At 39.4% G+C, this 461,373-nt stretch carries 436 protein-coding genes, 2 tRNA genes, 3 rRNA genes, 1 other RNA gene, 15 pseudogenes and 2 riboswitches (1 of these 459 running past the window's edge); of the genes and pseudogenes, 214 read left to right on the forward strand and 243 right to left on the reverse strand.

Going from position 1 to position 461,373, the window contains the following annotated elements; all coding sequences use genetic code 11:
• Nucleotides 1–7 precede the first annotated feature (7 nt).
• Complete coding sequence (locus LXF01_RS07475) at nt 8–421, reverse strand: internalin (RefSeq protein ID WP_233945316.1); 414 nt, start codon at nt 419–421, stop codon at nt 8–10.
• A 230-nt stretch (nt 422–651) separates the two neighbouring features.
• Between LXF01_RS07475 and LXF01_RS07480 the strand changes: the two genes are divergently transcribed.
• From LXF01_RS07480 to rodA, 6 genes are all read left to right on the forward strand, one after another.
• The gene (locus LXF01_RS07480; RefSeq protein ID WP_180145865.1) at nt 652–2,292 is read left to right on the forward strand and encodes a CTP synthase; all 1,641 of its coding nucleotides are present in this window, start codon (nt 652–654) and stop codon (nt 2,290–2,292) included.
• Between the two features lie 31 nt (nt 2,293–2,323).
• On the forward strand, nt 2,324–3,181 hold the full coding sequence (gene kdsA, locus LXF01_RS07485; protein WP_078188522.1) for a 3-deoxy-8-phosphooctulonate synthase: 858 nt from the start codon (nt 2,324–2,326) through the stop codon (nt 3,179–3,181).
• Nucleotides 3,182–3,245: 64 nt separating this feature from the next.
• Nucleotides 3,246–4,535, forward strand: coding sequence for a phosphopyruvate hydratase (gene eno / locus LXF01_RS07490; protein ID WP_120373219.1), 1,290 nt, complete (start codon nt 3,246–3,248; stop codon nt 4,533–4,535).
• 16 nt (nt 4,536–4,551) lie between these two features.
• Nucleotides 4,552–4,944 carry a septum formation initiator family protein gene (locus LXF01_RS07495; RefSeq protein ID WP_078188520.1) on the forward strand — a complete coding sequence of 131 codons (393 nt, stop codon included), beginning with the start codon at nt 4,552–4,554 and terminating at the stop codon, nt 4,942–4,944.
• Complete coding sequence (gene ispD / locus LXF01_RS07500) at nt 4,907–5,632, forward strand: 2-C-methyl-D-erythritol 4-phosphate cytidylyltransferase (protein WP_233945317.1); 726 nt, start codon at nt 4,907–4,909, stop codon at nt 5,630–5,632. The genes LXF01_RS07495 and ispD overlap by 38 nt, the downstream gene beginning before the upstream one ends.
• 85 nt (nt 5,633–5,717) lie before the next feature.
• Entirely contained in the window at nt 5,718–6,854 is a 1,137-nt protein-coding gene (gene rodA, locus LXF01_RS07505) for a rod shape-determining protein RodA (protein WP_111884954.1), read from the forward strand.
• A 379-nt stretch (nt 6,855–7,233) separates the two neighbouring features.
• On the opposite strand, the gene LXF01_RS07510 is transcribed toward rodA, so the two are convergent.
• The 11 genes from LXF01_RS07510 to LXF01_RS07560 all read right to left on the reverse strand — a co-directional run bounded on the left by LXF01_RS07510 (nt 7,234) and on the right by LXF01_RS07560 (nt 16,720).
• Nucleotides 7,234–7,959 (reverse strand): hypothetical protein, encoded by a 726-nt coding sequence (locus LXF01_RS07510; protein ID WP_233945318.1) that lies wholly within the window; start codon nt 7,957–7,959, stop codon nt 7,234–7,236.
• Nucleotides 7,960–8,655: 696 nt separating this feature from the next.
• Nucleotides 8,656–8,958 carry a cyd operon YbgE family protein gene (locus LXF01_RS07515; RefSeq protein WP_078188516.1) on the reverse strand — a complete coding sequence of 101 codons (303 nt, stop codon included), beginning with the start codon at nt 8,956–8,958 and terminating at the stop codon, nt 8,656–8,658.
• A 3-nt stretch (nt 8,959–8,961) separates the two neighbouring features.
• The gene (gene cydX, locus LXF01_RS07520; protein WP_002120988.1) at nt 8,962–9,063 is read right to left on the reverse strand and encodes a cytochrome bd-I oxidase subunit CydX; all 102 of its coding nucleotides are present in this window, start codon (nt 9,061–9,063) and stop codon (nt 8,962–8,964) included.
• Between the two features lie 24 nt (nt 9,064–9,087).
• Nucleotides 9,088–10,233 (reverse strand): cytochrome d ubiquinol oxidase subunit II, encoded by a 1,146-nt coding sequence (cydB, locus tag LXF01_RS07525; RefSeq protein WP_078193913.1) that lies wholly within the window; start codon nt 10,231–10,233, stop codon nt 9,088–9,090.
• Nucleotides 10,230–11,816, reverse strand: a complete 1,587-nt coding sequence (locus LXF01_RS07530) for a cytochrome ubiquinol oxidase subunit I (RefSeq protein ID WP_233945319.1) — start codon at nt 11,814–11,816, stop codon at nt 10,230–10,232. Before LXF01_RS07530 ends, cydB begins: the two co-directional genes overlap by 4 nt.
• Entirely contained in the window at nt 11,816–12,007 is a 192-nt protein-coding gene (gene cydP, locus LXF01_RS07535; protein ID WP_078188513.1) for a cytochrome oxidase putative small subunit CydP, read from the reverse strand. The genes LXF01_RS07530 and cydP overlap by 1 nt, the downstream gene beginning before the upstream one ends.
• A gap of 532 nt (nt 12,008–12,539) precedes the next feature.
• Complete coding sequence (locus LXF01_RS07540; protein WP_180133175.1) at nt 12,540–13,619, reverse strand: porin; 1,080 nt, start codon at nt 13,617–13,619, stop codon at nt 12,540–12,542.
• A gap of 312 nt (nt 13,620–13,931) precedes the next feature.
• The gene (locus LXF01_RS07545; protein ID WP_078188511.1) at nt 13,932–14,345 is read right to left on the reverse strand and encodes an HIT family protein; all 414 of its coding nucleotides are present in this window, start codon (nt 14,343–14,345) and stop codon (nt 13,932–13,934) included.
• 31 nt (nt 14,346–14,376) lie between these two features.
• Complete coding sequence (locus LXF01_RS07550) at nt 14,377–14,646, reverse strand: YARHG domain-containing protein (protein WP_078188510.1); 270 nt, start codon at nt 14,644–14,646, stop codon at nt 14,377–14,379.
• A gap of 88 nt (nt 14,647–14,734) precedes the next feature.
• Nucleotides 14,735–15,607 carry an NAD(P)-dependent oxidoreductase gene (locus tag LXF01_RS07555; protein WP_180116482.1) on the reverse strand — a complete coding sequence of 291 codons (873 nt, stop codon included), beginning with the start codon at nt 15,605–15,607 and terminating at the stop codon, nt 14,735–14,737.
• A gap of 18 nt (nt 15,608–15,625) precedes the next feature.
• On the reverse strand, nt 15,626–16,720 hold the full coding sequence (locus LXF01_RS07560) for an alpha/beta fold hydrolase (RefSeq protein WP_180127063.1): 1,095 nt from the start codon (nt 16,718–16,720) through the stop codon (nt 15,626–15,628).
• A 142-nt stretch (nt 16,721–16,862) separates the two neighbouring features.
• On the opposite strand from LXF01_RS07560, the gene LXF01_RS07565 reads away from it, so the two are divergent.
• The 10 genes from LXF01_RS07565 to trpB all read left to right on the forward strand — a co-directional run bounded on the left by LXF01_RS07565 (nt 16,863) and on the right by trpB (nt 25,337).
• Entirely contained in the window at nt 16,863–18,050 is a 1,188-nt protein-coding gene (locus LXF01_RS07565; RefSeq protein WP_180090225.1) for an O-succinylhomoserine sulfhydrylase, read from the forward strand.
• 32 nt (nt 18,051–18,082) lie between these two features.
• Nucleotides 18,083–18,412, forward strand: coding sequence for a YbaB/EbfC family nucleoid-associated protein (locus LXF01_RS07570; protein WP_180173557.1), 330 nt, complete (start codon nt 18,083–18,085; stop codon nt 18,410–18,412).
• A 12-nt stretch (nt 18,413–18,424) separates the two neighbouring features.
• A complete protein-coding gene (recR, locus tag LXF01_RS07575) occupies nt 18,425–19,021 on the forward strand; it encodes a recombination mediator RecR (protein WP_078188505.1) in 597 nt (198 codons plus the stop codon).
• Nucleotides 19,022–19,222: 201 nt separating this feature from the next.
• Entirely contained in the window at nt 19,223–20,365 is a 1,143-nt protein-coding gene (locus tag LXF01_RS07580; protein WP_233945320.1) for a ribonuclease D, read from the forward strand.
• A gap of 124 nt (nt 20,366–20,489) precedes the next feature.
• Complete coding sequence (locus LXF01_RS07585) at nt 20,490–20,798, forward strand: YcgL domain-containing protein (protein ID WP_180011296.1); 309 nt, start codon at nt 20,490–20,492, stop codon at nt 20,796–20,798.
• A 21-nt stretch (nt 20,799–20,819) separates the two neighbouring features.
• Nucleotides 20,820–21,203, forward strand: a complete 384-nt coding sequence (locus tag LXF01_RS07590) for a hypothetical protein (protein WP_078193907.1) — start codon at nt 20,820–20,822, stop codon at nt 21,201–21,203.
• Between the two features lie 21 nt (nt 21,204–21,224).
• Entirely contained in the window at nt 21,225–22,076 is an 852-nt protein-coding gene (locus LXF01_RS07595; protein ID WP_180011248.1) for an AAA family ATPase, read from the forward strand.
• 78 nt (nt 22,077–22,154) lie between these two features.
• Nucleotides 22,155–22,607 carry a hypothetical protein gene (locus LXF01_RS07600; protein ID WP_233945321.1) on the forward strand — a complete coding sequence of 151 codons (453 nt, stop codon included), beginning with the start codon at nt 22,155–22,157 and terminating at the stop codon, nt 22,605–22,607.
• 203 nt (nt 22,608–22,810) lie between these two features.
• Entirely contained in the window at nt 22,811–23,998 is a 1,188-nt protein-coding gene (locus tag LXF01_RS07605; protein ID WP_180172105.1) for a vWA domain-containing protein, read from the forward strand.
• A 130-nt stretch (nt 23,999–24,128) separates the two neighbouring features.
• Entirely contained in the window at nt 24,129–25,337 is a 1,209-nt protein-coding gene (trpB, locus tag LXF01_RS07610) for a tryptophan synthase subunit beta (RefSeq protein ID WP_233945438.1), read from the forward strand.
• A gap of 9 nt (nt 25,338–25,346) precedes the next feature.
• Here trpB and LXF01_RS07615 read toward each other — a convergent pair whose 3' ends face one another.
• From LXF01_RS07615 to LXF01_RS07630, 4 genes are all read right to left on the reverse strand, one after another.
• Complete coding sequence (locus LXF01_RS07615) at nt 25,347–25,697, reverse strand: hypothetical protein (protein WP_233945322.1); 351 nt, start codon at nt 25,695–25,697, stop codon at nt 25,347–25,349.
• Nucleotides 25,698–25,819: 122 nt separating this feature from the next.
• Nucleotides 25,820–26,251 carry a CBS domain-containing protein gene (locus LXF01_RS07620; RefSeq protein ID WP_078193901.1) on the reverse strand — a complete coding sequence of 144 codons (432 nt, stop codon included), beginning with the start codon at nt 26,249–26,251 and terminating at the stop codon, nt 25,820–25,822.
• A gap of 106 nt (nt 26,252–26,357) precedes the next feature.
• Nucleotides 26,358–26,735: a DUF2750 domain-containing protein gene (locus LXF01_RS07625; RefSeq protein WP_180035766.1), complete on the reverse strand. Its 378-nt coding sequence runs from the start codon at nt 26,733–26,735 to the stop codon at nt 26,358–26,360.
• Nucleotides 26,736–26,874: 139 nt separating this feature from the next.
• Entirely contained in the window at nt 26,875–27,108 is a 234-nt protein-coding gene (locus tag LXF01_RS07630; RefSeq protein WP_078188494.1) for a hypothetical protein, read from the reverse strand.
• Between the two features lie 221 nt (nt 27,109–27,329).
• Here LXF01_RS07630 and LXF01_RS07635 point away from each other — a divergent pair, with 221 nt between their 5' ends.
• On the forward strand, nt 27,330–27,689 hold the full coding sequence (locus tag LXF01_RS07635) for a hypothetical protein (protein WP_180056128.1): 360 nt from the start codon (nt 27,330–27,332) through the stop codon (nt 27,687–27,689).
• Between the two features lie 109 nt (nt 27,690–27,798).
• Nucleotides 27,799–28,122 (forward strand): hypothetical protein, encoded by a 324-nt coding sequence (locus LXF01_RS07640; RefSeq protein WP_078193898.1) that lies wholly within the window; start codon nt 27,799–27,801, stop codon nt 28,120–28,122.
• Here the strand turns inward: LXF01_RS07640 and LXF01_RS07645 are convergent.
• Both LXF01_RS07645 and LXF01_RS07650 read right to left on the reverse strand, forming a co-directional pair.
• Nucleotides 28,046–29,617: a M16 family metallopeptidase gene (locus LXF01_RS07645; protein ID WP_442781358.1), complete on the reverse strand. Its 1,572-nt coding sequence runs from the start codon at nt 29,615–29,617 to the stop codon at nt 28,046–28,048. The genes LXF01_RS07640 and LXF01_RS07645 overlap by 77 nt on opposite strands.
• A 120-nt stretch (nt 29,618–29,737) precedes the next feature.
• Nucleotides 29,738–31,138, reverse strand: a pseudogene (locus tag LXF01_RS07650) (M16 family metallopeptidase); the annotation flags it as partial.
• 166 nt (nt 31,139–31,304) lie between these two features.
• Between LXF01_RS07650 and ftsY the strand changes: the two are divergent.
• From ftsY to LXF01_RS07700, 10 genes are all read left to right on the forward strand, one after another.
• A complete protein-coding gene (gene ftsY, locus LXF01_RS07655; RefSeq protein WP_180023557.1) occupies nt 31,305–32,411 on the forward strand; it encodes a signal recognition particle-docking protein FtsY in 1,107 nt (368 codons plus the stop codon).
• Nucleotides 32,412–32,585: 174 nt separating this feature from the next.
• Nucleotides 32,586–33,272 (forward strand): nitroreductase family protein, encoded by a 687-nt coding sequence (locus tag LXF01_RS07660; protein ID WP_111884932.1) that lies wholly within the window; start codon nt 32,586–32,588, stop codon nt 33,270–33,272.
• A 215-nt stretch (nt 33,273–33,487) separates the two neighbouring features.
• Nucleotides 33,488–34,081 (forward strand): nitroreductase family protein, encoded by a 594-nt coding sequence (locus LXF01_RS07665; protein ID WP_180007270.1) that lies wholly within the window; start codon nt 33,488–33,490, stop codon nt 34,079–34,081.
• Between the two features lie 183 nt (nt 34,082–34,264).
• Nucleotides 34,265–34,942, forward strand: a complete 678-nt coding sequence (locus tag LXF01_RS07670) for a YccT family protein (RefSeq protein ID WP_233945439.1) — start codon at nt 34,265–34,267, stop codon at nt 34,940–34,942.
• Nucleotides 34,943–35,452: 510 nt separating this feature from the next.
• Nucleotides 35,453–36,991 (forward strand): 16S ribosomal RNA (locus LXF01_RS07675).
• A gap of 61 nt (nt 36,992–37,052) precedes the next feature.
• A tRNA-Ile gene (locus tag LXF01_RS07680) sits at nt 37,053–37,129 on the forward strand.
• 74 nt (nt 37,130–37,203) lie between these two features.
• Nucleotides 37,204–37,279 (forward strand) — tRNA-Ala (locus LXF01_RS07685).
• A 425-nt stretch (nt 37,280–37,704) separates the two neighbouring features.
• Nucleotides 37,705–40,598 (forward strand): 23S ribosomal RNA (locus LXF01_RS07690).
• 174 nt (nt 40,599–40,772) lie between these two features.
• Nucleotides 40,773–40,887: ribosomal RNA gene (rrf, locus tag LXF01_RS07695) — 5S ribosomal RNA — on the forward strand.
• The 16S, 23S and 5S rRNA genes sit together here with 2 tRNA genes alongside, the layout of an rRNA operon.
• Before the next feature lie 477 nt (nt 40,888–41,364).
• On the forward strand, nt 41,365–41,580 hold the full coding sequence (locus LXF01_RS07700; RefSeq protein ID WP_233945324.1) for a hypothetical protein: 216 nt from the start codon (nt 41,365–41,367) through the stop codon (nt 41,578–41,580).
• An 11-nt stretch (nt 41,581–41,591) separates the two neighbouring features.
• Here the strand turns inward: LXF01_RS07700 and LXF01_RS07705 are convergent, their stop codons facing one another.
• The 10 genes from LXF01_RS07705 to LXF01_RS07750 all read right to left on the reverse strand — a co-directional run bounded on the left by LXF01_RS07705 (nt 41,592) and on the right by LXF01_RS07750 (nt 50,530).
• On the reverse strand, nt 41,592–42,023 hold the full coding sequence (locus LXF01_RS07705; RefSeq protein ID WP_180162742.1) for a roadblock/LC7 domain-containing protein: 432 nt from the start codon (nt 42,021–42,023) through the stop codon (nt 41,592–41,594).
• 10 nt (nt 42,024–42,033) lie between these two features.
• A complete protein-coding gene (locus LXF01_RS07710) occupies nt 42,034–42,570 on the reverse strand; it encodes a GTP-binding protein (RefSeq protein WP_078193879.1) in 537 nt (178 codons plus the stop codon).
• 9 nt (nt 42,571–42,579) lie between these two features.
• Entirely contained in the window at nt 42,580–43,539 is a 960-nt protein-coding gene (locus tag LXF01_RS07715) for a hypothetical protein (RefSeq protein ID WP_233945325.1), read from the reverse strand.
• Nucleotides 43,540–43,591: 52 nt separating this feature from the next.
• Entirely contained in the window at nt 43,592–43,951 is a 360-nt protein-coding gene (locus LXF01_RS07720; RefSeq protein WP_078193877.1) for a hypothetical protein, read from the reverse strand.
• A gap of 481 nt (nt 43,952–44,432) precedes the next feature.
• A complete protein-coding gene (locus LXF01_RS07725; protein WP_180127739.1) occupies nt 44,433–45,017 on the reverse strand; it encodes a lytic transglycosylase domain-containing protein in 585 nt (194 codons plus the stop codon).
• A gap of 342 nt (nt 45,018–45,359) precedes the next feature.
• Nucleotides 45,360–45,845 (reverse strand): GNAT family N-acetyltransferase, encoded by a 486-nt coding sequence (locus LXF01_RS07730; RefSeq protein WP_180107229.1) that lies wholly within the window; start codon nt 45,843–45,845, stop codon nt 45,360–45,362.
• 90 nt (nt 45,846–45,935) lie between these two features.
• Nucleotides 45,936–47,135, reverse strand: coding sequence for an acyl-CoA dehydrogenase family protein (locus LXF01_RS07735; RefSeq protein ID WP_180005578.1), 1,200 nt, complete (start codon nt 47,133–47,135; stop codon nt 45,936–45,938).
• Nucleotides 47,136–47,165: 30 nt separating this feature from the next.
• On the reverse strand, nt 47,166–48,452 hold the full coding sequence (locus tag LXF01_RS07740; protein ID WP_180133979.1) for an acyl-CoA dehydrogenase family protein: 1,287 nt from the start codon (nt 48,450–48,452) through the stop codon (nt 47,166–47,168).
• Nucleotides 48,453–48,693: 241 nt separating this feature from the next.
• Nucleotides 48,694–50,067, reverse strand: a complete 1,374-nt coding sequence (locus LXF01_RS07745; RefSeq protein ID WP_180005577.1) for an ABC1 kinase family protein — start codon at nt 50,065–50,067, stop codon at nt 48,694–48,696.
• Between the two features lie 157 nt (nt 50,068–50,224).
• A complete protein-coding gene (locus LXF01_RS07750) occupies nt 50,225–50,530 on the reverse strand; it encodes a hypothetical protein (protein ID WP_078191029.1) in 306 nt (101 codons plus the stop codon).
• 311 nt (nt 50,531–50,841) lie between these two features.
• Here LXF01_RS07750 and prmB point away from each other — a divergent pair, with 311 nt between their 5' ends.
• The 3 genes from prmB to LXF01_RS07765 all read left to right on the forward strand — a co-directional run bounded on the left by prmB (nt 50,842) and on the right by LXF01_RS07765 (nt 53,949).
• Nucleotides 50,842–51,852 (forward strand): 50S ribosomal protein L3 N(5)-glutamine methyltransferase, encoded by a 1,011-nt coding sequence (gene prmB, locus LXF01_RS07755; RefSeq protein ID WP_078193871.1) that lies wholly within the window; start codon nt 50,842–50,844, stop codon nt 51,850–51,852.
• Nucleotides 51,853–51,865: 13 nt separating this feature from the next.
• The gene (gene aroC, locus LXF01_RS07760) at nt 51,866–52,960 is read left to right on the forward strand and encodes a chorismate synthase (RefSeq protein ID WP_078191027.1); all 1,095 of its coding nucleotides are present in this window, start codon (nt 51,866–51,868) and stop codon (nt 52,958–52,960) included.
• 599 nt (nt 52,961–53,559) lie between these two features.
• Nucleotides 53,560–53,949: a GNAT family N-acetyltransferase gene (locus LXF01_RS07765; protein WP_267967532.1), complete on the forward strand. Its 390-nt coding sequence runs from the start codon at nt 53,560–53,562 to the stop codon at nt 53,947–53,949.
• A gap of 104 nt (nt 53,950–54,053) precedes the next feature.
• Here LXF01_RS07765 and LXF01_RS07770 read toward each other — a convergent pair whose 3' ends face one another.
• A complete protein-coding gene (locus LXF01_RS07770) occupies nt 54,054–54,581 on the reverse strand; it encodes a hypothetical protein (RefSeq protein ID WP_233945327.1) in 528 nt (175 codons plus the stop codon).
• Nucleotides 54,582–54,755: 174 nt separating this feature from the next.
• The gene (locus tag LXF01_RS07775) at nt 54,756–55,529 is read right to left on the reverse strand and encodes a hypothetical protein (protein WP_233945328.1); all 774 of its coding nucleotides are present in this window, start codon (nt 55,527–55,529) and stop codon (nt 54,756–54,758) included.
• 229 nt (nt 55,530–55,758) lie between these two features.
• A riboswitch (glycine riboswitch) is annotated at nt 55,759–55,849 on the forward strand.
• Between the two features lie 134 nt (nt 55,850–55,983).
• Between LXF01_RS07775 and LXF01_RS07780 the strand changes: the two genes are divergently transcribed.
• Entirely contained in the window at nt 55,984–57,225 is a 1,242-nt protein-coding gene (locus LXF01_RS07780) for a D-amino acid dehydrogenase (RefSeq protein ID WP_233945329.1), read from the forward strand.
• 73 nt (nt 57,226–57,298) lie between these two features.
• Here the strand turns inward: LXF01_RS07780 and LXF01_RS07785 are convergent, their stop codons facing one another.
• Nucleotides 57,299–57,949 (reverse strand): A1S_1983 family putative colistin resistance protein, encoded by a 651-nt coding sequence (locus LXF01_RS07785; protein ID WP_180023582.1) that lies wholly within the window; start codon nt 57,947–57,949, stop codon nt 57,299–57,301.
• A gap of 100 nt (nt 57,950–58,049) precedes the next feature.
• Here LXF01_RS07785 and ispF point away from each other — a divergent pair, with 100 nt between their 5' ends.
• Entirely contained in the window at nt 58,050–58,538 is a 489-nt protein-coding gene (gene ispF, locus LXF01_RS07790) for a 2-C-methyl-D-erythritol 2,4-cyclodiphosphate synthase (protein ID WP_168378679.1), read from the forward strand.
• Here the strand turns inward: ispF and LXF01_RS07795 are convergent.
• The 4 genes and pseudogenes from LXF01_RS07795 to LXF01_RS07810 all read right to left on the reverse strand — a co-directional run.
• Complete coding sequence (locus LXF01_RS07795; RefSeq protein ID WP_078191020.1) at nt 58,526–59,050, reverse strand: protein tyrosine phosphatase family protein; 525 nt, start codon at nt 59,048–59,050, stop codon at nt 58,526–58,528. The genes ispF and LXF01_RS07795 overlap by 13 nt on opposite strands.
• A gap of 57 nt (nt 59,051–59,107) precedes the next feature.
• Nucleotides 59,108–60,199, reverse strand: coding sequence for a 3-deoxy-7-phosphoheptulonate synthase (locus tag LXF01_RS07800; RefSeq protein ID WP_143221612.1), 1,092 nt, complete (start codon nt 60,197–60,199; stop codon nt 59,108–59,110).
• Between the two features lie 127 nt (nt 60,200–60,326).
• Complete coding sequence (locus LXF01_RS07805) at nt 60,327–61,223, reverse strand: sulfite exporter TauE/SafE family protein (RefSeq protein ID WP_111884308.1); 897 nt, start codon at nt 61,221–61,223, stop codon at nt 60,327–60,329.
• 375 nt (nt 61,224–61,598) lie between these two features.
• Nucleotides 61,599–62,060, reverse strand: a pseudogene (locus tag LXF01_RS07810) (MBL fold metallo-hydrolase); the annotation flags it as partial.
• Here LXF01_RS07810 and LXF01_RS07815 point away from each other — a divergent pair.
• A pseudogene (locus LXF01_RS07815) lies at nt 62,045–62,752 on the forward strand (GlxA family transcriptional regulator); the annotation flags it as partial. The pseudogenes LXF01_RS07810 and LXF01_RS07815 overlap by 16 nt on opposite strands.
• A gap of 106 nt (nt 62,753–62,858) precedes the next feature.
• Nucleotides 62,859–64,031, forward strand: coding sequence for a lipid-A-disaccharide synthase (lpxB, locus tag LXF01_RS07820; protein ID WP_233945331.1), 1,173 nt, complete (start codon nt 62,859–62,861; stop codon nt 64,029–64,031).
• 370 nt (nt 64,032–64,401) lie between these two features.
• On the opposite strand, the gene LXF01_RS07825 is transcribed toward lpxB, so the two are convergent.
• The gene (locus LXF01_RS07825) at nt 64,402–65,352 is read right to left on the reverse strand and encodes an AraC family transcriptional regulator (RefSeq protein WP_233945332.1); all 951 of its coding nucleotides are present in this window, start codon (nt 65,350–65,352) and stop codon (nt 64,402–64,404) included.
• A 181-nt stretch (nt 65,353–65,533) separates the two neighbouring features.
• Between LXF01_RS07825 and LXF01_RS07830 the strand changes: the two genes are divergently transcribed.
• A complete protein-coding gene (locus LXF01_RS07830) occupies nt 65,534–66,739 on the forward strand; it encodes an alkane 1-monooxygenase (protein WP_233945333.1) in 1,206 nt (401 codons plus the stop codon).
• A 444-nt stretch (nt 66,740–67,183) separates the two neighbouring features.
• On the opposite strand, the gene LXF01_RS07835 is transcribed toward LXF01_RS07830, so the two are convergent.
• The 7 genes from LXF01_RS07835 to LXF01_RS07865 form a co-directional block, all read right to left on the reverse strand.
• Nucleotides 67,184–68,128: a phosphatidate cytidylyltransferase gene (locus tag LXF01_RS07835; protein WP_233945334.1), complete on the reverse strand. Its 945-nt coding sequence runs from the start codon at nt 68,126–68,128 to the stop codon at nt 67,184–67,186.
• Complete coding sequence (locus tag LXF01_RS07840; RefSeq protein WP_233945440.1) at nt 68,128–68,778, reverse strand: lysophospholipid acyltransferase family protein; 651 nt, start codon at nt 68,776–68,778, stop codon at nt 68,128–68,130. Before LXF01_RS07840 ends, LXF01_RS07835 begins: the two co-directional genes overlap by 1 nt.
• 61 nt (nt 68,779–68,839) lie before the next feature.
• Nucleotides 68,840–69,268 (reverse strand): hypothetical protein, encoded by a 429-nt coding sequence (locus LXF01_RS07845; protein ID WP_233945335.1) that lies wholly within the window; start codon nt 69,266–69,268, stop codon nt 68,840–68,842.
• Nucleotides 69,265–70,617, reverse strand: a complete 1,353-nt coding sequence (locus tag LXF01_RS07850) for a phosphatase PAP2/dual specificity phosphatase family protein (RefSeq protein ID WP_233945336.1) — start codon at nt 70,615–70,617, stop codon at nt 69,265–69,267. Before LXF01_RS07850 ends, LXF01_RS07845 begins: the two co-directional genes overlap by 4 nt.
• A gap of 18 nt (nt 70,618–70,635) precedes the next feature.
• Entirely contained in the window at nt 70,636–72,390 is a 1,755-nt protein-coding gene (locus LXF01_RS07855; protein ID WP_233945337.1) for a bifunctional alpha/beta hydrolase/class I SAM-dependent methyltransferase, read from the reverse strand.
• A 47-nt stretch (nt 72,391–72,437) separates the two neighbouring features.
• Nucleotides 72,438–73,073, reverse strand: a complete 636-nt coding sequence (locus LXF01_RS07860) for a CDP-alcohol phosphatidyltransferase family protein (protein WP_233945338.1) — start codon at nt 73,071–73,073, stop codon at nt 72,438–72,440.
• 90 nt (nt 73,074–73,163) lie between these two features.
• Nucleotides 73,164–74,057, reverse strand: coding sequence for an acyl-CoA thioesterase (locus LXF01_RS07865; protein WP_233945339.1), 894 nt, complete (start codon nt 74,055–74,057; stop codon nt 73,164–73,166).
• A 154-nt stretch (nt 74,058–74,211) separates the two neighbouring features.
• Between LXF01_RS07865 and ybaK the strand changes: the two genes are divergently transcribed.
• Nucleotides 74,212–74,679: a Cys-tRNA(Pro) deacylase gene (gene ybaK, locus LXF01_RS07870; RefSeq protein WP_180022788.1), complete on the forward strand. Its 468-nt coding sequence runs from the start codon at nt 74,212–74,214 to the stop codon at nt 74,677–74,679.
• 354 nt (nt 74,680–75,033) lie between these two features.
• Here the strand turns inward: ybaK and LXF01_RS07875 are convergent, their stop codons facing one another.
• Nucleotides 75,034–75,249 (reverse strand): hypothetical protein, encoded by a 216-nt coding sequence (locus tag LXF01_RS07875; protein WP_233945340.1) that lies wholly within the window; start codon nt 75,247–75,249, stop codon nt 75,034–75,036.
• Between the two features lie 170 nt (nt 75,250–75,419).
• Here LXF01_RS07875 and LXF01_RS07880 point away from each other — a divergent pair, with 170 nt between their 5' ends.
• Together LXF01_RS07880 and LXF01_RS07885 are read left to right on the forward strand one after the other, a co-directional pair.
• Entirely contained in the window at nt 75,420–75,815 is a 396-nt protein-coding gene (locus LXF01_RS07880) for a transposase family protein (RefSeq protein ID WP_233944424.1), read from the forward strand.
• Nucleotides 75,763–76,233, forward strand: coding sequence for a transposase family protein (locus tag LXF01_RS07885; RefSeq protein ID WP_233944423.1), 471 nt, complete (start codon nt 75,763–75,765; stop codon nt 76,231–76,233). Before LXF01_RS07880 ends, LXF01_RS07885 begins: the two co-directional genes overlap by 53 nt.
• Nucleotide 76,234: 1 nt before the next feature.
• Here the strand turns inward: LXF01_RS07885 and LXF01_RS07890 are convergent, their stop codons facing one another.
• On the reverse strand, nt 76,235–76,630 hold the full coding sequence (locus LXF01_RS07890) for a hypothetical protein (protein WP_233945341.1): 396 nt from the start codon (nt 76,628–76,630) through the stop codon (nt 76,235–76,237).
• A 464-nt stretch (nt 76,631–77,094) separates the two neighbouring features.
• Here LXF01_RS07890 and LXF01_RS07895 point away from each other — a divergent pair, with 464 nt between their 5' ends.
• The 15 genes from LXF01_RS07895 to LXF01_RS07965 all read left to right on the forward strand — a co-directional run bounded on the left by LXF01_RS07895 (nt 77,095) and on the right by LXF01_RS07965 (nt 95,162).
• Nucleotides 77,095–77,364, forward strand: coding sequence for a hypothetical protein (locus tag LXF01_RS07895; protein ID WP_180102009.1), 270 nt, complete (start codon nt 77,095–77,097; stop codon nt 77,362–77,364).
• 584 nt (nt 77,365–77,948) lie between these two features.
• The gene (locus LXF01_RS07900; protein WP_233945342.1) at nt 77,949–79,733 is read left to right on the forward strand and encodes an IucA/IucC family protein; all 1,785 of its coding nucleotides are present in this window, start codon (nt 77,949–77,951) and stop codon (nt 79,731–79,733) included.
• Nucleotides 79,726–81,183, forward strand: coding sequence for a lysine N(6)-hydroxylase/L-ornithine N(5)-oxygenase family protein (locus tag LXF01_RS07905; RefSeq protein WP_326489500.1), 1,458 nt, complete (start codon nt 79,726–79,728; stop codon nt 81,181–81,183). The genes LXF01_RS07900 and LXF01_RS07905 overlap by 8 nt, the downstream gene beginning before the upstream one ends.
• Entirely contained in the window at nt 81,183–83,018 is a 1,836-nt protein-coding gene (locus LXF01_RS07910) for an IucA/IucC family protein (RefSeq protein WP_233945343.1), read from the forward strand. Before LXF01_RS07905 ends, LXF01_RS07910 begins: the two co-directional genes overlap by 1 nt.
• A 54-nt stretch (nt 83,019–83,072) precedes the next feature.
• A complete protein-coding gene (locus LXF01_RS07915; protein WP_111884324.1) occupies nt 83,073–83,705 on the forward strand; it encodes a GNAT family N-acetyltransferase in 633 nt (210 codons plus the stop codon).
• The gene (locus LXF01_RS07920; RefSeq protein ID WP_233945344.1) at nt 83,702–84,094 is read left to right on the forward strand and encodes a hypothetical protein; all 393 of its coding nucleotides are present in this window, start codon (nt 83,702–83,704) and stop codon (nt 84,092–84,094) included. Before LXF01_RS07915 ends, LXF01_RS07920 begins: the two co-directional genes overlap by 4 nt.
• A complete protein-coding gene (locus tag LXF01_RS07925; RefSeq protein WP_233945441.1) occupies nt 84,070–85,341 on the forward strand; it encodes an MFS transporter in 1,272 nt (423 codons plus the stop codon). The genes LXF01_RS07920 and LXF01_RS07925 overlap by 25 nt, the downstream gene beginning before the upstream one ends.
• A 15-nt stretch (nt 85,342–85,356) precedes the next feature.
• On the forward strand, nt 85,357–87,624 hold the full coding sequence (locus LXF01_RS07930; RefSeq protein WP_233945345.1) for a TonB-dependent receptor: 2,268 nt from the start codon (nt 85,357–85,359) through the stop codon (nt 87,622–87,624).
• 111 nt (nt 87,625–87,735) lie between these two features.
• Complete coding sequence (locus LXF01_RS07935; RefSeq protein ID WP_233945346.1) at nt 87,736–88,956, forward strand: MFS transporter; 1,221 nt, start codon at nt 87,736–87,738, stop codon at nt 88,954–88,956.
• Nucleotides 88,957–89,191: 235 nt separating this feature from the next.
• Nucleotides 89,192–91,363 (forward strand): bifunctional mannitol-1-phosphate dehydrogenase/phosphatase, encoded by a 2,172-nt coding sequence (mtlD, locus tag LXF01_RS07940; RefSeq protein WP_233945347.1) that lies wholly within the window; start codon nt 89,192–89,194, stop codon nt 91,361–91,363.
• Nucleotides 91,364–91,553: 190 nt separating this feature from the next.
• Complete coding sequence (locus LXF01_RS07945) at nt 91,554–92,228, forward strand: 2'-5' RNA ligase family protein (RefSeq protein ID WP_233945348.1); 675 nt, start codon at nt 91,554–91,556, stop codon at nt 92,226–92,228.
• Complete coding sequence (cobU, locus tag LXF01_RS07950; protein ID WP_180173341.1) at nt 92,225–92,746, forward strand: bifunctional adenosylcobinamide kinase/adenosylcobinamide-phosphate guanylyltransferase; 522 nt, start codon at nt 92,225–92,227, stop codon at nt 92,744–92,746. The genes LXF01_RS07945 and cobU overlap by 4 nt, the downstream gene beginning before the upstream one ends.
• Nucleotides 92,743–93,795: a nicotinate-nucleotide--dimethylbenzimidazole phosphoribosyltransferase gene (gene cobT / locus LXF01_RS07955; protein ID WP_233945349.1), complete on the forward strand. Its 1,053-nt coding sequence runs from the start codon at nt 92,743–92,745 to the stop codon at nt 93,793–93,795. The genes cobU and cobT overlap by 4 nt, the downstream gene beginning before the upstream one ends.
• Nucleotides 93,796–94,419 (forward strand): histidine phosphatase family protein, encoded by a 624-nt coding sequence (locus LXF01_RS07960; protein ID WP_233945350.1) that lies wholly within the window; start codon nt 93,796–93,798, stop codon nt 94,417–94,419.
• Nucleotides 94,416–95,162 carry an adenosylcobinamide-GDP ribazoletransferase gene (locus LXF01_RS07965; protein WP_233945351.1) on the forward strand — a complete coding sequence of 249 codons (747 nt, stop codon included), beginning with the start codon at nt 94,416–94,418 and terminating at the stop codon, nt 95,160–95,162. The genes LXF01_RS07960 and LXF01_RS07965 overlap by 4 nt, the downstream gene beginning before the upstream one ends.
• Before the next feature lie 64 nt (nt 95,163–95,226).
• Here the strand turns inward: LXF01_RS07965 and LXF01_RS07970 are convergent, their stop codons facing one another.
• Together LXF01_RS07970 and LXF01_RS07975 are read right to left on the reverse strand one after the other, a co-directional pair.
• Nucleotides 95,227–95,937 (reverse strand): LrgB family protein, encoded by a 711-nt coding sequence (locus tag LXF01_RS07970; RefSeq protein WP_180078902.1) that lies wholly within the window; start codon nt 95,935–95,937, stop codon nt 95,227–95,229.
• Nucleotides 95,934–96,386, reverse strand: coding sequence for a CidA/LrgA family protein (locus tag LXF01_RS07975; RefSeq protein WP_180120265.1), 453 nt, complete (start codon nt 96,384–96,386; stop codon nt 95,934–95,936). The genes LXF01_RS07970 and LXF01_RS07975 overlap by 4 nt, the downstream gene beginning before the upstream one ends.
• A gap of 97 nt (nt 96,387–96,483) precedes the next feature.
• Here LXF01_RS07975 and LXF01_RS07980 point away from each other — a divergent pair, with 97 nt between their 5' ends.
• Both LXF01_RS07980 and LXF01_RS07985 read left to right on the forward strand, forming a co-directional pair.
• A complete protein-coding gene (locus LXF01_RS07980) occupies nt 96,484–97,383 on the forward strand; it encodes a LysR family transcriptional regulator (protein WP_078193835.1) in 900 nt (299 codons plus the stop codon).
• Between the two features lie 149 nt (nt 97,384–97,532).
• Nucleotides 97,533–98,012, forward strand: coding sequence for a winged helix-turn-helix transcriptional regulator (locus tag LXF01_RS07985; RefSeq protein WP_078191046.1), 480 nt, complete (start codon nt 97,533–97,535; stop codon nt 98,010–98,012).
• 82 nt (nt 98,013–98,094) lie between these two features.
• Here LXF01_RS07985 and LXF01_RS07990 read toward each other — a convergent pair whose 3' ends face one another.
• Genes LXF01_RS07990 through tusD form a run of 4 tightly spaced genes read right to left on the reverse strand, consistent with a single transcriptional unit; the run spans nt 98,095 to nt 99,520 of the window.
• The gene (locus tag LXF01_RS07990; RefSeq protein WP_078190987.1) at nt 98,095–98,406 is read right to left on the reverse strand and encodes a TusE/DsrC/DsvC family sulfur relay protein; all 312 of its coding nucleotides are present in this window, start codon (nt 98,404–98,406) and stop codon (nt 98,095–98,097) included.
• Nucleotides 98,407–98,454: 48 nt separating this feature from the next.
• Nucleotides 98,455–98,748 carry a DsrH/TusB family sulfur relay protein gene (locus tag LXF01_RS07995; protein WP_233945352.1) on the reverse strand — a complete coding sequence of 98 codons (294 nt, stop codon included), beginning with the start codon at nt 98,746–98,748 and terminating at the stop codon, nt 98,455–98,457.
• A gap of 7 nt (nt 98,749–98,755) precedes the next feature.
• Nucleotides 98,756–99,106: a hypothetical protein gene (locus LXF01_RS08000; RefSeq protein ID WP_078193833.1), complete on the reverse strand. Its 351-nt coding sequence runs from the start codon at nt 99,104–99,106 to the stop codon at nt 98,756–98,758.
• A gap of 45 nt (nt 99,107–99,151) precedes the next feature.
• Entirely contained in the window at nt 99,152–99,520 is a 369-nt protein-coding gene (gene tusD / locus LXF01_RS08005; RefSeq protein ID WP_180127681.1) for a sulfurtransferase complex subunit TusD, read from the reverse strand.
• Between the two features lie 312 nt (nt 99,521–99,832).
• Between tusD and LXF01_RS08010 the strand changes: the two genes are divergently transcribed.
• The 5 genes from LXF01_RS08010 to LXF01_RS08030 all read left to right on the forward strand — a co-directional run bounded on the left by LXF01_RS08010 (nt 99,833) and on the right by LXF01_RS08030 (nt 105,206).
• A complete protein-coding gene (locus LXF01_RS08010) occupies nt 99,833–100,429 on the forward strand; it encodes a phosphatase PAP2 family protein (protein WP_180120261.1) in 597 nt (198 codons plus the stop codon).
• A 516-nt stretch (nt 100,430–100,945) separates the two neighbouring features.
• Nucleotides 100,946–101,953, forward strand: coding sequence for an SDR family NAD(P)-dependent oxidoreductase (locus LXF01_RS08015; RefSeq protein ID WP_180011423.1), 1,008 nt, complete (start codon nt 100,946–100,948; stop codon nt 101,951–101,953).
• 199 nt (nt 101,954–102,152) lie between these two features.
• Nucleotides 102,153–103,547, forward strand: coding sequence for a class II fumarate hydratase (fumC, locus tag LXF01_RS08020; RefSeq protein ID WP_233945353.1), 1,395 nt, complete (start codon nt 102,153–102,155; stop codon nt 103,545–103,547).
• Between the two features lie 361 nt (nt 103,548–103,908).
• Complete coding sequence (locus LXF01_RS08025; protein ID WP_078193829.1) at nt 103,909–104,400, forward strand: hypothetical protein; 492 nt, start codon at nt 103,909–103,911, stop codon at nt 104,398–104,400.
• 203 nt (nt 104,401–104,603) lie between these two features.
• Nucleotides 104,604–105,206: a nitroreductase family protein gene (locus LXF01_RS08030; RefSeq protein WP_233945354.1), complete on the forward strand. Its 603-nt coding sequence runs from the start codon at nt 104,604–104,606 to the stop codon at nt 105,204–105,206.
• A gap of 156 nt (nt 105,207–105,362) precedes the next feature.
• Here LXF01_RS08030 and LXF01_RS08035 read toward each other — a convergent pair whose 3' ends face one another.
• Nucleotides 105,363–107,150 carry an acyl-CoA dehydrogenase gene (locus LXF01_RS08035; protein WP_233945355.1) on the reverse strand — a complete coding sequence of 596 codons (1,788 nt, stop codon included), beginning with the start codon at nt 107,148–107,150 and terminating at the stop codon, nt 105,363–105,365.
• Nucleotides 107,151–107,272: 122 nt separating this feature from the next.
• Between LXF01_RS08035 and LXF01_RS08040 the strand changes: the two genes are divergently transcribed.
• On the forward strand, nt 107,273–108,259 hold the full coding sequence (locus tag LXF01_RS08040; RefSeq protein WP_233945356.1) for a GlxA family transcriptional regulator: 987 nt from the start codon (nt 107,273–107,275) through the stop codon (nt 108,257–108,259).
• Nucleotides 108,260–108,266: 7 nt separating this feature from the next.
• Here the strand turns inward: LXF01_RS08040 and LXF01_RS08045 are convergent, their stop codons facing one another.
• The 5 genes from LXF01_RS08045 to LXF01_RS08065 all read right to left on the reverse strand — a co-directional run bounded on the left by LXF01_RS08045 (nt 108,267) and on the right by LXF01_RS08065 (nt 112,688).
• Nucleotides 108,267–109,466, reverse strand: coding sequence for an MFS transporter (locus tag LXF01_RS08045; RefSeq protein ID WP_233945357.1), 1,200 nt, complete (start codon nt 109,464–109,466; stop codon nt 108,267–108,269).
• Complete coding sequence (locus tag LXF01_RS08050; RefSeq protein WP_442781365.1) at nt 109,450–109,899, reverse strand: MarR family winged helix-turn-helix transcriptional regulator; 450 nt, start codon at nt 109,897–109,899, stop codon at nt 109,450–109,452. Before LXF01_RS08050 ends, LXF01_RS08045 begins: the two co-directional genes overlap by 17 nt.
• Nucleotides 109,900–110,085: 186 nt before the next feature.
• Nucleotides 110,086–110,859: a DUF805 domain-containing protein gene (locus LXF01_RS08055; RefSeq protein WP_233945359.1), complete on the reverse strand. Its 774-nt coding sequence runs from the start codon at nt 110,857–110,859 to the stop codon at nt 110,086–110,088.
• Nucleotides 110,860–110,998: 139 nt separating this feature from the next.
• Nucleotides 110,999–111,553: a thermonuclease family protein gene (locus LXF01_RS08060; protein ID WP_078193824.1), complete on the reverse strand. Its 555-nt coding sequence runs from the start codon at nt 111,551–111,553 to the stop codon at nt 110,999–111,001.
• A gap of 217 nt (nt 111,554–111,770) precedes the next feature.
• Nucleotides 111,771–112,688: a LysR family transcriptional regulator gene (locus LXF01_RS08065; protein ID WP_233945360.1), complete on the reverse strand. Its 918-nt coding sequence runs from the start codon at nt 112,686–112,688 to the stop codon at nt 111,771–111,773.
• A 93-nt stretch (nt 112,689–112,781) separates the two neighbouring features.
• Here LXF01_RS08065 and LXF01_RS08070 point away from each other — a divergent pair, with 93 nt between their 5' ends.
• The 5 genes from LXF01_RS08070 to LXF01_RS08090 all read left to right on the forward strand — a co-directional run bounded on the left by LXF01_RS08070 (nt 112,782) and on the right by LXF01_RS08090 (nt 118,054).
• Nucleotides 112,782–114,023, forward strand: a complete 1,242-nt coding sequence (locus tag LXF01_RS08070) for an acyl-CoA dehydrogenase family protein (protein WP_233945361.1) — start codon at nt 112,782–112,784, stop codon at nt 114,021–114,023.
• A 110-nt stretch (nt 114,024–114,133) separates the two neighbouring features.
• A complete protein-coding gene (locus tag LXF01_RS08075) occupies nt 114,134–115,255 on the forward strand; it encodes a phosphotransferase family protein (RefSeq protein ID WP_180023619.1) in 1,122 nt (373 codons plus the stop codon).
• Nucleotides 115,252–115,950, forward strand: coding sequence for a histidine phosphatase family protein (locus LXF01_RS08080; protein ID WP_111884351.1), 699 nt, complete (start codon nt 115,252–115,254; stop codon nt 115,948–115,950). Before LXF01_RS08075 ends, LXF01_RS08080 begins: the two co-directional genes overlap by 4 nt.
• 19 nt (nt 115,951–115,969) lie before the next feature.
• Nucleotides 115,970–116,713 carry an SDR family oxidoreductase gene (locus LXF01_RS08085; protein WP_233945362.1) on the forward strand — a complete coding sequence of 248 codons (744 nt, stop codon included), beginning with the start codon at nt 115,970–115,972 and terminating at the stop codon, nt 116,711–116,713.
• 294 nt (nt 116,714–117,007) lie between these two features.
• Complete coding sequence (locus LXF01_RS08090; protein WP_233945363.1) at nt 117,008–118,054, forward strand: fatty acid desaturase; 1,047 nt, start codon at nt 117,008–117,010, stop codon at nt 118,052–118,054.
• A gap of 64 nt (nt 118,055–118,118) precedes the next feature.
• Here LXF01_RS08090 and LXF01_RS08095 read toward each other — a convergent pair whose 3' ends face one another.
• Nucleotides 118,119–119,483, reverse strand: a complete 1,365-nt coding sequence (locus LXF01_RS08095) for an alpha/beta hydrolase-fold protein (RefSeq protein WP_233945364.1) — start codon at nt 119,481–119,483, stop codon at nt 118,119–118,121.
• A gap of 218 nt (nt 119,484–119,701) precedes the next feature.
• Here LXF01_RS08095 and LXF01_RS08100 point away from each other — a divergent pair, with 218 nt between their 5' ends.
• Both LXF01_RS08100 and LXF01_RS08105 read left to right on the forward strand, forming a co-directional pair.
• A complete protein-coding gene (locus LXF01_RS08100) occupies nt 119,702–120,418 on the forward strand; it encodes an SGNH/GDSL hydrolase family protein (RefSeq protein ID WP_233945365.1) in 717 nt (238 codons plus the stop codon).
• Nucleotides 120,419–120,457: 39 nt separating this feature from the next.
• Nucleotides 120,458–121,066 carry a uracil-DNA glycosylase family protein gene (locus LXF01_RS08105; RefSeq protein ID WP_180155777.1) on the forward strand — a complete coding sequence of 203 codons (609 nt, stop codon included), beginning with the start codon at nt 120,458–120,460 and terminating at the stop codon, nt 121,064–121,066.
• A 40-nt stretch (nt 121,067–121,106) separates the two neighbouring features.
• Here the strand turns inward: LXF01_RS08105 and LXF01_RS08110 are convergent, their stop codons facing one another.
• Both LXF01_RS08110 and LXF01_RS08115 read right to left on the reverse strand, forming a co-directional pair.
• On the reverse strand, nt 121,107–121,601 hold the full coding sequence (locus LXF01_RS08110) for a pyridoxamine 5'-phosphate oxidase family protein (RefSeq protein WP_180064222.1): 495 nt from the start codon (nt 121,599–121,601) through the stop codon (nt 121,107–121,109).
• Between the two features lie 132 nt (nt 121,602–121,733).
• The gene (locus LXF01_RS08115) at nt 121,734–122,609 is read right to left on the reverse strand and encodes a DMT family transporter (RefSeq protein ID WP_180155775.1); all 876 of its coding nucleotides are present in this window, start codon (nt 122,607–122,609) and stop codon (nt 121,734–121,736) included.
• A 253-nt stretch (nt 122,610–122,862) separates the two neighbouring features.
• On the opposite strand from LXF01_RS08115, the gene LXF01_RS08120 reads away from it, so the two are divergent.
• Nucleotides 122,863–124,254 carry an aminotransferase-like domain-containing protein gene (locus LXF01_RS08120; protein ID WP_442781359.1) on the forward strand — a complete coding sequence of 464 codons (1,392 nt, stop codon included), beginning with the start codon at nt 122,863–122,865 and terminating at the stop codon, nt 124,252–124,254.
• Nucleotides 124,255–124,328: 74 nt separating this feature from the next.
• Here LXF01_RS08120 and LXF01_RS08125 read toward each other — a convergent pair whose 3' ends face one another.
• Nucleotides 124,329–124,766: a hypothetical protein gene (locus LXF01_RS08125; protein ID WP_180073906.1), complete on the reverse strand. Its 438-nt coding sequence runs from the start codon at nt 124,764–124,766 to the stop codon at nt 124,329–124,331.
• A gap of 171 nt (nt 124,767–124,937) precedes the next feature.
• Here LXF01_RS08125 and LXF01_RS17565 point away from each other — a divergent pair, with 171 nt between their 5' ends.
• On the forward strand, nt 124,938–125,183 hold the full coding sequence (locus LXF01_RS17565) for a class I SAM-dependent methyltransferase (protein ID WP_326489501.1): 246 nt from the start codon (nt 124,938–124,940) through the stop codon (nt 125,181–125,183).
• A gap of 114 nt (nt 125,184–125,297) precedes the next feature.
• Nucleotides 125,298–125,573 carry a hypothetical protein gene (locus LXF01_RS17570; protein ID WP_326489502.1) on the forward strand — a complete coding sequence of 92 codons (276 nt, stop codon included), beginning with the start codon at nt 125,298–125,300 and terminating at the stop codon, nt 125,571–125,573.
• A gap of 94 nt (nt 125,574–125,667) precedes the next feature.
• Here the strand turns inward: LXF01_RS17570 and LXF01_RS08135 are convergent, their stop codons facing one another.
• Nucleotides 125,668–127,224: a phospholipase D family protein gene (locus LXF01_RS08135; RefSeq protein ID WP_233945366.1), complete on the reverse strand. Its 1,557-nt coding sequence runs from the start codon at nt 127,222–127,224 to the stop codon at nt 125,668–125,670.
• Between the two features lie 125 nt (nt 127,225–127,349).
• Here LXF01_RS08135 and LXF01_RS08140 point away from each other — a divergent pair, with 125 nt between their 5' ends.
• The 3 genes from LXF01_RS08140 to LXF01_RS08150 all read left to right on the forward strand — a co-directional run bounded on the left by LXF01_RS08140 (nt 127,350) and on the right by LXF01_RS08150 (nt 130,978).
• The gene (locus tag LXF01_RS08140; protein ID WP_233945367.1) at nt 127,350–128,465 is read left to right on the forward strand and encodes an S-(hydroxymethyl)glutathione dehydrogenase/class III alcohol dehydrogenase; all 1,116 of its coding nucleotides are present in this window, start codon (nt 127,350–127,352) and stop codon (nt 128,463–128,465) included.
• Nucleotides 128,466–128,753: 288 nt separating this feature from the next.
• Nucleotides 128,754–129,773, forward strand: coding sequence for a flavin reductase family protein (locus LXF01_RS08145; RefSeq protein ID WP_233945368.1), 1,020 nt, complete (start codon nt 128,754–128,756; stop codon nt 129,771–129,773).
• A gap of 35 nt (nt 129,774–129,808) precedes the next feature.
• Complete coding sequence (locus LXF01_RS08150) at nt 129,809–130,978, forward strand: fatty acid desaturase family protein (protein ID WP_233945369.1); 1,170 nt, start codon at nt 129,809–129,811, stop codon at nt 130,976–130,978.
• A 122-nt stretch (nt 130,979–131,100) separates the two neighbouring features.
• Here the strand turns inward: LXF01_RS08150 and LXF01_RS08155 are convergent.
• Nucleotides 131,101–132,685: pseudogene (locus tag LXF01_RS08155) on the reverse strand (ATP-binding cassette domain-containing protein).
• Between the two features lie 699 nt (nt 132,686–133,384).
• Here LXF01_RS08155 and LXF01_RS08160 point away from each other — a divergent pair.
• Together LXF01_RS08160 and LXF01_RS08165 are read left to right on the forward strand one after the other, a co-directional pair.
• The gene (locus LXF01_RS08160) at nt 133,385–134,467 is read left to right on the forward strand and encodes a 3-deoxy-7-phosphoheptulonate synthase (RefSeq protein ID WP_180065087.1); all 1,083 of its coding nucleotides are present in this window, start codon (nt 133,385–133,387) and stop codon (nt 134,465–134,467) included.
• Nucleotides 134,468–134,737: 270 nt separating this feature from the next.
• Entirely contained in the window at nt 134,738–135,928 is a 1,191-nt protein-coding gene (locus LXF01_RS08165; RefSeq protein WP_180065086.1) for a PilT/PilU family type 4a pilus ATPase, read from the forward strand.
• Nucleotides 135,929–136,025: 97 nt separating this feature from the next.
• Here the strand turns inward: LXF01_RS08165 and gcvH are convergent, their stop codons facing one another.
• From gcvH to LXF01_RS08220, 11 genes are all read right to left on the reverse strand, one after another.
• On the reverse strand, nt 136,026–136,400 hold the full coding sequence (gene gcvH / locus LXF01_RS08170; protein WP_078193810.1) for a glycine cleavage system protein GcvH: 375 nt from the start codon (nt 136,398–136,400) through the stop codon (nt 136,026–136,028).
• A 72-nt stretch (nt 136,401–136,472) separates the two neighbouring features.
• On the reverse strand, nt 136,473–137,501 hold the full coding sequence (locus LXF01_RS08175; RefSeq protein WP_180102050.1) for an AraC family transcriptional regulator: 1,029 nt from the start codon (nt 137,499–137,501) through the stop codon (nt 136,473–136,475).
• Between the two features lie 149 nt (nt 137,502–137,650).
• Nucleotides 137,651–138,100, reverse strand: coding sequence for a MaoC family dehydratase (locus LXF01_RS08180; protein WP_233945370.1), 450 nt, complete (start codon nt 138,098–138,100; stop codon nt 137,651–137,653).
• Nucleotides 138,078–139,952 (reverse strand): ABC transporter ATP-binding protein, encoded by a 1,875-nt coding sequence (locus LXF01_RS08185; protein ID WP_180171966.1) that lies wholly within the window; start codon nt 139,950–139,952, stop codon nt 138,078–138,080. Before LXF01_RS08185 ends, LXF01_RS08180 begins: the two co-directional genes overlap by 23 nt.
• Before the next feature lie 95 nt (nt 139,953–140,047).
• Nucleotides 140,048–141,331, reverse strand: a complete 1,284-nt coding sequence (locus LXF01_RS08190) for a GGDEF domain-containing protein (protein ID WP_233945371.1) — start codon at nt 141,329–141,331, stop codon at nt 140,048–140,050.
• Nucleotides 141,332–141,638: 307 nt separating this feature from the next.
• Entirely contained in the window at nt 141,639–142,889 is a 1,251-nt protein-coding gene (locus tag LXF01_RS08195; protein ID WP_233945372.1) for a mechanosensitive ion channel family protein, read from the reverse strand.
• Between the two features lie 247 nt (nt 142,890–143,136).
• Nucleotides 143,137–143,673, reverse strand: a complete 537-nt coding sequence (locus LXF01_RS08200; protein ID WP_078193805.1) for a DUF2058 domain-containing protein — start codon at nt 143,671–143,673, stop codon at nt 143,137–143,139.
• Nucleotides 143,674–143,685: 12 nt separating this feature from the next.
• Complete coding sequence (locus LXF01_RS08205; protein WP_078193804.1) at nt 143,686–144,360, reverse strand: YoaK family protein; 675 nt, start codon at nt 144,358–144,360, stop codon at nt 143,686–143,688.
• Nucleotides 144,361–144,394: 34 nt separating this feature from the next.
• A complete protein-coding gene (gene sstT / locus LXF01_RS08210) occupies nt 144,395–145,588 on the reverse strand; it encodes a serine/threonine transporter SstT (RefSeq protein WP_233945373.1) in 1,194 nt (397 codons plus the stop codon).
• Between the two features lie 204 nt (nt 145,589–145,792).
• Nucleotides 145,793–147,529, reverse strand: coding sequence for a SulP family inorganic anion transporter (locus LXF01_RS08215; protein ID WP_180144511.1), 1,737 nt, complete (start codon nt 147,527–147,529; stop codon nt 145,793–145,795).
• A 300-nt stretch (nt 147,530–147,829) separates the two neighbouring features.
• On the reverse strand, nt 147,830–148,147 hold the full coding sequence (locus tag LXF01_RS08220; RefSeq protein ID WP_078193801.1) for an ArsR/SmtB family transcription factor: 318 nt from the start codon (nt 148,145–148,147) through the stop codon (nt 147,830–147,832).
• Between the two features lie 282 nt (nt 148,148–148,429).
• On the opposite strand from LXF01_RS08220, the gene cysK reads away from it, so the two are divergent.
• From cysK to LXF01_RS08240, 5 genes and pseudogenes are all read left to right on the forward strand, one after another.
• On the forward strand, nt 148,430–149,428 hold the full coding sequence (gene cysK, locus LXF01_RS08225; RefSeq protein ID WP_111884368.1) for a cysteine synthase A: 999 nt from the start codon (nt 148,430–148,432) through the stop codon (nt 149,426–149,428).
• A 625-nt stretch (nt 149,429–150,053) separates the two neighbouring features.
• Nucleotides 150,054–150,161, forward strand: a pseudogene (locus LXF01_RS17590) (cation transporter); the annotation flags it as partial.
• Between the two features lie 72 nt (nt 150,162–150,233).
• Nucleotides 150,234–152,672: a heavy metal translocating P-type ATPase gene (locus tag LXF01_RS08230; protein WP_442781366.1), complete on the forward strand. Its 2,439-nt coding sequence runs from the start codon at nt 150,234–150,236 to the stop codon at nt 152,670–152,672.
• Between the two features lies 1 nt (nt 152,673).
• A complete protein-coding gene (gene cueR / locus LXF01_RS08235; protein ID WP_180171971.1) occupies nt 152,674–153,093 on the forward strand; it encodes a Cu(I)-responsive transcriptional regulator in 420 nt (139 codons plus the stop codon).
• 66 nt (nt 153,094–153,159) lie between these two features.
• A complete protein-coding gene (locus tag LXF01_RS08240) occupies nt 153,160–153,354 on the forward strand; it encodes a heavy-metal-associated domain-containing protein (RefSeq protein WP_180171972.1) in 195 nt (64 codons plus the stop codon).
• Nucleotides 153,355–153,420: 66 nt separating this feature from the next.
• Here LXF01_RS08240 and LXF01_RS08245 read toward each other — a convergent pair whose 3' ends face one another.
• The gene (locus LXF01_RS08245; RefSeq protein WP_078190941.1) at nt 153,421–154,026 is read right to left on the reverse strand and encodes a TetR/AcrR family transcriptional regulator; all 606 of its coding nucleotides are present in this window, start codon (nt 154,024–154,026) and stop codon (nt 153,421–153,423) included.
• Between the two features lie 605 nt (nt 154,027–154,631).
• Here LXF01_RS08245 and LXF01_RS08250 point away from each other — a divergent pair.
• The 4 genes from LXF01_RS08250 (at nt 154,632) to LXF01_RS08265 (ending at nt 159,855) form a co-directional block, all read left to right on the forward strand.
• Entirely contained in the window at nt 154,632–156,410 is a 1,779-nt protein-coding gene (locus LXF01_RS08250) for an acyl-CoA dehydrogenase C-terminal domain-containing protein (RefSeq protein ID WP_180041492.1), read from the forward strand.
• Nucleotides 156,411–156,511: 101 nt separating this feature from the next.
• Nucleotides 156,512–157,681: a thiolase family protein gene (locus LXF01_RS08255; RefSeq protein ID WP_078193795.1), complete on the forward strand. Its 1,170-nt coding sequence runs from the start codon at nt 156,512–156,514 to the stop codon at nt 157,679–157,681.
• Between the two features lie 133 nt (nt 157,682–157,814).
• Nucleotides 157,815–159,314 (forward strand): succinate CoA transferase, encoded by a 1,500-nt coding sequence (locus tag LXF01_RS08260; protein WP_180054798.1) that lies wholly within the window; start codon nt 157,815–157,817, stop codon nt 159,312–159,314.
• Nucleotides 159,315–159,537: 223 nt separating this feature from the next.
• Nucleotides 159,538–159,855 carry a hypothetical protein gene (locus LXF01_RS08265; RefSeq protein WP_442781367.1) on the forward strand — a complete coding sequence of 106 codons (318 nt, stop codon included), beginning with the start codon at nt 159,538–159,540 and terminating at the stop codon, nt 159,853–159,855.
• 90 nt (nt 159,856–159,945) lie between these two features.
• Here the strand turns inward: LXF01_RS08265 and LXF01_RS08270 are convergent, their stop codons facing one another.
• Nucleotides 159,946–160,647 carry an HAD family hydrolase gene (locus LXF01_RS08270; protein ID WP_233945375.1) on the reverse strand — a complete coding sequence of 234 codons (702 nt, stop codon included), beginning with the start codon at nt 160,645–160,647 and terminating at the stop codon, nt 159,946–159,948.
• Between the two features lie 191 nt (nt 160,648–160,838).
• On the opposite strand from LXF01_RS08270, the gene LXF01_RS08275 reads away from it, so the two are divergent.
• The 8 genes from LXF01_RS08275 (at nt 160,839) to uca (ending at nt 170,921) form a co-directional block, all read left to right on the forward strand.
• Nucleotides 160,839–161,732 carry a LysR substrate-binding domain-containing protein gene (locus LXF01_RS08275; RefSeq protein ID WP_078190935.1) on the forward strand — a complete coding sequence of 298 codons (894 nt, stop codon included), beginning with the start codon at nt 160,839–160,841 and terminating at the stop codon, nt 161,730–161,732.
• Nucleotides 161,733–161,912: 180 nt separating this feature from the next.
• On the forward strand, nt 161,913–162,947 hold the full coding sequence (gene tauA, locus LXF01_RS08280) for a taurine ABC transporter substrate-binding protein (RefSeq protein ID WP_233945376.1): 1,035 nt from the start codon (nt 161,913–161,915) through the stop codon (nt 162,945–162,947).
• Nucleotides 162,948–162,957: 10 nt separating this feature from the next.
• Nucleotides 162,958–163,743 (forward strand): taurine ABC transporter ATP-binding protein, encoded by a 786-nt coding sequence (locus LXF01_RS08285; protein WP_233945377.1) that lies wholly within the window; start codon nt 162,958–162,960, stop codon nt 163,741–163,743.
• Nucleotides 163,727–164,611: a taurine ABC transporter permease TauC gene (gene tauC / locus LXF01_RS08290; protein WP_442781360.1), complete on the forward strand. Its 885-nt coding sequence runs from the start codon at nt 163,727–163,729 to the stop codon at nt 164,609–164,611. The genes LXF01_RS08285 and tauC overlap by 17 nt, the downstream gene beginning before the upstream one ends.
• A gap of 30 nt (nt 164,612–164,641) precedes the next feature.
• Nucleotides 164,642–165,487: a taurine dioxygenase gene (tauD, locus tag LXF01_RS08295; protein ID WP_233945379.1), complete on the forward strand. Its 846-nt coding sequence runs from the start codon at nt 164,642–164,644 to the stop codon at nt 165,485–165,487.
• 271 nt (nt 165,488–165,758) lie between these two features.
• Nucleotides 165,759–165,870: riboswitch (guanidine-I (ykkC/yxkD leader) on the forward strand.
• Between the two features lie 29 nt (nt 165,871–165,899).
• On the forward strand, nt 165,900–166,637 hold the full coding sequence (locus tag LXF01_RS08300) for an urea amidolyase associated protein UAAP1 (RefSeq protein ID WP_233945380.1): 738 nt from the start codon (nt 165,900–165,902) through the stop codon (nt 166,635–166,637).
• An 11-nt stretch (nt 166,638–166,648) separates the two neighbouring features.
• On the forward strand, nt 166,649–167,311 hold the full coding sequence (locus tag LXF01_RS08305; RefSeq protein WP_233945381.1) for an urea amidolyase associated protein UAAP2: 663 nt from the start codon (nt 166,649–166,651) through the stop codon (nt 167,309–167,311).
• 4 nt (nt 167,312–167,315) lie between these two features.
• Nucleotides 167,316–170,921 carry an urea carboxylase gene (uca, locus tag LXF01_RS08310; RefSeq protein ID WP_233945382.1) on the forward strand — a complete coding sequence of 1,202 codons (3,606 nt, stop codon included), beginning with the start codon at nt 167,316–167,318 and terminating at the stop codon, nt 170,919–170,921.
• A gap of 24 nt (nt 170,922–170,945) precedes the next feature.
• Here uca and LXF01_RS08315 read toward each other — a convergent pair whose 3' ends face one another.
• The 3 genes from LXF01_RS08315 to LXF01_RS08325 are packed head-to-tail and all read right to left on the reverse strand — an operon-like array spanning nt 170,946 to nt 173,318.
• Entirely contained in the window at nt 170,946–171,428 is a 483-nt protein-coding gene (locus tag LXF01_RS08315; protein WP_233945383.1) for a TIR domain-containing protein, read from the reverse strand.
• 6 nt (nt 171,429–171,434) lie between these two features.
• Nucleotides 171,435–172,865, reverse strand: a complete 1,431-nt coding sequence (locus LXF01_RS08320; protein WP_233945384.1) for an SIR2 family protein — start codon at nt 172,863–172,865, stop codon at nt 171,435–171,437.
• Nucleotides 172,866–172,871: 6 nt separating this feature from the next.
• Nucleotides 172,872–173,318, reverse strand: a complete 447-nt coding sequence (locus LXF01_RS08325; protein ID WP_233945444.1) for a TIR domain-containing protein — start codon at nt 173,316–173,318, stop codon at nt 172,872–172,874.
• Nucleotides 173,319–173,582: 264 nt separating this feature from the next.
• Here LXF01_RS08325 and LXF01_RS08330 point away from each other — a divergent pair, with 264 nt between their 5' ends.
• Nucleotides 173,583–173,858 (forward strand): type II toxin-antitoxin system Phd/YefM family antitoxin, encoded by a 276-nt coding sequence (locus LXF01_RS08330; RefSeq protein WP_233945385.1) that lies wholly within the window; start codon nt 173,583–173,585, stop codon nt 173,856–173,858.
• An 8-nt stretch (nt 173,859–173,866) separates the two neighbouring features.
• On the opposite strand, the gene LXF01_RS08335 is transcribed toward LXF01_RS08330, so the two are convergent.
• The gene (locus LXF01_RS08335) at nt 173,867–175,834 is read right to left on the reverse strand and encodes an esterase/lipase family protein (RefSeq protein WP_442781361.1); all 1,968 of its coding nucleotides are present in this window, start codon (nt 175,832–175,834) and stop codon (nt 173,867–173,869) included.
• Nucleotides 175,835–176,004: 170 nt separating this feature from the next.
• Nucleotides 176,005–177,087 carry a zinc-binding metallopeptidase family protein gene (locus tag LXF01_RS08340; RefSeq protein ID WP_233945386.1) on the reverse strand — a complete coding sequence of 361 codons (1,083 nt, stop codon included), beginning with the start codon at nt 177,085–177,087 and terminating at the stop codon, nt 176,005–176,007.
• A 448-nt stretch (nt 177,088–177,535) separates the two neighbouring features.
• Between LXF01_RS08340 and LXF01_RS08345 the strand changes: the two genes are divergently transcribed.
• Genes LXF01_RS08345 through LXF01_RS08355 form a run of 3 tightly spaced genes read left to right on the forward strand, consistent with a single transcriptional unit; the run spans nt 177,536 to nt 179,204 of the window.
• Nucleotides 177,536–177,976 carry a CopG family ribbon-helix-helix protein gene (locus tag LXF01_RS08345; RefSeq protein WP_078190923.1) on the forward strand — a complete coding sequence of 147 codons (441 nt, stop codon included), beginning with the start codon at nt 177,536–177,538 and terminating at the stop codon, nt 177,974–177,976.
• 11 nt (nt 177,977–177,987) lie between these two features.
• On the forward strand, nt 177,988–178,185 hold the full coding sequence (locus LXF01_RS08350) for a hypothetical protein (RefSeq protein ID WP_233945387.1): 198 nt from the start codon (nt 177,988–177,990) through the stop codon (nt 178,183–178,185).
• On the forward strand, nt 178,182–179,204 hold the full coding sequence (locus LXF01_RS08355; protein WP_180023650.1) for an ABC transporter substrate-binding protein: 1,023 nt from the start codon (nt 178,182–178,184) through the stop codon (nt 179,202–179,204). Before LXF01_RS08350 ends, LXF01_RS08355 begins: the two co-directional genes overlap by 4 nt.
• Nucleotides 179,205–179,299: 95 nt before the next feature.
• On the opposite strand, the pseudogene LXF01_RS08360 reads toward LXF01_RS08355, so the two are convergent.
• A pseudogene (locus LXF01_RS08360) lies at nt 179,300–179,967 on the reverse strand (epoxyqueuosine reductase QueH).
• 622 nt (nt 179,968–180,589) lie between these two features.
• Between LXF01_RS08360 and LXF01_RS08365 the strand changes: the two are divergent.
• The 4 genes from LXF01_RS08365 to LXF01_RS08380 all read left to right on the forward strand — a co-directional run bounded on the left by LXF01_RS08365 (nt 180,590) and on the right by LXF01_RS08380 (nt 184,323).
• Complete coding sequence (locus LXF01_RS08365) at nt 180,590–181,579, forward strand: putative oxygenase MesX (protein ID WP_233945388.1); 990 nt, start codon at nt 180,590–180,592, stop codon at nt 181,577–181,579.
• Nucleotides 181,580–181,849: 270 nt separating this feature from the next.
• Entirely contained in the window at nt 181,850–182,878 is a 1,029-nt protein-coding gene (locus LXF01_RS08370; protein ID WP_078193780.1) for a methionine synthase, read from the forward strand.
• Nucleotides 182,879–182,982: 104 nt separating this feature from the next.
• A complete protein-coding gene (locus LXF01_RS08375) occupies nt 182,983–183,477 on the forward strand; it encodes a flavin reductase (RefSeq protein ID WP_180005612.1) in 495 nt (164 codons plus the stop codon).
• Nucleotides 183,478–183,522: 45 nt separating this feature from the next.
• Nucleotides 183,523–184,323: a sulfite exporter TauE/SafE family protein gene (locus LXF01_RS08380; protein WP_233945389.1), complete on the forward strand. Its 801-nt coding sequence runs from the start codon at nt 183,523–183,525 to the stop codon at nt 184,321–184,323.
• 140 nt (nt 184,324–184,463) lie between these two features.
• Here the strand turns inward: LXF01_RS08380 and LXF01_RS08385 are convergent, their stop codons facing one another.
• The 7 genes from LXF01_RS08385 to LXF01_RS08415 all read right to left on the reverse strand — a co-directional run bounded on the left by LXF01_RS08385 (nt 184,464) and on the right by LXF01_RS08415 (nt 190,531).
• A complete protein-coding gene (locus LXF01_RS08385) occupies nt 184,464–184,793 on the reverse strand; it encodes a DMT family transporter (protein WP_233945390.1) in 330 nt (109 codons plus the stop codon).
• A gap of 7 nt (nt 184,794–184,800) precedes the next feature.
• Nucleotides 184,801–185,682 (reverse strand): hypothetical protein, encoded by an 882-nt coding sequence (locus tag LXF01_RS08390; protein WP_233945391.1) that lies wholly within the window; start codon nt 185,680–185,682, stop codon nt 184,801–184,803.
• A complete protein-coding gene (locus tag LXF01_RS08395; RefSeq protein ID WP_233945392.1) occupies nt 185,679–186,695 on the reverse strand; it encodes an isopenicillin N synthase family dioxygenase in 1,017 nt (338 codons plus the stop codon). The genes LXF01_RS08390 and LXF01_RS08395 overlap by 4 nt, the downstream gene beginning before the upstream one ends.
• 81 nt (nt 186,696–186,776) lie before the next feature.
• Nucleotides 186,777–187,658, reverse strand: a complete 882-nt coding sequence (locus tag LXF01_RS08400; protein WP_233945393.1) for an ABC transporter ATP-binding protein — start codon at nt 187,656–187,658, stop codon at nt 186,777–186,779.
• Nucleotides 187,658–188,602 carry an ABC transporter permease gene (locus tag LXF01_RS08405; RefSeq protein ID WP_233945394.1) on the reverse strand — a complete coding sequence of 315 codons (945 nt, stop codon included), beginning with the start codon at nt 188,600–188,602 and terminating at the stop codon, nt 187,658–187,660. Before LXF01_RS08405 ends, LXF01_RS08400 begins: the two co-directional genes overlap by 1 nt.
• A 188-nt stretch (nt 188,603–188,790) precedes the next feature.
• On the reverse strand, nt 188,791–189,492 hold the full coding sequence (locus LXF01_RS08410; RefSeq protein WP_233945395.1) for an SIR2 family NAD-dependent protein deacylase: 702 nt from the start codon (nt 189,490–189,492) through the stop codon (nt 188,791–188,793).
• 103 nt (nt 189,493–189,595) lie between these two features.
• Nucleotides 189,596–190,531: a LysR substrate-binding domain-containing protein gene (locus LXF01_RS08415; RefSeq protein ID WP_233945396.1), complete on the reverse strand. Its 936-nt coding sequence runs from the start codon at nt 190,529–190,531 to the stop codon at nt 189,596–189,598.
• A 246-nt stretch (nt 190,532–190,777) separates the two neighbouring features.
• On the opposite strand from LXF01_RS08415, the gene LXF01_RS08420 reads away from it, so the two are divergent.
• The 3 genes from LXF01_RS08420 to LXF01_RS08430 all read left to right on the forward strand — a co-directional run bounded on the left by LXF01_RS08420 (nt 190,778) and on the right by LXF01_RS08430 (nt 194,924).
• The gene (locus LXF01_RS08420) at nt 190,778–191,998 is read left to right on the forward strand and encodes an acyl-CoA dehydrogenase (protein WP_233945397.1); all 1,221 of its coding nucleotides are present in this window, start codon (nt 190,778–190,780) and stop codon (nt 191,996–191,998) included.
• 209 nt (nt 191,999–192,207) lie between these two features.
• Nucleotides 192,208–193,635: an MFS transporter gene (locus LXF01_RS08425; RefSeq protein WP_233945398.1), complete on the forward strand. Its 1,428-nt coding sequence runs from the start codon at nt 192,208–192,210 to the stop codon at nt 193,633–193,635.
• 50 nt (nt 193,636–193,685) lie between these two features.
• Nucleotides 193,686–194,924, forward strand: a complete 1,239-nt coding sequence (locus tag LXF01_RS08430) for a CaiB/BaiF CoA transferase family protein (RefSeq protein ID WP_233945399.1) — start codon at nt 193,686–193,688, stop codon at nt 194,922–194,924.
• A gap of 478 nt (nt 194,925–195,402) precedes the next feature.
• Here the strand turns inward: LXF01_RS08430 and pcaD are convergent, their stop codons facing one another.
• From pcaD to LXF01_RS08460, 6 genes are all read right to left on the reverse strand, one after another.
• The gene (gene pcaD / locus LXF01_RS08435; RefSeq protein ID WP_180115620.1) at nt 195,403–196,182 is read right to left on the reverse strand and encodes a 3-oxoadipate enol-lactonase; all 780 of its coding nucleotides are present in this window, start codon (nt 196,180–196,182) and stop codon (nt 195,403–195,405) included.
• Nucleotides 196,183–196,248: 66 nt separating this feature from the next.
• A complete protein-coding gene (gene pcaF, locus LXF01_RS08440; protein ID WP_180115621.1) occupies nt 196,249–197,454 on the reverse strand; it encodes a 3-oxoadipyl-CoA thiolase in 1,206 nt (401 codons plus the stop codon).
• Nucleotides 197,455–197,579: 125 nt separating this feature from the next.
• Complete coding sequence (locus LXF01_RS08445) at nt 197,580–198,230, reverse strand: 3-oxoacid CoA-transferase subunit B (RefSeq protein ID WP_233945400.1); 651 nt, start codon at nt 198,228–198,230, stop codon at nt 197,580–197,582.
• Nucleotides 198,231–198,249: 19 nt separating this feature from the next.
• Nucleotides 198,250–198,936 (reverse strand): 3-oxoacid CoA-transferase subunit A, encoded by a 687-nt coding sequence (locus LXF01_RS08450; RefSeq protein WP_233943882.1) that lies wholly within the window; start codon nt 198,934–198,936, stop codon nt 198,250–198,252.
• Nucleotides 198,937–199,090: 154 nt separating this feature from the next.
• A complete protein-coding gene (catC, locus tag LXF01_RS08455; RefSeq protein ID WP_078190886.1) occupies nt 199,091–199,381 on the reverse strand; it encodes a muconolactone Delta-isomerase in 291 nt (96 codons plus the stop codon).
• A 20-nt stretch (nt 199,382–199,401) separates the two neighbouring features.
• Nucleotides 199,402–200,511, reverse strand: a complete 1,110-nt coding sequence (locus LXF01_RS08460) for a muconate/chloromuconate family cycloisomerase (protein WP_233943886.1) — start codon at nt 200,509–200,511, stop codon at nt 199,402–199,404.
• Nucleotides 200,512–200,614: 103 nt separating this feature from the next.
• Here LXF01_RS08460 and catM point away from each other — a divergent pair.
• Nucleotides 200,615–201,537: pseudogene (catM, locus tag LXF01_RS08465) on the forward strand (cis,cis-muconate-binding transcription regulator CatM).
• A 77-nt stretch (nt 201,538–201,614) separates the two neighbouring features.
• On the opposite strand, the gene LXF01_RS08470 reads toward catM, so the two are convergent.
• The gene (locus LXF01_RS08470; RefSeq protein WP_180023668.1) at nt 201,615–202,610 is read right to left on the reverse strand and encodes an ABC transporter substrate-binding protein; all 996 of its coding nucleotides are present in this window, start codon (nt 202,608–202,610) and stop codon (nt 201,615–201,617) included.
• Nucleotides 202,611–202,613: 3 nt separating this feature from the next.
• The gene (locus LXF01_RS08475) at nt 202,614–203,201 is read right to left on the reverse strand and encodes an ANTAR domain-containing response regulator (protein ID WP_180023669.1); all 588 of its coding nucleotides are present in this window, start codon (nt 203,199–203,201) and stop codon (nt 202,614–202,616) included.
• 445 nt (nt 203,202–203,646) lie between these two features.
• Between LXF01_RS08475 and LXF01_RS08480 the strand changes: the two genes are divergently transcribed.
• From LXF01_RS08480 to LXF01_RS08555, 16 genes are all read left to right on the forward strand, one after another.
• The gene (locus LXF01_RS08480; RefSeq protein ID WP_180023670.1) at nt 203,647–204,996 is read left to right on the forward strand and encodes an MFS transporter; all 1,350 of its coding nucleotides are present in this window, start codon (nt 203,647–203,649) and stop codon (nt 204,994–204,996) included.
• A 71-nt stretch (nt 204,997–205,067) separates the two neighbouring features.
• A complete protein-coding gene (gene nirB, locus LXF01_RS08485) occupies nt 205,068–207,614 on the forward strand; it encodes a nitrite reductase large subunit NirB (RefSeq protein WP_233943902.1) in 2,547 nt (848 codons plus the stop codon).
• A 113-nt stretch (nt 207,615–207,727) separates the two neighbouring features.
• Nucleotides 207,728–209,338, forward strand: a complete 1,611-nt coding sequence (gene nirD, locus LXF01_RS08490) for a nitrite reductase small subunit NirD (protein WP_233943904.1) — start codon at nt 207,728–207,730, stop codon at nt 209,336–209,338.
• A 291-nt stretch (nt 209,339–209,629) separates the two neighbouring features.
• The gene (locus tag LXF01_RS08495) at nt 209,630–212,422 is read left to right on the forward strand and encodes a nitrate reductase (RefSeq protein WP_233943907.1); all 2,793 of its coding nucleotides are present in this window, start codon (nt 209,630–209,632) and stop codon (nt 212,420–212,422) included.
• Nucleotides 212,422–213,045, forward strand: a complete 624-nt coding sequence (gene mobA / locus LXF01_RS08500; RefSeq protein WP_442781369.1) for a molybdenum cofactor guanylyltransferase — start codon at nt 212,422–212,424, stop codon at nt 213,043–213,045. The genes LXF01_RS08495 and mobA overlap by 1 nt, the downstream gene beginning before the upstream one ends.
• Before the next feature lie 356 nt (nt 213,046–213,401).
• Nucleotides 213,402–214,439: a GTP 3',8-cyclase MoaA gene (gene moaA, locus LXF01_RS08505; RefSeq protein ID WP_233943921.1), complete on the forward strand. Its 1,038-nt coding sequence runs from the start codon at nt 213,402–213,404 to the stop codon at nt 214,437–214,439.
• Between the two features lie 2 nt (nt 214,440–214,441).
• Nucleotides 214,442–214,693 (forward strand): MoaD/ThiS family protein, encoded by a 252-nt coding sequence (locus LXF01_RS08510; protein WP_078193754.1) that lies wholly within the window; start codon nt 214,442–214,444, stop codon nt 214,691–214,693.
• 2 nt (nt 214,694–214,695) lie between these two features.
• Nucleotides 214,696–215,262 (forward strand): molybdenum cofactor biosynthesis protein MoaE, encoded by a 567-nt coding sequence (locus LXF01_RS08515; protein ID WP_233943923.1) that lies wholly within the window; start codon nt 214,696–214,698, stop codon nt 215,260–215,262.
• A 51-nt stretch (nt 215,263–215,313) separates the two neighbouring features.
• Nucleotides 215,314–216,237, forward strand: coding sequence for a bifunctional molybdenum cofactor biosynthesis protein MoaC/MoaB (gene moaCB / locus LXF01_RS08520; protein ID WP_180023676.1), 924 nt, complete (start codon nt 215,314–215,316; stop codon nt 216,235–216,237).
• Nucleotides 216,234–217,484, forward strand: coding sequence for a molybdopterin molybdotransferase MoeA (locus LXF01_RS08525; RefSeq protein WP_233943926.1), 1,251 nt, complete (start codon nt 216,234–216,236; stop codon nt 217,482–217,484). Before moaCB ends, LXF01_RS08525 begins: the two co-directional genes overlap by 4 nt.
• 9 nt (nt 217,485–217,493) lie before the next feature.
• Complete coding sequence (gene modA / locus LXF01_RS08530; protein WP_180172002.1) at nt 217,494–218,255, forward strand: molybdate ABC transporter substrate-binding protein; 762 nt, start codon at nt 217,494–217,496, stop codon at nt 218,253–218,255.
• 3 nt (nt 218,256–218,258) lie between these two features.
• Entirely contained in the window at nt 218,259–218,957 is a 699-nt protein-coding gene (modB, locus tag LXF01_RS08535; RefSeq protein ID WP_180009449.1) for a molybdate ABC transporter permease subunit, read from the forward strand.
• Nucleotides 218,944–219,582, forward strand: a complete 639-nt coding sequence (locus tag LXF01_RS08540; RefSeq protein ID WP_180172003.1) for an ATP-binding cassette domain-containing protein — start codon at nt 218,944–218,946, stop codon at nt 219,580–219,582. The genes modB and LXF01_RS08540 overlap by 14 nt, the downstream gene beginning before the upstream one ends.
• A 213-nt stretch (nt 219,583–219,795) precedes the next feature.
• A complete protein-coding gene (locus LXF01_RS08545; RefSeq protein WP_233943934.1) occupies nt 219,796–221,199 on the forward strand; it encodes an amino acid permease in 1,404 nt (467 codons plus the stop codon).
• Nucleotides 221,200–221,393: 194 nt separating this feature from the next.
• A complete protein-coding gene (locus tag LXF01_RS08550; protein WP_442781331.1) occupies nt 221,394–221,693 on the forward strand; it encodes a cation efflux protein, CzcI-like in 300 nt (99 codons plus the stop codon).
• Between the two features lie 180 nt (nt 221,694–221,873).
• Nucleotides 221,874–222,083 (forward strand): hypothetical protein, encoded by a 210-nt coding sequence (locus tag LXF01_RS08555; RefSeq protein WP_180129784.1) that lies wholly within the window; start codon nt 221,874–221,876, stop codon nt 222,081–222,083.
• Nucleotides 222,084–222,198: 115 nt separating this feature from the next.
• Here the strand turns inward: LXF01_RS08555 and LXF01_RS08560 are convergent, their stop codons facing one another.
• From LXF01_RS08560 to paaZ, 4 genes are all read right to left on the reverse strand, one after another.
• Nucleotides 222,199–222,897 carry a DUF1826 domain-containing protein gene (locus tag LXF01_RS08560; protein WP_233943947.1) on the reverse strand — a complete coding sequence of 233 codons (699 nt, stop codon included), beginning with the start codon at nt 222,895–222,897 and terminating at the stop codon, nt 222,199–222,201.
• Between the two features lie 128 nt (nt 222,898–223,025).
• Complete coding sequence (locus LXF01_RS08565; protein WP_180008158.1) at nt 223,026–223,262, reverse strand: VF530 family DNA-binding protein; 237 nt, start codon at nt 223,260–223,262, stop codon at nt 223,026–223,028.
• Between the two features lie 398 nt (nt 223,263–223,660).
• Nucleotides 223,661–225,046, reverse strand: coding sequence for an MFS transporter (locus tag LXF01_RS08570; protein ID WP_233943956.1), 1,386 nt, complete (start codon nt 225,044–225,046; stop codon nt 223,661–223,663).
• 301 nt (nt 225,047–225,347) lie between these two features.
• A complete protein-coding gene (paaZ, locus tag LXF01_RS08575; RefSeq protein ID WP_233943969.1) occupies nt 225,348–227,462 on the reverse strand; it encodes a phenylacetic acid degradation bifunctional protein PaaZ in 2,115 nt (704 codons plus the stop codon).
• A gap of 262 nt (nt 227,463–227,724) precedes the next feature.
• Here paaZ and paaA point away from each other — a divergent pair, with 262 nt between their 5' ends.
• The 12 genes from paaA to LXF01_RS08635 all read left to right on the forward strand — a co-directional run bounded on the left by paaA (nt 227,725) and on the right by LXF01_RS08635 (nt 238,762).
• The gene (gene paaA / locus LXF01_RS08580; RefSeq protein WP_233943982.1) at nt 227,725–228,669 is read left to right on the forward strand and encodes a 1,2-phenylacetyl-CoA epoxidase subunit PaaA; all 945 of its coding nucleotides are present in this window, start codon (nt 227,725–227,727) and stop codon (nt 228,667–228,669) included.
• Nucleotides 228,670–228,706: 37 nt separating this feature from the next.
• Nucleotides 228,707–228,997, forward strand: a complete 291-nt coding sequence (gene paaB, locus LXF01_RS08585; RefSeq protein ID WP_078193737.1) for a 1,2-phenylacetyl-CoA epoxidase subunit PaaB — start codon at nt 228,707–228,709, stop codon at nt 228,995–228,997.
• Between the two features lie 15 nt (nt 228,998–229,012).
• Nucleotides 229,013–229,768: a 1,2-phenylacetyl-CoA epoxidase subunit PaaC gene (gene paaC, locus LXF01_RS08590; RefSeq protein ID WP_180035204.1), complete on the forward strand. Its 756-nt coding sequence runs from the start codon at nt 229,013–229,015 to the stop codon at nt 229,766–229,768.
• Between the two features lie 27 nt (nt 229,769–229,795).
• Nucleotides 229,796–230,296, forward strand: a complete 501-nt coding sequence (gene paaD / locus LXF01_RS08595; RefSeq protein WP_180084976.1) for a 1,2-phenylacetyl-CoA epoxidase subunit PaaD — start codon at nt 229,796–229,798, stop codon at nt 230,294–230,296.
• Between the two features lie 61 nt (nt 230,297–230,357).
• On the forward strand, nt 230,358–231,416 hold the full coding sequence (gene paaE / locus LXF01_RS08600) for a 1,2-phenylacetyl-CoA epoxidase subunit PaaE (protein WP_233943990.1): 1,059 nt from the start codon (nt 230,358–230,360) through the stop codon (nt 231,414–231,416).
• A gap of 25 nt (nt 231,417–231,441) precedes the next feature.
• The gene (locus tag LXF01_RS08605; RefSeq protein WP_233945446.1) at nt 231,442–232,212 is read left to right on the forward strand and encodes an enoyl-CoA hydratase-related protein; all 771 of its coding nucleotides are present in this window, start codon (nt 231,442–231,444) and stop codon (nt 232,210–232,212) included.
• Nucleotides 232,212–233,003 carry a 2-(1,2-epoxy-1,2-dihydrophenyl)acetyl-CoA isomerase PaaG gene (gene paaG / locus LXF01_RS08610; RefSeq protein ID WP_180084975.1) on the forward strand — a complete coding sequence of 264 codons (792 nt, stop codon included), beginning with the start codon at nt 232,212–232,214 and terminating at the stop codon, nt 233,001–233,003. The genes LXF01_RS08605 and paaG overlap by 1 nt, the downstream gene beginning before the upstream one ends.
• Nucleotides 233,004–233,006: 3 nt before the next feature.
• A complete protein-coding gene (locus LXF01_RS08615) occupies nt 233,007–234,554 on the forward strand; it encodes a 3-hydroxyacyl-CoA dehydrogenase (RefSeq protein WP_233943992.1) in 1,548 nt (515 codons plus the stop codon).
• 10 nt (nt 234,555–234,564) lie between these two features.
• Entirely contained in the window at nt 234,565–235,785 is a 1,221-nt protein-coding gene (gene pcaF, locus LXF01_RS08620) for a 3-oxoadipyl-CoA thiolase (RefSeq protein ID WP_233945447.1), read from the forward strand.
• A gap of 46 nt (nt 235,786–235,831) precedes the next feature.
• On the forward strand, nt 235,832–237,124 hold the full coding sequence (gene paaK / locus LXF01_RS08625) for a phenylacetate--CoA ligase PaaK (RefSeq protein WP_180129792.1): 1,293 nt from the start codon (nt 235,832–235,834) through the stop codon (nt 237,122–237,124).
• Between the two features lie 57 nt (nt 237,125–237,181).
• Nucleotides 237,182–238,123, forward strand: a complete 942-nt coding sequence (locus LXF01_RS08630; RefSeq protein ID WP_111884656.1) for a PaaX family transcriptional regulator — start codon at nt 237,182–237,184, stop codon at nt 238,121–238,123.
• 39 nt (nt 238,124–238,162) lie between these two features.
• Nucleotides 238,163–238,762: a gamma carbonic anhydrase family protein gene (locus LXF01_RS08635; protein WP_233943995.1), complete on the forward strand. Its 600-nt coding sequence runs from the start codon at nt 238,163–238,165 to the stop codon at nt 238,760–238,762.
• Nucleotides 238,763–238,767: 5 nt separating this feature from the next.
• Here LXF01_RS08635 and LXF01_RS08640 read toward each other — a convergent pair.
• The 4 genes and pseudogenes from LXF01_RS08640 to LXF01_RS08650 form a co-directional block, all read right to left on the reverse strand.
• A pseudogene (locus tag LXF01_RS08640) lies at nt 238,768–239,458 on the reverse strand (cupin domain-containing protein).
• 757 nt (nt 239,459–240,215) lie between these two features.
• A complete protein-coding gene (locus tag LXF01_RS17535) occupies nt 240,216–240,341 on the reverse strand; it encodes a hypothetical protein (protein WP_267967382.1) in 126 nt (41 codons plus the stop codon).
• Nucleotides 240,338–240,619, reverse strand: coding sequence for a hypothetical protein (locus tag LXF01_RS08645; RefSeq protein ID WP_233944009.1), 282 nt, complete (start codon nt 240,617–240,619; stop codon nt 240,338–240,340). Before LXF01_RS08645 ends, LXF01_RS17535 begins: the two co-directional genes overlap by 4 nt.
• Nucleotides 240,620–240,633: 14 nt before the next feature.
• Complete coding sequence (locus LXF01_RS08650) at nt 240,634–241,857, reverse strand: phage/plasmid replication protein, II/X family (RefSeq protein WP_233945448.1); 1,224 nt, start codon at nt 241,855–241,857, stop codon at nt 240,634–240,636.
• 141 nt (nt 241,858–241,998) lie between these two features.
• Between LXF01_RS08650 and LXF01_RS08655 the strand changes: the two genes are divergently transcribed.
• Complete coding sequence (locus tag LXF01_RS08655) at nt 241,999–242,172, forward strand: hypothetical protein (RefSeq protein ID WP_442781332.1); 174 nt, start codon at nt 241,999–242,001, stop codon at nt 242,170–242,172.
• Between the two features lie 824 nt (nt 242,173–242,996).
• On the opposite strand, the gene LXF01_RS08660 is transcribed toward LXF01_RS08655, so the two are convergent.
• The 8 genes from LXF01_RS08660 to LXF01_RS08690 form a co-directional block, all read right to left on the reverse strand.
• Entirely contained in the window at nt 242,997–243,212 is a 216-nt protein-coding gene (locus LXF01_RS08660) for a hypothetical protein (RefSeq protein WP_233944014.1), read from the reverse strand.
• A 72-nt stretch (nt 243,213–243,284) separates the two neighbouring features.
• Nucleotides 243,285–244,748, reverse strand: a complete 1,464-nt coding sequence (locus LXF01_RS08665) for a zonular occludens toxin domain-containing protein (protein ID WP_233944016.1) — start codon at nt 244,746–244,748, stop codon at nt 243,285–243,287.
• Nucleotides 244,745–245,083, reverse strand: a complete 339-nt coding sequence (locus LXF01_RS08670; protein ID WP_233944017.1) for a hypothetical protein — start codon at nt 245,081–245,083, stop codon at nt 244,745–244,747. The genes LXF01_RS08665 and LXF01_RS08670 overlap by 4 nt, the downstream gene beginning before the upstream one ends.
• A 4-nt stretch (nt 245,084–245,087) precedes the next feature.
• Entirely contained in the window at nt 245,088–246,560 is a 1,473-nt protein-coding gene (locus LXF01_RS08675; RefSeq protein ID WP_233944019.1) for a hypothetical protein, read from the reverse strand.
• A gap of 120 nt (nt 246,561–246,680) precedes the next feature.
• Entirely contained in the window at nt 246,681–246,977 is a 297-nt protein-coding gene (locus LXF01_RS08680) for a hypothetical protein (protein WP_233944023.1), read from the reverse strand.
• Between the two features lie 370 nt (nt 246,978–247,347).
• Nucleotides 247,348–247,473: a hypothetical protein gene (locus tag LXF01_RS17540; RefSeq protein WP_267967382.1), complete on the reverse strand. Its 126-nt coding sequence runs from the start codon at nt 247,471–247,473 to the stop codon at nt 247,348–247,350.
• The gene (locus tag LXF01_RS08685; RefSeq protein ID WP_233944009.1) at nt 247,470–247,751 is read right to left on the reverse strand and encodes a hypothetical protein; all 282 of its coding nucleotides are present in this window, start codon (nt 247,749–247,751) and stop codon (nt 247,470–247,472) included. The genes LXF01_RS17540 and LXF01_RS08685 overlap by 4 nt, the downstream gene beginning before the upstream one ends.
• 14 nt (nt 247,752–247,765) lie before the next feature.
• Nucleotides 247,766–248,989 carry a phage/plasmid replication protein, II/X family gene (locus LXF01_RS08690; protein ID WP_233945448.1) on the reverse strand — a complete coding sequence of 408 codons (1,224 nt, stop codon included), beginning with the start codon at nt 248,987–248,989 and terminating at the stop codon, nt 247,766–247,768.
• Nucleotides 248,990–249,130: 141 nt separating this feature from the next.
• On the opposite strand from LXF01_RS08690, the gene LXF01_RS08695 reads away from it, so the two are divergent.
• Nucleotides 249,131–249,304, forward strand: coding sequence for a hypothetical protein (locus tag LXF01_RS08695; protein ID WP_442781332.1), 174 nt, complete (start codon nt 249,131–249,133; stop codon nt 249,302–249,304).
• Between the two features lie 824 nt (nt 249,305–250,128).
• Here the strand turns inward: LXF01_RS08695 and LXF01_RS08700 are convergent.
• The 8 genes from LXF01_RS08700 to LXF01_RS08730 form a co-directional block, all read right to left on the reverse strand.
• A complete protein-coding gene (locus LXF01_RS08700; RefSeq protein WP_233944014.1) occupies nt 250,129–250,344 on the reverse strand; it encodes a hypothetical protein in 216 nt (71 codons plus the stop codon).
• 72 nt (nt 250,345–250,416) lie between these two features.
• Nucleotides 250,417–251,880 carry a zonular occludens toxin domain-containing protein gene (locus LXF01_RS08705; RefSeq protein ID WP_233944016.1) on the reverse strand — a complete coding sequence of 488 codons (1,464 nt, stop codon included), beginning with the start codon at nt 251,878–251,880 and terminating at the stop codon, nt 250,417–250,419.
• Nucleotides 251,877–252,215, reverse strand: a complete 339-nt coding sequence (locus LXF01_RS08710; RefSeq protein ID WP_233944017.1) for a hypothetical protein — start codon at nt 252,213–252,215, stop codon at nt 251,877–251,879. Before LXF01_RS08710 ends, LXF01_RS08705 begins: the two co-directional genes overlap by 4 nt.
• Before the next feature lie 4 nt (nt 252,216–252,219).
• Nucleotides 252,220–253,692, reverse strand: coding sequence for a hypothetical protein (locus tag LXF01_RS08715; protein WP_233944019.1), 1,473 nt, complete (start codon nt 253,690–253,692; stop codon nt 252,220–252,222).
• A 120-nt stretch (nt 253,693–253,812) separates the two neighbouring features.
• The gene (locus LXF01_RS08720; RefSeq protein WP_233944023.1) at nt 253,813–254,109 is read right to left on the reverse strand and encodes a hypothetical protein; all 297 of its coding nucleotides are present in this window, start codon (nt 254,107–254,109) and stop codon (nt 253,813–253,815) included.
• A 370-nt stretch (nt 254,110–254,479) separates the two neighbouring features.
• Entirely contained in the window at nt 254,480–254,605 is a 126-nt protein-coding gene (locus LXF01_RS17545; RefSeq protein WP_267967382.1) for a hypothetical protein, read from the reverse strand.
• Entirely contained in the window at nt 254,602–254,883 is a 282-nt protein-coding gene (locus LXF01_RS08725; protein WP_233944009.1) for a hypothetical protein, read from the reverse strand. Before LXF01_RS08725 ends, LXF01_RS17545 begins: the two co-directional genes overlap by 4 nt.
• Nucleotides 254,884–254,897: 14 nt before the next feature.
• On the reverse strand, nt 254,898–256,121 hold the full coding sequence (locus LXF01_RS08730) for a phage/plasmid replication protein, II/X family (protein ID WP_233945448.1): 1,224 nt from the start codon (nt 256,119–256,121) through the stop codon (nt 254,898–254,900).
• 141 nt (nt 256,122–256,262) lie between these two features.
• Here LXF01_RS08730 and LXF01_RS08735 point away from each other — a divergent pair, with 141 nt between their 5' ends.
• Nucleotides 256,263–256,436, forward strand: a complete 174-nt coding sequence (locus LXF01_RS08735; RefSeq protein WP_442781332.1) for a hypothetical protein — start codon at nt 256,263–256,265, stop codon at nt 256,434–256,436.
• A 584-nt stretch (nt 256,437–257,020) separates the two neighbouring features.
• Here the strand turns inward: LXF01_RS08735 and LXF01_RS08740 are convergent.
• The 7 genes from LXF01_RS08740 to LXF01_RS08770 form a co-directional block, all read right to left on the reverse strand.
• Complete coding sequence (locus tag LXF01_RS08740) at nt 257,021–258,358, reverse strand: MFS transporter (RefSeq protein ID WP_233944025.1); 1,338 nt, start codon at nt 258,356–258,358, stop codon at nt 257,021–257,023.
• Nucleotides 258,359–258,562: 204 nt separating this feature from the next.
• Nucleotides 258,563–259,588 carry an enoyl-CoA hydratase/isomerase family protein gene (locus LXF01_RS08745; RefSeq protein ID WP_233944027.1) on the reverse strand — a complete coding sequence of 342 codons (1,026 nt, stop codon included), beginning with the start codon at nt 259,586–259,588 and terminating at the stop codon, nt 258,563–258,565.
• Nucleotides 259,589–259,611: 23 nt separating this feature from the next.
• Nucleotides 259,612–260,385, reverse strand: coding sequence for an enoyl-CoA hydratase (locus LXF01_RS08750; RefSeq protein ID WP_233944029.1), 774 nt, complete (start codon nt 260,383–260,385; stop codon nt 259,612–259,614).
• An 81-nt stretch (nt 260,386–260,466) separates the two neighbouring features.
• Nucleotides 260,467–261,594 (reverse strand): acyl-CoA dehydrogenase family protein, encoded by a 1,128-nt coding sequence (locus tag LXF01_RS08755; protein WP_180035213.1) that lies wholly within the window; start codon nt 261,592–261,594, stop codon nt 260,467–260,469.
• 120 nt (nt 261,595–261,714) lie between these two features.
• Nucleotides 261,715–263,370 carry an AMP-binding protein gene (locus LXF01_RS08760; RefSeq protein WP_233944031.1) on the reverse strand — a complete coding sequence of 552 codons (1,656 nt, stop codon included), beginning with the start codon at nt 263,368–263,370 and terminating at the stop codon, nt 261,715–261,717.
• An 80-nt stretch (nt 263,371–263,450) separates the two neighbouring features.
• A complete protein-coding gene (gene mmsB / locus LXF01_RS08765) occupies nt 263,451–264,350 on the reverse strand; it encodes a 3-hydroxyisobutyrate dehydrogenase (RefSeq protein ID WP_233944034.1) in 900 nt (299 codons plus the stop codon).
• A gap of 15 nt (nt 264,351–264,365) precedes the next feature.
• Complete coding sequence (locus tag LXF01_RS08770) at nt 264,366–265,883, reverse strand: CoA-acylating methylmalonate-semialdehyde dehydrogenase (RefSeq protein ID WP_233944036.1); 1,518 nt, start codon at nt 265,881–265,883, stop codon at nt 264,366–264,368.
• A gap of 163 nt (nt 265,884–266,046) precedes the next feature.
• Between LXF01_RS08770 and LXF01_RS08775 the strand changes: the two genes are divergently transcribed.
• Both LXF01_RS08775 and LXF01_RS08780 read left to right on the forward strand, forming a co-directional pair.
• Complete coding sequence (locus tag LXF01_RS08775; RefSeq protein ID WP_078193328.1) at nt 266,047–266,928, forward strand: LysR family transcriptional regulator; 882 nt, start codon at nt 266,047–266,049, stop codon at nt 266,926–266,928.
• Nucleotides 266,929–267,049: 121 nt separating this feature from the next.
• Nucleotides 267,050–267,208: a hypothetical protein gene (locus LXF01_RS08780; protein WP_168379604.1), complete on the forward strand. Its 159-nt coding sequence runs from the start codon at nt 267,050–267,052 to the stop codon at nt 267,206–267,208.
• Nucleotides 267,209–267,424: 216 nt separating this feature from the next.
• Here LXF01_RS08780 and LXF01_RS08785 read toward each other — a convergent pair whose 3' ends face one another.
• Nucleotides 267,425–268,240: a hypothetical protein gene (locus LXF01_RS08785; protein WP_233944037.1), complete on the reverse strand. Its 816-nt coding sequence runs from the start codon at nt 268,238–268,240 to the stop codon at nt 267,425–267,427.
• 197 nt (nt 268,241–268,437) lie between these two features.
• Between LXF01_RS08785 and LXF01_RS08790 the strand changes: the two genes are divergently transcribed.
• Entirely contained in the window at nt 268,438–269,862 is a 1,425-nt protein-coding gene (locus LXF01_RS08790; RefSeq protein WP_233945449.1) for an aminotransferase-like domain-containing protein, read from the forward strand.
• A gap of 120 nt (nt 269,863–269,982) precedes the next feature.
• Nucleotides 269,983–271,419, forward strand: a complete 1,437-nt coding sequence (locus LXF01_RS08795; RefSeq protein WP_233944039.1) for an amidase — start codon at nt 269,983–269,985, stop codon at nt 271,417–271,419.
• 108 nt (nt 271,420–271,527) lie between these two features.
• Here the strand turns inward: LXF01_RS08795 and LXF01_RS08800 are convergent, their stop codons facing one another.
• The 4 genes from LXF01_RS08800 to LXF01_RS08815 all read right to left on the reverse strand — a co-directional run bounded on the left by LXF01_RS08800 (nt 271,528) and on the right by LXF01_RS08815 (nt 277,946).
• On the reverse strand, nt 271,528–273,657 hold the full coding sequence (locus LXF01_RS08800; RefSeq protein WP_233944041.1) for a TonB-dependent receptor family protein: 2,130 nt from the start codon (nt 273,655–273,657) through the stop codon (nt 271,528–271,530).
• 369 nt (nt 273,658–274,026) lie between these two features.
• Entirely contained in the window at nt 274,027–275,340 is a 1,314-nt protein-coding gene (locus LXF01_RS08805) for a DcaP family trimeric outer membrane transporter (RefSeq protein ID WP_442781333.1), read from the reverse strand.
• A gap of 126 nt (nt 275,341–275,466) precedes the next feature.
• Nucleotides 275,467–276,840 carry an MFS transporter gene (locus tag LXF01_RS08810; RefSeq protein ID WP_180054691.1) on the reverse strand — a complete coding sequence of 458 codons (1,374 nt, stop codon included), beginning with the start codon at nt 276,838–276,840 and terminating at the stop codon, nt 275,467–275,469.
• A 191-nt stretch (nt 276,841–277,031) separates the two neighbouring features.
• Nucleotides 277,032–277,946 (reverse strand): LysR family transcriptional regulator, encoded by a 915-nt coding sequence (locus LXF01_RS08815; RefSeq protein WP_180022865.1) that lies wholly within the window; start codon nt 277,944–277,946, stop codon nt 277,032–277,034.
• Between the two features lie 280 nt (nt 277,947–278,226).
• On the opposite strand from LXF01_RS08815, the gene catA reads away from it, so the two are divergent.
• From catA to benE, 6 genes are all read left to right on the forward strand, one after another.
• Nucleotides 278,227–279,147 carry a catechol 1,2-dioxygenase gene (gene catA / locus LXF01_RS08820; protein ID WP_233944046.1) on the forward strand — a complete coding sequence of 307 codons (921 nt, stop codon included), beginning with the start codon at nt 278,227–278,229 and terminating at the stop codon, nt 279,145–279,147.
• An 85-nt stretch (nt 279,148–279,232) separates the two neighbouring features.
• On the forward strand, nt 279,233–280,630 hold the full coding sequence (gene benA, locus LXF01_RS08825; protein WP_168379611.1) for a benzoate 1,2-dioxygenase large subunit: 1,398 nt from the start codon (nt 279,233–279,235) through the stop codon (nt 280,628–280,630).
• Nucleotides 280,627–281,136: a benzoate 1,2-dioxygenase small subunit gene (benB, locus tag LXF01_RS08830; protein ID WP_168379612.1), complete on the forward strand. Its 510-nt coding sequence runs from the start codon at nt 280,627–280,629 to the stop codon at nt 281,134–281,136. The genes benA and benB overlap by 4 nt, the downstream gene beginning before the upstream one ends.
• 94 nt (nt 281,137–281,230) lie before the next feature.
• Entirely contained in the window at nt 281,231–282,247 is a 1,017-nt protein-coding gene (benC, locus tag LXF01_RS08835; RefSeq protein WP_078190731.1) for a benzoate 1,2-dioxygenase electron transfer component BenC, read from the forward strand.
• Nucleotides 282,248–282,261: 14 nt separating this feature from the next.
• Nucleotides 282,262–283,047, forward strand: coding sequence for a benzoate diol dehydrogenase BenD (gene benD / locus LXF01_RS08840; protein WP_233944048.1), 786 nt, complete (start codon nt 282,262–282,264; stop codon nt 283,045–283,047).
• Between the two features lie 64 nt (nt 283,048–283,111).
• Nucleotides 283,112–284,347 (forward strand): benzoate/H(+) symporter BenE, encoded by a 1,236-nt coding sequence (gene benE, locus LXF01_RS08845; RefSeq protein WP_180178459.1) that lies wholly within the window; start codon nt 283,112–283,114, stop codon nt 284,345–284,347.
• Nucleotides 284,348–284,536: 189 nt separating this feature from the next.
• On the opposite strand, the gene LXF01_RS08850 is transcribed toward benE, so the two are convergent.
• Nucleotides 284,537–285,373, reverse strand: a complete 837-nt coding sequence (locus LXF01_RS08850; RefSeq protein WP_233944050.1) for an SDR family NAD(P)-dependent oxidoreductase — start codon at nt 285,371–285,373, stop codon at nt 284,537–284,539.
• A gap of 524 nt (nt 285,374–285,897) precedes the next feature.
• Between LXF01_RS08850 and LXF01_RS08855 the strand changes: the two genes are divergently transcribed.
• Entirely contained in the window at nt 285,898–286,338 is a 441-nt protein-coding gene (locus LXF01_RS08855) for a DUF2147 domain-containing protein (protein WP_168379617.1), read from the forward strand.
• Between the two features lie 85 nt (nt 286,339–286,423).
• On the opposite strand, the gene LXF01_RS08860 is transcribed toward LXF01_RS08855, so the two are convergent.
• A complete protein-coding gene (locus LXF01_RS08860) occupies nt 286,424–287,479 on the reverse strand; it encodes an aromatic ring-hydroxylating oxygenase subunit alpha (RefSeq protein WP_168379618.1) in 1,056 nt (351 codons plus the stop codon).
• A 248-nt stretch (nt 287,480–287,727) separates the two neighbouring features.
• Between LXF01_RS08860 and LXF01_RS08865 the strand changes: the two genes are divergently transcribed.
• Nucleotides 287,728–288,657 carry a LysR family transcriptional regulator gene (locus LXF01_RS08865; RefSeq protein WP_180059846.1) on the forward strand — a complete coding sequence of 310 codons (930 nt, stop codon included), beginning with the start codon at nt 287,728–287,730 and terminating at the stop codon, nt 288,655–288,657.
• Nucleotides 288,658–288,761: 104 nt separating this feature from the next.
• Here the strand turns inward: LXF01_RS08865 and hpxO are convergent, their stop codons facing one another.
• Complete coding sequence (hpxO, locus tag LXF01_RS08870) at nt 288,762–289,919, reverse strand: FAD-dependent urate hydroxylase HpxO (RefSeq protein ID WP_168379620.1); 1,158 nt, start codon at nt 289,917–289,919, stop codon at nt 288,762–288,764.
• Between the two features lie 208 nt (nt 289,920–290,127).
• Here hpxO and alc point away from each other — a divergent pair, with 208 nt between their 5' ends.
• Both alc and LXF01_RS08880 read left to right on the forward strand, forming a co-directional pair.
• A complete protein-coding gene (alc, locus tag LXF01_RS08875; RefSeq protein ID WP_180162653.1) occupies nt 290,128–291,135 on the forward strand; it encodes an allantoicase in 1,008 nt (335 codons plus the stop codon).
• Nucleotides 291,136–291,225: 90 nt separating this feature from the next.
• Entirely contained in the window at nt 291,226–291,726 is a 501-nt protein-coding gene (locus LXF01_RS08880; protein ID WP_180022856.1) for an ureidoglycolate lyase, read from the forward strand.
• Between the two features lie 204 nt (nt 291,727–291,930).
• Here LXF01_RS08880 and LXF01_RS08885 read toward each other — a convergent pair whose 3' ends face one another.
• From LXF01_RS08885 to LXF01_RS08915, 7 genes are all read right to left on the reverse strand, one after another.
• Nucleotides 291,931–293,310, reverse strand: coding sequence for a nucleobase:cation symporter-2 family protein (locus LXF01_RS08885; RefSeq protein WP_233944051.1), 1,380 nt, complete (start codon nt 293,308–293,310; stop codon nt 291,931–291,933).
• Nucleotides 293,311–293,340: 30 nt separating this feature from the next.
• A complete protein-coding gene (gene uraH, locus LXF01_RS08890; protein ID WP_168379624.1) occupies nt 293,341–293,661 on the reverse strand; it encodes a hydroxyisourate hydrolase in 321 nt (106 codons plus the stop codon).
• On the reverse strand, nt 293,658–294,161 hold the full coding sequence (gene uraD / locus LXF01_RS08895; RefSeq protein WP_180027189.1) for a 2-oxo-4-hydroxy-4-carboxy-5-ureidoimidazoline decarboxylase: 504 nt from the start codon (nt 294,159–294,161) through the stop codon (nt 293,658–293,660). Before uraD ends, uraH begins: the two co-directional genes overlap by 4 nt.
• 143 nt (nt 294,162–294,304) lie before the next feature.
• Nucleotides 294,305–295,267 (reverse strand): allantoinase PuuE, encoded by a 963-nt coding sequence (gene puuE / locus LXF01_RS08900; protein WP_233944058.1) that lies wholly within the window; start codon nt 295,265–295,267, stop codon nt 294,305–294,307.
• A gap of 97 nt (nt 295,268–295,364) precedes the next feature.
• Nucleotides 295,365–295,931 (reverse strand): hypothetical protein, encoded by a 567-nt coding sequence (locus LXF01_RS08905; RefSeq protein ID WP_233944065.1) that lies wholly within the window; start codon nt 295,929–295,931, stop codon nt 295,365–295,367.
• Between the two features lie 370 nt (nt 295,932–296,301).
• Nucleotides 296,302–296,754, reverse strand: a complete 453-nt coding sequence (locus LXF01_RS08910) for a GNAT family N-acetyltransferase (protein ID WP_180041450.1) — start codon at nt 296,752–296,754, stop codon at nt 296,302–296,304.
• A 304-nt stretch (nt 296,755–297,058) separates the two neighbouring features.
• On the reverse strand, nt 297,059–297,226 hold the full coding sequence (locus LXF01_RS08915) for a hypothetical protein (protein WP_180041432.1): 168 nt from the start codon (nt 297,224–297,226) through the stop codon (nt 297,059–297,061).
• 493 nt (nt 297,227–297,719) lie between these two features.
• On the opposite strand from LXF01_RS08915, the gene yddG reads away from it, so the two are divergent.
• Nucleotides 297,720–298,643, forward strand: coding sequence for an aromatic amino acid DMT transporter YddG (gene yddG / locus LXF01_RS08920; protein WP_233944072.1), 924 nt, complete (start codon nt 297,720–297,722; stop codon nt 298,641–298,643).
• A 23-nt stretch (nt 298,644–298,666) separates the two neighbouring features.
• Here the strand turns inward: yddG and LXF01_RS08925 are convergent, their stop codons facing one another.
• From LXF01_RS08925 to LXF01_RS08990, 14 genes are all read right to left on the reverse strand, one after another.
• Nucleotides 298,667–299,965 (reverse strand): MgtC/SapB family protein, encoded by a 1,299-nt coding sequence (locus tag LXF01_RS08925; RefSeq protein WP_233944085.1) that lies wholly within the window; start codon nt 299,963–299,965, stop codon nt 298,667–298,669.
• Nucleotides 299,966–300,239: 274 nt separating this feature from the next.
• A complete protein-coding gene (locus LXF01_RS08930) occupies nt 300,240–301,127 on the reverse strand; it encodes a DMT family transporter (protein WP_180004521.1) in 888 nt (295 codons plus the stop codon).
• 240 nt (nt 301,128–301,367) lie between these two features.
• The gene (locus tag LXF01_RS08935; protein WP_233944092.1) at nt 301,368–302,996 is read right to left on the reverse strand and encodes a long-chain-fatty-acid--CoA ligase; all 1,629 of its coding nucleotides are present in this window, start codon (nt 302,994–302,996) and stop codon (nt 301,368–301,370) included.
• 404 nt (nt 302,997–303,400) lie between these two features.
• Nucleotides 303,401–304,147, reverse strand: a complete 747-nt coding sequence (locus tag LXF01_RS08940) for an OmpA family protein (protein ID WP_228157211.1) — start codon at nt 304,145–304,147, stop codon at nt 303,401–303,403.
• Between the two features lie 20 nt (nt 304,148–304,167).
• Complete coding sequence (gene tagF, locus LXF01_RS08945; RefSeq protein ID WP_233944100.1) at nt 304,168–305,127, reverse strand: type VI secretion system-associated protein TagF; 960 nt, start codon at nt 305,125–305,127, stop codon at nt 304,168–304,170.
• Nucleotides 305,128–305,184: 57 nt separating this feature from the next.
• The gene (tssM, locus tag LXF01_RS08950; protein ID WP_180059869.1) at nt 305,185–309,018 is read right to left on the reverse strand and encodes a type VI secretion system membrane subunit TssM; all 3,834 of its coding nucleotides are present in this window, start codon (nt 309,016–309,018) and stop codon (nt 305,185–305,187) included.
• Nucleotides 309,019–309,046: 28 nt separating this feature from the next.
• Nucleotides 309,047–310,492 carry a hypothetical protein gene (locus LXF01_RS08955; RefSeq protein WP_233944102.1) on the reverse strand — a complete coding sequence of 482 codons (1,446 nt, stop codon included), beginning with the start codon at nt 310,490–310,492 and terminating at the stop codon, nt 309,047–309,049.
• Nucleotides 310,492–311,487, reverse strand: a complete 996-nt coding sequence (gene tssG, locus LXF01_RS08960; RefSeq protein WP_233944117.1) for a type VI secretion system baseplate subunit TssG — start codon at nt 311,485–311,487, stop codon at nt 310,492–310,494. The genes LXF01_RS08955 and tssG overlap by 1 nt, the downstream gene beginning before the upstream one ends.
• The gene (gene tssF, locus LXF01_RS08965; RefSeq protein WP_180005371.1) at nt 311,451–313,259 is read right to left on the reverse strand and encodes a type VI secretion system baseplate subunit TssF; all 1,809 of its coding nucleotides are present in this window, start codon (nt 313,257–313,259) and stop codon (nt 311,451–311,453) included. The genes tssG and tssF overlap by 37 nt, the downstream gene beginning before the upstream one ends.
• 15 nt (nt 313,260–313,274) lie before the next feature.
• Nucleotides 313,275–313,751, reverse strand: a complete 477-nt coding sequence (gene tssE / locus LXF01_RS08970; protein WP_078190770.1) for a type VI secretion system baseplate subunit TssE — start codon at nt 313,749–313,751, stop codon at nt 313,275–313,277.
• A gap of 70 nt (nt 313,752–313,821) precedes the next feature.
• On the reverse strand, nt 313,822–314,325 hold the full coding sequence (locus LXF01_RS08975; RefSeq protein ID WP_078190771.1) for an Hcp family type VI secretion system effector: 504 nt from the start codon (nt 314,323–314,325) through the stop codon (nt 313,822–313,824).
• Nucleotides 314,326–314,373: 48 nt separating this feature from the next.
• Nucleotides 314,374–315,858, reverse strand: coding sequence for a type VI secretion system contractile sheath large subunit (gene tssC, locus LXF01_RS08980; RefSeq protein WP_168379480.1), 1,485 nt, complete (start codon nt 315,856–315,858; stop codon nt 314,374–314,376).
• Nucleotides 315,851–316,354, reverse strand: coding sequence for a type VI secretion system contractile sheath small subunit (gene tssB / locus LXF01_RS08985; RefSeq protein ID WP_078193364.1), 504 nt, complete (start codon nt 316,352–316,354; stop codon nt 315,851–315,853). Before tssB ends, tssC begins: the two co-directional genes overlap by 8 nt.
• Before the next feature lie 15 nt (nt 316,355–316,369).
• The gene (locus LXF01_RS08990; RefSeq protein WP_233944124.1) at nt 316,370–317,065 is read right to left on the reverse strand and encodes a hypothetical protein; all 696 of its coding nucleotides are present in this window, start codon (nt 317,063–317,065) and stop codon (nt 316,370–316,372) included.
• Nucleotides 317,066–317,438: 373 nt separating this feature from the next.
• Here LXF01_RS08990 and tssH point away from each other — a divergent pair, with 373 nt between their 5' ends.
• The 6 genes from tssH to LXF01_RS09020 are packed head-to-tail and all read left to right on the forward strand — an operon-like array spanning nt 317,439 to nt 325,081.
• A complete protein-coding gene (tssH, locus tag LXF01_RS08995; RefSeq protein ID WP_233944135.1) occupies nt 317,439–320,111 on the forward strand; it encodes a type VI secretion system ATPase TssH in 2,673 nt (890 codons plus the stop codon).
• Nucleotides 320,112–320,130: 19 nt separating this feature from the next.
• Nucleotides 320,131–321,261 (forward strand): type VI secretion system protein TssA, encoded by a 1,131-nt coding sequence (gene tssA / locus LXF01_RS09000; RefSeq protein WP_078193367.1) that lies wholly within the window; start codon nt 320,131–320,133, stop codon nt 321,259–321,261.
• A gap of 5 nt (nt 321,262–321,266) precedes the next feature.
• Nucleotides 321,267–322,631 (forward strand): type VI secretion system baseplate subunit TssK, encoded by a 1,365-nt coding sequence (tssK, locus tag LXF01_RS09005; RefSeq protein WP_078190777.1) that lies wholly within the window; start codon nt 321,267–321,269, stop codon nt 322,629–322,631.
• 9 nt (nt 322,632–322,640) lie between these two features.
• Nucleotides 322,641–323,444, forward strand: coding sequence for a type IVB secretion system protein IcmH/DotU (gene icmH, locus LXF01_RS09010; RefSeq protein WP_233944146.1), 804 nt, complete (start codon nt 322,641–322,643; stop codon nt 323,442–323,444).
• 12 nt (nt 323,445–323,456) lie between these two features.
• Complete coding sequence (locus tag LXF01_RS09015) at nt 323,457–324,128, forward strand: hypothetical protein (protein ID WP_233944148.1); 672 nt, start codon at nt 323,457–323,459, stop codon at nt 324,126–324,128.
• Nucleotides 324,125–325,081, forward strand: coding sequence for a M15 family metallopeptidase (locus LXF01_RS09020; protein ID WP_233944150.1), 957 nt, complete (start codon nt 324,125–324,127; stop codon nt 325,079–325,081). Before LXF01_RS09015 ends, LXF01_RS09020 begins: the two co-directional genes overlap by 4 nt.
• Nucleotides 325,082–325,126: 45 nt before the next feature.
• Here the strand turns inward: LXF01_RS09020 and LXF01_RS09025 are convergent, their stop codons facing one another.
• From LXF01_RS09025 to LXF01_RS09055, 7 genes and pseudogenes are all read right to left on the reverse strand, one after another.
• Nucleotides 325,127–325,888 (reverse strand): alpha/beta fold hydrolase, encoded by a 762-nt coding sequence (locus tag LXF01_RS09025; RefSeq protein WP_180155597.1) that lies wholly within the window; start codon nt 325,886–325,888, stop codon nt 325,127–325,129.
• 175 nt (nt 325,889–326,063) lie between these two features.
• Nucleotides 326,064–326,746 (reverse strand): annotated as a pseudogene (locus LXF01_RS09030) (MBL fold metallo-hydrolase); the annotation flags it as partial.
• Nucleotides 326,747–326,965: 219 nt separating this feature from the next.
• On the reverse strand, nt 326,966–327,211 hold the full coding sequence (locus LXF01_RS09035; protein WP_180170817.1) for a hypothetical protein: 246 nt from the start codon (nt 327,209–327,211) through the stop codon (nt 326,966–326,968).
• Between the two features lie 43 nt (nt 327,212–327,254).
• Nucleotides 327,255–328,010 (reverse strand): zeta toxin, encoded by a 756-nt coding sequence (locus tag LXF01_RS09040; RefSeq protein ID WP_180172499.1) that lies wholly within the window; start codon nt 328,008–328,010, stop codon nt 327,255–327,257.
• Nucleotides 328,011–328,013: 3 nt separating this feature from the next.
• The gene (locus LXF01_RS09045; protein WP_180023738.1) at nt 328,014–328,274 is read right to left on the reverse strand and encodes a hypothetical protein; all 261 of its coding nucleotides are present in this window, start codon (nt 328,272–328,274) and stop codon (nt 328,014–328,016) included.
• Between the two features lie 582 nt (nt 328,275–328,856).
• Nucleotides 328,857–329,249, reverse strand: a complete 393-nt coding sequence (locus tag LXF01_RS09050; RefSeq protein WP_233944151.1) for a hypothetical protein — start codon at nt 329,247–329,249, stop codon at nt 328,857–328,859.
• Nucleotides 329,250–329,252: 3 nt separating this feature from the next.
• On the reverse strand, nt 329,253–329,621 hold the full coding sequence (locus LXF01_RS09055; protein ID WP_078190788.1) for an immunity protein Imm33 domain-containing protein: 369 nt from the start codon (nt 329,619–329,621) through the stop codon (nt 329,253–329,255).
• Nucleotides 329,622–330,740: 1,119 nt separating this feature from the next.
• Between LXF01_RS09055 and aroQ the strand changes: the two genes are divergently transcribed.
• From aroQ to accC, 3 genes are read left to right on the forward strand one after another with little or no spacing between them, the layout of a single operon-like run.
• Nucleotides 330,741–331,196 carry a type II 3-dehydroquinate dehydratase gene (gene aroQ, locus LXF01_RS09060; protein WP_078190789.1) on the forward strand — a complete coding sequence of 152 codons (456 nt, stop codon included), beginning with the start codon at nt 330,741–330,743 and terminating at the stop codon, nt 331,194–331,196.
• Between the two features lie 15 nt (nt 331,197–331,211).
• Nucleotides 331,212–331,628 (forward strand): acetyl-CoA carboxylase biotin carboxyl carrier protein, encoded by a 417-nt coding sequence (gene accB, locus LXF01_RS09065; protein WP_078190790.1) that lies wholly within the window; start codon nt 331,212–331,214, stop codon nt 331,626–331,628.
• Between the two features lie 17 nt (nt 331,629–331,645).
• The gene (accC, locus tag LXF01_RS09070) at nt 331,646–333,007 is read left to right on the forward strand and encodes an acetyl-CoA carboxylase biotin carboxylase subunit (protein ID WP_180005521.1); all 1,362 of its coding nucleotides are present in this window, start codon (nt 331,646–331,648) and stop codon (nt 333,005–333,007) included.
• 70 nt (nt 333,008–333,077) lie between these two features.
• Here accC and LXF01_RS09075 read toward each other — a convergent pair whose 3' ends face one another.
• A complete protein-coding gene (locus tag LXF01_RS09075) occupies nt 333,078–333,560 on the reverse strand; it encodes a hypothetical protein (RefSeq protein WP_078190792.1) in 483 nt (160 codons plus the stop codon).
• A gap of 299 nt (nt 333,561–333,859) precedes the next feature.
• On the opposite strand from LXF01_RS09075, the gene LXF01_RS09080 reads away from it, so the two are divergent.
• Entirely contained in the window at nt 333,860–335,242 is a 1,383-nt protein-coding gene (locus LXF01_RS09080) for a GGDEF domain-containing protein (protein ID WP_233944188.1), read from the forward strand.
• A 24-nt stretch (nt 335,243–335,266) separates the two neighbouring features.
• Here LXF01_RS09080 and LXF01_RS09085 read toward each other — a convergent pair whose 3' ends face one another.
• Together LXF01_RS09085 and LXF01_RS09090 are read right to left on the reverse strand one after the other, a co-directional pair.
• Complete coding sequence (locus LXF01_RS09085; protein ID WP_233944189.1) at nt 335,267–336,427, reverse strand: MFS transporter; 1,161 nt, start codon at nt 336,425–336,427, stop codon at nt 335,267–335,269.
• A gap of 280 nt (nt 336,428–336,707) precedes the next feature.
• Nucleotides 336,708–338,105 carry an iron-containing redox enzyme family protein gene (locus LXF01_RS09090; protein WP_233944190.1) on the reverse strand — a complete coding sequence of 466 codons (1,398 nt, stop codon included), beginning with the start codon at nt 338,103–338,105 and terminating at the stop codon, nt 336,708–336,710.
• A 247-nt stretch (nt 338,106–338,352) separates the two neighbouring features.
• Between LXF01_RS09090 and LXF01_RS09095 the strand changes: the two are divergent.
• Nucleotides 338,353–338,808 (forward strand): annotated as a pseudogene (locus tag LXF01_RS09095) (CinA family protein); the annotation flags it as partial.
• Between the two features lie 26 nt (nt 338,809–338,834).
• Here the strand turns inward: LXF01_RS09095 and LXF01_RS09100 are convergent.
• Nucleotides 338,835–339,924, reverse strand: a pseudogene (locus tag LXF01_RS09100) (IS4-like element ISAba1 family transposase).
• A 279-nt stretch (nt 339,925–340,203) separates the two neighbouring features.
• Between LXF01_RS09100 and LXF01_RS09105 the strand changes: the two are divergent.
• From LXF01_RS09105 to LXF01_RS09120, 4 genes are all read left to right on the forward strand, one after another.
• The gene (locus LXF01_RS09105) at nt 340,204–340,683 is read left to right on the forward strand and encodes a hypothetical protein (RefSeq protein WP_233944191.1); all 480 of its coding nucleotides are present in this window, start codon (nt 340,204–340,206) and stop codon (nt 340,681–340,683) included.
• Between the two features lie 90 nt (nt 340,684–340,773).
• Nucleotides 340,774–341,064, forward strand: a complete 291-nt coding sequence (locus LXF01_RS09110; protein ID WP_218948340.1) for a hypothetical protein — start codon at nt 340,774–340,776, stop codon at nt 341,062–341,064.
• A gap of 40 nt (nt 341,065–341,104) precedes the next feature.
• Entirely contained in the window at nt 341,105–341,800 is a 696-nt protein-coding gene (locus LXF01_RS09115) for a DUF421 domain-containing protein (protein WP_180036226.1), read from the forward strand.
• Between the two features lie 126 nt (nt 341,801–341,926).
• Nucleotides 341,927–344,005, forward strand: coding sequence for a catalase (locus LXF01_RS09120; protein ID WP_233944192.1), 2,079 nt, complete (start codon nt 341,927–341,929; stop codon nt 344,003–344,005).
• Between the two features lie 45 nt (nt 344,006–344,050).
• On the opposite strand, the gene LXF01_RS09125 is transcribed toward LXF01_RS09120, so the two are convergent.
• Nucleotides 344,051–346,021 carry a BCCT family transporter gene (locus LXF01_RS09125; protein WP_180106438.1) on the reverse strand — a complete coding sequence of 657 codons (1,971 nt, stop codon included), beginning with the start codon at nt 346,019–346,021 and terminating at the stop codon, nt 344,051–344,053.
• 527 nt (nt 346,022–346,548) lie between these two features.
• Between LXF01_RS09125 and LXF01_RS09130 the strand changes: the two genes are divergently transcribed.
• A complete protein-coding gene (locus tag LXF01_RS09130) occupies nt 346,549–347,109 on the forward strand; it encodes a lipocalin family protein (protein WP_233944193.1) in 561 nt (186 codons plus the stop codon).
• 138 nt (nt 347,110–347,247) lie between these two features.
• On the opposite strand, the gene LXF01_RS09135 is transcribed toward LXF01_RS09130, so the two are convergent.
• A complete protein-coding gene (locus tag LXF01_RS09135; RefSeq protein WP_111883685.1) occupies nt 347,248–347,445 on the reverse strand; it encodes a hypothetical protein in 198 nt (65 codons plus the stop codon).
• A gap of 329 nt (nt 347,446–347,774) precedes the next feature.
• Between LXF01_RS09135 and LXF01_RS09140 the strand changes: the two genes are divergently transcribed.
• Entirely contained in the window at nt 347,775–348,008 is a 234-nt protein-coding gene (locus LXF01_RS09140; RefSeq protein ID WP_233944194.1) for a DUF2171 domain-containing protein, read from the forward strand.
• Nucleotides 348,009–348,346: 338 nt separating this feature from the next.
• Here the strand turns inward: LXF01_RS09140 and LXF01_RS09145 are convergent.
• From LXF01_RS09145 to LXF01_RS09190, 10 genes and pseudogenes are all read right to left on the reverse strand, one after another.
• Nucleotides 348,347–348,472 (reverse strand): annotated as a pseudogene (locus LXF01_RS09145) (putative metallopeptidase); the annotation flags it as partial.
• 14 nt (nt 348,473–348,486) lie between these two features.
• The gene (locus tag LXF01_RS09150) at nt 348,487–348,642 is read right to left on the reverse strand and encodes a hypothetical protein (RefSeq protein ID WP_180171438.1); all 156 of its coding nucleotides are present in this window, start codon (nt 348,640–348,642) and stop codon (nt 348,487–348,489) included.
• Between the two features lie 133 nt (nt 348,643–348,775).
• Nucleotides 348,776–348,985 (reverse strand): cold-shock protein, encoded by a 210-nt coding sequence (locus tag LXF01_RS09155; RefSeq protein WP_111883687.1) that lies wholly within the window; start codon nt 348,983–348,985, stop codon nt 348,776–348,778.
• Nucleotides 348,986–349,339: 354 nt separating this feature from the next.
• Nucleotides 349,340–349,609 (reverse strand): hypothetical protein, encoded by a 270-nt coding sequence (locus LXF01_RS09160; RefSeq protein WP_233944196.1) that lies wholly within the window; start codon nt 349,607–349,609, stop codon nt 349,340–349,342.
• Between the two features lie 106 nt (nt 349,610–349,715).
• Nucleotides 349,716–350,123: a hypothetical protein gene (locus LXF01_RS09165; protein ID WP_233945451.1), complete on the reverse strand. Its 408-nt coding sequence runs from the start codon at nt 350,121–350,123 to the stop codon at nt 349,716–349,718.
• 54 nt (nt 350,124–350,177) lie between these two features.
• Nucleotides 350,178–350,390: a hypothetical protein gene (locus LXF01_RS09170; RefSeq protein WP_078193454.1), complete on the reverse strand. Its 213-nt coding sequence runs from the start codon at nt 350,388–350,390 to the stop codon at nt 350,178–350,180.
• Nucleotides 350,391–350,393: 3 nt separating this feature from the next.
• Nucleotides 350,394–350,609, reverse strand: coding sequence for a cold-shock protein (locus LXF01_RS09175; RefSeq protein ID WP_067766972.1), 216 nt, complete (start codon nt 350,607–350,609; stop codon nt 350,394–350,396).
• Nucleotides 350,610–350,734: 125 nt separating this feature from the next.
• Nucleotides 350,735–350,956 (reverse strand): transposase, encoded by a 222-nt coding sequence (locus tag LXF01_RS09180; protein WP_067766975.1) that lies wholly within the window; start codon nt 350,954–350,956, stop codon nt 350,735–350,737.
• A 932-nt stretch (nt 350,957–351,888) separates the two neighbouring features.
• Nucleotides 351,889–352,098 (reverse strand): cold-shock protein, encoded by a 210-nt coding sequence (locus LXF01_RS09185; RefSeq protein WP_111883693.1) that lies wholly within the window; start codon nt 352,096–352,098, stop codon nt 351,889–351,891.
• A gap of 1,189 nt (nt 352,099–353,287) precedes the next feature.
• The gene (locus tag LXF01_RS09190; protein WP_078190858.1) at nt 353,288–353,518 is read right to left on the reverse strand and encodes a hypothetical protein; all 231 of its coding nucleotides are present in this window, start codon (nt 353,516–353,518) and stop codon (nt 353,288–353,290) included.
• 236 nt (nt 353,519–353,754) lie between these two features.
• On the opposite strand from LXF01_RS09190, the gene LXF01_RS09195 reads away from it, so the two are divergent.
• Nucleotides 353,755–354,231, forward strand: a complete 477-nt coding sequence (locus tag LXF01_RS09195; RefSeq protein WP_180130223.1) for a CinA family protein — start codon at nt 353,755–353,757, stop codon at nt 354,229–354,231.
• Between the two features lie 77 nt (nt 354,232–354,308).
• The gene (locus tag LXF01_RS09200; RefSeq protein ID WP_180155570.1) at nt 354,309–354,926 is read left to right on the forward strand and encodes an aminotransferase; all 618 of its coding nucleotides are present in this window, start codon (nt 354,309–354,311) and stop codon (nt 354,924–354,926) included.
• A 64-nt stretch (nt 354,927–354,990) separates the two neighbouring features.
• Here LXF01_RS09200 and prpC read toward each other — a convergent pair whose 3' ends face one another.
• Together prpC and prpB are read right to left on the reverse strand one after the other, a co-directional pair.
• On the reverse strand, nt 354,991–356,127 hold the full coding sequence (gene prpC / locus LXF01_RS09205) for a bifunctional 2-methylcitrate synthase/citrate synthase (RefSeq protein WP_078193462.1): 1,137 nt from the start codon (nt 356,125–356,127) through the stop codon (nt 354,991–354,993).
• 3 nt (nt 356,128–356,130) lie between these two features.
• On the reverse strand, nt 356,131–357,015 hold the full coding sequence (prpB, locus tag LXF01_RS09210) for a methylisocitrate lyase (RefSeq protein WP_078188636.1): 885 nt from the start codon (nt 357,013–357,015) through the stop codon (nt 356,131–356,133).
• Nucleotides 357,016–357,254: 239 nt separating this feature from the next.
• On the opposite strand from prpB, the gene LXF01_RS09215 reads away from it, so the two are divergent.
• The 3 genes from LXF01_RS09215 (at nt 357,255) to LXF01_RS09225 (ending at nt 359,508) form a co-directional block, all read left to right on the forward strand.
• Nucleotides 357,255–357,908, forward strand: coding sequence for a TetR/AcrR family transcriptional regulator (locus LXF01_RS09215; protein WP_233944197.1), 654 nt, complete (start codon nt 357,255–357,257; stop codon nt 357,906–357,908).
• 112 nt (nt 357,909–358,020) lie between these two features.
• Entirely contained in the window at nt 358,021–358,941 is a 921-nt protein-coding gene (gene argF, locus LXF01_RS09220; protein ID WP_078193464.1) for an ornithine carbamoyltransferase, read from the forward strand.
• 90 nt (nt 358,942–359,031) lie between these two features.
• Nucleotides 359,032–359,508 (forward strand): hypothetical protein, encoded by a 477-nt coding sequence (locus LXF01_RS09225; protein ID WP_233944198.1) that lies wholly within the window; start codon nt 359,032–359,034, stop codon nt 359,506–359,508.
• A 47-nt stretch (nt 359,509–359,555) separates the two neighbouring features.
• On the opposite strand, the gene LXF01_RS09230 is transcribed toward LXF01_RS09225, so the two are convergent.
• The 8 genes from LXF01_RS09230 to rpiA form a co-directional block, all read right to left on the reverse strand.
• Entirely contained in the window at nt 359,556–359,909 is a 354-nt protein-coding gene (locus LXF01_RS09230) for a YnfA family protein (RefSeq protein WP_233945452.1), read from the reverse strand.
• 77 nt (nt 359,910–359,986) lie between these two features.
• Nucleotides 359,987–362,263 (reverse strand): ATP-dependent Clp protease ATP-binding subunit ClpA, encoded by a 2,277-nt coding sequence (gene clpA, locus LXF01_RS09235; protein WP_233944199.1) that lies wholly within the window; start codon nt 362,261–362,263, stop codon nt 359,987–359,989.
• A 12-nt stretch (nt 362,264–362,275) separates the two neighbouring features.
• Nucleotides 362,276–362,689 carry an ATP-dependent Clp protease adapter ClpS gene (clpS, locus tag LXF01_RS09240; RefSeq protein WP_078188641.1) on the reverse strand — a complete coding sequence of 138 codons (414 nt, stop codon included), beginning with the start codon at nt 362,687–362,689 and terminating at the stop codon, nt 362,276–362,278.
• An 18-nt stretch (nt 362,690–362,707) separates the two neighbouring features.
• Nucleotides 362,708–363,457 carry a hypothetical protein gene (locus LXF01_RS09245; protein WP_180084341.1) on the reverse strand — a complete coding sequence of 250 codons (750 nt, stop codon included), beginning with the start codon at nt 363,455–363,457 and terminating at the stop codon, nt 362,708–362,710.
• A gap of 79 nt (nt 363,458–363,536) precedes the next feature.
• Nucleotides 363,537–364,583, reverse strand: coding sequence for an N-acetyl-gamma-glutamyl-phosphate reductase (argC, locus tag LXF01_RS09250; RefSeq protein WP_180110950.1), 1,047 nt, complete (start codon nt 364,581–364,583; stop codon nt 363,537–363,539).
• Between the two features lie 192 nt (nt 364,584–364,775).
• A complete protein-coding gene (locus LXF01_RS09255) occupies nt 364,776–365,510 on the reverse strand; it encodes a PDZ domain-containing protein (RefSeq protein WP_180133720.1) in 735 nt (244 codons plus the stop codon).
• A 40-nt stretch (nt 365,511–365,550) separates the two neighbouring features.
• Nucleotides 365,551–366,225 carry a YgjP family zinc-dependent metalloprotease gene (locus tag LXF01_RS09260; protein ID WP_233944200.1) on the reverse strand — a complete coding sequence of 225 codons (675 nt, stop codon included), beginning with the start codon at nt 366,223–366,225 and terminating at the stop codon, nt 365,551–365,553.
• 128 nt (nt 366,226–366,353) lie between these two features.
• A complete protein-coding gene (gene rpiA / locus LXF01_RS09265; RefSeq protein WP_120402688.1) occupies nt 366,354–367,025 on the reverse strand; it encodes a ribose-5-phosphate isomerase RpiA in 672 nt (223 codons plus the stop codon).
• Nucleotides 367,026–367,132: 107 nt separating this feature from the next.
• Here rpiA and ilvA point away from each other — a divergent pair, with 107 nt between their 5' ends.
• The 4 genes from ilvA to LXF01_RS09285 all read left to right on the forward strand — a co-directional run bounded on the left by ilvA (nt 367,133) and on the right by LXF01_RS09285 (nt 371,487).
• Nucleotides 367,133–368,671 carry a threonine ammonia-lyase, biosynthetic gene (ilvA, locus tag LXF01_RS09270; RefSeq protein ID WP_180023764.1) on the forward strand — a complete coding sequence of 513 codons (1,539 nt, stop codon included), beginning with the start codon at nt 367,133–367,135 and terminating at the stop codon, nt 368,669–368,671.
• 194 nt (nt 368,672–368,865) lie between these two features.
• Nucleotides 368,866–369,333: a hypothetical protein gene (locus LXF01_RS09275; RefSeq protein WP_180106453.1), complete on the forward strand. Its 468-nt coding sequence runs from the start codon at nt 368,866–368,868 to the stop codon at nt 369,331–369,333.
• Nucleotides 369,334–369,437: 104 nt separating this feature from the next.
• On the forward strand, nt 369,438–370,097 hold the full coding sequence (locus LXF01_RS09280) for a potassium channel family protein (protein WP_078188649.1): 660 nt from the start codon (nt 369,438–369,440) through the stop codon (nt 370,095–370,097).
• Between the two features lie 52 nt (nt 370,098–370,149).
• Nucleotides 370,150–371,487, forward strand: a complete 1,338-nt coding sequence (locus tag LXF01_RS09285) for a TrkH family potassium uptake protein (protein ID WP_180034825.1) — start codon at nt 370,150–370,152, stop codon at nt 371,485–371,487.
• Nucleotides 371,488–371,551: 64 nt separating this feature from the next.
• On the opposite strand, the gene LXF01_RS09290 is transcribed toward LXF01_RS09285, so the two are convergent.
• From LXF01_RS09290 to LXF01_RS09305, 4 genes and pseudogenes are all read right to left on the reverse strand, one after another.
• Nucleotides 371,552–372,709 carry a phospholipase A gene (locus LXF01_RS09290; RefSeq protein WP_233944201.1) on the reverse strand — a complete coding sequence of 386 codons (1,158 nt, stop codon included), beginning with the start codon at nt 372,707–372,709 and terminating at the stop codon, nt 371,552–371,554.
• A gap of 18 nt (nt 372,710–372,727) precedes the next feature.
• Nucleotides 372,728–375,667, reverse strand: coding sequence for an insulinase family protein (locus tag LXF01_RS09295; protein WP_233944202.1), 2,940 nt, complete (start codon nt 375,665–375,667; stop codon nt 372,728–372,730).
• Nucleotides 375,668–375,808: 141 nt separating this feature from the next.
• Nucleotides 375,809–376,581: pseudogene (locus tag LXF01_RS09300) on the reverse strand (COG4705 family protein).
• 167 nt (nt 376,582–376,748) lie between these two features.
• Nucleotides 376,749–377,198: a GNAT family N-acetyltransferase gene (locus LXF01_RS09305; RefSeq protein ID WP_078188654.1), complete on the reverse strand. Its 450-nt coding sequence runs from the start codon at nt 377,196–377,198 to the stop codon at nt 376,749–376,751.
• A 276-nt stretch (nt 377,199–377,474) separates the two neighbouring features.
• Here LXF01_RS09305 and LXF01_RS09310 point away from each other — a divergent pair, with 276 nt between their 5' ends.
• The 3 genes from LXF01_RS09310 to LXF01_RS09320 are packed head-to-tail and all read left to right on the forward strand — an operon-like array spanning nt 377,475 to nt 379,430.
• Nucleotides 377,475–378,479: an adenosine kinase gene (locus LXF01_RS09310; RefSeq protein ID WP_078188655.1), complete on the forward strand. Its 1,005-nt coding sequence runs from the start codon at nt 377,475–377,477 to the stop codon at nt 378,477–378,479.
• On the forward strand, nt 378,479–378,805 hold the full coding sequence (locus LXF01_RS09315) for a Rieske (2Fe-2S) protein (RefSeq protein ID WP_078188656.1): 327 nt from the start codon (nt 378,479–378,481) through the stop codon (nt 378,803–378,805). The genes LXF01_RS09310 and LXF01_RS09315 overlap by 1 nt, the downstream gene beginning before the upstream one ends.
• Nucleotides 378,806–378,821: 16 nt before the next feature.
• On the forward strand, nt 378,822–379,430 hold the full coding sequence (locus LXF01_RS09320) for an OB-fold-containig protein (protein ID WP_180041403.1): 609 nt from the start codon (nt 378,822–378,824) through the stop codon (nt 379,428–379,430).
• Between the two features lie 98 nt (nt 379,431–379,528).
• On the opposite strand, the gene LXF01_RS09325 is transcribed toward LXF01_RS09320, so the two are convergent.
• Together LXF01_RS09325 and LXF01_RS09330 are read right to left on the reverse strand one after the other, a co-directional pair.
• Nucleotides 379,529–380,155 carry a YidB family protein gene (locus tag LXF01_RS09325; protein WP_180065504.1) on the reverse strand — a complete coding sequence of 209 codons (627 nt, stop codon included), beginning with the start codon at nt 380,153–380,155 and terminating at the stop codon, nt 379,529–379,531.
• A gap of 112 nt (nt 380,156–380,267) precedes the next feature.
• Nucleotides 380,268–380,737 (reverse strand): annotated as a pseudogene (locus LXF01_RS09330) (DUF6231 family protein).
• 34 nt (nt 380,738–380,771) lie between these two features.
• Between LXF01_RS09330 and LXF01_RS09335 the strand changes: the two are divergent.
• Nucleotides 380,772–381,641, forward strand: a complete 870-nt coding sequence (locus LXF01_RS09335) for a DUF2797 domain-containing protein (protein WP_078189198.1) — start codon at nt 380,772–380,774, stop codon at nt 381,639–381,641.
• 77 nt (nt 381,642–381,718) lie between these two features.
• On the opposite strand, the gene LXF01_RS09340 is transcribed toward LXF01_RS09335, so the two are convergent.
• From LXF01_RS09340 to LXF01_RS09365, 6 genes are all read right to left on the reverse strand, one after another.
• On the reverse strand, nt 381,719–382,636 hold the full coding sequence (locus tag LXF01_RS09340) for an alpha/beta fold hydrolase (protein ID WP_373684066.1): 918 nt from the start codon (nt 382,634–382,636) through the stop codon (nt 381,719–381,721).
• A 250-nt stretch (nt 382,637–382,886) separates the two neighbouring features.
• Nucleotides 382,887–383,498, reverse strand: coding sequence for a hypothetical protein (locus LXF01_RS09345; protein WP_180022148.1), 612 nt, complete (start codon nt 383,496–383,498; stop codon nt 382,887–382,889).
• A gap of 78 nt (nt 383,499–383,576) precedes the next feature.
• A complete protein-coding gene (locus tag LXF01_RS09350) occupies nt 383,577–384,224 on the reverse strand; it encodes an Ig-like domain-containing protein (RefSeq protein WP_233944203.1) in 648 nt (215 codons plus the stop codon).
• Nucleotides 384,225–384,411: 187 nt separating this feature from the next.
• Nucleotides 384,412–386,277, reverse strand: coding sequence for a SurA N-terminal domain-containing protein (locus LXF01_RS09355; protein WP_233944204.1), 1,866 nt, complete (start codon nt 386,275–386,277; stop codon nt 384,412–384,414).
• A 132-nt stretch (nt 386,278–386,409) separates the two neighbouring features.
• A complete protein-coding gene (locus tag LXF01_RS09360; RefSeq protein ID WP_078188662.1) occupies nt 386,410–386,682 on the reverse strand; it encodes an HU family DNA-binding protein in 273 nt (90 codons plus the stop codon).
• Nucleotides 386,683–386,848: 166 nt separating this feature from the next.
• Nucleotides 386,849–387,319 (reverse strand): phasin family protein, encoded by a 471-nt coding sequence (locus LXF01_RS09365; RefSeq protein ID WP_233944205.1) that lies wholly within the window; start codon nt 387,317–387,319, stop codon nt 386,849–386,851.
• Between the two features lie 205 nt (nt 387,320–387,524).
• Between LXF01_RS09365 and LXF01_RS09370 the strand changes: the two genes are divergently transcribed.
• The 8 genes from LXF01_RS09370 (at nt 387,525) to fdx (ending at nt 393,699) form a co-directional block, all read left to right on the forward strand.
• Nucleotides 387,525–388,172, forward strand: a complete 648-nt coding sequence (locus LXF01_RS09370) for a hypothetical protein (protein ID WP_233944206.1) — start codon at nt 387,525–387,527, stop codon at nt 388,170–388,172.
• A 112-nt stretch (nt 388,173–388,284) separates the two neighbouring features.
• The gene (locus LXF01_RS09375) at nt 388,285–388,758 is read left to right on the forward strand and encodes an Rrf2 family transcriptional regulator (RefSeq protein WP_078188665.1); all 474 of its coding nucleotides are present in this window, start codon (nt 388,285–388,287) and stop codon (nt 388,756–388,758) included.
• 1 nt (nt 388,759) lies between these two features.
• Complete coding sequence (locus LXF01_RS09380; protein WP_078188666.1) at nt 388,760–389,977, forward strand: IscS subfamily cysteine desulfurase; 1,218 nt, start codon at nt 388,760–388,762, stop codon at nt 389,975–389,977.
• A gap of 104 nt (nt 389,978–390,081) precedes the next feature.
• Entirely contained in the window at nt 390,082–390,468 is a 387-nt protein-coding gene (gene iscU, locus LXF01_RS09385; RefSeq protein WP_078188667.1) for a Fe-S cluster assembly scaffold IscU, read from the forward strand.
• A gap of 37 nt (nt 390,469–390,505) precedes the next feature.
• Complete coding sequence (gene iscA, locus LXF01_RS09390) at nt 390,506–390,826, forward strand: iron-sulfur cluster assembly protein IscA (protein WP_078188668.1); 321 nt, start codon at nt 390,506–390,508, stop codon at nt 390,824–390,826.
• Between the two features lie 103 nt (nt 390,827–390,929).
• On the forward strand, nt 390,930–391,445 hold the full coding sequence (gene hscB, locus LXF01_RS09395; RefSeq protein WP_180007824.1) for a Fe-S protein assembly co-chaperone HscB: 516 nt from the start codon (nt 390,930–390,932) through the stop codon (nt 391,443–391,445).
• A 39-nt stretch (nt 391,446–391,484) separates the two neighbouring features.
• Nucleotides 391,485–393,344, forward strand: coding sequence for a Fe-S protein assembly chaperone HscA (gene hscA / locus LXF01_RS09400; protein WP_111883719.1), 1,860 nt, complete (start codon nt 391,485–391,487; stop codon nt 393,342–393,344).
• A gap of 16 nt (nt 393,345–393,360) precedes the next feature.
• The gene (gene fdx, locus LXF01_RS09405; RefSeq protein ID WP_078193483.1) at nt 393,361–393,699 is read left to right on the forward strand and encodes an ISC system 2Fe-2S type ferredoxin; all 339 of its coding nucleotides are present in this window, start codon (nt 393,361–393,363) and stop codon (nt 393,697–393,699) included.
• A 175-nt stretch (nt 393,700–393,874) separates the two neighbouring features.
• On the opposite strand, the gene LXF01_RS09410 is transcribed toward fdx, so the two are convergent.
• The 5 genes from LXF01_RS09410 to LXF01_RS09430 all read right to left on the reverse strand — a co-directional run bounded on the left by LXF01_RS09410 (nt 393,875) and on the right by LXF01_RS09430 (nt 401,847).
• Nucleotides 393,875–395,341, reverse strand: a complete 1,467-nt coding sequence (locus LXF01_RS09410; protein WP_078193484.1) for an adenylate/guanylate cyclase domain-containing protein — start codon at nt 395,339–395,341, stop codon at nt 393,875–393,877.
• Between the two features lie 61 nt (nt 395,342–395,402).
• On the reverse strand, nt 395,403–395,837 hold the full coding sequence (locus LXF01_RS09415) for an HIT domain-containing protein (protein ID WP_067762788.1): 435 nt from the start codon (nt 395,835–395,837) through the stop codon (nt 395,403–395,405).
• Between the two features lie 222 nt (nt 395,838–396,059).
• A complete protein-coding gene (gene mfd / locus LXF01_RS09420) occupies nt 396,060–399,527 on the reverse strand; it encodes a transcription-repair coupling factor (protein ID WP_233945454.1) in 3,468 nt (1,155 codons plus the stop codon).
• 179 nt (nt 399,528–399,706) lie between these two features.
• The gene (locus LXF01_RS09425) at nt 399,707–400,063 is read right to left on the reverse strand and encodes a hypothetical protein (protein ID WP_078193486.1); all 357 of its coding nucleotides are present in this window, start codon (nt 400,061–400,063) and stop codon (nt 399,707–399,709) included.
• Between the two features lie 335 nt (nt 400,064–400,398).
• Nucleotides 400,399–401,847, reverse strand: coding sequence for an aspartate ammonia-lyase (locus LXF01_RS09430; RefSeq protein ID WP_233944207.1), 1,449 nt, complete (start codon nt 401,845–401,847; stop codon nt 400,399–400,401).
• Between the two features lie 423 nt (nt 401,848–402,270).
• On the opposite strand from LXF01_RS09430, the gene putP reads away from it, so the two are divergent.
• Nucleotides 402,271–403,773, forward strand: a complete 1,503-nt coding sequence (putP, locus tag LXF01_RS09435; RefSeq protein WP_078193488.1) for a sodium/proline symporter PutP — start codon at nt 402,271–402,273, stop codon at nt 403,771–403,773.
• Nucleotides 403,774–403,834: 61 nt separating this feature from the next.
• Here putP and LXF01_RS09440 read toward each other — a convergent pair whose 3' ends face one another.
• Nucleotides 403,835–404,329, reverse strand: coding sequence for an Lrp/AsnC ligand binding domain-containing protein (locus LXF01_RS09440; RefSeq protein WP_180007830.1), 495 nt, complete (start codon nt 404,327–404,329; stop codon nt 403,835–403,837).
• A 92-nt stretch (nt 404,330–404,421) separates the two neighbouring features.
• Here LXF01_RS09440 and LXF01_RS09445 point away from each other — a divergent pair.
• The 5 genes from LXF01_RS09445 (at nt 404,422) to LXF01_RS09465 (ending at nt 411,685) form a co-directional block, all read left to right on the forward strand.
• A protein-coding gene (locus LXF01_RS09445; RefSeq protein WP_151725855.1) for an IS4-like element ISAba1 family transposase occupies nt 404,422–405,512 on the forward strand; the annotation gives its coding sequence in 2 pieces (ribosomal slippage) (nt 404,422–404,962 and nt 404,962–405,512; 1,092 coding nt in all).
• A 139-nt stretch (nt 405,513–405,651) separates the two neighbouring features.
• Nucleotides 405,652–409,383 (forward strand): trifunctional transcriptional regulator/proline dehydrogenase/L-glutamate gamma-semialdehyde dehydrogenase, encoded by a 3,732-nt coding sequence (gene putA / locus LXF01_RS09450; RefSeq protein ID WP_233944208.1) that lies wholly within the window; start codon nt 405,652–405,654, stop codon nt 409,381–409,383.
• 230 nt (nt 409,384–409,613) lie between these two features.
• Complete coding sequence (trmA, locus tag LXF01_RS09455; RefSeq protein ID WP_180054397.1) at nt 409,614–410,696, forward strand: tRNA (uridine(54)-C5)-methyltransferase TrmA; 1,083 nt, start codon at nt 409,614–409,616, stop codon at nt 410,694–410,696.
• A 252-nt stretch (nt 410,697–410,948) separates the two neighbouring features.
• The gene (locus tag LXF01_RS09460; RefSeq protein WP_078188679.1) at nt 410,949–411,173 is read left to right on the forward strand and encodes a hypothetical protein; all 225 of its coding nucleotides are present in this window, start codon (nt 410,949–410,951) and stop codon (nt 411,171–411,173) included.
• A gap of 263 nt (nt 411,174–411,436) precedes the next feature.
• A complete protein-coding gene (locus LXF01_RS09465; protein ID WP_111883726.1) occupies nt 411,437–411,685 on the forward strand; it encodes a hypothetical protein in 249 nt (82 codons plus the stop codon).
• 56 nt (nt 411,686–411,741) lie between these two features.
• On the opposite strand, the gene LXF01_RS09470 is transcribed toward LXF01_RS09465, so the two are convergent.
• Nucleotides 411,742–412,518 carry a phosphodiester glycosidase family protein gene (locus LXF01_RS09470; protein ID WP_233944209.1) on the reverse strand — a complete coding sequence of 259 codons (777 nt, stop codon included), beginning with the start codon at nt 412,516–412,518 and terminating at the stop codon, nt 411,742–411,744.
• A 135-nt stretch (nt 412,519–412,653) separates the two neighbouring features.
• Here LXF01_RS09470 and LXF01_RS09475 point away from each other — a divergent pair, with 135 nt between their 5' ends.
• Nucleotides 412,654–413,190: a lecithin retinol acyltransferase family protein gene (locus tag LXF01_RS09475; protein WP_078193494.1), complete on the forward strand. Its 537-nt coding sequence runs from the start codon at nt 412,654–412,656 to the stop codon at nt 413,188–413,190.
• A gap of 139 nt (nt 413,191–413,329) precedes the next feature.
• Here the strand turns inward: LXF01_RS09475 and LXF01_RS09480 are convergent, their stop codons facing one another.
• Nucleotides 413,330–413,788 carry an SRPBCC domain-containing protein gene (locus LXF01_RS09480; RefSeq protein ID WP_373684565.1) on the reverse strand — a complete coding sequence of 153 codons (459 nt, stop codon included), beginning with the start codon at nt 413,786–413,788 and terminating at the stop codon, nt 413,330–413,332.
• A gap of 82 nt (nt 413,789–413,870) precedes the next feature.
• A complete protein-coding gene (locus LXF01_RS09485) occupies nt 413,871–414,932 on the reverse strand; it encodes an aldo/keto reductase (RefSeq protein WP_180130194.1) in 1,062 nt (353 codons plus the stop codon).
• A gap of 96 nt (nt 414,933–415,028) precedes the next feature.
• Here LXF01_RS09485 and LXF01_RS09490 point away from each other — a divergent pair, with 96 nt between their 5' ends.
• Nucleotides 415,029–415,952 carry a LysR family transcriptional regulator gene (locus tag LXF01_RS09490; RefSeq protein WP_233944210.1) on the forward strand — a complete coding sequence of 308 codons (924 nt, stop codon included), beginning with the start codon at nt 415,029–415,031 and terminating at the stop codon, nt 415,950–415,952.
• A 9-nt stretch (nt 415,953–415,961) separates the two neighbouring features.
• Here the strand turns inward: LXF01_RS09490 and LXF01_RS09495 are convergent, their stop codons facing one another.
• Both LXF01_RS09495 and LXF01_RS09500 read right to left on the reverse strand, forming a co-directional pair.
• Entirely contained in the window at nt 415,962–416,873 is a 912-nt protein-coding gene (locus LXF01_RS09495) for a bestrophin family protein (protein WP_233944211.1), read from the reverse strand.
• Between the two features lie 134 nt (nt 416,874–417,007).
• The gene (locus LXF01_RS09500) at nt 417,008–418,735 is read right to left on the reverse strand and encodes a glutamine--tRNA ligase/YqeY domain fusion protein (protein WP_233944212.1); all 1,728 of its coding nucleotides are present in this window, start codon (nt 418,733–418,735) and stop codon (nt 417,008–417,010) included.
• 168 nt (nt 418,736–418,903) lie between these two features.
• Between LXF01_RS09500 and LXF01_RS09505 the strand changes: the two genes are divergently transcribed.
• Entirely contained in the window at nt 418,904–419,413 is a 510-nt protein-coding gene (locus tag LXF01_RS09505) for a peptidylprolyl isomerase (RefSeq protein WP_078193500.1), read from the forward strand.
• A gap of 138 nt (nt 419,414–419,551) precedes the next feature.
• Nucleotides 419,552–420,271, forward strand: a complete 720-nt coding sequence (locus LXF01_RS09510; protein WP_233944213.1) for a UDP-2,3-diacylglucosamine diphosphatase — start codon at nt 419,552–419,554, stop codon at nt 420,269–420,271.
• A gap of 235 nt (nt 420,272–420,506) precedes the next feature.
• Here LXF01_RS09510 and LXF01_RS09515 read toward each other — a convergent pair whose 3' ends face one another.
• Together LXF01_RS09515 and LXF01_RS09520 are read right to left on the reverse strand one after the other, a co-directional pair.
• Nucleotides 420,507–421,766 carry an acyl-CoA dehydrogenase family protein gene (locus LXF01_RS09515; protein ID WP_233944214.1) on the reverse strand — a complete coding sequence of 420 codons (1,260 nt, stop codon included), beginning with the start codon at nt 421,764–421,766 and terminating at the stop codon, nt 420,507–420,509.
• A 12-nt stretch (nt 421,767–421,778) separates the two neighbouring features.
• Nucleotides 421,779–423,026 carry an SfnB family sulfur acquisition oxidoreductase gene (locus LXF01_RS09520; protein WP_233944215.1) on the reverse strand — a complete coding sequence of 416 codons (1,248 nt, stop codon included), beginning with the start codon at nt 423,024–423,026 and terminating at the stop codon, nt 421,779–421,781.
• Nucleotides 423,027–423,329: 303 nt separating this feature from the next.
• On the opposite strand from LXF01_RS09520, the gene LXF01_RS09525 reads away from it, so the two are divergent.
• Nucleotides 423,330–424,739 (forward strand): LLM class flavin-dependent oxidoreductase, encoded by a 1,410-nt coding sequence (locus LXF01_RS09525; protein WP_233944216.1) that lies wholly within the window; start codon nt 423,330–423,332, stop codon nt 424,737–424,739.
• Nucleotides 424,740–424,789: 50 nt separating this feature from the next.
• Here the strand turns inward: LXF01_RS09525 and LXF01_RS09530 are convergent, their stop codons facing one another.
• Both LXF01_RS09530 and hpaI read right to left on the reverse strand, forming a co-directional pair.
• Nucleotides 424,790–425,008, reverse strand: a complete 219-nt coding sequence (locus tag LXF01_RS09530) for a transposase (protein WP_111883736.1) — start codon at nt 425,006–425,008, stop codon at nt 424,790–424,792.
• A gap of 327 nt (nt 425,009–425,335) precedes the next feature.
• Nucleotides 425,336–426,130, reverse strand: a complete 795-nt coding sequence (gene hpaI, locus LXF01_RS09535) for a 4-hydroxy-2-oxoheptanedioate aldolase (RefSeq protein ID WP_233944217.1) — start codon at nt 426,128–426,130, stop codon at nt 425,336–425,338.
• A gap of 252 nt (nt 426,131–426,382) precedes the next feature.
• Here hpaI and nfsB point away from each other — a divergent pair, with 252 nt between their 5' ends.
• Both nfsB and LXF01_RS09545 read left to right on the forward strand, forming a co-directional pair.
• Complete coding sequence (gene nfsB / locus LXF01_RS09540; RefSeq protein WP_111883737.1) at nt 426,383–427,036, forward strand: oxygen-insensitive NAD(P)H nitroreductase; 654 nt, start codon at nt 426,383–426,385, stop codon at nt 427,034–427,036.
• A gap of 115 nt (nt 427,037–427,151) precedes the next feature.
• Entirely contained in the window at nt 427,152–427,385 is a 234-nt protein-coding gene (locus LXF01_RS09545; RefSeq protein WP_078188692.1) for a hypothetical protein, read from the forward strand.
• Nucleotides 427,386–427,573: 188 nt separating this feature from the next.
• Here LXF01_RS09545 and LXF01_RS09550 read toward each other — a convergent pair whose 3' ends face one another.
• From LXF01_RS09550 to LXF01_RS09565, 4 genes are all read right to left on the reverse strand, one after another.
• Entirely contained in the window at nt 427,574–428,428 is an 855-nt protein-coding gene (locus tag LXF01_RS09550) for an EamA family transporter (protein WP_233944218.1), read from the reverse strand.
• A 111-nt stretch (nt 428,429–428,539) separates the two neighbouring features.
• On the reverse strand, nt 428,540–429,577 hold the full coding sequence (fba, locus tag LXF01_RS09555; protein ID WP_078188695.1) for a class II fructose-bisphosphate aldolase: 1,038 nt from the start codon (nt 429,575–429,577) through the stop codon (nt 428,540–428,542).
• A gap of 122 nt (nt 429,578–429,699) precedes the next feature.
• Complete coding sequence (locus tag LXF01_RS09560) at nt 429,700–429,975, reverse strand: hypothetical protein (protein ID WP_078193510.1); 276 nt, start codon at nt 429,973–429,975, stop codon at nt 429,700–429,702.
• Between the two features lie 150 nt (nt 429,976–430,125).
• Nucleotides 430,126–431,313: a phosphoglycerate kinase gene (locus LXF01_RS09565; RefSeq protein WP_233944219.1), complete on the reverse strand. Its 1,188-nt coding sequence runs from the start codon at nt 431,311–431,313 to the stop codon at nt 430,126–430,128.
• A gap of 140 nt (nt 431,314–431,453) precedes the next feature.
• Between LXF01_RS09565 and LXF01_RS09570 the strand changes: the two genes are divergently transcribed.
• The 4 genes from LXF01_RS09570 to LXF01_RS09585 all read left to right on the forward strand — a co-directional run bounded on the left by LXF01_RS09570 (nt 431,454) and on the right by LXF01_RS09585 (nt 434,345).
• The gene (locus tag LXF01_RS09570) at nt 431,454–431,837 is read left to right on the forward strand and encodes a DUF2237 family protein (protein ID WP_078193708.1); all 384 of its coding nucleotides are present in this window, start codon (nt 431,454–431,456) and stop codon (nt 431,835–431,837) included.
• On the forward strand, nt 431,837–432,430 hold the full coding sequence (locus tag LXF01_RS09575) for a Maf family protein (RefSeq protein ID WP_233944220.1): 594 nt from the start codon (nt 431,837–431,839) through the stop codon (nt 432,428–432,430). The genes LXF01_RS09570 and LXF01_RS09575 overlap by 1 nt, the downstream gene beginning before the upstream one ends.
• A gap of 106 nt (nt 432,431–432,536) precedes the next feature.
• The gene (locus tag LXF01_RS09580; protein WP_233944221.1) at nt 432,537–433,082 is read left to right on the forward strand and encodes a hypothetical protein; all 546 of its coding nucleotides are present in this window, start codon (nt 432,537–432,539) and stop codon (nt 433,080–433,082) included.
• A gap of 96 nt (nt 433,083–433,178) precedes the next feature.
• Complete coding sequence (locus tag LXF01_RS09585) at nt 433,179–434,345, forward strand: ribosomal protein uL16 3-hydroxylase (RefSeq protein ID WP_233944222.1); 1,167 nt, start codon at nt 433,179–433,181, stop codon at nt 434,343–434,345.
• A gap of 70 nt (nt 434,346–434,415) precedes the next feature.
• On the opposite strand, the gene LXF01_RS09590 is transcribed toward LXF01_RS09585, so the two are convergent.
• The 6 genes from LXF01_RS09590 to LXF01_RS09615 form a co-directional block, all read right to left on the reverse strand.
• Nucleotides 434,416–435,090, reverse strand: a complete 675-nt coding sequence (locus tag LXF01_RS09590; RefSeq protein WP_233944223.1) for a hypothetical protein — start codon at nt 435,088–435,090, stop codon at nt 434,416–434,418.
• A 23-nt stretch (nt 435,091–435,113) separates the two neighbouring features.
• On the reverse strand, nt 435,114–437,006 hold the full coding sequence (locus LXF01_RS09595) for a sensor histidine kinase (RefSeq protein WP_233944224.1): 1,893 nt from the start codon (nt 437,004–437,006) through the stop codon (nt 435,114–435,116).
• On the reverse strand, nt 437,006–437,689 hold the full coding sequence (locus tag LXF01_RS09600) for a response regulator transcription factor (RefSeq protein WP_180119951.1): 684 nt from the start codon (nt 437,687–437,689) through the stop codon (nt 437,006–437,008). Before LXF01_RS09600 ends, LXF01_RS09595 begins: the two co-directional genes overlap by 1 nt.
• 225 nt (nt 437,690–437,914) lie before the next feature.
• Nucleotides 437,915–438,694, reverse strand: a complete 780-nt coding sequence (locus LXF01_RS09605) for a glutathione S-transferase N-terminal domain-containing protein (RefSeq protein WP_233944225.1) — start codon at nt 438,692–438,694, stop codon at nt 437,915–437,917.
• 147 nt (nt 438,695–438,841) lie between these two features.
• Nucleotides 438,842–439,354, reverse strand: a complete 513-nt coding sequence (gene rraA / locus LXF01_RS09610; RefSeq protein ID WP_180084310.1) for a ribonuclease E activity regulator RraA — start codon at nt 439,352–439,354, stop codon at nt 438,842–438,844.
• A 10-nt stretch (nt 439,355–439,364) separates the two neighbouring features.
• Nucleotides 439,365–440,030: an NAD(P)H-binding protein gene (locus LXF01_RS09615; protein WP_180115776.1), complete on the reverse strand. Its 666-nt coding sequence runs from the start codon at nt 440,028–440,030 to the stop codon at nt 439,365–439,367.
• Between the two features lie 215 nt (nt 440,031–440,245).
• Between LXF01_RS09615 and rpsT the strand changes: the two genes are divergently transcribed.
• Entirely contained in the window at nt 440,246–440,512 is a 267-nt protein-coding gene (rpsT, locus tag LXF01_RS09620; RefSeq protein WP_078188707.1) for a 30S ribosomal protein S20, read from the forward strand.
• 104 nt (nt 440,513–440,616) lie between these two features.
• Here rpsT and LXF01_RS09625 read toward each other — a convergent pair whose 3' ends face one another.
• The gene (locus LXF01_RS09625; protein ID WP_233944226.1) at nt 440,617–443,211 is read right to left on the reverse strand and encodes a M66 family metalloprotease; all 2,595 of its coding nucleotides are present in this window, start codon (nt 443,209–443,211) and stop codon (nt 440,617–440,619) included.
• A gap of 445 nt (nt 443,212–443,656) precedes the next feature.
• Here LXF01_RS09625 and LXF01_RS09630 point away from each other — a divergent pair, with 445 nt between their 5' ends.
• Nucleotides 443,657–444,100 carry a hypothetical protein gene (locus LXF01_RS09630; protein ID WP_078193520.1) on the forward strand — a complete coding sequence of 148 codons (444 nt, stop codon included), beginning with the start codon at nt 443,657–443,659 and terminating at the stop codon, nt 444,098–444,100.
• Nucleotides 444,101–444,188: 88 nt separating this feature from the next.
• Here the strand turns inward: LXF01_RS09630 and LXF01_RS09635 are convergent, their stop codons facing one another.
• Together LXF01_RS09635 and LXF01_RS09640 are read right to left on the reverse strand one after the other, a co-directional pair.
• Entirely contained in the window at nt 444,189–444,932 is a 744-nt protein-coding gene (locus LXF01_RS09635) for a histidine phosphatase family protein (protein ID WP_078188709.1), read from the reverse strand.
• Between the two features lie 69 nt (nt 444,933–445,001).
• Complete coding sequence (locus LXF01_RS09640; RefSeq protein WP_233944227.1) at nt 445,002–445,853, reverse strand: 3'(2'),5'-bisphosphate nucleotidase CysQ family protein; 852 nt, start codon at nt 445,851–445,853, stop codon at nt 445,002–445,004.
• A 13-nt stretch (nt 445,854–445,866) separates the two neighbouring features.
• Between LXF01_RS09640 and LXF01_RS09645 the strand changes: the two genes are divergently transcribed.
• The 4 genes from LXF01_RS09645 (at nt 445,867) to LXF01_RS09660 (ending at nt 448,916) form a co-directional block, all read left to right on the forward strand.
• Complete coding sequence (locus LXF01_RS09645) at nt 445,867–446,568, forward strand: HAD-IA family hydrolase (RefSeq protein ID WP_233944228.1); 702 nt, start codon at nt 445,867–445,869, stop codon at nt 446,566–446,568.
• Nucleotides 446,561–447,001: an RNA-binding S4 domain-containing protein gene (locus LXF01_RS09650; protein WP_168377604.1), complete on the forward strand. Its 441-nt coding sequence runs from the start codon at nt 446,561–446,563 to the stop codon at nt 446,999–447,001. The genes LXF01_RS09645 and LXF01_RS09650 overlap by 8 nt, the downstream gene beginning before the upstream one ends.
• Before the next feature lie 145 nt (nt 447,002–447,146).
• On the forward strand, nt 447,147–448,190 hold the full coding sequence (gene recA / locus LXF01_RS09655; RefSeq protein WP_078188713.1) for a recombinase RecA: 1,044 nt from the start codon (nt 447,147–447,149) through the stop codon (nt 448,188–448,190).
• 81 nt (nt 448,191–448,271) lie between these two features.
• Nucleotides 448,272–448,916, forward strand: coding sequence for a regulatory protein RecX (locus LXF01_RS09660; protein ID WP_180117406.1), 645 nt, complete (start codon nt 448,272–448,274; stop codon nt 448,914–448,916).
• A 107-nt stretch (nt 448,917–449,023) separates the two neighbouring features.
• On the opposite strand, the gene ffs is transcribed toward LXF01_RS09660, so the two are convergent.
• An RNA gene (gene ffs, locus LXF01_RS09665) (signal recognition particle sRNA small type) lies at nt 449,024–449,120 on the reverse strand.
• Nucleotides 449,121–449,411: 291 nt separating this feature from the next.
• Between ffs and LXF01_RS09670 the strand changes: the two are divergent.
• Nucleotides 449,412–450,273, forward strand: a pseudogene (locus LXF01_RS09670) (YbgF trimerization domain-containing protein).
• Between the two features lie 59 nt (nt 450,274–450,332).
• Here the strand turns inward: LXF01_RS09670 and lpxA are convergent.
• From lpxA to rimO, 12 genes are all read right to left on the reverse strand, one after another.
• Nucleotides 450,333–451,121, reverse strand: coding sequence for an acyl-ACP--UDP-N-acetylglucosamine O-acyltransferase (gene lpxA, locus LXF01_RS09675; protein ID WP_111883752.1), 789 nt, complete (start codon nt 451,119–451,121; stop codon nt 450,333–450,335).
• On the reverse strand, nt 451,118–451,603 hold the full coding sequence (fabZ, locus tag LXF01_RS09680; protein WP_171263789.1) for a 3-hydroxyacyl-ACP dehydratase FabZ: 486 nt from the start codon (nt 451,601–451,603) through the stop codon (nt 451,118–451,120). The genes lpxA and fabZ overlap by 4 nt, the downstream gene beginning before the upstream one ends.
• A gap of 5 nt (nt 451,604–451,608) precedes the next feature.
• On the reverse strand, nt 451,609–452,679 hold the full coding sequence (lpxD, locus tag LXF01_RS09685; RefSeq protein WP_180155486.1) for a UDP-3-O-(3-hydroxymyristoyl)glucosamine N-acyltransferase: 1,071 nt from the start codon (nt 452,677–452,679) through the stop codon (nt 451,609–451,611).
• 3 nt (nt 452,680–452,682) lie between these two features.
• Complete coding sequence (locus tag LXF01_RS09690; protein ID WP_180078385.1) at nt 452,683–453,183, reverse strand: OmpH family outer membrane protein; 501 nt, start codon at nt 453,181–453,183, stop codon at nt 452,683–452,685.
• A 41-nt stretch (nt 453,184–453,224) separates the two neighbouring features.
• The gene (bamA, locus tag LXF01_RS09695) at nt 453,225–455,828 is read right to left on the reverse strand and encodes an outer membrane protein assembly factor BamA (RefSeq protein ID WP_372491108.1); all 2,604 of its coding nucleotides are present in this window, start codon (nt 455,826–455,828) and stop codon (nt 453,225–453,227) included.
• Entirely contained in the window at nt 455,809–457,164 is a 1,356-nt protein-coding gene (rseP, locus tag LXF01_RS09700; protein ID WP_078193531.1) for an RIP metalloprotease RseP, read from the reverse strand. Before rseP ends, bamA begins: the two co-directional genes overlap by 20 nt.
• Nucleotides 457,165–457,167: 3 nt before the next feature.
• Nucleotides 457,168–458,364, reverse strand: coding sequence for a 1-deoxy-D-xylulose-5-phosphate reductoisomerase (gene ispC / locus LXF01_RS09705; protein WP_233944229.1), 1,197 nt, complete (start codon nt 458,362–458,364; stop codon nt 457,168–457,170).
• Complete coding sequence (locus LXF01_RS09710; protein WP_180094482.1) at nt 458,365–459,189, reverse strand: phosphatidate cytidylyltransferase; 825 nt, start codon at nt 459,187–459,189, stop codon at nt 458,365–458,367.
• Complete coding sequence (gene uppS, locus LXF01_RS09715; protein WP_233944230.1) at nt 459,190–459,945, reverse strand: polyprenyl diphosphate synthase; 756 nt, start codon at nt 459,943–459,945, stop codon at nt 459,190–459,192.
• Nucleotides 459,946–459,951: 6 nt separating this feature from the next.
• The gene (frr, locus tag LXF01_RS09720; protein ID WP_078188724.1) at nt 459,952–460,506 is read right to left on the reverse strand and encodes a ribosome recycling factor; all 555 of its coding nucleotides are present in this window, start codon (nt 460,504–460,506) and stop codon (nt 459,952–459,954) included.
• Between the two features lie 79 nt (nt 460,507–460,585).
• Complete coding sequence (gene pyrH, locus LXF01_RS09725) at nt 460,586–461,314, reverse strand: UMP kinase (protein WP_078193535.1); 729 nt, start codon at nt 461,312–461,314, stop codon at nt 460,586–460,588.
• A 45-nt stretch (nt 461,315–461,359) separates the two neighbouring features.
• Nucleotides 461,360–461,373, reverse strand: partial view of a 30S ribosomal protein S12 methylthiotransferase RimO gene (gene rimO / locus LXF01_RS09730; protein WP_111883759.1) — the end only. 1,330 nt of this gene lie beyond the right edge of the window; the window shows 14 of its 1,344 coding nt (coding positions 1,331–1,344); its start codon lies off the right edge, out of view; it ends in the stop codon at nt 461,360–461,362.

The following is a 461,373-nucleotide window of genomic DNA, read 5'->3' on the forward strand; positions in this document are numbered from 1 at the left end:
TTCGATCTTAGTTCTCTAAAGCTGGTGTTGCAGCAGCAATGGCAGCGGCAACGGCGTCATCTTCAGACTGTGCAGAACCAGAGTTTTGTTTAGGTTGAGTAGCTTGCGCAGGTTTTTCTGCTGCTTTAGGTGCTTCTGCTTTTGGAGCAGGAGCTTCTGCAGGAGGAGTAGGTTCACGACGAATTTCAGTTGTTGTATTCGGTGTCTCTTCACGAATCACTTCAACTTGCTGTTGAGTCGTTTCTTCAACAACTGGTTGTTCTTCAACTGGTTCTAATTGTGTAGGTACAGATGCTGTTGGTTCAGATGTTGCAACTTCAACCTGTTCCTGTTCTTCTTCTTTTGGTGCTTCTTTTTTTACACATGCTGTAAGAAGTAGACCTGTTGCGATTGCACCGCAGATTAAAAGTTTCTTATTCATAATTACACAAAACAAAAAAAGTGTGGATTGGATAAATGCATTATAACAGCAAATAAGAATATAGAAATGATAAGAACTTACTCTAAATTTTTATGATAATTGCTGTTACAATAGCCAATTGTTAATTGTTCTATGAATTGATGCGTAATGACTTTGCTTTCTTGGTACAGAGTAAAGTAAAATCGCACAACATTGTAGGCCAATTTAGGCTCCATTGTACGAGAAACTTAATGACCCATTTTATTTTCGTTACTGGTGGTGTTGTATCATCACTAGGTAAAGGTATTTCAGCTGCATCAGTGGCTGCGCTTTTAGAAGCCCGTGGTTTAAAAGTAACCATGGTAAAAATGGATCCATACATTAATGTCGATCCAGGGACTATGAGTCCATTCCAACACGGTGAAGTTTTTGTCACAGAGGATGGTGCTGAAACTGACTTAGACTTGGGTTATTACGAACGTTTCTTGCGTCGTGCGAAAATGACCAAACTGAACAACTTTACTTCAGGACGAGTGTACCAAGATGTCTTGAATAAAGAACGTCGTGGTGACTACCTCGGTGGTACAGTTCAAGTTATTCCACATATTACTGACAATATTAAAGAACGTGTTCTTCGCGCAGGTGAAGGCTATGACGTTGCGATCGTTGAGATCGGCGGTACAGTAGGTGACATTGAATCTCTCCCATTCATGGAATCTGTACGTCAACTTATGGTCGAACTAGGTCATAAGCGCACAATGTTAATGCACTTAACTTTACTCCCATACATTAAGTCAGCTGCTGAATTAAAAACTAAACCAACTCAACACTCTGTAAAAGAGCTTTTGTCGATTGGTATTCAACCAGACATTCTGATCTGCCGTACAGAACATGATGTTGATGCAGATACAACACGCAAAATTGCACTGTTCACTAACGTTGAAGCACGTGCAGTTGTTGTATGTAAAGATGCGCGTTCGATTTACCAAATTCCACGTACTTTCTATGAACAAAACGTTGATGATTTAATCTGTGAACGTTTTGGTTATAACGATCTTCCAGAAGCTGATCTTACAGACTGGGATAACGTTGTAGATGCATTACTGAACCCTGAATATACAGTTCGTGTAGCGATGGTTGGTAAATACGTTGAACTTCCAGATGCATACAAATCTGTAAACGAAGCACTTTTACATGCGGGTATTCAAAACCGTGTGAAAGTTCAAATCGACTACGTCAATGCAGAAGAACTTGAAAGCCAAGATGTAAACGACGTATTAAAAGACGCGGATGCAATCTTAGTGCCGGGTGGCTTCGGTGAACGTGGTACAGAAGGCAAAATGAAAGCGATTCGTTTTGCACGTGAAAACGGTGTGCCATTCCTTGGTATCTGTTTAGGTATGCAGTTGGCTGTGATCGAATATGCGCGTAACGTTGCGGGTATTAGCGATGCAACTTCAACTGAATTTAACCGTTCTACAAAATCACCATTGATTGGTTTAATCACTGAATGGTTAGATGAGCGCGGTGAAGTTCAACAACGTAATGCAGATTCTGACTTAGGCGGCACAATGCGTCTGGGTGCTCAAAAATCTGAATTGGTTGCAGGTACAAAAACTGCACAAGTTTACGGTTCTGAAGAGATCGTTGAACGTCATCGTCACCGTTATGAAATGAACAACCGTTATATCCCAATGCTTGAAGAAAAAGGCATGAAGATTTCAGGTTATTCTCCAGTGCAACGTCTTGTTGAAACTGTTGAAATTCCTGAACATCCTTGGTTTATTGCTGTACAATTCCATCCGGAATTTACAAGTTCACCACGTGATGGACACCCATTATTCGCAGGCTTTATTGATGCTGCTAAAAAGCAGTACCAAAAAGCGAAATAATGTGTTTTTGACTAAACCAGGAAGAGTTTAAATGTCACAATTAAAACCACAGGAAATTGTACGTTTAGGCGATATACAAATGGCAAATCATTTGCCATTTGTACTATTCGGCGGCATGAACGTACTTGAGTCAAAAGACCTTGCTTTTGAAATTGCTGAAACCTATGTGGATATCTGCAAACGCTTGGATATTCCGTATGTGTTTAAAGCAAGTTTTGATAAAGCCAATCGTTCAAGCTTGAACTCTTTCCGTGGCCCAGGCCTGGAAAAAGGAATCGAGTGGTTAGCTGACATTAAAAAACACTTTAATGTGCCGATTATTACCGACGTACATGAACCATACCAAGCTGCGCCTGTTGCTGAAGTTGCGGATATTATCCAGCTTCCTGCATTTTTAAGCCGTCAGACTGACCTTGTTGAAGCGATGGCGAAAACTGATGCCATCATTAACATCAAAAAAGCACAGTTCCTCGCACCACACGAAATGCGTCATATTCTGCATAAGTGTTTGGAAGCAGGAAATGACAAACTGATTCTTTGTGAACGTGGTTCAGCATTTGGTTACAACAATTTAGTTGTAGACATGTTGGGCTTTGACATCATGAAAGAAATGAATGTCCCTGTGTTCTTTGATGTTACACATGCGCTTCAAACGCCGGGTGGTCGTGCGGATTCTGCAGGTGGTCGTCGTGCACAAATCACGACATTGGCACGTGCAGGTATGGCGACTGGTTTAGCTGGTTTGTTCTTAGAAGCTCATCCAGATCCAGAAAATGCCAAATGTGACGGTCCATGTGCGCTACGCATGTCACAGTTGGAACCTTTCTTGGCACAGTTAAAAGAACTCGATACCTTAGTCAAAGGTTTCGCAAAGTTAGACACACACTAATTCGATACACATTGATGCGTCACTTTTGACGCATCATTTTTATTAATCAACTGAGGAATTGTTCATGAGCCAAATCGTTGACATTCGTGCACGTGAAATTTTGGACTCTCGTGGTAACCCTACCATCGAAGCAGACGTAATCTTAGCCTCTGGCGTTGTAGGCCGTGCATGTGCACCATCTGGTGCTTCAACTGGTTCTCGTGAAGCTTTAGAACTTCGTGACGGCGACAAAGCTCGTTACTTAGGTAAAGGCGTTAAAACTGCGGTTAACAACGTTAACACAGTAATTCGTGATGCATTGTTGGGTAAATCAGTATTCGAACAAAAAGACATTGATAACACAATGATCGCGCTTGACGGTACTGAAAACAAAGAAAAATTAGGTGCGAACGCAACTTTAGCGGTATCGCTAGCTGCTGCACGCGCTGCTGCTGATGAAAAGAAAATTCCACTTTTCCAATACATCGCAGACCTTCGTAATAACAGCATTTTGACTATGCCTGTTCCAATGATGAACATCCTAAATGGTGGTTCACATGCAGACAACAACGTAGACATTCAAGAATTTATGATTGAGCCAGTTGGCTTTACTTCATTCTCTGAAGCTTTACGCGCTGGTGCTGAAATTTTCCACTCTTTAAAATCAGTTTTAAAGAAACAAGGTTTAAATACTGCAGTTGGTGATGAAGGTGGTTTTGCACCGAACCTTCGTTCTAACGAAGAAGCAATTACAGTAATTCTTGAAGCAATTGAAAAAACTGGCTACAAAGCGGGTTCTGACATTATGCTTGCGCTTGACTGTGCATCTTCAGAATTCTACAAAGATGGTCAATACATCCTTGCAGGTGAAGGCAATAAAGCATTCACAAGCAACCAATTTGCTGACTACCTTGCTGGTTTTGCAAAACAATACCCAATCATCTCAATTGAAGATGGTTTAGACGAGTCTGATTGGGAAGGTTGGTCTTACCTTACTTCAATCCTTGGCGACAAAATCCAATTGGTTGGTGATGACCTATTCGTTACGAATCCTAAGATTCTTCAACGTGGTATCAACGAAAAAGTGGGTAACTCTATTCTGATCAAGTACAACCAAATCGGTACATTGACTGAAACTCTAGATGCAATCTACCTTGCGAAAGCAAATGGTTACTCTACTGTTATTTCACACCGTTCTGGTGAAACTGAAGATTCAACTATTGCGGATCTTGCAGTGGGTACAGCAGCGGGTCAAATCAAAACTGGTTCACTTTGCCGTTCTGACCGTGTAGCGAAATATAACCAATTACTTCGTATTGAAGAATTGACTAATGCTGCATATCGCGGTAAAGCTGAGTTCAAAGGTTTGAACTAAGCAGATCATGCTATCTATGTTAAATGTATTTGACTCCAAAGCGAGTAAAGCATTGTTGGGCCTTGCGATCTTTTTGATCGCAGGGTTTCAATATTTATACTGGTTCGGTGAAGGTGGTTATCATCAACATCAACAACTGAGTCAGAAAATACAACAACAAGTCGAACTCAATGACGAATTAAAAGAACGAAATCGCGTGCTTGCCGCTGAAGTATACGATTTAAAAAATGGCGTTGAAGCTATTGAAGAGCATGCTCGTCTTGATTTAGGTTTAATTAAACCGCATGAAACTTTCGTGCAGATGAGTACGATCAGTACTCAGTACAAACCAATTTATATTGATCCAAACGCAAAAGTAGACCTACGTACCAATGAGTCAGAACCAGCCGAACTTCCACCCGAACCTTAAATTGTGGGCTATTATTCCTGCTGCTGGTTCAGGAAGTCGATTTTCTAAAACTGAACTAAAACAATATCAAAACATTGCGGGTCTAACTGTGCTTGAACATACAGTTGCACGTCTCAACCAATTGCCGTTGACGGGTTATGTATTGGCTATAGGTGAGCAAGATAATGTTGCTCAGACCTTGGCACTCACTAATCAAGAGAAGGCTCATTTTTGTTTAGGCGGTGCAGAGCGTGTGCATTCTGTACTCAATGCATTGCAATATCTATCTAAGATTGCCAATGATAATGATTGGGTGTTTGTTCATGACGCAGCACGACCATGTGTCTCTCAGTTGAGTTTAGAAAATTTAGTTCAATCGGCAGTAGAAACTGAGCAAAGTGCGATTCTCGCCATTCCCGTACGCGATACCTTAAAACGAGTTGAAACGGCACCACTTATATCAACAACGGTAGATCGTTCAACTTTATGGCAAGCGCAGACACCACAAATTGCCAAATTGGGTGTGCTTAAAAATGCCATTGAACAAGCGCTTGCCGCTGGTGCGACCATCACAGATGAAGCAAGTGCCTTAGAATTTGTTGGTGAGCATGTCAATGTCGTGCAGGGTCGTTCAGACAATATTAAAATTACCTATCCTGATGACTTGGAATTGGCACGTTTAATTTTAGCGTCTCAAGTGAATAGATGATTATTTCAAGGAATATTTAAGGGACAGTGATTTTTACTGTCGCTTTAATCTATAATTCCCGCATCCTTTTTAGATCTGTTTCGCAATGATCCCTTCTCAACAGTATCGTTTTTTACGTCAGTCATTACGCGATGGCCGCAGTATAAAACACGATTCTTCTCGATGGGCTAAACTTCATTTAGACCCGTGGTTACTTTGCTTCTTGGTACTCAATGCAATATTGGGGCTGATGGTTGTCTATAGTGCGACCGCGGAAGATTCTGGAATGGTACTACGCCAAGCCACAAGTTTTGGTGTTGGCTTTATTGTGATGCTGATCTGCGCGCAAATTCCACCCAAAGTTTACCAATCTATGAGTCCGTACTTATATGCCATCGGTATATTTTTACTGTTGTTGGTTTTGGTCATTGGTGAAAAAAGGATGGGGGCGAAACGCTGGATTAGCTTGCCGGGTATCGGCAGTATGCAGCCGAGTGAGTTTATGAAATTTGCCATGCCACTCATGATGGCGTGGTATTTTGCGCGAAAACCTTTTCCACCGAAATTTTTACAAATTGTCGGGGCGTTAATTTTATTATTGATTCCATTTGCATTGGTCGCTTTACAGCCTGACTTGAATATTGGTTTGATTATTCCGGGTATTTTTGTTTTATTTTTAAGTGGAATGTCTTGGCGTTTGATTGCAGCTGCTTTAACCGCTTTTGCGATTGCAGCACCTGTACTCTGGATGTTCTTTTTGCAGGAATATCAGAAAAAACGTGTGCTGACGCTATTTGACCCAGAATCTGACGCGCTTGGTGCAGGTTGGAACATTATTCAGTCTAAAATTGCCATTGGTTCAGGCGGTTTAATGGGTAAGGGTTATACCGAAGGGACGCAGTCGCACTTGGGCTATCTGCCAGAGCATCATACTGACTTTATCATGTCGACCTATGCTGAAGAGTTTGGCTTTATTGGTGTATTTCTTTTATTTAGTTTGTTTACAGCAATTATTGTTCGCTGTTTGATTATTGGACTAAATTGCTTCCATAATTTTGGACGACTCTATGCAGGAGCGATAGGATTAACTTTCTTCTTTTTTGTATTTTTAAACTCGGGTATGGTCAGTGGGATTTTACCGGTAACAGGTGACCCTTTACCGCTCATGAGTTATGGTGGTACAGCCGTGATTGCAATGCTCGCAGGGATGGGGATTGTGATGTCGATACATACGCATCGTTAAATGAATGCATTACATTAAGCCGGATTTATATCCGGTTTTTTTATGGGTTAGATGTGTTGAGTTTAATCTGCCTTATATTTTCATTATAGTAATAGGATTAAAACTAAGCATTGGATCTTGGCTTGGTGATTCATATTTGTAAATTTGTTTGAGTGTAGCGAGAGTGAATATTTTTTCTTCTTTAAGCTTAACTTAAACTAAATAAAAGTGTGGAGCATTAATTAAAGAATAGGTGTGGAACGTGGAGAATCAACAAAAAAGCCCAAGTACGCATACTTGGGCTTTTTTACATCGACATAAAACACTGAAATTTAAAAATAAATTTAAAGAATTTCGTATAACGTGTATTATGTTAATTTTAGAAAAATTACTTAATCAACTAGCGACAATAATTATCTAGCTTAACTACTACATCTCTTAAATTATTCTCTAAACCTGAAAAATCTCTACTCTTTTTAACTGTACTTGGTGTATTCCATTTAGAGAAATTATTTTGGAGATCTTTAAAATTTTGTCTGTAATTTTGACAAATCAAGTTATATCGAGCTACTTGATCTTCTTCATTAATTAAGCGCTTTCTAGTAATAATTACTTCTTCAAATGAATTCTTTAGTTCATTGTACCGACTCAACTCATCTTCCTGATTTTTTATCATTTGCGGATACCAACGCAAATAGGTTTCAAATATTCTATTTTCTTTTATATGATATTTAAGTACATTATTTGATCGACATGAAGTGATTAACTCTTGTAAGTTATTCTTTTCAAAATCTAAAATTTCATCATTTTTACTACCAATTGGATCATTTTCTATTTCAATATCAATTCTTTGTTGTTTAATACTCCTAAGATCAATGCAATAAAGATTTGTAAGCACATTATGATCTGTCGTATTCGAAATTTTTTTTCTGACATTAAAAGATTCTTTTTCTAGTTGTAGTTTTTTACTTTTATAACGAATCACATTATAAATATCAGAGAGTTGAGTCTCCGCATATTGGGTATTAGCTGAAAATTGATTTTTAGCTTGTTCTTGATCAATAGCTTGGGCATTAGTCGCATAAGTTATTAAAATTGCTATAAATATTGGAATTTTAAATTTCACTATCAATTTTACCTTTTACAATGAATTAGTAAGCTATAAATCATAAAACTGCCAGTATAATAGTTGACTAATAAAATACCCAACTTAATTTATTTCAGTTATATTTCAATGTAATAAACTCTTAGTATACTATAATGATTAAGTTTATCTTGTTTCCTTTGATTGCCTTCGTACTTGTAGGCATAACTAATGAACTGACTATAAATGAAGATATTTTTATTTATATAAGTTTTACAATAGCTACAATCCTAGCTTATAAATTTTCAACAAAAAATAGACTAACGCTCGCATCAATTTATTCTATATTTTTGATATTCATTAGTTTTTTTATACAGCTTTTATCAAGTAATGAAGACGTAGTATTGGCAATCATCGCATCTCTAATAGGGATAGGGATATGTTATATATTTGATAGAAAAGTTTCGATTACAATATCTACTCGTGACTAGATTATCTACCAAATTGGAAAAAATAAGTTTCTGTTACTAACTCATTTAACATAATGGCGATTATACGAACTCTAAATGTTAGAACCCATTTAAAGTGTCTAACTGAGATAGGAATCTTTGTTTACTTCTTTATGAGATTTAATGCCCATTAAAATAAGAACAATTAGCACTAGCGTATCATTTAAAACAGTTTTGATGGTTTCAATCTAAAAAAAGCCCTCAAGTGAGGGCTTTATTTAGATATTAATTAATGTAGGAACCATGTGTAGTAGCCCCATAACATGAGTGGCCAAGCGAGGAAGGGGCTAAAAAGCCATTTCCAGAACCAATGGTGTGGTGTAAAACCCACACCATGCACAAAACCACCTGAAATACCTATCATGATGAACATCAGCGCTCGATGGCTATATCCACCATTGTCATCCAGCATGGCAGCAGGATGTACAAGTAACACGGCTGCCAAAGGAAAAGCTAACAGGCAGGAAATGACCATTGCAAATTTATTTGGCTTCTTTTCTACAAGTGATTTTTCTACAGCAGCATCAGTCATTTGTTATTCCTCATCTAGATCTTGATGATGTTCGATGTAAAGCGCACTAAGTACACCTGCAAAACATGCCATCAAAATACCGAGAATCCAAGCAAAATACCACATCGTCTTTTCTCCTTAGACACAGCCTTAGTATAGGCTGTGTGAATTCTCTTCAATATGTTTGTTAGTGACCACACCCCACATCTTGTAGTAACACCAAGTTGTGTAGCAAAGGATAATTGGGACAAAAATACACGCGGCAACTGTCATCACAGTCAGGGTATTTTTACTTGATACCGCATCCCACATAGTCAAACTTACAGTTGGGTTGATGCTCGATGGCATAAGGAAAGGGAACAATGCAAAACCAGCAGTTAAGATCGCACCAATGACTGCCAAGCTTGAACCAAGGAAGCTAAAACCAGCTTTACCTTTACCTGCGGCAAGGATAATGATCAAAGCACCTAAAATTGCCATGATTGGCGCAATCATAGTAATAGGATAAATACTATAATTGTTCATCCAACCTGGATTGGCATTGGTGATCACTTCTTTAGCTAAAGGGTTAGCAACGCCATTAGTGTCAAACGGTTGAGCTAATGTGTAGCCTTGGATATTACCGAAGTATAACCATGCGCCTGCAAGTAAGAAGCAAACCAAGAATACGATACCCATAAGCTGAGTCGCTTTTGCAGAGCGAGCACGTAGGTCGCCGTCTGTGCGAAGCATGAGCCATGCACCACCATGTGCACAAAGCATAGATAAACTCACAATACCGCAAACTAAAGCAAATGGGTTAAGCAGCGCAAAGAAGCTACCTGTATAAGTCGAGCGAACAGTTTCGTCCATAGTGAATGGTACACCGAGGAACATATTACCAAACGCAACACCAAATACGAGGGCAGGAACGGCACCACCAATTGCTAAACCCCAGTCCCAAGAATTACGCCACTTGGTATTTTCGAGTTTAGAACGGTAGTCAAAACCGACTGGACGTAAGAAGAGAGCGAAGAGTACCAGTAACAGTGCCCAGTACATCCCTGAGAATGCAGTCGCATATACCATTGGCCATGCTGCAAACAGTGCGCCACCAGCAGTAATAAACCAAACTTGGTTACCGTCCCAGTGTGGGGCAATCGTATTGATTGCCGCACGACGTTCTTCGTCTTTTTTACCTACGAATGGCATGATCGCCATTGAGCCCATATCGAAGCCATCGGTGAGGGCGAAGCCGATCAGTAGGACACCGACTAATACCCACCAAATGATTTTGAGTAATTCATATTCGATCATGCTTGAGCCTCCTCATTTGCCTTTTTTGCAGCTTCAAGTTTCTCGAAGTGGTATTTACCAGTATGTAGAGAACTTGGGCCAAGGCGTGAGAATTTAATCATTAAGTACATTTCAATGATCAGCAGTACAGTATAGAACGCTGCCAATGCAAGGATAGAACCCCATACATCACCTGTACTTAAGCTAGAAGCTGAAAGATGTGTAGGTAGAACTTCACCGATAGTCCAAGGTTGACGACCAACTTCGGCAACATACCAACCTGTTTGTGCAGCAATCCAAGGTAATGGTAGAGCAAACAAAGCAAACTTTAATAACCAAGGTTTGTTTTCTGCATTACGTTTACCGACAGCAAAGGTAGCCAGTACGAACAGAAGGAGCATTAAGAAACCAGAAGCAACCATTGCACGGAATGCCCAGAACAAGCTTGGAACATGTGGAATAGTGTCTTTTGCAGCAGCTTTGATTTGTTCGTCAGACGCATCGACCACTTTGTCTGTGTATTTTTTCAGAAGCAAACCATAGCCCAAGTCTTTTTGAGACTCAGCAAATGCTGCTAAAAGTTCAGGCGAAGTATCGCCTGCACGAAGTTGTTCTAACTGTGAGTAAGCCACCATACCGTTACGAATACGTGCTTCGTGTTGTACGATGAGGTCTTTAATACCTGTTACTTCTTTATCCGTTGAACGTGTTGCGATAATCCCCATGACATAAGGAATTTTGATTGCGTAGTCAGTGGACATAGTTTCTTTATTTGGAATACCAAACAAAGTAAATGGCGCTGGAGCTGGGTGAGTGTCCCATTCAGCTTCAATCGCAGCAAGTTTAGTTTTTTGTACATCACCAATTTCATAACCAGATTCATCACCCAGTAAGATCACTGAAAGTGTAGACGCTAAACCAAAGATTGCAGCGATAGCGAATGAACGACGCGCAAATGGCAAGTCACGCTTTTTCAATAAGTAGTAACTTGAAATGGCTAGTACGAAAATTGCGCCAGTCACATAACCAGCAGATACGGTATGTACGAATTTAACCTGAGCTACAGGGTTGAAAATCAGTGCACCGAAGTCCACCATTTCCATACGCATGGTTTCATAGTTAAACGCGGAACCGACAGGATTTTGCATCCAACCATTGGCCACTAAAATCCATAGTGCAGACATGTTCGAGCCAAGTGCAACTAACCAAGTGACAGCCAAATGCTGAACTTTAGATAGGCGATCCCAGCCGAAAAAGAATAAACCAATAAATGTTGATTCAAGGAAGAATGCCATCAGACCTTCAATGGCTAATGGTGCACCGAAAATATCACCGACATAGTGTGAGTAATACGCCCAGTTAGTACCGAACTGAAACTCCATGGTCAAACCAGTAGTAACACCTAATGCGAAGTTAATACCGAAGAGTTTTCCCCAGAATTTAGTCATGTCTTTATAAATTTCTTTGCCAGAAATCACATAGGTGGTTTCCATGATGGCAAGAATAAAAGCCAGACCTAAAGTCAGTGGAACAAAAATAAAGTGATACATCGCGGTCATTGCGAATTGGAACCGCGAAAGATCGACCACGCTTTCAGAAATCATCAACGTGTCTCCTTGATTTGGGAAGGACTGCCAGCAATATGCTCGGCAACTTGATTGTCAAAGTTTTTAGGGATAGTAGGGGCGTCGAACCAAATGTTCTTAATGATCATTAAAATAATCACTTTAATTATTAGTATTGCGGTTATTTCTCTGACCACACGACGATTTAAATCTTTGAATTTTAAGCTCATGGAGATAAGCCTATTCTTTAAACTTGTACTATATTATTAACAAATATATACAAAAAGCAAATAGGTTGAACAGTTAAAATAAAAATATATTATTAAGTAATTTAAATACAAATACTTATAGTGCTTGTTAGTTAAAAAATAAACTAATTTTTTTTATTTTAAATACTTGACTAAAACACTTGTGTTTAATTATTTTAAATCCGACTAAAACGCTTATATTTATATTTTAAATTCTGACTAATTTACTATATTTACTATATTTACTAAAAGTTACATTATTAATAATGAGAATCCTTATTGAGTGAATAAGATTTTTATTTGTTATGTTTAAGTTTTGCTAAAAAAATGGGCTATTGATGTAGTGCTGTTAAACGATCTCTATATGGTTAATGTTAAAGAGGCTGGACTAAGTTTTTTAAATACTTTTTAAATATTTGATACATGATGAACTTAGCTTATTTTAGTCTTGAGACACTATATTTGAGTAAAAAAAGACATACCAGAGTATGTCTTTTGGGGGAGATATTGCAGCTTAGAAGTCGTAACGCAGACCAAGAGAAAGTGCAGTTGCATTTTCATCACCGACCCCTGAGATACCGTTACCGAAGCTACGACCTTCTTTCCAAGGGTTGAGTTTAGAGTTTTTGTCGTTAAGCACAGTTGCAAGGTTGCCATATACGCGTAAAGTGCTATCCAACTTATGTTCTACACCCACACCGATCAAGCTTGCATTAGCATCATCAGCATCGACGTCACGGTAGAAATATTCACCGCGTACTGAGGTTTTAGGCGTTACTTTATATTCGCCAGCTACACCAAAAACTTGAGCATCTGGGTTGGCTGTATCGTTGTCGTGTTTCGCAATTTGGTATAAAGCACCCAAGTTCAATTCTTCAGTTAACTTATATGCACCGGCAATACGGAATGCATCTCGACTTGCGCCACCTGCTGCGTTTGCTGCATTTTCATCATACTTTTCGTATGCTGCTGCAAAATCAATTGGACCTTCTTTATAAGTTAGAGCAAGGTCATAGGCTTTGTTATCATCTTTGCCTTCGCCATCTGCTTCACGGTCAATTTGTGTACCTGAATGCATCGACATTGCAGCTAATACATTGAAACCACCGCCAAATTTTGGAGATTTATATTCAATGGTGTTTTCATTACGCTCATCAAATTTTAAGTTGCCTACACGTGTTACGTTACGAACGTCACCAACCATGTCGCCGAAGAAGTTCACAGGGCTACGTGCGACTTTAAATGGGCTGTCAAAACGACCTACACGTGCTTGACCATAAGTAGAACTTTTTAAACCCACGAATGTGTCACGTGTTGAAAAATCTACACCTTTGCTGTCTTGGCTACCGCTTGCAAAGTTTACTTCTTGCTCAATTTGAGCGAATACGTTGAGGTCATCATTAATTTTTTGATCTACTTTGAAGCCTAAGCGTGAAGCGTTAGAAGAAAGACCAACTTCGTTGTAATCTTTACCATCATCTAGATAGTCAAGAGAGACATGTGCACGGCCATAAATTTTTACATCTGCAGCAGACGCCATCATTGGTGTAAGAATTGTTGCCCCGATTGCTAATGCACATAGAGTTTTTTTCATTTGAAGCTCCAGAAGACTTTTCCAGTCATATCAATATGTTTTATCAGTAGCTTGGCTAGAAGTAATTTCGCTATCTAATGGCGCTAAGTATTCATTACAAATAAGACAGTTCTATTAAGGAAATATTTCAAAACGGTGAAAGGTGATTTTTGGTTTAAATTGTTTTTATATTTATAAAAATGAATATTTATTAAGTGTTTATAGTTGAATTGAACATTAAGTTGTTTAAAGCTAAAAATAGTTAGCGTAATAGTGTAGATATAAAAAATGGAGCCGAAGCTCCATTGATCATCACTTTAAACTCAATTGAACTTAAAGTGCTGCTTTGATTTTTTCGCCAATGGCTTTAATTTTTTCCATATCGCCCATTTGTGCGGCATGTTTACCTAATTCATGCACTGAAGTCGGAATTAGGTGGAAATGCACGTGCGGAACAGTTTGACCCGCAGCAGCGCCAGACAACTGCATCAATACGATACCTTTCACGTCTAAAGCTTTTTCCATTGCTTTCGCAACTTTTTGAGCAACCTGAATGGTATAAGCAGCCGCTTCTGGATCTAAATCAAGCAGCGTAATAGCAGGGGTTTTAGGAATTACGAGCGTATGACCTTCGGCCTGTGGCATGACATCCATAAAAGCGAGTACTTGATCATCTTCATAGACTTTAAACGCAGGAAGCTCTCCGCGTAAAATCCGAGCAAAAATATTTTGATCATCATAAGTCATTGCTAAATTCCTTGAGCGAATTGAATCGTAATTATTTACAGTTCAATTCTTTCTGACGATCTTTGATCGCGTCAAGTCGTTGTTGCTCTTTTTCTGAAAATTTAGGCTTAGTTGTGTAGCAATTGTCATTGCCGAACTTCGCTTTAGCATCAGGATCTTTAAAGCAAAAACCTTTCGATGCATAAATCACGTCATGGTCATTTTTCAACTTTTGGCATTCTTGCTCAGATGCTAAAACAGCAGTAGAAGCCCCGATTAAAGTTACAGCACCTAGCAAAGTTGCGAGGGTAAATTTGTTCATGCGAGTTTCCTCTGTCATTTGTAACAATGTGTGTTATGACACTAGAGTACAATATGATGGTTATTTATCGTTATTCAATGGCGAGTTATTACTCAATTGTAATTTTACTCCATTTTTCATACATAATCATAGCGCTTGAAAAATCACTGTTTTCTTCAGCTTGATCGCTTGCTGCTTGGATTAAATTTTGCGTCAAAGAGAGCACGGGGGCTGAAAGTTTTGCTTGGCGCACAAGATCAACAGCAATTCCCGTATCTTTTGCAAGTAATGGAAGTGCAAAGGTTAATGGGAAGCTACGATTCAGTACGCGTTGCGGTAAAACTGTTTCAGTCACATTACTTTTACCGCTCGACGCATTAATACAATCGAGTGCTTCATGTAAGTCCACGCCATGCGCTTTTAAGGTGGTGAATCCTTCAGCAACTGCACAAAGATTTACAGCCATTAACATGTTGTTTACAGCTTTCACAGCAAAACCCGCACCCGGTTCACCCACATGTTTAATCAGTCTGCCAAATGTTTGGATCGCAGGTAATGCACGTTCAAAGGCTGCTGCGTCACCACCAATCATGACGGTTAATGTTCCAGTTTCAGCGCCAATGGTTTGTCCACTCACAGGGGCGTCTAAGAACGAAACGTTTTGTTGCTTTAAGGCTGCAGCGAGTTTTTTTGCAGATTCTGGCACACCGCTGGTACAGTCGACCCAAATCGAGCCTGATTTCAGCGTCACACTCGCAATTAAATTTTCAACATCTTGGCTGATGGGTAGGCATGAAAAAATAATGTCCGCTTGTACTGCTTGCTCTAATGCAACCGCTTGCGTACCAAATTCAGCAGCATGTTGCTCTGCCTTGGTAAAGTTTCGATTCCAGACATAAACCGTGTCGAACTGTTTTGGTAGGTGCGCTGCCATACGGTAACCCATTGCGCCCAATCCGATAAATGCAACTGACTGAATCATCTTTACCCTCTAAATTTTTTATTTCAATAAACTGGATCTTTGTGTAAGCCACTGGGTCAAAGTTGGCCAAAATTGATTGGCACTTTTTTGACTCGACATCAGGCCGAGGTGACCACCGGGAATGAGAGTAAACGTGACATCTTGACTACTTGTCAATTCGCCTAAAGGACTTGCTGCATCAGCAGTAACGATTTGATCGGTAGAACCCGCGCCAATCAACAAAGAGCAGTGGATATTTTTTAATTTAATAACTTTATCTTTCAATTGAATAATGCCGTTTTTAAGTGGATTTTGTAGCCAAACATTGAACACCATGTCTTGGTTAATGCCACCCGGATAGTCAATCATGTGATTGAGAAAATCGCCCATGGTTGCATGTTCATACAGGTCATGTAGATTATCTAAGTTAGATAAAAATTGTTTTTGGCTTTTGAACCAACCCATTGGATCAACGATTTTAAATCCAATCGCATTGAGTACGCCCGGTGTATGGATAAAATGTTTAGGAATTTTCCCAGTGTAGACCGTATCTTGTAAATTCTTACTACGTGAAAGCAAGCGATTGGTTTTTTGAAATAGCTTTCCGATACGACCTGAGGCATAGCTATCAATCGGCGCGCCCATCACCATTAGATTTTTAACATGTTCAGGTTGATGTAATGCTGTATACAGCGTGACAAAGACTCCAGCCATACTCCAACCGTGTAGCGAGATGTATCGACTATCTGCATGCTCACAAATTTGATCAATACAATGTGGAATCACATCATCAATAAACGATAGAAAATTTAAGAAACGATCTTGATAGTTTAATTTTCCCCATTCCAGCAAATAGACATCAAAGCCACTGTGTTGAAAATGTTTCACCAATGAGCGATATGGATACAAATCATAAATCGCCATATTGATGGCCAGTGGAGCAACAAACACTAAGGGTTCTTTGTATTTACGATCAGGCGAAGCGTAATACCGAACTTTTGCATGTTTATATTCAGTAATTACTTCATAGGGTGTCGATTGAGAAAGGACCAGCGATTTTGCATTAAACACACGTTTAGACAGGTGTTTAATTTTCTTTTGCTGCGCCAGAAATTTCTGTTTGAAAGGGTGCATAACTGTCAATTGCCTAAGTCCTTGTAGGATTGGTCGAAGTCTAAGCGATAATTTCGTATTTTACCTTGACCTTAAATAGCTTAGACGCTCAAAATATTGGCAATTCTTCACAAAGGCAGTTCTTCGCGACTGAGTAATACAGATGAGCCAACAAGACGACATCGAATACCAATTAGAGACTTTAGCGATTCGTACAGGTCATACTCGTACTTTTGAGGGTGAACATAGTGAGCCAATTTTCCTGACTTCATCATTTGTTTGTGAAAGTGCAGCAGATGCCGCAGCAAAATTTTCAGGTCAAATTGAAGGCAATACCTATTCACGTTATACCAATCCAACTGTACAAGCTTTCGAAAAACGTTTAGCTGTTTTGGATGGTGCTGAAGCCGCTGTTGCGACAAGTTCAGGTATGGCGGGCGTACACGCGATCACTTTGGCATATTTGAAAGCTGGTGATCATGTGGTGTGTTCACGTGCTGTCTTTGGTTCGATCATTTCTCTATTTGAAAAATATGTCATCAAATTTGGTGTTGACGTTACTTTTGTCGATTTGGAAGATTTAGATGCTTGGAAACAAGCGATTCGCCCAACTACACGCCTATTGTTCATTGAAACACCGTCAAACCCATTGGCTCAAGTAGGGGATTTACAAGCCATTGCTGATATTGCACATGCGCATGGGGCATTATTTGCAGTCGATAATACTTTCTGTACACCGGTGTTACAGCAACCGATTAAATTCGGTGCGGACCTCGTGATCTATTCATCAACAAAATATATTGATGGTCAAGGTCGCGCGCTCGGTGGTGCAGTTGTAGGTAGTGCAAAATTGATGGAAGAGATTACAGGTGTTATTCGTACACTGGGTAACTCGATGAGTCCATTCAATGCATGGATCTTCCTGAAAGGCCTAGAAACTTTAAGCTTACGTATGAAAGCCCACTGTGCAAGTGCTCAAACTTTAGCTGAATGGTTAGATGCGCACCCGAAAGTTGAAAAAGTGTACTATGCGGGACTTCCAAATCACGAAGGTCATGAGTTGGCGAAAAAGCAACAAAAAGGCTTTGGCGGAGTTGTATCGTTTGTTGTGAAAGGCGAACGTGAAGGCGCTTGGACAGTGATTGATAATACTAAGTTCCTTTCTATTACAAGTAACTTGGGTGATGTAAAGTCAACAATTACCCATCCTGCAACGACTTCTCATGGCAGAATGTCAGCAGAAGCGAAAAAAGCAGCAGGGATTAGCGAAGGTTTAATTCGCGTATCTGTTGGTTTAGAAGATATTAATGATATTATTCGCGATCTTTCACGCGGTTTAGATCTTATCTAAAGTGAATTCATCAGTTTTGTTCGGAGATTTTTATGAACATTAATATGCTCATGCAGCAAGCTCAACGCATGCAAAAAGAAGTTGAGAGCAACATTAAAAAAGCTAAGGAAGAGCTTGCACAAGTTGAAGTTCACGCTGAAGCAGGTGGTGGTCTGGTTAAAGTTACTATGACTGCGCGTCATGTGGTGAAACGTATTGAAATCAATCCTGAACTACTTCAAGATGATGCAGATATGATTGAAGACTTAATTGCAGCGGCAATGAATGATGCTTCACGTCAAGCTGAAGTGATTTCAGAAGAAAAAATGAAATCTGCAAACTCTGGTATGGGGCTTCCACCAGGCCTTTCAGGTTTATTCTAAGGAATACGTTGAATGTTTAGTGATCGTTTTGATCAACTTGTACAGGCATTGCGTATTTTGCCAAGCGTTGGGCCTAAGTCGGCTCAACGTATGGCACTGCACTTAATCATGAAAAATAGGGAGGGTGCTGTTGGTCTGGCACATGCCTTGACTGAAGCAACCAACTATATTCATGAATGTTCCATTTGCCATTCATTGACTGAAGATGAAGTGTGCAACATATGCGTCTCGTCAGAACGTGATGATCAACTGCTTTGTGTGGTTGAATCTCCCGCAGATGTCATGGCAATCGAGCAAAGTGGCAGTTTTAGAGGGAAATATCATGTATTGGGTGGGCATTTGTCGCCACTCGACGGTATTGGCCCCGACGAAATTGGTATCCCATATTTAATTCAACGACTAAGTGATGGTAAAGTGCAGGAAGTGATCTTGGCGACCAATGCAACAGTTGAAGGTCAAGCGACAGCACATTATTTGGTTGAAGCGACTAAACATTTACCAATACAAATGACCCGTATTGCACAGGGAGTACCACAGGGTGGTGAGCTTGAATATGTGGATAGTCATACCTTAAGTCAGGCCGTGCATAACCGAATGCGAATGAAGTAACTATAGAGCGAAACTCGTTTCGCTTTGTATAATTTTCACCTAATTATTTATACTTAATAACGATTAAAGTTTTTGTTTACAATGAATAAAAAAGCCAATTAAAGGAAATAAGTCACTAAAATAACGTTTTTCCTTATAGATAAATAATATATATCAGTTAATATAAGCTCATAGAGCATCTAAAATTAGACTCAGCAACTTATGTATCAATTCATTCAAAATCAGCCAGATTTAAATTGCGTTTTAAATCTTATGGACCAAAGCTCGATTTACGGACTCGACACCGAGTTTATAAAAGTAGATACCCTGTGGCCCAAACTTGGACTTTTCCAAATTAATGTACAAAATCAGGTGTATTTACTTGATGGTACAACCCTCGATTTAACCCAATTCTGGCAAAAATTATTTGCGGCTCAGCAAAACGTTTTTCATGCTTGTAGTGAAGATATCGACCTGATTTATCACTATGCACAGCATAAGTCTTTAGAAAATGTATTTGATACCCAAGTTGGGATGTCATTTTTAGGGCATGGCTTACAAGTCAGCTATCAAAATGCCTTAAAAACTATGCTCGATGTAGATATAGATAAAGATCAGACACGTTCAGATTGGTTGGCTCGTCCACTCAGTGCCGAGCAATTGAACTATGCAGCGAATGATGTACATTATTTAATGAATTTAAGCCATACGATTCAGAATGAATTGGCTGCGAAAAGTTTATTAAATTGTGTACTTGAGGACTGCAAAAATTTGACACATGAAATTGGCACTGAAACGCCAATCCATTTGTTGTATCACGATGTTGGTAATTATCGACATTCACGTCGTCAGCTCATGCAAATTCAGCAATTGGCCGTTTGGCGTGAGCAAATGGTGAAAGCCTTAAATCAGCCACGTAGCTTTATTCTTAAAAACTCAACCATCATTGATATGGTTGAAAAAAATCCAAAAAATAATTTTCAATTGAGTGCGGTGAAAGACATTCGTCCGAACATTGTGCGTGAGCATGGTAAAATTATTTTAGATTTGTTGAAGTTTTTACCAGAACAAGCTGAATGGCCGCTGCGTATGGCACGTCCAATTCGTCATTCGTCTCAGGATATTGGTTCGCGCGTCGATACAGTCATTCAGCGTGCAGTACAAGAAACCTCTGTGCCTAAAGAAGTTTTAATGCGTAAAAAATGGTTAAATGCTTTGTATCAGCATGTGGTTTTTCATAATGATGAACAAGATTTACCGAGCTATTTGTTGGGCTGGCGCTATGATTTGCTGACGAAGCCTTTAATTGAAGTACTGCATGCCGATGAAAGCTATCTTTCTGGTCAAATGAAAGTGATGGAATAAGTTCTGATTGATTAAAGAACTATCACTTATACAAATTCACGACTGATGCGTTAATAAACACTAATGTATCAGTCTTTTTTTTGATGTATCCTTTGCCTTGCGTTTAATGAGTATTGATTCAATTATGTACTGTTCTATCTACAAATCGAGCAAAAAAGATGAAATGTATCTTTATATTGCTCGTCCTGAAGTTAATGAAAACGAAACTGAAGCGACAGATCCGCTTGCAGTAATGCCTGATGCTTTACGTACAGCATTTGGTCGTGCCACATTTGTCATGGATCTAGAACTCAGTGAATCACGCAAACTTGCACGTGTGAACGTATTACACGTCATAGATTCTATTGAAACAAAAGGATTCTTTATTCAGATGCCTCCAGAAGGTTTAATTGACCCAAATGCAGTTGAGCCAGAAGGCTTGCGCGGCGCTTAAGTTAATTCAGGAGTTGTGAAAATGAATGGTGTAGTATCGGTATTGGACTCAATTCCTGAAAGCAGTATTGCAATTACGGTTTACCTAGGTGGGGCTGTAATTGCTTTGTTGTGTTGGTATGGGCTGATGAAGCGCTTACCCAAAACGATCGGTGCCATTGGTTGGCTTATCGTATTTGCTATTTTATTAACACCAACCGTTTCTGAAGGTTCAAATGCAGCGATCGCACCTGCGATTTTTGGTTTGATTTTTGGTGTATTAACAAAAGATCAGCCATTGGTTTGGTTGAATCTATCGCTGATTCTCTTTGTGGTGGGTATTGGTTTAGTCCTTGGTTATTTTTGGACCAAATACAATGCAGCGAAACCACAGCACGTTGTTAACAAGAAAATTTCACCGCTTTAAATAAAAAAATAAGGTTATGTCATGTCTGTTGAAACTCAACAATTTACTGGTACAGATCAATATATTGCGACCGATAGCTTAAAACTTGCAGTAAAAGCTGCACGTTCATTGCAAAAGCCACTTTTGGTTAAAGGTGAGCCGGGGACAGGTAAAACACTTTTAGCCGAACAAGTGGCTGAAAGTTTAGGCCTTAAGCTCATTACTTGGCATATCAAATCGACGACCAAGGCTCAACAAGGTTTGTACGAGTACGACGCCGTATCTCGTCTGCGTGATAGTCAGTTGGGTGATGACCGTGTTTATGACATCAAAAACTATATTAAGCCGGGTAAGCTTTGGGAAGCATTCACCAGTGAAGAACGTTGTGTACTTCTAATTGACGAGATTGATAAAGCAGATATCGAATTCCCTAATGATTTGCTGCATGAACTCGATAAAATGTCCTTCTTTGTGTATGAGACGGGTGAAACGATTACGGCAACACAACGTCCAATCGTGATCATTACTTCAAATAATGAAAAAGAACTTCCAGATGCCTTCTTGCGTCGTTGTTTCTTTCATTATATTGAATTCCCTGACGAAGCAACCATGCGTGAAATCATCGATGTACATTTTGAAAATATTTCAAATACCTTGGTCTCTGAAGCACTACAAATTTTCTTTAAATTACGTCAAATTCCGGGTTTAAAGAAACCGCCTTCAACCTCTGAGTTGATTGATTGGTTGAGTTTGTTGATGGCGGATGATATGCCAGAAGATATTTTACGCAATACGGATAAATCGAAATCAATTCCACCACTTTATGGTGCCTTGATTAAGAATGAACAAGATGTGCAATTGCTTGAGCGTCTAGCATTTATGTCACGTCGTTAATTGATATCAATTCTTTAAAAGATTTAAAAGCCGGTTATCCGGCTTTTATTTTGAGCATTAAAAATATAAAGGTGAATTATGCAGACAAGCGCATACTTATCTCAAGTACACATAGCTGTACCTAAGAGATTAAAGCCGACTGTACTCTTGTTGGCTGCGAGTTTTTATTTTTCTAGTTTTAGCTATGCAATGGATGATGCTCAGTTTGAACAGCAGCATCTACAGTTACTTCAAGATGTGTATTGGGCGCAAGTTGCAGAACATCAACTTAAAGAAAAGCTCATCGATCAATCAGATCATCCCGCAGCTCAAACGGCCATTCAGCAAAAGGCTTGTGCTGCAACTGTGCTCGAGCTGAAATACTATGATTTTGTGATCTTGAACCTAAGCGATTTTAACCGCTATAGAAACCATCAAGGTTTTCATAAAATCGTGTCTATTGAAAAGTTGCAGCAAGATCGTCTCGATGTTCAGCGCAAATATGAAACTCTTAAACAATCGCTTAAAAAAAGAAATGCAACTTGCGATTAAGTCATGTCATTTACCTTTCTTTGGGCAGATAGGGCAATGTATATGAACACACAGTAAAAGCTTTTGGCTTTACTTGTAGGGATCAATTTTTCATAATGGTGGATGTAAGGCAAGACCCAGTTGCAGATGAAATAACAAGATCACATGCATTCACACTGGATTTGACCTCCTGATATTTAATTTTTATTGGATTTTATTCGCCTATGTTTGTGCGATTGTTTTATACCCTTAGAAAATACGGTGTTCCAGTTTCAACTCGTGAATTGATTGACTTGAACCAAGCAGTGGCAGCAGGGCTGGTCTTTGCAGATCAAAATGAATTTTATCAGCTTGCAAAAACCGTCATGGTCAAAGATGAACGTTACTTTGATAAGTTCGACCGTGCAATGAAGGACTATTTTGACGGTATATCGACCTTTGATTTAGACGAGCTATTAAATCAGGTGCATAAACTGCCAAAGGATTGGTTTGATCTAGAGCTCATCGAAAAGCATTTGACACCTGAACAACGAGAAGAACTAAAAAAAGCTGGATCATTAGAAGAACTGATGAAAATGCTTGAAGAGCGTTTGCGCGAGCAGCATAAAAAGCATCAAGGTGGTAATCGGATGATCGGTACGGGCGGTACCTCGCCCTTTGGTGCCTATGGTGACCATCCTGAAGGTGTGCGTATCGGTGGGCCTGGTCGTAAACGATCTGCGGTGAAAGTTTGGGAACAACGACAATACCGAAACCTAGATGATGAGCAGATTCTCGGAAGTCGTCAGATGCAGATGGCTTTGCGTCGTTTGCGTAAATTTGCTCGCCAAGGTGCAGCAGAAGAGCTGGATATCGACGGAACCATTCGTGAAACAGCCAAACAAGGAATTTTGGATGTGCAGTTGGTTCCTGAACGACGTAACCGCATTAAAGTCTTGATGCTGTTTGATGTTGGGGGCTCGATGGATTCACATATTGCCCAATGTGAGAAGCTCTTTACCGCGGCTAAAACTGAATTTAAAACCTTAGAGTATTTCTATTTCCATAACTGTTTATATGACTATGTGTGGAAAGATAATATTCGCCGTTCAAGCACGCGTATGAATACTTGGGATCTATTCAACACCTATGGTCGAGATTACCGCGTCATCGTGGTCGGTGATGCGAGTATGGCACCGTATGAATTGAACTCTGTAGGTGGTTCTGTGGAGTATATGAATGATGAAGCGGGTCAGGTGTGGTTACAGCGCTTACGCAATCATTTTGATAAAACAGCATGGTTAAACCCCGAAGAAGAAAGTTATTGGCATTACACCCAAACCATAGCTGTGATTAAACAAATCTTTGAAGATCATATGTTCCCAATGACCCTCAAAGGTGTGGAAGATATGACGAAATATTTAGCGCGCTAAAGCTTTAAAACGATACTTTTTTTTATCAATGATGTTTATATTACTTACTCCAATTTTGCATTTTTTCTTATTTTCAAAATTGGATAGTATTTAAAAGTCTTTGTTCTGCATACAACATGAAGGAAATATGATGGATCATCAAATTAATGGTATCGCATTACCTAATGAAGAAGGTTTCTTCGGTGAATACGGTGGGCAGTTCATTCCACCAGATTTAAAACAGGCAATGGATGACATTAATGTTGCTTATGAGCAAATTCGTCATACAGAAGAATTTCAAAATGAATTGAAAGAGTTGTTTGCACATTATGTTGGACGTCCAAGCCCATTGTTTTATGCGAAGCGCTTGTCTGACAAATTAGGTGGGGCACAAATCTACCTCAAGCGTGAAGAACTTAACCATACTGGCGCGCATAAAATTAACCACTGCCTTGGCGAAGCATTATTAGCAAAATATATGGGTAAAACCAAAGTGATCGCAGAAACTGGTGCAGGTCAGCATGGTGTGGCATTAGCAACGGCTTGTGCCTTGGTGGGTATTCCATGTGAAATTCACATGGGGCAAGTGGATATTGAAAAAGAACATCCAAACGTGGTGAAAATGAAGATTTTAGGTGCCAACCTAATCTCTGTTACTCGTGGTACAGCTACGCTCAAAGATGCAGTAGATAGCGCATTTGAAGAATATTTAAAAGATCCAACCAATTTTATTTATGCGATTGGTTCAGTGGTTGGTCCACATCCATTCCCGAAAATGGTTCGTGACTTCCAGTCAATTATTGGTGATGAAATTAAAGTTCAGACCAACGAGCGTTTTGGTGCAAATCCTGACTATGTGGTTGCATGTGTGGGTGGTGGATCCAATGCCGTTGGTGCATTTACAGCATTCCTCAATGACACCGATGTTAAACTTGTGGGTGTAGAGCCGGCTGGTCATGGCTTAGATACCAATATGCACTCTGCGACGTTGACATTGGGTAAGCCAAGTCAAATTCATGGCATGGCATGTTATGTCCTTGAAGATGAACAGGGTGAACCATTACCAGTGCATTCAATTGCATCAGGTTTGGACTATCCAGGGGTGGGGCCACAACATAGTTTGTTAAAAGACCTAGGTCGTGTTGAATATACAACAGCGACAGACCAAGAATGTTTAGATGCCTTCATGACGCTTTCACGTGTGGAAGGTATTGTTCCTGCACTAGAAAGTTCACATGCGGTTGCTTGGGCAATTCGTGAAGCGCCAAAACTTGCTAAAGATGTGAAGATTGTGGTTAACGTTTCAGGCCGTGGCGATAAAGACTCAGACTATGTGGCTGAAAAATTAGGTTTAAATTAATTATTGCCATTAAAAAAGACTAAGTTGCGCATCATCTGTTGATGGTGCAAAAATCTTTTGCAGTTGTATTGCCCGATCTATATTCGAAGTATCCCAGTTTTTTACTGGGATATTTTTTTTGACGTAATTTTTATAAAATGTGTGGTCAAAGCTTAATGTAATTGGAATTAACTCAGGATGTAGTGCATAAATAATTGCCTTTGCATCTAAAATTTCAGTGACAGCAGAAGCAATCTCTAAATTGATCGTACGTTGGTGGTTTTGCAGCAGTTCATCGTCTTTCATCGAAAACATTAAGCGTTCTAGTTCTAAAATGATGGCATCTAGTTGGTCTAATTTATCTAAAGCGAGTTTCAACATAAGAAAGGAAATTGAGAAAAGTAATTAATTTGTAATGTATATGTCATTACAAACTGTGAGTTATATAAAATTATTGATCTTTAGAATTCCCCCTTAAAGCTTGTTAAGGGGGATTTTTGAGTTTAGCCAGAAATATATTGCTGTAGCTGTTCAATGAGTTTGCGTTGATCATCCATTGCTGCTTTTACAAGGTCGCCGATGGAGATTAAGCCTGTTAATTTCTGTTCCTCAACGACAGGTAAATGACGTAAATGGCGATCTGTCATGAGTTCTAAACATTCTTCGACAGTCGCTGCACTTGTTACAGTGATGACACTACCCGTCATAATTTCACTGACGGAGGTATCGAAAGAGGTTCTTTCCATGAGTGCGATTTTACGTGTGTAATCACGCTCAGACAAAATCCCAACGACTGTGCCTTCATGGGTCACGACGAGGGCACCAATGCCTTTTTGTGCCATCAGGGAAATGGCTTCGAGTACAGTCGCATCTGGGGTGATGGTGTAAATTTCTTGATAAGCTTTGTCTTTAAGTACTTGGGCAACTGTAGTCATATTTTCATTCCTTTATAGTAGTTTTTGTTTAATTTAAATTAGCGCGAAATTTGAAAAAAGCAAATACTTTTCAGTGCATGCTGAGGTCAAACATGCACTGAGGGTTTTATGCGATTTGTATTTTGTCATTATTAAAAAAGAATAAACGCATTTGCGATGTTGTGAGCTTGAGACGGATGTGGCTAGAGCTATGCAACGCAGGGATGACTTTAAGGCGTGTTAATGTCGGTAATAGCGATGCCTCAAAATCTTCTGGTGTAATGCGTCGTGGAGTGTAGTTGGGCCAATGCTTTTTGGCATATTTATGCGCTTGAATGCCATTTAGCCAAAACGGGAAGATAATATGATCTTGATCGCTGGTCATTGCCCAACCTTGTTGGTGGTAGAGACCCCAAAGGACTCCACAGTACATCATGGTTTTTAAAATACTAATTTTGAAAAATAAATCTTTTGGAATAGGTTTATATTGCTTTAATTTAGACATCATATGCAGCGTGTTGTTGATGTTGCTCCTATTGTAGGAAATTCTTATGAAAAAGCTGTGTAAGCTTTGAACTTGATTGTAAGAATTTATGTAGTTAAAAGTTGAAGGGTGTAAAAAACGCCACCTTAGTGACGTTTTGTTATGCTTGCAAGGTGGCCATGTTCTGCCAATATTGCGCTTTGAGTGAGTCACGTTCTACGCGGAAGCCTTGATAATAAAGTTCAGCCAAAAATAACGCTGCTTTACCATGTCCAGCACGAGCTGCATCTTCCAATTCATGAACTGCATCGCTGAAGTTCATTTGAGATTGAATTGTGTTTACCGCATTTGCGTATACATGTTCGAGTTCATGTTGAGAGAATTGTTGAATCATATTTAACTCCTTATTCTAATTATGATCATTAAGGGCCCATTCTTTAGCCCTATTAACTAATTTAACTAAGTATTATTAAACTAATATTACAATTATCTTGAATTGTCAACTATTCACGTAAATATTTCTAATTTGCTATAGTTTACATGATTAAACAATGGACAATTGTTTTCGTGAGTAAAATACTATCATAAGAAGTTGTAGATAATAAGGAGAAGTAAATGACAAGAGTTTTAGACGGTTTAACTTTAGATTATCCTCCGACATTAGCGCAAATTGTGGAGTTGGCACATCTACATCGTCGCAATCTTGATGAAGCAATTTTTCATCAAGAAATTCATTTAGGGGATTTTGGTTTGGCACAGCGCAAACGTGTATATGATTTCACACGGGATTTAGATAAGGCACAGCGCTTAGAATTTTACAATGCATATAACGGCGAATTACTCAAAATCGCCGATGATGATGATTTACATCCTGCGCATGCAGAGGGTGGAATGAGTATTTTTGCAGTATTTATCGTTTTGGCGATTATTGCATTGATTCTTTATTTTGCGGTGATACGTACCATTATTCAGTAAATTGTTTAGCTAACTCACAGACTGAAGCAGTGGACTGATGCAGTTTTAAGCGCTGTGACTTGAACTTCTTGAACGTCAGCCATACACTACTTTGAACCTGAGGTAGTGTATGACTATTGATTTAGAAAAAATTATTCAATTCAAATCTAAAATACAGCTAGAGCAAATTTATAATATCTTTGTTTCAGTCATGATCGTGGTGATTTTGGTATTGGCTGTGATTGCCTTATATCGTCCTATTTCTGTACAGCAATACCAAAACGTGTCACGACTTGCGTTGCAGCAAAGTTATCCTGAAACACAGGAAATGGCGATGCTGCTGAGACAGCAAGATCGCATTCGTGTGGGTGCTTATCTTAAATTGATGCATGCTTATCAGATGGAGTCTGTGCGAGCACATCAACTTCCGGCTTTGGCAGAGGAACAGCTTTAGTTGTAGGGATTATCTTGGTTGGAGCTGCTTGTACATTCTTCTCCAATATCTGCTGTACTTCATTTTTATCTAAGGTTTTGCTCACCACAATCACAGTCATATTTTCAGGGTGCATGTAAGTACGAACCGCATTTTGTACATCAGCTACAGTTATTTTTTCCAATAATTTTGGGTACTGGGTCAAATAATCTGGGTCTTGATGATAAAAGCCCAATAGACCAAGCTGTGCATTGATCGTTGCATTACTGCTGTAATTATTTGGAAAAGCACGCAGCATGCCTGCTTTGGTTTCTTCCATTTGTTTTTGATCAATAGGCATTTTGACAAAATCATTTAAAGCCTTATGCGCAACTCGAATACTATCTATCAGCTGATCTTGACGTGTTCCATAGCTAAAGCTAAAAATACCGGGTGCTTGGCTAAAGCTAAATGCACTATAGGCACCATAAGTATAGCCACGTTTAACGCGAAGCTCTTGCATGAGGATCGAGTTAAAACCTCCACCACCAAACATTCGATTGGCTACTTCTAGGGCTAATCGATCTTTGTTATCACGTGTCGTCCCTAAATGTCCAAATATGACGTTGGCTTGGGTGGAATTGTAGGGAAGATGGATAATATCAAACCCTTGTTTTTCTTCTGGTTGTGCAAGTGCCTTGGCTTTTTCACCTTGGTTTAAGTTTCCGGAAATACGTTCTGCAAGGTTTTGTGCTTCTTTTTTGCTGAGTTTACCTGTAATGGCAATATTCATGTTTTGAGCAACTAAAAATTGATTACGAAACTTCTTTAAAATGTCAGGGGTGATTTTTTTGATACTGCCATTGGTTCCAGTAATCGGTTCTGCATATGGATGTGTGCCGTAAACAGCCCGATAGAAACGAATATTCATTAAGCGACTTGGACTTTCTTGGAGTTGTTTTTGACCAGCTTGGTTATTGCTGAGTGCTAAGTTGAGACTGGAGTTTTTAAAAGTCGCATTTTTAATCACATCCATCATCATACTTAAAGCAGGTTCTAATTTTTTAGGGTCTGACAATACGCGTAGCCGAACGACAAACATATCTCGATGTGCTTGTACGCTAAATTGAGCACCTGTTTGGTCAAAAACCGAGGCAATTTGCGTTGCATTGTATTTTTCTGTGCCTTCATCGATTAAACGTGCAGCCATGTTGGCAACACCATACAAGCCTTTTTCGACTTCTTCATCACGAGCAGAACCCGCATTAAAGGTCAGTTGAATATCCACCATAGGTAGATCTTGTGATTCAACAAACAGGCTATTTACGCCATTTCGGTTTTTCAGCACTTGAACAAGCGGAGCACGATAGTCTTTATCAATCTGTAAATTCTTTAAACTTTGCAGCATGGGGATAGATTGTAATTGGCTCGGCTTATCGTTGAGGTCGGGAACATTTTCCTTATAAGTTTCTGCATGAAGGATTGAGCCAAACGCAGTGAGTAAGCTTAGAGATAAAATTTTCGTAATAGTCATCACTAATCCTTACAAGACGCTTTCTGTGTTTTGGGTTGAGCTGATTTGTTGCTCTGGAATAACAACTTCCGTTTGAGCTGATTTTACTGTTTGATCTGATTTATTTGAGGTTGTTGGAACCTCTGACTGTTCTGGAAATAGATACATGGTGCTTAAATTTTCTCGGACAAAATACGCATTGGCGACACGTTGAATATCCTGTGCGCTGACGTTTTCATATAGTTTTGGTAATTCGTCCATTAGCCTGAAACTGAGCCCATTGACTTCTAAGTTACCGATCGTCTTGGCTTGGCTGCTGATGTCATCTTGGTTATAGACTAAATTGGAGACAAAACGTGTGGTGATACGTTCAACTTCTGGTGTTTTGACTAATTCTGTTTTTAAAGTGTCGATTTCATCTTGTATCGCTTTTTGCGCTTGTTCCATTTTGACGCCATCAGCAGGGAGTGCTGAAATGGTAAACAAGCTGTCTCCACGATTGTATGGATCATAAGAAACACTTACAGCCGTAAGTAATTTTCTATCGCGCACCAGTTTGTCTTGTAGGCGCGATGAGATGCCGCTGTCTAAAATATTGCGAATAATATTGAGTGCATAAGCATCTTGTGGATTTTTTGCGGTAGCCAGTGAGCGTACATTCCACGCCATATACAAATTGGGCACTTGTACGGGTAAATTTAGTTCCATATGACGATAGCCCACACGTTCAAATTCCCTCACATCGTTACGATCAGGTGTTTTACGTGATGGAATATCACCAAAGTATTTTTGAACTTGACGAATGGCTGCTTCGGCATCGACATCACCGACAATCACCAAAATGGCGTTGTTTGGGGTATACCAATCTTTATACCATTGTTTTAAATCTGCTAATTTGATGTTTTGCAGATTTTTCATGTGTCCAATGACAGGTTGGCGATAATGACTGGTTGGATAAGAAATCCATTTGAAACGTTCATAAGCCAAAGAACGAGGGTTGTCATCTGTACGCTGTCGGCGTTCTTCCATAACTACTTTAATTTCAGGGTCGAAATCTTGTTGTTGCAATCGTAAATTACTCATACGATCCGCTTCGAGCTCCAACGCCATAGGAAAATAGGCTTTTGGATACAACTGATAATAATTCGTGTAATTGGTAAAGGTTGCTGCGTTGATGCTGCCGCCATAGATACGGCTGAGACGTGTAAATTCATCATTAGGAACTTTAGTGGTTCCTTTAAACATCATATGTTCGAGTGCATGAGAGATCCCTAATAGATTGCCCGACTCATCGCTACTGCCAACACGATACCAAATATGGGTCATTACCATCGGCGCACGGTGGTCTTCACGGATAATGACCTTTAAGCCATTTTTAAGCGTGGTTTCAAAGGTGCTTCGCGTTAATTGGGTACGTGTGTCTGCATGTAGATTGGGTGCACACCAAAGGCAACTAGTGATGATACAGATAGGAAGCGCAGAGCGAAATAAAGTTTTAAAAAAACAAGGAGAAAATCTGTTTTTATGGGACACAAAGGAATCCATTAAAATGCATTTTATAGCTATCTAGTTTTCCTAAAGTTAATTTTGATTGCAAGTTCAACATGTTGTTTTTTAGTGTGCTTCGCTCTGACAGGCGTGTAGCGACTCAATTTAAGATAACTTATGATAGAATCGGTTTTTTTAACGCAGTGCTTTTCAAGGATTCGGCATGCAACAGCAATCTCATGGGCAAAATAAATTTTTGATTGATGCTGATATCGGTGATGACGATGTCACGCTACCGAGTTTACCTGCGGTAAATGTGCCGATTATCGAGACACCGAAAGTACAGCAAGAAGTTGCTGCACCATTACAAGAAACAGAGTCAAAAACTGAAGACTCGAAGGTGAAAGGCGGCTTCTTTAGTCGTATGAAAGAAGGTCTAGCAAAGTCACGTAAGAACTTGGCAGACGGCATGGTGAATATCCTGATCGGTGGGAAGGAAATTGACGATGAACTTTTAGAGGAAGTTGAAGAGCAACTTTTGGTTGCTGACATTGGTGTCGATGCAACCAAAACGATTATTGCGAACTTAACTGAACGTACTGAACGTGGCGATTTAATTTACTCGCACTCTTTATATAAAGCGCTTCAAGAAGAACTTGTGGCATTACTTGCACCACGTGTTAAACCGCTACATATCGACAGCAATAAAAATCCATATGTGATTTTGGTTGTTGGTGTAAATGGTGTGGGTAAAACCACCACGATTGGTAAATTAGCGAAACGCTTACAAGGTGAAGGTAAAAAAGTAATGTTGGCTGCTGGTGATACATTCCGTGCAGCAGCCACAGAACAATTACAAATTTGGGGCGAACGCAATAATATTGCCGTTGTAGCTCAAGGTCATGGTGCAGATTCTGCATCTGTTATTTTTGATGCATTTGAAAGTGCTCGTGCAAAAGGCGTAGATGTACTGATTGCAGACACCGCAGGTCGTTTACATAACAAAGGACATCTAATGCAAGAGTTGTCTAAAGTAAAACGTGTAATGCAAAAAATTGATGCTACAGCTCCGCATGAAGTGATGTTAGTGGTAGATGCAGGCACAGGTCAAAATGCCATTAACCAGGTTGAAATGTTTGATGAGGCAGTAGGGCTTACAGGTCTAACCATTACTAAGCTTGATGGTACAGCAAAAGGTGGTGTGTTATTCAATATTGCAAGCCGTACCCATGTGCCAATTCGTTTTATTGGTGTAGGTGAGAAAATTGATGACTTGCGTCCATTCTCAGCAAAATCATTTGTCGCAGCATTATTTGAAACTGATAAATAAAATGCGTTAAATGTCACATAAACTCCGCAAAATGCGGAGTTTTTTGTTTTTAAGCTTACTGATTGATTTAAAAAGCAACATGTGAATAAATCATAATCAAAATTCAGCCTAATAAACCCTTAGAATAAGTAAGGAATTGTTGTTATATATAAAAATTGCTTTGGGGTGTTTAGGGTGGCGTTACTCGATAAAATTGGTCATGTATTGACTGCGGATATCACTAAAGATTTTAAATTAAAAAAGAAAACTACCGAACAAGAAGTAGAAGCGTCCTTTGTCGACCAACTAAAGAAACGTCGAAGTATTTATGAGCTTGGAAAAAAGGTGCATTACAGTCAGGCTTATTTGGCGGAACTGATTCAAGAATCCGTAAGAAGTTGTCCATCTGCATATAATTCGCAAAGCACACGTATTGTGGTTTTATTTGGCGAATCTCATCAAAAATTTTGGGACATTGTAAAAGACGTACAACGCAAGAATGTTGCGAGTTATATTTTTGAAGGTGTGGCGCTCAAAATAGATCAATGTGCAGCTGGCCTGGGAACTGTACTTTTCTATGAAGATCAAGCTGTGATTCAACAATTACAAAAGAAAGTGCCCTTAAGTGCAGAAGATTTTCCAGTGTGGTCGGAGCAAACGTCTGGCATGGCCCAATTCGCAGTATGGACTTCGATCGCAGATGCAGGTCTAGGCGCATGTTTACAGCACTATAATCCACACATTGATTATGCTGTTGCCGAACACTTTGATATTTCAAAACAATGGCTGCTACGTGCGCAGTTAGTCTTTGGTTCAATTGAAGGCCAAGCGCCTGAACGCTTAGAACCAGAAGATCAAGATCAGTTTAGAATTTATGAGTAATTTCTATGTTCTGTATGTTGCTTTGATTTCTGCCGTACTAAAGACAGTGAAACCAAAATCTGAATGTAAGTGGGTTGTAGGTATTTAGATGCTTGCAACTGATTGTTCTAGAAATAAGACACAATGTTGTAAATATAGTCATGCAACTGTTAAAAACATCACCTATTATAAATCTCAACTTAGTCAGCTAATTGAAAATAAAAAGAGGTCTTGTAATGTCATTCTTGAATCAAATCGAACAACGTCGCACAATCTATTCTATTGGTAATAACGTGAGTTTATCGCAAGATGAAATTGAGCAAACCATTAAAAATGCTGTACGTTTAAGTCCGTCATCATTTAACTCTCAAACGTCTCGTGTCGTTATTCTGTTTGGTGATGCACATCAAAAATTCTGGAATATCGTACGTGAAACTTTACGTAAAATTGTACCTGCAGATGCATTTGAAGGAACCAATGGCAAGATTAATAGTTTTGCAGCAGGTTTTGGTACAGCATTATTTTATGAAGATCAGGCTGTAGTAAAAGCACTCCAAGAACAATTTGCACTTTATGCAGATAATTTCCCAGTATGGTCTGAACACTCAACGGCGATTGCTCAATTTGCTACTTGGACGGCATTGGCTGAAAAAAATATCGGTGCATCATTGCAACATTACAATCCAATTGTTGATGCTGAAACAGCTGCGGCATTTGATGTGCCAGATCAATGGAAACTACGTGCACAGCTTGTTTTTGGTTCGATTGAAGCGCCTGCAGGTGAAAAAACCTTTATTGCAGATGAAGAACGATTCAAAACTTTCAAGTAATGATGGTGTGATGAATTAAAAAAGGATGCTTTAAGCATCCTTTTTTTATATGCAAAATTCTTGAATGAATATCTAAATAATGTCTTGAAACTAAATATACAGTGATTGTTAGATGTCATAAGATTGTCACATATGCATTGCATAGTGCAATCGAAACTAAATAATTGATAAAGAGTGATAATGATGACTTTAAGATTAACTGTTGCAGCTACAGCGCTGATGTTAAGTAGTGCAGGATTTGCAGCTGTAACTTTGACTGTTCCGGAAGAAATCAAAATAGTTGCAGTTAATGATCAAGAAGTTACAGGTGGTTTATTTCGATCTACAGAGAAATATAAGCTAGATGCAGGTGAAAACGTATTAACTGTACGTTATAGCGAATTTTTTCAACATGCTGATAATTCACACGATATATTAAAATCAGGAGTTGCTGCTATTCGTACTCCATCACTGATTGATGGTCAAGAGTACCGTTTAGGTCTAGTCAATGCACCAAGAGATTTTGATGCTGCGCAAAAATATAAAGACCAACCGATATTTGGTTTGTATGACAAATCTAATCAATTACTTGTGCAGCAAGCTGGGGCGAATAAAGAACAAAAATCGATTTTCTCCAATGGTGTTTTGGGTAATGCCGTAGATTTTACGAAGAAAGAAGCTGTGCCAGAAAATCAACCGGCACCTGTTTATGCGCAATCTGTAACTGCAAAACCAACGAACGTAGTATCTCCTGTAGTAGCTTCAAAAAATGTGATTATTAATGAAAATGGGGCAGATCAACAATTAATTCAGCTTTGGCAAAAGGCCAATAAAGCTGAACGACAAAAATTCATGAGTTGGTTGGCTGAGCAAGCAAACTAAAGTCACTTTCGTAACTTCTTTAGTTTTATTCAAGTCAGCGCTATTCGAAAAGTCCGTTGAATTACGGGCTTTTTAGTTTGAAGAATATAAAAATCACCAATAATTATAAAATTCGTCTTTCATAAAGCAAAATATACGGATATATTGATCTTTAAATAAGCAATAAATTGCTTATAGTTTAAAAAATATACACTCAGGCGCAATATCATAGAAATTTCTGTGATAGGGGCTTGTGTTTGTTTTGAAACTCTATAGAATACGCTGCATACCAACGCAGACAGTGATATACATAAGGTTTTGAGTTGTTTGATGTTGTTCTCTTATTTGCTGACGAAGCATTAAGAAGATCATTAAGAGATTATGAAGAACAACTTGTGTGGATTTTTACTAGTTGATTGATCGAAATTATTTTCATTGATTGATGGTAAAAATTACTCGAAGTTTATTTGAGCAAATTTTTGTCAGTAATTGATGAGCCAAGATTGGTACACTATATGTACTATTGATTTTAAACTGAAGAGTTTGATCATGGCTCAGATTGAACGCTGGCGGCAGGCTTAACACATGCAAGTCGAGCGGGAATAGGTAGCTTGCTACCGATTTCTAGCGGCGGACGGGTGAGTAATGCTTAGGAATCTGCCTATTAGTGGGGGACAACATTTCGAAAGGGATGCTAATACCGCATACGTCCTACGGGAGAAAGCAGGGGATCTTCGGACCTTGCGCTAATAGATGAGCCTAAGTCGGATTAGCTAGTTGGTGGGGTAAAGGCCTACCAAGGCGACGATCTGTAGCGGGTCTGAGAGGATGATCCGCCACACTGGGACTGAGACACGGCCCAGACTCCTACGGGAGGCAGCAGTGGGGAATATTGGACAATGGGGGGAACCCTGATCCAGCCATGCCGCGTGTGTGAAGAAGGCCTTTTGGTTGTAAAGCACTTTAAGCGAGGAGGAGGCTACTTTGGTTAATACCCAGAGATAGTGGACGTTACTCGCAGAATAAGCACCGGCTAACTCTGTGCCAGCAGCCGCGGTAATACAGAGGGTGCGAGCGTTAATCGGATTTACTGGGCGTAAAGCGTGCGTAGGCGGCTTTTTAAGTCGGATGTGAAATCCCCGAGCTTAACTTGGGAATTGCATTCGATACTGGGAAGCTAGAGTATGGGAGAGGATGGTAGAATTCCAGGTGTAGCGGTGAAATGCGTAGAGATCTGGAGGAATACCGATGGCGAAGGCAGCCATCTGGCCTAATACTGACGCTGAGGCACGAAAGCATGGGGAGCAAACAGGATTAGATACCCTGGTAGTCCATGCCGTAAACGATGTCTACTAGCCGTTGGGGCCTTTGAGGCTTTAGTGGCGCAGCTAACGCGATAAGTAGACCGCCTGGGGAGTACGGTCGCAAGACTAAAACTCAAATGAATTGACGGGGGCCCGCACAAGCGGTGGAGCATGTGGTTTAATTCGATGCAACGCGAAGAACCTTACCTGGTCTTGACATAGTAAGAACTTTCCAGAGATGGATTGGTGCCTTCGGGAACTTACATACAGGTGCTGCATGGCTGTCGTCAGCTCGTGTCGTGAGATGTTGGGTTAAGTCCCGCAACGAGCGCAACCCTTTTCCTTATTTGCCATCGGATTAAGCCGGGAACTTTAAGGATACTGCCAGTGACAAACTGGAGGAAGGCGGGGACGACGTCAAGTCATCATGGCCCTTACGACCAGGGCTACACACGTGCTACAATGGTCGGTACAAAGGGTTGCTACTCCGCGAGGAGATGCTAATCTCAAAAAGCCGATCGTAGTCCGGATTGGAGTCTGCAACTCGACTCCATGAAGTCGGAATCGCTAGTAATCGCGGATCAGAATGCCGCGGTGAATACGTTCCCGGGCCTTGTACACACCGCCCGTCACACCATGGGAGTTTGTTGCACCAGAAGTAGGTAGTCTAACCGTAAGGAGGACGCTTACCACGGTGTGGCCGATGACTGGGGTGAAGTCGTAACAAGGTAGCCGTAGGGGAACCTGCGGCTGGATCACCTCCTTAACGAAAGATTGATGATTGGTAAGAATCCACAACAAGTTGTTCTTCATGACGATGTATCTGAGGGTCTGTAGCTCAGTTGGTTAGAGCACACGCTTGATAAGCGTGGGGTCACAAGTTCAAGTCTTGTCAGACCCACCATTCTGACTAACGAAGTATTTGAATAAAATACGGAAGCAAACAGAGAATCAGAAACATTGACTTATTGATAAGCTGGGGACTTAGCTTAGTTGGTAGAGCGCCTGCTTTGCACGCAGGAGGTCAGGAGTTCGACTCTCCTAGTCTCCACCATACATTCCTTCGGAATGTATAAAGAACGAAGCTAAAATAAACAATCAAATGATTGTTAGCTTAGTCCTTAAGCGATCAAGTGTTTAGGTTATAGAGCTTAGCAACAAAGTAGCGTATGATTCGCTTCATTGTTATTAAGCTCTGTGATTTATCACAGTTTCCTGACCTGACGAAGGCTGGAAAAATCATTAACAGAATATATTTGAGTTGAAATAATTTGTTCATACTCGTTTGATTTAACCTAACAAGCAATTGTGAAAGTTGAATGAAATGAGTTACTAGCGAAATTAACTGAATCAAGCGTTTTGGTATATGAATCTAATTGAAGCTGTACAGTGATTAAGTTCACGAGACTCTAACTGTGGCAATTAAGTTTGCGACGCGAAATACAACTTGTATGTATTAGCGACTGTTTGGGGTTGTATAGTCAAGTAATTAAGTGCATGTGGTGGATGCCTTGGCAGTCAGAGGCGATGAAAGACGTAATAGCCTGCGATAAGCTCCGGGGAGGCGGCAAATATCCTGTGATCCGGAGATTTCTGAATGGGGAAACCCACCCGCTATAAGGCGGGTATCATAAACTGAATACATAGGTTTATGAGGCGAACGAGGGGAAGTGAAACATCTCAGTACCCTTAGGAAAAGAAATCAATTGAGATTCCCTCAGTAGCGGCGAGCGAACGGGGAAAAGCCCATTAAGTTATCTAAGCTTTAGTGGAACGCTCTGGGAAGTGCGACCATAGTAGGTGATAGTCCTGTACACGAAAGGGCTTAGATAATGATGTCGAGTAGGGCGAGGCACGTGAAACCTTGTCTGAATATGGGGGGACCATCCTCCAAGGCTAAATACTCCTGACTGACCGATAGTGAACCAGTACCGTGAGGGAAAGGCGAAAAGAACCCCTGTGAGGGGAGTGAAATAGATCCTGAAACCGCATGCATACAAGCAGTGGGAGCCAACTTGTTTGGTGACTGCGTACCTTTTGTATAATGGGTCAGCGACTTACATTCAGTAGCAAGGTTAACCGATTAGGGGAGCCGTAGAGAAATCGAGTCTTAATAGGGCGTTTAGTTGCTGGGTGTAGACCCGAAACCGGGTGATCTATCCATGAGCAGGTTGAAGGTTGGGTAACACTAACTGGAGGACCGAACCCACTGTCGTTGAAAAGCCAGGGGATGACTTGTGGATAGGGGTGAAAGGCTAATCAAACTCGGTGATAGCTGGTTCTCCCCGAAAGCTATTTAGGTAGCGCCTCGGACGAATACCATTGGGGGTAGAGCACTGTTTCGGCTAGGGGGTCATCCCGACTTACCAAACCGATGCAAACTCCGAATACCAATGAGTACTATCCGGGAGACAGACTGCGGGTGCTAACGTCCGTAGTCAAGAGGAAAACAATCCAGACCGCCAGCTAAGGCCCCAAAATTATAGTTAAGTGGGAAACGATGTGGGAAGGCATAGACAGCTAGGAGGTTGGCTTAGAAGCAGCCACCCTTTAAAGAAAGCGTAATAGCTCACTAGTCGAGTCGGCCTGCGCGGAAGATGTAACGGGGCTAAAACTATATGCCGAAGCTGCGGATTTACACATAAGTGTAAGTGGTAGGGGAGCGTTCTGTAAGCCGATGAAGGTGGATTGAGAAGTCTGCTGGAGGTATCAGAAGTGCGAATGCTGACGTGAGTAACGACAAAACGGGTGAAAAACCCGTTCGCTGAAAGACCAAGGGTTCCAGTCCAACGTTAATCGGGGCTGGGTGAGTCGACCCCTAAGGCGAGGCCGAGAGGCGTAGTCGATGGGAAATTGGTTAATATTCCAATACTTCAGTGTAATGCGATGAGAGGACGGAGAAGGTTAAGTCAGCCTGGCGTTGGTTGTCCAGGTGAAAGGAAGTAGGCATGTATCTTAGGCAAATCCGGGGTACTCTATGCTGAGATCTGACAGCAAGCTGTACTTGTACAGTGAAGTGGCTGATACCATACTTCCAGGAAAAGTCTCTAAGCTTCAGTTACACTGGAATCGTACCCGAAACCGACACAGGTGGTCAGGTCGAGTAGACCAAAGCGCTTGAGAGAACTCTGCTGAAGGAACTAGGCAAAATGGTACCGTAACTTCGGGAGAAGGTACGCTGCTTTTGGTGATGGAACTTGCTTCCTGAGCTGAGAGCAGCCACAGAAACCAGGCCCCTGCAACTGTTTATTAAAAACATAGCACTCTGCAAACACGAAAGTGGACGTATAGGGTGTGATGCCTGCCCGGTGCTGGAAGGTTAATTGATGGGGTTAGCGTAAGCGAAGCTCTTGATCGAAGCCCCAGTAAACGGCGGCCGTAACTATAACGGTCCTAAGGTAGCGAAATTCCTTGTCGGGTAAGTTCCGACCTGCACGAATGGCATAATGATGGGGGCGCTGTCTCCAGCAGAGGCTCAGTGAAATCGAAATCGCCGTGAAGATGCGGTGTACCCGCGGCTAGACGGAAAGACCCCGTGAACCTTTACTGCAGCTTGACATTGAACTTTGATCTTACTTGTGTAGGATAGGTGGGAGGCTTTGAAACCGAGACGCTAGTTTCGGTGGAGCCAATCTTGAAATACCACCCTGGTAATATTGAGGTTCTAACTCTGCTCCATGATCTGGAGCGAGGACCATGTCTGGTGGGTAGTTTGACTGGGGCGGTCTCCTCCTAAAGAGTAACGGAGGAGTACGAAGGTGCGCTCAGCGTGGTCGGAAATCACGCGTAGAGTATAAAGGCAAAAGCGCGCTTAACTGCGAGACCCACAAGTCGAGCAGGTACGAAAGTAGGTCTTAGTGATCCGGTGGTTCTGTATGGAAGGGCCATCGCTCAACGGATAAAAGGTACTCTGGGGATAACAGGCTGATACCGCCCAAGAGTTCATATCGACGGCGGTGTTTGGCACCTCGATGTCGGCTCATCTCATCCTGGGGCTGAAGCAGGTCCCAAGGGTATGGCTGTTCGCCATTTAAAGAGGTACGCGAGCTGGGTTTAGAACGTCGTGAGACAGTTCGGTCCCTATCTACCGTGGGCGCTGGAAATTTGAGAGGATCTGCTCCTAGTACGAGAGGACCAGAGTGGACGAACCTCTGGTGTACCGGTTGTGACGCCAGTCGCATCGCCGGGTAGCTATGTTCGGAAGGGATAACCGCTGAAAGCATCTAAGCGGGAAGCCTACCTCAAGATAAGATTTCCCTTGGACTTTATGTCCACTAAAGAGCCGTTGAAGACTACGACGTTGATAGGTTGGATGTGGAAGTGCGGTGACGCATGAAGCTGACCAATACTAATTGCTCGTGAGGCTTGACTATACAACACCCAAACAGTTGTATGTAAAGCATCAATTGATTCGATATTAAGCAAAATAACTTGATTTAGTTAACGCTTAAGAACAAAATACTGCAACTCAGATATGATCTGTTAATAACTCATTTGGTAGAAAACTTAGCAATACGTAAGACTAAGCAAGTATCCATAACAGTTGTGCTGGCGACAATAGCAAGAGTGAACCACCTGATCCCTTCCCGAACTCAGAAGTGAAACCTCTTAGCGCTGATGGTAGTGTGGGGTTACCCATGTGAGAGTAAGTCATCGCCAGCTCATTATTCGAAACACCCCCTGACTAGTGCAGGGGGTGTTTTTTTATGCACGAAGAAAAAGGGAAAGTTATCAAAATAGAAAATAATAAGAGAAGCAAATTCAAAAAATAAGAAAACGAGAGATATTTAAAGAAAATAAAACTAAAATGCTCAATCCATCTATATCATTTTAAAATCTTTTGCTAATGAAAATGTGTAATAAATCAATATAATAAAATCGTTTGTTTCATTAATAATATATAGGGTATTTAAGATGTTTTTAAAAAAATTATTAACTATAGTTTTATTTGCATTTGTTTCTTTCAATACTACAGCCGGTGTGTATCAGGATAAACTAAGTGAATGTTTGGTAAATAAAATTTCAGCATAAGAGAGTCAGAACTTAACGGCTTGGATTTATTTGGCATTTTCAGCACATCCAGAAATTTCTAAGTATAGTAAAGTGACGTCCGCTGAGATGCAAAAGATTGATAAAAATATGGCAAATTTATTTCAAGATTTATTTACTAAGCGTTGTAATGCTGAAATCAAAGCTGTTACAGAAAATGAAGGAACAAATGCTTTGGGTAAAGCATTTGAACTATTGGGGAATCGTGCAGCTGAGAACCTGATGAAAAATCCATTTGTTGAAAAACGTATTGCATCATTTGCACAATATTTTGATGAAGATAAAATGCGTGAATCGATGAAATAAATTGAATCGGACTAGGCGAATGTATTTGACAGTTGATATTCGCTTAGCTCATTACTCACTCTTTTTAAGGAATATAATAATTGCCCTAATAATACATTTTTTGATGTTAAGACAACTAATATCATGGGGTGTTGAGGGTGAGAGATCGCTGTGAGTAATGCTTTACCATTTTCAGCATCTAATGTAATGGTTTGACAACCGACTAAATTAATTTCGTTAGTAAAAGCTTGAACCATTGCTAAGATTGAACTGCTTACAGCTGCAAGTTTTCCAGAATTTTCAATATTTTTCTTTTCTATAGATTTTAATTCAAAACCATCAGTTGAACATAACATCATATATTCAACACCGGACACATCAGAAATTAACTCCTTCATGAGTTTATGTGCATGTTCAATAAGCTGTAGTGGTGCTGAACGTGTTGTACGAATTGCTGTATTCATAATATCTTCATTAGATTGAAAGTTGAACTTCGGCTTTTGCAATAAGTGCTTCTAGAATAAAAAGAATGTCTTTTTTATTTCTAGCATCGATATAAAAAATCGGGTGATGTATCTGTTGTGAATCCTGCCATTCTTTATAAAGTTTGGTGGATTTATACTGCGTACTGTCTAAATGTGTAATCGCGATGATGATGTTTTCATTATTTTCAGAAAAATAATTTAAATAATCATTCAGCTGCTGAATTGGATGGTCATGTGTATGATCAATCAAAATAATTGTACCAATTGCGCCGTTACAAATGGTATTCCATATAAAGTTAAATCTTTCTTGGCCCGGCGTACCATATAAACCAAGTTTAGTACCATCGGCGAGAGTAAGTTCACCGTAATCGATTCCAACAGTAGTCAACATTTTTTGATGCGCATTTTGATCCGTATTAAGCGCTTCTGTACTCAGTACAGGAATATCAGAAATACTTTGAATAGCAGTGGTTTTTCCGGCACCCATCGTTCCGGCAAATACGATTTTGTATTGCTGTAAAATCATAATGAAATTTTAGATTCCTAATTTTTTTCGAAGACTACGGAAAAAACTCTGTAGTGGATTTGAAGATTCTTGAGCTGTTTTTTGGCTATGATATACACTCGCCATGGCCGGTATCTCTTCTATGATTTGAGCTATGTGGCATGCAAATAAATAACGATTAATAAAGTTTTGGCTTAAATGTATTTGTTCAGCAATATATTGAGTAGGACTACCTTCCATAAAAAAAGCGGATATTTTCAATAGTGATTGTCGTTCAGCACAATGTATAGGCTGTGGCCAATGCAAAAGTTTATAGTGGCTTGTGTAATTGGGGGGAGTATCATCTACGTAATCCCAAACAAATTGCCATAATCCATGCTGTAAATTTATTGATTCCAACCCATATTTAAAAGTGACAACTGTATTTGTATCTGCTGAAATGAGTGTGATTTCAGAATTTTGTGTGATTTGAATATTTTGTTCCATCCAAAACTCATTGCTTAAGTTATCAATGAGTGCGATTGGTTTTTGATCTAAAAGCAATAGTTGACGTTGATGTTTATTTAAATCTTTAAAAGCCTGTGAGATCTGGAGTGCATTTAATTTAGGTTTTGTGTCTTGAACAACAATAGGATTGGACACATTTACAGGATTAATGTCTCGGAACCTTAACGCAACTGAATGCTCTAACCAATGCTCAAATTGATTGTTATTTGTTAGGGGTAAAAACAGGGTATCGTGTTCGATTTGATTTGCTTTCAATTCATTTTTTTTAAGTTTAAGTATGATTAAATCTTCGTGCTTTATTTTATTTATATTCGGCAGGTCGATAAAGTCATCATTGATTAATAGGACTTGGAGTTTCGAATCTGCAATGTTTGTCCAATGAATAGTAAAAGTTTCAGATAGCTTATTTGAAATAATAGATTTAATGTCATTGATAACATTTAGATTTAAGCCAAAGATAGAAATATATAATGTGCTATTCACGAAATTGTCCAGAAAAACTGGGTTATTTCTGGTGAAATAACCCAACTTTAAATTAAGAAAAATCTAATTCTTTTTCGAAATGTTTAAGTTCATGGCGAGCCATAGCAAGGTTTGATTTACTACGGTCTAATACGAGGTAAAGAAATAATGCTTCATTTGAGTCGAGTGGGCGGATTAAGTGATATTGTTTACCCAGAGTAATTAGAATGTCTTCAATAGAGTCATTTAAATTCAACGCTTTGGCAACTTTACGCTTTGAGCGGACAACTTCAGTATTACCAGCAGCAGCTAATTCTAAATCGATGTCGTTATTGCCTTGTGTCGCCATAGCAAGGCCACTTTCGCTGTCAACCAAAGCTGCAGCAATAAAACCGTCAATGTCTGTTAAAGCGTTTAAAGATAATTTGGCCATTATTAACCCCAATAAATTATATGTTAATCAGTAATATAGTTTTACTGACCTATATGATATTAGCTAAAAATAATGAATAAACAATGCTAAAAAAAATCAGCTGGTTGATTATTGTTAATAATAAATAAAGTAAAAATGGTCTTTAAACGATTCTTGGCTGCTAATAGTTGTAGGATTGTGTAGAATATTTAAACCTTTTATAGAATTGTTGTATATGAAATTCAATTAAGGTTGTTGTTTTATAAGAGTTTTTTTATTAATAGATTTAATGTATTATTTCATTAATTTAATATACAAAAACGATTATATAAGATGAAATAAATATTAAAAATATGTGCTGTTTGTTTGTTTATTACTCATTAAAATACATCATATAATATTATTCTAGAATCTATATTTGTGATTTAAGTCTATTAAATTCAAGTATTTGTGATATATGTTAAAAGTTCAATCATGGGGTAATAGGATTGAACTTTACTTCTTATAATGCACTTTTTAAATTATTTCGATGTTGTTTCACTTGTTTTGCATAACGTTTACCTTGTTTTTTCATTTTTCGATTGGTGTTATAAGCGGTAGGTCCGACATTATAGTAGGCTAAAGCTTTTGGCATGCTGCCAGCGGCATTTTTATATTTAGTTAAAATAAATGACCCACAATTAATATTGGTTAATTCGTCATATAAATCCCCAGGGCATATTGCTTGCCAATAACGTGGCATCACCTGAGTTAAACCGACTGCACCTGCAGGTGAACTGACATAAGGGCGGAAAGTTGATTCTTGGCGAATAACAGCAGCCAGTAGTAAAGGATCTAAGTTGTATTGATCAGCAGTTTGCACAATGTAGGGTGACACTCGATTTGCAGTTTCAGGATTGACTGAATAGGCCTTTTGGATCCCTGATGAAAGTTTAACAGCACGTTTTTCTACAGAGCCACCACCGAGTGATGAACATCCAGAAATCAGGGTTACAGATATAATAACAGTTGAAAACTTTAAGCTGTGAGCGCTTAGGAGCGACGAAAGACGAGTTGAAAGGCGAGTTTTATTCAGTACATTCTGCATTTATATTCACTTTAAAATAATCATGGCTAAGTGTAATTTCTAAAGTGATAGTATGAACTGGAGACTCAGAGGTCAATATTTTCTTAAGTTGCTCTATACAGTGTAATTGTAAAAATTGATGGGAATGTACTCAAATTACATGATTGTCTAAGTGAAGAGAGAAAAACAGACAGCATTACTTGTGTCAGTATTTCTCTCTTGACATGGTACTTATTAAGATTGTGGGGACATTCAAATCCCGAGAACTTTAGTTATAAAAAACTAGAATATCCACTCATGAAATATCCCTATTTGAAAAAGCTATAACTTTTTTCAGAGGTATGAATGGAATCTAAGAATAATTTAAAGTGTTTTAAGCATCCAAATTTCGCATGCTTGGCTATGACCTGTATTGCCCTTGGGAGCTTGTAAGTGTTGAAATCCTACTTTTTCATAGAGTTTTACCGCTTGTCCAAGTGTATGTGTAGTTTCTAAATAACACGCTTTAAAATTATGATCTTTGGCGAATTGAAAACAAAGTTCTAAAATATCTTTGGCTAAGCCATGACCACGTAATTCAGGCATAAAATACATTTTTTGGATTTCTAAAATGCTTGAATCTCCAGCTAAAGGAGAAAGGCCGCCACCACCTAAAATTGTACCGTGTTGATTTTCAATAACCCAATATTGTGCATTTGCTTGCGCATAGACGTGATATAAATCATCTAAAATTGGATCTGCAACGGCAAATCCTGATTCAGGTGCTAATCCAAATTCTTTGGAAACTGTGCGAATGACATTGGCAATGCTTGCATTGTCTTCAAGTTGAAGTGGTCGGATCTGAAACATAATCATCGAAAAACAAAAAGATGGATTGTTTTATAGACTGATCCTATATAAAAATCCATCTTTAAGTTTCAAATTGCTCAAGCAAAGTAATTATTTTAATTCGCTTGAACTTTTACCCAGTTCACGTCGTGCAACGATTAATTGTTGAATTTGCTGTGTTCCTTCAAATATATCAAGGATTTTTGAATCACGTGCCCATTTTTCCAATAATTCATCTTCGTTATAACCAACTGCAGCTGCGAGCTCTACACATTTTAATGTGATTTCATTACCTACACGGCCTGCTTTTGCTTTAGCGATGGATGCTTCACGTGAGTTAGGTTTTTTGTTGTCGGCCATCCATGCGGCTTTGAGCATGAGTAGACGTGCTGCTTCCCAGTCTGCTTCCATACGGTAGATTTGTGCAGCAATATTCGAACTTTGTAAGATGGGTGTTGAATACTGTTCGTCTAATTCATCTTTAAAGATTTCTTTAATTCGCTCTAAAGATGCCTTTGCACAGCCTATAGCCATCGCAGCAACGAGTGGGCGAGTATTATCAAAAGTTTCCATAACCCCAGCAAAACCCTTTGCTACATCAATTTCAGCATTGCCTAATAAGTTTGCAGCAGGGACACGACAATCTACAAAACTAATGGCAGCAGTATCAGAAGCTTTAATACCCAATTTATGTTCTAGGCGTTCTACAGTCATTCCTGGTGTACCTTTTTCAACAACAAAGGATTTAATCGCTGCTCGACCTAATTTTTTATCTAGTGTTGCCCAAACAACTACTGAATCAGCACGTTCGCCCGAGGTGACAAAGATTTTTTCACCATTGAGGATGTATTCATCGCCATCTTTCGTCGCTGTTGTCCGAATTGCTGCTGAATCAGAGCCGCAATTGGGTTCTGTAATGGCCATAGCGGCCCAAGTACCTTTTAAGCGTTCTAGTTGTTCATCATTGGCTACTGCTGCAATAGCTGAGTTGCCAAGCCCTTGGCGAGGCATACTGAGCAACAGGCCTGTATCTCCATAGCACATCTCGATGATACTGAGAGCAGTCGACATATTGACACCGTTTTTATTTCCCGTGTCTGTGTCGCCACGTTTATTGACGGCAGCACCTGCATTCATGCCATCACCGCCATCATTCATACCGTCGACGAGGGAAGACAACATGTCTAATTCTTTAGGATAGGCATGTTCGGCTTTGTCATATTTACGTGAAATAGGACGTAGAACATTTAAAGCGACTTCATGGGCTTGGTCGATCAGCAATTTAAATTTTTTCGGATTTTGTAAGTTCATGGACATTTCCTTGTTTTTTATTTTGCTGAATTACGCATGTAAGCCAGATTGAAGAATCGCTGTGGCACGTAAGTCTCGATACCAACGTTCTACGGGATGTTCTTTGGTAAAGCCATGACCACCTAATATTTGCACGCCATCAGTCCCAATTTTCATCGATTTTTCAGCACATAGCACGCGAGCTAAATAGGCTTCACGATGAAAGGGCTTGCCAGCTTCGGCTAGACTTGCTGCGTTTAGGATGAGCATATGCATGGCATCTATTTCGATTGCCATATCTGCAATCATAAATGCCACACTTTGACGATGTGAAATTGGCTCTCCAAAAGCTGTACGTTCGTTGGCATATTGAATGCAATACTTTTTCACTGCAGTTGCGGTACCAACAGCCATTGCACACCACATTAAATTGCCAAGATCGATAAATGAGGTATAGTTGAAATCTTGATCACCTAAGCGTTGGGCAGGGGTGTGAGTAAATTTTAAAGTTACCGTTTCAGTGGCTTTTAAACCCATAGCTGGTGTTTTTTTAGCGCTAATGCTCTGGTCGCGTTGCACAATAAAAACTTCAGGCTGCCCATTGAGCATGGCACTCACCAAGAGCACATCTGCCTGTTCACCTAAAAGGACTAAGGTTTTCTCCCCACTGATTTTATACTGCTGGCCATCAGCAATCGCGTGAGTTTTAAGTTGATAGGGATTAAATGCCGCTGTTGCCTCTTGAACCGCAAAGCTTGCACGTAGGGCTGAATCATCTGCAAATGCCGCTAAGTAGGTTGCTTGAACAGATTCGGAACCCCATTGGGTGATGGCGTTGATACAGCTAAATGTCGACAATAAACCTGCTGTTAAACTAAAGTCACCTTCAGCCAATTGTTCAGCAATTAAGATATTGCTAATGATATTTTTTTCTGCCGCGACGCCACCCAAATCTTCAGGTAAGGCATAATAATTTAGACCTAGATCTTGGATATGTTGCCATAACGCTTCAGGAAATCTTTCCTCTTGATCGGCTTGATGAGCAAGTGGATACAAGACTTCTGTGGCAAACTGCTGCATCGCATCAGCAGTCATTTGTTGTTCTTCAGTCAGGTTTAAATCAAATAATGATTTTTGTTGATTAGGCAAACGTTGTTTATGCACATCTTTGTTGGTCTGAAATACTTTTTGCGTTTGGCTCAAGGTTTTAAAACCAGCTTTTGAGCTCTGATACAAAGATTTTTCAACAAATTTGCGCAGTTTAAACTGATCGAGTACATCACTTCCGGCAATTTTAGTTAAAAGTGAGAGTCCAAATCCTTGTGCCTTGTTTACCATATTGGTCATTGTTGTTTTCCATTTGCGTTATTCTTATTTAATGCTGACATGCCAAAGATAGAAAAACCATGTCATAAATGACATGCGTGATTGTCAAAGATAAACGGCGAGATTAGGTGGGATTTGATAGCTAAATGATTAATTAAGAATAGAAAAGTAAAAAGGCTTAAAAGGATTTTTATTTTAAAATTGACTTGGCTGACATTTGAGTCAGCCAAGTCTTGAAGTGTGCATTGAATGATTATTGATATTTTTGAATCATACGACGAACATTGGTTTTTGCTTCAATGACGGTCATAAAGGTATATGCACCGATAAATTTACGGCTAATAAACATAAACTCTTTAGGTGGAACTGAGAAATAGCGAGATGCCATCGATTTTGACGCTTGTTGCATCACACGGCTATGTAATTGGCTTTTTTTCCAGTCATAGCGTTGTTGTTCGTCCATAACACCAGCAGGGATGTTTGGGTTATTTTCAGTGCTACTAAATGCCTCTGTCGCTAACAAAAAGACTTTAGCCATATCAGGTTTAATACTTTGTGGAATACCATCAAAGAACTCATAACCTGTCATCGCTTTGACCATTTGCTCAGAGCTGTGATGGTAACCCGCGGTAATCAAATTACGCGCAACCCCTAATAGATGCTCATCGAACTGCCGAATCGCACCAAAGTCGAGGAGAACAATTTTATCTGGCACATCCGCACCGTTGCCCAAACGGACCAAATAGTTTCCGAAGTTAGGATCGGTTTGCATTTCACCCCATTCAAAAATTTCACGTACGGCAATCTCAAGTGATGCTTCACCTAAGGCATTACGGCGCTCTTGAGGAAGTGACAGCATTACTGGGCTATTAATCGGCACACCACGTTCAAAAGTCATACACAGCACTTGAGGTGTTGAATAACCTTCAATGATTTGCGGCACGATATAGCGTGGGTCTTCTTTTAAGCGTGCTGCAAAACGGCGAGTGGTATCTGCTTCGATTTTATAATTTACTTCACGATGCATCATTTCACGAACTTCATCAAACCACTGATCAAATTCACGGGTTTGAGGCACCATTCGTGTCAGTTTGAGCATGTTTTTGAATAGATTCATATCTGAATCGATTGCATCTGCCACACCCGGATACTGGATTTTTAATACCAGTTCTAAACCATCAGATTTACGTTTTGCACGGTGAACTTGTGCCAAAGACGCAGTGCCAAGTGGCTCATGATCAATCACTAGATCATCAAGCTTTGAGCCTAGTTGATTTTGTAATTGGACTTTGATGGCTGGCCATGCCAATGCAACTGTTTGATTGTTCAGCGTGTTGAGGGCTTGGGTGATTTCTTCAGGCAGAAAATGTTCACCATACAACGCCATCATTTGCCCAATTTTTACAATCGAACCTTTTAATTTACCAATTTCTGCGACGAGATATTCAGCCTGATCTTTCATGGCTTTTTTACGCTTTTTCTCTTTTTCTTCTTCACTCGAAAAAATAGAAGTAGCGTTTGATGCTGCCCAACGAGTTCCCGCAAGTAGCGATGCCTTTGCGATAGATAAGCGTCGATCCATAGAAGACGTTTTCAAGTGTTTGAGCTTATCGTTCTGATCTGACATGTAAATTAAATCCTTTAATCAGCAATTCGCAGAAAAATACATTGTAGCTAATTTTAACGTTTCTTAACGTATTAAAATAGTTCAACTTACTGAATATGCAGTAAGCATTTGCAAACTTAAGCAAGATGCCGCGTAGACAGGTACATTGGAAAGAAAACTATAAACGATATTTGATTTTTACCGTATCGTTTTGCATCAATGCGGCTTTATGTTCTTCAATATGTTGATGAATAAGATGTTGGACAGATTCGTCTTTAAATCCGGCAGCATAACCTTTGACAATAATAATGCTCGGTAAGCTAAAAAATAGGGTACGTGCGTTTTCTAGACTCGCATCAGGGAAAACTTGATGTTCGATCAGTAGTTGCTGAAAAAATGCCTTTTCAGTTTGCACATTTAAAGACTGAGTGTCTTCCCAATAGCTTTGACGCATAGCCATGAGGTTATTGTGCTTATAGCTCATTGGAGCTCCGCATTTAAAATTTAACTGTTTGTATGGGGATGATTTTAAGAAATTAAAGCTTAGGATCAAGTATAAATTGCTAAACAATTGAGCTTGAATTGGTTTTTATTCGTAATTTTTATCTATTAGGTTTTATAGCATGCTGAAGAAAAGCCTAAAGTACAAATTTCATTTCAGCGAATGTATCTGACCTATATATGCAGGTTATGAAATGCTTTCAAGCTGTGAATAATGCCGTATTTTTATTATATATAGCATCAAAACAAGGTATCATAGGGCGTTTAAAAAATTATGAACTGGAGACGCCTTAAGTGGATCGACCGACTATTAGCCCTGAACATTTACAGGAAGCAGCTGAAAACCTATCTACAATTCGTGATTATATCCGCTTTGGGGTAACAGCTTTACGTCAATATGATGCCCACTTAGGACAAGGTACAGAAGACTATTTTGCTGAAAGCTCAGCATTGGTTTTACAAACGTTATCTCTAGATTGGAATGCAGATGCGGAAATCTTAGATGCGAAATTATTGCCAAGTGAAGTTGCAGAATTTTTAGCATTGTTAGAACGTCGTATTAATGAAAAAGTTCCAACGTCTTATTTACTTAACTTGTCATATTTCTTTGGTAAGCCATTTTATGTCGATGAACGTGTACTGATTCCACGTTCTCCAATTGCAGAATTGATTGAAAACCGCTTTGCGCCATATTGCTTAGGTGAAAATGGCGAAATGGGTGCTGCGGTTAATAATCTACCTGAAAATGCCAATCCAAAAACTCCTCAGCGCATTTTAGATATGTGTACGGGTTCGGGCTGTATCGCGATTGCCTTAGCTTATGCATTCCCAGATGCTGAAGTTGATGCAACTGATTTGTCTAAAGATGCACTTGAAGTGGCACAAATTAACTGTGAACACCACAATAAACAATATCAAGTGGCTTTACTTGAGTCTGATTTATTCGCCAAAATTCCAGCAGAAAATCAATATGATTTGATCGTGTCGAATCCACCATATGTGGATGCTGAAGACATGGCAGATTTACCAGAAGAATTCCACCATGAACCTGAAATGGCGCTTGCTGCGGGTCAAGATGGTTTGGATCTTGTGCGTAAAATGTTGGCACAAGCTGCAGATTACCTGACTGAAGATGGCTTAATTGTGATCGAAGTGGGTAACTCAGAATGGGCAATGCGTCAAAACTTCAATACCGTTGATTTTTACTGGTTACAGTTCCAAAAAGGCGGTACAGGTATCTTTGCATTGACTGCTGCTCAATGCCGCGAATACCGAGATTTATTCATTCAATCTGTTCAAGCATAAGGAGTCGTTTGACATGGCAGGTAATAGTATAGGGCAACTCTTCCGTGTAACGACTTGTGGTGAATCTCATGGCGTTGGTCTGATGGCCATTGTGGATGGGGTTCCACCGGGTATTGAACTGACTGAAGCCGATTTGCAAAAGGATCTGGATCGTCGTAAGCCGGGCACATCTAAGTTTGCGACTCAGCGTAAAGAACCCGATGAAGTTGAAATTATTTCAGGCGTATTTGAAGGCAAAACAACCGGTACATCGATTGGTCTATTGATCCGTAACACAGATCAAAAATCAAAAGATTATGGCAACATTGCACAAACCTTCCGTCCGGGGCATGCAGACTATACGTATACACATAAGTATGGTTTCCGTGATTATCGTGGTGGTGGTCGTTCGAGTGCTCGTGAAACTGCGATGCGTGTTGCTGCGGGTGCGATTGCTAAAAAATACTTGTTTGAGAAATTCGGCATCGAAATTCGTGGTCATGTAACCCAAATTGGTACCGAAAAAGCAGAGAAATTGGACTGGAATGAAGTTCCGAATAACCCATTTTTCTGTGGTGATGCAGATGCCGTCCCACGTTTTGAAGCTCTCGTAACGTCACTTCGTGAACAAGGAACGAGCTGTGGCGCCAAACTGGAAATTATTGCGACGCAAGTGCCAGTTGGTTGGGGCGAGCCTGTATTTGATCGTTTAGATGCAGATATTGCACATGCCATGATGTCCATCAATGCCGTAAAAGGTGTGGAAATTGGTGATGGCTTTGGTGTTGCCGAGCAGTTTGGTCATGAAACACGTGATGAGTTAACTACGGATGGTTTCTTGGCAAACCATGCTGGCGGCATTTTGGGGGGTATTTCGAGTGGTCAGGACATTCGTGTTGCGATCGCCTTGAAACCAACAGCATCCATTACTACGCCGGGTAAAACCATTACGATTAATCGTGAAGATACTGATGTGTTGACCAAAGGTCGCCATGATCCTTGTGTTGGTGTTCGTGCAACACCAATTGCAGAGGCGATGTTGGCAATTGTGCTCATGGATCACTTCATGCGTAACCGTGCACAAAATGCAGACGTTGTTGCACCATTTGCCCCAATTGAACCCAAGTGAGGAAACAAAGCGTTGCTTTGTTCCGAACGCGGTTATTGAATAGCTTTAGCAAGTCACAGTGGATAAATAACAAAGCGTTGTTTTGTTCCGAACGCGGTTGGTGAGTAGCGTTAGCGAGTCACATTGGATAAATAACAAAGCGCTGCTTTGTTCCGAACGCGGTTGGTGAGTAGCGTTAGCGAGTCACATTGGATAAATAACAAAGCGCTGCTTTGTTCCGAACGCGGTTGGTGAGTAGCGTTAGCGAGTCACAGTGGATAAATAACAAAGCGTTGCTTTGTTTCGAACGCGGTTAGTGAATAGCTTTAGCAAGTCACAGTGGATAAATAACAAAGCGCTGCTTTTTGTTCCGATGCGGTTGGTGAATAGCGCTAGCGAGCTACACTGATGAGCAAATTGCATAAAAAACCAGACAATTGTCTGGTTTTTTTATTTCAGTAAAATAGACCCATGAAAATAAATAGCTAAAAATATGAATATAAGAAATGCTTTACTTGGTGATATTCAGCAGTTCGAAAGCTTAATGAATATAGCCTATCGGGAGAATCATCCCAAGAGTTGGACCACGGAACATCATATTGTTCAAGGAAATCGAATAAATGTGTCTCAACTCAGTCAACTCTTACAAAAAAAGGGATTTTCATTTATATGTGATTGAATCGGTACATGCGCAGATCAAGGGGTGTATTGGTATTCAAATGCAGGGGATGAGCTGTGAAATTGGTCATTTTGCAATTCATCCAGATAAGCAAGCTCAGGGCTTTGGAAAAAAATTATTGCAATTTGCAGAACAGCAAGTGATGTTGATGGAACCCAATGTTGAAGAATTTGTCATGTATGTGATTGATCGGCGTTTAGAATTAATAAAATATTATCAACGGCGTGGCTATAAGCTAACAAATGAAAATCAAGCCTATCCTCTTCATCTAGAGGTAGGTCAACCGATATGTGAACTGACAATTAAACAATTAATTAAACGAATAAAATAAAGATCATGTGATGCATTTGATTAATTTATAAGATGAGATGAATAAAAAATCCCAAAAGAAAACATACACTAACTTCTGGGATTTTTATTTTAGACTATTTGGGCTTAAGAGTAAGCACGTAAAAATAGTCGATAGGCATCTGAAGATTTTTGGTTTTTTAACATATAGTGTGCGATTTCACCTTGGTTGGTATTCATAATCACAGCAATATTTTTTGCGTCCCGAAATTGTTTAAGCACAGCATCTGGGATCATCACGGTATTAGAAGAATCAATCACATTTGAATTATCTAAGCGGCGATAATTTGTTTGACCAATTGCAGCATAAGACAATACTTTACCGTCAATCACAAAAGATATTTCACTCATATCAAGCTGCTGTTGATCATAAGAATGCAGTGAAAGCGCATACTCACCTTTGTTTTTTTGCCAATCAATTGCAAGTTTAGGACATTTTTGCCCTGCTTCACACAGTAACTGACCTCGAGTAATGGTTCGTTGGATCACTTTGCTGTTTTCAACGGTATTCACACCATTCAGCTTCAACGTTCTTGTTTCAGGTTTATTTTTAGGTACGGTAATACAACCCGTGAGTAGTAGGAGTGTAAATCCAAGAACTAAATAATTTTTCATGTGTATTTCCATGTTAGCGTTATTTTTATAAGCAATATTTATTTTGGCGCATATTCACACAGAAAAACAAAAAAGTACAATACATCACACTTTTCTAGTTTTGTTCGAGCACTGCCTTAATATAAGTAGTGGATATTCAAATAAATAATATTTTTTAGTGATGTTAAGCGGACTTCATTGAAGTTTGGATAACTTAAGTAAGATCTGTGATTTTGCGCTATCAATCTGCTCGGGATTGGTTTGTCGAGATAATTGATCACGTGGTTTTTCACCTAAAAAATATTTGATCCGTTCGGCATTTGCACCTGATGGATGGGGAAGTCCCGCTAGAATCTGTCGATCATTTAAATAGCCTAAGCTGCCTACATAATTTAAAACCTCATCTACACCTTTGCCTAGCGGGATGTAAATTGCATTAGGAAGCTGTTGAACCATAGGAATAAAATAATCATAAATATGTTGTTTTAATAATTCATTTTTTAGCATTGCGGGTGTTGAGCCAGCATAATTTTTTCCATTGACCAAAATGCATTGCTGTAAAACCGAGCACATTTGCACCTTATCTTGATGATTGCTAAATAGCTCTGCAGTGGTCTGTATGCCTAATTGATTGTGTAATCCAATATGATCTAGCAGTTGAGTTAAATTTTTACGAATAGGGCCGCGAAAAGCGCCACTATTCTTGGCAAGTTTAAGAATGTTTTCCTCAGATACTTGCTCTACTAAGCCGTCCTTTGCTGCGATTAATGAATTACGCCATTGTTGTTGGCCTGGGCAGATGCCGACGATGACCACTTTTGCATCATGATTTATGGCCTCGAATGGTGCATAAAAGCTTTGAATAGTTCCCAGAGTCTTAAGTAGGAGTAAATCACTTTGAGTTAATTCTTCAATAGCATGTGTTTTGATCACAGATGCGTAGCGAGAGAAAAGAGTTGAATCCGACATAAAACTTCAATTTTTCTAGGTATAAATTTCATTCAGTATTTTAAACCTTTATTTTAAAGATGAAGTATTTAGGTGTAGAAAAAAATGATTTTAAATTTATAGACTAACAACTTAAATTGATAAAAAATAATATTTAACAATATTGACCCAAATAGGACTTGAGATTTGGTACAAATATTGCTCATATCTAACTAAGGCAATACCAAGATGAATGCCGAATAAAAACGAATGGATGATTGCAGGAGAGAAGCACAGATAGTGCTCGCCGAAGGAGCAAGTTCCCCCAGGAAACTCTCAGGCAAAAGGACTGTAATCATATAAAAAATCTGGAGAGAAGTAGGCCGGATCTACTCACCGAAGGGGAAGGTTCACATTGCTTCGCAAGGAACCAAAGCTCTCAGGTACCAATGACAGATGGGGCGAACATAGGAAATATAATTTCCAAGGAGCCTATATGTGTCATATTGTTGTGATTGGTGCAGGTATTACTGGGGTAACGACAGCTTACGAACTCGGATTACTCGGCTATCGTGTCACTGTGGTTGATAAACATCTTTATCCTGCGATGGAAACGTCGTTTGCCAATGGTGGTCAATTATCAGCCTGTAATGCTGAGGTCTGGAACCAAAAAGCAACGGTGGTGAAAGGCATCAAATGGATGTCACAAAAAACCGCGCCATTATTATTAAATCCAAGTTTTAATCTACACAAATATTCATGGCTCTTTGAGTTTATGGGACATATTAAAGATTATCGTGAAAATACTCACGAGACTGTACGTCTCGCATTGATGGCACGTCAGCGTTTATTTGAAATAGCTGAGCATGAAAACTTACAGTTTGATTTAGAAAAACGCGGCATTTTACATTTCTTTCATAATCAACATGATTATGAGGTGGCGACTCAAGTTAATAATATGCTCTGTGAGGGTGGCTTAGAGCGTCATCCTGTGACATTAGCTGAAATCCGTGATATTGAGCCTAGTCTGACAGGTGAATACTATGGTGGTTTTTATTGTCCGGGTGATGCTACTGGAGATATCCATAAATTTACGACGCAGCTTGCCAAAGCAACAGAACGCTTTGATGTGAAATATATGTGGGGTTTTGAGGTGACTGACTTTGAGCATCATACAAAAGGTGTCAATGTTCGATTAAAAGCCAGTGATGAAAATATGGAAAATCCTGATGCTGATACCATACTTGAAGCAGATGCTGTGGTGGTCTGTGGTGGCGTAGGTAGTTATGAACTTGCACATAAACTCGGTGATCGCGTAAATGTGTATCCAGTCAAAGGATATTCAATCACCATTAATTTAAATGATGAACAAAGTCAGGCCAATGCGCCTTGGGTAAGTCTGTTGGATGAAAGTGCCAAAATTGTGACTTCACGCTTAGGTGCAAATCGACTCCGTGTTGCAGGTACGGCAGAGTTTAATGGCTATAACCGAGATATTCGTGCCGATCGTATTCAACCCTTAATTGATTGGTCAAATCGTAACTTTAATCTCTCTACAGAACATGTGGTGCCGTGGGCGGGTTTACGACCAATGATGCCCAATATGATGCCTGTGGTGCATGCAGGTAAGCGTGATCATATTTTCTATAATACAGGGCATGGTCACCTTGGATGGACCTTATCTGCGGCAACAGCTGCAATGATTAGCCAGCAAGTGCAGCAAACACATCCGATTTAACTGACATATTGTAGACATCAAAAAGCCTCAATGTTGAGGCTTTTTGATGTTTCTAAGTCATTCGAATTTGATCTTAATCATATAAACGATAAATCCCTGCAAAACGTTCACAGCCTTTTTGTTCGGTTTTTACTGAGAGTAAGGCTTTACTGTAATTGAACTGATATTTGCAGTCGTGTTCATTATCGGTGATTTGATTTTTTTGTTCGGGTGTTGTGTAAGCTAAAAATGGAATGGTTTGTGTTTCAACTCGATTGTTCGGATTACGATAGGCAATGCCTTCTATTTTGATGCTGTCTTTGCCCAGTTGATGTACCTTTAAATGTACAGGTGATGTCGCAAAATGGCCATTTTCAAATTTAAGATAATGCTGCGTTAAACTTTGGTTCATTGAGGTATAAATATTCAAATCTTCATGGCGAAGCTCAAATTGTTGTTTAAAACACTCCAAGTTTTTGCATTGCTGAACACGACTGTACCATAATTTTTGCGTATCTATCAGTAAGCGTATTGGGGCATCGGTAATTAACTGCGCTGTTAAAAAAAGCCCATCTAACTTTTCACGCTGTTCTTCAAAACCGTCAGAACAGTAATTTTTTTTTGCCTGAGTATTGGCATGATCACAGTCTATCTTTTCTGCATGCGTAAACGTCGCTAGGCCAGAACCTATGAGCAGAACCAGTCCGAATTTTTTGATGATATTTATTTCTGTTTTCAACAGCATGATCGCTTATACTTTCACTATGTTGCGCTTGCCCACACTATAGCGAAATAGAAAGCGTGAATACAAGATTTCAATCATTATTTTCTCAAGGAACTCAAGCATGATAGCTCAAATTCGTATCGGTCAGGGCATGGATGTGCATGCATTTGAAGAAGGTGACTTTGTAACGCTTGCTGGTGTTCAAATTCCACATACACATGGACTCAAAGCACATTCAGATGGTGATGTGGTACTGCACGCGCTTTGTGATGCATTATTAGGTGCTTTGGCACTTGGAGATATTGGTCAGCATTTTCCAGATACAGATCCAAAATTTAAAGGTGCCGATAGTCGAGTACTTTTAAAACACGTCTACCAACTGATTTTAGATCGTGGATATGTACTTAATAATGCTGACATTACCGTGGCTTGTGAGCGCCCTAAACTAGCAAAACATAATTTAGAAATGCGTCAAAGTATCGCAGATGTTATGGATGTTGAAGTTACACAAATTAGCATCAAAGCGACCACCACCGAAAAATTAGGGTTTACTGGTCGCCAAGAAGGTATTCTTTCTACTGCAACAGTACTGATTTCTCACGCAAAATGATCTGGATGGATCAGCGCATGTTGTAAATCTTGAGTTGCTTTACGGCCTTGAAGTTGTAAGGCAACCGCATGGATTAAACCTGTCCATGTTTCATTGGGTTCCCAAATTTGATGCATCAAATCTTGAGCCTTTGGCATATCAACATCCATATAGTATTGACGATATAAATACATCAAACTGCTGACACGGAAGTTTTTTGCACAGTGCAGCCAAACCGTTTGACCTTGAACCAAATGGTCAATCATATCGAGTACTAAAAGGCATTGATCATCTGAAGGGGTATCCCAAGAAATTGGAACTTGGATATAGTTCAGGCCTAGATCTAGGCAAATGCGGTCTTCATGCTCAATATGATTGGATGCATCGGTCAGTGCTAAATTAATAACCGTTGAAACACCATATTCTTTAATCGTTTGAAGCTCAGAAGGAGATGGTTGACCGGACGTTAATAAGTGTTCATGTATATATTGGAAGTTTTCAATGTGACTTAACGCATTTTCGATTTCATTCATCTGACAAATAATCCTTCAAAGTAAAACGCCATCTCGAAGATGGCGTTTTTCATTCACTTAGCGTGTCGGTAACACGTCTTTAAGTGCTTCATGCATCTCTAACAAGACTTTTTCAGTCGTATCCCAATCGATACAGCCATCAGTCACTGATTTACCATATTCGAGGTCACATAGGTTGGCAGGAATATCCTGACGACCACCTTTTAAATGACTTTCTACCATAATACCCACGATTGACTTGTTTCCGTCAAGGATTTGTTCAGTAATATTTTTGAGAACAAGGGGTTGTAGGTACGGGTCTTTGTTTGAGTTTGCATGACTGGTATCAATCATGATTTTGCCACTAACTTTTGCTTTGGCTAATGCCGCTTCGGCATCTGCAACAGAACCTGCGTCGTAGTTTGGTTTACCGTTACCGCCACGAAGTACAACGTGTGCATATGGGTTACCACTGGTACGAATAACTGAAACTTGACCTTGGTCGCTTAAGCCCAAGAAGCTATGACCATGTTTAACAGATTGCATGGCATTGGTCGCAACGGTTAAACCGCCATCTGTACCATTTTTAAAGCCAACTGGTGAAGAAAGGCCAGAAGACATTTCACGATGTGTTTGGCTTTCAGTGGTACGCGCACCAATCGCTGACCAAGAGATAAGATCTTGGTAGTACTGTGGTGAGTTTGGATCGAGCGCTTCAGTTGCACAAGGCAAACCTTTTTCATTCAATTCAAGTAAAAGTTTACGACCAATACGTAAGCCTTTTTCGATGTTGAAAGAATCGTTCATGTCTGGGTCATTAATCAGACCTTTCCAACCCACAGTGGTACGTGGTTTTTCAAAATACACACGCATCACGACATAAATCGTATCTTGGATTTTGTCACTTAAAACTTTTAAACGGTCAGCATAATCATGTGCAGCGACTGTGTCGTGAATTGAACATGGACCAATGACAACAAAAAGACGTTTGTCATTTCCATCTAAAATATTACGTACAGTTTCACGGCCCTTAAGGACTGTTTGATAGGCAGTTTCAGTCAGAGGTAGCTCTTTTTTTAGTTCTGCAGGAGTAACAAGTGGCTGAATGCTTTTTACATTCACGTCATCAATGTCGTTTTGGGTAATAGAATTTGACTGTAAAGTATTCATTGCCGTCACTGGTTTGATTATACAAAAGGTTGTTTCGTGAGCTGAATATAACATGAATATAGCATTCAAATGTTATAAAAAAGATCAATAAGTCTCTGAAAAAAAAGTGATGAATCGGGCAGTTAATTTAAACCTGCTGACTATTCACCGTCGGTGCGATCAACATTGCAGTTGTTGGTTTTTCGACAGGTTTTGATTTTACTGGATTAATGATGAAATTCATGCCTAAAACAAACAAGGTAATGCCTAAGACTTTACGAATAACTTTTTCAGGTAAACGTGAGCTGATCAAAGTTCCGACAACAATCGCTGGAATAGAACCCACCAATAACCAACCCAATAAATGAAAATCGACATTACCTGAGCTCATATGACCCAAGCCTGCAACCAGTGTAAGAAGCACGGCATGTACGACGTCAGAGCCGATAATACGAATCATCGGTAAGTTCGGGAACATAAGAACCAAAGCCATAATACCGAAGGCACCTGCACCAACAGACGATAGGGTAACGAATACGCCTAAAATAATCCCCATGATGATGATATATACACGCTTATTTTTAGCTTGGAAATTGATACGCTCCAGATCAGCACTCATATCATCCAACTGATCAGTTTTTCGAAATTTATTAAAGAATTTTTCGATATGACCACGGAAAATAATTGAGATCCCTGTAATCGTCAGCATAAAACCCAAAAACATGGTTAATACCGTTTTGTAATGTGTCGATTGGCTCAGATAGTTTTCCAGTACCCAATGGGTCGCAAAAGACGCAGGGATACTGCCGACTGCAAGCCAAATGACAATGGTCCAAACGATATTCATTTTACGGGCATGGACTAAAGAACCACAAAATTTTGAAATTGCGGCATACAGTAGATCTGTACCGATCGCAATGTGGGGTTCAATTTTATATAGGCTAATCAGGATCGGGGTCATCAATGAACCACCGCCAACGCCGGTAATACCTACGCAGAAACCTACAATTACACCTGCCAGAATGAACTCTAAAGGACCGACCATCGCTGAATGCCAAATATCAAAAAACGTGCATATCTTATGACTAATTGATATAAGTCGTTGTCTCGATTAGTGATTTGCTTGTGAAAAAAATAGATAAAGAATGATTTTAATTTTGAAATAAATGAATTTTTACTAAGCTAAGTTATTGATTACGGTTTTCTCAAGTAGTTAATAGTTAAAATGGAGATTATGCTGCAGTGAAATCATGTATTTAGAATATAAGGTGATGACTATCTGAAATGCATATCTAATACCAAAAAACGCACCGTAGGTTTATTTTCCTAGTCTTTAATTAGTTATTTATCGATATATGCAACAGTGTATATAAAGTCCACTGCTGCAAAGTCTCATACGCTTTAAAAAGGCTAATATGCCTTAAAAAGATAAAGTTTCGCCATCTAAAGGAATCAACACTTTATCCTGAATATTTTGAGCTTTAACATAGGCTGCCAGTTGTTCACGCGTTAACGACATGTGGTTAATGGCGTTCATATGTACTGCGACAATTTTAGCCTTCGGCGCTTGCTGTACAGCTCGTAAGGTGTCTTCTTTGCCCATAATAATCGACTCTTTAAACCCATCGACTAAGGCGTTGCCTGTATTCAAAATAATCACATCAGGTTGGAAGGTTTGAATAGCTTGATCCACTTCAGGGCGCCAAATCGTGTCACCCGCCAAATAAATGGTTTCATGTCCTGCGGCTTCAAAAATGATCCCCATGGCTTCACCCAATCTTTTTTTCAGTTCTGGGACACGATACATTGCATCTGTACCGTGTTGTCCACCAGTTTTGGTTAACTTCACTCCTTCAAATGTGGTTTGCGTTAATACGCGTACATGAAAAAGGAATTAAGATCGCAGGCCTGTGCTACGGCGCATATCCATTGGCGTATGCTGGGTTACTTGATCACAAACAGGTCACGACACATTGGGCTGGCAGTGCCGATTTTAAGCAAAAATTTCCATGTCTGAACTTAGATAAAGATGCTTTATATATTGAAGATGCAGGCCTCATTACTTCCTCAGGTACGGGGCTGCTTTAGATTGTTGTTTATACATTGTCGGAGAAATTTACGGGGGCGAAAATTGCCAATAAAATTTCGAGATTGATGGTAATTCCAACCCATCGTGAGGGCGGGCAGGCGCAATTTATTGAACAGCCGATTTCTACAATGACTTACGATACGGAGATTAATCGTTTACTCGATTATTTACGGAATAACCTGTCGAAACCGCACACTATTGAAGAACTTGCCGTTTATTCCAATATGAGTAGAAGGACACTAACTAGACATTTTAAACATGCGACAGGGCTGCCTATTGTCACTTGGTTAAATAATGAAAGACTACGATATGCGGCTGAATTGCTTGAAGTGACAGATTATTCGATTGATAAAATTGCGGAAGCCTCTGGTTTTAATACCGCAGTGCTATTTCGTAAAATGTTTAAGAATAAATACGGCACAAATCCGAACCATTGGCGGAAAATTTTTAATCAGCAGCTAAGTAGCAGTGAAGATTATTCTTAAAATGTTGAATTAAAGACGTGCAGCTTTTTTTTGGAAATCTATTAACTTTGCGAAGGACTCGTATAGAATCTATAGCTAAAGAACATTGAGTTAAAAGGACAGACTTTTGCAAAATCGGAAACTTAAAATTGGCATCGTGGTTGGGGAAGTATCCGGGGATACATTAGGCGCCAAACTTATCCGTAGTTTTCGAGAGCAAGGGATTGATGCGGAATTTGAAGGCATTGGTGGTCCGCAAATGATTGCAGAAGGTTTTAACAGCTATTATCCGATGGATATTTTATCGGTGATGGGGATTGTTGAAGTCTTAAAAGATATTAAAAAACTCTTTGCTGTACGTGATGGTCTGGTTGAAAAATGGACTGAAAACCCTGTCGATGTTTTTGTGGGGATTGATGCACCGGATTTTAATTTGCGTTTATCCAAGAGCTTGAAGCAAAAACAGCTACCGATTAAAACAGTGCAATATGTCAGCCCTTCAGTGTGGGCATGGCGACAAGGCCGTGTGCATGGCATCAAGGCGAGTATCGATTTAGTCCTTTGTTTATTTCCTTTCGAAAAAGCATTTTTTCAAAAATGGCAAGTTCCGGCTGCATTTGTCGGACACCCATTGGCAAGTCAGTTGCCTTTAGATAATCCACTCGTTGCGGCTAAACACGAGTTAGGCTTAGATGAGCATCAAAAACACATTGCATTACTTCCGGGCAGCCGTCGCGGTGAAATTGAGCGTTTGGGGCCTTTGGTGCTGTCTGCCGCACAGATTTTGACGGAGCAGCATCCAGACTATGTGTTCCTGATTCCTGCAATTAATGATGCACGTAAACAGCAAATCGAATTGTTGCTCAAGCAGTACCCTGAAGCATTACAAGCCAAAGTTCGCTTGATGGAAAACACCGATACCGAATCTAAAATTGGCCGTCAGGTGATGAACGCATCGAATATTGTCGCTTTGGCTTCGGGTACAGCGACTTTAGAAGCGATGCTTTTACACCGCCCAATGGTAACCTTTTATAAGTTAAATTGGCTGACCTATCATGTGGTGAAATTGCTGATCAAAATTCCGTATTATTCATTGCCAAATATTATTGCGGGCAAAAAGGTGATTCAGGAACTCATCCAACATGATGCAACGCCTGAAAAACTAGCAGCAGAAATTGAAAGCTTGATGGATGTTGAAAAATCGCAAATTCAAGTGATGCAGCACATCACCATGCATAAACAACTGCTTTCAGGCAACAGTGAAAACTCTGTGGAAGCGATTTTAAAGCTTTTAAATTAAATAACTGATGTTATGCAGTAACATCAGGAGCGTAATTTAATTTAAATAAAAGTATGATACACGGTAACGTCATCCGCAACTGTTCGACGCAGGACTACTTCTAATCAAAAAAGTTTTTGCGATACTTTGAGTAATTTGACGCTAGTGAACGAGTTTTGTCGGTGAGGTGCATTGCACCGTAAGATGGTTTCCTTGCGAAGCTTCGCTTCTCATTTTGCCGAATGAGAAACAACGTTTCGTAAGAGTACCTCCAGCCGAAGGCTAATCCCTTTATTCAATCCCTAGATGTAAGACTCCGTCGAATAAGATTAAAAATCATTTTAAAAATGCAAAATTACTTTTATGTGCGTAACGTCAGTTAAATAAACCTCTAAGGTGACTCAGTTTTTGCGAGCTGATGCTGCTGTCGATACTGGCTCGGTGTGAGATCATAAAACTTTTTAAAAGTTTGGCTAAATGCCGTTTCAGATGAGTAACCGATACGATGGGCAATTTGTTGAATAGTCAGTTGCCCCATTTGTAAGTGCTGTGTTGCTAGTCGCAAACGATGTTGCTGTAAATAGGCAAGTGGGGATTCACCAAGCATTTGAGTGAATAAACTGGCAAATTTAGAACGTGACATACAACATTGTTCTGCCAAACTTTCGACGGTCCAAGCATGCTGTGGTCGTTCATGAATCGCGGCTAAAGCATTGGATAATTCAGGATGACTCAAGGCATGCAACCAACTGCTTGAATCTGACAAGGCTGCAATATAATCACGCACACATTCGATAAATAAAATGCTCACCAAATGATCCAAAATTTTGTCGCGGCCTGGACGGATCTGATGCGCTTCAACGGCCAGAAAATGTAAGCCAATTTGCAACCATTCCGGTGCGGTACTACTCATAATGTGTGGTGTATGTAACAGCGTGGGGAGGGCATTCACTAAAGGCTTTGCCATAATGCTGTCGACATGTCCACGGATCGCTAGTACAAATAATTCCTCTGCTTTATGAGATTCGGCAGAATTTAATTCAATGGTTTTATTTCGTTGCTCTTGAAACAGTGGCGTGATGTTTATTGATTCGACCAAGACATCAGACTGTATAGATTTGCAGTAATGATTTTGCCCTGAGGGAATAAGGCAAAGATCGCCAGTTTCAAGTAAGACCTGCTCTTGATCTATATGCACAACACACTGACCTTGAATCACTACATACGCAACCATGGCATTGTGATCTTGAAAATGAAAAGCCCAAGGATGCTTTGATCTCAAATAAATATATTCAGATCGGTGGAGATGAATATCATCAAAAATTTTACTTAAAGCATCCATATTTCAAATATTTACTCATATTAATTTTGTACTTATTGATGGTCACTATGTGTTTAAAGGTCAACATTTATCCTTAAATGCCAAAGACGATCGCATAGTTTTTTTGGACGCTTAAAACTGTTCTGGCTGCCCATATTTTACGAATATAAACACAGAAGAAGTAATTAGGGAAGTCTAGCGCATGAATGCACCAGTAAAATTAAATGAACAGCAGCTCGCTCAGTTAGAAAGCAAAATCGGTAGTGTTTTAGATAAAAAACGTTATGGTTGGCTATTGAGTCCAGGTTTACCAGTCATTGGTATGGGGATTTTGGCGGGTTATCATTTTGGTCCCAAACCGACAAAAAAACTATTTGCCATGGGCGGGCCGCTTCTACTGCATGTCATTATTCCTGCACTGGATGCACTGATCGGTGATGATGCCAATAACCCGACAGATGATGACATCAAAGTTTTAGTGAATGATCCCTATTATGATCGGATCGTCAAATTATTTATTCCACTGCAAATGGCAGCGAACGCTTTTGCAGGCTATGTGGTTACCCGTAAAGATGTTTCATTATTAGATCAAGTTCTACTTGGGATTTCGATGGGTGCAATTAATGGCGTCGGTGTAAATACAGCACATGAACTCTGCCATCGACCACATAAAAAAGACCATTATTGGGCACATGCGACGCTCGCGCCTTTGGGCTATAGCCATTTCCGCATTGAACATCCTTATGGGCACCATAAACGTGCGGCAACGCCTGAAGATCCTGCATCTTCAAAAATGGGTGAAACCTTTTATGAGTTTTGGCCACGCACGGTATTTGGTGGAATTAAATCGGCGGTGCAGATTGAGAAACAACGCTTAAAACGTAAAGGTTTAAGTTTCTTTTCGAAGGACAATGAACTGTTTCATGGTTGGGCGATGAGTGCAGGTTTTCATGCCGCGATGCTGAAAATGTTTGGTAAAGGCGTGACACCGTATTTAGTTACACAGGCCTTTTATGGAATCAGCCTTTTTGAAATTATTAATTATATTGAACATTATGGCCTGAAGCGTGAGCAAAAAGCGGATGGAAGTTATGCGCGAACCATGCCTGAACATAGTTGGAATAACAATAATATTGTGACCAATCTATTTTTGTATCAATTACAACGACATTCAGATCATCATGCGTATCCGACTCGTCCATTTCAGGCTTTAAGACATTTTGACGAAGCGCCAGAGTTGCCTAGCGGCTATGCCACTATGCTAATTCCTGCTTTAGTACCCTCTATTTGGTTTAAGATGATGGATAAACGGGTCTATGATCACTATCAAGGTGATTTAACTAAAGCCAATATTCATCCTAAACGTCGTGCAAGTATTTTAAAAAAGTTTGCGGTTTCAGACGTTTAAATTGAAAACATGATGAGAAGAATCCCAAGCTTGTCTGCTTGGGATTTTTTATTGTGCGTATTATTAACCGATGCTACGCAGTAACATCAGAAGCGCACGTTGATTCAAATAAAAGAACGATACACGGTAACGTCATCCGAAATTGTTTGAGACAAGACTTATTGTAATCAAAAATGTTTCTGCGATTCTTTGAATAATTAGACGTTAGTGAACGAGTTTTGTCGGTGAGGTACATTGCACCGCAAGATGGTTTCCTTTCGAAGCTTCGCTTCTCATTTTGCCGAAACAAAAGTATCTCCAGCCGAAGGCTAATACCTTTATTCAATCTTTAGATGTATGACTCCGTCGAATAGACTTAAAAATCATCTTTAAAATGTAAAAGTAATTCTACGTGCGTAACATCATTTAAAATCCCAAATTTTCTGTTTAAAACTTAGTCATTTCTTAAGACCACCAATAGCGCAAAATGTGGAAAAAAATCGGTGCAGAAAAGCAGATTGAATCAATTCGGTCGAGCATGCCACCATGGCCTTGGATGAGCTGTCCCCAATCTTTTACACCACGATCGCGTTTAATGGCCGACATGACCAGACCACCAAAGAAACCGAATATACAAACAATAAAGCCAATACATGCAGCCTGTAGGTAGTTAAAAGGTGTAAGCCATGACATAGCCACGCCTAGTGCAGTGGCTAAAGCAATGCCTCCTATTAACCCCTCAACGGTTTTAGACGGTGAAAGTATCGGTGCGACTTTGTGCTTTCCAAATAGCTTGCCACAGACATATTGCAAAACATCGGAGGCTTGTACCACCATGATCAACCAGATCGCTAGCCAAATTTTTTCACCTTCAAATCCGGGAAGTTTAAGATTTAATAGCGCAGGCACATGCGAAATACAGAATACGCTGATCATCAGACCCCATTGAATTTTTGAACTGCGTTCTAAAAATCGCGTGGTATCTTCGGCTTTGAGTGTAGCGATAGGGATTAGAAGAAATACATACAGCGGAATAAAAATCGAATATAGCCCATACCAGTCGATATACACCAAGTAATACTGGTAAGGGATGACAAAATAAAAAGCGATCAATAAAGGAAGATAATCACCGCGACGGGTTGGCAGTAAACTGATAAATTCGCGTAAAGCAAAGAGTGAAATCAACGCAAAAAGGATCACAAAGGCAATTTTGCCTAATGAAATTGCTACACCAAGTACCAACAGCATGACCCACCATGCATTGATCCGTGCATTTAAATTGTCGATAACTGGTGCAGGTGCATAACCCGCTTTAAATTTTAGTATTGAGCCAATGGTTGAGGCAATAATCAAAATAACTGCAAAAATACCAAACAATACATAGGTCATTTGCGCATTGGTGAATTCCATTATTGATACTCCAATGCTTTTAATTTGAGTAATTCATCCTGAGCGTAGTTTAAAAATTCAGTTTTACTCTGTTCATTATGGGCTTCTAAAGGCTTACCAAATATAATGGTAGATAATAGGGGGAGTGGTATAAGCGCGCCTTTAGGCATGACACGTTTTAAATTTGAGATCCATACCGGTACGATTTCAACATCAGGAAATTGATTTTTGAGATGAAATAAGCCGCTTTTAAACTCTAATAATTCAACGTCATCATTTAAATTTCGAGTACCCTCAGGAAAGAAAATAATCGAGTCACCTTGAGCTAATACGGTTTTGATCGGTTCTAATGGATCTTGATTTTGCTCTCGATTTCGCTGAATAGTGACACCAGTAAACGTATCTTGAATGAGAAAACGTCGAAAGCCATCTTTTAGCCAATAATCCGAAGCCGCTACAGGACGCGTCTTCCGTCTGAGATCTGTCGGCAGTGATGACCAAAGCAAAATAAAGTCGATATGGCTATTATGATTTGCATAATAAATACGCTGTTTCATAACCGGTTTGCACCCGATCCATAGACTCCGCGCGCCCGTGAGCAGCCGCGCCCCACGACGAGTGAGAAAGGCAATATATCGAGCAATTGAACGGCTTAAAAAATTACCTTTCATTGGTGAGTGAGCATTCCCTGAAGTGTCTATTGGATTTGGCATGGCTTCAAATTATTGTGAATTATTTATACAGTAAAAATATGCAGATGAATGCGATGTATTGCAAGCAAAGCACAAATATCTGCCATTTAAATAAAGCCAGACAACCTAATTCACGCAGCTCCCATGCGCGACCACATTTATTTGCAGGCATTAATTTTAAGTTGATTAAACTTAAGTCCAGCTCCTTGGTGGTTTGTTCAAGGTTTTGAGTTTGGCTGTATTCAGCGACAGTGGCTAAAAGTGCCGAATCAAATTTGATTCTCAGGCTTAAATAATGTTGTATTCCGAGCAAAACTAGACAAATTAATATATATAGCAAATCGAATAGCATCACATTACCAAACTGGATAATGAGCCAGAGCGTGAGGATTGCTGCTACATAAGCTGAAATGAGCAATCCAATGGTGGATTGTAACAACTTTGATAGCACCACAAGTTGTAAATTCATGGTGCAAGTCCTTTAAGTTTTAAACGATAAGTATTTAAATGTTTTATTTGCGGTGTTTTAAGCACAACCCAAGGACGGTTATGGCGAATAATCCGTAAAACATCTTCGACTGAATATTCAGGATGTTGTTTCAATAATAATGCGGCAACTACAGCACTACTTCGTGAATATCCCAAAGCACAGAAGACCAAGATGTTTTGTGCTTCATCATTGTTATTAGATTTCAAGAATAGTTCTAAAGACTCTACAGCATGATGTAGCTGATTGGCCTGTAAAGGAATTAGGTCTAAACTCAAGTTTTGGGCATAAGAGCACTTTGGATAAGTGGGCAATTCTGCGCAACAATCGAGTAAAGCATCATATTGTTGCATGACCTGTTTGGACGGATAGCGACCTAAATAAATATAACTCTGATTGATTTTGATGATTTTAGAATCTTCAGGATGGCGATAGGTCCAGATTCGGCTATTGATCCAAGCAAATATAAGGTAGGGTGCGAACAGCATTTTTGCAGCAATAGTCATATCACCATGACTGAGTTTTTGAAAAAAATGGGGTCGATTGAATAAATATGCAAACGAAACTAAAAGTAGACTGCTCGCAGGATAGAGTAGCCAAAGCCACCAACCTTTTGCATGTGCGATTGCGCTACAAAATAAAGCAGCAAACAGATAAAGGATCCCGATTTTAATGTGCTTTAAGCTTAGCCGACTTTGTTTATTTTGAACCCATGGCGCAGAGCCAGCCATCGGGAATAGCCATAAACATAAGGCACCGACCAATAAACCTGTTGGGATATCTATAAAATGGTGCTGCCAAGTGGTTAGAACTGAGAGACCAATCAAAAAGGACCAACCATCTACCAGATATTTTAGCTTACCTGTGCTATGCCGACGGAAAAAATCCCAAAGTATCACCAGTAGCACAATGTGCAGGGAAGGTGCTTGATTAAACGGTTTATCAAAGCCCATCAAGACATCAAACCATAGGCCGAAAAAACCTGTGAGTTCGGGGCGTTCAAAGCTAAAACGTAGCGGGAAAATTAAAAAGCAGCTAATTGAAAGGATTTGTGCCGAAAATAGTCGCAGGACATGTTGTTTTAATTCAAACTTATTCCAACAAAGTAATAAAGACAATCCATAGAACAGATCAATCGACCAATAAGGCACAATACTCCATGGCCAAAGTGGAATATATTTTTCCCATTCAAAGACGATAACAGGTACAGACGCTAAACCCGCAGCGTATTGATTGGCAAAACCATAACTTAAGAAGAAAAAAGGTGCCAGAAATGCCAAACACAGTAGGCCGTATTTCCAAGTTCCTGTTTCTGGATCCATTTTATGCATAAGATTGACCGTCCAAGCTTAAATTTTTTGTGCAACGGAAACGGTGAAAATACCAAACTCATCAATAACTTGATCGATTTTCTTGAATCCTGCTTGCTCAACCAAGGCATCCATCTCGGCTTGTGAGCGTAAACGCATGACCCACGCATCTCCTTGGCGATGTGAGGTCAGGGCACGGGCGATAAACTCTTGTTGCGGATGCCAAATTTGACCCGTGTAGATGAGATAACCATCTTTCTCAATGGCCTGGCTTAAGCCGGATAAGGACTGTCTAAGTAAATCATTATCACTAAATAATTCGTATAAACCTGAGACCACGGCTAGAGTAGGTTTAGGTTCAACACTGGCTAGTGATGTGGTATCAAATGCATCCGCTTCTACAAATTTGGCAATCTGGCTTAAACCTCTTTGCTCAATCATTGCTTGACCCGCTTGTACATTGATTGAACTGTAGTCTCTGAGCAGAATAGATTCAGGCTGCTCAGGCAGTTTTTGTACAGCATCTAAAATATACCGGCCATGGCCTGCTGCAATATCCATAATCCGTACCGCGTGTTGGGCATCATTTAACTTAGAAGCATATTTCGTTAATAGCGCTTCAATATTTTGTTTTCTAACGCGAATACCCCGCCAACCAATTGCATTTAAATATTGTCGATCGATGATTTTACCCAGTGCGTTTTGGCTTTCTGATTGATCTCTGTAGACAAAATCTAAGGTGCTGCCAGAGTCATATCCTGTCTCTTCACCAATATTTAAGCCCTTGGAAAAGAAACTACCAATTTTAAGATTTCGTTTTGTTAAGCTCCAAAATGCATGTTTTAAAGAGTGTTTTGGAAGTGTTGAACTTAATGTTTCTGCAACGGCACAGCTTGGGCCAATTTTATCTGCATCTAAAAGTTTAGGTGCGGAATAGGGTTGTTTAAAACATTGTTGAATAAAGCGATGGATTTTATCTATGGCTATTTTGCGATGTTTTTCACCCAAGGTATCATGATAAAAACCATCTAAGACGTGAAATTCCTTCATTGGATGAGGGAGTTTTTGATAAAACGCCAATTGGGGTTTTTGATGCACCACGTAGTCAGATCCCGAACATAAAACCTGTGTAGGAACAAAAATATTTTGTGCATCTTTAACGATTCGATCTGAGGCTGCATATAGCCCCAGCAGCATACAGACCGATATGGCCCGAGCGATTTTCGGGTCAGTGTCATAACTCTGTGCACGTGCAGTATCGTGCGTCAGCATTTTGGCTTTGACATAACTATTAATAAAAAAGTTGCCAGCGAATTTGTTGAGGAGTGTTAAGCCGGGTTTTGCAAAAGGCACATAGAGTTTGATGTCAAATGCAGGCGAGGCAAGGCATAAAGCACGGATTTTAGGGGCATAATCATGCACCCATGTCGCGGCTAAAACAGCGCCAACGCTTTGAGCTACAATTGCTATATTTTCTGATCGGATTTGGTAAGTCTGTTCAATATGCTGAACAAAATATTGAATGTCTTGAACGCATGCGGAAAAGCTCGGTGCATCACCACGTTCACCTGGGGTATTGCCGTGACCTCGCGCATCCCAAGCGAAAAAATCAAAATCAGGCAAATTCAATTCATTGACCAAATGCGCCATTCGTCCCGAATGTTCATGGCCACGATGAAATAAGATCACCGCTTTTTTCTTACGGTTGCTTTTTAAACTGCTATTTTCCCAATGTTGATAAAACAAGTATGTTCCATCATGGCTCGTAAAGGTATGCTGAGTATTGTTATACATTGTGTTGTTCTCAAAATAATAAATCGACTGACGATCTAAACTGAAATTTATTGTGGGTTGATAATGCTATTTTTAATGCGGTTATAAATCGTGATAAGTAATAAAAAGATGATAATAATCAAAATACTATTGCAAATAAGAGACAATGTATTTAAACCGAAGTTAAATATAGAAGAAGTCACGATCACTATACAGATGATACTAAATACAAAAGCACGGTCACTTTTTCCCATTGGACCATCGTAGCGACGTTCTTGACCCACTAATGGCGCCATCACACCTGTATATTCAGCAAGTATGGCGAGAAAACAGGTTAAAATAAGTAATTCAGCTTGAATAAAAGCAAAGCAAATTAAACTAAAATAGAGTGCTGAGTCAGAAATCACATCACATAATTCATTATAAAAAGCACCGAGTTTGGATTGTTGGTTGAACTCACGTGCCAGCATGCCATCTATGGCATTGAAGCCCATTCGAATAAGCATCCACACGGGGAAAATCAACAGTAAAATGCCAATACCGTTGTGAGAGAAATAGATATAAATAAAAAATGCCACAGCTAGCGAAATGAACATTGCTAGTAGTGTTACTTGATTTGCTGTAATACCAAGATGCTGAAGTGATTTAACCAAAGGTCGAAGTAGGTTTTGAAATGCAGGTTTAAGTTGGTAGATCGAAGGCATATTATTGTTATAGCGGTATGATTTGCATGAATTTTATACGCTTGATGCTTAACTTAACAAGAATTTGAATGTTAAAGATTGTCACAGGCCTCACGATTCGCCTGTATAACGCATTAAATTTTCTTGTGTAGTACTTGCGACTAATTTTCCATCTTGCCACATTTGCCCATGACTAAGCCCCCGTGATTGGGAGGTTCGGGTGGTATTCATGTCATAGAAAACCCAATCATCCACCCGAAAGGTATGATGAAAATACATCGAATGATCAAGGCTGGTTGCGATGATTTCAGGAGACAGATAATTTAAACCATGTGTTTTGAGCGCCGCAGAATATAAATTATAGTCTGAATAATATGCTGCAATGGCCTGATGTATATGAAGTTGGTCAAATTGTGCATCCAAGGCATCATGGAGTTTTAAATATTCTGCATATTGATTTTGATTTAAGACAGAAGCTTGACCGGACGGTGGAAAATCTGTCAGCACGTATTCAATCGGTTTAGATATAAGCTGAAAAGGCTGTAAAAATGTGGCCAGATATTCAGGTGAAATAGATGATTGGATTTGCGATTTATAGAATTGCTCTTCTTTGAGCATAATTGGTGGAAACTGTGGGATCAGATCTGGTTCAGGTATTTGATACTCCATACCCATTTCGTTATTCATATAGAACAACATCACCATATATATTGGTTTGCCATACTGTATGGCGGTCACTTGTCGTGTAGAAAAACTATGGCTATCACGTAAATTTTCGACTTTAAATAATACGGGATGATTTGCAAGACCCGCAGAAATAAAGTTGGCATGTAAAGAGTGGAGTGGGAGTGTGCAGGTAAAGGATGCACTGACTATGCTCTGAGCAAGTAATTGCCCACCAAAAATATGGTCACCAAACAGAGGTTTGCTCTGTGCCAAAAAGTAGCCCTGATCTTTGGGCACTACAGATAATAATTGGATGAGGTCTTGAGTCAGCGTTGTCATATTTTTTTGAAATTTTTGCTTTATTTAAATGTATTCAACTCAAACTTATTGCACAAGTCATGTTCATGAAAAATATAAAAGTGTTCGCCGGTCTTTCTAGAATAGGCTTATAATCGAGTTTTCCTAGTTGTCCGAATGGAATGACGAAAAAGCAATGACACCTGCATGTAAACTCTTAAAATCTAATAAAATCGACTTTACAATTCATGAATATGACCATGACCCAGAAGCAAAAAGTTTTGGTTTAGAAGCTGCGGAAAAACTTGGTTTAACTGTCGAAGAAGTCTTTAAAACATTGATGGTTACGGACGATAAAAATTACTTTGTTGCCGTATTGCCAGTGGAATATCAGCTGAATTTGAAAAAAGTGGCCACAGCATTTGGCTGTAAAAAACTAAAAATGGCAGACCCAAAGGATGCAGAGCGTTTAACCGGTTATTTGGTAGGTGGTATTAGTCCAGTTGGACAGAAAAAACGCTTAAAAACTGTGATCGATGCTTCTGCACAGAACTTAGCTAAAATCTATGTGAGTGGTGGTAAGCGTGGTTTGGATATTGGTTTAAAACCCGAGGATTTAGCAAAAGTTTTGGGTGCAAATTTTGCTGATGTGATAGATGTTTAAGTGCGGTTTTTGACTACTTAAATTTAAGTGAATTTAGAGGGAATACCTTCCACTTCAAAATCTATAAAATAACAAAAGCCGCATTGAGCGGCTTTGTGGTTCGATGAAGCATCAAGTGTCACGGATTTATTGGACATGGTGCAGCTTTTTATATTGTATATATAGGGTACTGAATATAGGATTGTAGGTTAAATACGATTATTAGTAGGTATATATATGGTGCTTCTTGAGTTGATATGAGAAATACCGAGCGCGCTGAAATTGATGCCAAATTTGATGTGAAATGAGGGTTGGCAGCTTTGTATGTATATATATTGATAATGTTGTAAACCAACCATGGGCTGGTTTTTTGCATTACATTTGGGATTTGTAATTATCTAAGATTGATTTTCTACCATCAGGAATAGTTTCTATTTCATAGAGCGACTCATAAATTGCTTTGTCTTCTGGAGATTTTTTTGAGTCCACAAGCTGCTTTAATTTAGATTTATATTCTGTTTTACCTGTATGAAGTAAACTCGCATAGTAGGCCCATTCTGTTTGATCGTAATATGGATCATTTTGGGGCATTTTATCTAACTGTTTTTTATATAAATTAGCATTGTATAAATAACAGTCTTCAATATCCTTTTTTGGTTTGTTTAAAACTTCAATAAGCCTCTTTCATAAATCAAAAAACGAACAGTCTCTTGCTGATTATTTGTACCGAAGAATTTTAAATATTCATGCATAATCTGCGGATGAAATATATCGATTCAAAGAAGCTTTCTGAAACACAGTTTAAGCGATACACCGGCATATCATGGTCAACCTTTGATTTAATGATTGAACAACTGAAAATGCATGTTCCTGCTAAAGGTAGACCAACTAAATTGAGCATAGAAGATCAAATCCTTCTGTGCTTAAGTTATTGGCGCGAATACCGAACCTTGTTCCATGTTGCAACAAGTTATGGTGTGTCAGAGCCGACTGCTTCAAGAATTGTCCGTCATGTAGAGGACTGCCTGATCAAGTCCAATTTATTTAATTTACCGAAGCATTTGCCTGAGGGCGAAGGCATCGACTGGAACGTGGTGATTGTTGATGCCACAGAAATTCCAATACAAAGACCTAAAAAAACAGAAGAAAAGCTATAGTGGCAAAAAGAAGGCACATACTTTCAAAGTCCAGGCCATCATTCATTATAGAACTCAGCAAATTCTGAGTTTATGCACTGATCGTGGTGCTGTACATGATTTCGAACTCTTCAAACGAAACTTACATCAGATTCCGGCAGGTGCCTTTATCTTTGCAGATAAAGGCTATCAAGGGATTTACGCAGTGTATCCAAATAGCTTGTTGCCATTAAAAGCAAAAAAGCGCTGTAAATTGGATCCTGAACTAAAAATCTATAATCAAGAAATCAACAAAAGAAGAATTGGGGTTGAGCATGTATTTGGTAGTTTAAAAACTTTCAAAATCCTTGCCGAGCGATATCGTAATCGAGGAAAAAGACTGGGCTTAAGATTCAATTTAATTGCGGGAATCTATAATTTAGAGCTGAGCAAAAAATGAATTATGAAAGAAGTCTAATGAGTAAACATTGAAAATTTTTCATATTGGTTGTTTCTTTTTTTTCTAAAATTGTATTTGTAATAGCAAAGGCTTCTTCATAATTGCTAAGACGCATATTGATGTTTAGTAAAAGGTTATTTCGTTCATTCTCTGAGTTAATTTTAGAAATTTTAGGTAGAATTTTTTTAAGCTTTTGATTGGTTTTTTGAGGGTCCAACTCACTTTGAGATTGAATTAGTATCTGATTATATTCATTGATGATTTCTTTACTTTCTGGAGAAAGCTCAGCATCAGCTCTAGTTGCTGAACTTTGTGCAGGAGGGGCTGTTTGACTTGAATTACCACAAGCTGAAAGTGGAAGGATTGATAGTAATAATGGAAATATTATTTGTTTCATCAGTTTACACGCTTAGCTGCTGAATTTAGTTTAAAAGTATATTTCTAATATGGAGGAATAGAGGTTACGTATCCAACACTATCTGCTGGTTTCACTGTGTATCCTAATGTTAATTCAACCTCAACGAGTTGTAAGTTTGGCTCTGGTAAAGTGATATTGCAACTTCCAAGTGATGCTTTCTTTTTATCTGTATCCCACCATTGGAAGTAGTTGTAAGCTCATCTGGAAACAGGTGGGCTTTTTTATTGTTTTCAGAGTTAGCTTTGAGTAACGAGAATGTTTGTAGTCGCAGAAGTAGAATTTAGTAAAACTTCATGTTTAGAGGTTGATTCATTAATAGCACTTAAAGGTGTTTAATTATAAAAATACTTATAAAAAATAGTTATTTAAAATCCGACTAAAACAGTTGTATTTTAATTTAAAAGCTGTAATTTGAAAGAGTGATCTAATAAAGAGACAACAAAATGCCTTATTCAAATACTAAAGCGATTATTGAGCAAATCTATAATTTTGTATTAGAAAAACACAGTTTAGCATCTAAAAGTCGATTTATGCAGTTATCGATCTTCTTTAGAGAATTGCATGAAGGGGATGACTCAAAATTTACCGCAGATAGGTCTTTTTATTACAAAGGAATCTTTAATAACAGAGAAAAAAGTATATTTGCGAATGCTGCGCCAGACTTTTTTGATAAGCACAAATTTTTGGATTGGGTTGTTAAATCAATTGATTGATTTCAACCAAATCATTGGAGTACATAATTCATGCTGTATAACCAGTCTGAATAGAAGATATAGATCAGAAATCAGTAGGTGTTTGTTATGAAATACATGCTAATTGGCAATAAGGATGTATGGCCAGTATGGTGTTAGTAAAGTCTTCAATGATTAAAATTTAACTGCACATTTCGTTCCTTGATTTAAATAAAAGCTTGGTTAAAAGCAGAATATAAAAACCCATGTAAAAGACATGGGTTTTTAGTTTAAGTTGCACAATGTGATAATTCGGCTAAAAAATAAGCAATATGATTTATTTGTTCAATGCTAAATGAGAAAATTATCATTTAGTTCCATTTCAGAAAATTGTATAAATAAAAACAGAAAAGTTTATATTAAAAAAATTAATTTTTAAATACATAGAGATAAGACCAAATTTGCAATCCTGTAGCAAATTTTCACAAAAATGCAATTATTAACAATAATGATTATCATTAACATGGTTTCACGCTGGCCAGCGTACTAAGCATTATTTGCACAGTTAAAGAAACATAATTACATGACAAAGCTTGGAAAAGCTTAAAAATAGAGGATATGGTCAGATGAAAGAGCTTGCTAATCGCTTGGCGATGCAGCATCTTGTCAATGCATACTCACAAGAAACCGGTAAAGGTATTTTACTGGAAAAGTATCAACAGAATTCATCACAATTGACGTTTAGCCAAGGCTTGACGTTGTTATGCATCCCTTTAGATTGCATACAATCACAGTTATTTGTACCACTATCTTATGTCAGCCTTGTTGGTAGACATCGTCTTGCAGATCTCCCACACGTCTTTAACAAGGGACAGAAACAGTCATTTAGTATCACCGCGATCGCGAGCTTATTACTTGAACAGCTCGTACAAGAGTCAGGTCATACACTGGATGCTTCATCATTATTAGAGCGTTGGATCGAAAGTCGTGAAGCGCTTATTCAATTTTTGACACTGCGCGAACATGATTTTGAGGTTTTAGTCCAAGCGGAACAAAGTTTCATTGAATCGGAACAAGCTTTAATTTTAGGGCACAGCATGCATCCTGCACCGAAAAGTCGGGTCGGTTTTGTGCATGAAGATTGGGAAAGGTATTCGCCAGAAGCCAAAGGTCTCAGCCAACTGCATTATTGGTTGGTAGCTCCAGAATATATTCAAGAAAGTTCAGCTTTAGATCAAGCTGTATCAGTGCAATTGAAAAGCGAATTGCAATGGCATTTATCAGAAACTGATCAAGCACTACTGAATGCCTATTCACATTATAAGTTATTGCCTTTGCATCCTTGGCAAGCACGTTATTTACAGTCAAAAGCATGGTTTAAAAACTTAAAAACCAAATTAAAAATTATCGATTTTGGCGAGAAAGGTTGGGCATTTTCACCAACAACTTCGGTACGCACTATGGCAAGTTTTGCAGCGCCGTGGATGTTAAAACCATCACTATCTGTAATGATCACCAATTCAATTCGGGTCAACCTTGCCAAAGAATGTCACCGTGGTGAAATGACCCATCGACTTTGGCATTCAAGTCTCGGTGAACGTATTTTAAAACAATGCCCAACGCTCAAAGCGGTGAATGATCCTGCTTGGATGGCATTGAGCATAGATGATGAAATCGTCGAAGAAACTATTTGCATCTTCCGTGATCAGCCTTTCAGTGAAAAGCAGCAGGTGAGTTGTATTGCGTCATTGTGCCAAGAGCATCCTGCACAGCCGAAAAGCCGTTTTAATGCCTTATTTGAACAAATCGCAAAACAACAACCTGAACTTGATCAAAGCGCCATTGCGATCAATTGGTTTAAACAATTTTTGGCAATTAGTCTAAAACCATTGATGTATTTGTATCATCAATACGGAATGGCATTTGAATCACATCAGCAAAATGTCTTACTTGAGCTTGAAAATGCAATGCCTAAATATCTATGGCTGCGTGACAATCAAGGCTTTTACTATATCGAAGAACTAGCAGGTGAGGTCTTAAGCGCATTTCCAGAGTTGCAAGAAAAAGCGCATGCCGTGGGTTCCAAAGCCTTTGTCGATGAGCGCTTTAGCTATTATTTTTTTGGTAATACTTTATTCGGCATTATCAATGCAATTGGTGCAACTGGATATGTTACAGAGCAAGTGTTGATATCGATATTGCAAAATGAACTGTTGGACTTACATCGGGCATATCCAGAAAGTTCATTGATTCATTCATTACTGTATCAGCCGACCTTGCCGTATAAGGGTAATCTGTTGACGCGCTTGTATGAGCTGGATGAATTGATTGCCCCAGTCGATCAGCAATCGGTTTATGTACAGTTGCCAAATCCTTTATGTGTGGAACAGAAGGATGTGCAATATGCTTGATTTTATTGGGATAGGCTTAGGGCCATTTAACCTTAGTTTGGCGAGTTTGCTACATAAGCAAAATCATTTGCAGTATCAATTTTTTGAAAAGAAACCACAGTTCGACTGGCATGCGGGTATGCAATTGCCCAATACAGTACTGCAAGTGCCGTTTATGGCCGATCTGGTTTCCATGGTCGATCCAACCAGTTCTTTTAGTTTTTTAAATTACTTAAAGGCGCAGCAGCGTTTATACAAATTCTATTTTTTAGAACAAGCTCAGATTCCTAGACGTGAATATAACCATTATTGTCAATGGGTTGCAGACCAACTAGAGCATATTCAATATCAATCAACCGTAAAAGCCATTTATGCCCAAGAGCAAGGCTTTGAAGTCATGGTTGAGCAAGATGGACGTTTTAGACGTTATCAATGCCGAAATTTGGTCATTGGTTCGGGGAATGTTCCGCATTTACCACAGTGTCTAAAAGACATACAACAGCAATATCCGGAGCGCTGCTTACATTCTGCAAATTATTGCAATACAGCGTTAAATCACTTGAAAGGGAATGTGGTTGTACTGGGATCAGGCCAGTCTTCGGCCGAAGTCTTTATGGATCTGTTTGATCGTCAATATTTGCAGGATCAAACCACAACAGCGCAGTTTAAATTGCATTGGCTGACACGCTCAAATGGGTTTTTCCCAATGGAATATGCACCACTTGGATTGGAGCATTTTAGTCCGGATTATACTACGCATTTTTATCAACTAAGTCCTGAAAATAAAGTCGAACAACTGAAACAACAAGGTTTGTTATATAAGGGCATCAGTGCAAAAACCATCCGTGATATTTACCAAAAACTGTATCACCGGAGCATTGGTCAAAATATTCAACAGACGCATTTACATGCTCAGGTGGGTTTGGTCGATGCCGAGCCTCATGGTGCGGGCATCCGTTTGCAGTTTCAGCATAAAGTCACGGCAGAACAATTCTATCTGGATGCGGACTTTGTCGTGGCTTCAACGGGATATCACAGTCCAGAGTGGCAATATCTCAAATATCTAAAACCACTGATTCAATGTGATGAATTCGGCCGCTGGAAAATCAGTCAGGACTACCGCGTACAGCATGACGCTGTCGGTGAAATTTTTGTTCAAAATCAGGAAATGCATAGTCACGGTGTCGGTACACCCGATTTAGGGCTGGGTGCTCACCGTGCAGCGGTCATTGCTAATCAATTATTGGGTTTTAACTTATACGATTTGGGTGATCAAGCGCAAAGTTTCCAACATTTTTCACCCAGTGAAAATGCTGAAATGCACAGTATGGGCATTGTAAAGAAATCAGCACCAACCAATATCCAAAGACCATTTTCCGTAAAAAAAACCATTGCCAACTACGCAATGAACCGCAATACGACCATGCCGAATAAGCAAGAACAGAATACGGTTAAACTCGAGAAATTATAATGACATTTGCAAAATTACAGATAAATCAAACGCAGTGGCGCCGTGCAGGGCAAAGACTGATTGAAATGGCAATTGCTGAGTTTTTATATGAAGAAATTATTCAGATTCAGCAAGTGGAAAATAACACTTGGCAACTTAAACTGGATGACAAAACCTATCAATTTCAAGCGACACAGTTTCTGCTTGGGCACTGGCGTATTGTTGAAGGGAGCGTTCGAGAGTTAAGTGAATCGACAACAGAGCCCGCATGGAATCTGCATGAATTTATTCGTGCTTTTTCAAATCAAGCTGAGGTGAAACCATTTACCAAGGCATATTTGATTAAAGAAATGAACAATACATGGTTAGCAGAAGCCCATGTTTTTGATGAACAGAGATTGCTAAGTCAGGCTGTGCTGTCAGCACCGCACTATCAAATTGAAGGCATGTTACGTGGACACCCATGGCTTATTATGAGTAAAGGCCGTATGGGCTTTGGCTATGATGATTATTTAAGCTCCGCACCAGAGATTTCTCCAACGGTCAAAGTTCTGTGGTTAGCTGTTCATCGTGATTTAGCTGAGTTTCGTTCGACCGAGGCTTGGGATGCGCAAAGCTTATATCGCCATGAATTGAATTCTGCGCAATTACACGATTTTCAACAGCAATTGGCGGACAAAGCCTTAAATGCTGCTGAGTATTTCTTTATTCCTGTACATGCATGGCAATGGCATCAGTGGTTAATCCCGACCTATGCCAATGAAATCGTTGATCAGCGCATTGTCGAATTGGAAATTGGACAAGACGACTATGTGCCAATGCAATCAATTCGTACTTTATGCAATACCAGTCATCCTGAACGGCATTATGTGAAGTTACCCGTCAGTATCTTTAATACCGCGGTATATCGAGGTCTGCCTTCAAAACGAAATTTGGCTGCACCGGCAGTGACCGCGTGGCTGAAGGACATTCAACATCAAGATGTAGACCTGCAAAAAACACAGGTAGCATTTTTAGGCGAAGTTGCAAGTCTCACATTACAACAGCCATGTTTTGATCAGATAGATGGTGCACCTTACCAATTTAAAGAATTGTTTGGTTGCTTATGGCGTGAAAGTGTCGAGCCTTGTATCGGTGAGCATCAATTAGCACTTTCCCAAGCAGCATTGTTGCATCGAGACATAAATGGTCGGTCTATTTTATATGTGTTGATTCAGGCTTCAGGTTTGACGCCTTTGCAATGGCTGAAGCGTTTTGCTGAAGTCTGCGTAACACCACTACTGATTTGCTTATACAAATATGGTTTAGCTTTTTCTCCGCACGGTGAAAACACCATGTTAATCCATGAAAATGGTTTACCGAAAAAAATGGTGCTGAAGGACTTTATTGATGATGTCAATTTAGTTGATGAAGATTTTCCAGAACTCGAAAATTTACCACCCGAAGGGCAAATTTTACTGCGCCATCCTGCTGAAGAACTTAGTCACTTTATCTTTACAGGTTTATTCATGGTGCATTACCGCTATATCTGTAATGTCTTCCTTGAAGATTATCCAGAGCATACAGAACTTGAATTTTGGCAGACCATCTCCACCGTGATCGATGAATTTCATCAGGCGCATCCTGAATTGGCAGATCGTATTGAAAAATTCAGTATGTTCCGTCCAAGTTTCGAGAAAATTTGTCTGAACCGAGTACGACTATTTACCACAAGTTATAACGACGAAGCAGAACGACCAGTACCTGTATTTTTAGATCCAATTGCAAACCCTGTAAGTCCAAACACTTTAAATCAGTGGGCGAAACAACTGCATACTGCTAAGCAGAAAATGACAACCAACCGTATTGCATCATAAGCAGATTTTTGAGCTAAGAACAGAAAATATTAAACAAATTTAAAGGACGAGATCATGACAACTTTATCACGACAACTACCTGATTTTTATGAATACTATGAGAATGAGACGCAATACTACTTACGACAAATGCAATATCCAGAAGATATGGCTTTGGTTCATAAATGGATGCATGAACCGCATGTGATTCCACAGTGGCAACTCAATAAGTCAGAAACTGAACTAAAAGTGTATTACGAAAAAATGCTGGCAGATGATCATCACCGAATTTTGATCGTAGGGGTAAACGGTAAAGATGTGGGCTACACAGAGATTTACGAGGGAAAACGGGATCGATTAGGTTTGTACTACGACGGTGACGAGCTGGATCTAGGTTGGCATTTGTTATTTGGTGAAAAGTCCGTTTTTGGTAAAGGCTATTTACGTCCCGTCATGCGTTTATTGAGTTTTTATATCTTTGAAAATGCCGCATCAGCCAAGATTGTGGGAGAGCCTGATCATAGTGTGAAGCCTTATGCCGTCGTAGTTGAAGACATGTGCTATGAAGCGCAGCGCCTAATCCCAATGCCTGAAAAGACCGCCATGTTGTATTACTGCTTTAGAGAAACTTTTTATGCAAAATTTGGTCATTACTTAAACGACTCCAAGGCATTTCAGCATCAGCAACTAGCTAAGGCGGTGTCATGAGTTATCGCTGTACCCACATGCACATACTGGACATGCGCTTTTCAGCGCATGTTTCAGTGGAAGAGTTTGAACAATGGTTGACTCAAGTTGAGCGCTTTTTTCTGAAAAGTCAGCCCTTTGTTTTGGTTATGCAAACGGCTGAGGGAACAACTTTTCCTGAAGAATATCGGCAAATACAGGCCGTTTGGTACAAGAAGTTTAAACATCTCTTTTTTCAATATTGTTTGGGTCTGGTGCGTATTGCGCAAGATCCAGATGACTTCAAACGTTTAAACACACCCGCACTGCATGCAGCGTGGCGTGTGCCTTATTACGTTTCATTAGAACAGTCTGATGCGCTGCAATGGGCAGTGCAGAGGTGGATATGCAACATCACTCAAGAAAATTAAATCATGCAATTTCACCATCTCAAATTTCAGTCCTAAGTTTGAGCGTCGTGATTATTTTGTACTTAGCACATGCATTGCCTTTGTATTTTTACAATGTGGCTTTGCCTGCCATTTTACGACATCAAGGGGTAGATTTACGCTGGATCGGCATGTTATCGCTGCTTTACATTCCATGGGCATTCAAGTTTTTTTGGGCACCTTGGATCGATCAGCTCTATGTCAAAAAACTCGGTAAACGTAAAACATGGTTGTTGTTTACGCAAATCGCATTGGTACTGGGGGTACTGGTTTTAGCCTTTACGCAGTTTTCTTATGGGCTGACTTTATTTGTCATCGTTGGTTTATGGATTTCAACGTTTGCGGCAACGCAAGATATTGCGATTGATGGTTATACCGTAGAGAAATTTACCGAAGGCAATTACCGTCTGGGCAGTATGGCACAAAGTATTGGGGTGGCCGTCGGTAGTATGCTTGGTGGCGCTGCGACTTTATGGATTTACCAATATTGGGGTTGGCAGTCAGCGCTCACAACTTTAGCGCTGCTGACATTTTTAACCATGTTTGCTGTGTTTTTTATTCAAGAAGAACCAGAAACTCAACTTGCCAAAGCCAAACCAAGCCTACGACAAGCGTTTAAACGACCAGAGATTCGTTGGGCCTTGCTACTCATTGTTTGTTATCGCGTGGTTGAAGCACCCGCAATGGCGATGCTCAATCCCATGTTGATCGATCAAAAATGGTCACTGTCTCAGATTGGGGTGTTGATGTCTGTGGTGGGGGCCGGTGTCGGTCTGATTGCAGCCGTTAGTGCAGCTGTATTGCTGAAAAAAATCAAAGCGACGCAATTGTTGGTCTGGGCAGGATGGTTACGTACATTGCTATATGCCGTCATTGGGGCAGCCGTTGTATTGGGATGGTTGAATCAATGGCATCTGCTTTTAGGTGTATTTGTCGTGTTGATGCTAGCCATTCGTTATATCGCCATGACATCACTCTATGCCTATTTCATGCAGACCAGTTCTAAAGAACAGGCGGGTACCGATTTCACTATATTAGTTTGCTTTGAATTGCTTGTGTACTTCATTGGCGGCGCATTTTCAGGTTTTCTCGCAAAATCATTAGGCTATGGACATTTTTACTTGGTATTGGCAATCGGCTCAGTAATCAGTGTCTTACTTAGTCAACGCATTGTTTTAAAAACACAAAATTTAAAAACTCAAACTCTTCCTACTCAATCGGAACTCTAAGAAATGGAAAAGAATATGAAACGTTTAGCTCTACCGATGCAACTGACTTGTCTCAGCTTAGCAATTTGCACTCAGCTTTATGCGCAAGACGTCACGACAGACACTGCACAAAATACAGCAGTTGAAACACAAACTGCAGAAGCCACTAAAATGGCACCGATTGTTGTGACGGCAACTCGTTCTGCGAAAAGCATTGCCGATATTGCGGGTACGGTGTACAGCATTCCTAAAGAAGAAATTGAAAAACAAGCCAATGCAGGTAAAAGCACAGCTGATATTGTCGGTTTATTGGTGCCATCACTGACTCCATCAAGTGGTACAACGTCTAACTATGGGATGACCATGCGTGGACGTGTGGTGCAATACATGATCGATGGTGTGCCGCAAACGGGATATCGTGATGGATCTCGGCAACTGGCAAGTATTAGCCCGTCGATGATTGAACGAATTGAAGTGGTCTCAGGTGCAAGTAGTATTTATGGTTCAGGTGCAACAGGCGGTATTATCAATATCATCACCAAACGAGGTGGATCTGAGCCGCTGAGTTTTGAAACGAAAGTCGGTGTCACTTCTGGTAATAATTTTAAGTCTGATGCGCTAGCTTATGAAGCTGCACAAACCATGAACTTTAATCAAGGCAATTTACGCGGAACTTTAGGTGCTAGCTATACCAAACGTGGTGAAATACAAGATAGCCATGGCAACCGTATTGGGCCTGAGATTGCGCAAACAGACCGTCAAGATACCGACACCTTAGATCTAAATGGTCGTGTCAGTTGGAAAATTGCCGATGGTCAAACGCTGAGTTTCGGTGCGCAATATTATAATGATGAGCAAGATAGTGACTATGGTCCAGACTATGGTCCAAATTTAAATGCGCTGCGCTCACAGCCCGTGGGTGGCAAGCTGCCGTTGTCATTAAATGCGGTAAAAGGCTTACAACTTGCTGAACAACCACAAACTGAACGTTATAGCGTCAATGCGCAATATGAAAATCAGGATATTTTAGGGCATCGTCTAAACGCTGAAACGTATTATCGAAATGAAAAGGCACGTTGGTTCCCATCTGCACGTCAAATGGCACCTGAACTTTTCTTGGTGTATCAGTCAGAAACCGATATTGATGTGTTAGGCGCACGTGTTGCACTACAAAAAGATCTTAACTTAAATGGTCGTGAACTGGGGCTAACCTATGGTGTGGACTATGAAAAGGAAAAAGATCAACAAAATATCCAAATGTATGACAGTGCTACATTTATTCAAAGTAATGGTCTGAGTTATCAGCCGTTTAACTATTATGCCTTTGGCCCAGATGTTGAAACAGAAAAACTTGGCGTATTTGCCCAAGCGCAATATGAATTAACCGACCGTCTTGGTTTACAAGCCGGCATTCGCCATGAGCGGGTAGAAAGCGATGTCGATTCATCTGTGCCTTATATGGAAGCCATTACTGCAGATTTAACCCCAGGCTATGTGGCGAAAACACTGAATGGCGGCAATGTAAAACATGATGCAACGCTGTTTAATATTGGCGCGGTGTATCACTTAACTGATGCACAGCAAGTGTTTGCCAATTTCTCACAAGGTTCAAACTTGCCCGATGTGCAACGTATGCTGCGCGATGTGCCAGCAAATTCTGTGATTAATAGCCAAACCATTGACCCGATTAAAGTCAATAACTATGAACTCGGTTGGCGTGTACAAAATGCCGGTGGTTTAAATGCAGGAGTGACAGCTTTTTATAATGACTCAGATAAGAGCCTGAAATTTGGTGCGCCGAATTACACCATTGATGTTATTGATACCGATGAACGTATCTATGGTGTCGAAGCCAATGCCAGTTATGAAGTTCAACCGAATTGGACGGTTGGAGGCACAGTTGCATATACCACGGGCCAATTTAAAAATACCCAAGGTGACTGGCAAGAGTTGGATGCTATTCGTGTAGCACCTTTAAAAGGAACAGCATTTTCAGAATGGCAATTTGATAATGACATGAGCCTACGTGTTCAAGCTTTAGCGATTGGCGGTACAGACAAAGCCCAAAAAGACACTGTGAAATATGGATCTGCTCCAGCAGCGGCAATTAAAGGCTTTGCAACGATGGACGTGATTGCCAATGCAAAAGTAGGACCGGGTAATGTGGGCTTTGGTGTCTACAACGTGTGGAATACGGATTATAAATCGGTATACAGCCAGTCGGTTGAAACTGTCTATGGCCCAATTTCTAGCCTAGCGGCTCAAGGTCGCACCTACGGTTTAAGTTATACGGTGAAATACTGATTTAAAGCCTGAATCAGGTTTAAAGCACGGTATCGTGACTTACAAAATAGAGGTGGCTTAAGTCACCTCTATTGTTTATAACGTAGCCATTAAAAATGGATAACAAAAATAATGGATCGAAATAACAAACTGTTTATTGCTGCCAGTCTTGCCAATGGTGCAAGTTTCTCGATGATATTGCCGCTGTTGGCGCCATTGGTTCGTGAGTTAAAACTTTCTGAACTACAAGGCGGTGCGATGGTTTCCGTCGGTGCGCTGCTGATGGCTGTTGGTGCCATTTACATTTCAAAAAATCAATCCAAGTTTTCGATTTATCAGTTGTTGAGTATCGGTTTTGTGGGCATGGCAGTGACATGGGGGCTATTTACAGCCGTGTTGATGTATGGCCTTACTGTTCATATAGGGATGTTGCTGCTGTTTAGTTTATTGATGTTGTCACGCGCAGCGACTGGGGTATTTATGGCGATGCCACAGATTGCCTTGCAAACTTATGTGATGACTCGTTTTAACAATGAGCAGCAGCGTTCACAAGCAATGTCAAAATTCGGTGCATTAAACAGTGCAGGCGTGATCATTGGTCCATTTCTAACAACCTTACTGTTGGGCTTCGGTGGAATCATGACGCCGCTTTGGGCTGCAATCATTATTTTAGCGTTGATTTCTGTGGTCTTGGTACTCAGCTTTGATCGACATACCGAACAGCATAGCGTTGAAAAGCCAGTGACAGAAAAGCATGAGGCAGCATCTACGGATTTGAGCATTCAGCAATGTTATCCATGGTTAATGTTAGGTTTTAGTCTCTATCTTGCCATCGTGACAGTGAATTTAACGGCAGGGTTTTATATTCAAGACCGCTTTAATATGACTGCTGCAGAGGGTGCAGTGCATTTTGCAGAGTGTTCTCTCGTCGTGGGTATCGCTTTGGTGATTATGCAAACGCTGATTTCTAAGTATTTAAATTGGTCCGTATATCGCTTACTGTGGGTTGGGCTGTTTAGCATGGCAGCAGCCTTGCTGATTTCGGTTTTCACCACTGAATTACAGATATTTCAAGCTACATATCTTTTATATGGTATATCGGTTGCATGTTTAATCCCTGCATTTACAACGGGTGCAGCGCAAACGGCGCCCAGTGCGTTACAGACTAAGGTGGCAAGTTGGTGTACAGCCACTCAGGCTTTGAGCTTTGTTGTCGGGCCACTGATTAGTACGGGTTTATATCAATGGCACAAAGAATTTCCGTATTATTTTTTATTTTTAGTGATGCTTGGTTTAATCGTATTCTTTTTATTTCAAATCAAAACTCAAACCGTGAAGCGAGTACCTGAGTGAAATATGCAGAGACTTGTATACTTACTTCAATAGGTCGGTGTGAAGATAGGACTATCCTGACAATAGTGGGTTTTGATTACATGATGTTACTTTATCGGTGATTGATCTTACAAAATAGATGTTTAAAGCAAGCACTTTGATTAAAAAATAACCACAATTGTTTCATTAATTCTCAAAGTACTGAATCAATAGTTTTCTCCGTTATTCTTTTCACATAAAAAATAACGGAGGTTAAATGCTTAAATTTAATAATGATTTGGTTCTGGGCGCCATTTTTGATATGGATGGAACAATGTTTGATACTGAACGTTTACGGTTTCAAACATTGAAACAGGCATCTCTTGAATTGACCGGTGTTGAGTTTTCCGAATCATATCTGATGAATTGTTTGGGGCTAAGTGCACAAAGCGCGCATCGATTGGCCCAAGCCGAATATGATGAAAACATTCCATACGCAGATATTCGCAAACGCGCAGATGAATTAGAGCTGGAGCATGTTCGTCAGTTTGGTGTACCGATCAAAAAAGGCTTGGTTCAAGTATTAGAACGCTTACGCAAGTCAGGACTGAGGATGGCCGTGGCAACATCGAGTCGCCGTGTAATCGCAGAAGAATATCTCATCAATGCCAATGTGTATAAGTTCTTTGATGTCTTAGTCTGTGGCGATGAAGTTGAAAATGGTAAGCCACATCCTGAAATATTTATGCGTGCTGCCGCAAAGCTGAATTTAAATCCTGCTGATTGTTTGATGTTTGAAGACTCGGAAAATGGTGTGACTTCGGCCTTTGACGCTGGCGGTATTACCGTACTGTTTAAAGATATTAAATCGCCCAATCAAAACATGCTGTCCAAAGCCAAATATTATTATGAATGTATGTATGACTGTTTGACGGAACTTGACCCGTTCACTGCGCATTTAGAGATGCCGCATGTGCAAGAGGCTTTTCCACAAACCCTTAATCAGCTCACTGTTGGTATTCATGGTTTTGGGGCGATTGGTGGTGGTTATTTAGCACAAATTTTGTCGCATTGGGATGGTTATACTCGCCCGAAAAAAATCTATGCTTCGACACGTAACCCTTTATATCGCTCTGCGGTCAATGCATTTGGTACCTATTGTATTCGCTATGGTCAATTGTCTTATGACGAACGCATTGAAAACATGGCAGTCATTGATGCTGAAAATATTCAGCAGATGCAAGAGATGTACACAGAGTCGAGTTTGGTTGCCATCTGTTTGCCTGAAAAAGCGATTGCAGAAGAAGCCAAAACTATTGCGCAAGGCTTGTATGCACGACATATTGCACATGATGAAAAAGCCATAGAACCCCTAACGATGCTCATTATTTTGAATAAAGTTGGGGCAAAACAATTATTAATGACACATTTAAAACAGGCTTTAACTGAGCTTGCAGGGGCGGTCGTTGCAGAGAAAATCATACAACAACACTATTTTTGCGATACCGTGGTCAACCGCATGGTATCTAAGTTAAGTGACCAAAACTTATATCGTCAGCTCCGTATAAAATATAATATCTTCAAACAGTTTCAATTAGATGAAGTTGAAGTGGATGCTCAATTAGACTTAGAAGATGCGACGAAATTAAATCCTGATCAAGAACGTCAAGCCACTTTATATGTTGAGGATATGCGCCGAAATTTCCACCCAAGTCATATATTGCAAAGCATGGATTTAATTTTATTTAACGCAGAATCTGACATGCCGATCTATGTAGAAAATAACAGTCCTTTGTTAGAAAAAATGCGTCAAATGATTTTGGTCGATCATATTGAAGATATTCAGCTAATCAAAAATCGCTTATGGAATGGCGTACATGCCATGTTGGCTTGGCAATCTGCACTGTTCAATCATCAAACCATAGGTGTGGCACTTGCAGATCATCGTGTTGATCAATTTATGCATGAACTCATTGACGAGGTGAAGGCTGGTTTAGCACTGCGCTTACCAAATCGTGCTTTTGATTTAACACGACTGGCAGAAAGCTTTATAAACTCTTGTGAACATGCGTATAAAGATCCGTGTGCGCGTGTGGCACGAGATCCTTTACGTAAACTTGCAATTAATGAACGAGTGTTGGGCTCGTTGGCGACCAATGTGAAATATGGACTGGAGACAACGCACCTACAGCAAGGTATTGTCTATGGTTTGATGTATGCCGTGAGTGTTAATCAATGTTCGATGGATCAGGCTATCAACTTTATCCAGTTGCAATTTTCAGAACTGAAAAAGACAAACGAGCTTGAACAACTGGAACGTATTGAACAGATTGAGGCCAATGTAATGATACAGTTGCAGCATTTTTCTGATCAGTCCACAGAGCAGTTTACATCTTGGAAAAACCATGCTGTAACGCAAGATCAGAAAGATACTGCGAAATTTGCCTAAAATATAATGCATATCTGTGCGCAATGTATATTGAATCAAAATGCTGAGTATGACTCGGCATTTTTTTCTTACAAAGAAGCTTTAGATGAATGAATTTCAGTTCTAACTGAATATTACTAAATCAAAATTGGGCAAAGTCTGTTTTGATTCATGCTTTAATAAAGCAGATTGAATTTAAAGTGATTTATCTGTGTTTCTAAAACCTTCAACGCAAGTCGTACCTACGCTCAATCAGGATTATCCCGATTGGCATCAAGGTCGTCATCACTATGCTTTGTGGTATATAGAAATACAGGATCCTGAATTATTGGCATATCTTACAGCACTTCGAGCGCAGTTTTCAGATCTTTTATACACGCCGAATACGCGCCAATTTCATATTACCGTGTTTATTTGTGGTTTTTTTCAAGAGCTGAATAAAACCCAATTATTCGATCATTCTGAACAACGATGGAATGATAATTTCTCAGCAGATGAATTGGCACTGCACCAACAACAACTTCGACAGTTATCGCTATCTAATATTCGGTTATGTACAGGTCAGATCAATAGCTTTCAAAGCGCGCTGTTTATTGAAATTGTGGATGTAGAGCGGAAGTTAGACCATCTACGTCAAGCTTTGAATTTAAGTTCGAATGAAATTGCACCAATCGAATATTGTCCGCATATCACATTGGGCTTGTATAAACAGGCATGGAATAGCGATGATATTTTTGAAAGAATCCAACAAATTGAACAGCACAGCTTTGATTTTGAAAGCGAGCAGCTGACTTTTGGTCATTATCAGGCTCAAGTATTACAAGGGGTGTTGAGTCCTTATTATCAACATCAGTTTAGACAAAATATAGAGATGGCACAGTCATGATTCATTTCATTTTGGGTGGGGCACGTTCAGGTAAGAGCCGACTTGCAGAACAAAAAGCCAAAGAAAGTGCTCAAGCCGTCATCTATGTGGCTACAGCACAAGCCTATGATGAGGAAATGCAGGAGCGAATTCAGCATCATCAAGCCGACCGTCCTGAGCATTGGGGCCTGATTGAAGAACCTTTGTATTTAGCCGACCGCTTATTTGAAATAGACCAAGCGCATCAAACCATTCTTATCGATTGTTTAACGCTGTGGATGAGTAATTTATTGCTGCATGAACAAGCAGACTTTCAACAGCATCAATGCCAAAAATTACTTAAGGTGCTGCCAACATTAAAGTCAGACATTATTTTAGTCAGTAACGAAACTGGACTGGGCGTTGTTCCCATGGGGCAAATCAGTCGAAAATTCGTCGATGAATCTGGGCGCTTACATCAACAAATTGGTCAAATTGCTGACCATGTGGTGTTTTGTGTTGCAGGTTTTCCAATGATCTTAAAAGGAGATAAAGCATGAACTGGTGGCAAGAACCCTGTCAAAATCCGAGTATCGAAGCTAAGCAACAGGCGGTAAATCACCAGTTACAGCTAACTAAACCTACGGGCTCGCTTTCAGAACTTGAAAATGTAGCGGTGCAACTTGCATCATTACAAAACACTGATCAGCCTAATATCGATTTCCCATGGATCACCATCTTTGCAGGTGATCATGGCGTGATGGAAGAAAATATTTCGGCCTACCCACAAGCTGTCACACGCCAAATGCTACAAAACTTCACGACCGGTGGTGCATGTATTAGTGTCATTGCGCGTGAGTATCAAGCCAAACTACAAGTGATTGACTGTGGTTCGGTAGGCGAAGCTTATGAATATGCAGGGGTAGAGCGCCACTGTATTGCAGCGGGTACAGCAAATTTTGCTAAAACTGTTGCGATGAGCGAATCACAATGTATTGAAGCGATGAATCTTGGCCGTAAAAGTGTTGAAGATGCTATCGCTGCAGGTGCGTCAATTTATGTCGCAGGGGAAATGGGCATTGGCAATACCTGTTCTGCTTCTGCTGTTGCATGTTTTTTATTTAATGAGCCGGCCGAAAAATTGACAGGTGTTGGTACAGGTATTCGTGCTGAACAATTGGCACATAAGAAACAAGTGATTGATCAGGCCTTGGCTTTACATCACGACTATGTCGGACAAGATGTCTTTAAAGCCCTATGTGCCGTAGGTGGTTTGGAAATTGCCGCGATGGTTGGAGCGTACATTCGCTGTGCGCAATTGGGTCTGGCAATGGTGGTGGATGGATTTATTAGTACGGTTTCTGCCTTGGTCGCTGTTCGTTTAAATCCTGCTGTACGTGAATGGATGCTTTTTGGTCATCAATCGGCTGAATATGGGCACCAACGTTTACTTCAAGCCCTTGAAGCTGATCCACTCTTAAAGTTGAATTTACGTTTAGGTGAAGGCAGCGGTGCCGGTGCGGCCTTGGGTTTAATTCGTTTGGCATGTCGTTTACATAACAACATGGCGACTTTTGCACAAGCTGCTGTGATTGGTGAAAAAGTTTAAATGGAACATTTCCGTTTAGATATATTGCGTCATGGTGAGACTGAACTAAGCCATACCTTACGTGGCTCTACAGATGATGCTTTGACGCAAAAAGGTTGGCAGCAGATGCAGCAGACCATAGATGATGTATTGAACGTCATACATACACACGATTTAGCGAGTTGGGATGTCATCATCACTTCTGACTTACAGCGCTGCCGTTTATTTGCTTTAGATTTGTCTCAACAACTTAAACGTCCAATGTTTGAAAATGCGAAGTTTCAAGAAATGCATTTTGGCGACTGGGAAGCAATATCAACCAAGTATATCTATGAAAACACCCCAGAGTTACTCGCACAGTTTTGGCAAAGTCCCAGCACATTTACGCCGCCGAATGCAGAAAGTCTTCAGCAATTTCAACAACGGATATTAAGCGGTCTAGATGAGCTAGTCTTGCAGGCTCAACAGCATCATTGGCACCGCGTTTTATTGGTTTCCCATGGTGGCGTGATTAAATTATTAAAATGTATGGCACAGCAAAGTCATTTAGATGATTTATTAAAAATGACTGCCGAATTGGGACAATTAAATTCATTCATTGTTCAAAATCGCGCAAATATCCGTCTTTTGGAGCAAAGTGAATGACACCTTTTTGGATTGCTCTACAGTTTCTCACGACTTTCCCTATTCAACTTAAAGTGATGCCATCGAAACAGCAAAATGGACAGTCTTTACTGTTTTATCCTGCGGTGGGATTGCTGATCGGTGGCATTCTTGCCTTGCTTGCTTTTATATTTCACAGCCTGCCGATCGTCTTACTCACTAGTATTTTGCTTGTAGTCTGGATTTGGCTCACAGGTGGATTACATCTAGATGGTTTAGCCGATACGGCAGATGCATGGGTCGGTGGCTTTGGTGATGCCGAGCGTACACTTAACATCATGAAAGACCCTGCATGTGGGCCGATCGGTGTTTTGAGCCTCGTCGTGATTTGCTTACTCAAATGGTCGGCACTTTATGTTTTGCTACAACAGCAAATGTATTTGGCATTAATTGTATTTCCAGTCTTGGGACGTTTAGCCCCTTTATTTTTGTTTTTAACAACTCAGTATGTTCGCGAAAAAGGCTTAGGCTCATCGATAGCAGAAACTATTCCACGAAAGTCGGCATACCTAGTCTTTATACTCTGCCTAAGTGCATGTTTGTCTTTTAGCTGGACTGGAGTGGTCAGTATTCTTACATTTATTTGTACTTTATTGTATTTACGATGGAAATTTATTCAGCGTATAGGTGGTGTGACAGGAGATACAATTGGTGCCGCGATTGAAATCACAGAAGTGTCGAGTCTTTTAGCGTTTGTCATAGCAATACATTATTTAGCTGTATAGTTTTACAGATGAAACAGTTTAAATCATCATTTAAAAAGCCCAGAGACTGCACTGGGCTTTTTATTTATCCCAACAGATAAATGACTAAATGAATAAGCGATGGCCCAAGCAATACCATAAATACTCCAGCAAGTACCATGCTCAAGCATGCTGCTACACCTTCTTCTTTATGACGTGATAATGCTTTGCTTGTACCAAATCCATGTGCGGCATTGCCAAGAGCCGCACCTTGCGCAAAGCGTGAATGCAATTTAAGCCCAGCCAAAACTAGGTCAGCCATAGCCACGCCAGCAATCCCAGTAATCATGGTAAATAGAATCACCAATTCGACTGAACCCCCAATATTTGAGGTAAGTTCCATGGCAAAGGGCGTAGAAATGGAACGTGCCATTAAGCTATAAGACGTTTCTTGGTCAAATTGAAACAACTGTGCCAAATAAAAAGCACTAATAATCCCAGCTAACATGCCAATCACGATGCCTAAACTAATGCTCAGCGCATGCTGACGGATAATTTGCCGATATTCATAGATGGGAATAGCAAAGGCCACAGTGGCAGGGCCGAGCATCCATACAATCCATTGGCTTTCTTGCATATAGGTGTCATATGAAATATGAAAGCAAAGCATGAGTATAATCAGCACAAATGGGACGAATAGTGCAGGGGAAAGAACCATATACGGTAACTTACGATGTAGCTTTTTCGCCAAAATATAACCGACAAGGGTCAGGACGAAAAACAATACAGAGATGCTGTTCAACCCAAAATCGTTCATAAGGTTTTTCCTGCTGTGTTGACATCATGATCTGTCGCAGTTTGGTGTTTAGCTTTAAGTTTTGCCTCGAGTTTAAAGCCCCAATAAACCGTAAATGCTGTAAACACCATGACACAGACAGTACCCAGTACCACGGCTAAAATTAACTGCCAGCCAGAGCTGAGTAATAAATCTTGATATTTAATTAATCCAACTACACAGGGGATAAAGAATAAAACCAGTTCAGCCAAAATAAAATCTGAGCCTTGTTTGACCCATTGCATTTTAAATAAACCACTCAATAATGCGGCTAATAGCAGTAATAAACCAATTACGCCAGCAGAGATCGGCAAGTTAAACCATGATTGAATGCAAGAGCCGATCCACCAGATCAATATCAATAAACTTATCTGCGCTAAAGTTTTAAGAAACTGGGTAAATTTGGAAGTAGATTGTGGAAACGTATCCATGAGACAACAGCAGAATAGGAGATGACGCTATTTTAAAAGTGCATAACCTGTATAATTATGAATAATTAATTATTAATTATGCTTGAATGGAATAATAATGGACATTAAAAGCCTAAAAGTCTTTGTGACCATCGTACAAAAACAGAGTTTTAGTCATGCAGCAGAAGCGCTTTTTGTCACTCAGCCGACCATTAGTAAATTAATTCGTCAGTTAGAAGATGAGATCGGCGTGCCTTTATTTCATAAAGGTGAAGCAGGGCGTAAAAGGGAAGCGCAGCTCACCTATATGGGAGAGCAGATTTATCAGCATGCTTTAGTGATATTGAATGAACAACAACGGATGCTTGATACAGTCACCCAAGTTCGTGCCTTAAAACAAGGTAAATTGACTCTAGGTTTACCGCCATTGGCATCGGTGATGTTTAGTCAGTTAATCGCGCTGTTTCATAAAAAATACCCGAATATTGAATTGAGCTTTTTTGAGGTAGGGGCAACAGGTATTGAAAATGCCATTTTAAAAAAACAGGTCGATGTGGGAATTATTTTGGGTCACTTGAAACCGGTGTTAAGTGGTATTCCAGTGATGGAGTCACCTTTGTGTCTATTGTCCAAAAAAAACTCACAGTGGCGTAAGCGAAAAACTGTTTCGTTGATTGAATTAAAAGAAGAATCTTTTTTATTGTATGACGATACCTTCACACTCAATGACATCATTATACAGGCGGCAAATTACGTCGGATTTGAGCCCAATGTGGTGTGTAAAAGTAGCCAGTGGGACTTTATCGCCAAAATGGTAGATTCAAATGTCGGGATTGCACTCCTGCCTAAAATTTATTGTGAACAACTTGATGCGGCAAAATACCATATGGCTGAATTAGAAAATCCAAACCTAGACTGGAAACTCAGTATGGCCTGGAATACCACTGTTGCCATGAGTCCCGCAACGCGTGCATGGCTAGAAATAATTGAGGACAATAAAGACAAAATACATTTTTAGTTCATATGCAGATCAAGCCGATGAAATAAATGATTGGAAATGAAGATGGATTTATGATTTGTACAACAAAGATTATTGAAAAGGATTTTGCAAAATCAACAGGCATGAATTAAATTGGGTGTTGGTCGTTATTTTTGATGGTTCATAAAATGAAATGGGATGATATAGGTCAACAACCGTGTTCAATCGCTCGTGCACTTTCAGTGCTAGGGGATCGTTGGACGATGTTGATTATCCGTAATGCATTTATGGGCATTCGACGTTTTGATGACTTTCAACAAAATCTCGGTGTGACGCGTCATGTGTTATCTGACCGATTAAAGCGTTTGGTTGAAGAAGGTATTTTAACCAAAGTTGCTTATGTCGAGCGTCAGGAACGTTTTGAATATCGATTGACTCAAAAAGGCTTAGACTTGTATCCAATCCTTTTAGCTATGACCCATTGGGCCGATCAATATATGGATCAGGGCTTGGGATCTCCAGTTGAATATGTACATCAGGCATGTGGGCAAAAATTTAAACCGGTTTTAGTGTGCTCATGTTGTGCCGAACCGATCCAAGCCAAACAGGTCAAACCGATATTTACCCAAGCCTATTACATCGCTCTAAATCAATTAAAACCTGCCTAAGCTGTTTTATGGCTTTCTTCAAGATGCTGATTTGCATCCATCTTGCTAAAATAGCCTAAGCGGTATTTAGATTGCTTTAAAATTACAAACAATTTGCAGGCTTAGGGATTCCCGCTAAACGACTTAAATGCCGAGCGACCAAACCCGTGTTAAATTTGTCTTGTAACACCGCATTATTAATATCAGCGCTCACCGTTTTCATTAAAAATTTAATGAGTGGGCGAGTTGCCGGCGAGTGACCAAACTGTTGATAAAACTGTCGCACAGCTTGTAAAACTTCAAAATGCCAAGGGCTTAACTCAAGTTCTAAACTTTTAGCCAGTTCTTGGGCAACAGTTTCATTCCAAATAGTGTAATCCACCAAATGGCCATCTTGGTCTAATTCAAGATTCATATTCATTCCAAAAGAGAAGATTGTAAAAATAGGTCGCTTTTACTCAAATTATTTGAGTGAAATACATCGTTTAAATTTCAGGCATAGATCAGCAAAAGCGGCATAGTCGATCACTTTCATATGACTATAATTCATACTTTTACCTAAAATTTCAGCATCATTTTCAAGTACATAACATGTGCCAAATTGCTGAATTCGTTCATCTGCAATATGTAAGACTGCTTCACCCATCAAGATGATCGCATCTTCAGGGTTGATTAAACTGGCTAAATGCTGGATGTGCTGTAGGGTATTGGCATAGCTGGCTTGGACTAAATACAGCGTAGAATTTGACATCATCATTCCTCTTTTACCAATACAACACATGATCAAATTGTTGAATTAATTCAGTATTGAATTGAACAAACTCAAGCTCTTGCTCACTGTTGATCACAAATGGATGCTGTGAATTTTTTTGTTCAATATAAATCGGGGTGAGATCATAAAACTCAAAGCTATCAACCATGTTAGATGCGAGTTTAAATGCATGCTTGAGCTGACTAAACTCTTGTTCTGCTTGAAGTAAGCTCAGCGCAGCATCTTTGAGCAACACTTTAACGTCACAGCCGAAGGTTGCAAGCACCATGGTCGCAGAAAGACTTTCATGTACTTGTAAGCTTGCAAGATTTGCATGGGTTAAAACAACCAGTACAGATTTCACGTAATTTTCCTTTTCAATGCTACAAATGCGCGGCAATCAAAATACTTAGAATTGCAATAAACGGTCTGCAGTTTGTACGGCATCGGCAAGTTCACCTAAGCCCACAAGTTCAAAATGCTCAGCTAGATTATGTTGCTGAATATTGTGACGGTGTGCATTTTCCTGATCTGTGATCCCACGTGCGAGCGCTGCACTTACGCAAACAGGTAAACGAATGCCGAGTTTTTGCCATTCACTGCTGAGTTTGCGCTGATCATCTGGCACCCATTGCAGGGCATTTGCGACATTTACACCATCTTGATAGAAAAAAACCCGAAAGTTTTCGCCTTTCTGCTTCAACGCTTGTGCAAGACCTAAAGCATGCCAAGCCAATATCGAAGTAGGTGAGGAGGTAATTAGTAATAGAGTACTCATCGAAATTCACTAAATGAATAAACGGTCTAGATCGACAGTTTGTTCTGAGTTCAGAAGAAAAAGCTAGTATACAATGATTTACTCAATGATCTGAATATTTGCACAGTTTTGCTTATTTAGGCGGCGAAGTCATTGCCAATTTTTCTTCAAATATAGCTATAGGTATACCTTGGGTTTATTTTGGATTCAGCCTCAAGCCATCACTTTTCATAAATAAACTGTGCGGTTACATACTGAAAAATCTTTATATGAATAAAACGCAATTTTTGATTTTACAGAGTGCTATGATCTTTTCATTTTTTAAACCAACTCATGAATATAGAGAAATTTAATTTAAGTTTATTTAATTCAATCAATGCTTCGGACAATGCTTTGGATTTCACCATTTCTTTCGCCATATTTATAGCCAATGATCTATTTTATATCGTGATTCTTTTGATGTTTTTGGCTTGGTTTAAAGGCAATTTTGACACCAAAAAACAAATCGTTAAAGCTACTGTGTTTACTATCGTCGCTTTTCTTATCAGCCAAGTGATTTCAAGTTTCTTTTACTATCCTAGACCCTTTGTCTTGGACGTTGGACGCACGATTATAGAACATTCACCGAATGGATCATTCCCGAGTGATCACATGCTGTTTTTTAGTACGATTGCATTTTCTTATATTTTTTCAAAGCAAAAAGCTGTCGGCTATGTATTTCTAGCTTTCGCTTTTCTTGTGGCGTGGTCGAGAGTCTATTTAGGTGTGCATTATCCAATGGATATGGCAGGCGCGTTGATCATTGCTGTTTTGCTTAATTTTGTCGGACTGTCTTTATGGCGAAAATATGGGTTTTATTTGGTGAGCATGATCTTAAAAGTTTATGAATTTTTATTTTCAGCCATGATCAAAAAAGGCTATATCCGCTAAATTAAGTTGCTTAGATATTTGCGATTTCAAAAGTTTGTTGCTGCTATAGTTACATTGCCAATATCTTGCCAGATGAATATTTATGATGATTCATCTGGCGTTCACATCCTGCTTCTCGACCTCAAAAATAGTCAGACTGCTCAATTCAATTTGCTCATTCGATAAGATCATCTCTAATATTTTGTTGCTGTCTAACATGCTTCGCAATGTAACTGTTATTAAATATCTTCTTCAAAAAGCCTTCAACTCAAATGCCACGAAAACTTGTGATGTCTTCTAAATGGATCGCTAGCTAGGTCATTTGTCGTAAATCAAATACAGTTAATATCCATAACTGCAACACAGTCAAAATTCTAAAGCAGTAAGATAAAACAAGAATGCTCTTGCAGATTGTTCGGCTCATGAAAAATGCTGAGGCGAAGTTTCAAAATTTAGATCTGTAGATAAGTTGGTGACGACACCAAGATGATGCCAAAGATTTGTAAAAGCTTGATAACTATAAGGAGTATCTAAACAATGATTTTAGTGACTGGTGGTTTAGGCTTTATAGGCTCACATATAGCCTTGAGTTTAATGGCTCAAGGTCAAGAAGTCATTATTGTGGATAATTTATCCAATGCAAATTTACAAACACTTGAACGACTAGAATTTATTTCAGGCATGTATGTGCCTTTTGTCAAACTCGATATTCGCAATACTCCCGCACTCAATAAAGTATTTGAACAATATACCGTCGATGCTGTCATTCATACGGCAGGCTTTAAGTCATTGGAAGAATCCGTCCTTAAACCACTTGAATATTATAATGATAATGTCAGTTGTATCATGAGTTTGCTGCGTGCTATGCAGCGAACAGGTGTACGAACACTGATCCATTTATCAAGTTTAGCGGTATATGGACAGTCGTCGGCAGAATTAACAGAAGACACAGAAATCAATTTTACCTATCCAAATCCCTATGTGAAATCTCAACAAATGGTGGAAGAAATTATACGGGATACGGCACGTACTGATAATGAGTGGAAAATTGCGATTTTGCGTTTAGGAAACGTCGCAGGTGCATTCGAACATGCAGTTTTAGGTGAGTTTGTTGCGCCATTGCCAAAAAATATTGTGCCGCTTGCGATGCAAGTCGGGGCTTTACAACGAGACTTTATTGAACTTCGCAAACAAGCTAAAACTGAAGATGGTACTGTGGAACGGAGTTTCTTGCATGTACTCGACTGCTGTAAGGCGGTGTGGCAATGTTTGCAATGGTTGTCACAGCAACAGTTTGCCTGTGAGGCCTTTAATATTTCAGGTGAGTTGGTTTCGATACAGCAACTGTTGGATACGCTTTCAGAAGTGACACAGGCGGAGATTAAGACGGTCGAATCTAGTTTTTACCCAAGCCATGAATATGACCAGCTTGGGGCAAGTACACAGAAAGCGAAAAGTACTTTTGATTGGCAGCCTGAACAAGATTTAAAGAAAATGCTAGAAGATGAATGGCGTTTCTATCAACAAACATTAAGAGGTAATTAACTCGTCTTGTATTAGAAAAAAATCATCATTGAGTATGATTTTCCTTATAAAATCACGATAAAGATTATCAAATAAACCATTTATAATTGATAATGGTTATTATTTACAAACTTAAGTAAGTTACCTAAACTGTATTTATCAGCAGAATTTGATTCTGCACAGACGTTCAAGTTTTATAGATAAGGATATGAGGTCATTTATGCAAACACGTATTGAACATGACACAATGGGCGATGTTGAAGTACCTAGCGATGCGATGTGGGGTGCACAAACACAGCGTAGTTTGCAAAACTTTAAAATTGGTGGTGAACGTTTACCACGTCCAATGATTCGTGCAATGGGTCTCGTGAAAAAATCAGCTGCGATCACCAACGCAGCATTGGGTCAAATCCCTCAGGAACTTTCTGGTTATATCGTCAATGCAGCCGAAGAAGTGATCTCAGGTCAATGGGATGCACAATTTCCGCTGGTAGTTTGGCAAACAGGTTCAGGCACGCAAAGTAACATGAACTGTAATGAGGTAATTGCCAATATTGCCAATGAAAAACTGGGTAATCCATTGGGTTCACAAAAGCCTGTGCATCCCAATGATCATGTCAATCGTGCTCAATCGACCAACGATTCGTTCCCAACTGCAATCCATGTGGCTGCAAGCCTACAAATCAATGAACTTTTAATTCCTGCAGTAACGAAACTTCGTAATACCTTAGATGCAAAATCTAACGAATTTAAAGATATTGTTAAAATTGGCCGTACACATTTACAGGATGCAACGCCTTTAACATTAGGCCAAGAGTTTAGCGGCTATGTTTCACAGCTAGATCATGGTTTGAAGCGTTTAAATCAAGCTTTAGAAGGACTGTATGAATTACCACTAGGTGGTACAGCGGTCGGTACAGGTCTGAATGCACATCCTGAATATGCTGTAAAAGCAGCAGCAGAACTTGCGAAACAAACGGGTCTGCCATTTGTCACTGCGCCAAATAAATTTGAAGCACTTGCAGGACGTGATGCTGCTGTATTTGCATCAGGAGCATTAAAAACACTTGCTGTAAGTTTAAATAAAATCGCCAATGATGTGCGCTGGTTAGCCAGTGGCCCACGCTGTGGTTTTGGTGAGTTACGCATTCCAGAAAATGAACCAGGCTCAAGCATCATGCCAGGTAAGGTCAATCCAACTCAAAGTGAAGCCATGACGATGGTGGTCGCTCAAGTACTTGGAAATGATACAACTATTAATGTTGCGGGGGCATCAGGTAACTTTGAATTAAACGTGTTTATGCCGGTTATTGCCTTTAACTTATTGCAATCTATTCAACTCCTCGGCGATGCATGTAATAGCTTCAATGACCACTGTGCAGTAGGCATTGAGCCAAACCGTGAAAAAATCGATCATTTCTTACATGATTCATTAATGTTAGTTACGGCACTCAATCCTGTAATTGGTTATGAAAATGCTGCAAAAGTTGCTAAAACTGCATATAAAGAAGGTAAAACTCTAAAACAAGTTGCGGTAGAACTCGGTTTAGTCACTGCAGAGCAATTTGATGAAGTGGTTCGTCCTGAGCAAATGGTTTCACCCAATACCAAATAAATAGTTTTGAGATCATTCAATTAGAGTGTTTGAAAATAATTTGAGAGGCTGACTCATACTTAGCCTCTCTTTTTATTGGATATATGATTGAATTATTTTTCAACTAGTTATTGCCTAACACAGATTCTTTGGATTCATATTCATCTTGAAATGTATGTATAGAAACCAGACGATTTATTAAAAATAGGGGAACGAACAAAATGAAGAAAGGCCTGATGATGAAGCGAGTAATTCATTGGATTGTGCTTTGAATTCATTGGCACACTTGTTAAAATGCCTTTCTTTTTCTGTTTTCGTTGCTATTTGACATTTGTTTGAATAAATATTTGCAAGACAGTGTTTTATTTAAGGATTTCCCCCAATGCTCACCATCTATTTGACAGATGTCCAAAAGAACGTTCAATTTAAAGACTATCCGGGCGAGCATCCTGTTAAATTTGTTTTGAATTTTAAAAAGATTTTCCCAAGTGTTATGGAGCTTTTGCTACCAGTTTTGCCTGAAAATGAAAATCTAGAAGAAATGAGCTGGGAATCGACAACGACAGATTTTGAAAAATTTAAATTGCTACTCAGTGGTTGGGGCGTAATTGAACTACGTTTGAATGCTATTGCTCAATATAAAGACCGTGCTTATGCAGATAACTTGGTAAAAAAAGCTCAGCAAAAGCGTAAAGAATATAAAAAAGCACAGTCAAAATTACAAACTGTTGAACTAGATTATCTATTCATGCACGAAGTTCATGGTTTGATTGATGCTGAGTTGGTCGAGCTAGGTGAAAAATTCTATCTACCGACGTTACGTGAGCTTTGGAAAAACCAAGTGTCAGCGAATGTACTAGAAGCAAAATTCTAAACGTCAAAAAGTTAGTCGAAAAATCCTCCGCTTAGGAGGATTTTTTATATGTACAGCAGAACTTCAGATTTACTTCGACAAGTGACTGTTTCATAGTGACCCATCAAGCAGGAGAAGCATTCCAACATTTGGAAAGTTGCGATACTTATCATTCCAAATGTTTCTGACTCATCTGCACATTTTATTTTAAAGGACCATTTTATATGTCAAATCAGTTTATTGACCTGATAAGCAAACGTCGCACTATTTATGCTATTGGGGACAATGTAAGCCAAAGCACAGAATATTTAACTGATTTGATCCAAACAGCGATTAAACAAAGCCCGTCTTCATTTAATTCACAATCTTCTCGTGCTGTTATTTTATTTAACGGTGAAAGCGAAAAATTTTGGGGCTTAGTCGCTGACAAATTAAAATCTTATGCAAAAGATGAAGCAAGTGCTGCGAAGACCACGGCTAAAATGGCAAGTTTTGCAGCAGGTTTGGGTACGGTTCTGTTCTTTGAAGATTTGGATGTGGTCAGTGGCCTACAAGCACAGTTTCCTTCTTATGCAGAAAACTTTCCGATTTGGGCAGAACACTCAACTGCCATTGCCCAATTTGCGACTTGGACTGCGTTACACACCGAAGGTTTAGGTGCATCACTACAGCATTACAACCCAATTGTGGATGAACAAGTGCATGCTGAATGGGACATTCCCGCGCATTGGAAACTTCGTGCTCAATTGGTTTTTGGTTCAGTGGAAGGTGAAGCGAAAGAAAAAGGCTATATGGAAGATGCTGCTCGTTTTAAAGTCTTCCAATAATTGCGGTGTATAGCACTCAATTTTGATAAAAAAGGAACGAAAAATAAGTTCCTCTTTTTATAGCAGTTTTTATTGAAATAGAAAGGGTTGGACAAGATTTTCATCCGTGAAAACCTTGTCCAGATTAGCCCATTGAGGACTGAGCTAAACGGGTGACTAGAACCAACTTTCTTGCATGTTGAGGCAAGTATCATCAAGTTCTAGCAATAACTTGGCTTGGTGCTCTATTTCAGGTAATTCCCAGCGGATAAAATATTGCGCGGCTTGTAATTTACCGGCTAAGAATTGTTGATCTTCAGCTAGATCTGAATGTTCAAATTTCACAAGGGCTTGATTGGCCATTTCAAGCCATAGCCATGAAATGATGACTTTGCCCATCATGTCTAGATACAAGGCAGAATTACCCAGTACCTGATCGACACGACCTTGTGCGAGGACTTGTCCCAAACTTTGTGTGGTTTTCTTCACCGTGTTTAAATGCCCTGAAAAAATCGCTGCAAGCGCTTCCGTTTTTGGATGTTGAGCTTGATCAATCGTATTTTGCATACGTTGTAATAACAGCATCAAACCTCTGCTGTTGTGCTGCCAAAGCTTACGACCCAACAAATCCAAAGATTGAATACCAAATGTACCTTCATGGATCGGATTTAAGCGGTTGTCGCGATAGCATTGTTCAAGTGGATATTCGCGGGTATAGCCAGCGCCACCTAAAACTTGAATGGCTAAATCATTGGCTTTTGGTCCATAGGCGGAAGGGAGTGATTTGACGACAGGGATAATCAAATCTAATAACAACGCGCTGTCTTCATTGTTAGCGGCTTGATGTTCATCAATTAATCGTGCAGCAAATAGGCATAATGCGAGTGCGCCTTCCACATAGGATTTTTGTGCCAAAAGCATCCGTTTAACATCTGTATGTTGAATAATATTGACAGGTTTTGAGGCAGGATTTTTATCTGATACTAAGCGACCTTGTGGACGGTTTTTGGCATATTCGAGTGACTCTAAATAGCCACGGTATCCAATCATGGCTGCACCTAAGCCGACACCGACTCGTGCTTCATTCATCATCTTAAACATATATTTAAGACCAGCACCTGCTTCACCAATCAGATAGCCTGTACATTGGTCTTTTTCACCAAAGCTCAGTACTGTCGATGTTGTACCTCTGTAGCCCATTTTATGTAATAAGCCAGCCAGTTGAACGTCATTGGCGCCTGCAAGTGAACCATCGCTCAGGGTTTTAAACTTCGGAACAATAAACAGAGATATACCTTTTACGCCCTGAGGTGCATCTTGGATGCGAGCAAGGACCAAATGCACGATATTTTCAGTGATGTCTTGGTCACCCCCTGAAATAAACATCTTTTGGCCTTTGATGAGGTAGGTACCATCGGCTTGCGGTATGGCTTTTGTGGTCAAATCACCCAAAGATGAACCCACATCAGGTTCAGTCATAGCCATCGTTCCTGCAAAGCGACCACTGAACATATGCGGTACAAACCTATCTTTTTGTTCAGTCGTACCGAAAGCTTGAATCACATTTGCAGCCGCAGCGGTTAGAAATGAATAAGCCACTGATGAAGGATTTGCTGACATGAAATAAGCATTTGCAGCCATGTTAATCAAAGTCGGAAGTTGCATACCGCCTGCATCATAATCATGCTGCGCACAAAGCAAGCCGGCATCTGCAAATTGCTTCCATGCCGTTTTGACTTCTGCAATGGTTTTAACCTGTTGACCATCAAACGTAGGTTCGTTTTGATCGGCTGTTGCGTTATGGGGTGCAAAAAAGTCTTGAGCAATACCTTGTGCAGTTTCTAGGATGCTTTTGAAGGTTTCAGCATCATGCTCAGCAAAACGTGGGTAATGCGTTAAGTCTTGCGCTTTAAACACGTCAAATAGCAAAAAATTTAAATCTTTGTCATTGATTAACTGCGCCATTGATCAATCTCTAATCGGGTCGAATTTTATGGCTTAAGCCTAGCAGTTGATTTTTAGATATAGAATTGTCAATAATGACACTTAATAAGTCAAAAATGACATTTTGATAATTTGAACTTTAAATGAAGAAAATCATAATTTTAGCATTTGATGGCGCTTTAGCTTCCGCGATTACTGGGGTTGTTGATCTCTTTGCAATGGCGGGAGTCAGTTGGAACCGGATTCAAAAACAAAATGTGCAGCGGCTATTTCAGGTTAAAATTGCCTCACAACATGGTCAAGCAGTGCAATGTATCAATGGCATCAAGCTTTATGCAGATTTAGCATTTTCTGAAATAACAGATGCAGATGTCATCATTGTCCCAACTATTGGGGCGCCGATCTTAGATGTTTTAGCGCAAAATTCAGCACTAATCGAGTTATTAAAAACTCGTCAATTACAAAGCGGACTGATCGCAGGAAATTGTACGGGTAATTTTTTTCTGGCAGAAGCAGGGCTTTTAGATGGTAAGCAGGCAACGACGCATTGGGGCTTTCAGCAAATGTTTCGTGAACGCTATCCTTTAGTAAGACTAAATGCAGATCAGCTCATTAGCCATGACCAAAATATTTACTGTGCAGGCGGGGGCTTAGCATGGTTTGATTTGGGACTGCACCTAATCGAACGTTTTTATGGTTTTGAAACGGCAATCCACACGGCAAAATCATTTGTATTGGATTATCGTCGTGATAGTCAGTTGTCCTATTCATTATTGAAAATATCTAAACCGCATCAGGATGGTTTAGTGCAAAAAGTTCAAGATTGGTTGGAACAGCATTATCATGAAAATATAGTCTTAGATGAACTTGCGGCGCAGTTTAATGTGACAACGAGGACATTGATTCGACATTTTAAAGCGGCTTTGGATATTCCTCCGAATCAGTACTTACAATCAATACGTATTGAAGCTGCACGAAAGCGTTTAGAAGAAACGGGACATGCTTTAGATCTGATTATGCGAGAGGTTGGCTATAGTGACCCAAGCTCATTTCGACGGTTATTTCAAAAAAAAACGGGGCTGAGCCCCTTAGAATATCGTCGACGTTTCAGCCGACGATTTGATGTTTAGTTATAGTTTAAGCGGTTCGAACGGTATAACGACCATGTAAAATGTAGTAGGCACCAATACATGCAAAGGCAGCAAATGCGCTATACAAATACAATTGTGAGTAGCCAATATGGTCGAGCAATTTACCGATAAAGTATGGTCCAAAGCCTAAGCCGGCATCTAAAAAGATAAAGAAAGTTGAAGTGGCAAAGCCCATACGTTCAAGCGGCGCACTTTTCACGGCAACTGTTTGGCAGACCGACTGAATATTGCCATAACCGAGTCCGAGTAGCCCTGCACAAAGTAAAAGCATCCATGAACTCTGAGTGATGCTGAGTAATACCAATGCCACGCCCATAATCACAAAAGCAGGGTAGATCACTACATTTTCACCTTTACGGTCCATTAACGGGCCTGTAAATGGGCGAGAAATTAAAATCGCAATGGCATACATCAAAAAGAAAAACGAGGCTGTTTCAACCAAATCGATTTCTTTGGCATAGAAGTTAATGAAAGATAAAACACCTGAATAGCAGATTGAAGCGAAAAGCATGATGAATGATATCGGTAATGCTTTAGGCTCTACAAATTGAGCAATCCAACTCGGTTTTTTGACAGCTTCAACAGTATCGAGGGGTTTATTGATTTTGGGTAAATCGGGCACTTGAATCAGCAAGGCAACCAATAGGCAGCTCAATGCGATAATCGTAGAAACGATAAAAATCGCGTGATAACCAATGTGTAACATCATCCAAATGGCAAGAAATGGCCCAATAGCTGTACCTAAAGTACTACTCATGCTGTAGTAGCCAATGCCTTCACCGCGACGTGTCGCTGGTAAGATTTGGGCAATTAAGGTACCCAGCACTGTTGATGCCATACCCATCATAAAGCCATGCATAAAGCGTATGAAGAGCAATATGCCGACGCCAAACTGTATGAAGTAAAAACCAGAAAAAATTAAAAAGCCAATTAAACCAACGATCAGTGTTGTTTTACGACCAAAACGCTCTAGGAACTTACCCACCAATAAACGCCCGACCAATGTGCCGACAATGAACAAGCCTGAAACTAAACCTGCTTGGGCTGTAGTCGCACCCAATTCAGCCACCGCATAGCCCACGATCACCACAACCAAGAGATAAAAGGTTAAAACCAATTGGAAGTTAATGGCGCTGACTAAAATAAAATTTCGAGTCCAAAGTGGTGCTTTATCTTGCATGATCATCACCTACAGTGCTTTGTTCAAGTTCTTGCATGAGACGGTATAAAATTTGAATGGAATGTTGGATATCTTGGCTAGCTAATGGCGCTATCAGGCGCTGCTCAAAGGCATCTATGTCTTTTGCACATTGCTGAAATAACTCACGTCCAGTCTCGCTGAGCATCATTTTCTTTTGACGTTTATCGTCAGTTTGCACATGTGCCAAAATATCCATCTGTGCAAGAATTTTGACACGCTTAGTGATGGATGGCTTGGATACATTTAAATATTCCGCAATTTCAATAGATGTACAAGCGGTTTTTTCACGGATGACAAACATGACTTGCCAAAGTGAATAGTTCAATTGATAGGGCAATAAAATCGTGTTGATTTCATCACTCATCAAACGCGCACAGCGCAGAAGTGAAGAGCGAAAACCTAATGAGGTATTCATGATAGTTAACTAGGGTAACTAAATTATCGCAACTTTACGCCTAATTTATTTTGAATTCAAGTGAACAACTTAAAGCATAAATAACAGGTATAAAAAAACCTGCGCGTACACAGGTTTTCTTGCATAGCATTTCATTTAAAGCTTATCGTTCAATGATATCGTTGAATTGATACCTTAAACAATACGGGTTTATTCTACAGAAGCTTCTGCAGCTGCAATTGCAGCATCTTCCGCTGAACTGTCTGCATTTTCTGAAATTTCTACACTTTCACCATCTGCATAAGCAAGTTTTTCACCTTCTGATTCAGCTTGCTCTAAATAAGCCGCAATTTGTTCATCCGTTAATTCAGGTTCACTATCAGACATCATCGCTTGTTCTTGTAATTGCGCTTGTTCTAAATTGTTCATCATACTTTGCATATTGAACATCAATGGGATCATGACCAATAAATAAACAATCATCAGGATTAGATACAATGACCCAATAACTTTCTCTGTTTGTTCCGTTGGACGTTTTATGCCATATTTATTTTCACCTTCAGTGCCTTTTGAAGCCATCACATAAATGCTAAAGATGGTTCCGACCAGTGGGATGAGAAAAATTAAACAGAGCCAACCGCTTTTATTTAGATCATGTAAACGACGGATCGTAATGCAGATCATTGCGACAAACATTGCAACGATGGAAACGACAATCAGTGCGATTGCACTGAGTCCTAAGAATGAATTAAAAAGTGCTTCAATACTACGTTCTGCTGAATTGAAAAATGCAAAAAGACCTAGCGCGACGCTGATGCCCAATAGACAGGTATAAATCATGCTAATGATAAATAACCACGCTAAATAAGACAGGCGGCCAAAACGTCCTTCAGGAGACAGTGGATGATCGGCTTTTTGAATTTGAGGTTGAATATTTTGATCTTGTTGAAACGGATTCAATTCGCTTGAAGTAAGTTCAGTCATTATTATTCCAATTTTAATTATCTAATTTATTTTCTATGCCCAAAAGGGCAGCATTATTGTATAGCGAAGTAAAAAAAGGTCAAATATTAGACATGGCTAAGTCATCAAATATTCCTTAGCCATGCTGTAATGTGGTCTGTTATTTATGTAATTTACGATACTCTTTAGGGCGCATTGGACGACTGGCTTTCCACAAACCTTTCTTTTGTTTACGTGCTTTACTTTGTAAATTCATCATATAGTGCAAATGCTTTTGGTCACGGATGTATTCTTCGTACACCCACGCAGCACCACGTTTTACCATTTCTTCATTCATGCATTTACGATAGCGATAAATGACCCCAACGCAGCGGCCATAACGGTCTACATCAGTGATTTTTACACGAACAAATTTCTTGTAAACCATAGATTTGATCAGGCGGGCTGACTCTTTACCGTAGGCTTGTGTCGATTCTGGCGCATCCACATAAGCAAAGCGAAGTTTGGTTTTAGAACGTCTCAGATTCATCCGATAGCAGGTGAGGGTATCGCCATCACTAATATCGGATACACGGCAGAGGTAAGATTTTCCTTTCTTAAAAGGCTGGAAAAAATCCTTTAAGAAAATGGTGACTTTATAGAGAACATAGACTGTGATCAGGCACAGTACTGCACCTAACGCCATGAGCCAATTCGCGGAGAGATTTGAAAGCATATAAAATGATATGAACGAGCTCATATCGCATAAAAACACGAATTTAGATTTTATAAGAACTCATGATTTATGGCTGTCGAATAAACCGACGGTCAGTTAAAAATACCTTAAATAATCAGCATTTGATCTATAAATATACAGCAAGTTTCATCACGCAGAATTAAATCTAAATCCATGTAAATAGCCTAAGCAAGCTGATATATCATCATAAAATAGCCTAAGCAAATATTTTAGAAATTTCGCTTCGCAAAAAAACATGCCGCGAATTTAATTCCAAATCATTATACCAATACATCCCTAGTTTAATTTTAGGCAAGTTTACAGGTACATCAAAAATATTCAGTTCGGGAGCAACCTGTAAATGCGTCAAAATATTTTGTGGAATCGTCAATATCGCCTTGGGTTGCTGTGCCAAAATTTGTAGCGCAGTAGAGTAATGCTGACAGCGTAAAAAAATCTCTCTAGAGTGTTTTTTACGATTTAAATAAATATCTTCAACTAATACACCTGCACGTCGGGAAGAAACCCCAATATGAGGAGCAGATAGGTAAATATGTTCATCCATCTTAGGATGTTGACTACAAACCACGAATTGGTCCTCAACTAAGGTTTGAAAATTTATTTTTTCACCAAAGTTTTGCTCAAGGTCAATCGCAAAATCGATTTGCTGTGCAGCTAGATCAGCCACAATGGTTTTACGATCTAATTTAATACTGGAAAATTGGATCTGAAACTGCTGCTGTTGAAAGTGTTCAACTAACTTGGGAAAAATGATCGGCTCAATTTCATCATGTACCGCGATTTTTAAGCTCTGTACCATTGAAGGAGTAAATTGTTGTTTTTGGATAGAAATACTTTGAATCGCAATAAGCGCATTTTTAATTACAGGATAAATCTGCTCGGCAAATGGGGTCGGAAGCATTTTTGCCCCAGCACGTACAAATAAGTCATCTTGTAAATGTTGTCTTAAACGTTGAAGTGCATGACTCGCTGCAGATTGAGTAATACACAAAATTTGCGCAGCTTTTGAAATACTTTTTTGTTCATAAATTGCGATATAAAGTGGATATAAATTGATATCCATACGGTGAAACACACCCATATCGATGACAGTGTTTTTATGAATACTATTCATGTTCATCTATTGAATTAAATCATTTTGTTCATATTAGATTTCAGGTTATGGTGTTGTAAAGCGTAAAGAACATAATATTTAAAGGATGTTGTCATGTTTGAACTTTCAGCACGTGCACAAGATTATATTGAAAGAACAAAAAAATTTATTAAAGATGAAATTGAGCCTGTAGAAACTGAGTTTTGGGCAGAAGTTCATGAGTTGAACCAAGGTGGTGATTGGACCAAATGGCAATGGCCAGCACAGTTAGAGGTATTAAAAGATAAAGCCAAAGCTGCAGGCTTGTGGAATATGTTTTTACCATGTGCTGAACTTGGACAAGGTTTATCTGTACAAGAATATGCACACATCGCAGAACTATCAGGCCGTAGTTTACTTGCACCTACGGTATTCAATTGCAATGCACCAGACAGCGGCAATATGGAAGTGATTTGGCGCTATGGTACTGAAGAACAAAAGCAGCAATGGTTAACACCATTACTGGACGGCAAAATCCGTTCAGTATTTTGTATGACAGAACCTGCTGTTGCTTCAAGTGATGCAACCAATATGGAAGCTACAGCTGTCGTTGAAGGCGATGAAATTGTGTTGAATGGCCGTAAGTGGTGGTCTTCAGGTTTAGGTGATCCTAATGCCAAAATCATTATTTTTATGGCGCATACACCAGATGAAAGCAAAGACCGTCATCATCAGCATTCTATGGTTTTAGTACCTGTTGAAACTGCTGGAGTCAAAATCGAACGTATGTTACCTGTGTTTGGCGACTATGATGCGCCACATGGACATGGTGAAATTAGCTTCACAAATGTTCGTGTTCCTGTTGCAAACTTCATTGGCGGCGCTGGTCAAGGTTTTGAAATTGCACAAGGTCGTTTAGGCCCAGGCCGTATTCATCATTGTATGCGTTGTATTGGTGCTGCCGAAAAATCGCTAGAACTGATGATTGACCGCGGTATGAGCCGTACTGCTTTTGGTAAAGAAATTTTAAAACTCGGTGGCAATTTAGAACACGTAGCAGAAGCACGTGTTGCGATTGATCAGGCACGTTTACTGACCCTTTATGCAGCATATAAAATGGATACTCTAGGGAATATGGCTGCATTAACCGAGATTTCTGCAATTAAAGTAGTTGCGCCGAGTGTCTTAGAAAAAGTTGTCGATATGGCGATTCAAATCCACGGTGGTGCTGGAGTTTCTCGAGATACACCGCTCACAGGTTTCTTTGCGCAAGCACGTTCACTGCGTTTGGCCGATGGCCCTGATGAAGTGCATAAAGGTATGATTGCCAAATTAGAGTTGGCAAAGCGCGGTTACAGCAGCCGCCGTAAAAAATAAACAAGTTGTAGTCACATATTTGGCATGGCAACCCCGAGTTGTCCATGCTATAAATCTATAGAAAATTATATTTTTATCATTATGATAGATTCAAGTTTAGGAAGAAAAGCATGTCAGTGATCGATGTAGGCGGTTCAGTTCGTGAGGGTGAAGAACTGGATGTCCGTGCTGTAGGTAATTGGTTGATTGAACATGGCGTTGAAATAGAAGGGCCTGTTGAAGTCACTCAATATTCAGGTGGCGCATCAAATTGGACTTATCGCTTAAAATACGACAATGCTGATTTAATCTTACGTCGTCCACCGAAAGGCACCAAAGCCAAGTCTGCACATGATATGGCACGTGAATATAATGTACAGAAGGCATTATCTGAATTTTATCCTGTACTCCCAGAAATGGTGGCGCTATGTCAGGACGAATCAGTGATTGGCTGTGATTTCTACGTGATGAAACGCGTAGAAGGCATCATTCCACGTGCAAACTTACCCAAAGAATTAAATTTTGATGAAAGCCAAGTTCGCGAATTATGCATCAATGTGATTGATAAACTCGTTGAGCTGCATCAAGTGCCATACCAAGGCACAGATTTAGAAAAAATAGGCAAGGGCGACGGATACTGTCGTCGTCAAGTGGAAGGTTGGGACGCACGCTATGAAAAAGCCAAAACCTTAAATGTTCCTTCTTTTAAATATGTCCGTAATTGGCTCAAAGACAATATACCTGCTGACTCTAAAACCTGTGTAATTCATAACGATTGGCGTTTTGATAACGTGATATTAGATCCAAATGATCCTACCCAAGTGATTGGCGTATTGGATTGGGAAATGGCAACGCTTGGTGATCCATTGATGGACTTAGGTTCGGCTTTGGCGTATTGGGTTGAAAGTGGTGATAACGCGATTTTTAAAGCCACACGCCGTCAACCGACTAATCTAAAAGGCATGTTTAGCCGTAAAGAAGTGGTTGAATATTACTTAGAAAAAACTGGGCTTCAAACGGACAATTGGACATTTTATGAAGTGTTCGGCATTTTTCGTTTGGCTGTGATCGCACAGCAAATTTATTACCGCTACTACCATAAACAAACCAATAATCCCGCATTTAAAGATTTTTGGATTGTGATCCATGCTTTACATATTCGTGCATTAAAACTTATTGGTTTGCAAAAACTTGAAGCCAATGACGTGGCACAAAAATATATTGAAAAAATGAAGGATATTTTAGGGAAATGACCACGATATATTTAATTCGGCACGGTCAGGCTTCTTTTGGTGCAGAAAGCTATGACAAGCTTTCTCCCAACGGCGAGCTACAGGCTAAGGTGCTGGGACAGTATTTCGACCGTATTTTAAAAGAAAGTCCTTATGTAGTTGCAGGCTCCATGCAACGTCATCAACAAACAGCCAATCTTGCATTGGCTGAATGCTTTCCAGAAGCACAAGTTGATACAGATAACGCATGGAATGAATTTAATCATCAGCAAGTTTTTGCTCAGTATGAACCTCGATTTAACCAGCCGCATTTATTAAAAGAAGATGTATCTAAGCATGAAAACCCGCGTGCTTATTTATCTAAAATTTTTGAAGGTGCCATTGAACGTTGGACAGGCGGAGAATTTCATCATGAATACGATGAATCTTGGCCACATTTTAAAAATCGAGTCGAAACAGCGCTAGAAAAGTTATGCACTCAACTGGCTGAAACCAAACCACGTTATGCCGTTGTGTTTAGTTCAGGTGGAGTGATCTCGGTTGCAGTCGGTAAAATTTTAGGGCTGAGTCCTGAAAAAACATTTGCACTTAATTGGGCCATTGCCAATACCAGTATGACAACACTGCGTTTGGTTGGAAATGAACCGCAATTACTCAGTTTAAATGAACATCATTTTATAAAAGCAGTTGATCCAAATTTATTAACTTGGATCTAAGATAAACAAAGGAATTATCATGGCTAAAACAATTTTAATTACAGGTGCAAGCTCAGGGATTGGTGCAGGAATGGCACGCGAGTTTGCACAAAAAGGCTACAACTTAGCCATTTGTGCACGTCGTTTAGAGCGTCTAGAAACGCTAAAAAATGAACTGGAAAGCCAATATGGCATCAAAGTGATTGCGAAAACCCTCGATGTCACAAATTACGATCAAGTGTTTGAAGTGTTCCGTGCCTTTAAAGCAGATTTTGGCAGTATTGACCGTGTTATTGTCAACGCAGGTGTTGGTGAAGGCCGTCGTATTGGTAAAGGTAATTTTGAAATTAACCGTGCGACAGTTGAAACCAACTTTATCTCTGCTTTGGCGCAATGCGAAGCTGCAGTTGAAATTTTCCGTAGCCAAAATGCAGGGCATTTGGTGGTGATTTCGTCGATGAGTGCTATGCGTGGTATGCCTAAACATTTAACGGCTTATGGTGCAAGTAAAGCAGGTGTTGCTGCTCTAGCTGAAGGTATTCGTGCAGAATTGATTGATACCCCAATTAAAGTAACCACTATTTTCCCTGGTTATATTCGTACAGAGATCAATGAAGGTGCGAAAAAACTGCCATTTGAAGTCGATGAAAAAACGGGTTCACATCTTTTAGCAAAAGCCATTGAGAAAGCACCGGTTAAAGCCTATGTACCACAATGGCCGTGGTTGCCTCTAGGTCTTGCGATGAAAATATTGCCGTTGAAGATCGTGAATAAATTAGGTTAATTCTTTATATAATAAAAAAGCTCCAATATTGGGGCTTTTTTATTCTCAAATGATATTCGCCTTCCTCTGTAGGTTAAAAAGGAATACATAAAACCTGTGATGAAAAGACATTAAAAGCAGCCGATTTTGCAAAGAAAAAATGGAGTAATTACTCAAATTATTTATAAATAAGATATTGAAAATAAATAAAATGTTGAATAATTGAACAGACGATGATTTGTTCTCAAAATAGCGATTTCCTTTTTTTTAATTTGCTTTAATGTACAACTGTTCATTAATTTTTAGGTTTGTACTATGTCTATGTCTTCCGATATGACAGATCAACAGCGAATTAACAAAGTCAGAACTGTCGTAACGAAAGCTGGTGAAGACTTACGTCAGCAATATCCCATTTTAAAACATCAAAACTTTATAGGCGCAGCCATCCTTATTTTTGCGCTACTAGGAATGTTGGGTTCAGCTTGGGCGTTTGCTGTTGGCATTTTACCGGCATGGGCTTGTGTGATTTTGGTGGCGATGTTTGCTTCACTGACACATGAATTAGAACATGACCTGATTCATTATATGTACTTTAAAAAGACGCCGTGGGCTCACCATCTCATGTTGGCCTTGGTGTGGTTAGCACGTCCGAATACCATTAGTCCTTGGGCACGTCGTCGTTTGCATCTCAACCACCATAAATATTCAGGTTCAGAATACGATTTGGAAGAACGGGGCATTAGTAATGGCATGCCGTGGGGTTTACGTCGTATATTGATCATTAGCGATCAATTGATGACGGTGTATTTACGCCCATTTCAAATGTTCAAAATGATTGGAAAATTCATTGAAAAACAACCTGAAAAAGAACGTAAAACGGCATTGTTCTCTCAATTGACTGGATTTTTCCCTTTAAGTTTTGTTTATTACGGCATCTGGTATGTATTTGTCATTTATCATGTGGTGAATGGTATTGCTCCAATGTTAGGACAAAGTATTAGTTGGTCAGTCAATTTAGTGAAGTTAATTCCAACGATTAATTTTCTAGCTGTGATTTGGATTATTCCGAACTTTATACGTTCTTTCTGCTTACAATTTATCAGCTCAAATATGCATTATTATGGTGATATTGACCCACGCGATGTCATTAAACAAACTCAGGTGTTAAATCCGTGGTGGTTGTTCCCAATGCAATTATTTTGCTTTAACTTTGGTTCGACCCATGCCATCCACCATTTTGTGGTCAAAGAGCCGTTTTATATTCGTCACTTAACTGCAAAAACTGCACACCAAGTCATGCGTGAGGTTGGTGTACGTTTCAATGATTTTGGAACCTTTAAACGCATAAACCGCTGGAATTAAATCAGTACCATCTTCAAAAAAAGCCCTCAATTGAGGGCTTTTTTATGATCTAAACGTTTATAAACTACTTTTGCGCAAAAAAATGTTTGAGTGCATCTTGCAAGGCAACTTGCCAGACCGCGTAGGAATGTCCGCCTATATACGATTTGTAATGTACATCATGACCTTTGCTTTTTAAGTCGGCTGCAACAATAGGCGAAGTCTCTAAAATACTCAGTTCATTATTATTGCGTGAACTCTCATAACTATTGGCAGTAATAAACCAATGCTGTTTAGGTTGTGAGTTTTTATCCCGAATGATTTTACTCATGCCATTAGGTAGGTCTGTCGGCGCATTTTGCCACCAAAATGATCCAGATAACGGTACGACATGACTAATTTGATTTGGATTTTCTAAGGCTAAATAAGCTGAACTTAAACCGCCAAGACTTGACCCAAGTAGTACCGTTTTCTTCGAATCGACTTTTGCAGGTGCATTTTTTTGAATCCAAGGCATCAGTTCATCACTAAAAAATGCTGAAAATTTAGTATTTGGTGTTAATTCTTTCGGTCGTTCCTGATCGTTCGGTGGAGAAACAAAAATGGCTTGAATTGCCGGTAACTGACCTTGCTCAACTAATATATCTAATGCCTTTGGAACATTCAGCAACTCGTTATATTGCTGACCATCAAAAAATATAGCGGTGATATAGCTTTGATTTTTCTTAGCTTTAGATTGGTAAATTTGGATTTTACGTGAGTTATTCAAAATTTTGCTGTCTAGAACAAACTCTTGTAATTGGGGCTGGTGCACATTTGGATATTGTTTTGGATCAATAAAAGGCGGGGCATCTTTAAGCGCCACTAAATTTTCATTACGCAAGCCTGATGTGTCATCACTTGCGAGATAAGTGTTTTTGTTGAAAGGATCAATGCGTTGTACCTGTATCACAGCACGGCGCTGTGTTCTTGATTCTTTAAGTTTTGGATTCAGATGCGGACAATAATTTGATAGATAACCTTCTAAGTTCGGTAAATCGACAGCAAAGCTATAACTGCCAATATAACGATGATCAATAATCGATTCTTTAAACCAAATATCTGTATTTGGTAGGCGCGTCAACCATTCATGGTCATTACTTGGGCCACCAATAAGGCGTACATTATGCTGCGCACCTTTCCATAAAAAAATTATACGGTCATGTTTTTCATCATAGTTTTCAATGATTGGTGTACCCATAAGCTCTACACGCTTCCAAAAATCTTCAAGAATTTGAGCATGTTGTTTTGGATTTTGATTTAACTGATGTTGTAGGTTTAGTAATATTTGGCTTTGCGCTTTGACATCTTCACATGCAGCAGCATAGGGGAATTGTTTTTTTTCCGTTGTATCGGTTAAAGCGGGTGAATTTTGAGTTTGGGCAAAAGCAGAAGAAACAGCAATGCTCATAGAACAAGCTAAAAAAAGTGGGGAAAGTTTTTTCATTGAAATAATAAAATAGGCAGGATGAAAACCAATAAATGATAATCATTATTAATATAAAAAACTAGCAATATGCCACTTTTAACAAAAGAAAACGTAGAAAAATTACAATAGAGTCAATGCTTTGTTTTATAAACCATTTAAAATAATGAAGACGATAAGCTTTAAATCATTGCCCGAATATTATGCTACTCAAAGTATCGACACTGCTGCTGTTACCTGCATTACTGATCCAAGGTTACCGTGTGAAAAAAAATACTCCACGTTTAGCAGAACCAGTTGGAGAGCGTTGTGGAATTCTTGGTCAGGGTAATCGGCCATTATCGGTATTGATCCTTGGTGACTCAGCGGCAGCAGGTGTCGGCGTCGAGCATCAGTCGGATGCGCTATTGGGACAATTGCTTAAAATTTTATCGCCTGATTATCAAGTTCACTTTTGCCTTGAAGCCACAACGGGGCATAACAGCCAGCAAATCATCAATGCTTTGGATAATGTCACTATGCAGAACTTTGATGTCGTGATCAGCTCTGTTGGTGTCAATGATGTCACAGCTTTAAAACAGCCAGACCAATGGTTGAAGCTCCAGCAGCGTTTATATCAAGCTGTCGAGGAAAAGTTTCATCCACAGCTATTGATCATTTCAGGTGTGCCACCAATGGATGCGTTTCCAGCTTTACCGTTTCCATTGTCATGGTTGTTTGGACAATATTCACAAAAGATGAATGCGCTGTTAAAAAATTATGTTAACACTCAAGCGTATATGCGGTTAATTGAATACGATTTACAAGAATATCGTGAGAAAAACTTACAAATGGCCAAAGATGGCTTTCACCCGAGTAAAGAAATTTATCAGTTATGGGCTGAAAAAATAGCTAAACAAATCACTGAACAATTTTCATAGACATTTTATGATTCAACCACTGGGCGAAGTTAAATTTATATGAGCAAAGACATTTCCGACGCGAATCCGCAAATCGAAACGCATCCTTTAGCACCATTTTTGCCATCAAATGGGAAACTATTGATGCTAGGGAGTTTTCCGCCACCCAAAACACGCTGGAAAATGGATTTTTATTATCCAAATTTTCAAAATGACATGTGGAAAATCTTTGGCCTATGTTTTTTTCAGGATAAAAATCATTTTCTCAATCTAGAGAGCAAAACTTTTAAAGAACAGCTCATTCGAGATTTTTTAAATGAAATAGGCATAGGCATTTTTGATACGGCCTATCAAGTGATTCGTTTGAAAGGCAATGCGTCAGACAAGTTTTTACAGATCCATCAGCAAACCGATATTGCGAAGCTTCTTACGCAGATGCCTAATTGCCATAGTATTATGACGACAGGAGACAAAGCGACTGATACTTTAATGCTCTCTATGCCAGAAAATACGGAAAAACCACACATTGGGCATGCTGTTCATACCGAATTTGCAGGCAGAGATTTGACTTTATACCGTATGCCATCATCATCTAGAGCTTATCCACTAGCACTGGAAAAAAAAGCTGAAGCGTATAGTAAATTATTTAAAGAAATTGACTTACTATAAGAAAGCTTGGGGTGTAATCTTTTATCAATGGTTGCTTTCCTTAGAAAGATGATTTAGGCATCATTGCAGGATATTGTACCCATTTGAAGTCATGTACAGAAAAATCACGCACTTGATGAAAATTATTCCAAATTAGGCGGCTACCTTTAGTCCATTTTAATGCCTTAATTCTTTGTTGAACCAAAGCGAATTCTGTTTCACTTGCTGGCCGTAACTCACCAATTTCAGCATATAGGCGTATCCCTGGATATTCTTGAAATTGACCATTGATTAATGATTTTAGCCAAAAGACTTTGCTGCTATTTATCGCTTGTATGCAGGCTTTTGGATTCATTGTTAAATTATCCCGCAGTGACGCTGAATAAGTATCAAAGAAGAAACCTGAAAAGGTTGATTCATGTAAAAATAAAGTGCCAATTGGGGTGATTGTTGGTTGGTAATTTTGATCAACCGTAGCAATCGAGCAATGCATAGACGCACGTTGGGCATTTGCAACGACTTTACGAATTTGAGTCCAATTCTGATGATTCATGATTTTGCCTTTTTTATTATTGTCTATGCATATCACTCTATCAGAGTTTTTCACTATTTTTGTGCTAAACAATGGCAATGAACTGGTCATTCATGCCACTGTATTTGCTTTAAAATTAGGCAATTTAAAAAATATTTAAGCGTACTTTTTAGCTATAACAACACAGCTCACTACAGCTAAAGATACCGCAATCATCAGTAGGCTAATCTGTTCATTTAATAATACGGCGCACAGCATAAGGCCAATAAAGGGCTGTACTAGCTGGATTTGACCGACTTTGGTAATTCCACCCAAAGCTAAGCCTTTGTACCAAAAAAAGAAGCCGATTAACATGCTGAACAATGACACATACGCTAAGCCAATATATGCGCTGAGAGGAATATGTTGAAAATCGTTTGGGAAATAGAGCCAGCAGAGTGGCAGCAACAGTGGCAAAGCAATGATTAAAGCCCAGCAAATGACCTGCCATCCACCTAAAGCTCTAGACAGTACGCCACCTTCGGCATAGCCCAATCCGCAGAGCAGAACAGCAATAATCATATAGATGTCACCGAAAGAAATTCCTTTAACACCAGATTGATGTAGCATGAAAAAGATGACTAAAGCACTGCCTGCACCTGCAAACAGCCAAAAGGCATTTTTAGGCATTTCTTTGGCACGTAGCACTGCAAAAAAAGCCGTGGCCAATGGTAGTAAAGCTACAAAAATTAAAGAGTGAGCCGCAGTTTCTGTTTGTAAAGCCAGTGCCGTAAATAATGGAAAACCAATGACAACACCTGTTGAAACAATACATAAGGATTTAATTTGCAGCATAGATGGCTTAGGCTGCTTTAAAACGAATAAAAGTATCAATGCTAAAATAGCGGCAATACAGGCGCGAGCGCCTGTCAGAAATTCGGGGCTAAAGCCTTGAACGGCAACACGGGTTGCAGGCATAGAACCTGCAAAAATAACAACGCCAATAAAACCGTTGAGCCAGCCCTGATGAACTTCTTTGAGGTCAAATTGCATGTTCATTCCATATTTTTGGTCTAAAGATATGTAATAAAATTTATACCGTACTGTATGACTGAAATAGATACAGTCAAATACAATTAAAAAGAACTGTTATGGATAAAATACCCATACAATTTGCATCTATAGCCATCTTTGAATAAGCTGTAAAGCCAAGATTTAGAACGATTAATAGACTGAACTGTCAATTAATAAGTTCAAAGTGTGTCGTAATATTTCACTAAAGCTGCATGAATAAGGAAATGAAAAGATGACAAAAATCGAATGGGTCATGCAGCAAGTCCAAACACTGATCGATCAGAAACAGCTTTCTGAAGGCTGCCGCATTCCTTCGGTACGTCAATTTTCCCAACAGTTGGGCTGTTCGGTTTCAACTGTTGTAGAAGCCTATGCACGGTTGGTCAGTAGCGGTGTATTGGAGTCAAGAATTGGAGCTGGCTATTATGTCTGCAAACGTTCTACTGCAAATGTTTTATTAAGTGAGCATGCTATTGAATATAACCGAGAGGTCGATCCGTTGTGGATTTCACGCCAATCGCTAGATGCTCATGAAGGTATGCTGATTCCCGGTTGCGGCTGGCTGCCAAAAGAATGGATGCCAGAGCAGACTTTACGTAAAGCCTTAAAAACGGCTGCTAAATCTGATAGCAGTTTCTTAATAGATTATTCGGCGCCACACGGTCATACAAATTTACGCCGCTATATTGCTCGTAAAGGTGAGGTTTATGATGTAATGCTTAATTTGAAGCAGATTTTCATTAGTGATTCTGCAACACATTCTATTGATCTGATTTTTCGGCATTTACTTAAAACTGGTGATACGGTTCTGATCGATGATCCATGTTACTTTAATTTTAGGGCACTGATTAAGGCACATGGGCTGAATTACATTACAGTACCGTATGGCAAAAATGGTCCAGATGTAGAAGTATTTAAGCAAGTGCTGCAGTTTCAGCCCAAAATCTATTTAACCAACTCAGGCATACACAACCCAACTGGTGCAGCACTTTCTATGCAAACGGCATTTGAAATTGCTAAATTGGCAGAGCAAAGTGGATTAATAATCGTTGAAGATGATATTTTTGCCGAATTTGAGTATCTACATGCGCCACGTTATTTAACTTTACTGGGTTTAAAGCAAGTAATTCAAATTGGCAGTTTTACCAAAACGCTTTCTGCTGCTGTGCGCTGTGGTTATATCATTGCTCACGAATCAATAATTGATCAGCTGATTGATTTGAATATTGCAACCCATTTTAATACCAGTCATTTAAATGCAGAGATTATTTATCAAGCCCTTATGGACAGTAGTTATATAAGGCATATTGAATGGGTCAAAAAACAGCTACAAAAACACATGATGGATACCATAAAGAAACTTGCAGATCTAGACATTCATCCAGTCGTTATGCCCAAAGCTGGCATTTTTTTATGGTGTCAATTACCTGCAAATATTGATGCAGCACAGCTATCAAAAAGCTGTTTGACGCAAGGTATCATTCTTGCACCAGGCAATTCATTCAGCTCAGCACAGAACGCAGGGCAATACATGCGTTTTAATGTCGCGCAGTGCATCGACAAAAAAGTATTTGATGTTTTGCAGCAGTGTCTGAATGAGCTGAAATTGCAAGATACAGCTTAACTAAAAAATCATGCAGATTTCAGGTCTGTGATTGATTACTTTTTTTAAGGCCAAACAGTTTTTCAGGCGAGGCATTAGCCATCATATTCAACATAATCCCAAAGGTTTAAACGCGCTTTAATTTCTTTGCGAATATGAGGCAGCATAGGTAGTAAAGTGCCATCGATCCATAAACTCAGTGTCTGAGATGAAACTTTTTTGTTTGCATCATCTACAATTTGCGCACCTTTCACGATCACCAAAGTTTCTTCGCTAGCTGCAGTTTCAATGCCTTTAAATAAAAGCTGTAATTCATGACCTGTATCTTGAATTAACCATTCCAACTCAATTTGGATATTGTGATTAGATTTAAGTACAGCTTGGCCTTCAATCATGTCATTGTCAGATAAGCAGTCATGCTCAACCCGAACTTTCGACAAAAACCATTCTTGATGACCAAGGTCAGAGAGCGTTGTAAAAGGCGTTAAAATATCACTTAAATTAAATTGGCGGCTTAAATCAAAAAATTGCATTAGAAAACTTTAGGGGGAGATAAAACAAAATAAGCGTTGGATGTTAAAGCATCATCAAGTGTGAGTAAAACCTTTGCTTTTATTGAGATATTTTATGTATAAATAGCATTCAATCTATCTAAATTAAGTCTAAGATAAATGAATTGAGAAAATAATATACACATAACAGATGTGCCCAGCCCTATAGACTTAAAAGATCCAATCGAAGTTAAACAATGGGCCGCTGAAGTCAATCTTAAACGTCCGTGGCGTTATGACATCTTTCAAATGTATGTCGACTCTATTTTGGCTTTCAACCCGAATGCGTACGTGCTTGAACTCGGTTCAGGTCCAGGCTATTTGGCTGAGTTTTTAATCAATCATTGTCCAAATATTCACTACACAGCATTTGATTTTTCCGAAGCTATGCATGACTAGGCAAAAGAAAAACTAAGTGCAGCGCAACGCTTAAAATGTAATTTTATAACAGGGGATTTCAAACAATCTAATTGGGAAGAATCTATTTATTTCAATCAGAACAGCTGCTTTGATGTGATTATTATTCATCAGGCCTTACATGAATTGAGACATAAGGCGTATGCAGCAGAGTTTCATCGGACTGTAAAAACGCTATTAAATACACAAGGTGTGTATTTTCTATGTGATCATTTATATGCACCAAATGCTCAGCAAAATCATGAGTTGTATATGTCTGTTAAGGAGCATTTAGATGCGCTGAAAGCAGCCAATTATGGCCAAGTGGAATGTCTGGGTGAAGTCAATGGTTTGGTTATTTTCAAAAGCCAGCACTCATATGAACGAGACTGAACAAGAGCATTATTGAGTTGCTTGAAACTGCTTAAATCGTTCCTATTAGATCTTATCGATGAGAAAAACTTAACCAATTAGCAGTACATTGTCATTACATCATCCATTCAATAGGGAGGTATGACACTGCTTTTATACTAAATCGTTGGAATCGTGTTGTTTCTGGTTCATGAGTATAGGTTTTAATTGTTCCATTTTTTTGATGCTCTAACCAAATGATTTCGCCTTTTTCATCCAGTTTTAATTCATATGCAATTTGCGGTAAATACTGGTTTAATGCCGCCGAAATATCGTTTTGTAATCGATCAGACTTAACAACTAGACCAACTTCCGAATTTAAATTTGCGGAACGTGGATCAAAGTTAAACGATCCAATAAACACCATACCGTCAATATCGAAAAATTTTGCATGCAAACTAGAGGCATTTTTGCCTTTTGCGGGGATGATATTTCCAGTTATGACCTCATACCATGTGCGTTTTGAACGCTCTATATAAGGTTTAAATTCATATAGTTTCACGCCATTTTTGAGTAAGTCTTTGCGATATTTTTGATAAAACGCATGAACGACAGCGACGTCATTGGCTAAAAATGAATTGGTTAACACACGGACTTCTACATTTTTACCTGCAAGGCCCATCAGAAAGTCAGTTCCTTGTTGCGTGGGAACAAAATAAGCTGAAACCAACTCCATGCGTTCTTTGGGCTGTCCCATTAAGGTGGAAAATTGGTTATAAATTAATTCTTGCTCTTTAGCCTCACCACGAATTTTATTCGGACTATCCGCAATGAAATGTGCTTCGGCCCAATTTACCGGTCTAAGTTTAAGCTGAGCCGCCAGTTGTTGCTGTGCATAGTTAATGCGCTGTTGATCTTTAGTCAACGTTGTAGAGTTTTCTTGGTACGTTTGTCTTAATTGATTTAAGTCTTCTTTTGTACCTGCACCAATCCATTGCTGAACAGAATAACTTAAATCATCATTCCAAAAGTTCAAAAACACTTGATTGGCTTGTTGAATGGCTTCCCCATAGAAAAGGATGTCCAAATCTGTAAATTGAAAACTTTCACTGGCATCAAAATATTCATTACTGATGTTACGACCGCCAGTTACGCCCATAAAACCATCGGCAATAATTAATTTATTATGCATACGATGGTTAATGTGCTTTAAGCGAAATGCATAATCAATGACACGTAATTTTCTAAATTTATAGGGATTAAACAGTTTGATTGAAATGTTGGGATGAGCTGAAAGGGATTGTAAGGTCGGATCGAGTTTCGTCCCGTTTTGATCATCAATTAATAGCCTTACCTTTACCCCCCGGTCAGCGGCATGCAGTAATTCTTGAAACATCAGATGCCCAATAGCATCATTTTCCCAAATGTAATATTGCAAATCGATGGTGTATTTTGCATTTCGAATCAAATGTAGGCGAGAAGCAATGCTTAAAAAGGCATCATCTAAGGCTAAATAAGCTGTTTGTTTTTGTTGTAATTTTTCTAAGTCTGAAGCTGACGTAATCCATTTGTCTGCATGCGATTGTATAAGGACATCTTTTTTTGACTGATTGCTAGGTAAGCTGCATCCAATTAATAGGCTGATCGAAACAGTTAAACCGACAGTACAACTTATTTCACGTAATTCTATCATTCGAATAGCATAAATCATTCCTTTAAAAATTCATCATAACATCATGTTTTAAGGTTGTATCTAGGCTTAAAAAGAGGTTACTGTAACTCATCTGTTAATATAAGCCATACAGGATGTTTTTAGACATGAAATCACGTGCAGCCGTTGCTTTTGGACCGGGTCAGCCTTTAGAAATTGTTGAAATTGATGTGGCACCACCTAAAGCAGGTGAGGTTTTAGTCAAAATTAGCCATACAGGTGTGTGTCATACCGATGCATTTACATTGTCAGGTGATGATCCTGAAGGCGTATTTCCAGCAATTTTAGGGCATGAAGGTGCAGGTGTTGTGGTTGAAATCGGTGAAGGTGTGACTTCAGTGCAACCAGGTGATCATGTTATTCCGCTTTATACCGCAGAATGTGGTGAATGTTTATTCTGTAAATCGGGTAAAACGAATCTTTGTGTATCTGTACGAGCAACACAAGGGAAAGGTTTAATGCCAGATGGCACAACACGTTTTTCTTATAATGGTCAGCCGATTTATCACTATATGGGCTGTTCAACATTCTCTGAATATACTGTGGTTGCAGAAGTGTCTTTGGCAAAAATTAACCCTGAAGCGAACCACGAGCATGTGTGTTTGTTGGGGTGCGGCGTAACAACAGGCCTTGGTGCAGTTAAAAATACCGCTAAAGTTCAGGAAGGTGATTCAGTTGCAGTCTTTGGTTTAGGTGGTATTGGTTTGGCTGTGGTACAAGGTGCTAAAAAAGCCAAAGCAGGTCGTATCATTGCGGTAGATACCAATCCTGACAAATTCAAACTGGCTGAAGAATTTGGTGCTACAGATTTCGTCAATCCAAAAGATTATGATCGTCCAGTTCAAGAAGTGATTGTAGAAATGACGGGTTGGGGCGTCGACCATTCATTTGAATGTATTGGCAATACCAATGTGATGCGCTCTGCTTTGGAATGTGCTCACCGTGGTTGGGGGCAATCTGTGATTATTGGTGTGGCAGGTGCAGGTCAAGAAATTTCAACCCGTCCATTCCAATTGGTTACAGGTCGTACTTGGAAAGGCACTGCTTTCGGTGGTGTTAAAGGTCGTTCACAATTACCGGGTATGGTAGAAGAAGCCATGTCAGGCGAGATCAAACTTGAACCATTCGTGACCCATACCATGGGGCTGGATAAAATCAATGAAGCCTTTGATTTAATGCATGAAGGTAAATCAATTCGCTCTGTTGTACATTTTGAAGATTAAACTTTGATTTAAATATTTTTGATTAAACGACTAATCATTTAAAAATTAATGCGTTAATTTTCACTATTTAAAAACTAGGCTTTGGCCTAGTTTTTTTTTGTGTCGTTATAACAAATCAAAACTTCAAATTAGGATTTGCAAAAAGTGACAGATTGTTAGACATAAAATGATAAAAAATGCCAAATGATAGATTTTGTCCCGAATTCACATGGTGGGAAATTAGCACTAAACATAAGGTAAGCATAATTTAAAAACAAATGTATATTAATGCATTATCCGAGGCAAAAAATGACAACTACAAGTTACAAGCCTGAGTGGATTCGGGAAGATTTTATTGATTTTATTGCAGAAAAATTTGATGCAATTTGGGCCTACAAACGTGTAAAAGCACAATTGGTCAAATCACGTTGTGTGGGGATCGGGTTTTATGAACTGAGTTTTTTAGCGAATCACAACTTTAAAGTAGCAAACTATCAACCAGGCCAATGTGTTCTGGTGACAGTTGTCAAAGATGGTGTACGTCATCAACGTAGCTATAGCATCGTCGAAATCAATACATCAGGTCATGTGGTGATTGCAGTCAAACAACAAGGCATAGTGTCCAACTGCTTAACTCAGTTAAAAACAGGTGAGGTTGTTGAATTATCGCAACCGCAAGGTGAGTTTGGCCTAAAGCTAAATTCGGATCGACCAATTTTACTGCTTGCTTCTGGTAGTGGCATTACCTCAATCATGGCTTTGTTTAAACAAGCAATTCAGCTTGGACGTCCGGTTGACCTGATTTACTTCAATCGAGATGATGCTTACTTGGATGAATTGATTCAACTAGCAAAGCAATCTAACCATGCACATTTACATGCGATTAATACGCTGAAAACCAAATTGCATATCACACCAGAGGTGCTAAATCACATGGTCCCTGATTTTAAGCAGCGAGATTGCTATGCCTGTGGTGCAGAGCCAATGATGCAAAGCATTGAGCAACTGTATCGTGAGTTCAAGCTTTCAGAGTATTTAAATACTGAATATTTTCAGATGATTGCTGATGATTCAGTACCTGCTCAACCTGTCACTTTTAGTTTAGCCCAGCAAGATTTTTTGGCAGAGGGTAATTTACTGGAAAGTGCTGAAAAAGCTGGTTTAAAACCTGCGCATGGCTGTCGGATGGGTATTTGTAATACCTGTTCGTGTACCAAATTACAGGGTTCAGTGAAAAACTTACTCACTGGCGAAATTGATCATGCGAATAACACACAAATCAAATTATGTGTCTCTCAGGCAATTTCACCTGTACGTATTCAACTCTAACCCAAGCCGCATAAAAACAAATCAGGGGCATCATCATGAATCAATCGATATATATTAGTTCGAATAGTAAGTCACGTTATTTATCACCCGAACAAACTGCTGAATTTGGCGAAAAAGTTGAGCAAATACGACGTGAAATCATGCAGAACGTAGGTGAAAAAGATGCAGCGTATATTTATAAAATTCGCAATTTTGTCCGTTATAGCGAGATTGCTTCTCGTGGCATGTTGATGTTTGCAGGTTGGATTCCACCAGTTTGGTTAATGAGTACGGGTTTATTGGGTATTTCTAAAATCGTAGAGAACATGGAACTCGGTCATAATGTGATGCATGGTCAGTTTGATTGGTTAAATGACCCGAGTTTAAATGGTGCTAATTATGATTGGGATACCATTGCCACAGGTCAAGACTGGAAATATACCCATAACTATGTGCATCACACCTATACCAATATTGTCGGTATGGACCATGATGTCGGCTATGGCTTAATTCGTGTGAGTGAATCGCAAAAGTGGGAGCCACGTTTTCTTTTCAATATTCCACTGGCAGCCCAACTCATGGTTTTCTTTGAGTGGTATGTCGGCATTCAACGTTTACATTTAGAAGATGTTATTGCGTATAAAACCAAAACTTGGAAAGATGTATGGCATGAAGCGGCCGATGTACGTCAGAAAATTAAGCGCCAAGTGATTAAAGATTATGTGTTTTTCCCGCTTATTGCAGGTCCCAATGCCATTCCGGTATTTGCAGGAAATGCTGTAGCCAACGTGATTCGTAGCTTATGGGCTTCCGCTGTCATCTTTAATGGCCATTTTACAGAAGATGCGGAAAACTTTGAGATGGATAATACCGAAAATGAAACTCGAGCAGAGTGGTATCTCCGTCAAATTCGTGGCTCAAGTAATTTTAGTGGAACACAATGGTTGCATATACTCAGTGGTAATTTGAGTCACCAAATTGAACACCATTTATTCCCAGATATGCCTGCAAACCGCTATGCAGAAGCCGCACCTAAAATTAAAGCACTCTGTGAGGAATATGGTATTCACTACAACGAAGCCAGTTTTATCAAACAGTTTGCCAGCGTTTGGGTTCGACTCGCGAAATGTTCAGTGCCAAATGACTGGCGTGCCGAGCTTAAGGAACGTTCAGCTTCACTTCAGCAGCGCCTTAAACAAAAAATCATGAAGAAAATCGGGTGTTAAAATACAGTATTGTTTAGCAATATTGCCCTTAATGCTTCCAATGGATGATTTCTAAAGCATTAAATTCGCCAAAGTAGCGTTCATCTACTTTGGCTTTTTTAGATATATCTAGCGAGCGAGAGTTATTCAACTAATTGCACGCTATTCTGAATGCCACAAGATTCTACAAAATATGCATCATGTGAAACGAGGATCACCGCACCTGTATAATGCTGAATGGCTTGAGCCAATAACATTCTAGACTCTATATCTAAGTGATTTTCAGGTTCATCTAACAATAAAAGCTCAATATTCGGTGTTAAATAATTTAAGCCCAACAAGGTCACTTTTAAACGCTCACCACCACTTAAACAGTGAAATGGCAGTTCCGCTTTTTGACCACGGATTCTAAGTTGACCGAGTTGATTACGCCATTCCGTTGACGAAACCTCAGGATTAAACTTTGCCAAATTGTCCAAAACACTCAGTTCAGGTGATAAATTACTCAAGTTTTGGTCTAAATACAGGGTATGCACAGACAAAAACATTTCATGGCTAGACTGTGATGTGGTCTGACTCAAATACTTTAGAAATGTAGATTTACCAATACCATTTTTTCCTTTTAAATGAATTTTTTCACCTGCCTGTAAGGCCAAGTCGAAAGGCTGGTGCTGAGATGTTTTGCGATGAAAATGTTTAACTCTTAAGATTTCTCCTGTTTTTTCAGCGTGATGTTGAAAAACGAATTGCTGCTCTTTGACATGCTCAAGTTGTTGCTGTGACTGAATCAATTGAGATCTCTTTTCTTCCAATTGCTTCTGCTGTTGCGTTTGAACTGAAGCGAGGCTTTGACCGGCTTGTTCCTTTTTAAAATCGAGTAACACTTTGGCTTGGGTGCTTGACTTGCGTAGGACACGCCCTTGTTGTTCTCGTTTTTGCGCTTTCATCTGTGTTTCGTGTTGTTGTAATTTGAGTTGTTTTAACTCACGCTGCTGCTGTAAAGCATTACGCTGTAAGGCTTTATTTTGCAGATCATTTTGTTGAACGTAGTCTTCATAGTTTCCAGTAACATGACTGAGTCCAAACTCATTTAAAGCATAGATATGCTCTACATGTTGCAGCAACTCTCGATCATGACTGATGACGAATGCACCCGCAGGATGGTTTTTTTAAACGATCGATGAGCCATAAGCGTGAGGATGCATCTAAATGGTTACTTGGCTCATCCAAAAGTAAATAATGGTCAGTTTTTAAAAATAATGCACACAATGCCAATTTAGTTTTTTGCCCCTCACTCAGCTGAGCGACTGGGAAATTTAAATCTGTTGGTAGGGAAGCTTGCTTAAGTTGTTGCTGCCATAGTGCAGGACGGTGCCATTGGTTTTCAGTCAGCTCAAAGTCTTCAAAACTGGCATTGCCTATTTCGATACGTTGAAATGCGTCATATAAATCTTCCACACCGAGTGCAGAAGCAATCGTGTCAGCTTCTAGTCGAGAAAATTGTGATAAATAGGCATGTGGTACATTCCATGAAATTTCACCTTCATAGGGGAGATCTTTCAGATTTTGCGCATGTAAGATTTTAAGGATGCAGAATTTTCCTAAACCATTGCGACCAACACATGCCGAAAGTTGTTGTTGATTGAGGTTAAATTTCAGGTTTTTAAAAAGTGTTTTGGATGGAAATTCCAAGCTAAATTTGGAAATTGTACAAGCCGTTTGAGTCATAGATGCACCTTGCGATAGCAAAGATGCGCAATACAAATAACTAATTTTATTCTATAAAAAAGACAATATTTGAGAAAATGCAGTCGAAGTCATTAGCCATGTGTTTGCACATCAAAAAATGGATTTGATGATGAAAAAAACAGGGCTTACTTCATTGGCAAATACTCGAATTAAAAATAAATGGAAAAAATCTTAAGACAGCCTAATGTTGTGCAGTCTAATAAATGTTTATTTATTAATCAATACATCAAATTTTAAAAATAGGTCGCAATTATTTACAGCAGCGTTATTTAATACAACAAAATAGCAAAAAACTATTGTCAAACCGATGAATACAGCGTATTTTAATTTTCAGACAGATACTTTTTGATGAAATCAAGATGTTAAAGCAACCTTTAATCTCAAACGCATATTATTACTTCTGGCAGTTTAGATAATTGCCTGAACGCGTTCGGGCATGAAAAAGGTTGCCCACCAAGTTTATACCTGATCGGCAACCCTGATCAGGTTTTTTTATGTCTTGATTTTTATAATATTTTTGGAGAAATCTCATGTTTACAGTAAATAATTCATATTTTAGCAACGGTTATTGGTTTTACTTTAGTCAGTCTATGTCTAAAGCCTTGAAGTCCCAAAGTCCCATAACGCTCAGATAAAAGATCGGACTGTTTATACGTACAGTCCAAAGGAATAGAACCAATGAATGCGCTAAATACAGCTTTACAACAAACTCAAAATTCAGAAATTCAGAAATCTACACGGCCAAAAGAAACGCTTTTGAGCTTGCCACATCAACTGAAACAACAATTACCTTTATCAGTTCATGCTGCAGAACAAATTGCTTCACATCGTGCTACTATTCAAAATATTTTGACGGGTCAAGACCCGCGTCTAATGATTATTACCGGTCCATGTTCAATCCATGATCCGATTGCTGCGTTGGAATATGCAGAAAAATTAAAACAATTACAGGCACAGGTTTCAGATCAAATTTTTCTTGTGATGCGCGCATACATTGAGAAACCACGTACTACAGTGGGCTGGAAAGGCTATATGTATGACCCAAGTTTAGATGGTTCATCTAATATGCAGTTGGGCTTAGAAAAATCACGTGAGCTGTACTTACAAATTATTGAAATGGGTTTGCCAATTGCCTCTGAAATTTTAAGCCCAATGGCGACGGGTTATTTTGATGACCTTTTGGCTTGGGGTGCAATCGGTGCGCGTACCAGCGAATCACAAATTCATCGTGAAATCTCGAGTCATATGCCATACAGTATTGGTTTCAAAAACGGAACAGATGGCTCAATCCAAATTGCTCTAGATGCTATTCAATCTGCTTCGCATCCACACCAGTTTTTAGGTATGAGCCAAACTGGCTTACCGTGTATTTTAGAATCGGTCGGCAACCCGCAAGCACATTTGATTTTACGTGGTTCCAATACAGGTCCAAATTATAGTTTGGCTGAAATAGACAAAATTCGCAGAAAAGTAAAAGGCGATTTACCAGCTTTAGTGATCGATTGTAGTCATGGCAATAGCCATAAAGACCCAATGAAGCAACCTGAAGTATTACGCACAATTGTTGCGGAGCGTGAGCATACCCAAGTGCGTGGTGTGATGTTAGAAAGTCATTTAGTGGATGGTAATCAAAAAATTAGTTGTGAAATGACTTATGGTCAATCTGTAACAGATGGATGCTTAGGTTGGGACAAAACCATTGATTTGATTCAACAGGTTGCGAATGAACTTCGTGTATCACAAATCAAACGTAGTGCTTAACAATCCAGAGCATACTCAGTCTGAATTGATGTAGCCCAAAGCCTTAGAATATTGATTGTTCTAAGGCTTTTATTTTGAAAAATCCTTTGTTGCTTACTTCAATATAAAAATTGAAATATGGCTTATATTTTAAAATATATACTGATAATTCAGTATTTTATGTTTGAGTGAATCACACTTTTTATGCACAATAATATCTAAGCCCAATACAGCGCCTGAAATAATGACAATCTGTGCTTGGGTGTTTGAAATTTTATATTGGGGAAGTTGATGTACACTGCTGAATTGCTGGAAGAAGCACGCCGTTTTATGTTCCACATGTTAACAAAAGTGGTTGAATATGGTGGTTCTGATTTATTTATTACGGCAGATTTTCCACCAAGTATTAAACATCAAGGCATGATGAAACCCTTTGGGCAGCAAGAGCTTGATGCTGAGAAAACAAAGCTTTTCGCCTATAGTCTGATGAATGAGAAGCAGCGCAAAGAATTTGAGAAAGAATTAGAATGTAACTTTGCGATTAGTGTGCCAAACGTTTCACGTTTTCGTGTCAATGTATTTCAGCAACAGTTACATGTAGGTATGGTCATTCGTACCATTACCGCAGAAATTCCAAACTTTGAAAAACTTAAATTACCGGCTTCGCTTAAGCATGTAATTATGGAAAAACGTGGTTTGGTTTTAGTCGTTGGTGGAACAGGTTCAGGGAAATCAACCTCTTTAGCGGCACTGATTGATTATCGAAATGAAAACAGCGCAGGGCATATCATCACTGTTGAAGACCCAGTGGAATATGTCCATAAACATAAAAAATCTATGATTACGCATCGTGAAGTTGGTGTAGATAGTCATTCGTGGCATAACGCCTTAAAAAATACACTACGACAAGCGCCAGACGTGATTTTAATCGGTGAGATTCGTGATACCGAGACTATGGAACATGCAATTGCCTTTGCTGAAACAGGACATTTATGTTTAGGTACGCTACATTCAAATAACGCCAATCAAACCCTAGATCGGATTATTAACTTCTTCCCAGAAGAGCGAAGAAATCAATTGCTTATGGATTTATCGAGCAATATGAAAGCGATTGTTTCTCAGCGTTTAATCCGGACTGAAGATGGTAAAGGACGCCGTGCAGCCGTTGAAATCATGTTAAACACGCCGCTTATTTCAGATTTGATTTTGAAAGGTGAGTTTCATGAATTAAAAGCGATCATGGCAAAATCTCGTGAACTTGGGATGCAAACTTTCGACCAAGCTTTATTTGATTTATATAATGACGGCGCAATTTCTTATGAAGAAGCCTTAAGAAATGCTGATTCAACCAATGAACTACGTTTGCAAATTAAACTAAAAAGTTCACGTGCAAATGGTACTTCAGCGGCTGCGCAATCGTTTAGTATGGTTGAAGAAAAGAAAGAAGAACCTGAAAGTACCGAAGTTTCGGAAGAAATATAAGCTGCATATTCATGCAAATGGTATATAAGCCAATTCAGCCATCATATTGAAATAAAAAAATCAGCCTGAGGGCTGATTTTTTAGATATTAGAAATATTTACAGGCCAGCTTCATATTGTTCGCTGGTCAATAAAGCATCTACATCAGCCATATTGTCTGGTTTAATTTTATAAATCCAACCTTTGCTATAAGGCGCATCGTTTACAAAATCTGGATCATCTTCAAGGTCTGGATTGACTTCAACAACCACACCAGAAACCGGAGCATGAATATCAGAAGCGGTTTTTACCGACTCAACCACACCCGCTTGTTCGCCAGCAGTGATATGTTGACCAACATCTGGTGCTTCAACATAAACTAAATCACCCAATGCGTCTTGTGCATGATCAGAAATGCCTGTAACAACAAGGTCACCTTCAATTCGCACCCATTCATGTGTACTTGCGTACTTTAAATCTGAAGGATGATTCATTGATAACTCCTTAAATCCATTAAATTCATTTTTGGCATGAGTTATACATGCTTTTTACTTAAAACAAAAGACTTATAAGTACGGATCTTTACGCCAATTGCTTGGGCTACGACCACTCCAACGCTTAAAAGCACGGCTAAAATTGGCGACATCGCTATAGCCCAATTCATCAGCAATTTGCTCTAAGGTAAAATCAGTTCGTGACAGGAGCGAAGTAGCATGACGGTAGCGAACTTCGTCGACCAATGTTGAAAATGAAGTCCCTTCGGCAGCAAGTTGGCGTTTAAGAGTTCGATCGGACATGTGTAGCCGTTCAGCAACACTTTCGATACTTAAATAGTGCTGTTCGGAGTTGGTTAAAATGTCACGAACGCGCATGGCAATACGGTGACGTTCGCCCAAAGCGGAGAGTTCAGCTTCACATTGATTAATCGCGATTTGACTGGCAATCGGGTCTGCATGGACCAATTTATTGGTTAAATATTGCTTATCAAAACTAAGTAAGAGATGTGGCTGATCAAATCTAAATTGGTGTCGTGGATATTTGGCAATAAACCGCTCAAAACCTTCAGGTTGAGGGAAATCAAAATCAATTTCACCAGCAGAATAATCCACACCGGTAATTGCCTTGCCCATGCTGATCATGCCAAAAATTAAGGCAATTGAAATCTCAGTACGTAAAGGCTCAATCGTCACGTCGGTTTGTAGTTGAACAGTCGCTTTGGTTCCAAATGTCGAGAAAAAAAGCTGTAAAAAGGGCATGCGTAACTGAATAAAACGGTTTGCCAAGACTAAGGCATCGGTTATGTCATTCGCCGTCATGATGGCATAGCCAATAAAACCATGAATTGAGATGCGCATTTGGTTGCCCAAATGAAAACCTAAAGTTGGCTCACCAGTTAATCGTAGTGCGTGCTCTACCAATTGATTGGCGATGGGTGTTGGAATACGGAAATCTGGTTCAGCCAATTGTTCGCTGTTTAATCCGAAGGGACTAAATAATGTCTCTGCAGTGTAGCCCCATCGAGAGACCACATCTAATAGGAGCAATCCATATACTCCGGGAATACCCTGATCCTGACGGGAATTAATTGTTTTCATAGCGTTCCGTTGCAATGCGGGTTTTTCTTCTGTTCAAGCTTATATTGGCATGATTTTGTGTTGTAGCCCACAAAAATTGTTGGACAAACTGACTAGGCTCAATTATTTATAGCGGCCTACCTTAGCGTTGTAAAGTAGGCCGTTAAGGATTAATTCGGTTTAAAATCTTTGGAAAAGACCACAATTTTGGTCGTAGACATATACAGAACGTCATTGTGCTGATTGAGCGCTTGCGTAACATAGGTCACAATGCCGCGGTCTATCTTACTTTTCGATGGAGTAATTGCTGATATCTCAACTTCTACACGAATTTTATCCCCCGGACGTGTTGGGCGCGGCCAACGCAGACTTGACTCTGAGCCAATTAAGCCATAAGCCACAGGGAAACATTCAGTCCATAAGCGCATTGTTACAGCAGCAGTATGCCAACCACTTGCCGCTAGCCCTTGAAAGATCGGGTGTTGTTGGGCTTTGACTTCATCTGTATGAAATTCCTGAGGATCATAAGCGATGGCAAATTTTTTTATTTCTTCAACAGTCATTTCATATTCACGACTGCTAAAGTGATCACCAACTTTAAGGTCTTCCAGATACAGCATTTTCATCTTCCTTTGATTCTACTTTATGTTGTTCTATTAAAAAGCCACCGGTTTGACGCTGCCACAAGTGTGCATAAATACCATTCAAAGCGACAAGCTCTTCATGGGTGCCTTGCTCAGCAATACGTCCTTGATCCAAGACAATCAATCGATCCATTTGCGCAATTGTTGACAGTCGATGCGCAATGGCAATCACAGTTTTGCCTTGCATCAAATCATCTAAACTCGATTGAATCGCAGCTTCGACTTCTGAATCGAGCGCACTTGTGGCTTCATCTAAAATTAAAATCGGTGCGTCTTTTAAAAATACTCGAGCAATCGCAATACGTTGACGCTGACCACCTGATAATTTTACGCCACGTTCACCGACAAATGCGTCATAGCCACGTTGGCCACGTAAATCGATCAATTGAGGAATGAATTCATCAGCTTTCGCTTTACGCACTGCATCATACATTTCTTCATCTGTTGCATTCGGGCGGCCATATTTAATATTTTCTTCAACCGTGCGATGCAATAACGAGGTGTCTTGGGTCACCAAAGCAATATTTTTTCTTAAGCTATCTTGGGTAATATCTTCTATATTTTGGCCATCAATCGAAATACGACCATGGTTGATATCGTAAAAGTGGAGTAAAAGTTGAATTAATGTCGATTTTCCGGCACCTGAACGCCCGACTATACCGATTTTTTCACCTGGTCGAATGGTTAAATTAAATTGATTGATGACCTTTTTATCATTATAAGCAAAACTGACATCTTCAAATTTAATTTCGCCTTGCTGTACTTTTAAGTCGGTTGCATCAGCTTTGTCTTGAATATGAATTGGGCGGCCCATGGTTTTCATCCCATCTTGAATGGTCCCGACATTTTCAAATAGGGCAGATGTTTGCCACATCATAAACTCGGAAATACTACTGAGTTTTAAAATCATGGCGGTCGCTGCTGCAATGACCCCAAGCTCAGCTTGACCATCCATCCAGAGCCAAACGGCTGTTCCAAGTACGCCACCATATAAAACAATGATCAGCAAATTCGTCGCGATGTTGTATTTTGCAGCAAGTCGCATTTGCTTATACACCGTCACCATAAATTCTTTCATTGAGGCTTTGGCATATTGGCTTTCACGGCCTGCATGGGCAAACAATTTCACCGTTTGAATATTGGTGTAGGCATCGGTGACACGACCAGTCATTACTGCGCGTGCATTGGCTTGTTCATTTGAAATTTTGCTTAATTTTGGGATGAAATAGCATGCAGAACCAATAAATAAAGCCAGCCATAGTAATAACGGAATAATTAACAGTGGCGATATAGCACCTAAAATCACGGTGATAGAAATCAGGTAAATGAAGACATAGGCCAACATGTCACCAAGAATAATCCAAAACTCACGTACAGCCAGTGAAGTTTGCATAACCTTGGCAGATAAACGGCCTGCAAAATCGTTATGGAAGAAATCTAAACTTTGTTTCAATAATAAGTTATGAAATCTCCAACGTAGGCGCATTGGAAAGGTACTGTATAAAATCTGATGTTTAATAATCGTTTGAAGGCAAGAAAAGAAGATATTTGCCAATAAAATAAAGCTTAAAATGGTCAGATTCGTCTGGTGCTGCTGTAAAAAGGTTTCAGGTTGAGACTTACTGATCCAATTGACTAATTCGCCAATTTTGGAATAAAGCAGTGCTTCAAAACTCGCTACACCTGCTGTACAGAGTACCAATAACAATAGGTATTTTTTTACACCCGTCGCAGCTTGCCATACAAAGGGGAAAAATTTTGTCGGCAATGGTTTATTCAAGTCCTGTTCAGGATAAGCGTCAACTAAATTTTCAAACCATTTAAGCATGCAGATAACCTGAGAATTTTGCTGTAATTAATCTTTCTTTCTTCAGCTCTGAGTGTAATGGATTCGCTGGTTTTTCTCCATTTTGATTTGTTTATTTACTTAAAAGCTTGGCTGCAAAAGTTCATAGAATTAAAATGTACAACCCGATTACGACCTTGGCGTTTTGCTTCGTATAGAGTAATATCGGCCTGTTTAATTAACTGATCAAGTTTGGCATAGTCAGGGTCAATTTGAGAAACTCCAATGGAGATCGAAAATTTCACCAATAGACCATCCATATGAAACTGATGTTGTTCCATTTTATGTCTTAACCGTTCAGCAATTTTTAATGCATCTTCTGGGACGGTATAAGGCAAAAGTACAATAAATTCTTCACCCCCGAAACGCGCCAATATATCGTAAAAACGCATTTCTTTCCGTGTAATTTCAGCAATTTGGCATAACACTTGATCGCCGACATCATGTCCGTATTGATCATTAATCGCTTTAAAATGATCGACATCAAAAATCAAAAGACTGGTACAGACCGTCATCGGGGTTTCTTGGATTTTTTTATTGGCGGCATGTACAAATTGGCGACGATTGCTTAACTGGGTCAATTCATCCGTATGGGCAATTTTGCGCAGGGTATGAAAGTTCCAGTCATCTAGCAGCGCTCTTAGAAACGTTTTACGAGAGTTGAGCGTAGAGTTCCAGCAGATATACATACTGAACAGCAGCACAGGAACGTACACCAATAAAAATATTGTAAAATCACCAAAATCATTAATGCGCCATGCGCCAAAAAGTATCGCTGCCGAGATCATGGCAGAGGTCATGATCGAAGGGCGAAAATGCACATGAATACTTAAATTACCCAATACAATCAAAATAACGGCAGCATATTGATAACTATGCACCAGTTCATTTTGCGACTGAAGTAATATTTCAAACCAGAGTATCGCTGAAAGGCAAGTGGCGAGTGGCAAAATCAAATCGAGCAATTTAATCTGTTTGATATATTTAAACAGAACATAGTTCAGGCTAAATGCACCAATAATGGCAATGATACGAATTACACCTGAAAGCATTTCTACGTCTGGCAGGACATAGCGATCTGCCCAAAAATAGATTAAAAAGGCCAACTGAGCGAAATAGTTGACCTGTTTTAAATAGTCTTTCTGGTTATAGTACAAAAACTTGTAATAAGCATTTTTAAACTGTGCCGGAATACGTGCAATCGGGTCGGATAAAGCACGCTCAATACGGACACGATTCTCTAGGTCACATGCTTCTGCCTGTATGAGCGTATGTTTGGCAGAAGTGCGATTCATCGATTCTATGAGTAATTGTGATTCGTTTTTAACTGATTTCTGAGAAGGTTGATTGAGGCCTTCCATGATCAAGTTCCTATTTTAGAAGCGTTTTTATGCAACTGTTAAGAAATAGTATCTAAAAATGTCTACATTTGTATAGTATTTGTTCTGATTTTTTAATTATATTTAGTTGTTTCGGATGAATTATATTTTTAAGGAATTGAGCGATTAGCGCATTTATCTGATTCGCTTTTATTCCTTGTATCGCATGATCTAAAGTAATTGCGGAAGTAGAGGGGGGTAACCGATAGCCCCATGTATATTCAAAAGCCATTGTGACTTTTTAAATTTGCAGAATTTCTTCTTTGAATATACATGGGGAGAGGAAAGTTTAACTTTTATCGGCATTTGGTTGAACGAGGGCTTTAAAATCGGCACTAGAAGGAGCTTGATAGATTTTAAGTCCAAACTCGGGTGTGATTGCAATCAGATGGTCAAAGATATCAGATTGAATCGCTTCATAATCTTTCCATGCAATTGTTTTACTAAAAGCATAAATCTCTAAAGGTATGCCTTCACTCGTGGGTTGTAATTGACGCACCAAAATCGTTTGGTGTTGGGCAATGCCTGAATGCTGTTGTAAGTAGAATTCTACATAGGCACGAAAGGTCCCAAGATTGGTTAAACGGCGCTGATTATATTTCGATTGATTTGAAAGTTGCTGATTAAACTGAGCAAGCTCTTCATGCTTATGATCAAGATATTGATCTAGCAATAAAAATTCTTTGAGTTTTTTTTGCTCATCCTGTGTCATGAAATGAATAGAGCTTTGATCAATATAAAGCGAGCGTTTGATGCGGCGCACACCTGACTGTGCCATACCACGCCAGTTTTTAAAGGTGTCAGTCACCAGTTTATTGGTTGGAATCGTGGTAAAGGTCTTATCAAAGTTCTGCACGGTAATGGTATGTAATGACATATCAATGACATCGCCATCCGCATTAAGCGAAGGCATCTCAATCCAGTCACCAATTCGCACCATGTCATAAGAAGAAATTTGTACCGAAGCCACCAGTGACAAAATGGTGTTCTGAAAAACCAACATGAGCACGGCCGCCATAGCACCAAAGCCTGCGAGTAATGTAAATACATCTTTTTTCAAGAAAGTACCTAAAATCATCAGGCCACACACCAAAAAAATAATCAATTTGACCAACTGTAAATAGCCTTTAATCGGTTTGTTTCTAGATTTTGGATTACGTTGGTAAATCAGATTAAAAATATTCAGTAATTCAGAAATTGCCAAAGCAATGGTCAAGAAGATAAAAGCCTGACAAGCCATCTGTACGATTGAAATAAATTTCACAGATAAATGTGGGACTGTGGTTATGCCATTTAAGATCACAATTGCTGGAACAATGTTAGCAAAGCGTTTAATCACACTATGTTCTGACAAAATTTGACTATGGCTAAAGGCCATTTTAGAAACGAGCTTACGAATTCCACGCACCACAATTTTCTTGGCGATAAAATTTGCAATGATGGCAAAAATAATAATGAGACTGAGCGATGTCAGCAATTCTAACCAAGGGTATTGATCTGACCAATCTTGAATATTTTTAATGAACTGAAATTTTTCCAAAATTATCCTACTCTTATTGAAGTAAATGAAAGGCTTAATGATCAAACTATTGTAATTATGATGATTATATAAGCAATTTTATACTCGTAAACTTTACGGAGTTACGACATGTATAGTCCATAATGTTACTTATTTTGTGCTAAAAATGATTTTTTGAAGGTATAACCTAATTGATGAACTAAAATAGATAAATGTTGAGCTAAAAAAAAGCTCCCTAATTGGGAGCTTCATTAGTGATATGAAATGCTTACCACATTAAATCATCAGGAATTACATAAGCTGCATATGGATCTTCTTCATCCGTGGTTTGCTCATTCACTTCAGAATTATTCACAATAATAAAGCCTTCCATTTTCGCATTAATACGGTCGGCTAATTCTTTTGGTAAAAAAGCATAGTTGCTATTTTCACGTGCAATAACAAGACTACCCGCAACAAGGGCATTATAAATTTGCTGATTGATATAAAGCTTTTTGATCTTGGCATCATCGATAAATTGATAGGTCGATTCGCCATCGGTATCACGAATTTTATGCTGATTAATCATTTGCATGATGGCAGCTTTTAATTCTTTTTCTTGCAAAACTGCTTTACGGTCTTGCTCTAAAGCATGATCTTTGGCCATTTTCTGCTGCTGATCTTGCTCAATTTTCGCCTTGATTTCAGCATCTTTACTTTCACCAGTACGTTTTTCATGTATGGCTTGTTTAGACAATTTTTTTGCCTTTTTATTATCGACCAGACCTGCTTTAAGCAGTTGCGCCTGTAATGCATTTTTAACCATAATACGTTCCAACTAATCGTGTATATGTCGATAATGAAAATAGATGATCCAATATACTGCGCTCATGACTAAACTGAGTGCGGCAGGAATCAGGAATGCGTTTAATTTTAAATAAGGATAAAGCCAACTGGCAAGTATGCCACCAACGATAAATCCCGCCAAAATTAATAAATGTAAGACCACACGTTTAGACTCAACCGGAAGTCCACGGGCTTTATAACCCAAAGCCAAACCTAAGTCCGTCAAAACACCAGAAAGGTGTGTGGTACGAATAATGGTACCTTTATAGTGGCTAACCATTGCATTTTGTACACCCATAGCCACACATGCCCAAAGCAAAGCGTAACGCGGAAAATAGGGCAATAGTAGCCAACACAGGACAATAAAAAAAGCCACCAAGCTTAATGGGACGCCATAACGTCTGGTTAAGCTAAAGTGACTATTTCCAAGAATAAGCCCACTATAAAATGAGCCAATCACATAACAGAGTAAGACTAAAATCAAATAAATAATCGTATTTGGCTGCCATGCAATGAAGGCCATGGCTAACATACTGACATTACCGGTCATGTGAGATACTGACTGGTGCAAGATGGTCACCAGTCCAAGTACATTAATCATTCCTGCATTCACTGCGAGGAAAAAAGCACCCAGTTGTATCCAAAGCGGTAAAGTCTGTAAAGGCATGGCCTCGCCTTAAAAAGTATCCAATATCAGGATATTATCTTAAACCACGGTCTACTGCAGCTGTAAATAATACGTCAGTCGAAGAGTTTAAAGCGGTTTCAGTTGAATCTTGAAGTACGCTAATAACCATACCAATGGCTACAACTTGCATCGCGATATCGCTTGAAATACCAAACAGGCCACAAGCCACTGGAATAAGTAATAATGAACCACCAGCCACACCTGAAGCACCACATGCAGAAACGGTAGCAACGACTGATAAAATCAACATAGTGGTGAAATCAACCGAAATACCTAAAGTATTCACTGTTGCTAAGGTAAGTACAGTAATTGTCACTGATGCGCCTGCCATGTTAATCGCAGCGCCAAGCGGAATCGCAACACTTGCAGTCGATTCAGGGACACCAAGACGCTTCGCAAGGTCAAGGTTTACAGGAATGTTTGCAGCAGAACTACGCGTAAAGAATGCAGTGATACCACTTTCACGTAAACATTGGAAAACCAATGGGAACGGATTTGAGCGGGTCATAAATGCCACCATTAGTGGATTGATGGCCAAGGCAACAAACAACATGGTACCAATTAAGACCGCAAGTAAGTGTGCATAGCTAATCAGTGTTTTCAAACCTGAATCGGCAAATGTAACAGCAACCAAACCAAAGATACCTACAGGTGCAAAGTTAATCACTAAACGGATTACTTTATTCACCGCATCAGCAGCATCGGATAAGAAAACTTTGGTGGTATCTGATGCATGGCGAAATGCAATACCCAAGGCAACAGCCCAAGCTAAGATTCCAATGAAATTTGCTTCTGAAATGGCTGTAACAGGGTTTGCGACAAAACTTAATAATAAGTTTTTCAAGATTTCAGCAAGACTGCCTGGCGGAACAAGATTTTCTGCAGCAACATCCAAAATTAATGTACTTGGGAATACAATACTGACAATCACGGCACTAAGCGCTGCAAAGAACATACCCAAAGCGTACATCAATATAATTGGTTTAATGTATGCATTACTGCTACCCACTTTGAAATTTGCAATGGATGACAGCACAAGTACAAAGACCAGTATCGGTGCTACGGATTTCAATGCCTTAATGAATAAATCACCAAGCAAACTTAAATAGGGTGCAACGCCTGGAGCAACAACAGCAACCAATACACCTAAAATAATGGCGATAATAATTCGGGTTACTAAACTCAAGCGTGTAAATGCTGAAAACATAGGAGAGCCTTGTCAGAATTACAATGACAAAATGATGAAAATTAGCCCTGTATTTTATACGAAAATGTGGAATGCTTAAAAAATAATTTAATTTAAAAATAAACCTTTGTTTTTTATAATCTATTTTTGTGTATTAAAATGTAAACCCTTCAAAACTCACTGTTTATCAAATTCGCATTGATTAAACAGTGAGCTAATAGGCCTTTAAATTTGGTACTCAGAACTGGCTGTCGCAAGCTCTGTAACGGCTTGATAGTGGGTGAGAAAAATTTGACCACTCAAATGCGTGAGTAATTTTGAGTGCTGCAATTTGTCCATGACAGGGCCTTTGACCTCGGAAAAATGCAGTCGAATATCTAATTTTGATAATTCAGCATTTAAATCTTCCAACATTTCTAAGGCACTGAGGTCAATTGAACTGACGCTTGAGCAGTTGATAACAACATGCTCTAGATCAATATTTTCACTGACTTCATTGATCAGGAAACCTTTAAGCGTATTGGCATTTAAAAACGAGATATTTTCATCTATACGGAGCGACAGAATATGTGGTGCGGTATAGACATGATGGCGCTGTACATTGCGGAAGTGCTGTGTGCCCTCGACTAAACCGATCACCGCAATGTGTGGACGACTGATGCGCCATAACAACAGAATAAAAGTAGAAATGATGCCAATAATGAGACCTGTAGAAATATCGATACACACCACACCGAAAAAGGTCACCCACATCGCAATCCCGTCAGCTTTTGAATAACGCCATGTATCCACAAAAGGTTTAAAGTCGACTAATTTCCAAATGGAAACAATAATCGTGGCCGCCAAAATGACTAAAGGTAAGTCTTGGAAAAAACCAGTGAAGTAGAGACTGACAACGATAATCAGCAATGACGACAACACGCCAGCCATCGGTGTTTTTGCACCTGCATCTGCATTAACAACTGTACGCGATAAGCTACCCGTCACAGGAAAGGCAGAGCTAACACCTGCGCTTAGATTGGCTAAACCTAAAGCGATCAACTCTTGGTTACTATTGAGTTGGCTGCGTTGTTGTAAGGCAGTGGCTTGGGCGATAGACAGTGACTCAACAAAACTGATCATGGCAATCATTGTTGCACCGGGCAGTAAGGTTTGTACCAGTTCCCAGTTCCAATGTGGAAAGCTTAAGGGTGGAAAACCTGAAGGAATTTCACCGACAGTTTTAATGCCGACATTTTGCAGGTCAAATAACATCACCGATGCAATCGAGATCACCACTAATATTAGTGGCAGTGCTTTACTTAGAAAGGCTGTAGAGCCGAATCTAGATTGAATTGATTGAGTCGCCAATATTTTCGGCACATAGATTAAAAACAGTATGGCCAGCACACCAAAGATGAGTGAAGCAAAGTGAGTTAAACTCAGGTATTCCCACAGACTTAAAACAAACTCAGGGATGTTGTTGGCTTTTAGCGGGACATCGACGAGAAACTTAAACTGACCGAGCGCAATGAGCAGAGCCGAGGCAATAATGAAGCTTTTAATGACAGGATGACTGATCAACTGAATTAAAAAACCAAAACGTAGTACACCCAAAAGTAGAGAAATCAGTCCGACCATTAAGGCCAAAAGTGTAGCGGCTTCAATATAAACAGGCGAACCGACTTCAAATAGTGGATTGAGCGTGGCGAAGGTCATCATCGAAATGATTGCCACAGGGCCAATCGATAAGGTTGAGCTTCCACCAATGAGTGCGTAGACAATCATCGGTAAAATACTGGCATATAAACCCATGATTGGGGGTAAACCTGCCAGCATGGAATACGCCATACCTTGAGGGACTAACATGGCAATCACGATCAGCGAAGCAAGTACATCAGATTTAAATTTCACAGTGCTGTAGTGCTGTAACCACTGCCAAGCAGGAAATTTCTGTAAGAAATGAGGTTTTAAATCTGACATAAACTTATCTAAATCACAATTTCATATATATTATGCATAAAAAATGCTAAGAAGTCTTGTGCAATAAATTTGACCGTACAATATTGCAGTACATTTGTGGGATATATAAGAAACCATCATTCTAAATGAATTAATGAAAAGTATGAGCTGATTTAAAGCTTTGGATATTCGAAATAGATATAGATATTTTGAAGAAGTATTGCGGTAAATTAAGGTATTGAATTGCTGTCCATTGCGATAATTCATCTATAGTGGTGCAAGAACAGCATGTCTGGCTTGAAATTTTAAAATAACTGAGTGTTATTTATAAGATTGGTTGCAATACAATTGGTAAAGAGTATTGAGAACTTGAACTAAATTTGCATCTTTAATTGAATAATAAATTTGCTTTCCATCACGACGCGTGGTCACAACATCACTTTTGCGTAACATCATCAGTTGTTGTGAGAGGGTTGGCTGTTTAATATCAGTGATTTCTTCAATCTGAGACACATTCAATTCTTGCTGTGCTAGATGACATAAAATTAGTAGACGATCCGTATTTGCCAGCGACTTTAAAACGCCCACGACTAATTCGGCAGAATCACGCATAGTAGTGATTTCCAGATCGGTATTCATTGGATATGTCCATACGATTAACAACAGCTCAAGTATACGGATATCACGGCTTAATACATTGAATAAATAAGACAATTTCTATGGTTTTTTATGAAATCAAATATCATTAATTTTTATAAGTTTAAATTTAGTTAATCAGTTAAATTTATTGCTTGATTTTAGTGCAAGCTTTCACAAAATGCACATAAATATAAGACATTAGCTTAAAAAATCATGCACACTTTGAAAATAATTGTATCATCTAAAGATCGTATTCAATAAATACACAAGGGATAAATAGTCATGACAACAGATTCAGCTTTTCCAGCAACGAGTAATTTAGGTATCGCAGTATATAGTAATAACGCTGAAGCGATTGGTAATACACCTTTAGTTCGTATTAATCGTGCGATTCAGTCAGAAGCAACGGTCTTGGCTAAAGTTGAAAGCCGTAACCCAGCATTTTCAGTGAAATGTCGTGTAGGTGCAGCTCTCATTGCAGATGCAGAAGAAAAAGGTTTATTAAAACCGGGTATGCATATTGTAGAACCTACAAGTGGCAATACAGGCATTGCTTTGGCATTTGTTGCAGCAGCGAAAGGTTATGCAATTACATTAACCATGCCAGCAAGTATGAGTATCGAACGCCGTAAGGTGTTGAAATCTTTTGGTGCAAATCTCGTATTGACTGAACCTGCTAAAGGCATGAAAGGTGCAGTCGAAGAAGCACAGCGCCTCGTTGCCGAACATCCTGAAACGTATTATTTACCACAACAGTTTGAAAACCCTGCAAACCCTAAAATTCATGAATTGACCACTGGCCCAGAAATTTGGGAAGCAACTGGTGGTAAAGTGGATATTTTAGTATCGGGCGTAGGTACAGGTGGTACGATTTCTGGCATTTCAAGTTATTTTGAAAAAGTGAAAAATCAGCCGCTTTATTCTGTTGCGGTAGAACCTGCTGAATCTCCGATTATTGCCCAAGCGAAAAAAGGCGAAACACTTACTCCTGGGCCACACAAAATTCAAGGGATTGGCGCTAACTTTATTCCGGGTAACTTAGATCTAGACCTTGTTGATGAAGTGATCGGTATTGAAAGTGCTGAAGCAATTGAGTGGGCGCGTAAAACGGCAACTCATGACGGTATTTTAGTGGGTATCTCTAGTGGCGCGGCAATGGCAGCTGCGGCAAAACTTGCTGCACGTCCTGAGAATGCAGGCAAAACCATTGTGGTTATTTTACCGGATGGTGGTGAACGTTACCTTTCTTCAGTTTTATTTGAAGATATTAGTGCTGACTAATAATTCTGACATGAAAAAAAGCCCGTTCATTTGAATGGGCTTTTTTATTGATGATTTTGTTATTTATAAGTGTCTTAAGCCGCGTCTTGATCATCGTTTTTGGCATTTTTATGTTTTATTTTTCGTTTAGGTGGTTCATGTCCTAACTTTCGAGCGATGTATTTAAACAGGAAGCCTAAGAGTATGCATATCGTGACAGCAGGGATAACCACTTGAGTGAGCCAAACATCAATATGATCTAGACTCCAACTTAATATTAAAAATAAAAAAGCACACAAATATGCGCAGTTAAAGCAAATGTTCGACAGTTTGTACATGCGAAAGAGAGTAATTCGTTTGGTAGTCACGAATCTCTATCTTACTGAATAATGAGGAAGTGTGTAGTTTTAATATCAGAAAAACAAACTAATTGAATAATCAATATTCAATATTATTGATTATATTTTTGAATCTACGAAATTTTTTATATCGCGAAGAAAAGCCGTGCTGTGAGTCAGAAAAACTTGACCTTCCCATTATGGTAAAGTTTAAGCTATAAGCCAAAACAAGCACATATAATTGGGATGTTGCCATGACAGATTCGACAGAACGCAAACTTTTTGACGGCACACTTGCTATTGAAGGGATGACCTGTGCTTCTTGTGTGGCACGGGTCGAAAAAGCCTTAAAAAAAGTCGATGGCATCACTGATGCTCAAGTGAATTTAGCCACTGAAACAGCACATGTTCAGAGCGATAAAAGTGTGGATTATCCGGCGGTGATTCAGGCCGTTGAAAAGTCTGGTTTTGGTGTCGCACAGAAGCAGATTGAACTTGAAATTGAAGGGATGACTTGCGCATCGTGTGTGGCACGTGTTGAAAAAGCCTTAAAGACAGTTCCAGAAGTCATCGATGCAAAAGTGAATTTGGCAACTGAAAAAGCCACGATTACAGCATTGGTATCTGTTGAAAATTCTGCATTGGCGAAGTCCGTAGAAAAAGCAGGTTTTCATATTGCACAGCCCAATATTGAATTAAATATTGACGGTATGACCTGTGCTTCATGTGTAGCACGAGTCGAAAAAGCTTTAAACGCTGTAGATGGTGTCAATAAAGCAACGGTAAATTTAGCCAGTGAAAAAGCCTTTGTTCAGGCTCCCGCTTCAAAAACACAAGAATTGATCGCGGCAGTTAAAAAAGCGGGATATAGTGCGACCGTTGCTACGCAGCAACAGCCGACAATGGCAGAAAAAAAAGCCGATGAAGCTCGGTTACTCAAACGTGATTTAATCATCGCACTGGTACTTGCTGTTCCTGTTTTTATCTTGGAGATGGGATCACACATGATTCCAGCTTTTCATCATTTTATTGCGCATAATTTAGGGACACAAAATAGTTGGTATATTCAGTTTATATTAACCACTTTGGTCTTAATCCTACCCGGAAGACGCTTTTATCTGCATGGCATACCAGCACTTGCCCGACTTGCCCCGGATATGAATTCTTTGGTCGCAGTCGGGACTTTATCTGCTTATAGTTTTTCTTGTGTTGCCACGTTTGCCCCGCAATTATTACCGCAAGGTACCGTTCATGTGTACTTTGAAGCAGCTGCAGTAATTGTGGCGTTGATTCTGTTGGGGCGTTTTATGGAGGCGAAAGCCAAAGGTAAAACATCGCAAGCTATTCAATACTTAGTCGGCATGCAACCTAAAACTGCACGTGTAGAGCAATCTGGTAGCTATATAGATTTGCCGATTAGTGATGTTGAAACAGGCATGCTGATTGAAATACGGCCTGGTGAACGTTGCCCAGTCGATGGTGCTGTAGTGTCTGGGAACAGTTATATTGATGAATCCATGATCAGTGGCGAGCCAATTCCTGTCGAGAAAAAAGCCGGTGATCAAGTTGTCGGTGGAACCATTAACCAAAATGGGGCATTGAAAATACAAGCCACTGCGGTGGGTCAAGATTCTGTTTTGGCACAAATTATCCATATGGTCGAACAGGCTCAGGGTTCAAAATTACCGATTCAAGCTTTGGTGGATAAAGTCACGTTATGGTTTGTACCAGTGGTGATGGCGTTGGCCTTGATCACCTTTTTAGTTTGGTATGTTGTAGGACCTGAACCGAGTTTAACCTATGCTTTAGTCAATGCTGTAGCAGTACTGATCATCGCATGCCCATGTGCAATGGGTTTGGCAACACCAACGTCTATTATGGTCGGTACAGGGCGAGGTGCAGAGCTTGGAGTATTGTTCCGTAAAGGTGAAGCCTTACAACAACTCAAAAATACACAAGTGGTTGCAGTTGATAAAACAGGGACATTGACGGAAGGTAAACCGAAACTAACTGATTTTGAAGTCACTGAAGCTTTTGATAAAGATCGCGTATTTCAGTTATTGGCCTCTGTAGAGCAGAAATCTGAGCATCCGATTGCCTATGCCATCGTTCACGCTGCAAAAGAGATGCAAGTGCAACTTTTAGAGGTTGAGCATTTTGATTCCGTGACTGGTGCTGGGATTCAGGCCGTTGTTGAAGGACAAAGCATTTTTATCGGTGCAGATCATTTGATGCATAAACTTGGTTTAGATACACAAATCTTTTCATCACTGGCGGAACGCATGGGCAATGAAGGGAAAACCCCGCTCTATGTATCGATCGATCAACAGCTTGCTGCCATTGTTGCTGTTGCCGACCCGATCAAAACCACAACCTTTACAGCCATTCAAGCTTTGCATGATTTAGGACTGAAAGTGGCGATGATTACAGGCGACAACCGACATACTGCTTCTGCCATAGCACGACAGTTGAAAATTGATCATGTGATTGCTGAAGTGATGCCAGATCAAAAAGTGCAATCTGTACAACAATTGCAAAAAGAACATGGTGTTGTTTGTTTTGTGGGCGATGGTATTAATGATGCGCCTGCACTTGCTCAAGCAGATGTGGGCATGGCGATTGGTACAGGGACAGATGTGGCGATAGAGGCCGCGGACGTTGTGCTTATGTCGGGTAATTTACAAATGGTGCCGACAGCAATCGCACTGAGTACTGCGACGATGAATAATATTCGCCAAAACCTATTTTGGGCATTTATTTACAATGCAGCATTGATTCCTGTCGCTGCAGGTGTGTTATATCCATTCTTTGGCATATTGCTTTCACCTATGTTCGCAGCTGGTGCAATGGCACTTTCATCGGTGTTTGTTGTGTCAAATGCCTTGCGTTTAAAAGCATTTAAAGGGCCAGTTTTTCAGGAGTCTTAAGATGAATATTGGACAAGCAGCGAAAGCATCGGGCATTTCTGCAAAAATGATCCGCTATTATGAATCGATTGGGCTGTTAAATAATGCGCAGCGCACCGATGCCGGCTATCGAGTTTACTCGGAAGCCGATATTAAAACCTTGAGTTTCTTAAGACATGCGCGTGATTTAGGTTTTTCTTCTGAACAAATGAAAGATTTACTTGGACTTTGGAAAAATCAAAGTCGGCAAAGTGTAGAAGTTAAAGCATTGGCGTTAAAACATATCCAGACCTTAAATCAAAAAATCGCAGACTTACAGGCCATGGTTGAGATCTTGCAACAATCTGTAGATGGCTGTGCCGGTAATGATCAAGCCGATTGTACGATTTTAAATCAAATCGAAACGGGCATGGCTGAGTGCTGCCATACATCGAAGATTTAAACTTGCTTGACCTTACAATCGTGGCAAGGTTTATAGTGTTGTTATTAGAAAAGAAGGATGAATATCATGAAATTTCGTATTGATAATATGACATGCGGTGGTTGTGCCCGTAGCGTGACAGCAACGATTAAAGACTTAGACGAAAATGCAACAGTCACTATTGATGTAGCCACTAAATTAGTTGACGTTGAATCTAGTGTTAGCGCAGAGCAATTGATTAGCGCTTTAACCGAAGATGGTTTCCCACCTGTGATTGCATAACTTTGATATTGTCGAATGAATAAAAAAGCCGAACAATTGTTCGGCTTTTTTATTTATAAATCAATTTTATACGGCTGAAATTTTATCTGGCGTCATCAGCGCCTGATTAATATATAGCTTGATTAAGCGTTCACGTGAACCGATTGATTTTTGATAATGCGTTGAATTGAGGAGTAGGGATGCACCATAAGTGACCGTCCAAATATAGGATAAATAATCACGAATCGACATTGCGCTTTCAAGTGATTTTAGATAATCACTGGTCATATCCTTAATTTCAATAATACGTTCTTCACGAACACGATAGAGCTCTTCAAATAACTCTTTTAATTTACGCTCATTATTGGTTAAGCGTTCTTCAATGACATGTAATAATATAGTTCTATTAGAATTTAACATATTATAAAGCATATATTGTGAAACATAAGTTTTAATATCATGATTATATTTTTTTGAAATTTCTAATAATCGTTTTTCATTTAAGATAATCAGTTCTAAATATAATTGGTTTTTACTTTTAAAATGTTTATAAATCGTGCCTTTGGCAATATCTAGTTCACAAGCTAACTCACTTAAGGTGATGTCTTGATTATTATCTAATAGCAGGGTTTCTGCCATGGCTAAAATTTTTTCCTTGCGAAGGATAAAATTTTGTTGGCGTACTGAACTCATGATAACTGTTCCATAAACATCTTGAGGGTGAACAAGCCTAGCTTAAGCTAAATCTTGTGAATCTTACATTCCACTATGGTCTCAAATATTACATAAATTGGTTTAAAAATAAACACATTAGTAGAGTGCGTAAAACATATAGAATTCATAGCATAAAATTAATGTCAATAAAACTGAACCCTTGAGGTCATTTTTTTGAAATAAAATTCCATTTTTATTTTTTTTAATTTATTGTCTTTTCGCTTTTACAACAAAAGCAGCATTTAACAAAACGGTCTTGGTTGTTATGTTATTAATACAACCTAAATTAAACATGATTATAGGTACTATTATGTTTGGTTTTAATCAATTACCAATTATAAATTTAGTCAATTCAATAAATTTATTTAATTGTAATAAAATAATGCTGCTCAAAATATCAGGTGGTTATTTTCCACTTGTCGGTAAAAACACGTTATCTATATTCTTTTTAGATATCTATCTGAAAAAACAGATCTTTAAAAAATCCACACAAAATTGATTTGATGATTTTGTGCGGGAGCGTGCAACTTTAAAAAAGTACTTTGTCAAAGACGCTGACAAAGCCTGTAGAAAAGGAAAGTACAATGCCAATATACAATGCGCCGTTAAAGGACATGGACTTCATCTTAAATGATGTATTCAATGCAGATGAGTTCTGGCAGTCAAATGAAAACTTAGCTCATATTGATATGGCGACTGCAAATGCCATTTTAGAAGAAATGGCTAAGTTTTCTAAAAACGTTATTCTAGACTTGAACCGTACTGCAGATGAAGAAGGTGGTGCGCAGTTTAGTAATGGTGTTGTTACTACGCCTACAGGGTTTAAAGATGCTTTTAAACAATTCGCTGAAGGTGGTTGGGTTGGTTTAGGCGCTTCTGAAGAATGGGGCGGCCAAAACATGCCGAAAATGTTGACAGTACTTGCTGACGAAATGATTTGGAGTACCAATCCATCATTTATGTTGTATCCACTACTGACTGTGGGTGCAGGTATGGCGATTAATGACCGTGCTTCGCAAGAGCAAAAAGAAACCTATCTTCCAAAATTTTATACGGGTGAATGGTCAGGCACTATGTGTTTAACTGAACCACATTCAGGGACTGATTTGGGGATCATTAAAACCAAAGCAGAGCCGAATGAAGATGGTTCATTTAACATTACAGGCACGAAAATTTTCATCACCAGTGGTGAACATGATCTGTGTGAAAACATCATCCATCTTGTGTTAGCAAAAACGCCAAATGCACCTGCGGGTTCACGTGGTATTTCATTGTTTATCGTTCCAAAATTCCATGTCAATGCCGATGGCTCAGTCGGTGAACGTAATGCCGTATCAGCGGGTTCAATTGAGCACAAGATGGGTATTAAAGGTTCTGCAACGTGTGTCATGAACTTCGATGGCGCCAAAGGTTATATCGTTGGTAAAGAAAACGAAGGTCTTGCGGCGATGTTTGTCATGATGAACTACGAACGTTTATCGATGGGTATCCAAGGGATTGGCGCAGCAGAATTTGCTTACCAAAATGCTGCACAGTATGCGACTGATCGTCTACAAGGTCGTTCTGCGACAGGTGTGAAATCTCCTGAAAAACCAGCAGACTCTATTTTAGTACATGGTGATGTACGTCGTATGTTGTTGAATGTACGCGCCAACAACGAAGCATCTCGTGCATTTGCTGTGTATGTTGGTCAGCAACTGGATATTACAAAATATTCAACTGACGAAGCTGCAGTGAAAAAAGCCAATGACCGCGTGGCTTTATTGACACCTATTGCAAAAGCCTACCTAACAGATACAGCCCTACAAGCTACTTTAGAAGCGCAAATGTGCTTTGGTGGTCATGGCTATATCCGTGAATGGGGTATGGAGCAATGCATTCGTGACTTACGTATTTCACAGATTTACGAAGGCACAAATGGCGTACAAGCGATTGATTTAATTGGACGCAAAACCACGAAATGTAATGGTGCATTTATTGCCGAATACATTGCTGAAATTCGTGACTTTGCTGCAACCATGGCTGATTCAAAAGTTAAATCTGCAGCATTGCAAGTTTCTGACGAAGTTGAAGCATTAACGCAATTCATTGTAGAACAATCTAAGACCACCCCAGACTTTAGCAGTTCGGTGGCAGTCGATTACCTGCACGCTGTTGGTTTACTCAGCTTCGTTTATATGTTTGCGCGTATTAGCAAAGCTGCGGCTGCAAAACCAGAGAGCTTCTTCCAAAACAAACTGGTACTCGCAGATTTCTATGTTGAGAAAGTTCTACCTGACCTTGCTGCTCGTGCTCAACGCATTAAAGCAGGTTCTGAACTTATCATGCAGCTATCTGAAGAATACTTCACCGCTCAATCTTAAGGTTTCATCGAAACCACTGTGAAAAACATTAAGATGGAAAATCTGAGGAACCAGTCATGGTTCCTTGCGGTTAAAAGATTTAAAACAGGATGAAATAAGAAATGATTGTAATTGTAGATGGCGTACGTACAGCGATGGGTGGTTTTCAGGGTTCACTTTCATCTTGTACAGCCCCAGACTTAGGTGCTGCAGCGATTCAAGCTGTTGTTGCACGTGCAGGTTTAGAACCTACAGATATTGACGAAGTTATTTTTGGCTGTGTATTACCGGCTGGTCTTAAACAAGGTCCTGCACGCCAAGCGATGCGTCAAGCAGGTTTACCAGATACAACGGGTGCCACCACGATTAATAAAATCTGTGGTTCAGGCATGAAGGCGGTGATGCAAGCAGCTGATGCGATTAAAGCCGGTTCGGCCAATATTGTGGTAGCAGGTGGTATGGAGTCGATGTCAAATGCGCCATATTTACTTGAAAAAGCGCGTTCAGGCTATCGTATGGGTCATGGTAAAACCACAGACCACATGTTCCAAGAAGGCTTAGAAGATGCTGAGACAGGTTTGTCGATGGGCATCCTTGCACAAGATATGGCAGATAAAAAAGGCTATACCCGTGAACAGCAAGATGCTTTTGCCATCAACTCACTCAATAAAGCCGTTGCAGCGATTCAAGGTGGTTTCTTTAAAAATGAAATCGTGCCGGTTACCGTTAAAAGCCGTAAAGGTGACGTCGTTGTTGACACAGATGAACAGCCTTTAAGTGCTAAGCCTGAAAAAATCCCTACACTGCGTCCTGCATTCAAAAAAGACGGCACGATCACAGCTGCCAATGCCAGCTCAATTTCTGACGGTGCATCTGCTTTGGTGGTTACATCAGAAGAAACGGCCCAAGCACGTGGTTTAACACCACTGGCAAAAGTCGTTGCTTATGCTACAAATTCACAGCATCCGTCAGAGTTCACGATTGCTCCAGTCGGTGCTATTGAGAAAGTACTTGCACAAGCCGGTTGGGATGCACAAGAAGTTGACCTGTGGGAAGTCAATGAAGCATTTGCCATGGTTACAATGCTGGCGATTGATGGATTTAACTTAGATGAAGCAAAAGTGAACATTCATGGTGGTGCTTGCTCACTTGGTCACCCACTAGGTTCATCAGGTTCACGTATTATTGTGACGCTGATTCATGCCTTAAAACGCACTGGCGGTAAAAAAGGTGTCGCAGCACTGTGTATTGGTGGCGGTGAAGCAACTGCAATTGCGGTTGAACTGATTTAATTTGCCTCAATTTATATAAGTAAGCTTTTAGATAAGTACGTTTTTAGATAAGCAATAACAAACGCTATCTCAGTTCGCTGGGATGGCGAAAAAAGATGTTTATTTTGAGATATTTATTTTTTGAGATTTAATTATGAATGGTTTAGATCGCATTCGCTTACTCTCCCTTCGCGACAAAGTAATGTCTGCTGAAAAAGCGATTGAGTTAATTCAAGATGGTTCAGTGGTTGGTTTAAGTGGTTTTGGTGGTGCAGGTGAGGCAAAGACGGTTCCATTGGCACTTGCAGATCATGCAGTTTCACATCCTCTTCGTATCACGTTGGCAACGGGTGCTAGTTTAGGAAATAGTATCGATGGTCGCCTCAATGCGGCGCATGCGATAGAACGTCGTTATCCGTATCAGGCAGATCCTGGTTTACGTAAAGCCATTAACGCTGGCGAGGTCATGTATATTGACCAACACTTGTCTGAAATGGCCGATAATATTCGTCATCATAATTTACCGCGCATTAATGTGGCCGTTATTGCAGCGACTGCAATTACAGAAGATGGTCAAGTTATTCCGACAGGTTCATGTGGTAACTCAGCCAATTTCATTGAAATGGCAGATCATGTGATTATTGAAATTGATAATACGATTAACCCAGTGCTCGAAGGTGTACATGATATTTATGTGCCGAAAGCGCGACCAAACCGTGGGCCAATTCCACTGACTCAGGTCGGTGAACGTATTGGTACGATTGGGATCAATGTCAGCCCCGATAAGATTTCAGCTATTGTGTTGAATGATCTGCCAGATACCCAGTTTAAAATGGATGAACCTGATGCTGAAACCCTAGCGATTGCTCAGCATCTGATTGATTTCTTTGAAGGTGAAGTGGCAGCAGGGCGTTTGCCTGAAAATTTAGGCCCGCTACAGTCAGGTGTGGGTTCGATTGCAAATGCTGTATTCGCAGGTTTTGAGCATTCGAATTTTCATGATTTGGAAATGTATTCAGAAGTACTACAAGATTGTACTTTCCAGCTAATTGATTCTGGAAAAATGAAATTTGCCTCAGGCTGTTCAATGACGCTGTCTGAGCCTTGCGCACAGCATGTGATGAACAATTTTGATCAGTACAAAGATAAAATTGTGTTACGTCCACAAGAGCTATCTAATAACCCTGAAATCATTCGACGTTTAGGCATTATCGCGATTAATACGGCGCTTGAGTTTGATATTTACGGAAACGTAAATTCGACCCATGTGACGGGTACGAAAATGATGAACGGTATCGGTGGTTCAGGAGACTTTACTCGTCATGCGCACATTGCCATTTTCGTGACTAAGTCGATTGCAAAAGGCGGTGCGATTTCATCTGTCGTGCCAATGGTGAGTCATACCGACCACACTGACCACGACGTTGACATCGTAGTTACAGAGCAGGGCTTGGCAGATTTACGTGGTCTTTCACCACGTGAGCGTGCACGTAAAGTCATTGAAATCTGTGCACATCCAGATTATCGCGCAGCATTGTTGAGCTACTTTGAACGCGCATGTGAGCGTGGTGGTCAAACGCCGCATATTTTAAAAGAGGCTTTATCTTGGCATGCCACTTTTGAAGAAACTGGTTCAATGCGTCAAATCGTATAAATCTAAAGATTGAAAATATTTAAATAAGCCCACAATCAAGTGGGCTTATTTATTATGAAAGACTACAAATGTTTCAAAACATGACAAAAGAAAAACAGCGCCACTTAGTTTGAAACTTTTGCACAACATGAACGGTCTTAAGTTCTCTTCAAGGCTTTCTATAATGCAAAACTCATTGACAAAGAAGGTCAGTATTTTGAAAAAGATTCAATTATTTTCTGCGATGTTGTTCGCAGTTCTCCTCACTGCATGTAAACAAAGTCCAGCGCCTGATTATGCTGGAACATGGCAAAATACCGCAGTAGATCCGCAACTTGAAAATGCGCTGATTATTAGTAAAAATGGTGAAAACTATTTCATTACCAATACTTTAAAAGATAAACAAAGTGGTAAATCTGAAAAGAAAAATCCTGTACCTGCATCTGTTGCTGAATCTGGTCTACTCGCTGTAAACTCTGGTACAGGTGCTGTTGAATTTGCGATTGACAAAAAAACTGGAAATTTAGTCGGGTCTGGATCAATTTATAAAAAAGTAAAATAGATCAATTATATATTGATGCCAAAATATCAAAAGCAGCCTCTAAATTGGGCTGCTTTTTTAACTTTAAAGCGAATGTTTATTTGCTTTAACTCAGTTCAGAACCGAAGAGAAATCATGGATAAAATAATCCGCTTTATTTTTGATTTGCTCAATTTCGTGCTCTGAATATGCATCATACACGGCAACCACTTCAATGCCTGCTGCATTTGCAGCTTCTACACCAATGAGTGAATCTTCAAAAATTAAACATTCTTCAGGTCGAACTGCAAAATGTTGAATCGCCTGTAAATAGACTTCAGGATGCGGCTTAATATTTTTGACACTTTCACGGGTCAGGATCAGATCAAAACTATTTTCAAAATGCAGCTTTGGATAAATGTTGATATTTTTTTGATATCGATAAATATTTTGCAAGCTGGTCGTGGTGGTAATTGCCACCTGAATGCCTTGCTCAATGAGCTGTTGAACAAATAACGCTGCATGTGGTTTAAGCAAGATGATATGTTCTAAAAAATGCTGTGAAATGGCATATCGTTGCTGTTTGATTTGATCTGCTGTGTGTTGTTCAATCTTATAAGTATCTTTTAGATAGTTACAGTACATTAAGTAAGGGTCTGGTGTGTTTTTAAATAATTGCAGCTGAATGTCACGTTCACGTTGAATTAAATCCAATTGGATGGTTTGTCCAGTCAACTGTTGAATCAAATCTGCGTCGACCTGATTCCACACGCCAACAGAGTCGATAAGTGTGCCATCTAAATCAAAACAAACCAGTTTTTTTCCTTGAAGCATGTTGATATCCAAATTCGAGCTGTGTCTATTATGCGGACGGATTGGAGTGTTGAAAAGCCAAATGCAACTGATCAGGCTTAAACTGGCGTTTCATCTGCAATAAAAGTAATATTTCGTTATTGGCTTTTTGTATAATTCAGCAGATGATGCACAGCATAACTTGCAATATTTAATTAGGGATTAAATCTTTCGTGTTTGAATTGGACTGTAAACTTCTTAGCATTTTTTTTCATGTTTATAAGTACAAAAATGTGTCACAAGCTGCTGAACACTTGCAGATGAGTCAGCCTACAGTCAGTAATATTTTAAATAAAATACGACAGCATTATAACGACCCCTTATTTTTACGTATCGGCAATGAAATGGTGCCTACGGAGTTATCGCGTCAATTATTTCCTTTAGTTAGCGAAGCCTTGAGTAAAGTCGAAGCCATTAATAATTTTACGATTAATTTTGATCAAGCCATTTCAGATCAACAATTTACTTTGGCCATGACCGATGTTTCGCATTTGGTTTTATTGCCTAAAATCAGCCAATATCTAAAAAAACACGCGCCACAAATACGTCTGAATGTACGCCCGATTACCACTGAAACCAGTTATCAAATGGCGAATGGTGAAATTGATTTAGCATTGGGGTTTTTACCACATTTGGAAAGCGGTTTTTATCAACAAAAACTGTTTGAGCAATATTATGTGGTGATTGCAGCTAAGGATCATCCACGATTAACGGGTGACACCATTACAACTGAGCAATATTTATCAGAGTCGCATATTGATATTGATGCTGGGATGGGGCACTACCATATTGAAAATGAGTTGCTTAACCTTGATTTAAAACGTGATATTTTGATGCGTTTACCTAGTTATTTAGGTGTGGGTTTGGTTGTGCAAGACACTGATGCGATTGCTACTGTGCCGTACTACTTGAGTGAAGTATTGCTTTCACGCGGTAACTTAAAAATATTTGATGCGCCGATTGCATTTCCAACCTATGGCGTGAAGCAATATTGGCATATGTCCTGCCATCATAAAACCAGCCATCAATGGCTACGTCATATGTTCCATGAAATCTTAGTGAAGTAAAAAATATCATTAAAAGATCTCGCGCAGAAAATTGATTGCTAGACGTTTAGTGAATAAAAGCATAAGTATTCCACTAATCGATAAATGCAATTTTGTGATAAATATTGTCAATTAACTTTTTTTTCATCATAAAGCTGACTGATTAGTATGTGAATTAGTTATCACTTTTTATAAAAAAATATGAGCAGCAAATCAAAACCTTTAATTATTACGGCGATCGTCATTGTGGCGATTGCTGCTTTTGTTTATTTTCAAACTAAAAAATCTACTCCTGACACTTCAACGGCTGCAATTGCGCAAAAAGATCAAAAAGCGGTAGTTATTGCGTATCAAACAGGCGTTGATCCGAGCAAAGTGGCACAGGCCAATGGCGATTATGAAAAAGACAGCCAACAAAAAATTGAGTGGAAAAAATTTGATACGGGTGCCGATGTTGTAAATGCGCTCGCTTCTGGAGATGTCAGTATAGGCAATATTGGTACCAGTCCTTTAGCGGCTGCAGCCAGCCGTGATTTACCTATAGAGGTATTTTTTGTGGCAGCCAAACTTGGTGCTTCAGAAGCCTTAGTGGTGAGCAATAAATCAGGCATTCAAAAACCTGAAGACTTAAAAGGCAAAACCATTGCTGTGCCTTTTGTTTCTACAGCACATTACAGCCTGCTTTCTGCATTGAAGCATTGGAATCTGTCAGAGTCTGACGTCAAAATTATTAACTTACGCCCACCTGAAATTTCTGCGGCGTGGGAACGTGGCGATATTGACGCGACTTATGTATGGGAACCTGCTTTAAGCAAGGCGAGTGCCACAGGTAAAGTTCTGACCGATTCTAAGCAAGTTGCAGAATGGGGCGCACCAACCTTTGATGTATGGGTAGTTCGTAAAGACTTTGCAGAGCAAAATCCAGAGTTTTTAAAATCTTTCGTTCAAACTTCTTTAAAGAAAATAGATGAATACAATCAAGATCCGAAAGCGTTTGAAGCGAATACTGCTTATATCAATAGCATTGCGCAATTAACCGGTTCTGATGCGAAAGATATTCCATTACTGCTATCAGGCAATATTTATTTGAACCAGCAGCAGCAAGCTCAAAGTTTCAGCACAGATTTTGCCAAGAATATTTTAGATACAGCGACCTTTTTAAAAGCCCAAGGCAAAGTAGATAAAGTCAAAGCCGACTATAAAGGCAATGTAACAGCCTTATTTGTTCAGCCTTAAGGATGTGAAAATGAGTATCTTAAAAGCGGAAAATATTAGCCTTACCTATCCTGAACAAGAGGTGGCTGTACTAAAAAATATCAATTTGGACGTTCCTGAATCGACTTTAACAGTTGTACTTGGCGAGTCTGGCTGCGGCAAAACGACGCTTTTAAATATTTTGGCGGGTTTTCAACAGGTGAGTGCAGGCCAAGTCAAAATTGATGATGAAGTTTTAACTGGCCCAGATGCAAGACGAGCAGTGGTCTTTCAAGAACATGCTTTGCTGCCGTGGCTTAATGTGTCAGATAACGTGGCATTTTCCTTGAAATTAAAAGGCTTAAAAAGTACGGAGATAAAGTCACAAGTTGCATCTATTTTAAATACCGTCGGGCTTTCGCATGTGGCAAATGCCAATATCTGGGAGCTTTCAGGCGGGATGAAACAGCGCGTTGGTATTGCACGTGCCTTGATTAGTCATGCCCCGTTTATTTTGCTGGATGAACCATTTGCATCACTCGATGCATTTACCCGCGAAAGCATGCAGGAGTTTGTGCTGAATTTATGGATTAAAGAGAAAAAAGGTTTCTTCCTAATTACCCATGATATTGAAGAGGCGCTTTTATTAAGCAAAAAATTGGTACTGATGACAGCGCGCCCGGGGACAATTGTTGAAACGCTCAAGCTGGATTTTGCTGAGCGCTATAGAAACGGTGAATCTATACGTGCGATTAAATCTGATCCGCAGTTTATTCAGCTGCGTGAAATGTTGTTTGAACGCTTAAAAGCGCAAAAATTACATGCGGTGGAGTCTTAATATGAATACACAAATTCAAAAATTAAATAAGGCTCATCTAAGCGAAAATCGTGCAGAAACAGCAGCATTAAACAAAAGTTCCTCTATTTCTATATTTAGAAAAAAATTACCACTTATTGTAAGCATCGGCAGCGTGCTGAGCTTGCTGGTGCTTTGGTTTGTCTTAACCACTTTGAAAATTATTCCTGAGCTGTTTTTACCAAGTCCAGCAGCGGTATGGCAGAAGTTTATTGAAGTCAGCCAGCAAGGTTTTATGAAAGCCACGCTTTGGCAGCATTTGGCTGAAAGTATAGGCCGTGTGTTTAGCGCACTCATTGGTGCTATTGTGATTGGTGTGCCTTTAGGTTTATGGATGGGACTCAACAAATGGGTACGTGCCGTATTTGATCCACTAGTCGAGCTGCTTCGTCCCATTCCACCGCTTGCGTATTTACCGTTATTGGTGATTTGGTTTGGTATTGGTGAAACCACCAAAGTGCTGCTGATTTTCTTTTCAATTTTGGCGCCAATTATTATTAGCAGTGCGCATGGTGTGATCAGCCATCAAAAAAACCGTGAACGTGCAGCATTATCTTTAGGCGCAACGCGCTTGCAGGTTTTGCAATATGTGATTTTACCTACAGCTTTGCCGCACATATTAACGGGTGTGCGCATTGGCTTGGGCGTGGGCTGGTCAACACTGGTGGCTGCAGAGTTGGTTGCTGCTGATCGCGGTATTGGTTTTATGGTGCAGTCTGCTGCTCAGTTCTTAATTACAGATACTGTGATTCTTGGAATTATTGTGATCGCGATTGTCGCAGTAAGTTTTGAGTTATTTTTACGTTGGCTGCAAAAGCAGTTGGCGCCTTGGTATGGCCAACAGCTGTAAATAGATTTAGAGATTGAAGAAGATTTGATTATGTCATTGCAAGCAAAGCAAATTAATCCAAATATTGGCGCTGTTATTGAAGGTATCGATTTAAATCATGCCGATACACCGTTGCTGCTGGAAATAAAACAGGCACTATTACAGCATCAAGTGATCTTTTTTAGAAAGCAGGCGCTTAGCGCACAGTCGCAAGTGAGGTTGGCAAAAACCTTTGGTACTTTGCATATTCATCCGATTTACCCTGCGATGGATGATGCACCGGAAGTGATTGTACTGGATAGCCACAGACAAGATTTAAGAGACAATGATCTTTGGCATACTGATGTGACCTTTAGTCAAACACCGCCGTTGGGCTGTGTGCTGCAAGCGATTAAAATCCCTGAGTTTGGTGGGGATACGCTGTGGGCCAGCGGTACAGCTGCTTTTAATGCGCTCAGTGAAGATTTAAAACAGCAACTACGCGGTTTGACAGCGACACATGATATACGTAAGTCTTTTCCATTAGAGCGCTTTGGCACAACAGCAGCAGACCGTGAACGCCTTGTAAATAGTTTCCGTAAAAATCCGCCTGTAGTGCATCCGGTCGTACGTACACACCCCGAAACTGGTGCTGAAGTATTGTTTGTGAATGAGGGATTTACAACACAAATTAATGAATTAAATGCACAAGAGAGCGATGCATTGCTGACATTCTTGTTTGAACATGCAGTGAAGGAAGAATTTCACTTGCGCTGGAAATGGCAAGAAGGTGATGTCGCTATTTGGGACAACCGCTGCACGCAGCACAAAGCGCTGTTTGACTATGGTGATGCGCACCGCATTATGCATCGTGCAACTGTGAATGGCTCGGTACCATTTTATAAAGCAGTCAGTTAATGCAATAAAAAAGTCCTGAATAATCAGCAAAAGCCCAATGCCCATATTGGGCTTTTACTTTTTTGAAAGATAAATTTTTAGAAACAGCCCAAAAATATTCAGTTAATGCACAAGGATGATGCATCGTTCAAATGCACATAGGTTCAATAATAGAGCAAAAAAGTGTTAGCCCAAGAATTTACATGCAGCGCTATACAGTCAAAAGATCGGTATTACTATTTTTTAAAACCGTAATACTAAATTGGCACAGCCTTTGCATTTCTACTTACATCATAAAGTGATCTAGGGTTCCGATACATTTCTATGTATGACCGCGACCGAGAGTTCACGGCTTCGTTTTAATTCAAAGCAAAGCTGCACGGAGGGATAAAAGCCCGGGAGGTAAATAGTTAAGAATTAGGCAGAGGCTGCAATGAGCACAACACATTATCATGATGATAAAGAACTATGGACTGAACTTTTACCGGGTGGACACCACTGGTCAGCGCGTATTCAGCGTGGGGCAGTATTACAGCTTAAATCGCTAGGGCAAAATGCCAATGTGGCACTGTACTGTGTAAATAGTGAAGATAAGCTTGAACGCTACAACATGCCAGATAGCCTCAAAGGGCAACACACGGCGTATTTAAGTACAGGGCATATTCTGGCGTCGGATTTAGGCCGTGCCATGATCTCGATAGTCAAAGACGATCACGCTTGGAATGATGCGTTTTGTGCACCAAGTACCGCATCACAAATTGAAAACCAATTTGGCATTAAAACTTTCCAAGATGCCCGTAATGATATGTACCGCAACGGTAAAGATAGCTTATTGCTTGAAATGACCAAGTTTGGTTTATCTGCAACCGACTTAAGTTCAACACTTAATCTCTTCTCTAAGGTTGCGCCTGATGATACAGGTAACTTGTCTTATATCGACTCCGATAACACCGATCAAATTATTGAACTGCGCTTTGAAATGGATTGTTTGGTGTTTTTATCCAGTGCACCACATGGATTATCTCAAGCAGAAGAATATAACCCTGCTGACGTACAACTAAGTTTATTTAAGGCGTTGCCTTTGGCAGACACCGATTTTTGCCGTGATTCTTGCCCGCAAAATCAACGTGCTTTTCAAAATAATAAACGCTATTACGCTTTAACGGCTTGAGGGGAATGATTATGACTGCATTAGTAAACCCAACACAACATTCTGAAAAATCAGTGTTAAGCGAAGTATGTCCAGCCGGTGAAGCATGGATGTGCGAAGTCAAAAAAGGGCAATATTTCCGTATCGTGGATTTAGAAGGCAACCAAGCGGTCGATACGCTCTTTATCTCCGCTTCAAATCCTGAAGAGCGCTATAGCGCAACTGATACCTTAGCGATTAATCAACAAATCTATTTAGAAAAAGGCACAGCGCTATACACCAACTTTGGCAACAAAATTGCCAGCATTCATGATGATAATTGCGGTCGTCACGATACTTTAGGCGGTGCATGTTCATGTGAAAGTAACACCGTTCGTTATGCACATGACAAATATCCAATGCACAGTTGCCGTAACAATTTCATGATTGCTCTGTCGCAACATCCAATTGCCAAAAAACATGGCTTAAACGTACGTCACATCGTTCCAAACATTAACTTCTTTATGAATGTGCCTGTGACTGCGGATGGTCATTTGAAATTTGATGATGGTATTTCTGCGCCGGGTAAATATGTCGAAATTAAAGCCGAAATGGATTTAATCGTCCTCATTTCTAATTGCCCACAATTAAACAATCCATGTAATGCCTATAACCCAACAAAAATTCAACTGATCATCCGTGAAGGTGAGGAGTAATAGCATGTTTAATAAAGTCCTCATTGCCAACCGTGGTGCAATCGCATGTCGTGTGATCCGTACACTCAAAAAATTAGGCATTCAATCGGTTGCTGTCTATTCCGAAGCAGACCGTGACTCACTACATGTGACCTTAGCCGATGAAGTTGTATTTATTGGTGATAGTCCTGCCGGCCAAAGTTATTTAAATATTGATAAAATTTTAGAAGTCGCAAAGCAAACAGGCGCTGAAGCGATTCATCCGGGTTATGGCTTCTTGTCTGAAAATGCTGAATTTTGTGATCTGTGTGAAGCGCAAGGCATAGTATTTTTAGGGCCAAATTCGGCACAAATGAAATCCTTTGGCTTAAAACATACGGCACGAGAACTTGCGATTCAAGCTAATGTACCTCTCCTTCCGGGCAGTCAGCTTTTGGCAGATGAAGCCGAAGCCTTAAAGGAAGCTAAACGTATTGGCTATCCTGTGATGCTGAAAAGTACTGCAGGCGGTGGCGGTATTGGCATGCGTTTGGTATGGAATGAAGAAGAGCTGAAAGATGCTTATTCTACAGTGTCATATCTTGCCCAAGCCAACTTTAAAGACGCAGGTTTATATTTAGAGAAATTTGTACAGAATGCCCGTCATATCGAAGTTCAGATTTTTGGTGATGGTAATGGCTTAGTCTTGGCACTTGGCGAGCGTGATTGTTCGGTACAACGTCGTAACCAAAAAGTGGTGGAAGAAACCCCAGCACCACATATCAATGATGAGCAACGTGCCTATATTCAATCGGTCGCGATTGGGCTGATGCAGTCGGTGAATTACCGTTCGGCAGGTACAGTTGAATTTGTAATGGATACCGACACACAGGAATTCTATTTCTTAGAAGTGAATACACGCCTGCAAGTTGAACACGGTGTGACAGAGCAAGTCTTTGGTGTAGATCTTGTGGAATGGATGGTTACTTTAGGCAGTGGGGATTGGATTGCACCAACAGAACAACTTGAATCGAAAGGTCATTCAATTCAAGTACGTTTATATGCCGAAGACCCGATCAAGAACTTCCAGCCAAGTGCCGGTTTACTGACACATGTTGTGTTTGATCCTAATGCCCGTAATGAAACGTGGGTGGAAACGGGTTCAAATGTATCGTCATTCTATGACCCGATGATTGCGAAAATTATTGTGACTTCGGACGATCGTGACTCTGCAATTGATGCCATGACCGAAACACTGGCCAAAACATCGGTTGCAGGTATCGAAACCAATCTTGAATATCTACAAAATATTATCGACTGTGATGTATTTAAAGCCGGTACGCAAACCACACGTTTCCTCAATACTTTTGAGTGGAAAACCCAAAAAATTGAAGTGTTGCAATCTGGCATTCAAACTTCTGTGCAAGATGTCACAGGTCGTTTGGGCTATTGGGATGTGGGTGTGCCACCATCGGGTGCCATTGATCCGCTGTCACTTAATGTTGCGAATCAATTGTTAGGCAATGCATTTAATACCGCAGGCTTAGAATGTACGCTACAAGGCCCAAGTTTAAAATTCCATTGCGATAGCCAAATTGTATTGGCGGGTGGTGATATGCCATCAACGCTTGATGGTGTGGCTGTGCCAATGTGGCAAACCGTGAATGTGCGTAAAGGACAGATTCTAAAATGTGGAAAAATCGCCACAGGTTGTCGTACTTATATCGGGATTAAAGGTGGTCTGAATGTGCCTGAATATTTAGGTTCACAAGCGACCTTTACCCTTGGTCAGTTTGGTGGTCATGCCGGTCGTAATTTATTGATTGGCGATATGTTGACAATCACGGCATTTACATCTGAACAAGTGACAGCGCTTGCGCCTGAACAAGTGCCAACGTTTAGTCATGAATGGGAAATTGCGGTGATGTACGGCCCGCATGGTGCACCAGACTTCTTCACTAAAAAAGACATTGATACCTTCTTTGCCAATACTTTTGAGATTCACTTTAACTCAAGCCGTACAGGTATTCGTTTGATTGGTCCAAAACCTGAATGGGCACGTGAGGATGGTGGTGAAGCCGGTTTGCATCCATCAAATATTCATGACAATGCATACGCGATTGGTGCGATTGATTTCACGGGCGATATGCCGATTATATTGGGTCCAGATGGTCCAAGTTTAGGAGGCTTTGTTTGTCCTGCCGTGGTGATTAATTCTGAGCTTTGGAAACTTGGTCAATTGAAAGCAGGAGACAAAGTCAGATTTATACCTGTGAGTTATCATCAAGCTAAGCTCTTAAATGAAAAATATCATGCACAATTAGAAGCATCTGATACGCAGGTTGTGGCATTTGATGAGTCATTTTATTCTGAACTTTCTACCTTAAAAAATGCGGTGCTTGATACTTTAAAAGGTCAGAATGGTTTGCCTGATGTGGTGTATCGTCCTGCGGGCAATAACTACATGTTGGTGGAATATGGTGAGTTGGTTTTAGATCTGAACTTACGTTTCCGTATTCATGCACTCATGCAATGGGTTGAAAAGCAAAATATCACAGGGATTATTGATCTCACACCGGGGATTCGTTCGCTACAAATCCATTTTGATTCGATCAAGCTTGATCAATTGGATTTATTGCGTTTGCTGCAAGTCGCTGAAGCTGAACTGCCTGATGTGACCCAAATGCAAGTACCGTCACGGACTGTGTATTTACCACTGGCTTGGGAAGATTCACAAACCCAGCTAGCAACAGAGCGCTATATGCAAACCGTACGTCCAGATGCGCCATGGTGTCCTGACAATATTGAGTTTATCCGTCGTATTAATGGTTTAAAAGACAAACAAGCGGTCAAAGATGTGGTTTATGACGCGAGTTATTTGGTCATGGGTTTGGGCGATGTGTATTTAGGTGCACCTGTGGCAACACCGCTTGATCCTCGCCAGCGTTTAGTGACGACTAAATACAACCCTGCACGGACATGGACACCTGAAAATGCTGTCGGTATTGGCGGTGCATATATGTGTGTTTATGGTATGGAAGGTCCGGGAGGCTATCAGTTCGTGGGTCGTACTATGCAAATGTGGTCTCGTTACCGTAAAAATGCCGACTTTGAGCAAGGTAAACCATGGTTACTACGTTTCTTTGACCAAATTAAGTTTTATGAAATCTCTGAGTCCGAGCTTATGCAAATGCGTGAGGACTTTAAAGCTGGTCGCTTAAAACTCCGTGTAGAAGAAGGTGTATTGAACCTAAAAGAATACAATGAATTCCTGACTGAAAATGCAGAATCAATCTCAGCATTTAAATCCGTCCAACAAGCCAATTTTGATGAAGAACGTCTTCGTTGGCATGAAGCAGGGCTTGCAGAGTATGTTTCTGAAAGCTTAGATGCTGTAACTGATGATAGTAATGTTCAAATTCCTAAAGGCGGTTGTGCGGTGGAATCACACATGCCGGGTAGTATTTGGAAAATCGAATGTGCATCAGGCGATATTGTGGAAGAAGGTGCAACTTTAGCTGTAATTGAAGCGATGAAAATTGAGATTCCAATTATTGCACCTGAACGTATGAAGGTTTCTGAAATTACCATTGAAAAAGGGCAGACGGTGAAAACGGGGCAGGTGTTGTTTACGTTGTCGCCAGTGGCTTGATGAGATAGGGATAAAAAAGACCGCTTAAGCGGTCTTTCTTCTTTGAATTGCTCTTTCAATCCAACTTTCAATATTCAATCTAATATCGTTATAAGCATCTGAAGGATTAGGATCATAGCAATCTACGTAATGAGCAAAATTATTATTATTGAGTGTAAATTCAGAAAATGGATTTTTTCCTTTAACTGATATTCCATTTCTTGGGCATTTAATATTATGTATATGTATACCTAGAACAGCTTTACCTAACTCCCAGGCACGTTGTATTTCATATTTTACCCATGGTCTATTTGCTGTCTGTGAACCAATAAGAACGATTAAACAATTCTTATATTTAAATTGATTATCAATCCAGTTTTTTATTGCTGTATCACCTCTACGTTTTAAAGTTTCCCAATCATTAGCAGACACGGGAATATTTCCCTCTAGAGCCCCAATATTTCGAATTTGTTGCACTCTCATTACATCATTTTCGTAGTGAAAACTATAGAAAACTTGTCTTTTCATATTTATTTAAACCTTTTGAAGTAAGCTAATTACTTTTAAAATATTTGAAATTAAATCATCGTTAGAAATATCTGCAGTATTTATTTTCTTCAAAGTATTAATAAAATCAGAATTTTCTGGATAGTATAGACTTAAGTTCTTATTAACTTTTTCCCATAGTTTTTTAGAAACAAAGCCAGTTATACCTATTGGTATTGGAATTACATTATTCTTGATACACAAATCAAATTCTTCAAACATACCCTCTGAATCTATAATGCTATCTGAGACATTGTCTCTTTTATTACCAAAAATGAAGAGGGCTATCCCTGCTTGGGATATCATCTCTTGTCTATAAATCGTATTTTTTTCGGCAGTTGGATTGATTTGAGGAAATGGTCTTAAGATAAGTAAGTCATCTAGGTTTCTATACGCTGAATTTAATTTAAATTCTAAAGCTCCGTTAATCACTAAGCTTCCTATACCCAAGCCATAACCTGAGATAATTTTGTAATTTTTTTCTGCTAACTTATAACTCAATTTAAAAATGAAATCTTCAGCCTTTTCCTTTCCGAAAGGCTCATAATTTTCAGCAGCACCTGAAATAAAGATGTTTTTCCGTTTTACACGCTTTTCAATTAATTTAAGAATTTTAGTAATAATTGGATAGTCTTCTACAAGAACAGCATGGATACCATATCTCTTTAGATCATCAATTTTTAAATCTTGTCTTATTTTTGCATATAAATAATCTTGTTCTTCTGAAAAGCTATTTTTATCAATTTCTTTAAAAAAACAATAATGTTTAGGAGTGTTATCTTTTAGGAGAATTCTAATTCTACTTAAAATATAATCTATATTAGGGTCATCAAAGCTAAATCCTATGAATAAAAAAACTTTTGAAAGCAGATCGCCTCTTAATACTGTTGAAAATAACTCTCTACTATCGTGGTAATCTTCATAATCATTTTTTGTTAAAACCGCATTGTGTGGTGCATCTTTATCACCATGCATTTTGTAAACGGTAGCATCTTTTCTCTTTATATACCTTGAAAAGTCTTCATTAGTAAGTTTCTTATCAACTGTCTTTCCATTATCTTCTAAAGTTTTTTCTATAAGTTGATCATAATTTGTTGTCCAATAGGTATCTATATCTAATTTACTTAAAATTTGGTGATTTTCACTGCCTTTGTCTAAGGTTGTAAATTCATTGATAATTTTATCGTTGATACGAGTTCTGTTGAATTTATTATAATGATATTGTGCTATCGAGAGTAGATCTGTTTCTTTATCAATATCAAGATCTAAATCATCAGCTAAATCTCTTAATAGTTCTTTCCAATTAACAAATCCTAAAGATGCAGATAGACCAGCTCCAGCAAAAATTGCAGCATTTCCATCTTGAATAGCTTTAACATATTCATTGATAAATTTTTCTTGTGATTTGGTAAAGCTCATTATTAATTAACCTTTTAACCATGTTTTTAAATTTTTACAATCACCATTTGGGTACCATAGATAATACTCACCGGCGGTATTTACACTTTCTTTGATGTAAGGATAGATTTGGAGATATTCATTTCCATTCCAAGAAGATGGGCTATCAATTAATGGTAATAAGGCAATTTTATCTTTATCTAATTTGAACGGGTCGGCTATACCTATTTCCCAATTACACCATCTTGATGCCAATGCTTCATTTGTTGCTAACAAAATAAATTTATCATTTAAAGAAATAATCTGATTTTTGATCTTTGTTGCTGTAATTCCATTTGTCTGTTCAGGCATTGTTTCATCTGCCCAATCTACATATATGCTCATTCCTAAATTTTCAAAAAATACTTTTGCGACTTGTACAAATTCTTTGTCTTTATGTGAATGGGATAAAAAATACTCGTCGTAGAGCCAGATTTAGTAAACTTTCTGCTTTCATTTAAGAATGCTGAATCCAGCATACCTGATTGATTACGAGTTACGGTTTTAAATCTATTTTTGGTGAACATATTATGATTGATTTCTAAGAATTTATTTTATCCATTTTATACAAATTTTATGATGAATTAAATTAAGAATGAAAGATTTTTCTACCAAAAAGACTAAATAACAGGTCTTTCAAAAGCTCTCTAAGTTGGTTATCATTTAACAATTGTTTTCATAGCTAGGACATCGACCAATATGAACAATATTATTCATTCTCGCTTTGTCGCAAGCATTTCCGACCTTAAAAAGAACCCCATGGAAGTTGTAAATAACGGCTTTGGTGAAGCAGTAGCAATCCTTAACCGTAACAATCCAGCATTCTATTGCGTTCCTGCCGACATGTATGAACGCTTAATGGACTTAATTGAAGACAAAGAACTATTGAAACTTGCTGAAGAAGCGCAAATTGAAGAAACTGTAAAGGTAAGCCTCAATGACCTACGAGCTCGAGTTCACAAAAACCGCGCTTAAAAGTTCGCTTATTTATCCAAATGCTCTCTCAAAATGCGTCGCAATTCTAAAATGGCATCTGCAGACTCATGGATGGAATGTCCACCATTGAAAATCTTTTCAGACACCGCACCATCTAAATGAGAACTTGTATAGGGAACAATGCCATCCGACATTTTGCTCGGCTCAGTGCTTTGCATCTGATTCCCCATAATAGAATGATAAGGAATATCTTTATTTGGCATGATGTCAGCAGACAACAGCATAAAACGTGATTTTTGACTTAAATCTGCTGGCCCAGACTTGATCAAACCCATAGTTGAATTTTTTGCATTTGGGATTTCAACATTGACATCATTTAAAAAACTTAAAGGCAATACTACGATTTTTTTCGCCAAATTGGTAAACCAGCGGTCTGCATAGTCAGTACCATGATGCGGTGCGGCAATGAAAATTGCACGACTAACTGGCTTCAATGCTTTAAAGACAAAACGATCGCGGATAATTGGATGACGTTGTAACTGTGTATTTTGTTCATAGTTCATGAGTGGAATAGCTTGAGCGGAAATATCTGCATCACTAACCAATAAACGACTGATGATGCCGCCCATACTATGTCCGATAATGACAGCATCTTGAGCCGAAGGCGTATTAGGCTGAACAGTTGCAAATGCCTGTTTGAGTAAAGCATTGATTTGAAAACGACTTTCAAATATTGGCATATTGGTTGAGTAAAACACTTGCCAAACTTGGTAATGATCACGTAGTTTTTGATCACCCATAATATTATTGGTCAGGCCGATCCAAGTTTCAGGACTGCTGGCTAATCCGTGAACCATGACAATAATCTTTTTATTGGGTTGATACGGCTCTAACATAAACACATGTGGCATGCGCAAATGTTCTTCCTTATTCAGAAGTGTCCAATAGCCAGATTGTCCTAATTTATTTTCGGCTAACCAAAGACCATAAGGCACAGAATAATTGGCTGTTAGGGTATAGGGCTGAGATTCAATTTTTGCTTTTTTAAATTGATAGGGATTAAATAATTCAACCTTAAAGTCTGATTGTGGCGATAAAATTTCACTAATGCTGCTATTGGTCTTGGCAGGCTCGGCGATTGCACTGACAGGTAAATAGCGTGCTGTATGGATATTGGGGTTGGGTTTATTTGAATAATATTGTTCAGGATCTAATATAAAAGGCTGCGCAGCAGACAGATCCGTGGCTTTTTTGACTAAGACAAATTCAGAGCCAATACCTTCCTGACGGTTAATGGTTTTTAAGCCTGAAAAATTAAAATTATAGCTCGACTGTAATTTATCAATGTCCGCATTTTTGATTTCAGGATAATGCTCATAGTTAAAATGATAAAGCGATGAACCCAGCATTAAACTTTCAGGCATTTGCTGATAGTCAAAACGGGTAAATGATGAGGTGATTAAACGTGATAAAGCCACATTATAAAAGGTGCGGACTTGTCCCTGACGCAAATCAAATAAGCGTTCTTCAGGGGCTTGAGCGGATTTAAATAGATAGACATAGCTGTAGCGCAGACTGAAATCAAAGTCTGCAAGCTGTTGATCCATACACATTTTTATTTTGCTTGAAGCTAATTTTCCGCTGTGTTGTTTTAAGCTTTTTTTGCATTGTGGATTTTGATCGGCGCTTAAAGCACGTGCCATGTACAGCTCACTTGCTGCTGCATAGACTTGAGCAATATCTAAAGTTTCATTATTACGCATTTTGTGAATACAGCTTTCAAGCGCATTTAAACAAGATTGGTCGCTTTCATTCACCATTAACAGGATTTGATGGCTAAATGTACTGAGCTTCTGATGAGTTAATATGCTATCTGTTTTATTATTTAGTGACGCACTGAGTTGATTTTCTTGTAATTTGACCAATTGGCATCCACTGAGCAAACTCAGGCTGATGATACACATAAAACGAGCGGGTAAATGCGTGAAAGGCATCATTGGAAAGGTCACAGGCATCTATTTTTTGTTATTTTAACCTTTATAAAATAGTAAAAATAGGGCAGGTATTACAGCACCTAATCTTAGAAGTACTATGTAAATTTCTTTTAAGATTAAGCTAATGTACGAATGCTGTGATACCGAAAAGTTGATTTGAGATTCAAACACTGTCACGTGTTAAATTTAATCTAATTGTGTTGCTGATTTTTTAAGGTCATGTTGAGCAGTTTGTGGTGAATGAATCGTAATTTATCCAATACTGGATTCGACAATGTAAATGGATATGCATCATCTAAGCCCATGCTGCGGTTCAACGCATTTAAATTAAAGGTCAAGGTCATCCAGTGTTGCAGTAGTAGGTCAAAATCCTGAGCGCCAATCGGGTTCTCTTTCAGTTCTAAATTATTTAAATCTGACTTATTGGTTTTGACCACTAATCCTGCATAGTAGGCTGTTTCTAGAGTATCCATCATGTGCAAATAATGCGCCCATGTTTCCGCCCAATCTTCCCAAGGATGCGTACTGGCATATGAACTGACATAGTAATCCGCCCAATTTTGTGGCGCACCGTCATTATAATGACGTTTCAAAGCTTCACTATAATCCTGTCGTTCATCACCAAAAAGTTCTCGAAATTCCTCAATCAGTTCAGGGTGTAAATGTTTGATCAAATCAAAATAATAATGACCACTTTCATGTCTAAAATGACCTAGAAGTGTACGGTAGTTTTCACCCATTTTTATACGCGTTGTTTCGCGGTAAATCACATCTGCTTCACTGGCATTCAAGGTAATAATGCCATTGGCATGACCGGTCATGACAGGTGTATTTTCTGTTGGCATCAAAAAGTCAAAACGCAGGCCAAAACGGTCATCTTGACTGCGTTTAGGACGCGGCATGGTATTCAGTTGCTGCATTAAATACAAAAAACGCCGTTTGGCATGTTCCAAACGTGCCCAGTACACAATATGGTCTGGGTTATCTAAGTTGGGAATGGTATGCGTCAGCAAGCAAGACTCACAGTAAATTTCTTCACTGTCGGCAGGCACCATCCAGTTGCAAACCTGATGATGCTGATAATTATGACAAGGTTTAAAGCGTTTTCCCTTTATTTCAGGATTTAACGCAAGCCATAACGTACTGCTATGCTTCTCAAAACAGCCCATTTGCTTTTCAGAGGCAATATAACCCAGCGCAGTCTGACAATTGACACAGTGTGAATTGGCAAAAAAGATTTGGTTAGAACATACCGCGCAGCAGAAATACTTCATAGGCGTTGAGTGATTAATAGAAAGTTTAATCAGTATAAATGATGTTCAATGTTGATGAAATAAATTGCACTTCGAGTTTGTTACATGCCGGTCAATGCTCTTGTTTAAGAACAACGACCTTTAGAAATAGTCTTTCATCAAATAATACATCGCAGCAATAGTGCAAAGGGGTCTCGATGAGTGCATTCATTGCACAAATCATGAACAGTAAAATTTAAAAGAAAGTTAAAATAACAAAATAATCGATCATTTTTTGTATTTCTCACTTGGCACAGATTCTGCATTTCTATCGATATTACGAAATAAATATTTTGTATTACTCAAATAGGAGATGCATATGAACCGCCATCAATCTGCAACATTTCTGCATCAATTAAAGCAATTTTTTATTGAGTTACTAAGCGCCCGTGCGGGTTTCTATATTCAGCAAAAAAAATAAGGAAAAACAGTGCCTAAACAAAAGCTGGCGCGTATCAGTATTACCGTGCCTGAAAAAACAGTCGATGCTTTGGATCAAAAAATTGTCGATCAGCATTATGAGAGCCGTTCTCAGGCCATTGTCGACATGATCAATAAGCATCTGATTGCCGATCAGGAGCAGCGTAACGAAGTAATGGTCGGCACGTTTACCTTACTTTATGACGCAAGTAGTACGGCACTACGTATTCAGCTTTTAGATTTACAGCAGCAGTTTTTAGAACAAGTGGTGAGCTCGCTGCATATTCAACTCGATGACCACAAAATTTTAGAAGTCATGATTCTGCAAGGCGTCAGTTCAGAGCTCAAAGTTATTAGTCAGCATTTTTCAGCACTTAAAGGTGTGATTAAAGGACATTTGGAGTTGATGGACGCTGTAATGCCGCCAATTCCGCAAAATGCAAAGAATTAAGGAGTTTTAAAATGGGCCAATTATATCGATCACAAGGTCAGTTTAAAGACCAAATCACAGATAAACAGCAAGCACATGCTAATGCAGGTAACCAAAGACCAAGTCGTGCAAAGCACAATGCTCAATCTGTCAGCAATCTGAATACACCATCGTTTTTGTATACCAATACCAAATTTAACTGTAATGCCATCGGGGAAATCGCACTATGATCAAAAAAGCCTGCTTATCTGCATCCGTTGTGACCGCAATCTTACTAGGTGGCTGTGACAATACGGCCAAAACACCTGAACCAAACGCGCAAGCAGAAGGCACAGTCAATACAAAAGCCATCACGATCGGCTATAGCGACTGGCCTGGTTTTGTCGCATGGCAAGTTGCTATTGAAAAAGGCTGGTTGAAAGAAGCCGGTGTCAATGTAGACTTTAAATGGTTTGATTATTCAGCCTCACTATCTGCATTTGCTGCAAATCAGTTGGATGCCGTTTTGGTCACCAATGGTGACAACTTAGTCACAGGTTCTGGCGGCACGAAAGGCGTCATGATTATGGCGACGGACTATTCTGCGGGTAATGATGTCATCATTGCTAAAGATGGCATCAATAGCCTTGCCGATCTAAAAGGAAAAAGTGTCGCGACAGAAAAAGGCTTGGTTGATCATTTGCTTTTGACGACGGCTTTGGATGATGCAAAAATTCAAGCTACTGAAGTGAAGTTGGTCAACACCATGACCAACGAGCTGCCACAAGTATTTGCAAGTCCTGATATTGCAGCGATTGCCGTGTGGCAACCGGTTGCAAATCAAGCGCTGAAAGCTGTTGCTGGCTCTAAAATTATTTATACATCGAAAGATAAACCCGGTCTGATTTATGACACATTAACCGTCAACATGGCGCATTTATCTGCTAACAAAGAAGAATGGAAAAAAATCATTCAAGTTTGGGATAAAACAGTTAAATACATCAACGCCCCTGCAACGCATGCCGATGCAGTGAAAATCATGTCGACCCGTGTTGGTGTTGATCCTGCACAATATGAACAGTTTATTGGCGGGACACATTTACTGGATTTAGCTGCCAACAAACAAGTCTTTAAAAAAGGAACTGGTTTTGACTCGATTTATGGTTCTAGCTACCACGTAAATAAATTTAATGTTGCCAATGGCATTTATAAAACCGAAATGGATGTCGATGGATCAATCTATCCAGCTTTGGTTGAAGAACTGAAATAAGTTGAAACGTAAATAAAAATAAGCCCCGAATAGTATAAATTCTTCAGGGCTTAACATCACAATTTAATATCAATGCAAATAATGAAGTGCAGAACTCAAGCTTCTTCATCCATGGCATTTGAGTAAAACTTTACACCCAGTTTGATACAGTCACGGCCATGACTCATACGCCAGCGGTTGGTATCACGCAGTGAATATACGCACCCACAATATTCTTGCTGGTAAAATTCCTCATTTTTATTGATCTCTAGCATACGCACAGCGCCACCATTTTTACGCTAGTTATAGTCCTAATAACTTATGCCTTCATAATGTGAAGCGGAGCGATGACCACAGTCATTAATCTGCTTCATATTTTTCCAGCGTGAAATTCCCAGTGAGCTACTAATTAAGCTAAAACCATGTTCTGCCGCATAAAGTGCAGTACGCTCGAAGCGCATATCAAAACACATCGTGCAACGAATGCCTTTTTCAGGCTCATTTTCATAGCTTTAGCGCGAGCAAACCAATTGTCTGTGTCATAGTCAGAGTCAATAAACGGAATGTTATGTTTCTCGGCAAAGCGGATATTTTCCTCTTTACGGATTTCATATTCTTTCACAGGATGAATATTGGGATTGTAAAAGAAAATTGAAAAATCGATACCTGATTCAATTAATGTTTCCATGACTTCGCCAAAGCATGGTGCACAGCAAGAGTGGAGTAAAAGCTTGTCATGACCTACTGGGAGAGTCAGTGTCTGACGTTCTAATTTATTAGACATGATTTTAAGAAGGTATAAGTATAAACCGAATATTTTAGCGATTCCTTAACATACCAAAGCTCGATTATGCTGATTTTTTCTAAGTACAAGTTGAGTCATATTCAGTATATTGACTAAAAAGCTGAAACGACATGAATATATGCTTATTTCATATTTTGTTTATCTATTTATGGCAAGGTTTAAGAACTTTATAGCTCAGGACAAAAGTATATTAGTGTTACAGATTCAATATTAAAACAATTAGTGATTTGATCTTTTTTCATTTTAAAGTTAGAAAAATTCACCCTAATGAGTAAATCGCTGAATTTTGGAGTGGAGATATTGAGCCAATCTGTACGATTCGACGCATTTCAGATGTGTGTTTGAATGAAAAAATTTTCATTGAATTTTTTTTAAGCCTTTATTTATATTAAATAAAATTTAAATACTACCTGAGTGGCAGTTTTTTTATCGCCAGTTGAATGATGCATAGTTGAAGAAAATTCATTGTATTTAAATTTTAAACATGAATTTATCTCACTTTGAGTTGAGGTTAAATCATTTTTATTCATCTTAAGTTTCACGTATAAATTACTCCATACAGAAATTTTGATTATTTTTAATTTTAGGGTAGTGAATCTCCATGAGTCATAAATTTGCATGTTCAATCAAACGTATCCGCTTTGATGAAAACTATAAACCAGCTGACAATACACGTTTAACAACGAACTTTGCCAATTTGGCACGTGGTGAACACCGTGAAGAGAATCTGCGCCGTACTTTGGCAATGATTAATAACCGTTTCAATAGTTTAGCTACTTGTGACAACCCAAATGCAGATCGTTATTCACTTGAAATTGACATCATTTCGGCTGAACTCGATGTGGAAGGCAATGGTCAAACTTTCCCATTTATTGAAACTTTAAAGAGCACCATCATCGACCATAAAACCAATGAACGCATTGAAGGCATGATCGGCAACAGTTTTTCATCGTATGTACGTGACTATGACTTCAGCGTGGTATTACCAGCACTCGGCTGTAAGTTCAATGAAAAACCTGAAGATTTTGGTGATTTACATGGAAAGCTATATCAACACTTGATCAATTCAGAGGTATTTAAAGCTGAATTTAAGAAACAACCTGTCATCTGTTTAAGTGTTTCAACGACAAAAACCTATTACCGTACTGCAAATGTGCATCCGATCTTAGGTGTGGAATACACCAATGATGATCACTCCCGTACAGATGACTATTTTGCAAAAATGGGCTTAAGCGTTCGTTACTTCAAACCTGAAAATGCGACTGCGCCATTGGCATTTTATTCAGCAAATAACTTGCTCAGCGACTATACAGATTTCGAACTGATCAGCGCGATCAGCACCATGGAAAGCTTCCAAAAAATCTACCGTCCTGAAATTTACAATACCAATGCGGCAGCAGGTTTAGTGTATCAACCAAGCTTAAGCTTTGGCGATTACTCATTAACCCGTATTGTGTATGACCGTGTTGAACGTGGTCAGTTGGCGGTTAAACAGGGCAAATGGACGGAAGAGAACTTTATCCAGCCATATAAAGACATTCTGAATGAGTGGGCTGCTAATTTTAGTATTGAAAATGCAGCCGCAGCTTAATTTTAAATCACTTGTGATTTAAAGCACCTGTTTTAAAGAATATGTTTCATGCATCAGTTAATTTGTGATCAATATTTATTTCGTAAAGAAATTTCCCTCTCCTTTTAAGGAGAGGGTTAGGGAGAGGATTTATATGAAATATTCCCTCATCCTCTTGCGGAGCATGCTCCTCATCCCATAGGGAGAAGGGACTTTCAATATGAATTTAATAATCAATTGATAACTTTTTGGTTTTTGCAAAATTTAGAATATAGAGATAGAAGATCGAATATGGCCATTTTACTCCCAACTTCAACTGCTGGCAGCTTACCTAAACCATCTTGGCTGGCTGAACCTGAAAAATTGTGGTCAGCATGGAAACTTGAAGGCGAAGAATTATTAGATGCAAAACGTGATGCGTTGAAATTATCTTTGCATGAACAAATCCATGCAGGCATTGATATTGTCAGCGATGGTGAACAAACCCGTCAGCATTTTGTAACCACATTTATTGAACATCTTGAAGGGGTAGATTTCGAAAAGCGTGAAACGATGCGTATTCGTAATCGTTATGATGCAAGTGTACCGTCAGTTGTGGGTGAAGTATCTCGTAAGAAAGCAGTGTTTGTGGATGATGCAAAATTCCTACGTAGCCAAACCAATCAGCCGATCAAATGGGCACTGCCTGGCCCAATGACGATGATTGATACCTTGTATGATGGTCACTACAAAAGCCGTGAAAAATTGGCTTGGGAATTTGCTAAAATCTTGAATCAAGAAGCGCTAGAGCTTGAAGCGGCAGGCGTGGACATCATTCAATTTGATGAGCCTGCATTTAACGTATTTTTTGATGAAGTCAATGACTGGGGTATTGCGACCTTAGAGCGCGCGCTTGAAGGTTTGAAATGCGAAACAGCAGTTCACATTTGCTATGGTTACGGTATTAAAGCCAATACTGATTGGAAACAAACTTTAGGTAATGAATGGCGCCAATACGAAGAATCATTCCCGAAATTGCAGCAATCGAAGCTGGATATCATCTCGCTTGAATGCCAAAACTCTCGTGTACCGATGGATTTAATCGAACTCATCCGCGGTAAAAAAGTGATGGTTGGCGCCATTGATGTAGCAACCAATCAGGTTGAAACAGCAGAAGAAGTAGCAAATACATTACGCAAAGCGCTTCAGTTTGTAGATGCCGACAAGCTATATCCTTCAACAAACTGCGGTATGGCGCCTTTACCTCGCCAAGTGGCGCAAGGCAAACTAAATGCGTTAAGCGCAGGCGCTGCCATTATTCGTCAAGAATTGACCGCATAAATTCGAGCTGACTCGGTTTCATGTAAGGGCAATAAGGAAATTAAATTTGCTATTGCCCAAACCTGAGAAAGAGATAAGCCATATAGACCATTGAGATTGAAGAGATGATTGAAGCAACTGATTTTAGAAATGCAATGTCTTTATTGACGACTGCAGTCAACGTGATTACGACTGAGGGTGAAGCAGGCATGCATGGATTTACAGCATCAGCAGTATGTAGTGTGACAGATACACCGCCAACTTTGCTGGTTTGTATGAATCAATCATCTCGTTCTCATGCGCATTTTCTTGAAAATAAAGTTCTGTCTGTCAATGTTTTGGGCGCACAGCATGAGCAAATTTCCAATGCCTTTGCTTCAAGCAAATTCAATTCGGAAGAGCGTTTTAAATTGGGTACTTGGACTGCATTAGAAACAGGTTCACCAATACTCAAAGATGCTTTGGTCAGTTTTGACTGTCAGATTGAACAGATTCAAGAAGTGGGTACGCACAGTGTGTTTATGTGCCGTGTGGTCGCAATCAAGCAAAGTCAGCAGGAAGAGAGTTTGGTGTATTTCAACCGTGCTTATCATGCTGTAGGTCAAGTGGAGTTGGCTTAAACCAGTCAGACTTCTTCAATACATCTTTTTAAAAGTATCTATTTCGTGGAACTCATTACTTTCTTAATTATTGGCGCATTTGCTGGTTTTGCTGCAGGGCTGTTTGGCGTTGGCGGCGGTACTATCATTGTGCCTTTGCTCTATATTGTTTTTAGCCAAATGGGCTATAGTCCCGATGTGATTATGCATTTGGCGCTCGGCACATCTTTGGCTACGATTGTTGTGACATCGATCAGCTCCTTGATGGCGCACAATAAAAATGGTGCTGTGATTTGGCCTGTATTTAAAAATTTAGCTCCGTCTATGGCGATTGGCTGTTTTGCAGGCGCAGGGATTGCAGGCTGGCTGTCAGGTTTACATCTGCAAATGATTGTCGGCGTGTTTTTACTTTGGGTGGCTTATACCATGTTTATGGGAGCAAAAAAGCCAGTCGATCCCAACAAAACACTGCCATCTACAGGCAAGCAAATTGCAGCAGGTTCGGGTATCGGCGTTGCATCGGCCATCTTCGGGATTGGCGGCGGCAGTATTACGGTGCCGTATTTAACGGCAAATGGCGTGGTGATGCAAAAAGCGGTCGGGACGTCTGCCGCTTGCGGTTTACCTATTGCCATTGCTGGTGCATTAGGTTTTATGTTCTTCGGCATGCAGCAGCATGTTGAAATTCCAAATACCATTGGCTTTATTCATATCTATGCCTTTTTGGGCATTAGTGTGATGAGTTTCTTTACGGCTAAATATGGCGCGAAAACTGCGCATGCGCTTTCACCAGCAGTACTGAAAAAATGTTTTGCTGTGCTGTTATGTATTGTTGGATGCTTTTTTCTAGTGAAAGGCATTTTATAGTAGCAGACTGATCACAGTTGCTTCATTCGAAACGTATGCTCTAGTGTGCAACAGCAAGCTAGAGCATTTTTATCTATAGCAATTTAAGTCTTTAAAATTTCAGAGATATTATTTAAAAACTTCATTTTAAAACTGACATTTCAAAGCTCTGTGCTTTTAGAAAAAACATTAATAATCACAATGCCCAATAAAATAAAGGCCAAACCAATTATGGCAGGCAGGTCTAAATTTTGTTTAAACACAATCCAGCCCACGCATGAAATAAGCACAATGCCTGCAGCGGACCACATGGCGTAGGCCAATCCCATAGGAATCGATTTAAAGGTCAAACCTAAAAAGAAGAGCGCAATGGCATAGCCCAATACGGTAAAAATAATCGGCACAAGTTCAATAAAGCCATTACTGGCTTTTAAGGCGGATGTAGCAATCACTTCGGCAATGATTGCAATAAGCAAATAAATAAACGACATTGATTTCCTATAGGCATTCTACTGCATGATGTAAGAGATGCTGTTTTTCATTTTGCAACCAATCTGCACTTTCTGTCGTGGTATCAGTGCGACGCTGAAATGCATAATGTGGAACATAAATATCCACCTCGTACATCAGCTGTACTGCTTGACCATTAATAATGACGTTTTGCATCAAATGTGTTTCATCAATAAATTCAAAATGATCAAAATTAAGTGATTGATCTTGTTGAGATGAGGTCGTTGTATAGTATTTATGCAGACCATCTATAGCGATGGATACTTCAAAGCTTTCAATCAGCGCTTGATACCCAGCAGGTGCAGATGGTATATCGATGTTGGCAATTGTTTGCTGATCTGTAGGTAAACGGCTCAGTGCAAAGGCCACATACTTATCACAAATAATTAAACCGCCATCCATCGGCAAGGGTTGATGACTTTCTACATCGAGGGCTGACTGCAACCGCAGGCCTAAAAATAGCCCTTCATGAACTTGTTGACGCCAGTCTTCAACATAGGCATTGCTTGGAGAGAATTCTAAAATACAGTTGCCAATCGCATGCAGTTTTGCAGGTTCTGGCCATTGCACATGATTTTGATAATTTGAGTGTGCTTTAACGTCCCAAGACAATAATTGTTGTTTAGCATCCCAAAGAGTGTTGCCAATCCAGCCTTGACGCTCATTCACTGGCGTATTTTCTTGGCTTTTTAAACGTAGATCGATGGTGAAAGTACGTGATTGAAACCAATAAACAATGGTTTTTTCATCCGTTAAACCATTTGAAAAACTGATACTTTTACGACGAAATGCACCATACAAATAGTCTGGAATAGGAGCTGAAATCTCTTGGCTGGCTGGAAGCTGTGCTAAAGCCTGAAATAAATTCATGCGTTTGCTCCTTGTACTTCTGTATTTTCATCCATACCAAATGAGGACAAAGGCACAGCATTTCTTAGACTCAGCTCTCCTGAAGCGATACGTTTTTTAAGATAACTAAAGGTTTGCGCGGTTTGATTAAATAAATGTTCACCACCAATTAAGGGCTGATATTTTGGCGCTTCAGTTGAATGTACTGGCTCAATGATCGTGTCGTAATTGCAGGCGCAGAATAAGGGGAAAGAGTAGCGTTCTTCAGAGACTTTTTTAACACGGTGTTTGGTGGCCAAATATTTGCCATTCGACAAAATTTCCATCATGTCGCCAATATTCATCACCAAGGTATTTTCAATCAATGGAATATCCATCCATTCACCTTGTTTATTGAGTACCTGTAAACCCGGTGCCGTCGGCAAGAGCAGTGTAAAACATTCATAGTCTGTATGTGCGCCAATACCTTCAGCATCTTTTACTTCAGGGTTATAGGGATAATGGATTAGACGCAGTTGGCTGGTTGGATGGGTAATTTTACAATCAAAAAAATGCTCATCTACATTCAATGCTAAAGCAAAGGCCTGAAAAATCTGCTCGCTGATACTGCGTAAATGGTGGTAATAATCACTGACCGTACTTTTAAATGTGGCATCATCTGGCCATAACGTAGGGCCAAGCAAAGGAAATGCTGTCGCTTCGCCGTGGTAATCATAATTAACGTCATAGGCTTCTTTTAAGTCGTAGCTGTTGCCTGCAAATTGTTCTTCACCAATCGGCACATAGCCACTGTGATTTTTCGACAGCCCAATATAGTGTTGCATTTTACTGGCAGTATCTTGTTGGAAATAGCGCTTTGCCACCTGAATCAGTGATGTCGCAAAATCAAAATTGAACTGATCACCTTTTAAATAAAGAAAACCAACATCTTTACAGGCTTGATCCAAAGCGGTTGCTACTTCTAAGCGTTCTGACAGTATCGTACTTTGCATTTTCGATATATCAACAAGTGGCAAAACATAAGATTCATTCATCTTCAATTCCTATAATGTTGGCCGTCCAACGCTGTAGTACATCATTTAGGCCGTCCTAAAGATGAAGAGGGATTAATCCAGTTATTTTTGCGTACTGACTTGAGTCATACGTGGAATTTTCGGTAGGTTTTCCATCGCTGGGTCGAGCTCGTCTTCCTGCGCATGTACCAAGAAATCCACCCGTTCGCGCAGTTGTTTAAATTCAGGACTCAGCATGAGTTCAGGATTACGAGGACGGGGTAAATCGACCTCAATAATTTCTTTAATTTCACCAGGATTGGCTTTGAGCGCCACAATACGATCCGCCAATAAAATGGCTTCATCCATGTCGTGGGTCACAAAAATGATGGTGATATCAATGTTTTGCCAAAGATCCATTAAATGTTTTTGCATTTTTTGACGGGTATGCGGGTCAAGCGCGCCAAACGGCTCATCCATCAATAAAATTTTGGGTTCATTGACCAATGCTCGGGCAATCGCAACACGCTGTTTCATACCACCAGAAAGCTCATGCGGGTACTGATCTTGGTATTTTTCTAGACCAATAATATCAATCCATTCGCGGGCGCTGGATTCAGCCGAAGCATTGCTGGCACCTTTCATTAAAGGGCCGAACATCACATTTTCTTTGACTGTTTTCCATGGAAAAAGCGTGTAGCCTTGAAACACCATGCCACGCTCGGGGCTTGGGCCTTCAATCGCTTGGCCATCGACCAGCAATTCACCGCTACTGTAAGGATCAAGCCCAGCCACAATTCGGCTAAAGGTCGATTTACCGCAACCCGATGGGCCAATCACGCAGATAAATTCACGTTTATGAATCTTTAAATCCAACTGATTTAAAATAGTGCGTTCAGTTTTGCCGTACTTAAAACTTTGTGTAAGTTTTTTTGCTTCTAAAATGACAGGGCGTGCATAAATTGCATCGAAATAAGTGCTGGCATTAAATTCTGTGCTGTTCATTATTTTGCTCCTGCTTTCCATTTAAATAGACGTTGACCGAGTTTCATTAGCACCACATCGCATACCAAACCAATCACCCCAATGATGAGGATCGCGGCATAAACATTGTCAAAGTTTTGGTAACGCGCTTGTTGGGTAATAAACCACGTAATCCCAGAGGTTGTGCCAATCAGTTCAGATACGATCAGATAAGTCCAAGCCCAGCCCAGCAATACACGTAAGTCGCGGTAAATGTCGGGAAGCGCCGCTGGAATCACCACATGAAATAAGCTTTTCATTTTATTGGTGCCCAGCGTAAAACCTGCTTCGATCAGGCCTCGGTCAACCATCCGTGTGGTATTCGCAATAATCAGAATTTGCTGAAACAGCGTACCAATCACAATAATGGCGATTTTAGGTGCATCATTAATGCCTAAAATCGCAACGGCTAATGCACCAAAAGCAGGAGCGGGCAAGTAGCGGAAAAACTCAACAAAGGGTTCGGTCAGTTGTGATATTTTTTGAGAAAAACCGCAAAGAATCCCGAGCGGAATACCGATGAGAGAGGCAATAAAAAAAGCGCTGAACACAATTTTAATACTGTGCCATAAGCTTTGATGAAACCATGGGGCATCAGGTTGGGCAGGTGGAGTTATAAAAGCCGTAACTAATGCTTTTGCTACTTCGTGCGGTGCAGGTAAATAGATTGGATTGACCAGTTTACCTTGAGGTGGTGCTAAACCTGCATTCACTGCAGATTGTGCTTCGGCATAAAACACCGCTTTGTCTACACGGCTATCGACCTGAAAATACGGTACACTGCCAGACTGCGTTATTTGCACCTGTGGATGCCATAAAAATGGCAAATAACTCACTGCACACCAAATGAGCACAGGAATTAAAAATGATCCTAAGCCAAGCAATAGCTTACTTTTTAGACTGAGCTCTCTTGCGACATAACCCATACTGACCAAGCCCCAATATTACTTTTTTAATAAAACGTAATACTATTAAGCAATTTGAATGCCAAACGCTTGTATGCCGTGTTTTATTGACCTTATGCAAAGTTAGATAGGCTATAAACAGCAAAAAGCCTGCAAAAGAAGCAGGCAATATTAGTTTTTTTGATCGATACTGATGCCAAAATGTGCTTTTATGGCGCAACCAATTGCAAAAAAAGTTTTTTCATTCCTTCACTCGCGCCAGCTTTAATCAATTGATACTGCTCAGGTACACGCTGATAATCTGCTTTCGGGTCGATATAAAATGCACGGCAGTTGGCAGGGATTTCGTGAATCAATCCAGCCACAGGATAGACAGCCAGACTCGTGCCAATCACAATAAAAATATCTGCCGTTTGTACACTTAAACTGGCATCTTCATAGGCAGGAACTGCTTCGCCAAACCAGACTACATGTGGCCGTAAAGGATATCCTTCAGGGCATTTGTCGGTCTCTAAGTTTAAATCTGCACCTTCAATAGGGAAAATTTCCTGCGTATATTGCGCCTGAGGGCCAGAGCTTTTAGCGTAACGAATATTGCCATGCAGATGCAGTACATTGTGAGTGCCTGCACGTTCATGTAGATCATCAATATTTTGTGTGATGACTTGTACATCAAAAAAATCATCGAGTTCAGCAATCAATCTATGAGCTGTATTTGGCTCTGCGGCTAAAATATGTTTACGGCGTTCATTATAAAAACGCTGTACTAAAGCAGGGTCACGTGCCCAAGCTTCAGGTGTGGCCACATCTTCAATGCGATGCTGCTCCCAAAGACCATTACTGTCACGGAAGGTATTGATGCCGCTTTCTGCGCTCATGCCGGCACCTGAAAACACCACAATTTTTTGCATAGATTATAGCCTTATATTTTAATTGATGCGTCCATTAGGTACGGTTACATGTATTGAACGAATAATGCAGCGAATTTACTGTACTCAAAATATAGCGACTACTTCAACTCAGCTGATGCAATTCTTGTAGCACCCAATCGACAAATTTTTGTATTTGCGGTGAACTGTCTTGACTCGAGTGGACCAAATAATACTTTCTGCTACCGTGCAGTTTTTTATTTGATGCAATCACCAATTCTTTTTTTCTCAGTTCTGCTTCGATCAGCATTTGTGGAATCAGTGCCATTCCCATGCCATGACTGGCTGCAACAGAAAGCATAGAAAATAATTCATGCCTCTGCCCATCGAAAGGCTTGGGATGCTGAATTTGATGGGCTTGAAACCATTCTTGCCAAATACTTGGACGTGTTGTTTGCTGTAATAAGGGTAATCGAAGCAATTCTTCATCACTTAAATTAAAACTATGATCATCCGTCATTTCCGCATGGGGAAAATTGTTTTCAATCAATTTGGGAGAACAAACGGGAACCACTTCTTCATCCATTAAATAATGCGCTTGAATGCCAGGCCAATGCTCAATTTGCTGTTGCGTTCCTGCAAAAATAGCTGCGTCAAAGACATTTTCATTAAACAAAAAAGGTTTGGTACTGGTTTCCAAATGCACGGTAATTTCAGGATGCTGTGCATTTAAATTATTTAATTTTGGCAACAGCCAACGTGTGGCAAAGGTTGGCACAACGCCCAGCTTTAAAGTACCGCCTAAGCCTTTGTGCGTCATGATATCAGAGGTGCTTTTTTCGATGCCTTGCAAAAAGGGTTTAATACTTTTTGCATATTGTTTGCCTGCTTCTGTGAGATCGACACCGTGACGCGTTCGGCTAAATAGCGTGACACCTAGATATTCTTCTAGCTGTTGAATTTGGCGTGACACAGCACTTTGAGTAATAAATAACTCTTGAGAAGCATGCGTATAACTTGCGTGTTTTGCAGCAGATTCAAAGCAAATTAAGCTTTGCAATGATGGAATATTACGCCGCATAGATAAAGTCCTTTTTATCGAGAGGTATCACAAAATGGCATATAAGAATGATTTTCATATACCACTATAGTCTATAAATAAAGCAATCCATCGCTTAAATCAGTGGCTAAAGTGCTTAACACGCTGTGAACAAAGCTCAGGTATGCGAAAGGCGCATATCTACATGCAAAATAATCGTTTGAATGAATCACTTTTCACACATAGCATCGAATAAAACAAAGAAAGCCCGAAAAAGCAGAGGATGCGATGAATCAAATGGTCAATGTAAAAAAACCAAAAGTACAATTTAACTGGCAAGATCCGTTTCTTTTGGAACAGCAATTAACTGAAGAAGAACGCATGATTCGCGATACTGCGCATGCATACTGTCAAGAGCGTTTACAGCCACGTGTACTCGAACAATTCCGCCATGAAAAAACCGATGCATCTATTTTCCGAGAAATGGGCGAACTTGGCTTACTTGGCCCAACGATTCCAGATCAATACGGCGGCGCAGGTCTAAACTATGTTAGCTACGGTCTAGTTGCGCGTGAAATTGAATATGTGGATTCTGGCTACCGCTCAATGGCTAGCGTTCAAAGTTCTTTGGTGATGGTGCCCATTAATGAATTTGGCTCTGAAGCGCAAAAACAGAAATACCTACCAAAGCTGGCAACAGGCGAATACATTGGCTGTTTTGGTTTAACTGAACCAGATCATGGCTCTGACCCAGGTAGCATGATTACTCGTGCAAAAAAAGTCGAAGGTGGCTATCGTCTCACGGGTGCAAAAATGTGGATTACCAACAGCCCAATTGCCGACGTGTTTGTTGTTTGGGCGAAAGAAGTATCGCCTGAAGGTAATGTTGGTGACATTCGTGGTTTTATTTTAGAAAAAGGCTGGGAAGGTCTATCTGCTCCAGCAATTCACGGTAAAGTTGGCTTACGTGCATCGATTACCGGTGAAATTGTGATGGACAATGTCTTTGTCCCTGAAGAGAATGCTTTTCCAGAAGTACGTGGTTTAAAAGGTCCATTTACCTGTCTAAATAGTGCTCGTTATGGTATCGCTTGGGGCGCAATGGGCGCCGCAGAATTCTGCTGGCATACAGCGCACCAATATACTATGGACCGTAAACAGTTTGGCCGACCATTGGCAGCGAATCAGCTGATTCAAAAGAAACTGGCAGATATGCAAACTGAGATTGCCTTGGGTTTACAAGCTGCGCTTCGATTTGGACGTATGAAAGATGAAGGCATTGCTGCTGTAGAAGGCACATCACTCATTAAACGTAACAACTGTGGCAAGGCTTTAGATATTGCCCGTGTTGCGCGTGACATGATGGGTGGTAACGGCATTTCTGATGAGTTTGGTGTTGCCCGCCATCTGGTCAATCTCGAAGTCGTCAACACGTATGAAGGAACGCATGATGTACATGCACTGATCTTAGGTCGTGCGCAAACAGGTATCGCGGCTTTTGGTAACTAATTGAATTATATATCGATAAGGTGCTCTACATAGAGTGCCTTAGAGACTTTTTATGCAAAAATAAACTTAATCAATAAAGGATTCATCGTGAAACACTCTTGTAACTCTGTGCAATAGCCTGAGCAGTGATGAAATAAAAAGAATAAAAAAGGCAAATGTGCAGACATAGGAATGCCGATGACTCATTTGGGAAAATGAGGAACAAGGAAATGAATAACGAAATGCAAAACGGAGCAGGAACGCTCAAATTGCCTTCTAACGTGGGCACGATGCATCGTATTACAAGCAACACTTGGAAAATGGCTTTTATTTTTGCCTTTATTTCTTTGGTGATTGATGGTGTAGACATCATGTTGCTGTCATTCAGCCTGACCAGTTTAAAGGCTGAATTTGGTTTAAGTACATTTCAAGCCGGAATGCTCGGTAGTTCTTCTTTAGCAGGGATGGCGCTGGGTGGTATTTCGGGTGGATGGGCGTGCGATAAATTTGGCCGTGTGAAAACTATTGCTTGGTCGGTAGTATTTTTCTCAATCATGACCTGTATTTTAGGCTTTACCCAAAGCTATGAACAATTTTTAATTTTACGTTTTATTGGCGCTTTTGGACTGGGTTCTCTTTACATGGCGTGTAATACGCTCATGGCAGAATATGTGCCAACCAAATATCGAACAACGGTACTTGGGACTTTGCAAACCGGTCAAACCGTGGGTTATATCGTTGCAACGCTGATGGCGGGTGCAATTATTCCAGATCACGGCTGGCGGATGCTATTTTATGTCACCATTATTCCTGCTGCTTTTGCCCTGATCTTTATGCGTTTTGTTCCTGAACCAAAATCTTGGCAGGAAGCAAAAATTGAGCAGCTAAAACGCCGTGAATTAAAACTTGAACCTGTACAGCAACATGCTGCAGTCAATCAAAATACACCTTCTGAAAGTATTTATAAACGTATTTTTGGGCATACCAATCATCGTAAAATGTTCTTCTTTTGGATGTCGACCGCTGCATTTCTACAATTCGGTTACTACGGTGTCAACAACTGGATGCCAACGTATCTAGAAACCGAACTCAGCATGAACTTTAAAGCCATGACAGGCTATATGGTAGGCGCATATACCGCCATGATTCTGGGTAAAATTTTAGCAGGCTATGCCGCTGACAAGTTCGGACGTCGTATTACCTTTGTGTTTGGTACGGTAGCTACGGCAGCATTCTTACCGATCATCATTTTCTATAACACACCAACCAACATCGCCTATTTACTCGTAACTTTCGGTTTCCTATACGGTATTCCATACGGTGTAAATGCAACGTATATGGCAGAAAGTTTCTCTACGGATGTACGCGGTACGGCTATTGGCGGTGCTTACAATATGGGACGTTTAGGCGCAGCCATAGCACCAGCAACCATTGGTATGATTGCCGCTGGCGGATCATTCACTATGGCCTTTATTGTAATGGGTGCTGCGTACTTTATTGCAGGTGTTATTCCGGGCTTGTTCATTCGTGAACGTCAATATGACCCCCAGCAAGCCTCACTTTCTTCAGATGCGGAAAAAGAAAAACTGGCAAATTTAGATACACATGTTGGTGATGCAGAACAAAAAGCATCTGCAAAAACTGCGACAGTAAAATAATTAAAAAATCTGTGCCATAGCTCAATACTATGGCACATCTGGAGTGAACTATGGGTGCATTAAAAGGAATTCGTGTATTAGACTTAAGCCGTGTTTTGGCAGGTCCTTGGTGCGGTCAAATATTGGCTGATTTAGGTGCAGACGTAATCAAAATTGAGCGTCCAAAAGTGGGTGATGATACACGTATGTGGGGACCACCTTGGATGCCAAATCAGCAAGGTCAAGCGACGAGAGAATCAGGCTATTACCAATGTGCGAACCGTAATAAATATTCTGTAGCCATTGATATTGCCAGTGAAGAAGGGCAAGCCCTAGTCCGTGAAATTGCCCAGACGGCAGATGTCGTGATTGAAAACTACAAAGCAGGTTCACTTGCAAAATATGGTTTGGATTATGCATCGCTCAGTGCGCTAAATCCAAATATCGTATATTGCTCAATTACAGGTTTTGGTCAGGATGGTCCACGTGCGGAAGAACCAGGCTATGACTTTATCATTCAAGGTATGTCCGGTTTGATGAGTATTACTGGTGAATCTGATGATGTAATCGGTGGTGGCGCACAAAAGGTGGGAGTCGCTGTGGTCGATATTCAGACCGGACTGTACTCAACGATTGCAATTCAGGCGGCATTGTTAGCACGGCAACATACTGGACGTGGTCAATATATTGATATGTCATTACTCGATGTACAGGTGGCGGCTTTGGCCAATCAAGGTATGAACTATTTGACCTCGGGCAAAGCACCCAAGCGCATGGGAAATAATCACCCGAATATTGTACCGTATCAAACCTTTAAAGCTAAAGATAAAGAATTTATTATTGCCTGTGGTAATGACAAACAATTTAAAGATTTGTGTATTGCGATTGGCTATAAAGAACTGCTAGATCAACCAAACTATTTACGTAATCAAGATCGGGTGAAGCACCGTGAAGAATTGATTCCATTATTGAGTGCCTATTTTCTGACACAAGATGCTCAAGTTTGGGTTGATGCGATTCATGCGGTAAAAGTGCCAGTGGGTGTAATCAACTCTGTAGAAGACGCATTAAATGAACCGCAAATTCAACATCGTCAAATGGTGGTGAATATTCCACATGCTTTAAATCATGATTTTAAAGTGATTGGATCACCGATGAAATTATCTGATACGCCTGTAGAATACCGTCATGCACCGCCGCAGTTAGGGCAGCACACAATCGAAATTTTGTCCCAATTTAAAACTGAAGCTGAATTAAATGAATTGGCTGCACAAGGTATCATTGATCAACTCAATCATCCTGCAGCTTAAAATTTCATGGGATTATTCTTCAAACTATTCTTCAATATCTGGTCTTAAACACCTATGAGGAATGAGTGGAGTTAAAAGTTTAGACCGAAGGACTCCAATACTTCGGTCTTTTTCAATATCAATATTCATTTACGGAGTGCTTTTAATGTTAATTTTCTAGATAAAGTATAATTATTCATTAAAGCTTGGGCCTGCAATACGGTCTTTATTTTTTCGTATGAAAGAGATGTCCATACTTTTGCGCCTTGATATTTTTTCTTTAAGCTATAACTTTAAAATTCTGGAATCCACAAACTAATTTCCGCAATGCTGCAGGCAATAAGCATTTATATGCCTATTTTTCAAGTCTACTAATTGCACAGAAAGATCTCGATACCACCTCCATTGGCGAGAGTATAAGTCTTCAAACGAAATAAAGCCCTGCACAATGGTAAGGCTCTATTTTAATAACATTACATTGAATTTGTTCAGCTGCTTATTATTGCTGTATAAAATTCTGCAAAGCCTGATTAAATGCATCTGGCTGTTCAATGTTTGAAATATGCGATGCATTAATTTCAAATAATTGGCTATTTGCAATGTGTTCTTGCATAAATTGACCATCTGCAACTGTAGTTACGGGGTCTTGTTGACCTGCAATAATTAATACAGGTACGTGAATAGACGAGATTTCATTGCGTAAATCCGCTTTAGCCAAAGCTTCACAACAACTTGCATAACCTTCTGGGCTGCCAGCTCCGAGGTCGTTACTCAAAGATTGTACAGTTGCCGTGTTACTTTGGATAAAGGGTTCTGTAAACCATCGTGATGCTGCCGTTTCTGCAATTGGTTTCAGACCTTGTTGACGGACTAACTGTGCACGTTCATTCCAAGCTGATTCTTGCCCAATTTTTGCAGCGGTATTGCATACAATGACATGGTTAAAGCGTTCAGGATGATGTATTGCAAGCCATTGACCTGTTAAACCACCCATCGATATTCCACAAAATGTGGCCTGTTGAATATTTAAATGATCCAATAAATGGATGACATCTGTACCCAATTGATCAAGGCTATAAGGCCCTTGAGGGGCAGAAGATGCACCATGACCACGTGTATCATAACAAATGACAAAATAATCCTGCTGCAGCGACTCTATCTGAGGCTGCCACATGCTGAACTTTGTGCCTAAAGAATTAGAAAAGACAATCGCAGGTTTGTTGGTATCACCAAAAGTTGCGTAATTAATCAAAGCATCATTGGATATAAATGTAGGCATATTTTGAATCCTTAATTTTATAAATCTCCTAAATCCCCCTATCAGAAGGAGGACTTTTATTGAGGATTAAACACGTTCAATAATCAAAGCGATGCCTTGACCGACACCAATGCACATTGAACAGAGGGCATATTGACCTGAAATTGCCTCAAGTTGATTTAACGCAGTCGTAACTAAACGGGCTCCAGATGCACCTAAAGGATGCCCCAAAGCAATAGCGCCACCGTTTGGATTGACATGTTTAGCGCCATCTTCCAAACCTAGTTCACGGGTAACCGCTAAAGCTTGAGCCGCAAAAGCTTCATTCAGCTCGATCACATCCATTTGTTCAAGGCTTAGACCTGTTTGAGCTAATAGCTTTTTGATGGCAGGCGCAGGACCAAAACCCATGATTTTGGGTTCAACACCCACTACCGTTGCCGCAATAATTTTGGCTCGTGGCTTTAACTTAAATCTGTTAACAGCATCATCTGAAGCAATCAGTAGTGCAGCCGCACCATCATTGATCCCTGAAGCATTGCCCGCAGTTACCGTCCCATCTGCTTTCACCACAGGTTTGAGTTTTGCTAAACCTTCTGCTGTCGTTGATGCACGTGGATGCTCATCTGTATCGACTATCAGTGGGTCGCCTTTACGCTGTGGAATGATTACAGGGATGATTTCTTTCTCAAAAAAACCATTGGCTTGTGCAGCAGCTGTACGGCGCTGACTTTCTAAGGCAAAAGCATCTTGATCAGCACGGTTAATATTGAATTGTTCTGCCACATTTTCAGCAGTTTGAGGCATGGTTTCCACGCCATACATTTGTTTGAGTATTGGATTGATAAAACGCCAGCCCATGGTGGTGTCTTCAATCTTTTGGCTGCGTCCATAAGCACTTTCCGATTTACCCATAACAAAGGGCGCACGGGACATACTTTCTACACCACCAGCAATAATTAAGTCTGCTTCATTTGCTTTAATTGCACGGGCTGCCATCGCAATTGCATCAAGTGATGAACCACAAAGTCGGTTCACAGTTGTAGCAGGAACTTGAAAAGGGACACCTGCGAGTAGCGACGACATTCGTGCAACATTACGGTTATCTTCACCGGCTTGGTTCGCACAGCCGTAAATCACGTCATCAACAGACTCCCAAGCAATACTTGGATTTCGCTGCATCAGTGCCTTAATAGGTAAGGCACCTAGGTCGTCGGTACGTACTGCTGCTAAACCGCCCGCATAGCGACCGAAAGGTGTACGGATTGCATCAATAATATAGGCATTTTTCATTTTATAAATCCTAAAAACTCAGCTCCTCCCTTTTAACGGGAGGTTGGGAGGGATTTACAGGAAGTTAATTTTTGAATATTAATCCTCCCTAAATCCCTCCTTTAATCAAGGAGGGACTTTTTGCTTTATGCTGTCGTATCTATCAGCTTTGCACCGGTCATTGACTGTAATTCGTCAAAGCTCAGACCCTCAACTTTTTCAATCACTTTCATGCCTTCAACTGTTACATCAATGACGCACAAATCTGTGTAAATACGATCGACACATTGCAGGCCTGTCGCAGGGTATGACAATTCAGCGACAATTTTCGGTTCACCTTTTTTGGTCACATGGTCTGTAGTAATAAAGACTTTTTTCGCCCCAACCGCCAAATCCATTGCACCACCTACAGCAGGAATTGCATCTGGCGCACCAGTATGCCAATTTGCTAAGTCACCATTTTGGGCAACCTGAAAAGCGCCTAATACTGCAATATCTAAATGACCGCCACGCATCATGGCAAAAGAGTCACCGTGATGAAAAAAGCAGCCACCCGTTTGCATAGTGACAAACTCTTTTCCTGCATTAATTAATTCAGGGTCTTCTTCGCCTTTAGCCGGAGGAGGACCAAAAGCCAAAAGGCCATTTTCTGAATGTAGAAAAACATCTTTGTCTGTTGGTAAATAATTTGAAATTTTAGTGGGCAAGCCAATGCCTAAATTGACATAAGCGCCATTTGGAATATCTTGTGCAACACGTTCAGCAATTTGATCACGGGTTAATTTGGTATAGCTCATGGTTCTTTCCTCACGTGATTTATGCAGATTGCTCAAGCTGTGCAGGTTGCACAGTAACAACATGTTGTACAAAAATACCAGGGGTAATAATGTGCTCTGGGTCCAATGCACCAAGTTCAACAACTTCAGAAACTTGAGCAATTGTCACATCTGCCGCCATAGCCATAATGGGACCAAAGTTACGCGCTGATTTGTTGTAAACCAAGTTGCCCCAGCGGTCGCCCTGATGTGCTTTGATTAAAGCAAAATCAGCTTTAATTGGATTTTCGAGAACAAAATCTTTGCCTTCATAATTGAGTGTAGGTTTGCCTTCTGCCAGCAACGTACCGAAACCAGTTGGTGTATAAATTGGACCCAAACCCATGCCTGCCGCCTGAATACGGCAAGCCAAATTACCTTGTGGTACAAGCTCAAGTTCTATTTTTCCTGCACGGTATAGCTCATCGAACACCCAAGAGTCGGATTGGCGAGGGAAAGAACAAATCATCTTACGGACAGCACCAGCTTTGAGTAATTTAGCCAATCCATAGTCACCATTACCTGCATTGTTGTTGACGATGATGAGATCTTTGATGCCAAGTTCAATCAGTCCATCAATCAGTTCAGCAGGCTGACCAGCCGTACCGAAGCCGCCAATCATAATGGTAGATCCATCCTTAATTTGAGAAAGTGCTTCTGTTAAGGAAGCGGTACTTTTATCAATCATGCTACGATCCTTCATCAAGAACGATAAAACTATTTACCTGACTAACCACTTCAGTCATGTAAGGCAGATAATCTTTTATTTCAAATATTTACAAACTTAAAAATGCAGATCAATGGACTCAAATCATGTGCTACACAATTGGAATCCAATCGCATCAGCTATCATCACTACGAACAGAAGAGGGATGACGATTTAAAGCCATAACTTCAATATTCATATACGGGTAAAGGGGCAACCCTTGTAAAATGTTGTGTAGCTCTTCATTGCTTTCAACATCAAAAATACTGATATTTGAATATTGACCAGTGATGCGCCAGATATGACGCCATTTGCCTTGACGTTGTAGATCTTGTGAATAAGCTTTTTCTACAGCTTTAATTTCATTGGCTTTTTCGACTGGCATATCTAATGGAATATTGACATCCATGCGTACTTGGAAAAGCATTTCTCACTCCTAGCTAAATGTTATTTGCGACGTAAGTCATCAATTTTGTTTTCATCAATTTCAATCCCTAAACCAGCTGTGGTCGGAATCTTGAGTTCGAAATCTTGATATTGAAGTGGGGTTTTTAAAATTTCTTCAGTTAGCAGCAATGGACCAAAAAGCTCTGTGCCATAAGCTAAATTGTCAAAAGTTGAAAATGCATGTGCCGATGCAATAGTGCCCACAGGGCCTTCAAGCATGGTTCCACCATATAAATCGATACCCGCAAGTTTGGCGATTTTAGAAACCTCACAGCCTTCGATTAAACCGCCAGACTGTGCAACTTTGACTGCAAAAACAGATGCAGAATTGTGCCGCGCAAGTTGATATGCCGTTTGCGGACCCATCAGTGATTCATCTGCCATAATGGCTATATCAAAACGACGAGTTAAACGGCGCATCGCGTCAATGTTATCGATTGCGCAAGGCTGCTCAATCAGGTCAACACCACCATCTTGTAACAATTGAATGCCTTTAATGGCATCTAATTCAGACCATGCACGGTTGACATCTACACGTATAGAAATGTCTGAACCTAATGCTTTTTTAATGGCTAAAACATGCTCAACATCAGCTTCAACGGGGCGTGAACCGATTTTAAGTTTGAAAATATTGTGTCGTTTTGCCGCAATCATCTTTTGTGCTTCGGCAATGTCTTTTTCCGTATTGCCAGATGCAAGTACCCAAAGAACAGGTAAGCTGTCACGTAAACGACCGCCCAATAATTCACTCAAAGGCAGATTTAAACGCTGCGCCAAAATATCGAGTAGCGCCGTTTGAATGGCACATTTAGCAAAGCGATTGCCGTTAATATTACGTTTAATGGCTTGCATGGTTTGAGCAACATTCAAACCAGTGAGGGTTTTCAGTAAAGGACTAAAATAAGTTTCAATATTGGTACGAATGCTTTCAGGGCTTTCTTCACCATAGCCTAGACCACCAATCGTCGTCGCTTCACCCCAACCGATATAACCATCTTCGGTAGTGATTTTAATCAAAACAAGGGTTTGCGTTTGCATGGTTGCAACAGCCATCTTGTGCGGACGGATTGTTGGGATTTCCACGAGCAGGGTTTCAATCGACTTATACATCTTGCATATTTCTTATCTATCCAACTATTTATATACCCTAATTTAATGTAATATCTTTAACTAGAGCGATTTTGGTATTTTTAGATACTTAAAAGGTATATAAATGGAATTAAGGCACTTACGTTACTTTGTCACCGTGGTTGAAGAGCAAAGTATTACCAAGGCAGCAGAAAAATTATGTATTGCTCAGCCACCTTTGAGCCGCCAAATTCAAAAACTTGAAGAAGAGCTGGGGATTACGTTGTTTGAGCGTGGTTCTAGACCCGTGAAAACCATAGAAGCAGGTATGTTTTTTTATGAGCATGCTGTGCAGATATTGACGCATACCGCCCAGGCCACAACCATGGCACAGCGGATTAATGCCGTCGATAAAACTGTCCGCATTGGTTATGTCAGTTCGCTTTTATACGCATTATTGCCGCAAATTATTTATTTATTTCGACAACGCAACCCAGATATTCATGTTGAACTCATAGAATGTGGTACACGCGACCAGATTGAAGCCTTAAAACCGGTCGAATTGATATTGGTTTTGGACGACTTCGATTAACAGATCCGTCTATTAAACGTGTTTTATTAAGAAAAGAAGCGCTACGTTTAGCTATTCATAAAAACCATCATTTGGCTGAATTTAAAGACAAAGGCATTTATCTTTCTCAAATTTTAGATGAACCAATTTTTGCCTACCCTACGACACCTAAACCGAATTTTTCCACCCTCATCCAATCCATTTTTACCGAATTAGGACTTGTACCTAAACATTTAACCGAAGTGCGTGAAATTCATATGGCTTTGGGCTTGGTGGCGTCGGGAGAGGGCATTTCTCTGATCCCTGAAAGTGCCAGTGATATTGGCATGAAAAATTTGATGTATATCCCAATCTTAGATTTGGAAGCCTATAGTCCAATCTCTTTGTCGGTACGCAATATGGATCATAGTAATTACATTCCAAAGATACTGGATTGCATTCGTGAAGTCTTTGTTGAAGAAAATATCGATCTGCGCGCCATCGATGCAGATGCATAACTAAGTCAAGGTTTCATGGTCGATGTAACACAAGATCCACTATTCAGATGATAGGGTCTTATGGAATATCAATCACTTCAGCCCAAAGCATCCTGATAAATACAAGACTGAGCTATTTCAAAAACCTTTTCATCTTCAATATTCAATTGATCATATTGCTGCATTTTTTGAATCATCCATTCAAAATCTGAAGTTTGTGGCGCTTGGGTCTTACCAAAATTTTGAATGATTCTTTTGATCCGATGAAAAGCCTCGACGTGAATCTGCTCAGAACAATCAAAACGGATGATGTGATATTGCTTTAACAAAGAAAATATTTCAGAAAAATGCGTTTGTTGAAGCAGATCGTTTTGGGCTTTTTGGATGGCAAGATTGATTGCGTTTAAGGTATTAGGATGTTTTTCTGCCCAATCATGGGTAAAAGCCAAAACTTTATCTGGAATATGATCAATAATATCTTGACTATTGACGATAATACGACTATAGCCTTGTATTTCAGCTTGCGTATTCCACGGCTCTCCGACACAGAATACATCAATTCGTTGCGTTGATATTGCTTCGACCATATAAGGCGGTGGTAAAGTTGAAAACGTTTGCGTTTGAGCAATTTCTGTGTCTGCAAGTGCCAGCCATTCTCTTAGAATATAATGATGAATCGAATGCTGAAAAACATGCGCCAACTGAATCGTTTGATTCTGTTTTACCGCAGATACGATTTTCTCTGCTGAATTTTTTGGAAGATCCAAAGCATGGATATTTAATTCATAGCACAGCTTTTGACTCAAACTAATATAAGCACAATTAGTACTGAGTGTAAGAGAGGTTTGTAAGGGAATGCCGAGATGGTCTTTACCTGTCACAGACGCAGGCAGCATGGCCGATAAGCAATGGGCAGCATCTAAAAAACCAAAAGCTAGACGGTCGCGTAAACTTGCCCAAGATGGTTCTTGAGTCAGTGTGACATTTAACCCTTGTTCAGCAAAATATCCTTGATGTTCTGCCCAGAGCAAAGCAACACAGTCGAGTAAAGGAATATAGCCCAATTGAATATCTGTTTTTTCAAGCTTTTGCATGGTTTATTCCTTAAATTGAGACTGTAACAACGCTTGCGCATCAAGCAGCCGACGCGCCATTTCACCCATTGTCATACGGTGACTCATGGCATTTTTTCTCAGCAAATTGAATGCTTGATCTTCGGTTAAACCATGCATTTGTATTAAAAGCACTTTGGCTTTTTCAATATCTTTTCGATCGGCCAATTTGCACTTGGTTTCAGCCAAATCATTCAGCAGTTTTTTATGCTTTTTATATTGTTCAATTGAAATTTCTAAAATGCTATTCAAACGTGCAGGGTCAATGCCATCGACAATATAAGCCGTCACACCTGCATCAATCGCGCTTCGGATAATTTCGAGACTCGAATTTTTAGTAAATAGAACAGTCGGTAAGTCAAATTGGCTGACACAGCTTTCAATGACATCGCGATGTGGATGATCCATATCCAATAAAATCACATCTGCATGAATATTTTGCAGATATGACATATTTAAATGATTAATCATGAAACTGGCGACCACATCAAAGTCATGCTGAATTAATGAGGCTTGAATAAATTCAGCGCGTTCTTGATCATCATCAATCAGGGCTATTTTTAGTTTTGGCATGCAAACACTCAGACAGAGCCAAACAGATACGTATTGAGCTTGCTAAGCAAATTAGATGCCAAATCTAAAGGCAATACAAAATATAAATCTGCTTCTATGTTTGAGCATAGTTATGTGCGCATTTTTAAATTGAACCATTTCCATGCACTGATCTTGTGCAGGGCTGAACCACGCTTGAACATTTAGCTGCATCTCTATAGGCACATTGACTATCTATTCACCTTAATTCGCTTAATTTCTGACAAGTCGGCGTTCAAAGCCGCAATGTAAAGATGAATTGAAGTCGAAAATAAAAACTTGGCATGGCTCGTGCTTAATACTTGTTGAGTCAATGAAGACTCTAAAAATTTGTTAGACGGCCAACGACGTCCGTTCTGATCGACTCTGTTATGTGTTAGCGACATAACCGAGTAATTCATGCGTTCAGTTCAGTCAGGAGAAGGTTATGTCTTCAAATTTAAATGCCAAAAAAGCCACAAAAATAAGTCTATTTAATTTTTCTTCAGCAGCAATGCGGGCCTTCCACATGAGTTGGCTCGCATTCTTTGTTTGCTTCTTTGCATGGTTTGCCTGTGCGCCTTTGATGCCAGTGATTGCAGGTGAATTTAATCTAACAAAAGACCAAATCGCTAATATTAATATTGCTGCGGTTGCAATCACCATTTTAGTTCGTCTGATCGTTGGGCCTTTATGTGATAAATACGGCCCGCGTAAAACATATACAGCATTATTAATTGTCGGCAGCATCCCAGTCTTTGGGGTTGCATCTGCGAATAGCTATGAATCTTTTCTTTTCTTCCGCTTGTTGATCGGTGCGATCGGCGCAAGCTTTGTCATCACGCAATACCACACTAGCATTATGTTTGCGCCTAATGTGGTGGGTACAGCCAATGCGGCAACCGCAGGCTGGGGTAATGCAGGCGGCGGTGCAACTCAAGCCCTCATGCCTTTATTGCTTAGCGCACTCGTTATGTTTGGTGTAGAGCAAGCGATGGGTTGGCGCATAGCGTTAATCGTTCCTGGTGTGATGATGTTGATCGTAGGCGCGCTGTATTGGAAATTTACCCAAGACTGCCCGCAAGGCAACTTTAAAGAACTGCGTGAACAAGGCGTTGCAGTCGGTTCAGATAAAAAAGGCGGTGTAGCCATTCTCATGCACGCTGCACGTAACTATCGCGTATGGATTTTATTTGGCGCTTATGCAGCTTGCTTCGGCATTGAAATCTTTATTCACAACATTATTGCGCTGTATTACGTCGACAACTTCCAATTTGGATTAAAAGAAGCGGGTATGGCAGCAGGGATCTTCGGTCTATTGGCACTGTTTGCCCGCGCGCTCGGCGGCATTGTTTCAGACAAAGTCGCGACTACCAAAGGCTTGGATGGCCGTACCAAAGTTCTGTTTGCGATGATTCTGCTAGAAGGACTGTTTTTAATACTGTTCTCGCAAATGAGCACGCCAATCTTCGCCATTCTTGCCATGACAGTCTTTGCGCTCTTCACCCATATGGCGTGCGGCGCAACCTATGCCTTGGTGCCATTCATTGACCGTGATGCTTTAGGCGGCGTGGCAGGCATTATCGGCGCAGGCGGTAACGTTGGTGCGGTAGCTGCAGGATTCTTGCTTAAAGGCATGTTGGATATTCAAACCACGCTGATGGTGCTTGGCGGTTTGGTGGTGATTGCTGCAAGCTGTGTGCTGATGATCCGCTTCTCTGTAGAGCATAAAGAAAAAGAACAGCGCTTATTTGAACAAGCTGTGAATGAAAGAAATCTAGCTGAAGCTCAAAACTAATACTGAAAGTTGCCTCTAAACAAAACATAGCGCTTTAGGGGCAAACAAAAAAAATATTGCGGAGTAAGAATATGAAAATCATCATGATTGGTCATGGCATGGTTGGCCACAAGTTTATCGAATCTGTACTGGAACACGCAGGTGATGATGTTGAATTAACCATTTTAGCTGAAGAGCCGCGTCTTGCTTATGACCGTGTGCATTTAACTGAATACTTCAGCGGCAAGTCAGCGAAAGACTTAACCCTGTGCCGCAGCGACTTTGCTGATGCATACGGTATAGATTTACGCCTGAGCACCAAAGCGGTTGAAATTGATCAGCGCAATAAAACGGTCACAACCAATCACGGTGATATTCTTTCTTTTGACAAGCTAGTGCTCGCAACAGGTTCATACGCTTTTGTGCCACCAATTCCAGGCAATGAACGTGAAAACTGTTTTGTGTACCGTACCATTGAAGACTTAGATGCCATCCGCGCAGCCAGCTTGAATGCTAAAACAGGCGTGGTGATCGGCGGCGGTTTATTGGGTTTGGAAGCAGCAAAAGCGCTGCGTGATTTAAACTTAGAAACCCATGTTGTTGAATTTGCACCACGCTTAATGGCAGTTCAGATTGATGATCTAGGCGGTAAAGTTTTACGTTCTAAAATTGAAAATCTAGGTGTTAAAGTCCATACGCAAAAAGCAACATCTTGCATTGAAGATGGTGCAAATGCGAAGCACGTAATGAAGTTTGGTGATGGTTCTGAACTGGAAACCGATATCATCTTATTCTCTGCAGGTATCCGCCCGCGAGATGAATTAGCGCGCCAAAGCGGTTTAGCCATTGGTGAGCGTGGCGGTATTGTAATTAACGATTATTGCCAAACTTCAAACCCTGACATTTATGCAATTGGTGAATGTGCGCTTTGGCAAAATAAAATTTATGGCCTAGTTGCGCCGGGCTATGACATGGCACGTATTGCAGCAAAGCATGTGATGGAACAAAACTGTACGCTTTTCGCTGGTGCAGATATGAGCACCAAGCTGAAACTGATGGGAGTTGATGTTGCATCTGTAGGCGATGCGCATGCAATGACACCAAATTCTTTAAGCTATTTCTATGCAGATGAAGCAGCTCAGGTTTATAAAAAAATTGTCGTGAATGCAGAGAAAACTAAGCTGCTAGGTGCAGTATTGGTGGGCTGTGCTAAAGAATACAATGACCTGCTGCAAATGATGCTGAATGGCTTAGAAGTTCCAGAAAGCCCAGAAAGCCTAATCATGCCTGGCTATGCACAATCTGCAGGTAAATCGGGCGGCAGCGGTGTCGATCTGCTGCCAGACAGCGCAACGATTTGTTCATGTAACAACGTCTCTAAAGCAGATATTTGTTCAGCCATTGCTGACGGATCGACTTCTTTAGGCGCATTGAAAAAATGCACCAAAGCTGCAACAGCTTGCGGCGGCTGTGCGCCATTAGTCACTCAAGTACTTAAATCGGAGCTTCAGCGTCAAGGTGTAACTGTAAATAACCATTTATGTGAACACTTTGCTTATTCACGCCAAGAGCTCTATCACTTGGTACGTGTGAACGAAATCAAAACCTTTGATGACCTGATTCAACAGCATGGCCATGGTTTAGGCTGTGATATCTGCAAACCGACGGCAGCCAATATTCTAGCGTCATGCTGGAATGACTTTGTACTTAAACCAAGCCATGCGGGCCTGCAAGACAGTAATGACTACTACCTCGGCAATATTCAAAAAGATGGTTCATATTCAGTAGTACCTCGTATGGCTGGCGGTGAAGTTACTCCGGATGGATTAATTGCCGTGGGTCAAATTGCCAAAGAATATGGTCTATATACCAAACTTACAGGCGGTCAGCGTGTTGATATGTTTGGTGCACAAGTGCATCAACTGCCTGAAATCTGGGAAAAATTGATTGCTGCTGGGTTTGAGTCTGGCCATGCCTACGGCAAATCACTGCGTACGGTGAAATCTTGTGTCGGCAGTACTTGGTGCCGTTATGGCGTGGACGATTCAGTCGGCTTGGCGATTTATTTAGAGAACCGCTACAAAGGCCTTCGCTCACCGCACAAACTGAAAATGGCTGTGTCGGGCTGTACCCGTGAATGTGCTGAGGCGCAAAGTAAAGATGTGGGCGTGATTGCGACAGAAAAGGGCTGGAACCTTTATGTATGCGGCAATGGCGGTATGAAGCCACGTCACGCAGAGCTTTTGGCATCAGACTTAGATACGCAAACATTGATCAAATACATTGACCGTTTCTTTATGTTCTACATTCAAACAGCAGACCGTTTGCAGCGTACTTCTGTATGGCGCGACAACATGGAAGGCGGTTTAGATTACCTGAAAGATGTCGTTGTGAATGATTCGCTTGGCGTAGCGGGTGAACTTGAACGCCGTATGAGCCATGTTGTGGGTACATATCAAGATGAATGGCGTACTGCTGTAGAAGATCCTGAAGTACGTAAACGCTTTGTGACTTTCGTGAATGCAAAAGCAGAACAGCAAAATGATCCGCATATTCAGTTTGCATCCGTTCGCGGTCAAATCAGACCCAAAACAGAAGCTGAACGCGATTCGTCACGCATTCCAGTGGTTGAAGCTTAAGAGAATAACGAATTTAAAACTTCTTTTATTTGATTTACATCCTTATTCGGTTTCTCGTTAAAGCGGAAATGAAAGATGGTGAACTAAAAGAAGTTTAAAAAAGGATGAAGAATATGACAATTTTAAAAGAAATGAATGATTTAGACTGGTTTGATGTTTGTGCATTAGAAGATATTACGCCAAATACAGGTGTGGGCGCACTGATTGAAAATCAGCAAATTGCGATATTCCGTGTCGGTGAAGAAAAGCGGGTTTATGCACTGAGCAATCAAGATCCGTTTAGTCAAGCCTATGTTATGTCCCGCGGTATTATTGGTGACTTGCAGGGTGAGCGTGTTGTGGCATCACCCATTTATAAACAGCATTTCAGCCTTGCTACTGGACGCTGCTTAGAAGATAAAGACCAAAAACTCTTGGTTTTTCCAAGCAAAATTGAAAATGGCCGTGTGCTGATTAGTCCAACTGCTCAAAAAACCTATATTACCAATAACGCGCCATCGTCTGAGTTGATGAAACTTGTTTTGGTCGGCAATGGCTTAGCAGGTATGCGTTGCTTAGAAGATCTGCTGGATATGGCGCCAGAGCGTTATGAAATTACGGTCATTGGTGAAGAACCTTGGGGTAATTACAACCGAATTATGCTTTCACCTGTGCTTTCAGGTGATAAAACCATTGAAGATATCATGCTGCATTCACATGCTTGGTATAAAGACAAAAATATCCGTTTTGTAGCAGGTGATGCGGCGGTACGCATAGACCGTCCGCGCAAGCAGGTATACACAGAAAAAGGCTTGGTCATCGATTATGACCGTCTGATTTTAGCGACAGGTTCTAAGCCATTTATTCCGCCTATACCGGGAACTGACTTAAAAGGTGTTCTCAGCTTCCGTGATATTTATGATGTAAACCGCATGCTGGATTACTGTAAATCTAAGCAAAATGCAGTGGTGATTGGCGGCGGTTTACTTGGCCTAGAGGCTGCGTATGGCCTGAAACAGCGTGGCATGAATGTCACAGTACTGCATTTGATGGATCGTATTATGGACCGTCAGTTAGATGAAAAAGCCAGCTTAATGCTCAATCATGCGATTGAACAAAAAGGTATAAAAATCATGACCGCAGCAAATACCCAAGAGTTGATGGGTGAAGATGGCCATGTGAAGCAGCTGCGTTTGCAAGACGGTACTGTTTTAGATGCAGATCTTGTGGTTTTTGCGGTGGGTATTCGTCCGAATATTGAGCTTGCGCAAAGTGCAGGACTGCGCTGCGGCCGCGGTGTCATGGTGAATGACACCATGCAAACTTTTGATCCGAGTATTTATGCGGTGGGTGAATGTATTGAACACCGAAGCCAAACTTTCGGTTTAGTTGAACCGCTTTGGGGACAGGCATTCATTTGTGCATCGCATTTGGCCGAACATGGCAGCTTAACCTTCAAAGCGCCTACGGTTCCGACGCAGTTAAAAGTCAGCGGCTGTGATGTTTTTTCTGCAGGCAACTTTGAACCGTTAGAAGATTTTGAAGATATTATTTTGAATGATGAAAAACGCCAAATCTATAAACGCATTATTATTCAAAAAGATAGAGTGATTGGTGCTGTGCTGTTTGGCGATACTGATGACGGGGTATGGTATGCAGAATTGATTTCAGATCAAACTCCAATTTCAAGTATCCGAAACAAATTGCTGTTTGGTAAGGATTTTGCATTAAAGAAAGCAGGGTAACGGAATCGCCCTGATAAAAAAAGATACAAGATTTAAATCGTCATTGGATACGCGATAACGTCATCCGCTGTTGTTTAAGGCAGGATTGCAGATGAATAGTCATGTATTTGCAATACATCTGTTAGAAGCCGGTAGTGGACGAGTTCAGCGGATGACAATGGTTTTGCCTACTTTTCCCGAAAGAAAAGTAGGTCGAACCGAATGTTGACCTTTAAATATAAACGTAAATGAAAAGACACCGATTCGAGCGTGTTAAGTGTTTAAAAAAGTTTGGAAAAGGAGCCAGCAGAAGTGAATAGCATCCCGATAGTGGAACTGCATAGCTCCACAGAAAATAAAATTAAAACAACGCAAACCACTTGTCCATATTGCGGTGTCGGCTGCGGCGTGAGCGCAACAGTTGAACAGACAGCTTTAGGGCAAAAAGTGAGCGTGACTGGCGATGCGAACCATCCATCAAACTATGGCAAGCTGTGCATTAAAGGCAGTAACTTAGCCGATACGATTGGATTAGAAACACGTGTTTTACAGCCGATGCTTGGGCGTCAAACATCACCATTTCATACTCGTCAGGCTACAGATTGGAACACAGCAACAGCACTGATTGCCGAAAAATTTCAGCAATGTATAGATCTTTACGGACGTGAAAGCATCGCTTTTTATGTGTCGGGCCAACTGCTGACGGAGGATTACTATGCCGTTAACAAATTTGTCAAAGGCTATTTAGGTACTGCAAATATTGACACCAATTCACGGCTTTGCATGTCATCGGCTGTGGCGGCACATAAGCGTGCATTTGGTGAAGACCTTGTACCAGCAAGCTATGAAGACTTTGAGCATACAGATATGGTGGTGCTGGTCGGATCCAATACAGCATGGTGCCATCCCGTGCTGTATCAGCGCATTATGAAAGCCAAAGAAGAACGTGATTTGTTCGTGGTGGTCATTGATCCGCGCTTTACCAGTACCTGTGAGGCTGCAGATTTGCATTTGCCAATTTTACCGGGGCAAGATGTCGCACTGTTCAACGGTTTGCTGCAGTATCTAGTACAAAATAATCATAGTGATGTAGATTTTATCGCCAAACATACTCAAGGTTTGATGCAAGCGCTGGAGCAAAGTGAAACAGAAACTTCTATGACAGCAGTTGCTGAACGTACAGGTATTTCTTTAGAAAAATTACAGCTATTTTTTGAAAAATTTGCGCAAACTGACAAAGTTATGTCGCTATTTTCGATGGGGGTTAATCAGTCTTCGCGCGGTGTAGACAAAGCCAACAGTATTATTAATTGCCATTTACTTACAGGCAAAATCGGAAAATTAGGTGCAGCGCCATTTTCTATGACAGGTCAGCCCAATGCGATGGGCGGCCGCGAGGTTGGCGGCTTAGCCAATATGCTGGCTGCGCACTTAGATGTCGATAACACGGCGCATCAGGCATTAGTACAAGCGTTTTGGCAAAGTCCATTTATTGCCAATAAAGCGGGATTAAAAGCAGTTGATCTGTTTCAGGCTGTAGAAAGCGGGAAAATCAAAGTCATTTGGATTATGGCGACAAATCCTGTTGTGAGCTTGCCAGATGCAGATCAAGTCAAACGTGCCTTAGAGCAATGCGAGTTTGTAGTGGTGTCGGATATTTGCAAAGACACAGACACAGCAATATATGCAGATGTGCTTTTACCTGCATTGGGCTGGGGTGAAAAAGACGGAACCGTTACCAATTCTGAACGCCGTATTTCACGTCAAACTGCATTTTTAGATGCGCCAGGTGAAGCCAGAGCAGACTGGTGGTCTATTGCACAAGTTGCGAAAAAGATGGGTTATAGCGGTTTTGACTACAGCAGCAGCTATGACATATTTATTGAACATGCAAAATTATCTGCTTATCAAAATGCGCCTTTAGATCAACGTGATACAACTGAGTCTTTTCGCTACTTTAACTTGCAGGGTTTAAGTAAGTTATCTGCACAAGATTATGCTGAATTAAAGCCCGTGCAATGGCCAGTTTGGCAGTTAGATCAGAGCGCTGATGCAGTCGGCCGTTTGTTTGCAGCAGGCCAATTCAGCCATGCCGATACCAAAGCTAAGTTTGTCGCAACAACCGCTATTGACCCTTTGAACAAGATTTGCGGCGAATATCCGCTGGTTTTAAATACTGGCCGTATCCGTGATCAATGGCACACCATGAGCCGTACGGGTTTATCTGCAAATTTGAGTACACATATCGCCGAACCATTTTGTGAAATACACCCGCAAGATGCACTGAAGTTTGGTGTTAAAGATGGTGAACTGGTTGAGGTGAAATCTAACTGGGGCTTATGTATTTTACGTGCACAGGTCAGCAGCAATATACGCCGTGGACAAGTTTTTGCGCCAATTCATTGGAATGATCAGGTAGCGTCCGATGCGAGAATTGGTAAAGTGGTTAACCCTGTGGTTGATGCGCTTTCAGGCGAACCTGAGTTTAAACACACACCTGTATTTGTGCAGCCGTTTTATACACAGTGGCAAGGCGTGCTGTACGTGCGTCAGGGCTTTGAACACATTGTGCAATCTACCATTCAAAATACGATTTGGTGGACTAAAGTCACCACAGCAAAAGCTACTCGCTATGAACTTGCAAACCGTCAAAAATTCAGCACTACAGCGCAGCAGCTGAAAAACTTGCTGCCATTTACTGACGAATCATTTGAATGGCTGAATTTAGAGGATCAAACGGCACATTTAAGCCATTCTGTGGTTCTGCAAGACGGTCATCTGATTGCAAGCTTGTATATTGCGCCTAGAGCATTGCTGCCTGATCGTGATTGGATTGCAGGCATGTTTAAGCGTGAACGGCTGAGCGCAATGCACCGCAAAGCGCTGCTGGCAGGTCAGCCAATGAATATGACCAACAGTGCAGGTCCGCTGGTGTGCAGCTGCTTTAAAGTCGGCAAAAATACCATTATCGAAACCATTAAAGAAAAGAATATTAGCCATGAAAAACAAGTCACAGCATGTTTAAAAGCCGGCGGTAATTGCGGTTCGTGCTTAGCAGAAATACGGGGTTTGATTAAAGCCTGTCAGACGGAGTACGCAGAATGATGAAGAAAATCATCAAATCAGTAGGCTATCCAGAAACAGACTTGGTTATTTTGGCGGGTGGTCAGGCCCGCAGAATGAACGGAATGAATAAAGTGCTGCAAAAATTTGATAATGAAATTCAGCTGATTAAGATCCATCAGCAGTTGAAATCACGGGTTGAAAATGTCTGGATCAACAGCCATCGTGACCATTCGATTTATAAACGGCTCATTCCCTCGATCCGCTTTTATCAAGATGATGAAGCCGGATTTTTAGGGCCATTGATAGGGATGAAAAGCGCGTGGTCACATGTTGAGTCTGATTATGTTTTGTTTGTCCCGTGCGATGTGACCTATATCCCGAAGAAAGTGCTTTCGAGATTGCATCAGGCCATGCAGCGGGATCCCTTGTGTGAAGTAGCTGTAGTGGAAATTAATGGCAAAGCGCTGTATCCATTTTGTTTGCTGAAACGAAGCAGTCTCACAATGCTGCAGGTGCATCTTGATCAAAAACAGCGCAGTTTGAAGGGGTGTTTTAGTAAAATGCACATGCAAGTTGCACGTTTTCAAAATAATGCACTCTTTTTTCACAGCATTAACTCTCTAGATGAGCTGCAGCAGCACCGTCAGCTGAATTTTCTCTAAAAGCTGTACCTTTTGCGGAGCTTTCATTTCAAATAATAAGCCTAATGTGCTGTTTTTGAACCCAGAGAGAAAATCTACAGCCAATATGAAGCTTTTGAGCATGATATCTAGAGATAAAACAGACTGCTTTTATACCTTAGATAATGGGCTTAACGGCAATTTATATTTTTAATTGCTATTAGTTATTTATAAGTTATTGATTTTGTGTGTCAAAAAAACAAACCAAATCCTCTGAAATAAATATTCAAAAAAGCGCAAAGTTGGAACACTTATTGCAATTTTTACTGCAAGAAAAGAGGGCGCAAAATTTGTACTGAGCTAAGACAGGGCAAATGACAGCACCATGGAAGATAAACATGAACAGCATGACACAATTACAGCCAGCGACCATTTTTAAGGATCAGTTTGGCCGTGAAAAACGCAAATTGCGCATTTCAGTGACAGACCGCTGTAATTTTAAATGTGTCTATTGTATGCCTGAACATCCTGAATGGATGAAAAAACATAATCTTCTTAGTTTTGAATCACTTTACAATTTTTGTGAGTTTATGGTGCTGCGCGGGATTGATCAGATCCGGATCACGGGCGGCGAACCGCTCATGCGTCAAGGCGTTGTGCATTTTATTCAACAGCTGCAGCAGTTGAGAAAGCTAGGCCTTAAACGTATTTCCATGACCACCAATGCGCATTATCTGAAGCAATATGCACAGGCCTTAAAACAAGCCGGCTTAGATGGCATAAATATCAGCTTGGACAGTTTGGATGAAGCGCAATTTTTCCAGCTGACACAAAAACAATTACAGCCTGTATTAGATGGGATTGAAGCAGCTCAGCAAGCGGGCTTTGAAATCAAAATCAATGCTGTGTTAATCAAAGGTTTGAATGAACAGCAAATCATTCCATTAGCAAAATGGGCGCTGCAAAAAGGTTTCGAACTACGGTTTATCGAGTTTATGCCGCTGGATGGCGATCAAAACTGGTCTAAAGCTGCGGTCGTTACCGAACAAAACATACTGGATAAACTCAATACTGTTTTTGAAGTGCAAACACTGCACGGTCAAGGCACATCGCCAGCCAGATCATACTTAATCAACGGCTTGCCTATAGGCATTATTTCAACCATCAGCAATTCTTTTTGCGGCAGCTGCGACCGTTTGAGACTGAATGCGCAAGGCGAGTTTTTTAACTGCCTGTTTGCCCGAAAAGGTTTAAATCTCAGCCATGAAATTCAACAGCTGAAAAGCAGTAAAACAACAGAGTTAATGCCGCTCGATGCAATGGCTTTGCAGCAAAAATTAGGCAGTTATATTTGGCAGAAGGAGCAAGGCTTTCATGCCATAACTGCCCAATCCAGCCCATCTAGAAAAATCAGCATGCATATGATTGGAGGTTAATGATGAGTCAGATCACCATCAAAATAGAATCTTTTGGCGCTATTGAACGCCTGCTGCCAGAGAATTTGAGTCTGACTTGCTTCGAACAGCAGTCAATCGCAGAGGTTTTGCTGCAGGTCGCAGATCAATTTCCGCAGTCATTCGACATGCTTGAACGCTGCGCCTGCGCTATGGGAGAAGACATTGTGCCAAGGCAAACCGCATTGATGCAGGACAGTACCGTTGTGCTGTTGTCACCTGTGGCGGGAGGCTGAATATGGAGCTCAAGCATATTTCACGCATACAAGACACGGTATTCAGCCAAGCCGATTTTGACAGCATTAAGGCATTTCCTGAATGCGGCGGTATAGGTGTATTTATAGGCGCGGTGCGTAATCACCATGAAGGCAAAGCGGTAAAAGCTTTGAAATATACCGCTTATGCGCCTGTGGCTGAAAAAATGATCCGGCAAATTGAACAGGAAGTTCAAGCCAAATACGGCGTGTCATATCTACGGGTTGTACACCGTATTGGCGCGCTGCAGGTCGGTGACACCGCCATTATCGCCATGGCCTATGCGCCGCACCGACGTGAGGCTTTTGCTGCCTGCGAAGAAGCGGTTGAGCGGGTTAAGCATGAAGTTCCGGTCTGGAAAGAAGAGTTTTATATGGACGGCAGCAGCCAATATGTAGAGGGCTGCTGTATTCGTAAAGATCATGTGCCCAAGGCGACAAGTCATACAGCGCAGCATGCTCATATTCATGGCGAGTCATGTGAACATGCACATCAAAACAGCCATCAGACCATGCATTTGAACGCCAATATTTACCAATGGCGCCTATAAAACTCCAAATTTAATACTGCAGACGCAAATGAATAAGATAAGGACAAAGCAATGAAAAATGTGGGCATGAAAGCGGAAAGTTACCGTACAGCCATTGCAACTGGAATTCTGCATGCGCCGCCACATTGCATTGAACTGCTGCGTAATGGCAATACAGAAAAAGGCGATGCGCTGAAAACCGCACGGATTGCAGGTATATTGGGCGCAAAACGCACGGATGAACTCATTCCGCTGTGTCATCCGCTGCCGATCTACCGTGCAGATGTCGAATATGAATTATTTGAGGCGCATGTCGAAATCAGTGCTGTGGTCGAAACCATTGGCCCAACGGGTGTGGAAATGGAAGCATTAACTGCGGTCAGTCTTGCCGGTTTAACGCTGTATGACATGCTGAAACCGCACTGTGAGCCTGAAGATTTATGCCTAGATCAGGTGAAACTGCAAAAGAAAAAAGGCGGTAAATCACATTTTACCCGTGTATTGAAAGAAAGCTTATCGGCGTCGATTATTGTGCTTTCAGATACGGTTGCTGCCGGTAAAAAATCAGATACTGCAGGGCAAAATGTCCTCGAAATTTTAGAAGAAGCAAACTTCAGCAACATCAGCTATCAAGTGATACCGGACAGTCCTGAACAGCTTTTGGCTCTTATTGAACAGCATAAGACGCAATATCCGCTGATTTTGACCGTGGGCGGTACAGGTCTAGGCCAGAAAGATTTAACCGTTGAAACCATTCAGCCGCTGTTAAAACGGGAAATTCCAGGGCTGATGGAAGCATCCCGCAGTTTTGGGCAGAAACGCACCCCTTATGCGGCCCTCAGCCGCGGTGTTGCCGGCTATATTGATGACAGTTTAGTCATTACACTGCCGGGCAGCAGACAAGGCGCAAAAGAATCATTGATTGCCATTTTACCTGCCTTGGTGCATCTATTTGATGTGCAGAAGAATATTCCGCATGCAGGAGGCTACCAATGAACCAAGCCGTATTGCACGCAGCCTGCGGGGCCGAGGCTGGACTGATTTCAGTGGACGAAGCGCTTACGCTGATTCAGACACATACGCAAAGTTTAGCGCATGAAACTTTGGCGCTTCAGCACGCTTTAGGCCGTTATTTGGCGGCAGATGTGCATTCACCAATTCAGCTGCCTTTATTTGCGCAAAGCGCAGTGGATGGCTATGCCATTTGCGCAGCGGGTGAAATTAAACCCGGCGCGCAATTTAAGCTGATTGGAGAAATCCGCGCAGGGCAAACGGCTGAAATAAGCTTAAAAGCAGGGCAAGCTGTCCGCATATTTACCGGCGCGCCGATACCTGAAGGCACGGCAACTGTAGCGCGGCAAGAAATTGTAAAGGCGGATAGACAGCAGATTGAACTGACTGCAGCCTTAAGCCCGCATGCAGATATTCGAGATGCAGGTGAGGAAATTTCATTTGGACAATGTTTAGCAGTGCGTGGTCAAAAGCTGACGGTTGGATCAATTGCAGCGCTCAGTATGGCTGGTATTTCACACTGCGAAGTTTTTGCCTATCCGAAAATTGCGGTCGTGATTACAGGTGATGAAGTTGCGCAAAATATAGAAGATTACCGTGCTGGTAAAATATTTGATGCCAATGCGCCGCTGATTTTAGTATGGTTTCAGTCGCAGCACGTCCAAGTTGAAGTGATTCATATTGCAGATGAAAAACAGGCGGTTTTAGATTTATTCAACCGTTTAAAAGACAGCTTTGATTTAATTTTAACGACTGGCGGCGTATCTGTCGGTGATTATGATTTTGTTCGGCCGGCAGCCTTGGACATCGGTTTTCAGCAAATTTTCTGGAAAGTGAAACAAAAACCCGGCAAACCGATGCTGTTTGCACAATATAGACGTCCTGACAGCAGTTCCTGTTATTTACTCGGACTGCCGGGCAACCCCGCTGCAGTCTATGTCGGCATGCAAATTTATACAGATAGATTATTGAAAGCCCTACAAGGTCAAACACCTGCGCTGGACTGGTTCAGCGCAGTCATGACACATGACCTAAAAGCAGATGCACGTGAGCGGTTTTTAAGAATGTCGGCGCACTTTGATAAGCAAGGCAAGCTTCAACTAACCAGCCTGTCTAAACAGCAGTCGCATATGTTGAGCAATTTAATGCAAGCTAATTGCATTGTTCGGATTCCTGCAGGGCAGTCTGTGCAAGCAGGACAAATTCTTCAAGGCGTATTTATTCAGCATTAGGAGTTTGCTATGCGATTCAAATTTATTTTAGCACTAGGACTGAGCTTCATTGCTGGCGCATCTCAGGCGGAAACAGTCAAAATTTATGCTGCAGCCAGTTTAAGCAATGCTATCAGCGATATTGCAAAGCAATATCAGGCACAGAATCCAGACATCAAAATTGTACCGGTATTTGGCGCGTCATCTGCTTTAGCCAAACAGATTGAAGCCGGTGCGCCAAGTGATTTGTATTTTTCAGCAGATGTGGACTGGATGAATTATTTGGTGCAAAAACAGAAAATACCTGCAAAGCAAGTATTCAACATGCTAAGCAATGATTTGGTGCTGATTACGCCTAAAGCGGTGAATATGCAATTTAAAGCCGTGCCGCAGTTTAATTTTGCCAAGGCATTCAAAGGTCACTTATGTACAGGGCAAATGGAGTCTGTACCTGCTGGAAAATATGCCAAACAAAGCCTAACCAAGTTGGGCTGGCTATCAAGTTTGAATGGAAGGATTGTCGGGACAGATGATGTACGATCGGCTTTGGCTTTTGTTGAACGCGGTGAGTGCCAAGTGGGGATTGTTTACCGTACCGATGCGCTGATCAGTTCTAAAGTTAAAATAGCCGGGATTTTTCCAAATCATACTCATCAACCGATCATTTATCCATTGGCTTTAACACATCAAGGCGCAGCTAAACCTGAGGCCGTGAAGTTTTACCGTTATCTTAAAGACCATGCGCAAAGCAAAATGCTTTTTAAGCATTATGGCTTTGGTGTGAAAGGCTAAAGCATGCTCAGCCCAGAAGAGTGGAGCGCCTTGTTTCTGTCGGCTAAGGTTGCCGTTTGCGCCACTGTATTTTGCTTGCCATTTGCTATTGGGCTGGCTTGGGTGCTGGCGCGCTATGAGTTTCATTTGAAATTTTTAGTCGAAGCGCTGTTACAAATGCCGATGGTGCTGCCGCCGGTGGTTTTAGGTTATCTGCTATTGGTGCTGTTTGGTTCAAATGGCTGGATCGGCAAGCTGCTCAATGAATGGGGCATTCAACTGGCTTTTAATTGGAAAGGCGCCGTTTTAGCATCCATGATTGTGTCATTTCCCCTGATTGTGCAGCCGATCCGTTTGTCTTTTCAAATGATTAATCAGCAGCTGGAGCAGGTTGCAGGCTCACTAGGCGCGCATCCGTTACGGGTATTTGCATCAATTAGCCTGCCGCTGGCATTGCCGGGCATTTTAATCGGCAGTATTTTAGGATTTAGCCGAAGTTTAGGCGAATTTGGCGCAACCATTACCTTTGTGGGTAATATTCCTGATGAAACCCGAACCATTCCAATTGCTATCTATTCGCTGATACAGCAGCCCAATGGCGAAGAATCCGCAATGCGTTTAGTGATCCTTTCACTGCTGGCGGCTTTTGGCGCATTGATTGCCAATTATTATATTTTACAGCGCTATCAGCGAAAACTCGGAGCCGGCCATGCTTCAGTGTGATTTTCAGTTTCAATATGCAGATTTTCAATTGCAGGCTCGGCTGCAGATGCAAGAACAGCTGCTTGGCATTATGGGGCCATCAGGCAGCGGCAAGTCTACGCTGCTGAAAAATTTGGTTGGTTTGCTGCAGCCGCAGCAAGGTTATATATCGCTGAATCAGCGTGATGTGTTCGATACGGCGCAGAAGATTAACGTGCCGATGCATAAACGCCATATAGCGCTGATTTTTCAAAAAGCATGGCTTTTTCCGCATATGAATGTGCAGCAAAATCTGCAATATGCGGAGAACTTAGGCGCTCAGGAAAATGCGAAATTTAAATTTGAGCAAGTGATTAATCTGCTTGAGTTACAGCCACTGCTCAAACGGCGGGCGCATGAACTTTCTGGCGGTGAGGCGCAGCGCGTTTCCATAGGACGCGCATTGCTGTCACAGCCTGACTTACTGCTGTTAGATGAACCGCTGACAGGACTGGACCGCAGGCTGAAAGATCAAATATTGCCATTTTTAAACACGGTGAAAGAACAGTTGGCGCTGCCGATGATATATGTTACGCATCATGGCGATGAGTTAGATTATTTAAAAGCCCATATTTTGTATCTAGAAAATGGTCAAATAAGTTTTTAAATAAATATAAATTATATAAGTAATAACAGTGAATTAGATGAAAAAATGGTATTAAGCTGCATCTTAAAGTTTTGATTAGAACTATGAAAAACTCATTTTCTAGATTAAATTGTTACAAAACAAGGGAGAACACAGCGTTTTCCCTTTTTTATTCCTAATGATCTTGGAAATAATGATTTGTACGACTGACCGTGCAGACAGGGAATCTAATCGATGCATGATGATAGCTTAGCCACACATAATTCAACTGCAAAACTGGGTGCAGGGCTATCTAATCGGCATATTACAATGATCAGTATTGGTGGTGTAATTGGTGCTGGACTGTTTGTTGGATCATCTGCTGCGATTGCAAAAGCAGGGCCTGCCGCCGTTCTTGCTTATATTACTACCAGTATTTTGGTTTTTTTAATCATGCGAATGTTGGGAGAAATGGCTGTAGCTCAACCTGACACCGGCTCATTTTCAACCTATGCAAGAAAAGCCATTGGGCCTTGGGCGGGCTTTACCATCGGATGGTTATATTGGTGGTTTTGGGTTTTAGTTATTCCAATTGAAGCAATCGCTGGTGCAGAAATTCTGCATGCATGGTTTCCTTCAATATCAAGTGCTGTATTTGCGACATTCTTTATTGTGCTTCTCAGTTTAGCGAACTTTTTTAGTACTCGGAGTTTTGGTGAGTTTGAATTTTGGTTTTCTCTGATAAAAGTCTTGGCTATTGTAATTTTTATCGGCATTGGACTCACCGCCATATTGGGGTTTTGGCCCTTAGCACCTAATGTAAGTGGTGTAGAAAATCTATTTAAAAATGATGGATTTATGCCAAATGGCCTGGGTGGTGTACTTTCAGCAATATTGATTTCAGCATTTTCATTCTTTGGTGTTGAAATCTTATCGATCGCTGCAGCAGAATCAAAAGATCCTGAGCAAAAAATTAAACGCGCAACCAATTTAGTACTGTATCGGGTCATCTTATTTTTTGTGGTTTCAATTTTTATAACGGTTGCACTGGTAGATTGGCGTTCACCACAATTACAACAATTAGGCACTTTCCAATATGTCTTGGTCAGTTTAAATGTCCCTCAATCAAAATTGATTATTGATAGTGTAGTCTTTATTGCGGTTGCAAGTTGTATGAATGCTGCACTTTATAGTTCATCAAGGATGCTATTTTCATTGGGGACACGCAAAGAAGCACCTCAATGGGTCACATCAATTAATGCCTCTGGTGTGCCTGCAATTGCAGTATTGGCATCGTCTGTAGTGGGCTTAATTTGCTGTGCAGTCAATTATTTATTTCCAGGCCAAGTATTTGGATTTTTACTGTCCACAACAGGTTCAATTGCCTTATTGGTTTATTTAGTGATTGCATTTTCACAGCTTAAATTAAGAACACAAATCGAAAAAAATGGAACTGAGGTTGCGTTTAAAATGTGGCTATTTCCATGGCTGACATGGGCAGTCATTTTGGTGATCTTAAGTGTGCTCATCTATATGTTTTTATCTCCAGCCTACAGTTATGAAACTTCATTATCTTTAGGTGTTACGACATTGGTGGTGCTCTGCGGCATAGTGGTGACAAGAAAAGCTAAGTTGAAGAATGATTCAGAACTAAATTAAAAAAGTTTCGCTGATAAAAATCGTAATCATGAACCAATGGATTGTTTTTAGAATGTGCCGTGTCAGGGGATTAAAGCGAATGCGTTACGTTATATCTCTATGGCAATCCATTTTTAAGACAAATTCAAAGATTCACTTGACCTTCGACCGACTCCAAGCTTTATAATTGTTAAAATTTTCTTGATTGATGCAATATGCGTTCTGCGACATGGATAACAGTCTTAGTTGGATTATTCATGTTCCAAAGCCTTTGGAACGTGGCAGCCGCTTTCTGTGTGCATGAAGAGCAAACTCAAGTTGTTCAAAGCTATCATTTTGGTCATCATCAAAATACCTTATGCGTCAGCAGTGAAACCAATCCACAGCATTCGTTGCATCAAGCATCTGATGAATCCAGTAGCAAGCCAATCAAAAATACCGCTAGTGATCTGCAACTCGGTGAAGATCATCAAGACCATTTGCCGTCTATGACGCATTTGATTCTGCAAAATTAACAAGCGATTCTTTTTATTGCACATCAGAGCTTTGAATATACGCCAAAATTTGTTTGGAAGAATCTTTATCAAGCGCCTGATCTCTTCCTGCAAACACCTCCTCCTGTTTATGCCCCGCTAATGGCGGGATAACCTAAAACCTTCCCGCCACTTTTTTTTAATAAATGAGTGGGAAAAATCATGTCTTTATATTTTACGGCGTTTATACGTCTAGGCTTAGCTGTTGGTATTTCGATGGCCTTACAAAGTACTTTTGCTAAAAATGTCAGCAATTTCGAATCTGCATTTGCCAAGGTACAATACGACCAAGCACAAACAGATATTTGGCTACTGCCAGTGCTTTACCGCTGCCTTAATACAGCTCGATCTCAATTACGGTTCATTCATTAGACAGAATGGATCGTATGGACTCAGGATTTATCAATATTTAAAATCAGCAAATCAGCAAATCAGCAAATCAGCAAATCAGCAAATCAGCAAATCAGCAAATCAGCAAATCAGCAAATCAGCAAATCAGCATAAGCCGATATTCACCTGCATTTTCAACAGGTGCGCGGTGCACACAAGGTAAAACTGGCTGTGTAGGATGATCCACCGCTAAACGCCATAGATGACCATTGCCTAAATTTACAGGCACAGCATTGTTTTTGAGTTGATAATGTAAATCAAAAAAATATTCCTTTAAAAAGTCATCAAACTCTGAGTCAGGGCCATCGTATAAAGCTTTGAGTTGATCTCGTATTTCAGGAATTAAGATTTTTTGTGTGACTTGATCATTTGGCACAATATCACTGGAAGCACCATAATACGTACATAAAAAGGTATCGGTAGCGATGGGTGATCTATCAACATGAAAAGAATAAACATCGGTTGAGATGAAATCGAATTCATCATCGCGTTCATAACATTTAAGCAAATTCAGCGAGGGTGATGCACCAAATGCTGTTAATTGTTGCATGTCATTTAAAATGATTTCTCTAGCTAAATGACCTTGCGCTGAAAGCTTTAATTCCATCAGATCATCTATAGAAACTTCAGTAATATTTTCAATCAGTTCGAGTTTTTTGACTACTTCTTTAAAGTCACCTTGTAAGCTACGTTGCCAGCAAAGCGCATTCATTTGACCTTCGAAATGACTGTGAATCAATTCAGAAAATGTAGTGACTACACCAATTTGAGGATGCTGGGAAAAAGGATTGCTCATAAATAGGGATCAAATTAAATCTGAGACGAAGATACTGCTTTCAAGGAATAACTAGAAGGATTCAGCAGTTTTATTTTATATTAAAACATGAACTGCTATACAAAATTATTTAGCTTAGGTATTAATCGTTATGCTTTCTGTTTGGCTTTTTGGCGTAAGACATACAAATATAAATTTTCTACTTTTTCACGTGCCCAAGGTGTAGTACGTAGGAATCGTAGTGATGATTTAACGCTTGGATCTATACAAAAACATCTAATTTCAATTTTACGGCTTAAGCCCTCAAAACCGCCGTAGTAATCCAATAATTCATCCAAGATATCAGCAAGTTTTTTGCCGTGTAAAGGGTCATTGGAGGTGCTCATATTAGATCAATCGTATTTTGGGAGACGATCATTATAACCTGAGCGAGTTGAAAATAAGTGGGTTTGAAATTGAAATGTGATTCATATTCAATATTTAACATATTTCCGAAGCTATTTTGCAAGACTAAGATTGCTTAAAAACAAAGAAGCACTCTAGATAAGATCTTGGGTATGAAGATTTATAAGCTTAAAATCAATAAAAGAAGAATTAGCATTCAGAAAATAATTAATTTAAATAATTCATTTTTAGTTAGTCAGCCTTATAATTCTTTTGACTGTTTATATATGCAGAAATTTATAAGCATCGGTCAAGAAAAAACTCGGATTGAAAAGTCCGAGTCAGGTCTTATTTTTAATGACATAATGTACAAGTCATTTAAAAAATCTAAACGCTTAGATTATTTCCAAATAAATGGCGATTTCTTTTGTGCATTCTCAGCTTCATCGGTTGGTTCCAGTGTAATACCTGTGCGGTCTTTAAGTACACAGATTGCAATGAAAGCAATAACAGCCATAACCGTCAGATAGGTGCTTACCAAGAAAATGCCGTTAGCTTTAGTGATTAAAGCTGCAGCAATCAGGGGAGCAAATGCACCACCAATGATTGAACCCAGTGCATAAGTAATCGAAATACCAGAGAATCGAATAGATGCAGGAAAGAGTTCAGAATAATAAACAGCTTGCACACCATAGGTGATTCCAATTCCCATAGCGAGTATTGCTAAACCAAGCATAATGTATACATATTCACCAGTGCTAACTAATGGGAATAAGAATAGTGCAGTTAAAATTTGGATGATTGAACCTAAAATATAAATAGGTTTTCGACCAAATTTATCGGACATGACTGCTGAAAGCCAAGTAAAGAATGTCCAAATGACTGCAGAAGTACAGACTAAACTCAAAATTGTTGGTCGATCTAATGCCATGCCATTTGGATTAGTAGTAAAACTTTGAATGAAACCGCCTGCTGTCATATAACCAAGTGAAGTTGTACCAGCAGTAAGAAGGGAAGCTGTTAAAATAAGTTTTTTATACTCAGAAAATAGTTCCCGTATTGGTTTTTTTGCTGTGCCTTTACGCTCTTTTAATTGTTCGAACACTGGACTTTCTTCAACTGAGCGACGAATCCAATAGCCTAAACCAAATAAAATAATACTGAGTAAAAATGGTACGCGCCATCCCCATTCTAAAAATGCGTCACCAGGAGAAACATAAGCGGTCATAATCACTAGAACAAAGGATGCAAGTAACAAGCCTAGTGGTACACCTAACTGTGGAAATGAACTAAATAAGCCACGTTTTTTGGTAGGAGCGTGTTCAACAGCCATTAATACAGCTCCACCCCATTCACCACCTGCAGAAATACCTTGTAAAATACGCAATAAAATTAAAATGATCGGAGCTGCGATACCAATATTCTCATAGGTTGGAAGTAAACCAATCATGGTCGTCGTCCCACCCATCAAAAGCAAAGTCATAGCGAGTACAGCTTTACGTCCTAACTTATCGCCAAAGTAACCTGCAATAAAGGCACCAAAGGGTCTGAAAATAAAACTAATACCAATCGAGGCGAAGACTAATAGAGTTCCGAAAGCAGGTCCGGCAGGTGTAAAAAAAAGTTGGTTAAAAACTAAACCTGCAACAGCAGCATAAATAAAATAATCATACCACTCGATGGTGGTACCAACGATGGTTGCTAAAGCAATTTTCTGTGTCCTCGATTGTTCGGGGATATCCATTGCAAGTTCTGGTGTATTCATTTCTATTTGCGAATTATTCATGCGAAATTCCTTTTATTCATGTCCATATAACTTCCTACTTTGATTAAAATGGCAGGTTGCTTGATGCAACCAACTGTTTCTAAAACCATTGTTTTGTCATTCATTTTGCAACTTCCTGTGCAAAGCTATTATTGAAATAAATTTGATACATTTATTATTTATTTTAGTTTTAAAAAGTATCATTAATCGAATTTAGGTTGAAATTCATTATTCGTCAATGCTATTTACAAAAAAAGATACAGATATATCTATGAAATAAAAAAAAGGAATCATATTGATTCCTTTTTTGGTTGAGTCGAAATTATACATCACGCTCAACAAGCGTTAAGATGTCATAGGTTGCAACCAATTCACCACGTTGGTTTTTCACTTTAATGTCCCACACCACCACGCCGTGAGGTTTTTGTTCTGGATCACGCAAGGTTTTTGGTGTTTTTTGCTTACAGGTCAGTTCCACTTGAATGGTGTCGCCAATTTTGACCGGCTCTACAAAACGTAAATTATCCATACCGTAATTGGCAATAACAGGGCCTGCTGCGGCATCTACAAATAAACCGGCTGCTGCAGATACAATAAAGTAACCATGCGCAACGCGTTCACCAAATAATGATTCTGCCGCAGCAATTTTATCCATGTGCGCATAGAAGTAGTCGCCACTTAAACCACCAAAATTGACGATATCTGCTTCGGTAATGGTGCGTCGTGCAGTCAGTAAACGCTCACCAATACGCAGTTCATCAAATGATTTTTTAAATGGATGCACGCGATCTTCAAAGACCTGTGCACCTGCTGTCCAACGATGACCAATTTGGGTCAACACATTTGGAGAGCCTTGCAGTGCTGTACGTTGCATATAGTGTTTCACCGCACGTAAGCCCCCTAATTCTTCACCGCCACCTGCACGACCAGGACCACCATGGACTAAAAGTGGTAGGGGGGAACCATGACCTGTACTTTCACGTGAACTTTCGGTATCTAGAATATGCAGGCGACCGTGCCATGGTGCAATTTTTGCGACTAAGCTTTCAATATTTTCATCCGCATTGCGTACAATGGACGCCACAAGACTGCCTTCACCTTTTGCGACTAAGGTTACCAACTCGCTTTCTGTGCTATACGGCATCAGTGTGACCACAGGTCCAAAGGCCTCAACCTGATGGACGTGTTGTGCATCAAGTGGTTGACCGCAAAGTAAGACTGTAGGTGGATATAAGGCTGATTTTTCATGATATGCACCATTTACCGTGATATCTTGGCGTAAATGACTGCCAAAAATAATGTCAGTATCTTGTGCCAATATTTCGACTTTTTCTGCAACATCGAGCTTTTGTTTATAGCTCGCCAAAGCACCCATCGTCACACCTTCTTGGCTTGGATCACCCAACACGACTTTTTTTAGCTTCTCAATCAAACGCTGTTGCACCTTCTCTAATAAAGCCGTAGGGACAAATGCCCGGCGAATCGCGGTACATTTTTGTCCGGCTTTGGTGGTCATTTCACGGAAAATTTCACGGACAAACAAATCAATGCTTTCATCTGAGGCTTGGGTTGTCAGGATGGCACTGTTGACTGAATCCGCTTCCATACTAAATGGAATGGAATAGGCATTTAAATGCGGATGTGCACGTAATTTTTGTCCCGTTGAGGCAGAACCAGTAAATGTCACGGTGTCCTGTTCATTTAAATGTTCAAAGAGATCGTAGGTTTGACCGCAGATCAGCTGTAATGCACCTTCAGGCAAGAAACCACTTTCATGAATGGCTTTCACCACTGCATGGGTCAACTGAGCACCTTCTGTTGCAGGTTTTACAATACACGGCACACCCGCCAATAATGTCGGTGCAATTTTTTCCAACATGCCCCAAATCGGGAAGTTAAAGGCATTGATATGTACTGCTACGCCGGCTTTGGGACTCAGTAAATGCTTGGCACCAAATGAACCGTGTTTAGACAGTTGAATAAAATCATCTTCAATCCAAACTTTTTCATCGCTCAGCTCACGGCGGACTAAACTTGAGTAGGCAAATAATGTACCGATACCACCTTCGATATCAATCCACGCATCTTTACGTGTACAGCCCGTTGCAGCGGCAAGGGCATAGTAGTCTTCTTTACGTTCCAATAAGTACTGTGCAATTTGCTTTAATGCATTGGCACGTTGATGAAAGGTCCAATTGCCAACACTTGAACCATGCGTTTTGGCATATTGCACCACGGCTTGAGTGTCAATGCCATGACTACTGACTTGGTAAATGGCTTGACCTGAAATGGCGTGAAATACTGTACGTAAGTCTGCTGATGCAACGTGTTCTTGTCCAAGAACCAATGAACTTAAGCGCAGTAAAGATTCCGATGGCTCATATTTGCCATCCACTGAAATGGTATTGTCTTGTGAATTTTGCTCAAGATCCAACATCGATATAACTCCATTTATGATACGTTGTTAATATTAAATTTATAATATGTGTTTCATAAATTGCATTCAAAAAAACAGATTGTCAATCAAATTCCCTGTTAAAAAAATTATTTTTTAGTATGAAAAAAATATTAATTAAATAAAAACAATATCTTATTAATAGATGTTAAAAATATTTATATGATACCAATAAAAATCAATTGAATTAATTTTTGTATCGTATTAATTTAAATCTAACGACACTTGGGATAAGTGAGACAACATGAACACGCAACAACAAAGATTTGATGACAACATTGTCAATAATGTATCGATTGAGCCAAAGGATTGGATGCCAGACGCTTATCGTAAAACTTTAATTCGCCAAATTGGACAACATGCACATTCTGAAGTGATTGGTATGTTGCCAGAAGGCAATTGGATTACCCGTGCGCCCACCTTAAAACGTAAAGCGGTATTACTTGCCAAAGTACAAGACGAAGCAGGTCACGCGTTATATCTCTATAGCGCAGCTGAGACCTTAGGCGCAGATCGTGACGATATGATGGATAAACTGATTGCAGGTCGCATGAAGTATTCATCAATCTTTAATTATCCAACCTTAAGTTGGGCAGATGTCGCAGCCATTGGTTGGTTGGTCGATGGCGCGGCGATTGTCAATCAGGTTGCTTTATGCCGTACCTCGTATGGTCCTTATGCACGTGCCATGGTGCGTATTTGTAAAGAAGAAAGTTTCCATCAACGTCAAGGCTTTGAAGCCATGATGCGTTTAACAGAAGGCACACCTGAACAAAAACAAATGGCGCAAGATGCAGTCAATCGTTTTTGGTGGCCTGCACTCATGATGTTTGGTCCAAGTGATGACAATTCACCGAACAGTGAACAAAGCATGAATTGGAAAATTAAGCTGTTTAGTAATGATGCCTTACGTCAAAAATTCGTGGATAACACCGTGCCACAAGTTTTACAGCTTGGTTTAACTGTGCCAGATCCAGACCTGAAGTGGAATGAAGAGACCGGTCATTATGAATTTGGTGAAGTGAATTGGACTGAATTCTTTAATGTGATCTCAGGTAAAGGTCCATGCAACCATGAACGTATTGAAGCACGTCGTAAAGCATGGGAAGGCGGCAAATGGGTTCGTGATGCAGCAGCAAGCTATGCCAAAAAACAACAGCAATTCAATGATACGCGCAAAATTGCATAAGCATTTAAGTCATCAATGACATACAGGAAGTTTAATCATGGATAACAAAAACAATTGGTCTTTATACGAAGTCTTCGTACGTAGCAAACAAGGTTTAAGCCATCGACATGTGGGTAGCTTACGCGCACCGGATGATGAAATAGCCTTACAAAATGCGCGTGACGTGTATACCCGTCGTAACGAAGGTATCAGTATTTGGGTGGTCAAATCTGAGTTAATTACTTGTTCACAACCAGATGAAAAAGCGGAGTTTTTTGAACCACATTTGGATAAGGTTTACCGTCATCCAACCTTTTACAACATTCCACACGGCATTGAGCATATGTAATTGGAGGATCACAGCATGACCAATAAAGTTTTATCCGAATTTCTATTACACATTGGTGACAGCCAACTGATTTTGTCACATCGTTTAGCGGAATGGTGTGGCCATGCACCTGAACTTGAGCTTGATATTGCACTTGCGAATATTGGCTTGGACTTATTAGGTCAGGCACGTACTGCGCTTTCACTGGCAGGGAGTATTGAAGGTTTAGGACGTGATGAAGATCGTTTAGCGTACTTCCGAACTGAGCGTGAATATCGCAATTTACTGCTCTGTGAACAACCCAATGGCGACTTTGCACAGACCATCGTACGTCAATGGTTAATGGATCATTATCATGCCTTGTTATTTGCCGCGTTAAGCAATAGCAACAATGCCGAACTGTCTGCCTTTGCGATTAAGTCTCTCAAAGAAGTGAAATATCACCAACGTTTTTCAACAGCTTGGATGGAGCGTTTAAGCCTGGGTACGCAAGAAGCGCATGACAAGGTGCAACATGGTTTAAATCAATTGTGGCGTTTTACCGAAGAGCTATTTGCACTGACCAATGATGAAAAACAATTGGTGGAAGTGGGCATTATTCCTGACTTAACAATATTGCCTGCGAAATGGTTAGAACTGATTCAATCGGAATTAACGCGTTTCGAGCTACAACTACCACAAGAGGGAGCCTACCGTAGTGGAGCCAAGCAAGGTTTGCATACTGAACATTTAGGTTATGTCCTTGCCGAGTTGCAATATTTACAACGCAGCTATCCAGAGATGGTGTGGTAATCACAGCGTTCACAGGGAGTGAGTGACATGAACCGAATTCAACACGTTGAGCAGCAATGTTGGGAGATTTTACAACAGGTGTCTGACCCAGAAATTCCGGTGTTATCGGTCTTGGATTTGGGCATGATTCGTGGTGTAGAAATCAATGCAAGCCAAGAGATTGTGGTGCGTTTGACACCAACCTATAGCGGTTGTCCTGCCACTGATTTACTCAAAGACGAAATCAAAACAGCGTTGTTGGCGCATGACATTCACCCTGTCAAAGTAGTGGTGGATTTATCTGAGGCATGGACCACGGATTGGATGAGTGAATCAGGTAAAGAAAAGCTACGTGAATACGGTATTGCACCACCACAAGGTTCATCTCATCTGTGTGGTACGCATGTGGCGCTGACGGATGGCGTGGCTTGCCCACATTGTGGCAGTGTAAATACACAGCTGTTAAGCGAGTTTAGTTCTACTGCATGTAAAGCCTTATACCGCTGCCAAGACTGCTTAGAACCCTTTGATTACTTTAAATGTATTTAATCTAATGGACATCGATGTGCGCTGAACAGCACAGCAATAAAATAAAAGAAGGATTTTAACAATGAGTCAATTTATTCCCTTAACCATTAAATCAATTCAGCCGCAAACGGAAAATGCCATTTGTATTTCTTTTGCTGTGCAAGATGAACAAACCTCAGCGTTTCAATATCAACCAGGTCAACACCTGACTATTCGCCATCTCACAGAGCAAGGTGAAATTCGTCGTTGCTATTCGATTTGTAGCGATGTGCAAGAAGATATGAGTATTGCCATTAAAAAAATTGATCAAGGTCAATTTTCAACATGGGCAAATGAAAATCTCAAAGAAGGGGATGTGTTAGAGGTTATGCCACCTCAAGGGGTATTTTTCCAAAAAGCAGCAAAAGTCGGTGGACAACATTATTTAGGCTTTGCTGCAGGCAGTGGAATTACGCCAATTTTATCCATCGTAAAATCAGTGCTGAATCGTCAGCAAGATGCCACATTTACACTGGTTTATGGCAATCGTTCATGGAAACAAACCATGTTTGCTGAACAAATCATGGATCTTAAAGATCGCTTTCATCAGCGTTTGCAACTGGTGAATATTTTTTCACGTGAATTGAATGACAGCGAGATCTTTAACGGTCGTATTGATACTGAAAAGCTCCAGCAGTTGGCCAAAGCCGGTTTGATTCGTACAGATACTGATCACTGCTTTGCCTGTGGTCCAGAAGAGATGATGACGGCCGTTGAGGAAATTTTGCCAACGCTAGGGATTGAGCGCAGCAAGATTCATACAGAACGTTTTAATACAGGTACGACTACAAAAGCATCAGCACAACAAGTTGCGCAACGTAGTGAAGAAAAGGTCAACATTATTTTAGATGGTCGTGAGTTGATCATTGAGGTATCAAAACAAGATGACAGCATCCTCGATGCCGCATTACGTGCAGGTGCAGACTTACCTTATGCCTGTAAAGGTGGGGTGTGTGCCACCTGTAAGTGTAAGGTGCTTGAAGGTGAAGTCGAAATGGCCATCAATTACAGCCTTGAAGAGGATGAAGTTGCAAGAGGTTATGTCTTGAGCTGCCAAGCCCGTCCAACCACTGCCAATGTACGCTTAAGTTTTGATGAATAACGCTGTGTGGAATGAAAGTATGGACATGCAATATCTAAAAAGTAGTTCTCCAAAAACCGGTGTGGTGCTCATTGAACTGAATCGCCCTGAAAAACGCAATGCCTTAAACAATGCCACATTGCAAGAGCTCGCGGATTATCTAACAACCTTAGATACAGACCGTGAAGTGCATGCAGTCGTGATTACAGGTCATTCACAATGCTTTGCTGCAGGTGCGGATTTGAATGAGCTTGCCCAACTTGATGTGGTCAGCATTCAACAGGATCAACGACCACAGTTGTGGAAGCGGATTGATGAGTTTTCAAAGCCTTTAATTATGGCCGTCAACGGTTATGCCTTAGGTGCAGGTTTTGAATTGGCATTGCATGGTGACATTGTGTTGAGTGGTGAAAATGCACAATTTGCTTTACCAGAAATTGGTTTAGGCATGTTGCCCGGGGCAGGTGGAACACAGCGTTTGGCACGATTGGTCGGTCAACAATTATGTATGCGCTGGGCGATGACAGGTGAAATGATCAGTGCACAGACCGCATTTCAGCACGGGATCAGCAGTCAAATTTGCCCAACAGCTTTAACGGTGCAATATGCCGTTGAATTGGCAGAAAAAATTGCCAAGCAAGCACCCTTGGCGATTCGTGTGATTAAACAGTCGCTAAAAAGTATTCATGAAGTGACCCTAAGCCAGGGTTTAAAACTCGAGCGTCAACATTTTGTGTGGTTGGCAGCAACCCAAGATCGTCAGGAAGGCATTCAAGCTTTCTTAGAAAAAAGACAACCCGCATTTAGAGGTGTGTAATGGATTACCAAACAATTATTGTCGAAGAAAAAAATGCAGTCGGTTATTTAACGTTTAATCGTCCAAAGCAACTCAATAGCTTTAATGAAATCATGCATCAAGAAGTCTCAGGAGTTCTCAAAGCATGGGCAAAAAATGCTGAGATTCGTGCAGTGGTGATTTCTGCGGAAGGTCGAGGTTTTTGTGCAGGACAAGATTTAAGCGACCGCGTGGTTGATCCAAATGCCGATGCACCTGATTTAGGCCGCTCGATTGAAATGTATTATAACCCACTGATCAAACTGATTACTGAAATGCCGAAACCAGTGCTGTGTGCAGTGAATGGTGTAGCAGCGGGTGCAGGCGCCAACATTGCTTTGGCGTGTGACATTGTACTGGCTGCAAAATCAGCATCCTTTATTCAAGCCTTTTGTCGTTTAGGTTTAGTTCCAGATTCGGGTGGAACATGGTTTTTGCCACGTTTGGTTGGTCGTGCGCAAGCAATGGCTTTGGCTATGCTTGGCGATAAGATTCCTGCTGAGCAAGCACAACAATTGGGCATGATTTGGCAAGTGGTTGAAGACGAAAAACTGAAAGCCGAAGCCAGCAAATTGGCAGAACATTTAGCGACACAACCCACTTATGGTTTGTCATTGATTAAAAAAGCCATTCATGCTGCAGCAGCTAATAGCCTCGATGAGCAATTGATTTTAGAACGTGATTTACAGCGTTTAGCAGGGCGTAGCAGTGACTATCGTGAAGGCGTACAAGCCTTTATGCAAAAACGTACACCACAATATACAGGATGCTAAATCATGGCAGAACTTCACTTACAGCATGCCCCTGTGGCAGTGATTGGTGCCGGTACCATGGGCATCGGCATTGCACAATTGGCGGCCATGCATGGCCATCCGACCCATGTGTATGATGTCGATCCACAACGTGTAGAAAGTGCTTTTGCTGCACTAAAACAGCAATTACAAAAACGTGTAGATGCCGGAAAAATGGCGGCTGATCTCTTGCAACTGACCTTGTCCAATTTAAACGTGGCAGCGGATTTACACGCATTAGCAGACAGCCAACTGATTGTAGAAGCGATTATAGAAAACAAAGACGTTAAACAAAAGCTATTTCAACAGCTTGCTGATATCTGCTCGCCTGAGACGATCTTTGCATCCAATACATCTTCAATCTCGATTACTGCGATTGCTGCCAATATTCCACATCCAGAACGCGTGGTCGGTTTGCATTTCTTTAACCCAGCACCAGTGATGAAGTTAGTGGAAGTGATTGCAGGCTTAAAAACAGACCCAGCAATTTCTGATGCTTTAGTCAGCTTGATGACAGCATGGAAAAAAGTGCCAGTACGTGCCAAATCCACCCCAGGGTTTATCGTCAATCGTATTGCACGTCCTTATTATGCGGAAGGATTTCGTGCCCTGCAGGAAAATGCCACCACACCTGAGCAGCTTGATTTTATCATGCGTGAATGTGGACGCTTTTCGATGGGGCCGTGTGAGCTGACCGATTTAATTGGCCAAGACATTAATTTTTCTGTCACACAGAGTGTCTATGATGCCTTTTTTGATGAACCGCGTTATCGTCCATCCTTAATTCAAAAAGAATTAGTCGATGCAGGCTGTTTCGGTCGCAAAACTCAACAGGGTTTTTATGACTATCGAACAGAACATTCTAAAAAAGTGTATCAACTCCCTGTGATTTACAGTAAATCACCTGAAAAAATTGAGGTGGTGGTCAAAGGTGATTGGTCACATTCACAGGGTTTGATCGAGCTATTGCAACAATCTTTACATATTAATCTGCGTATTGAAGCGGCGCCAATGGCTGAAATTCTCATCGGTGATGTGTCTTTACGTTTATCAATGGGGCAATCTGCCGAAATTGATTATGCATCACAAAAAGTGGTGTTGATGGATTGGCATGGCGATTGGTCACAAGCCAAAGCCATTGCAGTTACAGCTTCACCAGCGTGTACAGCGATAGATCAAAACACGATTGAACAGTTGTTTATCGGTCTAAATATTATTCCGATTTGGTCTCAGGATCATCCAGGATTATATGTACTGCGCACTATTGCCATGTTGGTCAATGAAGGATGCGAGGCCGTTTTACATCAAATTGCGTCTGAACAAGACATTGATGCAGCCATGAAATTTGCTGTGAATTATCCTAAAGGACCATTCCAATGGGCACAAGAATTAGGATACAACATTATTTTACAGACTTTGCAAAATCTGTATCGTATTTATGGTGAAGAGCGTTATCGTCCTAATCTATATTTATTAAAAAAAGCGGCACAAGGACATGTGTCAACGCAGCAGCCATTACGCGCTGCCAGTTAAGGATAAAATGATGCAAGACGTATTTATTTTTGATGGGATTCGTACCCCAATTGGGCGCTATGCCGGTGGTTTAAGTAGTATTCGTACCGATGATTTGGCTGCATTGCCGATTCAGTATTTGAAGCAACAACATCCAAATTTGCCTTGGACGGAGGTCGATGAAGTGATTCTCGGCTGTGCCAACCAAGCGGGTGAAGACAATCGTAACGTGGCACGGATGGCAAGCTTGCTTGCCGGTTTACCTGACAGTGTACCTGCCATTACCGTGAACCGTTTATGTGCTTCAGGTCTTGATGCAGTTGGTCTTGCTTCGCGTGCGATTAAAGCGGGTGAAGCGCAGTTTGTATTAGCGGGTGGGGTGGAAAACATGTCACGTGCGCCCTTTGTTCAGTCTAAACCGACGAGCGCATTTAGCCGTACACCTGAAATTTTTGATACCACTATTGGTTGGCGTTTTATCAATCCGCTATTTAAAGCCAATTTTGGCGTCGACAGCATGCCTGAAACTGCTGAAAACGTGGCAGAAAAATACAATATCAGCCGTGCCGATCAAGACCAATTTGCCTACAACAGTCAGCAAAAAGTCGCCAAAGCACAGGCTGAAGGTCGCTTTGAGCGTGAGATTCTACCAGTTGAGATTAAAAGCAAAAAAGGTGTAGTGCGTGTTGCTCTAGATGAACATCCACGTGCAGAAACCACACTAGAAGCTTTAAATGCACTTAAAGCACCATTTCGTAAAGAAGGAGGTTCGGTCACAGCAGGCAATGCATCAGGTGTCAATGATGGTGCTGCATGTTTACTCTTAGGTAATAACGCCTTTGCTGAGCAGCATGGTTTAACTCCCCAAGTGAAAGTTTTAGGGATCGCAAGTGCTGGTGTAGAAGCACGTTATATGGGTATTGGGCCTGTACCTGCAGTGCGTAAAGTTTTAGCACAAACGGGCTTAACTTTAGAGCAAATGGATGTGATTGAACTCAATGAAGCCTTTGCAGCACAAGCTTTAGCTGTGATTCGTGAACTGGGTTTAACGGATGATGATGCACGTATCAATCCAAATGGTGGTGCCATTGCCTTGGGCCATCCACTTGGCATGAGTGGTACACGTTTAGTCCTTACCGCAATGCATCAACTGAAAATTCAACAAGGAAAATATGCGCTGTGCACCATGTGTGTCGGTGTTGGGCAAGGTGTTGCCTTAATACTCGAAAATATCAATTCAGGACGTAATTGATTGACATAAAACAAGCTGTCGCGATGACTGCGTAAGGAGCAAGACAATGAATAAAAATGCAATGGAACACATCGAAACCGCATCTGTAGATGAATTACGTCAACTGCAAGTTGAGCGTTTAAAAAAGACGCTCAATCATGCTTATCATAACAGCACGGTGTATAAGCAAAAGTTTGATGAAGCAGGTGTACATCCAGATGATTTTAAACATCTAGAAGACTTAGCAAAATTCCCTTTTACCACCAAAAAAGATTTACGTGACAATTATCCATTTGGCATGTTTTCGGTGCCTCAAGAGCAAATTGTGCGCGTACATGCTTCATCGGGCACCACAGGTCAACCGACGGTGGTTGGCTATACCCAACATGACATCAATATCTGGTCGGACGTAGTCGCACGATCGCTGCGTGCTGCAGGGCTAAGCAGTAAAGACACCATTCAAGTGTCGTATGGTTATGGTTTATTTACTGGTGGCTTAGGTGCACATTATGGCGTAGAGCGTTTGGGTGCTACTGTCATTCCAATGTCAGGCGGGCAAACAGACAAACAAGCGCAGTTAATTCACGATTTTAAACCAACAGCACTCATGGTGACACCATCGTATTGCTTGAATATCATTGAAGCTCTTGAGAAAAAGTTTGGTTCAGCCAAAGACTGTTCTATTAAAACTGGTGTATTTGGTGCTGAACCTTGGACCAATGAAATGCGTAAAGAAATTGAAACGCGTTTAGGTATTGATGCCTTAGACATTTATGGCTTATCTGAGGTCATGGGTCCTGGGGTGGCAATGGAATGTTTAGAGTCCAAAGATGGCCCAACCATTTGGGAAGATCATTTCTATCCAGAAATTATCAATCCTGAAACAGGCGAAGTGGTGCAAGATGGTGAGCTGGGTGAATTGGTATTCACGACAATTACCAAAGAAGGCATGCCGGTGATTCGTTATCGTACCCGTGACTTGACACGTTTACTGCCAGGTACAGCACGTACCATGCGTCGTATGGATAAAATTGTCGGTCGCAGTGATGACATGATGATTATTCGTGGTGTGAATGTGTTCCCATCGCAAATTGAAGAGCAAATTTTGCAAATTCCACAATTAATTGCCAATTATCAGATTCATATTTGTAAGCAAGGTCACTTGGATACATTGCATATTCGCACTGAAATGCGTCAAGATAGCAGTCCTCAATTGGCGATGCAGCTTGCAAACCAATTAAAATCACAGATTAAAACCATGGTGGGGATTAGTGTGAGTGTTGAAGTGCTGAATGAAGGGAGTTTACCTCGCTCTGAAGGCAAAGCGCAGCGCGTTTTTGATATTCGACAATCCGCTTAAATGAACATGCCTGACGATAAAGGTCGTCAGGCAATTCAATAGGTAAATGAAAACGCAATGAATCCTAAATTAAAACAAATTATTGATGAGTTTATTCAACGTGAAGCGCTCAGTGGGACTTCATTGGTCATGACCATTTTTGGTGATAGCATTTATCACCGTGGAGGTGTCATCAGTCTTGCGAGCTTAATTCAGCTAATGGACGTATTTGGCTTGAATGAACGCTCTGTGCGTACGGCGGTCTTTCGTTTGGTACAAAATGGCTGGCTCAGTTCAGAGAAAATTGGGCGCACCAGTTATTACCGTATTACGGAAAGTAGTCGTCAGCGTTTTATCATGGCTGATCAGAAAATTTATGGCTTTAGTCATAAAGATTGGGATAAAAAGTGGGACTTGGTGCTACTGAGCTCAGTTGAACTTGAAAATAAATTGGTCTTAAAGAAAGAGCTTGAATGGTTAGGTTTTGCCAATATCGCAACTAATGTCATGGCTTATCCAGGCTGTGATCAACAAAAGCTGCAAAATTTATTACTCAGTCATCAAATGACCGATCAAGTGGTGGTATTTCGTGCCGAAACCCTAGAACTTTGGCAAGAATCTTATCCCACCATTAAACGTATGGTGGTTGTGAATTGGCCCATTCAAGAATTACATCAACGCTATGAAAAATTCATTAGTGATTTTCGTGAGTTTTTCTATTTTGTCGAGCAAGATGAAGAAATAGATGCCGTCCAAGCCTTTCAAATTCGTATCTTATTGATTCATCAGTTCCGTCGTATTTTACTTAAAGATCCAAATTTACCATTTGAGTTGTTACCGACGGACTGGCTGTCGTTAATTGCACGTAATTTAAGTACCAATTTGTATCAGGCGGTATTTATGGCAGGCGATGAGTTTTTCTTAAATGTTGCACGTACGGCTGAAGGCAGTATGCCGCCTGCACACCCACAGTTTTATAAACGTTTTGGTGGTTTAAAACAGCCAGATTTGAGCTATTAAATTAGCGTCTAATTTAAAATTAACAATAAGGATATAACAATGCCGTGCTATGCCATTGATGGCGTGATTCCAGTCGTCGATCCTCAGGCTTTTGTACACCCAAACGCCGTGTTGATTGGCGATGTGATTATTGAGGCAGGGGTTTATATTGGACCTTTTGCTGCCTTACGTGCCGATTTTGGCCGTATTCATATTCAAAAAAATGCCAATGTTCAAGACTCTTGTACCATTCATGGGTTTCCAAACAGTGTGACTTTAGTGGAAGAGTATGGTCATGTGGGGCATGGTGCTATTTTGCATGGCTGTGTGGTACGCAAGAATGCCCTTATTGGCATGAACAGCGTAATTCTCGATGAAGCTGTGATTGGGGATAATGTGATTGTAGGTGCGAACAGTACAGTTAAAGCAAAAGCAGAGATTCCTAATAATATGCTGGTATTGGGCAGTCCTGCACGGGTGGTGAGAGCCTTAACCGATCAAGAAATTGCTTGGAAACGTCATGGTACGGCGCAGTACATTGAGTTAACCGAGCGTTGTCTCAACAGTCTACAAGTGGTAGAACCTTTACCCCATGACACAGCAGAACGCTTAACCTATAAAAATTTTCAGGCAGATCATGTCTTAAAGCAACAGATATAAGCTCTTCACATATTCAATTCATCTGTCCAAACGTCTCTGGCATGTTGTAAATGCCCGCTTTTGATATACAGCGTTGCACCTAATTCGGTGGCGTTTAGATCAATATCATAATCTGAAGGGAAGCGCATCCAGGTTCCCGTAGGATATACATGGTGTGCTGAGCTAAGCGCACCTTGCAAGGATAAAAATTTCAATGCCATGTTCAGCACTTTCAGCCATGCATTGATTGGGTTTTAATTTTTCCAAAAAAGTCTGTTCAACATTTGATTTAAATAAGGAGTAGATTTCTCGGCCTTGCTGAATACGTCAATGCTTTGGGTCATGAGTATTAATGCGTGTTGGAGTCACTTCATGTTCTGTCATTTGTATGAGTTTGACAAAAATTTGGCAACCCATTTCACTCGATACCCGATGGCTAGATTGATGTGGATTACGCATATACCATCCTGCAGGAGAGTCTTGATCCTCATTTTCAGTAAAAGTTCCAGTTAGAACCAAAACCTCTTCACCAAGGGGGTGCGTATGTTCAGTGAATGGAGTCTGTGGCGAAAATTCAACCACACTGGTTGCGCGCGCTTTTTCTGCACCAATTCGGTCAAGTATCATACGATTGACTTGACCGCCTGGAGATTTGACCCAATGGTAATCTTGCGGAGTGATGATAATTGGTTTTGAAAAATCAGCATGAAGATGCATAACACAAAAGGTGAGAGCAGGTCCGAGTAATCACAAGGGTCTTAGTACAAGGAGATACTATGATGATTAATGGCTCAATTTAGCGGTTCAAAAGTATCCTTACACCGCATAGCAAGATCAGCATTGTGATTATCTATAAACAAAATACCTGTTGCGACTTTAACTTCTCCACAGCGCCCAAAATTTTATAATTTCAAGCCCAAGACGGAATTTCTTACGAGCAGATTGCGACTTTACATAGTCATGCTGTGATATCGACTTACGTTAATTTGCTTTAAAAAGCATGCAGTTGCTTGGACGTTTTGGTGATTTTAAAGATCACTCTTATTTACTTTTCAGTCGATGTTATAGTAAAAATTAGACTAAGCATCATTGGTTTGCCAGGGTTATATACATGGGCTCTTTGTGTTTCTTAGGAATTGATCAAGATGCCAAATATGTGTCAAAGCATATTTTAAAATGTTATCAAATTTTTCAGATATGCTGGGAGGATTGCTTGGCGTTAATATGACGCATAACAAGATGACTCTGCGAAAATAGGGTCATTTTTCGATGTACTATAGTAAATCCTAAGAAAAACGTCATGTGACAATTTTTTGTAATCTAAGCATTAAACAAGTGATCAATGTGAGAAAATAAGAATAGTTTTTGTGCCAATTAAAGAATCAGAGAATTACGTAAGCCAGACAATAGGTCAGTATCGTGTTTAGGTTTGCATAATACTTTATTTAACATAATATACATTATACGAAATGTTCTAAAATAAGAATGTTTCGCCACACTTTGGACAATATTCCCATTCTTCTTTGTCTGCATGTTCAGCTAAATAATCAGCTCCGCATTCATTACAGACAATTTTGTCTAAATCATCTGCTTCAATCATGGCTGTTTCTTCGGCACTGGCTTAACACTGAAAATTTGCATCTGTGCACCAAACTTGGTTTGTTGCTCAACAAACTGAATTTCAACTTCCTGAGCATTATCAGCACATTCTTCTAATACAGCTTGAATCTGCTCAACTGGCATAACTCCAGCAGTTGGTGTTAAGTTATATTTTTGTGGTGAAAATACCGTAGTTGATAAATAACACTTCTCTTTACCGTCTTTATCAGTACGGTAAACAGATGGCAAAATGGTGCGTGTATTAAATTGAACTTGCATGATTTAAAACCTCTTTAGGCAACTAAATGTAAGCCACGTTTTGGGCTGTATTGTGAAACTGGAATTTGATAGTCAGATGGCTGCTGATCGCACATCTTAAGTTCAAGCAAACGAACGAATGGGATGACTTTGCCGTTTGGATTTTTATTTAAATTCTGTAGGTGTGATTTGCTAATATCGCAGTCTAAAAGTGAATTAACGCACTTATAAAATTGTGCTTCGCTATAAAGGTCTTTAGTAGCCTTTAAACCCATTTGACGAACCAATGAATAAAACTTCATTGCGTTGGTAGCTTTGGTATAACTTGGTTTACCAGTCTTGGTATAAGTAACTAACTTGGACTTAAGCAAATCCAAGATTTCTCCATCAGATGAAAAATTCATATATTTGCCCTTCATTGTGTCTAAGATCGGGTCGAAAGCTACGTGCCAGAGTCGTAGCAATAATTCTGGCTGTTCATGTTGCAAATTAATAAGCTGAAATAAATTTGACGGATAACCGTTTTTAGTTAGATAGGTTTTAGAAATACGTCCTTCCATACGGACAACAGCATTAGAAAAAGGTAAAGCATCGTGCATTGCACAAACTAAAGCTTTAGAGCGCATACAGCCCTTGTCTGCTTGCTTTTGGATTTTATTTAATTGGCTTTTTACTTCTTCAAATTTGCCATAAGCCTTTGGACGTACACTGGCACCATCATTACCCCAAGTAATGTAATTTTCATATTTAACTTGGCGTGCCTTACGATGACCAGATGCAAGATTTGCCATGTAATCCAAAACAGGTTGAACCATATTCTGATGTGGCAATCTAAAAAGATAAGTCGTGTCTAAGCAAAGAACTTCTGTTTTATCTACATCAAGAATTGGTGCTAATTTCGGGAATGCTTCAAGCAACATGCCAAGCATGTGAAATGCACCAAGTTCAATTGAGTCAAAACCATAAACATTGTGCCCTTGGAGTAGCTTAAGTGGAGATGCTTTTATCTCGACATAAGGCACAGTGTTCATCGTATTTGTATAAAACTTCACAGCCATATCAGTGAAATCTGACGGAATGGCTTCATAAGGATGGTACAAGTCCCCTGTTATGGTCTGTCCATCATCGGTCTTACTAACGTGGCGAGTTGCAGCAGGAATTCCAAAGTCGCGAATATCACCATTAAATTGATGGTGATTGTCAAAACTACGCACATGCGTAGGAATGACTGGAATCGCTAAACGAAGGAAATCGAGCATAATGTTTACATGCATGCATTTATACAATAGGCGGAATTTAACACATTGATGCATGCATACACAATACATGCATGCAAATATATATGTATCATCATCCACATATACACACTGGATATATTAGAAATGGTTCAAAGTGTCAGATTGAATGAACAAGAACAGGAACTGTTAAGAAAGAAAGCTGTTGAATTAAATAAGGTTTTAATTCAAAAAGGACAGCAACCTTTAAGAGATAGCGAACTTGTACATATTTTAATTGAAGAAGGTCTAGATTTAATCGAGGTTGGCACAAGCGGAAAAGCTTTAATACCTAAATAGTTGATTAATTATTAAACAAATTGAAATATTAATGCGAAACGTTCTCAACAACTTCGAAAGCTCCGTTATATATAGCTCATAGAGCGAATTGCAAAAAACTTTCGAGAGTCAGGCACACTATTAGACAGTAGTGTGCCTCCTCAAAAACGATCAAAAATAAATCGGATCAATGCTCAATCCGTCGGTCGAACGTCCCTCCTCCCTCCGTCAATCGCACAGACCGATTTCGTATAATGCGGATTGATGTTAAATGCACTTCTATGTCCTAGCGATCCTGACAACATTGACAAATAAAAAGCCCACTGGAGAGATTTACCAATGGGCTTTTTATTTATAGCAATGTGAAGTGCAAGTAACATAATCACGGCTACATTATACGAAATCAGTCTTATAAATATTTGGTATATTTTGCCAATAATGATTTTTGTCTAAAACAACTAAGTGGTTGTTTTTAATTGATTAGTGTTAGCCAGGAAAAAGCTCTTCAGCTTAACTCGATGTGTAATAAAATGCCAACTTAACACCTCGAGGTGTTAAGTATTTCATTGTTGTCCCCAGTGGTCATTTGCAAAAACCATGTAAAGCTGAAAAGCCTTGCTTTGATTCGCAAATATAATCAATATTTTGAATACCTGAATAAATTACATAAGTAAGCAATGACATAATAATAATACCTATGATCAAACCAAATACATCAAACTTATCTAGCATTATTCTCACCAATGATTAGCTAAAAAATGTTTTTTTAATATCTAATGAAAGCCACAAAAAGAAAAGTACCAAAATTACTATTGAAATCCAAAAGAAAATCATTGTGAAATCTCCTATAGATCAAGAAATCGTTTTAATTTTTCTTGCATAAAAATAGCCTTTGTATATTCATCTTTATCACGATAAACACCACACGCAGTAAATGCACAAACGACCTCAGAAAAAACAATATAGTTTGTTCTTTTTATTTCTTTAGAATCCAAATCATGAATAAATTTGAGATAAAGATCTTCTAAATATTTTAAAGGTTCTAAGACACTATTCTGCAAAACAATTTCCTCAGTTCGCACCCATTCGGGATGCTCTAATTCTACTGTTAAAGATCATACGGGAGCTTGTAATCAGAGAGAAGTATTTTCAGGATTTATATTTCCCGAATCACTCGTAGACACTCGTTCTGTTGATTGCACACTTTGGTTTCTTTGTCCGAAATAGTCGAAAGGTCGTTCATAGGAATTATCGAGTAGCTTTTTGCAATCGCTTGCACTGAAGCCAGCAATCTTTGTTCCCTGTTGATCGACTGCAAATGTTTTCCCTTGATATGTAACACAACCACTAAAAACACGATGATTAACGACATTAGGCTGAGAAACAGGAACAAAGTCATAAGGCTTTGATGGGTCATAGCTAGGTTGTACTGGGGCATGAGCATTAGTAGAAGAAACATCAGCGGTAGCAGCATTACTAGCATCAGCTTGATAGACAGGGTTTGAGTCTTGATTAGTTGTTTGCTTCGAATTTGTTGCTGATTGTTGAACAGAATTTCCATTCGCTCCAACATCTGAGGATTTGGATTGTTTTGGTTCATCTTTTTTATTTTCCTGATTGGTTAAAGGATTACCAGTTGCAACAGCGACTAATGGTGAATTACCTGAATTAAAAAACATAAATCCGGCCAACAAGATAAAAACCACAGCTAGAACAGCACAAATTACCAATTTCTTTGGAATACGTTTTACACGTGTATTAATTGTTGTTGATTTATAAAGTTTATAAACGTGTTTAGGAAATCGCCAACGACTAAGATTTTCAGCACGTGCAAGAGATTTTATAGCATTAGGAGAATCTTGAACTACTGACCATTCAAGCATCATTGATTGTTCCCAACCAAAGATATTTACGAGATGTATGTGAAGACTTGCTAATTTGCGAATATATTTATGAACAAAAGACGGCTCTTGAGTAATAAATAAAAAGTCATACCCTTTATGACGATGAATCGTTAATTCCTTAACAATAGGATCAATACCACGAGCTTCGTCTGAAAAAATAGGAATTAATTGTGCTTCATCAATAACAAAATAAGAGCCTTGCGGTGTAGATCTCCAATCACAATCAGGAGGTAAAGGTCTACATTGAACTAATTTTAAATCAGCAATATTTGTATAAATTGTTCTTACTGGTCTAAACGCTTGAAACTTTGTTTTTTCATCTTCATTAAGTTTGTCAATAATCAAATTGAGTATTGCAATACGTTCAAAATAAAAAGGTGGATAGTTATTTACAATATCGTCAGTCTGAGGGTTACTAATGACATTAATAAAATATTCAACGTGTAAAAAATCAAAATAATCTGAATCTAAGAAAACAAGTTCAGAGGTACGCTCTAAGCCTTGCCCTTTAGTAACAAGAATAGAATCTAGATAATGTTGCAGCTTAAGGTGTTCTAACTTTTCAAAAAAAGCTTTAGCGTAAAAATAATTAAATTTTAAATTTGCAATATTATCGCGAGATAAATTAAGAAGTCTCTCAGTAGCAAGTAATGATTTACCTGAACCTGGCGTTGCAGATAATAAATGAATCATTTTTTCTTACCACCTACTAATGCAGGTTGTAAATCAGTCGTAAATGACCAGACAACCGCAGTAGTGATATAGAAAAATATTGTTGAAATAGCGACATCAAATTTAGCGACACCCATATAGGCAAGCAAATAAGAGCCGATAGGAAAACCATCTTGTGAATATGATGAAATGCTTTCTAGAGCTTTCTTTGTATCAAAAATAGCTGTGTCTAAGTATGAATACATTGCAAGTACAAGCGGAACAATGACAGCAAATGCAGTCACAAGACGCATATAATTAGTTTCTGAAAATTGGACTAATACTGTCTGTAAAACATGTAATAAAGATTTAAACATAGAATCACCACTTAATTTCTTTTTGAATTACAGCTTCATATAAAATCCAAATACCCAAACAATGACTAAGAAAAACAAGCGGATAAGCCATAAAACTAAAAATAATACAGAGCCAATTCATACTGAAAGTAAATGAACCTGATAAATAGGTGGATTCAAAAACAATAGGTATATCGGGAGGACATTGCTTAGAAAGCGTAAAGGTAGTATCAAAAGTTTTTGAAAAAATACCTTGATCATCTACATCTGGTTGTTCTGTTTCTGGTTCATCATCTGGTTCTTCTTTAGTCCAATCAAACCAGTCTTTTACTGTTTGCCAAAAGGTTTTTTCAGAAGTCTGATGATCTTCTGTCTTTTTAATGTGATCTTTATAAACTTTGTCTGATGCTGTCCAGTCGTCATACCACTTACACATGGATGAAGCCCATTCACAGAAAACGGGAAATTTAATAGAGATTGATTGAGCACCTGTTGGCTCACCTGTAACGGGATCAGTTTGGGGTTTTGATTCACCATCTACCTGACCGGCATCACTATCCCAAGATCTATCCGCAGAATTATCACCTTCAGGTGATAAAGGTTTTGAATCGTATCCAGGATCAGGAACAGAGGAAGGCTGACCATCAGGTGTTTGTGGAGCATTTCTTAATTTGTCATCCATATCATCAGCAAGTTGATCACCAATACCGCTTGGATCATGTGTATAAGCTTCAACTACACCAGTGTCCTTTCCAGTGTTGACCACATCATTATTAAAATTAGGATCGGGATCGTTATAACCTTGTCCAAGCATTGCTGCACCTAACAAGGCCGCAGTAAGAGGAACTGTTTTTATTTCAGGATCTTTAGGAACATAATTTGGATTTAATGATTTCTTTACGTTGTAATATGTAGAAGATTTTCCACCACTAGACTCACGATCAGCATAAATAATGGTTTCAGAATAAGAAGTTACTTTAAAATAAAAATAATTTGGATATGAAATAAGATATCTATTTTCCAAATTTTGAGCTACTTGGGCAACAGTTCCAAATTTGTCATTAGGGTAAAGATCAGCACTATATAAATATTGATAGTCTGAATCATCTGGTTCTTCAGGAATTTTTTTTACATACGTACCATCTTCCATTACCCATCCAATACCTTCAATAAGTTGCATAACAGCATATGCACCTACCATTTGAACACCTGGTGTTTTTGCTACATGCTTAATACGTTGAAGCATTGGGGTACCAACTTTTGTTGGAGTAGGAATATCAACAGCAATGGATCTACGGACTAAATCACGTGCTGTTTGCTGTGTAGAGGATGAAATAGGTGCATTTTCTCGAATTACACGAGCAGATTTACCATAAACTTTTTTCGCATGTGTTTCTTGATTTTTATCAATCCAAATTTGTCTTTCTATCCACCAATCATCTGAGGCAAAAGACTGAATAGAAAATATAGATATCAATATAAATAAAATATATTTCATGGCAGCAACGCTTTAAAAATAAGGTATGAAAAGAAAGACAAAGTGAGTAAAAGAATTAAATTAGACATGCGCCCCCCAAGAATAAAAAAAGGGAGAAACCTCCCTTTTCTTAACTAACTATTAGCCAGCTCGTTTAAGGCCGCCTTTAGAGTTAGTGAAGGCAATAATCACAAGGATGATACCGATAGCTAACAAGAAGACACCGCCAAGACTGACAGCAATACCCGATAATGAAGATGTAGCACCTGCCAAGAAGTCAGGGATTTCACCTTCTGCATGAGCAGGAAGCGCAACAGCAGCACCAGTAGCAACTAACGCAGTAGATGCAGCACGTGAACTGAATTTACTACGGAATTTTTGAAACCATGATTTTTCATGAGCTTGTTGTTCAATTACTTCTACGTTTTTAAAAGTCATGTCATTTCTCCTAAATTTTGACTTTTTTAAGTCCATAAGCCGACCATTTATAGGCAAGGATTACGGAATATATCGACCACTGGAGTCCTACAAATTTGAAAACTGAAGCAAGAGGTAAATATTGTTCTAAGTATTGATCTATACTGATCGACACGCAGTTAATACCTATCTGTTGAGCGTTTTCTAAAACTTGTAATGATTCGCAAATGATCAATTTGGTTTACTCGTACAGTTGTAAAAATGTTGGCAATAAACCAATTGACTTTGGAATTTTGCCCCGCACTTCTTGCACTTATAATAAGCTTGTGACATTATGTTTATTATCCTAAGTTATTGATTTATTTACATATTATACATTATACGAAATGTTCTAAAATAAGAATGTTTCGCCACACTTTGGACAATATTCCCATTCTTCTTTGTCTGCATGTTCAGCTAAATAATCAGCTCCGCATTCATTACAGACAATTTTGTCTAAATCATCTGCTTCAATCATGGCTGTTTCTTCGGCACTGGCTTAACACTGAAAATTTGCATCTGTGCACCAAACTTGGTTTGTTGCTCAACAAACTGAATTTCAACTTCCTGAGCATTATCAGCACATTCTTCTAATACAGCTTGAATCTGCTCAACTGGCATAACTCCAGCAGTTGGTGTTAAGTTATATTTTTGTGGTGAAAATACCGTAGTTGATAAATAACACTTCTCTTTACCGTCTTTATCAGTACGGTAAACAGATGGCAAAATGGTGCGTGTATTAAATTGAACTTGCATGATTTAAAACCTCTTTAGGCAACTAAATGTAAGCCACGTTTTGGGCTGTATTGTGAAACTGGAATTTGATAGTCAGATGGCTGCTGATCGCACATCTTAAGTTCAAGCAAACGAACGAATGGGATGACTTTGCCGTTTGGATTTTTATTTAAATTCTGTAGGTGTGATTTGCTAATATCGCAGTCTAAAAGTGAATTAACGCACTTATAAAATTGTGCTTCGCTATAAAGGTCTTTAGTAGCCTTTAAACCCATTTGACGAACCAATGAATAAAACTTCATTGCGTTGGTAGCTTTGGTATAACTTGGTTTACCAGTCTTGGTATAAGTAACTAACTTGGACTTAAGCAAATCCAAGATTTCTCCATCAGATGAAAAATTCATATATTTGCCCTTCATTGTGTCTAAGATCGGGTCGAAAGCTACGTGCCAGAGTCGTAGCAATAATTCTGGCTGTTCATGTTGCAAATTAATAAGCTGAAATAAATTTGACGGATAACCGTTTTTAGTTAGATAGGTTTTAGAAATACGTCCTTCCATACGGACAACAGCATTAGAAAAAGGTAAAGCATCGTGCATTGCACAAACTAAAGCTTTAGAGCGCATACAGCCCTTGTCTGCTTGCTTTTGGATTTTATTTAATTGGCTTTTTACTTCTTCAAATTTGCCATAAGCCTTTGGACGTACACTGGCACCATCATTACCCCAAGTAATGTAATTTTCATATTTAACTTGGCGTGCCTTACGATGACCAGATGCAAGATTTGCCATGTAATCCAAAACAGGTTGAACCATATTCTGATGTGGCAATCTAAAAAGATAAGTCGTGTCTAAGCAAAGAACTTCTGTTTTATCTACATCAAGAATTGGTGCTAATTTCGGGAATGCTTCAAGCAACATGCCAAGCATGTGAAATGCACCAAGTTCAATTGAGTCAAAACCATAAACATTGTGCCCTTGGAGTAGCTTAAGTGGAGATGCTTTTATCTCGACATAAGGCACAGTGTTCATCGTATTTGTATAAAACTTCACAGCCATATCAGTGAAATCTGACGGAATGGCTTCATAAGGATGGTACAAGTCCCCTGTTATGGTCTGTCCATCATCGGTCTTACTAACGTGGCGAGTTGCAGCAGGAATTCCAAAGTCGCGAATATCACCATTAAATTGATGGTGATTGTCAAAACTACGCACATGCGTAGGAATGACTGGAATCGCTAAACGAAGGAAATCGAGCATAATGTTTACATGCATGCATTTATACAATAGGCGGAATTTAACACATTGATGCATGCATACACAATACATGCATGCAAATATATATGTATCATCATCCACATATACACACTGGATATATTAGAAATGGTTCAAAGTGTCAGATTGAATGAACAAGAACAGGAACTGTTAAGAAAGAAAGCTGTTGAATTAAATAAGGTTTTAATTCAAAAAGGACAGCAACCTTTAAGAGATAGCGAACTTGTACATATTTTAATTGAAGAAGGTCTAGATTTAATCGAGGTTGGCACAAGCGGAAAAGCTTTAATACCTAAATAGTTGATTAATTATTAAACAAATTGAAATATTAATGCGAAACGTTCTCAACAACTTCGAAAGCTCCGTTATATATAGCTCATAGAGCGAATTGCAAAAAACTTTCGAGAGTCAGGCACACTATTAGACAGTAGTGTGCCTCCTCAAAAACGATCAAAAATAAATCGGATCAATGCTCAATCCGTCGGTCGAACGTCCCTCCTCCCTCCGTCAATCGCACAGACCGATTTCGTATAATGCGGATTGATGTTAAATGCACTTCTATGTCCTAGCGATCCTGACAACATTGACAAATAAAAAGCCCACTGGAGAGATTTACCAATGGGCTTTTTATTTATAGCAATGTGAAGTGCAAGTAACATAATCACGGCTACATTATACGAAATCAGTCTTATAAATATTTGGTATATTTTGCCAATAATGATTTTTGTCTAAAACAACTAAGTGGTTGTTTTTAATTGATTAGTGTTAGCCAGGAAAAAGCTCTTCAGCTTAACTCGATGTGTAATAAAATGCCAACTTAACACCTCGAGGTGTTAAGTATTTCATTGTTGTCCCCAGTGGTCATTTGCAAAAACCATGTAAAGCTGAAAAGCCTTGCTTTGATTCGCAAATATAATCAATATTTTGAATACCTGAATAAATTACATAAGTAAGCAATGACATAATAATAATACCTATGATCAAACCAAATACATCAAACTTATCTAGCATTATTCTCACCAATGATTAGCTAAAAAATGTTTTTTTAATATCTAATGAAAGCCACAAAAAGAAAAGTACCAAAATTACTATTGAAATCCAAAAGAAAATCATTGTGAAATCTCCTATAGATCAAGAAATCGTTTTAATTTTTCTTGCATAAAAATAGCCTTTGTATATTCATCTTTATCACGATAAACACCACACGCAGTAAATGCACAAACGACCTCAGAAAAAACAATATAGTTTGTTCTTTTTATTTCTTTAGAATCCAAATCATGAATAAATTTGAGATAAAGATCTTCTAAATATTTTAAAGGTTCTAAGACACTATTCTGCAAAACAATTTCCTCAGTTCGCACCCATTCGGGATGCTCTAATTCTACTGTTAAAGATCATACGGGAGCTTGTAATCAGAGAGAAGTATTTTCAGGATTTATATTTCCCGAATCACTCGTAGACACTCGTTCTGTTGATTGCACACTTTGGTTTCTTTGTCCGAAATAGTCGAAAGGTCGTTCATAGGAATTATCGAGTAGCTTTTTGCAATCGCTTGCACTGAAGCCAGCAATCTTTGTTCCCTGTTGATCGACTGCAAATGTTTTCCCTTGATATGTAACACAACCACTAAAAACACGATGATTAACGACATTAGGCTGAGAAACAGGAACAAAGTCATAAGGCTTTGATGGGTCATAGCTAGGTTGTACTGGGGCATGAGCATTAGTAGAAGAAACATCAGCGGTAGCAGCATTACTAGCATCAGCTTGATAGACAGGGTTTGAGTCTTGATTAGTTGTTTGCTTCGAATTTGTTGCTGATTGTTGAACAGAATTTCCATTCGCTCCAACATCTGAGGATTTGGATTGTTTTGGTTCATCTTTTTTATTTTCCTGATTGGTTAAAGGATTACCAGTTGCAACAGCGACTAATGGTGAATTACCTGAATTAAAAAACATAAATCCGGCCAACAAGATAAAAACCACAGCTAGAACAGCACAAATTACCAATTTCTTTGGAATACGTTTTACACGTGTATTAATTGTTGTTGATTTATAAAGTTTATAAACGTGTTTAGGAAATCGCCAACGACTAAGATTTTCAGCACGTGCAAGAGATTTTATAGCATTAGGAGAATCTTGAACTACTGACCATTCAAGCATCATTGATTGTTCCCAACCAAAGATATTTACGAGATGTATGTGAAGACTTGCTAATTTGCGAATATATTTATGAACAAAAGACGGCTCTTGAGTAATAAATAAAAAGTCATACCCTTTATGACGATGAATCGTTAATTCCTTAACAATAGGATCAATACCACGAGCTTCGTCTGAAAAAATAGGAATTAATTGTGCTTCATCAATAACAAAATAAGAGCCTTGCGGTGTAGATCTCCAATCACAATCAGGAGGTAAAGGTCTACATTGAACTAATTTTAAATCAGCAATATTTGTATAAATTGTTCTTACTGGTCTAAACGCTTGAAACTTTGTTTTTTCATCTTCATTAAGTTTGTCAATAATCAAATTGAGTATTGCAATACGTTCAAAATAAAAAGGTGGATAGTTATTTACAATATCGTCAGTCTGAGGGTTACTAATGACATTAATAAAATATTCAACGTGTAAAAAATCAAAATAATCTGAATCTAAGAAAACAAGTTCAGAGGTACGCTCTAAGCCTTGCCCTTTAGTAACAAGAATAGAATCTAGATAATGTTGCAGCTTAAGGTGTTCTAACTTTTCAAAAAAAGCTTTAGCGTAAAAATAATTAAATTTTAAATTTGCAATATTATCGCGAGATAAATTAAGAAGTCTCTCAGTAGCAAGTAATGATTTACCTGAACCTGGCGTTGCAGATAATAAATGAATCATTTTTTCTTACCACCTACTAATGCAGGTTGTAAATCAGTCGTAAATGACCAGACAACCGCAGTAGTGATATAGAAAAATATTGTTGAAATAGCGACATCAAATTTAGCGACACCCATATAGGCAAGCAAATAAGAGCCGATAGGAAAACCATCTTGTGAATATGATGAAATGCTTTCTAGAGCTTTCTTTGTATCAAAAATAGCTGTGTCTAAGTATGAATACATTGCAAGTACAAGCGGAACAATGACAGCAAATGCAGTCACAAGACGCATATAATTAGTTTCTGAAAATTGGACTAATACTGTCTGTAAAACATGTAATAAAGATTTAAACATAGAATCACCACTTAATTTCTTTTTGAATTACAGCTTCATATAAAATCCAAATACCCAAACAATGACTAAGAAAAACAAGCGGATAAGCCATAAAACTAAAAATAATACAGAGCCAATTCATACTGAAAGTAAATGAACCTGATAAATAGGTGGATTCAAAAACAATAGGTATATCGGGAGGACATTGCTTAGAAAGCGTAAAGGTAGTATCAAAAGTTTTTGAAAAAATACCTTGATCATCTACATCTGGTTGTTCTGTTTCTGGTTCATCATCTGGTTCTTCTTTAGTCCAATCAAACCAGTCTTTTACTGTTTGCCAAAAGGTTTTTTCAGAAGTCTGATGATCTTCTGTCTTTTTAATGTGATCTTTATAAACTTTGTCTGATGCTGTCCAGTCGTCATACCACTTACACATGGATGAAGCCCATTCACAGAAAACGGGAAATTTAATAGAGATTGATTGAGCACCTGTTGGCTCACCTGTAACGGGATCAGTTTGGGGTTTTGATTCACCATCTACCTGACCGGCATCACTATCCCAAGATCTATCCGCAGAATTATCACCTTCAGGTGATAAAGGTTTTGAATCGTATCCAGGATCAGGAACAGAGGAAGGCTGACCATCAGGTGTTTGTGGAGCATTTCTTAATTTGTCATCCATATCATCAGCAAGTTGATCACCAATACCGCTTGGATCATGTGTATAAGCTTCAACTACACCAGTGTCCTTTCCAGTGTTGACCACATCATTATTAAAATTAGGATCGGGATCGTTATAACCTTGTCCAAGCATTGCTGCACCTAACAAGGCCGCAGTAAGAGGAACTGTTTTTATTTCAGGATCTTTAGGAACATAATTTGGATTTAATGATTTCTTTACGTTGTAATATGTAGAAGATTTTCCACCACTAGACTCACGATCAGCATAAATAATGGTTTCAGAATAAGAAGTTACTTTAAAATAAAAATAATTTGGATATGAAATAAGATATCTATTTTCCAAATTTTGAGCTACTTGGGCAACAGTTCCAAATTTGTCATTAGGGTAAAGATCAGCACTATATAAATATTGATAGTCTGAATCATCTGGTTCTTCAGGAATTTTTTTTACATACGTACCATCTTCCATTACCCATCCAATACCTTCAATAAGTTGCATAACAGCATATGCACCTACCATTTGAACACCTGGTGTTTTTGCTACATGCTTAATACGTTGAAGCATTGGGGTACCAACTTTTGTTGGAGTAGGAATATCAACAGCAATGGATCTACGGACTAAATCACGTGCTGTTTGCTGTGTAGAGGATGAAATAGGTGCATTTTCTCGAATTACACGAGCAGATTTACCATAAACTTTTTTCGCATGTGTTTCTTGATTTTTATCAATCCAAATTTGTCTTTCTATCCACCAATCATCTGAGGCAAAAGACTGAATAGAAAATATAGATATCAATATAAATAAAATATATTTCATGGCAGCAACGCTTTAAAAATAAGGTATGAAAAGAAAGACAAAGTGAGTAAAAGAATTAAATTAGACATGCGCCCCCCAAGAATAAAAAAAGGGAGAAACCTCCCTTTTCTTAACTAACTATTAGCCAGCTCGTTTAAGGCCGCCTTTAGAGTTAGTGAAGGCAATAATCACAAGGATGATACCGATAGCTAACAAGAAGACACCGCCAAGACTGACAGCAATACCCGATAATGAAGATGTAGCACCTGCCAAGAAGTCAGGGATTTCACCTTCTGCATGAGCAGGAAGCGCAACAGCAGCACCAGTAGCAACTAACGCAGTAGATGCAGCACGTGAACTGAATTTACTACGGAATTTTTGAAACCATGATTTTTCATGAGCTTGTTGTTCAATTACTTCTACGTTTTTAAAAGTCATGTCATTTCTCCTAAATTTTGACTTTTTTAAGTCCATAAGCCGACCATTTATAGGCAAGGATTACGGAATATATCGACCACTGGAGTCCTACAAATTTGAAAACTGAAGCAAGAGGTAAATATTGTTCTAAGTATTGATCTATACTGATCGACACGCAGTTAATACCTATCTGTTGAGCGTTTTCTAAAACTTGTAATGATTCGCAAATGATCAATTTGGTTTACTCGTACAGTTGTAAAAATGTTGGCAATAAACCAATTGACTTTGGAATTTTGCCCCGCACTTCTTGCACTTATAATAAGCTTGTGACATTATGTTTATTATCCTAAGTTATTGATTTATTTACATATTATACATTATACGAAATGTTCTAAAATAAGAATGTTTCGCCACACTTTGGACAATATTCCCATTCTTCTTTGTCTGCATGTTCAGCTAAATAATCAGCTCCGCATTCATTACAGACAATTTTGTCTAAATCATCTGCTTCAATCATGGCTGTTTCTTCGGCACTGGCTTAACACTGAAAATTTGCATCTGTGCACCAAACTTGGTTTGTTGCTCAACAAACTGAATTTCAACTTCCTGAGCATTATCAGCACATTCTTCTAATACAGCTTGAATCTGCTCAACTGGCATAACTCCAGCAGTTGGTGTTAAGTTATATTTTTGTGGTGAAAATACCGTAGTTGATAAATAACACTTCTCTTTACCGTCTTTATCAGTACGGTAAACAGATGGCAAAATGGTGCGTGTATTAAATTGAACTTGCATGATTTAAAACCTCTTTAGGCAACTAAATGTAAGCCACGTTTTGGGCTGTATTGTGAAACTGGAATTTGATAGTCAGATGGCTGCTGATCGCACATCTTAAGTTCAAGCAAACGAACGAATGGGATGACTTTGCCGTTTGGATTTTTATTTAAATTCTGTAGGTGTGATTTGCTAATATCGCAGTCTAAAAGTGAATTAACGCACTTATAAAATTGTGCTTCGCTATAAAGGTCTTTAGTAGCCTTTAAACCCATTTGACGAACCAATGAATAAAACTTCATTGCGTTGGTAGCTTTGGTATAACTTGGTTTACCAGTCTTGGTATAAGTAACTAACTTGGACTTAAGCAAATCCAAGATTTCTCCATCAGATGAAAAATTCATATATTTGCCCTTCATTGTGTCTAAGATCGGGTCGAAAGCTACGTGCCAGAGTCGTAGCAATAATTCTGGCTGTTCATGTTGCAAATTAATAAGCTGAAATAAATTTGACGGATAACCGTTTTTAGTTAGATAGGTTTTAGAAATACGTCCTTCCATACGGACAACAGCATTAGAAAAAGGTAAAGCATCGTGCATTGCACAAACTAAAGCTTTAGAGCGCATACAGCCCTTGTCTGCTTGCTTTTGGATTTTATTTAATTGGCTTTTTACTTCTTCAAATTTGCCATAAGCCTTTGGACGTACACTGGCACCATCATTACCCCAAGTAATGTAATTTTCATATTTAACTTGGCGTGCCTTACGATGACCAGATGCAAGATTTGCCATGTAATCCAAAACAGGTTGAACCATATTCTGATGTGGCAATCTAAAAAGATAAGTCGTGTCTAAGCAAAGAACTTCTGTTTTATCTACATCAAGAATTGGTGCTAATTTCGGGAATGCTTCAAGCAACATGCCAAGCATGTGAAATGCACCAAGTTCAATTGAGTCAAAACCATAAACATTGTGCCCTTGGAGTAGCTTAAGTGGAGATGCTTTTATCTCGACATAAGGCACAGTGTTCATCGTATTTGTATAAAACTTCACAGCCATATCAGTGAAATCTGACGGAATGGCTTCATAAGGATGGTACAAGTCCCCTGTTATGGTCTGTCCATCATCGGTCTTACTAACGTGGCGAGTTGCAGCAGGAATTCCAAAGTCGCGAATATCACCATTAAATTGATGGTGATTGTCAAAACTACGCACATGCGTAGGAATGACTGGAATCGCTAAACGAAGGAAATCGAGCATAATGTTTACATGCATGCATTTATACAATAGGCGGAATTTAACACATTGATGCATGCATACACAATACATGCATGCAAATATATATGTATCATCATCCACATATACACACTGGATATATTAGAAATGGTTCAAAGTGTCAGATTGAATGAACAAGAACAGGAACTGTTAAGAAAGAAAGCTGTTGAATTAAATAAGGTTTTAATTCAAAAAGGACAGCAACCTTTAAGAGATAGCGAACTTGTACATATTTTAATTGAAGAAGGTCTAGATTTAATCGAGGTTGGCACAAGCGGAAAAGCTTTAATACCTAAATAGTTGATTAATTATTAAACAAATTGAAATATTAATGCGAAACGTTCTCAACAACTTCGAAAGCTCCGTTATATATAGCTCATAGAGCGAATTGCAAAAAACTTTCGAGAGTCAGGCACACTATTAGACAGTAGTGTGCCTCCTCAAAAACGATCAAAAATAAATCGGATCAATGCTCAATCCGTCGGTCGAACGTCCCTCCTCCCTCCGTCAATCGCACAGACCGATTTCGTATAATGCGGATTGATGTTAAATGCACTTCTATGTCCTAGCGATCCTGACAACATTGACAAATAAAAAGCCCACTGGAGAGATTTACCAATGGGCTTTTTATTTATAGCAATGTGAAGTGCAAGTAACATAATCACGGCTACATTATACGAAATGCTTCAACTTTATTTACAAAGATGATAATTCACAGCTCTTGCACATCAACTGTATTCAAATTGCTATGTTCCTAAGCTTCGCTAAAAATAAATTTGTCCTGCCACAATCCTTAGACAAGAAAAAGCCATAACAATTGTTGTTATGGCTGTACATATGTATTTCTATATTTAAATCAGTCTACTGTTTTCCTGATTGTTGATTTAGGAAGATTTGATTTCCTCACTACTAAATACTTTAGTCTTGTGCTCTATTTGATCCGGCTTTAAAAATGATGATGCAATAATCGCAATCACTGCAAAGCCTGAAATATAGGCAATAATTAAATTTGGGCTTCCATCACCAATACTTAGCAATTTCGTCGCGATTAATGGTGCTAAACCGCCACCTAGCACGCCTGCAAATTGAACTGAGATTGAAATACCGCTATAACGTATTTCTGCTGGAAATTGGCTCGAAAATAACTGTGACTGCGGCGCATACATCAAAGGAAAAACCACACCAATACCAATCACAATGGCCGTCCAAACCAATACAGGATCCTTGGTATTTAACATCGCAAAAAATGGATAACTGTATAAAGCCAATACGAATAAACCAAATCTAAACATGTTTTTTTGCCCAACTTTATCAGACAAATGCCCAAAAATTGGCGTAATGACCATGATGACTGCAGCACCACAAATCGTTGCAAACAAAATGTCTTGTCTAGGAATATTCAGCTGTGTGGTAGTATAGGCTAAAGCAAATGTCGATGCTAAATAGAACCAAGCATTTTCAGCAGCTCGAGATAAAATAATCGTAATCAACTGCTTAGGATGATTTTTAAAAACTTGTTTTGCTGGAACTTTAATTGTTTCGGTTTGAGCTTTAACTTTTTCAAAGTCTGGTGACTCCGGCACTTTTACACGAATATACCAACCTACAGCCAGTAAAATAATGCTGGCTAAAAATGGTAGACGCCAACCCCAGCTAAATAACGCTTCTTCAGGTAACATTGAGACTAAGCCTAAAGCTACCGAAGCGAGCAATAAACCACCACCAGTACTGGCTTGCGGTAAACTTCCCCAAAAGCCTTTTTTACCCGCTGGCGCATGCTCTACCGCCATGAGGACTGCTCCGCCCCATTCTCCACCCATGGCCATGCCCTGTATAAATCTTAAAATAATTAAACAGACCGTTGCCCAATAACCAATGGTTTCAAATGTCGGTAACAACCCAATCATCACTGTGGGAATACCCATCAACATTAGTGTGACCAATAACATTGATTTACGACCGATTTTATCGCCGAAATGACCAAAAACAATGCCACCAAGTGGTCGACCAATAAAGCCTACAGCATAGGTAGCAAATGCTGCCAATACGCCAGTTAAGGGATCAAGATTTGGGAAAAAAAGTCGATTGAAAATGAGTGCTGCGGCAGCACCATAGATAAAAAAGTCATACCATTCGATGGTTGTACCCACCATGCTGGAAATACCCGCTAAACGATGCGAGGACTTAGCAGGTGGAGCTGTGTTTCCCTGTACATTTTGCATTGTAATCTTCCTTATTCTGCAAGATATTTCTATATTGCATTTTCACGATGCTTGATTTGTATGATGATTTTCTTCTTGAAAATCAATATTTTTCAGATCTTATATATGTTTAATTTACGCTGAGTCACTGGTTCATATCGAACATAAAATCAAATATGAATATTGACCAAGGGTTTGAACCGTTAAAGTTTTTTAAATCACTGATTAAATAGATATTTCCTCCATTATTTTGTCTAAAGTCGGACTAGATTGTTGCCACTTTGGCTGCTTGTCTTTATCCACAATTAATGCGCGAACACCTTCGACAATATCGCCATGTTGAAACCAAACATCTTGCAAATGTCGTTCAATTTGCATGCATTGGTTTAGTGAAAGACTTCGACCTAAATGTTGGAGTTGCAAACTGATCCTTTTCGCGATTGGAGATCGTTGTTCCAAGGTATTGCGTATTTTTAACGCCCACGCTTGAGCATCATTATGCTGTTCATTTTCAAGACTATTTTCAATGGCATCAATGCTCTCAAAACCAAAATGCTTACGAATTAAATCTGCATTCTGACTAAGTTCACTTTCCGCTGGTCGAGTAATATATTTCGCAATCAATTGTTCAATATTTTCCTTACTTAGTTGCTTAGAATTTCTTAAATCTTCTTCTAATTGAACAAGTTGCTCACTCGGAACATGGTAGTCAATCAAATCTAGATACAACGCATCGCTAGCACTGATTTGATCGCCCGTAGTTGCCATGTACACACCAATATCATCCAAACGTGATAAAAAGTGTGTCGCAGCCACATCTGGGAAAAATCCAATGGCAGTTTCAGGCATGGCAAATCTAGACTTTTCGCTGCTGACAAGCACATGACATGCTTGGGCTAAGCCAAATCCACCGCCAAGTACATAGCCATCGAGTATGACAATAATGGGTTTTTCATACGCACGAATGGTATTCAGCATTTCATACTCAGCTTGAAAATAAGCTTGATGATCATCTCTACCATTCATATAACTATCATAGAGATAGCGAATATCTCCACCTGCACAAAATGCTTTGGGACTATTTGAGCGAATAAGTATGGCATGAATATTGGTTTGATCAGCCCATAGTCCTAATTGCTGTTGAATCCCCTGAATCATATCCAAAGACAAGGCATTTAAACTTGCCACGCGATCTAAACTGATTTGGCCTAAATGTCCTTGCTCTTCAATCATTAAGTTATTTGTACTCATATCCGTATCATCCTTTTTTATTTTTAATTGTTTTTAAAATTGGCTTGGCGCTTTTCAACAAATGCTTGCATGCCTTCTTTTTGGTCTTGAGTTGCAAAAATCGAATGGAATGTTCTACGTTCAAAACGTAAACCTTCTTGCAAACTGACTTCAAATGCACGGTTAATTGACTCTTTGATCATCATGGTTGCGACTACAGATTTTTCGGCTATTTTTTCAGCAGCTTTTAAGGTCTTTTCGACCAACGCCTCTTTAGGGAAGACTTGAGCAACTAAACCACTCTGCTCTGCTTCAGCTGCGCCCATTTGTCTCGCAGTCAGACACATTTCCATTGCTTTGGCCTTACCAATAGCAAGCGTTAAGCGCTGTGTCCCACCTATCCCTGGGATTACTCCCAAAGTCACTTCTGGTAAACCGAATTTTGCATTGTCGGCACAGTAAATAAAGTCGCACATGAGTGCTAACTCACAGCCTCCACCTAACGCATAACCACTGACAGCTGCGATTAGAGGTTTACGGCGCTGAGCAATTCGATCTGCCAGATGAAAAAAATCATCCAAATAAATATTTGGAAAACTCAGTTCAGCCATTTCTTTAATATCTGCACCAGCGGCAAAGGCTTTTTCTGAACCTGTAATAACCATACAGCCAATGGAAGAATCTCTGTCTAAATCATCTAAGGCCAAATTAAGGTCTTGAATTAATGTGCTATTTAATGCATTTAAGGCCTGAGGACGATTTAAAGTAATAAGTCCAACACCATTGTTCTTTTCAAGCAGAATCGTTTCAAATTGCATGTAATATCCCTATATATGTTCAATATTCATCAGTAGGCTTCATATCTGAAGCCTTTTCATTTAAATGTCTTAATGACAACGTTATAAGCTGCGGGCAATTACTAAACGTTGGATATCACTCGTACCTTCATAGATTTGGCAAATACGTGCATCACGATATATACGCTCTATCGGGAAATCTTTGAGATAGCCATAACCACCAAAGACTTGTAATGCTGCGGAGCAAACACGCTCAGCCATTTCAGATGAAAAAAGCTTGGCCATAGACGCTTCATTTAAGCAAGGCTGTCCTGCTTCTTTTAAACGTGCCGCGTGATAGACCAATTGGCGTGCAGCTTCTATTTCTGTTGCCATACTTGCCAATCGGAACGCAACTGCCTGATGTTCAAAAATTGGTTTACCAAAAGTAATACGCTCTTTGGCATATCGGGTTGCTTCTTCTAATGCTGCTCGTGCAAGACCAACCGCTTGCGCCGCTATACCAATACGACCGCCTTCTAGATTTGATAAGGCGATTTTCAAACCTTCACCTTCTTTTCCTAACATCAGGCTTTCATGCACTCGCACGTCTGTGAGTGCAATTTGGCAGGTATCTGAGGCATGTAATCCAAGCTTTTCTTCAGTACGAATCACCTCATAACCAGGTGTTTCTCTTGGGACAATAAAAGCACTCATGCCTTTTTTCCCTGCACTTGGGTCAGTCACAGCAAAGACAATAATGACCCCTGCATTATGTCCCGAGGTAATAAACTGCTTAGCACCATTAATCACCCATTCATTGCCATCTTTTACTGCACGAGTTTTAATGGCAGCAGCATCTGAACCCGTATGTGGCTCAGTTAATGCAAATGCACCGATCATTTTGCCTTGTGCTAAAGGCACTAAATATTTCTGCTTTTGTTCTTCTGTGCCAAATTTAGCAATAGGAACACAGCCTACCGAGTTATGTACACTCATAATGGTTGAGGTTGCCCCATCGGCCGCGGCAATCTCTTCTAAAGCCATAACATAGGCAAGATTACCTGTATCTGAACCACCCCATTCATCTGATACCAGCATGCCCAATAAACCCAGTTCACCCATCTGTGCTAAAGCCGCTTTGGGAAAGGTACCGTGTTTATCCCATTCGGCCGCTTGAGGTTTAATTTGTTCCTGTGCGAAACTGCGTGCCATGTCCTGAATTAATAATTGTTCTTCGGTAAATTGCATCTTATCTTCCTGTACATCAATCAATTGCTTTCATCCAGTTTGAAAATGACTAGAACTGAATGAAAGCTTGATTTTGATCCTGATTGTTCGGCATTAATTTAGAGTTAATCGTTGCGTCTTTTAACTTGCATGCTGCGTAGATTGTTTTGCAATCTCTTGATTTCTTAATAAGAAGCGCTGAATTTTTCCGCTTGGAGTTTTCGGTAGTTCTTGAACGAACTCCACCAATCGTGGATAAGCATGTGCAGATAGGCGCTTTTTCACAAATTGCCCCAGCTGCTCCGCTAATTCTTCTGACGCTGTGACATGCTCAGCTAAAATCACAAAAGCTTTTACGATTTCTGTCCGATCTGGATCAGGCACACCAATGACCGCAGCTTCAATCACTGCATCATGCTCAAGTAAAGCGCTTTCTACATCGAATGGCCCGATACGATAACCTGATGTGGTAATCACATCATCATTACGACCAACGAAGCTCATACTGCCATCTGCGTGTAATTCTGCGGTATCACCCGTGAGGTAATAATGTTTTACAAAGGGTGACTTACGACTTTCTTTATAGCCACCAAACCACATCATCGGTGATTGACTGATATCGACAGCCAGTACTCCTGGCGTACCTGCAGCTAGCTCTTGCCCTTGTTCATCAACAACCGCCACGCGATATCCCGGACTGGCATAACCTGCGACACCTGCGCGAATATCATGTTGTAAACCATGGTGATTACACACCACCATACCAACTTCAGTCTGACCATAATGGTCAAAGATCGGTGCATCGAGGACTTGTTTAAACCAACGGAACACTTCAGGGTTAAGCGGCTCTCCAGCACTACTCACGACTCTAAATTTCCCTTTGAGTTTTGCCATTTGTTCAGGATCAGCCGCCATCATCATTCGATACGCTGTCGGTGCGCCTGCAAGGTTCGTCACCTTGTAGTCATCTACGATCTGACACAAACTATCAATGCTAAAACCACCTTCGTAAAAGAGTGTTGCATGTCCAAGTAAAAGTGGCCCAGTAATTCCGTAATACAAACCATAAGCCCAACCCGGATCGGCAATATTCCAAAACGAATCATCTTCACGTAGCCCTACCGCATTTTTCATATATTGACCAAAAGCGATCAAAGCTTTAAGCGGGACTTCTAAGGGCTTTGCAGGACCTGTAGTACCTGAAGTAAACATCAAAAGAAATGGATCATTGATGCTCTGTAGGACAATTTCACAATCTGTAGACTGTGCGTTTACTTCATCCCAAAAGTTTAAATCTCCCTGTTGAATCCCTTGACCCGCTAGATCTGCAACAGTAACGATTTGGGGACAATGTGCAACTTCATCTAATTTACTGCGATTACCAACATCGCTAATCACCAATTTGCTTTGTGCAAGGTGTAAACGATGTTCAATGGCTTTGGGGCCAAAGGCGGTAAATAGCGGTTGATATACAGCACCTATTCGCCAAGCCCCTAAAATCACCACAAGTAATTCAACTGTACGGGGTAATAAACCCGATACACGATCACCCTTTTGCACACCCTGTGACTTTAAAAAATTGGCAAATTGGCCCGACCACTGTTGCAGCTCTACAAAGGTATACTGTTCTTTCCGCCCATCTTTGCCTTGCCAATACAGTGCGACCTTATTTTGATCAATCGCATGACGGTCGCAGCATTCATAGCATGCATTTAATTGCTCTAAAGAGCCTGATAACATTTCTTTGGCAGCATGATTTAAGTCAAATGCCTTTGCAACATCTTGATAATTCGACATCTTCTCTACCTCAGTCTCAATTTATTGTTATTCCGACACGAGTGTTAGTATTTTTAGCCATCCCTAGGCTAGATTGGTGTTCAATGCGATTCAGCATCCTTAGGTAAATATTGCTGCACGATGCTTGAAAAATCTAAGTGTGCATTACCTTGTAAACACAGCTGTTGATACATCTGCTGAACCAGTCCACCTAAAATAATCGGCTGTTTGACTTGTCCTGCGGCTTCTACAGCCAATCCTAAATCTTTCAACATCAACTGCGTTGCAAAACCATCGGTATAGCCACGTCCTGCAGGTGCATTTGCTGAGATACCCGGCCATGGATTACATACATCCGAACTCCAGCAACGTCCGCTCGAACTATTCACCACACCAGCTAAGGCTTGAGGATCAATCCCCAGACGCGCACCGAGCGCCATACCTTCAGCAACGGCTGCCATGGAAATACCAAGAATCAAGTTATTGCAAATTTTCGCAATTTGACCTGCACCCACATCACCACAATGCACAATGTTTTTACCCATGTGGCCCAATACCGCTTTGGTTTTTTCAAAGGTTTGATCATCCGAACCGACCATAAAGGTTAATGTACCTGCCTGAGCACCAATAGTTCCGCCTGAAACAGGTGCATCACAGATTTTTATCTGATGTGCAGCACCTGCCTCGGCTATGTCCTTAATGGTTTGCGGATCAATGGTACTGCTATCGATACATAAGCTTCCTGCTTTCATTACCGCCAACACACCATCTTCACCCAAATACACCTCTTTAACATGCTTGGCAGCAGGCAACATGCTAATTACAACATCTGCTTGTTTCGCTGCATCTTGTGGGCTTTGGCAAACAATGCCACCTGCTTCAGTAAAATGCTGAATCGCAATTTCGCTTAAGTCGAAACCGTAAACCGTAAAACCTGCTTTGAGTAGGTTTTGGGCCATTTTTCCGCCCATGTTTCCTAAACCGATAAAGGCAATATTCATCCTTGAACTCCTAAATTAACGTAGGTTAATGGTGGTATTCACTTCACCTTTTTCTTGTGTATCTTCGAACCAACGACTGGTGATGGTTTTGGTTTGTGTATAGAACTGAACCGCTTGCTTACCATATGGACCTAAGTCACCCAGTTTTGAACCACGCGATCCTGTAAAGCTAAAGAAAGGAACAGGTACAGGAATTGGAATATTGATACCCACTTGACCAATATCGATATCGCTTTGGAATGTACGTGCGACTGCACCGCTTTGTGTAAATAGTCCGACACCGTTGCCAAATGGATTAGCATTAATCAATTCAATCGCCTGCTCCAGAGTATCGACATGAATAATGGCTAATACGGGTCCAAAGATCTCTTCGGTATAGATGCACATATCGGTTGAAACTTGATTAAAAATCGTTGCTCCGACAAAGTTTCCTTGCTCATAGCCGATGACTTGAACATCACGACCATCCAGCAGCAACTCCGCACCTTGCTCTACACCGCTTTGAATTAAATCCAGTACACGTGCTTTTGCGCGAGGTGAAATAACTGGGCCAATATCGGTATTCGGCTCATGCCCTGCATTGACCTTCAGCGTTTTGGCTTTTTCAACCAGTTCATTGACCCATTCTTTACTTTCACCAACCATGACAGCAACCGACAAAGCCATACAACGTTGACCTGCCGCACCGAATGCTGCACCAACGAGGGCATTTAAAGTTTGTTCTTTATTGGCATCCGGCATTACCACCACATGGTTTTTGGCCCCCATCATCGACTGCACACGTTTTCCATGCTGTCCTGCAAGGTTATATACATGTGTACCAACAGCCGTAGAGCCCACAAATGAAATGGCCTTAATAGCTTGATGTGTGCATAAACGATCAACAACATCCTTACCACCATGCACTACGTTTAATACACCTGCTGGAATACCGGCTTCAATCGCAAGTTCGACAAGCATCATGGTCGATAATGGATCTTGTTCAGATGGCTTTAAAACAAAGGTATTTCCACTGACGATGGCCATTGGGAACATCCACAGTGGAATCATCGCAGGAAAGTTAAATGGCGTAATTCCTGCACATACACCCAAAGGTTGCTGCAAGGTATAGGTGTCCACACCACGTGCAACACCTTCTATATATTCGCCCATTTGAAGTGTGCCAACCGAACACGCATGCTCAACGACTTCTAAACCACGTTGAATATCACCTTCAGCATCTGCAAGTGTCTTTCCTTGCTCAGCAGTCAGTACGCGGGCAATCTCTTTCATATTGCTACGGATGAGATCTTGTAGCTTCAACATAATGCGCATACGTGCTTGTACGGGTGTTAAGCGCCAAGTTTTAAACGCCTCTTGCGCTGAAGCAATCGCTGCATCCACTTCTTCCATAGTCGCCATTGGAACACGACCCAAAACCTCTTGAGTTGCAGGATTTAGAATGTCTTGCCACTCTGTAGTGTTTGACTCTACAAATTTACCGTTAATTAATAATTTAGCCGTCGCTGACTGAATATTTGACATTGTGTTCATGACCTCTCCATAGGCATTTATTGTTTTGTACTGACTTAGAAAATATCCAAAAGCCTTATATTTATATTTTCCAATTCACTTCAAACTAGCAAAGAAAATTTTGACTACCAATAGAGATTCACGCACGATTGATGTGCAAATATGCACAGGGATGACAATAACAATGAAAGTAGACTGGGATCATTTACAGTATTTTTTGGTTTTGGCTCGTGCGAAAACCCTAACCAATACCGCCCGTATTATCGGTGTTGAGCACAGTACGGTTTCTCGACGTATACATGCGCTAGAACTGGCTTTAGGCACACCATTATTTAAACGTGAAGCCACAGGTTATGAGCTCACTTTAGAAGGTTTGGCACTGGTTCCTCGCGTTGAACAAATGGAACAGGCTTTTTTACAAATCGAAAAACCTAACCAACCTATGCAAGGTCGTGTGCGAATTGGCACACCTGAAGGGTTTGGAACAGCATTTTTGACACAGCTCTTGGCAGAATTGTCCAAAAAATACCCTCTATTGACTATCGACCTTATTCCTGTCCCGAAAATGATCAAACTTTCACATCGTGAAGCAGATATTGTTATTTCCATCGATCGACCGAAATCTGGACCTTATATCATTACTCGACTGGCAGACTATTGTTTAAAGATTTATGGCAGTAAAGAATACTTAAAAAACACGCAACCCATTCATACATTAGAAGATTTAAAATCACACACCTTTGTGAACTATATAGATGATCTAGTCTATAGCCCTGAACTGTATTGTTTAGAACGTTTACCTATTCAGCTCAATGCAAACTTTAGAAGTAGTAGTATTTTGGCTCAACAAATTGCCGTGAGTGCAGGTGCAGGATTGGCAATATTGCCCAAATTTTTGGCTGAGGAAAAACCCGAATTAGAACAAGTCTTGGCGCAAGATGTTCGTTTTGTGCATACCTTTTGGATGCTAACCTTAGTTGATTTACAGCATGAGCCGCGTATTAAACTAGTCTGGGACTTTTTGAGAAAAAGAACCGACCAATATCATAGTTTATTAATGGATTAAGTCAGGATGGCTGCTTCTAAACTATAACTGTTATAGAAATTTAGATGAATGTTGTATCTATGCTTTCAGGCGATATACCCCAATAATCACCTATAACCACTAGGGATTTAGAGTACATCTTATGAGCAATCAAGAGCCTAAAAAACCGCAAAAATATGCAGACAGTGAAATTTCAGATAAGGCCTTTAAACGTGCCATTATTTGGTTCTCGATCTATGTGCTTTTATTCTGTATTGGTGTAGCGTTTGTCGTTGGTGCAGATAATTCCTATCTACCTTAAACGATTATCTATTCACTTATTACAACTCGCTATTGCATGTACATCTTACATTTCATGTTCGCTAATGATCAGTTCATAATGAATTGATCATTAGGCCAAATAATTTGGTCTTAAATTTGAATTTTAAAAAAAGCTTGTAAATCAATATTTACAAGCTTTTTGCATTTTTAAAGTGATCAAATTACAGCCATAAAATTACTTGTCCATCTGTATCACTTATGCAGGACTTTGCTTTTTCACTTGGTGCTGTAGATGCGTTTGAATGTATTCACCGTAGACCGACATTTTTTCAAAGATGTGTTCTGAATAAAACATGTCTTCTACCAAGACTTGCGCACGGTCAAACTCATATAAACCTAATCGTTGTAAAATTTTGGCGTTAATAAACGAAAATTTTTGGCATAAATCGATATATTGCTGATCTTTGTCTTTAAATAGCAGCTTTAACATATTGATTTGATTTAAATCAAAATCAATATGTTCAAATTTATCCGCCAAGACATGGATTTCAACATCTAAAAATTCAGCAAGCTGATTTAATTTTTCTAAGTCGATATGTAGATGTGTAATACAAATGATTTTGGAAACTTTCGGATTACATAAGCTATTGATCAAACTAAAATAGAAGTATTCTGCTGGCGATAGCTGTTCATTATTTAGCTCAATGTAGACATTTAGTCCCGATAAAACATCATCAACTTTAAATGCTCTTAGTTTAGCCTCAGCATGATAATAACGATTCAATATCGCAACATTTTCAGGGCTTTGCGGTGTAGCGTAGATCACCTTCTGATTCAAATTCGCTAAGATAAAAGGTGCAAATAAAAAAGCCGCATTTTCAGCCTTGGCGTGCATATGCTCCTGACAAATACTGACATAGCCCACTTGCTGTACTTGTCGCAAAATTCGACTGCGCAAAAGTACTGCTTCTAAATTAGTATGCTGTTGTTGCAACAGATGCAGCGTTGAATCTGTCAATGGAACATCCACCAGTAAATGTTGTAACAGATCTAATTCACTGGCTTTAAACATACTCAACTCCCTAACTTCCATACCATTTGATGCCACAAGTGTTGTGGTCAATGCACCTTATAAAAAATTCAAGCTTAAAACTAGATACAGTGAATTTGAAAAAACATATAACAGTACAGACTCATCTGTTATAAAAATATAATGTAAATTTTCTTTTAATGATATATTTATAACAGAATCTTGACTTGTTGATGACTATGTATAAATCGGAACAGCTCGCTCAGCACCTACGTCAACTGATTGAAAATGGCACTTTAAAAGCGCACGAAAAACTTCCGTCTTTACGTGAACAAGTGCAGTTGTCCGGTTTTAGTTTGATCACGGTCATGAATGCCTATCAGGAGTTGGAATCGCGTGGCTTAATCTATGCACGTGAAAAATCAGGCTACTATGTGGCGCAAGGCTTAGTCGAAATAGAGGCTGAACACGCTCAAATCGTGTCCTTAAATACCCCCATTGAAATTAACTCTCTGGTCTTTAAGTATTTAAAATCAATACAAGATGAAAAAATCATTCCCTTGGGATCAGCTTTTCCAGCGCAAGACATTGTTTTTTCTAAAAAGTTAATCCAAATCATGGGGCAAATTTCCCGAAATCCCCAAAGTTACGATGCCATTGATAATCTTCCACCCGGTAATTTAGCACTTCGTAAGTTGATTGCACAGCGTTATTGCATGCAAGGCATTGCCACAGATCCAGAGGATATTGTGATTACCTCAGGCTGTATGGATGCGCTAAATCTTTCCTTACAGGCCATAGCCTCACCGGGTGACTATATTGTGTTACAGCAAAATATCTTCTATGGCGCCTTGCAAGCTGCAGAGCGCTTAGGCCTTAAAGTGGTGACCTTACCTGAACATCCACAAGACGTTTTTGATTTAACCGCGTTTGAACATATTTTAAAAACATATCCAGTCAAGATCTGTTGGTTGATGCTGAATTCGCATAATCCTGTGGGCTTTACAGTCAGCGATGAAATCAAGCAAAAAATTGCCGTGCTCTTACACCAATATCATGTGCATTTAATTGAGGACGATGTGTATGAAGAAATGCATTATGCATCTAAGAAACCTGTTTCAATGAAATACTTTGATCAAAATAATATGGTCTTACACTGCTCTTCTTTTTCTAAAACGTTGGGCGCTGCATTTCGGGTCGGTTGGGTGCACGCCGGTAAATACTCTCAAGCGATTCAACACTTACAGCTTATGAGCACGATTTCCGTCAATACCTTATTGCAAAATGCCTTGGTGGAATTTATTTCAAATTATCATTATGAAAAACATTTACGGGTCTTAAGAAAAAGTCTACAGCAACATAAATTACAGTTTTACCGTTATTTAGAAAGCCGCCTACCGACTGGATGCAAATTACAATATCATCCAAGTGGTTATTTTCTTTGGTTAAAACTACCAGAAAATATTGAAAGCATGGCGGTCTATGAAGCCTTAATTCAACAGCAGATCGGTGTTGCTCCGGGCTGTTTATTTAACGTATCAGAAGCCAAAACTCAATATATCCGTTTAAATTGTTCCTTTGCATGGAAGGATGAGATTCAACAGGCTTTAGATGCCCTCCTTAGTACAATCTCTGCACATTCCTCAGATCAGATGAATATTTGACAATTTTTATTGTCATTATTATGCTCAAAACGATATTGTTCAAATACATATATTTGTTGTTGAGATAACAACGAATTCATTCAATATTTACCAAAATTCAAAAAACAAATAGGTTCGTTCATGGAAGATCAAAAACACAGTCAACGCATACATGCCTTTAGTTCGGATGTACTCACAGATCTGGATGCTGTGGGGATTGCACAGCTCATCAAATCTAAAGAAGCCTCTGTACAGGAAATAACACAAGCAGCCATTGCACGTGCGGAACAAGTGAACCCACACCTAAATGCTATTGAATTAGACTGTTTTCAACGTGCTTTAGAGCAAAATCAATATGTTGAACATGGTCTATTTGCGGGCGTCCCTTTTTTCTTTAAAGATAATCTAGATTATCAAGGATTGCCATCACGCCATGGTTCAAAGGCCATAGGTTCAAAACCAGCCGATCGTAATCCTCAAATTAGCCAACAAATCTTAGATCAAGGTTTTGTCGTATTAGGAAAATCTAAGCTCCCTGAATTTGGTCTAAATGCCAGTACCGAATATAAAGATGGCTCAGCCACCTATAACCCTTGGAATCTAAGTTATTCCTGCGGCGCGTCTTCTGGCGGTTCTGCAGCTCTCGTTGCAGCCGGTGTAGTGCCGATTGCCCATGCCAATGATGGCGGTGGTTCGATTCGTATCCCTGCTGCATGCTGCGGTTTGATTGGATTAAAACCTAGTCGTGGTCGTACTTATGACAGTGAAGCAGCAGGCTCTCTTCCGATTAATATTATCAGTGAAGGTGTTTTAACCCGTAGCATACGAGATACTGCGCATTTCTATGCAGGAATGGAGTCAAGTTATTACAATAAAAAACTGCCACGAATAGGCATGATTCATGGCCCTTCTAAACGTCGATTACGCATCGGTTTAGTCCCGCAATCGATTACAGGGCAAATAGATAGCGAAACAACTGCAACCTTAATGCATAGCGCAGCACTCTTGGAAAAATTAGGCCATCATGTTGAAGAACTTCAGTTACCTTTTTCCTTAAGCTTTGTTGAAGATTTCAGTGAATATTGGGGGATGTTGTCTTTTTTACTGAGTACCTTTGGCAAGAAAATCTTTGGCGCTGACTTTAATCCAAAAGAGTTAGATCACTTAACCGTTGGTTTATCGAAGTTGTATAAAAAGAACTTTTATAAAACCCCGCTATTTCTGTATCGATTAAAGAAAATGCAGCAGCAATATCGTGAAATCTTTAAGCATTACGATGTGTTGTTATCGCCTGTACTTGCACATACCACACCGAAAATTGGCTATTTGTCACCTCAATTACCGTTTGACCAGTTATTCGAACGTATACAGAACTATGTGACTTTTACCCCTATCCAAAATGTGGTGGGTGCGCCGGGTATGTCGATTCCTATGGGAGAAACGCAAAACGACGGACTTCCAATCAGTATGCAAATTTCAGCCGATGTCGGTGATGAAAAAACCTTGATTGAACTGGCGTATGAAATTGAAGAAGCTCAGCCATGGCGACGTATTCAAGATATGCCTCGTACTGCTTAACAACTCAATCAAAGATTAAAAAAAAGGGAGCTGATTGGCTCCCTTTTTTATTATCAAATCCGCAGCATAAGGCTTTTCAATTGTTCGCTGTATTTGAATATAAGATGCTTAATTAAAATGATACGTCAGTCCTGCATATACCGCCCGACCTTCACCCGGTGTTAAACGCGCAGGATCTTTGCCGGCATCGTTATAGCCCGGTGTCACGGTAGATGCATATTTTTTATTAGCCATATTTCTGAAATCCAACCAAGCCATATACTGTTTTTGCGGTTGAATATAGCCGAACGATGCTCCCCAAATTTGCCAATCTTTTGCGTAGAAACTATTGGCATAGTCGGTTGCGACCTTTGCGGCATAAAGTGTATTCACCGCAGCATAAAAGCCTAAAGGATGTTCGTATTTCAGTTCAGCCTGATAGATGTGTTTTGGTATACCTGCAAGCTCATTTTTTCCAAATACCGCATCATTTTTATAGTGAAAATCATTCAAGGTATAGGCTTGTTTTAGTTGAACCTGTCCATATGTATCATTTTGCCAAAGTGAACTGTTTAAACCGACTTCAATCCCCTGATGAACGGTGTCTGAAGCATTCGATTCGTAAATTATCGGATTAGGCTCTGGTTGGATTTCAACAGCCAACAGTTCATTTTTAACCTGTGAATAGTAATATGCAATATTCCACTCACCCAGTGCATGTTGACCACGCCCACCTAGTTCAAGAGTATTCGCTGTCTGACTATTCAAATGAATCGGAGCATTTTGGCGTCCCGTCGCTGCGCCACTTTCGTCGGGGAACTTTTGATCCGAACCCCAAATTAAAGCCCAAGGATGTGGTGCTTCTAAGCTTCGACTGACATTGGCAAAGAGCTGTGTTTCAGGTTGGATTTGATATCGAAAACCTAGCGATGGCAGGACATTCCATTCACGAATATTTTCTTTATGACTTTGCACAGGCCATGTCACTTCACTTTCACGATGGGTGTACGCCAATGCAACTCGACTATCGAGCCAAAACTGTGGGTGTAGTGCCAAGGCATTGGCATAATATAAAACATAGTCACCACCTTGATAGGTATAATGCCGCGTTTCTGTACCCGCAGCATAGGCGCCTTGCGCTACACGCAAGCGTTCAACGACCTGACCATCTGGCAAATGCGTGGTACTACGGAAACCTAAAGTATTTTGACTTTCATGCCCCCACAAGGTTCGGTCAAATTGGTAGTTAAATAAGGTACTGATATCGTCATAGTTTACATCAGTACTATATAACCCTTCTTGCAAATCCATCGGATAATGATGATAGGCCAGACCCAACTGTAAGCGATCACCGGAGTCCAAAGTCATATTGGTTTTATTCGCCAACCAAAGACTTCCTGGCTGTGGACGATTATTATTCAGCGAGATATTTTGGGCTACTGCTTGTTTTGGATCTTGTTCAATCTGTTGTTGGGTTAGACGTCCCGGTGTTTGGTGTTTAGTTTCTCGGTAACGCAGATAAAAACGTGTATCTAGGTTAGGGTTTATTTTATATCCCACATTGGCCGATAAACCTTTGCTCTGGCTTGAAGCATGATCTTGAAAACCGTCATCATCACTTTGCGTTAAGGAAAGATAATAGTCTAAGTCGCCAATTTGTTGTCCTGAGCTGATTTCACTTTTTTGATAACCATGGCTACCCATTTCATGGTGCACTGACAATTTAGCTGCATTTTTTCCAGTTGGGCTAGCATAGTTAATTAGACCACCCAAGCTTAATGCACCACGTGTTAAACCATTCGCCCCTCGTAAAACCTCTATATGGTCTACCCACAGCGGCTCAAGCAGTTCATAAGGTGTTCCTCCGGGCCCTGTAAATGGCAAATCATCTAAGGTCACATACAACCCTGAAGCATGCGCCCCCGGTGCACGATTGATCCCCGAGCCACGTATCGACAGTTTTACCCCTTCATTTCCTGAAGATGCTGCGTAAATCCCCGGTTGATTTTTAAATAAATCAGCATTTGTTCGCTTGGGTACATCTTGAATGTCTGCTGCAACAATCGCATTGGTTGCACCATTTACTTTGGTCAGTGCTTTTTTTATTTGTTCATCCATTGAACTTTGTTCAACGTTGATGGTGATTTCAGGTAATACATTGCTATCTGCAACACTATATTGTGCCATTGCAGTAAGCATCATCAGGCTTAAAAGCTTAAGTGACGTGTTGTTATATTTGGAAAATTGAGGGACATCCATGATTGCGTCTTCTAAGTGAAACGAAATTGATGGCAAGGATTGTAGTGTGTTTTATCATCATGTATGTATCAAAATATTTCAAAATTCATGATTTTTATCAATATCCTTCTTCGTATTTTTATATTCAAATGATTTGTTAAATGAAATAAAACAGATAATTATATTTTTTAGTCAAAAAATAAAAGTTTCTAAATAAGATAAAAGCCCTCAATCGATAAAGATCAAGGGCGTGTATGGATTGAGAGCACGAATTGAAAGATTGTCGGAAAGTCAGATGTCAAATCCTGAACATACTTCCAATCCCGCTCTCGTTAAATTGATATTGAAATTTCTAAGGCAATTTAAATTAAACAATTCTCTGTAACGACATTAGAAGTTATACATCGCGACTGCATTGATTCGGTTATCTTCACCCTTGGTACTGCCATTTGGTGCAGCGCCAAAAGCTTCACGTTCACCATAGACATATTCCAGACCTAAACTAATCAGCTTTACAGGGCTGTAAAATACATTTGCCCATGCTTGCCACAAGTTTTTATTGGCCTTGGTTTTATCGACTAATGAGTTGACATAATCTGCATTGTTATCTGCTTTCATATAACCATAGCCCAATGTTCCGCGCCATTGTGCTGAAATTTGTTGAGTTAAACCTACTGTAATCGAGTCAAATTCATTGGTGGCGATGATGTCTTTATCCGCATTGGTCACAAAACCTTGGTTCGTCCATGACACAAAACTACTGTCGCCTTTGACATGGTAATAATCCGCTTTGAGCACTGTTTTATCCGTCAAATCTAGCTTTGCGCCCAGACCAAGCCCCCATGCGGTTTCTGTATCCGTATCCGTTTTCTTTTCAGCACCCATCGCACGTGCGCTCAACATGAGTGTATCTGTCATTTTATGGTTTAAACGCGCTGTTAATGCAGGCAAACGCATATTTGAGCTGTCATCCTTAGAATCTTCTGCGGCAAGTACTAGATTTGTCTCAGGACTAAATTTGTGACTATAGCGAACTTGCGGTGTACGTTTAACAGCACCACCGACATAGCCCAATGCATCAATGGTTTCAGGCATATAATCAGGTACAGCAAAGTTAGACCATGTTTGCCCCACCAACCAATTGCTATAGGTTAAATAGGCATGACGAATACGTAGTCCATCATTTGCGCCCAAAAAGTCGACTTCAATTTTACCGCCTACATTTCCCAGTTGAGTCGGCGTTTTAAAGTCTAGTCCTAAACGTGTGGCAGCAAGTGTTGCTTTTAAACGATCTGAACTTTCAGCATTCCCTTCTAGCGGAACACTATTCATTTGGTTATACAGGCGAGATAAGCTGCCACCTTCTGCCTGATAAGATGCATCTGCACGCACATTGCCATACAAGCTAAACTCAGCGCCCGATTTGGTATTTAAACTCAGGCTCGGTGTTTGAGTTGTTTTTTGAGTCTGGGCAGCAACTACAGGTCGTTGTTTTACATCTTTGATTTCACTCGACAAGGTGTTTTGTTGTTGAATATATTGCTGCATCATGGCTTTTAACGCTTTGACTTCATCACGCAACTGTTCAACTTCAGCTTCGCTGACAGCCGCATGTGTCCACATGGGGAACACGGCTGCACAAGCCAGTATCATCGGTTTCATTTTAAAGGTTTCTTTGACTAAATTTAGCTTTTGAGTTTTCATCCTGACCTCGATTTGGGCGATGCCCTTTCCTTATTTTTTGTCACAATTTCCCACTAGCCCTCATGCTGTGCATCAGGGCCTAGAAACTTAAAATTTTGGGGTAATGTTAAATCTTTAAATATCGGCTTAATTCGCTGGATTTTTGATAGCTTGCGTATTGAGTTTTGGCGATTGACCTTGAGTAGATGCCTCTACAGACGCTTGCAAATTCACCATAAATATTGCTAAAGAAGCAATGACACCGGGAATGGCTATCACCAAGAAGTTCATTTGATGCGGCAAATTCATGGTTAACAGCGCACCAGTAAGTACCGGTCCAACGATTGCACCAATTCGTCCAATGCCCGATGCCCAGCCCATACCTGTAGAACGTACCGTGGTTGGGTAGTATTGTGCGACAAAGGTATAAAGTAAGATTTGTGAACCGATGGTAGCTGCGCCTGCTACAGCAATTAATGTATACAGAACCATTTGCGGACTGTTAAAGCCCAGTAAGATTAAAGCCAACGCGCCACACATGAACATGATGCTCAGTACTTTTTTGATATGGAATCGGTCTGCCAAAGCACCACCACCAATAGCACCTACCATTCCACCAATATTCAGCGCAAAGAGGAAAATCATACTTGCACCAAGCGAATAGCCAGCTTGAATCATCAATTTTGGTAACCAACTTCCAAGTGCATATACCATCAATAAGCACATGAAAAATGCAATCCAGAACATGAACGTACTGAAACTACGGCCTTGTTGAAATAATGCTTTTAACGGTGCTTTGTCTTCTTCAGAAACTTCATTGAGTACAAATTGAGTATCCGTTGTGAGGACTTGTTCAGGAGCAATTTTAGAGACAATTGTTCGAGTCGTATCTGTTTGATGCTTTGAGGTTAAATACATCAATGATTCAGGGAGGAATTTCCAAATTAAAGGCAGTGCAAGACATGGAATAATTGCAATATAAAACATGATTTTCCAGCCATATACAGGCACTAACCAAGCACCCAATAATGCTGAAGCCATACCACCAATGGCATAACCACTAAACATTAGTGCAACCAAGGTGCTTCGTATACGTTTTGGCGCGTATTCTGTCATTAATGCGACCACGTTCGGCATAACGCCACCGATGCCTAGACCGGCAAGAAAGCGTAAAATACCAAACTCAACTGGAGTACTTGCAAAAGCACCGCAGAAGGTAAAACCACTAAAAATACCGACGCAGATCATAATGGTTTTTTTACGACCAATTTTATCGGACAGTGTGCCAAAACACATGGCACCAAACATCATGCCAAATAAAGCCGTACTTGCCAGTAAGCCGGCTTGTACCGCAGATAAGGACCATTCTTGCATCAACAACGGTAAGGCAACGCCATAGATCACCAAGTCATAACCGTCAAAAATAATAATCAAAAGACACCAAATCAAAACACCCCAATGAAATGGCGTAAATTTGGCTTCATCAACCAAGGTATTAATATTAATTTTCTGGTTTTGCATAGCCCACCTCCTAATTGTGAAGCTTGTAAAATTCGCTTTTCACAATGAATAAGTTGGTGCTTAATGTCCAAAACCGATTAGGCATGTTTGTATACCTAAAAAGTTAAATACAAATTAATCCCTTGATTCCTCTTTATTTAAATAGATCATTTCATGACTGCAGTTCATCTGAACATCTAACGATAGCATACTCAAAACACAGCACGATCATATGGAATCGCTTCTAAATCATACACTTGATAAACACTATCAAATAAACCACGAATATCTTCGCTTTCATCCATATTACGTACAGCCATAAATACAGGGCTAATCGCGGCTTCATCTAAGATCGGAACAAAGGTTAAGTGTGTTAATTGCACACTTTGGGCACTCATTGGGGTGATACAAACCCCTTCGTTCGCTGCAACAAAGCCCAGTGCCAGTTGTAATTCACGTACTTCACGTACTTTTTTAGGTTCCAAACCATACTCTGAAAATATGCCACGCACTTGGGTCGAAAAGTTTGGTTTGTTGTGATTTGGGTAAAAAATCAATTGTTGATCGATCAGATCTGCAAGATAGACTCCTTCCTTTTTTTGTGCCAAAGGATGACTAGCGTGTAAGGCAACTACTAAGCGTTCTTCACGCAGTAAAACTCGTTTAATCGCGGGGTCTGAAATACGCAAACGCCCAAAGCCGACATCTATACGACCTTCCTTTAATGCTTTGATTTGTTCTGTGGTGGCCATTTCCTCCATTTCTATTTTTAAATGTGGATGTTGTTGTTTAAATAAATACAATATATTCGAGAGTAAACCAAACAATAAAGAGCTCACAAAACCGATTGTCACTGTTCTTTCTGTCAAACCGATTCGTTTCGTCATCGATTTAATTTCTTCTGCATTAGACAAAAGTTTTAAAGCATGATGATAAAAAAATTGGCCTGCTTCTGTAGTCTTAAGCGGACGGCTACCGCGTTCAAATAACTGAATTCCAAGCTCATGTTCCAAATTTTGAATCTGCCGACTCAAAGGTGGTTGAGCTATATATAGTTTTTCTGCCGCTTTGGTAAAACTCTGCTCTTCAACCACCGCGACAAAGTATCTTAAGTGTCTTAGTTCCATGGCTATCAATACCTATTAAGTATAATAAAATGCAAATTTGATCTTCGACGTGAAGATTTTATTCTTTTAAGGTATATCACATAGACAGGATTAAGCAAATTTAATCCCATCCAACAGATCAAAAACATCGTGCAGCCCATACCTGAAAGAAACTTCAGCTGCTACACGAAACAACTTAAAAAGTATTGTTAGACAACCAAACAAGGAACGTGGCAGCCAAAGACCTCTTTTATCGAGTGATAGCCACCCATACTTAAATGCATACTTAAGGAGATATAGTATGAACCGTCAAGAGATTGATGTTCTGGTTAAACAAATGAACGTAGATACAGCAACAGGGCCTGTTGACCAACGTGTAAAACAAGTTGTGGTACGTTTATTGGGTGATTTATTCCAAGCGATTGAAGATCTAGATATTACTCAAACTGAACTATGGAAAGGTCTAGAGTATTTTACAGATGCGGGTCAAGCGAACGAATTAGGTCTTTTAGCCGCTGGTTTAGGTTTAGAGCACTATCTAGATTTACGTGCCGATGAAGCTGATGCGAAAGCAGGTATTACAGGTGGTACACCACGTACCATTGAAGGCCCTTTATATGTGGCTGGCGCACCTGAATCAGTGGGCTTTGCTCGTATGGATGATGGTACGGAAACCGATAAAATTCCAACTCTGTTTATTGAAGGTACAGTAACAGATACCGAAGGCAACATCATTGAAGGCGCTAAAGTTGAAATTTGGCATGCCAACAGCCTAGGTAACTATTCTTTCTTTGATAAGTCTCAATCTGACTTCAACCTTCGCCGTACCATTCTTTCTGACCAAGACGGTAAATATGTTGCACAAACTACGATGCCAGTTGGTTATGGCTGTCCTCCAGAAGGCACAACCCAATTTGTTTTAGACAAATTAGGCCGTCATGGTAACCGTCCATCACATGTACATTATTTTATCTCTGCACCGGGTTACCGCAAGTTAACCACTCAATTCAACATCGAAGGTGATAAATACCTTTGGGACGACTTTGCCTTTGCAACTCGTGATGGTCTGGTGGCAACTGCTGTTGATATCACAGACGAAGCTGAAATTGCACGTCGTGGTCTAAACCAGCCGTTTAAACACATTAGCTTTAATGTTGAGTTAGTTAAAGAACAAGCTGCAGCACCAAATACTGAAGTTGATCGTCGACGCGCTAGCGCTTAATTACTCAATCTAAGGAAGCCGAGCTGTCTCATCCAAGTTTGACAACTCGGCGACTATCCCCTCATTGGACAGTCGGAGAATGGACATGCCACGTATTCCTGTAATTAACACCAGCCATCTAGATCGTATTGATGAACTTCTTGTCGATAATTTTGACACTGGTGAATTTAAACTGCACCGCTCAGTATTTACCGATCAAGCGTTATTTGATCTTGAAATGAAATACATTTTTGAAGGTAACTGGGTGTATTTAGCACATGAAAGCCAAATTCCAAATAACAATGATTATTACACAACTCATATTGGTCGCCAGCCGATCATCATTGCACGTAACCGTAATGGTGAACTGAATGCCATGATCAATGCCTGCTCACATCGTGGCGCACAGTTATGTCGTTATAAAAAAGGCAACAAAGCGACGTATACATGTCCATTCCATGGTTGGACCTTTAATAACTCAGGTAAATTGCTCAAAGTTAAAGACCCTGCCGAAGCGGGTTATTCAGATTGCTTTAACCAAGATGGTTCACATGACTTGAAAAAAGTCGCACGCTTTGAAAGTTATAAAGGCTTTTTATTTGGCAGCTTAAATCCTGATGTGCCAAGTCTAGTAGAATTCTTAGGTGAAACCACCAAAATTATAGACATGATCGAAGGTCAGTCGGAAAATGGTTTAGAAGTTTTACGTGGTTCATCTACCTATACCTATGAAGGTAACTGGAAACTGACAGCTGAAAATGGCGCAGATGGCTATCACGTTTCAGCCGTGCATTGGAACTATGCAGCCACCACACAGCACCGTAAAGAAGCACAAGCTGCAGATAATATTCGTGCCATGAGTGCGGGTTCTTGGGGCAAGCAAGGTGGTGGTTCTTATGGTTTTGACAGTGGCCACATGTTGTTATGGACACAATGGGCAAACCCAGAAGACCGTCCAAACTTTAGCAAAGCCGATGAATATACCGAAAAATTCGGCGCACCGATGTCGAAATGGATGATCGAGCGTTCGCGTAACCTTTGTCTTTATCCAAACGTCTATTTGATGGATCAATTCGGTTCACAAATTCGAGTTTTACGCCCGATTTCTGTCAATAAAACTGAAGTCACCATTTACTGTATCGCCCCTGTCGGTGAAGAGCCAGAAGCACGTACACGTCGTATTCGTCAATATGAAGACTTCTTTAATGCTTCAGGCATGGCAACACCTGACGATTTAGAAGAATTCCGTGCCTGCCAAGCAGGTTATGCAGGGATTGAACTGGAATGGAACGACATGTGCCGTGGTTCAAAACACTGGATTCATGGACCGGATGATGCAGCCAATGAAATTGGATTAAAACCGCTATTAAGTGGCATCAAAACCGAAGATGAAGGTCTTTACCTTGCTCAGCATCAATATTGGTTAAAAACCATGAAACATGCCATTGCTGAAGAAAAAGAATTGGCAGAACAAGTCGCAAATGAACAAGGAGATGTCGCATGAATGCAACTGCACATTTAGACAGCGTAAGCATTGAAGCTGTATCTCAGTTCCTCTACCGTGAAGCGCGTTTTTTAGATGATGAACAGTGGGATGAATGGCTAGCGTGCTATGCCCCAACTGCATCATTTTGGATGCCAGCTTGGGATGACGACGACCGCCTAACGGAAGATCCACAGTCTGAGATTTCTTTGATTTATTATCCAGACCGTCAAGGTTTAGAAGACCGTGTCTTCCGCATTAAAACTGAGCGTTCATCTGCCACGATGCCGGATACACGAACTAGCCACAACATTAATAACGTAGAGATTGTTGAACGTGATGGCGACAAAGTCACGGTGCGTTTTAACTGGAACACCTTAAGTTTCCGCTACAAAACCAACTATAGCTACTTTGGCATGTCACGTTATGAAATTGATTTTTCAGGCGAGCAGCCAAAAATCCTCAGTAAATATGTTGTTCTTAAAAACGATTATATCAACCAAGTTATTGATATTTATCACCTATAAAAGCTTATTTCACTAAGCAAGGTTTAACTTTCAGCCAGAAGGATATTTGGCTGAAAGGACACGTTATACCAGATTTTCAAAAGGATATTCAGCCATGTCAAACCATAATGTTGCACTTCAATTTGAAGATGGCGTTACTCGTTTTATTAGTGTTGCTCAAGGTGAAACCCTATCCGACGCAGCCTATCGTCAAAAAATCAATATCCCTCTAGATTGCCGTGATGGCGCATGCGGGACATGCCGTGCATTTTGTGAGTCGGGTACTTACGACATGCCTGAAGAATCTTATATCGAAGACGCTTTAACCCCCGAAGAAGCAGAGCAAGGTTATATTTTAGCTTGCCAATGTCGTCCTAGTTCAGATGCGGTTTTCCAAATCAGTGCATCATCTGACGTGTGTAAAACTGAAATTCATGAGTTTCAAGGCACATTGTCTCGTGTTGAAAATATGTCGGATTCTACGATTACCTTTGATATTCAACTGGATGAAGGTCAACCTGACATTAACTTCTTGGCAGGTCAATACGTCAATGTCGGCATTCCGGGGACTGAAGAAACTCGTTCGTATTCGTTTAGTTCAAAGCCGGGCAATCGTTTAACAGGCTTCGTGGTTCGTAATGTCCCTGAAGGCAAAATGAGTACCTTCCTGAGTGCCGATGCGAAAGCCGGCGACAAAATGACCTTCAAAGGACCTTTTGGTAGTTTTTATCTGCGTAATGTTGTCCGCCCTGTGGTCATGCTTGCAGGTGGTACAGGTATTGCGCCGTTTATGTCCATGTTACAAGTGCTTGAAGAAAAAGGTTCTGAACAACCTGTTCGTCTTGTATTTGGCGTAACCAATGACTTTGACATCGTGGCAAAAGACAAGCTCGATGAATTACAAAGCAAACTCCCGTGGTTCGAATACCGTACTGTGGTCGCTCACCCTGAGTCACAGCATGAACGTAAAGGCTATGTAACCAGTCATGTTGAAAAAGATTGGTTAAACAACGGCGATGTAGATATTTACCTCTGTGGTCCTGTACCGATGGTCGAAGCGGTACGTGGCTGGTTAGATACCGAAGGCGTTAAACCTGCAAACTTTTTGTTTGAAAAATTCTCAGCGAATTAAGGGAGAATAGTTTAATGTCAGAACAAGCCAGATTTAGCAATAAAGTTGTCATCGTAACCGGTGCCGCTCAAGGTATCGGTCGTGGAGTTGCACTCCAAGTGGCCCGAGAAGGCGCTCAAGTGGTATTGGCAGATCTCTCAGATTTTGTTGAAGAGACGCTGAACGATATTCAAGCCCATAATGGCGATGCCATTATTGTTAAAGCCAATCTTGAAACATTTGCAGGCGCTCAAGCAGTTGCTACCCAAGCCATTGAAAAATATGGCCGAATTGATATCTTGATCAATAATGTTGGCGGTGCGATTTGGATGAAGCCCTTCCAAGAGTTTTCAGAAGAAGAAATCATTAAGGAAGTTAATCGTTCATTATTTCCAACTATGTGGTGCTGCCGAGCCGTGTTACCTGAAATGATTCAAAATCAGCAAGGGACGATTGTAAATGTTTCTTCTATTGCAACCCGTGGTATTAACCGTGTGCCATATTCAGCCTCAAAAGGTGGGGTCAATGGCTTAACCGCTGCACTCGCTTTTGAACATGCCAAAGATGGTATTCGAGTCAATGCCGTAGCCACAGGTGGTACAGAAGCCCCACCACGAAAAGTACCAAGAAATACCAATCCATTGTCAGATCATGAAAAACAATGGATGCAAGACGTGGTCGATCAAACCATTGACCGTACATTCTTAGGACGCTATGGCACAATTCAGGAACAAGTGAATGCCATCTTATTTTTGGCATCCGATGATTCATCTTATATGACAGGAACAGTCGTCCCTGTTGGTGGTGGAGATCAAGGTTAAACGCTATACCGTCATTGGTTTAATTCAACAGGCTCATTGACATAGTCGCATGGAGGCAAAAGCGATGGCACCCCTGTTAAAAACATTAAAAGAAGATTGGTCGATCTCAGCGACGGTTGCAGGATTTTTAGCCGTGCTGATTTCATATTCAGGCCCACTGATTATTTTTTTCCAAGCCGCACAAAAAGCTCAAGTTTCCCCAGCCATGATGATTTCATGGATTTGGGGGATTTCTATTGGTGCTGCGCTGGCGGGTATTTATCTCTCTATTAAATATAAAACCCCGGTGATTACCGCGTGGTCAGCGCCCGGTACAGCCCTTTTAGTCACCCTATTTCCGAATATTTCACTGAATGAAGCCATAGCAGCTTATATCACGTCCGCTATTGTTATTTTCTTGATTGGCATCACTGGCTATTTTGACAAACTCTTAAAATGGATTCCTCAAGATGTCGCTGCGGGAATGATGGCAGGTATTTTATTTCAGTTTGGACTTGGACTGTTCACTGCGACAGATAGTATGCCGATCATTGTCTTTGGCATGTTATTGGTCTTTCTCATATCGAAAAGACTTTCGCCACGCTACGCGATGATTTGGGTCTTACTGACTGGTGTCATCCTGAGTTTTACATTAGGAAAAATTAATCCTGTTGATGTGAATTTTCAACTCGCTATACCGCAGTTTATTGCTCCAGTTTGGACTTGGAACTCGACTTTAAATTTGGCGATTCCCTTAATTTTAGTCAGTCTGAGTGGTCAATTCCTTCCGGGGATGGCGATCATGAAACTAAGTGGATATGACACGCCAGCTAAGCCCATTATCACTGCGACCAGTATTGCCTCGCTCGCTGTAGCATGTGTCGGAGGCATTACCATTGTTTTAGCGTCTATTACCGCAGCCATGTGTATGGGCAAAGATGCACATGAACTAAAAGAAAAACGTTATATAGCTGGTATTGCCAATGGTATTTTTTATATTTTAGGCGGCTTATTTGCAGGCAGTATTGTCATGTTATTTAGCCTATTACCTAAAGAGTTGGTCGCTGCACTTGCAGGTTTAGCGTTATTAGGTGCGATTGGAACAAACATGTCCGTTGCGATGAAAAATGAGGCCAACCGTGATGCGGCGCTAATCACTTTTTTAGCGACAGCCTCAGGTATGCATTTTTTAGGGCTAAGCTCAGTATTTTGGGGGATTTATATCGGTGTCGCTGCACATGTCATTTTGACCAAACGAGTAGCCACACAAGCACCAACGAGTAGCCACACAAGCACCGATGACAACGACTCAAGATTCTAAAAGTTCATAATGTCCAAACGCATTGCCAATACAAAGAAGATGGAACACTACATCTTCTTTGTTTAATCGAAAACTCAATTTTTTGATTTTCTTGTCATTTAAACTTAAAAATTCAATATTCGAAATTAAGAGCTCTATAGGATAAAAAAGGGATCATGTTGCATCATCCCTTTTTTACTTATCTTTGAATTATTTACGTTTTTTCTTACCACTAAGTAGATCTATGGCTTGGGTATAACGTGTAGGTGCAATTCGCTGAATTAAATCAATAATTTTGGCATCATTACCAATTAAAACTCGACGTTTATTCTGCTTTACCGCATCTAAAATGACTTTTGCTGCGACTTCAGGCGGTGTTTTTAGCACTTTATTAAATGCTTTGGTTGCCCTATCTGGGTTCATCCCTAACGCACGAATACTGTCACTCATACGCGCGCTATTTGCAATATTGGTTCGAATCCCACCCGGATGCACGCAAGTTGCGCTGACTCCAGCATTTTCCAAGTCTAATTCTTGGCGTAAAGATTCAGTAAAACCTCGTACCGCAAACTTCGTTGCATTATAGGCACTTTGAGTCGGTTGAGCCGTCAAACCAAATAAGCTGGAAATATTAACTATATGTCCATCGCCACTTTGTTTTAAATACGGTAAAAATGCTTTTGTCCCATATACCACGCCCCAGAAATTAATATTCATAATCCACTCAATTTCATCATAATGCATACCTTCTACAGTACTGGCTAACGCGACACCTGCATTATTAAAGATCAAATTGACCTGGCCAAATTCAGCTTGGGTTGCAGCCGCCCATTGCTCTACAGCGGCACGATCAGACACATCTAATTGGGTCTGAATTATTTTCACACCGGTGTGCTTAATCATTTCAGCCGTTTGTGCAAGACCGTCAAGGTTGCGATCACTTAATGCTAGATGCGCACCTGATTGAGCCAGTTGAATGGCTAACTGCTGCCCAATACCTGAACCTGCTCCAGTAATGGCTGCGACTTTGTTGTTAAAATTTTTCATCGTTATTCCTATACACACTTAATCTCGTTCAGTGAACAAGCTGCATTTTCATATTATTCATAACACAAGCTTAACGAGAACTGATCTATGAATGAAATGATTTTATTTAATTGTAAAATATGAATGCTATACATAGCTCTTTAGCGTTATTGCTTCAAATCAAATTAATGTAATTCAACATGATTAGAGCAAAAATTGAAAACTTAAATGAGCCTTTTAGCTCCGGCTTTTTTTGGGATTGTAGCTCTAAATTTTTCAGCTCAAACAGCGTTTGATATTTATAAAAGTGATACAAATCCCAAATGTTATAAACAAAGCTCAACATTTATTCTATTTTTCTACACGATCCAGATTCTACATATTCAAAATCAGTATATAAAATCCACAATATATACTTATTTTTTTGTGAATATAGCCCTTGAAGACAACAAGGCTGATGCTTTGTAATTTTCCAAGTCTTGTGTATCCACCCTTTGGAAGATCAGGGATGCACATCTCTTACTATGTTCAATAGAGGTTCTAAAATGATAAAAACAACTCTTAGCCTAATCGGTTTGTCACTGGTGTCTAGCTTAGCTTTGGCTGCTGATCCATTGCATGGTACTAAATGGAAAACCATCGATGACCAAACCAAAAAACCTTTATCTGTAGTTCAATTTAATGAAACATCAAAGGGCGTTTTATCTGCAAAAATCGTTGATGTACTCACCCCGGGTGAAGCAGAAAACTGCCAAAAATGTGTAGGTAAATTCCACAATAAACCACTACTCGGTGTGCAAATCGTGAATGGTTTGAAAAATACCGGTAAAAATACCTATGACGGCGGTAAAATTACTGACCCGAAAAATGGTAAAACCTATAGTTTCAATGCCAAAATGTCGAATGACGGCAAGACCTTGAATGGTCGTGGCTATATTGGTGTATCTGCGCTTGGACGCAGCCAAACATGGATACGTGTAAACTAATCCTTTATGTACAAAGTCAAAAGCGGCTCGATTGAGTCGCTTTTTTTGTATGAAAACCAAGAATGAAATTATTCGAAAATAAAAATTAAACGGTATAACGTTTGCTTAGCCCCCATTCGGCTAATATTCGACGATAGGTTGTCGATGAGCGATCTGCTTCGAAATGCGCCTCCATACTGATATCCAGTGGCAATTCCTCAGGTTTTTGACTTTCCACCATGTCCTGATCTTCAGCAAAAATTTGTGCATTAAAATCATAGACCGCTTGTAAATCGCCTGTGGTATCAAAATTACGAGTTAAAGGCACAAATAACCGGGTTTTATTATGCGATACAGGACAACAGGCATTTAATATTTTTAACACTCCATTTTCAGGAAAATCGATGGTTAAAATTGCAGAAAATGGCGGATAGACATCAAACGTTCTTTTCCATAAAAAATCTTCTGGCGCTAAATGTTGTAAGCCATGCGGATAATTACTCACATCACTAAGATATTCTGTATGTAGTCCATAGTCCGTACGTACTGTCGAATATTTTTGTACTTTAGGATTTTCACGGTCTGCAAAGCTCTCATGATGCACCCATGCGAAATGTGCAACATCAATAAAGCCTTCGAGCTGACGCCCACTTGAACCACCAATATCTACATAAGGTGGCAATATAGATTGGTGCGGCTCTGTATCCCACGTGTCTAAATCTGGAAAATTGGCCGTAGATTCATCTCGGTTAAATAAACTGGTCCACACCAATCCATATTTCAATACGACTGGAAATTTAGTTAATGAAAAACGCTCTGAAATTTGTGTCAACTCAGGCTGTGCAGGAATTTTTACACACTTTCCTGCGCCGTTATAATGTAAACCATGGTATGGACAAATGATGTCTTCACCCTTGACCCAGCCTTTGGTTAATGGCACCCCTCGATGTGGACAGATATCACGAACTAAATGAATTTTTCCACTTTCAGTTTGATATAACGCCATTTTTACATCGAGTAATTGCACTTGTTGCGGTTCAGTCGAAACATCTTCTACACGTGCAACGGGATACCAATGCTGCGCCAAAATATTCCAGTCGTTGGCATCAAATGTACTGCACTGAGGTTGGGTAAATAAATTGAGTACTGGAATGGCATTCATAGTTCATCTCGACATTTTCAATATTTCTTTAGCATTTAGCACTATTTAAATTTTGCTAAATCCTTATTTTCTAAGTCGAAATTAAAATCTAAACACATTTCTGTCTATTAGAATGATTTGCATAGATTGTTCTGTTTTTTAGAACAATAAGCATTGATCTCTGCACGATTTGATAAAGCTGGCATGAATATCGCTTAAAATGCATAACATTATAATTCGCTAATCACGCGATAGAGATTGAAGCTTGTATGTCGATTACCTTTTCTAGATTTTCTGAATATTTTATGGCGGTTGCACGGACTGGAAGTCTGCGCAAAGCTGCTGAACAACTTTTTATTTCAGTCTCAGCAGTACATCGGCAAATCGTTTTGGCAGAGGAAGAACTGGGGGTTGCCCTATTTGAACGATTACCTCAGGGCTTAAAACTGACGCTCGCGGGTGAATTACTGTATGCCGATTTATTAAAATGGCAAAAAGAATATCAACTGACACGAACTCGATTTGATGAAATCCAAGGTTTAAACCGAGGAAACATTGAAATGGGTTTTATTGCGGCTTTGAATGATAGCTTTGTTGTCGACTGTATTCAAAAGATGGCTGAAACTTATCCGTGGATCAACCTCAACATCAGCATGAATAGCAGTGAAGATATTTCCAGAAAAATCGTTGATGCAGAATTAGATTTTGGCATTATTTTAAATCCTAAAAGCCATAGCCAATTAGAGATTTTATCCTTTATAGAAATTCCGTTGGGCTTTGTGATGTCGCCGCATCATACCCTGGGTGGAATGGATAAAATTTATCTTTCAGATACGTTAAATGAACGGCATATTTTGCCGAGTGATCCACTCATTATTAGTGAATATGTACAGACTTTATATAAACATCATAAGTTTAGTCCGATTCAAAAGATCGAATGTAATGACATTAGAATGATACTGTCATTGATTCAACAACAATTAGGCATCAGTTTGATGTCATATATGGATGCTTTGCCATTGCTTGAGAATAATAAGATTATTTTTAAACCGATCCGTGAAAAAGGTTTGCACAGTTTGACCATTGCTTTATGTGTCGCATCGAAGCGCCAAACTTCTCGAATTTCTCAGATCATGATTAATCATTTGGTGGAAAAAATGGAAGAAATTAAAATCAATTTAAAATCCATGACCCCCTAAAACCAATATTTTGGCGTTGTAATAGCAAATAATTATTTAAAAAAAAGCCAGTGCGAATAACCCGTACTGGCTGCTGAAAGCTAAAGTTTTATTAGTTTATTTTTTTAATCCAATGGATTGCCTACAATATTACTAATGATGCCTTTCATAATATGATTGCCTTGTTCTTTACGCAGTTCTGCATACCATTCGCGCGTCACACTTTCATCTTTCATATGCGTCACATCACAACGTTTACGCGCTCGCAGAACCAATTCATTAGCACGTTCATTACGTTTATTTTGATAACGACGCAATGAATCTTGTAAGCCCAAAGTATTGATTTGCAAAGAACGAGCTAAATAAATTGCATCTTCCATTGCTTGGCAACCACCTTGTCCAATATCAGGCGTTGTGCTGTGTGCTGCATCACCCACTATCACCACACGACCTTTGTAGAAATCTGCAAAAGGTTCAATATCATGAATTTCTACCCGATTGGTTTTTTTGGCATCTACAGCATCAATTAGCTTTTGAACCGGTTCACACCAACCTTTAAAGTATTCTTTAAATAAGGCCTTATATTGTGTGCGGTCATTTTCTAAGCCTGCTGCTAAAGGTACATCAAAGAAGAAATAGAATCGGTTGTCGGCAACGGGCATCAGCGAAACGCGCTTACCTTCTCCTACAAATGTCGTCCATTGATCTGCCGCAGCAAATTCTTCTGAAATATCGACTAAACCGTTCCAATTGACATAACCTGCATAGCGGCGCTCAACTTGTTCCCCCAATACATACGCCCGTGTCAATGAATGTGTACCATCGGCGCCAACCAATAAATCAGCCAGAACCTCACTTCCGTCAGCAAAACGGGTGATCACTTGATCATCTTGTTCTGAGAAGCTCACCATTTTTTTGCCTAGATGAATATTCTCACGACCAAATTCATCCATGAGCATATTTTGTAAGTCTGCGCGTGAAACTGGATAAGGTCGCTGACCAACTTCTTCGATTAAAGGAAACAGACTAAACTGTGTCATAACATCGCCCGTTAAACCATCGATATAGGCTAAGTGATCCATCTTGCCACCGAGCTTTTCGACTTGTTCGGTTAGCCCCAAATAGTTCAAACATTTGACACCGTTAGACCATAAAGAAATAGCGGCTCCAACAGGTAAAATTTGTTCTGCCTGTTCATAGATGGTTACTTGGTGTCCAAATTTTTTCAAAGCGATCCCTGTCGTTAGGCCCGCCATACCTGCACCAATAATTGTAATGTCCATCTATAACTCCCCTGTGTTTTTTTAAATATCTTTCTCCTAAAAAGCGAAAAGCATGCCATTTTTTCAAACAAACAATAAAAAAATCTAAAGTTGGCACACGCTGTGCTTCTAAACACGTGTAAATGCTAGTTTTTATCAAATGTTAAATTTTTAACACTAAAAACAAAATGCATATGTTTTAAATGAAAATAGTGAATGGATTTTATATATGGCGACTTTACTCGCACCAAGTTTTGATATTCCTGCACAATTACAGACACTTACAAATTTAGCAGATGACCGTATTGGTGCAAAAATACTTGAATGTTCAGATGATTTTTTTGCAGAAGCAAAACGCATGCTTCAATTTAATGCACCTATCTTCGTCGAAGATAAATTTGATGATCATGGCAAATGGATGGATGGTTGGGAAACGCGTCGTAAACGCCATGCAGGTTATGATTGGGCAATCATCCAACTCGGTGTTGCTGGACGAATTCAAGCCTTAGATATTGATACAACATTCTTTACAGGGAATTATCCAGCTTCCGCATCAGTTGAAGCCTGTTTTGCACCAAGTGGTGAGCTAGCACAGGCAGCATGGGTCAATATCTTAGACAATACCGTATTGGGCCCGAGCCAACACCATATATTGAAGGTCTCAAATGATCAGGTGTTTACCCATGTACGTTTAAATATATATCCAGACGGTGGTATTGCACGATTTAAAGTCTATGGTGAAGTTCAGGTTCAAATTCAAGACAGTACGAGCACATTAGACCTTGTTGCACTGGAAAATGGTGGACGCGTAATTGCTTATAGTGATGCTCATTTTGGACATCCACGAAACTTAATTAACCCTGGTCGTGGTATCAATATGGGAGATGGTTGGGAAACTAAACGTCGCCGTGCACCAGGTTTTGACTGGTGTATTTTGGCTTTGGGTCAATCTGGTGCAATAGAGAAAATTGATATTGATACTGCCCATTTTAAAGGCAACTTCCCTGCGCAGGTTTCCATACAAGCGATCTATGTGGAAGATGCCACTGACCCTCAACTGATTCCGCAAAGTATGTTCTGGCCGTTTTTGCTCGACGCACAAGACATGCAGATGGATCACATTCATAGCTTCGTCAGTGAGATTTTAAAGCATGAAAAAATATCGCATATCCGCATCAATATGATTCCTGACGGGGGGATTAGTCGCATACGGTTATGGGGAAAAATACATCCTTAATTGCAATATAGATAAAATAGGAAGCCTTCGTGCTTCCTATGTGTATGGTTTCAATTTTTTTAATTAAATGCCTTACTAAGATATCTAAACATGACACATAGCATAAAAATACAAGCTCTAAGTATTGAAGGCTTTGCGCCTTTTGGAGAGGTCATTTGCACGACTGGACATGATTTTTTCCACATCAATGACACACATACAGAGCGATATCATGCCCTCGTGGAAACAGAAATTTCAGGTGATGCGGTTGCTGGAATTAGCATCTTTAGAAATATCAAAACCACTGAATTGCCTTTTACGATTTCGATGTTGGAGCGTCATCCCAACGGCTCACAAGCGTTTATTCCAATGCAAGCGCAGGCTTTTTTAGTGGTAGTTGCACCTGCGTTGGATGATCACAGCCCTGATCTTACACAGCTATGTGCTTTCATCACTGATGGGAGCCAAGGAGTCAACTATCGTGCAGGAACATGGCATCATCCTCTCCTGACACTCGAAGCACCCAGTAGCTTTGCCGTCATCGATCGTATTGGCATTGGACATAATTGTGATGTGTTCCAGTTCCAAACGCCTATTCACATTTCAAATTAATGTATTTTTAGCTTAAACACTTACAGTTAAATAGACTAAAAATCACTTAACCAATTGTTAATACATAATTAATTTCATCTTTTGATATTATTTAATTTAAACATAACGCATTAAAAAAGCCCTCAATTCAAAGGGCTTTATTTATTCTATACAAACTATATTCTATGAATCATCGTGTGGTTCAAGACCCAAGATTGCCAATGATTAATGTTGTACATCTATCGCCATGCTTGGTTTTTTAACCTGATCTTTGCTCATAGTCACTTCTTTATTTTTAAATAAATTCAAATGATTGAACACAATATTTAAAATAATCGCCATCAAACAAGTTGAACTAATGCCTGAATGAAAGAGTGTTTGCACCCATTTCGGGAAGTTTGCGTAGAAAGAATGATCGATAATTGGAATCATCCCTGCTGCAATCGCAGTCGCAACAATGATGAGGTTCTTTTGCTCGTTATAGTCAATTTTCGCCAAGGTACGAATACCACTTGCCGCAACCGTTCCAAACAAAACTAAACCAGCACCACCTAATACAGGGACAGGAATCGCTGCAATCAGTCGCCCCATAATTGGCAGAACGCCTAATACGACTAAAATCATTCCACCCGCTGCGACAACAAAGCGACTTTTCACGCCAGTAATCGCTACTAAACCGACATTTTGTGCAAAAGCACTTTGCATGAATGAGCCGAAGATTGGCGCTGCTGCACTAGATAACATATCTGCACGTAAGCCATTGGTAATACGCTCAGCATCCACTTTAGTACCAACAATCTCCCCAACGGCAATAATATCTGCTGTCGTTTCAGTCATAATCACTAAAGTCACGATCAACATAGCAATAATGGCACTTAACTCAAAAGTTGGCATACCGAAAGCAAAGAAGCTTGGAAATTGAATCCAGTTACCATTTGCAACTTTAGAAAAATCGCCAAAACCAAAGGCATAAGCCAGCACCGTACCGAAGACAATGGCCAACAAAATTGATAAACGTCGGATAGTTGCATTACGGGTTAAGTTCAGCGCAATCACGATACCCAAAGTTAAAAATGCCAAACTGATGTTCTCAGCATTTCCCCAGTCTGGTGCTTTATTATTGCCCCCCATCATCCAGCGTACCGCTACAGGAAGCAATGAAAGACCAATCACGGTGATCACACAGCCTGTCACAATCGGTGGGAAAAAACGAATAATTTTTGAAAAATAAGGTGCTAGGAAAAAGCCAATTAGGGATGCAACAATCACCGCGCCATAAACAGCAGAAAGCCCACCGCCTGCGGTTACTATGGCAATCATCGTCGCCACACCTGCAAATGAAACACCTTGTACTAAGGGTAATTTTGCACCGATATATTTCACACCTACGGTTTGTAGTATGGTCGCCAAGCCACCGACAAAAAGCGCCGCCGCAATCAATAAACCGATTTGCGCAGGTTCAAGTCCCGCGGCTGTACCAATAATCAATGGCGGAGCGATAATACCGCCATACATGGTTAATACATGCTGTAAACCATAGGCAAGGCTTTTCCCTGCGCCTAAATATTCATGTTCTGGTGAATCTGTTTTATCTTGTTCTGTCATTTTTATATCCCCTATTTTTTAACTTTGCTCTTAGCTGCCACGATACGTTGAATATGCAAATGGGCTGATGAGTAAAGGAATATGAAAATGCTGCGAGGCATCTTTTACATAAAAATGAATCACAGCTTTCGGAAAAAAGGTTTCGGTATTTAAAGTCTGAAAATATTCAGCAGTCGCAAATTCAAGGCTATAAGCACCTGCTGTAAAGTCCTTCAGCGCAAAATCATTGACGCGACCATCTGCATTGGTTTGGGCTGAACCTAGTAACTCTCCGTGTGCATTAAATAATTGAATGTGGACATTCGCTGCAGGTTTACCCAGATTGGTATCTAAAATATGTGAGCTAATCATGCGCTAAGCTCCTGTTTTAATCTTAATAAGGCAATTTCAGCCAATTGATGATGAACAATTCGTTTTTCAGTTTCAGGATCATTCAATAATCGATATTGCAGTGCCTGTAGTACATCTTCACTACTGAGGCCAGAAGCTTTGATTAAAAAGAGATATCCGTACTTTTTCTCATACGCGACATTGCCTTTGAGCAATGCAAATTGAGTTTCTTCATCTGCTGAAATTTCAGACTGTTCTTGATTTGAAAATTGTTGTTCCAAACAACTTAATTCTGCCTGTGCCTTTTTTTCACCAATCCGTGGATGGTTATCTAAAGCATTTTTGATTTCATCCCAAGTCCAAGCATTTGCAGCTTTTACTGCTTGCTCTGTGATTTGCGTGACACAGGTATAAGGACGCTGCGCCACAATGTGTTCTGCCCAGCCTTCAATTTGCACACAGTGCTTTAAAAAAGTTTTTACATCTGCTTCGGATGCTTTATTAAATTCAACAAGTTGCACTATAAAATCGCCTAAAATTATTGAATGATTGTTCAAATTTAGTTTTGCAATATCAGTGCCAACCTAGGTCTATGATGTCAGTTACCTATGTACAGGCCTAAAAAAAGAGGAGCTAAGCTCCTCTTTATCCAACTATTTTTTTATTAGACTGCATGATGTGTATACCAATGTTCCGCGATATCACCACGGCGACAGATCCACACTTTTTCATGTGATTGCACATAATCTAAGAATCGTTGTAGTGCTTTAAAACGGCCTGGTCGCCCTAAAATACGACAATGCATCCCAATCGATAACATTTTTGGCGCGCTTTCACCTTCTTCATATAGCACATCAAAAGCATCTTTAAGATATTGATAAAATTGTTCACCACTGTTGAAACCACCCGGTGAACAAAACTTCATATCATTGCTTTCGAGTGTATAAGGAATAATTAAATGAGGACGGGTTAGACCATTTTCATTCGTCAAATGACTCCAAAAAGGTAAATCATCACCATAGTGATCACAGTCATATTTAATTTGCGGAAATTCAGCCAATAGCTGACGTGTGTTGGGACTGTCACGCCCTGTGTACCAGCCAATAGGCGTCTTTCCAAATAAAGCTTCAAGCACACTAATCGCTTGATCCATGTGCTGACGTTCCAGCTCTATCGGCATATCCTGATAATGTAACCAGCGTTGACCATGTGAAACGACATCATAGTTGGCTTGTTTGATCGCTTCGACGATATAAGGATTGCGCGCTAAAGCCATACCAACGCCAAAGACCGTCATAGGTAAATCACGTTTTTTAAATTCTTCATGAATCCGCCAAAAACCGGCTCTGGAGCCATATTCATACATCGAGTCCATCGACATATGTTTGGCAGGAAAACTGGCCGCTCCAATAATATCGGATAAGAATTGTTCTGATCCTGCATCCCCATGTTCGATGTGGTTTTCTCCACCTTCTTCATAGTTCAACACGAACTGCACTGCGATCCGTGCCTGATTAGGCCATACGACTTGAGGAACATTACCATGATATCCAATTAGGTCTCTGGAATAATCCTGTTGTTGGATCTGGTCAATTAAGTTTTGTCCACGTAAGTAGCCTGTAGTCACTTCAACTTCCTAATTTGTTATATCAAACAGTAAAAAAATTAGGTAGAAGCAAGCAAATTATGCGCCAATGTCATAGATGGCTAAATAGCTTTTCATATCAATGACCATTGCCATTTTTTAAAATATTGAATGGTTGCCCTGAATCATCTGCAATGATTGAAATTTGCCAAATTTCATCTATTTCTGGAAAATTCTGATGCAATTGATCAATGAAATAGTAATAACCTGGTGTATTATCCGTAATATAAATGATTGTATTTGAACACAATATATAGAGTTGAATCTCATCAATGGTTCCAATATTTTGGCGTACGACATCTATACTTTGAATATCTTTCCATAATATAGTTTTAGTGCTTATTTCAGGCCCAGTTATAGTGTATGTGAAACCATCATTAAAATATTCAAAATCACCTTTATCCTGTCTTACACTCTCAAATTCATTTGTTTTATTTTTTATATCTTGTTTTAAATCAATAGAATCTACAAACCAAATATGAGGATGATAAATTATTGCATTCCAAATAATAAAAATACAAAGTGTAATAAACCAGATATAAGCAGTAATTACTATTGTAAGCACTGCCAATATAAACAAGATAAAACCAAAATTTAGGTTTAAAAATAATATAGTTGAAGTTCTTATTGGTAGCCGTACTTTCATTGGCAACTGCTTGAATAAAATATTACCATCATTCAATTTTTCGTTATATTTAAAGTAAAAACAAATTGCCAGTATTAAGAATGATATTAAACTAATGAATGTAAAATGTTTTTCCCATATTTGCCAATTAGATAAAAAATATATAAAAATGACCATAAATATTGAAATTGAACAATACATCGTAAGTAAGGAATTTAAAAAAATATGCATTCTCATTGTTTGTTTAATCTAGTAATTTTTTAATGGTATAACTATACTTAATTATTGATAAATTTAAAGCGTCATGATGAAATGTCTTTGTAAAACTATCTCATCATGCTCTGGAAAATTAATTTTTATTTAATGATTTTTAAATAAGATTTAATATTTTTCAATGTTTTATAGGTTTAGTTACCTGCTTTCTCATAGGTATGTAGTGAATTCCCCATTGCTGAGTTAATTCACCTACAATCTCAAAGCCAAATTTTTTATAAATTTCTAAAGCATAGAAACTCGAATTTACCGTAATATGCTCAGGCTCATGCTGCATTATTACGCTTTCTATAAACTCCCACATTTGACGTCCAAAACCTTGGCCATGATATTCAGGTTTCAAGAAAAAATGCATGAGATGTGCAGGATGCACATAAGCTACATTGCCAACGATTTCTTGATTTATTTCAGCAACAAAATAATGGATTAAATCACGCTCAAAAATATGTTTGAGCATGTGGGGCTTAAAGCGCTCACGACCTTCTTCACTGCAAATAACATCATCGACAAATGGTTCAATGACTGCCGCGATTCCATCAACATCCTCTACACAGGCTGGGCGTATGATCATTTTTAGCATGTTGTTCTCTTTATAAAAGTAATCCTTAAACTTCCTCCGTCAAAGAAAATAAACTTTCTTAAAAGAGTCATTTAATGAATTATCGCTTTTAGCTGTTATTTTTCAATACGTTTAAAAGTTACTTCAGCTAAATTTAAAGTAGATGTTGTACATCCAATATGCAATTGTCATTCAAATATTTTTCAGCACAATTTTAAAATATATGTGAGGCATAAATGCTGAATGAATTCAGAAAACATAAAAATCCCCCACGTTTGGAGGATTTTTTACTTTATTTATTGAATAGCCATTATTTTTAATACACATCACGGCGGTAACGACCTGCTTTACGCAGTGTATGCAGTTGTTCAATGCCCAGTATCTCTTGCAAAGTGGCATCTACCGCTTTAACCATATTTAAACTGCCGCAGATATAGAGACAAGCCCCTTGCTCTAGCCAATCAATCAATTCAGCTTTTTTCACAACTAGGACATCTTGCACATATTTTTAAGCAAATCCATCACGAGAAAATACCCGATCGATTTCTGCAATTTTACCTTGGTTTTGTAATTCATGCAGTTCATCAGCAAAAATTGCATCGAAATCTTGTTGATGCTCACCATAAATTAACCAGTTTTGATAGTGCTCTGTTGCGACACGTTGCTAAAGATGTGAAAGCAAACCCGCCATTCCTGAGCCATTGCCAATCATAATTGCCGACTTAACGCCCTCTGCTAAGTGAAAATTTGGATTCGCACGAATATAGGCATGAATACATTGTCCAAGTTTTAAATCTTGTGTTAATAAACCAGAACCTAAACCTAGTTCATCGCCATGCTGCTCTTGACGTACGACGAGCTCTAAATCTTTTTAATTAAATAGAGTTTGATAATTTCACGCTTATACTAAACGACTGAATAAAGACTATAATAAAAATTAAAAATTCATTCGCCATTTGCGAAATCTTCGAGCAATCATGTCCAAAAATCTTGCAACGCTGATTGGATTCAGTGCAATCTTACAATGGTCTTCTATTGTTGGTTTACTTAAGAAAATTAGTTTCAGTATTGGCCCTGATCTTGCTGTGCTCTTTATGTATACCTTGAGCGCAATTATTCTATTGCTCTTATTTAAAATTCCAAACCTTAAACTGGTTCCGCGCCAATTTTTGATATATGCCACCCTTTTATTTGTGATTTATGAGTTGTGTTTTTCGTATGCCATTGCTTTGGCTCAAACAGCTCAACAAGCGATTGAAATCAGTTTGGTCAATTATTTATGGCCGAGTCTGACAATTGCCGCGTTAATATTATTTAAAGAATTAAAATTTAACTTTTTCGTAATCATTGGTTTAGCCATTAGTTTGGGCGGCATTATTTTAATCCAAACTGTTAACGGAAGTTTTAACTGGTCTACAGTCTTTACCAACATTCAGTCCAATCCATTAAGCTATTTTCTTGCTTTTATGGGCGCTAGTTTATGGTCACTCTACTGTGTGATTACACGTAAATACAGTCATGGACATAACCCTATTTCATTCTTTTTCGTCGTAATTACCATTGTACTATGGCTAAAAATGTTGATATTTCACGGTATTCCGCGAATGCCTACCGTAGACTTACATACCGGTATGTATATGTTAATCGTGTCCATCGTGACTGCATTGGGCTATGCAGCGTGGAATGTAGGTATTATAAAAGGCAATATTACGATATTGGTGACCTTATCGTATTTTAGTCCGATTTTTTCTTCGGTTATTTCAATGTTTATTTTACAGACACCACTGAGTTTAAGTTTTTGGCATGGTGCCATTTTAGTGACATTCGGTTCGCTGGTATGTTGGATTTCAACCAGCTGGCCACAAATAAAAGCCAAATTAATGCAATTGCGCCATGAATAATATGAAGCAGTCACTTGGCTCATTTATCTTAAACGGAATAACAAAACCGCGATTAGGCACAGCATATGAAGTAACTGTGTTGGTGCAAAATATAGAAAATATTTCCAGCCGCCTGTGAGAAATGCATTCACACATTTTGAAATTGCATGGGCTGATAATCCAATCACCACAGCATAAACCAGTGTCAAATTATCGATATTACCTTGCATCACAACGGTTGCCATAGCTGCATGGACTTCAAAGAGTGATGCTAATAATGTCCCTAAAATTAAGCCTTTATCACCTAAAGCGAGATTTAATCCATAAACAAGTGCTTGGATCAAAGTAAGCGTGATGGCAATGATTGCCGCCTGTTTTAAGCTAAACATTCGACTATCGGTCTTTTCTAACTGTGCTGGTTCATTCGCCTCTACACGAAGCATTTCAGGTTCTGACTCTTTATTATGCTGAACCTGAGATGAGCCATAAATCAGATATAACGCAGCAAGGACCAATATCAAGATGCCGACGATACTTGGTATAACTAATATTTTAAACCAGGCAAAACTCACCCCAAGGACAATGATCAAAAGTTGAACCAATGTCGCAACACATGAAAAAAGTCCTGCCCCTGCATTACTTTTGGCACTGGCTTTTCCTGCTCGCACTTCCATGCCTAAGCTTGCGATTGTTGCTGTGCTCGACACAAAACCTGATGCCAAGGCCGATAAAATAATGGCTTTATCAGAAGATAGAAGCCGCTTGGCGATGTGCGCTAATGACTGCACCACCAAGATCAATATCAGTAATTTTAAAATCACATAGGGATTTAATACTGAACCCCAATAGGCTTGATTCGGAGTTAAAGGTAAGGCAATTAGGATCAATGCCAGTAAAAAGACTCCATCTCTTAACTCATAGTCTTTGATCCAATGCGCTGCAAAATGATGTAAGCCTTTTTTTCCAACTAATATGAGGGTCAGCACCACAGCCAAACACGCAGCCAATGGAATATTAAATACACAAGCAGCGCCGATTAAATAGGTCATAACAAAAGCAAGTTCTGTGGTTGTGCCAATATCTTGTTTTTGCTGGCTTAATCCATAATAGCTAAACATACTGACGACAATTGCACCGATTACACCAACAGCTAAATGGATTAAAAAACACAATGCTCCAAACAGCGCACAAATGGTAAATGAGCGTAAACCGGCAAAGCTCTGTTCACTGTCCAAATTGTTGTTACGTTGACGCTCCAAACCGATGAGCAATCCACAGCCTAAAGCCGAAGCTAAAATAGTTAACAACGCTGGGAAGGATAATGTTTGTATGAGTATTTCCAAATTTAAGCCCTCCCATCAATACATTGTTTATTTTGGCAATATAAATAAAAAATAATATAAAAATTTAACGCTAAAATTTGAAAAAAACATATAAATTGAACAACTTGAGCATTTTCAATCATGTTCAAAGTTTAGTCATACTTTAAATCATAAACAATTCCATGATAAATATCCTAGTGGACATCAAATATTTCTCATCTTTTAATTAAAAAAATATTCGAAAATCTGACTTAAATTCGGACTTTTTTACCTTCATGTCTGTTTAAAGCACACATTAAGCCCAAATCACCATAATCGCAGCAATCACCACAAGGGCTAATCCCCAATGATCGGTTCTTGCGAGTTTTTCCTTAAAGAAATATGCAGAGATTAAGAGGCTAAATAAGATTTCGATTTGACCTAGGGTTTTGACAATCGCAACCGTTTGCATGCTCATAGCAGTAAACCAGCCCAAGGACGCTAGAAAGCTACAGACACTAACGCGAAAGGTCAGACCGACTCTCTCCCACATGGCAATGAGCGTTTTGCGGCTAAATAGACTGAGGTACAGCAGCATAATCACACATTGAAAGCCAATTACACTCAACAACACCCACGCCGCACGATGCAAAGTCGGTAAATCACTTAGCTCTAAACTGGCTTCACGAACCAATAAAGAGGTAATTGCAAAACTTAATCCACTTCCTACACCAATGCATAACGTTGGCAGAGATAATTTTTGTCGTTGAGAACCTTTGCTTAAAAGAAAAACGGCAACACCACCAACCAAAACACCAATCCAACCAAATAAACTTAAATGTTCACTTAAGAAAATCACCCCAACAATGGCCGCAAATATGGCTTCACTTTTCGCTAAACCGACGCCGATGGCATAATTCTTTTGTTTGAAAAGTAAGACCATTAAAATCGTCGCTAAAATTTGACTTAGTCCTGCAATCACCACATAGACCCAAAACATAGGTGTAAATGTGGTTACCTGACTCACAGGCTGTTGTTGGTACAGCACAAATAAATAAATGCAGGCAAATGGGAGCCCAAAAATAAACCGAGCAAGGGTGACACCATACACATCAACAGTGGTACTGAGTTGTTTTTGAAATGCATTGCGCCATGACTGCATAAAAGCAGCCATTAAAGTGAATAAGATCCAAACTGGAAACATAAGAAAGGTGATTTAACGGTGGATGCCTCATCAATTTACGCTTTTATTGAATTGAATGCGACCCAACACGGCTAGATTATTCATTGAACTTGGTTATAGATTCGTTGAAAAAAATTTATTTAAAAACCTGATATTAAGAACTAGGTATGTATCGAAAGATAATTTTTTATAAAAAACGCAAAGGCATGTTACCTTTGCGTTTTGCACTTTACCAACATTTAGTTAGTGACTTACATCAAGTTAGCTTTCTAGTAATACAGCACCAAATTGCTCACGTAGATCTTTTTTCAGCATTTTACCTGTTCCACTCAAAGGAATAGCATCCACAAAAATCACTTTATCTGGCACCTGCCATTTAGCAACTTTATCTGCATAATAATCCAAAATTTCTGTATCAGATAAATCGACATCTGGCTTTTTAATTGCAATTAATACAGGACGCTCATCCCATTTCGGATGGGTCGCTGCAATCACTGCCGCCATAGCAATTTTAGGATGTCCCATAGCCAAGTTTTCTAACTCAACGGAAGAAATCCATTCACCGCCCGATTTGATCAAATCTTTTGAACGGTCACTAATTTTTAAGAAACCATCTTCGTTCAGGGTTGCAATATCCCCGGTATCAAACCAACCATCTGAGGTTAATGCAGATTCTGTTTTGCCAAAGTAATTGCCAATAATCCAATGCCCTTGGATCTGCAAATTACCCGTCGTTTCGCCATCACGTGCAACTTCGTGTGTACCGTTTTCTTCATCGGTAATACGTAAATCGACCCCAAATGGTGGACGACCTTGAGACAATCTTACTTGTAATTGTTCTTCTTCAGATAATAATAAATGTTTGGCTTTAAACTGGTTTGAAGAACCTAATGGACTGGTTTCAGTCATCCCCCAAGCATGAATCGTTTCACAGTTAAATTGTTCTTTAAAGACTTTCAACATCGCAGGTGGGCAAGCAGATCCACCAACCACATTTCGCACTAAACTTTGGAGCTGACTGCCCGCTTGCTGCGCAGCATTGATTAATCCCTGCCAAATCGTTGGAACACCCAATGCAACAGATACTTTATAATCATCAATCATTTGCGTCAGGCTTGCTCCATCTAAACCTGGGCCTGGCAGCACTAAGGTGCAACCCACCATAGCCGCAGCATATGGCGTACCCCATGCATTGACATGGAACATCGGCACAACAGGCATCATAATATCTCTCGCTGAGATATTTAATGAATCTGGCATACAAATCGCATAACTGTGTAAGACTGTTGAACGATGACTATACAACACACCTTTAGGATTGCCTGTGGTACCCGAGGTATAACATAAAGAACTAGCCGATAATTCATCTAATTCTGGCCATGTATAGTCTGCAGATTGCCCCGCGATAAGTTCGTCATAAAACTTCACATCTGGCACCGCTTCGACAATTGCTGCATCTGGTGCATCTAAGCAAATAAAATGTTCAACAGATTTTAATAGTGGTTTTACTGCTTTGATTAAAGGCAAAAAGGTTTTATCAAATAACATGACGCGGTCTGCGGCATCATTGATGATAAAAATTAATTGTTCTGGAAATAAACGCGGATTAATGGTGTGACAAACATAGCCGCTACCTGAAATAGCGTACCAAGACTCTAAATGACGGTGGTTATTCCAAGCGATGGTCGCAACACGATCCCCTAAATTTAAACCGAGTGATGCAAGAACATTGGCAAATCGTTTTGAATTTTTATGGACTACACCCCAAGTGGTTTTCGTAATCGTTGTGTCTGTATTTTTTGAAATGACTAAACTATCCGCATGATAGCGACCCGCATGTTCAATCATGCTACTAATCAAAAGCGGTTTAAACATCATATTACCAAGCATTCTTTGCTCCCACATTCATCCATATTGAGTTGTTGTTTTTCCGCACTGTCTTGCAGATTTTTTAAAACTTTGTACCATGTCAAAAGTGATTATTCTTTATCGACAAGGTTGAAAGCAGTAGATATGAAACGCATATCCAAAACTGATTCTTATGTTTTAACCTTAATTGATTTTAGAATCCACTGTTTTATTGCTCAAAATATGAATGCTTTAGTGGTATAAAATGCAAAAATTAAAGCTTTAGACCTATTCAAAATATAGTCTTATTTAGTTATAACACTGCTGCTTTAAAAATGTCGTTTTCAGTTATCAAATAATCGACTGAGTCAATTGGTATAAAAAAACCCAGTCTAGATACACTGGGTTCATTCGTTGCATTAGCCGTTTTAGTTAAGTTGAAATAGTTACAGCACTTCAAACTCAATACGACGGTTTTTCTTACGACCTTCAGGCGTAGCATTGTCTGCTACAGGCTTATTTGAGCCCATCCCTTCAGTACTTAAGTTCGCCGCCGCAATATTCTTTGAAATCAGGTAGTTTTTAACTGCATTAGCACGATCTTGGCTTAAACTTAAGTTTTTCTCAGGATTCCCTGAGCTGTCTGTGTGACCAATAATTCGTACTTTTTTCCCACCGACGCGATTCAGTGCGATAACCATTTCATCTAAGATCTGTACCCCAGATGGTGCTAAAATCGCGCTTCCAGATTCAAATTCAATAATACGATTACGTAAAGCCGCATCAATAATGGCCTGTTCAGCCTGATTGACAGAAAGCTGTGCATTGAAACGAAAAGGTGCTGTGACCAAAGACTGAAACTTGGTGGTCGTGGGTTGGATATCATCTTGATTTGACATCTTTCCACTTAAATCGACTTGCGTTCCGCGTACAGAGAGTTTCCCCTGTTTTACTTTCTTTAAGTCATCATTAATCATCTGGCTTACGCTATTGCCCCAACCATTGGGTGCAGTAACCGCTCGAACCTGAATTTTATCAACCACATTTGCCTGACCATAAGTCAAATAGGCTTTATTTAATATTTCTTGCTTGGTTGCTTCATTCGGTACAGCGCCTTCAATCACAATAGGCTCTGCCCAGAGCAAAGCCGAACAGCCTAAAATGCACACACTCGCAAGAAATTTGGGCAACATTGGTAAGATTCTTTGCATCATTATTCTTCTATAAAAGTCTGTCTAAAAAGTTTAATGCCATGAATAAGGCTGATCTGACGCTCACTCAAAGACTGTTCCAAAACGGCTAAGCCTGCATTTTGTTCAAGATAAGGATCAATCCAACTGGCATCGATCAGGGAAACCCAATGATCACTTTGCATATTTTGGGTGAAAACATCACTGAGTGCAGTAATATCAGCACCTTGAAAACCAAACAGTAAAACAGGTGAATCACTGTGTAGGATGCTAATGAGTAACTCAGCATCTTGGTTTTCGACAAAGCGACTAATCAAATTGACCCAAAAAGCCGCGATTTCATAGCAGTAACTAATATTATTGATTGGTAAGATCAGCACTTTATTCAACCTAGACGTGCCCTGATGAATAATCGGTTGTAGCAGCAAACCGAGACCAATCATGCTTTGCGCCAACTGATAAGGCGTAAAATTCAATAAACGTGCAAATGAATGCAAAGTATGGTGCTCATAAAAAGAAGAGGTTTCTTCTGTTCCGAACACTTGGATTTCGTTATTCAGTTTGCCTAATTTATCGAGCAAAATATCGGGATCGCGAATAGAACGCATCACTCGGTTACGCTGATATAAGTCAATTAAGGTTTGTTTATAACGATATGGTGCATACAAAATATTATCGAAAGGATCATCGATTTCTAGCAGATGAGCGAGCACCATTGGAAATTGACGCTTTGAACTGTCTTCACTACTAATCAAATTGGCAACCAAAAAACGCTTATCTTTTGGACTGGCAATAAAGAAATCTAATGAAGGCAGTGAGTTATACGCTGCATTAAAATTGTCTGAACGCATAGCGAACTCAAGCGCCTCCGTGATCCACTGATCGATTAACTGAATCAGTGAATATTGTTCACGGCTCTTTAAGAAGTCACCACGAGCTGGACATTTTCCATAATACAGCGGTGTCGTTCTCACTTCATACATCGTCACACTCCTTGTTCTTTTGCACGAATGCCACCGCTCTCATTTTTAAATTCATCATCATGGTGTTGCTGTTCCTTGTACAACACTCATCGGTGAAGTCGCTGGTGGCGCTACAGGCGCTTGTCCTGCAGGCATCGTTTGCGCTGCGACGACACGAACACCTTTATTCGTCACCACTTGATCAACAAGAGTCATACCTGAATAGCCTGAACCTGTAGTTGGGCCAGATGCGTTACCACTAATTAAACGGAAATTTACTTTAACAAACACTTTTGGATTTTGTTTGCTACGCCACACCATTTCAAATGAATTACCATTTTGTGTACGCTGAGCGCCTTCAACCAATCGGTTAATACCATATTCACCCGGCTCATCAAAAATCGTATGCGTTTGACCTTCCAAGTCAATTGCAGTAATACGTGCACCCGGAATTGCCCCTTTATTTGGCCAAACGAAGTTCACCCATTGCTGAACACCGTTTTCATACACCATACGCTGACCATCAATATCAATGGTATATGAAAGCAACTGTGTATTTTCTAATGGGAAGAACTGGAAGTTCGATTGATTGGTTGCCGCAGGTGCTGCTTGACTCAATTCCCCTGTAGCAACGCCATTACTTGGCGCAACATAGCGTTGGAAGTTCGCTACAAATTGTGGATTTAAACCAATGCCCAAATCTTTCCATGTTTTCGTGGTTAAGGTATAGCCTCGACGAATCACCAATGGATCCAAATATTCTTTTACAAAGCGAGCGATACTTCCGTTTTCACCAAAAATTTGGCTAATTTCATTACTGGTCGCTTGTAAAGTAGCATTGCTATTAAATGGATATTTAGGTGCAAGATTGGTTGTAAATGGTTGATACGCTTGCATTGCCCATAACTTATTAATTTCGTTTTGAGCTGGGATCAGTAATACTTCAAATGACTGGGTCACCGGCTGCATAAAGAGCTTTTGAATCAACTGCTGGTCTAATTCATTCAGACCCACAGACATTTTTTCATCCACAAATTTTTGTGTGCTATTAAAGACTGAGCTTTGATCATTGATGGTTTGTTTCACCAATGTCATGCTTGCAGGTCCCATATCACCGCCACTCTTCAAATCATTGAACTTACTACGTACTTGACTCAAAGACAGCATGTATTCATCTAAAATAGATTTGTTTTGCTGATCATCACGCTTACGAACTAGTTGATAGAACACATCAAATTCTTTTGCAATAACACCTTGACCGGCTTTAGAAGCAACTTGCTGTGCCTGCTGCGCATCATCACGGCTGAGGACTTTACGTTTAAACCACGCAATAAAACCTTTCTGAGGCGCAGCCAGTTCTGCTTGAACAATTGGATTATCCCAACTGGTTTCTTTCGCAATACGGTCCACCACTTTACGAATTGGCGAATTCTCAGGTTCACCTAAAATATCGATAAAACGTGACTGCTGAGCGACATCTGCGCCTTTGCCATAATGCACAGCATTTAAGAATTTACGCCATTCAGCGATATATTCCTGCTTATAAAGTTCGGTTAGCTGTTTACTGATCTGATCTGGACTACCACTAAACGTCAGGTCATCAGAACGATTGGTATTGAGTACCCAATCTTGAGTATCCGTCGGATTATTCGCAGCTTGGTTAATCGCATCTTTTACATAATCATTCCAAGCTTGGTAAGTAAAGATACCCGGCAAGGCGTAACTACCCAACATGCTGTTTTGGCCTGTTTCACCTAATATTTGCTTCACTGTCACCGCAGGGAAACGTACCGAACCACGCATTTTAATTTCATTATAAACGCGGTCACGTGCAGGAATACCCATGGTAACAGCCGTCAATAATTGACGTGTTTGATCTACCAATAAAGGATCAGATTCCATTTGCGGAAACGCAGGATCAGCAGCTAAAGTCATCGCATAAGATAAAACTTGTTCGGCTTTTTGAATCATTTCCCCACGTGGCATTTGACCACGATTTGAATCTAACCACGAACGCCAGAAACGAGTAACCTGGTCACTCAAATGGCTCGATTCCATATATTTATGATTGCTCATCATCAAATACGCCTTCAGTGCATTATATGCATCCTGAGGGTTAGTATCCGATGGTTCTAAATAGGGCTGATTTGATTTCACCGCTTGAGTAATTTGCACATTGACGTGATTTTCTTTCAACGTCGCTTCATTGGCTTTGACACGTTGTAAGTACTGCGCCATATTTTGCTGAGATGGTGCTAATACAATTTGTTGAATACCTCGTAAATACTCAACTTTGAGTTTTTCACGAATTTTATTCCCTTGGTATAAACCAAAGCTATATTTCAAAGGACGATCTTCATCAAAATGATCGAGCTGCTGTAAATGCCCTTGTAATATCAGCAATGCATCCAATTGAGTCGAAAGCTCACTTCCGCTACGGCTTTCCATTTGCACAACTTTGTCTAAGTCAGCTTGAACTTCCGCCACGAGTTGTTGGTTATTACGATACGACCAAACCCATAACCCAAGCACCACAGCAACCAATAACAATGCAGCAATAAATGCCATAAAGCGCTGACGTTTACGTGCAGGATTGATATGTTGTTTAACTAGATTTTTATCTTTTAAAATGACGGTTGAAAAGAGTCCTTTTAAGAAATAACCATGGTCTTGCGAAACAGAATTCGTAGGAATGCCAAACTCACTATCCGTACTTTTCACCAAATGAAAGTCTTCAGCGATTTGCTCCGTCATTGGACTTTCAATCACACCTTCTTGCAACGCACTGGTGAAATAGAACCCACGGAATACCGGTTTAAACTGATAAGGGTTGTCTTGAAACAACGTACCAATAAAAGTTTTGAGCACTGGCTTTAAACTTTTAAACTCAAGTGGAAATGTCATTACACTTGGAGAAATATTTTGCGAATGACGACGACTCAAGTGCGTAGTACTGACGCTCTTCAAACCATCATATAAAATTGAATAATGCTTTTCGAACATCTCAACAGCATGTTCGGATGAGTCTGGATCATAAGGTAGTGTTGCACCCCAAACTTGATCAAATTCATCCTTATCATAACAATCAAAAAATTCTGTAAAGCCAGCAATCAAATCCATTTTTGAAAAAACGATATACACTGGCGCAAAAATTTCTAAACGTTCCGTCAAATCCTGTATACGTGCGCGTAAGTTTTTGGCTAATTTGATTGATTTTTCAGGACTTTGACTAACAAGCTCCGCCACAGAAACAATCACGATTAAACCGTTAATTGGTGCTTTAGAACGGTTTTTTTTGAGAATATTTAAGAAACCTAACCATTCTGAATGGTCTTCGGCATAAACAGAATATCGACCTGCGGTATCGAGTAAGACACCATCTGTAGAGAAAAACCAATCGCAGTTACGAGTACCACTTAGACCTGCCGACACCATTTTCTGATGAGTTTCTTCAAATGGAAATCTAAGACCAGAATTATAAATCGCTGAACTTTTACCCGCTGCTGGGTTACCAATCACCATGTACCAAGGTAATTCATATAGGGCTGCATTACCCTTTTTGTCGCCGAGTTTTGATTTACGGATAAGTTGAATCGAGTCTTTCATTTGCTGATTGATCAGCGCAAGTTCTTCTTTATTCTTTTGTTTGCCGTATTCAGCTTCATTATCTTTGGCAATCGCCTCAGCCAGCTCTTCGCCTTGCTGTTTATGACGATAATGCTGCACTAATTCATAAATACCCCACAGAATTAATCCGAGAATATAAACAGCAACCACAATGTAAAAAGTCTTTTGTGGAATCGAATTATGCATAGCCACAATGGCCACAAAAAATGACAAAGCCACCATCGCTTTAGGATTGGTGACGTACTGCCAAACATAACCGAGGATCGTATAAAATAGTGTGTTCACAATGTTCTCAATTTCGTCTTAATTCTAATTAAACAGTTTCTTGTTCAAGTTCATCTTCTACTGAAAATGCTTGAATAAAAGCAAATGTCGATTCTTGGTCTGTGCTATAAATCATGGCAGTTAACTCTTCTGGCAAGTGCATACCCAACATGAATCCAAAAATTTTTGCCAATTGCTGGGTATTTCCAAGATTCTGTTTTGTATATAAAAAATGATAGGTTTCAATCGCGGTTTCATTAAATTTATACTGTAATTTTTTCACCACTTTCATATCCGTTGCATCATCTAACATCAATAAAAAGGGTTGTTCTTGATCATACTGATCTAAATTATTCAGTGCTTTAAGCTCTAAATTACGTTTCAACTCAGGCTCATGTGCCACCACTTGTAGCACTTTATTTGGAGTTAAACCTCGAACTTGAACATCTGAAGCAGCCAAACACCAACTCGATGCAAACTCTGCAGCAATGTATTTTTCTTGTAACCACATCTTTTCATCAATCCATTCTTGGTCGATTTCAGAGTCAGCATTGAGAATCAAACTGACTTCAAACTTTTGTTTTGAAATCATCTCTAAAATGCTTAACCATTCTGAATAAGCGACTTGAGTGCCGATAAAATGTGGCTCGATATGAATTTGTTCGGGAATGATCGAAAATCCGTCAGATAGATACTGCTGAATAATTTGAGCATAATCATCATTCCATTGATGAATCAAATTATCAGCAAGCAAAATATGGACATTTAAACGATTTAAACGTGAAACTTGCTGTGCATTGTTCGCCAAATGTTCTGGATGTTCATCTTGCGTATAATCTGGATCCACCCAACCCGGATGCATACGGTACTGATATGCCAATTCACTATCATAAAAGAGTGCTGATTGCTTCAGATGCTCAGCAATTAAAAATAGACTTTCAACGTGTTGCTCTAGTTGTTGCTGAATAAGTGACTGGATTCGTTTTTCACGCATGGTGATGGCACTATATTCATCCTCTGCTTCTTCATTAGTGAGTTCATCTAAATCTTTGATTCGAAATGAAAGAACAGGCAAACCGTATGCATTAAATAACTTATCATCGAGTTCAGGACTTTTGAATTGTTGAATATCTTGGATAATTTGTTCGTTTTCACCAAAACTATGCCAAGCCGCTGAAGAATAAACATTTAAACGAAATTGCTGTACATCAATAGGCTTCGGTTTTGCTTGTTCAATGGCCTCAAGTTGTTGTTGCTCAGCTTGTTCTTCTGCACGTTTTTCAGCTTCAAGTTTTTTTTCTTTTTGATGTTGAATGCCCTTGTAAAGCAAATAAGGCGACAAAATAATTGCACATAAAGCTAAAGGAAGAAGTAAAAAGTATGTGACTAAATCGAAAGCCGTCGGATCATAGCCTGTATCTCGCCAGTAAAAAATCACGAAAGCAGTACACAAAACAAAAAGCGTACTAAAGGTTCCAATTATTAATTTCAGCATTATTTTGCATTCCCCATTAAGGCATAACAGGTTTCTGTATTATCGACCTGTTTATTCGGCTGTAAAAATGCTCCCTGAGCTAAACCAATTCCGCTCAAAGAATTTAAACACACCGGTTTTATTTCTTCTTTTTGTAAAATTAAGCGCACATCCACCATTAATGTTGGACTACACCAAGTTTGAATCATTTGTTTTAATTTTAGGCTGCGTGCCTGATTCGGTAAAAATGTTAAATAATCTTCATGATTTAAAGGTCCAATCACGATTTCAATTTTTTCGTCAATCTGTTGAATCTTCTCACCACAAAAAGTATTCAGCCCCAATAAGCTCGGCTGAGATCCACCTAAACATGTTCTCTGATCTTCTTCAAATACAAAAGTTTCAGGGATAAATTCTCGAATATCAAATTTCTGCTTAAAGATACAATTCAGCATGGTTTTTAATGCATAAGCTGTATTGTTTTGCCCCTGCATTAAACCTGAGAATTCAGCAAAATAATCATCTAAATCTGGCTGATCATGCTGGCTACGGATATAACCATTTAATGCATGTAAAATATCAAGATAGTGATTATCCTGCTCGATTTCATAACGAATAGGTAAATGATAATTTAAACTGGCATCAACATAATGTGCTGTTAATTTATGATTAAACAGCCCTAAAAACTTTTGTGTTTCCTGTCGCTGATGTCGCCCGCTGAGCTTAATCTTATTGGTATAGCTATAAGGTAATGCACCTTGAATACCCGTTAAACCCACCATTAAATTTGTCAGTTCAACTTTCTCATCGTTGAACTCTAAACTTTCAATTTCAGTATTCGGGAAGTTCAGATTTAGTGAACTATTAAACTCAAAGTCATTTGCCCAATGGACTTGAGCCGCTCCATAAGGTGCATGTCTTAACAAACGAGTGGCTTGAACAAACTCGTAGGCTTTCGGTTCTTGGAAAAGTCCGTCAATTACAGAGCTTTCTTGCCACCAACGTTCTGCACGCATTGGTATAACTCCTGTTGACTATTTGCATCAAAAACCGAGACATCGACAAAGCTGTTCATATTGACTTTTAAATTAAAGATATGGGCCAGCAATTGACTAAATATATACAGGCTATGTCCTCTAAATATATCCGCATCAATATCGAGCTGTACTTTTAAACCTCTGACAAATAATGGAAATGGTTTACTATCCACAAGTTTTTGCGTGGTAGAAAACTGAATCTTTTTTATGGAGTCGATAATAATTTGGTTTTCTTTCGATTTAGGTAAATTATACAATTCCAAAAGTTCTTTAATATGAGAGACCGCATCGCCTTTCATTAAAGACATATTATTCAAAGATAAATGGGAAATGACCCGCCACTGTTCTTGTTTATTTTGCTCAAAATAATACGGTAACGACGGTCGTTTGAGCATCAGGGCACGACGGGCCAAATTACTATCATTCAGAGTTAATGCATTCTGATCTTTATTATAACTTTCGTAAGGTAACTCACGATTACTACATAGTAGTTCAGTACTAATAAAATCGGACTGAGTGCTATGTGGGTCTAAAGCACGAGATATGATTGAATAGTTTAATTCCTGATGTTTATTCTTCATCTGCTGCGGATTTAAACTATAAAAAAACTGGACTTTATCCTGATGATAATGACTCATTGCAAAAAAAGGCAGTACCGGATAATACACTTCATCTTGGTTACTTTTTTCACGCACCATATTCATTTTTAAAATGCTATAGGCTTGAAAATATTCAGGATGGTGTGCATCTGTCACCAATGGATATTCCATTCGCTTATGATTAATCTTTTGCGGCTCTGCTTGTTTATTGAAAAGATTAACAATTGGTGTAGCAAACAATTTAAAATTTGCAGCATTTAATTCAGAATAATTTCGAATCGCTGCTTGATCATTTAAATTGAGTTTAAAGTGCATTTGAACATCAAATTCACTATGTTCTAAACTTAAAAACTTAATGAAATCTAGATTTAGATTTAAAAAATTGAATTTTTCAGGAACACAAAAATATTCCATCAGTAAACGATATGCATGATGTGTATGTTGATCGATAGGTAGAACACTTTGAACTTCATCAAAGCCCATAATTTCAAATGGATTGGCAATATCAAAAATGTGCTGCCCCACACGAATCGAAAAACTTGTAGTTGATTTAAAAATACTATCTAAAACCTGCAAAGGAAAATTAGAAATGGCATCTAAAAAGATCGGTAAAGTTTCATTTTTGAGTAAAGCGTGCTTATTTGAAAATATTTCAAATCCTAAGCTCAATGTAGCATTTTGATTTAAATGCATATGTGCCGATGGATGAGTTTTAAAATTGAGCTGTTTTAATTGAATCGGTAATAATGTGACTTCTTGCACCGTCTGATATTCACATTGAACACCACGCGTACTTTTGGCTTTTAGACTGGTTGCCTTTGGAATAACGTGTCGATCTGTTAATTGCTTAATTTTATTAATATCTTCGAAGCTTACTACAGAACATGCAGGAAATGGTTTTAAATATTGAGGAAACATCACCTCAAAAATTGATCGGGTAAAAACGTCATAACTATCTGCAAGTTTTTTATCAATCCGTGCAGAAATTAAAGAAAAGGCTTGAATTAAACGCTCAATATGCGGGTCATCTATTTGTTCTTGGTTTAATGACAAACGCTGGGCGATTTTGGGGTATTTACTGGCAAACTCACGGGACTGTTGTCCAAATTCCTGTAGTTGCTTTTCGTAATACGGTAACAGCTCTTCAATCACAGATAACCCACTTCATTAAGCTCTTGGAGAAATAACATATTGTTGTGTTGTTGGTTTTAATAAGGCATCAAAAATAACTGGTTCGTATAAAGGATGAATATTTAAATATGCCTGAATACTTAAACATAGTGCCCCCATATTATGGCCATCCATGAGCATTTCGACTCGAATCTGTTTTAAACGCGGTTCATGTGCAGCAATCGATTGCTCAATTGACTGGCAAATTTTGTCGCGATCCGATGGATTTGCTGTCGATAAGCCCACAAAATCGATAATGCCAAATTGCAAAATAGACTTTTTTGCTAATGGAAAGTCATCAATCAGTTCATCTAATTTTGCCACACGACTATTGAGGAGATCCTCTAAATCGGAAGCAACAGATTCACGAAGTTCTTGCAAAGACAGACCTTGAGTCTGCTGAGCATCAGCTGGTAATAAGCGGTCAAATAATGTCGTTCTAAAACCATAAGGATAAAGCTGATCAAGATTCATATCTTCTTATAAATATTTAAAAAAATGAAAATAGAGGCTACCCAAGTTAGCCTCTATCTGAATCCATCTATTACGCTGCGTATGAAGCAGTGTTGTTAGATAATGACCACTTCTTAGTAACAGCACCTTTCGCAGTACCGTTAATATCTTGTTGGTTATATGTCCACTCTACTGCAGCATATTTCAAACCAAATGATTCGTGTGGAACACCTTCATCATTTACAGTTGGAGTCACGCTAGAAACCAACACATGTTTCAGTTTGATTTGAAGATATTTAATACGTTTGTCGCCATTCGCACGGTAGAAATCAATTTGAACTTCATCAAATGTATAACCTGCTGAACATGCTTCCCAAAGTTTAGGGCTTGTCGCGTCTAAATCTTTAACAAAAACCATGTCAGAATGCTCTACACGTTCTGCAGTGTGACCACCCACACTTGAAGAAGTCGCAGATTTAGGTTGACGGATGTTATGCGTCCAAGAGTTTACTTCTAACCAACTCTTGTGCTCTGCATCACGAGATTCGCCGTCTACTTTGTACTTACCACGAAATTGAATGTATATATCTTTCATTGTTCTGAATACCTATTTATTTAAAGTTATTATAGTGTTGACCCAAAATTAATTTGAGGACTGAGGTAACTCGGTCACAAGTCGTAATGAAACAGACAACTCATCCAACTGGAAATGTGGTCTTAAGAAAACCACAGATTTGTAGTGACCAGGCAAAGCTGGATTTTCTACAACTTTTACAGAAGCTTCACGCAATGGATACTGAGCTTTAGCTTCTTGAGATGCACCATCATCGAGTAATACATATTGCGATAACCATTCATTTAAGAAGGTTTCAACATTACCCGCTGATGCAAAACTACCCACTTTGTCACGCATCATTGCTTTTAAATAATGTGCAATACGTGAAACTGCCATGATGTATTGGATCTGGCTAGACAATGCAGAGTTGGCATTTGCTGTATCGCTATCATATTTTTTAGGTTTTTGCGTCGATTGCGCACCGAAAAATGCTGCGTAATCCGTATTTTTGCAGTGTACCAACGGAATAAAACCAAGGTCACTCAGTTCTTTTTCACGACGGTCAGTAATGGCAATTTCAGTTGGGCATTTAAAGACCACTTCGCCATCATTGGTTTTGAACGTATGGACAGGCAAGCCTTCAACTAAACCACCACCTTCTACACCACGAATCGCAGCACACCAACCATGCATATCAAATGCATTGGTTAAACGCGTACCAAAGGCATAAGCCGCGTTCATCCATAAATATTCATTATGATTTTCACCTGAAACTTCTTCAACGAAGTTAAATCCTTCAGTGGCAATGCCTTCTTTTGGATCATATGGCAAACGACCCAATACACGTGGCATGGTCAACGCAACATAACGTGCATCGTCACTTTCACGGAATGAACGCCATTGTACATATTCTGCTGTTTCAAAGATTTTAGATACATCACGCGGACGATCAATATCAGTAAAAGACTCTAGTCCCAACATATTCGGGCTAGCAGCCGAAATAAACGGTGCATGTGCAGCCGCAGCGACATGTGAAATTTGCTCAAGCAAATACATATCAGATGGAGTACGGTCAAACTCAAAGTCACCAATCAATGTTGCATAAGGCGCACCACCGAATGATCCATATTCTTCTTCATAGATTTTTTTGAACAACGTGCTTTGGTCAAAATCGGTCGCACCTTGGAAATCTTTAATCAATTCTTTTTTCGTCGTATTTAACATACGAATTTTTGTTAAAGAATTTGAAGGTGTTTCTTGGCAGAAATAATACAAACCACGCCATGTCGATTCAATTTTTTGAAATTCAGCATGGTGCATAATTTTACTTAACTGAGATGAAATCAACGCATCAATTTCAGCAATACGCTTATCAATTGATAAAGTCATATTGTCCGAAACGGTGATGGTACCTGCCATGACTTCTTTGGCAAGTTCACCGATCAGACTTTTTGCACGATCATGTTCTTGATCTGTACGCGCAATACGACTTTGTTCAACAATTGAATCTAAAAGCGAATATTCTTCAGTTGCTTCAAGGTTTGCAGCAGTTGCAGTATTAAAATTACTCATTTTCTGCCTCCACACTCAACTTACGAATTTGATCAGTGTTATGTAACACTTCATCCAGTAAATCTTCTAAGCGTTCATTATTTGAAATTTTATTACGCAAGTCAGACAGACGCTCACGCGCGGCAACTAACTTTTGTAATGGATCAACCTGTTGTACAACTTGCTCTGGAGTGAAATCAGCCATGCTCTTAAATGTAAGATCTACCGACATTTTTCCACCGTCTTCAGTCAAGGTATTCTCAACTTGAAAATTAGCACGTGGCGCTAAAGACTCCATTACTTCATCAATATTATCTAAATCAACATTAATGAATTTCTTGTCTTTTAATTTGGTTTTCTCTACTTCAGATGCCGCAGAGAAATCACCTAACACCCCAACAACGAATGGTAATTCTTTAATTTCTTTACCGTCGCCAACTTCAACATCGTAAGTCAATTGAACACGAGGAGGACGAATTCGTTGAAGTTTTTTCTGTACACTTTCACGTTTTGCCATGAGTGCTTTTCCTTGTTATTTATTTTTCAATGTATCGAAAGGTGAACCACCAGTAGCAGGTTTTTTCGCTGTAGTCTGCGGTTTTGCTGTCGTGGTGGTTTTCTTTTTACTTGCTGCTGTAGTCGTTTGTTTAGGCTTGGTAGACGCTGTATTGGTTCGTTTTTTAGTAGGTATCGTCTGTTTAGATTTCACATTGCTCGAAGATTCAGTGCTTTTTTCACGAACATCTGCTGCAGTAGACGTAAATTTATCAATCGTCGGCTGAATATAACGAATATTATCCGACAACACTTTGGCAGGAGAATAGGTCTGTTCATCTAGAGTACGATTTTCATTACTCCGCATATGATTCAGCGCATTATAAGAAATAGCGATACCTGCTAAAAAAGTGACATCAGTAAGTTCAGGCGACTGATAGTTCTTTTCTCGCAGCAGATTGACCGCTTGCAATGCTTTTAAATTGTAACCATTAGCTTGATATTTTTTGGCAATATCTACAAAAATTTCATTTTTTAAGTTCTCATTTTTCTTATTCTTTTTGTCACATAACTGATTATAAAAACCAATAATCTCTGGATCTGTATCACCTACTGCCAGTGGATAATCCTTTAAACAGGATTTTTTCACAGATGCCGCTTTATCTTTTGCAAAAACGGTTTGTGTTAAACTGGCTGCTAAAATTATAGGTAATAAAACACTAAATTTATTCAAAATTGCCTCTGTATTTCTACGTGCTAAAACTTAATTTATGTGGAGAAATCACCACTTATTTTCCCGTGGGTTTTCTCTTCATTTATCAAAATTAAAAATATGCTGCAGATTTAACAAAAAATAAGCACATAGAGTCAATACAAAAATGTGCTAAATACTCCAAAGTTTGTCGACTATTTGTTTTTTTTTGTTTCATTTTATAAAAAAATCTTTTTCCTTTTTTTATTTAGTCTGTATTATATCGCCTAGAGCAAGACACTAATAATATATAAAGTGTTGATTTTAAAGTTTTTATTTTTATAGCAAGAAAAAAGAGATCACAGTCAAACTTGTAAAATTTCGTACTGTGGATTCTAAATTTGATGAGTTATTTATGAATAATTTAAAAGTTTTAATTACTAAACTTTCACCTCACGCCCGCATTTCACTCGAAAAATCAGCCAATACATGTATTTCACAGCAAAATTATGAAATCGAAATTGAACATTTTTTACTCGAATTATTAACCTATAACAATAAAAATGACCTCCAAATACTCTTAGAAAAATACAAAGTTTCTGCAGACGGTTTGGCAGATGACCTCAAAGAAAGTATTGCTCAACTACCAAAAGGAAATACGCGCACCCCTATTTTTGCCCAATCCATTGTGCGCTTACTTGAACAAGCTTGGTTATTAGCATCCGCTGAACAAAATCCACAAATTCGTAGTGGTCATTTACTTGTTGCACTGCTTACCGCGCCAGATTTATACCAAATCGCAGCAAGAGCTTCTTCTCTATTCGATTTATTACCTATCGATACGATTAAACATAAATTTTTAGATCTTTGCCTAAAAAGCATTGAAAATGAAGATTTAGCAACTGCATCACCAGATGAAAAATCAGCAGCACAAACGAATGCAACTACGCCAGTTAAAACACCAGCTCTAGACCAATACACCATTAATCTTACTGAAAAAGCTAAAAATGGTGGCATTGATCCTGTGATTGGTCGTGAGTTTGAAATCCGCTTAATGCTCGATATTTTGATGCGTCGTCGTCAAAACAATCCGATTTTAACGGGTGAGCCTGGTGTTGGTAAAACGGCCGTTGTTGAAGGTCTTGCATTAAAAATTGCAACCAACCAAGTTCCAGATGCTTTAAAAAATGTCAGCATTCATACTTTAGATATGGGCTTACTACAAGCGGGTGCCAGTGTTAAAGGTGAATTTGAAAATCGCTTAAAACAAGTCATTCATGAAGTTCAAGCCTCTGCACATCCAATCATTTTATTTATTGATGAAGCACACACGTTGATTGGTGCGGGTGGTCAAGCAGGTCAAAATGATGCAGCAAACCTGTTAAAACCGGCGCTTGCACGTGGTGAGTTAAGAACCATTGCCGCAACCACATGGGCTGAATATAAGCAGTATTTTGAAAAAGATGCCGCATTAAGCCGACGCTTCCAAGTAATTCAGGTTGAAGAACCGACTGAAGAAGTCGCAATCGATATGCTACGTGCCATGATTCCCGTGATGGCAAAACATTTCAATTTACAAATTGACGATGAAGCTATCGTTACTGCAGTCCATGCATCACACCGTTATATCACTGGCCGTCAATTACCTGATAAAGCGATAAGTGTCTTAGATACGGCTTCTGCACGTGTAGCTTTAACGCAAAATGCACAACCTGTAAAATTGGATCAACTTCAAGCTCAATTACATAATTTGAAGCTTGAATTGGCGATTCTTGAAAATGAACATAAGAATATTCCTATTCACCACGAACGCATTGAAAGTGTAAAAACACAAATATCCGCGCTTGAACAAGAAATTCAGTCGACAGAAACGCAGTGGAAAAAAGAACTCGAAATCGTTCAACAGATTAAAACGCTTGAACAAGAGTCCGAGCAAAAACCAGAAAATATTGAAACTTTAAGCAATATTCGTAACCAACTGGCAACTTTACAAGGTCAAACGCCGCTGGTTTTTGAACGTGTAAATGCTCAAATTATTAATGAAATCATTTCAGACTGGACCGGCATCCCTGTTGGTAAAATGGTTAATGATGAAATTCAGCAAATTTTGAAGCTTGAAGCACAGTTAGAACAACGTGTGATGGGTCAAGATTATGCACTGCATCAACTGGTACAAGGCATTAAAACCTCCAAGGCAAAATTGGAAGATCCAAATAAACCTCAAGGCGTTTTCATGCTGGTTGGCCCAAGTGGTGTGGGTAAAACCGAAACTGCACTTGCGTTAGCAAACGAGTTATATGGTGGTGAGTCTCATTTAATCACCATTAACATGTCTGAATATCAAGAAGCACATACCGTGTCGTCTTTAAAAGGTGCTCCTCCAGGTTATGTCGGTTATGGCCAAGGTGGCGTACTGACAGAAGCAGTTCGCCGTAACCCATATAGTGTGGTTTTACTCGATGAGATTGAAAAAGCACACAGCGATGTTCAAGAGCTATTCTACCAAGTATTCGATAAAGGTACTTTGGAAGATGGTGAAGGTCGTGTTATTGACTTTAAAAATACCACTATCCTGCTGACTTCAAATGCTGGCTCTAGTGCCATTATGCAGGCTTGTTTAAATCAGCCAGTAGAAGAATGGCCGTCAGCAGAAGAACTTCTAGATGTATTAAAACCAGCTTTATATAAACAATTTAAGCCGGCATTTTTAGGTCGTATGCGTATTGTGCCGTATTTCCCATTGCACGATGATCTGCTCGTACGCATTATTCAGCATAAATTAGGCAAAATCACCGCGCGTATTGAAAAACAATATGGTACGCAAACACGTTATACCGATGATTTAGTCGAATTATTATTAAGTCGCTGTACTGAGGTCGATAGTGGTGCGCGTAATGTCGACAACATTTTAAATGCGACGGTCTTACCTGCTTTAGCCACTGAATTGTTGATGGCGATGAGTGAACAAAAGATTCCATCAGTCATTGAAATCGATGTCAAAGACGATGAAATTATTTATGTTTTAGATCCTAAAAGTAAACCTGCGAAAAAACGCAGCAGCAAAAAGACTAAAACCTTAGAAGCATAAGTTAGGAACGATGTAGAATATGAGTTTAGAGCTCGACGCTTTATTGCAACCGATTACGGATGATTTACCTTGCGGTAGTGATTTTTCATTTTCAAATGATTTTCATGCAATTAAAAAAGCTAAAACACAAGATGACCCGCTCTTGGATCAAGGCGACTGGATCGCAGAACCAAAACAGGCAGATTGGGGCTTTGTGCACCAAAAATCGTCAGATCTACTTCGCGAACATACAAAAGATATTCGCTTATATGGTTGGTTGCTTGAAGCGTGGACTCACATTCATGGTTTCGAAGGGATTGCCAAAGGGATTGAACTTACACAAAAAAGTTTGCAAGACTTTTGGCTACAACTTCATCCTGAAATTGAAGATGATGACCTTGATCAACGTCTAGGTTTATTACAAGGGATAATTAATCAAATCCCAACATTAATTAAATCAGTTTCAATCGTTCATGGCGCGGCAGCTTATTCCCTATCCGACTATGATCGACTACTTCATGTTCAAAACCAAAGACGTAAATCCAACCATGAAGATGATGATCAAGAAGAGTCTTTTAATGGTATGGAACAGTTTGAACATGCCTTGTTCAATACGTCAAAATCAATTCAATACCAGTATTACCAACAGTTTTTAGATATTTTAAACCATTGGGAAAACTTAAAAACGACTCTTGATGATTTGATGGGTTTAGATGCGCCAAGCTTTGCTGGCATTGACTCTCAAATCGAAATGATTCACTTGAGCTTAAAAAAAATCTATAAAGCAGATGCTTTTATCAATTCATCGAGCGCTGAACAGGTTCAATCAAATTCTCCAATTGAAAGCCAGACACTTTCCACTGTAACTTCCGTGCAGAATGATATGCAAATAATACAACAACAGCATACACAGCAGTTTAAACCTCAAGTGCAAAATCATCTTGAAAATCGTGAACAAGCCATGAAAGTCTTGCAAGATATTGCTGACTATTTTCAAGTGAATGAGCCGCATAGCCCTGTCAGTTATATGCTGCAAAAAACCATTAAATGGTCACAAATGCCTCTACATGAATGGTTAACTCATGTGATTAAGGATGAAAACCCTCTTGAAGCTGTACAAGAAATGTTAGGTGTTCAGCAACAAAGCAATGAATCGAATAGCGACTGGTAAAAACAATGTTTAAAGCAGAAAAAATTTTATGGGGTGAAGGATTATTTTTACGCCCACAACACTTTCAATTACAAGATGCTTATCATGAACAGCGTTTAAACCATACGGTTCGCGCAACGATACCGTTCGCTTATGGTATTCAAAGTTTAATTTTTGATGAATCGCAACTCAGTACCAACACATTAGCTTTGAATAAAGTCGAAATGATTTGGCAAGATGGTGAGATTTATCAAGCACCTGCACAAGATTTATTACCTGAGCCTGTACTACTTGATTCATTAAATTTACGCGGTGAAATGCAAATTTATTTAGCATTACCGATTGTTCAACCGAATAAACGAAACGTCAATTTTGAAGAAAATACCCAATCGAGTCGCTATCATTCACATTTGACTGAAACTCATGATTTGTTTACAGATGCGACGGCTGCTGAAATCACTTTATTACGCCGCCGTGCAGAGTTTAAAATCTTTGAATTAGGCCAAGAACCACAGCACAATCTTGATGGTTTTCTTTACATGCCTATAGGCCGAATCAAGCGCCAAAGTTCAGGTAATTTTGTCTTAGATTATCAATTTATCCCACCAATATTACATATTAGTTCGTGTGATTCGCTGATAACTGGGCTCAAACGAACGCTCAATATCATCAAGGCTAAAATTAAAACCATTCAATCGAATAATCGTGAAAACGAACAAAAGTTAATTGAATTCCGTTCAGGCGATATTGTGTCGTTTTGGTTGGTTAATGCGCTAAATACTGCGCATGCAACATTAAACCATTTATTGCAATATCCAATGATTCATCCTGAACGTTTGTATTTTGAATTATTACGTCTGACAGGTTCCTTGCTCACCTTCTCGACAGCTTACGAAGTAGATCAGCTTCCACAGTATCAACATCATAATTTGCAAGAAAGTTTTGCTCAATTAGATGTGATTTTACGTGAGTTGCTCGATACGATTATTTCAAATCGATATATCAGTATTAACTTGAAAGAAACCCGTCAATCCTACTGGGTTGGCAGTCTTGAAAGTGACAAAATTACTCGCGATTCGCGCCTGTATCTAGCTGTTTCAAGTAGCGTGATGCCTACACATGACATTATTTCTTATGTACCGCTGCGCTTTAAAGTCGGCAATACTGTCGATGTTGAACAGCGAGTCATGGCGGCCTTACCTGCTGTACCATTGCAACATATGATGCAAGTGCCAACAGCAATTCCGGTACGTTCAGGTGTGAGTTATTTTGAAGTTGAGCCAAATAATGATTTGTATCAACGTATGCTTGATTCTGAATCCATCTGCGTTTACATACCAGCTGGCTTCCAAGATATCTCGATTGAACTTATTGCAGTGATGAATGGTTAAGGAGCAATCATGAATATTTCAAATAATGCCCCTTCACTTTTTGACGATGGTCAAATTGGATTAGGCTCTTCAAAACCAAGTGCTGAATCGAAAATCAACAGTTCAACCAATTTAGTTGATCTACTGCATGATGGTTTTTACATCGTATTTTTACTCAAAAATCAATATGTTCCATCCAGCCCTGAAAGTTTCAGGACAAAAATTATGGATCTATTAAACCGATTTGAAAGCCAAGCCCGTAAGCTTCAATTCAGCAATGAAGATATCACGGACGCAAAATATGCCTATTGCGCTTTATTAGATGAAACCATTGTCACCCAACAAGATGCACGTTTTTTTGATTTACAAAACAATTGGATGATGAATCCACTGCAATTAAGTCTTTTTGGTTCACAGCTAGCAGGTTATCGTTTTTTTGAAAATTTAGAGCAAATTCGTTCTAAGAATAAAGATCGTTTAGCAGCACTTGAAGTTTATCATTACTGCATGCTCCTTGGTTTTCATGGTAAATACCGACTTGAATCGATTGAAATGCTCAATTCACTCGTTGCACGTGTCGGTGATGAAATTGATTATATGAAAGGTAAAAAGGCGTTTTCGCCTTTCGCGGCACTGCCGGATCAAATTAAAAATATTATTCACCGTGAATTACCATTTTTTTGGATCATTATCTTTTGGGCATTGTTTGCTGTATTAGCATTTGGTGGACTGAAATATATGTTATCCAACCAAAATAATCAGGCGTTATCACAATATCAAAATGTCATAACTGCACCATCGGAACAGGCTTATATCACCATTCATTTACCATAAGACTTAGACACCATGGCAAACGAAAAATCGAATAACGTTAGAATTTTACAGTCAACTCAAAAGAATAATTTACCGCCTTTAGCTCATGCTGCGATTGGCTTTCTTGTTGGTGCTGCGGTCATTATTGTTGTTGGCCTGGGATATTTTTATCTAAGTTCTGACGATCAGCCTGCAAATACAGAAATGACTACTTCTGCCCCAACTGAAGATAAAGCTGAAACTGAGGCAACCATTGCACCCCGTCAAAGTGAAAATGAGCAATCTTCAGCTGAAAAAGCACTGCAAAGCGTTCATGCTACGGACGAAAAAGATCAGGATAATGGTTTATATTCGAATGATTTAGCTACTGCTTTCAATCATGGCAATATAGCTAAAGTGACTCAGCCTGTTCAAGCTGTAGCGAATAACCGTTCGCCTTTTGAAATTACCCAACCGCAGCGCCCTGTTGTAGCTGCTACAACAACCGTTAAACAACATATTCCAACTACATTAGTAAAACCAAAAGCTGCGCCAACAACAGCTAAGGTGACCAAACCTACAGAGCCTTCTACGAAAGCAGCAAAAGAAGAAGAACACTTTGAAGAACCGATGGGTGGAACGCAAATTTCTGAAACCAAACGTCCGAAAGTGGTTGCTGCAACAAACACTGCTAATGCGACTGTGAGCGCTACAGTTTCCCCATGATCATCTTTTTGGTTAGCTGTTTCTTTGTCTTAGCACTGGTGACAGTGCTTTGTTTTTCTTATGAACTCAGAGTTAAAGTTCAGGATTTTTTCTTTCAAATCATTCCACAAAGTAAAAAAAGAATTCAACACGCCAAAAATTTTGCTTATGAACTGAACTATGCAGCAGCACCACAACAAATTCAATCACACTGGCATTTACAACAATGGTGGATTTTATTTGCAGGCTTCTTACTGTTTGCCAGTATTTTATTATTTGCTTTTACTCGCCCGATTACTGCAAGTAAAGTGGAAGCGGATTATTTGCGTAAAGTCGACCCACAAATTTACGCCATGCTTGATGGACAGGTTTTAGATGCGCCTCCTGAGGTTGAAGAATATCTTATTCAAGAAGCGATCGCTGAAGAAGCAGCAATGATTGAGCAGCCATCTGTAATGGCATCAAGCTTTAACCCAGAAGTTCAAGATATCCATACGCATTCATACTCTACAGATGTACCTTCAGCAGATCGTAAATGGCATAAAATGAACCCACGTTATAAGCAGCGTTTATTGATGGTGTTTAAAATCATGCGTGAACAACATGGCTATGAAATGGTTTTACTCGAAGGTTATCGTAGTCCAGAACGTCAAAATAATTTAGCCACCAATAAAAATACCACTCGTGCCCGTGGCTTCCAAAGTTATCATCAGTTTGGTTTAGCAGCTGATGTTGCATTTAAACGCAATGGCAAAGTGGTCATTACTGAACGAGACCCTTGGGCTATGCGTGGTTATCAACTTTATGGTCAAGCTGCTGAGTCTGTTGGTTTAACATGGGGCGGACGCTGGAAATCTATTCAAGATTATGGTCATACAGAATATCGTATGCCAGGCCTGAAAAAAACTGCAGAGATGGCCGCACTACTGACCTCAGAAGGTCAGCTTCAAGCCAATAACATTTCGATTGAGTAATATTTCGATGTTTTGCCTTCAAAATATAATTGAAGGCACACCGTATTAATTTAAATAATTTTGTATTTGCTCTATAACTTCAGTTGTTTTTTCTGCATGTAACCAATGGCCTGCACCTTCTATTACTACAATTTTCGCATGTGGAAATTGGTGTTCAATCGCATTGGTATGTTCCGCTTTTGAAATATAAGGTGACTGTCCACCTTTGAGGAACAATACAGGCTGTTGCCAAGTATTTCCCATACTTTCCCAACCAATAATTTGGTCATACTGTTTATACAACGCATCTACATTAAACAACCATTGTCCTTTGCTAAAAGACTTGAGTAGAAACTGTATCACCATATCTGAATGAATATACTCACGCATAATTTCTACCGCTTGCTGTCTAGATTGAATTTGCGCATTTTGTACAGCAATCAAAGCTATAAATATTTCATCATGATGACGTTCCTGATATGCAAATGCCGCGATATCCAATACAACAAGTTGCTCTACCCGCTCTGAGATTAAAGCCAATTGCATTGCGACCTTGCCTCCCATGGAATGGCCAATCACTGAAAACTTATCGATACCAATCGCATCTAATGTCTCAAGTACATCGTTTGCCATCTCACGATAATTCATTTCTGTACTTTGAGGTGATTTACCATGATTTCGTAAATCAAGCTGAATGACAGAATGTGAATTTTGAAAAGCTCTGGCAAGCATCCCTAGGTTACTGAGGCTGCCAAATAAACCGTGAATAAAGACTAGTGGATGCGTTTCGCCCTCTAATTTTTGATGATATTCGTAATTTAGGATCATTTTTGAATACTTTGCTATGTTGATATTATGATGCCTAGTTGACGGAATGAAATCAAATGACAGTTAAAAATTATTAGTCTTACTAGGCTATTTGTAGGTGGCAATGATTTAACTTGCTTAGGCTATTTTATAGAATGAAATAGCCAACCGCATTCAATCTAAAAGATCTTTGTCTTTAATTTGTAGATTTAAAGTGATTAAAAGGAATTTTTAAATAGCGAATACCATTCCCTTCTGGTTTTGGAAATTTACCTGCATCCATATTGATTTGTATTGCAGGTAAAATCAGTTTTGGCATAGCCAAATTTGCATCACGCTGAGTTCGCATTGTGACAAAATCTTCTTTTTTCGTACCAACGTGAATATGAATATTCTGCTCCTTTTGTGCATGTACACTGCTTTCACAGCAGTATTCTGACCGGTTTTCTGGTAAATAGTCATGACATAAAAATACGCGCATTTGATGTGCTAACTGATAAATCTTTTGTATAGAGTCGAATAATTCTGCCGCACTACCCTTGGGAAAATCATAGCGTGCTGTGCCATAATCAGGCATAAATAAGGTATCACCGACAAACACAGCATCACCAACAACAACATAGCTCAGACAAGCAGGTGTATGTCCAGGCGTTGGAATGTTATAGGCATTTAACTCATCGATTTAAATGCCTCATGATCTGCAAATAAATAATCAAAAGACTGATGTGAATTAAAATATTTCACATCAAAATTATAAATGGCGCTGAATGTTTCCTGCACAATCTTGATGTTATGGCTCATCGCAATTTTACCACCAAGAACTTGTTTTAAATATTGAGATGCGGTTAAGTGATCTGCGTGTACATGCGTTTCTAAAATCTATTATATACTTAGGCTATTTTATTGAAGTAACCAACTGCCGCCAGTCTAAATATTCATTCTGACATGCCTTTCCTGATTGAAAAGTTTAAAGCTTCAAGAGTGTTTGATTAGTTTTATTTAGAATTAATTTATAAACTTGAAAAATCACGAAATATATCCTCGGAGATTTTTCAATAAAGGCTGTTTATTATGAAGTTAATTGAAATAATAGATAATTTATAGATCAATACTGATATCGCTGAGTGCATCGCTCACCCACGTTAAAGCATCTGAACCCAATTCTATAATATTCGAACCAATTTCAGCTAAGTCAGTCAAATCTAGAGAAGATAAAGGATCAGATGATGTACTATTTTTTTGCTGTTCTTGTTCAGCTTGCTGCTCAATGGCTTGATCAAGATGAGTTTGATCTAATGGAGATGAGTTTGAATGTTGTTGTAATTCATAGTCGTTATTTTGCATAGGTTCATCCTGTTATTTTGTTTTTTATTACGTTTAGTTGATATTAATTTGGCTCAAACTCTTTAAGCACCTTATCTACAAACCACCACGGTAAACGCTGAATACCTGAATTCATCTTTAAAATTTCAGCTTGTTCAATTTCCGCAATGAAAGAAGCATGCTGTCCATCGGCAGAGTTATCAAATAAATAACTTCGATCCGTTGCTTCTACCGCCTGCATTAACAAATCCATACTTCTATAATAACGTTCGCGAATTTTTTGTTCTGGAACACCATGTCCACCCATTTTCACCCGGTACTGAACACGTGAAATATTGATAACAGGATCAATAGTGGAAACATAATATAGATAGGTTCTAAAGCCTTTTCTTTTTGCTTCGCGTAGAAACTCCACCTTTGAAATATGGGACATCACCGTTTCAAAGGTAAAACTAATTTTTAGTTCTAAAAACTGCAAACGGATATAATCGATAATTCTTGCACAAAGATATGAGTCAATCTGATCTAGATGAAACTCAATTTTCCACGGATCTAATATCTGAGGTTTACGTGCTAATAGCGGAATAAATTCTCCATCAACGGGACGCTTTTTCGTATATAGAAAGTCAATTAGTGCTTCGGATTTTAAAGCGGGATGATAATCCAACAAATTGAGCCGGTGTGAATGTTTCAGTTGAGCTTCGAGTTCATCCGCATTTAAATATGCCCCAATATGATGGGGCAATAAATATTCTTTAACTGTGCTTTTACCTGAACCATTTGGACCCGCGAACATTCTAATGCGAGGTTGTGGAGGCATGTATTAAACAATTTCCTCTGTTTTCTTTTTACGTTTTAAGATTTTTGGTAGATCATCCACTTGTACAAAATCGGCTGATACATCTTTTAATTGTACTTCTTGACCATTTTGCAGACGTTGAACCAGTTGTAAACCTTTTACATAAACCACAGTGGATGACGCACTTGCTTGTTCAAAAGCATGGCGAAATGCATTGATAGCAAGGCTCGGGATCATATCGTCCTCATATTGGCTTGCTTTCATTACTGAAGTATAAGCTGTCATGTAAACAACTCCTCAAACATCAAAAATAATGTGTTCAATTATCTTATCATACTTGCAATATTTGTCTATTTATCCATCAGTCATACCGAGAGTGAAATGATAAAATACAAAGTGATTTAATCATTTGATTGTATTCCTCGAACCAAACTGCACATATGAGTCAATGTATGGGGATGCCACATCATGAAAAATTTAAATTTTATCCAAATTCGATTTATAATCTGATTAAGCATTTAATTTTTCACAAAAAAATAGCCACTTATTCAGTGGCTAAAAGAGAACGACATCAACAAGTTGATGTATTAGGACTGACCTATGCAACAGGACCAGGGATGTTTGTTGCATATAAATCGTTCTAACTTGATCATAATAATGTGATGGACTTATCATTTTAAGCATATTTCATATCATTTCCTGACAATCTGCATTTTCAATTTCTAATATTATTAGAAACTGCACTTATAGTGAATAATGCTGTAATAATTTTGAAATATTAGACGATTTCGAATTATGAAAATAGAACAAAATGAAAGAAAGCGAGGCTAGAGTTTTAAAAATAGAAGAAACAATTTACGTCTCAATTTATTTTGTAGGACTCGAACAAAATGCACTTTCGTTTAAGCCAGATGACTGCATACTCTGTTGCTGTTGTTGTAAATAATGCTGTGAAGCCACTCGCATTAGATTGGCCATTTCAAGAGCTGAGTTTTGCTGAGATATTTCTAAAATCTGTCGATATGCATTCAATCTTAAACAAAACGCTTGAGTTTGCTGCTGACCCGTTGCAGTAGATGCAGGGTCATCTAAAATGGCTTTGGTTGAATTAATTTGCTCAGTATATGCTTGTATCTGAGCATTATATTCAGCTTGAGTCAGTTGTGGCGTAACCGTTTCATTCACATTTGCATGTATTACAGAAGCAGTAAACACAGAGAAAATAAAGACATAAAGTTTATACATCAATGGAGAATGCATAAATTAAGCCTCATCACCTTCTTTCCAAACATCTTCATAATCATCAGCATCTATCATAAAACGATAGCCTACATCCAAAGCTAAATACGGTAGCACTTCAGGCACAACATCTTGCAGTTTACGCACAGTCATTGTTTCAAAGTTATCTGCGCCTTCAAGCTCACCACCATAAATATACCAACTGACATTTTCATCACCTTCTGCAGGCTTACGAATACCAACAATTGGATCTTTATTTAAGGTATGAACAGCCACAGCAATTACATCATCGCCCTGCACTTCTACATATGCAGATCCCACTTCTTCACATAAAAGTTTTTGTTCTGCAATCAATTCTGCCAAAGGTGATGAATTTTGCGTATGTTTTGCCATGTTTGTTCTCAGGCCATATAGGTTTCGGGCATTCTACCGTGAATTACACTTATATAGATAAATTTTTTCCGCGGGAAAGCATTCGAGCCTTGTTTTATCAATTCATTTATAGAAAAAGACTCAATGCGGTAGATTCCACCTAAAAGTATAAACAAGAAGAAAGGAAACTTATTCAACACATATACCGCTAAAACATAGAAATAGACGAATAAAAAATAGAAGCAGCATGCAAACAGCAAGCTTCTTTACCACCACAGATTTAACTTTTGCCAATGCCTGTGCAAATTTGGACAAATACCCGATTTTCCAAACTTACATGATTTATGAAAGAAATCGTCAATGCCTTGCACGTTTCATAGATTCAAAACACTGACTAGAAAATACACAGGATGGTTAATACGCTTATATATAGGTCTATAAAGTATGACTTAGCTAGGCAATAAATGCTCATCATATCTAAAGCTGCCTACTTATAAGGAAATGCTCCCACAGAATATTTAATTCGCTAAGGCAAACAAAATATCTAGCTTGAGCCCTATCATCTATGAAAAAAATTTCATTGGCCTAGAAATATGCTTTATAAACCATAGAAAAAGTAACTATCTTTTAATTTTTATATACTTAGCACACAAACCTGATTTATTCTTTCAAATAACTCGATTGAAAACTGAGAACAATTTAGATTCCTTTACGCGTGAAATAAGTTAAACCTTAGAATTTTTTAAGTCGCTGTATAAATACCATCTTTACGACTATGCATGCGTAGGCTGTTCAACTGACGATCTATAAGACAAATGTACAAGCCATCTCACCTTTCAAATCATTTATACTGGTTATTGCTACACGAATGCACCACGATAAAGCAAGTTTACACAAAAGATATCAACAGTTTTAGCCAATTGGGTTTAAAATGATGTCCTACAATATAATGATAAAAATGTAATTTTTTAACATTGCCAATTCTCTGCAAAGTTCGCATTATATAGCCCATTCTCGGCACATGCTTTTCACGTCAATTCAAAGAAATTATAAAAAAAATGTGGAATTTTATGCCATAATGAGCAAACTTTGCAGGTATCTTGCAAAGTAAATTTGCAACTTTTTATTGGAGCAGGCTGAATGAGCTCGACCATTTTGGTCATTCATGGACCGAATCTCAACTTACTGGGAAAACGTGAACCCGAAGTTTATGGCTATCTAACACTCGAAGATATCAACCAAAAACTGATTTCACAGGCTCAAAACGCTTCCATTTCTCTCGACACTTTCCAAAGTAATTGGGAAGGCGCTGTCGTCGACCGAATTCATCAAGCGCAACAAGAAGGCGTTCAATTCATCATTATTAATCCAGCAGCCCTAACACATACTTCGGTTGCTGTGCGTGATGCCCTTCTAGGTGTAGCCATTCCGTTTATCGAAGTACATCTATCAAATGTCCACGCTCGCGAAGCATTTAGACATCACTCCTATCTATCTGATAAAGCCGTTGGCGTTATTTGTGGTTTAGGTGCAAAAGGTTATGCCGCAGCACTAGACTTCGCCATCGAAAAAATTCAACCAACTTCTCAATCTTAATTAGGAATACTGTTCATGGATATCCGTAAAATCAAGAAACTCATCGATTTGATGATTGAATCTGACTTACAGGCGATTGAAGTTAAAGAAGGCGATCAATCGATTGCTCTAACTCGCCGCAATCCAGTAGTTGCTGCCGCTGCGCCTGCTATGGCTGCTCCTGCCGCTGCGCCTGCTGCACCTCGTTCACCACGTGGTGCTGTTGAGCCGTCTCCTATGGTTGGTGTGTTCTATGCTGCGCCAAATCCAGGTGAAGCACCATTTGTGAAAGTTGGTCAAACTGTATCTGCTGGTGAAACCCTCGGTATCATCGAAGCAATGAAAATCATGAACCCAATTGAAGCAACTCAAAGCGGTGTAATTGAAGAAATTTTGGTTAAAAATGGCGAAGTGATCCAATTCGGTCAACCATTATTCCGCTATCGCGCTTAAGACCACGGGGAATCACAATGTTGCAAAAAGTTTTAATTGCAAACCGTGGTGAGATTGCGCTCCGCATCACCCGCGCTTGCAAAACTTTAGGAATTAAAACCGTAGGGATTTATTCCGATGCCGACAAAGACCTAATGCACTTACGCTTCTGTGACGAAGCTGTGTGCATTGGACCAGGTGCCAGCAGCGAAAGTTATCTCAATATCCCTGCCATTATTACAGCGGCTGAAATCACCGGTGCAGATGCCATCCATCCAGGTTATGGTTTCTTATCTGAAAACGCTGAGTTTGCTGAAATTGTAGAAAACTCAGGTTTTATCTTTATCGGTCCGCGTCCTGAACACATTCGCTTAATGGGGAACAAAGTTTCTGCCATTATTGCGATGAAAAAAGCTGGTGTACCGACTGTTCCGGGTTGTGACCATGCTGTAACGATTCACAATGCATTGGCAGAAGCCAAAGAAATTGGATTTCCATTGATCGTAAAAGCTGCCTCTGGTGGTGGTGGTCGTGGTATGCGTATCGTTGAACGTGTAGACACGCTACTCGAATCTGTACAAGCTGCTCAACGTGATGCGGAAATGTGGTTTGGTGACGACACCGTTTATATGGAACGTTTCCTTCAAAAGCCACGCCATGTCGAAGTGCAAGTTCTTGCAGATGGTAATGGCCATGCAATTCACCTTTATGATCGTGACTGTTCATTGCAACGTCGCCATCAAAAAGTGCTTGAAGAAGCGCCTGCACCGGGTTTACCTGAAGAAGCACGTGCGCATATTCTTGAAGCGTGTGTAAATGCTTGTAAATTAATGCAATACCGTGGTGCTGGTACATTCGAGTTCTTATTTGAAGAAGGTGAATTCTTCTTTATTGAAATGAATACTCGTGTGCAAGTAGAACATCCTGTTACTGAGCAAGTGACTGGCGTAGATATTATCGAGCAACAATTACGCATTGCTGCTGGCTTAGGTTTGGATCTTCAACAAGAAGATATTCAACTTAAAGGTCATGCGATTGAATGTCGTATTAATGCAGAAGATCCATCTACATTTATGCCTTCACCGGGCAAAATCGATCATTTCTATGCACCGGGCGGCGCAGGTATCCGACTAGATTCTCATATCTATCAAGGATATAGCATCCCACCATACTATGATTCAATGATTGCAAAACTCATTGCGCATGGTAAAGATCGTGAAACCTCTATTGCGCGCATGAAACAAGCTCTAGAAGAGATTATCTTAACTGGCGTGAAAACCAATATTCCGCTACATAAAGATTTGATTCTTCAAGATAAAAATTTCTGCGAACAAGCAATGGATATTCACTATCTTGAAAAGCATTTATTGAAGAAAGTCGAAGGACATGAAGAGAAATAAAACTTCAGCGTCAAAAAAACCACTCAAATGAGTGGTTTTTTATTTTCATAAGAAAGATCTATAGTCATGCTTAAGGCAAAACTCGACGCAATGTCGCAAAACACTGCTGAGCCTGATCATTGGCACAGAAATTAATAACCGATGGACTTTTCCACTTTACAAAGTACTGTGAAATTTCTCCGGTTTGATCTTGAATATTGCCCGAACAATCCATCTGATTATTGTCATATTTCACTTGTAAAATCAGTGCTGGAATTTGCACATTCGGATCTTGCGCAGGTTGATAGTCATATACCCCAGATGACCACTCTTCACCGCTTTTGATCACAACATCATTATTACTCTTAAAATTATAATATTCAACGCACTTTTTATTGGTCGGAATTTCCATACCCCATAAGCCGACCAATTCAGAACGTGTTGTCACCCTAAAGCTATTCACCGCTTCAACTTGATTTTTAGCCTCTGAATTTTGAGTTGTATTCTTATTATCTGCCGCCATCACCAACGATGAACTCAACATGAGTAAAACTGTAAGATATGCTATTTTCATACATTTAATCAGTCATATAAATCATGCTCTTAAAGTAACACATTTTTTTACAAATCCGCGGTTTATCACATTTTCATAACAATCATTTTTCCTATTTATCCAAAAAATCAATCTCGGTTAACGAAACTACAAATCAGCTAAATGCCAAACAAATCACACTATTTACAATAAAATAATATAAAATCATTTTTATCGTTTAATATACGAAAAAAACGAATTCTCCCATATTTAACCTAGGCTTACATAAGCTAATGAAACTGCATTCGAATAGTCTTGCTCCGCTTAATGCACGCCACAGCATGGCTTTTGTAATAGTCGCTGCAGTTATTCTTTGCTGCTGCTTAATCGGTATTTTCACCCGCCCATTAAGCTATTTAGCGATTTTTTGGCCTGCCAATGCAGTGTTATTAGCTATATTCTTAAGGTTTCCCAAACTGAGTAATCTGGGGGGATGGTTAGGTGCGTTTTCCGGTTATATGCTCGCAGATTTAGTGACGGGCAATTATTTCCAACTCACCCTATTTCTCACTTTTTCAAATTTAACCAACAGCATTGTATCGCTATTTTTTATGCGATATTTTCAGGTGAACTATCAAAACTATAATAAAGGTTTCACCTTTCTGACCATGATTGTCATCATCGCCTGCGGTGGATGCCTTGCAGGTGCTCTTTTTGCTATTTTCACTGTGCCTTATATACCCAACACGTTTATGTCGACCGATCGATTGTCGATTGATTTTGGTATGTGGTGGATTACCGAAATATTGAATGCGCTGATTATATTACCGCTTATTTTGTCTTTTCCTAAACTGGCCGATCTTAAACTTTATTTCAAAGATCGACGCCATCAAAGCTTTCAGATCAATAAAATATTTCCGGCTATTGCTGTTGTCTTCTGCGTATTTTTAACAGCCGTTTCTACAGGTCCAGGGGCAATTCTCTACCCTTTGGCGGCTTTGATTTGGGCAGCATTAACCTATCGCTTATTTACCTTATCCCTAATTAATGCCGTGGTAATTTTAGCGACCTATTACAATTTAAATGCGTTCTACTTACACGATTCTTCGCTTGCCTATTTATCGACAGCAATTTCAGTTCGTATTGGCCTAGCCATGCTGATTCTCTCGCCGTTGATTCTTTGTATTATTAGCCGAAATCGGCACGAACTATATAAAGAGGTTTTATACCTTGCAAATCATGATAGTTTAACGCATGCGATGAATCGTCGATATTTTTTCGAGCAAGGTGAGCTTTACCTACAAAACCAAATTCAGCTCAATTTTTCCATTATCATGATGGATATCGATCATTTTAAAAAATTGAATGATCAATATGGGCATTATGTCGGTGATCAAGTTTTACAAGAATTTTCGAGCGTTGTGCGTAAGAATTTACGTGAAACAGATTTATTTGCACGTATTGGTGGTGAAGAGTTTAGTGTATTACTCACGAACATTGCAGCACCTGAAGCTCAAGGTATTGCTGAGCGTATCCGAAAAGTCGTTGAAACTACGCCAATCATCATTGATGAACAAAATACGATTTATATTACGGTGAGTATAGGTCTGATTCATCAGTCTTTGCCCAATGCTCCAAGTTTGCAAAGTATGATAAATCAAGCCGATCAGGCCTTATATCAAGCCAAAGAGCTCGGCCGTAATCAGGTGATTTTAGTTCATTGAGATTTATCAAAATACTGAATTGTTTTAAGTTGGCTTTTGGATCGTTTTAGGCAAGCCCACGACCAAAAACATGGCAGGTATAACCGCCAGTCCTGCGATCATAAAAATAACGGGTCCCGAAAGCATGTCCCAATATCGACCTGCTAAAATACTGCCACTCGCAACACCTAAGCCCCACATGGTACTGTATAGCGCTTGACCACGCCCTTGTTGACTTGCGGTAAAATTTTGAAAAATGATTCGCATAGCGATTAAGTGGAATAATCCAAAACTAAAGGCATGAATCGTTTGCGCAGCAAATTGAGTGATAAACACCGTCGGATATAAGCCTACAATCAACCATCGCATCCCTGTTAGCCCCAAACAAATGAGCACTAAGTTACGCAAAAAATATCGATTAAAAAAGACAGTGGCATAGGCAAACATAATGATTTCTGCAATGACTCCTACAGACCATAAAAAACCGATTTGGCTCGTCGAAAAATCAGCCTGTTTAAGGTAATTGCTATAAAAACTATAAAACGGTGCATGCGAAAAGAGCAGAAAAAATTCAATGATAAAAAAACTCGCTACAGCTGGTCGTTTTAAGATAGGCCAAAGTGGTTCAAGTTTTTTCTGTGAAGATGGTGCAGTAGCGGGCTCTTTAATCGTAAATGACCAAATAAATGCGAGAAATGCAATGCATAACAACATGATAGGTAGCATTGAAACAGGTATTATTTCTAGCAAAGCCCCTATTCCAAATACTCCAATAATGAAGCCAACTGATCCCCATTTTCTGACTTTTCCATAAAGTTCTGCACGCCGCTCAGCTAACCAAAATAAAGTTACTCCTTCAAACTGAGCCAATATAGTATTTTGAAAGAAACTAAAAACCAGCATGAGTAATGCAACAGACTGAAAACTGTTTGGAATTATAAAAATCAGAAACCAAATACAGGCTTCCATCCATGTTGCTATTCGGACTAAAAGCATGCGCTTGCCGGATTTATCTGCAATCCAACCCCAAATAAATGGGGCAAAAAAACGTGTCACAATTGCAATCGAAGATAAAATACCTATTTCTTGATAATTAAACCCTTGATCCTCTAAATACAAACTCCAATACGGCATGAATGTACCCACTATTGAATAATAGAAAAAGTAGAATCCACCGAGTTTGGAATGGATTGGAATGTTAAGCATCAAGCTGTATTCCTTTGTATTTACAATAGGTTATAAACTTTTCAGAGTTGTATACTTTTGCATCTAAAAGGCTTGGTTAGGATATGGCGAGTATACAAATTTATTTTAATTAAATTATTTCAAAATTTGTATACTTTTACAAAAAACTAAGCATTATTTTATTTTTTATTAATAAACATGTATTTATTTTTATCTGTAGAATTATCACATATTAGTAAAAAACCGCCCGGAGGCGGTTATTTTTGACGATGAAAGTTATAAAACTTTTTGAGCATTCATTTTATTGACGAGCTAGAGATGGAAATAAACATTCAACAATACGTTGGGTACTCCATAAACCAATTTCTTGATGATGCATATGAGGTGCTAAATACTTTAGAAGTTTGTTGATCTTATATCCTGTATTCGTACTTCCATCAAATTGTTTCTTAAGCTCAGCCATTTCATGGTTGGCTAAATAATTAAATGAATTGGTCTCTAGGAAGTTTTTCACAAACTCATTATTCACTTGATTTTGTTTGGAATCTACTGATTTACCTGCAATCCAGTCATAAATAAAAGTTTTTTCAACAGCATTAAACACTCCAAACATTTTACCATCTTCGTCGTGAATCATCTGCCAAAATCTACTCTCTTCAGGTGGTCGATTCAATTTTATCCAGCCCATACGTACAAGCTCAAAAATAAACTCTTCAACACTATCATCTTCAGATAGCCATTCATTCGTCGTTCTATTGTTAAACATACATTTATTACTATGCATATGTTTACCAACGATCGCTTTTTTCTTAAATATTTCTAGGACCATTTTTTCGGTGCTTAAATTTTTAATTATCTGAACTGAACTCATTCCCTTGTTATTTAGGAGGTATCCAATTTTGAGTTTACGAATGAACTCATCTTTAGATCTGTACCTTGTAGAAAGTTTTTTAATAGCATTGGTTGCAAGCTGCGCATGCCCATTATCAAAATTATCTATCGTGATATGAACATTAAAATAGTGTGCATCAATTCCAAGTTCTTTTAACTCGTAATTGCTTATTAGCAAATGTAAAGGAAGTTGTTCATAGCCTAAATTAAATCCTGCTATCTCTGGTATAAACTCTGAAGGTGCATATGCAAGCGCAAGCTGAATTGCTGCCTGATGGTAATAGGCATCAGATAAATTTAAAGATAGTTGATTCAAACCATGTGCCAGTAGTAGGTTGTCGTACATTCTCACGTGATTGGCTTTTTCTGAACCGAGACCAAGTTCCTCTAAATATATCTGGATAAAATCTCTAAATACTGGATCATTCCAATACTGAGTAAAGCTATATAGCCATGAACCATCCACTTTTTTTGTGGGTGCAACCTTGTATAAAAACTCATAAGCTTTACTAACTGATGAAAAATACTCTCTTCCTCCACCTTGCTTTCTTCTATCTAGGTATTCTTTATAATATTCACACTGTGTACGGTTATTATGATGAATCCAATCGACAAGATGGTCTATCTCATTTGGCATCTCATCAATGTGCTCGAGAGTTAGAATTTCATTTTCTAAAACCTTAAATGCCTTTAATTCTTTGGCTGAATTAGGTATTGAAGCATCTAAGAAGAACTCAACAATTTCGAAATATTTCTGATGATCTTTGGTTATTAAATTTAAGATTCTTTCTTTTACTGCTGTAGGCATTATAATTCTCACGCGGTAAATGATTCTTCTTAACCATAGTTCAGAAAATAAGTAGTATTTGTTAATTTTTTTTAATAAAATTTAACGCAATGTAATATTTTAAAAATTTTAATATATAAAACACACCTTTAGCATAATTTTTAACAAGTTTTTAAAAAGTAACATTTTTTTGATGTGACTTAATTCACATATTCATATTTAAATATCAATTATGATTCTTTTATAAAATATTCATAGGATAATTTATATGAAATCAATTTTTGACTTTATTTCTAAAAAATCCCTATCGATAACGCTATTTGAAAGTGCGAGTGCAGGTTATTTAGCATATAGAATTTCACAAGATAAAAACTCTGGAATACTTCTGGATGGTTCTATTGTTAGTTATGACTTACTATTCAAGGAGCGTATTTTAAATATAAAACAATCACTTATAGATAAATATACTGCTGAATCCCCAGAAGTAACCACTCAAATGATTGTAAATGGAAAAAAATTATTCAAATCAGATATTTATATATCTTGCACTGGACTTTTAAAGCGCGGAGGATCCGAAAACAAAAAGAAACCTGTAGGTACTTTTTTCTATTGCATTTATTTTAAGAAAAAATTTTATAATTTCAAAATTTTAACTAAAAGTAAGCCTATCAAAAAATTAAAAATACTATATAAAGCTCTATGCAAGTCACTCACTAAAATATTAAAAAATTACTCTGTACACGACAAATTTCACAGAACCCTTATCCTATCAGGATTCTGCTTTCTTAAAATTGCCAAAATTTCCTTAAACTCTTCTTTTTTCCAAAACCAATTAAACGCTGAATCGCCATTTGAACATAGTCTAAACCATAGCGAAATAAACTCATTGAGAGTCGTCCATGCTTCTTTATTTTTATCGCTTTTTTTTGATTATGTTGCCATTCACCCGTTAAGTAACACCAACAGAAGCTTATAGCTAACACCGCAATCAATTTTTTCACTCGTCTAGGGTCTGTCAAGCGCGTATTTTCAAGATTAAACCCGCGTCCTTTGAGACAACTGAATAAGGTTTCAATTTCCCAGCGTAATGCATAATCCTGAATAGCATTGGCATTAAACTGAGGAGAAACGACGAGTAAAAGCTCTCCATTTTCTAACTGTAGTGCACTTATATATAGTTTCACCCGACCAACCAAAATCCGTCGTTTACGACATTCAATTTGACCAACTTTAAGATGGCGAAATAAATCACTAATTTTATGATTCTTTCCTAAATGATTGGTGACAATGAAGTTTTTTTAACACGAATGCAGAAGTTGATGTCTTGTTCAATTAACCATGTAAACCACTGCTCACCGATAAACTCTCTGTCTGCGAACACATTCACAATACGGTCTTTACCAAAAATGGCTATAAAGCGTTGAATCAAAGCAATACGCTCTTTCGTATCTGAATTTCCACGTTTATTAAGCAATGTCCAAAGGATAGGTATCGCTATTCCACGATAAACGATTGCGAGCATCAGGATATTAATATTTCGTTTTCCCCATTTCCAATTGGTTCTATCTAAAGTCAGTTGCACTTGGTCGAATGAAAACATATTGAAAATCAACTGAGAAATTTGACGATAATCAAAATACTGACCTGCAAAGAAGCGCTGCATACGTCGATAAAATGATTGTGGTAAACACTTGATGGGCAAGGCTTTAGATGCAGAAGAAAGATTACATGTTTGCTTTAAAATAATCACAAGCATGATGAGCGCAAAGCACTTTAAATGTGACTTGTTCCATTTTAGAGATTTGTTTAAGATAAGATATAACTCATTGAGATGTGTCATAGTATTCGTCGTTAGAAAACAATTATTGTGACATTATTTCAATGAGTTATCTATTTTTGTCGTGTACAGAGAAAAAATTATTATTGTTAGTTTCATGTAATTAAAAAATAACTATTTATGTATATAAAACAGCCCCCAAAGTATTACTTTTAAACAAATTGAAACTTAATAAAGATTATGTAACATCTTTAATAATCATATTAGCAATATTCATGTTAATAATAAATGATCTACTGTAATTGAGTAGATTATCTAATTAATCTTTAAAGGAACAGTATTATGTCTAATTATAACCAAGATCAAAATAATGATACTCGCTTACAGCACCAACGTGGCGATACTCAAAAACCTCAAAACCAACAAAATCAGCAGTCTGATCAACAGCGTCAGCAGAATGATCAGCAACAACAGCAGCAACCCCAACATCAACAAAATCAACAATCTGATCAGCAGCGCCAGCAGAATGGTCAGCAACAACAGCAGCAACCCCAACATCAACAAAATCAACAATCTGATCAGCAGCGTCAGCAAAATGGTCAGCAACAACAACAGCAACCGCAACACCAACAAAACCAACAGTCTGATCAACAGCGTCAGCAGGATGGTCAGCAACAACAGCAGCAACCCCAACATCAACAAAACCAGCAGTCTGATCAACAACGTCAGCAAAATGGTCAGCAACAACAGCAGCAACCCCAACATCAACAAAACCAACAGTCTGATCAACAACGTCAGCAGAATGATCAGCAAGACCAATAGTCAAAGTAACAACAGTAATTTGTATTTGCAGAAGTAGCCCAGGGATCACTACTTTTGCAATTTATTAAATAATTTATCGGAGTTATTACTATGAACGACCATCAAAATGAACATCCAATACATCATGACTGGCGTACGGATTACTCCAATAGACCGTACTATGGCGATCTTCAACGAGAAGTACCCGATATTGACTATGACCGTGATCTAAGGTCAGCTTATGAGCTTGGTGAGCGCGAACGTCATTTATACGGTGAGAATGCGCGTTTCGAAGATTCTGAGCCGGATTTACAAACCAAATGGGAAGAGTTTAAAGCAGATTCTCGTTTGAAATGGGAACATGCTAAGCATGCAATTAAGGATGCTTGGGACAAGATGTAAACAACAACTTATAAACTAAAATTCAAAAAATGTATTAAGCATGGACTTCATAAAAATAATTCTGCATGACACTTCTTTTACTTTTGCATTGGAAATTATTTTCCGATGCATCATTATGTTTATCTTAATTATTATTTTTTTAAGATTTTCAGGTAAAAGAGGTGTCAGGCAACTTTCAGTATTTGAGTTAGCAATTATCTTAAGTTTGGGTTCTGCAGCTGGCGATCCCATGTTTAATGATGATATCCCCATCATTCAAGCACTCATTGTGTTTGCAGTCATTATTCTTCTATATAGATTAACTACTTACCTCATCATGAAATCAGATTCATTTGAAACCATGTTAGAAGGTAGGCCAATGTATATCGTCAAAGATGGCTTATTGATTGTTGAAGATATCAAACAGGAAAAGTATTCATATGACGAATTTTTTGCTGAGCTAAGGCAAAACAAAATAGAACACTTAGGGCAAGTCAAATCAGCCTTACTTGAAACAGATGGGTGTCTAAGTGTAATCCCTTATGCCAAGGATAATATTAAATGGGGACTACCAATTTTTCCTGATCACTACCAAAAAGCACAGCGTTTTGATTCCAAAAAATACTATTCGTGCATGCTGTGTGGTCAAACACAATTTATTAGTTCTCTAAATGCTCAGTGCCCCCGCTGCAAATGTGACCGCTGGGCTGAATCTGCTTTTTATTGTGAAAGTAGCTCCAATCAACCATCAGATTGAGCACAAAATAGACAATTTTTTACTTTAAATTTGCCAAGCATCTTTATTGTCTATATTAGCTTTATGCAATAGCAAAACCTTATCTAGCACATGTACTAAATAACATCAGACAAAGGGATGTAGCTCATGAAAAAATCAAATAATCCAAAAATTGATCAGTTTGAAAAAGAGGCATATGTAGACCCTAAAGGTAAAACACTGACCTCATCTTTGGGTGTACCTGTAGCTGACAATCAAAATAGTTTAAAAATAAATCAGACTGGTCCTACTCTGTTAGAAGATTTTCTCTTACGAGATAAGTTAATTCACTTTGACCGTGAACGTATCCCTGAGCGTGTTGTGCATGCTCGTGGTGTTGGAGCGCATGGTTATTTTGAAGCTTATGAAGGCAACGAAAAATGGACTAAGGCTAAATTTTTGACTAATACTCAAAATCCAACACCAATCTTTGTCAGAATTTCTACAGTACAAGGCGGACGCGGCTCAGCTGATGTAGTCCGTGATGTACGCGGATTTTCTATCAAATTTTATACCGAAGATGGAAACTACGATTTAGTCGGTAATAACATTCCTGTATTTTTTATTCAGGACGCAATCAAGTTCCCTGACTTTGTCCACGCTGTAAAGCCTGAAGATCCGAATGAAGTTCCTACTGGTCAATCTGCGCATGATACCTTTTGGGATTTTATTTCTTTAAATACCGAAGCCTCTCATATGACAACCTGGGTGATGTCAGATCGTGCTATTCCTAGAAATTTACGATCGATTCAAGGTTTTGGTGTACATACCTTCAGATTAATTAACAAAGATAATCAGGCGCATTTGGTTAAATTCCACTGGACACCGAAACAAGGTGTTGCCCAAGTCGTTTGGGATGAGGCCTTAAAGCTTAATGGTAAAGATCCCGACTTCCATCGTCGCGATCTATGGGATGCCATTGAACGTGGCAATTATCCTGAGTGGGAATTAGGGGCACAGATCTTTACTGAAGAAGAAGCGGCTCAATGGGACTTTGATGTGTTGGATGCTACAAAATTGGTACCTGAAGAGCTTGTACCTATTACCCCACTAGGTAAATTTACTCTAAATCGAAATACAGATGATTTCTTCGCAGAAACAGAGCAAGTTGCTTTCAGTCCAGCCAATATTGTTTCAGGAATTGATTTTAGTAATGATCCTTTATTACAAGGTCGTTTGTTCAGCTATACAGATACGCATCTGCACCGCTTAGGAACAGCAAACTTTAATCAAATTCCAATTAATAAACCGGTCTGCCCTTTCCATACCAATCGACGTGGCGGCTATGCAAACCATGAAGTCTATAAAGGTAAAGCGAATTATGAGCCTAACTCTGTAGATGAAAATTGGCCTAGAGAATCTAATAATGGTCCGCATGCATTTCAAACCCATCCTGAACAAATCCAAGGCAGCAAGTTAAGAATTAGACCAGAAAGCTTCGCAGATCATTTCTCGCAAGCGACCATGCATTACCAAAGTCTTGCTAAGCACGAACAGCAACATATAAAGGATGCCTATGCATTTGAACTTTCAAAAGTGAAAGCTGTTGAAATTAGGGAACGGGTCGTAAATGAGGTGCTTGCAAATATTGACTTGGATTTAGCGAAATTTGTTGCAAATGAATTAGGGTTAGCTGCTCCGACTAAGCAAAGTAAATCGGTTAAGAAAGCTGCTGTTGCTAAATCTGATCACTTAAGTACATTGGCATACCCTGCATCTGATATTAAGCAACGTAAAATTGCACTACTGGTACACAACGGTGCAAATGCTTCATCTATCGATGCAATCAAGACTTGGGGCGAATCAGAAAGTGCTGTAGTTGAAGTTTTAGCCCCTAATGCAGCGCCAGTTAAATCTAACGATGGTAAAGAAATTGCAGTGGATGGACGTCAGAATGGCGAACCTTCAGTTACCTACGATGCTGTCGTTGTTGTTGATGGAGATAATTTAGATGAGTTCTTAAATGATGGTGTAGCTAAACACTATGTTTTAGAAACATTTAAGCATCTTAAACCTATAGTACTATTAGGTGATAAAGAGGCTTTAATTAAAGAGCTTAATCTGACTCAAGATGCTGCGCTTTTCACTTCACAAAGTTTCAAAGATGTCAGTGATCAATTTAAAACAACGATACAGAATCACCGTTATTGGGATCGTGAAGATAAGGTTGCTTCTATACCGGCCTAATTTAACTATGAATAAAAAAACCGCCTTTCTGGGCGGTTTTTTTATCTATTGGTTCTTGGTTCTAACTAGATTTAAAAAATGTAGATGACGTTCGTATTGATCAATAACATCTTGCAAAATATCTTCTTGCGTCCATTCGATGATGTCATAATTTTGACCACCTTCCCTCAAAAACACTTCAGCTTGATAATCTTGCGTAATTTCTGCTGAATCAGTCATAAAACTTGGTGTATTTTTTTCTTGAACAACCACTTGGTAAATAAAGTTAATCTCATCTTGATGGTTTACACGTAGCTGCAAGCCATCATCTATCGTGTTTACTGTCACATCTAAATGACGACGCTTAAACTCTTTCTGTAGATTTGAAAATGCCTGGCTTACCGTTTTTTCAATATAATCTTCAACTTCTTCACGTGTATGCGGATAATGCATAATCAATCCTAAACGTTGCTGCCAACTTCTTGGATTATGAATTGCTCTAGGTGTAATACGCGCATCCTGTAATGCTTGCATCTTGGTTGCATCTAAATGTAGAGCCTTGACTAAGCCCCAGCAAATTAAAAGCATTACGAAGGTGAATGGTAATGCACTCAACATTGTTGCAGATTGCAAAGCTCCTAAACCTCCAGCGAACAACAAAACAATCGCAAGCACTGCCATTATTGTTGTCCAAAACAATCGTTGCCAGGTCGGAGAATTTTCCGATTTTGCTGTTAAATAGTCTGTAACAAGTGCACCAGAGTCAGCTGAAGTCACAAAAAATAGCATAACCAGTATAGTCGCCACAAAACTCATCAAGCCTGAGAATGGCAAGGTCCCTAAATATTCAAATAATGCAACGGATGAATCTCGTTGCACTGCAGAAATCAGCGAGGTGTTCGCTTCGTTTAAAATACTATAGAGTGCAGCATTCCCCATGACTCCCATCCAGATCAGCGTAAAGCCTGTTGGAATAAGTAAAACACCTACAATAAACTCACGAATAGTACGTCCTTCAGACACACGCGCAATAAACATACCTACAAATGGTGACCATGAAATCCACCATGCCCAGTACATAATTGTCCAACCACCGATCCAACCATCAGACTGGTAGGCATATAAATTAAAGGTCATATTGAACAAATTTGAAATGTATTGCCCCGTGTTTTGGATAGTCGTTTGCAATATAAAAATGCTTGAACTAGCAAAAAATACAAATAATAAGAGGGTTAATGCTAAGCCTAAATTGATCTCTGATAATCGTTTAATACCCTTGTCTAAGCCCATAAATACGGACAAAGAGGCCATAGCTGTAACAATGACGATTAGAATTAGTTGCGTCGTCGTTGAATATTCAATCCCGAATAGATAATTCAGGCCGGAGTTAATTTGTGTTACACCAAAACCTAAAGTCGTTGCGACACCAAATACAGTACCGATCGTTGCAAAGGTATCTACACCATCACCAATTGGACCATAAATTTTCTTTCCAATAAGAGGATATAACGCAGAGCGAATTTTTAGAGGTAGATTGTGTCTATAAGCAAAGTAAGCTAACGCCAAGCCAACAATTGTGTAGATTGCCCAAGCATGAAGTCCCCAATGGAAGAATGTTACACGCATAGCTTGCTGAGCTGATTGGATAGTTTCTGGTTCACCGGTTGGAGGTGATACATAGTGCATCACTGGCTCCGCGACACCGAAGAACATTAAGCCAATACCCATACCAGCAGTAAATAGCATAGCGAACCAGGAGCTATTACTATATTTTGGCTGACTATGATCTAAACCAAGTTTAATTTTACCCATATTTGAACAGGCAATATAAATAAGCACTATTAGAAAAATGGCTACAGATAGCACATAGAACCAACTAAATGAGTTTGTAACCCATTGATTCAGTTGTTTAGTTATTAAATCAAAAGCATTGGGAGCTAAAAATACAATGGCAATAAAAATGCCGATAATAACAACTGTGCTAATAAACACATTTGGATTCACATTGGAATACCATGACGGTTTCAATGAAGACATACCTTCCCTATTCCGTTTTATTTGTAAGACAGATCTAAATTGATCAAAGAGATATCCGCTACTTGCGAAAGAAACAGGCTTGTATTGAAAAGTGCTGGCATTTTCATTTTCGTTTGAAAATTTAAAGCTGACTCGTTCAAAGCCGTTGTTTAGAGTTTGAGCATGTTATCATATTTTTAGATATATAATCCAATATTAAGTAGTAAAGCAAATTAAGAAAACGATCCATAATCATAGTTTTCAATTTTTTTCTTATTTGACGCCCTGTTTATTCTCTACGGAATTGATTTGCTAATGTAGGAAATACTCATCGCTTTGCTGAGATTAAGCATTTATCCTTTTCTATAGTTTATATGATTACGTATAAATTTTGTTGATCTTATAAAATGAGTATTAAACACACTTAATAAATTTTAAAGCTGAAACAATAATTAAAGATCAAATACTTAATACATAAAAAAAACAAAATGAGCTGAAAAGCAATTTATAGTAATTAATACACTTTCAAATTAAAGCAGGCTTATAACATGAATTCAAAAACGCGTAAGATTCTTTTAGCTAGTGGTGCAGTACTTATTGCAGGTTCATTGCTCTCAACGGCAAATGCAAATACTACGGAAGTTCAAGCGGTACCAAAAGTAGATTTAAATAAATATCTTGGTACATGGCATGAAATTGCACGTAAGCCACTTTATTTCCAAAATAAATGTGATTACAACGTCACTGCTAAATATTCATTAAATGAAAATGGTAACGTCAAAGTTGATAACAGTTGTTATAGCGCAGATGGTAAACTCAACCAATCAATAGGTGAAGCATATGTTCAGAACGCGCCAGCAAACTCGAAACTTAAAGTGAGCTTTTTACCAAAAGCAATTCGTTGGTTGCCAGTAGGCCGTGGTGATTATTGGGTTCTAAAAATTGATGATGACTATCAAACTGCACTAGTTGGGTCACCAAATAAAAAATACCTTTGGGTACTCAGCAGAACTGCTAACCCTGACCAGGCCACAGTTGATGAATACTTAGATTATGCAAAATCCATCGGTTTTGATTTATCAGATCTAATTAAGACTAAACATAAATAAGCTTTAAAAGCCCTCTTATTGAGGGCTTTTTAATTTAATGATCCATTATTTGTATTAAATTTAAAAATAAGTGCTTAGAACAATATATGCTTTCTGCGCTAGGCAAAGGCTCTTTTCCTAAACTGATTACAAATAAATTTATCTTTCTAATAATTGACCAATTTCTAAATTTGAATATCCACGATCTTTGAAAATTAAAACAATTGCTTGCTTATACACATCAGAATCAGAAGATTTATATTTATTAATAAGTTGCAGCTCTGAATTAAGCTGGAGATCATTTTTTATAGTCAATACTTCCGTAGAGACTTTGTTAAAAATCTTTAAGTTAAACATACAGGCACTCGTTATCCGCGTTATAGCGGCCCGACTACAACAAATACCTGCCTTAGCATAGCTAGACACCCTTGGCCGAAAGGATTACAAATTAAGATAATATTTGCAAGTTTTCGTATTTCCAAGAGATAAAAAGTATCCAAAAAAACTATAAAAAGGTCGTAAAACGCCCAAATCAAAACTTATTTCTAAATAATACAATGTAATTTATCTGGCCAAGAACGTAAGAACATAAGACCCTTTGTATCCCTTCTATTTCAATCCCTGATATCAGCGTCTATTTACGATAGGCTGAATGCTCACTCACATTGAAATAGGATAATATTCTAATGACTACTATTAATGTTGAAAATATTAAGAGCCATGCAGATGTAATTGCTTCATGTGGGACTAAAGTTGGTGAAGTAGACCACTTGCAAGGTTCGGATCAAATTAAACTGACTAAGCATGGTGATGGTCATCACCACTTAATTCCAGTTTCATGGGTTGGTGAAATTACAGACAATAAAATTGTACTGACTAAAGACTCTCAAGAAGTTAAAGATACTTGGGTTGAATCTTAAAACCCTAATCCTAAAAAAACCCTCTTAGTGAGGGTTTTTTTTATATCTTCTGTAATAATCATTGGAGGAAGTTAGTCTTTATCTAATGTATGAGGTGTTGTCGTCTCTTCATTTTCATTACTGTCTTTTTGCTGGCAACCTACCAGCCCCATTACTAGTACCACGCTTATAATGGCTAACGCTTTCATACTTAGGCCTATATATTTGTTAAAACTCTACACTAACAAAGCATGACGATTACTGTGTAAATTTATGAAAATCATTGATGAGATAAATAATAAGAAAGTCTTTAAATAAAGATTTTCATATATTAATGATTGTCTAGATTATGAAGCTATCCCTACATTCAAATAATTATCTTTCAACCAGGCCAATAATTCTTGTGCTGGCGCTAGACGTATAGCGTCCTCCTCCTCAGCTTGATCAATTAGTTCTAAAGGTGGGAATGGTCTAAAGTATTCCATAAGTTTAGCTCCTATTATTGAGCGTGACTTAATCCTGCTCTAGCTTCGATGATGATTTTTTGAATTTCTTCCCGTCGTTGTTTCTTCTTTTCATGGTAAATCCACACAGAAGAAATCAACACACTTATAATTAGTCCGCCAATCAGTACTTGTAGTCTTGTAAAGGCCATTTTTTATTGCTCTTATCATGTAGTTTTCATTTAATTAAATTAAGCATTTAAATATTAAAACTTAATGGCAATTAATGACAAAAACCCGCCTTTGAAAGACGGGTCAATACATAATATGTTGAGTAAATATTTTTTAGAGAATTTGGATATTGCTGGCTTGCTTGCCTTTCTTACCATTCGTAATTTCAAACATTACACGCTGACCTTCCTCTAGTACTTTATAGCCATCGATTCGTACTTCACTATAGTGTGCAAATAATTCTTCACCAGTATCGGAAGCAATAAATCCAAAACCTTTTGTACCGTTGAACCACTTCACTGTACCGTTTGTTAAATTAGACATTCATATTCCCTTTAAGTAATTATCAGTTTAGAAATTGCTGTAAATATTGATTAATTAACAAGCATATTCAATATAACCAATAATCCTTAAATATGAGGATACAACTGTTAGATCTATGTGAATCAAGTTCTTGTTTTATTTTGCAATTACACACAAAAGTGATAAATATCCCTCATATTAAGGTAATAATCAGATAAAGATTGTAATATTTGATCATTCACATTTTCCATAAATTGAATGAAAAAAGCCCCACATATACATGTGAGGCTTCACCCAATTCATTTGCGCTGATATGAGCCAGTAAATTATAAAACACTTTAATCAAAATATATCTTTAAAGCATATTGATATGAACTATCGATTCAACTGCGTGTATGCCCATTTTAAAAATTTATCTTTATCATGAAAGTTTGGTACATTGATTAAGTGAATAAAACTCACTGCTCCAAATTTACCCGCAATCTTTTTAGGATCAACAATTTCAAAATCATTGTCATTACCTAAATTCAGTTCTTTAAAAAACTCAAGAACCTTGTTATGCAAACCTTGCTGTGAATATTCAGTTCGCTCTATTAGAAAATCATAAATCTGGCTTAAAACATGTAATTCAAAATTTTTATTCATGACTTTCTTCTCATAATTGTTAAGGTTGAAATCCAAAACTAACGGATATTATGAGAAAGTTAAAGTAATCAAACATCCTGAAACAATAAGCTTTGAAATATCTAACTTATAATAATTCATCTTTTTTTAAAGCTTTTAACCAGACCGTTGCACGCCCCATATTGATATCAGCTAATTCAAACCTGTGAAATCGATATCCCAATTCTTCAGCATGGTCATAACGATCCATATTCCAAGCCTTGGTTGCAAGTTTGCCTTTACGACCTCCAGACCATGGACCAGTTGCTATTTCAATTAGCATGCGATGTTCGATGAGGTGTAAATCAAAACGCCAATGTTTGGTACTTTTGAAATGAAAGTACTCCTCATACTTCATTTCCATCCGGTCTAATATTTCTTTTAACCTCTCGAATGCTTCAAAGTATTTTTCACTGGCTTTAGGTAATGGCCTGGTGCGTGGTTTCTTTTTGGGACGTATCTTTTTGGTTAGCGCTTTATATACATCAGGCTCCAGATTTCACCCAATAAAAAACCTCCCGGAGGAGGTTAATTTAATTGCATGTAAAAATTAAAATAACTTAAATATTTTTCCAGTTTTATCACTGTAGAAATGCATATCAAAGCTAGGCTTAATTATTTCATCATCTATATTTAGATAACGGACGCAATCCCCAAAACTATTTGGCTCATCAGATGACTTTTCGCACATAGCTTCTAGTGTATAGACAGCGCCATGTTGATCAACCACATCTAACATTACTTTGTTTAATAAAGTTTCCATGTATTAGCCATCAATCCCAACGATTTCACTCGCTTGGAAACCACGTTGACCTTTTGATACGCTAAATTGTACACGCTGACCTTCAGCAAGTGATTTGAAACCACCTGAAATGATTTGAGAAAAATGAGCAAAAACTTCTTCGCCGTTATCAGCCGCGATGAAACCGAAGCCTTTAGTATCGTTAAACCACTTAACAGTGCCTGTAGTTAAATTTGACATAATAATTTCCTTTAATAATATTTAATATAGAGTTCTTGAAAAAATTAAGAAAATAAATAATTAATTTATAAATAATTTAATTAAAAAATTTTAGCTCTAAGTTGTTCAGGTTTAAGAGTGAGAGTTTAAAAATACAATTTATATAGTTTATTTAGTTCAGTATAAAAAGATTTACCATCAATATTTAAAGTTAACTTTTGTCCTGATTCCAAGACAACTTGTTTAGCAACTTCAACTAAGGTTTTACCATTCAAATTGCTTTGAATTTTTTTTAACGGAATAATATTCACTCGAATTTCATCACCGTTAGTTGCTGAAGCAGTAGTCCAGCCGTTAGATATGTTCATTTATTGACTCATATAATGAGCTTTTGTAAACAGAATAGTATTAAAAATAAAACCAACTTTAATTTTGGAGATTGTTCACTTAAGAAAAATTTAAACTTATGATATTTACAGTAGCTGTGAAATTTAAGAAAAGATATAAAAATTAAATCATTATCTTAAAAATATGATTTAAGGAAAACCCACGGATAGCTGCAGGCTTCCCTTGATCGGCATGATGCGAATTCATGCTATGCGTTAACTGTTTGAATTTGATGCTTGAACATCAGAATGGAGGGAATACGCAATTCCGTTAACAACTCAAACACTACCGTTCCGCTTACGGATTCGATCAAACACACTATATCAGATATATTAATATTCACCTAACCTTATTTCAATTTTATTTATATTTGTGATTTTTATATTCTCTTCCTGCTAGCTATCCAATATTTGTGTGATAATCATTGCAATACTTTATGTAAATTTCTAAGTCGTGTTTTGCCTGTACTTTGTCTGTCATATAGTCACCAAAAAAATCCCGCTACTTCCTAGCGGGATTTTCTGAAACTTTAAATTATTTTGAGTCGTTATTTCTTTACTTTTAAACAACTCTGACAAAAAAATTAAATTTCCATCAAAGCACTTTCGTGTAACCATCTCACTATGTATACTAATCATACATTTTATAAGTTGTAACATTTTAATGGCCCTTGATATATTAAATTAATTATTTAAATTTAATAACATAAATATTATTTAACCAATCGTTTCATTTCACTTAACCTTATTTCCTTGTTTTCCGTATGAACTACAAAGCAAATAACGATTAAACTAAAGAAAAATATTGTAATAAGTATTTTGAAGCTTGTACCCATGTGCACAAAGCTCAAAAAAATTTTTACGGCTAAATTTTTATGTTTATTAACTGCGGTTAGCAACCCAACACAGTTGCCTTACATAACTGTGATATTGCTAGCTTGTCGGCCTTTTTTTCCTTGAGTAATTTCAAATTGTACACGCTGGCCTTCTTTAAGTGCTTTATAGCCGCTCATGTTTATTTCACTGTAGTGTGCAAATAAATCTTCACTACTATCAGATTGTATAAATCCAAATCCCTTACCTTCATTGAACCATTTCACTATACCACTGGCATTGTTAGTCATTTTTTATTCCTAATGTTTGAGTTTGTTATTTCATACTCTTTAGTAATACTTAGTAAGTTATTTAGTTAGTTTAGTTGCTCATAAGCCCATTTTAAGAACTTATCCTTTTCTCGAAATAAGGATACTAATCTAAGATTGATTTTAGATATGCTCCCAAATTTTCCATAAAGGATATTTGGCTCCGTTTGTATGACGTCCGATTGATCTCCTTGAGAAAGTTCTTTGAAAAACTCCATAGCTTGGTTATAGGGTGTTAATTTTTCGAATCCTTCCCGTTCGACTATAAAATCATAGATCTGCCTTAAAACATGATGATCATATAGATTGGGCATTTTGATTGCTCGATTTAGAATTGTTGTTCTATAAATCTAACTAAATTGTATAAATTTAAAAAGTGCGAAATAGAAAAAAAATAAAAAATTAATGTAAATGAAACATATTAATTTTATCCATTTTAAATATCTAGCTAAACCATTGTTAAGTTTAATTAAAATACATAACCTAAAAGTCTTAAAAGTTATTTTTTTACAATTTAAAAAATTAAAGTTTTTATATCGTTAAAGGCTTTGTTGCACAAACCTACCGGTAAAGTCTTATTCCACAATATAATTCCTAGATGAACAAACCTACGTCCAAAATCTTTCGTACGTGGCGCTTCTTCTTTCATAACATCTTGCACAGAAAAAACCTTGCTATCGTTTTGGCTTTACCCATACACAAATGAATTAAAACCATCAGCTCTATTTAAAATTTATTCAAAATTTTATATCAATATTTTTGATACAAAATTTAATTATGTAGTTTTATTTACTAAACTTTTTATTTAAAGCCAAATATGTTGGCAACCAACTTAGATTAGTTTGGATTAATAAAATAGAAATACACAACTAAGCAAATTAGCGAAATCGTTGAAATTAAAAGATAAGTGCCCGTTGTGTTAAAGCTTTTTAGAAATTTAAATAAATCCATCATTTCTTCCCCCATGAAAAAACAGATAAATTATACTAAATAATATCTGGGGGATTAAATAGCTGTTGGTCGAATAGATAAATCGATATGATCAAGTGATCATTAAAAATACACATCTTCTTTAAATCTAGATTTATATATAAATTTGAGTCTGTCAAATACAAAAATACAGCTCCCAACTCAATGAAAACTGTATTTTTAAACTAAAAATTGATCAAAATTAAACTGCAAGTACTTTCACAATAATGGTTTGCATGTCTTCATTTTCTTCTGCCAAATAAACACGTTTTAACTCTTTGCTTTTCACTTTGAATTGATGATTTTGATACTGAATTACAGCCGGAATTTGATCAAAATACAGGCTATCTGCGTCTAATTCTTCTTGAAAAAGTGGCGTGCCCAATTGATAGTCTAGGCTTTTTAATACTACATATTTAACAGTCGTTTTCATTGAAATAAACCTACTTTTGTTACGCTCTTTATTTTAAGTTTTAACATCGTTTTCCTTCCGAAGAAACCTTTATTTCATATTTTCGTACAGCTTCTAAACAATCACGCTATTTTTGTGAATTCCACAACACCCACAGCGCCAACTTAGACTTTTAGTGAAATTACAGACGAGCGAAATCAATGCTAAAATTTTAAGAATACTAATGATCATTCACCATTCTACTTTGGGGTAAGCACATGCTTAAACAGTGTTGCGATGCTTTAGAACAAAAATCCATGACCATCGCGTTTATCGAGAGTGCTAGCTCTGGTTATTTATGTAGCCAATTTTCAATTTATAAGAATAGTGGTGCAGATATCTTATTAGGTGGACTAGTGAGCTATGATCCATCGATCAAACGTGAAATTTTAAAAGTAGATCCTTTACTAATAGAAAAATTTACGGCCGAATCCGCAGAAGTGACTCAAGCGATGGCTGAGCAAGGACAACAACTATTTTTACATGCGGACTTCGTGGTGGCCTGCACTGGATTACTCAAACCCGGTGGCAGTGCAACCGTAGAAAAACCCGAAGGAACATTTTATATTTCAATTTTACATGATGGTCGTATCTATAATTATCATTATTTTATTTTGGGTACGGCTTTAGAACGCTTAGATCAGTTAACTGAAAATGTTGCTCACAGTATATTAGACATCTTAAATGCAGAATAAAACATACATAATCTACATATTAAATATCATTTTGCATCGCATACTGTATTGAGGAATTTACTTATCAGGACAAGAAAATGCAGCTACGTCATTTCAATGCATTCGCAATTAGCACCCTACTGTCCTGCTCTGCTTTCGCGACGGTAGGCGGCCCTCAAACCATTGAGGTTTTAGGTTTTGATAAAAAAGACCAAAAAATCTATTTAATGCGTCATTTTGAAGATGGTCGTGGTCGTTTACCACAATTATATTATTATCAATTAAATAGCCAAAAGCCGACTCAATTAATTACAGTGAAGTCTTTGTATATTAATCCCAAGACAAAACGGATTGATTACGATCAAGACAGCACCCAGTTTGATAAAGAAATCGCGAAAATAAAAAAACGTTTAGTCAAATTAACACCAGTAAATAACAATAATGCTCGAATACAGTTATTAACAACCATGAATGGCACTGCAAAATCATGGTATGACCCGAATGAAACCATTGATAAATGGACCTATCAATATCGTGTTAAAAATTCTCAGTATAAAAGCGCTGTACAAAAGGCTGAGACCTATAAAGAAGGTTTAAAAATCTCTAAAACTTATCGTGTAATGCAAAAGCCCTTTTATTTAGTGACTGTTAAATATCTAGGGATTCCATTTGAAACAGGATATAGCGTTGAAGATCCGGTTTTACTAACCAAATAGATTGTTAACTCAAATAACAAATAATAAAAAAGCCTCTTTTGAGGCTTTTTTATTACACTTAAAATTATGCTGCAGAACGCTCTGCAATTGGCACAACTTTACGTAATTCCGGACCTGTATAGTCCGCACTTGGGCGAATAATACGATTGTCCGCACGCTGCTCCATTACATGTGCAGCCCAACCTGTTACACGCGACATCACAAAAATTGGTGTGAATAATTTCGTTGCAATATCCATGAAATGATATGCAGATGCATGGAAGAAATCTGCATTACAGAATAATTTCTTCTCACGCCACATCACTTCTTCACAGCGCACTGATACAGGATAAAGTACAGTATCACCGACATCTTTTGCTAGGCGTTCAGACCATTTCTTGATAATGCCATTACGTGGATCGTTATCTTTGTAAATCGCATGACCAAAGCCCATGATCTTTTCTTTACGCTCAAGTTTACCCAACATTTCACGCTCAGCTTCTTCTGGAGACGTCCAGTTTTCAATCATTTCCATTGCAGCTTCGTTTGCACCGCCATGTAATGGACCACGAAGTGAACCAATTGCACCTGTAATACAAGAATGCATATCTGACAATGTTGATGCACATACACGCGCTGTGAATGTAGAGGCATTAAATTCATGCTCTGCATATAGAATCAGTGACACGTTCATCACTTGCTCATGCAATTCATTTGGTTTTTCACCACGCAGTAAATGTAGGAATTGTGCGCCGATTGAATCATCATCGGTGTTTTCTTCTACACGTACGCCATCATGACTGAAGCGATACCAGTAGCAGATGATCGCAGGTAGCGTTGCCAAAATACGGTCTGCAACATCTTGTTGTTCATCGAATGATTTTTCAGTTTCAAGGTTACCGAGCATTGAAACGCCTGTACGCATCACGTCCATTGGGTGTGAGTCAGCAGGAATACGTTCTAATACTTCTTTCAATGCTTGCGGCAATTGACGCAATGATTTGAGTTTGGCTTTGTATGCTGCTAGTTGTTCTGTTGTTGGCAATTCACCAAAGAAAATGAGATACGCAACTTCTTCAAACTGACAGTTTTCTGCCAAATCTTGAACGTCATAACCACGATAGGTTAAGCCCGCACCACTTTTGCCTACAGTTGACAATGCAGTTTTACCAGCTACTTGTCCGCGCAGTCCTGCGCCCGTGAGTACTTTTCCTTCAGCCATTTTTTATTTTCCTTCAGTGAACAATTTATCTAAGGTGTTTTCAAAAGTGTGATAATCGAGGAATTGATAGAGTTCTTTTCGTTGCTGCATTTTATCCAGTACATTGACTTGTGTACCGTCATTGCGGATCGCATGCATTACTTCGAGTGCCGCTTTTTGCATTGCACGTGTTGGTGATAATGGGTAGAGCACCATTGAAATGCCTTGCTCACCTAATTCTTCTTTGGTGTAGTAAGGGGTATCACCAAACTCTGTAATGTTTGCCAGTACAGGTACACCCACAGCATCGCAGACTGTTTTATACATGGTAATGTCAGTCATTGCTTCAGCAAAGATCGCATCTGCGCCTGCTTCCACACATGCACATGCACGGTCAATTACAGCTTGTAGACCTTCTTTTTGCAATGCGTCTGTACGTGCCATCACCACAAAGTTTGAATCAGTTTTTGCATCGACAGCCGCTTTAATACGGTCAACCATTTCTTGTTGTGACACGATTTCTTTGTTCGGACGGTGACCACAACGTTTTTGTGCCACTTGGTCTTCGATATGAACCGCTGCTGCACCCGCAGCAATCATTTGTTTCACAGTACGAGCAATGTTAAATGCACCGCCCCAACCTGTATCGATATCGACAAGTAATGGCGTATCTACACGTTCAGTAATACGACGAACATCTTCCAAAACATTGTCTAAACTGGTCATGCCTAAGTCAGGTAAACCATATGAATAGTTCGCAACACCTGCACCAGATAAATATATGGCTTTATAGCCAACTTCTTTTGCCATCATTGCTGCATAGGCATTTACTGTGCCAATGATTTGTAATGGTTTTTCTACTTCCAATGCTTGTCTAAATCTTAAGCCTGCAGACGTTTGTTGTGTCATATTCCTTTCCACGGCATTTACTTTAATTTTCGAAGTTTGAGTATATCCATATTTTTTTCCAACTCTATGGCTTTGTAGAATATTAACTCTAAAACTTTAGTCAAATATTTCACTTGTCACCTATCTGTTGTTATTCTTTAGTCAAAGATCCCTTATTTATGAGCAAAGCAGAAAAGTACCGAATTTTTTGCTATAATTATCGTCAAATCAGCTCTTTTTTTGTTAAATATTATCACTTTATGCAAGATTTAATACACATTGAACCTTTAACGCATGACCAGCCACAAACGCGGCGCGGACATGAACGATGTGTTGCGCTTTTAGAAAGTGCTACGGAGCTTTTTTTAAAACGTGGTTTTGATGCAGTTTCACTAGATGACATCGTGAATCATGCAGGTGGTTCAAAAGCGTCAATCTATAAATATTTTGGTAATAAAGACGGATTATTTAAGGCCATTTGTGACTATCGTCGCTGCTTATTTTTCAAAGATATTTGCCTACCATTTACGGTGAGCCCTGACTCCGATATTCGTGCTTATCTCATCAATACTTTAAGTGAATTTCATCAGCATATCGTGATGCCTGAAAATGCGGCATTTATGCGGTTAGTCTTAGAACAAACAGGACGTAATCCTGAAATAGCACGTTATATTCATGAGCAAGGCCCAAAACAAATTCAGAACACCGTTGCAGAAATTTTGTATCAAGCACATCAGCACGGTTTGCTGTATTGTGAAAACCCGTTGTTTTCGGCTCAATTTTATTTTGGAATTTTGCGTAATTTAGAATGGCGCGTTCTCATGGGCATCACCATTGATGAAAATGATCAAGAAACCATCAATTACATCAGTTATTGCGTCGATCGTTTCCTAGACGGTCACCAAAAGCGCTAGATTTTTTGCAATTTACCTCTCTTATAGTATATTAATCGATTCCTTTTTCTCTAACCAACCAACAACTAATTGTTGTTTTGTTTTTTGATTCAGCAATTATTGTGGAGTAACAATGGCTCTACGTCACTTTCTAACTTTACGCGATTTATCGACTTTAGAACTTAATCAAATTGTACAGCGCGGTATCGAACTCAAGCGCAAACAGCATAACAATGAAGTTTTCCAACCTTTCGTTGGTAAAGTCATGGGCATGATTTTTGAGAAATCGAGCACCCGTACACGTGTATCGTTTGAAGCAGGAATGAGCCAATTTGGTGGTAGTGCAATTTTCCTTTCATCTCGCGACTCTCAATTAGGGCGTGGCGAGCCAGTAGAAGATTCTGCACGCGTGATTTCAAGCATGCTTGATATTGTAATGATTCGTACTTTTGGTCATGACATTGTTGAACGTTTTGCTTCTTATTCAAAAGTTCCTGTCATCAATGCATTAACAGATGATCACCACCCTTGCCAATTACTTGCCGATGTTCAAACATTTGTTGAACACCGTGGTTCTATTGAAGGTAAAACGGTTGCTTGGATTGGTGATGGCAACAATATGTGTAACTCATATATTGAAGCGGCTCATATGTGGGGCTTTAAATTAAAAATCGCTGCACCTAAGGGCTATGAACCTAAAGCAGAATTTTTATCTGAATTTGCACACTGTGTGGAACTTGTTGATTCTGCCGAAGATGCTGCAGTTAATGCAGATTTAATCGTGACAGATGTTTGGGCAAGTATGGGCCAAGAAGAAGAGCAAAAAATTCGTGAAAAAGCGTTTGCTGATTATCAAGTGAATGAACGCCTGATGGATCTTGCTCACGCTGACTGCCTATTTATGCACTGCTTACCTGCGCATCGTGGCGAAGAAATTTCTGAAAATATGCTTGACCACAAAAATGCTGTGGTTTGGGATGAAGCTGAAAATCGCTTACATGCACAAAAAGCACTTGTTGAATTTTTAATTAACGAAAATCTTAAAAAAGACTAAGGTTTTACTTAGATAAAAAAGCACCTTCGGGTGCTTTTTTTGTTTTTGCATGCTTTAATAAAACCATAACTTTTATAAGTGATTAAGATTATGCGTTTAAAAAATATTTGCTTATTGGCTCTTGGATTGAGCTTATCTACTTTTAGCTTTGCTGGTGAACCAAGTGAATTAGATCAATACTTGGTGAAAAATCAGATTTTAGATAGCAATTTTAAAATTAAAAATAAAACAGGTTTAAACGAAATACTGGCTGCCATTAGTGATGAAGATTCACGCACTCTTCCCTATCAAGTTGATCAGAATATGTTGATGGAAAAAATGGAAATGGAAGCGGATAAGATTGAAATTGATGGTATTATCACCACCCCTGATTTTGCGCAATTTGAACAATCAGTCGGTGAACATAAGGTGAAGCAACTCATCAAGCATAATTCACTCCAAAACTGTGAATTACTATTCGAGCATCAATTTCAACGTGTTAATCCATATAAAATTGAAATGGATCTAAGCTCGGGTAGCAAACAATACGAAATTATCATTAAAAATACAGAGTGCAAATTTAAATAAATATCTAATTTCTTACAGCTCTTGGTTTAACTTTTGCATTGTTTAACTTAACGAATTAAACCTTGAGGCTGTAATACAATCACAGCTGAGCCCACCAACACAATGACGCCACCTAGCATATCCCAACGTGTTAGAACTACGTGATCGACAAAACGCAACCACAGCAATGCAGAGAAAATGTAGATTCCGCCATAGGCTGCATAGATACGACCCGAAGCTGCTGGATGCAACGTCAATAACCAAACAAATGCAGCCAATGCAAGCGCTGTTGGAATCCATAACCACTGCGATTTTTGCTGATTTAAAATCAAATATGGGAAGTAACAGCCTAAAATTTCCATCAGTGCTGTCAGTGCAAATAAACCAAATGTGGTCAGCACTTTTGTTAATGGTATGTCCATCATTGAGAAACCCAAATCTAGCGTCGAATAAATATAAAAAACCCGTGCAAGCACGGGTTTTTCGTTAATTAAATTACTTAAGCAGGTTCAGCGGTTTGGTCTTCAAACACTTCGAGTTTTAAGCCCACAGCTTTGCCATTTTCTTTCTTCACTGAAACACCAACATTACCGCCATGTTCCGCAAGCTCGCCAAACAAAATCATTTCAGCAAGCGGTTTCTTCAAATGCTCTTGAATTAAACGCTGCATTGGACGAGCGCCCATCAAGCGATCGTATCCTTGCTCTGCCATCCATTCGCGTGCATCTTGGTCAACCTCAAGAACCACTTTTTTGTCATCTAACTGTGCCTGAAGCTCTGTTAAAAACTTATCAACCACACTTTCAATGACAGTTGTTGGCAATGCTTTAAATTGAATAACACCATCTAAGCGGTTACGGAACTCCGGAGAGAAGGCTTTTTTCATCGCGTCTTGGTTATCATTACTGTTATCTTGATCCATGAAACCAATGCTCACACGTGAAATTGATTCTGCACCAATATTGGTAGTCAGCACTAACACGACGTTACGGAAGTCAGACTTACGACCATTGTTGTCCGTTAATGAACCATGATCCATAATTTGAAGTAACAAATTAAAGACATCTGGATGTGCTTTCTCAATTTCGTCTAGTAAAAGTACGCAATGCGGATTTTTATGAATCGCGTCGGTCAACAAACCACCTTGATCAAAACCTACATAACCCGGAGGCGCACCAATTAAACGAGATACGGCATGACGTTCCATGTATTCCGACATATCGAAACGTACAAGTTCAACGCCTAATAATTTTGCCAATTGCTTAGTGACTTCAGTTTTACCCACACCTGTAGGACCAGCAAATACAAAATTACCCACTGGCTTATCTGGTGCTTTTAGACCTGCACGAGATAATTTAATCGCAGATGCAAGCGCTTCAATCGCTTCATCCTGACCGAACACCACACGTTTCAGATCACGCTCAAGATTTTCAAGGACGCTCTTGTCATCTTTAGACACAGTTTTCGGTGGAATACGGGCAATTTTCGAAACGATATCTTCAATGTTTTCAACTGAAATGACCGTATCATCTTGCTCAGCTTTTAAACGACGCTGCGCACCAGCTTCATCAATCACATCAATGGCTTTATCAGGTAAGAAACGATCATTGATAAATTTCGCTGATAGTTCAACCGCAGAAACCAACGCTTGATCTTCGTATTTCACATGATGGAATTCTTCAAATTTACCTTTTAAGCCACGCAGAATATCAATCGTTTCTGAAATAGATGGTTCATTGACATCAATTTTTTGGAAACGACGAGATAATGCATGATCTTTTTCAAAAACTTGACGGTATTCTTGGAAAGTCGTTGAACCGATACAACGTAAAGTACCATTCGCCAAAGCTGGTTTGATGAGGTTCGATGCATCCATCGTGCTGCCCATACTTGAGCCTGCACCGATGATCATATGAATTTCATCAATAAATAAAATAGCTTCGGGCTTTTTCTTCAATGCATTTAACAGTTGTTTTAAACGCTTTTCAAAATCACCACGGTATTTAGTTCCTGCAACTAAAGCACCAATGTCTAAACTAAATACTTCTGCATTTTCAAGCGGTTTAGGAGCTTTGCCATTTACAATGAGCCAAGCCAAACCTTCAGCAATCGAAGTTTTACCTACACCCGGATCACCCACCAAAAGTGGGTTATTTTTACGGCGACGGCATAGAATTTGAGCTGTACGTTCAATCTCTTTTTCACGACCAATCAGTGGATCTGTTTTGCCTTTTTGAGCTTCAACATTGAGATTGGTCGTATAAAGCTCTAATGGGCCAGAATTTGAAGACGTAGCACTTTCACCATCGAGCTCTTCAATTTCCTCTTCGGCTTGGACTTCATCTTTACGTGTGCCATGAGACAAGTACTGCGTTAATGTCAAACGGTTGATTTGATGGCGTTTAAGTAAATACACCGCAAATGAATCACGCTCTGAATACATCGCAACTAAAATGTCTGCACCTTCTACAGTGCGGTCATTACCACTCGATTGCACATGGAAAATTGCACGCTGCAAAATACGATCAAAACTTTCTGTAGGATGTGGCGCTTGATCGCTTTTTTCGCCAAGCTTAGGGGTATGTTGTTCTACGTATTCTTCAAGTTCTTTGCGAAGCACAATAATGTCTGCGCCACATGCTTTCAATGCATTAACAGCGGAATCATTATCCAGTAAAGCCAATAATAAATGTTCTACCGTCAAAAATTCATGTCTCTTTTGACGAGCCATGCTGACAGCCAAACGTAGTGATACTTCTAATTGACGACTGAGCATGTAATCCCCTTATTAATCTTTTGGCTCAATCTGACAAAGTAATGGATGACTTTGCGACCGAGCGTAATTATTGACCTGATTTGCTTTAGTCTCTGCGATGTCTCGCGGATAAACCCCTGCAACACCCTTTCCTTCATAATGTACAGTTAGCATTACTTGAGTGGCTTGGTCAAGATTCAAAGCAAAGTATTGTTGTAAAATTTCAATTACAAAGTCCATTGGGGTGTAATCATCGTTCATTAAAACGACAGCATACATAGGAGGACGCTTTAACTCAGGTGGCGCAGTCAATACTTGAATGTCTGAATCACCATCATCCTGCGTACCTTGGCTGAGAGTCGGGTTTAGATGCCAGTCCACTAAACCAGATTGGTAAAATGAATTTTTAATGTCAGATAAACACGTTTGACGCTTATTGGTTCGCATAGGATTTAGGTTTCACACTTAGTTTGCACTTGCTTCAGTTTGAGGAATTTCTGAAAGGAAAGCAGATTGATTTTCAACAGGCTGACCTTTCGACCAGCTAAAACGGCGAATAACGGGTTTAGAACCGGTTAAACGCACTTCAATAAAGTCTGGACTAAAGCCTTTTGGCATGGTCCAACGTCCAGTGAGTCGCTCACTTTCGCTAAAGTTAAAGTTTTTGTCTTCTAAAGGCACTGCAAGTACTTCTGTACCCTTAATTAGACGCAGCTCAACACTTCCAGACACATTACTTTTTGACGGACTTACTTGAACGAGATCAAGTTGGTATTCATACGCATTTTCAGGTAACGGTTTAATCGCTAAATGTTGTACTGCAAGAGGCATACCACCACGTTGGCGTAATACTTCACGATACAAAACACCCAAATTACCCGTTAATTCTTGATCATCACGTGCTTTTTTAACAGCCAAATATAAATCATTTGAATTACTTACAGCGACATCACGCTCTTGGATTGCCGCATTCAAACTTTTATTCAGGCCTGCTAATTCAGTTTTTTGCTTTTGCACCACATCAACAAGTTGCTCTGCATCTGCATCATAACCGACCACAGTTAAGCCCTGACGATGACCGATACTATATCCGAGAAAACCGCTGCTCAATGCAAGTACAACTGCACCAATCGCCAGTGGCATATTCGTCTTCATAAAAGGCGTTTTTTCACTGTTTTCAGGTTCTGACTTGAAATTAGATTCTGTATTCGACATCGTCATCTCTTATTTTTAGTTCACTCAAGGCACACATTTAAATCCAGTTTTAAATGTGTGTGAAGTTTTAAATCGTTTCTTATGGTAATAAACCAATGCCTTGAAGTCCTGCATTTTCAGCAAAACTAAACATCAAGTTCATATTTTGTACGGCTTGACCTGCTGCACCTTTCACCAAGTTGTCTTGAGCCACCAAAATCACTAATTTTTTCGGCTGAGGTTTGCAAATCGCAATACGTAATTGGTTCGCACCACGCACAGTACGTGTTTCAGGTGAGCTACCTGCAGGCATAACATCTACAAACTGCTCATTGGCATAGAACTGTTCATATATGCTTTGTAAATCCGCAGAAGCACCTGCGTCTGTCAAATCAATATAGATAGTGCTGAGCATGCCACGAATCATCGGTACTAAATGCGGTACGAATAAAATTTCGTTAAACACACCTTTTTGACCTGAAATATTTTCTAAGGCTTCTACTATTTCGGGATGATGACGGTGACCCGCTACACCATATGCTTTAAAGTTATCTGCATTTTCAGAATAGATCATACCCAGGCTGGCTTTACGACCTGCACCAGACACACCTGATTTTGCATCAATAATAATGCTTTCAGGTTTCACTAATCCTTCAGCTTTTAAAACTGGTGCTAAACCGAGTTGAACAGTTGTTGGGTAACAACCTGGGTTACCAATCACTGAAGCCTTTTGAATTTTTTCACGGTTTAATTCAGACAAACCATAAACTGACTCTTTTAATAGCTCTGGACATGCATGGTCTAGGCCATACCATTTCTCAAATTGAGCTAAGTCTTGCAAGCGGAAGTCAGCAGCAAGGTCAATCACTTTAGTATTTGCAGCAACTAACTCTTCTGCGTGTTTCATTGCTACACCGTGAGGCGTAGCAAAAAATACAACGTCACATTGTTTTAGTTCTTCAATATTTAGATCTGAATAGCAAAGGTCTGTATGTCCACGCAAACTTGGGAACATATCATCCACACGGCGGCCATTTTCAGTACGCGAAGTTAAAACTTTCACTTCCGCATTTGGGTGTCGCAGTAAAATACGCAGTAATTCAACACCTGTGTAACCTGTACCGCCGACAATACCTACTGAAATCACGCTCTTTACCTCTATTCAAAGTATCCATTTGATGACTGCGTAGTATGACAGGAAGTTGAGGATTTCTGAACTGTTTTGCTTGGGTTTATTGCAATTCGGATCTTTTTATCAATTCAAGAAAAAACATACTTTCAGAATGCACCAAACTTAAATTGGATCAAAAGTGCAATTGTCCCACCTTCCAGCCAAATATTATTGTTTCAAACTAATTTCTAAAGGTATTTTCTGTCCATTTCTCAGAATTTCAAACTTTACAACGTTTCCTCTTAAATAGTTTGAACTTTCAACAAATGCACTGACATCATTAATATTATCATCATTCATTTTTATAATAATATCCTGCGGCAAAATAACGCCTTGGGCTGGAGAGCCAGCTTGAACTTTTTGTACAATCACTCCACCCTGAAGGCCATTATTAATTTTATCCTTAGAGGACAATATGGTGGGATAAATTCCTGTTACAGAATTATATTTATAAAAATATCGTGAGGAGTATTCTGTCCTATTCGCAAGACGATGAGGAACTGCCTCAATAGTTCCTACAGGATATCTATTTAAATCACTTTTTTGATTATCACCAACTAAAAACGGATATGTATCTGGCTTTGAATTTCTATACCTATAATAATTTCCACTCTCTACAGGCGTATTAGTGAAAATAACGATTTGTGCCCCCAATTGATTTCCTTTATTTTTCAGGTCCCACATGCTATCGCTGTAGCCCCTATTTGTAGATACACTTTTAAATGTTTCACTCATCACAGGGACATAGCCCTGCTCAATCAGCTCATCTGTTTTAAGATCAATATCATCAACCATTATTACTTCGGTTTTTTTTCGCCAGCTATCCCGATCTTGAAAACTATCTGCAAAAATTGGTGCTGAATATGCAAGTAAAATTAATCCCAGAATTTTTCTATTTTTCATAACTATACACCCAATCAGTTTAGGTTTTATGAAAAATATACTAGCACCACCACCACGGCATCACACCACTTTTTAAAGTTTTCCGATGATCTTTATAGTTTGAATCATGCTTCTCCACCTCCTCCCAAAAATTTAGACTATGATCAAAGTGCTTAGTATGCGCTAACTCATGTACAGCCACATAACGCGTGATTTCCAACGGAAAAAGTACCAGCCCACTATTCAACATAATGTCATGCTTTGCAGAACAGCTGCCCCAACGGGTTTTGGGCTGACGAATTGAGCAATCACCATATTTCAAGCCTGTTTCACTGCTCACTTGCTTTAAATAAATTGGTAAATACTCTTTGGCATAAGCAATCACAAAGCTTTTTAAATATTGCTCAGGCTGCCGAACACTGATGAAAAGCTGATGCTTTTCTTCATCTAAGATGAATGAGTTTTTTTGTACTTTATAAACAATGCTTAGAGGCTGCTCTAAATTGAATAGTTTTAATTCTACTGGTAGCGTTTTATCAATCTGCCCTGTTTTTTCCTGCTGCTTCTGCCATGTCTCAATCATCCATTGTTCTGATTGTTTCAGAAAATCTTGCACTTGGCGCTGTGTACAAAACTGCGGAACCGTTAATTTGATTTGAGTTGGTTCTACACGAAGTCTTAGGCGTGTGGCACGTAATTTCCGAGTGATTTGAATTTCAGGAAGGTTTGGGATCATATTTTTTATTAATTTTAAATCCTCCCTAACCCTCCTTTTACAAAGGAGGGAAAATCACCTAAATAAATTCAGGTGAAAAGTCCCCCTTTATCAAAGGGGGATTTTAGGGGGAATTCTAATAGAACAGATTAAACCGCAGTACGCTCTTCAATACCGTTATCAGTGGCTACAACAGCAATATCCGCCTTGTTTAGAGCAAAGATACCGTTACACACTACACCCGGAATGTCATTCAAAGTCTTTTCAAGCTCTAAAGCATTTAAGATATTTAAGTTGTGTACGTCTAAAATTACATTACCGTTATCAGTTACTACGCCTTCACGGTACACAGGGTCGCCGCCCAAAGAAACGATTTTACGTGCCACAGCAGAACGTGCCATTGGAATCACTTCGACAGGAAGCGGGAAATCACGGCCCAATTGATCAACCCATTTTGAATCATCTACGATACAAACGAATTTTTTCGCAATAGACGCCACGATTTTTTCACGAGTCAACGCTGCGCCGCCGCCTTTAATCATGTGCATATGACGGTCGATTTCATCCGCGCCATCTACATAGGCATCTAAACCTCCAACGTGGTTCATATCAACCACTTCAATGCCTAATTTTTTCAAACGTTGTGCAGTTGCTTCAGAACTGGCAACCGCAGCTTCGAGTTGAAGCTCTGGCAATAATTCGATGAGGAAGTTCACAGTACTTCCTGTACCAACACCCAAAATACCGCCCTTTGGCAAATGCTTTAATGCAGCTTTTGCGGCAGCTTGTTTCTTTTCATCTTGGGTAGCATACAGACTCATAACTTGGCTCAACTATTTTTTGACATTTGTTGCTGATTTTACAGCCCAAATGTACAGGGGTTTGTTACAATAAACCCCTATTTTAAACTGTTAGATGGAAAATTAACATGCTGTCTCGTTTGGTTCGACAAATATTACAGGCAACGGTCTATGACGTTGCAATCGAAACCCCACTCGAAGCAGCGCCACGAATTAGTGAAAAACTAAACAATAACATTCGCTTTAAACGCGAAGATTTACAACCTGTCTTTTCTTTCAAGCTACGCGGTGCCTACAACCGTATTAGTCAATTACCGAAATCTCAGTTGGAACGTGGCGTTATTACTGCTTCTGCAGGTAACCATGCTCAAGGCGTGGCATTATCTGGTAAAAAGTTGGGTATTCGCGCCATTATTGTTATGCCTAAAACCACACCAGACATTAAAGTACAAGCGGTTAAACGCTTAGGCGGTGAAGTAGTTCTGCATGGTGATTCTTTTGACGTAGCCAATAAATACGCAATCCAATGTGCAAAAGATGAAGGTATGACCTTTATTCCACCTTATGACGACGAACTCGTTATGGCCGGTCAAGGAACCATTGCCAACGAAATTTTGCGTCAATGGCGTGATGTAGATTATGTATTTGTTGCTGTGGGCGGTGGTGGTCTCATTGCCGGTGTAGCTGCTTATCTTGGTGATGTGGCACCGCATGTTAAAGTCATTCCTGTTGAATATGACGAATCAGCATGTTTAAAAGCAGCCTTTGAAGCTAATGAACGTGTCATTCTTCCATCTGTAGGTTTATTTGCCGACGGTACAGCAGTTGCTCAAATTGGTGAAAAACCATTTGAAGTGATTCAGCTACAAAAATCAGATAACTCAGGCCCAATTGTTGAGCGTGAAGTTGTACTGGTAAATACAGATGAAATCTGTGCAGCCATTAAGGATACCTTTGATGAATGCCGTAGCATTGTTGAACCATCTGGTGCAATGGCGCTTGCAGGTATCAAGAAGTATGTTGCAGAGCATGGTCTAGAAGGCAAAAATATGGTGTCGATTGTATGCGGTGCCAATATGAACTTTGACCGTCTGCGCTACATTGCGGAACGTACTGAACTGGGTGAACGCAAAGAAGCGATCTTTGCTGTGACCATTCCAGAAGAAAAAGGTTCATTCCTCCAATTCTGCCGCGCACTACAAGGCCGTAACATCACTGAATTTAACTACCGCGCTAGTAATTCTTCTGCTGCTCAAGTCTTTGTGGGAATCAGTCTCAAAAATGGCGAAAAAGAACGTCAGGAAATTTTTGAAACCTTAAAATTCCAATACGATGTAGACGATCTTTCTGATGATGAAGTGGCTAAACTGCATATTCGTTATTTAATTGGCGGTCATGCCGATATTGAAAATGAACGCCTATTCCGCGTGGAATTCCCCGAACGTCCGGGCGCATTACTGACTTTCTTAGAACGTCTAGGCCCAACGCATAACATCACCCTATTCCATTACCGTAACCACGGTGCTGCTGAAGGTCGTGTATTGGTGGGTATGGAAGCAACGGATGCGAAACAAAACCCAGATGGCTTGATTGAAACATTGGAAAATATTACCTATCCATATGTTGAGATTACAAATAACCTCGGTTATCAACGTTTCTTGAAATAAATAAAATTTTTATTCTAAAGCTGGGATCTAGGTTCCAGCTTTTTTATTTGCATCAATTCTTTTCTACATCAAAATAAATATATTCATCGATTTAATTCATCAACGCTGTCATTGTTGTTAAATTCACCACACCCTATAATCCATTGAAAATAAAACAAAATGGATATTTAAAATTGAATTTTTATGCCTTATTTATGATCGCTATTGTGGGTTTAGGTGGATATTTTTATGCATATCCGGCTTATCAACTTAAGCAAGAGGAAGATAAGATTCGTCAAAGTATGAAACAAATTCCAAATCAGTCCCGTACGCAAAATCTAGAAAATATTTACGGATATACCGCGCAGGCTGAAATGCTGAATCAATATCCAAATTATATTGTATATATTCGCTTTGATGAGCTAAATGATCAAACCGCTCCAGAACCTGTTCAAGCCATCATCCGTGAATTTTCATGCGATGGCTTAAACCGTTTAAAGAATAATTCCGAGCTTGTTCGTAAAGCCACTCTAAATGTCATTAAAGAAGATCAACATCAATTTCAATATATTCTAAAAAATAAACTAGGCTATGAAATTTTTAAATATCAACAAGTTATGGATAATTGCCCCAATATTGCTGAACTTTATGCCTATCAAAACACTGAAGAAATTAAAAATTAGAGCTTTTCGGTTTAGATGGATTATGTAAATTTTCATAGCCGCTCTAGGCTGAACAAGCTAACATCAACATATTCAATAACTTTAGAATAATTTAGGAATACGGTATGGCTCAATTCGCTGTGATTGGCTTAGGAAGTTTTGGCGCAACTGTTGCCACTGAACTCATGGGTTTAAAACACGATGTCATTGGAATCGATAGCAACAAAAAGTTTGTTGAAAGTATTTCGGACCAACTGACCCATGCAGTGATTGCTGATGCAACAGATGAGCACGTTTTACAAGAACTCAATATTCAAAATTGTGAAGCCGTCGTAGTCGCAATTGGTGAAGATATTGAAGCCAGCATCTTATGTGTGCTCCATCTTAAAAACATGGGGATCAACAAAATTTGGGCCAAAGCCAAGTCCAAAGCGCATCACATGATTTTAACCCATTTAGGCATCAGCAAAATCATCCATCCTGAAGAAGATATGGGTGTCCGTGTTGCCCAGTCACTGAGTTATCCGATGGTGAGTCGCTACATGGTGCTCGAAGATGATCATTATTTGGTGAAAGTTGAAATTAAAGAATCACAACAAGGCACGCGTCTAAATCAAATTATGGATCATGTCCCAGAAGTGAAGACGATTTTGCATAAACGTGGCACCGAGCTTCAATATAGTTTAGATCCGAACCTGATTTTACAAACAGGCGATATTTTAGTGGTTGAAGGTTTACTCGAACATTTACGTCGACTGGCTAAACACTTTAAAGCAACTTTGTAATCAGCGTCGTGCTCCTTTTGCACACAATCGCGCAAGATGACAGTAGAAAAACATGAAACTGCACAATAAACAGCGTAATACCATTAATCTCAGCCCACCCAGTATTTTGGCATTGGGTTTTCTTGGGCTTATTATCATTGGCACCTTGCTGTTAAAACTCCCTTATTCACATCATGGCGATTTAAGTTGGATCAATGCCCTCTTTACAGCGACCTCAGCCGTAACCATTACAGGACTTTCGGTTGTAAATGTCGGCGAAGCCTATACGGTGTTTGGTAAAGTCGTGATTATGGGGTTACTACAATGCGGTGGTCTCGGTTTTATGACCTTTGCGATATTGGCCGCTATGAGTTTGTCCCCTAAAATTGGGCTAAAACAACAAATTATGGCTCAAGAAACCATTGGACAAACCAGCCTTGCCAAAGTGACCATGACCATCAAAGGCGTACTGCTGTATTCGCTATTTTTTGAAATGGTGGGAACGGTTATTTTGACCATCGCTTGGATGCAAGAATACAATTTTAACCAGGCCCTGTTTTATGCTGCCTTTTATAGTGTTTCTGCATTTAATAATGGTGGATTTTCATTATTTCCCAATAGTTTAATGAGCTTTGCTGACCGTTATTTTATTACGTTTACCATCAGTATGCTTTACATTATTGGGGGTATCGGCTTTTTGGTACTAATGGACATTAAGCGCAATAAAAGTTGGAAAAAACTCAGTACCAATAGCAAGTTGATTTTATCTACCATTGCAGGACTAAATGTCTTCGCCTTCATCACCATATGGTTATTAGAAGCCAATAATGCTGCGACCTTAGCCACGATGCCACTTGGTGACCAAGCCCTCAACGCGTGGTTCCATGCAACTGTTCCGCGCTCTTCGGGTTTTAACAGCTTGCCCATGGAAAGCATGAGCGATGCATCATCACTCGTCACGATGTTACTAATGTTTATTGGTGGTGGCTCGCTCAGTACGGCCGGTGGCATTAAAGTTGGAACGTTTATTATTGTTGTGCTCAGTGTTGTCAGTTTTTTAAGACGTGAAGACGAACTGCGTGTGTTTAACCATTCTGTTTCTAAAAAAACCACCTTTAAAGCATTAGCTGTGATTTTCATTACAGTGACGTTGATATTCATTGGTTTTTTCAGTCTATTGCTACTAGAGCCTGACAAACGCTTTTTAGATTTGTTGTTCGAAGCGGTATCCGCTGCTTGCACCGTTGGTCTATCTCGTGGCATCACCAACGACTTACAACCTGCTAGTTTAGTTGCCCTGATGTTGTTGATGTTCGCAGGCCGTCTTGGCCCCTTAACACTGGCTTATCTGATTGCTACACCAAAGAAGAGTCGTTTAAAACACCCGCCTTCTGAGATCCAAATCGGTTGATTTATACATTTTCTCTCAGTTATAAAAAACCACGCCTTAGCGTGGTTTTTTTAAATTCGCATCTTTAGAACCAATTCATTAATGACACACCGACACCGACATAGGTTGCCCGATGGTTATAGTCAATCAGGCTTTCACCATAGCCATCAAACAATTGAACTGTGCCGCGCAATTTACCATTGATTGGGAAAGTCCAATCAAACTGCACAGCACCATGTGAATCATCACCACCTTTCAATGAATGACGTAACATCAAACTAAAGTCATGATCTTTATGACGATAAAACGCTGTTAAATCCCCACGTCCCACATAATCGGTAATATCTGGGTTGTTATCATCTTTGGTATCTTCTTCGAAACGATACCAAGGACGTAACATCAGTGCAAAATTGTCACGTTCAAATCCTAGATTTAACATAACACGGTTCCAACTCCGCGATAAGGGATCAGAACGCCCATTAGACTGATGGTTAAAAGTTAAGCCCAGCATACGCCAGTTCAAACCCAAGAGTTCATAGTTGGTACGAAAAACCAGACTGGCTTCAGGCTCATAGTTGGTTTCACGGAATGGTCGTGATTCGTCTTCGTTGTAGACTTGCCAACGAGAAGACTGGGTATAGCCCAACCAGATATCACCATTATCACCAAATAAGTTTTCAACAGCTTTGGTTTTTAATGACAATTGGAACTTGGCTTCCATCGATTTCAGGTTTTGTTCCTGATCGGCTTGTACCGTGTTGTTTTCATTCGGGCTTGATGGACGTTCATTTTTATCTGAAGTCCAGTATCCCGGCATTAAATACACAGGTTGATAGCCGCGAATATTCCACGTCCCCAATTTACTCTCTGGAGAAAGTTCCCAACGACTATCCAATAATGAAAGATTTGGATTGAGGTTCGGTGCTTCTACAGCAAATAAACGGTCCGTAAACGCATGACTGACTTTTTCTTTGAAAGTTAGCTTCTCTGTCGGTTCAGGCTTAATTTCTTGTGCGGCTTGACGCTCAGAGACCAACATTTCTTTTTCAGCAGGTTGCACTTTAAACAAAGCGTCATAACACGATAATCGCTCTGCATTTGACTCAAGTGCCACACATGCTTCTGCGGTTGCAGGCTTAGCAGCCACATCCGCATTTTGTGCATTTACAGTACTGACATACATTGAACTGAGCGCAATGAGGCTCAGTTTCAATGTCGTACGCTCAAGAGATTTGAACGCCATAAAAACCCCTTTTTTGTTTTAATTCACTTGTTTTATTTCGAAACCAAGCTCAACCAAAGCATCTCGCTTAGCCACCGGTGCAACCACAGCTTTTGTCGGTTGTTGTTCAACCAAGTACGCCACAGCAACACGTTTTAGATCTTCCAAAGTCACATTCAAAAGACGTTCACGTAACATTTGACGGAAAGCTGGCGTGCGTTTATGCAATAAAGCATAACAAGCTGTAATAGCTTCACCCGCTGGTGATCCCGGTTTATCCATGCTGGCAATTAGACCCAAAATCGCTTCTTCTAGCTGATGCGGTTGTTGTTCAGCATTCAGTAGCCACTGCACACTTGCGTCAAAATCTTTAAACGTTTCAGCTAAACGTGGGTCACGGTAGCTATAGAAACGGAATGAACATGCATTACCGTCATAGCTTGCACCACCACCATAAGCACCACCTTTTTCACGAATCGCGCTATGCAAGAAGCCATTACGCAAATAAGCCGCCAAAATCATTAAAGGTGCTGCATCAGGATGCGACACTTCCACCGCAGGATATGCTGAAGCGCAGAACTGAACATTGGCTTGAATGAGCCAAGCTTCGTCATTGTTGCTATCTGCAAAATTCACTTGAGTTAAAGCATGCGGGTTATCATCAATCGCCACTTTATCCCAAATGGTTTGAACTTCCTCAACCAATCGGTCTGAATGATGTTCTTCACACACCGCCAAGAATTGTTTTGGTGCTTTAAGCAAACGGTTGTGAATTAACTTAAGCTCATCAATCAAGGCATTATAAGCCGTGTCGTCTTGCTCAATTTTGCTGACAAGTTCTGACAACCAGTTCAGCGCGCCTAGGCCTGTATTATGATAATCACGTAACGCCAATGCACTATGTTGACGACCTGCAATTTGCATTGCATAGCTATGACCAGAGCCAGAAACACGTGAATGCCAACGTGCTTTACGTTGTTGCAATAACTCTACGATACGGTTTTTTTCATCAAAACGTAGCTGTTCAAAAGCCAATTTCAATAAGCGAATAGCTTCAAGATTATTCACCAATGATTTGGTGGTTAGAGTCAGCCAAGCACTAATTTGACCTTTATCGTCCACTTTTGAACGCAGGGATGCACCCATACCTAAACCGCCACTCACAGCTGTTTGCAACTGTTGTAGCTCTAAGTAGTCGTATTCACCTGCACCAACTTCACCCATCAAAATCGACAAGAGGTTGAAATACGGCGATTGCACCACTTCATCAGGAATCTGAATCAAAACTTGTTGGTAATAAAGACCATTGGTGCCTGCGTGGTAAAGATTTAACGGTGTATCTAATCCATTACTGATAATTTCGCGTAATTGACCTTGTACAATCTGTAATTGTGCAGGAACGTCTTCTAAACCTACTTTAGGCAATAGGTTCAAATCATCTGGGGTATCTTGACGAATGTTCAGTGCTTCAGTCTGCGCAATAATCTCTGCTTTTTGCGCTTCAGTTAAGTTCGCAACAATTTCTTTTAAACGTGCTTTTTCTGCTGCCGCTTCCAACGCATTTTTTTCAGCATCTGGAACCAAAGTTAATTGCACACGATGTTGATTGTCAAGCAAGTAGGTTTTGATTAAGTTAGATAACCACATTGGGTCTTTTAACTCTTCCTTCACTTGTTCAATGGCCGTATCCACATCCCAGACATCCACAGGGTCTGAATGGTGAATCGCACTGCTTAAACCATTCAGAATTAAGCTTAGGCCATATGGTGTACCATCACCATTGATTTCACGCTGATGCAATTCAATTTGATGCAAAATCGCCTCAACTAAAGCCGGGTCAACAGGCTTAGCCGCAACGTCTTCTAATACTTTAAACACGCCATTTTTAAATTGTTCTGCATGCTCAGGGTTGGAACCTTGAATTGCACAGTAGAACGTCATTTCATAGTTTGAGTCATCTACGCCCATGAATGGACCAGTAGACTGTGCATAACCACAGGTTTCTAAGTAATGACGTAATGGCGAAGCAGAATCTTCAAGCAATACCCCCTCAACCAAACGCATCCCTAAACGTAATTTGATATTACTTGCTTCAGGCAATAACCAAGAAAGCACATGATAGGTTTTGTCTTTGAGGTCTTCAGCATCAACTGCATACGTTTCAGTTACAGTTACAGGCGCAGTTAAACGACGCTCAGGTTTTGAATACAGCGTTTGACCTTTTTCAAATTTTGACAAAGCAAGCGTTTCAAACTGTTCTTGTAAGTTATATGCAGGCTCATTACCAAAGGTCATGAACACGGCATTACTTGGGTGATAATGTGATTTGTAGAAACTTACTAACTCTTCATAGCTTAAGTCAGGAATGTCTTTCGGATCACCGCCTGAGTTGTAATGATAAGTTGTTTCTGGGAATAAATGATGGGCAAGTTGGTGATACAACTGATCTGAAGGTGAACTCATTGCACCTTTCATTTCATTAAATACCACGCCTTTATATACCGCTTCGCCATTTTCTAGCTCAATACGAATCCCTTCTTGCGCAAAATCAAGCGGGTTCAAATTCGCAGCAAAAGCAGCATCCATATAAACTTCTAACAAGTTTTGGAAATCTTTTTTGTTTTGCGTTGCAAATGGATATGCTGTCCAATCCGCTGCGGTAAACGCGTTCATAAATGTATTGAGTGAACGACGAATCATTAAAAAGAATGGGTCACGTACAGGGAACTTTTCTGAGCCACACAGTGCTGTATGCTCAAGAATATGCGCCTCACCTTTTGAATCCATCGGCTGCGTACGGAAGGCAACTAAAAATACGTTTTCGTCATGGTTTGTGGCTAAGTGATAATGCACTGCGCCAGTCACTTTGTGTTTATATTCAGACACTAAAATGTCTAAAGCTTCAACATGATGTTGACGAATCAACTGAAACGCGGGATGTACAGTTTGAGAAATGGTTTCAGTGACATCTACAGTCATGTGTGCTCCTAATCTATTCATTTAAATTAGACAAAGTATACCTTAAAAAATCACAACTAGATTCACCGAAACAACATTTCCAACTGTTTTAATCAACTTGAACTTTAATTTTAAAAATCACTTGTTTTCGCACTAAAACATTTAGACTGGTTTTATGGATTGCCTATCATTTCGTGTTGACCAATAGACACAAATCACAATCGCCAACAACAATACAAAAGAAGCCATAAAGCGACTTAGATCCAATCCACCTGAACTGATTGGCTTATCTAAAAAATCACCGACAACAGCGCCCAATGGACGTGTCAAAACAAAAGTAGCCCAAAATATAAACGTCTTTGAGACCCGACTAAGAAAGTACAACAACGCCATCAATAGAATTAAACCACCAAATAGCCAAATGCCACCGCTATAGCCTAATCCTGCACTATCGGAAGTCCAGTCCCCCAAAGCCGTACCTAATGTTTGAGAAAATGTAATCGTCAACCAATAAAAGATCTGTGTTCGCGGCAAATTCACTACACTTGGATTGATCGATCCTTCGACTCGATACCAACTAAAAAGCGATATGAGCACCAAACTCAGCAACAGCAAACTACCAGCCAAGTAGCCAATCCCTAAAGAACGATCTACAAAATCCGCTAAAGTCGTACCTACCGTTGTACTGGCAATAATCGTGGCCCAATATAAATAAGGTTTATAGGCTTTGGACTTTATTTGAAAATACAGCAAACTGATAAATATGCCTGCGAAAATAAAGGTACTGAGTAGATAGCCCAAATTTAAGGACATGGACAATGCATCACCACTGGTTTCACCAAAGGTGGTCGCAAAAATTTTGGTCAACCAAAACAGTGGGTAATCTCAGGGACTTTTTTAACGTAGTCTTGTAGCTCATACACTTGCATATGCATCACTCTATGCAGTCATTTTGATGCTTATATCTTCGATAACTAAAATGAATTTTTGCTTAAAAATTTGCTTAAAATAAGGCGCTCTTTTTTAGAATTATCACAAGAAAAAAGCACCCGATATCGGATGCTTGATTTATAGTGTTTACTGTCTATTTTTGGATTTAAAACTAAACCAGATATTTGAAATAATTATAATTTGGATGGCTTTCAACATAGACATAATTCTGTTTTTGATAGAATTTTGCAGCATTTTTAAGTTCTGTATTTAAGCACAGTGCAGAAAAGTGTTTTTTTGCACCCTTTTCCAATTCCACCAATAGCTGCTTACCCACGCCATGCTGACGGTACTGCGGATGCACATAGAAACGGCGAACTCGTCCAATCCGTTCTTCTACACCAGTATCACCCCATTGCTGATTTAAACCGCCACAAGCAATCAATTTATCGCCATCATAAGCAAGCAATAATTGCTCACCCGTTTGGTCAAAACGATTTTTACCACTTTGATATTCTTCAATTAAACGGTGTATAAATGTATAGCCTTCATGCTGCGCCAAAGCAGCAATATTTTCGATTTGAGCAGGAAGTTGCTCTGCTGGACGAATCGTAATTTCCATATATTCACACTTTTAATCTGTTATCTATTTATGATGACCAAATCATCTTGATTCAGTCTGAACACCCTATAGCTCTATAAAAGTAAAATTTTTCGATTTGCACAATAGCAAAGCTGATTAAAACGGCAACTAATTCAAAAAAAATGTAAAAATATAATGGATTTGCCCGATTTTTATACACACCTGTCCTTTAATTGAATTTTCTTCAACAAACTACAGCAATCCTGAGCATTCGTGTAAACTAAGCACTTTCATTTTTTGATGTGATTATACAACATGGCAACTGTTGACCTTTTTGCAATTGGTAATGCACTTATTGACCAAGAATTTAAAGTCTCTGACGAATTCCTAATTCAACACAATCTGCAAAAAGGTACGATGCAACTGACTGATGGTGATACTCAAGCAGCCCTTTATAACAATCTAAAAGCGACTCAAGAATATAAAGGTCAAGCTTCTGGTGGTTCTGCAGCAAATACAACGGTTGCTTTTAGTGCTTTAGGCGGAACTGCATTTTATGGTTGTCGTGTCGGCAATGATGACTTAGGTCAAATTTACCTAAATGGTTTAAACGACGCAGGTATCCAAACTGCAACTCAATCAATCAGTGAAGGTGTAACCGGCACATGTATGGTTTTAGTCAGCCCTGATTCTGAACGTACGATGCATACTTACCTCGGTATTACTGCTGAATTAACTGATAGCCAAATTGATTTTGGCAGCTTAAATACTGCCAAATGGTTATATATCGAAGGTTATCTTTCTACATCAGATAGCGCGCGTCTTGCGGTAAAACAAGCACGTCAAATCGCCAAAGCCAATGGTGTACAAATTGCATTGACCTTATCTGATCCAGCAATGGTGCAATATGCACGTCAAGGTCTAGATGAGTTACTCGATGATGGCGTGGACTTATTGTTCTGTAATGAACAAGAAGCACTGATGTACACAGAAACAGATCATTTAGATGCTGCACTTGCTAAATTGCAATCACTAAGCAAACACATTGTCATTACATTAAGTGCCAAAGGTGCCTTAATTCACAATGAAGCAGCTACATTTACTGTGCCAGGCCGTAAAGTTACCGCAGTAGATACCAATGGTGCTGGTGATGCATTTGCTGGTGCTTTCTTGTATGCACTGAATGCAGGTCATGACTATCAAACGGCTGCTGAACTGGCCATCTTGATTTCAAGTGAAGTTGTGGCTCAATTTGGTCCACGCCTAGCAGTTGAAGACTATGCTCAGCTTTTACAATCATTTCAAAAGGAATGTGCTTAATGTTTAAAATTTGCATGACGGATGATGTGCCTGAACGTGAAGCACGATCATTCGAAACGCCTGAAGGTGAAACGATTTTTATCACCCAACGTGATGGCATGTTTTACGCTTATCAAAATAACTGCCCACACTTGCACGTAGAACTTGAGTTTCTAGAAAATCAATTTCTAGATCGTGACCAAGAATTTATTGAGTGCTCAACACATGGCGCACTGTTTATGGTCGAATCTGGGGAATGTATTTCTGGTCCATGCCAAGGTCAAGCCCTTGAAAAAGTGAACATTAACGTGCATTCTGATGGTGGAATCTACCTCACAGAAGAATAAACACTGGAATACAACCATGTCCGCATTTTTAACAGACTATAACTTAATACCCTTTCATTTAAGTTTATTGGCCGTACTGTTATTGGGCATGGTTGAAACCATTGGCTACTATATCAATATTAGTCCTAGCCAAGTTTTAAAAAGAATTGCCCCTCAGCGCATACAAGAGTTGGCATTATTGAATGTCAAATTTTCCAAGTCTCTGATTTTGTTCTTTTTACTGATGAATTTTAGCTTTGCAGGCTATGTACTTCAGTTTTGCATCCATGCCAAAGAAGGTCAATTCGTTCCCGCTTATTATTTAATTTTACCTGCGTTGATTATTGCCATATTCTTTACGGTATTTATGATTCATTGTTTGGATCAGGTTATCCCGCCCAAATATAAAAAACAAACGGTTAATTTACTCGGTCGTCTAGCCACCATTTCAAGTGGAAATGCCCGTCCCGGCTTTTCAGCTCAAGCGCGGGTGCGTGATGAGTTTGGTCAACTACATTATGTGCAAGTTGAGCCAGAATTTGGTGAGTTAGAGTTTCAGTCGAAAATCATTTTGATTCGTCAAAAAAAATCACACTATATTGGCAAAAAAATCAGTATGTCGAACCGTTTATTTAATCCATCCTAGTGACAATCTAAGCGTCACATTGTTATCATTTTTCAAATCATAAAAAAGCCAGTGTTCACTGGCTTGTATTCAGTCAAATACCTAAATCGATATTTTGATTAACGCTTCAGGAAACCTGAGACCAAATTCATCACTTGTTGAATATCAGCATTCGCTTCTTGCTGATTGGTTTGTCCAGCTTGTGGTGTTAATGAGTCAATAATTTGCGGCAATACCGTTGAAATTGCACTATACACATCTTGTTTCTGAGTTTGAGTTTCTTGTGCAACTTGCTCCACTTCGGCATCATCAAATAAATTTTGTACTTGTTGATTATTCACAGCGGCATTATCGCCAGGGCCTGTAGATACCCAATCATCAACCTGACTGCTCAAGCCCTGTCCACGTAATTTATCCAAAGCACCTTGTAGGCCACCTTGTTTTTGAATCCAAGCCAGCACCAGAGGTAACACTGCAACTAAAATGGTTGAAGCATTGCCACCACTACTACGTTGCTGCGACTGCGCTGCACCGCCCAGTTGGCCCAACACAGAGCCTAGAATTCCACCCAAACCACCCGCTTGGTTTTGAGCATTGGTTTGTGTATTTTGAGCGCCTGCATTTGCACCCAGTTGCCCCAACACCGAACCTAAAATACCGCCTAAGCCACCTTGTTGATTTTGATTGTTCGCACCACCAAGGGCCTGCTTTGCTAAAATTTCAACAATATTATTTAAATTTGTCATTTTATTTTTCCCAGTAAAACCTAGATGAACTTAGTTACAGCATACGTGGAAAAAGACATTTCCATCATAAATGTTTGTTAATTTTTGCAATTTCTCGCAGGCTAAGTATTTGTTACCAACGGAATTTATCCCAGTTTTCAGGATTTGCCCAAAATTTAGAGTTAAACCAATCTGGAATATGTTTATAAGTCAAAATATTAAACTGCCATAAAGCAAAATCACTTTCATGCGTGGTTTTATCAATGAGCTGAGTAAAGCCTAAAGCACGTATAATTGTTCATCGTGTAATTTACTCACCACTACGATGCGTTTAGCAAATAGGTCACGCAATTTTACCAACATCTGAGTTTTCTGCTGCTGATCCAAACTCAACATCATTTCAGTATCAAGAATCACAAATCCAAGGTCAAAACGCTGGGTAAAAGGCAGATTTAAAAACTCAGTTACGTTAAAATGTTGCCATTGAATTGGATGAAATTGATTGTATTGCTCAAGATCCTGACCAATACAGATTGCGGTTGAAATGGGCTGCTCTTTTGACAAATCGTCTAGCATAGAAGTGATGACATTTTGTTCAGCCATTGACCGCATCCTTAATAATGAAGTGAGTATTCGTATGGAACTACAAGGCATTTGCCATAAAATGCATGCAGGTCTTAAAGACCTTAGTGTAACTGATCAACATACACACAAGGCAAATGTTGAGTATAAATTTATTCTAGATCGCTCAGAAGTTGATCTACCGTTTAGCCTTGGCCAAGAAATTGAAATTGAAGCCACTGGAAATATCTACTGCATTTCTTGCGGCGCAAAAACGCCTAAATCATATTCACAAGGTCATTGCTTCAAATGCATGAAGACTAAGGCATCTTGTGATATGTGCATTATGAAGCCTGAAACCTGTCATTATCATCTCGGGACTTGCCGTGAAGATGATTTTGCCCATGAAGTTTGCTTTCAACCGCATATTGTCTATTTAGCCAATTCGAGTGCCTTAAAAGTGGGGATTACCCGCTTGGGTCAAATGCCTACACGTTGGCTAGACCAAGGTGCGACGCAAGCTTTGCCTATTATGAAAGTTGGTTCACGTCGTTTATCTGGTCAGCTTGAAGTCATGTTTGGTACGCAAGTGGCCGATAAAACCGATTGGCGTAAATTGCTCAAAGGTGAAGCAGAACCGATCAACCTGATCGAAATTCGCGACCAATTGGTAGAAGAATTCGCACCAAAAATTCAGACCATTCGTGAAGAATTTAGCCAAAATTTAGAGTTTAATGAAACCGTTGAACTGCTAGAAGATGAGTTGCCACGCCAATTTATCTACCCGGTAGATGAATATCCTGAAAAAATCAAATCGCATAATTTGGACAAAACACCGATTATTCGAGGAAAATTACAAGGGATTAAAGGTCAGTATCTGATTTTGGATACCGGTGTGATTAATATTCGAAAATACACTGGCTATGAAATTAAAGTACGTACTTAAATCGACTCAAAGTATCTAATTAAGTTTAAAAAAGCGAGATATTTCTCGCTTTTTTACACCTACTCTACCAATCTGATTCATTGAACAGTTGAAAGAAACTTTAAATATGGCAACGCCATTAACTGCTCCGCTTCTAAGATTGGCATATGACCAACATGGTCTAAAATCAGAGGCTTTTCGGCTTTTTTAAATAAGCGTCTCAGTTCTTCTGCTACTTCAACATTGATAATCTGATCTTGCTTCCCCCAGATAATAAACACAGGTGCATCAATGCCTCGTGCAGCCAAAGCAAAGGACTCTGGCGTATACAAGGTGGCCATTTTTTGCAGTTGCTCCACCATTTTATTGGTTTGTTTAGACTGAACGATCATCAACTTTTCTTGCCCAATTTTTAATTCTTGTGGAATAAAAGGCGGAGATTGCATCACGATCTTCATCACGCGATCAAAATCACCAGTTTTTCTGACCACTAGCTCTGCAAGCTTTGCCGTATCTTTTAGATACGCTGTATTGCTCGACTTAAAGACACCTGCTGAATCCACCAACAATAAAGATTTCACTTCTAAGGGATACTGAGCGCTATAGAGCATGGCAATTGCACCACCCATCGAATGCCCTGCGATATGTAAATTTGGATCTAACTTTGCAGCATCTATAAATCGTCGTAATTTTTCAGTTAAATTAGGAATTGATAGATCAAATTGATCTGCGACAATAGTTTCTCCATGTGCCGGCAGATCTGGAATAATGACATGATAATTGGGCGTTAAATAACGGGCAACTCGGTTCCAATTATCACGCGTGCCTGACAAACCATGCAGCAACAGTAGCGTCGGTTTTCGTGGATCTCCTCCTTCACTGTATGTCCATTCGATTTCATTATTTTTGACTTTTTTACTACTCAAGCCCGCCCAAGCTCTTTCCTGCTCTAAAACTTTTTGAAAGTTTAGTTCTGCAGCTTGAATACTACTGGCAACGCAAATCGTTAGTAGCATCTGTATCATGTGTTTAAAATAATGATCCATCCATCGCAATAACGGGTTCTTTAAACGTTTACATTGAGGCATATACAGAGATATCATCCACTTAATCCTTTGTCGTGATGAGTTATTTTTTTCATATTATTTTTTGAGAACACCAATCTACGATGCTAGAGTCAATATTTCATTTGCCAAATCTTTTAAATAAAAATTATATCTGTCAATTTAAACCCAAAAAAACCAGCTCGGAAGCTGGTTCATATTTCTAAGCAAGCCAATCAGACGGTGTCAGTGGAGCTTCAATGAGTAAGCTTGGATATTCAAGCGCAGGAAGTATAGCGGGCGGATTTGAAACGTCGCTGCCCAATGCGATCAAATCCTGTTCATCGGTGTGCAATACAATTGGGACTTCATTCGCATCCTGTAAAAGCGTATCTAGATTGATCACAGATTGAATCGGCTCAATTTGACTGTCATTTTGGTTTTCACTTTGCTCATCACTTGCCAATAAAATCTCTGTAAGTTCAACAGATGATTCAGGTTGTGCAAGAAACAGTTTAGCTATTGAGATTTCAGGCGATTGAACACCACGACTGTCCTCCGCCACGATTGTTGCAAAGCCACCATTTTGAATCGGGTTATCCATCGACCAAAAACCACTTTCATTGGCATACGTCACGTACTCTTGACCATTGGCTGTAACAATGATTTTAGCCTGTTGAAATGCATTGCCTTCGAGTTTTTCAGTATTTAGCGTCACTTCTGGCGCCGGCAGTAGATAGCTTGGATTTTCAGGCGAGGTCTGAATAAATGGAAATACCAAGCCAATCGCAGGAGATTGCTGACCAAATTGATCTTCCACAACAATCATCAACATGCCACCATTTGCCACTGGATTTTCTATTGACCAAGCGCCATTTTCATCGACCTGAATACGATAGACCGCTTGATCCGACTAAATCACAACAGTCGTATTTGGTGCGGCAGTACCTGATATCACCGCGCCAGACTCTAAAATCGTAACAGCTTGCGGTAAAATGATTTGCGCTGTATGCAACCCCTCAGAACGATTACCGTCCTGATCAATTGCCACAACACTTATTGCACCTGTGGTCGTTAAAGGATTGAGCATCGACCAATCGCCATTTACATCAGCAACTGTTATAAACTCTTGCTCACCATAGGTCACAACCACCGTATTTCCTGCATCAGCTTTACCAACCAAATATTCGCCTTTTTCAATTATTTCCGGCATCTTGGGTAGCACACTTGGCTCTGCAATTGGAGCAATCATTATTGCCTCTGAGCGTAAGCCATGATGATTTACCGCATAAATTGTGGCAACTCCACCATCCTTCAGTGGATTTTCAATCTGCCGATGTCCTTGTTTATCCACTTTGACGCGTGTAACAGTTTCACCGACTGAAATGATCACCCATGTTTTTGGCTCTGCCGTGCCAGTTATAAGATCGTCTAGTCCAGTCACTTCTGGTGTTGAGGGAATATGCTGATGCTGTGTTTTCCCCTGAATCAGCAACTGCTTTATTTCAACTTGTCCCAAAATGTTTTTTAAAATACCGTTTAAATCTCTCATCTTTTGCATAACACCCTCAAATCACATCATTATATTTATTTGGGAAAATGCCTTCCCAAACTCAATTTAAGAGAATTATTTAAATAGTCAATTTTATTTAATCTTTGTTTTTAAAAGTTTTTCTTAAAGTGTGATGCATTAAACTTAAACATAAAAAAACCAGCTCGAAAGCTGGTTTTTTTTAAAGCTGCCTTAATTATTTAATTTTGGCATGATCTTTTAGATAACGTGTGTAGTCATCAAATTCTTGTTGACCACGAAGCTGTTGATAAAGTTTTGTTAACTCATCTAACTGCTCACCCGTTAATGCCGCATCAGATTGTTTGTTCACTGTAGTCACAGCAACCACAACCAATTCATTTGGTAGATTAGTCGTAGTAACAGACCAATGACCTGCTTTCGGCGCTTTTACACTAAATGCAGCACGTTGAATTTCGCGTTTTAACAAACCATCCGCACGAGTGAATGTACCCGCATTTTCAAAGTTTAAACTGCCTTTTGCAACTGAAGCAGCAGGTTTTGCAGCAAACTCTTTTAATGTCGCTTGAATCTGGGCTTTTGCAGCATCAGACGCTTTCTTTTCAATCAACTGAGTTTTCACATGCGCTTTCGCTTCAGCTAAGGTTTGAACACCTGCAGCATGATAGTTACGCACTTTTACCCAAACTACATCACCGTTTTTCAACTGAATGCTAGATGAAACATTACGTTCACCATTTTTAACATCAACGTTAAACAATTTAACTTTGACGTTTGCATCACTTAAAACTGGATGTTGCGATGCTAATGTTAAGCCATTCAATGATTGAACTTTTACACCTTTCACTTCTTGACCCACGACATCGAGGGCATCACTGCTCACCACCATATCATTGAGGCTGTTTACAGTGTCAGAAAAAACATTGGCTTTTTTCGAAGCAGCGACTTCTGCTTGCAGACGTGCTTTTTCTTGTTCAAATGAAGCCACTTTTACAGCTGGCGCCACTTTTTCGATCAAGTGATAACCACTGTCTGTTTTCACTGGAGCAGTCACTTGACCAGCTTGAGCACCTTCAACTGCTGCATCAAATGCATCACCAAATACACCTTTTTCATAAGCAACCAGTTCACCACCTTTCGCTTTAGATTCAGGATCTTCAGAGAATTGCGCAGCAGCTTGGTTAAAGCTTAAACCCGCTTTAATTTTAGCTTGAACACTTTCAGCCAGTTTTTTAGCTTCGGCATCTGAACGATTGTCCTCAGTGATCATGATGTGCTTAACGATAGGTTTAACTGACTTCTGTGCATTCTCAACAAAGCTGTTATACGCTTCTTTCAGTTCAGCATCAGTTGCAGCTTCTACTGGTGCAGTAATATTGGCAGGTGTTAATACGACAAAATCTGCATCAACACTGGTTGCTTGCTTAAATTTGTTTTTATGCTGCTCATAATAAGCCGCAATTTCAGCATCAGATACTTTTACATTTTTCTTGTAATTTTCAAGATTAATGCTCGCCAACTGAATACTACGTTGTTCCGTTTGTAAGTTCGCAATTTGCAAGATATCAAGCTTACTCACCAATGCATATTCCATAAATGTTGTAGACAATATTTTTAAAGCATGGTCTTTACGTAAATTATCAATGAATGTGCGATTCGTCATACCAATCGATTCGAGGTATCGCGCAAACGCTTCATCAGAAAATTGACCATTGACTTGAAAGCTTGGCTGCTGATGAATCATTTGCACAATTTGTGCATCACTCAAGCTAATGCCTAATTTATCAGCTTGTTGCAATAGCAATTGGCGTGAAACCAAAGTATCCATCGCTTTATTGCTAATGAAATTTTGATTCAATAATGTTTCATCACCCTGAGCATATGCCAGATATTGTTCTTTTAATGAGTTCGTCAGTGCTTCGAGTTCTTTTTGAGAAATTTCAGTACCGTTTACAGTCTTTGCTGCATCTTTAGATCCACCACTAAAATATCCTTCAATACCTACAAGTGCTAAAGGGGTCAAAAACAAAACGAGCAAGACCTTGCCCAGCCAACCCTTAATGACTTTACGAAACGATTCCATAAGTATTCCAATATTTTATTTGCGGTGAATTTTAACCGAAAACCCGAGATGAATGAATGCGATATATCAATTAATCACATTTACCAATAAAAAACGCGCCAATTTATGGCGCGTCTCATGTGCTTAATAAGATTAAGCTACAGAATCTTTCAAGCCTTTACCCGCTTTGAAGCTAGGAACTTTGCTTGCTTTGATTTCTAAAGTCGCACCAGTTTGTGGGTTACGACCAGTACGTGCAGCGCGTTCTTTTACGCTGAAAGTACCGAAACCAACTAAAGTAACTGTATCACCAGCTTTTAATGCATTGGTAACTGCAGCAATTGTAGCATCTAAAGCTTTACCGGCATCGGCCTTAGATAATCCCCCATTTTCGGCAATTGCATCAATTAATTCTGATTTATTCATGAAAATTACGTCCTCTTAATATCGTTTATTTAAGGTTCAAGAATTTGTATAAAACGCCATAACGCCTTTATAGCAATGCTTTAGGGTTAAACGCAATACTCCTCAACCTCTTTTTATAGAATTTTTTGACGAAAAAAACCTTGAAAATTCGATAATATTAAAAAAGTTAGTGTTTTCTCAATATTTCGGCCCTCAGTTGGGCATTCTCTTCGGCCAATTGGTCAACTTTAGTATGTAATTGAAGTATAAGCCTTTCTAAGTGCTGTAAATCCTTTACAGTCACCAATCCTAAACGGTTTAAAGAATGATTAACACCATTATCTAAAATTTTTTCTACCTTATCTTTCGTATCGGTTACAGATTCCTTGGCTTTTTCTGAAACTTTTTCGACAGTTTGATCTGCAATATCAATCGTTTTGGACTCAAGCTCCTCTCCAACTTTGACTAAAGAGTCAAAAAGCTTATTTCCCTCTCCCTCAGCACGTGAAAAAGCACCTAATCCAGCCAACCAAATCTGTTTGGTATATTTACGAAAATCCATTTTAGAGCGCCGATCAGAATGACTACGTGCCCGAGGTTTAGCCGGCTTTTCTGATGTTTCCCGTGCATCGTCAATTATGCTTTCTGTATTTTCCATAATCCGCACTTCTCCTGATTATTTTATGTGCACATCAACATGTGATTCTTCATTTTAACAACATAATAGCAAACATATAACTTGATAGATTGATTAAACTGTTCTACAAAGCTAGTGAATTACCAACTTTTTGGTATATTCTAAGTTCCTCTAGAGCAGGACGCTCAGTTTCCAGTGCTTTCAGATTTTAACAAGGACATTTTTTATGAGCGATACGCAACAAACACAAGCTCAACCATATTTGTTGCTTACTATGACCCTGATTGTTTTAGAAACGATTTTTACCTTCATTTTAAAACATGACCGTGTTGTAGCATTACAAGCTAAAAAATTTGTTGATCAAAAAGTCGCACTAAAAATAAATAGCTACATCCCTTATTTTGACTTTTATGTTCAGTTTACTGAGCACGGCATTCTGTTCGACACTAAATCTCCAGATAAAGTCATCGACCTTGATGTCCGCACGACACTAATGGATTTGGTGAAAATTTTTGTATTTGGTAATCGTAAGAGCATCAAAACCATGCGTATCGATGGCGATGTGGTTTTAAAAGATGAATTTCGTGATTTGGTTTCTTTATTTAGTGTGCCGAAAATTTTATCTGACTGGAAACACTGGCTGTCTGAACCTGTCGAAGAAAACGATATCGTTGCGTCTAAAAAACGTATTGCCCCACTTTTAGAAAAAATTGAACAGCAACGCTCTAAAATAAACACGCTACAAGTTGAAGTTAAACAATACAAAAACCGTATTAAGCGTATCGAACGTCGTCAAAAGCGGATTAATATCGCTTTTAGTCTAATATCTGTTCTTTTAATAACGTTATTAGTGTATAATGTGTGGTTCAAATAAATACATAATTTTTCAGACAAAATAAAACAAATAAACAATCTCAAAAAAACTTGACTATTTTAGTCAGGATTCATAAAATCTGCACATCTAGACTTAACATGTGTATCGAATCATGCGCTTAACAACTCGCGGTCGCTACGCAGTGACTGCTCTACTTGATCTAGCTTTGCAGCCAACTGAACAAACGATCACTCTTGCAGAAATTGCAGCTCGTCAAACCATTTCAGTGGCCTATCTTGAGCAGTTATTTGCAAAATTAAAGCGTCACGGCTTAGTTTCCAGCATCCGTGGAGCAAACGGTGGTTATCACCTTGCTCGTAGTGCTGAAGACATCACTGTTTTGGAAATTATTGAAGCTGTAAATGAAACAGTTGATGCAACCCGTTGTGACCACAAAGGCAACTGCCAAAATGGTGCAATGTGCTTGACTCACGATTTATGGCAGGAACTCTCCCACCACATTGCCGATTATCTTGCAAAAATCACCCTTGCTGACCTTGTAGCACGCGATAACGTTCAAACCGTATCTATTCGTCAAAATTCAGCAAACTTTGATTCAGCCCTTTTATCGGTTACAGGTATTTGACATGAAGCGTCCTATTTATCTTGACTATGCAGCAACTACACCTGTAGACCCTCAAGTCGCAGAACGTATGATGGAATGTCTAACGTTTGACGGTACTTTTGGTAATGCAGCTTCTCGTTCTCATGCTTACGGCTGGCAGGCAGAAGAAAAAGTAGAATATGCACGTGAACAAGTTGCTAATCTAGTAAAAGCTGATCCACGCGAAATCGTTTGGACTTCTGGTGCAACTGAATCTGACAACCTTGCGCTTAAAGGTATTGCTCAGTTCTATGCATCTAAAGGCAAGCACATTATTACAAGTAAAATTGAACATAAAGCAATTCTTGATACTTGCCGCGAGCTTGAAGAAGAAGGCTTCGAAATTACTTATCTTGAGCCAGAAGCAAAAACAGGTTTAATCACACCTGAAATGGTTCAAGCTGCCCTTCGTCCAGATACAATTCTTGTATCTTTGATGATGGTGAACAATGAAATCGGTACAACTACAGATGTAGCTGCAATCGGTGAATTGACTCGTGCAAACAAAACTTATTTCCACGTAGATGCTGCACAAGCTGCTGGTAAAGTAGAAATTGATCTTTCAACAATGAAAGTTGATTTGATGAGTTTCTCTGGCCACAAAATCTATGGTCCTAAAGGTATTGGTGCTCTTTATGTACGTCGTCAACCACGTGTACGTATTAAAGCGCAAATGCACGGTGGCGGTCATGAACGTGGTATGCGTTCAGGTACGCTAGCGACTCACCAAATCGTGGGTATGGGCGAAGCGTTCGAACTTGCCGGCAAAAACCTACATGCCGAACAAACTCGTATTCGTGTACTTCGTGACAAACTTTGGAATGGCTTACAAGGTCTTGAACAAGTCTTCCTGAACGGTCACCCAGAATACAACGTTGCAAACTATCTAAACGTCAGCTTTAACTTTGTTGAAGGTGAATCGTTAATGATGGCACTTAAAGATTGCGCAGTATCTTCTGGTTCTGCATGTACATCAGCAACTTTAGAACCATCTTATGTACTTCGTGCATTGGGTCTTTCAGACGAATTGGCTCACAGCTCGATTCGTTTCAGCTTTGGTAAATACACCACTGAAGCCGATATTGACCACGTACTTGAAATTACCAAAGCAGCAGTTGAAAAACTACGTGATCTTTCACCGCTTTGGGACATGTACAAAGAAGGTATCGACCTTAATTCTGTAGAATGGGCTGAACACTAATTCATCCCGGTGAGATAGCTTTTATTTTAAGGCTATCTCATTGATTAACGTAATTTCACCCCCATATTAATCTTAAGGCTGACCCCGAGGTTTGGAGAAGCATCATGGCTTATAGCGAAAAAGTAATTGATCATTACGAAAACCCTCGTAATGTTGGTGTTTTGGACAAAAATGCAGAAAACGTTGGTACAGGTATGGTCGGTGCACCAGCTTGTGGCGATGTTATGCGTCTACAGATCCAAGTTGATGACAACGGCGTAATTGAAGAAGCTCGCTTCAAAACTTACGGTTGTGGTTCAGCAATTGCATCTAGCTCATTAGTAACAGAGTGGCTAAAAGGCAAAACTCTTGATGAAGCTCAAGCAATTAAGAACATTGATATTGCAACTGAACTTGCACTTCCACCAGTAAAAGTACACTGCTCTGTACTTGCTGAAGATGCAATCAAAGCTGCTGTAGAAGACTACCGTAGCAAGAAAGTAAAAGCTTAATTGTTTACGTGTTTTAAAAAAGATTAACGGAGTTTTCATGATTCATTTAACTGAAAATGCTGCAACTCATATCAGCAATTACATCAAGAATCGCGGTAAGGGTGAAGGTATTCGCGTTGGCGTGAAAACTTCTGGCTGTTCTGGTTTAGCTTATGTACTTGAGTTTGTCGATGATATTGACACGCATGACCAAGTATTCGATCAGTTTGGCGTAAAAGTATTCGTTGATCCAAAAAGCTTAGTTTATCTTGAAGGTATGGAGATGGACTATGTGAAAAATGGTTTAAACGAAGGTTTTGAATTTAATAACCCAAATAAAAAAGGCGAATGTGGCTGCGGCGAATCGTTTACGGTTTAAGCCATTTCCACGCTCCTTTTCGCATTAAAACAGTGTAAAATTCACTGTTTTAATTGCATTTAAAGCAACACTTTTTGCACCTCTATTGCGGACACCATCTCCCATGAATCATTTTGAGTTGTTTAACTTACCTGTAGCACTCGATATTGATTTAGCAGTTTTAAAAGCTGAATTTTTAAAGTTGCAGCAACAATATCATCCAGATAAAGCCGAAGACAAAGATCTAGCCCTAATAAAATCTAGTGAGATTAATCAAGCATTTAAAGCTTTATCCAATGTTGATAGCCGCGCTGCATATCTTTTAAGTCTCAAAAAACAAGATTATCACCTTGATCAATCGATTAGTGATTTTGAGTTCCTACAAGATGCCTTAGAAATTCGTGAACAGTTAGATGAGGCATGCTCTGCTGATGACCTCACTTCACTTAAAACTGAAGTTCAGCAATGGATTGACGGTTTGGTTCGTGAATTTAAAATTGATTATGACGACGAAGACTGGGCTGAAGCACGTGATACCGTACGTAAATTACGCTTCTTCCAAAAAGTAATGGCTGACATCGATAAAGCTGAAGATCGTTTCTTAGACGACGATAGCTTTGATTTAGACGATGATTTTTAATTTATTTTTTATATTTGACGTTCAAAGGATGTAACACACATGGCTCTCTTGCAAATTGCAGAACCTGGTCAATCAAGTGCGCCGCATGAACACCGCATCGCAATTGGTATCGATCTTGGGACTACACACTCTTTAGTAGCCACGGTACTTTCTGGTAAAGCGAAAGTGCTTAACGATGAACATGGTCGTGTGTTACTCCCTTCTATTGCACACTACGGCGAATCCACTACGCAATATGGTGACGACGCAAAGGCATTCTTAACGACTGATCCTAAAAACACCATCGTTTCTGTAAAACGTTTTATGGGGCGCTCTAAAGCAGATATTAAATTCCAACACCCGTACAACTTAGTCGGTGAAGGGAATGAAATGCCTGCTTTTGAAACTGCACAAGGTCGTAAAACACCCGTTGAAATTTCTGCTGAAATTTTAAAACAACTCAAAGACCGTGCAGAAAGCAGCTTAAATAATCCAGTAAATGGTGCTGTCATTACTGTGCCTGCCTATTTTGATGAAGCACAGCGTCAAGCAACGCGTGATGCAGCTCAGCTTGCAGGCTTAAATGTACTGCGTCTTTTAAATGAACCGACTGCTGCTGCAGTGGCTTATGGCTTAGACCAAGACACGAATCTGGCACACGATCAGAACTATGTGATCTATGATTTAGGTGGCGGTACTTTTGACGTTTCAATTTTACGTTTCTCTCAAGGTGTTTTTGAAGTTCTAGCAACGGGTGGCCATACGGCGCTTGGTGGTGATGACTTAGACCGTCTGATTGTAAAATGGGCAAAAAAACAACTGAATATTGAAACTTTAGATGATGCTGAATATGCCCATTTCATCGTTTCTGCTCGTAAAGCAAAAGAAGCTCTAACCGAGGCTGAATCTGTAGAGCTTAAAGTTCTTGATCAATCATTGACTTTAGACCGCCCTACTTTTGAATCCATCATCAAGGTTGCTTTGGATAAAACTATCAGCGTTTGTAAACGTGTCATGCGTGATGCCAAGCTTGAACTCAGCGATATTCAAAATGTGGTATTGGTCGGTGGTTCTACCCGCTCGTATGCTGTACAAAAAGCTGTTCAAGATGTCTTCAATCAAGAACCGCTCTGCACTATTAACCCTGATGAAGTTGTGGCCATTGGCGCGTCGATTACAGCGAACCAGCTTATTGGTAACTCTAAAGATGGTTCATTGCTTTTAGACGTCACGCCGCTTTCTTTAGGTTTAGAAACCATGGGCGGTTTGGTTGAGCGCCTTATTTCGCGTAATACAGCCATTCCAGTGGCGCGTCGCCAAGAATTCACAACCTATCAAGATGGTCAAACAGCGATGTTGATTCATGTTGTACAAGGTGAACGTGATCTGGTTGAACATTGCCGTAGTCTAGGTCGTTTCGTTCTTCGTGGAATTCCACCGATGACTGCGGGTCAAGCACGCATTGAAGTGACTTTTCAGGTCGATGCTGATGGTTTACTCACGGTGTCAGCCAAAGAAACCACTTCTGGAGTACATGCTCAAATTGACATCAAACCATCTTATGGTTTATCTGATGCCGACACCGAACGCTTACTAATTGATGGTTATAAGTTTGCTGAAGAAGACAAAAACTTACGTCATCTTCAAGAAACCAAAGTTGAAGCAAAACGTGAACTTGAAGCACTTGATCAAGCACTTAAAGTAGATGCTCAACTCCTCAGCCAAGAGCAACATAGTTCCCTCACTGCTGCACGCACTGTTTTAGATGCTGCACTGGAAACGACAGATATCAAAGCTATTGAACATGCTGTAGAACAGCTTAAAATACATAGCGATGCATTTGCTGCAGCTCGTATGAATCAGCACATTGATGCCGCACTGAAAGGCACAAAACTCGATGACTGGTCAAACTCAAATTAATTTATAGGTCAAGATTATGCCACGTATTAAAGTACTGCCTCACGCAACAATCTGCCCAAACGGCGCTGAGTTTGAAGTCGAATCAAATGCTAACCTTTGCGAAAGCATGTTAAAAAACGGCATCAAAATTGAGCATGCATGTGATATGTCTAAAGCGTGCACCACTTGCCATGTGGTTGTACGTAAAGGTTTTGATGGTCTAGATGAAATGGATGATGTCGAAGCAGATCTTCTCGATCGTGCTTGGGGATTAGAACCAGACTCTCGCCTGTCATGCCAAGTAAAAATTGAAGATGAAGATTTGGAAATTGAAATTCCTAAATACACCATCAACCATGCTTCAGAAAATCATTAATTTATAGATAATTTTCTATAATCAAAAAGCCAGTTCATCGTAACTGGCTTTTTTATGCATAAAACTATTCAACAATTTAAAAAAAAGAAGACGTTTTGATAAAAGAATGAATTGAGTTATTTTTACAATTTAAGGCAATACGATTAGATCTAATTTTTATAATGTATATGTGAAATTAAGAGTGAGATTCAGTTTTTTTGACTTCTTCGATCACTTCGTCTTCTAAATTCAGTTTAACAATACCAGCAGAGTTGGTCATTTTTTGCTGAGTTTGTAAGCGTTGAATCATACGTTCTAAAACATGTATTAGTTCAGGATATTCAAAGTTTTGCACTTCATCTAAGTTCAATAATAGATTAAAGCCTTTATATTCGTAATCGAACCAACGTTGATAATCTGTTTTCTGTGAGGTGTATTTTTCCATCACTTGCCAAGTACGTACTGGGCCTTTGATGCCTTTTAAGAAGATCGGTGCTTTAGGTGCACATAAATAGTCATTTTTCACTAAATGATGCGTATCGTCTGAAATCAAAATTTCATCGACTTCGGCCGCACTTTGTAATCTTGCAGCCAAGTTTGCATCACGTCCAACGATGGTATAAGCCATACGGTGAGCCGCACCATAGTTCCCAACGTGACAATACCCTGTAGAAATACCCATACGAATGTGTAGCGGCGGATAACCCATTTTAATCCAGCGTTCACGCAGCAACTTCATTTGCTGACGCATGACCATTGCCATCTCTAAACAGGTTTTTGCATCTTGCTCTACACCTTGGCTATGTGGATCACCAAAAAAGATTAGAATTGCATCACCCATAAATTTATCGACAGTCGCTTCATACTGTTTGGCAATCTCAGTCATATGACTCAAATAGTCATTGAGTAGAAATGCTAAATCGTCTGGGATTAATGTTTCAGAAAGTTCTGTGAACCCTTGGATATCTGAAAAGAAAATCGTGAGTTTTTTACGTTTATATTCGATTTTAGCTTCAGATTCACCTTTCATAATCGATTGCCAAAGCTGCATTGGCGCATAACGACTCAATTGATTTGCGAATTCCATATAACGATTCATCTGATCATAATAATGGTTCTTTTTATTGCTCAAAGACTGAACTTGGGTGTGTTGATAAAACGTCCCCACACTGAAATATGTAATAAGGCACAAAAAACCTAGAACGGTTAACTCACTGCTGGTTGACTCAAAATATTCTTGAAAACCAAAGACATAAATATTACACAAATAAAATACAGTGACGCCTACAATTCCTGCCAAGGACATCATTAAGAAATTAATTTTGTTATAAATGGTTGTATATAGCAGCGCAAAGACCGCAAGAAAAGTTAAAACAAGGCTTAAATGTACTGCAGACATCAGTACAGCAATTACTATGATATCGATCAGAAAAAGCACATTACGCTTAACTTGATTGCTATATCGATAAATTAACCAATGAGAAAACTTAGGAACGACTAAAATCAGAAAAAATAAAAATGCAGGAATATAGATTTGATATTGCGTATCTGGCTGAGTGTAATGATAGACAACAATCACCAAAGACAGCATGATATATCCCATCAAACGATGAAAATATTCAAACTGTTTAGGCTCTTTGCTGATTAAATTGTCTAACGGCACTCGATCGCCCCCATACGGACACTCATTCTTCTACTATCCTGATATTGTCCGTAAATCGGGATTAGTCCATACGCCAATCAAAAGGCATATCACCTTGACCACGTAGTGCAAGCATCAGTGTTTGGCGCATGTGTGCCAAGACATCATTGTTATAAGGAACTGCTGGCGTACCCCAAACTGGTTTCGGCCAAGCCACATCATTTTGATAACGAACAACATGATGAAAATGTAATTGTGGAACCATATTACCCAATGCAGCTACATTCATTTTGTCTGCACGGAATACACGTGACAATTGGCTTGATAACCAGCTTGATTCACGTAAAAACTGCTCTTGGTCTGCCTGACTTAATTCATAAAGCTCTGTAATTCCCGGAACACGTGGAATCAAAATAAGCCACGGGAATTGCATATCATTCATCAAACGACATGTTGACAGAGGAAAGTCGCCTACATAAAACGTATCTTGAGCAAGTTGTGGATGTAAACTAAACATATCTTTATAAATGATGCAAAATTAGAATGATGGCTAATACTATCACATCCTTATGGGTGTGAATATTCAGTACAGAACGTTTCATTACAAATAAACCGCATTTGAATAAAACGTTGCTTGCTTATGACTCTAATAAATTTTTCAAAAAAATCAAGCGTTTCTTCTATATAAAAAACACGCATAAAATCTACTCATTCTAAACAAGCAATTTATACGCCAAATCTAGTGATTTGGCGCCAATTCCTTCAGCAAACTGTCTAATAAGTCATTTATAAATTGAATTCGTTTGTCATATTCTTCGAGCATGACCATCACTTTTAGACGCTGTCCACCTTCCATTCGGAAGAAAGTCGGATGCTTTTGCATCATTTGAATGATGGATATGGCTTGAACTGGTGTATCTGGCGAGAACTCAATACTGCCGCCATGTGAGCTGATATCAATTTTTGTAATACCCAATTGTTCCGCTTTTAAACGCAACTGATGGACAGAGAATAACTGCTTAACTGCTTGTGGTGGTAAGCCAAAACGATCGATCAACTCCATACGAATGTTATCGAGTTTCTCTTGAGTATCCGTATTACTAATGCGTTTGTAGAACAATAACCGTTGATGTACATCGCCCAAATAATCATCTGGAATTAAGGCTGGCATATGCATGCTAATTTCAGCCGTTAATGATAATGGTGAGTCAAAATTAGGTGTTTTGCCTTTTTGAATGGCTTTGGTGGCTTTTTCAAGCATTTCCATATATAAACTATAACCGATGGTTTGCATTGAGCCACTTTGCTGTTCACCCAGCAACTCACCTGCACCACGAATTTCTAAGTCTTCTGTAGCCAACATGAAACCCGCGCCCAAAGTTGATGCACGCGAAATGGCATCTAGGCGTTTTTCAGCATCACCCTTTAAGCCTTTGAGCGAAGGTACAAGTAAATAGGCGTATGCTTGATGGTGCGATCGGCCGACACGACCACGTAATTGGTGCAACTGCGCCAGCCCCAGTTTATCTGCACGTTCAATCAAAATGGTATTGGCGTTTGGCACATCAATCCCAGTTTCAATAATGGTTGAACACACCAGCACGTTATATTCTTTATGATAGAACTGTTGCATGATTTGCTCTAGTTCACGCTCACGCATTTGACCATGAGCAACCGCAACACGTGCTTCAGGGACCAATTCCCGTAAGGTTTCTGCCGTACGTTCAATGGTCTCGACTTCGTTGTGTAAGAAATACACTTGTCCACCACGTAGCAATTCACGCAAGATGGCTTCTTTGATCGAATCTCCAGTATGCTCTTGTACAAAGGTTTTCACAGCAAGTCGACGTGCAGGCGGCGTTGCAATAATAGATAGATCACGCATGCCACTAAAAGCCATATTCAGCGTACGTGGAATAGGCGTTGCAGTTAGCGTTAGCATATCAACATCGGCACGTAAGGCTTTAATTCGCTCTTTATCACGTACACCAAAACGGTGCTCTTCATCCACGATCATGAGGCCGAGATTTTTAAATTGCACACTTTCCTGCAAGATTTTATGTGTGCCAATCACAATATCCACTTTGCCTTCTGCGAGGTCTTCAATGGTTTTGGTATGTGATTTTGATGAACCAAAGCGTGATAGGACTTCAATACGTACAGGCCAGTCCGCAAAACGGTCTTTGAAAGACTCGTAGTGCTGCTGTGCCAACAGCGTCGTTGGAACAAGTACAGCCACTTGTTTGTTATTTTGTACTGCCACAAATGCAGCACGCATGGCCACTTCTGTTTTACCAAAACCGACATCACCACAAACCAAGCGATCCATCGGCTTCGCTTGTTGCATGTCATACAGTGTCGCTTCAATAGCATTGGCTTGGTCTAAAGTTTCTTCATAGGCGAAGCCACTTGCAAACTGCATATAGAGGCTCTGATCCAGTTCAAATCCATAACCCGGCTTCGAGTGACGACGTGCTTGAATATGTAAAAGTTCTGCCGCCACATCATGGATCTGCTCTAAAGCCTTGCGTTTGGCTTTAGACCATGCATCTGTGCCCAATTTATGTAATGGTGCTAGATCTGGGTCACCACCACTGTATCGGCTAATTAAATGCAGGTTTGTTACAGGGACATACACCTTAGCTGCATCGGCATAGTCTAACTGCAAAAACTCATGGTCTTGGTCATCGATACTCAAGGTAATTAAACCGGCATATCGCCCTACACCATAATCAATATGAACCACAGGTGCGCCAATACTTAGCTCGGTTAAACTGCGAACAAGGAACTCTTCTGATACTTCCTGTTGGCGTTTACGACGACGTTGAACCACACGGTGTTCATAAAGCTGATTTTCAGAAATTACACTGAGTTTGTCAGTTAGCAATAAACCACGATCTAAGGGCGCATTGGTGATCGCAATCGCATGCATAGAATGCATAAAATCATCAAAACTTTCGACCGTTGGGATATCACCCAAACTTGGACGCAATGCATCTTTTAAAGTTTCACGTCGACCAGCGCTTTCAGCCACTAAAAGCACTGGATAATTTGCCGCATCGATATATTGCTTAACAGCAGAAAATGGCTTTTCACGTTTTGGATCGACAGGTAAACGGGGTGGAATCTCAGCTGCAAGATTGATCATGCCATTGCGTTCATCAAAAGCCTCAGGCGAAGCCACGATACGACGGCAGAGATTTAATTGTTCTAACACTTGATTTGGTTGTAGGAAAATCTGCTCTGGCGGCAAAATCGGTTGGTCGACATTATGACGGCGGTCTTCATAGCGACGCACAATATCCGACCAAAACTGAATCAATGTATCATCTATGGCTCTGTCTGTAATGACAATGCCATTCTCAGGTAAGTACGAAAACAGGGTACTTTGCTCTCGCATGGCTTGTTCAGAGAAGAACAACGGAAAATAAAACTCAATACCCGGTGAAGCTATACCATCTTGTACATCTTGATAAATTGGGTTTTTCTTTGGATTTACTGTCGGAAAATTTTCCGCATATCGATCACGAAACAGTGAACGTGCTTCTTTTAATGGAAATTCTTTTGCAGGTAAAACCGTAAAATGATCTAAGTTTTGGGTGGTTCGCTGAGTTTCAGGATCAAAGAATTTGAGGGTATCGATTTCATCATCAAATAAGTCAATACGAATCGGTGAACTTTGCCCCGAAGCGTAAATATCCATGATGCTGCCGCGTACTGCAAATTCACCATGATCATAAACGGTATCCACCAAGTGATAGCCCGCTTGTACTAATCTTAATTTTTGTTGTTCGATATCAAATTTTTGACCCACTTTAATATCAAAGTGTTCACCTAATACCCAAGATGCAGGCGCAACTCGCTGCGCTAAAGTTGTTGCTGAAACCAACAACACGCCTTGCTGTGGCATATTAGACAAAATCGCCAAGCGTTCAGAAACAATGTCTTGATGTGGCGACAGCCGGTCATAAGGTAAAATTTCCCAATCTGGGAAAATAGTCGACTTAATTCCGTAAAATTCCAGCTCACTTTCTAACTGCCCGAGATGCTGATTATTACGTGCAACAATCACAAACAACTGTTTCGATTGTTTGCTAATTTCTTTAAATAATAATGCAGCAGATGAGCCTTGTAAGTTTCCGACCCACCGCTTTTCGCCAGCTTTAAGCTGTTTAAGATTGAGTTGTGAAATTTCTTGCTGGAACATGATGTAAATAGCTTTTAATGTTTTAATCACTTAGTGATCATATTAACACGATGCTTTTTACATTCCGAGATTTAAGCAACTATATACAGTGTTTTAACCAATATGGATTTGCGATTGTATTTTCTATTGATGAGTATCCTTAACGTACACATCAAACTCAAACACTGCAGTCCATTCACTTACTTACGATCACGGATGAATTGACGATAATAATCATTCAATAGTTTGACATAGAGTTTAAACTGCAACAGATTTTCTTCAGTATTGCCTAATCGTGCAACAAAGCGTTGACTTGCAATTTCCAGGTCTATTTTTTCATTGATAATCATTGCAGTGGCATAGAGCTGTTTTAAATCATCGAAATTTGTCATTTTTCTATTTGACAGATATTCCATACGTTCAGACAATGTATTTAAAACTACGCCTTCAATGATATAGCCCTGAGTTTCATCATATTGAATGTGGTGTTGTTCTAAGTAAAGTTGCTCAGGCGACTCTTTAGCGCCTTTGAATAAATCGACTAACTTATTAAACATCTGACTATCTACAACATGATAAAAAACCTATTGTACTTCGATTACATCCTTTTTTGGGCAAGTTAAAGTATTTCTGACTTTATCTATGCGCTAAATTTTTCATCCAAACCGTCATGACTATATATAGAACTATAATTACGATCTTAAGCAAATATAGCGTTTTATTTTCAACCCAATACTTTCTTTTAGAAATTAAGTTACTTTCAGAAATCTAAAACATCACTGCCATCAGATTAGTTTTCTAGATTTACCACTAATTTCTTCAAATAAAAAACGAAGGATTAACCTTCGTCATTTACTCATCATGGGGCTATTTAAAAGTCTTAAATAAGCATTTAACTCACTTGAGCGAGTGGCATACTAAATGGTGTCACTTCAGAAACTAAATTTTCAATCGAGAAAATTTCATCCAATTGACTTACAGTTAACAGCTCTTGCTCTAAAACCACTTGGCGAATGGTTTTATTTTCGGCAATACATTGCTTGCCGATTTCATCACATTTTGCATGACCTAAATATGGATCGAGTAAGGTCACGATTCCTACACTACGCATCACAGCATCAAAACATGCTTGCTCATTTGCCTGAATCCCTTGAATACATTTGCTGTCTAAAGTTTTCACCGCATTCACCAAAAGCTCAATTGATTCATTCATGGACAATGCAATCACCGGCTCCATGACATTTAATTGTAATTGCCCCGCTTCTGCGGCCAAAGTAATGGTTAAATCATTCCCCATTACTCGAAATGCAATTTGGTTGACCACTTCAGGGATCACAGGATTGACCTTTGCAGGCATGATCGACGAACCTGCTTGTAACTCAGGTAAACGAATTTCCGCTAAACCTGTTCGTGGCCCCGAACTTAAAAGACGTAAGTCATTACAGATTTTAGAAAGTTTGACAGCTAAACGTTTTAAGCAACTTGATAATAAAATATATACGCCACAATCGCTGGTTGCTTCGACATAGTCTTCTGCACCTTGCAATTTTAGACCGGTCAAATGAGCTAGATTTTCAACGGCCTTCGCTGCATAACCCGCAGGAGAATTCACGCCAGTGCCAATTGCCGTCGCACCTAAATTAATTTCCAATAGAAGCTGTCGATTTTGCTCAATCAACTTCAAATCTTCTTTTAATAATGTTGCAAATGCTCGGAACTCTTGCCCCAAAGTCATCGGAACAGCATCTTGTAACTGTGTACGCCCCATTTTGATGACATGTTTAAACTCATCGGCTTTAATATGTAAGCTTCCAATTAGCTGATTTAAAACCACAAATAAAGCATCAAAAGCGCTAAATGTTGCTAGACGCAGCGCTGTTGGATAGACATCATTGGTGGATTGTGACTTATTAACAAGGTCGTTGGGATGAATCCGTTGATAACTGCCTTTCGCATCTCCGAGCGACTCAAGGGCAATATTGGCAATGACTTCATTGGCATTCATGTTAATAGAAGTGCCTGCTCCACCTTGATAAATATCAATTGGAAATGAATCTGCCCATTGTTCTGGATGATCAATCAATGCATCACATGCCTGCTGAATCGCTTGGCGAATATCATCTTGTATTAAGTTAAATTGATAATTGGTTTCTGCTGACGCTTTTTTTACCTGAGCAATAGCGCGTACAAAGTTTAAATTTTGTCCGACATGCTGCTTTGATATTTGAAAGTTTTCGATGGCACGCAATGTGTGTATGCCGTAATAACATGACTGCGGGACTGCCTTATCCCCCAGTAAATCATGCTCTATTCTCGTTTTTTCCATTTGAACCGTTGTCACTGCGCATTCCCTCTAATTACGCACCAAGACTGTGCATACCTCATATTCGACCTGTTCAAATCATCTCACTACAGATGATGTGATGCACATTTGCAACCAAATATTTCAAATGCACATTTCTTGTTCAATATGTAACATTGTGTAATTTTTACCTATTTTCATTAGTTCTCTTTTTGTGATGAAAAGTCTTAGGTAGATTTACTTAACAAAATTTAAATTCCCTTCTGGACAACATTTCAGCAGTACAATAAAAAATTCGATTTGTAATAAGAAAAAATAGTGTTTACACAAAATATACATAAAATATGCTTAAAGGTTACAGAGTGTAATTTTTAAATCGTGCTTGAATCTGCGACTTACGACAGAAGTACAAATTTTCATCTAGGACAGAGATGATTTGCTTTCATTAAGGACGAACCGCCTATGAGCCATTTAAACCCGACATTAGTCACCTTTATTTTTTATATTCTTGCAATGCTTGCCATTGGTTTGTATGCCTACAGAGCTACGCATAACTTTGACGAATACATTTTAGGTGGACGAAGTTTAGGAAGTGTTGTGACCGCACTTTCAGCAGGTGCATCCGACATGAGTGGTTGGCTACTCATGGGTCTCCCTGGTGCAATTTATCTATCTGGTCTTTCTGAAGCTTGGATTGCAATCGGCTTAATTATCGGTGCTTGGTTGAACTGGCTGATCGTTGCCGGACGCTTGCGTGTTCATACCGAATATCAAAATAATGCCCTGACCCTGCCCGATTATTTCACAAGCCGTTTTGCAGACCGTAAAAAGATTTTACGTATCATTTCAGCTGTAGTGATTTTAGTTTTCTTTGCGATTTACTGTGCTTCTGGCATGGTGGCTGGCGCACGACTTTTCGAAAGTTTATTCGGTTGGAACTACACAACAGCACTGTGGATTGGTGCCATTGCAACCATCAGCTATGTCTGTATTGGTGGATTCTTAGCGATCAGTTGGACCGATACTTTCCAAGCGGGTCTGATGATCTTTGCACTGCTGATCACACCGATCATCGCCTACCTTGCTTTAGGTGATAACAGTCAAAATCTTGCTGCTATTTTGGAAACAGCTCGTCCGCAAGCTTCTAATTTATTTGAAGGTTTAAGTACGGTTGCGATTTTATCCAGCATGGCATGGGGCTTAGGCTATTTTGGTCAGCCGCATATTTTGGTTCGCTTTATGGCAGCCGATTCTGTTAAATCCATTCCGAATGCACGACGCATTGGTATGACATGGATGATCCTGTGTCTAGGCGGTGCTGTAGCAGTGGGTTATATCGGTATTGCTTACTTCCAAGTCCACCCAGAACTAGCGAGCGTCGTTAATGCTAACCCTGAAACGGTATTTATGGAATTGACTAAAATTCTATTCAATCCGTGGATTGCAGGGATTATTTTAGCCGCAATTTTAGCTGCGGTGATGAGCACACTTAGCTGTCAGTTATTGGTGTGTTCAACAACCTTGACGGAAGATTTGTACAAAGGATTTATTCGTAAAAATGCATCGCAAAAGGAATTGGTTTGGATTGGACGTGCGATGGTCTTAGCAATTGCCGTATTTGCAATCACCTTTGCAATGAACCCTGCAAGTAAAGTTTTAGGCTTAGTGGCTTATGCATGGGCAGGTTTCGGTGCTGCATTTGGCCCACTGATTATTCTTTCATTGCTGTGGAAACGTATGACGCTTAACGGAGCAATCATTGGTATGATCGTGGGTGCAGTGACTGTCATCGTGTGGAAAAACTACTTAGGCCACCTTGGTTTATACGAAATCATTCCAGGCTTTATTTTCTCTGCGATCAGTATCGTTGTCGTGAGCTTATTGGGCAAAGCACCAGAGGCGGATGTGGTTGAACGCTTTGAAAAAGCCGAAGCGCAATATCAAAAAGAAATGTCTGAAATCTAAAATTTTTGACACTAAAAAGGGGCTAAATACCCCTTTTTAGTACTCAATTATTGATGATTAGCTACTTCGGCCGAGCCGCAGGTTTCAGCTTAATTTGCATACTTTCTTTGATCACTTCCATCACAGGATAACTACGCGTTTCCTTGATACCAGGTAATTGCCAAAGCACCTGCCCTGAAATTTTTCTAAATTCTTCCATATTTGCGCAGCGTATTTTCACCACAAAATCAAAACCACCGCTGATCATGTGACATTCTACGATTTCTGGAATTTGACGCACTGCATCCGAAAAATCTTCCAATACGTTGGGCGTGGTTTTATCTAGTAAAATCTCCACAAAAACCACAAATCCATTGTTGAGTAAGACCGGATTTAAACGTGCTTCATAGCCTAAAATAAAGCCTTCTTTCGATAATTTTTGCACACGTGCCAACGCCGCAGTGGGTGATAAATTCACCATTTCTGCAAGCTTAATATTGGACAATTTTCCATCTTCTTGCAGCAGCTCTAAAATACGAATATCTATACGGTCTAAGCTCAAATATGGGCTACTCATCTGAATTTTTCTCTAAATATTCTCTGTACACGACAAAAATAGATAACTCATTGAAATAATGTCACAATAATTGTTTTCTAACGACGAATACTATGACACATCTCAATGAGTTATATCTTATCTTAAACAAATCTCTAAAATGGAACAAGTCACATTTAAAGTGCTTTGCGCTCATCATGCTTGTGATCATTTTAAAGCAAACATGTAATCTTTCTTCTGCATCTAAAGCCTTGCCCATCAAGTGCTTACCACAATCATTTTATCGACGTATGCAGCGCTTCTTTGCAGGTCAGTATTTTGATTATCGTCAAATTTCTCAGTTGATTTTCAATATGTTTTCATTCGACCAAGTGCAACTGACTTTAGATAGAACCAATTGGAAATGGGGAAAACGAAATATTAATATCCTGATGCTCGCAATCGTTTATCGTGGAATAGCGATACCTATCCTTTGGACATTGCTTAATAAACGTGGAAATTCAGATACGAAAGAGCGTATTGCTTTGATTCAACGCTTTATAGCCATTTTTGGTAAAGACCGTATTGTGAATGTGTTCGCAGACAGAGAGTTTATCGGTGAGCAGTGGTTTACATGGTTAATTGAACAAGACATCAACTTCTGCATTCGTGTTAAAAAAACTTCATTGTCACCAATCATTTAGGAAAGAATCATAAAATTAGTGATTTATTTCGCCATCTTAAAGTTGGTCAAATTGAATGTCGTAAACGACGGATTTTGGTTGGTCGGGTGAAACTATATATAAGTGCACTACAGTTAGAAAATGGAGAGCTTTTACTCGTCGTTTCTCCTCAGTTTAATGCCAATGCTATTCAGGATTATGCATTACGCTGGGAAATTGAAACCTTATTCAGTTGTCTCAAAGGACGCGGGTTTAATCTTGAAAATACGCGCTTGACAGACCCTAGACGAGTGAAAAAATTGATTGCGGTGTTAGCTATAAGCTTCTGTTGGTGTTACTTAACGGGTGAATGGCAACATAATCAAAAAAAAGCGATAAAAATAAAGAAGCATGGACGACTCTCAATGAGTTTATTTCGCTATGGTTTAGACTATGTTCAAATGGCGATTCAGCATTTAATTGGTTTTGGGAAAAAAGAAGAGTTTAAGGAAATTTTGGCAATTTTAAGAAAGCAGAATCCTGATAGGATAAGGGTTCTGTGAAATTTGTCGTGTACAGAGCTAAATATTATTAAAACTATAGTGAGTTATTCGCTAAATATTCTGTGATGATAAATTAAATAAAGGATCAAGCTCAAGATTTATTTGCTCGTCATAGAACTTTGACACGGAAAATTGAAACATGAATGGAAAAGTATTTGAAGTCACGGGAAGCGATGACTACATCACTGAATTTAAAGACAAGAATAGCTTTGAACAATCGATTAATACAGCATGGCGTCGTGCTGAAACTGAGTGCATTGAAAACTTATTAGCACACAGCGAAATCGCTTCCCCGATCAGCGATCAAATTCAACAATTGGCTTTTGACTTAGCCCATTCATTACGTGAACGTAAAAGCGGTACAGGTAAAGCAGGCATTGTACAAGGCTTGCTACAAGAGTTTTCATTGTCTTCTCAGGAAGGCATCGCGCTCATGTGTTTAGCTGAAGCGCTACTCCGTATTCCAGACAAAGCAACACGTGATTTACTGATCAAAGATAAAATCAACCAAGGTAACTGGAAAGATCATGTTGGCCAAAGTAGCCTCATGTTCGTAAATGCTGCTGCTTGGGGTTTAATGCTGACGGGCAAACTGATGGAAACCCCTCAACAAAAAAGTCTGTCTAGCCTACTCACCGGTATTTTAGCACGCAGTGGTCGCGGTATTATCCGTAAAGCTGTCGACGTGGCTATGCGTATGATGGGCGAACAGTTTGTTACAGGTGAAACCATCAATGAAGCGATTAAACATGCAGAAATTTTAGAAGATAAAGGCTTCCGCTATTCATATGACATGTTGGGTGAAGCAGCATTAACTGAACCTGATGCAGAACGTTATTATCAAGACTATACCGATGCGATCCACGCGATTGGACAAGCTTCTGAAGGTAAGGATGTTTATAACGGTGCAGGTATTTCAATCAAATTATCTGCCCTACACCCACGCTACCAACGCTCACAGATCGACCGTGTACATAACGAACTTTATGGCAAAGTGCTTGAACTTGCTGTATTAGCCAAGCATTACAATATTGGTCTAAACATTGATGCTGAAGAAACTGACCGCCTAGAAATTTCTTTGGAACTACTTGAGCGCCTGTGTTTTGAGCCTAAATTAGCAGACTGGAAAGGTATTGGATTTGTGATTCAAGCCTACCAAAAGCGCTGTTTCTATGTGGTCGACCATATTATTGACCTCGCTAAGCGTAGCCAAAAACGTTTAATGATCCGCTTAGTGAAAGGTGCATACTGGGACAGCGAAATTAAGAAAGCGCAAATTGAAGGTATGAGTGACTATCCTGTATTTACGCGCAAAGTTCATACCGACCTGTCTTATATTGCATGTGCTAAAAAACTTTTAGCAGCACCTGAGCAAATTTACCCTCAGTTTGCAACACACAATGCGCAAACCGTTGCTACGATCTACCAATTAGCACAGCCAGAGCTTTACTATCCAGGCCAGTATGAATTTCAGTGCCTTCACGGCATGGGTGAACCCCTCTATGAACAAGTGGTGGGTTCGAAGTCTGATAACAAACTGGGTGTGCCGTGTCGTATTTATGCACCAGTGGGTAACCATGAAACCTTATTGGCCTATTTGGTTCGACGTTTACTGGAAAATGGTGCGAATACCTCTTTCGTCAACCGTATTGCAGATAAAAATTTAAAAATTGAAGATTTAATTGAAAATCCAAGACAGACGATATTAGCGGCTGCTGAAAAAGAAGGTGTGACTGGCGCTAAGCATCCATCCATCCCATTTCCGCAAGATTTGTATGGCTCAGAACGTCGCAACTCAAAAGGACTCGATTTAGCCAATGATCGCGACTTATCTCAGCTCAATACCACGGCAGTACAGCATGCACATACCCAGTGGCATGCTAGTGCAATGGGCGCTAATTTAGAAGAAATTCATACTGCAAGTATCAACATTACAAACCCTGCAAACCGTAGTGATGTGGTCGGCAGTGTCAGTGAAGCTAGTCTAGAGCAAGCGGAAATCGCTCTCAATAATGCTGTAAATGCCCAAGCTTCATGGAAAACTTTAGACAAAGATCAGCGTGCAGCATGCTTAAACCGTGCGGCAGATTTGATGGAAGCACAATTGCAATCTCTCTTGGTGTTGTTGTCACGTGAAAGTGGTAAAACTTATGCCAATGCTATTGCTGAAGTCCGTGAAGCTGTAGATTTCCTACGTTATTATGCAGCTCAAATGATTGATCTAGCAGAAAATACGCAAATTGAACCTCTTGGCACTGTGCTGTGCATTAGCCCATGGAACTTCCCGCTTGCTATTTTCACAGGTCAAATTGCTGCAGCCTTGGTTGCAGGTAATACCGTGATTGCCAAGCCTGCTGAACAAACGCCTCTGATTGCTGCTCAAGCTGTACGTATTTTATGGGAAGCAGGTGTTCCCTTCGATGTATTGCAACTCCTTCCTGGTCGTGGCAAAACCATTGGTGCCAAACTCAGCGCGGACTCACGTGTCCAAGGCATCATGTTTACTGGCTCAACGGAAGTCGCACGTATCTTGCAAAAAACCGTGGCACAGCGCTTAAACCAATTTGGCGAAAGTGTGGTTTTGATTGCTGAAACTGGTGGTCAAAATGCCATGATTGTTGACTCATCAGCATTGACAGAACAAGTGGTATTGGATGTCGTTAACTCTGCTTATGACAGTGCTGGTCAACGCTGTTCTGCCCTGCGTATTCTCTGTGTGCAAGAAGATAATGTGGACGTTGTCCGTACCATGTTGCAAGGTGCGATGAAGCAACTTCGTGTCGGAAATCCTGCACTTTTAGCAACTGACATTGGCCCAGTGATCGACCTTGAAGCACAGCAAAATATTGAAAAACATATTGAGAAGATGCGTAGCAAAGGCTATCCAGTACATCAAATCATGTTTAATGCTGATAGCAATGCCTTAAGTACGGGTACTTTCGTTGCACCAACTTTGATTGAACTGCCAAATTTAAATGATTTAGAACGCGAAGTTTTTGGGCCAGTATTGCATTTAATCACCTACAAATATGGTGAGATTGAAAACCTATTAACGCAAATCAATGCCAAAGGTTATGGTTTAACCATGGGCTTGCATACACGTATTGATGACACGATTCAAAAAGTTATCGGTCATGCAGAAGTTGGCAACCTATACATTAACCGTAATATTGTAGGCGCTGTGGTTGGTGTACAACCTTTTGGCGGCGAGGGCTTATCAGGTACTGGTCCAAAAGCGGGCGGTCCTTTATATCTTTACCGTTTAATGCATCAAGTTTCTGAGAAAAAACTGGCTACACCTTATGCGGCTCAGGCAGAAACGCAAGCTGCACATTTCCCTGCATATGAGGCTTTTAACACTTGGGCGAAGCAGCATTTTTCAGGCATTGCTATTCAAGCACCGCAGGCCATAGCCGCTGGACAAAGTTTTGAGCTACAAGGCCCAACTGGTGAAAACAACCAATATGCCATTTTGGCACGTAAAGGTGTGCTTTCATTGGCTAATAATGATGCAGATCAACTGAATCAAATTGCTGCGATTTTATCGGTAGGTAGTCAGCCCGTCGTACTTGCAGACAATACTTTTGTGTTGAAACACTTAAATAGCATGCCAAAAATCCTCGTGGACCAATTTAAAGTGATCACTGATCTTTATCATGGTAATTTTGATGCGGTTTTACATCATGGTGAAAAAGCTGAGTTATTAAAAATTCAACAAGTCATCGCGTCTCGTAAAGGTGCAATTATTGGCATTACGCATTTAGCTTCAGGCCAATATGACATCCCTGTAGAACGTTTCGTGATTGAGCGTGCAATTAGTGTCAATACTGCAGCGGCTGGTGGTAATGCCAGCTTAATGACGATGAATTAAACATTCAAATGAACTCCAACTAATCAGTTCCTCACTTAGCTCAATCTTTATGAATGTTCCATAAAGATTGAGCATTTTTTTAACTTTCCCCTAGATGAATGAACTAATTTAAAGATTCAGACTCATTTTCTCGACAGATAAATACAGCCAAAAGTGGAATTAATTTAGTCTTATAAGGTGAATTTTGCTAACATGACTTTTTTTAATATGTTTGCGATTTTTTACTGCATATGACTTCAACTTATCAGCAACAACTTGATGCCAAAGTTGCCCGCATTACGGCTCAATTTTCAGAATACAACCCTCCCTCTTTAGAAGTTTTTCCTTCTGCTGAACAAAACTTTCGTATGCGAGCGGAATTCCGAATTTGGCATACTGAAAATGATATGTTCTATGCAATGTTTGAACGCAATGCAGACAATGAAAAACAAGTTGTAGAAATTAAAGATTTCCCGATTGCAGATAAAAGCATTAATGATTTAATGCCCGTATTATTAAATGAACTCAAGGCACAAGAGATCTTATCTAGCCGATTATTTGAAGTTCATTTCTTAGCAACGCTGAAAGGTGAAATGCTGGTTTCATTGGTTTACCGCTGCCCGCTAAATGCTGAATGGGAAGTTGCTGCCAAAGCGCTGTCTGAAAAGCTCAATATCAAGATTTATGGTCGTAGTCGTGGTCAGCGCGTGATTTTGACTGATGACTATGTCATTGAAGAACTCCAAGTGTTTGACCGTAAATATCAGTACAAACAAATCGAAAGTAGCTTCACGCAGCCCAATGCCGGCGTATGTCAAAAAATGCTGGAATGGGCGTGTCAGGCTGCCGATCATTCAGACAAAGACTTACTTGAGCTCTACTGTGGTAATGGTAATTTCACGCTGCCTCTTTCAACACGCTTTAATCGCGTTTTGGCAACCGAATTAGCCAAGTCTTCAGTTTATGCCGCGCAGTGGAATATTGAGCAAAATGGTATTGATAATATCCAAGTGGCTCGTCTTTCAGCTGAAGAGTTTACCCAAGCCTACAATGCTGAACGTACATTCCGCCGCCTTGAAGAAGCTGAGATTGAAATTTCAAGCTATAACTTCGATACGGTATTTGTCGATCCACCGCGTGCAGGTATCGATGATGAAACACTAAAACTGTTGCAACGTTTTGAACGCATTATCTATATTTCATGCAACCCAGATACTTTACATGACAATCTTAAACTGCTTTCACAAACGCATAAAATCAGTAAATTTGCCTTGTTTGATCAATTCCCTTATACACACCATGTAGAGTCTGGTGTGTTTCTTGAGAAGATTTAAACAAATTATTTCAAGTCATGTTGTTGTCATAAAAGGAGCTTTCTAAAAGCTCCTTTTTTATATACTAAAAAAGCTTTATTTTCTCGCCACATGCAGTGCAATGGATGCCTTTTTATATCAATTAGGCAAAGATTCTAAAAGTCCAATCGAAAAAATGATCATTCAACTGGCTAAAATATCACTTTAGTAGTCTTGCTTTATTTATTGGATTGGTTATATTTCGTCCTATGTTAGGTCGCAAATGAAGGCTCTATGAGTTTTTGGCATAAGTTGTTCGCTAAAGAACAGCAAAACGGGCATAAGAATCAAATTGCCTGTGTTGAAAATGATTGCTCTTGTAAAACCAATGAACAGCTTATTGCTGCTCTTACAAAGGCAACGGATGAAGATGTTATCCTCGGTATCAAAAAAGTACTCGCTTCGCGCGGTTATAGCCGTAAGGAATTAAATGAAATCCAGCATCTACCTCTACAGTAGAGTCTGAACATTCAATGTTCAAACAAGGCATTCTGTTTTACAGAGTGCCTTTTTCATTTTTTAGTCTAATCAAAAGTATGCCGCTTATTTACAGATCAGGTTTTGTGGATTGGCCACATCGCTATTTACAGCTTTTATGCTATGCTCCAAGGCAACTCAGTGATGTCTAATTTTTAAACACACGACAATAAAACCTAATATTGCATCAAATAAAAAGCAGATAACCACTAAACTGGATTGATATAAAAACTAAAGGAATGAACATGAATAAATTAACAATTTGCCTAATCGCCTGCTGCATACTTAGTCTAAGTGCTTGTAGCCAAATTCCCAAAGAATGCGAAGAATCTTGGGACAAACTCGAAGCCTTATCGAAACAAATGGGCCTAAACGAAGAGCAAATCAAAGAACAGAAAAAACAGTTTGAAGAAAGTATTAAAAAACAATCTAAAGAACAAGCCATTCAAATGTGCCAAACCCAAAGTACCTTTTTAGGTTTAGTTGGCAAATAAACAGTAGTTGCTATCAATCTAAATACTGTATACATGAAGCCTGACCATTCGGGCTTTTATTGTTTGCATTGAGATGCTGTTGTATACGCTACAATTGGCCCTAAAGGTTTCAAACTTGAATCATGTCTATTCAACGCTTGGATATCTGCACTAGACACAGATCCATCTAAATACAAGGCATTGTTAATCGATAATTGCTGCTTAAAATATTGTGCAAATGCATAAAATGACACGCCTTCACGACTGATCACAAAATACAACTTGCCGTTTTTGATCCCCACACCATTGCGGATTTTCAATGAATCTGACTGTGGGATAAAGTTTGAATTGATTTTTCCATCTACCACCAGCATCGGGCCTGACTGCGTCGCATAACGTGCATTAAAATTTGTGGAAGCATATTTTTTTGTAGTTAATATCACCGCTTGCTTGTCATTCCATGCTAGAACACCATTCGGCTGAATTAAAAAATTACCAAAGCCTCGTGTTGCACGATTCAAGGCTTTTTTCTGCAGCCCATTTTCAACGTAAAGACCAACAGGCGCTAAATCTGCATGATACATCCCTGCATTCATTGCGAAGTTCATCGTATTACATTTACGCGCTAATGCCTGCTTTAAACGCTGTAAGTCTCGATATGGCTGCTGCTCTGCATCATATAAATAGAGCTTTAGTTGACTCAGATCCGAAATTTCAACCACATCCACGGCAATGGGCTGACTGACACGTTTCGCTTGAATCTTGGCATAGGAAATAGTCGGTGAGAAAATCAGACCGAGCAGCATCATAAAGCGCATTTTTTTAAACATTGAGATTGATTGAAGACCAAGCATGACCCTATCCATAGTGCATGTTAAAAATCGAACAAATTTTAGCTAAATCATCGCTAAAATAGTCGATTAATTCACAGATTAAAAGTAGACTAATCTTTAAAAATAATTCGGATTTAAAGTAGGACTGGTAAATTCATGCACGTGCAGAAAGATGGTTTTCCTCTTGGAACACATCTGATTGTTAAACACTTCGGTTATAGCCATCATGGCATATATGCCGGCCGCGGTAGAGTCATTCACTACTCGGGTTTTGCACACCTTTTCAAAAAACATCCGATTGAAATGACTTCTATCGAAAAATTCAGCCACGGCAAAAAAATTATCGTTCAGTCATATAGCAATCCAAAATTTAAAGGGCGTAAAGTGGTGCGTCGTATGCGCTCTCGCATGCATGAAAACAACTATCATCTGATTATTAATAACTGTGAACACTTATGCACATGGGCTATTACCGGCGTTGAAAGTAGTCCTCAAGTGTTCCGTATGATGAACCGACTCACCACGATTGGCTATGTCAGTTCTCTGATGAGTTTTATGAGCAGTATGATGCTGACCGTGACCACCACTTGCTTTGCACTGGTGTTCTATATCAAAAAGAAACTGCGCGAAAAAGCCAAAATGCAAATGCCGGTTTATACCTATTTAAAGCGTGAAGAACATAAGAATCGTTAATTCACTGCAGCATCGTTGAACTGTGGCTTTATCAAATTTCAATACATCAGCACATTGCTTAGAAATCCTGCGCTAATACACAAGCTTTTCCTTACGGCGTATCAGATGTCATGCTTAATTTTGGTCACTCTTCACATTGCTAAAAGTTCGCATTGCTAAAAGGTGGAAATTTATCTTCAACCAAATTGCTTTGCAGGCCATGTTCTAAATAAATTTTGGCTGCATCCAAAACCGTTGTAAAACCCCCTGTACTATCAATAATAAAATCAATCAATGCCTGACCTTGCAGAGGAATCTTTGAATTTTTGATACGAACGTAGGTTTCCATCGGGCTAATCTGCTCAAAAATAAAATCGACTTGAGTTTTTGGTTCTCCCCACTGTATTTGAATTAATTGGTTTTCCTTAATACTCAGCACGTCTACATCGGCGACTGCATTATATTTCTGCCAAGTCCATTGCACGGTTTTACCTTCTTCTAGATAGCCACTCGATGCACTAAACCAAAAATGCTGTGTTATTAAAGGATCAACAAAAGCATTAAATACGATATTGATGGACTTACGAATTAACATCTGGGTTTCAATCACGACACTCATCAGCATTCCTTCATATTTTAATTTTATTCAGTGATAGCACAGAGAACTGATCATTGCCTACCACTGAATTGTTATTGCCCTATTATGCTGTATGTTCTGTAATAAATGCTGATGTCACTAGCGTGGGATTCTTCTCTGTAAATTGCCCATTCCAATAGGGATAGTATGGATAAGGTGGGTACACTGCACTGACTGCGTCTAATCGGGCTAACTGCTCTACGCTTAATGACCATTCCTTCGCCGCAAGGTTATCCAACAGTTGCTGTTCATTACGTGCGCCTATCAAAATACTAGAAACTGTCGGTCTGGTTTTCAGCCAATTCAATGCAATCTGCGGGATAGAGTGCCCTGTTTCCATGGCTATTTCTTGCATTACATCTAACACCGCATATAACTTCTCGTGTTGAACTGGCGGTGCGAATTGTGCTGTTTCATGCAGCCGGCTTTGCTTTGGAATCGCATGCTCACGATCAAATTTTCCTGTTAATCTCCCCCAGCCCAACGGACTCCAAACTACTGCACCAATGTGTTGATCATGCTGCGCAGGCATCAACTCCCATTCATAGTCACGTCCAATCAAAGAATAATAGACTTGATGCACACTTAGCTTTTCATAGCCATGCTGTTGGGCAATCGACTGTGCTTTCATAAGCTGCCAGCCTGAAAAATTCGATGCACCGATATAGCGAACTTTTCCACTACGTACCAAGTCATCTAAACTGCGCATCAGCTGCTCAAGTGGCGTCGTGCTATCAAACTGATGCAGCTGCAGCACATCGATATAATCTGTGCCTAACCGCTTTAAACTCGCCTCCACGGCTTGAATTAAATAGCTTCTAGAATATCCACCTTGATTGATTCCATCATTCAATCGGATACCCACTTTGCTGGAAATAATCACCTCTTGGCGTTTTGATTGAAGTAATGCACCGAGCATCTGCTCAGAGGCACCATTTGAATAAGCATCTGCGGTATCGAAATAATTCACGCCTTGATCAATACAGAGATCAATCATGCGCTGAGCATCATTTAAGCTCGCTTGCCCCCATGCAGAGAAAATTGGGCCTTGCCCGCCAAATGTACCTGCACCAAAGCCAAACTCTGATACTTGTAAGCCAGATTGTCCTAGATTGTGATAGTTCATAGATATTTCCTGTGTTTGATTTATACACAGAATAGGCACAGATATTTATCAGAAAAACCCTGAATATCGAGAAAGACTTTCTTGATTATATTGATAATGCTAACTGAAGATTTCGACTTATTTACACGAATGGCGGCACTGGGTTCAATCAGTCAAGCCGCCAAAGAAGCCAATCTCTCTGTTTCTGTCGCTAGTAGCCGTCTACACAGACTTGAACAAAGTTTAGGGCTGCGCTTATTTCATCGCACTACACGGCAGCTACATTTAACACAGGAAGGTGCTGTTTTATTGCAGCAAGGTTTTCCCTTATTCGAACAATTTAATTCTCTCCTGAGCCAATTTCAGCCTGAACCACAACAACTCAGTGGCACATTAAAAATCACCTGTTTAGAAGTTTTTGGAAATCGTATCATGGGGCCAGTATTTGCAGCCTTTGCCAAGTTGCATCCAACATTGACTTTGGATATTGAACAGACCGATCAAAATTTAGATTTGGTCTCCGCAGGTATCGACGTTGCGATACGTATTGGACAGTTAGAAGACTCATCACTGATTGCTAAACCGCTCAGCTTAAACCGTCGTATTTTGTGTGCCTCGCCTAGCTATATCGAACAACATGGCGAACCTCACTCCCTAGAAGAGCTCTCTATACACCAATGCATTTTACAGAAATACCCTAAGGGTGTTTCGCAGCTTTGGACATTCGTCCAAGATCAACACAACATAAATATACCTGTTTCAGGACAAGTTCATATCAACTCAGGTGAAGGCGTACGCCAAGCAGCACTTGCAGGTTTAGGCATCTCAAACCACTCCATCTGGCATGTGGATGAAGATTTACAATCTGGCCAGCTCATCCAAGTTCTACCCAAGATCCCTGTTCAAAGTACTGCAATCTATGTGGTAATTCCGCATCGACATTTTGTTCCGCCTAAAGTACAGGCTTTTATGCGACACTTGGACGATTTTTTCCAGCATCAATTTGCTTGGTACGTATCGCCCAATTTATCTAAAAATTAGGCCAAGAACTTATCTTAGGTTACTGTTAAATGTCTTAATCAGCGGCGGCAGTTCCACCTCTAGGCTGCTAAACATTTCACGCTCAATGTTTCGTACAATCGAGTCCAGCGGCAAATCATTTTCCTGCAAGCCAAAAGGCTCCTCTAGCTCTGCACTTAACGCATCCAAACCTAAAAATAAATACGCAATCAAAGCCACAATAACAGGTGTCCAAATCCCTAAACTGGCCTCTAAGCTAAACGGCAAAATCAGACAAAATGAATACACCGCGCGATGTAAAAGCACCGAATAGGAAAATGGCAATGGCGTGGTCATAATACGGTCACAGCCTGCATGGATATCACCCATCGCTACGGTATGACGTGTAAGCGTGCTGTAGATAATGTCTGTAATCTGACCTTGCTTATAGGCTTTGACTAAATCTTTTTGAATAATTTCAAGTAAATACTGTGGTGCATTGATATTGTCTCGGCATTGCTGCCATTGCTGCTCCGTTAAATCTACACCGTCTTTAAAATGTACAATATCTTGTGATTCATGGCGTAAACGATCACGTAATAAGTTGCAAAACAGCATGATACGGTACATCAACACGGTTCTTTGCTCATCTTCAAGTACATGACTATCCCGAATGATGTGGCGTGTATTGGCAATCAATGAACCCCAAAGCTTGCGCCCTTCCCACCAACGGTCATAACAGGCAGTATTTCGAAAGCTCAAAAAAATCGACAGAATTACCCCAAAGATAGTAAATCCGATGGCTGGAACTTCGGGCGTATTCAGGTAGTGTGCAGCGCTTAGATACACCAAAATCGCAGACAAACTCACCACGACCGCTAAAGCAGGCATGACTTTCGGGAGTATTGTGCCATGCCATGCAAATAAAAGTTTAAAGCTATTATTCTTATTTCGAATGATCATCTATTTTCCCTCTGTACTGCCTTAATGAACCATCTCAAGCATGAAAAAAGCCCAACCGAAGTTGAGCTTAATCTTAACCTACTTGATCTTAACCTATTGGGGATTCAAAGATGAATCCCTTTAAAATTAAGATTTTATTTACCCGGTTTAAAACTGTCTTTCAAATCTAAGATGCGGTTAAACACTGGTTTTTCAGCTGTATGATCAAACTGATCTGCAACAAAGTAACCTTCACGTTCAAATTGGAAACGATCTTCAGGTTTTGCTTCTGCCAATGCAGGCTCAATGACCGCTTGAACCACTTTAAGTGATTCTGGATTTAAGTTTGCAAGGAAGTCATCACCCACTTCAGGGTCTGATTCAGTGAATAAACGGTCGTAGATACGAACTTCCGCAGCAATACCCTTGCCTGCAGAAACCCAATGTACAACACCTTTCACTTTACGGCCTTCAGGGTTTTTACCTAAAGTTTCAGGGTCGATTGAACATTTCAATTCAACCACTTCACCGTTCTCGTCTTTAATCACTTCATCACACTTAATCACATACGCATGACGTAAACGCACTTCACCGCCCGGAATCAGACGTTTAAAGCCTTTAGGCGCAACTTCTTCAAAGTCTTTACGATCAATGTAAATGTCTTGAGTCAACGGAATGATACGGTCACCCATGTCTACATTTGGATGACGTGCATGCACCAAATCCATTGCTTCAGGCAAGTTAGTTAAAGTCACTTTGAGTGGATTCAACACAGCCATACCACGAGCAGCAGTATTTTCTAGAGACTGGCGGATGCAGTATTCAAGCATTGCAACATCTACGATACTGCCATCAACTTTCGTTACACCTACACGTTTACAGAAGTCACGTAGACCTTCTGGAGTAAAGCCACGACGGCGCATACCCACAACGGTAGGCATACGTGGGTCATCCCAACCATTCACAAAACCACCTTCAACCAATTTACGTAATTTACGTTTAGAGGTAATGGTGTAATCTACATTTAGGCGGCTTGATTCATACTGATGTGGTACAGATGGTGATTTAACTTTCTCGACAACCCAGTCATAGAATGGACGGTGATCAACAAACTCTAGTGTACACAGTGAATGCGTAACCCCTTCAATGGCATCTGATAATGGATGCGCATAATCGTACATTGGGTACATTTTCCATTTATCACCAGTTTGGTGATGTTCAGAATGCAAAATACGATACAAAATAGGATCACGCATATGGATGTTAGGTGAAGTCATGTCAATTTTGGCACGTAGTACTGCCTGACCTTCTCCCAACTCACCATTACGCATTTGTTCAAAACGCGCTAAGTTTTCTTCTACGCTAGCATCACGTTGCGGCGAGTTTTTACCCGGCTCAACAAAATTACCACGGTTCAGTTTGATTTCTTCAGGGCTTTGCAAATCCACATAAGCATCACCTTGTTCAATCAATTGAACTGCCCAAGCGTAAAGCTGATCAAAATAGCTCGATGCATAACGTGGCTCGCCGTTCCACTCAAAACCTAGCCATTTCACGTCATTGGCAATACCGTCTACATACTCTTGCTCTTCGGCATCCGGGTTTGTATCGTCAAAACGGAGGTTACATAGACCTGCGAATTCTTGAGCAATACCAAAGTTTAGGCAAATAGCTTTTACATGACCAATATGTAGGTAGCCATTTGGCTCTGGTGGAAAACGTGTTACAACTTGTTCGGTACGACCTGCAGATAAATCATCTGTAATGACTTGACGTACAAAATCTAAGCCTGGCTGTTGTTCCTGCTGCGCAGCTTCGACAGGGGCATTGTTCTTGGTTGTCGGATTGTTAGGCAGGGATGAAACAACATCGTTTGGCTTCATGGTAATAAAATCACTTCTATAAAGATAAAATTAGGATAATTAAAACGCTTTTCTTTATTTTTAACAAAGAAAGTAACGTTTTTACTTGCCTTGTAGTTTACAGTTTGCTTATGCTTCTCACAACCAAAAAACCCATGGCTTTCATGTCCATGTACAGGAGATTACACAATGAGTTTTCCTCAAGTCGAATTAAACACCAATAAAGGTCGTATTGTTCTTGAGCTTAACACTGAAAAAGCACCTAAAACTGCTGAAAACTTCTTACAGTATGTTCGCGATGGTTTCTATGACGGCGTGATTTTCCACCGTGTTATTGATGGTTTCATGATCCAAGGCGGCGGCATGGATGAAAACTTCAAAGAAAAAACAACTCGTGATTCTATTGAAAACGAAGCTGACAACGGTTTAAGCAATGATGTTGGTACGATCGCTATGGCACGTACTCAAGCACCTCATTCTGCTTCAGCTCAATTCTTCATTAACGTTAAAAACAACTCCTTCCTTAACCACACTGGTAAAACAGCGCAAGGTTGGGGCTATGCAGTATTTGGTAAAGTAGTTGAAGGTCTTGACGTTGTTGACGCAATCAAAAGCGTTCGCACTGGTAACCGTGGCTACCACGCAGACGTTCCTCTAGAGAACGTTGTAATTGAATCAGCTAAAATCATTTCTGAGTAATTTTTAAATTCTCCCTGAGTAGCATTGCTGCGCAAGTCCCTTTAATAACGGAGGGAGTTTCAATATGAAATAAATGTCGGAACTCCTCCCTTTTCTAAAGGGAGGCTGGGAGGGATTTTTAGAATAAGGAAAAGATTCGTGACCTATCTGTTTATCGCTGATTTACATTTGTCACCTGAACACCCTCGACTCGTTCGGGGGTTTTTAGCTTTGTTAGAACAATACAAAACTCAAAATACCCAGCTGTATATTTTAGGTGATTGGTTTAATGCTTGGATTGGTGATGACTTTACTGCCCCATGGTTAGACGAAATCATTGCAGCGCTTAAAGATTTTACTTCTTTGGGAAATCAAATTTATTTCCAAGTGGGTAATCGTGACTTTGCATTGGGTCAAAAGTTTTTAAATAAATTTCACGGTCAATTATTACAAGACGTGGATTATCTCCACATTGGCAACTATAAAATTCGCCTTGAACATGGAGATTTACTTTGCACCGATGATGTGTCTTACCAAAAGTTTCGTAAAGTGATTCGTAATCCTTTGCTTTTAGGTTTCTTAAAAAGCTTACCGCTTAGCATTCGACAAAAAATCGCCAATGGCTTCCGCAAAAAAAGTACAGAAACCAAGCAAGTTAAATCTTATGAAATCATGGATGTAAATGCCGAAGCTGTAGAAAAAGCTTTAGAGCATGCCGATCTACTGATTCATGGACATACCCACCGGCCCCAAATACATGATGTGCATGGAAAACTACGTATCGTTTTAGGGGACTGGCGCGCAGAACAAGCTCAAATATTAGAGGTTGGTGAAAACCCATCTGTGAGTGATTTAAAATTAAAAAAATGGTCTTACTAACCCTTAGACTTTAGTTAATCCTGTCGTCATATTTGGTTAAAACAACACATCCAGATATCAAGACATAGCCTTTTACCAGACTATCTCAACAGATTATCAATTGAACTGCATCCTACATATAGCAGATTAACGTCATTTAAAATCTTAAAAAAACAAAGTTTAAACTTAAAAATAATTTCACAAGGAATTCACTATGGACTTACTTTCATCCACAGTGAACATCTTCAGATATTAATTAAGCAGCAATGACAGGTTGCTTAACTGCTGGACTATTACCAATTTGCCATACATATGGTAGCGGCGTTTGATTAACCTCCCAATCACCAATGACTTTCTGTTTATAAATAAGTGGATTATGCGATGACACTACACGAGCATTACGCCAAAAGCGGTCTAACTGTTTAGTTGTCGAGCTTGCTGAAGCACCCAAGGTGTTAAACAACTCACTACTCAAATTTAGTACCAACTCTGATATGACCACTTGCCCTTTAGAGGATTCAAGCTCCGCACGGTCATTCGCTTGCTGATCCAACTGGGTATCAGACTGAAAATGACTTAAATATGCGACATCCAAAGCTTCTGCTGCACGAAGTGTAATTGCTTCAGCTGCATAAGACTGTGCCGACGCCTTACCAATCACTTGTAAAATTTGTGCATCATCTCGAACTAAATCAGCATTACCATGGCTGTAAATACGTGTGCGTTCACGGACTTCATTACTGAAAACGTCCACAGCATTCTGTGCTATACCTGCCAGCGTTGCCAAATGCACGACCTGATAGAACGCCGTTTGATATTTAAAGCGCTGATCGAATGGCAAAATATGATCACGATCAATGCTGACATCTTGAATATTCAGTGTGCCGCTGCCTGTGGTTTTTTGGCCAAAGCCATCCCAGTCATCGTATACTTGTATGCCATCGTCATGTGTTGAAACTGCGGCTATAACATGTTGATTCGTTGTTTCATCTAAAGCGAATAGATCGATCCAATCTGCAAAGATTGTTCCGGTAGAATAGTATTTTTGACCATTGACCCTTAGCTGACCTTGCGCATTTTCAGTAACTCGGGTAACAACATCTCCAATTTCAACTTTTCCGATTTCTGTCCAAGCATTACCGACCAAATCGCCTTGCAGAAAGCGTTTAAACCAAACCGTTTGATCTTGTGTTTTTTGCGCATTTAAACGGTCTTCTACAAAAGCAAAATGACCTCTTAATGCCTGTACAACATTAGAATCAGCCTTAGCCAATTCAATTAACAACTGAAACAACTGTTTTTGTGAAACCCCTTCACCGCCAAACGCCACGGGTACACGGACCGCACCAAATCCAGCTTGTTTTAACCATGAAATTGCATCATACGGCAGTTTCCTATTTTGTTCCCGCGCCAAAGCGCCTTCTGCAATTCTCTGAAAAATCGGACGGAACTTAGCGGCCACTTGATCATAGTCAGCACCTAAAGATAAGTGCTGTTTATTATTTTGAATCGTCATAATCTTCTCCTCTTAACTCCAAGCATGGCGCGGCGGTGGTACATCATTTAAATAGTAGTTGCCTACAATATTCAACTTCCAACGTACGGGATCGTGCAAAGTATGCGTGCGCGCATTACGCCAATGACGGTCTAAATTCAGCTCAGACAATGTTGATCGTGTGCCTGAGAGTTCAAATAGTTTATTCGCCGCAAGTAATGCAATTTCAGTCGTCAGGACCTTAGATTCTGCTGTTAGTAGTGTTGCCTCTGATACCGTTTCTTCTGTTGGGTTCTCTACGGCTCGGTCTATCGCTTCACCCGCCAAAGCCAACACTGCCTCTGCAGCTCGGAGTTTAATTTTCAACTCGCCGATGTTGGCAATCGTATACGGATCTTGCACCGCCTTTTCTAAGCCTGAATCAATCCAAGGACGTGCATGCTGGCGCACATATTGAATCGTTTCATTAATCGCACCGCGCGCAATACCAGCATCGACAGCAGATTGAATGAATTGAGAAATAGCGCCCGCAGCCGTTGGACGTTCAAAAGCTTGATGAATGGGTACAATGTGATTTAAATCCACTTTGACATTGTCCAACAGTACAGAACCGCTGACTGTCGTTCTTTGTCCAAAACCACTCCAGTCGTTAATAATGGTTAAACCCGACGTATGCTGGGGTACTAAGGCTGCATAAGGCTTTCCATCATTCACTGCAACCACAGGTATCCAATGTGCAAGCAAAGCGCCTGTTGCAAAGAATTTTTGACCATTAATGAGCGCATGATCATCTTTAAACTCAATGGCTGTTGTTAAATATGCAACTGTTTTGGAACCTTTTTCTGAAAATGCATTGCCAAAGCGTTTACCTTGTAAGACTTGATCAAAGAAAAACTCTTGCTGTGATGGATTTGCATCCAAACGAATATGCTCGACAAAGGCCCAATGGTTTTGAGCAATTTGTCCTAGGGATGAGTCTGCACTAGAAATAATTTTGACCACTTCTGCAAGGGTTTTATAACTCACTCCTGCACCACCAAATTGACGCGGTACAGTAATGCCCCACAAACCTGATGCTGAATATTGCTGTACTTCCTGTAAAGGTAAGCGGCGTTCATGATCGCGTTTAGCTGATTCTTTGGTAAATTCCACTGCTAATTGTTCAGCAACCTCGATAGCTTCTTGATCAGATCGAATAATATGCGCTAAACCGTTAGATTGATAGAAATCGCGCGGAATGTTTTGCGCCTCTTTTAGTTTAATTTCAATTTTTGAAGTCATTATTAAAATGCTCAGTTTAGATATTATTCAAATAAGCTAGCACTTTTTATTTTGATTATTTATAGAATTATCATCAAAACAAATCAGTTTTCATGACATGGAATTTACATTTTTAATTGTCAAACAAAATCTTTATAAGCCGTACCAAACAAAAAAATATCTGCTTATCCATATGAATATATGAAGTATTCAAAAATTATGATTAGCATTTATTCAGATTTGTTTTTGACTTTTTATTAATAAATGCAGCTGTATTTTTATATACCCTCTTATGCAAGAGATTAAATAACCCAGTAAAAAATCATGTCTAAAAATATTCGCTTCAATGCCTTTGAAATGAACTGTATTGCACATCAGTCACCCGGTCTATGGCGTCACCCCCTAGACCGTTCCACCGAATACAAAGACTTAGAATATTGGACTGACTTAGCAAAAATTTTAGAACGCGGAAAATTTGATGGTGTCTTTATAGCAGATGTTTTGGGTATCTATGATGTCTATCATGGTTCTGCTGAACATGCGCTGACTGGCGCAGTGCAAGTGCCAGTGAATGATCCTTTGCAAATTGTTCCCGCAATGGCAGCCGTCACCAAACATTTAGGCTTTGGTGTCACGACTTCAATTTCATTTGAACATCCCTATCCTTTCGCAAGGCGTATGAGTACTTTGGATCATCTAACGAAAGGCCGTGCAGGTTGGAACATTGTGACTTCTTATCTAGAAAGTGGCTCTAAAAATTTAGGCCTAAAAACCCAAGTCAGTCATGACAACCGCTATGACATTGCAGATGAATACTTAGAAGTCCTCTATAAACTTTGGGAAGGCTCTTGGGAAGATGATGCCGTGCTGCGCGATAAACAAAATGGTATCTTTGCTGATCACCGCAAAGTGCATCCAATTCAACATGAAGGAAAATACTTTACTGTTCCTGGCATTCATATTTGCGAACCTTCACCCCAGCGTACACCGGTTTTATATCAAGCTGGCGCATCCGCACGCGGACAGCAGTTTGCCAGTCAAAATGCAGAATGTGTTTTCATCTCGGCACCGACTCAAATTGCAGTAAAAAAACTGGCCAATGGTATTCGGCATAATTTAGTAAAAGAAGGCAAAGATCCCCATTCTGTCCTGATCTATACCATGCTGGCCATAGTGGTTGATGAGACCGATGAAAAAGCCCAAGCTAAGTTCCGTGAATATCAGCAATATGGCAGCTATGACGGCGGCTTGACCCTGGCTTCTGGCTGGTCAGGTGTCGACTTTTCTCAGTTTAAACCAACAGATCAAGTGGAATACATTCAAACCGATGCCATTCAATCTATGCTGCAATCTTATGTAGAGGCAGATCCTGATAAAATTTGGACGATTGAGGAAATTGCAAAATGGACCTGTGTCGGCGGTAACGGACCTGTTATTGTCGGCTCTCCAGCAACCGTGGCAGACCGTTTACAGGAGTGGATTGAGTACACTGGTATCGATGGCTTTAACTTAGCCTACATATTGGCGCATAAGAGTTTTGAAGATATTGTGGAATACGTGGTACCAGAATTACAACGTCGTGGTGTATATCAAACAGAATATGCTGACGGAACCTTGCGTGAAAAACTCTTCGGCCAAGGCGCGAAATTGCCCGACAACCACCGTGCGGCGCAATACCGATATAAAAACCAAGCTCAAGTTGCGAATAAGCATCAACACCTTGAAATGGCTTAAGCCGCTTTTTTAGGCAAAAAAAACAGCAGATGATCTGCTGTTTTTTGCTTTCAGGCTAAGCGATATAGCTGGTTTGGGCCAGTATAGAAGCTTTTACCATCTAGATTCAGGTTAAATGTCTCACCTGTTTCTAATTCAATCATTTGCCCAACATCAACCCAGATTAAACCAGCATTGGTATTTTGTTGACGTTTCAAAGGCACCAATTTCACATTAATTTCATCGCCATTTACAGCTTTGGCAGTTTGCCAAGTATTTAAAATATTCAAAAGATTTACTCAACATGTGAGCTTTTTGTGACAGAACAAAGAGATTAATCAATCGGGTTTGGAATAATAATTCTGTAGTTACAAAGATAAGATTCAAGTCAGAAGCTTGAATACAGATAAATCACAATCAGCTAAATAAAAAAGATAAGCAGGAACATTACCTGCTTCGAGTTAAGCAGAAGTATACAATATTGCGCTTTGATTAGCAAAAGTAGAGTTTACATATACTCTAAGCCACTACTTTTGCTAAAATTATTGAATTCAAATTTTAACCATCGAGTAAATTAATTATCCATACAGTGAATAATATAACGAAGGCTGTATCGCTTAGTAACCACCTTCTGTTTTCGTAACTGGGGTATCATTTTTGTATTTCGATAAAAGTTCACGTAACGAATTCATGAGCACACTGGTATCGACACCCACGGCAACAAATTCTGTGCCTAACTCGATATAGTTTTGAGTCGCATCATGCTGTGTTGACAAAATACCTGCAGCTTTACCCGCCTTACGTATGCGCTGAATCGCATCAATCACGGTTTTTTGTACTTCAGGATGATTCGGATTCCCTTGATAACCCATCGTCGCCGACAAATCCACTGCACCAATAAACACCCCATCGATGCCATCAATTTTCAATATTTCATCCAAGTTTTTAATCCCTTCAACCGACTCAATCTGAATCAGTAAACAAATATTTTCATGTGCATTTGCATAATAGTCAGCAATACTGTTCCAACGTGTCGCACGTGCTAATGCTGCACCAACACCTCTAATACCCTCGGGTGGATAACGTACTGCCTTAACCATAAGTTGAGCTTGTTCAACAGTTTCGACCATAGGGATGAGCAAGGTTTGCGCACCTATATCCAACAATTGTTTAATCAGTTGCACACTACCAATTGGAGGTCGAACCACAGCTTGCGAAGGATATGCTGCAATACTTTGCAGTTGCGACAATGTCGTCCGCAAGTCACTTGGCGCATGCTCACCATCAATGAGCAACCAGTCATAACCTGCATTTGCAGCTATTTCAGTACCATAAGCATCGGCTAAACCGACCCACAAACCAATCTGCTGTTCGGTTTTTAATTTTTTCTTGAAATGATTGGTGTAATCCATCGCTGCTGTCTCATGCTTAAACTATGATTAACTACAATTGATTAAACGCCTTTTGGCAAAAACTACCAATAGCATTTATCTATCTTATGATTTTATATAACTCTAATTCGCACTTCATACAGCTTAAATCTGTTAATTTTTAGCCATTGAGTCCAGCATATACGACTAAGATCTATCTTTGGAAAATTTTCTCCTTAGACCATTTGGCCATTTATCCGCTAAACTACAGCAAACTATATCTGGAGATATTCGATGGATCTGTTAAACGTATCAAAACAACGCTATACCACGAAAGCATATAATCCTGCTAAAAAAATTCCACAGGAACAATTTGAGCGTTTATTACAAATACTCCGTTTAACACCATCTTCCATTAATATTCAGCCTTGGCATTTTTTTATTGCAGATCATGATGCAGCCAAACAACGCATTGCCAAAGCCTTAGTAGGAAAATATGCCTACAATGCCCCAAAAGTTTTAGATTCATCACATACGATTTTATTCTGTACTAAAGCAGACATCACTGCAGAGCATTTAGATAATCTTTTAAATCAGGATGATCGTAGTGGTCGCTTTAAAGATGACAAAGCCAAACAAGGTCAAAAAGACAGCCGTACAGGTTATGTCGATTATTATCGTAATGAAAAAGGTGATATTCAACGTTGGGCTGAAAACCAAACATTTATTGCTTTAGGTCAAATGCTTTTGGCAGCAGGCATTGAAGGTGTGGATGCAACACCGATTGGTGGATTTGACGAAGCGATCATCACTGAAGAATTGGGCTTAGTTGAACAAAACTTGATTCCTTCTGTACTGATGACTTTAGGCTATCGTAGCGAAAATGATTTCAATGCGAAATTACCTAAATCACGTCTGAATGCTGAAGAAATTTTTACACACCTCTAAGCTTTCCATAAAACCGACGAAAGGGGCAATTTTGCCTCTTTTTTGTCATTTCGGGACTTATTATTTAAAAAATTATCGAGTATATTCTGCTCAAAATATACTCAGGTCTCTCCCTATGCCTACAGCTATAAAATTACCTATGAAATTTCATTGCGAAGCGTGCAATACGGTTTATTTACAAAAATATGCGGGCGATATGCTTCATAGCTATCCAAACTGCCCAAACTGTAAACAACCGGGTCAGTTACAAGGCACCATTGAAACTCAAGATTTCCTGAAGCACCCTGTTGCTGTGGGTAAATGTTATTTTGAAAACACCTTACAACGTTTTCAACAACTCACACGTTAACTATGCATCTAAAACTAAAAGCCCTCAAATCGAGGGCTTTTTTTATAACGACATATTTAGCAACAATGTGAAAATATAATATTTATAAATTGGTCTGAACTTTGCTGAATAATTTGAATCAGAACAACAAATCAAGCAGAGGTGGGATGATTTACTACAACACCCGATCGTTTTTGCTAAAAATTATCTTAGACAGACATGGCATATGCTAAGCAAACCACACTCATGATCCCTGCAATCAAACCAAAGACGGTTGCGACTCTCAATTTTTCTTTAAAGATGATGAGGCCCGCAACCACGCCTAAAACCACGACCAGAATATTCATGCCAGCAAATACGATTGCAGGTGTGTCTTTAAGCAACATGTGGGCTTTCACATACAGTGCAATATTGGCAAAGTTTAAGAGACCTAAGCCCAATCCAGCGAGGATATTTTTGGTCTGCCCCAAACTGCCGTGCTGTACGATGTTATAAATACTCGAAAGTAAAAATGCACAAATAAACACCAGATTTAAAGTCACTGCAAACTGCATGCCCAAACCTGAGGCAAATTTTAATAACACATCAATCAGTGCATAGCCTGCCCAAACGCTTAATAAAAATAAAATCCCCTGCTTTCCATCAATGCTTCCCTTGCGCTGTGAAAATAAAATCAGCAATACCGCAAGTACACCAAGTGCAATACCAATGAGCTTAATAGCATTAAAATATTCACTGAAAATAAAATAGGCTGCGCTAAGAGAAAGCACAACAGATAAACGCTGAGCCAATTCGGTTTTTAAAATACCCGCTGTTTGCAGTGAGCGCGCTAAGCAATAAAAAATCGTCGGCAGTAATACACCCAAAGCCGCAATTAAAACCCACGGTGTTTTATTAATCGAAATATGAGCTAGATCCGGTTTAAACCATAGAAAACATAAAATACTCGCAGATGCATAATTCCATGTGATCATTTGTGCAGGGTTAAAACCCCGATCACGACATAGTTTTAGAATTACTGAAACGAGAACACTGCAAATCGCGGCAGCAAAGATCAATCCCATGACACGCTCTTATTCTTGAGTTGTATTTAAAGCAATTTTTCTAAGTTCAAATCAAAGAAAAGCCCACTTAATTGTGGGCTTTTCTTCAAAAATAATCTATCTCAAGACAAATTATTTATAGTGACTCACCATTTTCTCTAAAGAAATTGGACGAATCTTGTCAGCATTACCCGCTGTACCAAATGCTTCATAACGATCGATACAAATTTGTTTCATTGCATCAACAGTTGCAGAGAAGAATTTACGTGGGTCAAATTCAGCTGGTTTTTCAGCCATCATACGGCGCATAGCACCTGTAGAAGCAAGACGTAAGTCAGTATCGATATTAATTTTACGAACACCGTGTTTGATTGCGTCTACAAGTTGTTCTACTGGAACACCGTAAGTTTCGCCGATGTTACCGCCGAATTCATTAATTACAGCTAACCATTCTTGTGGCACAGAGCTTGAACCGTGCATTACAAGATGCGTATTTGGTAACGCAGCGTGAATTTCTTTAATACGGTCAATCGCTAAGATGTCACCTGTAGGTGGGCGAGTAAATTTGTACGCACCGTGTGAAGTACCCACTGCAATTGCAAGTGCGTCAACATTGGTATCAGCTACAAATGAACGCGCTTCTTCAACTGAAGTTAAAAGCTGAGAATGATCAAGTACGCCTTCAGCGCCTACACCATCTTCTTCACCAGCCATACCAGTTTCAAGGCTACCTAAACAACCGATTTCGCCTTCTACTGAAACGCCACACGCATGTGCCATTTGAACAGTACGACGAGTCACGTCTACGTTGTATTCGTATGAAGTTGGCGTTTTACCGTCTTCACCTAAAGAACCGTCCATCATCACTGATGAGAAGCCAAGTTGAATAGAACGTTGACATACATCAGGGCTAGTACCATGGTCTTGGTGCATAACCACAGGAATATGTGGCCATTCTTCGATTGCTGCCAAAATCAAATGACGCAAGAACGGAGCGCCTGCATACTTACGTGCACCCGCAGATGCTTGTACAATTACAGGTGAATTTGTTGCATCTGCTGCAAGCATAATTGCACGCATTTGTTCTAAGTTGTTTACGTTGAATGCTGGTACGCCGTAAGCATGTTCGCCGGCGTGATCCAAGAGCTGGCGCAATGAAATAAGAGCCATAATATCCTCCCAGGTAATGCCGCATATTCTACATGCTCAATCATTTCAATTCAGCAACAAATAACACTATTTAAAAAAAAATCCCTGCATTTGCAGGGACTTTTTAAATAAAGACAACAATCTTAGTGAGCTGCTGCTGCTGAAGCGGCTGTTTCAGCGTCAGCTGTTGCTTCGTCTGCAGGTGCATTTGCAATTTCAGCAGGAACATCTTGGTTCTTTTCATCCAATACTGGCTTATCAAGTTCATCAATGGCTTTTTGTTGTTCTGGCGTTGTTTGAGCATTGTCTACGGCAACAGCAGATGCTTCTGATTCCGTTGGTGCAGACTCTTTTTTAGCACAAGCTGTCAAAGTTAATGGTGCGATTAAAAGTACAGCAAGTGCAAGTTTTAAGTTCATCGTTGTTTCCTACTACTGCGAATTAGGTGTTGCGATGAATTTTATTGCAGAAATATTGCACTTTGATGACGGCAAAATGAATGGGCGATAAAAAAAGACTGACCGAAGCCAACCTTTTTAATACTGTACTATCTTATTAATAATACTAAATTAAGCACGGTCAAGAAGCGCTGCTACAGCAGGAAGAGTTTTACCTTCAACGAATTCAAGGAAAGCACCACCACCAGTCGAGATGTAACCAATTTTGTCTGCAACTTCATATTTATCAATTGCAGCAAGCGTGTCACCACCACCCGCGATCGAGAAGCCTTCAGATTCTGCAATCGCTAAAGACAATGCTTTAGTGCCTTCGCCGAATTGATCAACTTCAAACACACCTACTGGACCATTCCATAAAATAGTTTTTGAAGTTTTCAAGATTTCTGCAAATGCTTTTGCAGTTTCAGGGCCCACATCCAAAATCATGTCGTTGTCTGTTACATCTTCAACTTTTTTCACGACAGCTTTAGCAGCAGCTAATGAACCGAGGAAGTCTGCAAAATCAATTTCAGCAGCATCAGCAACAACAACATCTGTTGGAAGTGGTACAGATACTTTTGCAGCAATGGCTTTTGCTGTGTCGATCAGGTCATTTTCACAAAGTGATTTACCAACATTGAAGCCTGCAGCAGCTAAGAATGTATTGGCAATACCACCACCCACGATCAATTGATCACAGATGTCAGATAGTGAAGTTAATACATCTAATTTAGTAGAAACTTTTGAGCCTGCAACAATCGCAACCATTGGTTTTGCAGGAGTTTTAAGTGCACGACCTAGCGCGTCAAGCTCAGCAGCAAGTAAAGGACCTGCAGCAGCCACTTTTGCACAACGTGCTACGCCTTCAGTCGATGCTTCTGCACGGTGAGCCGTACCAAATGCATCCATAACGTAGACATCACAAAGTGCTGCATATTTAGCAGATAATTCAGGATTGTTTTTCTTTTCACCTACGTTGAAACGGCAGTTTTCAAGTAAAACTACTTGACCTGGCATAACGTCAACACCATCCAAATAGTCAGTGATCAATTGAACATCTTGACCCAAAGCTTCTGTTAAATAAGCGGCTACAGGTGCTAGAGACTGTTCTGCTTTAGGCTCACCTTCAACAGGACGACCTAAGTGTGAATACACCATTACAGCAGCACCTTTTTCTAAAGCTGCTTTAATTGTTGGCAACGCCGCACGTAAACGTGCATCGCTTGTAATCACGCCATTTTTAACTGGTACGTTAAGATCTTCACGGATCAGAACACGTTTACCCGCCAAATCTAGGTCAGTCATACGCTGAAAGTTCATGCATTACTCTCTTTTATTGATATCAAAACGCGACGATTTTAAATGATTATGCAGAAAAACGTTAGCTTCTTTTGCAGAAAAGCTATGTCGAGCCAAAGTTTTGTTATGATAGCGAAAAGCCTTATAAAGATTCAGCGCTTATGTCGATTCATCCAGACCCAAATATTAATCGTTTAAATGTTTTAGGCGAACCCTTGGCAAGCTGTTGTTTTGATCCGATTACCGGATATTTTAGAAATGGCTTTTGCCATACAGCAACAACAGACCTTGGTCAGCATACGATGTGTGCACAAATGACATCTGAATTTTTAAACTTTTCCCAAAAAGTTGGCAATGACCTAATCACACCCTTACCCGAAGTTGGTTTTCCAGGACTACAACCTGGTGACTTCTGGTGTATCTGTGTGACTCGCTGGGTGGAAGCGTATCAAGAAGGATTTGCCCCACCTATTAAAATACAAGCGTGTCACCAAGCGGTGCTGTCTTATGTACCGCTTGATGTACTTATGGAATATGCAGTGTAATGAGTACTTCCAAAATCATTTTGGCTTCTAGCAGCCAAACCCGTAAAGACCTAATGGACCGTTTACGGATTGATTACCTCTCAATCGTACCAGATATAGACGAAACACCTCGTGGTGAGAACCACGCTGATGAGTTAGCAAAGCGACTGGCATTTGAAAAAGCTTCAGCAATTGCAAACCAACACCCAGACGCGATTGTGATTGGTTCTGACCAAGTCGCATGGCGCGAAGGCGCACCAGATATTTTTATCGGTAAACCGCTTTGCGATGAAAAAGCCATCAAGCAGCTTCAAGCCAATTCTGACAAAATCGTTTATTTCAGTACTGCACTCAGTGTCCAACAAAAATCGATAGGTTTTGAACAAACCCTTGTCGAGCACTATAAAGTGAAGTTTCGCAAACTTAGCTTGCCTGAAATTGAACGTTATGTTCAGGTTGAACAACCGTTACACTGCGCTGGCAGTTTTAAATGTGAAAGCTTAGGGATTAGCTTATTTGAAGAAATGATCGGGCAAGACCAAACTACACTCATGGGTATGCCGATGATTAAACTCTGCAATATTTTGCGTGAGCTTAAGATCTTAGTCCCATAATTTTAAAGTCTTTATCTGTAACAGCATAATAAGCAAATCATTAGCTCTTTATGGGCTAATGATTAAAAAGTCACTTACTTATTTATTACAACCAAGAACTGAAAACATGAAAACGTTTAATTTACTTTCATCTAGCCTCATTAGCATTAGCCTTCTATTTTGTTCGACAAACGGTCATACCAATACAGTGAATCAAACTGTGACCAACTCTCAGCAATACAATAAAAACTTAGTCAATGAGTGGGTTCAATATAAATTTATCTATGCTGAATTAGAACAACAAGGCGCTGCAATGCAGGAGCAAATCATTCAACAGCTAGGCACTAAGACCAAAACCGGTGGGAGTAACTCACCAGAACAACAAATCAATAAACTGGTTGCTCTAGGCAAACAAAAATTTGAAAGCATTCAACCACAAACAGTTGAAGTGAAAAAACTTCTAAAACTACAAACCGAAAACGTTGAAATGATGGCAAAAGTCATGCCGAATCATTTCAAATTAATGTCTGATAAAGAAAATACTAAAATTGATACCAATGCACATTTTGAGCAATTCATGAAATTTTCAGCGACTACGGCTGCTGCCAATAGCTATGATTTGGAAGTTGAAAAATTAGTCATGCAATATCTCAAAGACAATCCTTTAAAATAGTCTCAAGCTAATCGAAATAATTTAATGAAATAGAGCCTTGCTAAAAACTGGAATCTCAAGGGACAATATATCCATTGAAATTGTATGTATTTAGCTATGGCTCATTCTCTTGACATCCTCGGCGGTATCAGCGCTGAACAATTCCTTGCCGAATATTGGCAGAAAAAACCATTATTGGTTCGTAATGCACTCCCTGAAATTGCCCATATACTAGAACCCAAAGACATTCTTGAATTGGCTTTAGAAGATAACGTCACTGCACGTCTCATCAAACAAAAAGATCGTGATCCTAACCAATGGACAGTAAAATCTTCTCCACTACTTAAAGCCGATTTTCAAAAAATGCCGAAACTGTGGACTTTATTGGTTCAAGCTGTCGATCATTATTCTTTTGACCTAGCCGAGCTTTGGAAGCAGTTTTCATTTATTCCGCAATGGCGTCGTGATGACATCATGGTGTCGTATGCACAAAAAGGCGGCTCTGTCGGACAACATTTTGATTTTTACGATGTCTTCCTCGTACAAGGCTATGGTCATCGCCGTTGGCAATTGGGTCAGATGTGTGATGCAGATACTGCATTTGTAGAAGGTCAACCACTTCGCTTACTACCAGAAATGGACGTACATTTTGATGAAGTGCTTGCTCCCGGCGACTTACTTTATGTGCCACCAGGCCTATCACACTATGGCGTAGCTGAAGATGAATGTCTGACCTATTCATTTGGCTTCCGCATGCCAAATGTCACTGAAATGATGGATCGAGTGACAGACAAATTCACAGACAATCCTCTACTTAAAAATCCATTAACTGACATTTTACGTGACCAAATCAGTGCGATTGGCCAAGTGACTGAAAATGAACTTGAGTATTTAAAAGAAAAGTTATTTGAACAATTGCAAAATTCAACCGTACTTGAAGATGCAATCATGAGCTTAATGTCAGAACCTAAATATCCTGACAATATTCCTGAAGCCGAAGAAATCGGCACTGGTGATCTTGAAGAGGCCTTAGATCAAGGCTATCAACTCATGTTAGAACCGGCTTCACGCTTACTATATACAGAGCAAGACGGTGATATTTTGTTTTGGGGAAATGGCGAAGGAATCTGTATCTCAGACGAATTTGCAGTGCATTTAAAAACTATTGCCGATGGCCAAAGTCTAGCGCTAGACGAATCTTTATATGATGCTGATATCTTAGAAGATATTGCCATGCTATTAAATGAATCTGTGCTGATGCTCGTCCCAACGGAAGCTGAATAAACTCAATAAAAAGGGAGCGTCATGCTCTCTTTTTATACTGCTGAATAGCATTATTTTCGCTTTCTACGATTTAAAAAATCTTCGACTTGATCGGCTTTTTTTCCACGATGACGTGATAAACCCATACTATCAACAACACAAATCCAATAAACCACAGATAGCGCATTACACCGTATTGACTACCTTTGCCTTGCCAAATTTGTAATTCAATACTTTGAAACTCCACATTCCTCGACTCTAACAAACTTAGTTGACTGGTCATACTATTTGGATCAATGGCAGCATTGACTGAAAAAGGCGCACCGTCCATAACAAAAATAAATTCTTGTCCTGCATCCAATGTTTCTAATCGTTCAACCTGATCAATACCTGCATCCATTTGCATAAGATTGCTTGAGGTTTGTTGAATAGCGGCATTGTAGTTATCAATTTGAAATTTTACAGATACCTCACCACTGGTCATTGCCCTACCTTTGACCAACAAGACTGCACGATATGGGTTTTGATTGGATGTCGCCGTGTAATCCACTGCAAAATTTTTAGTGTTTAATGTATTTGTATCGCTTTGACTTTCACTGAGTAATTGTTGAATTTCTTCGGTACTTAACACCGCATGCTGGAACAAAATCTGCCCATACTCACCTGGTTTAGGCGCATGATCCTGCGAACCACAAGCTGCTATAAAAGTGACACAGCAGAAGAATGCAATGCGCTTTAGATGACTTAATATCGAATTGATCATCATTTTTATTATTTCAACATATTCTTTTATGCAGCTGATTTTAAATTAATTTCTGTTTGAATAATGGTACAGCCTTGCTGAGAATGAATTTTGAAATTTCCGCCTATACGCTCCACACGCATTTTCATACTTCTCATACCGATACTCATGCCATGATTTGAAACACTCTCAACATCAAAACCGACGCCATCATCTTCAATAGTTAATAACAATGCGCCATTTTCGAACTGTGACAGCGTGACATTGACATGATTTGCTTGGCTATGTTTCACAATATTGGTCAGGCTTTCTTCAATCACTCGTATTAAAGTCAGACACTGAATTGCCGTTGGTTTGATCGCCCACTGCGAAGGAATACACCATTTGGCATTCATTTCCACTTCATCCATCAACTGACTAAAGCGATGTCGAACAGGTGCGATCCAGAGCAAAGGTGAATCTGGCACTTTACTGTCTAAAGATGATCCACTATCAATAATTTGCCTTAAATCATCGCGCAATAATTTCAACATCGACAAGAACTGTCTGTTTGGAATATTACTTTCACACTGATCAACCAAGATCATCGAGCGCACAATGGATGCGCCCAGACCATCATGCAGATCATGCGATAATTTAATCCGTTCCTGCAGGCGTACATTACTCAGTTCAAGCTGATGTTTATCATTCAAGCTACTACATAGTTCATCACTGACTTTCTGAACTTCAAATGCCAAATCATCATTATATTTTTCAATTTTCTGTATATTTCGATTGAGTCTCGCCCCCAAGATCACCACTATAAATAAGGTTATAATCGGTGAAGTAAAGGGTGATAAAGGTGTAAAATTTTCTTTTGGAAAGAGCACCAAGACTGTGATATCAGCTATGACTATCACAATTATCGCAGTCAAACAGATTGCTAATAAAATATAGTCCTTTCTTCGTTCTTTGAAACAAATTTTACACAGATAGAGGTAAGTGATAAAAAAGAATGCACAATACAGCAAGAATATAATGTTTGAAACATCCGCATTTCGCTCAAACGGCCAGATACAAACTACACCAATCAGTGCAGCAGTCAACATTGTAAATGACAGTTCTATTCGTGGAAACTTACGCCCAAGAAAGCGCAAGATATAGATACTAAAGCACTGAAAGTACAGCATTACAAATATCAGATTAGCTTTGGCAGAAAAAACCGAATCTGGGTATGGAAAGGTTTCAGTCGTCAGGGCATTACTGAGAAATAAAATCCACAGCACTGTTGAAAGCGCAAACCAGCCAAAACTGGTATCACGAGGACGCATCAACCAAATGATAAAGCAAATTAGACCCAAGACCCCAGAAAGAAAAATATTTAACTGTAATATGGTCCGACGTGTAAATGTTGTTGTTTCGACTTGCTCTACCGTTGCCATTACATTGTTAAATACTACTGGGCCCAAGCCAGCATTTAAACTCGAGTAACCATACACATAGATCAAAGTTTCATTATGATCATGTTTGATTCCACTTATCGGTAAAATCCAATAGCGCGCAACATTCCAACTTTTAGAAATCGGTTCTTGAAGATTTTTATTGGTCCACAGCAAGTCGCCATTCAGAAAGACTGAACCCGTATTAATGATATAATCAATATATAGTACGATGGGTTCTGCCAAACGGGCATTATTTTTACAGTACCAAGACCAGTCTAGTTTATACCAAGCACCACCTTGATAACCTTCCCAGTCTTTATCTTCTTTCCAACGATCAGGTAATTGTGTGGTTTTCCATCCCGTTCTGGGTAATTCTTGATTGGATGGTGTTTTCACCCGTGAAATGCTATTCACGGTCACATTACATTGATCATTTACAGGGAAAACTTGCTCTGCATGACTCAAGCTCCCCCATACTAAACAGAGGATAAATAATAAAAAATATCCTCCTTTACGCATTATAAAATACCCATAGATCTTGCTGTACTCACGGCTTTTGTTCGTTTCGTTACGGCTAATTTTCGGTAAATATGTTTAATATGGCTTTCTACGGTATAGCGTGATACAAAAAGCTGTTCAGCAATCTCACGATTACTCAAACCTTGAGCAACCAAACATAAAATTTCTTTTTCACGACTGGTCAGCAGGTGTAAGTCTGCTTCATCGGCGACTGTTTGTTCTGGACTTGGTGCTTCAGTTTCGGATATTTGTTTTAGGATTTCTCGTGCAATAAATGGGTCAATCGGCGCCCCACCACGTAAAATACTCCGAATAGATAAAAGTACTTCAGCATCATCACGTTCTTTTAATACATAGCCTGTTGCGCCTGCTTTAATCGCAGCAAATAAGCTTTCTTGTGTACTCCATGCAGAGACAACCAAGATCATGGTATTACTTTCGAGGGAACGTATTTTTTCAATAATTTCGATACCACTACCATCAGGCAAACCTAAGTCAACTAAGGCTAATGATATCGGTTGTGTCTCTACGGCTTGAATAGATTCTTTAACATTTTTGGTGAAGATAAGCTCTTCACGCTTATAACCCAGCTCCGTCAAAATTTGACGTAAACGTAATTGAATAATTTCCTCATCTTCAACGACAAGCACCGGTACGGGTAGTATGACTTCTTGTGGTGACATGATTTACTTCCCCCGAAAACATGAAATGTCTTTTACATTAATCAGTTTAATCCTTTTAGGATATCCCTGTAATTAAGTAAATTTCTTATTTTTAATAATTTATTCTAATTCAATTGATGCAGTTATGATGCATTTTTCTTCTAATTTTAGACCCATTTATCATTACAATATGTGTATAGCCATCTGTCTGACTATACACTGCACTTAGCTTAAACTTGAGTAAGATTAGCTCAAATATTGCTTTTTCAGATATTGCACAATTTTTTCAGATTCGAAAAGTTCAACACCAGTATTGGGATCTTTCAAGTATGGTACTTGAATATTGTTCCCCATGATTTTTAACACTTGTTCACGCTTACCACCTTTTAGAGGTACATATTTACCAGGTTTTAAGCGCATTATCGCTAATCCTTGATCTTGCCAACGCTCCTTAGCCACATTATGAAAGGTATATGCCAATTCCATTTCAGACAATGCGCTACGTACGATACGTGTATATGGACTCGCTTCAAACCCCCATAGTTCTAAGAGTTGACTTGGTGCATCACGATGGATAACTTTACGCTGCACCCACACGCCTTGAGCCCCATTAATTAAGGTTCCAACATAGGCAACATACGGAATTTTAGGATAATTGGCATACCTCTTAGGAGTCTGACCTGTTTTGCCATAATGTTTAAATAGATGATGAATTATTTGCTGAGATTCGTACAAACGATCCCCAGTATTGTCATCCACCAAGAAAGGAAATTGTTGTTTTCCACCCAATTTCTGCACGTCTAAACGGTATTTTTTAGCCCCTTTGGGACATGGGTAGACCTCATAATCCAAATTGAGTGTGGTTAGTACTTCTCGTACACGACGACAATAGGGAGACCCTTCAAATTCGTACAGTTTAAGGGTTTTTTCAGGTTGTTTCGGATAAGGCGTCCCATTTGTACCACGTCCGCCCTCTGCTACGCCTGAGAGCAACGCTTGCGCCACTTTTAATTGATGCAACAACATACTTTTTTTCCTTTCTTTTTTTATTTCGTATTTTTATACATCAGCCGAGAGTCCTCAGCTGATGTTTGTATTTTCTTTTTCACATTTATATCGTCATGTATGAGCAAGAATTACGCTTTCATTCCACGACTAAAAATTCAAGTACGCTTATAAAGCAACCAATTGCTCTTTTGAAACAACGATGCCGTTATTGTCAGCATAAATAAAATCACCAGACTGAATGTTTACACCACCAAAACTTAATGGAATATCTGTTTCACCCACGCCTTTGCGGTTACTTTTTTGTGGAATCGCAGCCAAAGCATGCACACCTAAATCAAGTTCTGCAATCGCATCAACATCACGCACGCAGCCATAAATAATGACACCATTCCAATGATTGTTAACTGCAGATTCAGCAATCATATCACCCATCAAGGCACAGCGCATCGACGCACCACCATCAACAACCAATACTTTACCCGTACCATCGGTTGCCAATAATTCTTTAACACGAGAGTTATCTTCAAAACATTTGACCGTAATCACCTGACCGCCAAAACTTTTCCGTGCACCATAACTTTGAAAGAACTTACCATCCAATGACGGGATCACCACTTGTAATTCTTTATCTGGATGATCATCAAGTAAATCACAGGTGACGAATGGAACTGTAGACACGGTATTTCCCTCATTTAATTGTTAGTATGCGTAAATTATCATAAATCTCGAACTTTTCAGTCTGAGTTTGTGCCGCCTCGACCATAGTATGAGCCACTTGCTGTGCTGTCACTGGCTTAAACTTGAAACGGTCAGGTACAAAATGCGAAAAGCGCATATAGAGCTTCTGTGTCGCATCCTCTAAACGTCGAGATTCATGACGCTCACCAAGTAACAGCGAAGGTTTTAAAATCGAAAGTTGATTTAACTTTAAAGTTTTTAAATAATATTCCAATTCACCTTTGACTCGATTATAAAAAAACGCGGAATTAGCGTCAGCGCCCATAGCACTGACAATGATCAATTGTGTATCTGTATATTCTAATAATTCAGCAAAATGTGCATTGATGCTAAAGTCAATTTGATAAAAATGATCTTTAGACCCTGCTTTTTTAATCGTCGAGCCTAAACAACTAAAGGCATGACTATAATCTCTCACATCATCCTGAGTCAGAGAAAGAAAGTCACTGATCACCATTTGTTGAACTTTTGCCAGTCCATTCAGTTCATGGTCACGCTGACGTACCACAGCCGTAATATTCTTACATCTTGCATTTTGACTGAGCTGACGAACCAATTCCCGCCCGACCAATCCTGTTGCTCCGATGACAATCGCATTCTCTATACTTTTAGTCATTTTTCATACAATCTCAATCACTTTAGACTAATCTAACGTTTTCTTTAAAATTTTTCTGCATCTAAAATGTTGTCAAAGCATGTCAAGACTTGACTTAAGCGCTTAGTTTAATCACAATATGGCACTTGTTTACGGGCTGGTGATAGTTCTTCTGATGTTGGTTTTCAGATGTAATTTCAGCCCGCCCAGACCAATCTATTTCAAGGAGTGCACGAGTGGCAAACTCTGCTCAAGCAAAAAAACGTGCTCGTCAAAACGTTAAAGCACGTCAACACAACGCAAGCTTACGTTCTATGGTTCGTACTTATCTTAAACGCACAGTAGCTGCTATTGCTGCTGGTGATTATGCTGTCGCTACAGAAGCTTACAAAAAAGCTGTTCCTGTAATTGACCGTATGGCTGATAAAGGCATCATCCATAAAAACAAAGCTGCTCGTCATAAGAGCCGTTTAAATGCACAAGTTAAAGCTTTAGCTAACTAATTTGTTGCGATAAAAAAAGCCCTTTTTAGGGCTTTTTTTGTACCTATAGGTTTTTAAAAGCAAAAAAATAAGGTCCTCGATGGACCTTATTTTCTATTTACAGATTATTTATTAATCAGTTTCATATTCGTCGCTGATAAATATGTCCATAATAAGTTTTGGCTTGCTGTCAAATTTGTCCAACGTTGATTGCCACCGTTGGTACAGCTATATCGAATTAAATCCGCACGGTTATTTTGCAAACGTCCCGTATTTAAATCCATGCATTGACCACTTTGACGAATCGTTGTAGTCGCAGGGTCCATGGTCCAAATTTGGTTGGTTTGGTTTAACACGCAACGTTCTAGCGTCACTTTAGCTGAACCACCGTTGCCTGTTATGCATTGATCTGGATTTGACTTACTGTGTATCCGACCAATGGCATCATATACCCACTGTTCAGTATCATCCGCCGTACAACCGCTTGGGCCACTGATGTATAAATTTAATGTTCCATCAGTTAAGGTTTCAGATTTCAAACAGTTGTTACCATTTTTGATCAATGTCGCCTGCTCGAACAAACCTTCTTGAGTGACTGAAAGCTTTTTCATAAATGCTTCGAGCGCGCTTTGCGCCTCAGGTACTTGATTGGTTAGGTCTTGTGCATATACATTCATCCAACGATTTAGTCGGTATGCTGTGTTTTGTTGCGACTCATAACGGGTTAATTGCTGACGCGCCACACTATTCATCAATGACTTGTCATTTTTATAGGACTCGTACAGCATTTTTTCAGTTGGATTAAGTGCAACAACAGCATTTACAGCTTGCGCTTCCAAAGCACTTTCTAATTGAGGAAGTTCGATAGCACGCAATGCACTATAACCATGCTGACGTCCAATTTTGACGGCCGGCTTGATCACTGTACTGTAGACTGGAATATCAATATTTGCTAATAACTTGGCTTCTTCACCTGCTTTTTTACAATACAAATCAACTTTCTGTGGTTGATCTGCCAAAGCTAAATTGACATGCAATTTATTGGCATTACTGCCTAATCGTGCAGGTGCTAAAGCAATATTGTTGACTTTATTCGTGTATTGCACATTCAACCAACATGCCGCTTGATCCAAAGCGGTATTGGCAGCATTTAAGTCATACACATTACCCCAGTTTGAACGTGCAGCAGGATACAACAAACCAACTTGATTGACTGGATCATAGCCCCCTAAAATGGTAATGACAGGCTGACCAAAAACCCGTGGTCGTGGATAATTTTGATCTGCGTTATACCAAACCGGAGCCGTAGAATTTGGCATCTTCGGTTGAGCGACTTCCATTTCACGAGTGGTTTTGTTCCACTTTTTGTAGCCGGTAGGCGAAGTTTCATCCCAGACATAACGGTCAAAGTGTGGTTGAATTTTCAGGAATGTGCTGTAACCCGTATAGTGTGTGTAGCGTGATACATTACTATCAGGATACCCGCCGGACATGGCATCTTTTCCGTACGGGAACAAATTTTTAAAATTTGGGATACCATTCGCTCCATCCCACTTCCATGTCGCCGTCCATGATAGATTTCCGCGCATCATATTGCGATTGGCAATATAACCCCATCCACTGTCCGCATGATGTGCAGCCCAAAATAGATTGTCACCTACCTGACCAGGGTAATGTCCTAAACCATAGTGATGGCCAATTTCATGGCTAAATTCATTCCCTACAGAATCATAAAGCGTGAGCATGCCATTACCACCACTCAGTCCATGAGTATGCACACCATTGGCATAGTTCCCCTTCGTATGATGGACAACTACTGTTTGGGTTAATTGTGGCTGACTTTGGTTGGCCATAGATGCACTGGTAATACCCCAGTTAGCAAGGTTTATACCAACACTAAAGGTTGATTTACCGACATCCTCACGCATGTCTCCTGCATAAACACCACCATCTCCGGCACTTTTACTGTCATAAATAACACCTGAAGATACCATTGCACGTGTTAACTGAATATCATCATATTGTGCAACCGTCATTTCTGCTGCAGGAATGGTTTGGAAATAATCTGTGCCCGCTTTTTCAGGCTCTAGTAGCATATAGTGGCCGGTAGAATTTGGCTTATCTGCCAACATACCAACACGGATATTATTTAAAACCAATTCACCTGGTGCAGCAAAATCGATTTTATCCTCAGCCAATTCACCGCTGACTTTATTTGCGTCAATAAATTTTAATCTTAGACCGGGTTTAACTTCATCCCAATTGAGCTTCGTGGTCCACGCGCGTTTACTGTACCAAACATCTGGACGACCTCTTTGCCCACTCTGGTCTGAAACAGGCATTTGCGTCGGATCATCCAATGTCGCGGTACGAATTAAGCGGTTGTTTTGATAGATTTCTACTTTGAGTTGCTTGATGTTTTGCATATCAAGTGTTGGCGTCACGATAAGCAGCGCTTCTTTTTCACTGGTTAACCGTGGCATTTTCTTGGATTCGTTCGCATTCGGATCGACGACATGACTTTGACCAAATTGAACTTGCGCTGAAAAGTTGCCGACTAAATCATTTCGTATTTCACGAACAGCATCATTTGCATCGTAGTCATAAAAGCCAATACTGGTATCATCGACTATGTCTTGGGTCGGTTCTGGATAATTTGCAGTTGATGCAGAACCACTTGAACTATCACCACCGCCTCCACCACCACAAGCAACTAACATTAATGACACAATACAAATTGATAATTTGTTATATGAAAAATCTATCACACTTTTCACTACTATTCCCCAATTAGCCACAAAAAAATCCAATAAAGAGACTTACATAAAAATATATAAATCAATAATTTACAACAAAGTTAATGCTATTTTCTTTTTTTTAATCATTCAATTGCCGTGTTTTGTCACTTATTAACAATTCAAATAAAATCTAAATATTTTGTATTGGTAGAATCATTATTAATGTGACAGGTATTTCACTTTTCAACTAAAATTAAGATGTAGACCTGTTAATACAATCGTATATTCCCGACAGAAATTGTCAGGATATTTTTAGAAACTTTGTAAATAAAAATTTTAAGAAATGGCTTAATCCCATATATTTTTTATGGTATTTTAATTTTCATCCTAGGCAGCCATTGCTGTACAAATGAAAAGAGGGATAAAAATGTCGATTAACCAATTTTTGCCATCATTAGAAAAATTTGCAGAAGCAGAAAATCAATATATTGAATATTTTACATCTAAAGGTGAAAAAGACATTTTAGGTAAAGTCATTTCAAATATGAAATCGACCGCTGAGATTCAAGCCTCTCAAGGTGTAGACTCATGGTTAGCATATGGCGTGTACTTACCAGCTGTAGAACGTATCTTTGCACTGCATCAAGGGGAAACAGAAGCTGAATTTTTTGAACGCACACAATATCCAGCTGAACTCGTGCAAGCGTATAGCATTAAAGATCATGACATTGCGACTTTGATTGCCGCTGACAAATATAGCCGAATCCACCAACAACATCTCCCTGTCAATACTAGTCGCTGGCCTTATAGTGACGACGGCTCAAGTATTGATTTAAATCAGTATCCTGCGCGAATTAAAGCCAATATTTAATCTTTTACATAATGAAATACTGAAACAGATAAAAAAGGCATCCACACATGGATGCCTTTTATAAATTTTTTATTATTATCAAAATTTCTTAAAGTTGCTGTTCAGCTTGCTGAAATTCACGAATATTTAATTCATTTAGTTCACCACGCCAAATCCATTTCAGTTTTGACTCAAGGAATACATCTCCTTCAAACCAAACAAATAAACCTTCCATCATTTTAGGCCAATCTTCGCGTGTCACGATATTTTTACCTGAAATAATGGCAAGAATTGCAGCCAAAATCGTATCATGACTCACCGCTAGACTCAGACCATAATCATTGGTTGGATGAGTGTTGTAAATCAACTCCAAAACATCTACCACCCCATGAATGGGCTGTTTCATACCCGGCAAAGCATTATTCACAAAACTATTGATAAAGCCTAAAGCACCTTGCTTTTGAAAGTATGGTCCTGCTTTTTTAATATCGAGCACAAAACTTCCCGGCTCGACCAATAATCCTTGTTCAATGATCTCGATATGGTGGGTATTCGGCTCAATCGTGACGTTATCTGCACCTTGAATCATCAATGCTGCCGTATCCACACAGCGCTGAATTGGACTCGAAATACAGTGCTGAATAACACGGTCGGTATTTTCAACCAAATAACTGCCCCACGCTTCGGCTAAATCTCGTCCTTGATGGGTCAGTTGCAAGTCATAACCGGCCAAGCCTTGTCCTTGTACAACTTCACGAATGGAATGACGTGTAAACAATGTTACAGGCGTCTTTTCATCCGGCAATAAGTCTATTGCTTTCAGCATACTAGGAGGGAGCAAATCTAGGGCCATAATTGACAGTTCTTAAATGCAGGAGATTTAACGGAGTGTGCTGACACTATAGCATGAACCCGATTTAGCTCAAGTTTTGTCAGGCATGTTTGCCAAAGCATTTAAGGCCAATTCTTTCATTTCGGCATTTTTAAATGCAATAAATCCACCATTTAATAAAGTCTTGCGCTGGTTATATAAAAAAGCGCGACCATTAAAATCAACCAAACCACCACCAATACGCTCGATTAAACATTGTCCAGCGCTCGTATCCCATTCACAAGTCGGATGAAAACGCGGGTAAATATCCACTCGATCTTCTAACATCATACAAAACTTATATGCACTACCAGCATGGTATGCCTGATAAGGACTAAGTTTTTCTAAAGCGTCTAAATAATCCGTATAAATCGGCTTATTTTTAGCACTTTGACTCAAGCCAACGTGTACGACATTCTCTACAGAGGTTTGAACATATTCATACCATGTGGTTGACTGGCTATCATATTTCAGCGGCAGTCCCTCAAAGGGACAAATATATACGCTGTATTCCCCGGGAATCGCCAATATGGCAAAGGTAGTATTAGCACCCTCAACCAAACTCAGATTAATGGTAAATTCAGGTCTTTTATGTAAAAACTCTTTGGTACCATCCAAAGGATCAAGCAGCCAAAATTTTTGCCATTGCATACGTTCAGACTTGTCACCTTCCTCTGACAATACAGGCAAGCTAGAAACTTTAGATAATGCTTGGGTAATATAGCTATTTGTACGATAGTCAGCTTGCGTTACAGGTGAATCATCACTTTTACGTTCCACATCAAAATCCGCACCTGAGCAATAACGCTGATATTCTTCTCGCAAAATTTCGCAAGCTTGTGTCACAATGGGAACCAACTGCAAAATCAGTGGGTCTTGCGGTGCTGTTGTTGTTTTAAACATAGAATACCTTTATATGCCAAATTACTCAGAAAAGCCGACGATCATTTTTGATATGGACGGTACTTTACTCGATCTTGCTTATGATGATTTTATCTGGAATGAGCTGCTGCCAATTCGCTATGCTGAACAGCATCAGTGCTCACTCGAACAAAGCAAGCAAACGCTATTTAGTTTTTATCAACAACATAATCATACCCTAAAATGGTACTCCTCTCGCTTTTGGACGTCACAAGTTGGCGTTGATGTTTTGGCAATGCAAATAGAACAAAAAGCCAAAGTGGCTAAACGCGAAGGCTGCATTGAGCTACTCACCTATCTTAAAGAAAATGGCTATCCTATTTGGCTTGCGACCAATGCCGACTATGCAGGCTTACAATTCAAACTTGAAGAAACCGGTCTTCGTGATTATTTTGATGTTATCGTCAGTTCAGAAACGCTCGGTCATGCCAAAGAGTTTATTGAGTTTTGGCAAATATTAGCAAGCAAACACCCCTTCTATGCAAAAAACTGTTACTTCATTGATGACACAGAAAAAGTGCTCAATGGTGCAAAACTTTTTGGGATTGAACAGCTCTATTCGATTCAGCAACCTTCATCTGCCAAAGCGCCTCGCGAGACTTGCAATTACCCAATGCTGTCCGCATTAACAGATTTAATCCCTATTTTAGAAGCTCAAACGACTGAGCAAGCCGAGGAACAGAAAAAATATGCGTAAATCAAATCTAGCCGAAGATGCGGTTGGTATGCGTATAGACAAATGGTTGTGGGCTGCACGTTTTTTTAAAACACGCTCTATTGCCAAAAATGCTATTGAAGGCGGTAAAGTTCATCATAATGGCGAACGCGTTAAAGTCTCTCGTGAAGTTCGTGTAGGCATGGAGTTAACCATTGCACAAGGCCTTGAGAAAAAAACCGTGGTGGTGAAAGCACTGTCGGATGTTCGTGGGCCTGCCCCAACCGCTCAGCTGCTTTATGATGAAACTGAGGTCAGTATTGCAAAACGGGAATTGCTCGCATCCCAAAGAAAGTTGCATAATCTAGCTCGGCCAGATCATCGACCAAGTAAAAAAGATCGTCGAGATATTGGTAAATTTAAAAGAGAAAATGATCAACAGTTTGACCAGCAATGGTCTTATAATGATGATTAAGTTAAAGCGTCACAACATGTCGCACCTGTTGTGATTTTCATAGAACAAAAGGATGATTTCTGTCACTATACCCTCGTGGAACAGATTTAAACTGAATACATCCACTTGAGTATATTGTTTCGTGACATCGTATTGAGGTTGTAAGATGGATGATAATAAAAGCAAGGCGTTAAATGCGGCCTTAAGCCAAATTGAAAAGCAGTTTGGTAAAAACACCGTAATGCGTCTTGGTGATAATACTGTACAGGCGGTTGAGGCTGTCTCTACGGGTTCTTTAACACTAGATATCGCACTAGGTATTGGTGGTTTACCTAAAGGTCGTATCGTAGAAATCTACGGTCCTGAATCTTCTGGTAAAACGACTATGACATTGCAAGCCATTGCCCAATGTCAAAAAACTGGCGGTACTTGTGCATTCATCGATGCTGAACATGCATTAGACCCTCAATACGCACGTAAACTTGGCGTAGATATTGATAACCTTCTTGTTTCACAGCCAGACAATGGTGAACAAGCGCTTGAAATTGCAGACATGCTGGTACGTTCAGGTGCCATTGACCTGATCGTAGTCGACTCTGTAGCGGCACTTACCCCTCGCGCCGAAATTGAAGGCGAAATGGGTGACTCACACATGGGCTTACAAGCTCGTCTGATGAGCCAAGCACTCCGTAAAATTACTGGTAATGCAAAACGTTCGAACTGTATGGTGATCTTCATTAACCAAATCCGTATGAAGATTGGTGTAATGTTTGGTAGCCCAGAAACCACAACGGGCGGTAATGCATTGAAATTCTATGCGTCTGTACGTTTAGATATCCGCCGTATTGGTCAAGTGAAAGAAGGCGACGAGATCATTGGTTCAGAAACCAAAGTGAAAGTTGTGAAAAACAAAATGGCTCCTCCATTCCGTGAAGCGATTTTCCAAATTCTATACGGTAAAGGCGTGAACCATTTAGGTGAACTTGTTGACCTTGCGGTACAACAAGAAATTGTTCAAAAAGCAGGTGCTTGGTATTCATACCAAGGTGACAAGATTGGTCAAGGTAAAAACAATACCATTCGCCACTTAGAAGAACACCCTGAACTTGCACAAACCATTGAAAAACTGATTCGTGAACAACTTCTGACTACGGGTACAGCACCTGTAGAAGACAAAGACGAAGAAGAACCAGACTTTTTAGATGCTTAATTACAGCATGCTTTAATAGCAGACAAAAACGCCCTACGGGGCGTTTTGTTTTGCACTCAAAATTTGTATTAAAATGACCCCATGACTAAAGACCATTTTCCACTCTTGCTCGACTATGAAGCACTAAAACAACAGTTTGCAGAAGCTGAAGAACCCACCAGCGTAAATCATGCTTCACAAACTGACATCCCGCATGACAATGCTTCAGTGATCGACCACTCTGCGTTGCATTTTGATGCCAATGGTAAAGATGTTCAAGCTGAAAAAAAACCAGGACTGCGCGGCTCTCGTCTACGCTCCTACGCCTTTGCAGTACTCACACGCAAAGAATACTCAAAAGCGGATTTAATCGAGAAATTAGCACTGTATGCGGATAGTCGTGAAGAAGTCATACACTTGGTGGAAGAACTCGCACGTGAGAACTATCAAAGCGATCAACGTGTAGCAGAAATGCTGTTGTCGAGTCAAAAGCGTAAAGGTAAAGGTCCCAACCGTATAAAGCTCGCTTTAAAAAATAAAAAAGTAGACAGTGAATTAATTCAGGATGAATTAAAAGAAACAGATTGGGTCGCCGAAGCCTACCAGCTCAAGATCAAAAAATTTGGCAAAGCTGTTGAACGTGATCCAAAACAAAAAGCCAAACAAATACGTTTTTTACAATATCGAGGATTCGATCTAGATACGATTTTTAAAGTGATTGCACGTAAAGAATTTGATGACGAATAACAAAGATATAGATCTAAATGAAGAATTAATAAAACTAAAATAAAGAAGAATCTAGGATTGAAAAAATGAGAGGAAGTTTAATTTATTATTATTGAAACTGGTGGCAACCCTACCAGCAAGACTTCGGCACATCATATTTCTACTACCGTTGCTACCTTCCGGTCCTGGCGGGGTTTATAGAGTATAATTGCGAAGTAACCGGCAGGGCTACCATTGCAAGAACAGAGTATAGAGATTTTTAATAAACATGCAAGCCTAAAACCAAGAATTCCTGAATAGAAAAAACTGTTTGATTATTTATAAATCAATATGATGGTCGATGATGTAGAAAACGTGAAACATCATCACTATATTTTTACTTTAATACACAACAAGATTGTAAAAGCTTATTGCAATTCAGAACTTTGGCGTTTTTAATGTGCTTATCGTTTTATCTAAAGCAGTCTGTAATAAAACTATTCAATACGGACATGCTTGCAACTACATGGAATTTTTATGATGTTTAAACAGCATGTATTGTGTGCCCTTACATTGACTTGCTCAGGTACGCTATTTGCCAATATTCCAATTGAATCTCGTGGTTTGAGTGGCGCAGATAATGGCACTGTGTATACAGCAAATAATACAGCCATTCAAACAGGTGCTGGCTCTACCCCTACGCCAACCAATTTGAATTGGCAGCTCATGCAGAAGAACCAACAGCTCGAAAATGAATTGCGTAGCTTACGCGGTAAAATGGAAGAGCAAGACAATATTATCGAACAATTAAAAAGTGAACTTACAAACCGCTATGCAGATTTAGATCAACGTTTAGAGCTACTCCAACAAAAAGTAGATCCGAGTGAAGACACAGAGGCTGCGGAGGATAACCAACAAGGTACTGCACCCAGTAGCAGCTAATATAGCCCCTACACCAGCTAAACAACCTACGACCCAAGCAACATTAAGCTCATCTGCAAAACAACCTGTAAATGCAGGTGGTGACTCACTTGAGCTTGAGAAAGCAGCTTATACCGTTGCTTTAGATGCATATAAACAAGGTGGTGCGAAAAAAGCCATTGCACCAATGAAAAACTTTATTAAGAATAATCCTAATAGCGTCTACATCAGCAATGCATATTTTTGGTTAGCTGAGTTCAACCTTGCTGTTGAACCGACCAACTACGCAGAAGCGAAAAAGAACTATGGTATTGTAGTAGATCAATACCCTGAGTCGACTCGTGCACCTAGAGCGTTATATCAACTGTATAGCATTGCAAAAGACGTAGATCGAAACAGCAGTTTAGCAACGCAGCTCAAAACCAAGCTTACCCAAAAGTATCCAAAATCTGAAGAAGCAGGCTTTGTTAAAAAATAGGACTTTTTTTAACGCAAAAAAAAAGACACCTTATAAGGTGTCTTTTTTATTCGCAGCATTTAGCGTACGATACCGCGCTTAGACTGCTCAAGTGAGTCAATCAACAATTGCGCCTCTGCCACTTCAGGCAAAATTTCAGTACGAATACGTTCAATCGCTTCATTCGTCGTTAAGCCATCTTTATAAATCAATTTAAAAGATTCACGTAAACCTTGAATCACATTTTTAGACCAACCTTTACGACGCATTCCTTCAATGTTCATGGCAAAAGCATGGGCTGGATTACCAGATACCATGACATAAGCAGGTACATCTTTCAAAATAAGAGATGCACCACCAATCATACTGTAAGAATCGATTTTACAGAATTGGTGAATACCAGAGTTACCACCTACGATGACATAATCACCGATATGGACATGGCCTGCAACGCCGACGTTATTAGCAAAAATATTATGATCACCTACCACACAGTCATGTGCAATATGTGTATTCACCATCAATAAATTGTGACTACCAACTTTAGTTAGCCCCTGATCTTGAACAGTACCACGGTGTAAACTACAGTGTTCACGAATCGAGTTATAATCACCGATTTCTAACCAGGTTTCTTCACCAGCATATTTCAAGTCTTGGCAGACTTCACCAACACTGGCAAATTGAAAAATTTCGTTATGTTGACCAATACGGGTATAACCACCCACCACAACATGTGAATGCAGTTTAGTGCCCGCTCCAATTGTGACTTTAGGACCAATAATACAATATGGTCCAATTTGCACATCCGGAGCAATTACTGCTGATGAGTCAATAATGGCGGTAGGATGAATTAATTCGTTATTGCTCATGCTGTCTCTGTTTTCTGATGCGAAACCATAATTTCCGCGGTTGCTGCGACTACGCCATCTACAGTGGCAACACAATTATATTTGTAAATGCCACGCTTTTGCATCACTAATTCCGATTTTAATACAAGTTGATCGCCTGCAACGACTTGTTTTTTAAATCGAACCTTCTCTGCACCAGCAAATAAGAACAGCGAACCCGCTGAAGGTTTCTCATTATTCATGATGAAACCTAAAATACCCGATACTTGCGCCAATGCTTCAACAATCAGCACACCCGGCATAATTGGGTATTCAGGGAAATGGCCTTGTAAAAATTCTTCATTAATCGTTACATTTTTATAGCCTACAATCCCGTTGTCAGTCACTTCAACAACACGATCAACCAATAAAAACGGATAACGATGTGGCAAATATTCACGAATAGTCTGAATAGTCATTGGTAATTCAGGTTTTGTGAAAGCTGGGGTATTCGACTCTGTCATCATAATTATTTACGCAATTTAAATGTTGATTCAAGGGACTCAATTTGAGACTGCATATGATCAAGTCGTTTGACCAATTGGGTCAATGGCACATCTGCTAATTGTTTAAAGCGGATTGCTGCCTTTTTCCAAGAACCACTTTCAAGCATTGGCGTACCTGAAGAATAACTCCCAGCAACGGAAATACTTTTTGTGACCATTGACATACCGGTAATTGTCACATTATCTGCAATATTAATGTGACCTACGATACCAACAGCCCCTGCTAGCACACAATTTTTGCCAATAGTTGTACTACCTGCAATGCCACATTTCGCAGCCATTGCCGTATTTGCACCAACTTTTACGTTATGCGCGATTTGCACAAGGTTATCAATAATGACACCATCTTCCAAAATTGTGTCATCTAAAGCACCACGGTCAATACTACAATTTGAACCAATACGCACATCATTCCCGATACGTACAGAACCTAATTGAGCAATACGATGCCATTTCCCTTGATAAGGCGCAAAACCAAATCCTTCACCACCGATCACCGTATTTGCATGGATACGTACACGATCACCTAACTTGGCTTCACCAGTAATTGTCACATGCGAATCGATAAAACAATCTTTACCAATTTCAACACCATGATCAATCTTCACTTGGGATTCAATGCGAGTCCCATCACCCACCACGCTATTCGCACCAATCACCACATAATGCCCAATATAAGCAGTATCAGAAATGATTGCGGAAGGATGAATTTGGGCAGTACTTTCAATTCCTGTTTCTACAGATTTTTTTTCAAAAACATGCGTCAGAATAGCGAAAGCCAGATATGGATTGGATACGACAATGAAGTTTTGATGTGAAGGGATTTGTGACTGCATGTCTGCAGTCACAATCAGCGCACCAGCCTTAGACTGTTGAGCTTCATTCAGATATTTATCTGCGTTTAAAAATGCAAGCTGATGCGGTTGAGCACTTTCTAAACTTGCCATTCCACTGAATTGCAAGTCTAGCTGACCAATACATTGACCTTGAACAAGTTGAGCAAGCTTTTCTAAACTGAATTTTTGAGAATTCATTGATTATTTAATTGCATTAACCTTTTGAATCATTTTATCAGTTAAATCAAACTTAGGGTCATACGCAAGTGCTGAATTTTTATTCAAAACAACATCTAACTTATTTTCTGTGCGCAATTGTTCTGCAACTTGCTTGATTCGAGTATCCATCGTGCGATTTAAGGACTGAATATTCCCTTGAACCGAAGCTTGAACTTTTTGCTGTAAATCAGTTAGTTCTTTAAGTTTAGCTTGATACTGTTGACCCATTTGCTGCTTTTGCGCAGCAGTCAACTTATCACCACCTTGCTGAGCTTTTTGCTGCATTGCTTCCAGCTCTTTTGCAAGTGATTCAATTTTAGTGGTTTGTGGTTTCAACTGCTGTTGAATTTGAGCATTTTGTTGTTTTAGATAAGTGCTTTGATCCACCACCTTTTCTAAATCAACCACACCGTAACCTGCTGCATGCACAACAGCAGTACATGACATACCCAATACCGCCAAACCAGCAAATAATTTATTCATATTATCAACCTGTAATTTTGTTATTCCCAGAAGGGTCGTACTTAGAACGTACGACCAATCTCGAATTGGATTTCTTTTGTTTCATCGCCAGCTTTGTCATTCAGTGGGAATGCATAACTCAGTGAAATTGGACCAATCATCGTGATCCAAGTAAAACCTGCACCAACGCTATAACGCATGTTATTCATATCAAAGCCGTAGTTATCTTTACAGTATTGACGGTCTTCACTAGATTTAGGAACGTCACATTGGGTGTCAAATACTTGTGCGCCTTCAGCAAACAATACTGGACGAACTTGACGCGCCCAATCGCCTTTAAATGGCACAGGTAAAGCCAATTCAGTACCAAATTGAATTAAAGCATTACCACCGACTTCTTCTGGATCGTAGTCAACCTGATTTTGCGCATCATAATACACACCAGGATATTTCGGCCCTAGAGTACTGTTGTCATAGCCACGTACCGAACCAAAACCACCTGCATAGAAATTTTTGTAGAACGGTAAATCATTACCATAGCCTAACTTACCGTAACCACGTAACACAAAGTCTTTACCTAGTGGGAAATAAGCTTGTGCATCATAAGTGATTTTTTGATATTCAACATCACTTCCCGGTAATGCAATTTCGGCATTGACGCGGTGTGACATACCCGATGTAGGGAATACCGGGCGATTCAAGGTGTTGTACGACCAACCTAAGTTAAGGTTATAGGTTAAGAAATCACCTTTAAACGCACTGTCGTACGATTCTTCAGGTACTGCACAAGTGTTGTGAGTAACAATTTTATTACCCTTATCATCTAGTACAAAATCGCCATTCTCATCAGTTTTGTATACAGGCACAGTTAATTGCGAATTACCAGATGCATCAGTAGGACAGAAAGATGTCGTATCTGTTGCTTTCCCACCATTTGCTAGTAAATAATCACGCACATAGGTAGAAACATATGGACCTGTTGTCACTTCGGTATTATCAATATTCAAACCCATACTGATACTTTGGTTTTCATCGATCGGATAACCAAAGTTGATACCACCACCAAAACTATCAGTGACGTAGTTGTTAACGTTATAGTCGTTATCTAACTTGGTTTTACGGTAGTACAAGTTATAACCACGGCGTACACCATCAATAGTGAAGTATGGGTCAGTTACACTGAGGTTATAATAATCTTGAGTCTCTGAACGAGACAAATCGATAGAAACTGCATTACCTGTACCCAAGAAGTTGGTTTGACTCAAACCTGCTTGGAAAGTTACACCGCCACTTTGTGAGAAACCAACAGCTAAAGTACTTGTCCCCGAATGCTGCTCTTCAACATTTACATTTAAATCAATTTGATCTGGGGTACCCGGAATACGTGCAGGCTTAACATCAACGGTTTTAAAGAAACCAGTACGCTCTAAACGCACTTTAGACAAATCAATTTTTTCGTTACTTGCTAATGCGCCTTCCATTTGACGCATTTCACGACGTAGAACTTCATCAGCTGTTTTCGAGTTACCTGTGAAATTAATACGGCGAACAGTGACTTGCTGACCCGGATTCACATAGTAATTTAAATCAACCAATTTGGTGTCTTTATTGATTTCAGGAACAATGTTTACTTCTGCGAAGTAGTAACCTGCGTTACCGTATTTACGAAGTAAAAGTTGTTTCACACCATTCACTTTTTCTTGTGAATATAAATCGCCATCTTTATAAAGTTTTAAAGCGTTTAAATCTGTTTGCGTATAAAGCGTATCACCTAAGAAATGGGTTTCACCAAACTTAAATTGTTCACCTTCATCCACCGAAACTTCGATAAAGACGTGTTTTTTATCTTCACTCAAATTCAGACTTGAATTGGTAATGTTGAAGTTGATGTAACCTTTGTTGAGATACATCGCACGTAACGCTTCTAAACTCGCAGCCATCTTTTCACGTGCATAGCGGTCATTACGAGAAATGATCGAGTTCCAACCACTTTCTTTTAATGCAAAAATTTGTTTAATTTCGCTTTCTTTAAAGACCGTATTACCAATGATATTAATATCAAATACTTTGGCAGATTGACCTTCTTCAAACTCGATTAAGACATTTACACGGTTATTCGGTTGAGCGGTTGTAATCACTTTGACATCAGCATCGTAGCGACCTTGCTGCATGTACTGTTGTTCTAATTCAGTTTCAACCGTTTGCAAAGATGATTTCTTTAAAACTTCACCTTCGGACAGACCCATTTTCTTTAAGCCTTCTTCCAAGGCTTCTTTAGGAATAAGTTTATTGCCTTTTAGCTCAACTTTAGAAATTACTGGGCGTTCAACCACTGTATATACAAGGGTATTACCGACTTGTGAAGACTTCACATCATCAAACAAACCCGACGCAAACATGCTACGAATTGAGTTTGAAATGATTTGATCATTGACACGATCACCAGCGGAGAATGGGATCATTCCGGCTACATTGTCAGGAGTTAAACGCACTAAGCCATCAACACGAATATCTTGTACTACAAAATCATCTGCTGCATATACTTGTTGTGCTACGGCCATAGCACTAACCAGTGCCAATGGCATAAATAAATGTTTGTGCTGCATGCCAGTCTTTTCCGCTGTTAATTTATTTCGTATAACGTTCTTATAAACGCATAATGTCATTGAATAGAGCCAGTAGCATCATGCTACCCAGCAATACCATACCAATTTTTAATCCAACCAATTGTATTTGTTCAGAAACAGGTTTACCACGAATTAATTCAATAAAATAGTAAATTAAATGACCGCCATCGAGCATAGGAATCGGTAGTAAATTTAAAATACCCAAACTTACACTCATCAGTGCCATAAATGAAATGAAGGTTTGCCACCCCATTTCAGCACTTTGTCCAGCCACTTTCGCAATAGTAATCGGACCAGATAAATTATCTAAACCAACCAAACCACGCACCATTTTTACAATAGAATTCAGGATCATACTAGATATCTGACCTGTTTTTTCTACCGCTTTGCCCATCGCCTCTACAGGCGTGTATTGAATGGTTTGTTTGTATTCGGCTGGAATATTGACTTTACCCGGATCACTTTGTACACCTAAAAGCCCTGTGACTTTACCCATTTGGTCACGCTTACCTTGCGGCATCACGCTTAAATGCACAATTTTATTTTGTCGTAAAACATCAATTTTAAGTAACTTTTCTGGAGAAGCTTGTACAACTTGTACAACATCAAACCAGTCTTTCATTTTTACGCCATCGATCGAAACAATTCGATCACCCACTTGCATCCCTTGGCGAATCGCTGCGCCATCTTCACTGAGTTTTGAAACCACTGCAGGAATTTCAGGACGATACGGTGTAAAACCAAGAACATCGAGTGGTGACTGAGTTTGATCACGTAAGAAACTCTGAATTGGTAAACTGAAGTTTTGAATTTGCCCTGCTCGTTCAGCTTGAATTTGAATGTTTCCAGTTTCACCCACACGATCAACCAAGGCATAATTCAAGCGCTCCCAAGTGGATACTTGAGTGCCATCTACGGCAGTAATTTTATCACCAGACTGCATTTGCGCAGCTGCTGCAGGCGTATTCGGTAAAATTTTACCTACGCGCGTATTCAGCTGTTCCTGAGCTGGTAAAAATAAAATCCAAAACAACACTACTGCAAAAGCCAAGTTAATGAGTGGCCCTGCCGCAACAATTGCAATACGCTTCCAAGGGTGTTGTCGGTTAAATGCTTTTGGTAAGTCTTCTGCGGCGACATCACCTTCTCGTTCATCCAACATTTTGACATAACCACCCAGTGGTAATGCAGACAGTTGATATTGAATACCTGATTTCTTCGACGTCCACTTGAGCAGAGTTGGGCCAAAACCAATCGAATAAACTAAAACCTTTACGCCCAGTTTACGTGCAACAAAATAATGCCCAAATTCATGAATCGCTATCAGCGGTCCAAGTAGCAATATTGCTGCAATAATCATAAACAAGGCATTCATGTCTTAACTTCCTGAATTCAATACTGCTTTTTCAGCAACCATACGTGCCGATTTATCTGCATGCAAAATAACATCAATATTATTTGCAGCTGAGTTTTCAACTTGCCCCAACACATGTTCCACAATTTGAGGGATTTGAGTAAAGCCAATTTTCTCATGCAAAAATGCTGCAACGGCGATTTCATTGGCTGCATTTAAAATCGTAGGAGCTAAGCCTCCAGCCTTCATGGCTTGACGTGCTAATTTTAGCGCTGGGAATCGCTGTATATCAGGCTGTTCAAAATTTAACTGAGAATGAACAAATAAATCTAATGGAGGCACATGTGTTTGAATACGCTTCGGCCATGCTAATGCATGAGCAATAGGCGTACACATATCAGGATTACCCATTTGCGCCAAAGTCGAACCATCTACATATTGAACCATTGAATGAATGATACTCTGTGGATGGACAACAACTGTTACAAATTGTTCTTCAACTGCAAAAAGATGACAGGCTTCAATCAATTCCAAGCCTTTATTCATCAGCGTTGCAGAATCAACAGAAATTTTTTGTCCCATCGACCAATTTGGATGCTTACAGGCTTGAGCAGGCGTTACACTTTGCAATTGTTCTAAACTATGATGCAAAAATGGACCACCAGACGCGGTGAGTAAGATTTGTTTGACACCCAGCTTTGGCTGACCATGACGCTCACCTTGTAGATAAGTTTCAGGCAAGCATTGGAAGATTGCATTGTGTTCAGAATCGACCGGCAGCAACAAAGCATTATTTTCACGTGCGGTCTGAATCATGATGTCACCCGACATCACCAGCGCTTCTTTATTTGCAAGCAACACGCGTTTACCTGCTTTCGCAGCAGCCAATGTAGGTAGCAACCCTGCCGCACCCACAATAGCTGCCATGACCACATCAACCTGTGGATGTTCTGCTACTGCGATTAATCCTTCTTCATCATGCAGGATTTCAATATCAGTTAATTTTTCAGCTACGAGTAATTGGCGCAGTTCATCCACTTTATTGTATGGAACAACTGCGATTTTCGGTCGATATTGTTTGCATATTTCGACAAGTTCAACAATTCGGCTATGTGCAGTGACTGCAAAAACTGAATACTCTTCGGGGTGCTGTTGCAGAATCTTTAAAGTACTTTGACCAATGGATCCTGTTACACCCAATATACAAACAGATTGTGACATCTATAAATCTACGCCAATTAATTTTAAAACATACATACCTGCCGCAAAGATAGGTGCTGCAGCAAGCAACGAGTCAATACGATCCAGCACACCACCATGTCCGGGAAGAATACGACCAGAATCTTTGATCCCTGCACGACGCTTGATCATCGATTCAAATAAATCACCAAGTACTGAACTAAATACTGTTATTACTGAAAGTATTAAAAATAAAATATGTTCAGCGATGCTTAAATCAAGATAAATAATTTCAACAACAATAACAATTAGCATTGCAGTGAATAGACCGCCATATAAACCTTCGATCGATTTATTTGGGCTCACATCTGGTGCAAGTTTTTTCTTACCAAATTTACGTCCCACGAAGTATGCACCACTGTCTGCACCCCATACCAAAAGGAACAGATACATGAGCCACCACGGTGAGTTCATCCACACAGAAAAAATAGCAGTTACCGCAGCAGGAACTAAGACTAAACCAATACCACTGAGACTCGGGTTATACCAGTTATCGTAATCAGGATAAGACTTCACCCAATAGACACTTAAGATCCAAGTAAAGATCGAAGCCGCCCAAAGCAGTAATGCAACATCTGTAAAATGCAATGCTAGTGCTGAAAGAATAGCAGTGACTAGACCATAGCCCCAAGCGAAAGGCTTAATCACATTTTTTGTATTACGCGGCATGAGTTTGAACCACTCATAACCCGCGACAGCTGATGCAATAATCATCAGCACAAGCATTGGGTATTTAGACTCGGTTGCAAACATGCAACTCAATACAACTGAAACCAGTACCAATGCGGTTATTATCCGCTCTAACATTTATTTATTCTCAAACTGCTCTTGTTGAATCTGCTCTGAAGTCTTACCAAAACGACGTTCACGACCACCAAATACCGCTAGTGCGTCGTCAAATTCTTCAATGGTAAATTCAGGCCATAATGTCTGGGTAAAATAAAGTTCTGCATACGCAGCTTGCCAAAGCAAGAAGTTCGAGAGACGGAAATCACCACCTGTACGAATTAACAAATCTACCGGAGGTAGATCACTTAAACTGACATATTGACCAAAGACTTCAGCATCCACTGCTTCAAGATTTATTTTGTTAGTTAAAACATCTGCTGCGATTTTTTTTGCAGCCTGTGTCATATCCCACATACCACCGTAACTAATTGCAATAGTTAAAGTCATGCTGTCGAAATTAGCAGTCCTTTGTTCAGCTTGCAACATTAAGTCACGTAAGTTAGGAGATAAACGAGAACGATCACCAATAAAACGTAGGGAAATGTTAAATTTTTCCATGCGTGGCAACTGTTCATGAATGGTTTCTTCAAGAAGAGCCATCAACAAATCAACCTCAAACTGAGGACGATTCCAATTTTCACTCGAAAAAGCAAAAACCGTCAGTGCTTGGATATTTCTTTTACGACAATGTTCAACGATGGGATCTAGGATGTTCTTTCCAGAACGATGCCCTTCACCTTTTTGCATTTGATTCTTTTTGGCAAAACGATTGTTGCCATCCATAATGATGGCAACATGTTTTGGAAGACGGGAAGTTTCTTCAGATGAGGTCATTAAAACTTAGACCTTCATCAATTCAGCTTCTTTTGCAGCCAGACGTTTTTCAACTTCAGCAACGAATTTGTCTGTGATTTTTTGAATGTCATCACCTGCACGACGCTCATCATCTTCAGAAATTTCTTTTTCTTTCAACAATGCTTTGATATCACCCAAAACATCACGACGGATGTTACGGATCGCAACTTTTGCATTTTCAGCTTCGTTACGTGCAACTTTCTGCATGTCTTTACGTGTTTCTTCTGTCAATGCGGCCATAGGAACACGGATCGCATCAGCAGTAATCGGGTTTAAGCCCAAGTCAGATTCACGGATTGCTTTATCAATTGCAGCAACCATTGAACGTTCAAAAGGCTGAACAAGTAAAGTACGAGAGTCTTCTACACCCACGTTCGCCACTTGGTTTAATGGCACATCAGAGCCATAGTAAGGAACCATAACACCATTTAAAATTGATGGGTGCGCGCGGCCTGTACGAACTTTGGCAAAACCATGCTCTAGAGAATCTAGAGATTTATTCATACGGTCTTCTGCGTCTTTTTTAAGATCGTTAATCATGTGATCTTCCTAACTTAATTCGAAAAGATGTAAATTCTAAAATAGCTTGTAGTATAAAGAGCTTTAGGGCCCACGTACATTAGTTAGTAACGTGAGTACCCTCTTTTTCACCCATTACCACTGAAAGTAATGAACCTGATTTGTTCATATCAAATACTTGAAGTGGAACGTTGTGGTCACGGCATAAGCAGATCGCAGTTAAATCCATCACACCCAGTTTTTCATCTAAAACTTGGTCAAATGTTAATGCATCGTATTTCACTGCATCTTCATATTTACTTGGATCTTTGTTGTATACGCCATCAACCTTCGTCGCTTTAAGGATAAGATTGGCTTCAATCTCGATACCGCGTAAGCATGCTGCTGTATCAGTCGTAAAGAATGGGTTACCCGTACCTGCGACAAATACACATACTTCGCCACGAGTTAAATGACGAATTGCATCGCGGCTAGAGTATGATTCAACTACTGCACCAATGGGTAAAGCTGACATTAGACGAGTTTTGATATTACGTCGTACCAAAGCATCACGAAGTGCCAAACCGTTCATCACCGTGGCCAACATACCCATTTGGTCACCTGTTACACGCCCAACCAAACCATCTTTTTGTAATTGGCTACCACGGTAAAGGTTACCACCACCGACAACGATACCCACTTGAACACCCAAACCAACAAGGTGCGCAATTGCGAGTGACATTTGATCGAGCACTTGTGCATCGATACCCATCTCTTTATTGCCCGCTAAAGCTTCACCTGAAAGCTTAAGCAGGATGCGACCAAAACGTGGTTTTTTAGAATCAAGCATCATCAACTCCGAATTATTTAATTTCAATTATTTTTAATGAATCGTTTAAGCAGACTTAA

This window comes from Acinetobacter sp. SH20PTE14, from assembly GCF_021391555.1.
In the GTDB taxonomy this organism is placed as follows: domain Bacteria; phylum Pseudomonadota; class Gammaproteobacteria; order Pseudomonadales; family Moraxellaceae; genus Acinetobacter; species Acinetobacter amyesii.

Bases quoted from the DNA above. Each gene is read 5' to 3' on its own strand.
- LXF01_RS08205 (WP_078193804.1), bottom strand. From the start codon at position 144,360: ATGCCTTTACAGACTTTACCGCTTTGGATACAACTGGGTGCTTTTTTC.
- LXF01_RS09630 (WP_078193520.1), top strand. From the start codon at position 443,657: ATGTCGATTAACCAATTTTTGCCATCATTAGAAAAATTTGCAGAAGCA.
- LXF01_RS09260 (WP_233944200.1), bottom strand. From the start codon at position 366,225: ATGATCCCAAACCTTCCTGAAATTCAAATCACTCGGAAATTACGTGCC.
- pcaD (WP_180115620.1), bottom strand. From the start codon at position 196,182: ATGCCTACATTTATATCCAATGATGCTTTGATTAATTACGCAACTTTT.
- LXF01_RS07585 (WP_180011296.1), top strand. From the start codon at position 20,490: ATGTACTGTTCTATCTACAAATCGAGCAAAAAAGATGAAATGTATCTT.
- LXF01_RS09355 (WP_233944204.1), bottom strand. From the start codon at position 386,277: ATGGAATCGTTTCGTAAAGTCATTAAGGGTTGGCTGGGCAAGGTCTTG.
- LXF01_RS07965 (WP_233945351.1), top strand. From the start codon at position 94,416: ATGACACCTTTTTGGATTGCTCTACAGTTTCTCACGACTTTCCCTATT.
- LXF01_RS08060 (WP_078193824.1), bottom strand. From the start codon at position 111,553: ATGCTTTCAAATCTCTCCGCGAATTGGCTCATGGCGTTAGGTGCAGTA.
- benC (WP_078190731.1), top strand. From the start codon at position 281,231: ATGTCAAACCATAATGTTGCACTTCAATTTGAAGATGGCGTTACTCGT.
- LXF01_RS07800 (WP_143221612.1), bottom strand. From the start codon at position 60,199: ATGAATACTTTACAGTCAAATTCTATTACCCAAAACGACATTGATGAC.
- LXF01_RS09345 (WP_180022148.1), bottom strand. From the start codon at position 383,498: ATGTTGATGATTGTTGTGGAAGATCAATTTGGTCAGCAATCTCCTGCG.
- LXF01_RS09215 (WP_233944197.1), top strand. From the start codon at position 357,255: ATGCAAGATTTAATACACATTGAACCTTTAACGCATGACCAGCCACAA.
- LXF01_RS08955 (WP_233944102.1), bottom strand. From the start codon at position 310,492: ATGCTGAAATTAATAATTGGAACCTTTAGTACGCTTTTTGTTTTGTGT.
- LXF01_RS08190 (WP_233945371.1), bottom strand. From the start codon at position 141,331: ATGGAAGGCCTCAATCAACCTTCTCAGAAATCAGTTAAAAACGAATCA.
- LXF01_RS07970 (WP_180078902.1), bottom strand. From the start codon at position 95,937: ATGAACGATTTTGGGTTGAACAGCATCTCTGTATTGTTTTTCGTCCTG.
- mmsB (WP_233944034.1), bottom strand. From the start codon at position 264,350: ATGAATATTGCCTTTATCGGTTTAGGAAACATGGGCGGAAAAATGGCC.
- LXF01_RS07975 (WP_180120265.1), bottom strand. From the start codon at position 96,386: ATGGATACGTTTCCACAATCTACTTCCAAATTTACCCAGTTTCTTAAA.
- LXF01_RS08385 (WP_233945390.1), bottom strand. From the start codon at position 184,793: ATGTCGTTTATTTATTTGCTTATTGCAATCATTGCCGAAGTGATTGCT.
- LXF01_RS07830 (WP_233945333.1), top strand. From the start codon at position 65,534: ATGAATGCACCAGTAAAATTAAATGAACAGCAGCTCGCTCAGTTAGAA.
- LXF01_RS08880 (WP_180022856.1), top strand. From the start codon at position 291,226: ATGACACATAGCATAAAAATACAAGCTCTAAGTATTGAAGGCTTTGCG.
- LXF01_RS09340 (WP_373684066.1), bottom strand. From the start codon at position 382,636: ATGCTACTAACGATTTGCGTTGCCAGTAGTATTCAAGCTGCAGAACTA.
- LXF01_RS08450 (WP_233943882.1), bottom strand. From the start codon at position 198,936: ATGATTGATAAAAGTACCGCTTCCTTAACAGAAGCACTTTCTCAAATT.
- LXF01_RS08670 (WP_233944017.1), bottom strand. From the start codon at position 245,083: ATGTTTAAATCTTTATTACATGTTTTACAGACAGTATTAGTCCAATTT.
- mobA (WP_442781369.1), top strand. From the start codon at position 212,422: ATGAAGAAAATCATCAAATCAGTAGGCTATCCAGAAACAGACTTGGTT.
- iscU (WP_078188667.1), top strand. From the start codon at position 390,082: ATGGCTTATAGCGAAAAAGTAATTGATCATTACGAAAACCCTCGTAAT.
- LXF01_RS07630 (WP_078188494.1), bottom strand. From the start codon at position 27,108: ATGATTCAACAATTCTCTCAACATGAACTCGAACATGTATACGCAAAT.
- iscA (WP_078188668.1), top strand. From the start codon at position 390,506: ATGATTCATTTAACTGAAAATGCTGCAACTCATATCAGCAATTACATC.
- LXF01_RS08070 (WP_233945361.1), top strand. From the start codon at position 112,782: ATGTTTGAACTTTCAGCACGTGCACAAGATTATATTGAAAGAACAAAA.
- argF (WP_078193464.1), top strand. From the start codon at position 358,021: ATGGCTCTACGTCACTTTCTAACTTTACGCGATTTATCGACTTTAGAA.
- LXF01_RS08255 (WP_078193795.1), top strand. From the start codon at position 156,512: ATGATTGTAATTGTAGATGGCGTACGTACAGCGATGGGTGGTTTTCAG.
- hpaI (WP_233944217.1), bottom strand. From the start codon at position 426,130: ATGGATTACACCAATCATTTCAAGAAAAAATTAAAAACCGAACAGCAG.
- LXF01_RS07925 (WP_233945441.1), top strand. From the start codon at position 84,070: ATGCAACATCACTCAAGAAAATTAAATCATGCAATTTCACCATCTCAA.
- LXF01_RS07515 (WP_078188516.1), bottom strand. From the start codon at position 8,958: ATGACTGATGCTGCTGTAGAAAAATCACTTGTAGAAAAGAAGCCAAAT.
- LXF01_RS08200 (WP_078193805.1), bottom strand. From the start codon at position 143,673: ATGGTTAAAAATGCATTACAGGCGCAACTGCTTAAAGCAGGTCTGGTC.
- LXF01_RS08215 (WP_180144511.1), bottom strand. From the start codon at position 147,529: ATGTCAGATTTAAAACCTCATTTCTTACAGAAATTTCCTGCTTGGCAG.
- uraH (WP_168379624.1), bottom strand. From the start codon at position 293,661: ATGATTAGCTCACATATTTTAGATACCAATCTGGGTAAACCTGCAGCG.
- LXF01_RS07545 (WP_078188511.1), bottom strand. From the start codon at position 14,345: ATGACTTATGATGATCAAAATATTTTTGCTCGGATTTTACGCGGAGAG.
- LXF01_RS17535 (WP_267967382.1), bottom strand. From the start codon at position 240,341: ATGATTGAAGCAGATGATTTAGACAAAATTGTCTGTAATGAATGCGGA.
- LXF01_RS07960 (WP_233945350.1), top strand. From the start codon at position 93,796: ATGGAACATTTCCGTTTAGATATATTGCGTCATGGTGAGACTGAACTA.
- LXF01_RS07825 (WP_233945332.1), bottom strand. From the start codon at position 65,352: ATGGATGCTTTAAGTAAAATTTTTGATGATATTCATCTCCACCGATCT.
- paaG (WP_180084975.1), top strand. From the start codon at position 232,212: ATGGATTACCAAACAATTATTGTCGAAGAAAAAAATGCAGTCGGTTAT.
- LXF01_RS09045 (WP_180023738.1), bottom strand. From the start codon at position 328,274: ATGACAGCTTATACTTCAGTAATGAAAGCAAGCCAATATGAGGACGAT.
- LXF01_RS08400 (WP_233945393.1), bottom strand. From the start codon at position 187,658: ATGAACAGCACAGAATTTAATGCCAGCACTTATTTCGATGCAATTTAT.
- LXF01_RS09365 (WP_233944205.1), bottom strand. From the start codon at position 387,319: ATGGAAAATACAGAAAGCATAATTGACGATGCACGGGAAACATCAGAA.
- LXF01_RS09320 (WP_180041403.1), top strand. From the start codon at position 378,822: ATGTCCGCATTTTTAACAGACTATAACTTAATACCCTTTCATTTAAGT.
- LXF01_RS09280 (WP_078188649.1), top strand. From the start codon at position 369,438: ATGGCTCAATTCGCTGTGATTGGCTTAGGAAGTTTTGGCGCAACTGTT.
- nfsB (WP_111883737.1), top strand. From the start codon at position 426,383: ATGGATCTGTTAAACGTATCAAAACAACGCTATACCACGAAAGCATAT.
- uca (WP_233945382.1), top strand. From the start codon at position 167,316: ATGTTTAATAAAGTCCTCATTGCCAACCGTGGTGCAATCGCATGTCGT.
- uppS (WP_233944230.1), bottom strand. From the start codon at position 459,945: ATGACCTCATCTGAAGAAACTTCCCGTCTTCCAAAACATGTTGCCATC.
- ybaK (WP_180022788.1), top strand. From the start codon at position 74,212: ATGACACCTGCATGTAAACTCTTAAAATCTAATAAAATCGACTTTACA.
- LXF01_RS07640 (WP_078193898.1), top strand. From the start codon at position 27,799: ATGACTATTGATTTAGAAAAAATTATTCAATTCAAATCTAAAATACAG.
- LXF01_RS07600 (WP_233945321.1), top strand. From the start codon at position 22,155: ATGCAGACAAGCGCATACTTATCTCAAGTACACATAGCTGTACCTAAG.
- LXF01_RS07730 (WP_180107229.1), bottom strand. From the start codon at position 45,845: ATGTTTCAGATCCGACCACTTCAACTTGAAGACAATGCAAGCATTGCC.
- cysK (WP_111884368.1), top strand. From the start codon at position 148,430: ATGACAACAGATTCAGCTTTTCCAGCAACGAGTAATTTAGGTATCGCA.
- LXF01_RS09565 (WP_233944219.1), bottom strand. From the start codon at position 431,313: ATGAACTTTCAGCGTATGACTGACCTAGATTTGGCGGGTAAACGTGTT.
- LXF01_RS07615 (WP_233945322.1), bottom strand. From the start codon at position 25,697: ATGTTGAAACTCGCTTTAGATAAATTAGACCAACTAGATGCCATCATT.
- LXF01_RS09460 (WP_078188679.1), top strand. From the start codon at position 410,949: ATGAGTTTTTGGCATAAGTTGTTCGCTAAAGAACAGCAAAACGGGCAT.
- paaA (WP_233943982.1), top strand. From the start codon at position 227,725: ATGAACACGCAACAACAAAGATTTGATGACAACATTGTCAATAATGTA.
- LXF01_RS09690 (WP_180078385.1), bottom strand. From the start codon at position 453,183: ATGAATAAATTATTTGCTGGTTTGGCGGTATTGGGTATGTCATGTACT.
- LXF01_RS07875 (WP_233945340.1), bottom strand. From the start codon at position 75,249: ATGCCCCAAAATGATCCATATTACGATCAAACAGAATGGGCCTACTAT.
- LXF01_RS09560 (WP_078193510.1), bottom strand. From the start codon at position 429,975: ATGAACTTAAAACTTGCACTTGCTGTACTTTTAATCGCACCATTAACT.
- LXF01_RS08770 (WP_233944036.1), bottom strand. From the start codon at position 265,883: ATGAACACAATGTCAAATATTCAGTCAGCGACGGCTAAATTATTAATT.
- LXF01_RS09050 (WP_233944151.1), bottom strand. From the start codon at position 329,249: ATGCATTCTCCATTGATGTATAAACTTTATGTCTTTATTTTCTCTGTG.
- benB (WP_168379612.1), top strand. From the start codon at position 280,627: ATGAATGCAACTGCACATTTAGACAGCGTAAGCATTGAAGCTGTATCT.
- LXF01_RS08220 (WP_078193801.1), bottom strand. From the start codon at position 148,147: ATGAATACCGATCTGGAAATCACTACTATGCGTGATTCTGCCGAATTA.
- LXF01_RS08515 (WP_233943923.1), top strand. From the start codon at position 214,696: ATGGAGCTCAAGCATATTTCACGCATACAAGACACGGTATTCAGCCAA.
- LXF01_RS09225 (WP_233944198.1), top strand. From the start codon at position 359,032: ATGCGTTTAAAAAATATTTGCTTATTGGCTCTTGGATTGAGCTTATCT.
- fdx (WP_078193483.1), top strand. From the start codon at position 393,361: ATGCCACGTATTAAAGTACTGCCTCACGCAACAATCTGCCCAAACGGC.
- icmH (WP_233944146.1), top strand. From the start codon at position 322,641: ATGAATATTTCAAATAATGCCCCTTCACTTTTTGACGATGGTCAAATT.
- LXF01_RS08250 (WP_180041492.1), top strand. From the start codon at position 154,632: ATGCCAATATACAATGCGCCGTTAAAGGACATGGACTTCATCTTAAAT.
- LXF01_RS08785 (WP_233944037.1), bottom strand. From the start codon at position 268,240: ATGTTTAAAGCCAGTGAATTAGATCTGTTACAACATTTACTGGTGGAT.
- LXF01_RS09475 (WP_078193494.1), top strand. From the start codon at position 412,654: ATGCACGTGCAGAAAGATGGTTTTCCTCTTGGAACACATCTGATTGTT.
- LXF01_RS09325 (WP_180065504.1), bottom strand. From the start codon at position 380,155: ATGACAAATTTAAATAATATTGTTGAAATTTTAGCAAAGCAGGCCCTT.
- LXF01_RS09055 (WP_078190788.1), bottom strand. From the start codon at position 329,621: ATGGCAAAACATACGCAAAATTCATCACCTTTGGCAGAATTGATTGCA.
- LXF01_RS07855 (WP_233945337.1), bottom strand. From the start codon at position 72,390: ATGTATAACAATACTCAGCATACCTTTACGAGCCATGATGGAACATAC.
- catA (WP_233944046.1), top strand. From the start codon at position 278,227: ATGAACCGTCAAGAGATTGATGTTCTGGTTAAACAAATGAACGTAGAT.
- LXF01_RS09440 (WP_180007830.1), bottom strand. From the start codon at position 404,329: ATGAGTAGCCCATATTTGAGCTTAGACCGTATAGATATTCGTATTTTA.
- mfd (WP_233945454.1), bottom strand. From the start codon at position 399,527: ATGTTCCAGCAAGAAATTTCACAACTCAATCTTAAACAGCTTAAAGCT.
- LXF01_RS08810 (WP_180054691.1), bottom strand. From the start codon at position 276,840: ATGCAAAACCAGAAAATTAATATTAATACCTTGGTTGATGAAGCCAAA.
- LXF01_RS08780 (WP_168379604.1), top strand. From the start codon at position 267,050: ATGAGCAATCAAGAGCCTAAAAAACCGCAAAAATATGCAGACAGTGAA.
- LXF01_RS08285 (WP_233945377.1), top strand. From the start codon at position 162,958: ATGAGTATCTTAAAAGCGGAAAATATTAGCCTTACCTATCCTGAACAA.
- trpB (WP_233945438.1), top strand. From the start codon at position 24,129: ATGGATCATCAAATTAATGGTATCGCATTACCTAATGAAGAAGGTTTC.
- LXF01_RS08355 (WP_180023650.1), top strand. From the start codon at position 178,182: ATGATCAAAAAAGCCTGCTTATCTGCATCCGTTGTGACCGCAATCTTA.
- LXF01_RS08760 (WP_233944031.1), bottom strand. From the start codon at position 263,370: ATGTCGAATTATCAAGATGTTGCAAAGGCATTTGACTTAAATCATGCT.
- LXF01_RS08150 (WP_233945369.1), top strand. From the start codon at position 129,809: ATGAATCAATCGATATATATTAGTTCGAATAGTAAGTCACGTTATTTA.
- LXF01_RS08545 (WP_233943934.1), top strand. From the start codon at position 219,796: ATGCATGATGATAGCTTAGCCACACATAATTCAACTGCAAAACTGGGT.
- prpC (WP_078193462.1), bottom strand. From the start codon at position 356,127: ATGGCTGAAGGAAAAGTACTCACGGGCGCAGGACTGCGCGGACAAGTA.
- tauC (WP_442781360.1), top strand. From the start codon at position 163,727: ATGCGGTGGAGTCTTAATATGAATACACAAATTCAAAAATTAAATAAG.
- LXF01_RS07745 (WP_180005577.1), bottom strand. From the start codon at position 50,067: ATGTCAGATCAGAACGATAAGCTCAAACACTTGAAAACGTCTTCTATG.
- LXF01_RS07625 (WP_180035766.1), bottom strand. From the start codon at position 26,735: ATGTCTAAATTAAAGCAATATAAACCTATTCCAAAAGATTTATTTTTC.
- LXF01_RS07900 (WP_233945342.1), top strand. From the start codon at position 77,949: ATGAAAGAGCTTGCTAATCGCTTGGCGATGCAGCATCTTGTCAATGCA.
- LXF01_RS08560 (WP_233943947.1), bottom strand. From the start codon at position 222,897: ATGAGCAATCCTTTTTCCCAGCATCCTCAAATTGGTGTAGTCACTACA.
- LXF01_RS08685 (WP_233944009.1), bottom strand. From the start codon at position 247,751: ATGCAAGTTCAATTTAATACACGCACCATTTTGCCATCTGTTTACCGT.
- LXF01_RS09580 (WP_233944221.1), top strand. From the start codon at position 432,537: ATGAAAACGTTTAATTTACTTTCATCTAGCCTCATTAGCATTAGCCTT.
- LXF01_RS07895 (WP_180102009.1), top strand. From the start codon at position 77,095: ATGCCTTATTCAAATACTAAAGCGATTATTGAGCAAATCTATAATTTT.
- LXF01_RS09035 (WP_180170817.1), bottom strand. From the start codon at position 327,211: ATGCAAAATAACGACTATGAATTACAACAACATTCAAACTCATCTCCA.
- LXF01_RS09275 (WP_180106453.1), top strand. From the start codon at position 368,866: ATGATCGCTATTGTGGGTTTAGGTGGATATTTTTATGCATATCCGGCT.
- LXF01_RS09125 (WP_180106438.1), bottom strand. From the start codon at position 346,021: ATGTCTTCATTGAAACCGTCATGGTATTCCAATGTGAATCCAAATGTG.
- benD (WP_233944048.1), top strand. From the start codon at position 282,262: ATGTCAGAACAAGCCAGATTTAGCAATAAAGTTGTCATCGTAACCGGT.
- LXF01_RS09020 (WP_233944150.1), top strand. From the start codon at position 324,125: ATGATCATCTTTTTGGTTAGCTGTTTCTTTGTCTTAGCACTGGTGACA.
- LXF01_RS08460 (WP_233943886.1), bottom strand. From the start codon at position 200,511: ATGTATAAGTCGATTGAAACCCTGCTCGTGGAAATCCCAACAATCCGT.
- LXF01_RS08475 (WP_180023669.1), bottom strand. From the start codon at position 203,201: ATGCCAAAACTAAAAATAGCCCTGATTGATGATGATCAAGAACGCGCT.
- pcaF (WP_233945447.1), top strand. From the start codon at position 234,565: ATGCAAGACGTATTTATTTTTGATGGGATTCGTACCCCAATTGGGCGC.
- LXF01_RS08135 (WP_233945366.1), bottom strand. From the start codon at position 127,224: ATGATAGAATTACGTGAAATAAGTTGTACTGTCGGTTTAACTGTTTCG.
- LXF01_RS08715 (WP_233944019.1), bottom strand. From the start codon at position 253,692: ATGAAATATATTTTATTTATATTGATATCTATATTTTCTATTCAGTCT.
- LXF01_RS08630 (WP_111884656.1), top strand. From the start codon at position 237,182: ATGAATCCTAAATTAAAACAAATTATTGATGAGTTTATTCAACGTGAA.
- pyrH (WP_078193535.1), bottom strand. From the start codon at position 461,314: ATGCTTGATTCTAAAAAACCACGTTTTGGTCGCATCCTGCTTAAGCTT.
- paaK (WP_180129792.1), top strand. From the start codon at position 235,832: ATGAATAAAAATGCAATGGAACACATCGAAACCGCATCTGTAGATGAA.
- LXF01_RS08865 (WP_180059846.1), top strand. From the start codon at position 287,728: ATGTCGATTACCTTTTCTAGATTTTCTGAATATTTTATGGCGGTTGCA.
- LXF01_RS09600 (WP_180119951.1), bottom strand. From the start codon at position 437,689: ATGTCACCACAAGAAGTCATACTACCCGTACCGGTGCTTGTCGTTGAA.
- LXF01_RS08740 (WP_233944025.1), bottom strand. From the start codon at position 258,358: ATGCAAAATGTACAGGGAAACACAGCTCCACCTGCTAAGTCCTCGCAT.
- LXF01_RS08935 (WP_233944092.1), bottom strand. From the start codon at position 302,996: ATGCTTGGTAATATGATGTTTAAACCGCTTTTGATTAGTAGCATGATT.
- LXF01_RS09370 (WP_233944206.1), top strand. From the start codon at position 387,525: ATGAGCGATACGCAACAAACACAAGCTCAACCATATTTGTTGCTTACT.
- LXF01_RS09175 (WP_067766972.1), bottom strand. From the start codon at position 350,609: ATGTCAAATTTAACTACAGGCACTGTTAAGTGGTTTAACGATACTAAA.
- LXF01_RS08305 (WP_233945381.1), top strand. From the start codon at position 166,649: ATGACTGCATTAGTAAACCCAACACAACATTCTGAAAAATCAGTGTTA.
- LXF01_RS07995 (WP_233945352.1), bottom strand. From the start codon at position 98,748: ATGATGATGTCAAATTCTACGCTGTATTTAGTCCAAGCCAGCTATGCC.
- LXF01_RS07560 (WP_180127063.1), bottom strand. From the start codon at position 16,720: ATGCACCCTTTCAAACAGAAATTTCTGGCGCAGCAAAAGAAAATTAAA.
- moaCB (WP_180023676.1), top strand. From the start codon at position 215,314: ATGAAAAATGTGGGCATGAAAGCGGAAAGTTACCGTACAGCCATTGCA.
- LXF01_RS07935 (WP_233945346.1), top strand. From the start codon at position 87,736: ATGGATCGAAATAACAAACTGTTTATTGCTGCCAGTCTTGCCAATGGT.
- LXF01_RS09350 (WP_233944203.1), bottom strand. From the start codon at position 384,224: ATGCAAAAGATGAGAGATTTAAACGGTATTTTAAAAAACATTTTGGGA.
- nirB (WP_233943902.1), top strand. From the start codon at position 205,068: ATGAAAATCATCATGATTGGTCATGGCATGGTTGGCCACAAGTTTATC.
- tssE (WP_078190770.1), bottom strand. From the start codon at position 313,751: ATGAATCTTGATCAGCTTTATCCTTATGGTTTTAGAACGACATTATTT.
- frr (WP_078188724.1), bottom strand. From the start codon at position 460,506: ATGATTAACGATCTTAAAAAAGACGCAGAAGACCGTATGAATAAATCT.
- LXF01_RS07865 (WP_233945339.1), bottom strand. From the start codon at position 74,057: ATGACAACGCTGACTCAAGACCTCATCCAATTATTATCTGTAGTGCCC.
- LXF01_RS09105 (WP_233944191.1), top strand. From the start codon at position 340,204: ATGTCTAATTATAACCAAGATCAAAATAATGATACTCGCTTACAGCAC.
- LXF01_RS08930 (WP_180004521.1), bottom strand. From the start codon at position 301,127: ATGTTTCCAGTTTGGATCTTATTCACTTTAATGGCTGCTTTTATGCAG.
- gcvH (WP_078193810.1), bottom strand. From the start codon at position 136,400: ATGAATCATCCTTCAGATTTAAAGTACGCAAGTACACATGAATGGGTG.
- LXF01_RS07905 (WP_326489500.1), top strand. From the start codon at position 79,726: ATGCTTGATTTTATTGGGATAGGCTTAGGGCCATTTAACCTTAGTTTG.
- LXF01_RS09155 (WP_111883687.1), bottom strand. From the start codon at position 348,985: ATGTCTAATTTAACAAACGGTACAGTGAAGTGGTTCAACGGTACAAAA.
- recR (WP_078188505.1), top strand. From the start codon at position 18,425: ATGTTTAGTGATCGTTTTGATCAACTTGTACAGGCATTGCGTATTTTG.
- LXF01_RS07665 (WP_180007270.1), top strand. From the start codon at position 33,488: ATGTCATTCTTGAATCAAATCGAACAACGTCGCACAATCTATTCTATT.
- aroQ (WP_078190789.1), top strand. From the start codon at position 330,741: ATGAGCTCGACCATTTTGGTCATTCATGGACCGAATCTCAACTTACTG.
- LXF01_RS08775 (WP_078193328.1), top strand. From the start codon at position 266,047: ATGAAAGTAGACTGGGATCATTTACAGTATTTTTTGGTTTTGGCTCGT.
- LXF01_RS08420 (WP_233945397.1), top strand. From the start codon at position 190,778: ATGAATCAAATGGTCAATGTAAAAAAACCAAAAGTACAATTTAACTGG.
- LXF01_RS09525 (WP_233944216.1), top strand. From the start codon at position 423,330: ATGTCTAAAAATATTCGCTTCAATGCCTTTGAAATGAACTGTATTGCA.
- LXF01_RS08480 (WP_180023670.1), top strand. From the start codon at position 203,647: ATGTCTTCAAATTTAAATGCCAAAAAAGCCACAAAAATAAGTCTATTT.
- LXF01_RS08555 (WP_180129784.1), top strand. From the start codon at position 221,874: ATGTCTTTATATTTTACGGCGTTTATACGTCTAGGCTTAGCTGTTGGT.
- LXF01_RS08075 (WP_180023619.1), top strand. From the start codon at position 114,134: ATGTCAGTGATCGATGTAGGCGGTTCAGTTCGTGAGGGTGAAGAACTG.
- LXF01_RS08755 (WP_180035213.1), bottom strand. From the start codon at position 261,594: ATGCAATTTACCGAAGAACAATTATTAATTCAGGACATGGCACGCAGT.
- bamA (WP_372491108.1), bottom strand. From the start codon at position 455,828: ATGACATTATGCGTTTATAAGAACGTTATACGAAATAAATTAACAGCG.
- LXF01_RS08160 (WP_180065087.1), top strand. From the start codon at position 133,385: ATGAATGCGCTAAATACAGCTTTACAACAAACTCAAAATTCAGAAATT.
- LXF01_RS08690 (WP_233945448.1), bottom strand. From the start codon at position 248,989: ATGCTCGATTTCCTTCGTTTAGCGATTCCAGTCATTCCTACGCATGTG.
- LXF01_RS08315 (WP_233945383.1), bottom strand. From the start codon at position 171,428: ATGAAAAGACAAGTTTTCTATAGTTTTCACTACGAAAATGATGTAATG.
- LXF01_RS09180 (WP_067766975.1), bottom strand. From the start codon at position 350,956: ATGAACATATCTAACGGCTGGACTACTGCTTCAGCAACTAACGGTGAT.
- LXF01_RS09230 (WP_233945452.1), bottom strand. From the start codon at position 359,909: ATGGACATACCATTAACAAAAGTGCTGACCACATTTGGTTTATTTGCA.
- tagF (WP_233944100.1), bottom strand. From the start codon at position 305,127: ATGTATGAAGTGAGAACGACACCGCTGTATTATGGAAAATGTCCAGCT.
- LXF01_RS09315 (WP_078188656.1), top strand. From the start codon at position 378,479: ATGTTTAAAATTTGCATGACGGATGATGTGCCTGAACGTGAAGCACGA.
- LXF01_RS07890 (WP_233945341.1), bottom strand. From the start codon at position 76,630: ATGAAACAAATAATATTTCCATTATTACTATCAATCCTTCCACTTTCA.
- LXF01_RS07725 (WP_180127739.1), bottom strand. From the start codon at position 45,017: ATGCAGAATGTACTGAATAAAACTCGCCTTTCAACTCGTCTTTCGTCG.
- LXF01_RS07580 (WP_233945320.1), top strand. From the start codon at position 19,223: ATGTATCAATTCATTCAAAATCAGCCAGATTTAAATTGCGTTTTAAAT.
- LXF01_RS08850 (WP_233944050.1), bottom strand. From the start codon at position 285,373: ATGAAAAATTTTAACAACAAAGTCGCAGCCATTACTGGAGCAGGTTCA.
- LXF01_RS09635 (WP_078188709.1), bottom strand. From the start codon at position 444,932: ATGGCCCTAGATTTGCTCCCTCCTAGTATGCTGAAAGCAATAGACTTA.
- benE (WP_180178459.1), top strand. From the start codon at position 283,112: ATGGCACCCCTGTTAAAAACATTAAAAGAAGATTGGTCGATCTCAGCG.
- LXF01_RS08470 (WP_180023668.1), bottom strand. From the start codon at position 202,610: ATGCAAAAGCTTGAAAAAACAGATATTCAATTGGGCTATATTCCTTTA.
- LXF01_RS07805 (WP_111884308.1), bottom strand. From the start codon at position 61,223: ATGGTCGGTCCTTTAGAGTTCATTCTGGCAGGTGTAATTGTAGGTTTC.
- aroC (WP_078191027.1), top strand. From the start codon at position 51,866: ATGGCAGGTAATAGTATAGGGCAACTCTTCCGTGTAACGACTTGTGGT.
- LXF01_RS09310 (WP_078188655.1), top strand. From the start codon at position 377,475: ATGGCAACTGTTGACCTTTTTGCAATTGGTAATGCACTTATTGACCAA.
- recA (WP_078188713.1), top strand. From the start codon at position 447,147: ATGGATGATAATAAAAGCAAGGCGTTAAATGCGGCCTTAAGCCAAATT.
- LXF01_RS08175 (WP_180102050.1), bottom strand. From the start codon at position 137,501: ATGAAAACAATTAATTCCCGTCAGGATCAGGGTATTCCCGGAGTATAT.
- LXF01_RS09375 (WP_078188665.1), top strand. From the start codon at position 388,285: ATGCGCTTAACAACTCGCGGTCGCTACGCAGTGACTGCTCTACTTGAT.
- LXF01_RS09575 (WP_233944220.1), top strand. From the start codon at position 431,837: ATGAGTACTTCCAAAATCATTTTGGCTTCTAGCAGCCAAACCCGTAAA.
- LXF01_RS08260 (WP_180054798.1), top strand. From the start codon at position 157,815: ATGAATGGTTTAGATCGCATTCGCTTACTCTCCCTTCGCGACAAAGTA.
- paaB (WP_078193737.1), top strand. From the start codon at position 228,707: ATGGATAACAAAAACAATTGGTCTTTATACGAAGTCTTCGTACGTAGC.
- LXF01_RS08010 (WP_180120261.1), top strand. From the start codon at position 99,833: ATGAATATAGAGAAATTTAATTTAAGTTTATTTAATTCAATCAATGCT.
- LXF01_RS08410 (WP_233945395.1), bottom strand. From the start codon at position 189,492: ATGCAAAAAATTGTGGTGTTTTCAGGTGCCGGCATGAGCGCAGAAAGC.
- LXF01_RS09605 (WP_233944225.1), bottom strand. From the start codon at position 438,694: ATGTTGTTGCATCAATTAAAAGTGGCGCAAGCGTTGCTCTCAGGCGTA.
- LXF01_RS08415 (WP_233945396.1), bottom strand. From the start codon at position 190,531: ATGCGGCGTAATATTCCATCATTGCAAAGCTTAATTTGCTTTGAATCT.
- LXF01_RS07605 (WP_180172105.1), top strand. From the start codon at position 22,811: ATGTTTGTGCGATTGTTTTATACCCTTAGAAAATACGGTGTTCCAGTT.
- LXF01_RS09200 (WP_180155570.1), top strand. From the start codon at position 354,309: ATGCAGCTACGTCATTTCAATGCATTCGCAATTAGCACCCTACTGTCC.
- LXF01_RS08265 (WP_442781367.1), top strand. From the start codon at position 159,538: ATGTTGTTCGCAGTTCTCCTCACTGCATGTAAACAAAGTCCAGCGCCT.
- LXF01_RS09075 (WP_078190792.1), bottom strand. From the start codon at position 333,560: ATGAAAATAGCATATCTTACAGTTTTACTCATGTTGAGTTCATCGTTG.
- LXF01_RS09380 (WP_078188666.1), top strand. From the start codon at position 388,760: ATGAAGCGTCCTATTTATCTTGACTATGCAGCAACTACACCTGTAGAC.
- LXF01_RS09150 (WP_180171438.1), bottom strand. From the start codon at position 348,642: ATGGCCTTTACAAGACTACAAGTACTGATTGGCGGACTAATTATAAGT.
- LXF01_RS09245 (WP_180084341.1), bottom strand. From the start codon at position 363,457: ATGTCGAATACAGAATCTAATTTCAAGTCAGAACCTGAAAACAGTGAA.
- LXF01_RS07620 (WP_078193901.1), bottom strand. From the start codon at position 26,251: ATGACTACAGTTGCCCAAGTACTTAAAGACAAAGCTTATCAAGAAATT.
- LXF01_RS07720 (WP_078193877.1), bottom strand. From the start codon at position 43,951: ATGGCCAAATTATCTTTAAACGCTTTAACAGACATTGACGGTTTTATT.
- LXF01_RS09335 (WP_078189198.1), top strand. From the start codon at position 380,772: ATGGAACTACAAGGCATTTGCCATAAAATGCATGCAGGTCTTAAAGAC.
- LXF01_RS07775 (WP_233945328.1), bottom strand. From the start codon at position 55,529: ATGTCGGATTCAACTCTTTTCTCTCGCTACGCATCTGTGATCAAAACA.
- LXF01_RS09505 (WP_078193500.1), top strand. From the start codon at position 418,904: ATGAGTTTTCCTCAAGTCGAATTAAACACCAATAAAGGTCGTATTGTT.
- fabZ (WP_171263789.1), bottom strand. From the start codon at position 451,603: ATGACAGAGTCGAATACCCCAGCTTTCACAAAACCTGAATTACCAATG.
- cobU (WP_180173341.1), top strand. From the start codon at position 92,225: ATGATTCATTTCATTTTGGGTGGGGCACGTTCAGGTAAGAGCCGACTT.
- LXF01_RS07765 (WP_267967532.1), top strand. From the start codon at position 53,560: ATGTGTCTCAACTCAGTCAACTCTTACAAAAAAAGGGATTTTCATTTA.
- LXF01_RS09485 (WP_180130194.1), bottom strand. From the start codon at position 414,932: ATGAACTATCACAATCTAGGACAATCTGGCTTACAAGTATCAGAGTTT.
- LXF01_RS08805 (WP_442781333.1), bottom strand. From the start codon at position 275,340: ATGAAAACTCAAAAGCTAAATTTAGTCAAAGAAACCTTTAAAATGAAA.
- LXF01_RS09490 (WP_233944210.1), top strand. From the start codon at position 415,029: ATGCTAACTGAAGATTTCGACTTATTTACACGAATGGCGGCACTGGGT.
- LXF01_RS08815 (WP_180022865.1), bottom strand. From the start codon at position 277,946: ATGGAACTAAGACACTTAAGATACTTTGTCGCGGTGGTTGAAGAGCAG.
- LXF01_RS07565 (WP_180090225.1), top strand. From the start codon at position 16,863: ATGAGCCAACAAGACGACATCGAATACCAATTAGAGACTTTAGCGATT.
- LXF01_RS08860 (WP_168379618.1), bottom strand. From the start codon at position 287,479: ATGAATGCCATTCCAGTACTCAATTTATTTACCCAACCTCAGTGCAGT.
- LXF01_RS09040 (WP_180172499.1), bottom strand. From the start codon at position 328,010: ATGCCTCCACAACCTCGCATTAGAATGTTCGCGGGTCCAAATGGTTCA.
- LXF01_RS07475 (WP_233945316.1), bottom strand. From the start codon at position 421: ATGAATAAGAAACTTTTAATCTGCGGTGCAATCGCAACAGGTCTACTT.
- cydP (WP_078188513.1), bottom strand. From the start codon at position 12,007: ATGAGCTTAAAATTCAAAGATTTAAATCGTCGTGTGGTCAGAGAAATA.
- LXF01_RS09550 (WP_233944218.1), bottom strand. From the start codon at position 428,428: ATGGGATTGATCTTTGCTGCCGCGATTTGCAGTGTTCTCGTTTCAGTA.
- ispC (WP_233944229.1), bottom strand. From the start codon at position 458,364: ATGTCACAATCTGTTTGTATATTGGGTGTAACAGGATCCATTGGTCAA.
- pcaF (WP_180115621.1), bottom strand. From the start codon at position 197,454: ATGAAAAATGCCTATATTATTGATGCAATCCGTACACCTTTCGGTCGC.
- LXF01_RS09285 (WP_180034825.1), top strand. From the start codon at position 370,150: ATGAAACTGCACAATAAACAGCGTAATACCATTAATCTCAGCCCACCC.
- kdsA (WP_078188522.1), top strand. From the start codon at position 2,324: ATGTCACAATTAAAACCACAGGAAATTGTACGTTTAGGCGATATACAA.
- LXF01_RS08125 (WP_180073906.1), bottom strand. From the start codon at position 124,766: ATGCAATTTTTTGATTTAAGCCGCCAATTTAATTTAAGTGATATTTTA.
- LXF01_RS09710 (WP_180094482.1), bottom strand. From the start codon at position 459,189: ATGTTAGAGCGGATAATAACCGCATTGGTACTGGTTTCAGTTGTATTG.
- LXF01_RS07770 (WP_233945327.1), bottom strand. From the start codon at position 54,581: ATGAAAAATTATTTAGTTCTTGGATTTACACTCCTACTACTCACGGGT.
- LXF01_RS09640 (WP_233944227.1), bottom strand. From the start codon at position 445,853: ATGTTTAAAACAACAACAGCACCGCAAGACCCACTGATTTTGCAGTTG.
- tauD (WP_233945379.1), top strand. From the start codon at position 164,642: ATGTCATTGCAAGCAAAGCAAATTAATCCAAATATTGGCGCTGTTATT.
- eno (WP_120373219.1), top strand. From the start codon at position 3,246: ATGAGCCAAATCGTTGACATTCGTGCACGTGAAATTTTGGACTCTCGT.
- LXF01_RS07840 (WP_233945440.1), bottom strand. From the start codon at position 68,778: ATGAAAGGTAATTTTTTAAGCCGTTCAATTGCTCGATATATTGCCTTT.
- LXF01_RS08185 (WP_180171966.1), bottom strand. From the start codon at position 139,952: ATGCTTAAATGGTTTGAAAATTTAGTTGACGCTTATCCTGAACAGGAC.
- LXF01_RS07920 (WP_233945344.1), top strand. From the start codon at position 83,702: ATGAGTTATCGCTGTACCCACATGCACATACTGGACATGCGCTTTTCA.
- LXF01_RS08635 (WP_233943995.1), top strand. From the start codon at position 238,163: ATGCCGTGCTATGCCATTGATGGCGTGATTCCAGTCGTCGATCCTCAG.
- LXF01_RS08065 (WP_233945360.1), bottom strand. From the start codon at position 112,688: ATGAATAGTATTCATAAAAACACTGTCATCGATATGGGTGTGTTTCAC.
- LXF01_RS07705 (WP_180162742.1), bottom strand. From the start codon at position 42,023: ATGAATACAGCAATTCGTACAACACGTTCAGCACCACTACAGCTTATT.
- LXF01_RS08680 (WP_233944023.1), bottom strand. From the start codon at position 246,977: ATGACTTTTAAAAACGTAGAAGTAATTGAACAACAAGCTCATGAAAAA.
- LXF01_RS09480 (WP_373684565.1), bottom strand. From the start codon at position 413,788: ATGAGTGTCGTGATTGAAACCCAGATGTTAATTCGTAAGTCCATCAAT.
- LXF01_RS08885 (WP_233944051.1), bottom strand. From the start codon at position 293,310: ATGACAGAACAAGATAAAACAGATTCACCAGAACATGAATATTTAGGC.
- LXF01_RS07700 (WP_233945324.1), top strand. From the start codon at position 41,365: ATGGCAAATTTATTTCAAGATTTATTTACTAAGCGTTGTAATGCTGAA.
- LXF01_RS08330 (WP_233945385.1), top strand. From the start codon at position 173,583: ATGAACAATATTATTCATTCTCGCTTTGTCGCAAGCATTTCCGACCTT.
- LXF01_RS08100 (WP_233945365.1), top strand. From the start codon at position 119,702: ATGCTACTCAAAGTATCGACACTGCTGCTGTTACCTGCATTACTGATC.
- LXF01_RS08120 (WP_442781359.1), top strand. From the start codon at position 122,863: ATGACAAAAATCGAATGGGTCATGCAGCAAGTCCAAACACTGATCGAT.
- LXF01_RS07555 (WP_180116482.1), bottom strand. From the start codon at position 15,607: ATGATTCAGTCAGTTGCATTTATCGGATTGGGCGCAATGGGTTACCGT.
- LXF01_RS09080 (WP_233944188.1), top strand. From the start codon at position 333,860: ATGGCTTTTGTAATAGTCGCTGCAGTTATTCTTTGCTGCTGCTTAATC.
- LXF01_RS08540 (WP_180172003.1), top strand. From the start codon at position 218,944: ATGCTTCAGTGTGATTTTCAGTTTCAATATGCAGATTTTCAATTGCAG.
- LXF01_RS07735 (WP_180005578.1), bottom strand. From the start codon at position 47,135: ATGAACTTACAAAATCCGAAAAAATTTAAATTGCTGATCGACCAAGCC.
- LXF01_RS08750 (WP_233944029.1), bottom strand. From the start codon at position 260,385: ATGCAATTTGAAACGATTCTGCTTGAAAAGAACAATGGTGTTGGACTT.
- LXF01_RS07740 (WP_180133979.1), bottom strand. From the start codon at position 48,452: ATGGTAAACAAGGCACAAGGATTTGGACTCTCACTTTTAACTAAAATT.
- LXF01_RS07540 (WP_180133175.1), bottom strand. From the start codon at position 13,619: ATGAAAAAAACTCTATGTGCATTAGCAATCGGGGCAACAATTCTTACA.
- LXF01_RS08605 (WP_233945446.1), top strand. From the start codon at position 231,442: ATGCAATATCTAAAAAGTAGTTCTCCAAAAACCGGTGTGGTGCTCATT.
- LXF01_RS09625 (WP_233944226.1), bottom strand. From the start codon at position 443,211: ATGTTAGTTGCTTGTGGTGGTGGAGGCGGTGGTGATAGTTCAAGTGGT.
- LXF01_RS09170 (WP_078193454.1), bottom strand. From the start codon at position 350,390: ATGGAAACTTTATTAAACAAAGTAATGTTAGATGTGGTTGATCAACAT.
- accC (WP_180005521.1), top strand. From the start codon at position 331,646: ATGTTGCAAAAAGTTTTAATTGCAAACCGTGGTGAGATTGCGCTCCGC.
- LXF01_RS09085 (WP_233944189.1), bottom strand. From the start codon at position 336,427: ATGCTTAACATTCCAATCCATTCCAAACTCGGTGGATTCTACTTTTTC.
- LXF01_RS08795 (WP_233944039.1), top strand. From the start codon at position 269,983: ATGGAAGATCAAAAACACAGTCAACGCATACATGCCTTTAGTTCGGAT.
- LXF01_RS08910 (WP_180041450.1), bottom strand. From the start codon at position 296,754: ATGATCATACGCCCAGCCTGTGTAGAGGATGTTGATGGAATCGCGGCA.
- LXF01_RS08320 (WP_233945384.1), bottom strand. From the start codon at position 172,865: ATGAGCTTTACCAAATCACAAGAAAAATTTATCAATGAATATGTTAAA.
- LXF01_RS09185 (WP_111883693.1), bottom strand. From the start codon at position 352,098: ATGACTAACAATGCCAGTGGTATAGTGAAATGGTTCAATGAAGGTAAG.
- LXF01_RS08570 (WP_233943956.1), bottom strand. From the start codon at position 225,046: ATGAATAATTCGCAAATAGAAATGAATACACCAGAACTTGCAATGGAT.
- LXF01_RS09415 (WP_067762788.1), bottom strand. From the start codon at position 395,837: ATGTTTAGTTTACATCCACAACTTGCTCAAGATACGTTTTATGTAGGC.
- fba (WP_078188695.1), bottom strand. From the start codon at position 429,577: ATGGCTCTTATTTCATTGCGCCAGCTCTTGGATCACGCCGGCGAACAT.
- LXF01_RS08240 (WP_180171972.1), top strand. From the start codon at position 153,160: ATGAAATTTCGTATTGATAATATGACATGCGGTGGTTGTGCCCGTAGC.
- LXF01_RS08550 (WP_442781331.1), top strand. From the start codon at position 221,394: ATGCGTTCTGCGACATGGATAACAGTCTTAGTTGGATTATTCATGTTC.
- paaD (WP_180084976.1), top strand. From the start codon at position 229,796: ATGAACCGAATTCAACACGTTGAGCAGCAATGTTGGGAGATTTTACAA.
- LXF01_RS08245 (WP_078190941.1), bottom strand. From the start codon at position 154,026: ATGAGTTCAGTACGCCAACAAAATTTTATCCTTCGCAAGGAAAAAATT.
- LXF01_RS07835 (WP_233945334.1), bottom strand. From the start codon at position 68,128: ATGGAATTCACCAATGCGCAAATGACCTATGTATTGTTTGGTATTTTT.
- LXF01_RS08180 (WP_233945370.1), bottom strand. From the start codon at position 138,100: ATGCTGTATCTGGAAGACCTTAAAGTTGGTGATCACTTTAGCAGTCGT.
- LXF01_RS09585 (WP_233944222.1), top strand. From the start codon at position 433,179: ATGGCTCATTCTCTTGACATCCTCGGCGGTATCAGCGCTGAACAATTC.
- clpS (WP_078188641.1), bottom strand. From the start codon at position 362,689: ATGCGAACCAATAAGCGTCAAACGTGTTTATCTGACATTAAAAATTCA.
- LXF01_RS09515 (WP_233944214.1), bottom strand. From the start codon at position 421,766: ATGACGATTCAAAATAATAAACAGCACTTATCTTTAGGTGCTGACTAT.
- LXF01_RS09425 (WP_078193486.1), bottom strand. From the start codon at position 400,063: ATGTTTAATAAGTTAGTCGATTTATTCAAAGGCGCTAAAGAGTCGCCT.
- LXF01_RS08510 (WP_078193754.1), top strand. From the start codon at position 214,442: ATGAGTCAGATCACCATCAAAATAGAATCTTTTGGCGCTATTGAACGC.
- LXF01_RS07480 (WP_180145865.1), top strand. From the start codon at position 652: ATGACCCATTTTATTTTCGTTACTGGTGGTGTTGTATCATCACTAGGT.
- LXF01_RS08855 (WP_168379617.1), top strand. From the start codon at position 285,898: ATGATAAAAACAACTCTTAGCCTAATCGGTTTGTCACTGGTGTCTAGC.
- LXF01_RS09305 (WP_078188654.1), bottom strand. From the start codon at position 377,198: ATGGAAATTACGATTCGTCCAGCAGAGCAACTTCCTGCTCAAATCGAA.
- benA (WP_168379611.1), top strand. From the start codon at position 279,233: ATGCCACGTATTCCTGTAATTAACACCAGCCATCTAGATCGTATTGAT.
- lpxA (WP_111883752.1), bottom strand. From the start codon at position 451,121: ATGAGCAATAACGAATTAATTCATCCTACCGCCATTATTGACTCATCA.
- LXF01_RS07845 (WP_233945335.1), bottom strand. From the start codon at position 69,268: ATGAATTTACAACTTGTGGTGCTATCAAAGTTGTTACAATCCACCATT.
- LXF01_RS08270 (WP_233945375.1), bottom strand. From the start codon at position 160,647: ATGCTTCAAGGAAAAAAACTGGTTTGTTTTGATTTAGATGGCACACTT.
- LXF01_RS08140 (WP_233945367.1), top strand. From the start codon at position 127,350: ATGAAATCACGTGCAGCCGTTGCTTTTGGACCGGGTCAGCCTTTAGAA.
- tssK (WP_078190777.1), top strand. From the start codon at position 321,267: ATGTTTAAAGCAGAAAAAATTTTATGGGGTGAAGGATTATTTTTACGC.
- LXF01_RS09590 (WP_233944223.1), bottom strand. From the start codon at position 435,090: ATGATGATCAATTCGATATTAAGTCATCTAAAGCGCATTGCATTCTTC.
- LXF01_RS09110 (WP_218948340.1), top strand. From the start codon at position 340,774: ATGAACGACCATCAAAATGAACATCCAATACATCATGACTGGCGTACG.
- LXF01_RS08040 (WP_233945356.1), top strand. From the start codon at position 107,273: ATGAAGAAAATCATAATTTTAGCATTTGATGGCGCTTTAGCTTCCGCG.
- LXF01_RS07860 (WP_233945338.1), bottom strand. From the start codon at position 73,073: ATGCCTTCGATCTACCAACTTAAACCTGCATTTCAAAACCTACTTCGA.
- LXF01_RS07885 (WP_233944423.1), top strand. From the start codon at position 75,763: ATGCCACAGAAATTCCAATACAAAGACCTAAAAAAACAGAAGAAAAGC.
- LXF01_RS08445 (WP_233945400.1), bottom strand. From the start codon at position 198,230: ATGAGCTATACCAAATTAACCCGTGATCAAATTGCTGAACGTGTTGCA.
- LXF01_RS08975 (WP_078190771.1), bottom strand. From the start codon at position 314,325: ATGAAAGATATATACATTCAATTTCGTGGTAAGTACAAAGTAGACGGC.
- LXF01_RS08720 (WP_233944023.1), bottom strand. From the start codon at position 254,109: ATGACTTTTAAAAACGTAGAAGTAATTGAACAACAAGCTCATGAAAAA.
- LXF01_RS08615 (WP_233943992.1), top strand. From the start codon at position 233,007: ATGGCAGAACTTCACTTACAGCATGCCCCTGTGGCAGTGATTGGTGCC.
- LXF01_RS07990 (WP_078190987.1), bottom strand. From the start codon at position 98,406: ATGAATCTTGAATTAGACCAAGATGGCCATTTGGTGGATTACACTATT.
- yddG (WP_233944072.1), top strand. From the start codon at position 297,720: ATGTCCAAAAATCTTGCAACGCTGATTGGATTCAGTGCAATCTTACAA.
- LXF01_RS08800 (WP_233944041.1), bottom strand. From the start codon at position 273,657: ATGGATGTCCCTCAATTTTCCAAATATAACAACACGTCACTTAAGCTT.
- LXF01_RS08665 (WP_233944016.1), bottom strand. From the start codon at position 244,748: ATGATTCATTTATTATCTGCAACGCCAGGTTCAGGTAAATCATTACTT.
- LXF01_RS07910 (WP_233945343.1), top strand. From the start codon at position 81,183: ATGACATTTGCAAAATTACAGATAAATCAAACGCAGTGGCGCCGTGCA.
- LXF01_RS09595 (WP_233944224.1), bottom strand. From the start codon at position 437,006: ATGCGTAAAGGAGGATATTTTTTATTATTTATCCTCTGTTTAGTATGG.
- LXF01_RS07795 (WP_078191020.1), bottom strand. From the start codon at position 59,050: ATGAATGAAATCGAAAATGCGTTAAGTCACATTGAAAACTTCCAATAT.
- moaA (WP_233943921.1), top strand. From the start codon at position 213,402: ATGAACAGCATGACACAATTACAGCCAGCGACCATTTTTAAGGATCAG.
- LXF01_RS09090 (WP_233944190.1), bottom strand. From the start codon at position 338,105: ATGCCTACAGCAGTAAAAGAAAGAATCTTAAATTTAATAACCAAAGAT.
- LXF01_RS08940 (WP_228157211.1), bottom strand. From the start codon at position 304,147: ATGTTGCCCAAATTTCTTGCGAGTGTGTGCATTTTAGGCTGTTCGGCT.
- LXF01_RS08405 (WP_233945394.1), bottom strand. From the start codon at position 188,602: ATGGGTTATGTCGCAAGAGAGCTCAGTCTAAAAAGTAAGCTATTGCTT.
- tssG (WP_233944117.1), bottom strand. From the start codon at position 311,487: ATGCGTGCAGAACGTTGGTGGCAAGAAAGCTCTGTAATTGACGGACTT.
- LXF01_RS08365 (WP_233945388.1), top strand. From the start codon at position 180,590: ATGAGTCATAAATTTGCATGTTCAATCAAACGTATCCGCTTTGATGAA.
- LXF01_RS08030 (WP_233945354.1), top strand. From the start codon at position 104,604: ATGTCAAATCAGTTTATTGACCTGATAAGCAAACGTCGCACTATTTAT.
- LXF01_RS08745 (WP_233944027.1), bottom strand. From the start codon at position 259,588: ATGAGTACAAATAACTTAATGATTGAAGAGCAAGGACATTTAGGCCAA.
- putP (WP_078193488.1), top strand. From the start codon at position 402,271: ATGAGCCATTTAAACCCGACATTAGTCACCTTTATTTTTTATATTCTT.
- LXF01_RS08145 (WP_233945368.1), top strand. From the start codon at position 128,754: ATGACAACTACAAGTTACAAGCCTGAGTGGATTCGGGAAGATTTTATT.
- LXF01_RS09120 (WP_233944192.1), top strand. From the start codon at position 341,927: ATGAAAAAATCAAATAATCCAAAAATTGATCAGTTTGAAAAAGAGGCA.
- ispF (WP_168378679.1), top strand. From the start codon at position 58,050: ATGATAGCTCAAATTCGTATCGGTCAGGGCATGGATGTGCATGCATTT.
- LXF01_RS09650 (WP_168377604.1), top strand. From the start codon at position 446,561: ATGCGTAAATCAAATCTAGCCGAAGATGCGGTTGGTATGCGTATAGAC.
- LXF01_RS08430 (WP_233945399.1), top strand. From the start codon at position 193,686: ATGGGTGCATTAAAAGGAATTCGTGTATTAGACTTAAGCCGTGTTTTG.
- rpiA (WP_120402688.1), bottom strand. From the start codon at position 367,025: ATGAGTCTGTATGCTACCCAAGATGAAAAGAAACAAGCTGCCGCAAAA.
- LXF01_RS07495 (WP_078188520.1), top strand. From the start codon at position 4,552: ATGTTAAATGTATTTGACTCCAAAGCGAGTAAAGCATTGTTGGGCCTT.
- LXF01_RS08080 (WP_111884351.1), top strand. From the start codon at position 115,252: ATGACCACGATATATTTAATTCGGCACGGTCAGGCTTCTTTTGGTGCA.
- LXF01_RS07780 (WP_233945329.1), top strand. From the start codon at position 55,984: ATGTGTCATATTGTTGTGATTGGTGCAGGTATTACTGGGGTAACGACA.
- LXF01_RS09615 (WP_180115776.1), bottom strand. From the start codon at position 440,030: ATGACTAAAAGTATAGAGAATGCGATTGTCATCGGAGCAACAGGATTG.
- LXF01_RS08090 (WP_233945363.1), top strand. From the start codon at position 117,008: ATGTCTATGTCTTCCGATATGACAGATCAACAGCGAATTAACAAAGTC.
- catC (WP_078190886.1), bottom strand. From the start codon at position 199,381: ATGCTTTTCCAAGTACGCATGGATGTCAATATTCCATTAGATATGCCA.
- LXF01_RS08340 (WP_233945386.1), bottom strand. From the start codon at position 177,087: ATGAAGTATTTCTGCTGCGCGGTATGTTCTAACCAAATCTTTTTTGCC.
- LXF01_RS08115 (WP_180155775.1), bottom strand. From the start codon at position 122,609: ATGCAATTTGACCTCAAAGAAGTTCATCAGGGCTGGCTCAACGGTTTT.
- rseP (WP_078193531.1), bottom strand. From the start codon at position 457,164: ATGAATGCCTTGTTTATGATTATTGCAGCAATATTGCTACTTGGACCG.
- LXF01_RS09195 (WP_180130223.1), top strand. From the start codon at position 353,755: ATGCTTAAACAGTGTTGCGATGCTTTAGAACAAAAATCCATGACCATC.
- cueR (WP_180171971.1), top strand. From the start codon at position 152,674: ATGAATATTGGACAAGCAGCGAAAGCATCGGGCATTTCTGCAAAAATG.
- LXF01_RS07850 (WP_233945336.1), bottom strand. From the start codon at position 70,617: ATGCATAAAATGGATCCAGAAACAGGAACTTGGAAATACGGCCTACTG.
- LXF01_RS09660 (WP_180117406.1), top strand. From the start codon at position 448,272: ATGACTAAAGACCATTTTCCACTCTTGCTCGACTATGAAGCACTAAAA.
- LXF01_RS08035 (WP_233945355.1), bottom strand. From the start codon at position 107,150: ATGGCGCAGTTAATCAATGACAAAGATTTAAATTTTTTGCTATTTGAC.
- LXF01_RS09500 (WP_233944212.1), bottom strand. From the start codon at position 418,735: ATGAAGCCAAACGATGTTGTTTCATCCCTGCCTAACAATCCGACAACC.
- modB (WP_180009449.1), top strand. From the start codon at position 218,259: ATGCTCAGCCCAGAAGAGTGGAGCGCCTTGTTTCTGTCGGCTAAGGTT.
- LXF01_RS07590 (WP_078193907.1), top strand. From the start codon at position 20,820: ATGAATGGTGTAGTATCGGTATTGGACTCAATTCCTGAAAGCAGTATT.
- LXF01_RS08525 (WP_233943926.1), top strand. From the start codon at position 216,234: ATGAACCAAGCCGTATTGCACGCAGCCTGCGGGGCCGAGGCTGGACTG.
- LXF01_RS07930 (WP_233945345.1), top strand. From the start codon at position 85,357: ATGAAACGTTTAGCTCTACCGATGCAACTGACTTGTCTCAGCTTAGCA.
- LXF01_RS07635 (WP_180056128.1), top strand. From the start codon at position 27,330: ATGACAAGAGTTTTAGACGGTTTAACTTTAGATTATCCTCCGACATTA.
- lpxD (WP_180155486.1), bottom strand. From the start codon at position 452,679: ATGAATTCTCAAAAATTCAGTTTAGAAAAGCTTGCTCAACTTGTTCAA.
- LXF01_RS09255 (WP_180133720.1), bottom strand. From the start codon at position 365,510: ATGAAAAATAGAAAAATTCTGGGATTAATTTTACTTGCATATTCAGCA.
- cydB (WP_078193913.1), bottom strand. From the start codon at position 10,233: ATGATCGAATATGAATTACTCAAAATCATTTGGTGGGTATTAGTCGGT.
- mtlD (WP_233945347.1), top strand. From the start codon at position 89,192: ATGCTTAAATTTAATAATGATTTGGTTCTGGGCGCCATTTTTGATATG.
- hscB (WP_180007824.1), top strand. From the start codon at position 390,930: ATGAATCATTTTGAGTTGTTTAACTTACCTGTAGCACTCGATATTGAT.
- LXF01_RS07550 (WP_078188510.1), bottom strand. From the start codon at position 14,646: ATGAACAAATTTACCCTCGCAACTTTGCTAGGTGCTGTAACTTTAATC.
- LXF01_RS08105 (WP_180155777.1), top strand. From the start codon at position 120,458: ATGAGCAAAGACATTTCCGACGCGAATCCGCAAATCGAAACGCATCCT.
- LXF01_RS08300 (WP_233945380.1), top strand. From the start codon at position 165,900: ATGAGCACAACACATTATCATGATGATAAAGAACTATGGACTGAACTT.
- cobT (WP_233945349.1), top strand. From the start codon at position 92,743: ATGAACTGGTGGCAAGAACCCTGTCAAAATCCGAGTATCGAAGCTAAG.
- paaZ (WP_233943969.1), bottom strand. From the start codon at position 227,462: ATGTTGGATCTTGAGCAAAATTCACAAGACAATACCATTTCAGTGGAT.
- tssA (WP_078193367.1), top strand. From the start codon at position 320,131: ATGAGTTTAGAGCTCGACGCTTTATTGCAACCGATTACGGATGATTTA.
- LXF01_RS09360 (WP_078188662.1), bottom strand. From the start codon at position 386,682: ATGAATAAATCAGAATTAATTGATGCAATTGCCGAAAATGGGGGATTA.
- LXF01_RS09645 (WP_233944228.1), top strand. From the start codon at position 445,867: ATGCCAAATTACTCAGAAAAGCCGACGATCATTTTTGATATGGACGGT.
- LXF01_RS08425 (WP_233945398.1), top strand. From the start codon at position 192,208: ATGAATAACGAAATGCAAAACGGAGCAGGAACGCTCAAATTGCCTTCT.
- LXF01_RS09570 (WP_078193708.1), top strand. From the start codon at position 431,454: ATGTCGATTCATCCAGACCCAAATATTAATCGTTTAAATGTTTTAGGC.
- LXF01_RS08730 (WP_233945448.1), bottom strand. From the start codon at position 256,121: ATGCTCGATTTCCTTCGTTTAGCGATTCCAGTCATTCCTACGCATGTG.
- LXF01_RS08045 (WP_233945357.1), bottom strand. From the start codon at position 109,466: ATGATCATGCAAGATAAAGCACCACTTTGGACTCGAAATTTTATTTTA.
- LXF01_RS07750 (WP_078191029.1), bottom strand. From the start codon at position 50,530: ATGAGCTATAAGCACAATAACCTCATGGCTATGCGTCAAAGCTATTGG.
- LXF01_RS09025 (WP_180155597.1), bottom strand. From the start codon at position 325,888: ATGATCCTAAATTACGAATATCATCAAAAATTAGAGGGCGAAACGCAT.
- LXF01_RS07980 (WP_078193835.1), top strand. From the start codon at position 96,484: ATGGACATTAAAAGCCTAAAAGTCTTTGTGACCATCGTACAAAAACAG.
- LXF01_RS07570 (WP_180173557.1), top strand. From the start codon at position 18,083: ATGAACATTAATATGCTCATGCAGCAAGCTCAACGCATGCAAAAAGAA.
- LXF01_RS08725 (WP_233944009.1), bottom strand. From the start codon at position 254,883: ATGCAAGTTCAATTTAATACACGCACCATTTTGCCATCTGTTTACCGT.
- nirD (WP_233943904.1), top strand. From the start codon at position 207,728: ATGACAATTTTAAAAGAAATGAATGATTTAGACTGGTTTGATGTTTGT.
- LXF01_RS08650 (WP_233945448.1), bottom strand. From the start codon at position 241,857: ATGCTCGATTTCCTTCGTTTAGCGATTCCAGTCATTCCTACGCATGTG.
- LXF01_RS09130 (WP_233944193.1), top strand. From the start codon at position 346,549: ATGAATTCAAAAACGCGTAAGATTCTTTTAGCTAGTGGTGCAGTACTT.
- LXF01_RS08905 (WP_233944065.1), bottom strand. From the start codon at position 295,931: ATGAAAGTACGGCTACCAATAAGAACTTCAACTATATTATTTTTAAAC.
- LXF01_RS08335 (WP_442781361.1), bottom strand. From the start codon at position 175,834: ATGCCTGTGACCTTTCCAATGATGCCTTTCACGCATTTACCCGCTCGT.
- LXF01_RS08705 (WP_233944016.1), bottom strand. From the start codon at position 251,880: ATGATTCATTTATTATCTGCAACGCCAGGTTCAGGTAAATCATTACTT.
- tauA (WP_233945376.1), top strand. From the start codon at position 161,913: ATGAGCAGCAAATCAAAACCTTTAATTATTACGGCGATCGTCATTGTG.
- LXF01_RS08370 (WP_078193780.1), top strand. From the start codon at position 181,850: ATGGCCATTTTACTCCCAACTTCAACTGCTGGCAGCTTACCTAAACCA.
- LXF01_RS08165 (WP_180065086.1), top strand. From the start codon at position 134,738: ATGTACACTGCTGAATTGCTGGAAGAAGCACGCCGTTTTATGTTCCAC.
- tssH (WP_233944135.1), top strand. From the start codon at position 317,439: ATGAATAATTTAAAAGTTTTAATTACTAAACTTTCACCTCACGCCCGC.
- LXF01_RS07595 (WP_180011248.1), top strand. From the start codon at position 21,225: ATGTCTGTTGAAACTCAACAATTTACTGGTACAGATCAATATATTGCG.
- LXF01_RS08095 (WP_233945364.1), bottom strand. From the start codon at position 119,483: ATGAGCATTGCTGTTTCTTCTGCTTTTGCCCAAACTCAAAATTCACCC.
- paaC (WP_180035204.1), top strand. From the start codon at position 229,013: ATGACCAATAAAGTTTTATCCGAATTTCTATTACACATTGGTGACAGC.
- LXF01_RS07785 (WP_180023582.1), bottom strand. From the start codon at position 57,949: ATGCTGTTGAAAACAGAAATAAATATCATCAAAAAATTCGGACTGGTT.
- ftsY (WP_180023557.1), top strand. From the start codon at position 31,305: ATGCAACAGCAATCTCATGGGCAAAATAAATTTTTGATTGATGCTGAT.
- paaE (WP_233943990.1), top strand. From the start codon at position 230,358: ATGAGTCAATTTATTCCCTTAACCATTAAATCAATTCAGCCGCAAACG.
- LXF01_RS09290 (WP_233944201.1), bottom strand. From the start codon at position 372,709: ATGGCGTTCAAATCTCTTGAGCGTACGACATTGAAACTGAGCCTCATT.
- LXF01_RS07710 (WP_078193879.1), bottom strand. From the start codon at position 42,570: ATGATTTTACAGCAATACAAAATCGTATTTGCCGGAACGATGGGTGCC.
- LXF01_RS09160 (WP_233944196.1), bottom strand. From the start codon at position 349,609: ATGAATAAAAATTTTGAATTACATGTTTTAAGCCAGATTTATGATTTT.
- LXF01_RS09470 (WP_233944209.1), bottom strand. From the start codon at position 412,518: ATGCTTGGTCTTCAATCAATCTCAATGTTTAAAAAAATGCGCTTTATG.
- LXF01_RS08710 (WP_233944017.1), bottom strand. From the start codon at position 252,215: ATGTTTAAATCTTTATTACATGTTTTACAGACAGTATTAGTCCAATTT.
- fumC (WP_233945353.1), top strand. From the start codon at position 102,153: ATGCAAACACGTATTGAACATGACACAATGGGCGATGTTGAAGTACCT.
- hscA (WP_111883719.1), top strand. From the start codon at position 391,485: ATGGCTCTCTTGCAAATTGCAGAACCTGGTCAATCAAGTGCGCCGCAT.
- LXF01_RS07985 (WP_078191046.1), top strand. From the start codon at position 97,533: ATGAAATGGGATGATATAGGTCAACAACCGTGTTCAATCGCTCGTGCA.
- LXF01_RS09545 (WP_078188692.1), top strand. From the start codon at position 427,152: ATGCCTACAGCTATAAAATTACCTATGAAATTTCATTGCGAAGCGTGC.
- accB (WP_078190790.1), top strand. From the start codon at position 331,212: ATGGATATCCGTAAAATCAAGAAACTCATCGATTTGATGATTGAATCT.
- prpB (WP_078188636.1), bottom strand. From the start codon at position 357,015: ATGACACAACAAACGTCTGCAGGCTTAAGATTTAGACAAGCATTGGAA.
- sstT (WP_233945373.1), bottom strand. From the start codon at position 145,588: ATGTTTTCAGCATTTACACGCTTGAGTTTAGTAACCCGAATTATTATC.
- LXF01_RS08085 (WP_233945362.1), top strand. From the start codon at position 115,970: ATGGCTAAAACAATTTTAATTACAGGTGCAAGCTCAGGGATTGGTGCA.
- LXF01_RS08645 (WP_233944009.1), bottom strand. From the start codon at position 240,619: ATGCAAGTTCAATTTAATACACGCACCATTTTGCCATCTGTTTACCGT.
- hpxO (WP_168379620.1), bottom strand. From the start codon at position 289,919: ATGGACATTACAATTATTGGTGCAGGTATGGCGGGCCTAACGACAGGG.
- ispD (WP_233945317.1), top strand. From the start codon at position 4,907: ATGAGTCAGAACCAGCCGAACTTCCACCCGAACCTTAAATTGTGGGCT.
- LXF01_RS08375 (WP_180005612.1), top strand. From the start codon at position 182,983: ATGATTGAAGCAACTGATTTTAGAAATGCAATGTCTTTATTGACGACT.
- LXF01_RS09140 (WP_233944194.1), top strand. From the start codon at position 347,775: ATGACTACTATTAATGTTGAAAATATTAAGAGCCATGCAGATGTAATT.
- LXF01_RS08675 (WP_233944019.1), bottom strand. From the start codon at position 246,560: ATGAAATATATTTTATTTATATTGATATCTATATTTTCTATTCAGTCT.
- LXF01_RS08350 (WP_233945387.1), top strand. From the start codon at position 177,988: ATGGGCCAATTATATCGATCACAAGGTCAGTTTAAAGACCAAATCACA.
- LXF01_RS09190 (WP_078190858.1), bottom strand. From the start codon at position 353,518: ATGAAAACGACTGTTAAATATGTAGTATTAAAAAGCCTAGACTATCAA.
- cydX (WP_002120988.1), bottom strand. From the start codon at position 9,063: ATGTGGTATTTTGCTTGGATTCTCGGTATTTTGATGGCATGTTTTGCA.
- trmA (WP_180054397.1), top strand. From the start codon at position 409,614: ATGACTTCAACTTATCAGCAACAACTTGATGCCAAAGTTGCCCGCATT.
- tssB (WP_078193364.1), bottom strand. From the start codon at position 316,354: ATGGCAAAACGTGAAAGTGTACAGAAAAAACTTCAACGAATTCGTCCT.
- LXF01_RS08015 (WP_180011423.1), top strand. From the start codon at position 100,946: ATGATTTTAGTGACTGGTGGTTTAGGCTTTATAGGCTCACATATAGCC.
- LXF01_RS07530 (WP_233945319.1), bottom strand. From the start codon at position 11,816: ATGATTTCTGAAAGCGTGGTCGATCTTTCGCGGTTCCAATTCGCAATG.
- LXF01_RS08790 (WP_233945449.1), top strand. From the start codon at position 268,438: ATGTATAAATCGGAACAGCTCGCTCAGCACCTACGTCAACTGATTGAA.
- LXF01_RS08565 (WP_180008158.1), bottom strand. From the start codon at position 223,262: ATGAGCACCTCCAATGACCCTTTACACGGCAAAAAACTTGCTGATATC.
- LXF01_RS08025 (WP_078193829.1), top strand. From the start codon at position 103,909: ATGCTCACCATCTATTTGACAGATGTCCAAAAGAACGTTCAATTTAAA.
- LXF01_RS07670 (WP_233945439.1), top strand. From the start codon at position 34,265: ATGACTTTAAGATTAACTGTTGCAGCTACAGCGCTGATGTTAAGTAGT.
- LXF01_RS09465 (WP_111883726.1), top strand. From the start codon at position 411,437: ATGAATAAATTAACAATTTGCCTAATCGCCTGCTGCATACTTAGTCTA.
- LXF01_RS08055 (WP_233945359.1), bottom strand. From the start codon at position 110,859: ATGACTGAACTTACTTCAAGCGAATTGAATCCGTTTCAACAAGATCAA.
- LXF01_RS17540 (WP_267967382.1), bottom strand. From the start codon at position 247,473: ATGATTGAAGCAGATGATTTAGACAAAATTGTCTGTAATGAATGCGGA.
- LXF01_RS09135 (WP_111883685.1), bottom strand. From the start codon at position 347,445: ATGTTTAACTTAAAGATTTTTAACAAAGTCTCTACGGAAGTATTGACT.
- clpA (WP_233944199.1), bottom strand. From the start codon at position 362,263: ATGCTCAGTCGTCAATTAGAAGTATCACTACGTTTGGCTGTCAGCATG.
- alc (WP_180162653.1), top strand. From the start codon at position 290,128: ATGGCGACTTTACTCGCACCAAGTTTTGATATTCCTGCACAATTACAG.
- LXF01_RS07880 (WP_233944424.1), top strand. From the start codon at position 75,420: ATGAAATATATCGATTCAAAGAAGCTTTCTGAAACACAGTTTAAGCGA.
- LXF01_RS09295 (WP_233944202.1), bottom strand. From the start codon at position 375,667: ATGACTGTAGATGTCACTGAAACCATTTCTCAAACTGTACATCCCGCG.
- LXF01_RS09495 (WP_233944211.1), bottom strand. From the start codon at position 416,873: ATGATCATTCGAAATAAGAATAATAGCTTTAAACTTTTATTTGCATGG.
- modA (WP_180172002.1), top strand. From the start codon at position 217,494: ATGCGATTCAAATTTATTTTAGCACTAGGACTGAGCTTCATTGCTGGC.
- LXF01_RS09015 (WP_233944148.1), top strand. From the start codon at position 323,457: ATGGCAAACGAAAAATCGAATAACGTTAGAATTTTACAGTCAACTCAA.
- ilvA (WP_180023764.1), top strand. From the start codon at position 367,133: ATGCTGTCTCGTTTGGTTCGACAAATATTACAGGCAACGGTCTATGAC.
- LXF01_RS17545 (WP_267967382.1), bottom strand. From the start codon at position 254,605: ATGATTGAAGCAGATGATTTAGACAAAATTGTCTGTAATGAATGCGGA.
- LXF01_RS09520 (WP_233944215.1), bottom strand. From the start codon at position 423,026: ATGACTTCAAAAATTGAAATTAAACTAAAAGAGGCGCAAAACATTCCG.
- LXF01_RS09115 (WP_180036226.1), top strand. From the start codon at position 341,105: ATGGACTTCATAAAAATAATTCTGCATGACACTTCTTTTACTTTTGCA.
- tssC (WP_168379480.1), bottom strand. From the start codon at position 315,858: ATGAGTAATTTTAATACTGCAACTGCTGCAAACCTTGAAGCAACTGAA.
- rodA (WP_111884954.1), top strand. From the start codon at position 5,718: ATGATCCCTTCTCAACAGTATCGTTTTTTACGTCAGTCATTACGCGAT.
- LXF01_RS08390 (WP_233945391.1), bottom strand. From the start codon at position 185,682: ATGAATTTATTTCAGGCTTTAGCACAGCTTCCAGCCAGCCAAGAGATT.
- putA (WP_233944208.1), top strand. From the start codon at position 405,652: ATGAATGGAAAAGTATTTGAAGTCACGGGAAGCGATGACTACATCACT.
- LXF01_RS07915 (WP_111884324.1), top strand. From the start codon at position 83,073: ATGACAACTTTATCACGACAACTACCTGATTTTTATGAATACTATGAG.
- tusD (WP_180127681.1), bottom strand. From the start codon at position 99,520: ATGAGTACTCTATTACTAATTACCTCCTCACCTACTTCGATATTGGCT.
- LXF01_RS08395 (WP_233945392.1), bottom strand. From the start codon at position 186,695: ATGAATGAATCTTATGTTTTGCCACTTGTTGATATATCGAAAATGCAA.